We start from the raw sequence: 461,373 nt of genomic DNA on the forward strand, positions 1-461,373 counted from the left end.
AACTGCTGGAGCTGGCTCCTGGCGTGACGGTGGATGAAATCCAGAGCAAGACCCAGGCCAAACTGGACGTCTCCGGCGTGTAAACCTAGTTATTGGTGACGGCAAAAAACCCTGCCTCGGCGGGGTTTTTTATTTCACCATGACTCCAGCTCATCATATGCCGGTGCTTTCTGAAACCTGACCCGGCATCCGCTGCTGGCCTATAAACGTATTCCTCTGGACCAACTGCTGCGGTTCCGCTGATGCCTTGCGACCCTCAGCTGTGCGAAGGCCACGCCCGTAGCGCAGTCGCAGGTAGAGATGCTGCGTGCACGTAGTGAACCCCCTACATCGTCTTGGCTGCAGATGCTATGGCTGATTCAGCCTCGGCACGAGCCTGTCGAATACTGCGTGCGGGCGGTTGGCCGAACAGACGGGCGTACTCGCGTGTAAATTGCGGAACGCTTTCATAGCCGACCGCATCTGAGGCATGTGTTATCGATACGCCTTCGTGCAGCATTCGGCGACGGGCTTCAATCAGGCGCAGTTGCTTTTGGAACTGCAAAGGGGTGAGCGAGGTGATGCTACGAAAGTGAGTGTGAAATGCCGATATGCTCATACTTGCCGCATGGGCTAACGTTTCGATCCGTATCGGCTGGGCATACTTTTCGCGCAGGATCGCCACGGCACGTGCAATTCGTTGGGCGTGACTGTCAGCGACGCCCAGCGCACGCATGGCGCCGCCATGGCGTCCTGAGAGTAGCCAAAAATGCAGCTCACGTACCAAGGAACGTTCCAGCACAGCCAAATGGTGCGGTTGGTCTAGCAGTCGCAGTAGTCGCAAGACTGTGTCGGCGAATTCGACCTCGGTCGGTGCCACCCGCAGTGGTTCTTGTACCGCTAATGGCATGGCACCAATCTCGCTGATCAGATCAGCAATCACTGTGGTATCCAACTCCATCACCAGCGAGTAATACGGCACTGCTTGACTGGCCTGAATAATCTGGCTGACGGTGGGCACATGGTTGCTGATGAGCAATGATTCCCCCGCCCCGAAATCCAGGCTGTGCTCGCCCATGCTGACCCGTTTGCTCCCTTGGAGCACCATTGCCACCAGCGGCTTTGAAATAGCGTATTGCAGTGGGCCCGGCGCTGTTTCGCGCAAAATCACGATGCCGGACACGGGCGTGGCCGCGACGCCATAGGCATTATCAACGTGCAGATCCGCATATCGTCGAACATGCTCAAGCAGGGTTTTAGGAGGCGTCATGTTCAATTGGAAAAGCAGGGGGCTATCACCTACGCGACAAAAATAATCAGGCAATTCTATGTTGATGTATTTCACTATACATCTCTGCGCTAATTCAATACTTCGTGATGAGTATTAAATTTTTAGGCAAAAATTTCACAGGATTGCGCAACCCATAGGGATACTGCCAACCTACCATGACGACTCCTTCAATCTATGCGGAGTTCCTTCGTCATGAGCACTATTTCTCTTGTCACTGGCGCCAGCCGTGGCCTTGGCCGTAATACGGCCCTCAGCATCGCCCGTCACGGCGGCGACGTGATCGTCACCTACCGTAGTGGCAAGGATGCTGCCGAGGCGGTCGTCGCGGAAATCCAGGCGTTGGGTCGCAAGGCCGTGGCCCTGCAACTGGATGCTGCCGAGATTGCCAGTTTCTCTACTTTCGTGAACGCAGTGCGCACCACACTACGCCAGAACTGGCAGCGCGACACGCTTGACCATCTGATCAACAACGCTGGTCACGGCGAAATGGCAGACTTTGCCGCTACCACTGAAGCGCAGTTCGACGCACTATTCAACGTGCACGTTAAAGGCGTTTTCTTTCTGACCCAGGCGCTGTTGCCGGTACTGGCAGATGGTGGGCGCATCGTCAATTTTTCCTCGGGCCTGACCCGTGCGTCCTTTCCTGGCTTCTCGGCCTACTCAGCCGCCAAGGGCGCCGTCGAAACATTGACCATCTACATGGCCAAAGAGCTAGGCAGCCGTGGCATCACCGTGAATGCGGTAGCCCCCGGTGCGATCGAAACTGACTTTCTTGGTGGCGCGGTGCGTGACATTCCCGATTACAACAAGGCGTTTGCCGACATGACTGCTCTTGGGCGAGTAGGTGTACCCGACGACATCGGTCCGATGATCGCCAGCCTGTTGGGCCCAGACAACCGCTGGATCAATGGTCAGCGCATCGAAGTTTCCGGTGGTCAGTCACTTTGAGTCAGATTGTGGGATTGTTTTGACCGTGCGGGCGGTGCAGGCAGCGGTCGGTCCGACAAGGTAGCTCACAGCAGCATTGGCGTGTTCGGGTTTGAGGGCCGCAGTACGTGCCTGAGCTGGTGCAATGGCCGCAGTGTTTCGCTACTATTTCTCAAGGTCTGTTGGCGTTTGATTGTTTGTCCCAGTATGTTCGATTGGGCAGTTTTTCTGGATAATCCATCCAGCTGCGACGGATTTATCGACGTTGCCTTCGTGTATATGCTGAAACTCCTTTCCATCCGATCAGGAGTTTTTCCATGGCAGACCATTCCATCAAAGGTAAAGTCGCGTTGATCGCGGGCGGCGCAAAGAACCTGGGCGGCTTGATCGCGCGTGATCTGGCTGAACAGGGCGCCAAGGCCGTGGCCATTCACTACAACAGCGCAGCGAGCAAAGCCGATGCCGACGCCACGGTGGCCGCAATTCAGGCCGCGGGGGCCAAGGCGGTCGCGATCCAGGCAGATTTGACAACGGCCGGTGCTGTCGAAAAGCTCTTTGCCGATGCGATCGCTGCGGTGGGCAAGCCCGATATCGCGATCAATACGGTGGGCAAGGTTCTGAAAAAGCCATTCACCGAGATCACTGAGGCCGAATACGACGACATGACGGCGGTGAATGCCAAGTCCGCCTTCTTCTTTTTGAAAGAAGCGGGAAAACACGTCAACGACAATGGCAAGGTCGTGACGCTGGTGACGTCGCTCTTGGGTGCGTTCACGCCGTTCTATGCTGCGTATGCCGGTACCAAGGCGCCGGTTGAACACTTTACGCGAGCCGCGGCAAAGGAATTCGGTGCCCGAGGCATCTCTGTCACGGCCGTCGGGCCGGGCCCGATGGACACGCCATTCTTTTATCCTGCCGAAGGCGCTGATGCCGTGGCTTACCACAAGACAGCCGCCGCGCTGTCGCCGTTGTCGAAAACGGGCTTGACGGATATCGAGGATGTCGTACCCTTTATCCGTCATTTGGTCAGTGACGGCTGGTGGATCACAGGGCAGACGATCTTGATCAACGGTGGCTATACCACCAAGTGAGGACACTATGCGTACGGTGATTTTTATCGTGGTGGGGCTGGTCGTGGCGGCAGCGCTGCTGCGTTGGGTCCCCGTACCATATCGGACCTGGGCTGCGGGCGTGTTTACCGCGGGCTGGTTTGGTGTGTCGGCCTGGAATTTGCGCACAGGCTTGTCACACGGATACACCTTGGCCGAAGAATTGCCCATTCACGTGGCGCTCTTTGGTATTCCTGTTGCAATGGCCTGGGGGGTATGGTGGTGGTTACGACGTTAAATACAGGACGGGCCGATGCGCACGATCTGCCTGACGAGGCGGTGGCGGTAGTGCGATTTTGGCGCGACGCCGGTGCTGATCGCTGGTTCAACAAATCAGCGGCGTTTGACGATGAGTTCCGCGGGCGCTTTCTGTCTCTGCATGAGGCGGCCGCACGTGGCGAGCTTGATGGCTGGGCACAGACGGCCGAGGGGGCATTGGCGCTGCTGATATTGCTGGATCAGTTCCCGCGCAATGCCTTCAGGGGGACGGCTCGCATGTACGAGACCGACGCGCGAGCCAGAATGATCGCGCACCAGGCCGTCGACAATGGTCTGGATGACCAGGTAGAAAAGGCGCTACGCGTTTTCTTTTATCTGCCATTTTCCCATTCCGAAAATATCCAGGATCAACGTCGCGGGGTCGAGCGGAATCAGCGCTTGGGACAGCCGTGGTTAACACATGCGTTGGGACATGCCGACATCATTGAACGCTTTGGCCGTTTTCCTCATCGCAATCCTCTGCTGGGGCGCAGTACGACAGCGCAGGAACAGGCTTTTCTCGATGCGGGCGGCTTCACTGGCTGACCTCCTTGATTTTTTACCGCTGGGTCGTACCAAGGTAAAAAGCCCCCTCGGGGGGCAGCAAGCCGAAGGCGCGGCGTGGGGGGATTTTCTAACGCCCATAGGCGAGCTACGTGGATAAATTCGATCAATATCGTGTGTTTGTCCAGGTCGCGGAAATGGGCAGCTTTATCAAGGCGGCCCACGCGCTTGATTTACCGAGAGCCTCCGTCTCTGCGGCCGTTCAACAGCTGGAGACGCGAATGGGGGCCCGCCTGCTGCACCGGACGACGCGGCATGTGCGGTTGACGGCCGACGGCGAGCAGTTGCTCGAACGCGTGCGGCCCTTGCTGAGTGAAATCGAAAGCATCGATCAGTTGTTCGAGCTCAGCGAACGTCAGGTGTCGGGCCGCCTGAATATCGACGTGCCGAGCCGCATCGCCAGGCGGTTGATAGCCCCGGCGCTACCCACCTTGTTGCGCCGCCACCCTCGCTTGCAATTGGCGCTGGGGTCTTCGGACCGTGTAATTGACTTGATTCAGGAAGGGGTCGATTGTGCCGTACGTATCGGCACGCTGCACGATAGCAGCCTCGTGGTGCGGCCTTTGGGGCGCATCGCATTGATTAATTGCGCCAGCCCCGCGTATCTGCGAGAGCAGGGTGAGCCTGCCCATCCGGATGATCTGGCTGCTGGCCATTGGGCGGTAGGCTATGCGTCCGCGACCACGGGGCGCGAAATGCCATGGGAGTATGTCGGCCCGGACGGGGAGGAGCATGCGCTGGTATTGCCCAGCCGGGTGATCGTAAACAATGCCGAGAGCTACATCGCCTGCTGCCTGGCAGGGATGGGATTGATACAAATTCCCCGTTTCGACGTGCAGCACTTGCTGGACACGGGCGCGTTGTGCGAGGTTCTGCCCGGCTATCGCGCCGCAGCCATGCCCGTGGCCTTGCTTTATCCCCATCGCCGCCAGCGCTCCCGGCGGCTGGCTGTGTTTCTGGAGTGGTTCGAGCACCTGATGCGGCCGTATTTGGGGTAATCCCTCGGTATGAAAATTAATTTTCTTGAATACAATTACAATGTAAATTAATTTACACACGCCGGCTCGTCGCCGTATTCCCTACGTAGCACCTCCCGATTCATGACTCAGGCGCCTTTGTCTGTTGCCGCGCGGATAGCCCGTGCGCAGCCCTCGTTCAGCCGCATCCAGCATCAGATGGCGGAATACGTGCTCGCGCATCAGTTTCGTGTGGCGACCATGACGATCGACGAGTTTGCGGCAGCGGCCGGGGTGTCGGTGGCTTCGGCCAACCGTTTCGCCCGCGCTCTGGATTTACCGGGCTATCCGCAATTCCGCGCTGAGTTGGCGCGCGGGTTCGAGTCCGCTCTCGAGCCGGTAGAGAAAATGCGCGTTGAGCTGGCTCATTCCGCCACGGCGGCGCAAGTCATGGCCTCCGCGCTGGAAGAAGACATTCGCAATGCGCAGCGCACCCTGCAGGAATTGGATCCGCAGGCCTGTGAGCGCGCGGTGGATATGGTGTTGGCTGCCGAGCGCGTGTTCATTATTGGTTTTGGGTCCAGCGGCTTTTTGGCGGGGCTTCTGCAACGCGGCCTGTATATGCATTTGCATGCCTGTGAGTCGCTGGCCGGTCCTGGCGGCGTGTCGCATGCCGCCCGCCAGATGGTTCGTATGACATCGCGTGACCTGGTCATCGCGATTGGCTTTCCGCGTTATCTGGCCGATACCGTGACCCTGAGCCAGGCGGCGCAGCAGGCCGGTGTGCCGGTGCTGGTGTTGACGGACAAGGCAACCTCGCCGTTGGCGCCGTTGGCAACCGTGGCGTTATACGCCCATACCGCGCGCCAGTTGTCGTCCAATTCGGAGACGGCTGCATTGGGGCTGATAGAGGGTCTGTCCGCCGCGGTAGCCCATCGTTCCAAGAATTCAATTCAGGCCGCTGCAGGCGTGACGCAGTCCGTCATGCCGTGGCTATTTCATGGTGCAGGAGCAGGAAAAAGATGATTCAGCCGGTGATCGCCATTCACGGCGGGGCAGGGGCCATGTCGCGGGCCGCTATGTCGCCCGAGAAAGAGCAAGAGTATCTGCAGGCGTTGCGCAGCATCGTTCAGGCTGGCCAGGCTGTGTTGGCACAGGGCGGCAGCGCGTTGGATGCCGTGACTGAGGCAGTGCGTTTGCTCGAGGACTGTCCCTTGTTCAATGCGGGCCACGGCGCGGTGTTCACCAGTACCGGTACGCACGAGCTGGACGCCTCGATCATGGATGGCGCGACGTTGCGCTCCGGCGCGATCGCCAATGTCAATTGTGTGCGCAACCCTGTGTTGGCCGCACGCAAGGTCATGGAAAACAGCAAGCACGTATTTTTTGTCGGTGACGGCGCCGTCGATTTCGCTCGCAGCGAAGGCCTGGAAATCGTCGATCCGTCGTATTTCTCGACCGAAGCGCGTCGCGAACAATTGTTGCGCGTGCAGCGCGAGAACCCCGAGGCTGCCGTGTTGGATCACGATGGTCAGGCGCTGGTGGCGCGTGGCCAGCCGGCCCCGGCAGACCCGCTGGATGCCGACAAGAAATTCGGTACGGTGGGCGCCGTCGCCGTCGATGCGCAGGGCAATGTCGCTGCCGCAACGTCGACCGGCGGTATCACCAACAAGCAGGTTGGCCGCGTAGGCGATGCACCGATGATTGGAGCAGGCTGCTACGCGAATAACCGCACCTGCGCAGTGTCCACGACCGGCACGGGCGAGATGTTCATCCGCATGGTCGCGGCCTATGACGTGTCGGCGTTGATGGAATATCAGGGCGCTTCGCTCGAGGCAGCGGCCAGTCGCGTGGTGCATGAAAAATTGCCCACCATCGAGGGCAAGGGCGGTTTGATTGCCGTGGACGGGCAGGGCAATGTGACCCTGCCGTTCAATACCGAAGGTATGTATCGAGGCTACGGCCGAGTGGGCGAAGACGCTGTCGTCGCCATTTATCGATGACACTGGCGTCATCAAGCATTTAGTTAGGAACGGAATTCAATATGGTTGATCGCGCTCAGACGCTGGCGATGCCGGAAAACCGCGTGGTCCAGGTCGATGACCTGACGGTGCGTTTTGTGACCTCTGAACGAACGGTGGAGGCGGTGCGCAATCTGTCGTTCCATGTCGATCGTGGCGAGACCTTGGCTATCGTCGGCGAGTCGGGCTCGGGTAAATCCGTGACGTCGCTGTCGTTGATGCGCCTGGTCGAGCATGGCGGTGGGCGCATCGCTCAGGGCCGCATGGCGCTGCGCCGTCGCAATAACGAGATCGTGAATCTGGCCGGCGCCTCGCAGCGCATGATGCGCAGTGTGCGCGGCGCCGACATGGCGATGATTTTCCAAGAGCCGATGACGTCGTTGAATCCGGTGTTCACGGCGGGCGATCAGATCGCGGAAACGATCCGTCTGCACCAGGGCATGGACGCTGCTGCGGCTCGTGCCGAAGCCTTGCGCATGCTGGAACAGGTCCGTATCCCCGAAGCCAAATCGGTACTCGACCGTCACCCGCATCAACTGTCCGGCGGCATGCGTCAGCGCGTGATGATCGCGATGGCGTTGGCCTGCAAGCCTGCATTGTTGATTGCGGACGAGCCGACCACGGCGCTGGACGTGACCATCCAGGCCCAGATCCTGCAACTCATCCGTCAGTTGCAAGACGAGATGCAGATGGGCGTGGTCTTCATCACACACGACATGGGTGTCGTGGCCGAGGTAGCCGATCGCGTGTTGGTCATGTTCCGCGGCGACAAAGTCGAAGAAGGTTCGGCCGATCAGGTGTTTGCGGCGCCTCAGCACCAATACACCAAGGCCTTGCTCTCTGCGGTACCGCGATTGGGTGCGATGCAAGGCACGGATCTGCCGGCGCGTTTTCCGCTGTTGCAAGTCGATGGCCAGGCAAAACCTGTGGCAAAGGACGGCGACGCCAGCACGCAGGAAGTGCCGCGCGCAAAGCAAGACCCCGTCCTCAGCGTGCGCGATCTCGTGACGCGTTTCGATCTGCGCGGTGGCATATTCAGCCGCGTGCAACGTCGTGTACATGCCGTTGAGAAAGTGAGTTTTGATCTGTACCCCGGCGAGACGCTGTCGCTGGTGGGCGAGTCCGGTTGCGGGAAATCTACGACGGGCCGTTCGCTGTTGCGCCTGGTCCAGAGCCAGAGTGGCGAGATTCTGTTTGGTGGCCGCGATATCGTCAAACTGAAAAATACCGAACTGCAGGCATTGCGCCGCGATATTCAGTTCGTATTCCAGGATCCGTTCGCCTCGCTGGACCCGCGTGTGACGGTCGGCTTTTCCATCATGGAGCCGCTGTTGGTGCACGGCGTGGCCTCGGGCCGCGAGGCCGAAGCGCGTGTGGCCGAGTTGCTTGAGCGTGTCGGTTTGCCCGCCGAGGTGGCTCAACGCTATCCGCATGAATTCTCCGGCGGCCAACGTCAACGCGTGTGTATCGCACGGGCGCTGGCATTGAACCCCAAGGTCGTGATCGCCGACGAATCCGTGTCGGCCTTGGACGTGTCCATCCAGGCGCAAATCGTCAACCTGCTGATCGATTTGCAGCGCGACCTGGGCGTGTCGTTCCTGTTTATTTCGCACGATATGGCCGTGGTCGAACGCATCAGCCATCGTGTCGCGGTGATGTACCTGGGACAGATCGTCGAGATCGGTCCGCGCCGCGCCATTTTCGAGAACCCCCAACATCCCTACACCAAGAAGCTGATGTCGGCCGTGCCGATCGCCGATCCGGCGCGCCGCCATCTCAAACGCACCTTGTTGTCCGATGAAATCCCGAGCCCGATCCGCAAGGTCGGCGACGAGCCCGTCGTCGAGTCGCTGGTGCAGGTCGGCCCGGGGCATTTTGTTGCGCGTCATGCAGTGGGTGGCGCGTATTGATGTTGCCGGCGGCGGCATGCCGCCGGTCTGTTTTGTTCACTAAACCGTCTCTCCTTTTTGATTTCAGGAGCTGCAATGATGAAAGTACTGCGCCCCACTAAGCTGATGGCCGCCGCCGCGCTGGCCTTTGGCGTGCTCGCTTCGCCGCTGGCTCATGCCAGCAAGGACGTTACCTTCGCGGTATCGATCGCGCTGGAAACGCTCGATCCGTACAACACGAACAGCACCCTGAACCAGGCTGTCGGCAAGGCCTATTACGAGGGTCTGTTTGAGTTCGACAAAGACCTGAAGATCCAGAAAGTCCTGGCCACTGACTACACTGTCAGCGAAGACGGCCTGGTCTATACGTTCAAGCTGCGTCCCGGTGTGAAATTCCAGGACGGTACCGATTTCAACGCCGAGGCCGTCAAGATCAACTTTGACCGTCCTGCCAATCCGGACAACCGCCTGTCGCGCTACATCCAGTTCAGCGTGATCGATCACATCGATGTGGTGGATCCTTTGACGGTCAAGATCACGTTGAAGAAGCCGTTCTCGGCTTTCTTGAACGCATTGGCTCACCCGGCTGCCATGATGATTTCGCCTGCCGCGTTGAAAAAATACGGCAAGGAAATCGGCTTTCATCCCGTGGGCACCGGCCCGTTCGAATTCGTCGAGTGGAAACCCGCCGAATACCTGAAGGTCAAGAAATTCGACGGCTATTGGAACCAGGGCAAGCCGAAAGTTGATTCGATCACTTTCCGCACCGTGACCGACAACAACACGCGTGCTGCCGTGGTGCAGACGGGCGAAGCCCACTTCGCGTTCCCCGTGCCGTTCGAGCAAGCCGCCATCCTGGCCAAGAACGAAAAGCTGGACGTGGTCGATCACCAGAACTCGATCATGGCGCGCTACCTGTCGATGAACACGCAGGTCAAGCCGTTCAATGATCCCAAGGTTCGCCAAGCCATCAACTACGCCATCAACAAACAAGCGTTGGCAAAAGTGGCGTTCAATGGTTATGCCACCATCGTCGATGGCGTTGTGCCCACAGGTGTGGACTACGCCCACAAGACCGGTCCGTGGCCCTACGATCCCGCCAAGGCACGTCAACTGCTGAAGGAAGCAGGCTACGAAAAGGGCTTCGAGACGCAGTTGTGGTCGGCGTATAACGACGGCACGTCGGTCAAGGTGGTCCAGTTCCTGCAGCAACAGCTTGCTCAGGTCGGCATCAAGACTTCGGTAGAGGTATTGGAGTCGGGCCAACGCGTGCAACGCGTACAGCAAGTGCAAAAACCCGAAGACGCCAAGGTTCGCCTCTACTACGCGGGCTGGTCGTCCTCGACCGGCGAAGCCGACTGGGGCCTGCGTCCCTTGCTGAGCACCGGTGCGTTCCCGCCCGTGCTGAACAACGTGTCGTACTACTCCAACAAGTCTGTGGACGATGGCATTCAAGAAGCCCTCGCCACGACGGATCGTGCGAAAAAGACCGAGATCTACAACAAAGTTCAGGAAACCATCTGGAATGACGCCCCCTGGGCCTTCCTGGTGACCCAGAACAATGTGTACGTGAAATCGAAGAACCTGAGCGGTGTGTATGTCGAACCCGACACCTCGTTCTGGTTCGGTGACATCGATCTCAAGCAGTAATCGCAAGCAAGGCTCGGCGGATGCATGGGGCATCCGCCGACGTCTCAGGAATTTCAATGCTGACCTATATCGTCAAACGTTTATTGGGCATGATCCCGACCCTGTTGTTGGTCTCGGTGGTCGTGTTCTTGTTTGTGCACATGCTCCCGGGCGATCCGGCGCGCTTGGCCGCGGGCCAGGATGCCGACCAGGCCACGGTCGAGCTCGTGCGCCAGGAGCTCGGCCTGGATCTGCCCTTGCCGCAGCAATTCGTGCGCTACTTCAGCCATATGCTGCAAGGTGATCTGGGGAACTCGCTGCGTACCAAGCGGCCGGTGTCCACTGAAATCGCCGAGCGCTTTATGCCCACAATGTGGTTGACGATCGCCAGTATGATCTGGTCAGTCGGGTTCGGGATGGTCTTCGGGATTGTCTCTGCCGTCTGGCGCAATCGCTGGCCTGACCGTGTCCTCATGACGCTGGCCGTGTCGGGGATTTCGTTCCCGGCCTTTGCGTTGGGCATGATGCTGATGCAAGTCTTCTCGGTGAATCTGGGATGGCTGCCTACCGTGGGCGCCTCGAGCTGGAAACACTATATTCTGCCGTCCATCACGCTGGGCGCCGCCGTGGCGGCAGTGATGGCGCGATTCACGCGGGCATCGTTCGTTGAGGTCATTCAAGAGGACTTCGTGCGTACGGCGCGGGCCAAGGGCCTGGCGGAAACCCGCGTGGTCATCAAGCACACGCTGCGTAACGCGCTGATTCCCGTGGTCACCATGATGGGCCTGCAGTTCGGCTTTCTGCTGGGCGGCTCGATCGTGGTCGAGACGGTGTTCAACTGGCCGGGCCTGGGCCGGCTGCTGGTTGACGCAGTGACGCAGCGCGACTATCCCGTGATTCAGGGCCTGGTGTTGCTGTTCTCGCTGGAATTCATTTTGATCAACTTGATTGTCGACGTGCTGTATGGCGTCATCAATCCCAGTATCCGTTATAAGTGAGGCGGGCATGAGCAATACGACTACCGCCACTACCGTGCAGGCTGCCAAACAGAACGCGGTGCGCACGCCGCTGACCGAGTTCTGGCGCAAATTCAAAAAGCAGAAACTCGCCGTAGGCGCAGGGATTTTCGTCCTGCTGCTGGTCCTGGTGGCGATTTTTGCGCGCTGGATTGTTCCTTTCGATCCGGAAAATTTCTTTGACTATGACGCGCTGAATGCGGGGCCCTCTGCGACCCATTGGCTAGGCGTGGACTCACTGGGCCGGGATATTTTCAGCCGCATCATTGCGGGTGCGCAGATCTCGTTGGCCGCAGGCTTCCTGTCGGTCGCCATGGGTGCCGTGGTTGGCACCTTGATGGGCCTGATGGCAGGGTACTACGAGGGCTGGTGGGAACGCATCACCATGCGTATTTCCGACGTGCTGTTGGCATTTCCCGGCATGCTGCTGGCGATTGGCGTGGTAGCCATTCTGGGCTCGAGCATGGTCAACGTGATTGTCGCCGTGGCCGTGTTCAGCGTGCCGGCATTTGCGCGACTGGTGCGCGGCAATACGCTCGCCATCAAACAGATGACGTACGTCGAGGCCGTGCGCAGTATCGGTGCATCGGACTGGACCATCATCATGCGCCATATCTTGCCTGGCACGATCTCTCCGATCGTGGTCTATGGCACGATGCGTATCGGCACGTCGATCATCACGGCCGCCAGCCTGTCGTTCCTGGGCATGGGGGCGCAACCGCCCACGCCGGAATGGGGCGCCATGCTGAACGAGGCCCGTGCCGATATGGTGCTGGCCCCGCACGTGGCGATTTTCCCGGCGCTGGCGATTTTCCTGACCGTGTTGGCGTTCAACCTGTTGGGTGATGGCTTGCGCGATGCGTTGGACCCCAAGATCGATCGCCGTTGAACCGCGCGTGTGATCGGCAGTGAATCGAAAAAAAGGGTGCGGCGCAGGCTGCGCCCTTTTTTCCTGGGGTTGACGCTCCGTTCGGGCTGCTGTGTTTTTTTACGTTGCCCAAGCAACACCAGGCATGAATAAGGAGGCCGCCCCTGAGCGGTGATGCCATGACAACAATTGATCCTGCTTTCCCCATGCCGCGCGTCGGCCGATTGCCTAGCGGCGCGCGTGACGCGATCAGCGATGTCGCCGGGGTGACCGTGGGCCATGTGACATTGGCCGATGGCGATTGCCAGACCGGCGTGACGGTGGTGCGCCCGCATGCGGGTAACGTCTATACCGACAAAGTACCGGCAGCCGCCAGCGTCATCAATGGCTTTGGCAAAAGCATAGGCCTGGTGCAAGTCAGCGAATTGGGTGTGTTGGAAACGCCGATCGCGTTGACCAATACGTTTGGCGTGGGTACCGTGGCCAATGCGCAGATACACCAGGCGATTGCGGCCAATCCTCAGATCGGCCGCGACTGGGCAACGGTGAACTCGTTGGTATTCGAGTGCAATGACGGCTATTTGAACGACATCCAGACACTGGCGGTGTCAGAGGCCGACTACCTGGCGGCGTATGAGGCAGCGGATGTCGAGTTCGCGCAAGGGGCGGTCGGCGCCGGGCGCGGCATGTCCAGTTTTTCTTTCAAAGGCGGCATCGGTTCTGCATCGCGCATCGCCGAGATTCAGCCCGGCCAGCGTTATACCGTCGGCGCGCTGGTGCTGTCGAACTTCGGTCGTCTGCCACTGCTGACGATTGCAGGGCGGCCCTTTGGCAAGCGTTTTGCCGAACAACAGGCGGGTGAAACGGGGCCTGAAAAGGGTTCGATCATTTTATTGCTGGCCACGGATGCACCATTGGATGCGCGCCAACTCGGCCGGCTGTCATTGCGTGCCGCGGCAGGATTGGCGCGCACCGGCTCGGTATACGGTCACGGCAGCGGGGATATCTCGATGGCGTTTTCCACGGCCTATACCGTGCCGCATCAAGCCGAGCGCGCGATGCCGGCGCAAGCCGTGCTGCATGAGGCCCGCATCGACAAGCTGTTTGAGGCTGCCGCCGAAGCCTGCGAGCAAGCCATTGTGGCCGCGCTGTGGCGCGCCGAAACCGTGCAGGGCCGAGATGGCCATGTGCGCCAGGCGATTACCGAAGCTATTCCCGATTGGCGGCAATGGCTGACAGACGCTGATCATTGAGCGTATTGCGTGAGGCAGTGTTTGACCGCTGCGGTGAGCCGTAATGCGTGACTGGCGATTGGTTGTGCTTGATGTGCTGTGCCGTGTGATTCGATACGTCGTTAGAGACCGGCAGGCGAGTTTCCAGCTAAATGTTTTTGTTTGAGCATTCTATGAAGATCTTGATTTCCACCGACATTGAAGGCATTGCCGGCGTCTTTCATCCTGAACAGGTTCGTGCCGGCAATGGCGAGTACGAGCGGGCGCGTGCCTGGATGACCAAAGAAGCCAACGCCGCGGTGATAGGCGCGTTTGCGGGTGGTGCGACGGAAGTGCTGGTCAATGATTCGCACGGCGGTTTTCGTAATCTGCTGCCCGATCTGCTGGACCCGCGTGCGCGTCTGGTGTTGGGCAAACCCCGCTATCTGGGCATGATGGGTGGTCTCGAGGAACCCTGCGATGCCGTGATCATGATCGGCTATCACTCGCGTGCACAGGGGCGTGGGATCCTCGCACACACGATCAACAGTTTCGCGTTTGCCCGCGTGCTGATCAACGGATTGGAGCTGGGCGAGGCCGGTTTGTACGGCGCGCTCGCGGGCGAGCTGGGCGTGCCGGTCATCATGGCCAGCGGCGATGATGTTTTCATCGAAGAAACGCGGCCGCTGTATCCGAATGCCCAATGGGTGCAAACCAAAGTCGCGCACGGGCAGGGCAGTGGAGTGACCTTGTCGCCCGAGGCCGCCCGCCAGGCAATTGCGGCCGCGGCGGAAACGGCAGTGCGCGCCGTCGTGGACCACACGGGCGGTACCGCTCCCCTGCAGATCGCGGCGCCTATAGAATGCCGGTTGCAGACCCAGACTACGGCGTTGGCCGATCTGTTCTGCATGTGGCCCACGCTCGAGCGCGTGGACGGTGTGACGGTGCGGTTTACGGCCGATAGCATGCAAGCAGCGGTACGCACGCTCAATAGCTTGTCGGCCATGTCGTCCATGCTCCGTTAAGGGGCCTTGGCCGTCCAGGCTGACTGCAGATCGTTCGTCCCCACGAAGTACTTTCGAGATTGAATCGCCTATGTATTCCGTCAATAAACGATGGCTTCAACCCCTTTGGTGTGCATGCCTGGCCGCAATCATGAGTCCCGCGGCGGCTGGCGCAGCGGTGCCCGAATCTCCTGTCAATATCAGTCAGGCGGCCGAGCAAGTCATGCGAGAGTACAACGTGCCGGGCATGGCGATTTCCGTGACCGACCATGGGAAGCAAACGTTTTATAACTTCGGGGTCGCGTCAAAGACGACGCGCCAGCCAGTCACCAGCGATACGCTGTTCGAGATCGGTTCTGTCAGCAAGACGTTCACTGCGACACTGGCAACCTACGCTCAGACGCTCGGACGCCTTTCTTTAGATGATAGTCCTGCCCGGCATCTGCCTTATCTGCGCGGCAGCAGTCTGGACAACGTCAGCCTCGCTCATCTCGGCACTCACACTGCCGGAGGCTTTCCGCTACAGGTGCCGGACGCCATTACCAACGAAAAACAGTTGATGCGTTATTTCGTAGCGTGGACGCCGCAGTACGCGGCAGGCACCGCGCGGACCTATGCCAATCCAAGTATCGGTTTGCTGGGCGTCGTTGCCGCCAAGGCGTCAGGTCTGCCGTTCAAGACGGCTATGGAACGACAGCTCTTTCCGCTGTTGGGGCTGCATGACACCTATATCGACGTGCCACCGGCAAAACTGGAAAACTATGCCCAGGGTTACAACAAAGCCGACGCGCCAGTGCGCGTGAACCCGGGCATCCTCGCGGACGAGGCTTACGGCGTCAAAACCACCGCCAGAGATCTGATCCGCTTCGTGCAGTTGAATATCGATTCGTCCCGAGGCGGGAGCGATCTCGACAAGGCGCTGCGCAACACCCGTGTCGGGTATTTCACGCTTGGCGCCATGACACAGGACCTCGTCTGGGAGCAGTACGAGGAATCCGTCGAGCTCAAGGACTTGCTCGACGGAAACTCCGCCAGGATTGCGTATGAAACCCATCCCGTCCAGGCCATCGCGCCGCCTCGTCCGCCCCTGCAAGCGGCTTGGGTCAACAAGACCGGATCGACCAACGGGTTTGGGGCTTATGTCGCGTTTTTGCCTGCTCAGCGCAAGGGTATCGTCATCCTGGCAAACAAGAATTTTCCGATTGAGGCCCGTGTCCGGCTCGCCTATCTCATCTTGATGCGTTGACGCATATTGAAACAAGCGTAGTATCGGTTGCCTTTGATGACTCCGGCGATACGGTCGCCGTCGCATCACCGGCTCGATAAAATGCCGGCAGACAAACATTCACGTTGCGTTAAGGAATTTCATGTCTTTCACTGATACCCGCATTGCCCAGTTGCGGCAGGCCATGCGCCGCCTAGGTCTGGATGCTTGCATCGTACCGTCTGCCGATCCCCATCTGTCGGAATACCTGCCTGCGCGTTGGCAAGGCCGTCAATGGCTCAGTGGTTTTACGGGCTCGGTGGCGACGCTCGTGGTGACCGCAGATTTCGCAGGGCTGTGGGTCGATAGCCGCTATTGGGTGCAGGCAGAAGCCCAATTGGCTGGTACGTGTGTACAGCTGATGAAAATTGCGACGGCATCGACGCCGAGTCATATCGACTGGTTGGCCAGCAATCTGACGGCGGGGCAATGCGTCGGTGTAGATGGCCACGTACTAGGCCTGGCGTCGTTCCGGGCCTTGTCCGCCGCCTTGTCGCCGGTGGGCGTGCATCTGGACATCCAGGCCGACCCGCTTGCCGAGATCTGGCAGGATCGTCCCGGCTTGCCGGATGCGCCGGTCTATGAACACACGGCGCCGCAGGCATGTGTCACGCGCGCCGACAAACTGGCCCAGGTCCGCAGCGTCATGCAAGCCAAAGGGGCCGACGTGCATCTGTTATGTACGCTGGACGATATCGCCTGGCTGTTTAATCTGCGTGGCGCGGATGTATCGTATAACCCCGTGTTCCTGGCGCACGCATTGATCGGGGCAGACTATGCCACGCTGTTCGTGGCCGATGGCAAAATCGACGAGTCCCTGCGCGCCGTATTGGCCGCCGACGGCGTGGACGTTGCGCCCTACGACCAAGCGGCAGAGGCATTGGGATCCATCGCGCTCGATCAAACCCTGCTGATCGATCCTGCACGCGTGACCTGCGGCGTGTTTCATGCCATGGACCCTGCGGTGCCACGCGTCGAGGCGATCAATCCGTCGACTTTGTTCAAGTCGCGCAAGACCGAGGCCGAGCTCGCCCAGGTCCGTCAGGCCATGGAGCAGGACGGCGCGGCGCTGTGCGAGTTTTTTGCGTGGTTCGAGCAGACGGTCAACGGCAGTCGTGATGCTGTGCGCACAGACGACAATGCAGATCGCGCGGATGACGCCAGCCAGTCTGCCGCCACGACGCGTGGTGGGACAGCGCTCGCACCGGTCACCGAGTTGACCATCGATGAACAAATCACCGCGGCCCGCGCTCGCCGGCCGGGATACGTCTGCCCCAGTTTTGGCACGATTGCGGGCTTCAACGCCAACGGCGCCATGCCGCACTACCGCGCCACGCCCGAGTCACACGCCGTCATCGAAGGCGACGGCCTGTTGTTGATCGATTCGGGCGGCCAGTACCTCGGCGGCACCACCGATATCACCCGCGTGGTGGCGGTGGGCACGCCGAGCGCCGACCAGAAAGTCGATTTCACGCTGGTACTCAAGGGCATGATCGCGCTCTCTCGCGCGGCATTCCCGCGCGGCACGCCGTCGCCGATGCTGGATGCCATTGCCCGCGCACCCATCTGGCAAGGCGGTGTGGAATATGGCCACGGCACCGGCCACGGTGTGGGATATTTCCTGAACGTGCACGAGGGGCCGCAGGTCATTTCCTATCGGGCTGCTCCGGGGCCGCATACGGCCATGGAGCCTGGGATGATTACCTCCAATGAGCCCGGACTTTACCGAGCAGGCCGTTGGGGCGTACGCATCGAAAACCTGGTCGCCAACCGCAGTTGGCTGGAGGGCGAGTTCGGCGAGTTCTTGTGCTTCGAGACCTTGACGCTGTGTCCCATCGATACCCGTTGCATCGAGGTCTCGCTGCTGCGCGACGACGAAATCGCCTGGCTGGACGATTATCATCGCACCGTCCGTGAACGCCTGGCTCCGCTAGTCGAGGGCGCCGCCCTGGACTGGTTGCAGTCCAGCACGCAGCCGCTGTCAGCTGCGTGAGCGAAACCCCTGCTGGCCGAAGCGTCCTTGCTGCCCCATGCGGCGGGCCGCTTCGATCAGCGCCGTGCTGTCGGGAGTGCTTTCGCCGGCAAAGGCATAGAATCGCGCCTCAGGCAGTTCCGGCAGCCCGTCTTCGACGCCCAGCACGCGCAAGCTTGCGCTGCGCTGGCTATCGGCGACCACGGTCACGGCAAAGCCCGAGCGCGCCGCTGACAAGCACCCAGCCATACTGCTGCTTTCAAAAACGATACGCCACGTGCGATCCGTGCTGCCCAACGCGGTGACGGCTGCCTCTCGATAGACGCATGGTTCCGGAAAGACGGCCAGCGGCAGCGGGCCGGCCGTCGACAAGGGCTGATCCGTCGCAAAAACCCAGACTAGCGGCTCTTCCCATAACAAGGTGCCGTGGTCCTCGACACGGCTGCACTGCTTGCCAAAGACGAGGTCCAGGCGGCCGCGCTCCTGCTGGCGCAACAGATCAGCGGTGATGCCGACTTTCAGTTCGATCGTTGCGTCGGGGTGCCATTGGCGAAAACGCTGCAGTACGTGGGGCAACCAGGCTCCGGCGAAGTCCTCGGAGGCGCCGACACGCAGCCGTCCACGCAGCGGTACGCCTCGCAGTTTGGCGCGCGCCTCGCGTTCCAGATCGAGAATATTGCGGCCGTAGGCATACAAGGTGTTGCCCGCCTGGGTCAGTTCCATGCGGCGCGTCGTGCGGGCCAGGAGGCTCGCGCCCGCGATCTGTTCCAGTCGGCGCATATGTCCGCTGACGGCCGACGGTGTCAACGCCAGACGTTCGGCTGCCGCGGCGAAGCTGCCGCTGTCCACTACTTCCAGAAACGTGCGCAGTAACACTGTGTCCAGCGGCGGTCCGTCGGCCAGGAGAGGATAGTTCATTCTGATTAAGCGCAAAAAATCATTAATTAATGGCGATTATTTGTTAATCGAGTTGAATAGTCCAGCTACGCTGATTCCTCTTCCCTGATGCGAGACCATTCCATGAGTTCATATCTGTACGCCTCCACCGAACGACTCGACATTGCCTATCTCGAGTGGAACCCGTCAGGCAGTCCAACGGCCATCCTGCTGCATGGATGGCCGGACAGCCCCGAGTGCTGGAAGGACGTTGCCCCCGTCCTGGCCAATGCCGGCTACCGTGTACTGGCGCCGGCGTTACGTGGTTTTGCGCCTACGCGATTCCGTGATGCATCCACGCCGCGCAGCGGCCAGTTGTCGGCGCTGGGCCGTGATCTGCTGGACTTTATCCAGATCCTTGGGCTGGCGCGTCCGGTACTGATCGGTCATGATTGGGGCGCCCGTGCCGCGGCCAACGCGTGCGGCCTGCACGATGACGTGGCCTCACACCTGGTCCTGCTATCGGTCGGCTACGGCACCAATGACCCGAACCAGTCATTGGCACTGCCGCAGGCGCGCAACTACTGGTATCACTGGTATATGGCGACTCCGCGCGGCGCCCATGTGGTCCGAGAGGAACGTGAGGCGTTCGCCCGCATGATGTGGGACACCTGGGCACCGCCTGGCTGGTACGAGCCCGCGGATTTCAGCGAGGCAGCGCGCGCGTTCCAGGGGGACGATTGGCCCGAGGTCGTGCTGCACTCGTATCGTCACCGCTGGGGCTTCGCCGACGGTGATCCGGCCTACGCGCAAGACGAGGCGCGCCTGCACCCGGCCCCTGTGCTATCAGTGCCTACCCTGGTCCTGCACGGAGGGGCTGATACGTGCAACCATCCCGACAGCTCGAAGGGGCGGGAGGCATTCTTCCGCGGAGCTTACGAACGGCAGGTACTGGATGGTGTGGGGCATTTCCCGCAAAGGGAGGCGGCGCAGGAGGTTGCCCAGCGCATCTTGCGGTTTTGTCGGCCGGCGTAGGGCTGCTCTTCGAGCGCAGATCGCAATGCCATGCGGTGACGGCAGTGCCGGGCAAGGTGTTTTTTCGAGTTGTTACGTGACAACGGTCAGGGAAAACCCCTGATCTGGTCCGCGCCCGGCTATAATCCAAATTTCCCGCATGCGCCCCTTCGCCCGGGCGCCTATTACGATGACCAAATACGTATTTGTCACCGGCGGTGTGGTGTCATCCCTGGGCAAAGGGATCGCCGCCGCGTCCCTCGCCGCGATCCTGGAATCGCGCGGCCTGCAAGTCACTCTGCTCAAGCTTGACCCCTACATCAACGTCGACCCCGGCACGATGAGCCCGTTCCAGCACGGCGAGGTGTTCGTCACGGAAGACGGTGCCGAAACCGACCTGGATCTGGGCCACTACGAGCGCTTCATCTCGGCCAAGATGCACAAGGTGAACAACTTCACCACCGGCCAGATTTACGAATCCGTGCTGCGCAAAGAGCGCCGCGGAGACTATCTGGGCAAGACCGTGCAGGTGATCCCGCACATCACCAACGAGATCCAGGACTTCGTCGCCCGTGGCGCCGATGCCGCCTGGAAAGGCGCCACCGATGTGGCGATCGTCGAGATCGGCGGTACGGTCGGTGATATCGAATCGCTGCCGTTTCTCGAGGCCGCCCGCCAGATGAGCCTGCGCCTGGGCCGCAATAACGCCGCCTTTGTGCACCTGACGCTGGTGCCGTTCATCGCCTCGGCCGGCGAACTCAAGACCAAGCCCACCCAGCACTCGGTGCAGAAACTGCGCGAGATCGGGATTTATCCCAACGTGCTGCTGTGCCGCGCCGATCGCCGCATTCCCGACGACGAGCGCGCCAAGATCTCCATGTTCTCGAATGTGCCGCTGGACGCGGTCATTTCGGTGTGGGATGCCGACTCGATTTACAAAATCCCTGCCATGCTGCACGCGCAGGGCGTGGATAACATCGTGTGCGAGGCCCTGGGGCTGACCCCGCCGCCCGCCGACCTGTCCATGTGGGACAACCTGGTCGACGCGCTGGAACACCCGCAGCACGAAATCACTGTCGGCATGGTCGGCAAATATGTCGATCTGACCGAGTCGTACAAGTCGCTGTCCGAGGCGCTGGTCCACGCCGGCATTCACACGCGTTCGAAGATCAAAATCGAATACATCGATTCCGAGGATCTGGAAACGCGCGGCACCGATCAGCTAAAACATCTGGACGCCATTCTGGTGCCGGGCGGTTTTGGCAAGCGCGGCACCGAAGGCAAGATCGCCGCGATCCGCTACGCTCGCGAGAACGGCGTTCCGTACCTGGGGATCTGTCTCGGCATGCAATTGGCCGTCATTGAGTTCGCGCGCCATGTCGCGGGCCTGGGCGGCGCCAACAGCACCGAATTCGATCCCTCGGCGCCGCATCCCGTCGTGGCGCTGATCACCGAGTGGATGGACCGCGAAGGCAAGGTCGAAAAACGCGACAACAGTTCTGATCTGGGCGGCACCATGCGCAAGGGCGCGCAGCGTTGCCCCATCAAGCCGGGCACGCGTGCCCAGGCCATCTACGGCGACGACGTCAACGAACGCCACCGTCACCGTTACGAGGTCAACAACGTCTACGTGCCTCGCCTCGAAGAAGCCGGTATGGTGATCAGTGCGCGTACGCCCACCGAAAATCTGCCGGAAATCATGGAGTTGCCGAATCATCCGTGGTTCGTCGGCGTACAGTTCCACCCGGAGTTCACCTCCACGCCGCGTGATGGCCATCCGCTGTTCTCGAGCTTCATCGAGGCAGCCATCGCTCACCACGGCGCACGCAAGGAAGTCTGATGAAAGCCTGCGGTTTCGATATTGGTCTGGATCACCCGTTTTTTCTCATTGCGGGCCCGTGCGTCATCGAGTCGCGCGAACTGGCCTTCGACACCGCGGGGCGATTGAAAGAAATCACCTCGGCGCTGGGTATCCCGTTCATTTATAAAAGCTCGTTCGACAAGGCCAATCGCAGTTCCGGCAAGTCGTTTCGTGGCCTGGGGATGGACGAGGGGCTCAAGATCCTGGCGGATGTGCGGGATCAGGTGGGCGTGCCCATCCTGACTGACGTCCACGAGACCGAGCAGGTCGAGCCAGTGGCCGCGGTGGTCGATATGTTGCAAACGCCGGCCTTTCTGTGCCGGCAAACGGATTTCATCCGCGCTTGCGCGGCCTCGCTCAAGCCTGTCAATATCAAAAAGGGCCAGTTCCTGGCGCCACACGATATGGTGCAGGTGGCACAAAAGGCGCGCGACGCCGCCATCGAGGCCGGTGGCGACGGCAGCAACATCCTGGTCTGTGAACGCGGTGCTTCTTTCGGATACAACAACTTAGTGTCCGACATGCGTTCGCTGGCTATCATGCGAGAAACCGGTTGTCCCGTCGTTTTCGATGCCACCCATTCGGTACAGTTGCCGGGCGGGCAGGGCACGTCTTCGGGCGGGCAACGCGAGTTCGTGCCTGTGCTGGCGCGTGCAGCAGTATCTGTCGGGATATCGGGCCTCTTTATGGAGACCCACCCCAACCCGGCTTGCGCATTGTCCGATGGCCCGAATGCGGTGCCGCTGGATTTGATGTCTGCGCTGCTCACGTCGCTGGTCGAGCTCGATCGCGTGACCAAACGCAACGGCTTCATCGAAAATCAGTTCGTATGAACTGGGCCGATGCAGCCGGCATGAATTTGTTTATCGTTCAGGGAATCAAAAAATCATGAGTGCAATCGTCGATATCATCGGTCGCGAAATTCTCGATTCGCGTGGTAACCCCACTGTCGAATGCGACGTGTTACTGGAATCCGGCGCCATGGGCCGCGCTGCCGTTCCGTCGGGCGCGTCCACCGGCCAACGCGAAGCCATCGAGCTGCGCGACGGTGACAAGTCCCGCTATCTGGGCAAAGGCGTGCTGCGCGCCGTGGAAAACCTCAATACCGAGATTTCCGAGGCCCTGATGGGCTTGGACGCCCAAGAGCAGACCTTTGTCGATCGCACTCTGATCGAGCTGGACGGCACCGACAGCAAAGAGCGCCTGGGCGCCAATGCCTTGTTGGCGGCCAGTATGGCAGTGGCTCGTGCCGCAGCCGACGAGTCCGGCCTGTCGCTGTATCGTTATTTCGGTGGCAGCGGTCCGATGAGCATGCCCGTGCCGATGATGAACGTCATCAACGGCGGCGCGCACGCCAACAACACGCTCGATCTGCAAGAGCTGATGATCCTGCCGGTGGGCGCGACGAGTTTCCGCGAGGCCCTGCGCTGGGGCGCCGAGGTGTTCCACAGCCTGAAGAAAATCATTCACGGCCAAGGCATGTCCACCGCCGTGGGCGATGAGGGCGGTTTTGCCCCCAACGTGCCTAATCACGAGGCTGCCATTCAGTTGATCCTCAAGGCCATCACCGAAGCCGGCTACGAGCCGGGCTCGCAGATCGCGCTGGGCCTGGATTGCGCCAGCTCGGAATTCTTCCGTGACGGCAAGTACACCTTGCAAGGCGAAGGCGGCCTGTCGCTGTCCTCGCAAGAGTTTGCCAACCTGCTGGCCACTTGGTGCGACAAGTACCCGATCATCAGCATCGAGGACGGCATGGCCGAAAACGACTGGGACGGCTGGAAGCTGCTGACCGAGCAATTGGGCAAGAAAGTGCAATTGGTGGGCGATGACCTGTTCGTCACCAACACCCGCATCCTGCGCGAAGGCATCCAGAAGGGCATCGCCAACTCGATCCTGATCAAGATCAACCAGATCGGTACGTTGACCGAGACCTTTGCCGCCATCGAGATGGCCAAGCGCGCCGGCTACACCGCCGTCGTGTCGCACCGCTCGGGCGAAACCGAAGACTCCACCATCGCCGACATCGCGGTGGCTACCAACGCCATGCAAATCAAGACCGGCTCGCTGTCGCGCTCGGATCGCATGGCCAAGTACAACCAGTTGCTGCGTATCGAAGAAGAACTCGCCGAGGTCGCTTCGTATCCTGGCCTGGATGCGTTCTACAACCTGCGTTGATTGATGTAGGCCGGACATCGCTAGTTGGGGTGTCTGGCCCTTTTGTTGAGTTGACCTTCGTCACGGTATTCCCATAAGGGTTTTTGCATATGCGCCTGTTGTTCCTGGTGCTGCTGGTTCTACTGGCCTTGATCCAGTATCCGCTCTGGCTGGGCAAGGGCGGCTGGTTCACTGTCTGGGACTCGCAGAAACAGATCGCCGCGCAACACGAAACCAATGAGGGCCTGCGCGCGCGCAATGCGGCGTTGGAAGCCGAGGTGCGTGACCTGGAAACAGGCTCGGGCGCGATCGAAGAGCGCGCCCGCAACGAACTGGGCATGATGCGTGAGGGCGAGGTCTTTGTGCAGATCGTGCCGCCGGGTAGCCCGGCCGTCAATAATCCTCCGCCAAGCGGTACCACCGCGACTACGCCTGCTGGCGCCACGGCAAATCGTCCTGCGTCGAATCCTGCGCGAGCCAATACTCCGCGTCAATGATCGGCTTGCGGTGGCTTTTCACGCATCGTCTCGATGTAATCGCTGACGAGGATATTCCGAGCGTTGTGCCGATAGATCGCTAACCACCGCAATTCCATGCGCCGTAGACGACTCTGTCGTGGCGCGCGGGCGGTGTGGTTCCCCATTGCATCGGATGCGAGTGCATTTCAATGTGCAGATCCAATCGGATTGCCAGGAATCCATAGGCTAAAGCGGCGCGGGCAGCACAATCGCCTGCGACAGGCGCGACGCGGCGCAATAGCGGCCGTATCAACGGCGTCAACGGCTCGTGCAGATAGGTCAGCCGCGCATGCAGCGTAGGCGTAGGACCGGGCGGCAATATTTCGATCCGCCACGCCGGCAGACCGGTCATTTGCTGTACGCGATGCCAGGTGCGCTGCTGCGCTGTGCGTGCATTGCTGCCGGCATAAACGAACCGCGGCAAAAATGATTGCGTAAACGCCTGCTCAATCACGTCCCGGCGGCCATGCTGAGTCGCGCCTGCCCGGGCGCTATCCAGCAACGCTACATACGCCAGTTGCCGCGTGATTTGCCAATGGGCCGCTTCGATAGTCAGCAGGCTCAATGACAGTAACGAGATGGCAACAAGGCCGAATTCAACCATTGCCGCCCCGCGTTGGCGCCACGGTGAGGCTCGGCGTGCTGCATACCTGCCTGATGTCGAGCAGGTGTTGGCAGGCGGCTCGGTGTGCGGGGAAAAATAAGAACAGTGGGGCATGGCCAGGCAGTGTGCCTGGCTCATGCTGCAACGTCGATTGTGGGAACTACGACTGCGGCAACTACGACGATCCACGCGAGGCGAGGAGGGCAGGCCCTATTCAACCAGTCATTGGCTGATGCCGGGTTCCGATCAATGCACCGTAGGCGGATCCTGCTCTGGCATTGGTTTGGCCGCGGCAAATAGCCCCGAGCAATCCACAGCATCGAACGTATAAGGTTTGCCGCAGAAATCACAAGTGACTTCGACTTGGCCACGTTCTGCCAGAACGTCGTTTAGCTCGGTTTCACCGAGCGACCGCAGCATATTTGCCACGCGTTCGCGCGTGCAGGGGCAATGCCAGCGTACCGTCGACGGGTCGAACGCAATCAGCGTTTCTTCCCAATACAGGCGATGAATCACGGTATCGATCTCTGCGGCCAGCAGCTCGCCGGGCTCCAGCGTTTCGGCCAGCACAACTGCGCGCGCCAGGGAATCTGAAGTATCGGATTCATGCGTCTTGCCGCCCTCGCCAGGCAGGCTCTGCACCAGCAATCCGGCAGCATATTGCCCATCGGCCTGCAGCCACAATCGGGTATCCAGTTGCTCCGAGGCTTTCATATAGTGCTGCAAAGCCTCGGCCACTGTGTCGCCTTCCAGCGGCACAATGCCTTGATACGTCTGCTGGCCCGGCACCTTGCGCCGCGGATCCAGCACCACGATGAATCGCCCCTCGTCATTCGTATTGAGCAGGCTTTGCATGGTGCCGTCCTCTGGAACCTCGTGGCCGTCGCGAATCTTGACCGTGGCGCGCAGGCTCAAGTCCGACTGACATTCCACCACCAGCAGCGCAATGGGCCCGGCTCCCTGGATCTGCAGCACCAGCGATCCTTCGAACTTGATATTCGCCGCTAGCAATGCCGCGGCCGCCATCAATTCTCCCAGCAGCCGTTGTACGGCGGGGGGGTACTGATGGTGTTCCTGGGCATGCAGCCACGTATCGTGTAACCGCACGGCCTGGATGCGCACCGAGCGGTCTTCGAAGAGGTATTTCTTGAGTTGATCAGTCATGCATGAATGTTAGCCGATCAACCCGATTCAGAGCTATTTCCCCGGCCGTGTGCCGGGGTAAAACCGGTCAGCCGATCCGCTTGAGCGCCTGCTTGTAATGCTGGGCTCGAGTCTGATAGTGGACGTTGTTCTTGTGCATGGTGGCAATTTCTTCCTCGGACAGCTCTCGCACGACCTTGCCCACGCCGATCACGAGGGAGTTGTCGGGAATGATTTTGCCCTCGGGGATGATCGCGCCCGCGCCGATCAGGCAATTGCGTCCTACCACGGCGTTATTCAGCACAATGGCCTGCATGCCGATCAGGGCGCCCTCGCGGATCGTACAGCCGTGCAGCATGGCCTGGTGGCCTACCGTCACGCCAGGGCCTATGGTCATCGGGCAGCCCTCGTCGACATGCAGGACGGAGGATTCCTGGATATTGCTGCCGGTCTCGATCACGATGGGGGCGTTGTCGCCGCGGATCGAGACGTGCGACCAGATACTGACACCGGCTTGCAGCGTGACGTTGCCGATGATATCGGCGCTATCAGCCACATAAACACTAGGATCAATGGTCGGGGTCAGGTCATCGAGTTGGTAAATAGGCATACAGCAGTTGTCTCTGGCAGTGTCAGGCAGGATTTGCGGCGCGGGTTTCCTCGCGCAGGCGCAGCACGCGGCGTTGAATCTTGCCTGTTGTCGTCATAGGGAGTTCATCAATGAACTCGATTTCTTTCGGGTATTCGTAGGGCGCCAAACGGTCCCGTACATGTTCTTGCAGCGCCTGAATCAGCTCGGCGGGATCGCGCTCGGCATATTCTGGCGTCAGGACCACATAGGCTTTCACCAGCGCCCCTCGCTCGGCATCGGGCTTGGGAACGACGGCGGCGTTAGCCACGGCATCGTGACCCAGCAGGCAGTTTTCGATTTCGCCCGGACCGATACGGTAACCGGCGGACTTGAACACATCGTCGGCCCGGCCGGCATACCAGAGGTAGCCGTCCTCATCGATGCGCGCCAGATCCCCGGTGCGGCACCAGTCGCCGGTGAATTTTGCCTGGGTGGCCGCCTCGTTGCGCCAGTAGCCCAAAAACAGAATAGGGTCGGGAAAACCGCTGATATCGTAACGATTCAACGCGATCTCGCCGGTTTCGCCAGCGGCCACGGGTTGACCATCATCATCGATCACCGCGACTTGGTGGCCCGGGTAGGGGCGTCCCATGCTGCCGGGCTTCGCGGGCCAGCGCAGATGGCTATTGCCCACCACGTAATTCAGTTCAGTCTGACCGAACATTTCATTGGGCGTAATTCCCAATGCGGTCTGGCACCACTCGAATACCGTTTCGCCCACGCTTTCCCCGGCGCTCATGATGGCGCGCAACGCCAGCCGGTATTGGCTGGCTGGCTCGGGCACCGTCTTCATCATCATTTTGAGCGCGGTGGGGAACAGGAAGGTATTCGTGACCTGATAGCGCTCCATCAGCTCAAAGGCCCGTTCGGGCGAGAAACGTCCGCGCGTGCCGACGATAGGGTGGCCGAAATACAGCGTGGGCAACAGGGCGTCCATCATGCCGCCCGTCCAGGCCCAGTCCGCAGGCGACCAGAACACGTCATTTGCTTTGGGGAACCAGTTTTGCGAGGCGACAAAACCGGGCAGATTGCCGATCAGGACGCTATGCGGCAGCAAGGCGCCCTTTGGGGCACCGGTGGTCCCCGAGGTGTACAGCAAAATGGCGGGGTCCGCGGCGCGCGTCATCACCTGCTTGAATTCACCGGGCTGACGTGCCAGCAGGCTGCGCCAAGGCAGCACGCGCTCATCGACAAAACCGATCCCGATGATTTGATTCAGATTCGGGCAGTTGTCGCTAATAGCCAGCAAGTTAGCGCTGGAAGCGTAGTCGACCACAGCGACCCGGGCATCGGAGTCGCGCAGCCGGGTTTCCAGCGCCTCCGGACCAAACAGTGGCGACAGCGGTACGACGATCGCGCCGACACTGTAGATGGCCATATGGGCCACCACCGTTTCCGGCCGTTGTCCTAAAACCACACCGACCCGGTCGCCGCGCTCGACGCCCATCTTGATCAGGCCATTTGCCAATTGATTGGCGGCCTCGCCCAGTCGTGCGTACGTCCAGACTTCGCGATTGCCCGCCTCGTCTTCGTAGTAAATGGCAATACGCCGGGCGTCCGACGAACTTGCCGCCCAGCGGTGGCAGCAGGCTTCCGCAATATTGAATTGGGTCGGAACCAGCCAGCGGAATGATTGGTAGAGCGACTGATATTGGTCGTTCATGGCCCTATTTTGTAAGCGCGCTGGCGATCACCCCGCAGGGTGCCGCCCGGGGGCCGGAATGCCCCCAACAGGTGCAAGCATGACCTAGAGGGCCGCGAACTGCAATATCCCTGTGCCGGTAAAGGGGACGTATACGGGTTATTACGGATGCTTACTTTGCCGGCGCAGGGCCGAGGGCAGGGCGGGCAAAGACAGGGGGCGACGGGGGCGCGTCGAGGGAGATCCCGCCTCACGCTGCGCGTATTGTTCTGCCCAGTTCAACAGGACCAGTTTTCCATCGTGGTTTTCTGCCAACGCCGAGAGACTCTCTACCCAGTCGCCGTCATTGCAGTACAAGATGCCGCCGACCTCGCGCATTTCCGGTTTATGGATGTGGCCGCACACCACGCCGTCCAGGCCCCGGCGCCGGGCTTCACCTGCCAGGGTTTCCTCGAAATCGGTAATGAACGACACCGCGTTCTTCACCTTGTGCTTCAGGTATTGCGACAGGGACCAGTAATGCAGGCCCAGGCGATGGCGCAGGCGGTTGAAATGGTGATTCAGCCAGAGGGCGCTCTGGTACAGCGTATCGCCCAGGCGAGCCAGCCATTTGCTGTGTTGAATGACGCCGTCGAATCGGTCGCCATGCAGCACCAGCAGCCGCTGTCCGGTGGCCGTGACGTGGACGTCTTCGTCCAGGACTTCGATATCCCCAAAGGCATAGCCCACGAATTCCCGCGCAAATTCGTCATGATTGCCGGGAACAAACACCACCCGCGTGCCGTTGCGGGCCTTGCGCAGGATGCGTTGAATCACATCATTGTGAGCGCGAGGCCAATGCCAATGTTTGCGCAATTGCCAGCCGTCAACAATGTCACCCACCAAATACAGCGTATCGGATTCGTTTTGATCGAGGAAATCCAATAGGAAATCCGCCTTGCACCCGGCCGTACCTAGGTGAAGATCGGAAATCCAAAGCGTGCGCCAATGCGTCGGTCGGGTCTCGTTCACGGGAGCATCCCTCTGGCTGTGAAGATGCCCAGAATGTAACCATGACCCCGTGACGCCTACGTGACCAAAACATGACGCAGTTGTGACGGTGAGGGCAGCAAGCCGGAGGCACAGCGTGAGGCCCTTTCCCCTCTATCGCCGCTTGTTGCGCGGCGGCGCGTTGCGTAAACGTGTCCCCAGCAGCCGGTCGTGCAGGAACTGCCCATCCGGATCGAACCACGACCAGATGAAAATCGCGAATGGTGCTACGACGATGAACATATCCACGGATTTCCAACCCGTGGCTGACGACGCAGCAGCGACCAGGCCCGCAGCGGCCAATACGAGCGGCCAGACAAGGATATAGCGCAAGACCAGCCTCGGGACCGAGGGCGGCAGACCATCGCGATCCACCAGCCGGATATTCCAGGTCTTCATGGGCAGCGTCTGCCCATTGCGGCGCCAGCACAACACAAAATAAATGCCGATGACGACAAATAGCCACGCCTGACGCGCATGCCTGAGCATCAACGCATGTTTACTCTGCGTCAGTGTGTCAAACAAATAGCCCGCCAGAAATACGACGCCGAACAATAGAACGGCTTCGTACATCATGCAGGCAAACCGGCGTAGCCGGCTGGGCGTCAGCGAGAGCGCATCGGTCATCAGAGCTCCGGGAAACCTACGGGTACGCAACGCCATAGGCTGCACAAAGAGGGAAGCCACATACATCTGGAATGTGGCATGGCCAAGGGGCGCTATTATCCCGGGCATCCTGGTCCTTGGCTATAGCAATGTCCCCAATTCGGATTCAAGCCGAACCGCCAACATGGTGTCCTGGATGCCGATGACGGGCTGCCCGGCCAGGAAGGTAAATTCCCCCGCTGCATTGATGGCAGTACCGGCAGGCCCGGCGACCAGGCAAAAAAAACCCACCGGGTTAACGGTGGGTCTTAAAAGGGGCTGTAGCAGCCCCCAAGGGGAAAATCGTTACTTTGCCTGTCGTTTACTTCAGGCGGCCGAGTGAGCGGTTTTTGTCTCAGCTTGGCGGGTAATCAGTGTCTTGATGCCTTTGCCCAGTTTGCCCAGGCTACGAGCCAGAGCACGAAATGGACGGGGGCGGAACTGCTCTTCAATCGCTTGCAACATCAGCTGGCGTTCGAGTTCGTCGGTCAGCCGGGTATACGGGTTAATGTGGGGCACGATAAATCCAGAACTTGCGTGTATTCGTATGCAGTCATTGCATCCCGGCTACCTGGTGTCATCATCACGGTGAGGTGAGTGTCTACCTAGCAACCTGGGGATAACCCGTATTTTAGGGTTAACCCTGAATTTACGCAAGCGTCTAGTGCATCATGCGTGCTCCTGGTGCTGATAATGCGCCAGTTTTGAGCCTTGTGATCCTATTGCCACAATAATGGCGCATTGTTGCGGTGTTTTTACAACAACTATTACTTGGGATTCCGATACCCGGCTGCCACCAGTTCAAACCCGAACAGGCGGCAATCCAGCGAGCCATTGTGTAAGGGAATCCGGCGCAGAGGTTTGAGCCGCAGACGTTGAGGCAGATCCAGGTCGCTGGAGATCACATGCAGTTGCCAGCCCGAATAGGCACGCTTCAGGTTGGCCGACCAGGCTCGCCAGAGCTCGATGTCGTCCGTGGGCAGGCGTTCGCCGTAGGGAGGGTTCGTGACAATCCAGCCCTGTTCGGCGGGAGGAGGCACCTCGCGGGCATCACCCACCTCGAATCGAATTGTGTCGGCCGTCAGCCAGGCGCGTTCTGCGTTATTGCGGGCATATTCCACGACCTGGGGATCCAGGTCGTAGCCGACCAGCGGCGCGTCCAGCTTGGGCAAGATACGAGCGCGCGCGTCTTCTTTCAGATCGCGCCAGCGTCGCGGATCGTGACCGCGCAGCCGCTCAAATCCCAGAGGCCGCGAAATCCCCGCCGGCACGCCCAACGCAATCCAGGCTGCTTCGATCAAAATCGTGCCGCTCCCGCAGAACGGATCCAGCAGTGGTGCGGCAGGGTCCCAGCCAGCCAGGGCCAACATCCCGGCAGCGAGGTTCTCGCGCAGCGGCGCATCTCCTTTGTCCAGGCGCCAACCGCGCTTGAACAGCGATTCGCCCGAAGTGTCCAGATACAGCGTCGCGGTATGTCCCGTCAGGAACAGATGCACGCGGGCGTCCGGTCGCACCGTGTCGATGCTGGGACGCGCGCCCTCGCGATCGCGCAGGCGGTCACAGATCCCGTCTTTCGCTCGCAGGTTGCAGTATTGCAGGCTTTGCACCGGGCTTTTGATCGCCGAGGTGTCCACGCGCAACGTGTGTTCTGCACCAAACCAGCGTTCCCAGGGCACGCTGTAGGCCAGATCGAGGATATCGTCCTCGTGCGAGATTTCCTCGTGCGCGACCTGCACCAGAATGCGCGTGGCCAGACGGGAATACAAGTTGGCGCGCTGTATGCCCGGCCAATCGGCGCTGAAATGGCAGCCTGCACGTCCCACCTGAGCATCCTCGAACCCCAGCGCCTGCATTTCTGCGGTCAGGGCTTCTTCCAATCCTTGGGGGCAGGGCGCAAAGATCTCGAACGTCTCTGCGTCGCGCAGTGCACGCGGTGCGTAGTGGCGAACTTCGGGTTCTGCCGCCCATTCGATATCTGAGGGGAAGGCATCATGATCGTCAGCAGCGGCCGGCGTTGAATCGGCCCAAGTATCCTCATCGCGCGCGGAATTGGCCGAGGCTGAATCAGACCATCTGTCCTCATCACGAGCGCGCGGTGTACGCGGCCGCCGTGGAGCATCAAACGTGTCCGATTCACTCGCACCACGGCGAGCATACGCAGGCGCACGCGAGGTACCAGGCGAACGGCGCGGGGACTCCCCACGGTCGCCCGTTGCCGATCCGCGTCGCGGGCCAGAGTTTGTCCGCGACGATTCAGGTCTGGGGGCGTCGAATCCGCCGGATGCACGTGAACGCGACGCGGGTTTGCCGCGCTCGGTCGATGCGTCGCCGCGTGGCGCGGCGGGCGTGTCTTCGGTGTCTCGCCGTAGACGTTGTGCTTGATCTTTCGATCGTTCAATCAGGGCAGCCGTGCGTGCACGCGCGCCGCTGCGCTTGCGTTTGGTATCGCCAGCGGCGGCATGGGCGTCACGCGCCGTTTTTTTGACCGTCAGTGTTTTACGGCGGTCTTGATCATCAGAGGACATTCGAATCCTGGCCTAAGGCCGGGCAGTGTGGTCAGAAGGGTTTGAGCACCACCAGCAGTACCACCGCCACGAGCAGTAAGACGGGAACTTCGTTGAACCAGCGGTAGAACTTGTGCGAGCGGGTGTTGCGGCCTTGTTCGAACTTGCGCAACATGACGCTACAGGCGTGATGGTAGCCGATGATGAGCAGGACAAAGAACAATTTGGCGTGCATCCAGCCGTTGCCGGGGCCCATGCCGATACCGAAGCCGATGTAGAGCCATAGGCCGAGTGCGATGGCGATGATGGCCAGGATGGTGGTGAATCTGAATAGCCGGCGCGCCATGCCGATCAGACAGGCTTGTACCGAGGGGTCGGAGGTCTGGGCCAGGTTCACGTAGATCCTGGGCAGGTAAAAGAGACCTGCGAACCAGGAGGCGATGAATACGATGTGGAAGGCTTTGACCCAGAGGTACAGCATGGCGGGGGCTTTGGGGAAATGTAGGGGGATGAGGGGATTGTAGTCGTCCTGCTGTTTGAACGGGGAGGGCGTTTATTGGCGGCTATCGTTTCGGTCGTCTCTGGTGAGGCGTCCCGGGCGGGCGCCGCGTAGTACCGCGCCGGCCCTATCGGTTGGTCTGGACGCGTGCGCGTCCAGACTGCCCTTCGCCTGTCTTGTCAGGCGGGGCGGCTGGGCAAACTCGCTCCGCTGCGCTCCACTCAGACATGCCCAGCCGACGTCCCCCCGCCTGACAAGACAGACTCGGCAACCTCAACGGGCCGGCGCGGTACTACGCGGCGCCCGCCCGGGACTCACAGTGATGGCATGCAGAGGATGCTGATTCATTGCGATTTCCATGCCTTAAGATCGATCATCATCAGCAATATTTCGTTCGTTCAGAGGTTGGTGACTCCAGAGTTCTTAAACAGCAGACATTGCGAGCCGGAGTCGGCCGTGTCACGGGGCCAGCCCGTTGAGACCGCCGAGCCTAGTGCATCAGGCGGGGGGTAGTCGGCTGGGCATGTCTGAGCGAAGCGAGTTTGCCCAGCCGCCCCGCCTGATGCACTAGGCGAAGGGCAGTCTGGACGCGAAGGCGGCCAGACCGGTCGATAGGGCTGGCCCCGTGACACGGCCGACTCCGGCGCCTAAAGAGCGCAGTTCGACGCTTATCGATCAAAACTAGATGACATACAAATCCACATACTCATGCACCGGCATATTCTCCAGCGCCTTTTGATCTAACGAGACCTCCAGAATCCGCGCCTGCTGTTTGGCAGGAAACACGCGCGCCAAGTTCGTCCTGAACTTCGCCTCAAGGAGCGGAATCCCATCACTGCGCCGCCGTTTGTGCCCGATCGGGTATTCGCAGACAACCTCATCCAATGTCGTTCCGTCGTTAAACATCACCGTCAGTGCATTGGCGATCGATCGCTTGTCGGGGTCGTGATAGTCGCGGGTATAGCCGGGATCCTCTACGCAGATGATCTTGTCGCGCAGGAGGTCAATACGCGGATCGTGCGCGATGTCATCCTCATAGTCCGCCGCGGTGAGGCGGCCGAACAGGATGGGGACTGCCACCATGTATTGGATGCAGTGATCGCGGTCGGCCGGGTTATTCAGCGGGCCTTTCTTGTCGATGATGCGGATGCACGCCTCGTGGGTACGGATGATGATCTGCTTGATGTCGCCCACTGATCTGCCAGCAGCGCCGAGCTGATCATGAATCGTCATGGCGCATTCCACGGCGGTTTGCGCGTGAAACTCGGCTGGAAAGGAAATTTTGAACAGCACGTTTTCCATGACGTAGCTGCCATACGGACGTTGAAACTTGAAGGGCTGTCCTTTGAAGAGGACGTCGTAGAACCCCCAAGTTTTCGCGCTGAGTACCGAGGGGTAGCCCATTTCGCCCGTTTTTGCGATCAGCGCCAGGCGCACTGCGCGGCTGGTGGCGTCGCCCGCTGCCCAGCTCTTGCGGCTGCCCGTATTCGGCGCATGACGATAGGTGCGCAGGCTCTGGCCGTCGACCCAGGCCAGCGAAACCGCGTTGACGGTTTCCTCGCGGCTCAGGCCCAGCATTTGCGCGACGACGGCCGTGGAGGCGACTTTGACGAGGACGACATGATCGAGGCCGACTTTGTTGAACGAGTTCTCCAGGGCGATGCACCCCTGGATTTCATGCGCCTTGATCATGGCTGTCAGCACATCGCGCATGGTGAGAGGGGCTTTGCCCACGGCGACGGCATTGCGCGACAGCCAGTCTGCGGTGGCCAGGATGCCGCCCAGATTGTCCGAAGGGTGTCCCCATTCGGCCGCGAGCCAGGTGTCGTTGAAGTCCAGCCAGCGGATCATGGCGCCGATGTTGAAGGCGGCCTGGACAGGGTCGAGCTGGAATTGGGTCCCTGGGACCTTGGCTCCGTGCGGGACGACCGTGCCCGGTACGATCGGGCCGAGCAGTTTGCGGCACGCCGGGTATTCCAGGGCCTCCAGGCCGCAGCCCAGTGTATCGATCAGGCAATTGCGGGCCGTTTCATAAGCCAGGCTGCTTTGGATTTGATAGTCGAGAACGTAGTCGACTATGTCGGTCAGCACCTGGTCTGGCTCGGGACGGACATTGGAGACATGAGCGGACATGCGGGGCTCCTTCTGTGCAATCCGCGCCTGGGGCGCGGGTGGGGCGAGGGCGCATGCCGAAGCCCCGTTATCGGGGACAGGAGACGATGCGGCGAATCAAGGGCATGGCAATCCACATGAAATCACGACGACAGGGCGGTGTGTCAACACGCCGGAGGCAATATGGGCGAGTCCGATATGGCGGATAGGAGATTCTTGCTCCGACTTTCAATGATTGTTGACAATCTAGCCAATAAATCCCCTCATGGCTATAATTTAATCCGAAATAATCTATAGATTGTCGACATGGTGGAAAAAGTCCTCACGCTGCCCATACCTGCCGCGAGCGAGTCGGAAACGCTCTCCGAGCATGTGTTCCGCAAGATTCAGTCCGCCATCGTCAAAGGCGACATCTCTCCCGGCAGCAAGATTTCCGAGCCGGAATTGGCGCGCACCTACGGTATCAGCCGCGGGCCGCTGCGCGAGGCCATACACCGTCTGGAGGGGCAGCGCCTGCTGGTGCGCGTGCCACACGTGGGAGCTCGCGTCGTGTCGCTGAGCCAACAAGAGCTCTGCGAGCTCTATCAGATCCGCGAGTCGCTCGAGGGCATGGCCTGTCGCCTGGCAGCCGAACGGATGACGCCGGCGGCCGCGGATGAACTGCGTCGTGTGCTCGAGGCACACGAGCGCGATGAGGCATTCCAGGCGGGGCGTGGTTACTATCAACAGGAGGGCGATTACGATTTTCACTACCGTATCGTCCAGGCCAGCGGCAACCAGATGCTGATTCGCATGTTGTGCGACGAACTCTATCAACTGGCCCGCATGTATCGCATCCAATATTCGACGACGCCCAATCGGCCTCGTCAGGCATTTACCGAGCATCATCGCATTCTCGACGCCATCGCCGACGGTGATGGCGAGTTGGCTGAATTGCTGATGCGCAGACACATACGCGCATCCCGTCTCAATATCGAACATCAGATCGCGCAGAGCAACCTGCCGCAAACGGAGGCATCTTGAACACTCAATTCCGCAAGCCCTTGCCGGGCACCAATCTCGACTATTTCGACGTGCGCGCTGCAGTCGAAGCGATCGCGCCGGGCGCCTATGATCAACTGCCGTACACCTCTCGTGTGCTGGGAGAGAATTTGGTGCGGCGTTGTGATCCTGCTTTGTTGAACGATGCGCTGCGTCAATTGATCGAGCGCCGCCGGGATCTGGATTTTCCGTGGTTTCCGGCTCGTGTGGTCTGCCATGACATTCTCGGGCAGACCGCACTGGTCGATCTGGCGGGGCTGCGTGATGCGATCGCCGATATGGGCGGCGACCCTGCCAAGGTCAATCCCGTGGTGCCGGTGCAGTTGATCGTGGATCACTCGTTGGCAGTCGAGCACGGTGGTTTCGAACCCGATGCGTTTGCAAAGAATCGCGCCGTCGAAGACCGCCGCAACGAAGACCGTTTCCATTTCATCGACTGGACGCGCGAGGCCTTTCACAACGTAGACGTGGTGCCGCCGGGCAATGGGATCATGCACCAGATCAACCTGGAGCGCATGTCGCCGGTGATCCATGCTCAGGATGGCGTTGCGTATCCGGATACCCTCGTTGGCACGGACAGCCACACGCCGCATGTGGATGCCTTGGGCGTGATCGCGGTCGGCGTCGGCGGCCTGGAGGCCGAGAACGTCATGTTGGGCCGCGCGTCCTGGATGCGTCTGCCCGACATCGTGGGGGTAGAGTTGACGGGACGCCGTCAGCCCGGCATTACGGCTACCGACATCGTGCTGACCTTGACCGAATTCCTGCGCAAGGAAAAAGTCGTAGGCGCGTATCTGGAGTTCTATGGCGAGGGCGCGGCGAGCCTGACCTTGGGCGATCGCGCGACGATTTCCAACATGGCGCCCGAATACGGCGCGACGGCGGCGATGTTCTCCATTGATCAGCAGACGATCGACTATCTGAAGCTCACGGGCCGAGAAGACGCGCAGGTGCGTTTGGTCGAAACGTACGCCAAGGTGGCAGGACTGTGGTCAGACAGCTTGAAACAGGTTCAATACGAGCGTGTGCTGAGCTTCGATCTGTCCAGCGTGGTGCGCACGCTGGCTGGGCCGTCGAATCCGCATCGCCGCCTGCCCGTATCCGATCTGGCCGAACGCGGTATTGCCGGTGTCGTGGAGAACGAACCCGGCCTGATGCCGGATGGTGCAGTCATCATTGCAGCGATCACCAGCTGTACCAATACCAGTAATCCGCGCAACGTCATTGCAGCGGGTTTGCTGGCGCGCAATGCCAACCGTGCCGGTCTGACGCGCAAGCCCTGGGTCAAAACCTCGCTTGCTCCTGGATCGAAGGCTGTCGAGTTGTATTTGGACGAAGCCGGTTTGACGTCTGAATTGGAAAAACTGGGTTTTGGCGTTGTCGCTTTTGCCTGTACGACGTGCAATGGCATGTCGGGTGCATTGGACCCCAAGATCCAGCAAGAGATCATCGACCGCGATCTCTATTCCACCGCCGTGTTGTCGGGCAATCGTAATTTCGACGGCCGCATCCATCCCTATGCCAAGCAGGCGTTTCTGGCCTCGCCACCGTTGGTCGTCGCGTATGCCATCGCGGGGACCATCCGTTTTGATATCGAACAAGACGTGTTGGGTCAGGATGCCAATGGAAAAGACATTCGCTTGAAGGACATCTGGCCTACCGACGAGGAAATCGACGCCGTGGTCCAGGTGGCAGTCAAACCCGAGCAGTTCCGCAAGGTCTATGCGCCGATGTTCGGCATTCGCGATCAGCGCCGGGAAGCCGTGAGCCCGCTGTACGCATGGCGTCCGCAGAGCACGTACATCCGCCGTCCGCCGTACTGGGAGGGAGCATTGGCGGGCGAGCGTACCTTGCGCGGGATGCGTCCGTTGGCCGTGCTGGGCGACAACATCACGACGGATCACCTGTCGCCTTCGAACGCGATTTTGCTCGATAGCGCGGCGGGCGAATACCTGGAAAAAATGGGATTGCCCGAGGAGGATTTCAATTCCTATGCGACTCACCGCGGCGACCACTTGACGGCACAACGCGCGACGTTTGCCAATCCCAAGTTGTTCAACGAGATGGTGCGCAACGAGGATGGCAGCGTAAAGCAAGGCTCGCTGGCCCGTGTAGAGCCCGAAGGCCAGACGATGCGCATGTGGGAGGCCATCGAAACCTATATGCAGCGCAAGCAGCCGCTCATCATTGTTGCGGGTGCTGACTATGGCCAAGGCTCATCGCGCGATTGGGCCGCCAAAGGCGTGCGTCTGGCGGGCGTCGAGGCTATCGTGGCCGAGGGCTTCGAGCGTATCCACCGTACGAACTTGATCGGCATGGGCGTGCTGCCGCTGGAGTTCAAGCCGGGCACAGATCGCAAGACACTTGCCTTGGACGGCACTGAGACCTATGACGTCGTGGGCGAACGCAAGCCGCGCGCTGATTTGACCTTGGTCGTGCATCGTCGCGATGGCGAGACTATCGAGGTTCCTGTGACGTGCCGGCTCGATACGGCAGAGGAGGTCTCGATTTACGAGGCGGGGGGCGTGCTGCAACGCTTTGCACAAGATTTTCTTGAGGCATCGTCTGCGGACGCTGCCAGCAAGGCGGGTTGAAGCAGCCTGCTGCATGTATCGAGCAGAGCATTCGAGAAACAACACCGGCTTGGTCTGCCCATTGGCGTGGCGGCCGAGCCTGAATCCTATTGCGCAGATGGCGCTATCTATTTTCAGGACTGGTCGATGACTCACGCACCACAAATCAAGATACCCGCGACATACATGCGCGGCGGCACCAGCAAAGGCGTGTTTTTCAAACTGACGGATTTGCCCGAGGCGGCTCAGGTGCCGGGGCCTGATCGCGATGCACTGTTGCTGCGCGTGATAGGCAGTCCCGATCCGTATGGCAAGCAGATCGACGGCATGGGGGGCGCGACCTCCAGCACGAGCAAAGCCGTCATCTTGTCCAAGAGCAGCAGACCGGATCACGATGTGGATTACCTGTTCGGCCAGGTTTCCATTGACCAGCCTTTCGTGGATTGGAGCGGCAATTGCGGCAATCTTTCTGCCGCGGTCGGTCCCTTCGCCATTGCCAACGGTTTGGTGGACGCGCAGCGCGTGCCCGAGAACGGCGTGGTAGTGGTGCGGATCTGGCAAGCCAATATCGGAAAGACCATCGTCGCCCATGTGCCGATCGCAGACGGCCAGGTGCAGGAAGTTGGCGACTTTGAACTGGATGGAGTTACGTTCCCCGCAGCCGAAGTCCGGATCGAGTTCCTGGATCCTGCCGACGAAGGCGAGGGTGATGGCGGCTCGATGTTTCCGACGGGTAACGTGGTCGACGAGCTTGATGTGCCGGGCGTAGGAACGTTTCAGGCGACGTTCATAAATTCCGGTATTCCCACAATCTTTCTGAATGCGGATGCCTTGGGTTATACCGGTACCGAATTACAAGACGACATCAATAGCGACCCTGCGGCCTTGGCGCGTTTTGAAGCAATCCGCGCGCATGGCGCAGTACGCATGGGCTTGATCGATTCGCCAGATCAGGCAGCAGGCCGCCAGCACACGCCTAAAGTCGCATTCGTGGCACCGCCCCAGGCCTATACCGCATCGAGCGGTAAATCCATTGCCGCGGAGGATATCGATGTACTGGTGCGCGCTTTGTCGATGGGGAAATTGCACCATGCCATGATGGGAACGGCATCCGTAGCTATTGCAACGGCGGCAGCCGTGCCTGGCACGTTGGTCAACTTGGCGGCAGGAGGCGGCGAGCGCGATGGCGTGCGTTTTGGGCATCCTTCCGGCACGTTGCGCGTGGGGGCCGAGGCTCGCTTGGTCAATGGTGAATGGACGGTCACCAAAGCCATCATGTCGCGTAGCGCACGCGTGTTGATGGAAGGATGGGTGCGGGTGCCTTGGGCGGCTCGCTGATGATCCGTGATGTGATGTAGGGCCGTAGGGACGGCCGTTTGTCGCATGGCAACGGACATCTCCAGGGATGGATAACGACGAGGCTTCACCTCGGCATAGATATCAGTCCTCATTGTCAGCGCTTTAACCCAAGGGAATAATCAGGTCACTGTTTTCTAAGGCCTCGTATGATTCCCTTCAAAGGCAAGTTGCGGGTACGGCATCTGGAAATTGTGTTGATAGTCGCCGAGCTGGGCAATCTGTCCAAAGCGGCCGCGCAACTCAACACGACTCAATCGGGCCTGTCCCGGGCAATCGCCGAGATCGAAGAGCTCGTCGGCGCCAGGCTGTTTGAGCGGACCTCGAAAGGAACGACGTGTACGCCCTTGGGCATGGCGATGTGCCGTCATGCTCGGCAGCTACTCGTGGATTTTCGGCGCGCAGAGATCGAGTTGGCCGCGGTATCCCGGGGCGATGAGGGCAGCTTGACCGTGGGGTGTTTCTCGATGTTTGCTGGTTGGCCCATTGCGCCTGCAGCTCGCCGTTTTCAAGCAAAATATCCGCGTGTCATGCTGACGATTGAAGTCGGCTCGCATGAGCAGCTCATAGAACAGTTGGATGCCGGTGCCATTGATGTACTGATCAGCCGATATAGCGCCGCCGTGAATCCTCAAATCTACCGTTCGATAGCGCTCGTGCATGATGCCGTGATATTGGCTTGTTCGAATCGGCACCCTCTGGTCGATCAACCACAAAGTACGCTTGAGGACTATGTCCGCTATCCATGGATTACGGCACTGCCCGGCAGTCGCATTCGGGGCGAGCTTGAGCGCAGTTTGATCCATGACGGATTTTCGGTGCCGGACATGGTGGGCGCGCTGTCACCAGAGTTCAGTATGGAAATGCTGCAAGGTGGTCATTATTTGTGGCTCATGCCTGGCAGCGTGGCAGCGATCAGGCAGGCGCGGGGTGAGCTCACCATGTTGCCGGTGCTGCCTCCCGTGCAGCGTTCGCCGCTATCGGCCATCTGGCGGCGGGATCGCCCCAGCACCCGGCCTGTGCGCGCGTTTTCTTCTGTGCTGGCACAGGCCATCCGCGCAGACAGGGATATTCTGCAGCGTCAGCAATACGAGGTGTTCTAGGGCATGCGCAACGCGCATGACATTTGTCGAAAGTTGCATGCCTTAGTCAGATGAATCGCCCCTACCATAGTCATCATCACTGATGAAGAGAGCGGGCGATGAGTGAAACAGTCGAAGTTGGTTTACCTCAAGGCATGTTGCGCGGCTTGCGCGTAGCGGGTATCAGCCGCTTTGACGGAATCCCTTATGGCCAGGCGCCTGTTGGCCCATTGCGCTTTGCCGCGCCTGAGCCCGCGCGTTGGAGCGGAGCGCTGGATGTGACAGGCCCCGCGCCGATTGCCCCGCAGTTGCCATCTCGATTGCGCGATGCGATGGGCGACTTCATCGCCACGCAAGACGAAGACTGCCTGCGCTTGACGATATGGACGCCCGGTACTGATGCCGCGCGCCGTCCGGTCGTGATTTGGCTGCATGGCGGTGCATGGCAAAGCGGAGGCATCCTGCCTTGGTATGACGGAGCGCGATTGGCGGCGCAAGGGGGTGTGGTGGTAGTGGCTGTCAGCTATCGTCTCGCTGCGCTGGGATGGCTGACGTTGCCCGGAGGGATACCCAACGCGGGCTTGCTTGACCAAGAGTTGGCCGTGGATTGGGTCATTGAACACATCGAGGCATTTGGTGGAGATCCTGCGGCATTGACATTGATGGGGCAGTCGGCAGGGGCTTCGTCTATTTGTGCGATGCTTGCCCGGCAACCGCGGTTTTCCCGGGCAATACTGCAAAGCGCGGCATTGGGCCGCGGTTGGCGTAGTGCCGCTCAAGGCGAGAGACTGGCGCAAGCCTACATGAATGCTTGTGGCGTGCGTTCGCTGGACGAGGCCCGGGAATTACCGGTCAGCACATTGTTGGCGGCGCAGCAGCATCCTGTTGTGTTGCAGGCATTGCAAGACGAGGGCAGTGGCCGCTCTCTGTTTGCTCCGGTGCGCGACGGGGCCATTTTGCCCGAGGATATGGATGCCGCGTTGGCGCGTGCAGTCGCGCGCGCTGATGTGCTGGTCTCTTATACCCGGGACGAAATGGCGGCGTTTCCGGGGCAGGGTGTCAATGCAGCGAGTGCTGCGCTTGGTGACGAATTTTTTGATCAGCCCGCTCGAGTCTGGGCTGCCAATGCGGCCAGGCATGGCCGACAGTCCTGGTTGGCTCGCTTTGATGTCGCACCGACGGCCCGTTTCGGCGCGTGCCATTGTATCGAGTTGCCGTTCGTCTTCGGCAATCTGGATGCGTTCGCCCATGCACCTATGCTGCAGGGACTCAGTACCAGTGCAGCCGCATCACTCTCGCAACAAACGCAGCGCGCATGGATTGCTTTTATCCGAGGCCAGTCGCCCGGCTGGTCGCCAGCGCCGCACCAACACGTGTTGACGGCGCACTAAAACGATGACGAAAACTTCAAAGGGGAACTCATGTTGCGACGTATCTTAGTCATGTTGGCTGCCGTGCTGTTCGCGAACGCAGCCCATGCGGAATATCCTGATCGTCCTGTACGTATCATCGTGTCCAACCCGGCGGGCGGCCCAGTAGACGTCATGCTGCGGGTGTTGGCGACCAGGTTGTCTGAGACATGGAAGCAACCCGTCATTGTTGAAAATCGTCCGGGGGCATCGGGCATCATCAGCACAGGTGCGCTACTAAAGGCGCCGCCCGACGGTTATACCCTGGGCATGGTGGTGGCATCGGCCATCACTATCGTTCCCTTTGCGGTTGACGATTTCGATCCCATCAACGACCTGCAGCCTATCTCGTTGGTAGCGCGCACGCCTTTTCTTTTTGTCGTCGCTGCCGACAGTCCATTAAAAACGTGGGACGATTTCGTCCGTGAGAGCAAAAAACGCGAACTCAATGTGGGCTCGTTTTCTATCGGCACTGCCTTTCATTTGGTATGGGAGCAAACTGCGCGCAAAGCCGGTATCAAAGCACTTTATGCGCCATCCTCCTCATCCAGTACCACACTCAATGACTTGATCGGCGGGCAGCTGGATGTGGCGTTGGATGCCCCTTCGAGCGCCAAAGGTTTAGTGGACAGTGGGAGATTGCGTGGTTTGGCCATCACTAGTCCGCAGCGTTTTGCCGGTATGCCTGATACGCCGACGTTGCAAGAATCCGGCATGAGCGGCTATGCGCCGCAACCCTGGATCGGGCTGATGGCGCCAGCGGGTATTCCTGCTGAACGCGTTACCGTAATTCAACACGCGGTCGCGACAATCCTGCAAGAGCCCGCGATGAAAGCGCAAATGCAAACACTCGGCATGATCCCTATCGGCAGCACGCCAGAAGTACTCGCGTCAACGATCAAAACGGATCGTGCCGAGATGGCGCCTCTCATTAAAGAGTTGGGAATACGCTTGAAATAAGCTCGCGACCGCTTAGCCTCGCGCGGCGGCTCTGAATGCTGCGGATAGCGCAATCAGCGTATCGGTCGCGCGCTGCGATTTGACTCGGGTATGCAACAAGATCGGCAGGCGGGGCAGTGCGGGCAGGCCCAGCTTGGCGCCTATATCGACGGCGCCGAAAGGCAACATCCGGGGGGCCAATGCCGCGATGCCCAATCCCGCCATGACCGCGGCGGCGACGGCTGCTACGCCACCGCCAACAAACACTTCGGTCCAGGGCACAGCGGCTTCATCCAGCAGCTTGCCGGCTAGCGCTCTTACGCCGCACGGCTCGGCCAGGGTGGCCAGCGGCAACGGCTCATTTGCTCGCGGCTGCCAGCCCGGCGCTGCAAACCAACCTAGTGTTTCTTCTGCGAGCATCTGCCCGTCGGCGCGTCCCAGATGCTGCCGGACGATCACGGTATCGAACTCTCGCCGTTCGTACCGCTGAATCAAATCACCGGATGAGCCGATGCGAATTTCGATCACCAGGTCGGGGTCTTGCGCGTTCATGCGCGAGATCAAGGTAGGCAGCTCCGGCCCGGCAACATGGTCGCTGATTCCGATAGTCAGACGTTGCCGGGTTCCGGAAAAAACCGATAGCGCGCGATCGTGCGTGTCCAGCAATGCGCGTGCATGCTCCAAGAACGCATTGCCTTGTGCAGACAGCTCTACATACCGGGGCGTGCGCTCCACCAGCCGGAATCCCACTCTGTCCTCCAGCCGCTTGAGTTTCAGGCTGACTGCGGCCTGCGTTATCTGCAGTGCTTCAGCGGCACGCGTGAAGCTGCCCAGCTCGACGATTTGCACGAATGCTCGTACGGCATCCAGGTCCAAGGAGGTAGCTATCATTTCAAATATTTATTAATGAAATAAGTATAAATAGCTTATCAGAATAGATAAGATGAGTGCGTCCATTACCAGGAGCACTGCTATGCCATTCGTTCATGTTTCATTGCGCGCGGGAAAGCCAGAAGCTTATCGGCAGGCGATTTTCGACAATGTGTATCGCGCATTGCGAGAGACGTTCAACGTCCCTGAAGACGATCAGTTCATGATCCTGACCGAGCACGAGGCGGCGAATTTTCGCTACAGCCCCTCGTACATGAATATCGCCCGTAGCGACGACCTGGTCTACATCCAGATGACGGCCAACAATACGCGAGACCTGGACCAGAAAAAAGCGTTATTCCAACGGCTCGTGCAATTACTCGGCGAGGATCCAGGCATCCGTCCCGAGGACGTATTCATCAACCTGGTCGAAGTCGTCAAAGAAAACTGGTCCTTCGGCCACGGCCAAGCCCAGTACGCCTGAGCTCATTCAAACCCAAATTAAGGCACATCGCCCTCGTCAATAAGAGACACTGCAAGCCGGAGGGCGTCGCGCAATAGCCCCACCGGGCCGTAGAGCACGGGGCAGTCCCCGTAGGGGACTTCGGCCCCTGCTAATGGGCCGAACCCGTGCGATAGGCCCGGTGGGGCTATTGCGCGACGCCCTCCGGCGTCTAAAGAACTCATTGATCCGCGAGCAATACCTCGTCTAAAAAACTCGCGGTATCAAACTAAAAGGCTTACTTCCGCTTTTCCAACGGCACATACTTCAGATCATCCGGCCCGACATAGTTAGCCGTAGGACGAATGATCTTGTTATCGACCCGCTGTTCAATGATGTGAGCCGACCATCCCGCCGTACGCGCAATCACGAACAGCGGCGTAAACATCGCCGTAGGCACGCCCATCATGTGATAGCTGACGGCCGAGAACCAGTCCAGGTTCGGGAACATCTTTTTGACTTCCCACATCACCGTTTCCAGACGCTCGGCGATGTCGAACATCTTGGTGCTGCCGGCTTTCTTGGAAAGCTTGTGCGCGACTTCTTTGATGACCTTGTTGCGTGGATCCGAAACCGTATAGACAGGGTGGCCAAAACCGATGACGACTTCCTTGGCTTCGACGCGGCGGCGGATGTCGGCCTCTGCTTCGTCCGGGGTGTCATAGCGTTTCTGGATTTCGAAAGCCACCTCATTGGCGCCGCCGTGTTTCGGGCCACGCAGCGCGCCGATCCCGCCGGTGATCGCCGAATAGATGTCCGATCCGGTGCCCGCAATGACGCGGCTGGTGAACGTCGAGGCATTGAACTCATGCTCGGCGTACAGGATCAGCGACGTATGCATGGCACGGACCCATTCGTCGGACGGCTTCTTGCCATGCAGCAGATGCAGGAAATGACCGCCGATGCTGTCATCATCCGTTTGCACATCGATGACGCGGCCGTTGTGGCTGTAGTGATACCAGTACAGCAACGAGGACCCCAGGTTAGCCATCAAGCGATCGGCAATATCGCGTGCATCGGGGATATTGTGATCGTCCTTTTCAGGCAATACGCAGCCCAGCACCGATACGGCGGTACGCATCACATCCATCGGATGGCTGGCGGCGGGCAGGCTTTCCAGCACGTTTTGCAGTTGCACTGGCAGGCCACGCAGCGCACGCAGTTTTTCCTTATAGGCTTTCAGCTCAGCCTTGTTCGGCAGCTTGCCATGCACCAGCAAATGCGCGATTTCTTCGAACTCGGCCTCGCCGGCAAAATCCAGGATGTCGTAGCCGCGATAGTGCAAATCGTTGCCCGTGCGGCCGACGGTACACAGCGCCGTGTTACCGGCCACGACTCCCGACAGCGCCACGGATTTTTTAGGCTTGAAGCCCGCTTTTTCTTCTGTCGGGGCCCCCGTTTTGGTGGCCTCGGCCGCAGCGGCTTGTTTCTTCGATGTGCTCATGTCTCTGACTCCTTCCTTTGTTGGCGTCAAATGGGGCGAAAGTAGAACTTGCAGTACTGGCCGGTGGGAAATCCGGGCCGGCCAGCACGGGAATTACTTGTTCTTGCCTTGCTGGAACAATGCGTCCAATTGCGATTCGAATGCGTGGTAACCGATGCGATCGTACAGCTCGTCGCGCGTCTGCATCGTATCCAGCACGTTCTTTTGGTGGCCGTCACGGCGGATCGCCTGGTACACGTTTTCAGCAGCCTTGTTCATGGCGCGGAAGGCGGACAAGGGATACAGCACCATGGCCACATTGACACTGGCGAGTTCTTCGACAGTGAACAACGGCGTCTTGCCGAACTCGGTGATGTTGGCCAACACCGGTACGTTGACGGCTTTGACGAATCGGTCATAGGTCGGCAGATCGTAGGCGGCTTCGGCAAAGATGGCGTCAGCGCCTGCTTCGACACATGCCAATGCGCGTTCGATCGCTGCGTCTACGCCGTGCGAGGCGATCGCATCGGTGCGGGCGATCAGATAAAAATCCGAATCCGTGCGAGCGTCGGCAGCGGCCTTGACGCGATCAGCCATTTCTTCGGTACTGACGATTTCCTTGCCGGGACGATGGCCGCAGCGTTTGGCGCCGACCTGGTCTTCGATGTGGCAGGCCGCGGCGCCGAATTTGATCAGGCTCTTGACGGTGCGGGCAATGTTGAATGCGGACGGACCGAAGCCCGTGTCGATGTCGACCAGCAATGGCACGTCACACACATCGGTGATGCGTCGTACATCTGTCAGCACGTCGTCCAGCGTGTTGATGCCCAGATCGGGTAGGCCGAGCGACCCTGCAGCAACGCCGCCGCCGGACAGATAAATGGCGCGGTATCCGGCACGTTTGGCCAGTAATGCGTGATTGGCGTTGATGGCGCCGATGATTTGCAGCGGGCTTTCTTCTGCCAGCGCCTGGCGAAAGAGGGCGCCAGGAGAGGTGGGACGGGTCATGAGCGAGTCTCCGTGAATGGCTGGGCGCTCAGTCTGGCGCCAGGGCCTGATTGATGGTGCAGAAACGCCGTCCGTGGTCCGATGCCAATGAAAGGCCGGCGGCGCATACCGCATACGGATCAAATGAGCAGCAATGGGCTGCGCAATAAATCTGTTTCCTCGTGCCAGGCTGCATCGCGGCCTGAGCGGGCGTTTCGGCGGGTCTTTTTGTACGACCGTTGCAGATGGCTTCTGGTGAGAGAAGTCACTTTTCGGACGAATGACCACTGCGTGGACGGAGAAGCAACAGATTTATTGCGGCGCGGCAGTGTCGCCGCGCCGCCCGCCAGGCCTGCGGCCTGGCAGCTTGCGAATTACTTCAGCAAGTCTTTCACGCCGTCGCGCTCTTCGAGCAGCTCTTTCAGCGTGAAGTCCATACGTTCGCGCGAGAAGGCGTCGATTTCCAGGCCTTCGACACGCTTGTATTCGCCGTTTTCGGTCGTGACCGGCACACCGTAGATGATGCCTTCGGGGATGCCATAGGAACCGTCGGACGGAACGCCCATGGTGACCCATTTGCCGTTGCTGCCCAGCACCCAGTCACGCACGTGATCGATGGCGGCGTTGGCAGCCGATGCTGCCGACGACAGGCCGCGCGCATCGATGATGGCAGCGCCGCGCTTGCCCACGGTGGGGATGAAGGTGTCACGGTTCCAAGCGTCGTCATTGATCAGCTTGGCCAGGCTTTCGCCGCCAACGGTGGCAAAGCGGAAGTCCGGGTACATGGTGGGCGAATGGTTGCCCCACACGACCAGTTTTTCGATGTCGGCGACGGCCTTGCCCGACTTGGCGGCCAGTTGCGACAGGGCGCGATTGTGGTCCAGGCGCAGCATGGCGGTGAAGTTCTTTGCGGGCAGGTCCGGCGCGGACTTCATGGCGATGTAGGCGTTGGTGTTGGCCGGGTTGCCCACGACCAGGACCTTGACGTTGCGGCTGGCGACGTCGTTCAGGGCCTTGCCCTGTGCCGTGAAGATCTGCGCGTTGACGCTCAGCAGGTCTTTGCGCTCCATGCCGGGGCCGCGCGGGCGGGCGCCGACCAGCAGGGCCACATCAGCGTCTTTGAATGCGGTGCGGGGATCGCTGTGAGCGGTGATTTCCTGCAGCAACGGGAAGGCGCAGTCATCCAGTTCCATGATGACGCCCTTCAGGGCCTTTTGCGCTTTTTCGTCAGGGATTTCCAGCAGTTGCAGAATGACCGGTTGGTCTTTTCCCAGCATTTCGCCCGAGGCGATGCGAAATAGCAGGGCGTAGCCGATTTGGCCGGCGGCGCCGGTAACGGCGACACGCAAGGCGGGCTTGGACATGAACGTTCTCCGTGATGAGTTCGACGAGAAAAAATCTCGCAATCAGTGTAATCGCTGGGCGCCGCTGCGTGCGTCGCCATCTATGTCTCGGGTAACTGCAAATCCTAGATCGAATTTACGTTTGCGTCAATTGCTCTTATATCTTATATAAGACATAAGACGTTGGACAGTGCTGCGCCTGTTATGCCACAATACTGCGTTTGCCCGGCACGTTGATTCTGCCTTTACAGAGCTCAGCAGACCGCCAAACAAAGCTGATAACACCACTATGGCAGACCCTAGGCCCGAACCTCCGCTACGACATCGCACCGCTCGTCCGGCGAGTGAGGGGGCCGCTTTCAGTCCGCTATACCGTCAGATCAAAGAACTACTGGTTCAGAGCCTCGAGCGCGGCGAATGGAAGCCCGGCGAGTTGATCCCCAGTGAAATCGATCTGGCTTCGCGCTTTCAGGTCAGTCAGGGCACGGTACGCAAGGCCGTTGACGAACTGGCTGCCGAACATCTCCTATTACGTCGCCAAGGCAAAGGCACCTTTGTCGCGACCCATCACGAGGCGCGCGTGCGCTATCGCTTTTTGCGGCTCGCTGCCGACGAGGAAGGCGAGGGCGGCCGGGCCGAGAGCTCCATTCTCGAATGCCGCCGCCTGCGTGCGCCCGCCGAGGTTGCCCGCGCGCTCGAGTTACGCGCCGGCGAGACCGTCGTGATGATTCGCCGTCAATTGTCCATGAACCACCGTCCCACCGTCATCGACGACATCTGGTTGCCAGGCTCGGTATTCCGCGGCCTGACCCTGGAGCTGCTGACAGCAAACAAGGCCCCGCTCTACGGTCTGTTTGAAACCGAGTTCGGGGTCAGCATGGTGCGTGCCGATGAAAAATTACGCGCCGTCGCGGCGCCGGCTGAAATTGCGGGCTTGCTGGGCGTCGAGTCCGGCACGCCGTTGTTACAAGTCGACCGCCTGTCATATACCTACGGAGACCGGCCGGTGGAAATCCGCCGCGGTCTGTACCTGACTGATCACTACCATTACCGCAATAGTTTGAATTGATGAGCTTTTTTCCCACCATTTGATACCAACCGTTCTCTAGGCGAAAATAGCGTGTTTGCCCGCAAGGGCAACTCCAAATTTCGTTGTCACGAATCCCTAGCACCGTAACACCGAGGCCGTCATGTCCGACACCGCTGCCAAGCCACGTCCGCAGTTTCGCAATATTGGCATTGCACAAATCGCCAAATACCGCCTGCCCCTGGCAGGAAAACTGTCCATCTTGCACCGCGTCAGCGGCGCGCTGCTGTTTGTCTGTCTTCCCTTGGTCATTCTGCCGCTCTTCGCGGCCAGCGTGGCCTCGCCTGAAAGCTACGCCCAGATCGCAGAATACGCCGGCAAACCTTTGGTGAAGCTGGTGTTCCTGGTGCTGGTGTGGGGCTATCTGCACCATTTCTGTGCCGGTATCCGCTACTTGGTCCTGGACCTGCACATCGGTCTGGATAAAGTGTCGGCACAGAAAAGCGCTGGTGTGGCTTTCGGTGTCAGCCTGGCGCTGACGCTGGTCTTCGCTCTCAAATTGTTCGGAGTTCTGTAATGGCTGATACCAAAAACTACGGCCCCAAACGCCTGGTTGTGGGAGCCCACTACGGCGTCATCGATTTCATCGCACAACGCATCACGGCCGTCATCATGGCCGTGTACACCCTGGTATTGATCGTCGGTTTCCTGGTGATGCCGTCGTTCTCCTACGAAAACTGGAAGGCCCTGTTCACCTTTCACGCAGGCCCGATTCCGGCTGGTCAGATGCTGGCCAGCCTGTTCTTCTTTGCGTTGGCCTGGCACGCCTGGATCGGTGTGCGCGACATCTGGATGGACTACGTCAAGCCCACGGGCGTGCGCCTGCTGCTGCAAGTGCTGACGATCCTCTGGCTGGTTGCCTCGGTCGTCTATTTCGCGAAAATCCTCTGGAGTATCTAAGCCGTGGTCTCTGTCATGAATTCCCTGCCACGCCGCCAATTTGATGTGGTGGTCGTCGGCGCCGGCGGAGCCGGCATGCGTTGTTCGCTGCAACTGGCCCAGGCTGGTCTATCCGTAGCCGTTCTGTCCAAAGTATTCCCGACCCGTTCGCACACCGTGGCGGCCCAAGGCGGCGTGAGCGCCTCACTGGGCAACATGAGCGAAGACAACTGGTACTGGCACATGTACGACACCGTCAAGGGTTCGGACTGGCTGGGTGACCAGGATGCCATCGAATTCATGTGCCGCGAAGCCCCCAACGCGGTCTACGAACTCGAGCATTTCGGCATGCCGTTTGACCGTAATGCCGACGGTACGATCTACCAACGTCCATTCGGTGGACACACTGCGAATTTTGGTGAAAAACCTGTGCAGCGCGCCTGTGCTGCTGCCGACCGTACCGGCCATGCCCTGTTGCACACGCTGTATCAGCGCAACGTCGCGGCTCGTACGCAGTTCTTCGTCGAATGGATGGCGCTGGACCTGCTGCGTAACGAGGCTGGCGACGTGGTCGGCGTGACCGCGCTCGAGATGGAAACGGGCGAGGTCTACATTCTCGAAGCCAAGACCACGGTGTTGGCCACCGGCGGCGCCGGCCGTATCTGGGCGGCTTCCACCAATGCCTTCATCAACACCGGCGACGGCCTGGGCATGGCGGCTCGTGCCGGCATCCCGCTGCAAGACATGGAATTCTGGCAATTCCACCCGACCGGCGTGGCTGGCGCGGGCGTGCTGATTACCGAAGGTGTACGCGGCGAGGGCGGCATCCTCTTGAACAAGGATGGCGAGCGCTTCATGGAGCGCTACGCGCCCACGCTGAAAGACTTGGCCCCGCGTGACTTCGTGTCGCGTTCGATGGACCAGGAAATCAAAGAAGGCCGTGGTTGCGGTCCCGATGGCAGCTATGTGGTGCTCAAGCTCGATCACCTCGGCGCCGACGTCATCAACAAGCGTCTGCCCTCGATTCGCGAAATCGCGATCAAGTTCGGCAACGTCGATCCGATCAAAGAACCGATCCCCGTCGTGCCGACCATCCACTATCAGATGGGCGGTATTCCGGCCAACTACCATGGCCAGGTGCTGAGCCGCGTCAATGGCGAAAACAAGGTCATCAACGGCCTGTACGCCATCGGTGAATGCGCTGCCGTGTCGGTGCACGGCGCCAACCGCCTGGGTACGAACTCGCTGCTCGACCTGATCGTGTTCGGCCGCGCCACGGGCAATCACATTGTGAATTCGCACCCCGAGCGTCAGCATGCGCACCAGCCGGTGCCGAAAGAAGCCGTCGATTTCTCGATGGATCGCCTGGCCAAGCTCGAGTCGCGTACCTCCGGCGAAAAAACGCAAGACGTCGCCAACGCCATCCGCATGTCGATGCAGCGTCACTGCGGCGTGTTCCGCACGCTGGAATTGCTCAACGAAGGCGTGGGTCAAATCGAAGACCTGGCCAAGCAAGCCGAGCACATCTACTTCAAGGACAAGTCCAAGGTCTTCAACATGGCTCGCGTCGAGGCACTCGAGCTCGCCAACATGACCGAAGTAGCACGTGCGACCATCAAATCGGCTGCCAATCGCACCGAAAGCCGTGGCGCGCATGCGTTGGACGACCATCCCACTCGCGATGACGAAAACTGGCTCAAGCACACCCTCTGGTATTCCGAGGGTAGCCGTCTGGACTACAAACCGGTCCAGATGAAGCCCATGACCGTCGAGTCCTTCCCGCCCAAAGCGCGTACTTTCTAAGCAGGATGCTGTGATGAGCACCAAAAGAATCGTGAAATTCGAGATCTACCGCTACGATCCGGACAAGGACGAGCGCCCGTACATGCAAAAGCTGGACGTCGAACTCCAGCCCACTGACAAGATGCTGCTCGACGCGCTCGTGCGCATCAAGAACGACGTAGATGACAGCTTGTCGCTGCGCCGCTCGTGCCGCGAAGGCGTGTGCGGTTCCGACGCCATGAACATCAATGGCAAGAACGGCTTGGCTTGCACGACCAACCTGCGCGAGCTCAAAGAGCCCATCGTTCTGAAGCCGCTGCCAGGTCTGCCCGTGATCCGCGATCTGATTGTGGACATGACGCACTTTTTCAATCAGTACCACTCGGTGCGCCCGTATCTGATCAACGATACGCCGCCGCCCGAGCGCGAGCGCCTGCAGTCGCCCGAGGCGCGCGAAGAGCTCGACGGCCTGTACGAGTGCATTCTGTGTGCTTGCTGCTCGACGTCCTGCCCGTCGTTCTGGTGGAACCCCGACAAGTTCGTCGGCCCGGCCGGCCTGTTGCAAGCCTACCGCTTCATTGCGGACAGCCGCGACGAAGCCACGGGCGCTCGTCTGGACAACCTCGAGGATCCGTACCGCCTGTTCCGTTGCCACACCATCATGAACTGTGTCGATGTCTGTCCCAAGGGTCTGAACCCGACCAAGGCGATCGGCAAGATCAAGGAACTGATGGTTCGCCGCACGGTCTAGTTAACACGGTATAGAGATCGATATGAGCATCCTGACTGAACTTGAACGGGCACGCCTGCGGTGGCGGGCACGCCGTGGGCTGCTCGAAAATGACTTGATCATTACCCGTTATCTGGATGCGTACGAAACGCAGCTCACGGACGAGGATGTCGGTGCATTGACGCAGCTGTTCGAGATGGGAGACAACGACCTGCTCGATCTGCTGCTGGCGCGCAAAGAGCTCGAAGGAGCCCTGGACACACCGAGATTACGCACCATCGTCGCAAAGATGCGTGAGCTTTGATTAATTGTGAGGAAATTAGCGATGAATCTGTCTGACAAAAAAGCCACTCTATCGTTCTCGGACGGCGCCGCGCCGATCGAGTTCCCTGTCTACAAGGGCACGGTTGGCCCGGACGTCATCGACATCCGCAAGCTGTACGGCCAAACGGGCATGTTCACGTTCGACCCCGGCTTTATGTCGACGGCGGCGTGCGAGTCCGGTATCACCTATATCGACGGTGACAAGGGCGAATTGCTGTATCGCGGGTATCCCATCGAACAGTTGGCGGTGAATTGCGATTTCCTCGACATTTGCTATCTGATCCTGAACGGCGAGCTGCCCAACCAAGATCAAAAAACCGACTTTGATTCGCAGGTCACGAACCACACCCTGGTGAATGAACAGCTGCATTTCTTCCTGCGCGGCTTCCGTCGCGACGCTCACCCGATGGCTGTGTTGACCGGCCTGGTGGGCGCGCTGTCGGCGTTCTACCATGACTCGACCGACATCACGAATCCCCAGCACCGTCACATTTCGGCCATCCGTTTGATCGCCAAAATGCCGACGCTGGTCGCGATGGCGTACAAATACTCGGTCGGCCAACCGTTCATCTACCCGCAGAACGATCTGTCGTACACCGGCAATTTCCTGCGCATGATGTTCGCTACGCCGTGCGAAGAGTACAAGGTCAACGAAGTCGTCGAGCGCGCGCTGGATCGTATCTTCATCCTGCACGCTGACCACGAGCAAAACGCGTCGACCTCGACCGTGCGTCTGTGCGGCTCGTCGGGCACCAACCCGTTCGCTGCGATCTCCGCTGGCGTGGCTTGCTTGTGGGGCCCGGCTCACGGCGGCGCCAACGAAGCTTGCCTGCAAATGCTAGAGGAATTGCAAGCCAACGGCGGCGTGGCCAAGGTCGGCGAGTTCATGGAAAAGGTCAAGGACAAGAACTCGGGCGTGCGCCTGATGGGCTTTGGCCACCGCGTCTACAAGAACTACGATCCGCGCGCCAAGCTGATGCAAGAAACTTGCAAAGAGGTGCTGCAGTCGTTGGGTCTGGAAAACGATCCGCTGTTCAAGCTGGCCATGGAACTCGAGCGTATCGCTCTGGAAGACGACTACTTCGTGCAGCGCAAACTCTACCCGAACGTGGACTTCTACTCGGGTATCGTGCAACGCGCCATCGGCATTCCGACCTCGCTGTTCACGGCCATCTTTGCGTTGGCTCGTACGGTGGGCTGGATCGCTCAGTGGAACGAAATGTTGTCGGATCCCGATTACAAGATCGGCCGTCCGCGTCAGCTGTTCACCGGTTCGGTCACGCGCGACGTGCCGTCGATGGACAAGCGTTAATTCGTCATGCGGCGCCGCCTCTTTGCGGGGCGGTGCTGGTGATGAGGAAAAGCCACGTGTCTTTGGATGCGTGGCTTTTTTGTTATTGGCCTTGCGGCCGATATGCCGTTATGTCTTTTGCTGATCGATGAATCTCAGGCCCACGCCCGGCTCGGTGACGATGTAGCGGGGGGCCAGTGCGTTGTCGCCGAGCTTGTGCCGGAGTTTGCCGACGAGGATGCGCAGGTAATGGGTGTCTTCGGTGTGCGTCGGGCCCCATATTTCTCGCAGGATCTGGGGCTGGGTAATCAGTCGCCCTGGTTGTTGGGCGAGCAGCGACAGGAGTGAAAATTCCTTGCGTGTGAGGGTGATGCTCTGCCCGTCGAGAAGGACTTCCCGTCGGGCCCAGTCGATGTGCAGATGGTCATCGTCGTAGATCGTGCTGTCATCGGTGTTTGCTCCCGCCATGCGCAGAAATGCGCGAATGCGAGCCATCAGTTCTTCGACGCCAAAGGGCTTGGTGACGTAGTCGTTGGCGCCCGCATCCAGCAGGGAGACTTTCTGGTCTTCGCTGGATCGTACTGTCAGCACGATGACGGGGACTTTGGACCATTGGCGCAGGTCTCTGAGTACCTCGCTGCCATCCATATCGGGCAGGCCCAGGTCTAGAACAACGAGGTCTGCGCCTTTGCTGGCCAGCAAGGTCAATCCCTCATGGCCAGTGCCTGCCAATAATGTCTGGTAGCCCTGGGCCCGCAGACTGATATCGACAAACTTGCGAATTTGCGGCTCATCGTCGATGACGAGAATGCGGGCGGGAGATGCACCTGTGTTCCCTTCATGAGGTTGTTGCATTTTCTTTGGCTTCCTGGCCAGGGGGCTCGCCCCAAGGCAAGATCAATCGGATCGTTGTGCCGCGATGTTGCGGACCCGGCAGGGCCTGAACGCTGCCCATGTGTGCGCCTACGATACCCTGAACGATCGTCAACCCCAAGCCCGTTCCCTGTTTGCCTCGATCACCGCGCTCGACGCTATAAAACATGTCGAAAATGGATTTTCGCTCTGCTTCCGGAATGCCTGGACCCCGATCAGAGATGTCGATCTGCACATGATCAGAATCCAGGCGTTGGGCGTGAACCCGTATAGGTTCTCCGGGAGGAGAAAATTTGGCCGCATTCTCCATGACATTAAATAAGGCTTGTTCAACAAGTGCCGGGTGGACGTGGATAGGCGGTAAATCGGACGGGATGTCGTGGTCGATGCGTACTGCCGGGCTATATCGTTGTAAACGCTGACAGGCTGAACCCACCAGTTCGTCAATGCCGATCCAGTCTCGTTTCAGGCTCAGGCCCTGGTGTCCCAATCGGGTCATGTCGAGCAGGTTCTGGATATAACGATCCAGGCGTTCGCCTTCCATCTGTATGGTTTCGAGCAAGGCCTTTTGATCGTTCTGATCCATATTGCTGCCATAGCGCATCAGGCTGTCTGCGGCGCCTATCATGGACGACAGGGGGGATCTCAGATCGTGTGACACCGACGATAACAGGGCCGATCGCAACCGCTCGGTTTCTCCGGTAACGCGCGCCGACTCCAGCGCGGATACCAGATTGGTACGTAGCGCTGCCTGGCCGATGTCTTCCACCATGCTTTCGGCGAGTCTGCGTTGTTCGAAAGAAAGGCGCTTCTCATCCGAGGGAAATTTCAGGCCCACAACGCCGAACGTTCCCTGGTCGGAGCGTATCGGCAGAAACCACCATGGGCAGTGGCTCAGCGTATCGGTATAGCGGCCGCTAGGCTGCCCATGTTGCCGCGTCCAATCGGCGGCGATCATGTCCTTTTCCGTTAGTTGACCGGCGGGGGAGGCCGGGCCTGTCTCGCCGTTGATGTGCATCCATGTCTCGGCTCGTAATGTTGATTGCAGCGCCGTCGTGCCTGCGGTGATTACTTCTCCGAGATCGGCTGCTTTGGTGAGCCGGCGCCCCAGCATTTGCATGGCCGTGGCGTGGATGTTGGCGGCGCGCAGTGCGATAACCTGAGCCCTCAGTCGGGATGCCAGACGGCCCGCAATGAGCGCGGCGGCGAGGAACAGCATGACGGTCGCCACACCGCGATGCGCGCCGATCAACAGCGTGAATCGAGGTTCGATAAAGAAAAAATCGTAAGCCAGAAAGCAGAGCAGCGCAGTGATGACCGCAGGCACCATGCGCGTGCGTGATGCGACCCAGATCACGGCAACGAGAAACACCAAAGACAAATCCTGCAAACCCAGGAAACGCTCTGCCAGTGTCGCGACGCCTATGGCTCCTATACTGGTCAGTACAGCAAGGAGCGACTCTCGCCACAACAGGCCTTTACTGTTGATGCGGGACCTCCCGAACGACTTTTGTTTTGCGTGTGGCGTACTGATGATGGTCAGTTCGTAACGGACGCCCCGTTGCAGGAGCTGTTGCGTCAGTGTTCGATTGAAAATCCGTGCCATAGGACGTTCGCGGGTACGCCCGATCACGATCGATCTGGCTCCACGTGCGGCAGCTGCGTCCAGCAAGGCCTGGATGATGTCGCTGTTGTGAAGGATCTCGGCTTCTCCTCCCAGCGTACGTGCCAGCGCAAAGGCTTTGTCGATTTCCAGCAGACGTTGTTGTTCTGAACGGGCGGCCGTTCTCGATGTCGTTTCCAGCGATTCGTCGCGGCGTTTGGCGGGCAATGTCGCATCGGCTGCCGTGCCGGTCTCTACCGTGACGACCGACCATGGCGCGCCGCGGCGTTCGGCAATGCGGGCGCCAGCTCGCACCAGATATTCCGATTGCCCTTTGCCATCGATGGCTATCAGCACATGATGCTGGATGGCCAGTGTCCCCAGGCCGCGGGCCGCACGCGTTTCACGCAGATCGGTATCAACGTGCGCAGCCACGGTCTGCATCGCCAGCTCGCGCAGCGCGGTGAGGTTGGACGGGGAAAAGAAGGCTTGCAAGGCGCGGGCGGCTTGCTCGGGTAAATACACCTTGCCTTGATTCAGCCGTTCGATCAGTTCGCGCGCCGGCAGGTCGACGAGACGAATGTCGCGCAGATGCTCGAAAACCGCATCGGGAACGGTCTCGCTGACGCGAATGCCGGTGATCTGGTGCACCACATCGTTCAAGCTTTCCAGGTGCTGGATGTTGACGGTGGTGTACACGTCGATGCCAGCGTCGAGCAGCTCCACGACGTCTTGCCAGCGCCTTTCGTGACGGCTGCCGGGGACATTGCGATGGGCCAGTTCATCCACGAGGGTAATGGCGGGCTTGCGGGCCAGGAGCCCGTCCAGATCCATTTCCTCCAGTTGCCGGCCTTGGTAGTCCAGCAGTTTTCGCGGCTGTATCGGCAGTCCTGCGACGAGCGCCTGGGTTTCGCTGCGGCCATGCGTTTCGACAATCCCGATGACGATGTCCGCGCCCTGGCGATGCAGTTCGTGTGCGCGCGTCAGCATGGCGTAGGTTTTACCGACACCTGGCGCTGCGCCCAAAAACACGGTTAACCGGCCAGCCGCCTGGCGGTTGAGTTCGCCCAGCAGGGCGTTGGCTTGTTCAGTCTGTTTGGCGCTCATGGATCACGGGGCACTCACAGTCTCGTCGTGGGCCTATTCTCGCACTTAGTGGGTGGTTATGGCAGCAGCGCATTGCCGACGCGGAATTGGCCCCACGCTGGGCACGGATGCGTTCGCGTCGTACCGTCTCGCTAACGCAATGGGTGCGTCTATAACCCATCCAATGCCAGATTCAATTGCAGGACATTGACCCGCGCCTGCCCGAACACGCCCCATTGCTTTGGCTCGGTGTACCGCGCCAGCAGATTGGCGACCACGTCGCGCGGCATCCCACGGGCGCGGGCGATGCGATCCACCTGAATAGCGGCGCTCGCGGCAGTGATATGCGGATCGATGCCTGCGCCGGATTGCGTGAACAGATCGCCCGGCACCGCGAGCGGGGCTACGCCTTCGCGTTGTGCGATAGCGGCGCGACTGTCTTCCAGGCGTTTACGCAGGTCTGGGTTGGTGCGCGCCTGATTGCTGCCCGCCAGCGCTGTGGGGTCGTAATTGCTGGCCGACGGGCGAGGGTGGAAATACTTGTCGCTGACAAACGGTTGTGCCACCAGTGCCGATCCAATCACTTTGCCGTCACGCTCGATCAGACTGCCGTTGGCAGTGTGCGGGAACAGGGCTTGACCGATGCCGACGCCCGCCAGCGAGTAGAAAAATCCGAATCCCACCAGAATGATGAGCGTCAGGCCAATGGCGCCGCGCACAATACTTGTACGGGACGGGGCGGTGAATGCGCCGTGCGCAGTAGCGGTTGTCATAGCTGTCATGGCTGTTTTCTCAGATGCTGAATAGCGTTGATAACATCAAGTCGATGATTTTTATCCCGACGAACGGGAGCAACACGCCACCCACGCCGTATACCAGCATGTTGTTGCGCAAGAGTGCCGTTGCACTGGCGGGCTTGAAACGCACGCCACGCAAGGCCAGCGGGATCAGCAGCGGGATAATGATGGCGTTGAAAATCAACGCCGACAGCACCGCACTCGTCGGACTCGACAGTTGCATGATGTTCAGTGCCGCCATTTGCGGGATGGACGCTGCGAATAGCGCAGGCAGGATGGCAAAGTATTTGGAGACGTCATTCGCCAAGGAAAACGTCGTCAATGCGCCGCGCGTAATGAGTTGCTGTTTGCCGATTTCGACCACGGCAAGCAGCTTGGCTGGATCGGAATCCAGATCCACCATGTTGCCTGCCTCTTTGGCTGCTTGCGTTCCGGAATTCATCGCCAGGCCGACGTCGGCCTGGGCCAGCGCAGGAGCATCGTTGGTGCCGTCACCCACCATCGCCACGAGTCGGCCGTCCATTTGTTCAGCGCGAATGCGGGCCAGTTTGTCCTCGGGTTTGGCCTGGGCGATGTAGTCATCGACCCCGGCTTCGGCTGCAATGCTCGCCGCAGTCAGCGGGTTGTCTCCCGTGATCATGACGGTCTTGATACCCATCGCCCGCAGGCGGGCAAAGCGTTCCTTGATACCGTGCTTGATGACATCGGATAACTCGATGACACCCAGTATGGTGTTGTCGTCGCATACCACCAGCGGTGTTGCGCCTTTGCGCGCGACATCGGCCACGCGCGTCTGCAAGGCTGCCGGGACGTTGCCTCCATGCGTTTGCACGTACTCGGCAATGGCATCAATAGCGCCTTTGCGGATAATGCGCCCATTTGGCAGATCGACACCCGACATTCTGGTTTGGGCGGAAAAAGGCACGAACTGCGCGTCTTTGGGGGCATCGCCTAGGCCACTTTTACTGAGGGCGAGTTTGACGATGGATTTGCCTTCTGGCGTAGGATCGGCGAGCGAGGCCAACCACGCTGCCTGGCGCAGTTGCGGCTCGTCAATGCCCTCCAGCGCATGAAAGGCGGTCGCCTGCCGGTCGCCGAGTGTGATGGTGCCGGTCTTGTCCAGGAGCAGGACATCGACGTCTCCTGCGATTTCCACGGCCTTGCCGGATTTGGCCAGCACATTGGCTTTGAGTGCGCGATTCATGCCTGCGATGCCAATGGCGGGGAGCAGGCCGCCGATCGTGGTGGGGATCAGGCACACCAGCAATGCGACCAACAGGACGACGTCCGTTTTGATGCCTACGAAGCTGCCAATAAAGGGCAGCGTGATGACCACGATCAGGAACGTCAGGGTCATGACCGCCAGCAGCAGGCCCAACGCGATCTCGTTAGGCGTTTTCTGCCGGCTGGAGCCTTCGACCAGGGCGATCATGCGATCCAGAAAACTATTGCCTGGCTCGGCGGTAATGCGCACGATGATGCGGTCCGATAGCACCTTGGTGCCGCCGATCACGCCTGAACGGTCCGTTCCGGCTTCGCGCAGGACCGGTGCGGATTCACCCGTGATGGCGGATTCATTGATGGATGCCAGCCCTTCGATGATCTCGCCATCGGCGGGGATCAGTTGACCTTCTTGCACGACGACACGGTCATCAGGGCGTAAATCTGCCGCCGGAACGATGCTGGTGTTGCCCGAGTGGTCCAGGCGATGCGCGACCAGATCTTTGCGGGCGCGACGCAATGCAGCGGCTTGCCCACGGCCACGTGCTTCGGCTACCGCTTCGGCGAAGTTCGCGAATAGCACGGTGATGAATAGCACCGCCGTGACGGCCCATCCAAATCCGGCGTGCGTCCAGCCTGATAGCGCCGCTATCGCTGTCAGCAGGGTTCCTGCCCAGACAACCGCCATGACGGGATTTTTCAAGACATGATGCGGCGCCAGTTTGATAAACGAATCGATCAGCGCTGCCTTCAACGGATGTTCTAGGTTGGCGCCCTCAGTGTGGTGCTCTATTTGCGCAGTATGCATGGTGTTCATTGTGGTTTCCTTCAGCGGGCGAGCAGCGACGTCAACGACAAGTGATCCGCAACAGGCCCCAGCACCAGCACGGGCATGAACTGCAGCAGTGTGAGAATGATGACAATGCCAATCAAAGTGAGCGCGAAGGTCGGCGTTTCTATTTGCAGGGTGCCGGGGCCTTCGGCGGCCCGCCGCTTGCGGGCAAGCATGGCGGCAATGGCAAGGGGAATAATCAGGGCAGGGTATCGTCCAGCGGCCAGCACGACGGCGCAGGTGACATTCCACCAGGGCGTGGCATCGCCGAGCCCTTCGAATCCGGAGCCATTGTTGGCGAAAGCGGATACGTATTCATAGAACACCTGGCTGATGCCATGGAACCCCGGATTGGAATTGCCCGTCAGCGCAGGTATTGATAGTGTCACTGCGGTAAAGGCCAGGATGACTAACGGCTGCCATAGCACCAGGACGCCCAGAAGCTTGACTTCGGCGCCTTCGATCTTGCGCCCGAACAGCTCTGGCGTGCGGCCCGTCATGAGGCCTGCAAGAAAGACGCTCAGCAGCAGATAGACGATGAATTGCTGCAGGCCGCAGCCTATACCGCCCCAGATAGCATTGATCAGCATGTTCACCATGGCGACCATGCCTGTCAGCGGCGCGGCAGAGTCCAGCATCATATTGACAGACCCGTTGTTGACCTGTGTCGTTGCAGCGGCCCATAGCGCCGAGGCATCGGCGCCCAAGCGGACTTCTTTGCCCTCCATCAACGCGATATCGGCCGTGGTGTCGGAACTGCTCTCGGACCATAACGCCAGACCGCTGGAGAGCACGGACAATGTCAGCATCGTGCCAAAAACCATTGCGCCAAATTTGCGGCGGCCGGTAAAAGGCGAAATCATGAAAATGACGGCAACCGGAATCAAGGTGATGCCCAGCATTTCCAGGAAATTCGACAACGGCGTGGGGTTTTCCAGCGGCGTTGCGCTGTTGGGGCCGTACCAGCCTCCGCCGTTGCTGCCCAACTGTTTGATCGCGACCATGGGGGCGACGGGTCCGACTGGGATTTTTTGTTCTGTCATGGCTGCGGGCGTGTCTATCGGAGCGGCAATGACTGCACCGTTCAGTGTTGCAGGTACTCCTTGCCAGCTCAGCAGTGCCGACCAGACCAGGCATAGCGGCAGCACGAATCGCAGGGCGGCGCGAATCACGTCAGCCCAATAGTTGCCGACATCTATCGTGGTCGCCGCCGTGCCTGTCGCATCGTCAGACGTAGCGTTTGCCTGGCGGCCGCCGAACAACCCTCGCAGTGTGGCGGCGGCCAATGCCAAACCCATGATGGGCGTGGCCACTTGCAGGCCGACAATGCCCGTCATCTGCGAGAAATAGGATAGTTGCGCCTGGCCGGAATAATGCTGCTGGTTCGTATTGGTGAGAAACGACACCATCGTGTGCAGCGCCAGATCCCAGCTCATGTTGGGGACATGATCAGGGTTGAGAGGCAGCCACGCCTGAGTCATGAAAATGACCCATACGGTCAAGCCCAGGAATAGGTTGCTCGCCAGAAAGGCGCCGGCATAGGCGCGCCAGTTCATGCCTGCGTCGGCACGCGTGCCGATCAATGCATAGAGCGGTCGTTCAATCCAGTTGAACAGAATGTCACTGCGCATGGGCGCGCCACGCATGACGGCAGCGAGATAGCGGCCCAAAGGCCAGCCAAGCGCGATAAGCAGCGCCAGGGATAAGAGATACTCAGACATGTTTTGATTTCGCAAATAAATGGCGAAACAGCCATGCCTAAGTATTCAGCGCAGGCGCGTAAACTCTCTATTACGGAAACGCGCAGGCGTATAAATTTTGCGTAAATTTTTACTCGCATGCATGCCGCATGCGTGTACGTGCCCGGCTATTACATGCCGATGCCACGCGCCATCAACACGGCAAATAGCGGCAGCAGCACCAGCAGATGGGCCTCTAGCATCACCCAGCGCCGCGCGCGTTTGACCTGCTGGGCATCAGGGGTATAGCCAGGTTCAGTGCGTGCTTGTTTGTTCCACCGCAGAAAAGCCAGAGTCGGTGGTATGGAGCACAGGCCGATCAGGACAAACAAGCCGATCTTGGCATGAAACCACGGGTTGGGCATATAAAAGGCCGCCCCTTTGGCGCCCAGGCTCAAACGCAATAGTCCGGTAATCAATACGGCGACCGCACAGGCCAGGTACAGGCGGTCATACAAGGCCAATCGGCGTACAACGGAGGGAGTGATGTCGGGCCGCAGCAGTACTGTTTGTGCGGTCATGGCGACGATCAAGAGAAAGATCGCGAGGTAGTGGATCCAGGCGAGCAGGGCGTCTTGCAACATGAATGAGCTCCGGTAATCGATGCGCGTCGTGTTGGCAGAGCCTGCTAGCCAACTGGCGGATCAGTGTATCTGATCCGCCAGTACTCATACAGAGCACGCGCGAGGCGTGCTTGCGACAAGCAATCAGGCCGAGCGCTTTTCAGCGGCCTCTTGCTGCGCATCGACGACTGCCAGCGCGGTCATGTTGACGATACGGCGCACGGTGGCGCTGGTCGTCAGGATATGCACGGGACGCGCCGCACCCAGCAGGATGGGGCCCATGGCGATACCGTTGCTGCCGGTCATCTTCAGCATGTTGTAGGTGATGTTGCCCGTATCCAGATTGGGCATCACCAACAGATTGGCCGGGCCCTTGAGCTTGCTGTCGGGGTAGGCCTTTTGACGGATTTTTTCCGACAGGGCCGAGTCGGCATGCATTTCGCCTTCGACTTCCAGTTCGGGCGCGCGTTCTTCAACCAGGCGGCGCGCATCGGACATCTTGCGCGACGATTCGGTGACGCGGCTGCCGAAGTTCGAGTGCGACAACAGCGCGATCTTGGGCATGACGCCAAAGCGGCGCATCTCGTCGGCAGCCTGGATCGTGATGCTGGCGACTTCTTCGGCGCTCGGGTTCTCGTTGACGTGTGTGTCGGTGACAAACAGCGTTTGATCCGGCAGCATCAATACGTTGAGCGCAGCAAAGGTCTGGCCCGGTTTGCGGCCGATGATTTCCTCGACGTATTTCAACTGGTTGTCGTATTTGCTGGCCACGCCGCACAGCAAGGCATCCGCATCACCGCGACGCAGCAGCATGGCGCCGATCAACGTGTTGTGTTTGCGGATCATGGCCTTGGCGATGTCGGGCGTGACGCCTTCACGGCCCTTGAGCTGGTAATAAGCGTTCCAGGTTTCATTGAAACGGCTGTCGTCTTCGGGATCCACGATCTCGATGTTCTGGCCGTTCACCAGACGCAGTCCTGCCTTTTTGACGCGCATTTCGATGACGGACGGACGGCCCACCAGAATCGGTTGCGCCAGCTTTTCGTCTACGACGGTCTGCACCGCACGCAGCACGCGTTCGTCTTCGCCGTCGGCATAGATTACGCGCTTGGGTGCTTTCTTGGCTTGGGCAAACAACGGGCGCATCAATTGGCCCGAGTGGTAGACAAAACCCATCAGCTTTTGGCGATAGGCTTCGATGTCTTCGACGGGACGTGCGGCCACACCGGAATCGGCAGCAGCCTGCGCCACGGCAGGTGCGATCTGTACGATCAGACGCGGATCGAAGGGCTTCGGAATAATGTAATCCGGACCGAACGAGAGCTCCTGGCCAGCATAGGCCAGCGCGACCTCGTCGTTTTGTTCGGCTTCGGCCAGCTCGGCAATGGCTTTGACGCAAGCCAGTTTCATTTCCTCGGTAATGCGCGATGCGCCGGCGTCCATGGCGCCACGGAAAATGAAGGGGAAGCACAGGACGTTGTTGACCTGGTTCGGGTAGTCCGAGCGGCCGGTCGCAATGATGCAGTCCGGGCGTGCGGCACGGGCGACTTCGGGGCGGATCTCGGGCTCGGGGTTGGCCAGGGCCAGGATCAGCGGTTTGTCGGCCATGGTCTTGACCATGTCGCCCGTCAGCACGCCAGCGGTCGAGCAGCCGAGGAACACGTCTGCGTCGCGCACCACGTCGGCCAAGGTACGCGCGTCGGTATTCTGCGCGTAACGCTTTTTGTTGGGCTCCATGTTTTCATCACGGCCTTCCCAGATCACGCCACGTGAATCGACGACGTAGATGTTTTCGCGTTTGATGCCCAGGTTCACCAGCAAATCCAGGCAGGCAATGGCAGCAGCGCCGGCACCGGACACAGCCAGTTTGACTTGGCCGATGTCTTTGCCCACCACTTTCAGACCATTCAGGATGGCAGCCGACGAGATGATGGCCGTGCCATGCTGATCGTCGTGAAAGACGGGGATCTTCATGCGCTCGCGCAGCTTCTTCTCGATATAGAAGCACTCGGGCGCTTTGATGTCTTCGAGGTTGACGCCACCCAGGGTCGGTTCGAGGGCTGCGATGATGTCGACCAGTTTGTCCGGATCGGTTTCGGCGAGCTCGATGTCGAACACGTCGATGCCGGCGAATTTCTTGAACAGGCAGCCTTTGCCTTCCATCACGGGCTTGGCCGCCAGCGGGCCGATGTTACCCAGACCGAGGACGGCGGTGCCGTTGGTGATCACACCAACCAGATTGGCGCGCGAGGTGTACATGGAGGCGGCATCGTCGCCTTGGTCGAAAATCGCCATGCACGCTGCGGCAACGCCGGGCGAATAGGCCAAGGACAAATCGTCCTGGTTGGCCAGGGTCTTGGTCGGCGTGACCGAGATTTTGCCGGGGGTGGGATAGGCGTGATAATCAAGCGCCAGTTTGGTTAGGGTTTCGTCCATGGTGAGGAAGACCTATGCTGCACTGCTGACAAAGTAGAAAACGGGCCCGCAAGGGGCCCGTCTGGGGATCGCGAAAGCGTATATTTCAACAGAAACCGCGCATCAATGTTTGCTGCAGTGCAGCGTATTGCTTGATGACGGCTCGATCCTCGGGTTGCGATCCCCGGTAAATACCGCGGTGAGATGCGAGGTCAATGTCAACGCAGGCACATTGCCGCGTCGTCAGCTCAACCATGGCGTGGCGGTGCGTTGCCCGGCATGTAATTCCTTTCGCAATTGCTGCCGGGCGGCATCATGGCGCGAGTCTTGTTCGGCCAGCAAATCGAGCGCATGCAGCGCGATCCAGTCCGCACTGACCTCAAAGAAATCCCGCAGCCGGGCCCGGGTATCGCTGCGGCCAAAGCCGTCGGTGCCCAACGTACGATACGGGGCCTTGATCCACGCACGGATCTGGTCCGGCACTGCGCGCACGTAGTCGCTGGCAGCGACTACGGGAACCGTGCCGGGCAGACATTGTTCCAACCAGCTTTGCGCAGCCGGGCGGCTCAGGCCGAGTACGCGATCCCGCTCGCAGGCCCGGCCGTCGCGGGCCAATTCGGAAAAGCTGGTCACGCTCCACACTTCGGCGGCGATGCCAAAGTCCTGTTGCAGCCGTTCGGCGGCGCGCAGAGCTTCGTTGAGCATCGGTCCGGCGGCGAGGAGCCGCACTTGGGGCGAGGCTTCGAGGTTCGCTGGGCCAGCATCTGCGAGGGCAGGGCTCGCGGGCGAAGGGTGAGGCGGCTCAGCGCCTGCCAGTTGCTCGCCCGGCGGCGTTGCGGCCCGAACACGATGCATCCCGCGCAGGATGCCTTCGCGGGCGCTCTCGTCGGGCAGGGTAGGCTGAGCGAGGTTCTCGTTGGTGACCGTGATGTAGTAGAACTCGTCGCACTGCTGATCGAGCATGCGCTGCATGCCGTGTTCCAGAATGACGGCGACCTCATAGGCATTAGCCGGGTCATAGGCGCGGCAATTCGGAACGGTGGCGGCAATCAGGTGGCTGGAGCCATCCTGGTGCTGCAGGCCCTCGCCGCCGAGTGTCGTGCGGCCCGACGTGGCGCCGATCAGGAAGCCGCGCGCGCGCTGATCGGCCGCGGCCCAGATCAGGTCGCCGATGCGTTGGAAGCCGAACATCGAGTAGTAAATGTAGAAAGGCAGCATCGGCAGGCCATTGACCGAATAGCTGGTGCCGGCCGCCGTCCACGAGGAGATCGCGCCGGCTTCGGTAATGCCTTCTTCGAGAATCTGCCCGTCCAACGCCTCGCGGTAGTACAGCACCGAGCCGATGTCTTCGGGTTCGTACAACTGGCCCTGTGCGGAATAAATGCCGATTTGCCGGAACAGATTGGCCATGCCAAAGGTGCGCGCCTCATCGGCCACGATGGGCACAATGCGCGAACCCAATTGTTCGTCTTTCAACAATCCGCCCAGCATGCGCACGATGGCCATTGTGGACGACATTTCCTTGCCATCAGCCTGCAGCGCGAAACGCGCCCATTGCTCGGTGGAGGGCACCGGCAGACGAGGTGATTCGGTGCGCCGGCGCGGCATGTGACCGCCCAGGACAGCGCGGCGCGATTGTAAATAGCGCAGCTCGGCGCTGTCTTGAGCGGGTTTATAGAACTTCAACGCCAGGCAATCGGCATCCGAGATCGGCAGGGCAAACCGGTCGCGAAACGCCAGCAGCGCCTCGTCATCCAGTTTTTTCTGCTGGTGAGTGGTCATTTTGCCTTGGCCTGCCGTGCCCATGCCAAAGCCTTTTTTGGTCTGGGCCAGGATGACCGTGGGTTGGCCACGATGACGTACGGCGCGATGATAGGCAGCATGGATTTTGACGATATCGTGACCGCCGCGGCGCAGCCGGTCAATGGCCTCGTCTGACCAGTCTGCGACCAGTGCCGCCAACTCGGGGTTCTGATTGAAAAAGTGCGCGCGGTTGTAGGCGCCGTCGTTAGCGGCAAAAGTCTGAAACTGCCCGTCCACGGTGTGTGCAAAGGCACGCGCCAGCGCACCATCTGTGTCGCGTGCCAGGAGCGTATCCCAGTCGCCGCCCCATACCAGTTTGATGACGTTCCAGCCGGCGCCGGCGTAGAGCGTTTCGAGTTCATCGATGATGCGGCCGTTGCCGCGCACCGGGCCGTCCAGGCGTTGCAGATTGCAGTTCACGACGAACACGAGGTTGTCGAGTTTTTCACGGGCGGCCAATGTCAATGCGGCGATCGATTCGGGCTCGTCCATTTCGCCGTCGCCGAACAGTCCCCAGACCTTGCGGCCCGAGGGCTGCGTGAGTGACCGGTGTTCCAGGTAGCGCATGAAACGGGCTTGGTAGATCGCATTGATCGGCCCGATCCCCATCGATCCGGTGGGAAACTGCCAGAAATCGGGCATGAGCCACGGATGGGGATACGACGACAGCCCTCGCAGGCCGCGTTCGCGGGCGGTGATCTCCTGGCGGAAATGGGCCAGATCGTCTTCGCTGAGAAAGCCTTCCAGAAACGCCCGGGCATAGACGCCGGGCGCCGAATGCGGTTGCAGGTAGACGAGGTCCCCGGCAAATCCCTCGCAGGGCGCGCGAAAGAAATGGTTGAATCCCACCTCGAACAGATCCGCTGCCGACGCATAGCTGGCAATGTGTCCGCCGAGCTCGCCGTGCGCCTGGTTGGCGCGCACCACCATGGCCAGGGCGTTCCAGCGATTGATCGAGGCAATACGTTCCTCGACCGCCAGATCGCCGGGGAACGGCGGTTCATTGCGCAACGCGATCGTATTCAAATAAGCGCTGCGCGTCTGGCCGCCTGCGCGCACGCCCAGCGCGGTCGCTTGAGCGAGCAGGGCTTCCAGGACATAGGCCGCTCGCTCGATGCCGGCGGTCTGCACCAGCGATAGCAGCGCGTCGCGCCATTCACTGGTTTCAATGGGGTCGATGTCGCTGGTCGAGGGCGTGGCCACTATGTCGAGCATGATGATGAGGTCTCCGTATAGGCGCTCATCCTAGCGCTTTCATCGTGGCATAAGTAATCGAATATGCGTCCCCAAACCCAAATTGGCAGCATAATAATCCGCAATTGTTTATTTTTCAGGATAAGTATGCCGAACGCATCGCTCGATAGTATCGATCGCCGCATTCTGGGGATCTTGCAGACGGATTCCAGCCTGACCAATGTCGAGCTGGCACGCCGTGTACACCTGTCGCCATCGCCCTGCCTGGCACGGGTCAAGGCCCTCGAGGCGGCGGGCGTGATCCGCGGGTATGTGGCGCTGGCCGACCCGCTGCAATTGGGCTTGAGCCTGAATGTGTTCATCCAGGTGAGCCTGGAAAAACAGATCGAGACCGAACTGGATCGTTTTCAGAACGCCATGGCCGAATGTCCCGAAGTCATGGAATGCTATCTGATGAGTGGCGATGCGGACTATCTATTGCGTGTGGTCGTGCCCGATATTCAGGGGCTGGAACGCTTTGTGGTGAGCCGATTGTCGAGGATTCCCGGCGTTCGCAATATCCGATCGGGATTCGCTTTGAAGCAGGTTAAGTATCAGACCGCGTTACCCTTGGAATAGGTTTGTTTTCCAAGCAGGGCGGTAGAATCCGCCACACTCTAAAAATCATCACCTTTTTGGCAAGGACATGTTGACTCATGGCAGAACCTGCGCGCGTTCCTGATTCGATCACGCTGCCCGAACTCACCGTCCGCGGCATCATCATCGGCGCATTGATTACCGTGGTGTTCACCGCGTCGAACGTGTTTTTGGGCCTGAAGGTCGGATTGACGTTTTCGTCGGCGATTCCGGCGGCTGTCATTTCCATGTCGGTGCTCAGGCTGTTTCGCACTTCGAATATTCTCGAGAACAACATGGTGCAGACGCAGGCATCGGCCGCGGGCACCTTGTCATCCATTATTTTCATTTTGCCCGCGTTGGTCATGATGGGGCATTGGCAGGGTTTTCCGTTCTGGGAAACCCTGGGTATCTGCGCCGCGGGCGGCATGCTGGGGGTGATGTTCACCATCCCGCTGCGGCACATCATGGTGGTGCAGAGCGATCTGCCGTATCCCGAGGGCGTTGCGGCGGCAGAGATCCTGCGCGTGGGCAGTGGGACGGCCGAGGGAGATGCCCAGGGAGACGGCCCCGGTCAGGCGTCGCGCGCTTCTGCGCCGTCAGGACGTGTCCCGGACGCTCAATCGGCCTCGACGCACGCCGCTGCGGCGGCAGCGAAGCGAGCGAAACCGGCGGCCACGGGCATGGCCGATATTCTCAGTGGTGCCGGCATCGCCGCCGTGGTGAGCTTTGCTTCCAGCGGCCTGCGGGTCTTGGGCGATGCCGTCAGCGTGTGGCCGACGATCGGCGCTGCGGTGTTTCGCCTGCCGATGGGGTTCTCCATGGCCTTGTTAGGAGCAGGGTATCTGATCGGTATCGTGGCAGGTCTGGCCATGCTGACGGGCCTGGTGATCGCCTGGGGAATTTCCGTTCCCGTGCTGACAGCCTTGGGAGACCGGCCGGCAGACTTGTCTGTGATCGACTATGCCACCGGGTTGTGGAGCTCGCAGGTCCGCTTTATCGGGGCAGGGGTGATCGGTGTGGGCGCGATCTGGACGCTGGCCACACTGTTTGTCCCCATGATGCGTGGTATCAAAACCTCGTTCTCCGCATTCAGCTCGACGCGCAAATCCGGTCAGGCAGGGGCGTTGCGTACTGAACAAGATCTGTCCGGGCGTTGGATTGCTGTCGTCACCTTGGTGCTGGTGGTGATTCTGGTGGTGACATTCGCGTCGTTTTTACGGGCCGAGCCCGTGACAGCCGGCAGCGTAGGGATGCTGGTAACGTACGCCGTCGCATTTGCCTTTATTTTCGGTTTCCTGGTGGCGGCCGCCTGCGGTTATATGGCCGGTCTGGTGGGGTCCTCGACCAGCCCGATTTCCGGGGTGGGTATTGTGGCCATCGTGTTGGTGTCCTTGTTGATGCTGGGGCTGGAACGCTCGACTGGTCTGCTCGGCAGCCAGGAGGGGGTGCAGATGGCCATCGCTTTGGCTATCTTCACGACCTCGGCCGTCGTCGCCGTGGCGTCGATTGCGAACGACAACCTGCAGGACCTGAAAACCGGCTGGCTGGTCGGGGCAACCCCCTGGCGCCAGCAGGTGGCGTTGTTGATCGGCTGCGTGGTGGGGGCAGCAGTGATTTCCCCGATCCTCGAGTTGCTCTATAACGCCTACGGTTTTTCCGATGCCTTGCCGCATGACGGCATGGACCCCAGCCAGGCATTGTCGGCGCCTCAGGCGACCTTGATGCTGGCTATTGCCCGTGGCATTTTTACCCATCAGTTGAACTGGGCCATGATCCTGATCGGTATGGCGGTGGGCGTAGGGCTGATCGTGGTGGACGGCATTCTGAAGCGCACCTGCCGGGTTGCCCGGATGCCGGTGTTGGCCGTAGGGATCGGGATTTACTTGCCTCCGACGGTCAGTGCGCCGTTGGTCGTGGGCGCGTTGCTGGCCTGGCTGATCGAACGGGCGCTGCGCCGCCGTGCAGAGCAGGCGGGGCAGCCCTATGACAGGTATGCAGAGCTGCCGAATCGACGCGGTACCTTGCTGGCGTCGGGGTTGATCGTAGGCGAAAGCCTCGTCGGGGTGCTGATGGCAGCCATCATCGGGGCATCGGGCAGCGAGGCGCCTCTGGCTCTGGCAGGGGCGGGCTTCGCGCCGATCGCAAACTGGCTGGGGCTGGCGGTGTTCGCCAGTGTGGCGGTACTGTTCTACAGACGTATCGTGTCAGCAGGACGAATGTCATAAAAGCGCGGAAAAATAGCGCAACAGCACGCCGTCAGTGCGGCCCGACCGTGCAAACCGGGTTTCCCGCGATGGCTTCGTGGTTTTCGCGTCACAGCCCGATCAGGGCTCTTGCCAATACTGGATGAAGGAGACTTCGAGCGCATAGCCGGCATCATGACGGACGTTGGTGGGGACTTCTCAACTATCTTGGTCTGTGGCCCCGCCCGGACGCAGATGGGTCGTGCCGCGATGCGGCAAGACAGGTGCAATCCCGGGGAGTATACTTTTGCGCCATAGGCTTTCAGGGCTTGTACGTGCCTTCTGCCCCTGCTATCCGCCAACGGGAAGCCCGTGCCGCGGAAGGTTTTCCTGCATCGTATCGAGTGAAGCACTCGCAAGGTGAAGCAATATATGTCTTCCGAATCAGAATCTCTGTCCACCTCATATCTATTTGGTGGCAATGCCCCCTACGTCGAAGAGCTGTACGAGGCGTATCTGGACAACCCTGGCTCTGTGCCCGATAACTGGCGCGAGTATTTCGATCAGTTGCAGCATGCTCCTGCGACCGACGGCCAGGAAACGACGCGCGACCGCGCTCATGCCCCTATCGTCGAGTCTTTTGCTCAGCGCGCCCGCAGCAATGGGTTCGTGCAGCAAATCTCCGCTCAGCCCGATCTGTCGATCGCCAGCAAACAGGTTTCGGTACAGTCGCTGATCGGCGCTTATCGTTCTCTGGGCTCGCGCTGGGCCGACCTGGATCCGCTCAAGCGTCAGGAACGTCCCCCGATCCCCGAACTGGATCCCTCGTTCTACGGCCTGACCGAAGCCGATCTGGACCAGACTTATTCGGCCACCAACACCTACTTCACGACCGCCAGCACCATGACGCTGCGCGACATCCTGAAGGCTCTGCGTGACACCTACTGCCGCAGCATCGGTGCCGAATACACCCATATTTCCGATCCCGCCGCCAAGCGCTGGATCCAGGAACGCCTGGAAAAGACCTTCGGCGCCGCGTCGTATAGCAACGAAGAAAAGCGTCACATCCTGCAGCAACTGACCGAATCCGAAGGTCTCGAGCGTTTCCTGCACACCAAGTACGTGGGCCAGAAGCGCTTCTCCCTCGAAGGCGGCGAAAGCTTCATCGCCTCGATGGACGAGGTGGTCAACCACGCTGGCGAATCCGGTGTCCAGGAAGTCGTGGTCGGCATGGCTCACCGCGGCCGCCTGAACCTGCTGGTCAACATCATGGGCAAAATGCCCGGTGACCTGTTTGCCGAATTCGAAGGCAAGCACGCCGAGGGCCTGACCGATGGCGACGTGAAATACCACAACGGTTTCTCCAGCGATCTGTCCACGCGTGGCGGTCCTGTGCACCTGTCGCTCGCGTTCAACCCGTCTCACCTGGAAATCGTCAATCCCGTGGTCGAGGGTAGCGCCCGTGCTCGCCAAGAGCGCCGCGGCGACCCCGAAGGCAAGCAGGTCTTGCCAGTGCTGGTGCACGGCGACGCGGCCTTTGCCGGCCAGGGCGTTGTGATGGAAACGCTGAACCTGGCGCAAACGCGCGGCTACGGCACGGGCGGCACGCTGCACATCGTCATCAACAACCAGATCGGTTTCACCACGTCCGACCCCCGCGATACGCGTTCGACGCTGTATTGCACCGACGTGGTCAAAATGATCGAAGCCCCGGTGTTCCACGTCAACGGCGATGATCCTGAGGCAGTCGTGTTCGCGACCAAGCTGGCGCTGGACTACCGTATGCAGTTCCACCACGATGTGGTGCTGGATATCGTTTGCTTCCGTAAACTCGGCCACAACGAGCAGGACACGCCGTCGTTGACCCAGCCCTTGATGTACAAGCGCATCGGTCATCACCCCGGCACTCGCAAACTGTACGCCGACAAGCTCACCTCGCAAGGCGTGCTGGCCGAGGGCGAAGCCGACCAGTTGGTCAAGGATTACCGTCAGCTCATGGAAGACGGCCAGCGCACGATCGAACCTGTGTTGACCGACTACAAGAGCAAGTACGCGATCGATTGGTCCTCGTTCCTGGGCGCCAAATGGACGGATCAGGCCGATACGGCCGTGCCGTTGGCTGAGTTGAAGCGTATCGGTGAGCGCATCACCACGGTTCCTGACAGCTTTACGCCGCACCCGTTGGTCAAGAAACTCTTGACCGAGCGTCGCAAGATGGCCGAGGGCGAGCAAAACCTCGACTGGGGAATGGGCGAGCATCTGGCGTTCGCTACGCTGGTGGCCTCGGGTTACGCCATCCGGATTACCGGCCAGGATTCGGGCCGCGGTACGTTCACGCACCGTCATGCCGTGTTGCACGATCAAAATCGCGAGCGCTGGGATGACGGCACCTATGTGCCGCTGCAAAACGTCTCCGATGGCCAGGCGCCGTTCACGGTGATCGACTCGGTGCTGTCCGAAGAAGCCGTGCTCGGTTTCGAATACGGTTATTCCTGCGCAGAACCCAACACGCTGACCATCTGGGAAGCTCAATTCGGTGACTTCGTCAACGGCGCTCAGGTCGTGATCGACCAGTTCATCAGCTCGGGCGAAGCCAAATGGGGCCGCCAATCGGGTCTGACGTTGATGTTGCCGCACGGCTACGAGGGCCAGGGCCCCGAGCACTCGTCGGGCCGCATCGAGCGTTTCCTGCAATTGTGTGCGGACAACAACATCCAGGTGGTTCAGCCCACGACTGCTTCGCAGATTTTCCATCTGCTGCGTCGTCAAATGATCCGTCCGTTCCGTAAGCCTCTCGTGATCTTCACGCCGAAGTCGCTGCTGCGCAACAAGGATGCAGGCTCGCCTCTGACCGAGTTGGCGGGCGGCAGCTTCCGTCCTGTGATCGGCGAGCTGGACGATACGATCGACGCGAGCAAGGTCAAGCGCGTGCTGGTGTGCTCGGGCAAGGTCTATTACGACTTGGTCAACGCTCGCACCGAGCGCGAAGCCAAGCATGTGGCAATTCTCCGCGTCGAGCAGTTGTACCCGTTTGCCCACAAGGCCTTCGAAACCGAACTGCGCAAGTACGCTAACGCAACTGAAGTGGTCTGGGTGCAAGACGAGCCTCAGAACCAAGGTCCGTGGTTCTATGTTCAGCATCACCTCTACGAGAATATGGCCGATGGTCAGAAACTCGGCTATGCCGGTCGCCCGGCTTCGGCGTCGCCTGCGGTAGGCTACCTGGCCAAGCACCAGGAACAGCAGAAAGCACTGATCGAACAGGCTTTTGCCGCGAAATACAAAGGCTTCATGCTGACTAAATAAGCTCAGCCGCCGATATCGAATCTCTCTATATTTAGGAACCTATTACCATGGCTATTACTGACGTTGTTGTCCCCCAGTTGTCCGAATCCGTGTCGGAAGCAACGCTGCTTACCTGGAAGAAACAGGCTGGCGCTGCTGTCGAGGCAGACGAAATCCTGATCGAGATCGAAACCGACAAGGTGGTGCTGGAAGTGCCGGCTCCGGCATCGGGCGTGCTGGCTGAAATCGTGGAAGCCGATGGCGCCACGGTAGCGTCGGGCCAACTCATCGCCAAGATCGATACGGCTGCTCAGGCTGCCGCTGCCCCGGCTGCTGCCCCCAAGGCCGAAGCCGCTGCGCCCGCCGCCGCTCCGGCAGCTGCCGCTGCTGCCGCGCCGGCTTCGTCGGGTTCGGCAGGCATTGCTTCGCCGGCCGCTTCCAAGATTCTGGCCGAAAAAGGCGTGGACGCTGCCAGTGTGGCTGGTACGGGCCGTGACGGTCGTGTGACCAAGGCTGATGCTCAAGGCGCCAGCGCTGCGCCGGCCAAGGCCGCTGCCGCCGCACCGGCACCGACGACGTTGTCGCTGGATGGCCGTCCGGAACAGCGCGTTCCGATGAGCCGCCTGCGTGCCCGTATCGCTGAGCGTCTGCTGCAATCGCAACAAGAAAACGCCATTTTGACCACGTTCAACGAGGTCAACATGCAGGCTGTGATCGATCTGCGCAACAAGTACAAGGAAAAGTTCGAGAAAGAGCACGGCGTCAAGCTGGGTTTCATGTCGTTCTTCGTCAAGGCTGCTGTTGCCGCCCTGAAAAAGTACCCGCTGATCAACGCATCGATCGACGGCAAGGACATCATCTATCACGGCTATTTTGATATCGGTATCGCGGTGGGCAGCCCCCGTGGTCTGGTGGTGCCGATTCTGCGCAACGCGGATCAGCTCTCGCTGGCCGAGATCGAAAAGACGATCGCCGATTTCGGTAAGCGCGCTGCCGAAGGTAAGTTGGGCATCGAAGAAATGACCGGTGGTACGTTCTCGATTTCGAACGGTGGTGTGTTTGGTTCGATGTTGTCGACGCCGATCATCAACCCGCCGCAATCGGCCATTCTGGGCGTGCACGCTACCAAGGAGCGTCCGGTCGTTGAAAAGGGCCAGATCGTGATTCGTCCGATCAACTACCTGGCGCTGTCCTATGACCATCGGATCATCGATGGCCGCGAAGCGGTGTTGGGCCTGGTTGCGATGAAGGACGCGTTGGAAGATCCGCAGCGCTTGTTGCTGGATTTGTAATTTAATCGCTGACGAAGGCGATAGGGTGTTAATGGTTGATGCGGCGGAAAGGGGGGCGTTGCTTTTTGCGGCAGCGCGGCTTTCTTCTGTCGCAGTGGGCAGGGGCTTGCCTAGCGGTAAGCCGCGGGCCCCTTCGGCCGGTCTGGCCGCCTGCGCGGCCAGACTCCCCTTCGCCTACCTCGTCAGGCGGGGCGGCTGGGCAAACTCGCTCCGCTTCGCTGCGCTCAAACATGCCCAGCCGAAATCCCCCCGCCTTCCTTCGGTAGCGCTCGGCGGCCTCAACGGGGCCCGCAGCTTACCGCTAGGCAAGCCCCTCCCCACTGCTGGCGACATCTTCAATTCTGAGGGTGATTCGAGTGATGCTGGGGTTGGGGTCCGTGCTAGCCTTTATGCGGGTGATGCGGTGTTGTCATCGATGCAGGTTTATGCTGCGGGTGAGGCTTGTTCGGCTGGCGCTTCTTTAATTCCCAAATTTCGAGATCATTATGTCCAAACAATTTGACGTCGTTGTCATCGGTGCTGGCCCTGGCGGTTATATCGCCGCGATTCGTGCTGCGCAGTTGGGTATGTCGGTAGCGTGCATCGACGCATGGCAAAATGGCCAAGGCGGCCCGGCACCCGGCGGTACCTGCACGAACGTGGGCTGCATTCCGTCGAAGGCACTGCTGCAGTCATCGGAACATTTCGAGCAAGCCAACCATCACTTTGCCGAACATGGCATCGAAGTCAAGGGCGTGAGCCTGAAGCTCGATACGCTGGTTGGCCGCAAGAACACGGTGGTCAAGCAGAACAACGACGGCATCCTGTATCTGTTCAAGAAGAACAAGGTCACGTTCTTCCATGGCACGGGCGCGTTTGCTGGTCAGGTTGACGGCGGTTATGCGATCAAGGTGACGGGCACTGCCGAAGAGGATATCGTTGCCAAGCACGTGGTCGTGGCAACGGGCTCGTCGGCGCGCGAACTGCCGGGTCTGCCGTTTGATGAAAAAGTGGTGTTGTCCAACGATGGCGCGCTGAATATTGACGCTGTGCCGAAGAAACTCGGTGTGATCGGGGCTGGCGTGATCGGCCTGGAGCTGGGCAGCGTGTGGCGCCGTCTGGGCGCTGAGGTCACCATCCTGGAAGCCATGCCCGATTTCCTGGCGGTTGCTGATCAGCAAGTCGCCAAGGAAGCCCTGAAGGTACTGACCAAGCAAGGCCTGAACATTCAGACCGGCGTGAAGATCGGCGAGGTCAAGGCGACGGCAAAGTCGGTCAACGTGTCGTATGTGGATGCCAAGGGCGCCGAGCAAAAGCTGGCGGTGGACAAGCTGATCGTGTCGATCGGCCGTGTACCGTACACCGGTGGCTTGAACGCCGAGTCGGTGGGCCTGAAGCTGGACGAGCGTGGCTTCATCGCTGTCGATGATGACTGCAAGACCAACTTGCCCAACGTATGGGCAGTGGGCGATGTGGTGCGTGGGCCGATGTTGGCGCACAAGGCCGAAGAAGAAGGCGTGGCGGTGGCCGAGCGTATCGCCGGTCAGCATGGGCATGTGAATTTCGCGACCGTGCCTTCGGTGATCTACACCTCGCCGGAAATCGCCTGGGTGGGCAAGAACGAACAGCAGCTCAAGGCCGAAGGCCGCGAGTACAAGGCGGGCAGCTTCCCCTTTATGGCGAACGGCCGTGCGCGCGCGTTGGGTGATACGACGGGTTTTGCCAAAGTGATTGCGGATGCCAAGACCGATGAGGTGTTGGGTGTGCATATCATTGGCCCGATGGCATCGGAACTGATTTCCGAAGCCGTGACCATCATGGAATTCCGTGGTGCGGCCGAGGACATCGCTCGTATTTGCCACGCTCACCCGACTCTGTCGGAAGCCGTGAAAGAGGCCGCGCTGGCGGTGGACAAGCGCACGCTGAATTTCTGATTCTGAGCGATGCATCGACGAGCGCCGGGCTATGACGGCTCGGCGCTCTCGTCTGTAGTGATGGTTCGTTCAGGCCTGTGCGCGTTGGCCGATACGATGGCAAATGTTTGTCAGCCTATTGCGCAATGGTGCCCCGTTACCGGTGGCGCATACAGATTGCCAGATGAACGGTACGAGGCGGTTGAACCGCCTTTTTTCTTTTAGGTTTGCAGCTGCGATATGAACGTCCGCGAATACTATGAACAATCCCTGGCGGAGCGGGGGTATCAACCTGATGTGGCGCAGAAGCAAGCCATTGACCGATTGCAGGCGTATTACGACGACTGGGTACGTTTCAAGGCCCTGCGCTCGAATGCGTTAAAGAAGTTATTGAACCGGCCCGATGTCCCGCGCGGCGTGTATCTGTGGGGCGGAGTGGGGCGCGGCAAAAGCTTTTTGATGGACGCGTTTTATGCCACGGTACCGGTGGTGCGTAAAACACGGCTGCATTTTCATGAGTTTATCCGTGGCGTGCATCGCGAACTGGAAAACGTCAAAGGGATGCAAGATCCCCTGGACGAGGTGGCGCGGCGTGTGGCCAAGCGTTATCGCTTGATTTGTTTTGATGAGTTTCATGTGTCGGATGTGGCCGATGCCATGATTCTCTACCGCCTGTTGCTCAAGCTATTCGAATACGGCACATCGTTTGTGATGACATCCAACTATGAGCCGTCGACCCTGTATCCGGATGGGCTGCATCGAGATCGGATTTTGCCGGCGATCGAGCTGATTCAGAAACGCATGGATGTCTTGAATGTGGATGCCGGGATTGATTATCGGCGCCGTTCGCTGGAGCAGGTGCAGTGCTATCACTCGCCGCTGAACGAGCAGTCCAAGGCCGCCTTGCAGGATGCTTTTGATCGATTGGCCGACACGCCGCCGCAAGAGCCTGTGTTGCACATCGAGCATCGCGAGCTGCGTGCACAGGCGTTGGCCGGGTCTGTGGTGTGGTTCGATTTTGCGACGCTATGCGGCGGCCCGCGCTCGCAGAACGATTACCTGGAATTGGCCAGCCGTTTTCATGCGGTCATTTTGTCGGATGTGCCTCGCATGGGGCCACGCCAGGCGTCCGAGGCTCGCCGGTTTACCTGGTTGATCGACGTGTTTTATGACCACAAGATCAAACTGATCATGTCGGCGGAATGCGAGCCCGAAGAGCTCTACACCGAAGGCGCCTTAGCCAACGAGTTTCACCGCACCGTGTCGCGCATCCTGGAAATGCAGTCGCGCGAATACCTGGAATCCGAGCGCCGTTTGACGGTCGGGCTGTAAAAACCGCAAACGGTCGCTTCAGGAAGAAGGGTAGGGTGACGTGTTGTTGTGTTAACACGTCATGGCCTGGGTGAGGCGGCATGTTTACGTAATCTGATTGATAATAATAGTGGTTATCAATTACCATCGCGGTTTGCGCTTTTTCTCTGCCCGCCGTGAAAACCTCCATACCGAGCGTGGCCGTCGCGCCCGCGGCGGCGCCCATTGACGAGCTGTACCGTGATCATCAGCCGTGGCTGTTCCGATGGCTGCGGGGCGAGCTGGGCAATCCTTTCCGGGCAGAGGACCTGACTCAGGACGTGTTTGTGCGGGTCATTGCCGGCCGCAAGCAAGTCCGGGCCGAGCAGGCTCGTCCATTTTTACGCACGATTGCGCAGGGCCTGTTGATCGATCATTACCGTCGCGCCGGCCTGGAGCAGGCGTATCTCGATTATCTGGCCACCTTGCCGGAACCTCACCAACCCTCCGCAGAAACGCGCGCGGCAGTTTTGCAGCAGATCGCCATGCTGGATCGGATGCTGGCGGACCTGCCTGACAATGTGCGGCGGGCATTTGTGATGGCCCAGATTGACGGCTTGAGCTATACCGAGATTGCCGAGCGGCTCGGCGTGTCATTGAGTTCGGTACAGCAATATATGGCCCGTGCGTTGATGGCTTGCTATGTCTGCATCCAGGATTGACACGATGGGTGATCCCATTGCCCAGGCCGCTATAGCGTGGTGGGTCAAGCTGCAGTCGGGCGAGGGCGGGGCGGCCGCGTTGGATGCCTGTCGGCAATGGCGCGCAGCAGATCCGCGTCACGAGCATGCCTGGGCACGCCTGGAGCGCTTCGCGCATGCCGTACGGGATATCCCATCGGACTTTGCGCATACGCATTTGGTCGACGCTGCGACGGCGCGACAACACAGTCGTTCGCATGGACGGCAGCGACGCGCCTTGCTCAAGGGGATGGCTGCTGTGGCAGTACTAGGCGGTACTGGCGCCGCCGCGTACGAATGGACCCCTTGGCAGCGCTTGGTCGCTGATTACAGTACACGCGTCGGCGAACGCCGCCGTGTCCTGTTGCCGGACGATATTCGGATGGATTTGGCCAGCGATACGGCGGTGTCATCCGTCTTTCACGACGGGCAGCGTGAGCTGACGTTGTGGCGAGGTGAAATGGGCATCGCCGTCCGTCGCGATCTGGGCGTCTCTCCTTTGTTGGTCAACATCGACGGTAGTCGAGTGGAAGTGAACCACGCTCATTTTTCGTTGTGGCGGCAGGCGTCGGGGATGCGCGTCGATGTTTACGAGGGTTCGCTGCGTGTCAGCGCGCAGGATAGCGAGCCTCGAGTGCTGAGTGCGGGTGCAGCCTTGTATCGCAAGGCCGGTTCGTGGCATGAGGCAGCGGCGCAGAACAGCCGAGCTGCCTGGATGGATGGATTACTCGTCGCTAATGACGATCGATTGGCCGAGGTCATTGCCCAGTTGGCGCGCTATCGCCGCGGGATGCTCTCGGTTAGTCCGGAGGTGGCCGATTTATCAGTATCCGGCGTATTTCCGCTGGATGACACCGATGGCGCCTTGGACATGTTGCAGCACGTCCTGCCGATCACGATCAAGCGCTGGGGGGCGTGGTGGGTGCGGGTCGATAGCGCTGAAAAACCCGCTCAGCAACGCAGCGCGTAGATCGCCGCTCGCACCTCCGGATTTACTTTTGGTTTCTATTCAGTCGTCTTATCGCCTGCAGGTTTCTCGTGCTCGTGCGGAATGGCTTTTGTAAACCATTCATTTCCGCAGGAGTCTTGTCTTGTCTTTTCTTGCTTCCTTGTTCTCATCCCGGGCGGTCCGTCGCATGAGCGCTGGCCATGGCACACGAGGCGGCCGGCAGCCGGGCGCGTTGCCCGCGCTGGTGTTAGCGTTGGCGGGTGCCGGGTTGGTGTCGGTGCATCCGGCCGTATTGGCACAGGCGGCCGCGCAACCGGGCCAATCGGCGCCTGGCGCACGCAGCGTCTCCGTACCTGCGGGTCCGCTGGGCCAGGTGTTGACCGCCTTTGCGCGGCAGGCTGGCGTGTTGATTTCATTCGATACCGGCCTGGTATCGGGATTGAGTGCATCGGGGTTGCAGGGCAGCTATTCCGCCGGCGACGGCTTTCGCGCCATCTTGCAGGGAACGGGCCTGGAGGCCTATCCCGGAACGGGCGGCTGGCATTTGCGGCGTGCACTATCGACGGCAGGCGATACCGTGAGCCTGGCCCCCGTGGTGGTGCAGGGGCAGGGTGAGACCGGCACGGGTCAGACGTATGGTGTGGTTTCCACCGTCGCGTCCACTGGCACCAAGACGGACACGCCGTTGTTGGAAACGCCGCAATCCATTTCGGTGATCACGCAGACCCAAATCGCTCAACAAGGCGCAAACACGTTGAACCAGGTGCTTCGTTATACGCCTGGCGTAGCGGTCGAGACGCGGGGAGCCACTGCGACTCGATTGGATCAGTTCACGATCCGGGGGTTTTCTGCGACGAGCTACCTGGATGGTCTGCGCGTGTTCGGCGGCCGGGACGCCTTGCCGCAGGTGGACGCCTATCGCCTGGAACGCGTCGATGTCCTGAAAGGTCCTTCGTCCGTTATGTACGGCCAAGGCGGCCCTGGGGGCGTAGTGAACCAGGTCAGCAAGCGGCCGGTGGCCGGGCAAGTCAATGAGGTTGGTGTCGAGTTTGGCACCAACTCGCTATTGCGCGGAATGGCTGATGTGGGCGGCAGCCTGAACGACGACGGCACCTTGCTATATCGCGTGGTAGGGGCAGGCTATAAGGCCAATGGGCAATTGCACGATACCAAAGAGCGCCGCTATTACGTGTCGCCTTCGTTCCTGTGGCAGCCCACTGCGGACACCCGCTTGACTGTGTTGACGCACTTCCAGCGAGATCCCGATATGGGGGCCTACGGGGCGTTGCCTGCGATGGGGACGGTGCATGCATTACCGGATGGCAGCCGTTTCTCACGCAGTTTTTACGATGGGGACAAAGGTTTCGAGCGAAGCGACCGCAAGCACTATTCCTTGGGCTACGAGTTTGAGCATCGCTTTAACGACACCTTTAAAGCGACCCAGAAATTACGCTATGTGCACGCGGATGCCGAATATCGCAGCATCTACAACAGCGGCTGGGCAGATCCGGGCACCTATCGCTACCTGAAGCGCGGTTTGACCGGTACCGACGTCAAGTTCGATGCCCTGACGCTGGACAACAATCTGCTGGCCAATTTCTCCACCGGGCCTTTCGATCACACGGCCTTGTTGGGTTTTGATTATCAGCGCGTCAAAACAGATACCTTGTCGGCCTCGCAGACCGGCGATTTTCTGAACCTGGACACCTGGAATCCGAACTACGACATGGGCTTTACCATGCCGGCCTTCACCAGCGACCAGACCCAGACGCAATATCAAGCCGGCCTGTATTTCCAGGACCAAATCAAGCTCGGCCGTCTGTCGGTGCTGCTGGGCGGGCGTTATGACTGGGCGCGTACCAACACCAACGCGACCAATCTGAACACTGGGGTGCGCACGCATACGCCTCAGCGCGCACAGGCCTTTACCGGCCGTGCGGGGTTGCTCTATCTGTTCGACAACGGCGTGGCGCCGTACTTCAGCTATTCGCAGTCGTTCGAGCCGCAAAATGGCACGGGCTGGGATGGGGCTCCGTTTGATCCGGTCGAGGGCGAGCAATACGAGTTGGGCGTGAAATACGAACCCGCCGGCTCGCGTACCTTGTTGACGGCTGCTCTCTACGATATCCGCCGCAAAAATCTGACCACGACGGACCCGGATCCGACTCATATCTGCAGCGGCGGACGTTGCAGTATTCAAGCAGGCGAGGTACGCACCCGCGGTCTGGAGCTCGAGGCCAAAACCGAGCCGGTCGAGGGACTGAGCGTGATTGCTTCGTACAGCTGGATGCAGAACGCCTATACCAAAGACAACCCCAATGCCGCAGGTGTCAGCCTGAAGGGCACGCAACCGGCCGGCGTACCCAAGCATCAAGCTTCGGCATGGGTGCACTATGAAATGCAAAGCGGGCCGCTGGCCGGTCTGGGGATGGGAGCCGGTGTACGTTATCTGGGCGAAACCTGGGGCGATGCCAACAACACGTTCAAGGTATCCAGCGCCACGCTGTTTGATTTGGGACTGGACTACGACCTCGGCCGCTATCAGCCGGCGCTGAAGGGCTGGCAGGTCAGCCTGAATGTCGCCAACGTCTTTGACAAGCGTTATGTGGCCTCGTGCTTGAGCGAGGCTTGGTGCTGGTACGGCTATGACCGCACCGTCAAGGCAGCGGTGCGCTATCGCTGGTAATACCGAGGCGGGCGCCTGCGGGATGGTTTTCATCCTGCCCCGAAGGCACCCGCTTTTTTCTCGTAATGATTATAATTCTCAAATTATCGAGTTCGCAGGATTCGCAGTGAAACCTATTCCCGGCGCCGGGCTGGCGCGTTATCGATGGGCGGTCGCCTCACGCATCACCGCCGCCGTGTTTGGCGGGTATGCGTTGGCATCGGCAACGGCCGCCAGTCTGGCTGTGTGGTTGCCCATGGCGCGCATCGATGCCGTCGTGACGGCGAGCATACTCGCCTTTGTCGCCTATACGATTGCCGTCATGTGGGTGTTTGCTGCTCGTAATACGTGGCGCGCATGGATCGGGATTATCGTACCGACTGTATTGCTGGCAGGGCTGTTCTGGCTCAACCGCTTGGCGGGGGCCGCATGACAAGCGCCTCAAAATCCAGCGTTTCTCAGGCCGCGGCCCCGGTGGCCCCAGACAGCTCGTTGCCGTCCAAGGCTTTGGCGAAGTCGAAATCAATGCGTTCTCCTTCAGAACAGGGCGAGGGTTTTCGGCAAGCGATGGCGTGGCTGCACACGTGGGCCGGCTTGGTGTTCGGGTGGATCTTGTTTGCGATGTTCCTGACTGGGACGTTGGCATTTTTCCGGCCCGAAATCACCACGTGGATGCAGCCCGAGGTGCCAGCACAGCATCAGGTGTTGCCCGCAGACCAGGCCGCCGATATGGCGCAGCGCTATCTGACCGAACATGCGCCGGACGCCTCGCGCTGGTTCATCGATTTGCCCTCGGCACGTGAGCCTAATCTGAGTTTGTTGTACCAAATCCCCAAGCCCGCGCCGGGCGAGCGGGGGATCAAACGCGTGACACTCGATCCCGCTACGGGTCAGGAAATCAAAGCCCGTGAAACGCGCGGCGGCGATTTTTTATATCGCTTTCATTTCGAATTGGAAATGGCCCGTCCGTGGGGGCGTTGGCTGGCCAGCATAGCGGGGATGTTCATGCTGGTGGCCATCATCAGCGGCATCGTCACGCACAAGAAAATCTTCAAAGACTTCTTTACGTTCCGGCCTGGCAAGGGCGGGCAGCGTGCGTGGATGGACGGGCACAACGCCTTGTCGGTGTTGGGGCTACCATTTCATCTGATGATTACGTTCAGCGGGCTGCTGCTCTTTGTGGTCATGCTGTTGCCTGCGGGGATTTCGGCTGCCTATGACACGCCCCGTGCATATTTTGACGAGCGGTTCCCGGGCTCGCCTCAGCAGCGTCCGACCGACGGCCAGGCTGAGCTGTTGCCGCTGGGTCCGCTGGTGGCACAGGCAACCTCACTGTGGCAGGGCGGTAGTGCGGGACGCCTGGTGGTGACGAATCCCGGCAAACAGAACGCGATGGTGTCGGTGTCTCGAGACTCGGGCGAACGCGTATCGTATGGCCGCAATGCGCCCAGCATGCAATTCAATGGGGTCGATGGTGCGTTGTTATCGCGGCACGATAACAACAGTGCTGCGATGACGACTGCCGATACGATCATCGGTCTGCATCTGGGATTCTTTGCCGAACCGTTTTTGCGGTGGCTGTATTTCCTGGTCAGCCTGGCTGGGACAGCGATGGTCGGCACCGGTTTGGTGTTATGGGTGGCCAAGCGTCGTCAAAAAGCCGGCGCGGCGGCTCAGCAGAAGTTTTCGCTGCGTTTGGTCGATGCCCTGAACGCCGCCAGCATCGCCGGTTTTTGTCTGGCGGTGGTGGTGTACTTCTGGGCGAACCGATTGGTGCCGGCCGATGTGGCGGGACGTGGCATCTGGGAAACACGCGCGTTTTTCATCGCCTGGGGGTTGAGCTTTATCTACGCCTTTGCATTCCGTGCACGCAAGTGGATGGATCTGTTGTCCTTGACGGCGGTGTTGGCGCTGACACTGCCTGTGTTGAATGCTTTGACGACGGACCGGCATTTGGGGGTGTCCTTGCCTGCAGGCGATTGGGTCATGGCTGGCTTTGACCTGACCTCTCTGGCAGCGGCCACGCTGCTTGGTTGGATGGCTTACAAGGCGCGCAAGGCGTATCAGAAAAACAAAACATCATCAGCTCGCCCCGTTCCGGCAACTCGCAAGAGCGTTCGCCCTGAGGCAGTCGGTGCTGCGCGTGCTGCTGTATCTTCACAAGCGGCCGGTGTAGCGCATGCCATTGCTCCTACGCAACATGCCGGCGCAATACATACAGCCGCCCCGTCTCCAAATGTCGGCATCGCGCAAATCGCTGCTGCCGCCTCCGTCACCGCCAGCTGTACTGTTAATGAGGTGACGTCATGATGATGAGCATTGCCGCTTTTTGCTTGGCCTATGCCGGGTTTTCCGCGTTGTGCCTGGCTATGGACCGCCACTACGAGGATGTATTCGACCGCGAATTGCCGCGTCGTCATCGAGCTTCCCTGCGCATTGTCGGGTGGATTGCGTTGGCGCTGTCGCTATGGGCGTCGGCTGCGGTATGGGGATGGTCATACGGCACTGTAGAGTGGATAGGCATCTTGAGTTTTGCGGGCCTGCTTCTGATCTGGTTTGTCAGTTATCGGCCGGTTGCTGCGATTTCGGCTGGGGGGCTGTGCGCGGTGGCGGCACCCGTGTTGGCTTGGGTGTGAATAAAAACGCCCGGCATATGAAGACGTCTGCGCATTGGATATAGATCCACTCTGTGCAATGCACTTCAAATGCTGGGCTTGCCTACCCTAAATCGTGCTCGATTTCCGTTTCCAGAGTTTCGATATCAGCGGCATGAGCACCACCGAAGCCGCCAGCAGAAAGAACGCCAGCGAAATCGGCCGCTCGAAGAACACACCCAATCCACCTTCGGACAGGATCAATGTTCTCCGGACGTTGTTTTCCAGCATGGGGCCTAGCACCACGCCCAATACCAGGGGAACCGCTGAATACTCCAGCTTTAGCATCAGATAGCCCAGCACGCCTGCCCCCAACGCCAGCAGGACATCGGACATCGAGTAGTTGATCGAAAATACGCCGAACAGAATCATGCCGATCACAACCGGGTAGAGCAGGGCCGTCGACACGAATACCACGCTGGCCAGTAAAGGAATCATCAGCAACGTCAGAAACAACAGCATCACGTTGCCTATCCAGAAACTGCCGAACACCGTCCACACGAAATCCGGATTGTTCGTAAACAGCAACGGCCCCGGTTGCAGACCCAGCATCAACAGACCTCCCAGCATGATGGCGGTAGTTGCCGAGCCGGGGATGCCCAGTGTGAACATGGGTACCATGGACACATATGCCGCGCTGTTGTTTGCTGCCTCAGGGGCCGCGACGCCCTGCATGGCACCTTTGCCAAATTCTTCGGGTGTGCGCGATATCTTTTTGGCCGCCGCATAGGCCAACATCGTGGCAGCAGTCGCGCCCACGCCAGGCAGCACGCCCACGAGAAAACCCATGATGGATCCCAGCACCACCGCGCCTTTGCAGCGGATCATGTGGCTCACGCGGGGCAGTAACGAACGCAATGAGTAACTGGCTGCAGCCCGGGTGCCCTCAGTCTTTTCCGATAGATTGAAAAATATCTCGGCGAGTCCGAATATGCCAACCGCAATGATGGTGAAGTCGACGCCATCGAGCAAGTCCATCGACCCCAGGGTATAACGTGGCGGTCCCGAAATAGGATCCATGCCTATCATGCCGATCCAGATACCCAGAAACAGCGCGGTAAATCCCTTGATGATGTTGCGTCCGCCCAGCACGCTCACCAGAGAAAAGGCCAACACCATGACGGCCGTCATTTCAGTCGGTCCAAACTCAATGGCCACGCGTGCGATCGCCAGTGCCAGCAGCGCCATGACCAGCAAACCGAACACGCCGCCGATGAACGAGGAGAACACGCTGATGCCCAACGCCTCGCCCGCCTTGCCTTGTTTGGCCATTGCATGGCCATCCAGTACGGTCATGACCGATGCGGATTCGCCAGGGATCCCGAGCAGAATGGAGGTAACAGCGCCGCCGAACATGGCGCCATAATAAATCCCGCCCAGACCGGCGATGGCTTCGACACCGCCAAAGCCCACTGCCACCGGCAGCATGATCGCCACACCCGCAGCGGGACCCAGTCCCGGTAATACACCGACGAGCAATCCGATCAAGACACCGATCAATGTGGCAGCCAGCACCGACCAGGACAGCGCGTTGACTGTACCTTCGAGTAGCAGGACGATAGAGTCCATGTTGTTCCCTCATTTAATGTGTGTGCAGTCAGATTCCCAGCAATCCTTTGGGTAGCGGCACGCCCAGATACACACCGAAGGCCAGTTCTCCGGCGATCGGAAACAGCACCGCCGTCGCGATGATCTTGGCGGTAAAGACCCGGTCCCAGCGCGGCCGGATAATCCAGCCTATCGCGAACACCAGCGCTGCACACGCCAGCATCATGCCCAACGGCTCGGCCAGAAACACAAAGGCCACCAGAGCGCCGATGAGGGCCACCGGCTTGATCAGGCTGGGCAACGCGATTTCTTGAGCCAGTTTTTCCTTGCCTGCAACGCTGCGAACAAAATTCACTATGCTCAATCCTGCGATGGCCAATCCCACCCATAGCGGAAAAAAGCCGGCGCCAGGATTGCCGTCGATCATGTAGCCGTACGAGGGCGCAAAGTAAGCGATACTCAAACCCAACATAAACAAGAACATCGCAAAAACACGATCCAGTGTCTCGATTTTCATGATTGGCGTTCCGGTAGTTATTTGATGATGTCCAGTTCTTTCATGATGGCGACATAGCGCTCATTGGTCCGCTGGATCAGCGCCGCAGTCTGTTTAGCGTCTTCGTAGCGGGGCTCGTCTTTGTAGCGATCCAGATACCGCTCTTTCCACTCTTTGCTCTCGGCGACTTTACGCAGCACGTTTTCCCAGTACGCGACCACCTCCGGTTCGACGCCTTTGGGCATCACGACACTGCGCAGCATGGTGTGTTCGATGTCGTAGCCTTGTTCCTTGAACGTCGGGACATCAGGCATCGAGGACAGCCGTTCACCCGCACTCACGGCCAGGGCGCGCATGGTGCCGGCCTCGATCTGAGGCATGATTTCGCTGGGGTTGCCGAACATAAAATCAATGTGCTTGCCTAACACTCCCGTAGTGATTTCCCCTTCGCCATCGAAGGGCACTACGTCCACTTTGACTTTCATCTGCTTGCTCACCATGTCCGCCAACAGCCGAGCGTCCGAGACCACGCCGACCGTGCCCGTGGTCAGCCGTTTGGATTGAGCCATGTCTTTCAGCGATTGATAAGGCGAGTCGTTCTTTACCGCCAACACATAAGGCGACATCGAAATAGCAGCGATAGGTGTGAAATCTTCCTGTTTGAACGGTGCCCGACCGAGGAGCGGCGTCGTGAAAAAACTCACGCTGACTGTTGCCATGGTGTATGGATCGCCCTTGCGGCGTGACGCTTCCTTGTATCCGCGCGCACCACTGCTGCCGGGCAGGTTCTCGTACATGAAATCCACGGGTACGAGTTTGAGGTCTTTGATGACAGAGCCGATCGTGCGTGCCAGCACATCGCTGCCCCCGCCCGCACCAAACGGAATGATCATGCGTATATTCTTGTCTGGATACTCGGCGTTAGACGAGACAGGCATAGAGAATAGTGCGAGCACAGCGCAGGCCGACGCCAGACGAGCGGCGATAGAGATACTCATTTGTCTTCCTCCAGGAATGTATCCGGTGCCATGGCCCGGATCTTGTGTTGCTGCCGAGCCGCCTTGCGGTGAACGTGCCCATACGTGAACAGTCAGTCGCAGACGTGAAATGAGGCTTCTTGTGGAACTGCAAAACTGCGCTGCTACGTCGCGGCAACGGCCTCGCGCAGCAAGTATCCGTGGCTGTCGCGCCCCTCGAATCGGCTTTGCGCTGGGTCCGTGATGCGGGCGGCTTCCAGGGCATCGTAATTGGGGGTGAATCCCAATCCGGGCTTGCCGGATAAAGTCATGCGTCCGTCCACAGGATCTGGCGTGTCATAAAAGAAATGTTTGCCTGTTTGCCACATCCCATAGTGGAATTCGACAGGCCCGCCATTCATCAGGCCGCATAACAGATGCATATTGAAAATCGGCCAACCACCGCCGTTTGCCATGGGCAGGTTGTAGGCCTGGGCCAGATGCGCCACCTTCAGCGATTCGGTATAGCCGCCGTTGTAGAGCACATTGGGTTGCAATACATCCACCGCATGATGCGAGACCAGTTCGCGATAACGCCAACGGTGGCCTTCCATCTGTCCGGCGGCAATCGGCACCGACGTGTTGGCGCGCAGGTCCGCCAGCGCGCGCGCATCATTCTGCTGAATGGGCTCCTCGAACCACATCAGTTCGCAATCCTCGATCGCGCGGCACAGCAAGCGCGCCTCATAGGGGTTGAACCAGCAATTGGCGTCTATCATCAGCGCAGCGTCCGAGCCTATGGCCTCACGTGCGGCATGCACGCGCCGAACGTCGTCGCGCCACGTGCGCGAGGGCTCGCCTCCCACCACCATCTTCAGCATCGTGTGCCCATCGTCGATGAACTTGCGCGCGTAGTCGGCGAGTTGCCGTTCATCGAAAAACGGATAGCCAAAGGTCGCATACGTCGGCGCCCAGCTACGAAAACCACCCAGCAGCTCGTGCACAGAGCGCGACTCTCGCTTGCCCCGCAGATCCCATAGCGCGATATCGATGGCCGACAGCGCATTAGAGATCACACCGGTATAGGCGCGGCTGTTGAGCTGTTTCCACACGTGCGCGTGAATCGCTTCGGTGTGCAGTACGTCACGCCCCTTCAGTGCCGGCGCCAGATGATTTTCTATGCAGGCGATGACAGCCCAAGGCAGGATTGAGCCTGTGATGCCAAAGCCGCTTTGACCTTCGTCGGTCGTGACTTCGACAAAGACGAACATGCGGCTCTCGATCGATTTGCCGATACCGGGCAGGTCGATCTCATGCCGATGCAGCGTAGCGGTGATTTTTTCTATCTTCACTTTCTGTCTCCTCTTTTCTGTCGCTGGGCGGCCGTCGCGGGCTGAGTGACGATCAGCGGCCGGTGAATGCCGGTGGCCGTTTGTCCCGAAATGCCGCTTGGCCTTCCTTGTAGTCCTGGCTGGCAAAGCACGCGCGCAAGGCCTGTTGGCAGGCATCGTCGCCATACCTTCCCGGTTCGACGGCGTCGTCGATGGCCATCTTGCTGGCGCGCAAACTCAGCGGCGCCAGGGCCGCCATCCGCGCGGCGAGCTCCAGGGTCTCGGCCTCGTCGCGAACATCATTGATCAGGCCCACCCTCAACGCTTGAGCCGCATCGTATCGGCGTGCGGTAAACATGATTTCCTTCGCAACGGCAGGTCCCACGAGTGAAGACAACCGTTTCAACCAAGCTGGGTAGTAGCCCACTCCCAGCTTTGCTGCGGGGATACTGAAGCTCGCATCGGACGTCGCAAATCGCAGATCGCAATGCAGCGACAGCCCGACGCCTCCGCCAAAACATAATCCGCGTATCAACGCCACGGAGGGCTTGCCGAGGCGAACGAGACGCTCTGCGGCGGCCACCACCGTGTCGTTCCACAGCTTCACGCCGGCCTCGGTGCTGCGGCGCTCGCCAAATTGCGAGATATCCGATCCGGAAGAAAAAGCTTTTTCGCCCGCGCCGCGCAATACCAGGACGCGTACATCGGGATCGGCATCCGCCTGTTCCATCAACCCTGGCAAGGCAGCCCACATGTCGAAAGTCATCGCGTTATGTCGCGTAGGATGATCAATGGACAATGTAGCCACGCCGCCATCCTTTTGATAGCGCAGCGTTGGCGTGTGCTCAGATGACATGCTGATTCCTTAGTGTCTGGAGTTCGGACTGTGCTATGCCCAGTCCTTGCAGAATCTCGGTATTGTGTTCACCCGGCATCGGCGCTACCGTGCGCAACGTCGGGTGATAGCGGCTGCTCTTGATGGGCTGGCCGACCAATTGGATATCGCCCAGCTCGGGATGCCGTACCGGCCATGCGATACCCAGATGCTGTACCTGCGGGTCGGCAAAGGCCTGATCCACCGTGTTGACGGCACCGCAGGCCAGGCCGGCAGCATTGAGTTTTTCGATCCAGTATTCACGAGGCTGCTGCACGAATATCGCGTTGATTTCCTGATTGAGTGTTTCGCGGTTGATGGATCGATCCCGGTTGGTGCGGTATAGCGGATTGTCCAGCCACTGCGGCTTGTCCAGCGCCTTGCACAGGCGTTCCCACATCAGTTGACCCGGCACCTGCAACGTCATCGGTCCATTCTGAGCCGTGAACAAGCCAGTCGGGATGATGGTGGGATGATTGTTGCCGGCCTGCGCGGGGACTTCCCCTGCGACGAGCCAGCGGGCAGCTTGCAGGTCCAGGATCGCCAACTGCGCTTCCAGCAGCGAGGTCTGCACCCACTGACCGACACCCGTGCGCTCACGATCGAGCAGGGCGATCAAAATGCCGATCGAGCAATACAGGCCGGCCGTAGTGTCGGCAATGGCAATACCTGCACGCACGGGCCCGGATTCAGGCAGGCCAGTCACCGACATCAATCCGCCCATGCCTTGCACGATCTGGTCATAGCCGGGGCGCTTGGCATAGGGGCCATCTTGGCCAAAGCCCGAGATGCTCGCATAGACCAGGCGTGGATTGATCTGCCGAAGTGTCTCGTAATCAATCCCCAGGCGATGTTTGACGTCAGGCCGGTAGTTCTCGACGATCACGTCGGCGTTTTGCACCAGCTTTTCCAGCACGGCCCGCCCCTCGGCGCTCTTTAGATTGAGCGTGAGGCTTTTCTTATTGCGCTGCAGATTCTGGTAATCGGGGCCCAGTCTCATGCCTCCCATCTCAGTCTCGGTGGCAGGGTTGACGGGCTCTTCGATCTTGATGACCTCAGCCCCCCAATCCGCCAATTGGCGTACGGCCGTCGGGCCGGCGCGTACCCGGGTCAGATCAATGACCCGGTAGGGCGACAAGGGCAGCGAGTGTTGCGTGTCAGACATGGGCGAGTGCTCCTCTCATGACGTGTCAGGCCCATCCTTACCGCGAGGCGATGGGCCAGGCGAAAGCCGAACCTCAGGGGTACGGCCGGTTTTTGCTTTTGCTTTGTGGGATTCATGGTAAGAAGTCACTCAAAAAGTGTCAACACTTTTATTTAAATCGAATACGATTATTTAGAATTCGTCTTCGATATGAATCAATCTGACGGTAGCGCAGGTACAATTTGCCGTCATAATCGCCTTGTCGCAGCGACACATTTCTGCATACTTTCCGTGCCTATGACCCAACCATCCGAACAAAAGCTACCGTTGCTCGCCGCAACCGCGGCCGACGAAATCAAGCGTCTGATCTACTCGGGCGACATCGCGCCAGGTTCACGGCTGAACGAGGCTGCGCTGGCGCAGCAGATGGGGGTCAGCAGGGGGCCCATTCGTGAAGCCATACGCATCCTGGCCGGCAGCGGCCTGGTCACTGCTGTGCCGCACCGGGGCATGTTCGTACGCCAGATGTCGATGCGGGACATGCTCGAGAGCTATGATCTGCGTGCATTGATCTTTGGTTATGCGGCGCGGCGCACGACAGAATATCTATCGCCCGAGCGCACCGCTGCACTGGAAGATCTAATGACCCAGATGGAGGCCGCCGCTGAAATCTCCGACGGTGGCAGCTATTACGAGTTGAATCTGAAATTCCACGACTTGATCCTGGAATACAGCAATAACCGCCATGCTGCGCGTGCATACACCGAGTACGTCAACGAGCTGCATCTGTTTCGTCGTAAATTTTTCAATTACGCCGCCAAAATGAACCGTTCCAATGCAGAGCACCGCGGCATTGTCGACGCCATCAAGGCAGGTGACGTGGTTCGTGCCGGCGAGCTGGCCGAACAACACGTACTGGCAGGCAAGCAACGCCTGCTCGCCGATCTGGCCGATTGATTTTCCGTTTGTTCTCTTATTCGTTTCAGGAGCCTTCTATGTCTGTCGATGCCTTGCCTATTGAACCGAAGATCAAACAAGCCCTCGAAGGCGTCACGACGGCGACGCTGACCACGGTTCTGCTCAAAAAGGGCCTGCGCAATGTCTGGCTGCGCGGTGCGTTTCCGCTGGCTCCTTTTGACAAACGTATCGTCGGCCGTGCTTTTACGTTGCGCTTTGTGCCGGCCCGCGAGGACCTGGCGACGCCTGCGTCCTGGTCATCTCCTATCTCCACACGCGCCGCAATCGAAGCCATGCCAGAGGGCGCTATCGCGGTCGTGGACGCGATGGGCGTCAACGACGCGGGAATCTTTGGCGACATCCTCTGCGCGCGTATGAAAAAGCGTGGCGTGAGCGCGCTGGTGTCGGACGGCGTCGTGCGCGACCTTGAGGGCGTGTTGGGGACCGGGCTGCCCGTGTGGGCGAGCGGCGGCGCTGCGCCTCCATCTGTGGCTGGCTTGACGTTTGTAGGATGGCAAGAGCCCGTGGGCTGCGGCGGTGTTGCAGTTTTTCCGAATGACTACATCGTGCTCGACCGGGACGGTGCAGTACTGATCCCTGCAGACATCATCAACGACGTGGTGGAGGCATCTGTCGAGCAGGAGCGCATGGAAGGCTGGATCATGTCCGAGGTCGAGGCCGGCACCCCATTGCCGGGCTTGTATCCACCTAATGAGCAGAATCTGGCGCGTTATAAGGCTTGGCGGGCGAAGCAAGGCTGATCTATCGCCGTATTCCATTTTCACCCCTGCGGAGTCTTGCTCAGGGAAGTATCAATACGGGGGACGACTCGAACTTAAGCCAATAAGAACGCATCAGAAGTGCTGGATGGAACGCATCTGGCGGGCTGTCGTTCCTGATTGAAAGAGAATGGTCCTTTTTCGCCCAATTCCTGGGATCGCCGCGTGATCAAAAAATTTTTGGGAACAGATTGAGCGGTCATGGTACTCATGAATTTTCTGATAAGGGCATACCTATGTGGAAGGTTCAGCATTTTCCAGATTCATACGTCAGACGACCGGACGCGATATTGCTGTCAAGGCGGGAGGCGGCATTCAACGAAGTCTTTAACGCCGTCCAGGCGCATGATCCTCAAGCCCTTGCCGAGGCACTTGACGACAGCTCGTTCGATCTGGCGTCCTTCGAGCAAGAGAAGGGACACACGATCCTTCATTTGGCCATTTCGCTCGGTTATGACGATATTGCAATGATGGTTCTGCAACGTGCAGGCAACAATGCAAAAGTCATCAATGCAAAGGATAGGCAGGGATATACCCCCTTGATGGCTGCAGCGGCTATGCGCAACGTGGGTCTGATGAAAACGTTGGTTGATTCGGGGGCACTTGTCAATGACGGTATTACGCGCTCACAGGATGGCGGGCATATTCAAGCCGAAAGTGCTGCTGCTACTGCACAGTTGTTGATTGATGTCGATGGCAATATTCCCGACGCCTTTGGACGCGCCGTATTTCACCAGAATAGAGCCGCGGCAAAGTTGTATTTCGATGCGGACGCATTGTCTATTGTGCAAAGCAATGCTGATCACCTAGGCCAATTGATCCACCACGGGTATATCCAGACGGACGACGTGCACACATGTCTGGATCGCGCAATGCAATGTGGAAACCAAGCCGCTTGTAACGCCTTGACCAGGCCGGATGTCGTGCTATCGGTTTTGGTTGCCATGTCGAATTGTCCTGAGACAGAAAAAATAGCTACGCTCACGAATTTCATGAGCGCAGGTGCGGACACGACGAGTTGGGTCGGAAACGCGGTAACCAGGTGCGTGTTGAATGCGGACAAGTCTCGCGATCCAGAGGAAAGGGTGTGGGTTGATGCAGCAATGAACTGGCGTGACTTGGAGATCTTGAGGCTTGTGATTGCCGTCGGGGCTCCTACGATTCCCGAATTGGTCCGGCTGGGTGAACATGGCGACTTAGTGATGGCCCAAAGACTGATCAGTTTCGGGGCCGATGCCATTGGCGCTATGGAAACGCTGCGTGCGACAAACGAGCAGGCTGCAAACGTAGTCGCCTACGCTGCACTCAAGGGTGTACTGGACAAAGCAGATTTACCCGAAGAAGAAAAGCTGCGGAGGCTGATGGCTTTGATGCTCGAAGCAGACCGCGCCGTTGTCGGCCTGCTGATCGCGGACGAGTTGAACGCCGGAGCGCACGCTGCAGTCACGCTGTTGGGAATGGCTGAGGCGATGCTCTGGGAGGACTAACAGAAGTGCTGCCGCCAACGGCCGAAGGAGGCCGTTGGCGATTTCGCGATTCGGGCCGTGGGATCAAAGGACTCGAATAAGCCTAAGCAAAACAATATTGACGCCCTTTCTCATAGGCTGGATGAGTATCAGTTCGACTTGACTGCCATCGATGAAGTCGATGGGCAAACAGTACTTCATAAGGCCATTGCGCACGGCCATGATCAAATGGTAAGGATGCTGTTGGGCAGAGCGGGCAATGACCCGCTGATTCTTGATGCCAAGAATCGGTGCGATCGGGCAACGTGCTATCGGCACGATAGCTGTGCCGTCAAGCGAAAACGGAAGTACGTATTAGAAATCATCAAACGGGATGTCTCCGCCCATGAGCAGCGTCATCATATCGGCGAAGTTACCCAATACTTCCAGGATCTCGGTCCAATCGAGGCTAGAGATGGTGTCCCAGCCGGTTTCGGCATGCGCGGGGGCAACGCCAACGGCGATGGCCAGGGCAGAGGCGAGGAAGGCGCTGCGGAAAAACTTGGTGTTAAGAATCGACTTGAGCATGATTGTCCTTGAATCGAAGAGGATTTTTCGTGTTTTCTCGTGAAACGCTGCGGCTCGTTCACCCACTGCATAAGTGATCTATCGTCCGGATTCGTTCCGCGTAACGCGCTTCGCCGCACTCTGACCGATTAGCTGCTCGCGTTTGCAGGTAATAGCTCTCTGACTGTCTCCATCTGCTGGGGATTCACATGCGTCAACGCGACGTTAAGGTCAGCGCCCAGAACGAGCAACGTCTCTGCTACGAGAGGCTCCCCATCAGAAAGTGCAGCTGCCAGCGCCACGGATCTATCGGCTCCCACATCCATCAATGCGATGGCTGCGTCAATGAGTTCGGAACTGATCGCGATGTATAGGGCTTTGCCTGCGTCCGCGCCTGCCGCAACCAATGCTCTTGCCAAGCCCATTTCGCCCTGCGCGCACGCGTCGATCAGTTCGAAAGATCCATTTGTGGAACTGAGCGGAACAAGTTTCTTCAGTAGCGGCTCATCGCCGTTGTTGGCCAGAAACTTGAGCGTATTAAAGAAGTTGAGTTCAAACCCCGAGGACTCCCCACCTTCCTGAATCACCTCTTTTGCGAATGTCGGGTTTCCCGAATCAACAATATAAGAAAGTACGCTGTGAATGCTGGCACCGGCGTTGATCAGATCCAGGACAAGAGATGTGTTTTGATCGGCTATTGCAACGTCAATGGCAGGAGATATGTCCGTTCCCGCTTGTATCAATAAGCGTGATGACGGCACGTCCAATCCCTCTACGGTATACAGCAGTAGATCGGCAGCCACTTTTTGATTGGCGGGAACTAGCGTCTTCAGCGCGTTCCAATCAAGCTTTACGAAGGCATCCAGCAGAGCTGAGCCGGCAGGCCGGTCTTTATCCTCTAGTCCGTCCGTGATTTGTTGTTTTACTGATTCGTATAACTCTCGGTTGTCGGCCTGCGTTCGAAGCTCCCGAGCTGCTAGAATATTCTCTACGAACGTGATATCGGCCAATCCGCTATCGTGCATCATCGTGTTGGCATCGGCGACGTCTTGCGCCGCCGAATCCAATATCTCTCTGACATGAGAACGCTCGTCCTCCCGTACAAGCGTCAGCGCATCGTCTATCCGTGCACCGGCAGCAATAAGTAGTTTCGCGACAGGCAGCGCACTCGGATCTTTAGTGGAGTCCAACAACATCTTGGATACGTTTCCGCCAGCCTGAATCAATACTTGGAGTTTTGTGATCCACGGTGTCAGGCTTTCCGGCTGATGGCTGGCCATCTTTGTCAATACTTTTGACACGTCTGCACCGGCGGCAATCAACGATCTGACGGCGTCCGTATTGCCGTCATCCAGCAGTCGCAGCAGGCTTGTATGAGCGTCCATTCCGGCACGGATTAATATACCCAAGACGTGAGTATGCCGGCCTTTTGCCAGTGGCATTAATACATGATCTTGTTTGGTCGTGGTCTCCATGCGCATGGCCTCCATGCCGGCCCACATGTACGCGATGTCTGGATTGCTGTTGATGGCTTCGCTTACCAAGCTATCCGACCAGTCTTTCTTGGACATGAGCAGATTGACTATGCCGCCTACATGTGTACTGCCCCATCGGAGAAGATCGCCCAAGACTTCGTTGCCCGCTGCGCGCAACAGCAACAGCGTTTGCTTAGTCAGTTTCGTCGTGTTCGTGGCAATCGCATGCTCGAGCGCGGTGGTTGCATCGGCGCCTGCAAGAGTCAGGTTTCTTGCGAGCGCGGCTCGATTCGGCGACACCGCGTTATCGCGTCTGTCCAAAGTGCGCATGAGAACGAGTGACGGCTCTGCGCCGCTCTTGATGATTGCTTTTGCTTCCTCGATATGGCCCGTCTCACAAGCGCGCGCCAGGGCGGCATGCCGATCGGAGAAAAGCCTTTCAAAGCTATCAACGCGTTGCCGCAGAGCGTACTTATGTGACGCAGCCAGATTCCCGAAACCCTCCAACAATATTTCGGTATGGGCAATGGTTTGTCTTTTCAAGGCCAATCTGGCCTCGGAGCAATTCGCATCATTGCCGACGCGGACGGCCGCGCGGTCGTTTGCTATCAAAGATAGTGCCAGTCTGATATTCCCGTGCTCTACAGCAAGCATTAACGGGGTGTACCCATGGCGATCCACCTGATGAATCGCATTGCTGCTACCGCGAGATCGCTCTATCAATAATTCAACGATGTGGTCATCCCGGTCGTGCTCGATAGCGGAATGAATAGGATTCTGCCCGTTGCTATCAAGAGCGGCAAGATCAACCCTGAGATTGTCGAGCACATAAGAAACACCACGAAAGTCATTTTGCGCAATGGCCGCGCGCAGAGACTCGTCCGGACTCAGGTTCGCCAGGTAATCAAAGGGGCAATTAACGGGGTTGATCAGATGTGTTGTCGGCTGCGAGTTCGAAAGAGGATTCATTGATTAGCATCGTTAATATGAATAGATTGGGGACAGTTGACGCGCGAGCGTTCGCTGTTTCCGGGATCATTATCTGTGCGGCTGCCGCGTTGCCCCGTTCGCCGGCGGAAAAGAGGACCAACTCGCGTGGAAATCGCATTCCGTCCTTGGTGCGTCAGCGTTGACGGTGATCTATCGATCGCCAAAAGAAAACGGCCGCTATGCGGCCGTGTCAACGTGCCCGGGTATTCCGTTTCGTGCCCGGGGACTTGCGCGGTGCTCGTCGCAAGTCTTAATCGCTGCTTAGTGTTGCTTCAGCTCGCGATCGCAATCTGGGTTCCACATGTGTCAACGCAGCGTCAGGATCGGCGCCCAGAACAAGCGCCAGTTCTGCCAATTTGCCGCAATTGAACGGCTGCCAGAGGTGAGGGCCACATGAAGGCAGTTTTGGCCGTTGGGATACTGCTCTGCTTTGATGTCTATTTCAGCGTTCTCGCCAAACGCTCCGTTCCATACGGAGCAGTGCCGCGGTGTCGCAATCAAGCCGTCCCTAGGTCTTGTCAGGCCGGGTGGCGCTTAGCTGCCCGCGTCGGCTGGCAATAGGGTCTCGACCAGCGCCATCTTTTCGGGATCTACCTCTCTCAACGCAACATTTAGATCGGCGCCTAGAACAAGCAACGTTTCTGCTACTGAAGCTTGCGCGTCGGAAAGCGCTCTCGCAAGCGCAACGGAGTTATCTTTTATCAGCGCACCCAGAACTCCGGCCGTGCCAGGATCGCCAGCGTCAAGTGCCTCGAAAAAAGTGTGAGCGTTGTTAAAGCCTGCAGAAATCAAACTGAATGCCAAGCTCTCGGAGCTTGTCGTACTGGTCTGGGCCGGTTCGATAGTGTGCAACGGATTCAGTTTCACTATTGCGGCCATGTTACCGGCTTTCGTCAGATGGCCAAACATGTCCACTATGTTGAACTTGCTTAACTTGATCAATTCTTTTGCGAAAGGCGTTCCTTTTGAGTCAATTGCGTGCCCCAGTACACGATGTGCGAGATCGTCGGCGGCGAGAAGCAGCCTCGCGATGAGCACAATGGCCTTATTGTTGTCTTGGATCTTGCTTATTGTCCAGTCAATGGCAGCGGATATATTCGTTCCTGCTCTTACTAACAATCGTGATGACGGCACATCATGGTGCTGCAACATCATCAGCAGCACCATGACAGCCGCCCGTGAATTTCCGGCTACTCGCGACTTAATTTCGTTCCAATCGGTACTCAACACGGCACGCAGCAGGTCTGCTTCAGCCTGATGTCCCTCAGTCTGTAGCCTATCAGCCGTTTTTGTTAGTCCTTCGTTAATCGGACGGCGGGTAGGTTGATCAATGAACCCCTTTGCCACCAAAATACTCTCCACCAAAGTGATATCGGAAGATCCAGCATCGCGCATCATCCTGTCGACGGCAGCGGCGTCCTGCGCTGCCAATGCTAGCGTTTTCTTTACCTCGGCACGCGTATTTTCCGGACAAAGGGCGACCGCAGCTTCAGCGTTCGCACCGGCAGCCAGAAGTATTTTGGCCACATGCAGTCTGTCCTTCCCATTAGTCGAGGCTAGCAGGAGCTGTGACATGTCCGCTCCGGCCCTGATCAATGTCTGTAGTTTATCGATCCCTATTCTCAGCCCTCGCTGATGATTGCCCATCATTTCTTGCAGCAGCTTTGATACGTTGGCGCCGGCGGAGATTAAAGATCTAACGGCTTCTATCTTTCCCTCATCAACCAGCCGCAGCAGTGTTGAATGACCGTCCACCCCTGAATCAAGCAATAGCTTTATGGCGTCGACACGGCGGTTTTTGGCCAACGAAATTAATGTCGGATCTGGTTTGACTGCTCCGGATCGGACCCAGAACTGCACTGCGGCCTTATCGCCCTGGAGGGCGGCATTTTTTAGGGCGTTCGACCAGTCTTTCTTATTAATGCTATGGAGGAAGATTTTGTCGAACGCAGTCGCCCGCTCCAGGATGAAATCCTTCAGAACGTTGCTGGATGCACCGAGCATCAACAGTGTTCGCACAGGGTGGTAATCAATCTTCGTGGAAAGCGCGTGCTTGAGTGTAGCGGTAGGGTGTGCGCCCGCCGCAAGCAGGTTTCTCGTGATAGTCGCTCTTTCCGGCGACACTGATAAGCCGCTGCCATTCAGCGTACGCATCAGAACAAATGACGGGTCTGCGCCAGCAGCGACTATTACTCTGGCTGCCTCGATATCGCCAGCCCGGCAAGCATTTTTGAGGCTATTATGCTGAACCATAAATGACTGTTCAAAGCTGTCAATGCCTCGGCCAAGGGCGAGTCTATGTGCCTCAGCGATATCGCCGCCGCTCTCTACCAGGAGTCGGGTATGGCCCAGGGTTTGCTGTTTGCGGGATAATCTGTCTGGATGACACGTAGCGTCATTGCCGTCGCTATAGGTCGCCTGCCTGTCCTTTATCATGAACGTTGCCAGACTGATCTTTCCCTGTTCGACGGCCAGCATCAGCGGCGTATATCCATTGCGATCCAGTTCATGGATTGCATTACTACCCTCGGATCGTTCGATCAACAGATAGACGATGTTGTCATCGCGGCCGAGATCGATAGCCGAATGGATAGGATTTTGCCCACAGTAATCAAGGGCGGAGAAATCGACCTCGGAATGATCAAGGACGTAAGAAACACCATCAAAATCATTCTTTGCAACGGCCAGGCGCAGGGATGCGTCGGGACTCAGGTTCCTCATGTAGTCAAAGGGGCAACTAACCGGGGTCGCCTGATGTGTTGTCGGCTGGTGGCTCGAAATGGGATTCATTGGCTAATATCAGTAGATTGAGTATTTGCGCTAGCTCGGCAGGGCGTAGGGAGTTGAACGCTCACATTTGCTCATTTGCTTCTCTGGAAGCCTCTATTCACGTTAGGGGTGCCTGGCGATGGCATCAACAGATCTCTAGCGCCCGTCAGGGCCAAAACCAACGTGCCGGCGGCGTCGTGCTCGTTGTCCGTTCGCAGCTTCCTGATTGACGCGTCAAAGTCCGCCCCCGCGAGAAAGAGTTTGCGCGCGTCTATTCGATTGTTTTTCCTGCCTAGATCTACTAATAAATCCTGCGTGGGCGCTCCAAGTGCAACAAGCCACCTCAGGTCGGCAGTCCTGCCGTCGTCAATGAGTTTTTCGAGCAGGGTGTCTGCATTGGCTCCCAGCTGAAACAGCTGAGTCAGCCTGGCGGCTTTTACTCCAGGGGTCAGTGCTTCGGTATGGAACACGGTTGACGTTGCTTCTTGCCCTACAGACTTGTGCTGTCCCTCGAGTAACTTCTGCGCGGTTTTGATGTCGCCAAGCTCAATGGCTTGCAGCAACGCAACGGATAACTTAGCGCCTAGCGTCAAGAGATCTCTTTTCGCTCGGAACTTATCGTCGATAAATGCGTGCCTCAAGGTCGTATGAATATCTACCCCTGAAGCAACCAAGCGTACTGCCGACTCCTGATGCCCACTCTCCAATAATGAAATCAAGGCGCCATGCCCGTCTGCGCCAAACGCAACGAGCGCATTCGCAATCTCGGTATGCCCGTTTCGGGCAGCCTGCACCAATGTCTCTTGGCCGTTGTCGTTCATGATGGAAAGGAGTGCGCGTGCGGACTCTAGCTCGCCGTTTGCGACGAGTTTACTGAGCGCCTCGCTCGATACGTCCTTTGCTTGGATAAGCATTCGTGCGACATTCATGTCGCCAGCCCTCAAGCGGTCAGTTAACGTTTCGAGTGCGTCCATACCAGCATTGAGCAATGTGCGAATTGCATCCAACTCCCCGGCTTGACTCAGCGTTTTCAGTGCGCCAACGGTGTCGACCGGTGTGTCCAACAAACTCGCCACATCGACAGCGTTTTCGTCCCTCGCAGCAGACAGAAGCGCGGCATTTCTCTGGGTCGATGAGAGCCGTGAAACGTCCATTTTTATCTCGTGGATATATTGCATTACGTCGGCCGGCAGATAGTGAGTGTCCACGCCCGCGACAATTAATAGCCGTATCGCTTCAAGGCCAGCCGGGTTGTCCTGTCGGTATAGGCTGAGAAGGCTGTGCAGCACATTTTCTGGTAACACGCCGGCAGCCAGTAATTTTTTTGTCGCCACCAGATTTCCCGTAGTAGCAGCTGTCATCACAAGTCTGACGGGATAGTCATTGTCATAGGGGTAGCCGTTCACCCTAGAGTCGACGAGTTTTTTTATTGCACGGGCGTTACCGCTCGCCGTCATGCCGTCTGGGCCTAGATCATCAATGCAATTGCTAAGGCCAACTAATTTGACCATGGCGTCAAAATTTCCGTTGTTGGCCAGCCTCAATATAGCGATCATGTCGCTATGCGGAGAAGCGTCGATGCTGTGCCTGTTCTTATTATTGACTGCGGTCATCAAAAATGAAGCAGCCCTTTTACTCGTCGCATCGCCAGAATTTTCTACGATCGTTATCAGCGCCTTGGGGACATCTGCCCCGCCGTCAAGTAGATTGCTCAATGGTATGGGGGCGCTTGTATTTAGGAGTTGCGCTTCGAGAGGGAGATTCCCGGCTAGGATACTAAAGTGTGTAGCCGCGGAGACTAATGCTTCCGATCCCTTGGCTCCCAGCAAAACCAGTGTGCGCGCCTCATCCGACCGGCCTATTTGCGTTAAGTGGTTCAATGCCTTGGTCGCATCCACCCCTAGCCGGACCAGCAACTTTGCGCCATTCAACCCGTCTTCACCGTTCATGGGGCGAACGAGGTCGGACAACACCTTTGGGGCATCAACGTTGCTAGCGATCAAGCGTTCGGCTATTAGCGCATGGCCTCGTTCCGCGGCAGATTCCAGGGCTCGGGATAGACCGACACTAGCGCCGGCGTTGAGTAACGCGCCAACCACATGAGCGTCGTCGGATGCGGATTTGGCTGCATGCATGATAGGGGTGTACCCCGTATCATCCTGGCTGTCGACGAGACCGAGATTTCGCTCATAAGACAGTCGTGCGAGATTCACCGCGATTGAATGGCTGCCAGACGTGACGGCCATATGAAGGCAATTTTGACCGTTGAGGTACCGCTCTGCTTTGACGTCTATTTCAGTATTCTCGCCAAATGCCAGCGCTTCGAACGTTTTCCAATCGTCTTTCTGTAAAGCCCGTAGTAGTTGATTTTTGGCCTTTTTGACACTAGCGCTTTCTGACCAATAATCGTCTCCGATAGAGCTGGGCAGATTCCGAAAAAGGTTGATTTCTGTAGGCATAGAACGGTTCTCTATAGGAAAACGCCACACAGCGTTGACTTGGAAGCCGCCCGACTGCCATTCGGCTCATGATCGCCGTTTGCGTAATGAGCGGCTAGGTCACGTAAGTAACGAAGCCGCTCGTTGCGTTCCATACAGGTAGCGTCCCGTTACCATATGGGACGCTACGATAGGAATACCTAGCTGCCCGCGCCGGCGGGTAACAGCGTCTTGACCAGCGGCATCTTTTCCGGGTCTACCTCTCTCAACGCGAGATTCAGATCGGCGCCTAGAACAAGCAACGTCTCTGCGATTGAGGTTTGCGCGTCGGAAAGAGCTCTCGCAAGCGCGACGGATTTGTCGTCTAATGCTGCCCCCAGAATTCCGGCCGTGCCAGGATCGCTAGCGTCAAGCGCCTCGAAAAAGGTTTGAGATTTCGTAAAGCCCGCAGATCTCAATTCCGATGCCAAGTCCTCAGATCTTTTTGTGCTGGTATAGGCCGCTTCGATGGTGTACAACGGATTAAGTTTAGCGATTGCGGCCAGTTTTCTGGTTTTCCACAGATGGCTAAACATGTCCGCCATGTTGATCCTGCTTAACTTGATCGCTTCTTTGGCGAAAGGTGCCCTGTTGGAGTCAAGAAGATACTCAAGTACGAGATGAGCTTGACGGTCGGCAGCGTGAAGCAGCTTAGCGATGTGCAAATTGAACTTATGGTCGTCGTCCATGCCTGTATTTGCCACTTCAACGGCCCGAGTCATATTCGCTCCCGCTTGCAATAATAAGCGTGATGACGGAATGTCGCCGATCTGCAGCATAAGGTTAAGCACCACGCGCCCCGCGAGCTGATTTCCGGCTACTCCCGCCTTAATTTCGATCCAATCAACACGCATCACGGCACGCAGCAGGTCTGCGTCGGCTTGACGTCCGTCAGCCTGTAGCACGTCTACCATTTTCGTTAGTATTTCGCGATGTTCGCTCCGGTCGCCTCGAGCAATAAACTCCTTCGCTAAAAAGATATTCTCTGCCAAAGTGATATCGGAAAATCCGGTATCGCGCATCATCTTGGAGACAGCAGCGACGTCTTGCGCTGCCAATGCTAACGTTTTCGTTACCTCAGCACGCTTGTTCTCCGAGCAGAGAGCTACTGCAGCGTCAGCGTTCGCACCAGCGGCCAGAAGTACTTTTGCTACATGCAGTCTGTCCTTCCCATGAGTCGCGGCAAGCAACAGTGGTGACAGGTCCGCTCCGGCCTTGATCAATGTCTGGAGTTTCTCGATCCCTATCCTCAGCCCTGGTCGCTGATGGGCGATCATCTCGCGCAACAGCTTCGGTACGTTTGCGCCGGCGGAGATTAAAGATCTAACGGCTTCTGTATCGCCGTTACTAAGCAACTCCAGCAGTTTCGAATGCGCATCCACTCCTTCATCAAGCAATAGCTTTATGGCGTCGGTGCGGCGGTCTTTGGCCAAGGAAATTAATGTCTGATCTGGTTTGACGACTCCCGATTGGAGCCAGAACTGCACTGCGGCCTTATCGCCCTGGAGGGCGGCATTTTTTAGGGAGTTCGACCAGTCTTTCTTATTAATGTTATGGAGGAAGATTTTGTCGAACGCAGTCGCCCGCTCCAGGATGAAATCCTTCAGAACGTTGCTGGATGCACCGAGCATCAACAGTGTTCGCACAGTGAGGTAATCAATCTTCGTGGAAAGCGCCTGCTTGAGTGCGACGGTAGGGTTTGCGCCTGCGGCAAGCAGGTTTCTCGTGATAGTCGCTCTTTCCGGCGACACTGATAAACCGCTGCCGCTCAGCGTACGCATCAGAGCAAATGACGGGTCTGCGCCGGCAGCGACTATTGCCTTTGCTGCCTCGATATCGCCAGTCCGGCAAGCATTTTTCAGGTGATTATGCTGAACGATAAATGACTTTTCAAAACTGTCGATGTTTCGAAGGAGGGCGAGTCTATGTGCCTCAGCGATATCCCCGCCGCTCTCTACCAAGAGTCGGGTATGGCCCAGGGTTTGCTGTTTGCGGGACAATCTGTCTGGATGACACGTAGCATCATTGCCTTCGCTATAGGTCGCCTGCCTGTCCTTTATCATGAACGTTGCCAGACTGATCTTTCCCTGTTCGACGGCCAGCATCAGCGGCGTATATCCATTGCGATCCAGTTCATGAATTGCATTACTACCCTCGGATCGTTCGATCAACAGATAGACGATGTTGTCATCGCGGCCGAGATCGATGGCCGAATGGATAGGATTTTGCCCATAGTAATCAAGGGCGGAGAAATCGACCTCGGAATGATCAAGGACGTAAGAAACACCATCAAAATCATTCTGTGCAACGGCTAGGCGCAGGGATGCGTCGGGATTCAGGTTCCTCATGTAGTCAAAGAGGCAGCTAACCGGGGTTGCCTGACGTGTTGTCGGCTGGTGGCTCGAAATGGGATTCATTGGTGAATATTCGTGGATTAAATGGATCGATGGATATCTGACGTAACCGCGTTCTTAGTGGTGTGGAGGGGCAGTCAGTTAAGATAAATTGCATGAACTGAGTGGCAGTGTTGCAGTTTGGGTTCCACGGTGCGTATCAATATGCTTGGAGGCAGCCTGTGGGCGCGTTCGGTAATGTGCTGTAGCGTTCGCTACGCTGTCCACGCTGTTTCTAGGCGACTGTCTGTACGGCCGTATGTCGGCGAGTTCGACGGCAAAAAAAAGCCAAATCGCGCCGGATGCAGTTGCGTCCGATTTGATTTGGCTAATGTGTTCGGCTGAACGGGATGTCCCGTTCGATAAAACGTGTTGCGTGTATAGCAGCTACACGCGGCTATTCAGGTCGAAAGGAAATTAACTGCTCGTGCCGGCGGGCAATAGGCGCCTGGCTTTCTCAATATTCTTGGGATCCACCTTTGTCAACGCGACCCTCAGGTCTGTCCCAAGAGCAAGCATCATCTCAGCTATCAATGGGTGTTCGTCGGAAAGGGCTGCCGCAAGCGCCACGGATTTATCGGCACCTAAACTCATCAGTGTTTTGGCTGCGTCGGGGGCGTCAGAAATGATCGCTCGGTATAGAGCGCGATCTGCGTTTACTCCTGCGGAGATCAACGCGCGTGCCAAGCCCGCATTGCCCTGGTTGCATGCATTGATCAGTTCGCCGAGTCCATCGGTGATGCTTAGCGGAAGAAGTTTCTTTAGTAGCGGCTCGTTGCCGCTTTCCGCTAGAAACTTGAACATATCAAAAATGTCGATCCGGGCCGTCTCAATCACTTTTTTTGCGAATGTTTGCTCTTTTGAATCAATCAGAGAATTAAGTACGCTATGCGCGCTCTGGCCGGCCATGATCAATCTCGCGGCGAGAACAGGGCCGGTAGCGCCGTAATCGCTCATGGCTGCCTTAATGGTCGCGGATATATCCGCTCCTGCTTGTATCAACAGGCGTGATGACGGCGCATCCGCTGCTGACAGCAGATCGTGCAGAACGTTGGAAGCCGCTTCTGGATGGGTGATTGTTAGTGTCTTAATTGCGTTCCAATCAACTATTTCGACGGCACGGATCAGGTCTGCTTCTGCCTGCTTTCCTTCTGCCTCCCGATAGGCTGCATGTTTATGTAGTATCTCTTTATAAGGTCCCATATTGGGTCGGTTTCTCATCCCCTGAACTAGCAGGATGTCCTCCAACAGCGAGTTATCAGCCATTCCGGCATCGAGCATCAATTTGCTGGCGTTGGCAGCGTCTTGCGCCGCCAATTCCAGTGTTTTCCGGACATCGGAACGTTGATTCTCTGGTGCAAGTTCTACCGCGCCCTCAGCCTTCGCACCGGCAGCGATAAGCACTTTTGCCACCGATAGACTCGCCTCGGTTTTCGTCGAGTCAAGCAACATCCGTGATAGATCCGCGCCGGCCTTGATCAAGGTTTCCAGTTTCTTGATCCCCAGTGTCAAACCGTCCTTTTGATTCTTATCCATCTCCGACAATACCGTTGACACCTCTGCGCCGGCGGAAATCAAGTGTTTGACACCCTCTGTGTTGCCCTCCTCAAGCAAGCGCATCAGTGTCGAATGGGGGTTAACGCCTTCAGCCAGCAATAATTTTATGGCGGCATTGTGGCGACCATTTACCAAAGGCATTAATACTTGATCGGGTTTCAGGCCGCCCAACCTGTCGATCCAGAATTTCACAGCGCTCGCATTGCCTTTGATAGCTTCGCTAATCAGTGCCTTTTCCCAGTTGGTCCGCGACTTGAGCAAATACCACATGTTGGTGGTCAGTCCTGTACCCCGGAGATCCTCCATGGCTTTGCGCCCTGACGCGCCTAACACCAACAGTGTCTGCACAGTCGATCGGGACACCGAAGTGGAAAGCGCTTGCTTGAGCGCGACAGTCGGGTCGGCGCCTGCCGCGATTAGGTTTCTGATGATGGTGGCTCGATTCGGCGAAACCTCGCCACCGCGTCCGGTCAGCGTGCGCATCAAGACAAATGATGGATCCACGCCGGCCTTGATGATGGCTCTAGCCGCGTCGAGGTTGCCATCCTCGCAGGCGTTTCGTAGATGGACATGCTGCAGGGAGAATAACTTTTCAAAGCTCTCAATGTCTCGCCGAAGGGCGAGCTTATGCGCCGCGGCGATATCACCACCAGTTTCCAGTAATAGTCGCGTATGGGTAATGGTGCTTTGCTTTCGCGCCAATCCAGCCGGTGAGCAATTTGCATCATTGCCTGCGCTGACGGTCGCCTGCCTGTCCTTTATCAAGGACGTTGCCAACCTGATATTTCCGTGTTCGACGGCGAGCATCAGCGGCGTGTATCCATTGCGATCCATCTCATGAATCGCGTTACTGCCGAGAGATCGCTCTATCAACAGATTAGCGATGTTGTCGTGGCGACCGAGGGCAATAGCCATATGGATGGGATTCTGTCCACTGAAATTCAGAGCCGAGAAATCCACCGTGAAATTAGCAAGGACGTAAGAGACGCCACGAAGATCATGTTTCGTAATGGCCGCGCGCAGAGAATCATCCGGACTCATGTTGTCCATGTAGTCGAAAGGGCAATTAACGGTGTTTGCCTGATGTGTTTTCGGTTCGTAGTTCGAAACGGGATTCATTGCTCAGTATCCGTAATGGAGATAGATCGATGGGTAGCGCCATACTGAACAAATCTGTGGCCTGCGTCACTCGGACCGGTCTGGTTCTGGTTCGGCAGTTCCTTCAGGGACTAGTGAGAAAGATTCCGATATCGCACCGGACCGTAGCGAATGATCGATGCGCCGCTGTGTGGTTGTTCAACGGGTCAAAGAATTAGTCACTGCTTCCGGTTGTGCGCGCTATCCGGGGTTCGTTAGATTTGGGCCTGGCCGGCTCGAACGTTGCTGCGACGGCGGCCACCATCCACAGGTTCGCGACATCTCGCTCGCGTCCTGCTGCGTCGTGCTCGCCGTTGGCGGTGTACTCTCTGGCGTTCTTTAACAGCTCCTCTCTCAGGAATAAAAAGTCTGTCCCTAAACTAATTAGTTTCCGCGCCGTCTCTACACCCACTCCGCTGCCTAGCTTTATAAGTGCTTTGGTAGTCGGCCCATTGGCGGCAATCATGAGCTTCACCGTCGCGAAGTGCCCCGCGTTCACTGCTTCAATAACCAGTTCAGTCGCCGCTTCCTCGCCGTTCTTGTTTATCAGTCCTTGCAGCTGCGCGATTTTTTCTAAATTGGATAAATCTCTTTTCTGCAGCACATTTTTTAGCGCGGCATATGAAATGATGTTCAGGGCATCCTGTGTGCGTCTTGCCAAGGCTTGCTTGCTTATTGCCAAGGTCTGATTGCCGCTTGCCGAGGCCTGTTTGCCGCCTTCAGTCGCACTGTCGATGACTCTAAGCAGCCAATCTATTGGTGGGGAAAAATCCGCCCCCATATGTATCAGTTGATACGCGCGCCGTTGTGCAGCCCTTTTATTGTCTGTGCTTCTGCTGAGATCCAGCAGTGCAGCGGTGGCAGATGCTCCAGCCCGAATGAGAAGTCGCACGGTATCTAGCGATTCACCTGCGCTCACCATTTTGCGAATCAAATCACTGGTGGCCTTGTATGCTCCCGCAGCGATCAAGGTTCTAAGTGCCGATACCTTTTCTGTGTCGGCCACGTCGCTCGTCTCGAGTAGATTGTTTAGCGCAGCCGCGGCAATGACGTGCGCCGCAGGGTGCGTCGCCGCACGCAGCAGCCGCATCGCGCCGATCGCATCGGCGCCCAGCGCAATCAGCTGCTGCGCCATCATTCCGTTGTTACTCTTACCTAGGCGCGTCAAAGCGGCAATGGTGGGCGCTCCGACAGCAATCATGAGCCTGATATCATCCAGGTTGTCGCGCACTGTGGACGCGTTTTTCTGTCTCTCTTCGGCTGGGATGCACGATACATCTGTGTTTAGCAGAAACTCATTTACAACGCCAGAAATCCAATGTTTGGTGTCAGACCCGGCGTTTATGAAAGTTTTTAGCGCGGCAATTTTTTCTGTGTCGGGTCGATTTCTCATCGCGGCTAACGTCAACCGCACGACGCCTGGTTTCGTTAAACCGGCTATGGCCGCCTTGTCACCCGTTTTCAAAGCGTTCTTTAGAGGATCTAGAACATCATCTGCCCGGATGCACTCGTGCTCAATCATCGTCCGCATTGCGGTGATGCCATTTTCCATGGTGGGTGGGGTATCTTCTCCAGCCTCAAAGCGTAGTTTGAGGCCGTTGTTTTCCCAATTCTGAGCGGCAAATTCGAATGCGGTACATAGATCGCGATAAGCTTCAATCAGCGTCCGTGCCTTGGCTCGCTCGAAATCAGCCTGATCCAAATTTGGGGCAAGCCTACCCGTGTCAGCATGTGCTTTGGCTAGTACGTGCATCAACACGATGTTCTGCGTTGCGATCGCGTGCATCAATGGCGTGTATCCATGCCAATCTTTAGCCTCAAGTAGACCCAGAGCGTTTTCCGCTCGTTCCAGCAACATCGACGTGATCTCCTCATGACCCAGCGAAACTGCTAGATGGAGTATCGTTTTTCCAGTGGCATTGTCGACGGTTTGCAGATCAAACTGACTCTCGTCTAGCGCATTAGACAAAACTTCAACATCGCCGCTCGCCACGACACTAAAGATATCTTGGTCAGAGAGTGTTGGCTCGGCAAAATCTCCGATCGACTGCATCGCGAATAATGCCTGGGAGGCCAGACGCTGAATTGATTCCATGGGGTCGATACCTAAAAGCAATCTAAGTAACGGCCGCACGAGGTGTGTTCCATCTATGGGGCGCCTGCATCGGCGCTCTACAGAGCCAACGCGGGGTTTATTACCAGCGGACTTCCAACGTATGCGCGTGTGCGTTGTCCCACCCCTCGGCGAATCCATATAGCCCCGCCAAGGCGAGGACCGTGGCTTGGCGAACCCCTGCACTCACCACCGCCGGGTCCATGCCACGCAAGACGGAGTCGCCGACGAAAGGTACGATCAAACCGTCTTTCGTGGATTTCGCTGCGTCTCCAAAACCAAGCTCGCCGCCTAGCGTTTGGCCGATGGCGTAGCCTGCAGCGTGAGCCGCCATGCTCATAAATAGGGTTCTCTGCAGTTCCATGTTGGCAGAGTCCGGTTTGATGCCGCCGCACACGTTCGTCAAGTCATATAAAGAAAGTTGGCGCATGATTGCCTCCAATTTTCACAAAACAAGGAAAGGGAAATTTCAGTATCCGATGGGTACTGAGAGGTAACACCTTTTATCTGAAAGATGGTCCGAAAGGTGATTCCTTAGCATAGCCTTAACAGCCGAGAGTGGCAGGGCGGGCGTCCACAGTGCCGTCAAAAATAAGACCTGGCATCATGCCTTTATTTGACCATCTATTTTTTGTATGCAAAAATATATTTAAGAATATATAGGGACACTCATGCCTATCCCGCAAGCCAGTTCGCAGGCGTTCGCCGCCTATAACGAGATCAAGCAGCGCATTTTCATGGGCGAATTTACGCCGGGAATGCGGCTGCGCGAGATCGAGGTTGCCGCGCTGCTGGAGATGGGGCGTACGCCTGTGCGCGAGGCGCTCAAACGCGTTCAGGACGAAGGGCTGTTGCGGCATGAGCCCGGACGAGGCATGGTTGTCGCCACGATGGATCAGCAAGAGGTGGGCGAGCTCTATGCCATGCGCAAAGTGCTGGAGTCGGCCGCTGCCGCCATGGCGGCTCAGCATGCGACGGACGCCGAGATCGCCAACATGCAGGCGATTTTGGACGAGGGCGATGTGGATCCGGTGGCATTGAATCTGCGTTTTCACGACGCTATCTATAGCGCCGCGCATAACCGGCATTTGATCAGGTCGTTGCGCTCGTTGACCGATACCACCTATCTGTTGGGACGCAGCACATTGAGTTCCAAGGCGCGAGCGAAGGTCGCGATGAAAGAACACAACGATATTGTGGAAGCCATCCGCAGCCGTGACCCTGAGCGTGCCGCAGCCGCCGCACGGCATCACATTCACCAGGCATTGCTGGAGCGCCTCAAGCTGCTGCGACAGCGCGGTTGACCTATTCGCCTATCGAATGGTTTCGTCGCGGCCGGAATAAAAGAATCTGTTTCACCTCACCAAAATAAGTTGGCCTATTCAGGCAATCAGGAGACATCGCCTTATGCGTTACTTGAAGCACTTCCGCCGATATGCAGCTTTAACCGTCGCATGCGTCATGCCTGTCTTGGCCTGCGCCCAGGGTTTTCCCACTAAGCCCATCAAGCTGGTAGTGCCGTTTGCGGCGGGTGGCGGCACGGATAGTATTGCGCGCGATATGGCCCGCACCTTGAGCGAGCGTCTGGGGCAGCCTGTCGTGGTGGAGAACCATGGCGGCGGCGGGGGCTCTATTGGGGCCAATAACGTCGCACATGCCAACCCCGATGGATACACCTTGTTGTTCGCGACGTCGACGTTCGTCACCAACGCTGCCGCAGAGGTCTCCAGCTCCTACGACGTGGAGAAGTCTTTCGCGCCGGTGGCGCTGATCGGGCGTGGTCCCTTGCTGGTGGTGGCTAACAAGGACCTGGGCGTAAAGTCGATTGCGGATTTGCGCAAGCTGGCCACTGAGCGTCCCGGCGAGATCAATTTCTGCTCGGCTGGTGCGGGCAGTATCAATCATCTGTCCGGCGAATTGTTCAAGCAAAAGGCCAATGTGCAGATGATGCATGTGCCATACAAGGGCAGCGGCCCCGCCACGGTGGATCTGCTGGCGGGCCGAGTGCAGGTGTTCTTTGCGACGGTACCGACTATTTTGGGACAGGTGAAGGAAGGGCGAGTGCAGCTGTTGGCCGTGACGCGGGAGCAGCGTTCCCCCTTGTTCCCCGATGCACCGACCATGGCGGAAGCGGGTGTATCGGACTTCAACATTTCGACGTGGTGGGGCATCTTGGCGCCTGCTGGCACTCCGGCAGTGATCGTTCAGCAGTTGAATGCGGCGGTAAACGAGGCGGCAGCAGCAGACCTGGTACGTCAACGATTGACGAACGAAGGTGCAGACTTGTTCGCAGGTACACCAGATGATTTCGGCAAGGCACTGTCGGCAGAGCTGGCGTTGTGGCGTGGTGTGGTAAAGCAATCCGGCATGCACCTGGATTGATATATCGGTGCGGGAGACCTCTTATGTCTAATTATTCTTTGCCGCAGCAGCCGGCGCGCCGCCGTCTGTTAGCCAGTGCTGGCGCTGTTGCCGGCTGGATGGCGCTCGGCGGACGCGCTGCATTTGCCCAAAGCGATTACCCCTCGCAGCCTGTGACGGTAATTGTGCCCTATGCGCCGGGAGGCCAAGGCGATGTGTTTGCGCGTCTGATCGGCGAAAAACTCGGCAAGTCATTGAAGCAGACCGTTGTGGTGGAAAACCGGCCCGGTGCATCAGGCGCGATTGGAGCGCGCATGGTTGCGCGCGATGATCCCGATGGATATCGCTTGCTGTTGGGACAGACCGGTGAAATGGCGGTGAACCCGTTCGCCATGCGAAACCTCGGTTATGACCCACAAAAGGATTTTGTGCCTATCGCGCTGGTCGGCGATTCGCCCTTGGTGCTCGTTGTGCCGGCGGAATCGCCGTACAAGACGCTGTCGGCGCTGATTGAGGCTGCATTGGCGAAACCGGACAGCGTGACGTATGCCTCCTCCGGTACGGCGACGCCAGGTCATTTGGCAGCGGCCGCATTGGCGTTGGGCACCAAGAGTACGATGGTGCATGTGCCCTATAAGGGGGCAGGCCAGGCGATGACGGATTTGCTGGGGCAGCACGTCGATTTCTTCTTTTCCAGCGCGGCAGCGGCAATGGCGCATATTTCTGCTGGCAAGCTGAAGGCTCTGGCGGTGTCCACTCCCAAGCGTATCGCCGCGTTGCCGGATGTCCCCGCGGTGGCTGAAAAGACAGTGCCAGGATTCGAGTTCAGCTTATGGGGCGGGTATTTTGCGCCTGCAGCGACGCCGTCTCCCGTTGTGCAGCGATTGAATCAAGAGATTAATGCTGCGCTGTCCGATGCGTCCATACGTGAACGTTTCGAGGTAGATGGCGTCGTCATTCGGCCCAATACGGCAGAGGAGTTCGCGGCGTTCGTTCGTCGCGAAATGGAAAAGTATCAACGCCTGGTCGCACAGACCGGCGTGTCTATCGAACCTTAACGTCATTTATTTTCGAGGTGTTCTCATGAAGATCGTTGTATTGCCGGGTGACGGCATCGGGCCTGAAACGATGGCGGTGGCGGTGGATGCGCTGCAGGCTGTGTCACAACGTTTCGATCTGGGCTTGCAGCTGGATCACGACATCGCGGGGCATGACAGTCTCAAGCGTCATGGCGCTACGGTGACACCGGCATTGCTGGAAAAGGTCTTGGCCGCTGACGGTCTGATGCTGGGCCCCATGGCGACCTATGACTTCAAGGACGAGTCCAAAGGCGAAATCAATCCTTCGAAGTTCTTTCGCAAGAATCTGGATCTGTACGCCAATATTCGTCCGGCCCGCACTTATGCAGGTACGCGAGCGCGGTTGGGCGAATTCGATCTGGTGGTTGTGCGCGAAAATACTGAAGGTTTTTACGCGGATCGTAATATCGAGTCGGGCGGCAGCGAGATGCTGATCACGCCTGACGTCGTCGTGTCCTTGCGCCGTATCACGCGTCAATGTTGCGAACGTATTGCACGCTCTGCTTTTGAGCTGGCGATGACGCGCAAAAAACACGTGACGATCGTACACAAGGCGAATGTGCTGAAAATCGGTGATGGTATGTTCATCGATATGTGCCACGAAGTCGGAAAGGAGTTTCCCGAGGTACGCGTGGATGACGTCATTGTCGATGCAATGATGGCGCATGTGGTTCGCGCACCGGATCGCTATGACGTGATCGTCACGACCAATATGTTCGGCGATATTCTGTCGGACCTGACGGCGGAGCTCTCTGGCAGTCTGGGGTTGGGGGGCTCGCTGAATGCCGGACGTGATCATGCCATGGGACAAGCCGCGCATGGTTCGGCTCCTGATATTGCGGGCAAAGATCTGGCTAATCCCGCATCGCAGTTGTTGTCGGCCGCCATGTTGTTGACCTGGTATGGCCAGCGCAAGGGCGGACAAAAATTCCTCGACGCTGGCAAGGCGATTGAAGCTGCACTCGCCGCCAGCATTGCGTCGGGCCAGTGCACGGCCGACGTGGGCGGCAAGTTGGGTACGCGTGCTGCCGGCAAGGCTGTGGTCGATCAGTTGCGGGCAGCATGATCATGGCCACGCCAGCGCTGCCCCCAGCAGCTTGTGATTGCCACGTTCACGTCGTAGGTGATCCTGTCCGTTATCCCATGGTCGCGGATCGCCACTACACGCCAGGGCCTGCTTCGATGCCGGACCTGAAGCGACACATGAGCTCATTGGGTATCACCCATGCAGTGATCGTGCAGCCTAGCGTGTATGGCACGGACAATACTTGCATGTTGGATGGTTTGCGCGATCTGGATGGGGCAGGGCGTGGTGTGGCGGTATTGGATGACAGTGCTTCCGACGCGTTGCTTCGTGATTTTCATTCATCGGGCGTGCGTGGATTACGCCTGAACCTGGAAAGTACAGGCAGCCGCGATACACGGCGCATGCGTGATGATCTGCAAGCGTGGGCGCAACGGTTGGCGCCTCTGGGTTGGCACGTGCAGGTGTATGCCTCGTTGGATGTTATTGCAGAAGTTGTTCCCATTCTGCAAGCGTTACCGGTGCCTGTTGTGTTGGATCACTTTGCCGGCGTGCCGGCAGGCACGGCGTTGACTGATTCGCGGGTGCAGGCCATATTGGGGTTGGTCGCGTCAGACGCGGCCTATGTCAAGCTGTCTGCGCCCTATCGCATCGATGCCTCGGGTACTGCTGTTGAGGCTGTGGCGGGATTGGCGGCGGCGTTTATCCAGGCCAATCCTGATCGCATGCTTTGGGCCAGCGATTGGCCGCATACCAACCGTGAACCCGGGAAGTCTCCGCTGGAGATCAGCGCCTATCGGCAGATAGGCCCCCGCCGATTGGCGCAGGACATCCACACCTGGCTGTCCGATGAGGCGCTGCGCACGCGCGTGCTGGTAGAGAATCCGGCGCGCCTGTACGGCTTTTAAGCCGTCTTTGTGCCGGATGAGGCGACTTGAATCCCGTGCAGATGCGTGGGACTCGAGGCCGCCTTTGCGCTGGGACAGGCGTTGCTTGTGCCCCGTCAGCCTTGTGCGGCCAAGGCTTGGCGCACCTGCTCCAACAATGCATCGCGCTGCGCTTCGTCGTCGGCGGCAGGCCCTTGAGCGATGGCCGCGCCATCCAGCACCGCCGTGTAGCTGAGTCCATCGACCCGCAGAACATCCTGGTCGCTGCCAGCCTGCAGGCGTTGTACCAGTGCGCCCGCCTCTTTGGGATTATCAAAGCTGCGCGATAGCAAGAGCTCTTGGCCGTCTGCGCCCAGCAACCGGAAACGGAACGTGCCGTCGTCATCGCGAAAGCTGACAAAGCGCGCTGCTTTGTTGGATTTCTTGGTGGTGGTTTTGTCTGCTGCCGGGATGGCGGTATGGCGGCGCAGACCGACGGCCTCGCGCAATTGCGCCATGAACGGCGTCGCCAGTTTGCGGGCCTTTTGGCCGCCGGCTTGCAGGATGTCTTCGATACGCTCGGGATGCGCCATCAGAGCCTGATAGCGTTCGCGCATGGGAGCAATATCGCGCTCCAGGCGCTCGTAGAGAGCCTGTTTGGCGTCGCCCCAGCCCATGCCGGCCTCGAGCTCTGCGCGGAAGGCCGCGGACTCATCCTCGGTCGCAAAGGCGCGGTACAGCGTATACAGATGCGAGCCCTCGGCATCCTTGGGTTCGCCCGGTTGGCGCGAGTCCGTCACGATGCGCATGACCGCAGCGCGCAGCGCAGCCGGATCACCTTCGAACAGCGGGATGGTGTTGTTGTAGCTCTTGGACATCTTGCGCCCGTCCAGACCCGGCAGGGTGGCGACGGATTCTTCGATGACGACTTCCGGCAGGACAAAATATTCGCCGTTGTAGAGGTGGTTAAAGCGTTGAGCAATATCGCGCGCCATTTCCAAGTGCTGGATTTGGTCGCGCCCCACAGGGACCTTGTTCGCGTTGAACATCAGGATGTCCGCCGCCATCAGCACAGGGTAGGAAAACAGGCCCATGGTGATGCCGTCGTCCGGGTCGACGCCCTTGGCGGTATTTTGATCCACTGAGGCTTTATAGGCATGGGCGCGATTCATCAGGCCCTTAGCCGTGACGCACGTCAATATCCAGCACAACTCGGGAATCTCGGGGATATCCGATTGGCGATAAAACGTCACGCGTTCGGGATCCAGGCCGCCAGCAAGCCACGTGGCCGCGATTTCCAGGCGGGACCGCGCCACGCGGGCAGGATCATCGCACTTGATCAGCGCGTGGTAGTCCGCCATGAAGTAGAACGCATCGGTACCCGGCTGGGTGCTGGCGTTGATGGCTGGGCGGATGGCGCCAGCCCAGTTGCCGAGGTGAGGGGTGCCAGAGGTGGTGATGCCGGTTAGAACGCGGGTACTCATGAGCAGGGCGGACAAAGCGTTATTGGACAGTCGCCCAGTGTAACGCGTCGGCGTGACAATTCGGCCGGGCAGCAGCCGGACGGACTGGATGGCGGTACTTTGGAGCGCGGGGGCCGTGAATCTCGATTGATTCATGGAGGCGCGCTCTGATCGATGTACTTCGTCAGGGAAAAGAGCCCCCAAAAGATGAACGGAATTTCAGCTTTTTGGGGGCGCTCGTGGGGCTATCCCGCCCCTGTGTTTTGTCGAGACGGCGGACAGTCTGACGGATCAGCGTTTGAGCTTGGCGAAGGCGTCGGCCATGGCGCTGTTACGCGGCTCGTTGCGGCCAGCATCGGCCTGAGGGCGACGGCCACCGCCGCCGGCTCCGCCGTTGCGTGCCGCGCCGTTGCCGCGTGGCGCGTCATTGCCGCCACGGCGCGCAGGCTGGGCCGTGTCGTTCAAACGCATGGTCAACGCGACGCGCTTGCGGGCGGCATCGACTTCCAGCACTTTGACGCTGACGGTTTGCCCCACGCGCACGACATCGCGCGGATCCTTGACGAATTTCTCCGCCAAGGCCGAGATATGCACCAGACCGTCTTGATGCACGCCGATGTCCACGAACGCGCCAAAGTTGGCCACGTTGGTGACGACGCCTTCGAGCACCATGCCGGGGTACAGGTCGTTCAGTGTTTCCACGCCTTCTTTGAACTGGGCAGTCTTGAACTCGGGACGCGGGTCGCGGCCGGGTTTTTCCAACTCGGCGAAAATATCGCGCACGGTAGGCAGACCAAAACGATCGTCCGTAAAGTCGGACGGCGATACGCCCTTGAGCGCCTCGCGTTGGCCGATGATCTGCTGGACGTCGGTCTTGATTTTGGCGACGATGCGTTCGACCACGGGGTAGGCCTCCGGGTGCACCGCCGAGGCGTCCAAGGGGTTGGCGCCATTCGGGATACGCAGGAAGCCGGCAGCCTGTTCAAAGGCCTTTTCACCGAAGCGAGGAACCTTGCGCAGTTGATCCCGCGTGGGGAATGCGCCATTTTCGTCGCGCCAGGTGACGATGTTTTTGGCCAGCAGGGAATTCAGCCCCGACACACGCGCCAACAGGGCGGCCGAAGCGGTGTTCACATCGACGCCGACGGCGTTCACGCAGTCCTCGACCACGGCGTCCAGCGAGCGGGCCAGCTCGCGTTGATTGACGTCGTGCTGATACTGACCGACGCCGATGGCTTTGGGATCAATCTTGACCAATTCGGCCAACGGGTCTTGCAGGCGGCGGGCAATAGACACGGCGCCGCGCAGCGTGACGTCCAGATCGGGGAATTCCTGCGCGGCAGTTTCCGAGGCGGAATACACCGATGCGCCGGCTTCGGAGACGACGACACGAGTCAGTTTCAGATCGGGGAACTGGCTCATCATGTCGCCCACCAGTTTTTCGCTTTCGCGCGAGGCTGTGCCGTTGCCGATGGCGATCAGCTCGACCTGATGGCGGGCTGCCAGGGCGGCCAGCGTGGCGATCGTGCCTTCGCGGTCACGGCGCGGCTCGAACGGATACACGGTGGCGGTATCGACGACCTTGCCGGTGCGGTCGATGACGGCGACTTTGCAGCCGGTGCGGATGCCGGGGTCCAGGCCCAGCACAGCCTTGGGGCCGGCCGGTGCGGCCAACAGCAGATCTTTCAGATTGGCGGCGAATACGCGGATCGCCTCGGCTTCGCCTTCTTCGCGCAGGCGGCCAAACAGCTCGCTCTCGAACGCGGTCAAGAGCTTGACGCGCCAGGTCCAGCGGCAGACTTCGCCCAGCCAACGCGAGCGCGGCGAGGCATCCAGGGCGAACAGGCCATTGCCGAGTTTCAGGAAACTGGCCACGCGTGCTACGCAGGGGTGCGGCGTCTGAGCCTCTAATTCCGCCTCCAGTCCCAGGCGCAGTTCGAGTACGCCTTGTTGGCGGCCGCGCATGAGCGCCAGGATACGGTGCGAGGGCAGGGTGCGCACCGGTTCGTTGAAGTCGAACCAGTCACGGAAATTCGCGCCTTCGGCTTCTTTGCCTTCGGCGACCTTGGCATACAACAGTCCGGTGGACCACAAGTGGTCGCGCATGTCGGCCAGCAGATCGGCGTTTTCGGCGTAGCGCTCGGCCAGGATGTCGCGCGCACCGTCCAGGGCAGCCTTGGCGTCGTTGATCGAAGCCTCGGGATTCAGGTATTGCGCCGCCAACTCGGCAGGGTCGCAAGCCGGATCGGCCAGAATGGCATCGGCCAAAGGCTCCAGGCCGGCTTCGCGAGCGATCTGGGCACGGGTGCGGCGCTTGGGTTTGTACGGAGCGTACAAGTCTTCCAGGCGTTGCTTGGTATCTGCGGTAGCAATTTCCTGTTGCAATTCGGGCGTAAGTTTGCCCTGTTGCGTGATGGATTCCAGGATGGCGCCGCGCCGCTCTTCGAGCTCGCGCAGGTAGCCCAATCGGACTTCTAAGTTGCGTAGCACCGTGTCGTCCAGGCCGCCGGTCGCTTCTTTGCGGTAGCGTGCGATGAAGGGCACGGTGGCGCCGTCGTCCAGCAACTCGACGGCAGCGGCGATTTGGGAGGGGCGGCTGCCCAGCTCGGTGGCAAGCTGGGCAAGAATACGGGCTTGGTCGACGCTGGGCGCAGTGCTCGTGGTGGCGGAAGTGTCAGGCATCTCGATACGGCTGCAAAGGGAAATCAAGGGCCGGATTTTGCCACAAGGCGGCGACAGGGCGCATGTCGAGGGCTATTTTGAGCACGTTGCCCTGGGGGCTCGGGGTATCATTGAGCGCCCCTAATCGTTGATGTGATTGATGCTAGATCTGGATATTTCCGAGTTTTTTGCCGTTGACGGTCCGTTGAGCAAGGCCTTGCCTGGCTATAGCCCCCGTCCGGCCCAGGTCGAACTGGCACAGGCGATCGGCCAGGCCATCACCGATCGCGCGACCCTGGTGGCCGAGGCCGGGACCGGTATTGGCAAGACCTGGGCCTATCTTGTGCCCGCCATGGTGGCTGGGGGGAAAGTCGTCATTTCGACAGGAACCCGCACGCTGCAGGACCAGTTGTTTTCCCGAGATTTGCCGCGTGTGCGCGCTGCCTTGGCCGCGCCCGTGACAGCGGCGCTGCTCAAGGGGCGGGGTAATTATGTCTGTCACTATCACCTGGATCGCCTGCAAGGCGACGAGCGCGCGCTGAAATCCCGTACCGAGATTTCGCAACTGCGCCAGATCCAGGTCTTTGCTGGCATCTCCAAAACCGGCGATCGCGCCGATCTGGGAAAAATCCCCGAAGACGCCGATATCTGGAATCGAGTGACGTCTACGCGCGAAAACTGTCTTGGCCAGGAATGTCCGCGCATCCGGGATTGTTTTGTGGTGAAGGCCCGGCGCCAGGCCCAAGACGCCGACATCGTGGTCGTCAATCACGCTTTGTTCATGGCCGATCTGGTATTGCGCGAAGAAGGCGTGACCGATTTGCTGCCCGAAGCGGACACGGTGATCTTTGACGAGGCGCATCAGTTGCCGGATACCGCAACGCGATTTTTGGGCAGTAGTGTCTCGACCCATCAATTGCTGGATTTCGGCCGCGCTCTGGAGGTCGCAGGGCTGGCATACGCGCGCGAAGCCGCAAAATGGGCCGATGTCAGCCGCCATGTGGAAACCACCGCCCGTGAGTTGCGCCTGGTCTGTGCGCCCTTGGATCAACTGCCGGGGCGCAAGGCGACCTTTGAGGCCATGCCGGACGCAGAGCAATTCGATGCCGCGCTGGCCGCGCTGCGCCAAGCAGTCGAGGCCGCCACGCGGGCATTGGCGGGCGTCGCGGAAAAGCATCCCGATCTGGCTGCCGCTGCCCGCAGTGGCGCAGACATTGCATTGCGCCTGGCAAAGTGGTCGACACCCGCCAGGGACGGCGCCGACGGGCGGCTCGGCGTTCAGGATGACGATGCTGCGGCCGGCCATGGATCCAGTGTCACGCGTGACTCAACACTGGCCGACGAGGGGTGGGGACTGGACCTGCAAGCCCTCGCGTCGGCTCAGCCGCAGACTGGCGAAGAACTGATTCATGCCGCTGAAAATTCGTCGGCTCCATCTGCGGATGACGGTATGTCCACCGCTCGCGCTTTACTGCAAGGTGCTGCGGCTGCACGGTTGTTTAGCGGTCCGGCGGTGCGCTGGGTGGAGCACGGGCAGCATCATGTCCGGCTGCATTCCGCCCCCTTGTCGGTGGCTCAGGCGTTCTCCAAGTTTCGCAAACCCGGTCAGGCCTGGATCCTGACTTCGGCGACGTTGTCGGTGCAGGCGGACTTTGGCCACTACACTCGTCAATTAGGACTAAATGACGCCCGGACAGGGCGCTGGGAGTCCCCTTTCGACTATACCAACCAAGGGTTGTTGTTTGTGCCGCGCGATATGCCCGAACCGCAATCGCCGCGTTTTGCCGAGCGTTTTGTACAGACGCTGATACCGCTGCTCGAGGCCAGCCCGGGCGGCACCCTGGTGCTGTGCACGACCTTGCGCGCGGTGGATCGTGTGGCCGCGTTGTTGGCCGAGACGTTCGAGGATCAGGGATACGATTGGCCCTTGCTGAAGCAGGGCGATGCGACGCGCCGCGATCTGTTGGAGCGCTTTTGCAAGCTCGAGCATCCGGTGCTGGTCGGCAGCGCGACATTCTGGGAAGGTATCGACTTGCCTGGCGATGTGCTAACCCTGGTCGCCATCGACAAGCTCCCCTTTGCACCGCCGGATGATCCGGTGATCGAGGCCCGGCTGCGCGCCTGTCGAGAGCGCGGCGGCAATCCCTTTGCGGAATATCAATTGCCCGAGGCGGCAATTTCGCTGAAACAAGGCGCCGGCCGCCTGATTCGGACTGAAAGCGACTGGGGGGTACTCATGGTCGGGGATGCCCGTCTCGTCGAAAAACCCTATGGCAAGCGTTTGTGGCGTGGCTTGCCGCCATTTTCCCGGACGCGGGATATGAACGAGGTTCTGGCGTTTTACGCCCGCCGCGAGCAGGGCGATTACTGAGCGTTTCCCGGGCAGCCACGTGGCAGGGGTCAGACCGCGAGTGCCGATATCGGCTCGGTTCCGGATAAATGCAATGTGCCGCCCATTGGGCGGCACATTGTCATATCGACTGGGCGGAGATCATTTCCACGAGAACGGGTTCCACCAGCTCTTGTCGGTCAGCAGCGTTTGTTCGTTCATGGTGCTGTCCGGATAGTTGGTCTTGAGCACGCGCTGGGCGTCGTTCTGGAGGTCAGTCATTCCCAGCTTGCCATACGAGGCCGACATGATGACCAGGGCTTCTTCGGAGGCGGGAGCGCCCTCGAAATCGGTGATCACGGTCTGGGCACGGTTGGCCGCTGCGATGTAGGCGCCGCGCTCGTAGTAGTAGCGCGCGACATAGACCTCGTTCATGGCAATGGCGTTGACCAGCCATGTCAGGCGCTGTTGGGCATCGGGCGTGTACTTGCTCTGGGGAAAGCGCTTGATCAATTCGTTGAAAGCGTCGTAAGAGGCCCGCAACCCTTTTGGATCGCGCTCTGCAGGGTCCTGGCCCGTCAGGTTGCTCATGAATGCACTGGCAGGGGTGAAGTTGATCAGCCCTTTCAGGTAGAGCATGTAATCGGTGCCAGGATGATTGGGGTACATCTGCTGGAACCGGTCGATGGCGGCAAGCGCCTGTTCGTTTTCGCCGTCTTTCCAGTTGACGTAGGCCAGGTCGATCAGGGCTTGCTGAGCATAGACCCCGAACGGATATCGGCTTTCAATGGCGGTGAGCCGGTCGCGCGCATCGTTCCAGCCGCCGGCGTCCATTTCGGCTTTGGCGTCGGTGTACAACTGTTCCGCGCTCCAGCCGGCGGTCTTGTCGTACTTGGTGTCGGTGCCGCTGCAGCCTGCGACAGTCAGAGCGACGGACAGCGCGATGGCCGCGCGCAGGAGCGAGCCGCGTAGAGCAGGGCGGTTCGAGAGGGCAGCAGTGCGGAAAATCACGAGATACGTTTCCTTGGTGTTAGGATGGCACGGCTGAATTATATGATCTTGCTTCATGTCCCATACAGACGCCCTTGCCGTTGACAGTGCCAGCTTCGCGGCAGATGACGAACCTCAGTGTATTACTGTGCCGCCCGGCACGCGAGCGGACCGCCTGGACAAGGTCCTGGCCGCCCTGCTGGACGGGCATTCGCGCAGCCGTCTGCAGGGATGGATCGAGGCCGGCTGGGTCCAGGTCAATGGCGCGGCCGCCAAGGTGCGCCAGGTGGTGGGGCCCGGCGACGTCATCGCCGTCTGGGAACAGCCCGCCCCGGAAAGCCTGGCGTTTACGCCCGAGCCGGTCGAATTCGGGGTCGTGGACGAAAGCCCCGACTGGATCGTCGTGAACAAGCCCGCGGGGCTGGTGACGCACCCAGGCGCCGGCAACTGGCACGGCACGCTGCTCAACGGCCTGCTACACAGATATCCCGAGCTGGCCCGGGTGGCGCGCGCCGGGATCGTGCATCGCCTGGATAAGGATACCTCCGGTTTGATGGTGGTCGCGCGTAACGACTTGGCACAAACTCATCTGGTTCGACAACTTCAGGCGCGCAGCATGGGCCGGGAATATATCGCCCTGGCTCACGGCTGGCTGAAGACGGCTGGTGTGGTGGATCGTGCGATCGGCCGTGATGCGCGCGTGCCCATCCGCATGAGTGTCGAGCGCCCGATCGCTCCGAAACCGGCTGTTACCCACTATTCCCCTTTGAGACAAGGCCGCGCGCCTGCGGGAGAGCCGGTGACTGAGGTGGTTTGCCGCCTGGAAACGGGGCGTACGCACCAGATCCGCGTGCACTTGGCCAGCCTGGGACATCCGTTGTTGGCCGATACGATTTATGGTGGACGCGAGGCCGCCGGTGCGACACGGCAGATGTTACACGCCCGCGCCTTGCATTTTGATGATCCCAGCGGCCGAGGCGATGCCGTTTTTCGTGCCGACCCGCCTGACGACATGAGACAAGCCCAGGAAGCCACACAATGGAACGCGTGATTCACGGATTGCCCGTTGTTACCGGCCCGCAATGGCCAGGCGTGCACTATTTCTGTACCACGCGAGCCGGCGGCGTAGGCGTATCGCCGCACGACACTCTGAATCTGGGGCTGCGCGCCAACGATTTGCCGGAGACCGTACAGGAGAATCGCCGCCGTGTGCGCGCAGCCGTTCCTGCCGATCCCTTGTGGCTGCGCCAAATCCATGGCACTGAGGTGGTCGATGCCGACAATCCTCCTTCGGCAACGGATGCGGGGGCGACGGAGTTTGCTGCGGACGCCAGCGTGACCTCAGCCCCCGGGCGGGTATTGGCCGTCATGGTGGCGGACTGCCTGCCCGTGTTCATGACGGATCTGGATGGCACAGTTGTCGGAGCTGCTCATGCCGGTTGGCGTGGGCTGGCTGGCGGGGTCCTGGAAAACACCTTGCGGCAACTCCGCGCCAAAGCGCCGGCCGCACGTGGCTGGCGTGCCTGGGTCGGGCCCGGTATCGGCCCCGACCATTTCGAGGTCGGAGAGGATGTACGCGAGGCCTTTGCCTCTGGTGGTCCGCAGGCCTTGGCCTGCTTCACGCCTCGTGCCGGGCATCCTGGAAAATGGTTGGCAGACCTTCCTGCGCTCGCGCTATTGCGGCTGCGGCGGGCAGGGGTTGAGGACGTGCATGCTTCTGGACTGTGTACGGTGTCGGATCCCGCGCGCTTTTTCTCATACCGGCGCGACGGCACGACAGGCCGCATGGCGCTGCTCGCGTGGCGCGACAGTTCGTTTTCGGTATAAACCCGAGTTCTTGTATACCCGCATTGACAGCCTCAGGGGCGCCATGCACCATCGGGCTGTCACGCAGGTGATTTAATCTCGCGGGGAGGCAGGTCGCTGCTGCATTCCTGCTCCAGACCATAACAAGGTGTCGAAGTGAACGCCCCTATTTCCGCTGCTTGGCCCGTCCCGGTTAGCGTGGCGCCGGACGCGCTGGCAGATATCCAAGCCGACTTTTCGCGAGAGTGGCTGCGTATTTGCGACGAGGCGCAGCGTGGCGTCCTGGCGCCGCCTGCCGATCGGCGTTTTCGTGGCGCGGCGTGGGCTGCCAGCCGCCAGCATCTGCTGATGGCGCACGCGTATTTGTTATCGGCGCGGGTGCTCTCGCGTATGGTCGACGCGGCGCAAGTGGGTGAGCCGCTGCGCAACCGGCTGCGCTTTTCCATCATGCAATGGGTGGACGCGTTGTCGCCGTCGAATTTCCTGGCTTTCAACCCTGACGCACAACAGTCGATCATTGACACGGCGGGGCGGGCGTTGAGTGACGGCCTGGCCAATCTGGCCAATGATTTGCGCAAAGGCCGCATCAGCCAGACTGACGACAGCCAATTCGAGATCGGCCGCAATGTGGCCACGACGCCGGGTCAGGTCGTATTCCAGAATCCGCTGTTCCAGTTGATTCAATACACACCGCAGACGGATACGGTCTACGCGCGTCCGTTGGTGATCGTGCCACCCAATATCAACAAGTTCTATATCCTGGACTTGCAGCCGGCCAACTCGTTCGTGCGCTATGCGGTTGCGCAGGGGCACACGGTTTTCATGGTGTCGTGGCGTAATCCGCTGTCGAGCGATCGGGACGGCGTCGATCAGGCCACGTGGTCCGAGTATCTGGATAATGCGGTGCTCAAAGCCCTGCAGGTGGCCAGCGACATTTCTGGACAGGATCAAGTCAATGCATTGGGGTTTTGCGTGGGGGGCACGATGCTGGCATCGGCGTTGGCCCTGGCCCAGGCACGCGGTGAGCATCCTGCCGCGTCCTTGACGCTATTGACCACGATGCTCGACTTTCATGACACCGGCGTACTGCAAGTTTTCGTCGACGAAGCCCATGCCATGCTGCGCGATCAGCAGATCGGCCAAGGCGGCTTGATGGCAGGCCGCGATCTGGCGACGACATTCTCGTTTCTGCGGCCGAATGAGCTCGTGTGGAACTATGTTGTGGGCAATTACCTGAAAGGGCAGACGCCGCCTGCATTCGATTTGTTGTTCTGGAACGGCGACAGCACCAACCTGCCGGGGCCCTTTTTCACGTGGTATTTCCGTAATACCTACCTGGAAAACAATCTCAAGGTGCCTGGGCGCGCCCGTGCCGGCGAGGTCGCATTGGACCTGACCCGCCTGAAAATGCCGGCCTATTTGTACGGTTCGCGCGAGGATCACATCGTGCCTTGGACCTCTGCCTATGCGTCAACGCAGTTGCTGCGTGGGCCGCTGCGTTTTGTGCTGGGCGCGTCCGGCCATATCGCCGGCGTCATCAATCCGCCCGAGACCGGCAAGCGCAATTACTGGGTCAGTGAGGATGCGGCCTTGCCAGGCGACCCCGGCGTATGGTTTTCGCAAGCGACCGAGCATGCTGGCAGCTGGTGGCCCGATTGGTCGCAGTGGTTGGCAGAGCATTCCGGCGCCAAGCGCCGCGCGCCCGTCAAAGCCGGGAATACCCGCTATGTGCCGATCGAGCCGGCGCCAGGCAGCTACGTTAAAGTTCGAGCCGCCTGAGGCCGCTCGACAGGTTCTTTTTGATGGATGGGAGTCTTTTAGATCAACAGTGAGTATGCGCAGCAAGCAGTCTTTATCGAATAAGCAATCCGGCAGTATCAGTAGCAGGTAGTACGTTATTGAGGCGCTCAGTGCGCAGGAGGAAGGATATGAGCGGGAAACTGGCATACGTTACGGGTGGTATGGGCGGCATAGGCACGGCGATCTGCCGCCGATTGGCCAAAGACGGGTTTCGCGTAGTGGCCGGCTGCGGCCCGAGCCGCAACTATCAACAGTGGCTCGATGAGCAGGCTGCCCAGGGATTTACCTTCCATGCATCGGTCGGCAATGTATCCGACTGGGACTCCACCGTGGCCGCGTTCGAGCGCGTGTCCAATGAATTGGGCCCTGTTGATGTGTTGGTCAACAACGCGGGGATTACCCGCGATGGCTTGTTTCGCAAAATGTCCGCCGATGATTGGCGTGCGGTGATCGACACCAATCTGAACAGCTTGTTCAATGTGACCAAGCAGGTCATCGAAGGCATGGTCGAGCGTCAGTGGGGCCGTATCATCAACATCAGTTCGGTCAATGGGCAGAAAGGGCAGTTCGGACAAACCAATTACTCTACGGCCAAAGCCGGTATTCACGGCTTTACGATGGCTCTGGCCCAAGAGGTCGCCAGCAAAGGCGTGACGGTCAATACGATCTCGCCAGGATATATCGGTACGGATATGGTGCGCGCCATCCGCCCGGATATGTTGGAGAAGATCGTCGCGACGATCCCGGTGCGCCGTCTCGGAACCCCCGAAGAAATCGCTTCGATGACGTCATGGCTGGCTTCAGATGAATCTGGTTTTTCGACGGGCGCCGATTTTTCGCTCAATGGCGGCCTGCACATGGGCTGATGAGAGACGAGCCGGAAAGCATGTGCAGGCGTTCCGGCTTACACTAGGAATACTTCAAAGCTAAAGAGATCGCCCGATCTCGGGGACAACCATGACGCAAGCTCAAACTGGCGCCGGTCAGCGCCTGATTAAAAAGTACCCCAATCGTCGTTTGTACGATACCCAGACGAGCACCTATATTACGCTGGCGGACGTCAAACAACTGGTGTTGGCGAACGAGGAATTTCAGGTGGTCGACGCCAAGAGCGGCGACGACTTGACGCGTAGTATCCTGCTGCAGATCATCCTCGAAGAAGAAAGCGGTGGCATGCCGATGTTTTCCTCGAACATGCTGTCGCAGATCATTCGTTTCTACGGCCACGCCATGCAAGGCATCATGGGCTCATACCTGGAAAAGAATATCCAGGCGTTCATGGAAATTCAGCAACGCATGGCAGAACAGTCCAAAGGCTTGTACGGCAGCCAATTTGGTCCCGAGGCCTGGGCGCAATTCATGAACGTGCAGACGCCGATGCTGCAGAACATGATGAACAACTACATTGATCAAAGCAAAAATCTGTTCGTGCAGATGCAGGATCAAATGCAAGACCAGACGCGTGCCATGTTCTCTTCGTTTCCGTTTACGCCGGGCAGCGGCCAAGGCGGCGGCCGGAAGTAGGGAAAATGGCGTCAGACCCGATGCGCGGAGTCATCTTCGTAGTCTGACGCCTTTATCTGCTATTTCTTTTCAGCTTTGCTTGGGTCGACCTTGATGCCGTTCTGCACTTGCTTGACGCCTTCGACATCACGCGCCACCCGGGCAGCCTGTTCGACCTCGGCCTCGGTGCCTACGGTACCGCTGAGCACGACCGTGCCATCAGTGGTCTCGACGGCGATGTCCAGCGCGCTCAGCGTCGAGTCGGCGACAAGCGCGCCTTTGACTTTGGTCGTGATGACCGTATCCGATGCGTATTCACTAACAGACTGTTTGTTTGTATCGCCCTCGGCAGCATGAACGGCTGTGCCCACGGCGCCGAACATGGCACCGGCGCCGATGGCCGTGGCAATGATCAGTTTACGCATGTTCATAGAAATGCTCCTTCTACATAGCGATGACGTGGCATCGGGGGAGGGCGCGGCCGACTATGGCCGCGCATGGTCTACTTCTTTCTAAGCACACCGCTCAATATGGACAGCACCGCCAGGATCAAAAACACGAAGAACAGGATCTTGGCAATGCCAGCAGCACCGGCGGCAATACCGCCAAAGCCCAAGACGGCGGCGATGATAGCAATCACGAAGAATACGGCAGCGTAATACAGCATTTTGGATTCTCCTCGAAGTTGCAATTAGCCCATTAGCGGTTGGCGTCGAAAAAAGTGCGGACTTCCTTTTCGGCTTCTTCCTTGGTCTTGCCGTAACGTTCCTGGATCAAACCGCTCAGCCGTTCAGCATTGCCTTCAACGCGAGTCAATTCGTCGTCGGTCAGTTCGCCCCAGGCCGCCTTGGCTTTACCGGTCAATTGTTTCCACTTTCCTGCAACGATATCGTTGTTCATAGTGATCCTCCGGGTTGATGAGCGTATTACCACCCTACGAGCGACCCGGGCGGGCTGTCAAACGATGCTGTTGGTAAATGTAAATAGGGCCGCAGCGATTCCCGTGGTGAAACACGGGAGCGCTGCGGCCTCGGGCGCAGTTACTGATTAGTAATGTTTTATGCTGTTTTGATGGACGAGTGTAACGATATTCTGCGCTGGAGATGCGCCAGCGCTTCATCCACCTGATCTACCAGCACCAGGCACAAATCGCCCTCTGACAGGGAATCCAGCGCAGTATCGATCGCCAGAAATTCACCATGGATTTCCTGCACATGGCGGGTGCGGCGTGCGGCGCTCAAACCCTCGCGCAATAATGCCAGGACTTCCCCGTCGGCCCGGCCACGCTGACATTGATCCTCGTACAGCACGACTTCGTCAAAGGCATCGCCCAGGATTGCGGTCTGCAGTCGCAGATCCTCGTCTCGCCGGTCTCCGGCGCCGCTGATCACTACGCTACGCCGTCGAGCCGGCATGGCCTCGATCGCTCGCACCAGCGCCTGGATCGCATCGGGATTATGGCCATAGTCGGCGATGACAGTTGCCCCCTTGTAGTCGAACACATTGAAGCGGCCGGGCACGGTCATCGCATCACTGACAAATGTCGCGAGTCCCGAGCGTATAACGGCCCAATCGATGCCGAGAGACCACGCAGCCGCCATCGCAGCCATGGCGTTATCCACCTGAAATCCGATGCTGCCGTTACGCGTCAGAGGTATATCTCTGAGCGAAATCGTGATTTCGCTATCGTGCTGCGCAGCGATGATGGCGGGACCGTCACGGTACACCACACGGTGTCCTTGGGCGCGATGCGTGCCGATCAAGGGATGCGTCGGATCATCGGAAAAATACACTACCGTCCCGGGACACGCGACCGCCATCTTGGCGACGGCAGGGTCGGTCGCATTCAGTACCGCAGCGCCGCCCGCATGCACGTGCTGCACAATCACGCGTTTGACGACCGCCAGATCTTCCACAGTACTGATATAGCCCAGCCCCAAATGGTCGCCCATGCCCAGATTGGTCACGATGGCGACATCACAGCGGTCGAAAGCCAGGCCCTCGCGCAAAATGCCGCCACGCGCAGTTTCGAATACGGCCGCATCGACATCGGGATGAGCCAGGATACGGCGCGCGCTGCGAGGGCCGCTGCAGTCGCCAGTATCGATGCAGCGCGAGCCGACATAGACCCCATCGGAATTGGTCATGCCAACGCGATGGCCCGCACTGGCAAGCAGGTGCGCCGTCAATCGCACCGTCGTCGTTTTGCCGTTGGTGCCAGCCACTGCCACGACAGGGATACGGCCGTTATCGCCATCGGCAAACATGCTGGAAATAATCGCCTCACCGACTGTGCGGCCTTTGCCGAACGAGGGATTCAAGTGCATGCGCAGACCCGGCGCCGCATTGACCTCGACGACACCCCCATGTTGTTCCTCAAGGGGCAGTTGCACGGTCTCGGCAACCACGTCTACGCCGCAAATATCCAGCCCTATCATGCGCGCAGCCGTCACGGCGCGGGCCGCCAGTTCCGGATGGACTTCGTCGGTCACATCCGTTGCCGATCCGCCGGTGCTGAGATTGGCGTTATGGCGCAAGGTGATCAAAGTGCCGGCGGGAGGAATCGAATCGGCGTCATAACCCTGATTTTGCAGCGTGGCCAACGCGATGTCGTCAAAACGGATTTTCGTCAATGACGTGGCATGGCCATCGCCGCGCAACGGATCGGCGTTCACTTGCTCGACCAGTTGGCGGATGGTGTGGCGTCCGTCGCCTGTCACGCGAGGTGGATCTCGGCGTGCGGCCGCAACCAGGCTGTCTCCCACCACCAGTAATCGAAAGTCGTGGCCAGGAATGTAGCGTTCAACAATGATTTCGTCGCTGATCTCGGCGGCGACTTCGTATGCGGCAATGACCTGCGCGCGGCTCTCGATATTGACCGCGACGCCGCGCCCCTGGCTGCCGTCCCGAGGCTTGACGACGACAGGACCGCCCAACTCCTGTGCCGCTTGCCACGCAGATTCGGCGTCTGATACAGAACGCCCTCTGGGCACGGGGACGCCCGCCGCATGCAATAGCATTTTGGTCAGGTCTTTATCTTGCGCGATGGATTCTGCGATGGCGCTTGTCGCATCCGTTTCTGCGGCTTGAATACGGCGTTGACGGCTGCCCCAGCCGAATTGCACCATGCTGCCCTGCGTCAAGCGGCGAAAGGGAATATTGCGCGCCAGCGCCGCATTGACGATAGATCCTGTACTGGGTCCCAGTCGCACGTCTTCGTCCAGCTCGTGAAGTTCGGCCAGCACGGCCGGCACGTCAAACGGCGAGCCCGACAACACGGCCAACAGCAATTGCGTGGCTGCCTCCATGGCGCGCCGCCCCACGTCTTCTTCGCTGTACTCGACGACGACCTGGAACACGCCGGGTTCTACCGTGGCGGCTGTACGCCCGAATGTCACCGGGCAACCTGCGTGGGCTTGCAGCGCCAGCGCAGTGTCCTGCAAAACGTGAGCGATAGAGAGGGCGCCATGATGACCGTCGGGACGCAGCCGGCCGATCTGAGGAAATCGAGCACGTAGCTCGGCTTCGAAATGAGGCAGATATTCGTCGATGGCGCACTCGGCATCGTCACAGGTGACAATGGCTTCGATAGCGGTATTGCGGCTCCACAAATTGGGGCCGCGCAGGGCGCGAATACGGGAAACTTCCATGGCCTAGAGTCCTGTGCGAGGCGTTGTTATTTATTGTTGAATCCAGTGACGCACGCGGTCGATGGTGGGACCGGAGTAGCTCTCGTCAGATTGCAGCAGAACAAAGTCGCCGGGTTGAATGGCATTCAGTACCTGATCAATGGCACGCGCGTGATCCGGTTCGTCTTCGATTCTGATGGTTTTAGAGAGCTCCAGCGCCGCTCGCGCGAGCCCCTGGCGCAAGCGCGCACGCGCTTCACCGGCGGGCCGGCGGCTATTCACGGTGGCATCGTCATACAGCACTACGTGATCAAAGGCCTGGGCGAGCAGGTGTCCCTGTTCGATGAGGTCGGCATCGCGCCGGTCGGCGCCTGCGGCATATACGGCACAGCGCCGTTCAGCAGGGAAGTTCGCTGCCGCATCAACCAATGCTTGCAGTCCGGCGGCGTTGTGCACATCATCGACGACGACCGTGGCGCCCGCGCGTTTGAATAGTGTGAACTGCCACGGCGCATCAGCCTGGTCTACGTCAAAAGCTTCGATACCTGCGCGGATGATGGACTCTGGAATGTCCAACGCCCAGGCCGTTCCCACCGCAGCCAGTACGTTTTCGATCTGAAAACCAACACGGCCGCCATGCGTGAGTGGGATGTCTGCCACACGGGTCAACAAGGTTTCGTCCTGCCCCCTGGCGAGGACAATATTGCTGTCCCGTATGAAAACCGCGCGATGGCCCAGGGCGAGATGCGCACGCAGCACGGCCAGATCGGCGTCCACGCTGAAAAACAGAACCTCGCCGTCGCACAGCGGGGCCATTTCCGCGACCAGCGGATCTCGCGCATTCAGGACGGCAACGCCCGTGGGAAGCACCACGTCGACCTGTGTGCGAAACACATTGGCCAGACGCTCAGTGTCCTGAATGTCGAAATCGCCCAAATGATCGCCCTGGGCGATGTTGGTCACGACGCCCACCTGGCAGCGGTCATAAGCAAGCCCCTGCCCAAGTATCACCGCGCTGTCGTTCTCTATCACCGCGGCTTCGGTGCTGCGGCTCATCAGCAGCCGCCGGGCGCTTTCCCAATTTGCACAGTCACCAGTCTGCACGTGCTGACTGCCGATATAAAGCCCCTCGCTGCACGCCAAACCTGTTTGCCGGCCGGATAGGGACAGCAGACGGGCCGCCAATCGCGCCACCACGGTTTTGCCGTTGGTGCCCGTGATGCCGACCACAGGGATACGACCGTCGTCGTCCTCCGGGAACAGGTGATCGACAATGGCTCGGCCGACAGGACGCGGTGTTCCGTCGGCAGGCCTCAGGTGCATGAGCAAGCCGGGGCCGGCGTTGACCTCGACGATGGCGCCACGCTGTTCGTTCAAGGGTTTTGATATGTCTTCGGCGACCAGATCCACGCCCGCAATATCGAGCCCGACGATTTTGCTGGCCAGCACCACGGTGTGCGCCGTATCGGGATGCACACGGTCAGTGACATCAAAGGCCACATTGCCGCTGCGCTGGATCAGGACGCGCCTGCCACGTTCGGCAATACTGTCGGCCGACAGCGATTGCCGCGTCAGTTCCAGGCGGGCAGCAGAGTCCAGGCGTACCTTGTTCAGCGGGTGGTTTTCGGTGCGGCCTCGCCGAGGGTCGGTATTGAGCTGCAGCTCAATCAGTTCGGCGATGGTGTGTTGTCCGTCGCCGGTAACCCAGGCCGGTTCTCCCGCTGCGGCAGCAACCAGGCGATCTCCCACGACCAGCAGGCGGTGCTCATTGCCCAGCACAAAACGTTCGACGATGACGCCGCTGCCTTCGTCTACGGCGACTGAGTAGGCGGACAAGACCTCGGCTTCGGTGGTCAAGTTGGTGAATACCCCGCGGCCATGGTTGCCGTCGCAGGGTTTGACCACCACGGGCAGGCCGATGTCCTGGGCGGCTTCCCAGGCGGCTTCGGGCGTGTCGACTTCACGGCCTTCGGGTACGGGCACACCGCATTCGGACAGCAGGGATTTGGTCAGGTTCTTGTCCCGCGAGATGCCTTCGGCGATCGCGCTGGTGCGGTCCGTCTCGGCTGTCCAGATGCGCCGCTGTCGGTTGCCATAGCCGAATTGGACCAGGTTGCCTTCGAATAACCTGATGCAGGGAATGTCGCGATCGTCGGCGGCGTCCACGATACAGGCGGTGCTGGGGCCCAGGCAGTGCGTGTCGACCAGGTCATGCAACCTCGCTACCGCGCGGTCAACGTCGAAATCATGGTCTTTGATGGCAGCCAATACCAGGACTCGCGCCTCGTCCAGGGCCGCCCGCGTGACCTGTTCTTGCCAGGCTCGCACCACGACTTTGTAGACGCCGCGCCGCGAGGTCTCCCGCGCTTTGCCGAAGCCGCCCGGCAGACCAGCCAGCGTTTGCAGCTCCAGCGTCACGTGTTCCAGGATATGGCCGGTCCAGGTGCCTTCGCGCAGACGTTGCAAAAAGCCGCCCCGTACGCCAGGGCTGCAGCGATGCTCGATCAAACCCGGCAGCCAGGCAGAGAGCCGCTCGTAAAACCCGGGAATCAGGTTCGACGGGTAGTCCTCCAGGGCGCCAATATCCACCCAGGCTTCAAGAACCGGGCGGTAAGTCCAAATGTTCGGGCCGCGCAAAGCCACGACATCGAGAAATTCAATGTCTTTATCGTTCATGGTCGAGGAGGGGGGAGGAGCGTCGGCGGACAGGGTGCCCCACGATGTGGCGGGGATGTCGTGCAGAATGCGAAGCCGAAGCCTGGGCTGGGATGATTCCTAGTAGTGGAAATTGATAAATCCGGCTGCTACTATACGCCGCCTTTTTACGCCGATAAACTCGTGCTGTTGTAAGGAAGGGACAGGCCGCCTTCCCGGCCTCGCCGGACCGCCATACATGAAAAACAAGCCGCCCTTTTTGGGCATTTCCGGGCAGCCTCACGCGGCCCTGTACGACGCAATGCAGTCCCGCCTTGCGCCCGGCGAAGCCATTCTGGCCTGCTTGGAAACCGATCTGGATACCCGGCTGCGTTTCCGCCCCGGCCTGGTTGTATTGACCAATCAACGATTGCTGGCAAAGTCCCCCGACCACGAGCAGTGGCGCGAATGGGGACTGACTTCGACGTTGCGGTTGAACTTGCATGATCATGCGGGCGCAGCGGTCTTGTCGCTGAACGAGGGCGATGTGGGGCTAGCGGTTTGGTGCTTTACCCTGGCAAATAATTCCGCAGCGTTGCGTTTACTTGCAAAGTTCGAGGCACGGCAGCACAGCGCTGCGCTTGACGACAAGCCGCGTTGTTCAGGCTGTGGTCAGCCGTTGCCGGCAGAGCATGCCGAGTGCCAGACATGCGTGCCGGCTACCGAGCCGCCTACATCGACCTGGGCGTTACTGCGTCTATGGCGTTTTGCAAAACCCTATCGTGCAGCCTTGATTGCTGGATTCATATTGACGCTGCTGGCAACGGCAGCCACGCTGGTGCCGCCTTATTTGACGATGCCCTTGATGGATGACGTGCTCATCCCATTCCAGAACGGCACGCCGATCGATCACGGTCTGGTGCGCTGGTATCTGGGCGGCTTGTTGCTGTCGGCAGTATTGGCATGGGGCTTGGGCTGGGCGCGCACGTATATTCTGGCGTGGGTGAGCGAGCGTATCGGCGCCGACCTACGCACCACGACATACGAGCATTTGCAGCAACTCTCGTTGCAGTATTTCGGCGGAAAACGTACCGGCGATCTGATGTCCCGCATTGGCAGCGAGACCGATCGCATCTGTGTTTTCCTGTCTTTGCATCTGCTGGACTTTGCGACCGATGTGCTGATGATCGCCATGACGGCGGCCATCCTGGTGTCGATCAATCCCTGGCTGGCGCTCGTCACGCTCGCGCCATTACCGTTTATCGTGTGGATGATTCATGCGGTGCGTGACCGGTTGCGCCATGGTTTCGAGAAAGTCGACCGCATCTGGGCGGAGATCACCAACGTCCTGGCCGATACGATTCCCGGTATACGCGTGGTCAAGGCCTTTGCCCAGGAAAAGCGCGAGGTACAGCGTTTCCGGCAGGCGAATAATCGCAACCTCGAGGTCAATGATCGCGTCAATAGTTTGTGGTCGTTGTTCTCGCCTACCGTTACGTTGTTGACGGAAATCGGCTTGCTCATCGTATGGGTTTTCGGTATTTGGCAAGTCGCCAACAAACAGATCACGGTGGGGGTGCTGGCGGCATTCCTGGCCTATATCGGCCGTTTCTATACGCGGCTCGATTCGATGAGCCGCATCGTGTCCGTCACACAGAAAGCAGCCGCGGGCGCCAAACGGATTTTCGATATTCTCGACCACGTGTCCAGCGTTCCCGAACCTGCGGTTCCTGCACGGCTGGAACGAGTGGATGGCCGTATCGAACTGCGCAACGTGGCGTTCCGCTATGGCAATCGCTCGGTGATTCGAGGCCTGAATCTCAGTATCGAGCCTGGAGAAATGATCGGGCTGGTAGGCCACAGCGGGTCGGGAAAAAGCACTTTGATCAATCTGATCTGCCGCTTTTACGATGTGTCCGAGGGCGCCATTCTGGTGGGCGATACCGACATTCGTTTACTGCGCATTGCGGATTATCGGCGCAACATCGGTCTCGTATTGCAAGAGCCGTTTTTGTTCTTTGGCTCCATCGCCGAGAACATTGCCTACGGTAAACCGGAGGCGACACGAGACGAGATTATCGCCGCGGCACGCGCCGCCCATGCCCATGACTTCATCTTGCGATTGCCGCATGGTTATGACTCTCTGGTGGGCGAACGAGGCCAAGCGCTTTCGGGTGGCGAGCGTCAACGTATTTCCATCGCACGGGCACTGTTGATTGATCCTCGCGTATTGATCCTGGACGAGGCCACTTCATCGGTCGATACGACGACAGAAAAAGAAATCCAGAAGGCTCTGGATAATCTGGTTCGTGGGCGGACGACGATCGCGATCGCACACCGTCTCAGCACCTTGCGTCGTGCGGATCGTCTGGTGGTGCTCGATCATGGCAGCGTCGTCGAGCAAGGCCGGCACGAAGAGCTCATGGCTCGCCAGGGAGCCTACTATCGCCTGTATCAGGCCCAGGCGCGAACCAACGAAAACGATCTGCCCTCAGGGGACGATGATGAACAATACTAAGCCGGCGTTTTCCTTGCGTCTCAATGTCTCAGGCCGTTGGGTATACGTATCGTCGGAGGGACAGGCGCACGAAGACGTTCAGGTCGTACGGGCGTTTCCGATCAGCGATCCGCTGCACGGCATCTCTATTGTGAGTGCGGACGGATATGAGCTGCTGTGGCTGGACACGTTGGACGACTTGCCTCGCGAGACGCAGCAGCAGGTAAATGATGCCTTGGCCAGCCGCGAATTCATGCCGGAAATTCTGCGCATTAATGCGGTGTCCACCTACGCCACGCCTTCCGTCTGGGACGTTCAGACAGATCGGGGCGATACGTCGTTCACGCTAAAAGGCGAGGAAGACATCCGTCGCCTGGTCGGACAGACCTTGTTGATCGACGATAGCCATGGCATTCATTATCTGATCCGCGATGTTGCTGCGCTGGACAAACACAGCCGGCGTTTGCTGGATCACTTTCTGTAGTCAGGGCACGCGCCGAAATGGTGTGTGGGCTTCCAGTTCGCCCAGATAGCCGTCTACAGCCTGTGTCTCGCGCTCAAGAAAATCCTCGATTGCTGCGGCGAATCGGGGATCAGCAATCCAATGCGCCGACCATGTAGGCGTGGGGAGCAGGCCTCGCGCCATCTTGTGTTCGCCTTGTGCGCCACCCTCGAAACTGGCCAGCCCATGTTGAATACAGTAGTCGATGGACTGTAAATAGCAGGTCTCGAAATGCAGGCCCGAGACAAACTCCAGCGATCCCCAATAACGCCCATACAGCGTGTCGCCGCCGCGCATATTCAAGGCTGCGGCGATGGGGTGTCCATCTCGCAGCGCCACGATCAACACCATGGTGCCGGGGATCTCGCGATGCAGGCGTTCGAAAAAATCTGCGCTCAGGTAGGGGGCATTGCCGTGCGCAAAATAGGTCTGCTCATAGCAACGGTAGAAAAAGGCCAAGGACTGCGCATCGATTTGCGTGCCATGCAGCCAGCGATATTCGATGCCTGCTTCAAGGACCTTTTTGCGATCCTGGCGGATTTTTTTTCGTTTGTCGTGATTCAACGCAGACAGAAAATCATCGAGATGCGCATATCCCGCATTGCGCCAATGAAATTGCACGCCTTCGCGCACCATATAGCCGGCCTCACGCAGCGCGAGTAAATCGTCTTCCTCGGGGAACAGCATGTGCAGCGAAGACACTTTCAATCCCTGCGCCAATTCGATCAAACCCTGCGCCAAGGCCAGACGGTCTGCTGGGTTGCCGGCCAACAGCCTCGGTCCACTGACCGGTGTAAACGGGATCGAACTCAAGAGCTTCGGGTAATAGCGCAAACCATGCCGCTCAAAGGCGTCGGCCCAGGCGTAGTCAAAAACGTATTCGCCTCGTGAATGGGATTTCAAATAGAGCGGTACGCCACCGATCAGACGCTCTTCGTTGCGCAGCACCAGGTAGTATGGCGTCCAGCCCGTTTCAGGCGAGGCACACCCCGTCTCGTGTAATGCGGACAAGAACTCGTGGCGAACAAAAGGCTGGTCGCCCGCCAACGCGTTCCATTCGGACGGGTCTATTTGGGATAACGAGGTGGCGATGCCGAGGCGAGCGGGAGAGGTCATGGCGTAATGATAAAGTCTGGCCGACGAGTTGCCGCAATCCGTGATACCGGCATTGTGGTTACTATGGAGCACACCCATCGCAAGGTGATGATTTTCTCGCTTTTGTATGACCGATACTGTGATTTCTGCCCTGATTGGCCTCGATCTGCGTAGCCAGGCCCTGTCAGCCTTGGCCGCGAGATCCTGGCCGGACAAATTGGCCGCCGTCCGAGCTATTTGCGACAATGCTGAGCTGCGTACCGACGGGGTGTTGGATGAGCCTGTCAATTTACCCGGACGCCCCGACGCGCCCGAACTCGTACCGCCTCAACAGGTCAAACAGCGCTCTGTGCAATCGCCAGAGGGGCGCGCCGTGTTGTTGCATGCGCTCGCGCATATTGAGTTCAATGCGGTGAACCTGGCGCTGGATGCCGTGTGGCGGTACCCGGGCATGCCCGAAGATTTCTACCGCGACTGGCTGCGAGTCGCGCGTGAAGAGGCCTATCATTTCGACCTGCTCAATACGCATCTGGGCACATTGGGTCATGTTTACGGCGACTTTCCCGCGCACAACGGCTTATGGGAAATGGCGGAAAAAACCCGTGACGATCTGCTGGCCCGTCTGGCGCTCGTGCCGCGCACCCTCGAGGCCCGCGGCCTGGATGCGTCGCCGCTGATTCGTGACAAGCTGATCAGCGCCGGGGACAAGGACGGCGGCGCTATCCTGGACATCATCCTGCGTGACGAGATCGGGCACGTGGCGATCGGGAATCAATGGTTTCGTTATCTTTGCGATCAGCAAGGGCTGGATCCTGTGGCTTGCTACGCTGAGTTGGCGCAACGTTATAGCGCCCCAAAGCTGCGTGGGCCGTTCAATCTCGAGGCGCGCCGGTTGGCGGGGTTTGATGAAGCCGAGTTGGCGGCGTTGCAGGGGACTGTCCGTTAACGCAGCGGAATGGTTGGGGGCAGCGAGCGTGTCAGGCCGGTTACAGCGCGATACTATGGCGTAACCTCGCCAGTCGGCTATTTTTCGCGCCAGCTTATAAAATCCTGCCCATGACACTACGATACTCCTTGCCCCTTATCACTCTCGCGCTGTGGGCGGGCGCTGCACCGCTGGCGTCAGCCGCTACATCCGGTAATGCCGCTGCCGAGGTTGCCTCGGCAACCGCGTACAGTTCCGCCGATTTCGCTCAGTGCCTGTCGCAATTGCGTGGCCAGGCGATCAAGCAAGGCGTATCGGCCAGCACCTACGATACCTACACCAAAGACCTGGAGCCCGACCTGAGCGTCCTGCCCCTGCTGGATGCGCAACCCGAGTTCAAGACGCCGATCTGGGACTACATGGCTTCGCTGGTTGACGACGAGCGCGTTGCCGATGGCAAGCTCGCTTTGCAGCAGTGGCAGGCCGAGTTGGCTCGTGCGCAGTCTCAGTTCGGCATAGATCCTGCGACCGTGGTCGCCGTGTGGGGTGTGGAAAGCAATTTCGGCAAAATCCTGGGCGGACGTCCGTTGCTGACCTCGTTATCGACGTTGTCATGTGTCGGCCGCCGGCAAAGCTATTTCCGTGGCGAGTTCTTTGCTACGCTGAAGATCATTCAGCAGGAACACCTGGGCGTCGAGCGTCTGAATGGTTCGTGGGCGGGCGCATTTGGTCAGACGCAGTTCATGCCCTCGACGTATCTGCGATTGGCCGTAGACTTTGATGGCGACGGCCGACGCGATCTGGTCGATAGCGTACCCGATGCGCTGGGCTCGACCGCCAATTTCCTCAAACGCGCTGGATGGGAGCCCGGTATGCCTTGGGGCTTTGAGGTGAGCCTGCCCGATGGCATGGATACCTCCGGCGCCGGACGCCGCAACAAACAACCCATATCCACCTGGGCGGCAAAGGGCGTCAAAAAGGCCGATGGCAGCGCATTGCCCGCTGGCGATATGCAAGTCGCGTTGTTATTGCCAGCAGGCCCGTCGGGTCCGGCGTTTTTAGTGACACGGAATTTTGACGCGATATATTCGTATAACGCGGCAGAAAGCTATGCACTGGCCATCTCCCATCTCTCGGATCGTTTGCGCGGTGGTGGACCGTTTGTACGTGCGTGGCCGACCGACGATCCCGGCCTCTCTCGCGCCCAACGGCGCGAGTTGCAGTCCTTGCTGATTGCGCGCGGTTTCGATATCGGCCAGCCCGACGGCTTGATAGGCGCGCGTACCCGCGAGGCCCTGAAATCCATCCAGCGCGACGCAGGCCTGGCACCCGACGGCCGCGCGGGGATGAAGTCATTGCAATGGCTGCAGCAGAATGCGCCCGCGGGGCAGCCTACGACGAGCGGCGCTGCATCGCAGTAGTCTGCCCTTTGTCATGGGCCTTGTGTTCGTGTTCAGTGCGCAGCGGGCGCATTGAACACATAGCTGTCCATGGACAACACGCCATGGGTGATGCCCCCATCCAGTACATCGACCTGGGCACCGGGGGCAGCCGCGCCTGCGGCAATCAACAGCGGTAGATAGTGTTCGGCGGTAGGATGTGCTCGCCGTGCTTGCGGTGCGTGTTCCAAATAGCCCACCAGCGCCTCCTGATCATGCGTTTGCACGGCTTGGCGAGCCCAGTTCGCGAACGCTTTCACATATGGCTCATCCGCACCATGCTGGCGGAACTCGTACAAGTTGTGCGTCAAACTGCCCGAGCCGACAATCAACACGCCTTGTTGCGATAGCGGCGCCAAAGCCTGTCCCAACGCCCAGGTCTGTTCAGGGCTGATATGCATCGGCAATGAAAGCTGCAGCACGGGAACTTGATGTTCGGGGAACATGTGCATCATCGGCACCCAGGCGCCATGATCAAGGCCACGTTCGGTATCCAGGTCTGCGTGATATCCCGCATTTCTCAGCAACGCGGCAATGCGTTCGGCCAGCGCAGGGTCGCCTGCGACGGGGTATTGCAACGCATACAGTTCAGCGGGAAAGCCGCCAAAATCATGAATGGTTTGAGGGCGTGCCGACGCGGTAATGCTCAGGCCTGGCGTCATCCAGTGAGGCGAGACGATCAGCACGGCGCGCGGCGCGGGTAGGCGCTCGCCCAACGCTTTGAGTTGTGGGCCGGCCAAGCCTGGCTCGACCGCAAAGGTCGGAGCCCCATGAGAGACGAAAAGCGTAGGTTGGGCTTGCATAGCAGATATCTCCAATAAAACAGGGGGCGCCTCAAATTCATTGAGGACGCCGTTTTCACTACTGTAATTCCGTTGTTATTTGAGATAAATCTGCGTTTCGTGGACAGATTGTTTCGAATTTCGGGTTAATCAGTGTCTTTAACTCGTCGCCGACCAATTGATCGACAACGACACGCTTTCGGTCGCTCCCGGGGCTACTGTCATTGCGTCGTCTAGCACCCGGGCAGTTTCGATGCATGCCATGTGCGACCACGAGTCGTCCGCCATATCTGCTAATCGCGCGGCCTTGGCAGCACCGGGGTTCCACACCACGGCGGATCGTGAGCCGTTCGCCTGCAGGCGGATATCGCGTTTCCAGCCTGGATCATGCAGAGTGATGGGCGTCGTCGTGTCCAGGTATATCCGGTCGGTTTCGCCATTGAATCTGACGGCCCCTTGCTGTTGGCGAGGTTCCCAATTTTCCAACGTGTCCAAATAGCGATGGCCCTCGAGTCCCTGGATGTTGACATGTTGGCTGTCCGAGACCGCCAGGTAAGTATGCAGCGCCAGCGTTGTGGTCAGGTCCTGCACCCCCTGATTGCGCACGGACAGCGTGATTTCGATGTTCTTGCCGAATCGCATCCGTAGCGTGAGCTGGGCATGATGTATCCATCCCGGCGCATGGTTCCGCGGCGCCTCGAAGGTGAATTCCAGGCTCGCCGTGTCGGCCTCGATGTATTGCTCCGCCAACTGCCAGTCGACCTGCCGTACCCAGCCGTGCGATGCGGCACCCGGCGTGGCAGCGACGCTGTCGCGTACCGATTGCGGGTTGCGATCGTAAACCCCAAACCAGGGCCAGCAAACTGGTATGCCTCCGCGCACCGGTACGCCAGGTTTGAAGACGGCCTGTTCGGACAGCCAGATTAACGGCCGGCCTCCCGCCGGGGTATAGCTCAACAACTGTGCGCCTTGCTGAGACACCAGCGCGCTTCCATACGGGGTGTTGATGCGCCAACCTGCTAAAGCGCCGATCGATGTCGGCTCGATACGTGAATGTGAGGTCATAGGGCGTGGCCAGGGGGAAAATGGAAATGGTACTCGGGATAGGCAGTATTGCATGTGTTGCCTCATGATGGACATCCATGCCCTGGCACGTCACTTGCTGGGCAATGGGTTTCCTCCTGTATCGATCAAGGAATATCATGCCTACACATTCCCTGCCCGAGGTTTCCATTTCCGCTCGAGATGCCGGCTCGATGGTGAGACAGTTGAAATCCTTTGATGACCAGAGGCCCGGCTTTCCCGGCGAGCATCTGATCGTGCTCAGTCTGGGCGCCTTGCTGATGGTCGCGGGTATGCGTAGTCGTACTGTGCTGCGGCGCGGTATTCTGACCGCGGTCGGTACCGCGTTAATCGGACGTGCCGCCAGCGGTAAAGATGGCATCGCGCGCGTGGCGAGAGTGGTGAAGCGGTTGAGCTGATGAGCAGTACCGGCCGATGCGGAGCGCCGAATGCATATCAAACGTTTCTACGGTTTGGCTAAACAGGCCGTTAATAGCTGGCTGGATGATTACGCGCCGAGTATGGGTGCGGCTATTGCGTTCTATACCGTGTTTTCCTTGGCGCCTTTGGTCATCATTGTCATCGCGATCGCCGGTTTTTTCTGGGGCGAGGAAGCCGTGCGCGGCCAACTGTTTCAGCAGGTCCACGCCATGATCGGCGCAGAAGGCGCCAAGACGATTGAAGGCGTCGTCCGAGGTGCGCAAGAACCATCACAAGGCGCCGTGGCCACCGTCATCAGTGTTGCGGTATTAGTGGTTGGCGCGACGACCGTATTCTCGGAGCTGCAAAGCGCGCTGGATCGCATCTGGAAAGTCGGTGCAAAGAAACAGTCCGGAATATGGAGCATGATCCGCGCCCGTTTGCTGTCTTTTGGGCTGGTGCTGACACTGGCCTTTTTGCTGATGGTGTCACTAATCATCAGCTCGGTGCTCGCGGCATTGGGCAGTTGGGCGGGCGGCATGATGCCCGGCTGGGAAATCTTGCTGCAGGGGCTGAACATCGCCGTCACATTGGGTACATCGACGCTGTTGTTTGCGTTGATCTATCGATTCATGCCGCAGGCGCCTGTCGCGTGGCGGGACGTCTGGACAGGGGCTTTGGTGACGGCGGTGCTATTTGAGATCGGCAAATTCTTGATCGGACTGTACTTGGGTACGGCGTCGGTCGCATCGTCCTATGCGGCGGCAGGCTCGCTCGTGATCGTACTGATCTGGGTATATTACGCCGCCCAGGTATTCTTGCTCGGGGCGGAGTTCACTAGGATATACGCCGAGGCGCATGGTTCGCGCCGGGAAAGTGTGCGCGAACCATCGCTCGAAACGGGATCAGCGCGGAAATCCTGACACCGTCAAATACGCCGCCAGTCGTGCAAAGCTGACATGCGCGTCGTGAACGCGTGCTTCGCGCATCAGAAAATTGACTGTCCCCAGGCACACATCGCCCACGACCACCGGCACATTGATCACCGACTGCAGACCCAGTCCCAGGATCGCCGAATGATCGTCAAACGAGGCACGGATCGCGTCCGGGCCTTCGCCGACATAGATACGCCGCTGCAATAGCACGTGCTCCCCCCAGGGCATCCCGCGTTTCTGCTTCGATCCGCCCGGAGGATAGGATACGGGATCCGAACTGTACAGCCGCACCACAGCCATATTGACCGAGTCGAAACGATTCACAGTGCATAGCGCCTGCTGCAACACGGGTTGCGACCATTTATCCATGGCGGCAAATACCGTCGCAGGATCGGCGCTGGCCAGCGCGTCAGTCATGGCGGCACTGTCGCGTACTGCCTGGGCGATTCGAACGTCCAATTCCGTCATTGCGCCTTGATCCCCAATTCGCGCACGATGGCGGAGTATTTCTGCGCATCGGCCGCCACTGTCTTGGCAAAGCCTTCCGGTGTCGATTGCATGACCAGTACTCCCATATCGCCCATTTTCTTTTTCACTTCCGGCAGGGTCAGGATGCGGTTGATTTCCGTGTTCAGCTTGGCCACCAACTCGGGATCCATTCCGGCTGGTCCAAAGGCGCCATACCAAACCGCCATCGAATAACCCGGTACGGTTTCCGCAACGGTAGGGATATCGGACAGCAGCGGTGAGCGCGATTCTTCGGTCACTGCCAATAGCTTCAGTTTCTTTGCTTGCACGTGCGGCAAAGTCTGCGTGCCCGCACTGAACAGCACCTGCGTACGATCCGCGACTGTGTCCAACACCGCCGGTGCGCCGCCGCGATAGGGGATGTGCACCATCTTGACGCCGGTCGCTTTTTCAAACATCGCCGCACTCAAATGATTGGTCGAACCAGGGCCTGCCGAGGCATACGCGATCTTTTCGGGGTTGGCCTTGGCATAGTCGATGAACTCTTTGACGTTATTGACCGGCAGCGAAGGGTTCACCACCATCGTGTTTGTCACCAGCGCGAGCTCTGCGATCGGCGTAAAGCTTTTCACGCCATCAAATGGCATGTTGTCGTAGAGCGCCTCGTTCATCGTATGAGTGCTCATCGATCCGATCAGCAAGGTGTAGCCGTCCGGTTCCGAGCGCGCCACAAAAGCCGATCCGATATTGCCGGAGGCTCCCGAGCGGTTTTCCACGATCACCGGCTGGCCATACGTCTTGGTCATCTGTTCGGACAGCATGCGCGCCAGAATATCTGTCGAGCCGCCTGCCGCCCACGGCACGATCAGCGTAATCGGTTTCTCCGGCCATGCCGCCATTGCTGCGGCGGGCACGATGCCCGCCACTAAAACGAATGCGCGTAAAGCGCTGCGAAATGAAAAAGCCATGGATCAATCCCCTTGTTATGTGCGGCCTGCGCCGCGATAAAAATGCGAGTCCCGAGCGCGGGCCCGCTTGTTAAATAGCTATCAACGTCCGGCGGCATAGCTCTGCATGCCGCGCGGATTCGCGCCTGCGCGCAGCAGTCTCGCGCCATTGCCAGCCGGTTCCCGTGTACAAACGCTGATGCGGCCCTCGGACCAGGGCGCTCCGACCTTGACCTCGTGACCGGCCGCGCGCAGCGCGTCCAACGTGCGCTCGGGCATGCGCGATTCCACCGTGATGCGGTTGAGCGTTGTCGTGCGCGGCCAGAATGAGCCCGGGAAGTGATCGATATGCCAGGCCGGTGCGTCGATGGCCTCTTGCAGATTCATTCCACACAATGCATGGCGCAAGAAAAATGCCACGGTCCATTGATCCTGTTGATCTCCGCCGGGCGTACCGAACGCCATATAAGGCTGGCCATCACGCAACGCCATGCCGGGCGATAGCGTGGTGCAAGGCCGTGCACCTGCTTGCAGCTGTCCTGGCAGACCTTCGTCGAGCCAGGTCATTTGCAATCGCGTCGTGATAGAGAATCCCAAACCGCGTACGACCGGACTGGACGACAACCATCCACCGGATGGCGTCGCGGCGACCATGTTGCCGTCCTTGTCGATGACATCGATGTGGCAGGTGTCTCCCACGAACAGCTCGCGCTCCAGCCACTGGTCCACGGGCGGTAATTGGGCAAAGGTCGGTTCTCCTACACCAAAACGCGTATCGGCCTGTGCCAGTGCACGGCGTGCGGCGTCCAGGTCGGGCAACCGTGGCGTACGCCCACCGGGCGATCCAGGGATGAGTTCGCGTGATGCCTGGTCACGGATCAATGCTGCGCGTGCACGCGCATAATCATCCGACAGCAAATCGGCCAACGGCACATCATTGCAACGTGGGTCGCCGTACCAAGCCAGCCGATCCGCAAACGCCAGTTTTGCGACTTCTGCAATAGCATGCACGAACGCGGGCGAGTCGGCCGCGAGTCCCTCTAGCGGCAGATGCCGCGCCATCGCCAACTGCTGTAAAAACACCGGCCCTTGCGACCACACGCCGCACTTCGCGACGGTATAGCGGCCAAAATCCACCATGGCAGGTTCTTCGTAGGTCGCCTGCCAATCCGCCATATCCTCGCGGCGCAGCAGGCCCGCATTCCGTTCACCGGTGCAGTCGCGCATCGGGGTACGGTATGCAGCGTCGATCGCCTCGGCGACAAAACCGCGATACCAGATCTCCAGCGCGGCATCGATACGGGCACGCCGATCGCTGCCTTTGTTATTGGCCTCGCTAACGATCCGTGTATAGGTATCGGCGATGGCGGGCGTACGCATCAGACGTTCGGGGTGCGGCACCTTGCCGTCGGGCAGCCAGACGTCGGCAGAGCTGTGCCATTCCTGGCGAAACAGATCCTGTACCGAATAAATGGCCTGCACAATGCGCGGCACCAGCGGAAAGCCATTGCGTGCGTAATCAATCGCCGGACGCAGCACGTCTGCCAGTTCCCAGGTACCGTGATCGCGCAGCATCGTCAGCCACGCGCCAAACGCGCCGGGCACGGTGGCAGGCAACAGCCCCACGCCGGGGACCAGATCTACGCCCATATTCCGGAAATAGGCGGGCGTTGCCAATTGAGGCGCCGTCCCCTGGCCGCATATTGATTGGATGCGCGGATCGTTTTCGTTCCAGAACAGGATCGGCACCTCGCCGCCCGGGCCATTCAAATGCGGTTCGACAATCTGTAGCGTAAAGCCGCCCGCGACTGCAGCGTCGAACGCGTTGCCGCCACGCTCCAGCACGCTCATGGCGACCTGCGTGGCCAGCCAATGCGTAGACGATGCCACGCCAAACGTGCCGCGGATTTCCGGGCGGGTCGTGAAACTGGGGGAAGACATAGGCGGATATCGGAGGAAAGCGCGGGAAAGAGGAGGTCAGTATAAAGAGTACGAATAACGGTAATATGCGTATTTCCAATTGATGCATAACTGTTTGGTTATGCTTTTATGCCATGACAGCTGTGCGCTCATCCCATTCCGATACCACTGGCCGTCGGCCCGGTGCACGATTGTTTTCACGGCTGAAATTGCGCCACCTGACGTTGCTGACGCGATTAGGGCGTCTGCGTTCATTGACGCGTGCAGCCGACGCGATGGGCATCAGCCAGCCCGCTGCGACCAAGGCGCTGGCCGAAATTGAAGACATCTTCGAGGCGCCCTTATTCGTGCGTTCTCGTCAGGGACTGGAGCCCACGCCGCTGGGCAAACTGGCTCTCGTGCGAGCGGAACGGATGATGCTGGACCTGGACCATTGGGGCCAGGAAATGGAGGCCGTACGATCCGGCAGGGCCGCTCAATTGCGGGTCGGGGCGATTCCCTTTGTCTCCGGCCGCGTTTTGACGCCAACGCTGGAGCGCCTGTGCGCAGAGGGCATCAACGTCGTGCTGCATCGAGCGACCACCGACCAGCTCTTAAAGGAGTTACGCGCGCACGAAATCGACTGCGTCATCGGCCGCGCCGCAGCGGCCGTGGGCATGAACGACATGTGGCACCAGGTGCTGTACACGCAGCGGCCTGCGTTGATCGCCCATCCCGCGCTCGCCCGGCGCATTGCCCGTACCAAGCCCGACTGGCGCATGTTGGCCGACGTAGACTGGATCTTGCCGTCGTCGGCGACGCCCATCGGCAACATGGTGACCGAACTCTTCACCCGCGAACAAGTCCGCCCGCCTGTCGCGCGAGTGGAGACCTATTCCATCGATGTGATCTCGGGGATGTTGCGCAGCAATCAAAATCTGCTTTCCATTGTTCCAGAGGATATTGCGCTTGACATGGAGCAGGGCGGCGGCGTGGCGCGTGTGGCCTGGGAATGGAACTGGGAATTGCCGCCAGTCAGTTTGATACGCCAGGTGCGCGACTTGCCGTTGGATGCGGAGGAACGGTTTGCCCAGATTGTGCGAGAGGTGTGCGCGACCATGCCCATTTAAAAGCCGCAGGGATTTGCGCGGGTAACGTGCCGACAATGCACGGGCCAGCGCCTCGTTGGGCGTGCTGGTGAGAAGCGAGCGGGGGAGTGGCTCTGCCTGTCCCGCAGGAGGGGAGCGTGGGTGCTTTATCTGGCCCAATTGGAGTACAATAGAGAATCTTGGGGCCGATCCGGATTCGACGTGGGTCGCGAAACAACTCAGGGCATGCCGAGCACCAGTAAGCTCGTAAAACCACTGGAACACTTTAAACGCAAACGAAGAGCGTTTCGCTCTCGCCGCTTAAGCGGTGAGCCGCTGCACTGATCTGTCCTTGGGTCAGGCGAGGGAAGGCAACTTCCTAGGGGGCAACCCCGAATCGCAGCAGCGTCCTTTACAAGGAATCGGTCTGCACTGGGGTCACACGGTTCAGGCTTAAATTACGTGAATCGCCTTGGTCCGGCCTGTCGATCGGCTAAGTCCATGGTTAAAACTAAATAGGTCGACTACGCATGTAGAACTGGTTGCGGAGGGCTTGCGGACGGGGGTTCAATTCCCCCCGGCTCCACCAAATTAGCAAGCATTAGGTAGTGACAGACAGGGACGGACGGGTTAACCGATCCGTCCTTTTTTGTTTGGAACATGCTTGCCGGCAGCCGGCCAAAAGAAAACCGCCCGTAGGCGGCCGATCGAGAGCAAGCGCGGAGCGCCGCGCTTTCAAATTTTCCCTGGGACTCTGCTCGTGAGCCGCAATTCCAATTCCTGCATGTATTCCCGTAGTTCGTGTTCGGCGGATGTCGCCTGACTCGGAGCGGGGGCGGGATTGATCAGCTGCCGTCCGGCAGCGACAGCGCGTCGAGCGCGTAATTCGGATTCTGATAAAGGTTTAACTGTTTGATGGTAGAAAGACTCCATCGCCATCTCCTGATGTGTGCAGCATGAGCGTGAACTGATAGCTCAGGGCTCAACCTTACATGCGGCTCAGGAATGCGACCAACTCAAGAATTGCAAAGTGTGCAGTCATACACGACGTAAAGACCGCCCCTTGTGCTTATCCGTTGGCAACAGCGATAGGAGCTTCGACACTCGGCAGGCTCATCGCACGAGCGGCATATTTTTCGCGCAGAGCTGCTTCCGCAACGGGGTCGCGCAACACCGCAAAACCGGGACGATCAGCACGACGACGTTTGCGATCTTGCGGCCGTAGTTCGGAAACAGCCACGTTCTGGAAAAAATCACGGTTCCCGCCATCAGCCCACGATTCAGAATACACGCCATGTGCGATCACTACGTCGAACTGATCCAATTCCACGTGGTAATACTCCACCCATTCCGTGCGTGGCTCTTGCACGATGGTGCGGCCATTGATGAGACACCTGGCGCGTACCAGCACGCCGTCTAGCCATAAATGGTGCCAAGGTGACACCAGCAGATCGGCATCCGGCATACTCGCGGCGAAGGCGTGCTGGCGAATGCGGATGGGCAATGTTGCTGCGCGCTCATCGTCGGTGCGCAGCAGCGCGACACGGTACTTGCGCCAGCCGATCCATTTCACGGTGCGCCATCCGGATTGGCCCCAGACTTGATCGCCGGCCTGCAATGCTTCGATAGCGACGTCTCCGCGTGGCGTACGTAAACGCGTGCCTTTTAGAAAGCAGACCGGCATCACAAAATCGCCGTTGGTGAAGTAGCTTTGCGGATCGGCGGCAATGACGTTTCCTACGCTCGCCGGCATGCCCTGGATCGACATCGTTACCGGCAAGGCGCCGCTTACGAAATGGACTGTACCCGTCTCGGATGTAGGATCGTAGTTGAACTGCATAAAGGTGGCGTTGGGCACATGAATAGAATCGCCCGCGCTCATGCCATTTATCATGATAGGGCTTGTGATGCCGGAACTCACATAAGTGAAACTGCCATCTCCATCGCCACCGAACTCCACGTTCAGCTTTACGGTACCGCCATTAGGTACAGGACCCGTAAACTGATTCACCGTAGCCGAGGAGGTCCCATCGATCAGCAGCTTGCCCGGTATCTGATCAGCACCGGTGGTAGCGAACAACAAGTCTGGCGTGTCCAGGGTTGCGCCGTTGGTCACGATCACTGTCGCGCCCGTCGTCGGAAACATAAACAGCGGGACCGACACTGTCAGGTCCACGCCGTCGACGCTCAGTGTCTGCGACCCGGGGAGCACGGCGGCACTGTTGGTACCCGGGTCTGCATTGGTCTGATCGACCGTCGCGTCGGAAACCTTCAGATCGAAGAAAAAATTCGCCATTATTTGATTGCGCCTTTATTAGCGGCAGTGATGTGGCGTCAGCGTCCACGTCGCCGGGGTTATTACACGAGTTTTGGCGTGGGGCTTGCCTAGGATAGGGTATAACCAATTGAAACAATCATTAGGCGCTGATTACAACAGATACTTGTGCAAGCGCTATATTTTATTTTTTGACAAATTTATTCTATATGTGACGTTTGACGCCGCTTAACGGATCTTGAGAACGAGACTCTGCGCCTGCGCCGCAAACGAAACACCGCACCGAACCTGGGATTACCACTGTCGTGGTAGACGGAGTCGATCCCAGCGCCTCACGCTGGATATGGCTTCGTTACCGCTCGGCGCTCACCACGAGCCAGCGCCCGTACATCGATTGCGGGCTGCCTGCCTGTTCCCAATAGCGGGCTTCGTCGGCATCTGCTGCGTGAGCGGCCTTGCGGCGGCAGTAGGTTTCCCCCGGCCATCCCAATAGGCGTTCGACGTGCCGCTTTGGCTTCGGCTCGTCGACCTCGTGCAGTTCAATTTGCCGAAATCCTGAAGTGGTGAGCACGAGGTGCAGTTGAGGAAATGAAAATGGAAAATGCGTGATGTAGTCGCCCCGCTTTTTGCCATACATCGGGCTGAACCCTGAGTGAAATCCTCGCAAGAAGAACTGGCCTCGCGATCTGACATGCCATGTGTTCGGCGTGGTGACAATCAATTTGCCGCCGGGCCGCAGCACATCGCGAAAGCCTTTCAGGGCGGATCCTGGGTTGGTGAGCAAATGAATGGCTTCGCAGCAAACTACCGCATCGTATTCGCGGGGCAGCTTGGGCAAGGGCTCGTCCAGATCCTGCTCGCGGACCATCCCATAGACAGGTACCTCCACGGGATATTCCCATAACCCCAAACCGTCGATCTGCAAATCCGGCTGACGCCGGGCGAATTCGTGCCCCAGCCAACCATGGCCGCATGGCGCATCCAGGACCGCACGGGCCCGATGCCTTTGCAATATATCGAGGACCACAGGGTGGTAGGGTTTTTTGATCAGGTGTGGTTGCACTGTGGTTTCCGTCCGTACTGCGTGTCGGTACTAGCGTAAGCCAAGAATGCCCGAAACTTTCGCGCATAGATGGACTTGTCTCGGCCAAAAATGAGCGAATAGGACAGGGGGGAGAGCGCCACCGTTCGTGATCGACGGCGGTTATTACGAGGGGAATTGATGACGTGGATCGGTATTGATATTTCGCAATAATCGCGTGCGAAGCTGAGGGATTGTTTCTTATTCCGTCGTTACATTGTTATAGAATATTCCTGCGTTGCCTGCGACCTATTGTTATTCGCGGCGCTGCCCGCGAACGGCTCCGGTTGCATTCGATGCCCCATTTTGGTTACCGGAGAAAGGCATGTCTGAGCCTGTCGCTGTTCCCGTTAAACCCGCCTCACCTGCGGCCCCACCCGCCAGTCCCCCCAGCAAAGCAAAAATCCCCATTGGCTTGATCGCCGGTGTCATTGCCATGCTCGTCGTCCTGTTTATGCCGATGCCTGACGCGCTGCCCGTTGCGGGGCATCGCATGTTGGCCATCCTGGTATTCGCCGTGGTGGTATGGATCACCGAAGCCGTGTCGTACGAAGCCAGCGCCATCATGATTACCACCTTGATGGCGTTTTTGTTGGGTACCGCTCCGACAGTGCAGGACCCCAGCGTCGTATACGGTACGTCCCGGGCCATCACGATGGCGTTGACCGGGTTTTCAAATTCTGCGCTCGCCCTGGTGGCTGGCGCGTTGTTCATCGCTGCCGCCATGACGTTCACGGGCCTGGATAAGCGGATCGCACTGGTCACCTTGTCCAAGGTCGGCACCAGCACGCGCCGCATCATGATGGGCGCGATTGCGGTCACGATTGTGCTCAGCCTGGTGGTGCCGTCCGCGACGGCGCGCAGTGCTTGCGTGGTGCCGATCATGATGGGTGTCATCGCTGCGTTCGGCGTGGAAAAACGCTCGCATATCGCCGCCGGCATCATGATCATCGTGGCGCAGGCGACCAGTATCTGGAACGTTGGTATTCAAACTGCTGCTGCGCAGAACCTGCTGACGGTGGGCTTCATGGACAAGATGCTGGGCCAGCGTGTGGCCTGGTCTGATTGGCTGGTGGCCGGTGCGCCGTGGGCCATCATCATGTCGGCGTTCCTCGTGGTCCTCGTGTTGAAGCTGTTGCCGCCCGAGACCGATGCGGTCCAAGGCGGCAAGGAAGCCGTCGAGCAATCGCTGCGTGACCTCGGCCCGATGACGGGCCCGCAAAAACGGCTGATGATCGTATCGGTCCTGCTGCTGCTTTCCTGGTCAACAGAAGGGAAACTGCATCATTTCGATACGACGTCGACGACGTATTTTGGGTTGGTGTTGTTGATGCTGCCGCGCATCGGCGTTATGACATGGAAAGACGTACAGTCGCGTATTCCATGGGGTACGGTGATCGTGTTCGGGGTCGGCATCAGCCTAGGTACTGCACTCTTGACGACGCAGGCTGGCCAATGGCTGGGGTCTCAGGTGGTGACTAATACTGGTCTGGATAAAGTCGGGCCGGTGGGTATCTTTGCCATTCTGGGCGCTTTCCTGATTCTGATTCACTTGGGTTTCGCCAGTGCGACGGCGTTGACGTCCGCCATGCTGCCGATTTTGATCTCGGTGCTGCAAACCTTGCCAGGCGATTTCAATCGCCTGGGCATGACGATGTTGCTGGGCTTCGTGGTGAGCTACGGTTTCATGCTGCCCATCAACGCACCGCAGAATATGGTCTGCATGGGCACGGAAACCTTTACCGCCAAGCAATTTGCCAAGGTGGGTATTGGCATCACGATTGTGGGTTTCGGGCTGATGTTGGTGATGGCTGCAACGTACTGGCGCTGGCTGGGCTGGATGTAAGGGTGCTGCGATGAAGATACATATCGAAGACGCCATCGTTTATGGCACCGCGCTGTTGGTGGCGCAAGGCATTCCGGATGACATTGCCGCCAATGTGGCCGAGCATCTGGTGGAGTCAGACCGTGTTGGCTATACCAGCCATGGCCTGTCGATTCTGCCGAATTACCGCAAGGTATTGGAAAAGGGCCTGGCCAATGGCTCGGCGCGTCCCACGGTGATGTACGACCATGGGCCCATGCTGGCGTTCGAAGGCAATCAAGGCCTGGGACAGCATGTGGGCAAGGTGATCATGCAGCAGGCCTTACAACGCACACGCGAACATGGTCAATGCATTGTGACGCTGCGCAATAGCCATCATCTGGGCCGCATGGGTTTCTACGGTGAAATGGCGGCGCATGACGGCTTTATCCTGCTGGCGTTTACCAACGTGATCAACCGCGCGCCTACGGTTGCGCCATTCGGCGGAGCGCAGGCTTGCATGACGACGAATCCTTTGTGCTTTGCCGGCCCGCTGCCAGATGGCCGGCCGCCTTTTCTGGTGGATATGGCGACGAGTTCGATTGCCGTGAACAAGGCGCGCGTTTTGGCGGCAAATGGCCAGCAGGCACCGGAGGGATCGCTAATCGATGCGCAGGGGAATCCGACTACGGATCCTAATGCGTTGTTTACCGATCCTCCCGGGGCGTTGTTGCCCTTTGGCGGGCACAAAGGCTATGCGATGGGTCTGGTGGCTGAGCTGTTGGCAGGCGTACTGTCGGGTGGCGGCACCATACAACCGGCCCGTCCGCGCGAAGGCGCAGCGATGAACAATATGTTCGCGCTGCTGCTCGATGCTCGCGTGGGTTTTCAGACGGATTGGCGCATTCAAGAGGTCAGCGCCTTTATCGACTATCTGCACGCGTGCAAGCCGCAACCGGGCGTGGACGCGGTACAGTATCCGGGTGAATACGAGGCCACGAATCGCGCGCGGAATAAGCACCAGATCGAGTTTGCCCCTGCGATTTGGGATAGCCTGGCAAAGTTGGGGGGAGAGCTCAATGTGCCGCTGCCGAGGCCGTTGGACTGAGCTTTATTTGTGCTGATTGGGGCAATTGCGCCGCGGCCGTTCCGTGTTCGAGACCTGTTATCGATTACGCAAGGATCGTGGCTGCCGCCGCTGGCTCAGTTTGTAGCGAGGACGACGATCTGCGGATTTCCATAGGAACGCACAATGCCCATTGTTCTAGCCTTCATCGTGCTCGCAGCCCTTATCTATGGCGCTGTTGCGCTGTACATGGTCACTGCTGCGAGGTTCGGCTGGCTGGCGGGTGTCGGCGCCGATTTATTGGCGGTGGTCGTAATCGTCGCAGTGATCGCTGCTTTCGTTCATCGATATCGCACGATTCACGGTAAAACCGTCGATGGCAAACGTATCGTGTCGCTCAAGGAATCCTGGGGCGAGATTCACCTCGACGCCAAGGCCAAGCGAGGCTCATTGACGGTCGAGGGAAGCAGGGCGCAATTTATTTTCACCGACATTGCAAGCGCACACGCATTGAAGCGCGCGGGGAGTTGGATGCTGGCCTTGCATCTGGACCACAACGCTCAAGGCGACTGGGAAATCCCCATGCATGATCACAAGCAAGCGCACCGCTGGGCCAAGATATTTACCTTGGCAGCCGAACAAAATCTGTGACTATTTCTGAGCCACTGTCAACAGCAGTCTGTTCGACTGCATGGCTGGCTCCTTGGTGTCAGAGCCTGTAGTGTGCCGCGCGGATACGACATTGTTGTCGACTGACTATCGTCAGTAACTCGCTGCTAGACCTGTCGACATAAAAAGCGGCACCCGCAGGGTGCCGCTGATCTGCAAGCAAACTTATCTGTTGCCGCACATGTCAGAGGTCCTCACTTCGTTGATGGCGGTCTCTTGGCGATTGGGGACATAGTTATGGTCTAGCTGCAGGCCGGTTTGGCTGCCCGGGACGCACGAGTCGCCACCTGCGCCGGAGGGCATTGCATAGCGGTCACCGGCATATCCCTGGCCACCTTGCGCCGGATTGGTTTGGCCCGCCGGCGGGATCTGGCCGGGAGGCACGGGTGCGTTGGGCGGCACTGCCGTTCCATCATTCGGCGTTGTGGACGGCGAACTGCTAGACGGCACACCCGTATTGGGCATGCTTTGGGCATATGCGCCGCCAGCCATGGCGCCTATGACGGTTATCGCTGCAACCCGGGCAAGTAATTCACGCTTCATGTGAGTTCTCCAAACGGTGTGTGGGCTCGGTGCACCGCAACTATCGTGCCCGCGGTGGCTACCGTGATTTGAATTTTGACTCCGTCTGGGTGCACGTCGAGTCTCGAACGGCAACGAACCGTCGGTAAATCTTTCTGTGCAGATACGTAATAAAAGCTTCCCAAGAGCGCTGATAGACCTCGATGTCCTCGTCCATAGGTCCGCTTTTTATGCAGCATTGTTACGTTGATTGAAAAAATTCACGAAATACAACAATATTTCTCTGCCATCTGTTTACATTATTGGCAATGCGCCGGGACAGGTGCGACGGCGCCAGCAGGTCAACAGGGAGGAGGAGAGATATGCGTACGTTCAATCGCAAGATCGCCGCATGGCTGGCATGTGGCGCCGTGGCATTGCTGGCAGGCTGCGCGGGGCCGGGTGGGGACAAACATGCCACCATCGATATGCCGGGATTGACGCAGCCGGTAGAAATCCTGCGCGACCAGCACGGCGTGTCGCACATTTACGCCCAGAATCAACACGATCTGTTCTTTGCCCAGGGGTTCAACGCGGCGCGAGACCGTTTGTGGCAACTGGATCTGTGGCGCCGGCAGGGCGAAGGCAAAATGGCCGAGCAGTTTGGCCCGCGTTTCGTCGAGCAAGACCGGGCAGCTCGCCTGTTTTTGTACCGCGGCAATCTGCAGGCGGAGTTCGCCAGCTATCACCCCGAAGGACAGGCGATCCTGACGGCCTTTGCCGATGGTATCAACGCCTACGTCGACTGGGTGAAAGCCAACCCGGAACAACTGCCGCCCGAATTCAAACTGACGGGTACCCTGCCTGGCTACTGGAGCCCGCAGACCTCTCTGATCCGCATTTATGGACTGACTCGTAATGTCACTAGCGAGGTCAAGCTGGCGCAGCAGGTCGCGGCAATGGGGGTGAATACTGTGCAAGACCTGGGCGTCTATGAGCCGCCTATTGCTTTGCAAGTGCCGGCTGGATTGAACGTAAATCAGATCAATGAAAACATTCTGGCCGACTACAACCTGGCTCGAAAGGGTCAGAAATTCGAGGCGGGCGATTTCCCTCGCAGCCCCTTGGCTGCGGCCGAGCGCGAGGAGCTTGCGCGCAGCCTGTCGGCCAATATGCTGGCCTCGCTGGACCCGGCCTTTGATCCGATGGCTCCACGTTACGAGAGCAACAACTGGACCATCTCTGGTCAGCGCACCGCCACAGGCCGACCGATCTTGGCGGGCGATCCGCATCGTGCGATCGCGATGCCATCGCTGCGCTACATGGTGCATCTGAATGCGCCAGGCTGGAATGTCATTGGTGCAGGTGAGCCTGCCTTGCCGGGTGTATCGATGGGGCATAACGACCGTATCGCATTCGGCCTGACCATCTTCGCCTTTGCCGACGAAGAGGACCTCTACGTGTATGACACGAATCCCGCGAATCCCGATCAGTACCGTTATCGCGGCGGCTGGGAAACCATGCGGTCGCTGGACGAATCGATTCCGGTACGAGGCCAGGCGGCCGCGACACGGCAGTTGAAGTTCACACGGCATGGGCCCATCATTCACGAAGATCGGGTGGCTCATAAAGCTTACGCGCTGCGCGCGGCCTATCTGGAGTTTCCGGGCACCGCGGCATATCTCGCCAGTCTGCGCCTGAATCAAGCCCAAAACTGGCAGGAATTCGTCGCCGGTATGGAGCGGCACTACACGCCCAGCGAAAACATGGTGTATGCCGACGTGGACGGCAACATCGGCTGGTTTGGCGGCAGCATCGCGCCGATCCGCCCACGCAAGGACTGGTCCGGCATGCTGCCGGTGCCGGGCAATGGCGATTACGAGTGGAACGGTTTCCTGCCGACGCGTTCGCTGCCTAAAGCGTTCAACCCGCCCGAGGGCTACATCGCTACGGCCAACGAATACAACCTGCCTTATGACTATCCGTACAAGGACATGTCCGGGCGCGCCTGGGCGGAGCCGTTCCGGGTCAAGCGGATCCGAGAGGTTCTGGCCGACGCAAAGGGACTGAGTCTGGAGACTTCGCAACATTTGCAGTTCGACAATCTGTCGCTGCCGGCACGCACATTGACGGGCTATGCAAAAGCATTGAACTCTACCGATCCTGTGGTTGGCGAGGCGCTGCGTTTGTTGAAGGACTGGGACTACCGTACCGAAGTCGATTCCGAAGCCGCCACCGTGTATGAGTTCTGGCTGCCAGAGGTGGTCAAGCGGGTCTCCGAGTTGTACGTGCCGCCGCAGGGCAGCAAGGTGTTCGGTCAGTTGGCGACGATCAAGGTGCTGGAAAAACTGGCGACGCCCGATGCGGCCTTCGGTCCGCGGCCCGAGCAAGGCCGGGCAGCGTTGCTGCTGGCCGCGCTGGGCGATGGCATGCGCAAGCTGACTGCAGCGCTGGGTACCGATTCCAGGCAATGGGAATGGGGCCGCCTGCACCATATCCAGTTCGAGCACAGCCTCGCCGGCCTGCTGCCGCCCGACACTGCCAAAGCCTATGGCACGCCTCGGTATCCGGTCAGCGGGGACAACGATACGGTGCATCGCGCGACATTCCGCAAGTCGGATTTCCGGCAGATCAGCGGCGCGTCGTACCGGCAGGTGATCGACGTAGGCAACTGGGATAACTCGCGCATCCAGAATATGCCGGGACAGTCTGCTGATCCGCGCAGTCCGTATTACCGGAATCTGCTGGAGGGCTGGGCGACAGGGAAATATATTCCCATGGCGTTCAGCCGTCAGAAGGTTGAGAGTGAACTAGGTGACACGCTGGTATTGCGGCCTCGATAGCGTGCAGCAACAAGGCAGGCGGCATGCCTGCCTGATCGAGGTGTGGTATTGCCGACGGCGCAGCTTGACCGAGCTGCGCCGTCTTATTTTCTGCTCTCGCCGTGCCGACTCTACGAATGAGTCGTCAATAGAATCTGTAAGCAGGCGTGCCTGGCGATCAGCCAGCCTGATAAACCAGAATGGCCGAAGCCAGATCTTCAGACGCCGTTCCGACGGCTTTGTACACCGTAATTTCGTCCGCAGACCTACGTCCCTGATGAACGCCATTGCACAAGTCTTCGAGCGTGGCTTGCACGTCGGCGGCGTAGAACCGGCCGTTCTGAATAGGGGAAAGCAAGTCTCCCGATTTTTCCAGCGCCTCGGTGGTGTCGATGAACACGGATGTGTCGGCGAACGTCTCGTCGTCTGTTTCACGCATGGCGGGTTGAAAACTGCCAATGAGATCCAGGTGTGTTCCGGGTTGTAGCCAGGCTCGCTGAATCAGCGGCGCACGCGATAGCGTCGCGCAGGAAACAATATCGGCCTGTTCGACTGCGTGGCGCAGATCGGTGACGCTACGCGCGTCAAAACCTGCGGCGCAAAGCTGCTGTGCGAGGCTATCAGCTTTTTCGGCATTGATATTCCACACCGAGACTTTCCTGATGGGGCGTATCGCCGCATAGGCCGGTGCAAGTGCCCGGGCAACGTTGCCGGCGCCCACGATGAGCATGTCGGTGGCGTCCTCGCGTGCGAGATAGGATGCCGCTAATGCCGAGGCCGCCGCAGTGCGCCGTACGGTGATCTGATCGCCATCGATGATGGCCAGGGGCTGGCCGTTAGTGGCGTCAAACAGGGTATAGGTGGAAAACAAACCAGGTTTGCCTTGTTTGGCGTTTTCCGGAAAGATCGTCACATGTTTGATGCCGAGATATTTGCCGTCTTGCCATGCAGGCATGATCAATAGCGTATCGGTGGTGCGCTCGCGTTCATTAATGGTATGGATATGCCGGCGCGGGACTACGCAGGTCTCGATGAACATCTGCCGAATGGCTGGGATCAGTGCATCGAATGAAAGGCGTTCTGCAGTGGTGTTGCTGTCGAAAATTTTCATGGATGGGATCTCAATCTATCGAGTTTCCAGGCACAAGACGCGCATGCACACCGTCGGCCGCGACTGCACCGCTGGCCATGCTTGCCGTCAACAGATAACCGCCCGTCGGGGCTTCCCAGTCGAGCATTTCTCCGGCGCAAAAGATGCCAGGCGCGTGTCTGAGCATCAGTGTGTCGTCGGTAGCCTCCAGCCGCACACCACCTGCGCTGCTAATGGCTTCATCGATCGGCCGCGTGCGCAATAGTCGCAGAGGTAGTGCCTTGATACGGCGTGCCAGCAATGCCATATCGTGCCAATCTTGTGCCGCTGTGCATTCGCGCAGCAGTGCTGTCTTGACGCCTTTCAGTCCAAGCCGGCTTTGCAAATGACTGGCCATGGAGCGCGCGCCACGAGAATGTGAAACTTGCGCGACGACTTTGTCGGCAGAGAGGTCGGGCAGTAAATCGACCCAGGCGAATGTTGAGCCCTGTGCATCAATCGCGTCTCGCAATCCAGCTGACAGGGCATAGACCAGGCTGCCTTCGATGCCCGATTCGGTCAGCATGAATTCGCCACGTCGCCATGTGCCGGGCTCTCCATCGCGATCGAGCGCCATGGCGATGGATTTGAGGGGCATTCCTGCATAGCGTTCGCGCAGGTGTGCGCTCCAATCCGCCTCAAAACCGCAATTGGCCGGGCGCAGCGGGGCGACGTCTATGTGGTGTTCCTGCAGGCCTGCAACCCAACTGCCGTCCGAGCCCAGGCGAGCCCAGCTGGCGCCACCAAGTGCCAGGATTGCAGCGTCGGCATGCACCGTCAATGAGCCATGCGGGGTTGTAAAGTGCAGCCTCTGAGGGGCAGGTGTCTCGCCCTCTGTCCAGCCGTTCCAATGGTGCCGCATGTGAAAACGCACCCCTGCGGCGCGCAGTCGTGACAGCCAGGCCCGCAACAGCGGAGCGGCCTTCATTTCGAGCGGAAACACGCGGCCAGATGTGCCGACAAATGTCTCGACTCCCAACCCGTGCGCCCATTCACGTAACGCCTGTGCGTCCAGGCGATGCAGCCAGGTGGCCACGGCCGAACTGCGGCTGCCAAAACGCTGATTGAAGCGTTCCGATGGCTCGCTATGCGTCAGATTCAATCCGCCACGGCCAGCCAGCAGGAATTTCCGTCCGACAGACGGCATGCTGTCGTAAACGTCGGCCAATATGCCGTGGCGCGCGAGCGTCTCAGCCGCCATCAAACCGGCGGGACCACCGCCGATGATGGCGACGCGGACGGCGGTGGAGGAGGCGGGTGAAGTCGAATCGGGCATGAGCAAGGAGCAGGAGGCGGTGACGAGATTGTCGCATGCCCCGCGTTGGGTATCCGGCGCCCCTTGTCCCTCGCCGAGATAGGCAGCTCAGTCCGCCTGCACGTAACCCGTAACCCGGATCATCTCTTTGTACTTCTTGATCTCATCGGTATATGCCGCCTGGGCCTGCTCCAATGTCATCGATTTGGATACGTTGCGGCCGTCGGCCTCCAGCTTGGCGATGACGGCCGGATCCTGTAATGCCTGGCCTATGGCGCGATTCAGCGTTTCCTTGATCGCTGCGGGCGTACCTTTCTTGACGAAATAGCCTGCATAACTGGCATATTCAAACTGAGCGAGCTTGGGGATCTCGGTGATACTGGGCACCTTTGCCAATACCGCAGGTTTGTCTTTGGACAACACTGCCAGCGCCTTGAAACGGCCAGTGTTCACCATTTCCAGCATGGAGGCCTGAAACGGCATGATGGTGAAGTCGATCTGTTTACCCACGAGATCCTGCACGACCGGCGCAGTGCCTTTGTACGGAATGTGCGTAAATGGCACATTGGTGAGTTTGCCCAGATACTCGGTGACCAAATGATAGAGCGAGCCTACGCCGACCGTTCCATAGGTCAGCGAATTTGCCGCGTCGCGGGACCCGGCTAGTTTCAGAAACTCTTCTGTCGTGTTGACAGGCAGATCGGCACGCACCAGCAGCACCAGGTGAGTGATGGTGATCGGCTGCAGGTTTTCGAACGCATCGGGCTGGTATCGCACCAGACGGTTGGTCAGCGGGGGAATGATCAGTTCGTTCTGCGTACCCTGGAAAAAATAGTTGCCGTCGGCGTTGGCATTCAACACTTTCGAGGCGGCGATGGTACCGGTGGCGCCGCCCAGATTCTCGACCACAACCGGAGTCTTTAGCGCCTCGCCAATAGGGCCTGACAAGATACGGGCGCTGACGTCGCTAGGGCCGCCAGCAGGATACGGAACCATCATCGTGACCGGGCCCGCAGGATAGGCGGCCGCCCGGGCGGATTGCATGGCTGGCACAGTCATTGCCGGCGCCAAAGCCAGTGCCAGGCCGGTTTTGAGAAAGGACCGCCGTGCGTCTGCTGCGTGTGCGTTCATGGGGTGTACTTTGCTGTCAGAAAGGGAAGGACAAAAAGCGATTGATGCGGACCGGCAACGTTGCTCGTTACCATTGCTGCTCAGAAAGCCTGGTCAGCGTATTCAGCACAGCGAGTCCACGAGGAACGATCGTGTCGATCTCGCAATACTCGTCGAGCGTGTGGAACTTTCCGCCCACGGGGCCGGTGCCGCATAAGGTGATGACCCCCAGGCTGGAGGTCACGCCAGAGTCGGCACAGCCGCCGCTGAACTCCCCTTCGGCCTGGTGCCCGATGGCGTTCAATTCTGATTGGTACAACTCGAATAATTGCTTGGATTGCGCAGTCGGTACGAACGGGCGGAATTCGCCTTTGATATCCAGCTTGGATAAGGTGCCGGTGATAAAGGATTTGTTGCAGATGCAGCGTATGCTGCCGACGAGCGATTCGCGCTGTTCCAGATTGAAAATGCGCAGATCAATGGAGGCCTTGGCTGATGGCGCCGAGGTATTGACCGAGAGCCCGCCGGACACGAGACCCACATTGACGGTGACGCCCTGATCGATGTCGGTGAGTTCGTCCAGCGCCACAATCTTGTGGGCGAGCTCAGAGATGGCACTGATGCCCTCGGAAAAATTGGCACCTGAATGCGCAGCGCGGCCCTCGATATCCATTTCGAAAAACACACCACCTTTGCGGCCGGTGACAACGTTGCCCGAAGGACGGCCAGGCTCGGCATTGAATGCAAAACGGGCTTTCTGGGCAAAGGGCACGATGATGTCTTTACTCAGCGGAGAGCCGATTTCTTCGTCGCACGTGAATAGGGCGGTGATCTCGGGCAGCACCTCCGGGCTTTGCGCCGCAGCGGCCAGGATGAAAGCGTTCATCACGACACCAGGTTTCATGTCGGCGACACCGGGGCCGTAGGCGCGGCCATCCTGGATACGAAACGGCCGTCGAGCGGCTTCGCCGGCGGGGAATACGGTATCGCAATGCCCCATCAGTAAAACGGGTTGTCCCACTGTGCTGCCTGCGTTCACCGTGACAGAAATCGCGGCCTCTACGTCACCGACAAAATGCGAGGTTATGGATAAATCATGCTCGGAGAAGAATGATTCCAAGCGGCGGAATACACGTGCCACGCCGGCCTTGTCGTAGCTGTTGGAGTCGATATTGACCAAGTCTGCGAGCAAGGCCAGCATGTTGTCATGCTGGCCAGCCAGCCATTGTGCTGCGGGAATCCCGGCGCTTTTGTTCATTTTTCCAGTCCGTTGGGAAGGGGGCAGGCAACCTGTCTGCCCCGGAGCGTTGCGTTGAGTGTGGTATTGCTATGTAATACTTGATATTATTATGCGCTACTCAGCGATACCGGTCTATTCTGGAAAACGATGACAAGCAATCCTTTATACGTAGGCTCTGTCGGCAAGGCATTTTCCGTGCTGAACTGTTTCAAGAGCGCCAGCGGCGACCTGAGTTTGACGGAAATCATGGAGCGAACCGGGCTGGACAAGAGCGCGGCGCAGCGCTACGCCTATACGCTGAATGCCGAAGGTTATCTGGAGCAGAATCCGCAGACGCGCCGGTATCGGCTAGGAAAGCGCGTGCTCGATTTGAGCTTTCATTTTCTGCGCACACATGAGCTGGTAGAGGCGTGGAATCCCATCATGTTGAGCCTATCGCAGGCCACGGGTGAAAAGATCAGTCTGTCTTTGTATGACGGCCGCGAATTGGTGCACGTGATGCGCCACCAGACCAAGACCGAGCATTACCACGCATCGTTGATCGGCCGTCGCGTGCCTTTATTCTGCACGGCCGGTGGGCGTGCGGTGCTGTCGCGGCTGGACGATGCGCAACTCACGTCGATGCTGACCGATGTCGCGTTGACGGCTTATACCCAGCATACTTTGACAGCGCCGAAGGCCATCAAAGCTGCATTAAAGCCCGTACGAGAGAAAGGCTACGCCATGGTCGTCGATGAGTTCGTCATCGGCGAGATCGCGCTGGCTGCTGCGGTGATCGACGCGAACGGTGCACCGATTGGCGCATTGCATCTGGCCGGGGAGTCGCGCGAATGGACCGCAACGGACTACGAGGCAAAGTTCGCACCGCACCTGCTGAATGCGATTGCACAGTTCCAACGGCGCAATCAGTTCGGGTGAGAGGCGAGCGGATGGCTTGCGATGTGGCGCCGGCCGCTAATTTGACGGCTTTGCCGTCAACCGCGCATGACGCGCCAACAGCGTGTCCAACTGATTCGCAAAGGATTTGCGATCAGCCTGGCTGAACGACGCCGGGCCACCCGTCTCGATGCCGCTGGCCCGCAATTCCTCCATCATGTCACGCACGGCCAGACGCTCTCGAATCGTCTCGGGCGAATAGCGTTCGCCGCGCGGATTCAGCGCCATGGCGCCTTTTTCGAGCACCTCGGCGGCCAGAGGGATGTCTCCGGTGATAACCAGGTCGCCAGCGTTGGCATGCATGACGATATGCGCATCTGCCACGTCAAATCCGCGCGGCACTTGCACCGCGCGTATCAGGGGCGACGGCGGTGTGCGCAACATCTGGTTTGCCACTAGCGTGAGAGGGATTTGCCAGCGCTGAGCGGCGCGGAACAGGATGTCCTTGATGACGGCAGGGCAGGCGTCGGCGTCGACCCAGATATGCATAGACAATTCAGGCGTCGAGCGCTCTTTGCAGGAGTTCGGCCACGATGTCGTTCGTGGATACGCCTCGTTCCTGGGCCAGTGTGCGCAGGCGATCGGCTTGCGCTTGGGTGAGTTTCAGCGGAAAAGGCACCAAACCTGCTGCCTGGTCCAGTTTGCGTTGTTCGCGCCGATCGATCATTTGATCGGAGCCGTAACGGCCGGGCGTGCCCGACTGTTTCAACTGGCCGGCAAGTTTCAGGGCTTTGTTCTTTTCGAGATCGAATTTGTTCATGTTTTGTCGTGGTGAGGCAGGCTTTTAAGAACGGCTCGAAAAAAGGATTTTTTTGAGTTAGTCAGATCGCGGCAAGATCGAGGGCCTCGGCGACGTGCCGTTCAGCTACGGACTATAGCCGATTGGCATCGAGCGAAACGACACTCAATATCGCCAGCTCGCTTTCAGCGTTCCACCATGGCTGTGAACCTGGCCGGAGAACAAGCCGTCATACTGCAGCCGGACGTCGAGTTTGTCACCGCCGAACAGTTGCACGCCCGCGGTCAGCCGCCCGAACGTGCTGCCGGTATCAAGGGTGGCGGTGGCGAGCCGGCTGCCGGACGGGGCTGCCGCTAGCTTGGCGTGACTATTCCAGTGATCCGTGCTGCTCAGACTCAACCCCATGCCGAGATACGGCCGGGCGACATAGCCGTCGCCCAAGGCGACGCGGCCGCCCACTTCAATGCCGGGTGTCAGCACGACTGCCCAGTCATCGCTGTGTTTGTAATCCAGATTCAGGGCCCCCGCTCCATTTTCTGAATATGACGGCATGCTGGTATAAATCACATCCAGATCCACCATGGGCCTGATGTAGGCGTTATCCAGTTTGTGGGTATATGCCACACGCAGGCGTTGTCCGAGCGCAAATACCTCGGGCGAACTCTTGGCCGTGGTATTCGTGCCGGGCAGCTGAATACGCCGCGAGCTGTCATAACTGCCGTAGCTGCCGCTCAATGTGCCTGCCACTGTCCATGGGCCGGACTCATACTTTAACGAGGCACCCAGAAAGCCCGTATCGCCACTCATGCGTTGGCGGTGGTCATCAGCGGTGATGTGGCCATTTTCATAGGCAGCCGACAGGCCGGCATACCACTGCGGCGCGATCTGATGCTGCATGCCAACCTGATACGTGACGCCGCTCGCGTCAAACGACGAGGTGCCATGACTACCGTCGACGCTTGTCTTGCGGGCAGCGATTTGTCCCCAGACGCATGAGGATTCACTGAGTTGCCGATCGGCGTTTTGGTAGTGTGGGCAACTGAGCAGGGAGCTTGCGAACCGCGCCATGTCCGCTTGTTTCAACGCAGCAGGCGCAGCGGCAATGCCAGGCGACAGGCTGGATAGCGCGTTGTTAAAGCTCGCGGGTCCTTGCGCGGCGGTTTGATCGAGCTTTGCATAGAGACTGGCGAGATCTTCGGTGCCGCCGCGTTCCCAGATGTCCTGCAGGTGAGAGCCGATTTCGCGTAAATTGCGTCCGGCACCGTAGGTCTGTGACAAGGTGTCGAAATGAGCCTCGCCCGCTGTCACCGTGCCGTGCCCGCCTGCGTACTGCGTATCAAAATCGAACAGCGGCGAGGTTCCCTGCAGCGTCGTGTTGGTAGGAATGTCGTTTGCTTTCAGGAACACGACCGGTCGGCCCGGCATCAGGCGGCTGCTGTTGACGTTGATCATGCCGTCGAGCTGTGCCGTGCCATCGACCTGCAAAAGATCTGCCTTCTGAGAGACAAAATCTGCCCCGATATGCAGCACGCCGCCAGAGTCCTGTGTGAAATCGCCGCTGATATGCGATGCCGCTGTGCCTTGCTTCAGACCCACCAGGTAGTCACCGTGGTTGATCACATGCCCGTTGATGTTGGCGGCCTTCAGTACCGTGCCGAAGTTTTCTATCGTCCCGAGCGCAACGCCTTGGTCGCTCAGACTCATCGAGCCGGCAACGTTCCCGTAGTTGGTGACAATCGTTGAGCCCGTTCCGGTTTGTTTGATGGTGGTGCCGGTCGACGACAGGCTGCCGCCGGAGTTGATGGTGACTTTGTTTGTCTGGGCAGTACCGTCAATCCAGACACCGCCGCCAGAGCCTGCGTTCACCGTGCCGTAGATCTCTACATCGACGGTCTTGCCATTGTCTACGGCACCATCGCTTTGCGCAAAAATGGCGTAGGCGTTGCTGCCCGTCGCAGTCAGGGAGCCTGATTGCAGGATCGTGACGTTGCCTGCGTAGCTGCCCGTGTATCCAGAGCTGGTGTGGTCATAGGCCGAACCCGCATAGCTGCCGCGGCTGTCGCCTGCCAAGCCGCCGCCATCCGCGATGGACTGCGCGATGATGCCGTAGGCACCGTCTCCAGTCGTTTGCAAAATGCCCGTATATTCGAGAATGATGTCGCCTGCCGAGGCGTTCGCGACAGGCGCCGATACGCGCGAAATGCCGTTCCATCCTGGGGAGATCGCGCCGTTTGCGGTGTAGCCGGCAATGCCGCCGCCACCGCCGATCGCTTGCAGCACAATGCCGTGAGAGCCTGTCCCGGTCGTCAGAATTTGACTTTGCCCGCCGGGCGTCACGTTGCCGACGTTTCCGCCTATCGTAATGTTGATGTCACCGCTGATGGCCGTCTGAAAATACGATGACGGTTGCTGGGCGAGGATGATTGCTTCGACATTGTCGGCACTGCCTGATGCGACGATGCCGCCGCCGCCGCCAATGGTCTGCGCGACCAGTCCAAAGGCGTGCTCACCGGTAGTTTGCACGTTCAGCCAGGAATAGATGCCGATGTTGCCGCCGTTTGTGGGCGCTGCAGAATTCTCCTCGTGTATGCCTCCGCCCCCTAGCAGGATGTCTAACCCGGTGTAGTTGCCATTCGCGCTGATGTCGCCAGAGGCGACACTCGCTGTACCGCCTCCGCCGCCGATGGACTGCAGCACGATGCCATGGGAATTGAATCCCCCTGTAGCGACCGAGAGCGCACTGAGTATCTCGCCATTCGACGTGATGTCGCCACCTGTGCCGCTGTTACCTGTGTCGCCCGTGATACCCAGCGCTACGCTCGGTATCTCACTATTCGAGTGCGTGGTGTGGGCCGACCCGTCCGTGCCTTGTCCTCCGCCACCGCCGATGGTTTGCGCCAACAGGCCGAAAGCGACATCGCCCTTGGTGACAATAGCGCCTTTGGACCAGGTGCCGTCGCCTTGGGTGTTGATGTTGATCGCGCCACCGTTGCCCGCGCTGCCTCCGGACCCGCCGACTCCCATGGTGACCTGTGCAGCGCCGCTGACACCCGACGCGGTGGAGGTGCCTCCGACACCACCGCCGCCGCCGATGGATTGCAGGACGAGGCCGTCTGCGTGGTCGCCCGTGGTGGCGGTGGTGCCTGCATAGTTGACGTTAACCGTGCCGCCGTCACCGCCGCCGCCGCCTTGGCCACCGACGGCCAGCGACATGGCATAGCTGCCGGTGCTGTCGTCGTCTTGCAGATCGGCGTTGTCCGGATCCGAACTGTAGCTAGTGGGTCCGCCCGAGGCATCGGCACCCGCCGATCCGCCCAGGCCGCCGCCACCGCCGATAGATTGCACCAGGATGCCGTCGGCGTCGCCGCCCGCGGTCGTGATCGTTCCGTCCGCGCTCAGCGTCATGGTGCCGCCAGTGCCCGCCGCCGCACCCGTTCCTCCGACGCCTACAGACACTGCGGCCTGAAAGCTGTCATCGGCGTCGTCATCGCCGCCACCGCTGATGTTGGCAGACAGGCTGACCGTGCCGCCCTGCGATGCTCCGCCGCCGCCTCCGATAGTTTGCAGCAGCAGGCCGCGCGAACCCGAGCCTTGTGTCTGTAATACCGCCCCTTGATTGAGCTGAGCGTTGACCGTGCCGCCATTTCCGCCGCTTCCGCCGGTGCCGCCGACGCCGATGGTCGCGGTGATGGTCTGGCCTGCGGCTTTACCACCGCTGTTGCTGCTTCCTATCCCCGCATTGCCCCCGCCCCCGCCAATGGATTGACCCATCATGGCGTTGGAGAAGTCATTGAATGTGTGAACGGATGAGCCCGCGTCTTGAGTGATGTTGATGCCGCCACCGCTACCGCCTTCTCCGCCGGCGCCGCCCAAGGCGACATCGACGTTGACGGCGAGGCTGGCAGCCGTCGTGGAAACGGTGGTGCTCATCGCGTGCGATGCGCCGCCCGTGCCACCGCCACCTCCAATGGATTGGGCCAATACGCCATGAGAGCCGATGCCGCCCGTGGTCAGATTGGCGCCATCGCCGAGCCCTATAGTGACCGACTCCCCGGAGCCTCCGGCACCACCTTGGCCGCCTATCGAGAGGCTGGTTGAAATGGCAAAAGGCGTCTCGGGGTCAGGCACAGCGAAAGTCAGGCTGTTGGCTTGCGCGCTGCCGCCGCTGCCACCGCCGCCACCGATAGACTGTGCCAGGATGCCGAATGAATCCGCGAGCGCCGTATTGGATGTACTTGATGCCGTGCTGACGGTCGTATCGGTGAGCGAAACTGCTACCGTGCCGCCGTCGCCGGCTTTGCCGCTATTGCCGCCCAGCGCCATGGCCGAGGTGAAACCGACGCCGGCCACGGCGTCATGCGCAGCACCGCCGTTGCCTCCACCGCCACCAATGGATTGCGCGGTGATGGCGGCTGCGGCTTGGCCTTGTGTGGCCACAGCGGCATTCGATGACGTCAAGCTTATCGCGCCACCGTTGCCCGCACTGCCGCCTGCACCACCGACTGCCAAGCTGCTTTCGGAAAGCACGGCTGTCTGTGAGGATGAACCGCCTGTGCCGCCGCCGCCGCCGATGGATTGCAGCAATATGCCCATGGCGCCGTCACCGGTGGTGGTGGCCGTGAAGTTATCGCCCGTGAACGTAACGGAGTCACCGTTACCGCCGCCGCTGCCACTGCCGCCCAGGGCAGGGACCGAAGTGCCGGCCGTCAGGCTGAATACGCTGCCCCCATTGCCGCCGCCGCCGCCGATAGATTGGGCGACAGCGCCATGAGCATAAAGGCCGGAAGTGATTATCGTGGCTCCATCGCTCAAACCTACTGTCACTTGACCGCCGTTGCCTCCCGCGCCGCCAGAACCGCCGATTGCGGACACGCCTTCGGCAGACCCGCCGTTGCCGCCACCGCCTCCGACGGATTGTGCCAATAAGCCGATCGCGGCCTCGCCAGCGGTCGTGATGGTACCGGAGAGTGAGGCATCGACGCTTCCAGCCGACGTGTCGCTAGCGCCGGCGGCGGTGCCGCCCACCGAGATCACACCAGAGGCTCCGCCGGCCGTACCGCCGCCACCGCCGATGGACTGCACCAAGGCGCCAATGGCGCCGTATCCTTGGGTGGCGACGGTGCCGCCGATTGTGGTATCAGCCGTTCCCCCCGCGCCGCCTGCGCCGCCATTACCCCCCAGCGCGATGACGCCCGTGCCGGTCGCCCCTGCGCCGCCGCTGCCGCCTATGGACTGTACCAATACACCATAGGCATATTGTCCTGAGGTCTGGAGTTTGCCGTTCGTCGTCACGCTGGAGGTCCCGGCCGTCCCGCCGGTGCCACCATTGCCCGAGCTGTCGCTGATCCATTGGCTCCAATAACCACCGGCTCCGCCACCACCCGCGATGGACTGTGTAACGATCGCGGCAGCGTAGTCTCCTGAGGTAGAGACAGACGAGGTCGCATCGATCGTGGCGACGGCTTCACCGCCATTGGCGCCGGCCCCGCCGGATTTGCTGCCGATGCCGCCCAGCCCGCCCATGCTTTGAGACAAGATGCCGTAGGCGTATGTGCCAGAGGTGGTAATCACGGAGTTGTTTGTCAATGCCGCGCTAGCCTGGCCGGCTTGGCCGCCATCGCCGCCGATGGTGTCCGATGGGGGTTCTTCCCCCGATTCTCCAAAGCCACCGCCGTCACCGCTGCGCGATCGCACCAGGACCCCTAAAACACTGTCCCCGCCAGTGGTTACGGCGGTGTTGGAGAGCGTAGCGGAAGCGCCTGCGGATGATCCTCCGTTGCCAGCGGTCGCGTCATCTGTTCCGTAGTCGCCGCCGTCGCCGCCTTCGGAAATCACCAGCACACCGGCACTGTCTTTGGTCGGCGCTTGATTTGCGACGACGGTGATTCGGGTGGTCGAGGCGCTCTGTCCTACGATTGCCTGGGCAACGTCTGCGATGCCGCCGTTGCCGCCATGGTCGTCGGTCCAGATGACTGTGCCGCCCGCGCCGCCCAGACTGGTCGCTACTACCCCAGCCACGCTCTGCGTTTGTTGGCCGGGGGCGGTGTTCCAATACACCGCCACATTGCCGGTCACCGTTGCGGATGCGGCATAGGAACCTGACGTGTTCGTGCCTGTACTGCCGCCATTACCGGTCGGATCGTTGTCAGAGTTGGGGCCTTTGGCGAAGCCCCCGCCTGCGCCGCCGATACTGGCAGCGGCGACTCCCCATGCGTTTCCTGCACCGTTCAGTGCAGCGCCGCTCGATCCTAATGTCACATTTCCGTTGCTGACGACGGTCGCGGCATTGGCGACACCGCCGTCGCCGCCGTAGTTGTCTAGTATTCCCGAATTCGCATCCGCGCCCGCTCCACCTTGAGCGCTGGCGTACATCCCGATGACGCCACCATTGAGCGTGTCTGACGATGACGCGGAAATCGTGATGTCCGCGCTACTGTTACCGGTCAGACTGGCAGAGGCGGCAGAGCCTCCGTTGCCTCCGTTGTCATTGTCACTTGGCGTGCTTCCGTCCCCGCCGATACTACTGGCCTGTGCACCGATGATCCTGGTAGTGGTTGAGGTCGGCGTCAACGAAATCGCACCGTTGTTCACAACGGTGACAACCAGCCCGGCGCCGCCATTGAGATCCGAGTCGTTGCCCGCCGTTCCCTGGCTGATCATTTTTATCCCGCTGACAGCCTCAGTGCCTTCGACGGAAATCGTGGCGGAACTGGTCAAATCAATACCGTCAGTCGTGGTCAGCGTGACAGGCGTCGAAACCGTGCCTTGGGCCGTACACTGAGAAATGCTATTGGCGACCGTGCAGTTTTGCGCAAATGCGTCCGATGGCGTGCAGGCCACCGTTGCGCATGATGCGAGCAACAGGGCACTACCGTGCCAACCCAACGCGCGATTGAGTCGCAGAGGAGAGAACAGGGCAGGGAGGCGTCCAGACGAAGATGCTGATGCGGGAGAAAGGCAATCAAGAGTGACTGTGATCGATACTGCAGACTTCGTCGTTTTTTTCATCAGAGTAGCCGTGTGTGACCGAGTAGCAATGCAGAGGAGCCTGGGCCGCGGCTACGCCAAATGAGGATTTCCCAATAGGGCGCCTCGGGCGGCGATAAGTCACCCGACTGCCAGAGAGGGTAGGAGGCGTTGATGCAGCGACGTCAGCAATCCTGTTCCCGTGCCACACCAATGACGACGATGGTCGAATCTGCAGGGGAAAAGGGGCCAGTTTTTGATCAGGCCGTGAGTTTAATTGTTATTTTTGAGGATAAAAAGAAGTAATTTAAAATAACAAGAGATGATGTCCGGCGCTCTCCGGACGATGATGCTGACATGCCCGACAGGATTACATGGCGACGAGGTCGCCACGAACACCACGCTGGCATATTTCGGCGTTGCGCTGAATGCAGCCGAAATAAATACCAAGCATCATAAAAAAAGGCGTGCAGCACTGGCTGGGGCCGGGTGACGGATGCCCGGACGCCCACTTGATCGCTGCGTCTAGTGCACGGGCAGTCTATTGCGCCAAGTCATATTGCCATTGCATCGGTTCATCATCCTCATACCAATCTCCTTTGCTCCAATACAGCTTGCTGCCCGTCGGCGAGAGGCCCATCACACCCAGATAGCCCGGAATCGCCAACTGATGCCAGGTTCGGCCGCCATCCCGAGTGTAGAAATGCGCATCTGTGTCGATCTCTGCGCGGTCTCTCGAGAACGGGATGAGTAACCGGGGCACGACTGTGTCACCCCATTCGCTCACCACCTGATAGTCCCCGTTATTCCAGAAATAGCGCGCCGACGTGCGATTTTCAGCCATCCAATCCGGCAGTACCGACGGCGTTTTCTGACGTTCGATCCATTCGCCGGTTTGGGTATCGAGCTTGGCCAGCCATTCTCCGTCTTTGTCGTGCAGGACGGCATAGGTGCGGCCATCGCGCGAAGTCGACAGATGGTCTACGCGCAAGTGCGGGTGGCGCGTGACATTGGTGATCTGCCATTCGCCTGAGGGATCGGGGCGCGAAAGCGTCGCCCGCGTCATCAGCATGGTTCGATGCTGGGTTTCGCCGACGGAATACCACATGAACTCTGACGCCCATGCATAAGCCTGGGTGTCGCTGACCTGAACGACAAAACGCTCTTGATCCATGTCCCGCCGCATCGAAAAATCGGCAGTGGGTTGCCCGGTCATTTCCTGCAGATAGGAGACCGGCGCAATCAAGGGCTCGGGGCTGTAGATGACGGTCGAGGTTTGCCCTTGATCCGATGAGTAGAACAAGGCCGTTGGCCTGGTTTCCTTGCCGTTGGCGTCGCGACGGGTAGGCGCAGGCTCTGGGCGGCCCCAGATCCCGGCGGGCTCGTCTTCGCTCGGCGGTTCTTTGCCCCAGGCCCAGACGTCCTGATCCGAGGAAAAGGTAGGCTTGATATTCCAGGCCAGCCCATCGACCTCGGTCATGAAGCCCGATTCCAGCCAGGTCCAGGTGGCGCCATGGTCTGTAGAGCGGAAGATGGCGGTTTGTTCTTTTTCGGGCAACGCAGGAGACGACGACCCGGGCCGGTCCATACCGGTGAACAGGAACAGGGTCTCGGACTTCGGTGATACCACCAGGCAAGTGACGTCAGGGACGGTGGCGACCATTTTGAATGTGCCGTCATCCTGCAGTAACGACAGGGTGGTCAACACGGCGCGAGAATCAAACAGGCTGAAAGGACGTTGAGAGGCTGCTTTGTCTTCACCCAGGATGAGTGCGCTCAGATCCGGGATACCCTTGGGGATGTAAGACGGGGAGCCCGTGGACGCTTCGTTTCGTCCAACCAGCCACGTCCCGTGCCGGGTTTCGACAACGCCTGTGCACCATTGCTCCATGGAGCGCCACCGCGCGTCGCCGAGTTTGCCGGTTACGGCCATGCCTGGCCTGCCTCCTGCAGTGCCCATGTTGGTACTTGCCAGGGTCCAGCCTATGTACAGTGGAATGCAGGCGCAAAGCATCAGGACGGCCAACACGCCTGTCCAGCGCCGTGGCGATTGACGAAATCTGCCGCTGGCCAGGCACAGCAATACCATCGCCGCCAGGTTGAGGACGATGGCGAGCGCCAGGCCGTTCTCGGGATTGCGGGTGAGCTCGCGCGGCAATGACTCGATGAATCCCGGGTTGAGCCACATCCAGCCCCATACCAGCGCCAATATCAGGAAACTGGTCAACAGATACGCGGCAACACCGGACAGCAGCGGCTTGATGACGAGTCCGAAAGTGCTCGGCCGGGCGATTGTCAGGCGGCGTACATAAATCGTCGCTGCCAACAGGCATATCAGGCTGGCAAATACGATCTGGCTCAGCGATAGCGGCAGGCTCAGTCCATTGAGCACATCCAGCGGCAACTGTATGTCCGACAGTTGAGCGGCCCATGGCCAGAGTCCGATGTAGGTGAGCAAAGCCAGCACAACATGCAGCCCCAGACATCCCAATAAAAAGGACACAAAGGCGATGCTTCTTTGCAGTGGTGCCGCCCGGTCGGCGAGATGATTGTCCTCTGCGAGAGTGGTGTGTGTTGTGTCGACGGGCTTTTTCGCGAACAGGAAATGCAGCCAGACGGGCACCCAGGCCCATAGGGGCATGGTGGCGTAGATGAGGGTGGTGATAGACCTGTTCGCCTGCAACAGGAGGGGAGGCATCAGCTCGAACCAGTCGCCTCCCTTGGCCTGCAGGGTTTGCAGTTCGTCGACCCAAAGGTGTTGGAAGTGTCCGAGTATTTGCAACCGGACAACATAGGACCATATCAGCGTGGCCAGGACCAAAACGATCCACCGAACATCGTTGCCTTGGCGCTGTGTTGTCCACGGACGCCGGTGGATGAGCCAGGCGCTGAACAGAAACACCAGCAGGCATTCGATCATCAAGACCGGCACTAACGTGAGGGCATACTGAAACCCGAGCGGAAGGTTCAGTATCTGCAGCGGCACGACCGGATAGAGGTGGCGCAGCCAGACGCTATGCGTTTGCACCAGCGACTGCACGGTCGCCTCGGGCAGCAGGTAAAAGACAAAGAACAGCAGCTCCGGCAGACCGCGTATCAGCAGATAAATCAGTGTGATTGTCAGCGCGTAGCGTTTGAACCGGGGGGAGTTGTCTCCAGACATATTCGGCTTGTTAGGTGTTGTCGACGACGCATTATTACCTACAAGCGCTTGGCGAATCGGGTGGGCTGTTCTTTGATCGAACGGCCGAACGAATCCTGCCGGAGCTTGCCCTTGTGATGGCGGCTCATGAGAGAGCCGCTATCACAAGGCGTCTGTGCTCACGCGTTCGCACAGGAGGGCGGAATTGCCCTTCGTGCGCGTTGCTTGCTCGAGATGGCCAGGGCTGCTCCTAATCCCATGGCGGCCAGCACAATCGCTGCGGCCGTTGCACCCAGCCAAACTAATCCATAGTGGTCGATGACGTAACCGCCCACGATCGCGCCAATGCCGATGCCGGTATTGGCTCCGGAAATGTTCAAGGAAGCGGCAAATGCCGGCGCATTGGGTGCGGACTTCATGACGCGCACATGGCATACCGTAAAGAGCGCTGCCTGGGCGACGCCCCAAAGGCCTAACGCGAGTGCGAGCAATCCGGGCGAACGCATCACGGGACCCAGCACGATCAGGCCAACGGTCATCAAGCCAGCAAACAGCAGCGTGGCACCGAGGGCGCTGCGGTCGGCCAATCTGCCGCCGACCAGATTGCCGATGAGCCCGATGCCGCCAAATGCCATCATGGTCCAGCCTACCCATTGACCGTTGAAGCCGGCCAGACGCTCCAGCATGTCGGCCAGATAGGTGTAGGCCGTAAACATGCCGGTGAAGATCATCAGTGACAGCAGGACGTGCCCGATGACGTGCGGATCGCGCAGAATGCTTAATTGCGTGCGCAGTTTGACTTGCTGCGTCTGCTGCGGCGGGCGAGGAAAGAAAGCCCACAACATCAATGCCTTGGCGAACGCTACGACGGCTAGCACGCCAAAAGCGGTGCGCCAGCCAAAGCCGTCGGAAATCAGTACGCCAATGGGAATGCCAAACACGGTGGCAGCGACGATGCCGAATCCCACCATGGAAATGGCTCGGCCCGCACGAGCGGGGCCGGCCAATTCGATAGCTGTCGCGCTGGCCAGCGACCAGAACACCGGCAAAGCCAGGGCCGGCACGAAACGCGCCAAAGCCATGATGCCGATGTTGGGGGCCACCGCGGCGACCGTATTGGATAGGCCAAACAGCACCAATGTCCCGATAAAAAGCCGCTTGCGATTCATGTTGCTCAACAGCGCGGTCAGAAACGGACCGGCGGCGGCAATCGTAAAGGCGAACAGCGTGACGAGCAGCCCGGCCAGGGACACCGTGACATTCAGATCGCGCGCGAGTGGAGGGAGCAATCCGACGATCAGAAACTCTGTCGTCAGAATGGTGAACCCCGCAGTGGAAAGCAACAAAATAGGTAGCAGCATGATTTGATATGTCGCGTTGGTGAGACGCGGCAGAAAAGGTGTCGGCAGGCTTGGGGACCGTGATCGCGTTTCCCTCCATTCAGGCATTACGTCGCACGCTGTTTGCCCGCCGGGAAAAAGCCAGCGGGGCGCAGCCGGATGCCTGTCTGAGAGCGTTCAGGGAATAGACCTACCGCCGCCTACGGTAAACATAGGCGACGGAGTCATCGCTAATGCAGGGATAACCCGTACTTTAATAGGACTTAATGAAGGGATAAAGACGAAAGGCTTGGCATGACTGTTTGTTTGGGACGAACAATCATGCAGACATCGACGTTGCCGCTACGGTGACTATGTCAGGGTAGCGGCTGATGTCAGCGCGCGTCGCGGGGCAGCAGGGGCTCAATGGCTTCCCAGAGATCGGCAGGGGTGTTGGCGGTGGCCTCGGCCGACCAACTGATGACGTTTTCGTCCTGCCCCAGGTAGCCGTAGGCTGCGGCGATGGCGGGCATGCCCGCCGCATGGGCCGCCTGGACGTCACGTAAATCATCACCCACATACACGCAGCGGTCAACCGCGTACCCGGCCTCCCGCGCGGCGTGCTGCAGCGGCAAGGGGTGAGGCTTGGAATGCGCCGTGGTGTCGCCGCATACCAGGACAGCGCTGTCCCGGGTCAGACCGAGAAACTCTACGATGGGCAGCGTCAGGTGGGTGACTTTGTTGGTGACAATGCCCCAGGCGTGCCCGCGTTCACGAATGCCATGGAGCAATTCGGCGATGCCTGGGAACAGCCGGCTGTGTACCGTAGAGTTGGATGCGTAATCTTCCAGAAACTGCAGCCGCGTGGATTCGTATTCAGGATGGTCGGGCAGCATGCTCAACGCGACACGCAACAATCCGCGAGCGCCTTGCGAGGCGACGGGACGCAGGGTTTCGTAGGGCAGGGCGTCCAGGCCGCGGCGAGTGCGTTGACGATTGGCGGCAGCGGCCAGATCGGGGGCCGTATCGGCCAGCGTGCCATCGAAATCAAACAGAATCAGTGCGCTCATTTGCGGGTGGCCATCAGATAATTCACAGAGGTGTCGCCCGACAGGCGGTATACCTTGGTAATGGGGTTGTATTCCATGCCGCGCATGCTGGTCGGCTCCAGGCCGGCTTGGCGGGCCGATGCCGCCAGTTCGCTGGGTTTGATGAACTGGTCGTGGCTATGGGTGCCGCGCGGCAGCAGGTTCAGGACGTATTCCGCCCCGAGGATGGCAAACAGGAAGGATTTCGCGTTGCGGTTCAGCGTCGAAAAAAACACCCAGCCGCCGGGTTTGACCAGGGCGGCGCAGGCGCGAACAACGGAGCCGGGGTCGGGCACGTGTTCCAGCATTTCCATGCACGTGACTACATCGTAGTGACCAGCTTGTTCGGCAGCCAGATCCTCGACTGGGACGGCGCGATAGTCGACTTTGATGCCGGATTCCAGGCCATGCAGGCGCGCGATCTTGAGCGAGCGTTCGGCGAGATCGATGCCGGTGACGGTGGCGCCTGTGGCGGCCATGCTCTCGGACAGAATGCCGCCGCCACATCCCACGTCCAATACTGTTTTTCCGGCCAGGCTGCCTGCGCATTCCTGGATCCAATCCAATCGCAGCGGATTGATGGCATGCAGGGGCTTGAACTCGCTTTCCGGATCCCACCAGCGCGCGGCCAAGGCGGCGAATTTGTCTAATTCGGTTTGGTCAGCGTTGACGCCGGGACGAGTCGAGGAGGCGGATTCAGTCATGAGCAGCAGGCAGTGCGGCGTGCCGTGACACGCCGGAATGAAAAAAGGGCCTCGCAAGCGAGGCCCCTCATTGTAACGGCTAGCGCATCAATTACTGATTGCGGCTGCCGACAATTTCAACTTCTACGCGACGGTTCTGGGCACGGCCTTCACGCGTCTTGTTCGAAGCGACGGGCTGCAGTTCGCCCTTGCCTTCGGTGTAGATGCGGTTCGGGTCGATGCCACGGCTAACCAAGTAAGCCTTGACCGAAGCAGCACGGCGCTCGGACAGACCTTGGTTGTACTTCTCGGTACCGATCGAGTCGGTGTGGCCGACAGCGATGATGGTCTCGAGATTGATGCCTTGTGCTTGCTGGGCAACTTGATCCAGCAACTGACGGCCTTCCGGCTTCAGGGTGGACTTGTCGAAGTCGAAGAACGTGTCAGCGTTGAACACGACCTTGGTGGCCGCAGGCACGGGCTTAGCGGGCGCTTGAGCGACCGGTACACCATCGCAGCCCGGGATGCCGGTGGCCGGCGTCCAGAATGCATCGCGCCAGCACAGTTCATTCGTGCCGTTCATCCACACGTCGCCGAACGGATTGCGCCAGTTGTCCACGGTTTGCGCGGAAGCAGCACCGGCAGCCGTAACGGCGGCGAAGGCGAGCGCCAGAGCGAATTTGGAGGGTTTGTTCATGTTTCTCCTCGTTGAGCTTGAAGCTGGATAAGTGACTCGCAGCGAATCCCCGCCGCATATCAGGAAACGGGGTCAGTATAGCAATGCTCGGAAAAGGTTCAAAGAATCGCTACTGAGTCTCCTGCGTGCTGGAAACAATCTTAAGGCATTTGATGATCTTTGGCTCCCCTGGAAGACGGCATTGGCACTCGATATGAGCTTTTATTTCTTATGGGGAGGTAGGGATGTTGGTTTTTGGCAACAAGGTGGCCCGTAAGGCCGTCGATGGGCGTGTGTCGGAGGCTCCGAATTAGGCTCAAGGGAGCTCGAGGGAATCGGATGATAGAATTTCCTGTTTACCCAGCCCGGGTTTCTCTTACTCGATTCAGTCGCTATATATATGGATTCCTTCGCCAAGGAGACGCTTCCGGTTTCGCTGGAAGAAGAGATGCGCCGCAGTTACCTTGATTACGCCATGAGCGTGATCGTGGGACGTGCGCTCCCAGATGTGCGCGACGGCCTCAAGCCCGTGCACCGACGCGTGCTCTACGCGATGCATGAACTCAACAACGATTGGAACCGCGCCTACAAAAAGTCCGCGCGTATCGTTGGTGACGTTATTGGTAAATATCACCCGCACGGTGACCAGTCGGTGTACGACACCATCGTGCGTATGGCGCAGGATTTTTCCATGCGCTATATGTTGGTCGACGGACAAGGTAACTTCGGCTCGATCGACGGCGACAGTGCCGCGGCCATGCGTTACACCGAAGTCCGTCTGGCCAAGATCGCCCACGAGTTGCTGGCCGACATCGACCAGGAAACGGTGGATTTCGGCCCCAACTACGACGGCAGCGAACAAGAACCGCTGTTGTTGCCTTCGCGCCTGCCCAACCTGCTGGTCAACGGCAGCTCGGGGATCGCGGTGGGGATGGCCACCAATATTCCGCCGCACAACCTGCAAGAGGTGGTCGACGGCTGCTTGTATTGCCTGCGCAATCCAGGATGCTCGATCGACGAGTTGATCGAAATCATTCCCGCGCCCGACTTCCCGACCGGCGGCATCATCTACGGCATGGCAGGGGTCCGCGAGGGCTATCGCACGGGCCGTGGCCGCGTGGTCATGCGCGCGAAGACGCACTTCGAGGACATGGAAAAGGGCAATCGCCAGGCCATTGTGGTCGACGCCATTCCCTACCAGGTCAACAAAAAGACGTTGCAAGAGCGTATCGCCGAGCTCGTCAACGAGAAAAAGATCGAGGGTATTTCCGATATCCGTGATGAGTCTGACAAAGACGGTATGCGTCTGGTCATCGAGCTCAAGCGCGGCGAGGTGCCCGAGGTCATTCTCAACAATCTGTACAAGAACACGCAGTTGCAGGACACCTTCGGGATGAACCTGGTGGCGCTGGTCGATGGCCAGCCCCGACTGCTCAATCTGAAACAGTTGATCAGCTATTTCCTGCAGCATCGTCGCGAAGTGGTGACACGCCGTACCGTGTTCCAACTGCGCAAGGCCCGCGAACGCGGCCACGTGCTCGAGGGTCTGGCGGTCGCGCTGGCCAATATCGATGACTTCATTGCCATCATCAAGGCCGCCCCGACCCCGCCGGTCGCGCGTCAGGAACTGATGTCGCGTTCGTGGGATTCGTCTCTGGTGCGCGAGATGCTGTCGCGCGCGGATCTCGATGCGGCGGGTGGCCGGGCGGCATTCCGTCCCGATGATTTGCACGAAAGCTTCGGTTTGCAAGGCGATGGTCTGTATCGCTTGAGCGACACGCAGGCTCAGGAAATCCTGAACATGCGTCTGCAACGCTTGACCGGCCTGGAGCAGGACAAGATCGTCGGCGAATACAAGGACGTCATGGCGACGATCGCCGATTTGTTGGATATCCTGGCCAAGCCCGAGCGTATTACCACCATCATCAGTGAGGAACTCCAAGCCATCAAGGCCGAGTTCTCGACCGGCGCCAAGGACACGCGCCGCTCGGATATCGAAATGAATGCGACCGAGCTCGATACCGAGGACCTGATTACGCCCACTGACATGGTGGTGACGTTGTCGCATGCCGGCTATATCAAGAGCCAGCCTCTGTCCGAGTACCGTTCGCAAAAACGCGGCGGGCGCGGCAAGCAGGCGACGGCGATGAAGGAGAATGACTGGATCGACCAGCTCTTCATTGCCAATACGCACGATTATCTGTTGTGCTTCTCTGATCGCGGCCGGGTGTACTGGCTCAAGGTCTGGGAGGTCCCGCAAGGCACGCGCAACTCGCGCGGCAAGCCTATCGTCAATATGTTCCCCTTGGTCGACGGCGAAAAGATCACCGTTGTACTGCCCGTGAAGGAATTCAGCGAAGACCGGTTCGTCTTCATGGCCACCTCGCGCGGTACGGTCAAGAAAACGCCATTGTCGGATTTCTCCAATCCGCGCAAGGCGGGCATCATTGCCGTGGGCCTGGACGAAGGCGATTACCTGATCGGCGCTGATCTGACGGACGGCAAGCATGATGTCATGTTGTTCTCGGATGCCGGCAAGGCTGTGCGTTTCGACGAAAACGATGTGCGACCGATGGGCCGTAATGCACGTGGTGTGCGAGGCATGACGCTCGAAGACAGCCAGACGGTGATTGCGCTGCTGGTCGCCGGTGACGAGTCGCAAAGCGTGCTGACCGCCACCGAAAATGGCTACGGCAAACGCACCTCGATTACCGAGTACACCCGCCATGGCCGCGGCACCAAGGGCATGATCGCCATCCAGACCTCGTCGCGTAATGGCAAGGTCGTCGGTGCCGTGCTGGTCATGCCGTCTGACGAAATCATGTTGATTACGACGGGCGGAGTGCTGGTGCGTACTCGCGTCGGCGAGATCCGCGAGATGGGCCGTGCGACGCAGGGCGTCACGTTGATCAGTGTCGATGACGGCAGCAGCCTGTCGGGCGTGCGTCGCGTGGTCGAAAGCGATGCGGACGACGTCGATGGCGAAGACTCCGAGGCGCCGGACGCTGATGGCGACAACGATGTTTCGTCCGAACCGACTGAACCTACGGAGCAATGATGGCTCGTCCCTGGAACTTTTCGGCGGGCCCGTCGGCTCTGCCTGAAGTGGTATTGCAGCAGGTCGCTGCCGAAATGCTGGATTGGAACGGCAGCGGCATGTCCGTGATGGAAATGAGCCACCGCGGCAAGCATTTCGTGCAGATCTGCGACACCGCGGAATCCGATTTGCGCGAACTGCTGGGCGTGCCGGCGGACTACGCCGTGATGTTCATGCAGGGCGGCGGTCTGGGCGAGAACGCGATCGTACCCATGAACTTGATCGGCCGCCGTGGCTATGCTGCCGCGGACTTTGTGCTGACCGGCCATTGGTCTACCCGTTCCCATAAAGAGGCCGGGCGTTACGGCGATGTGCAGATTGCTGCGACCAGCGGCGTCGCGACGCAGATCGACGGACGCGAGCAGGCGTCCTGGACCTGGGTGCCTCCTGTGCAAACATGGAACGTTCGCCCTGAGGCTGCTTATCTGCATCTGTGCAGCAACGAAACCATTCATGGCGTTGAGTTCCTGGATTGGCCGGACATGGCTGCGCTGGGGGCGCCGGACGTGCCCTTGGTCGTTGATGCCTCGTCGCACTTTCTGTCGCGTCCGCTGGACGTGACGCGTACCGGCCTGATGTTTGCCGGCGCACAGAAAAACGCCGGCCCCGCCGGTGTCACCATGGTGTTGGCGCGCCGCGACTTGATTGGCAAGTCCCTGCCGATTTGTCCGTCGGCGTTTGATTACGCCAATGTGGCGGCAGAGCATTCCCGTTACAACACACCGCCTGCTTTTGCGATTTATGTCGCTGGCCTCGTATTCAAGTGGATCAAGGCCCAGGGCGGCGTAGCCGCCATCGAGGCGGCCAACCGCGCCAAGGCAGAACTGCTGTATGGCTATCTGGACGGCACGTCGTTTTACCGCAACCCGGTTCATACGCCGGTGCGTTCGCGCATGAATGTGCCGTTCGTGTTGCGTGACGAATCGTTGAATGATGCCTTCTTGCAAGGTGCGGACGCCGCCGGGCTGATGCAACTCAAGGGTCACAAGAGCGTGGGCGGCATGCGCGCCTCTATTTACAACGCGATGCCGCTTGAGGGCGTACAAGCGTTGGTGGATTACTTGAAAGAGTTCGAGCGCCGTTATGGATGATTCACTGCAGGCCCAGCTCAAGCCATTGCGCGAGCGTATTGATTCGATCGATGCCCAGATCCTCGAACTGCTGTCGCAGCGCGCTCGTGCGGCGCTGGACGTAGGCGAGGTCAAGCATGCGGCGTCGGCTGACGGCCCCGTGCTGCGCCCGGAGCGCGAGGCCGAGGTCATTCGCCGTTTGCAGCAGCTCAACCGCGGCCCCTTTCCCCGTGATGCCGTGGCATCGGTGTGGACGGAAATCATTTCGGCCTGCCGTGGTCTGGAACGCGGCATGACGGTGGCTTATCTGGGGCCGCGTGGCTCGTTTTCCGAGCAGGCTGCGTTCGAGCATTTTGGCCGTTCGGTGCAGCCCCTGCCGTGTCCGTCTTTCGACGAAGTCTTCCGTGTGGTCGAGGCGGGCCAGGCGGATGTGGGCATGGTGCCAGTGGAAAACTCCACAGAAGGCGCGGTCAATCGCAGCCTGGATTTGCTGCTGAGCACCTCGCTGAAGATCCTGGGCGAGCGTTCCCTGGATATCCGTCATTGCTTGATGACGCAGTCGGGCACCATGGAAGGCATCACCGCCGTCGCCGCGCATCCACAAGCCCTGGCCCAGTGCCAGGGATGGCTGAGCCGCAATTATCCGGGCCTGGAGCGTGTCGCCGAGTCGAGTAATTCCGAGGCGGCGCGTGTGGCCGGCAGCAATCCCGCGATTGCGGCGATTGCCGGCGAAACGGCAGCCCCTGCGTGGAATCTGCAAATCGTGGAGGCCGGTATTCAGGATGATCCGAATAACCGTACTCGCTTTCTGGCCGTGGGTGATATGCAGCCGCTGCCCAGTGGAAAGGATAAAACCAGCCTGATTCTGGCTGTGCCAAATCGCGCCGGGGCGGTCTATGACATGCTGGCGCCGATGGCGGCCAATGGCGTGTCGATGACGCGTTTCGAATCGCGTCCCGCCCGCACGGGCCAGTGGGAATATTATTTTTACGTTGATGTGCTGGGCCATCGTGATGATCCGCAAGTGGCGCGCGCATTGGCAGATTTGCAGTCGCAGGTGGCGTTCCTCAAAGTCTTGGGGTCGTATCCGGCGCAGTGATTGACAGGGCTGGGTGTGTTCGCCCGGCCTGTGGCGATTTTCCTGTCATTACCCATCATTGATTTTGCCGCAGTGCCGTTGCGGCTCCGCAGTCACTTTCTTAGCTCTCGCGCATACTCATGACTACCGCAAACAAGTCGTTGACCGCTCCTGCTCACGTCAGCGCTATCGCACCCTACCAGGCGGGCAAACCCATCGAAGAACTCGCCCGCGAGTTCGGTCTGGATCCGGCGACCATCATCAAGTTGGCGTCGAATGAAAACCCGCTGGGTATGCCGGCATCGGCACGTGAGGCACTGGTTGCCGCGGCCAACTCCCTGGCACGCTATCCGGATCCCAATGGCTTTGACCTGAAGGCGGCGTTGGCCAAGCGCTATGGCGTTCCCGCGAGCTGGATCACGCTTGGCAACGGCTCGAACGACATTCTGGAGATTGCCGCGTTGGCACTGCTGGAATCCGGGACGTCGTCGGTCTACGCTCAGCATGCCTTTACGGTGTACCGCTTGGCCACGCAGGCCCGTGGCGCGCGGCATATTCAGGTCCCGGCGCGTGATTACGGTCATGATCTGGGCGCCATGTTTGCAGCGATCGAGGATGACACTCGTCTGGTGTTCATCGCCAACCCCAACAATCCCACGGGGACCTTTGTGCCCGGCGCGGAGATTGCGGCCTTCCTGGAGCGCGTGCATGCGGCTCATGGCGATCGTGTGACAGTGGTGCTGGACGAGGCTTACAACGAATACCTGGATCCCGAACTCCGTTTCGACAGCGTGGCGTTAGTTCGCCAATATCCCAATTTGATTGTGTCCCGCACGTTCTCCAAAGCCTACGGTTTGGCGGGCTTGCGCGTGGGCTTTGCCGTTGCACAACCGGTCTTGACCGATTTGCTGAACCGCGTCCGTCAGCCGTTTAACGTCAATACGCTGGCCCAGGCGGCTGCGATTGCAGCGCTGGCCGACAAAGACTATCTAGAGCGTTCTTATGCCTTGAACAAGGCAGGCAAGCAGCAGTTGAGTGAGGCCTTTGATGGTCTGTCGCTGCGTTATGTGCCCAGCTATGGCAATTTTGTGTTGGTCCACGTGGGCGATGCCGCGCGTGTCAATCTCGAGTTGCTCAAGCGCGGTGTGATTGTGCGCCCGGTCGCGGGCGACGGTTTGCCCGAATGGCTACGCGTTACGGTCGGCCTGCCTGAGGAAAACCAGCGTTTCATCACTGCATTGACGGAAATTTTGGCGGCATGACACGCGAAACTTCTGCGTCCGTTGCACAGGGGGCCGATGGCCCCCTGATTCCTGTGCTGGCCGTCGTCGGTGTCGGGTTGATCGGTGGTTCGACCGCGCTCGCACTGCGCCGTGCCGGACGGGTGGGCCAGGTGCTGGGGGTAGGGCGCAATGCGCAATCGCTGGCGCAGGCGCAGGCGTTGGGACTGATTGATGCGGTGGCGACACCGGAACAGGCGGCAGCGCAGGCCGATGTCATTTTGTTGTCGACGCCGGTAGGCGGCCTGGCCAAGATGCTGGCGCAGTTGCGTCTGCATTTGCGCTCGGATACCGTGTTGACAGATGCCGGCAGCACCAAAGTCGAAGTCGTGCAGGCAGCGCGCGCGGCGTTGGGCGATCGTATCGGTCAGTTTGTTCCTGGCCATCCGATTGCCGGCGCAGAGCGCAGCGGCCCCTCGGCAGCGGATGCGGGGTTATACCGGGATCGCACCGTGATTTTGACGCCCGTGCCAGAAAATGCGCCGGCGGCGGTCGCACACGTGCGTGACTTGTGGCGCGCGTGCGGCGCACGCGTGATCGAGATGGACGCCGAATCGCATGATCGGGTGCTGGGGTCGGTCAGCCATATGCCGCATTTGTTGGCGGCTGCATATATGGCGCAGGTTGCCAACGCTGATGACGCCGCGCTGCGGTTGTCCCTGGCAGGGTCGGGTTTTCGTGATTTCACGCGTATTGCCGCGGGTTCGCCTGAGATGTGGCGCGACATTTTTCTCTCTAATCGTGACGCGTTGCATACCGAGTTGAAGGCCGTCCGCGAGGTGTTGGATCAGATGGAGCGCGCCATGGCAGACGGCGACGGTGCGGCTCTCGAGGAAATGCTGTTGCAGGCCGCTCAGGCGCGCCGCAATTGGCGCAAGGAGTAGTTCATGGCCGGACCGTCATTTCTTGATTTGCCCCGCGCGCGGCAGGCGCGCGGCCAACTGGCCTTGCCAGGCTCTAAAAGTATTTCCAATCGTGTGCTGCTGCTGGCGGCATTGGCCGCCGGGCGCACGGATATCTCGGGTTTGCTGGACTCGGACGATACGCGCGTGATGTTGAATGCATTGCGACAGCTGGGGGTTGAGGTCACGGATACCGGGTCGGGCAGCGTGACCGTTGCCGGCGCGGGCCGTTTTCCGGTGAAGCAGGCGGATTTGTTCCTGGGCAATGCGGGCACTGCGTTTCGCCCGCTGACCGCGGCGTTGGCCTTGATGGGCGGGCAGTATCGCTTGTCGGGAGTGCCGCGTATGCACGAGCGGCCCATTGGTGATCTGGTCGATGCGTTGCGGCAATGGGGAGCCGAGATCAATTATGCAGGCCAGGAGGGATATCCCCCCTTGGAAATCGGCGCTGGCGCGATCCGTGCCGGGGCCCCTGCCAGCGTACAGGGCGCTGTGTCCAGCCAGTTTCTGACGGCGTTGCTCCTGGCCGCGCCGGTGCTGGCTCAGGAGAGTGATCAACCGGTGGTCATCGAGGTGATCGGCGAGCTGATTTCCAAGCCTTATATTGAAATCACGTTGAACCTGATGGCGCGTTATGGCGTGCAGGTGCGTCGCGACGGCTGGCAACAATTCGCGATCGACGCCGGTGCGGCCTATCGCAGCCCGGGGGCGATTGCCGTTGAGGGCGATGCCTCGTCTGCATCGTATTTCCTGGCCCTGGGAGCGATCGGCGGCGGCCCGCTGCGGGTGACAGGGGTGGGCGCCAACAGCATCCAGGGGGATGTCGCCTTTGCGCAGACTCTGGCAGAAATGGGCGCGCACATTGAGTATGGGCCCGATTGGATCGAGTCGCGTGGCATTCGTGTGGATCGAGGCGAGCGGCTGAAAGCCTTTGATACCGATTTCAATTTGATCCCGGATGCCGCCATGACGGCGGCCGCCCTGGCATTGTTTGCCGATGGGCCGTGCCGGCTGCGTAATATTGGCAGTTGGCGGGTCAAGGAAACCGACCGTATTCATGCCATGCATACGGAATTGACCAAGTTGGGCGCTGTGGTCAGCTCGGGGCCGGACTGGCTCCAGGTAACGCCTCCCACCGAGAATGGATGGCGGGATGCGCATATCGGCACCTGGGACGATCACCGTATGGCGATGTGTTTTTCGTTGGCCGCTTTTGGGCCGGCCGCGGTGCGCATTCTGGATCCTGGCTGCGTGAGCAAGACCTTCCCCGATTATTTTGATGTGTATGCCGGGCTGGTGTCCGGTGACGGTGCGAATTGACATGACGACAGACTCTGGCATGCCTGCCACGGAATTCACCGCGCGGGCCCCCGTGATTGCCATTGACGGGCCCACCGCCTCAGGCAAGGGAACTATCGCGCATCGCGTGGCGAGCGCGCTGGGGTGGGCGATATTGGATAGTGGGGCGTTGTATCGCCTGACGGCGTTGGCGGCCTTGAATCGCGGTCTGCTTGCCGAGGACGAAGCGAGCGTGGCGGAGGTAGCGCGGGGGCTGGACGTCTGCTTTGAGGGCGACCGGATCCTGCTCGAGGGTACTGATGCGAGCGAGGCCATCCGCCAGGAGCAGGTCGGCAATTTCGCCTCGCGTGTCGCGGCCTATCCTGCTGTGCGGCAGGCTTTGCTCGAGCGCCAGCGCGCGTTTCGCGTGGCCCCCGGCCTGGTGGCCGATGGCCGGGATATGGGCACCGTGGTGTTTCCGGATGCAGCCCTGAAGGTATTTCTGGTGGCCGACGTCGAGGCTCGTGCGCAAAGGCGTTGTAAGCAGTTGATCGAAAAGGGAATTTCTGCTAATCTTGACGACCTTCTGCGCGATATGCGCGAACGCGATGCGCGAGACATGCAGCGCAGCGTAGCGCCTCTCGTACCGGCCGCTGATGCACATGTGCTGGATTCGTCAGCGTTGACGATCGAGCAGACTGTGCAGGCAGTGCTCGGTTTTTGGCAGCAGGTTTAACCGTTTTTCGTTTTCCGTCCCTGGTGGCGGCTCGTAGCTGACAGGCATTTGCCTGGGGCATATGGGCTCTGCCGGGTTCATTCACTCCACTGTTGCGGGCAATCCGCTTCGGTGTGTTTTTAATGGCCATTTTGGCCCAATGGATTTCAACTCAATGTCTTCCGTTTCCACTCCCGCCACCGGCAGCGAAAGCTTTGCCGACCTCTTCGCAGAAAGCCTCAAAAGCCAGGACATGAAGTCCGGCGAAGTCATCAGCGCTGAAGTCGTGCGCGTTGATCACAACTTCGTCGTCGTCAATGCCGGCCTGAAGTCCGAAGCGCTGATCCCCCTGGAAGAGTTCCTGAACGACCAGGGCGAGCTCGAAGTGCAACCTGGCGATTTCGTCTCGGTGGCTATCGATTCCCTGGAAAACGGCTACGGCGACACCATTCTGTCGCGTGACCGCGCCAAGCGCCTGTCGGCCTGGCTGCAATTGGAACAAGCCCTCGAAAACGGCGAATTGGTCACCGGCACCATCACCGGCAAGGTCAAGGGCGGCCTGACCGTCATGACCAACGGCATCCGTGCATTCTTGCCCGGCTCGCTGGTTGATCTGCGTCCCGTCAAGGACACCACCCCGTACGAAGGCAAGACCCTCGAATTCAAAGTCATCAAGCTCGATCGCAAGCGTAACAACGTCGTGTTGTCGCGCCGCCAAGTGCTGGAAGCCAGCATGGGCGAAGAGCGCCAGAAACTGCTCGAAACCCTGCACGAAGGCGCAGTGGTCAAGGGCGTGGTCAAGAACATCACCGACTACGGTGCGTTCGTTGACCTGGGCGGCATCGACGGCCTGTTGCACATCACCGACATGGCATGGCGCCGCGTGCGTCACCCCTCCGAGGTCCTGCAAGTGGGCCAGGAAGTCGAAGCCAAGGTCCTCAAGTTCGACCAGGAAAAGAGCCGCGTCTCGCTGGGCGTCAAGCAACTGGGCGAAGACCCGTGGGTGGGCCTGGCCCGTCGTTACCCGCAGGGCACCCGTCTGTTCGGCAAGGTGACCAACCTGACCGACTACGGTGCGTTCGTCGAAGTCGAAGCCGGCATCGAAGGTCTGGTGCACGTCTCCGAAATGGACTGGACCAACAAGAACGTCGATCCGCGCAAGGTCGTGACCCTGGGCGAAGAAGTCGAAGTCATGGTCCTGGAAATCGACGAAGACCGTCGTCGTATCTCCCTGGGCATGAAGCAATGCCGTCAAAACCCGTGGGAAGAGTTCGCCACCAACTTCAAGCGTGGTGACAAGGTCCGCGGCGCCATCAAGTCGATCACCGACTTCGGCGTGTTCGTGGGTCTGCCCGGCGGTATCGATGGCCTGGTTCACCTGTCCGACCTGTCGTGGGCCGAGACCGGCGAAGAAGCCGTTCGCAACTTCAAGAAGGGCGACGAACTCGAAGCCGTCGTTCTGGGTATCGACACCGACAAGGAACGCATCTCGCTGGGTATCAAGCAGTTGGAAGGCGACCCCTTCAACAACTTCGTTGCTACCTACGACAAGGGCGCTGTGGTGCCTGGCGTGGTCAAGTCGGTCGAGCCCAAGGGTGCTGTCGTGACCCTGTCGGTCGACGTCGAAGGCTACCTGCGTGCTTCCGAAATCTCGGTTGGCCGTGTCGAAGACGCGACCACCGTGCTCAAGGAAGGCCAGAACGTCGAAGCCATGATCGTCAACGTCGATCGCAAGACGCGTTCGATCCAATTGTCGATCAAGGCTCGCGACAACGCCGAGACGGCCGATACCCTGCATCGTATGTCCGAAGCCAGCGCTTCCTCGGGTACGACCAACCTGGGCGCGTTGCTCAAGGCCAAGCTGGATCAACAGCGTAACGACGGCTAATAGTGACCAAGTCGGAGCTGATCGCCGCATTGGCGGCCCGCTATCCCCAGCTGGCCGCCCGCGACACCGATTACGCGGTCAAGACCATGCTCGACGCAATGGCTCAGGCGCTCGCCTCGGGCCAACGTATCGAGATCCGTGGATTTGGCAGCTTTTCGTTGTCGCAGCGCTCACCCCGCATCGGACGCAATCCCAAGTCCGGCGAGCAGGTGCTGGTGCCTGGTAAACAGGTACCGCACTTCAAAGCCGGCAAGGAATTGCGCGAGCGGGTTGATCAAGTGACTGACAATGCAGACGCATCATCGTCCGAGGGTATTTCGGACGATCCTATGCCTACATTGCTTGGCATGCACGTCATGTAGTGTGGTCAGGTGCGCAGCCATGTCATGTGCCAGGCTGTCCCGATAGATATACCGAGCCCCTTGAATGTCTTGCGGCATTCAAGGGGCTTTGGCATTCTAGGAGGGCTTACTGAGCGTTTCAGGATTGGGCCGTGCCCTGCCTGCCGTCGCGGAGCGAGGAAATTTGCGCTGGCCCGGTGTTTCCTCGGGATTGCACGGAATGAGCCCGCTTCCGCTTACAATTGAAGTCTTGAATTTTCTGGAGCATGCGCCATGCGTTACCTTATCTGGGCACTGCGATTGCTCGTCTTTATTGCGGTGCTGATGTTCGCGCTGAAGAACACCGGGCCGGTTGCGGTAAATTTCTATGCCGACTATGTGGTGCAGGATGTGCCGCTTATCGTCGTGATGCTGGTGACCTTTGTCGTGGGCACCGTGTTTGGCCTGTTGCTGACCGTGCCGGCGGCGATGCGTCGTCGCCGTGAGGCATTGCGCTTGCGTCGCGAGCTCGAACGTCTGCAGGCCGCGGCCAATGGGACGACGCCCGAAATCGCACCCGAGGCGATTGCCCCGATGTCGCCGCTGTAAGCAGCGTCCTTTTCTCTATCCTGCTACAGAGCTCGCCGCGTGGACTTCGAACCTTGGTGGTTAATTTTTGTGCCAGTGCTGTTTGCGCTGGGGTGGTTGGCAGCGCGTTTCGATTTTCGGCAGATGCTGCGCGAAACGCGAACCCTGCCGGATTCCTATTTCAAGGGCCTGAATTTCCTGCTCAACGAGCAGCCTGATCGCGCCATTGACGCCTTTGTCGAGGTGGCCAAGCTCGATCCCGAAACGACCGAGTTGCACTTTGCCCTGGGCAGCCTGTTTCGTCGCCGAGGCGAGATGGAGCGTGCCATTCGTGTGCACCAGAGCCTGCTGAGCCGTTCCGATTTGCCCGAGGCCGAGCGCGAGCACGCTCAGCACGAGTTGGCTCATGATTTTCTCAAGGCCGGCATGCTGGACCGTGCGGAAAGCGCCTTCGAACAACTGAAAGACACGCGTTATGCATTGCCTGCACTGCGGTCGCTGATTCGCATCTACGAGTCCGAGCACGATTGGCCGAGGGCGATCGAGGCGGTCAAGACGTTGCAGGGCCTGGTCGACGAGCCCGTCCCGCAGATCGTGCATTATTACTGCGAGCAGGCCCAAATGGCATTGGCGGCCAAGCCCTTTGACGCCGACGCGGCGCACACCGCCCTGGACGCGGCGGATCACGCTGCCAAGCAAGCCGGGCAGGGCGAATCCGCCAGCAAGGCAGCCAAGGTCCGCACCGCCATGTTGCGTGCCCGGCTGGCCCAGCTCGAGGGCGACCTCAAGCGCGAGCGCATGTATCTGGAATCCATTCTGGCCGACGCGCCCGAGTTTGCCGGTCAAGTCGCCGAGCAACTGCTGGCCAATTACCGCAATGCCGGGCAGGTGGCCGAGGGGCTGGACGTACTGCAAAAACAGTATGCGCGTTATGCCTCGCTGGATCTGTTCAACGTGGTCTTTCGCGAGTTGCGTGTCCAGCAGGGGGCTGCGCCTGCCTGGGCCTTTGCCCGGGGCGCGCTGCGGCACCATCCTTCGCTATTGGGGCTGGATCGCTTGCTGGAGGCGGAGCTCAGCAGCACCGACGGCAGCCAGCAGGACCAGGAACAAGGGCCTGTGCGCGGCGCGGATCTGAGTCTGTTGCGCAGCCTGATCCACAAACATACCCAGCGGCTGGATCGCTACGCCTGCCGCACTTGCGGCTTTCAGGCGCGGCGCTATTATTGGCAGTGTCCGGGGTGCAATGGGTGGGAGACCTATGCACCACGGCGTTTGGAAGAACTTGAATGAACGCATTTCCCACCGAAGCGATGACGCGCAGCCGTGTGCTGGTCGTGGGCGACGTCATGCTGGACCGATACTGGTTTGGCGAAGTCGATCGCATTTCTCCTGAGGCTCCGGTTCCTGTGGTGCGGGTTGCTCGGCGCGAAGACCGTCTAGGCGGCGCCGCTAACGTGGCGCGCAACGTGGTCGCGCTGGGCGGGCAGGCAACCTTGGTGGGCATCGTTGGAAAAGACGAGGCCGGCGACAGCATTACCAACCTGTCGACACAGGCGGGCATCAATGCCGATCTGGCGGCCGACGCGGAAAATCCGACGACGCTCAAGATGCGGGTCCTGGGACGCCAGCAGCAATTGCTGCGCGTTGACTTCGAGCAGCATCCTGCGCATGCGACGCTGGATGACTTGGACGCGCGTGTGGCGCGTCATCTCGCGCAACATGATGTGCTGGTCTTGTCGGACTACGCCAAAGGCGCACTCGATCGGGTCGAGGCGCTGATTGCATTGGCGCGTGGGGCTGGTGTTCCCGTGTTGGTTGATCCCAAGGGGGACGATTACACGCGTTATCGTGGTGCGACGCTGGTCACGCCCAACCGGGCCGAAATGCAGCAGGCGGTAGGTCGCTGGACCACCGAGTCGCAACTGACCGAACGCGCGCAGCGATTGCGCGAAGATCTTGATCTGGAAGCCTTGCTGGTGACGCGTTCCGAGCAGGGCATGACACTTTTTACCGCGGCAGGCCGCGAGCATGTCGACGCCCAGGCACACGAGGTGTTCGACGTGTCTGGCGCAGGCGATACCGTGCTGGCGACCTTGGCGGCGATGCGCGCGATTGGCCAGCCCTGGGAACAAGCCATGGCGTGGGCCAACCGTGCCGGCGGCATTGTCGTCGGCAAATTGGGTACGTCCGTCGTCACCGCCGCAGAACTCGCAGGAGCATCCTCATGATCGTCGTTACAGGCGCCGCCGGTTTCATCGGCAACAATCTCGTACGTGGCCTGAATCGGCGCGGTATTACGGACATTATCGCGGTCGATGATCTGACCGAAGGCGACAAATTTCTGAATCTGGTGGACCTGCAGATTGCAGACTATCTGGATAAAGACGAGTTTCGCCGTCGCGTACTCGCAGGCTCATTGCCGCCCTTGCAGGCCGTCTTGCACCAAGGGGCGTGCTCGGATACTACCGAGCGCAACGGGCGGTACATGATGGATAACAACTACCGGGTGACGCTGGAGCTCTTTGAGTATTGTCAGGCTCAACGCGTGCCGTTCCTGTATGCGTCCTCCGCGGCGGTTTATGGCGGTTCATCGGTATACGTCGAGGATCCCGCCAACGAACGGCCGTTGAACGTTTACGGTTATTCAAAGCTGTTGTTCGACCAAGTGCTGCGCACGCGCATGCATTCGTTGACTGCGCAGGTCGTGGGCCTGCGTTATTTCAACGTCTACGGTCCGCATGAACAGCACAAAGGCCGTATGGCGTCGGTGGCTTTTCACAACATGAATCAATTCCTGGCCGAGGGGCACGTCCGTTTGTTCGCGGGCTGGGATGGTTACGAAGACGGTGGCCAGAGCCGTGATTTCATCTCGGTGGACGATGTCGTCGCGGTCAATCTGCATTTTCTGGATCATCCGGAAACGTCGGGGATCTTTAACTGCGGAACAGGGCGCGCACAGCCGTTCAATGACGTGGCGGCTTCGGTCGTCAATGCCCTGCGCGCCGAGCGCGGAGAGGCACCTTTGCCACTGGAAAAACTGGTCGAACAGGGGCTGCTGCGCTATATCCCGTTCCCCGACGATCTCAAAGGCCGTTATCAAAGCTATACGCGCGCGGATGCGACGCAACTGCGCGCCGCCGGCTTTACGGCACCGATGCGGGATGTGCAAACGGGTGTGGCCGAATACGTGAAGTATTGGCGCGCGCGTCAGGCGTAGCCACTGCTCGTACGTAGTTTCCGAGGGTGATTTTTTCATTCACTCTCCGATTCGGCGGGGCGTGCAATGGGCATCATGAGTGGGCTGGCGGACGGTTCGTCCTGCCGTTTGATACGGAGCCTGATCTTGAATCCCTTTTTGCCTGTCCCCGTTGCTGCGCCCACGGAACCCCTGCCTTATTCTGTTCTGCGTCGTCCCGTGCGACGGCTATGGTCGGAGCGCTCTCGCTCCGCTGCCGACAGTCTGCCGATCGTGCGGCGGCGTTGGGTGCGTGTGCTCGGCCGTGTTGCAGTCGCGAGCGGGTTGGCGCTGATTGCGATGCCTGCCCACGCTCTGGACGCGAACGTGGCCACTATCGAGCAACTCGAGGCGATCAACGGCGTGGGCCCGCGTACTGCCAAAATCATCGTACAAGAGCGCGAGCGCGCCGGCCTGTTCGAGTCGCTAGAGGACCTGTCTGATCGCGTACGCGGTATCGGGCGCAAACGCCTGGGGCGCTTGCGCGCCGCTGGGTTGACCGTGGGCGCAGGTGTGACTGTGCTCAGCCCCAACTCGATTGCGATGCCTCAGTTTGCGCCCTCGCTGCCCCAGGCGACGCCTATCGCGCCATAGGGTGTCCCTGGCGCCGTCTCGGCTTTATCCCCGCAGTCAGGGATCCGGCGGTATGATCGATTGCATGGCTACTTTCTCATATCCCACAATCGCACAAACCGTCGGCAATACGCCGCTGGTCTGTTTGCAGCGTATCCCCAGCGCGGCGGCTCAGTCACGGGGCAACGTCGTCCTGGCCAAACTGGAAGGCAATAATCCCGCGGGCTCGGTCAAAGACCGCCCGGCGCTTTCCATGATTTTGCGCGCCGAAGAGCGCGGTGAAATCAAGCCGGGCGATACGCTGATCGAGGCCACCAGCGGCAATACGGGCATCGCGTTGGCAATGACAGCGGCCATGCGCGGCTATCGCATGGTATTGATCATGCCGGACAATCTATCGGTGGAGCGTCGAGCGGCCATGGCCGCCTACGGTGCCGAGCTGATTTTGACCCCTGCGAGCAAGGGTGGCATGGAGTATGCCCGCGACCTGGCCATGTCCATGCAAGACGAGGGCAAAGGCAAGGTCCTGGACCAGTTCGCCAATCCTGATAACCCGCGTGCTCACATCGAAGGCACAGGCCCTGAAATCTGGACCCAGACCGAAGGGCGCGTGACGCATTTCGTCAGCGCAATGGGTACCACTGGCACCATCATGGGTGTCTCGACCTACCTGAAGTCCCAGAATCCCAATGTGCAAGTCGTAGGCGCACAGCCTGCAGAGGGTTCGCAAATCCCGGGTATCCGTAAATGGCCCGAGGCCTACATGCCCGCGATTTTCGATCGCAGTCTGGTCGATGCCTACGAGTCCATCGAGCAGTCCGAGGCCGAAATCATGGCGCGCCGGTTGGCCGCCGAAGAAGGCATTTTCGGTGGTATTTCGTCGGCAGGCGCTTTGGTGGCGGCGTTACGCGTGTCCGAGCGCGTCGAGAATGCCACCATTGTGTTCATCGTCTGTGACCGCGGCGACCGGTATCTGTCTACTGGCGTATTTAACGAAAAATCCGCCTGAGTGCGCCTTTCCCGGCGGCCGTCCCAAGGTGAGAATCTGGGCGCAAGGAGCCACAAGCGCGGTATAGGAGGGCTTCTTATCGCCCTCCTGTTTTCTTCCGGCTATCGAGGCGGGCACGCGTGTGCCGTCGCCGTGTCTCAGCGCCCCATGCGCGTTTCCAGCTCAGCCGCGAGGTCGGCAACGGCCGTGGCATAGAAATAGCTGCGGTTGTACTGGGTCAGGGCAAAAAAGTTGGGCGTTGCTGTCCGGTACTGCACCGTGCCGCGGGCCTCTTCGACCAGGTCTACGACGCCGAGGGGGCGATCCTGCCAGCTTTCCGTACTGGCGCCTGCCGTCACACGGGCGCCGGCGGCTTGCAAGCTGCGCCAGGTTTGCGTAGGTGTGAGCCCGCCTGTGGCCAGGGCGGACGGGTCCGCCGGTAACAACACGGGGGCAAAAACCGGCAGTCCGCGCAACCATCCGTGCTCGACCAGGAAGTTGCCGACAGACATGACCGCGTCGTTCACGCTGCTGTTCAGCCTGATATGGCCATCGCCATCGCCATCGACGGCGTAACGCATGATGCTGCCAGGCATGAATTGCGGCATACCTATCGCCCCGGCGTACGAGCCTTTGGCATTCATATCGAGCTTGTCCTGCAGCGACAAGGTAATGAAATCAGCCAGCTGCCCACGGAACATCTCGGCCCGTTCGGGCTTGTTCGGATCTGGGTAATCAAAGGCCAGTGTGGTGAGCGCATCCAGGACACTGAAGCTGCCCATGTTGCGGCTGTACAGCGTTTCCACGCCGATGATGGATACGATGATCGAGGCGGGTACGCCATAGCGCTGCGCCGCCTGATTCAGCAGTGCCTGGTTTTCCTGCCAGAACTCCACGCCCCACTTGATACGTTTGGGCTCGACAAAACGGGCGCGATAGGTATTCCAGCTGCGCCATATTTTTCGTCCAGGCGGAGAGGGGGCGATCAAGCGTGCCACCGTCGCGTTGTAGCGAGCTTCGGTCAAGGCCTGCTCGATAGGTTCCAGGGGTAAATTACGTTCGGCTGCCAAGCGTTCTGCAAAGGCTTTGACTTCGGGCCGCAGCGTTCCTTTGGCGGTGAGCGCCGCAGGGGGCTCGCCCGTCGGCTGGGCGGGGCCTATGCGGATAGGCGTGACGCCAGCTGGTGCCTTAGGGGGAGTTTGGGCCTGGGATGAGCCCGAAGGCGCGGTGTTTGCACAACCCGCCAATACCAGGAATACCGTGCCGATTTGCACGAACCGCCGACAGATGAACATAATCTTCCTTATGGAGACCATGTATCTTACCCATCCGCTGTGCAAACTGCATGAAATGGGCAGTTGGCACCCCGAAAGTCCAGAGAGGCTGGATGCTATTGCCGACCAGTTATTGGTCAGCGGATTGGCACCATTTCTGCTGGAGCAGCAAGCCCCTGCGGCGACGCGCGAGGCGATTCTGCGCGTGCATTCCAAGGCGCATCTCGAAGGCTTGCAGGCACGCTCACCCACCGAGGGTTACAGCGCTATCGATCCCGACACCTTGATGAACCCGTATACCTACGAAGCAGCATTGCATGCCGCGGGGGCAGGGGTTGCGGCGGTGGATGCGGTGATGCAAGGCCAGGCGGTCAATGCTTTTTGTTCGGTGCGTCCACCGGGTCATCATGCCCGTCCAGATGTGGCTATGGGTTTTTGTTTTTTGAACAATATCGCGATTGCTGCGCAGCACGCCATTCACGCGTACGGAGTACAGCGCCTGGCGATTATCGATTTCGACGTCCATCACGGTAACGGCACTGAAGAGATGTTTGCGGGTGATGAACGGGTGTTGATGTGCAGTTTTTTCCAGCACCCGTTTTTCCCTCACAGCGGCGCCGAGAGCACCGCCGCCAATATGGTCAATGTTCCGGTTCCTGCCTATACTGGGGGCGCGGCCATACGTGAGTTGGTGCAGGACATTTGGTTGCCTCGCCTGGAGGCACATGCGCCAGAGTTGATTTTGGTCTCCGCGGGGTTTGATGCCCACCGCGAGGACGATATGGGCCAGATGGCGCTGGTCGAGGCCGATTACAGTTGGATGACCGAGCAGATCATGCAAATGGCCGATCGTCACGCGCAAGGCCGCATCGTCAGCATGCTGGAGGGCGGTTACAACTTGTCCGCTTTGGCGCGCAGCGTGGTCGCCCATCTGCGGGCTCTCACAAAGTTGTAGAATCAATGAATTGTGCAATGCGGGACCGGCGAGAGCCGGTCTATTATTCTTAAGCTTAGGAGGCTGCTGGATGAAGGTGCTGGTACCTGTAAAGCGCGTTGTTGACTATAACGTCAAGGTGCGCGTGAAATCGGATCAAACGGGCGTGGATATCGCGAACGTGAAGATGTCCATGAACCCCTTTGACGAAATCGCCGTCGAAGAAGCCACGCGCCTGAAGGAAAAAGGCGGCGCCACCGAGGTGATCGCCGTTTCTTGCGGCGTTGCGCAATGCCAGGAAACCCTGCGCACGGCCATGGCCATCGGCGCCGACCGCGGCATCCTGGTGCAGACCGACGCTGAACTCCAGCCGCTGGCCGTGGCCAAGCTGCTCAAGGGTCTGGTCGAAAAAGAGCAACCGCAACTGGTCATCCTGGGCAAGCAAGCCATTGACGACGATGCCAACCAGACTGGCCAGATGCTGGCTGCTCTGCTGGACTGGCCGCAAGCCACCTTCGCCAGCAAGGTCGAAGTCGCAGGCGACAGCGTCACGGTGACCCGCGAAGTCGACGGCGGCCTGGAAACGGTCAAGCTCTCGCTGCCGGCCATCATCACGACCGATCTGCGCCTGAACGAGCCGCGTTACGTCACGCTGCCCAACATCATGAAGGCCAAGAAGAAACAGCTGGACACCGTCACCCCCGAGGATCTGGGTGTAGATGCGGCGCCTCGCCTGAAGACCTTGAAAGTCACCGAGCCGCCCGCCCGCAAGGCCGGCATCAAGGTGGCCGACGTGGCTGCATTGGTCGACAAACTCAAGAACGAAGCGAAGGTGCTCTAAGATGACGACGCTGGTTATTGCCGAACACGACAACGCCCAACTGAAGGGCGCTACCTTGAATACCATTGCTGCCGCCGCCAAGGTGGGTGGTGATGTGCACGTGCTGGTCGCTGGCAGCAATGCGAAAGCCGTTGCTGATCAAGCTGCACAGGCCGCTGGCGTGGCTAAAGTCCTGCTGGCTGATGCTCCGCAACTGGCCGACGGCCTGGCGGAAAACCTGGCTGCCCAAGTCCTGGCCGTGGCTTCGAACTACAGCCACATCTTGTTCCCGGCCACCGCCTCGGGCAAGAACGTTGCCCCGCGCGTAGCTGCAAAGCTCGACGTGGCACAGGTCTCCGACATTATCGGTGTCGAGTCTGCCGATACCTTCCAACGCCCGATCTACGCCGGTAACGCCATCGCCACCGTGCAATCGAGCGACGCCGTGAAGGTCATCACCGTCCGTACGACCGGTTTCGACGCGGTCGCCGCCACCGGTGGTTCGGCCGCCGTGGAAACGATCGAAGCCGTTGCCGATTCGGGCAAGTCCTCGTTCGTGGGCCGCGAAGTCGCCAAGAGCGACCGTCCTGAGCTGGCCGGCGCACGCGTGGTCGTCTCCGGTGGCCGCGGTCTGGGCAGCGCTGAAAACTTCAAGATCCTCGATCCGCTCGCCGACAAGCTCGGCGCCGCGCTGGGCGCCTCGCGTGCCGCCGTTGATGCCGGCTACGCGCCCAACGACTGGCAGGTCGGCCAGACCGGCAAGATCGTGGCGCCGCAGTTGTACGTGGCCGTCGGTATCTCGGGCGCCATCCAGCATTTGGCTGGCATGAAGGACTCCAAGGTCATCGTGGCCATCAACAAAGACCCCGAAGCGCCGATTTTCGGCGTGGCCGATTACGGCCTGGTCGGTGACTTGTTCACGGTTGTCCCCGAGTTGGCTAATGCGCTGTAAATAGCATCGCCACAGTGCGCCGAACGGGCGTGCAGGGCTGGGTTTCCAGTTTCTGCACGCCCGTTTGTTTTTTTATCGCCGGGCCGCCCCAAGATAAAAAAGCCCCCTTTGGGGGCAGCAAGCCGAAGGCGCAGCGTGGGGGCTTCTTCTTCGCCGGGCCGCCCCAAGATAAAAAAGCCCCGTCAATACAAGGCCTCGCAGCCGCGCCATACCCGAGCGGAAATCAATCGCTTGATTTCGTCTTTGCATAGCTCAATGACGCGCTCTACGGCCGGCGTGGGGGGCATGCTGTCACTTGCGCACAGCACGAGTTCTCTAGGTTGTCCCATATCCAGAGCATGTGCGCTGATGATGCCGAGCGCAATATCGGAGTGCGCGGCAGAGTAGGGCAGGATGGTGGCTGCGATGCCCTCGCGAACTGCCGGGATAAGGATGGCAGAGGTACTGGCTTCTGCAAACAGATTGCAGGTGAGCCGCGCCGTCAGAAAGGCATGATCGACGCGCGCCCTGAGCGTATTCGGCAGGCTCGGCAGGATCAAAGGCATGTGATGGAAGTCGGCAATGGCCAGCCGGCGCGGCGGCAATTCCTGTGCGGCATGGGTGAGCAGGAACAAGTCTTCCAATAACAACGGCGTGTGCTGCAAGCCCTGCATAGGCTGTTGATCCGGCGATAGTGAAAAATCGACACGGCCTTGCAGTACGAGTTTGGTCAGGTCCGCACTCGGGAGGTCCACGATCTCTAGTACCACCGACGGCAATTCGGCTTTGACCCTCTGCATCAGGGGCAGCGATAACATCCGTGCCGTGCTGGAGGCCAGGCCAATCGAGACCGTTCCCGTAATCTGATCGGCAGCGCGAGCCAGCAGGCTGCGCGTGGCGTCGACCTGCCGCAATATGGTCTGTGCGTGCCGATATAGCAGCAGGCCTTCTGCCGTAGGCTGTACGCCGCGTACTCCTCTGGTCAGCAGGGACACGCCAACCGCCTCCTCCAGCAGGGCCATCTGCTGGCTTAGTGCAGGCTGCGCGACGTGCAGGCTTTCAGCCGCACGAGTCATGTTGCGCATCTCGACTACCCGCACGAAATACTTCAGTTGCCGCAGATTCATTGAAATAAGTTTATCTTATGGATTGATCGTTAAATCGTATTTTTTCACCTGACTGCTCCTGCCTAGAATGAGCTCCATACAACAAGGAGACATGTCATGAGCCTGCCGTTGGCTGGAGTGAAAGTGCTGGATTTGACGCGAGCCCTGTCGGGGCCCTTCAGCACGATGATACTCGGGGACTTGGGTGCCGAGGTCATCAAGGTTGAGCCAGCGCCCGATGGGGATATGGTACGGCAATGGGGGCCATTTGACGGCGATATAAGCGTTTATTATCTCAGTGCCAACCGCAGTAAAAAAGGGATAGGAATCGATTTCCGGCATCCTGAAGGTCTGGCGCTGGTACGCAAGCTGGCTCTGCAGTGCGACATCGTGGTCGAGAATTTCAAAGTCGGAACGATGCAGCGCATGGGGCTGGGCTATGACGAGTTGGCGGCAGAAAATCCCGCGTTGATCATGGCGTCGATTTCCGGGTTCGGCAGTCGCGGCCCAGCCAAAGATTGGGCAGGATTCGATCAGATTGCTCAGGGCTATTCGGGCTTCATGAGCTTGACCGGCACCGCGGAATCGGGCCCCACGCGGGTGGGGACTGCCATTGGGGATTTGACCGCTGGCCTATGGCTGGTAATCGGCATTCTGTCCGCAGTCGTGCAGCGCAGCCGCACCGGCCGCGGTCAACATGTGGAAACCTCGCTGCTGGCCGGGCTGATGGCGCTGCTGAGTGTGCAAGGTCAACGTTATCTGAGCGTGGGGGAGGTGCCGCAGCCTTGCGGGAACGTTCATCCCGTCATTGCTCCCTATGGCACCTTTGAAACGGCAGACGGGCCGCTCAATTTAGCCCCGGCAACGCAAGCGATGTGGGTCAAGCTGTGCAACATTCTGGAGATGGAGCACCTGGTCTCTGATCCTCGTTTTCTTTCCAACGCGGATCGCATGCAGCACAGGCATGAATTAAAGCAGGAACTGGAAACCGCCTTGACGCGTAGGACCCGCATGGAGTGGACACCGCTCATGATCGAAAACGGTATTCCGGCGGGTCCGATCAATACGTTGGAAGATGTCTTTGCCGATCCTCAGGTGCAGGCGTGTGGCCTGGTCAAGGCTTTGCAGCATCCATTGTTGGGTGAATTGCGGCAGGTAGGTTTGCCATTGGATCTCAGCGCTGGGTCTTCTGACGAGGCTGCCTTGCAAGCTCCGCCAGTGTTTGGCCAGCACACGCGTGATGTTTTCGAGGCGTTCGGTTTGGCGGCCGAAGAGATCGACCGCTTGCTCGAGCAAAAAGTGGCGTACCAGGCAAACCCGATGATGGTGAGTGTATGAGCACGCCCATCGATGCGCCTCAATTGACGGTGCAGGGAGCCGTGGCGACGATACGGTTTTCCAAACCTGCGTTTGCCAACCGGCTGAGTCCGCAAGATCTGGCTGTGTTGCGTCAGCACCTCGATACCGTGAACAGCGATGAGCATGTCCTGGTGCTGCGTTTTGTGGCCGAGGGCAAGTATTTCTGCAGCGGCTACGACATTTCCTCGCTGGGTGCTGACAGCGCGCCCAGCTCCCTGTATTTCGGGGAAACGATTGATCTGATCGAAGCCGCGCGACCGGTAACGATTGCGGTTGTACAGGGCGGTGTCTATGGCGGGGGGACCGATCTTTGCCTCGCCTGCGATTTCCGGCTGGGTACGCGCGAGGCCAATATGTTCATGCCTGCGGCAAAGCTGGGGCTGCATTTTTATGCGGGAGGCATGGTGCGTTACGTCACCCGCCTCGGGCTGAATCATGCCAAGCGCTTGTTTCTGACGGCCGAGAAAATTACGGCCGAAGAAATGCTGCACATGGGCATGCTGACAGAGATGGTGCCTGCCGATCAGTTGGACAGTCGGCTGCAAGCACTGACAGAGCAACTGACCGGGATGGCGCCGTTGGCGCTGTTGGGAATAAAGCGGCATTTGAACCTGATTGCGCGCGGAAATGTGGCGGTGTCCGAAATTGAAGCTGCCGTGTTGCGCTCAGAGCGGTCTCGTGACATCGCCGAAGGCGCCCTGGCCTGGAAAGAAAAACGCAAGGCTCGATTTACCGGCCAATGAGGCCGGTCAAGACCAAAGCAGCCCTTTTAGACAGGCTGAAATAAAAAGGAGACAACGACATGAACATGCATCGTATTTTGCGTGCAGCAGGGTGTGCGCTGGCGTTAATGAGCGGATCGCTGGCGACGGTGGCCCTGGCTGCCTCGAACTATCCCACGAAGCCGATTACGCTCGTCATCGGCTTTCCTCCAGGAGGGGGCGCCGATCACGTGGGGCGGGTCTATGCCAATAATCTGGCCAAGGTGTTGGGGCAACCTGTGGTCGTAGAAAACCGGCCTGGCGCGGGCTCGACGATCGGAGCGAGCTTCGTGGCACGCGCCGCGGCAGACGGCTATACCCTGTATCTGGGTAACGCCAGCGTCATGGGCAGCGACAGCGCGCTATACAAGGTGGATTACACCGCCGACAATTTCGTTCCCGTTGCGCAGCTCACGACCGGCCCCATGGTATTGATTGTGAATGCGGCGCTGGGCATCAATAGCGTGAAAGATCTGCTGGATCGTGCGCGTGAGCAACCCGGCAAGCTGAACGTGGCCTCATCGGGCAACGGCGTCATCACCCATTTGGCCGCCGTGGAGTTCATGGGGTTGACTGGGGCAAAATTCATGCACATCCCGTTCAAAGGCGGCGCAGCAGCTACGCAATCGGTGGCGGCAGGGGATACGGACCTTTCTTTTGCTACGGCCCCGTCCGCCAAAGCCGCGATTGAAACAGGTAAGGCTCGGGCGCTGGCAGTCACCTCGGCACAACCCTCCAAGCTGCTGCCTTATCCGACGATTGCGCAGACGGTGCCCGGTTATGACGTCTCCAATTGGTGGGGCATTTTTGCCCCGCGGGGCACGCCGCCAGCCGTCGTGCAGACATTGTTTGAGGCCACGAACAAGGTTCTGGAGCAGCCGGAGGTGCGCCAGACGATGGAGGCAGGTTACGAAGAGGCGACTCCTTCCGAGTCTGCCCCCGCTTTTGCCGCCTTCGCTCACAAGGAGGGTGCGAAAGGTTTAAGATTAGCCAAGGAGAGCACCACCACCGCCAATTGATTCTGGAGACACAATGCCTTACGTCACTCCACTGCGGGATTTCCGCTTCGCGCTCAAGGACCTGGCTGGTCTGGACGAGATTCTGCGGTTGCCGGGTTTTGAGGAGGTCACACCGGATCTGGTGGACGCGATCCTGGACGAAAACGCCCGTTTTGCCGAGCAGGCTATTGCGCCATTGAACGTCGCGGGCGACACGCAGGCGCCGCAGTGGAACGACGGGCAGGTGACGACGACGCCGGGGTTCAAGCAGGGATTCGCCGATTATGCAGCCAGCGGCTGGCAGGGCCTGCAGCATCCCGCGCAGTGGGGCGGCCAGGGGCTGCCTAAATTGGTGGCGGCGGCGCCTTGCGAGAATTTGCAGGCAGCCAACTTGGCGTTTTCATTGTGTCCCATGTTGACGGATGGCGTGATCGAGGCCTTGTTGACAGTGGGGTCCGAAGCGCAACGCCAGGCCTACGTGCCGAATTTGATCGCGGGCAAATGGACAGGCACGATGAACCTGACGGAGCCGCAGGCTGGGTCAGACCTGGCCCAGGTGGCCACCCGTGCGGTGCCTCAGACTGACGGCAGCTACCGCCTGACGGGTCAGAAAATTTTCATTACCTATGGCGATCACGATCTGGCAGAGAACATCATTCACTTGGTGCTGGCTCGCATGCCGGACGCTCCTGCCGGGGTCAAGGGCATTTCGCTGTTTATCGTGCCGAAGTTTCTGGTCAACCAGGACGGCAGTCTGGGGCCTCGCAATGATGTATGGTGCGCCTCGCTGGAACACAAGCTAGGCATCCATGGCAGTCCCACGGCCGTCCTGCTGTACGGGTCGGGCAAGGGTGAGGCGGGCGAAGGGGCGGTGGGCTACTTGGTGGGCGAACCCAACCGCGGCCTCGAATACATGTTCATCATGATGAACGCTGCGCGTTTCGGCGTGGGTCAGCAGGGCATCGGCGTGTCCGAACGAGCCTATCAGCATGCGCTGGCCTATGCGCGTGAGCGGGTGCAAGGGCGGGCGATCGAAGGCTCTGCGGGGCCGGTGGCCATCGTCCATCACCCGGACGTGCAACGCATGCTGCTGACCATGCGTGGCCTGACAGAGGCGGCCAGAGCCGTGTCCTTTGTGGCAGCCGCTGCACATGACAAGGGGATGCATCATCCCGACGCTGGCGTGCGCGCCCGCAACCGCGCTTTTTACGAGTACCTGGTCCCGATTGTGAAGGGATTCTCAACCGAGTCCGCCGTCGAGGTGGCGTCGCTGGGGGTCCAGGTGCATGGGGGGATGGGTTTCATCGAGGAAACCGGCGCAGCCCAGTATTATCGCGACGCCCGTATTCTGCCGATCTACGAGGGCACCACGGCGATTCAGGCCAACGACCTGGTCAGCCGCAAGACCCTGCGCGACGGCGGCGCGACGGCCTATGCGTGCATCGCCGCGATGAAAGACACCTTGCAGACCCTGCACACTGCCGCCGCGCGTGCCGAGCCCGACGATAGGGCCGGGCTGAATTTGCTGCGCGACAATCTGGATCTGGCGATCCAGGGATATGACGCTGCAGTCACTTTCATCCTGGAGCAGGCACAATCCAATGTGCGGGCGATCTACGCGGCGAGCGTGCCCTATTTGATGCTGGCCGGTATTGTGCATGGCGGTTGGCAGATGGCGCGTGCGGCGCTGGTGTGTCAGCGGCAACTGGCCGAGGGGACGACGGATCCGTTTTATCGCAGCAAGCTTTCTACCGCGCTGTTCTACGGCGCGCAGATCTTGCCGCGTGCGTTGGCGCTGTCGGCGTCGGTCCGTGCGGGAGTCGTGGCCAATCGCTGCGGTGCACAGTCCGATATTGCATAAAGTTATTAAACATATGCAACAAACGTATTTCCAGTGATACGTGTTTGATGTAAGAATCTTCGGGTATGACTCTCGCAGTCGCTGATCATACTGGTCAGCGACGCTAACTGCCACGGAGACCTTCCATGACCCAACTTCGTCTGGGCGACACCGCCCCGGATTTCGAGCAAAACACGTCCACCGGCCCGATCCGTTTTCATGAGTATTTGGGGGATAGCTGGGGCGTACTGTTTTCGCACCCGGCTGATTTCACGCCGGTCTGCACGACCGAACTCGGTTACACGGCCAAGCTGGCCGATGAGTTCGCCAAGCGCAACGTGAAGGTGCTGGCCTTGTCCGTTGACGGCGTGGACTCGCACAATGAGTGGATCAACGATATCAACGAGACGCAATCCACGACGGTGAATTTCCCCATCATCGCGGACGACGATCGCAAAGTCGCCGAGCTGTATGACATGATTCACCCCAATGCCAGCGCCACGGCAACCGTGCGTTCGGTGTTCATCATTGATCCGGCCAAGAAGATCCGTTTGACCATTACCTATCCGGCCAGCACCGGACGTAATTTCAACGAAATTCTGCGCGTGATCGATTCGCTGCAGTTGACCGATAGCCATAGCGTGGCGACGCCAGTCAATTGGCAAGACGGCGATGACGTCATCATCGTGCCTTCCCTGAAGGACGAGGCCGTGATCAAAGAGAAATTCCCGAAAGGCTACAAAGCGGTGCGCCCGTACCTGCGTATTACGCCTCAACCGAATAAGTAAATAACCGGGATGCAGATCGGCGCGAGGTGCGCCGGTCTGCATCAGGTGCCGCTTGCGCGCGCTCGCCGTCAGGCAGCGCGCGCTTTTTTTGTTGTCGTCGTCAGGGAAGCACAATCTTTATTTCGAATAGCGATGAGCAACCAAAAAATGATTCTTTCCGTTTAGTTCGGCGACGCTGCACACTTGCATCCACTGTCTACGGATTCGGGTGCAAACATGCTGTACAAGAAAAAATTCTGGGCTGCATTGGCGGCGGTGGCTGCGGCCTTCGTCGTGGGGTTGCCGGTCCATGCGCAAGAGAAGCAAACCTTATTGAACGTGTCCTACGATCCCACGCGTGAGCTGTACCGTGCCGTGGACGAAGCATTCGCCAAGCAATATCAAGAAAAAGCCGGTGTGGCCCTGACCATTCGCCAATCGCACGGCGGCTCGGGCAAACAAGCGCGCTCGGTCATCGACGGTCTGGACGCTGATGTGGTGACATTGGCGCTGGCGTACGACATTGACGCCATTGCCGACAAGGGCCTGTTGCCCAAAGACTGGCAAACCCGCTTGCCTTTGAACAGCTCGCCTTATACCTCGACTATCGTTTTCCTGGTCCGCAAGGGCAACCCGAAGCAAATCCATGATTGGAATGATCTGGTCAAGGACGGCATTGAAGTCATCACACCGAATCCGAAGACCTCGGGTGGCGCACGCTGGAACTACCTCGCGGCCTGGGCCTATGCACTGGAGAAAAACGGTGGCGACGAAAGCAAGGCCAAGGCTTTCATTAGCGACTTGTTCAAGCATGTGCCGGTGCTGGATACCGGTGCCCGCGGAGCGACGACGACCTTTGTCGAACGCGGTGTCGGCGACGTGTTGCTGGCCTGGGAAAATGAAGCGTTCCTGGCGCAAGAGGAATTGGGCCCGGACAAGTTCGATATCGTCGTGCCTTCGTTGTCCATTCTGGCTGAACCCCCCGTCGCCATCGTGGACAAGAACGTCGATCGCAAGGGCACGCGTGCCGCTGCTCAGGCCTATCTGGAGTTCCTGTACACACCAGAGGCGCAGGAAATCATTGCTCGTAATTTCTATCGTCCGACCGACAAGAGCGTGGCCGAGAAGTACGGCAAGCAGTTCCCCAAAGTGAAGCTGGTGACAATTGACGATGCCATCTTCGGCGGTTGGAAAAAGGCGCAGGCCACGCATTTCAGCGATGGTGGGGTCTTTGACCAGATTTATCTGCCTAACGGCAAATAGGCCAGAGGGCGGGATGCAATCATGACTTCAGCCATGACCACGGCTGCGGGGGCGAAAGCCCCCGTTGGCCGGCAACGGAAACGACCCGGCGTCTTGCCGGGTTTTGGGCTTTCCATGGGTTTTACGGTGGTGTACCTGAGCTTGTTGGTACTGCTGCCTCTGGTGGTCTTGCCGCTCAAGAGCGCAAGCCTGGGATGGGAGGGTTTTTGGCGCGTGGTCACTACGCCGCAGGCGTTGTATTCGTATCAACTGACATTCGGTGCTGCGCTCATCGCAGCGTTGGTGAATCTGGTGTTCGGTATGGTGGTGGCGTGGGTCTTGGTGCGCTATCAGTTTCCCGGCAAAAAAATCTTGGACGCAATGGTGGATCTGCCGTTTGCGTTGCCCACGGCTGTAGCGGGGATTGCGCTGACGGCGCTCTATACCAAAACAGGTTGGCTGGGCGCACCGCTGGACAACTGGTTCGGCCTGAAAGTGGCGTTCTCTCCGATCGGCATTGTGGTGGCACTGGTGTTCATCGGCATTCCTTTTGTCGTGCGCACCGTGCAGCCTGTCCTGGAGGATATTGAACGCGAGATCGAAGAAGCAGCCGCCAGCCTGGGCGCCAATCGATGGGAAACGGTGCGGCGTGTGTTGCTGCCGACCATTGTGCCGGCGCTGCTGACCGGTTTTGCCTTGGCATTCGCGCGGGCAGTCGGCGAATACGGTTCCGTCGTGTTCATTGCGGGTAATCGGCCGATGGTGACCGAGATCACTCCCTTGCTGATCATGTCGAAGCTCGAACAATTCGACTATGTAGGCGCCGCTGCGATTGCCACGGTGATGCTCGCTATCTCATTTGTGTTGCTGCTCTTTATTAATTTGCTGCAAGGTTGGCAAGCCCGTCGTGGCAGGAGGTTTGCATGAGTTCTGCCGTGACGGATCGTCCCAATCATCTGACCGAACCGCGTTGGGTGCGCGGCCTGCTGCTCGGCGTCGCGCTGGCATTTTTGACGCTGTTCCTGCTGTTGCCCCTGATCACCGTGTTCGTCGAAGCCTTCAAGAAAGGCTGGGCGCTTTATCTCGCGGCGATCACCGAGCCCGATGCCTGGAGCGCAATCCAGTTGACGCTGTGGGTGGCGGCCATATCGCTGGTGGTGAATCTGGTCTTTGGTGTGGCTGCGGCCTGGGCGATCGCCAAGTTCGAGTTCCGCGGCAAACAATTGCTGATCACCTTGATCGACCTGCCGTTCTCCGTGTCGCCGGTCGTGGCAGGGCTGGTGTTCGTCGTGTTGTTTGGTTCGCAAAGCTGGATATGGCCCTTTCTGGAAGATCACAACTTGAAGATCGTCTACGCCGTGCCTGGCGTGGTGTTGGCGACCTTGTTTGTGACCTTTCCTTTTATTGCTCGCGAGCTGATTCCGCTGATGCAGGCGCAGGGCAGCGAAGAGGAACAGGCTGCATTGACGCTGGGCGCCAGCGGCTGGCAGATATTCTGGCGTGTGACGTTGCCCAATATCAAATGGGGCTTGCTCTACGGTGCGATCCTGTGTAACGCCCGTGCGATGGGAGAGTTCGGAGCGGTGTCCGTGGTGTCGGGCCATATACGCGGGCTGACCAATACGCTGACGCTGCATGTCGAGATTCTGTACGGTGAATATCAGTTTGCGGCCTCGTTTGCCGTGGCGTCGCTATTGGCTTTGTTGGCCCTGGTGACGCTGGTGATCAAAAACGTGGTCGAGTGGCGCAGCGCACGGCCCGATACCGTCGATCAACCGATGGAGGCCCGCGTGGCCGCACCGGTTGCGACGCCTCAGCCGACAACGGCATGATGGAGTTCCTGGCATGAGTATTGAAGTCAAAAATCTTTCGCGTCGCTTTGGTGATTTCCGTGCCCTGGACGATGTGTCTCTGCATATCGAAACCGGTGAGTTGGTTGCGTTGCTCGGTCCGTCCGGTTGCGGGAAAACGACCCTGCTGCGCATTATCGCGGGCTTGGAAACCGCCGATACAGGCAGCGTCCTGTTTGCTGGCGAGGACGCCACGGATGTGGACGTGCGCCACCGTCAGGTCGGTTTTGTGTTCCAGCATTACGCGCTCTTCAAACACATGACCGTGTTTGAGAACGTGGCTTTCGGTCTGCGGGTCAAGCGTCGCGCGCAGCGTCCCAATGAAACGCAGATCCGTCAGAAGGTGCACGAGTTGTTGAACCTCGTGCAGTTGGATTGGCTGGCCGATCGTTATCCGGCGCAGCTATCTGGCGGCCAGCGCCAGCGTATTGCGCTGGCTCGCGCTTTGGCGGTGGAGCCGCGGGTGCTGTTGCTGGACGAGCCGTTCGGCGCCTTGGATGCCAAGGTGCGCAAGGAGCTGCGCCGCTGGTTGCGCCGGCTGCACGACGAACTGCATGTGGCAAGCGTGTTCGTCACGCACGACCAGGAAGAGGCCCTGGAAGTCGCCGACCGCGTGGTCTTGATGAATGCCGGCCGTATCGAGCAGGTGGGTACACCGCGCGAGGTCTGGGAGCACCCGGCGACGCCGTTCGTCTACGGGTTCTTGGGCGACGTCAACCAGTTGGCCGGTCATGCGACCAATGGCGTCTGGCATGCGCATGGCGTCGAGCTGCCTGCGCCCGATCTGGCCAAGGCCCATCAGCAGCAGGCAATTGCCTATGTGCGTCCACACGAGATCGATCTGGCGCGTGACAACGGTTTGGGGCAGGGGATTCCCGTGCGCCTGAACCACGTGTATTTAGCCGGGCCGAGCGCCTATCTGGAACTGGAACGTCAGGACATCCAGGCCACGATCGAAGCGCAGGTGCCGGAGCAACTCTATCGTGAACTTGAACTGAAGGAAGGCGAAAGCTTGCTGGCGCGACCGCGCCGTGCTCGGGTTTTTGCCGCGGCATAACTATGACAGTCATTGATTCCGCATTAGATCCGGCCGTGGCAGTGCGTTGGCACACACTGCAAGAGCGTCTGGCCGAAATCGCCCAGCAGTATCCTGACGCCGCGCTGGCATCGTCGCTCGCTGCCGAGGACATGTTGTTGACACACGCTATCTACGACGGCGGCTTTCCGTTAGAGGTTTTTACCTTGGACACTGGCCGTCTGCATGCTGAAACGCTAGGCATGATCGACGCCGTGCGCGAGCGTTACGGCCGTGAGTTGACGATCTATCGCCCCGATACTGAGGCAGTGGATCAGTATGTGAAAACGCATGGGACCTACGCTTTCTATGAAAGCGTGGACTTGCGCAAGTCCTGTTGCCAGATCCGCAAAGTCGAGCCGTTAAAGCGCGCGCTGGCGGGCCGTGGCGCCTGGATCACAGGGCAACGCCGTGCCCAGGCCGCCACGCGCGGCGAGCTGCCGGAGGCCGAGCACGACCCTGTGTTCGGTCTCTACAAATACAACCCCCTGGCCGCCTGGAGCGAAGAAGACGTGTGGCATGTCATTCGCGCTCTGGACATTCCCTACAACCCATTGCATGACCAAGGCTATCCCTCGATCGGCTGTGAACCTTGCACGCGCGCCATCCGTCCGGGCGAGGATGTGCGGGCGGGACGGTGGTGGTGGGAATCCTCCGACTCCAAAGAGTGCGGCCTTCATGCGGGCAACCGGGTGATCTCGGTCGTCGCGGCACCAGAAAAACCGACTTCTGTATAAAAGGAAAATCATGTCTGTCGTTCTCAATCGCAGTCATCTCGATTGGCTGGAATCCGAAGCGATTTACATCCTGCGCGAAGTGGCGGCCGAATGCGCCAAACCCGTGTTGCTGTTCTCCGGGGGCAAGGATTCAGTCGTGCTGTTGCGACTCGCGGAAAAAGCCTTCCGTCCGGGCCGTTTCCCGTTTCCGCTGATGCATATCGACACGGGGCATAATTTTGATGAAGTGATTGCATTTCGCGATCAACGCGCCGCCGAGTTGGGCGAGACCCTGATTGTGCGCAGCGTCGAGGATTCCATCCGTCGCGGCAGTGTGGTGCTGCGGCGCGAGACTGATTCACGCAACGCGGCGCAGGCGGTGACGCTGCTGGAGTCGATCGAAGAATTCGGGTTTGATGCGTGCATTGGCGGCGCACGTCGTGACGAAGAAAAAGCGCGCGCGAAAGAGCGCATTTTTTCGTTCCGCGACGAGTTCGGTCAGTGGGATCCGAAAGCCCAGCGTCCCGAGTTGTGGAATCTATTTAACACCCGCGTGCACAAGGGCGAAAACATGCGGGTGTTTCCGATTTCCAATTGGACCGAATTGGATGTGTGGCAGTACATCCAGCGCGAGCAGTTGGCGTTGCCGTCGATCTACTACAGCCATCAACGCGACGTTGTGCGCCGCAAGGGGCTGCTCGTACCGGTAACACCGTTGACGCCGCCGCAAGACGGCGAGCGGGTGGAAAACCTGGCTGTGCGATTCCGCACGGTCGGCGACATCTCTTGCACGTGCCCCGTGGCATCGGATGCGACGGATCCGCTGGCCATCATCGCCGAGACTGCCGTGACCGATATTACCGAGCGCGGCGCGACGCGCATGGATGACCAGACTTCCGAGGCCTCGATGGAGCGCCGCAAGAAAGAAGGCTATTTCTGAACTGATTACCGGACTTCGACATGAATGCTGTGAATGACTCTTTTCTGCCGGATACCGACAATGGTGTTCTGCGTCTGATTACGGCCGGCTCGGTTGATGACGGTAAATCGACCTTGATCGGGCGTTTGCTGTATGACAGCAAGGGCGTGTTTGCCGATCAACTGGATGCGATCTCCCGCGCCAAATACAAACGCGTGGTGGGTGACGGGATTGATTTCTCATTGCTGACCGATGGCCTGGAGGCCGAGCGTGAGCAGGGGATTACCATCGATGTCGCCTACCGCTATTTCTCGACCCCGCTACGCAAGTTCATCGTGGCCGATGCGCCGGGGCACGAGCAGTACACGCGTAATATGGTGACTGGCGCCTCGACCGCCGATGCCGCGATTATCCTGATCGATGCGACGCGGGCTGCCGATGGCCAACTGCTGACGCAAACCAAACGCCATAGCACCATCGCTCACTTGCTCGGCATTCGCCATATCGTGGTGGCGGTCAACAAGATGGATCTGGTTGACTGGGATCAAGCCGTATTCGAACGCATCCGTGATGCGTATGCAGAGCTCGCGCGCCGTTTGAATATCGCGCACCATCACGTGCTGCCGTTGTCGGCGCTCGAAGGCGACAACGTTGTCAACCGTTCGGACAAAACGCCGTGGTATGACGGCCCACCGCTGCTGAGCCTGCTGGAACAATTAGGCGGCACCGATAGCGAAGCCGCCGTACGCCCGCTGCGATTCCCCGTGCAATGGGTGTCGCGTCACGGAGGTGACAGCGCGGAGGATTTCCGTGGTTATGCGGGCCGGATTGCGAGCGGCGAATTACGTCCCGGTGATGACGTCGTGATTCAGCCCTCCGGTGTTGCCGCACGCGTGAAAGAGGTTCTGGCATTCGATCGCGCTGTAGACCTCGCGGTTGCTGGTGATTCCATCACTATCGTGTTGGACCGCGATGTGGATGTGTCGCGTGGCGATGTGTTGTCGCATGCTGCCGCTCCCGCGCGCGTGGGACGTGAGTTCGAGGCAGAGCTGTGCTGGTTGGATACGCAAGCCTTGAATCCGGCTCGCAAGTACTTGCTCAAGCATGGCACGCGTCTGACGTCGGCGAAGATCCGCAGCGTGTTGACGCATCGTGATATTCACGAGTTGCAGGAGGTCGAAAACCACAGCGGCACCTTGAATATGAATGAGATTGGCCGCGTATCGTTCGCGACACGTGAAGCCTTGGCGGTTGACAGTTATATCGATGCGCCGGCAACGGGAGCGTTCATTTTGATCGACGAGGCCACGCATCAAACCGCGGCTGCAGGCATGCTGCGTTAGGCGCTCGCGCGTGTCCGAGTGCGTCAGAATTCAGCACGTACTGCTCATCAGTTTGCTCCGAACTTGCTGTGCTGTCTGAATTCCCAGGCGGTGATTCATGTCGAGACCAAAACGGGCCTCATTGGCCGCCGTCCGTAGGGGCGGCGGCCTGTTGTTTTTAGGCTAAATCCAATATCCATGCGGGTTTCCAGCCGATTTCCAAAGTGTGAAATCGATTGTTCAGACGGCGAGCGCGTCTTGGGGTAAAGTGAGATTTCGCCCGATTAGGGCATTTGGGGCTTGCTGAAAGTACTGGTTTTTTGTACAGTACTTTCATGGAACGCACCAAGCACGCTTTTTCCGCCGGTTCTGGGTCCCCGGCTACCGCCCCCGCCGCCTTGCGCGGCCGGGGAGCGGTTACTAATGTTCGGCATCGATTCGAACAGACCGAGCGTGAGCCTGCCGACGACGGTTGGTCCAGCGGGCAGGTGGCGGCTTCCCAGGACGATGTTTCCGACGCCGACATTGCCGGCGGTTACATTCCCATCGTTCCCGAATCGACCCTGAAGACCACTGTAACGTCCGAGCAGGCGCGCAAGCTCCTCTCACGTAACGATTCTCCCGATATTCCCTTTGACGTCGCCGTGAACCCCTATCGTGGGTGCGAGCATGGCTGCGTCTATTGTTACGCCCGGCCGACTCACGCCTACCTGGGGTATTCCCCCGGGCTGGATTTCGAGACTCGCCTGATCGCCAAGGCCAATGCCGTCGATGTGTTGCGAGCCGAGCTGGCGCGTCCGGGGTATCGCGTTTCGCCGATCAATATTGGCTCGGCGACGGATGTGTATCAGCCCATCGAGCGCGAATGGCAGCTGACCCGCGGCGTGCTTGAGCTCTTGCTGCAAACACGGCATCCCGCCACGATCGTCACCAAAAACGCGCTGATCGAGCGCGATCTCGACCTGTTGCAGCCTCTGGCAGAGCAGCGCTTGATCACGGTGTACATCAGCGTGACGACACTGGATACCGAGATGGCGCGCACGCTCGAGCCGCGCGCATCTGCCCCCTGGCGGCGCATTCAGGCCATTCGCACGCTGACGAATGCCGGAGTGCCCGTGGGCGTGCTGGTGGCACCCATCATTCCATTCATTAACGACGAATCTCTCGAACGCATCCTGCAGGACGCACGCCAGGCAGGTGCCTGCTACGCCAGCTATACCGTGCTGCGCCTGCCCTGGGAGGTCAAAGCTGTTTTCCAGGAATGGCTGGAGGCCCATTTCCCCGATCGCGCGCAGCGCGTGCTGCACCGTATCGAGGATATGCGCAATGGCCGGCGCAACGACCCTCAATTTGGCACGCGGATGCGGGGCACGGGCCTGTGGGCCAATTTGCTGCGTCAGCGTTTCAACCTGGCCGTACGCAAACTGGGCCTGAATACCACTCGCTCCCAGTTGGTCACGCATTTGTTCCAAGCGCCCAGGGCAGCGAGCCCGGCGTCCTCTGTCTCGGCTGCCTCGGCGGCAGGGCAGAGCTCATCCCGGCAATCGAAATCCTCGTCGCCGCTTTCGTCTTCACCGCAGTTAGCGCTGTTCTAACCGGAGCCTTTCATGTCCACTGCCACGCTTGCTTCCGATACCGTTGTTTCCTTGCCTTCCCGGCTGCCGACCTGGGTACCACGCATGCTGGCGCGAGCCGCAGTCGGTGTGTTGCGTCAGCCTGCCAAATGGCCTTTTTCTTCTGGCTTGTCCCAGGGGCGTCATCGCGCCTTGGCGCCGGCTGCGCAGTCGGATGTCATCGGCACTGCCACCGTTGTCCAGCCAGTAGAGGCGCCGGCCATTGAGGTTCAGCCGGTTGTTCAACCGACGCCCGCGGCCCGGATTTCCCAGCCGATCGTCGGTGCTGCTCAGACGCATGTGTCTGCCGCCGCACTGTCAATGGATACGATGGCCGCGCACAGCCAGTCCATGGGGACGGCCAGCCGAGCACTGAGCCAGGGCGTGACCGTGCGCCAAATGGTGGGTGATGTCTTGCTGGTCGCGATGTGGGGGGCGTTGATTCCCGGGTTGATGTGGCTCGGGGCGGCAGCGGGGTTTTAAGCCTGCTTTTCCGTGGTTAGAGGCCTCGTTGCACAGTAGCAGTGTTCGCCTGCATACGGCCAAATCACGCTGTGCCGTAGCGACCGTCCGAGAGCCCGTTTAGCTGGACCCGAGCAGGATCACCCCGGCCAGAATGGCCAGGCATCCCAGTAGCCGTCCGACGCCGACCTTTTCTCGCAGGAGAAACATGCCGGCGAGGGTGCCCAGCATCATCGACATTTCGCGGGCGGGGGCGACCAGGCTCAACGGTGCGCCGTTGCGCAGCGCATAGAGCACCAGGATATAGCCCAGCGGCGACAACAGGCCGACGGCCCAGGCGAGGCGCCAGTATTCCCGCATGGCTTGCCAATTTTCCGCGCGGCGCTTCATGACGTGCGGCGCCATCATGACGGTACGTGTAGCACAGGTGAACCAGTCAAAGAGCACCGGCATGATCAGCAGCACCTTGACGCCGTAGGCGTCTACCACGGTGTATGTCGCGATGAACAGGCCAATCACAATGCCCCAGCGCACGCCGAGCCATGCCTGGGGCTGGCGGAATAACGACAGCCTGCCCTGTGTGGCAATCAGCAGCACGCCGCCGACGACGCACAGCATGCCGATGATCCCGGTGGTCGTTGCGGGCTCGCCCAATAGTAAAAATGCGCCTGCGGTAGACAGCAGGGGGCCAGTACCGCGGGCGATGGGATACACCACCGACAGATCCGCGACCTGATAACCGCGTTGCAGACACAGGCTATAACCCAGGTGCAGGGCGCTGGATGCCAGGATGCACACAATGACGGGCCAGCTCCAGACCATCCCTTCGTGCAGCAGGATCCATATCACCCAGGGCGCATATAACAGCGTAGCGCACAGCCCATAGGCAAAGACAAAGACCGGACCCACCATGGCGGCTCGTTTGGCCAACAAATTCCACGAGGCGTGGGCCATGGCCGCCAAGACAACCAATATCAGGGACGAGTAAGACATGGGTGCTGCAGTTGCGGTATATGACAGAAATATGACATTTCGATCTGCAAGGGTACTGCTAAAACCGCCCAAAAAGGGGACGGTGTTGCACAAGGCCTGGGATTTCTGCGCGCGTGCAGGTGGTATGTACGTAAAGTCTTGATTTGATGTAGAATGCTCGGTTTACCACAAACCTCATCCTCTGCTTGCGTACAGCAAAGGTCCCGGCCCTGGCCGGCGCCCCACGCAAAAACAGCGCAAGGCACGATGATCTCGGAGTTCTCATGAACCTCATCGCTATCCTGGAACAGGAAGAAATCAAGCGCCTGACCGGCGACAAGACCATGCCCGAATTCGCCCCTGGCGATACCGTAGTGGTCAGCGTCAACGTCGTTGAAGGCACCCGCAAGCGTGTGCAGGCCTACGAAGGCGTCGTGATTGCCAAGCGCAACCGCGGCCTGAATTCGTCCTTCATCGTGCGCAAGATCTCGTCGGGCGAAGCCGTCGAGCGTACGTTCCAACTGTATTCCCCGCAAATCGCCGGCATCGAAGTCAAGCGCCGTGGTGATGTGCGTCGTGCCAAGCTGTACTACCTGCGCAGCCGCTCGGGCAAGTCGGCTCGTATCAAAGAAAAGCTGGTCATCAAGCAAGCCAAATCGGCTTGATTGGTCTCGGTGTGATGCCCGCTCAGGCAGGATCACACCGCGCTTCCCGGCGATCCGGGTTAAAAAGGCACCTATCAAGGTGCCTTTTTTAACGTTTGCTGCAGGTATGCCCGACCCTTCGTCCCGTCCTCGCCGGCCTCCCGCCGCCGTGCAATTCGATCCCGCCGCTCAACCTTGGCAGCCCGCTGATGCGGGGCTGACGGCGATCGCGCCAGATTTGCTGGTTCCCCAGCGACTGCGTGGAGTGCTGAGCCACGCAGGACCGTGGCCCCAGGACCCGCTAGGTTCGACCGAATACCGCCATCCCGGACGCGAGGGCGCTCCTGTACTGGCAGCAGTCTTGATCCCCATGGTCGTTCATCCCGAGGGGGTGAGCATCATGCTGACGCAGCGCACGGCACACCTGTACGATCACGCCGGCCAGATCAGTTTTCCGGGAGGGCGCGTGGAAACCTCGGATGCCTCGCCCATTGCAACGGCACTACGCGAGGCCGAAGAAGAAACCGGTCTGTCTGCCGAGTATGTCGACGTGCTGGGTTCGATGCCCGCTTATTTGACGTCGACGGGGTTTTCCATCACGCCGGTGTTGTCGCTGGTGCGCCCGGGTTTTACGCTGAAGCCCGATGTCTTCGAAGTCGCCGAGATATTCGAGGTGCCTCTGACTTTTTTGACGGATCCTGCGAATCACCGACTCTACCGCGGGCCATTGCCCGACGGGCGTGAAAGGCTGTATTACGCCATGCCTTGGCATCAATACTTTATTTGGGGGGCCACCGCGGGCATGTTGCGCAACCTGTATCACATGCTGCGTCATGGTTTGACGGCTGACATAGGTGGCGCTTCGTTCGGGCGGTGACTGTACCAGCTGCCTTTCCAACCAGGTCAGTAGCGTTGCTGCGCGGCCTCGCTTTCTTCGAGAATGCGCCGATACAGCGCGTAACGCCCCGCATCGATCTCCCCGGCCTGTAGCGCTGCCACGACGCCGCAACCCGGCTCGTGCCGGTGCGTGCAGTTATAAAAACGGCAGCGTTCAATATGCGCGGTGAATTCCGGGAAGCCTCGCAGGATATCGTCGCCCGACAGATGTTGTAGGCCGAACGCTTGAAATCCCGGGGAATCAATCAGATCGCCGCCCGGCGCAGGCAAGTGATACAAGCGCGTACTGGTGGTTGTATGCCGGCCCATGTCCAACGCCGACGAATGTTCTCGCGTCGCCGCGTCGGCATCGGGCACCAGTGCATTGAGCAGCGTCGATTTGCCCATGCCGCTTTGGCCCAGCAGCAGCGTGGTTTTGCCGGCCAGCTTATCCGCCAGCGCGGCATGTACTGAGGGCCGATCGTGAGCACTGAGTTCGATGATGGGAACCCCTAAGGCACGCACGGATGCCAGCCGTGCGCGGGCCGCGGCGACACCGGTTTCCAGATCGACTTTGTTCAGAATGATCAGCGGCTCGATCCCGGCGCTCCAGGCGCCTGCCAAGGCGCGTCCCGCCAGATCGTCCGAAAAGGTCGGTTCGACTGCGACCACGATCAGCAATTGGTCGACATTTGCCGCAAACTGCTTGGAACGCATTTCGTCCGAGCGGAATAGCAGATTGCTGCGCGGCAAAACCGCATCGATGGCACCTTCGTCACGCCCTTGAGGGGCGACGCGTACCCGATCGCCCACGGCAGCGCCCGCTTTTTTCCCGCGAGGGAAGCAATGACGTTGAGATCCGTCGGGGAATTCCACCACATAGTGGCGGCCGTGTGCCGCAATAATACGGCCCTCTAATGGCTGGCTGCTGGCGCTCATGCGTGCTGCGTCAGGTGGCGGATACGCACGGCGGCGGGAGGATGACCATCGTAAAAGGCTGAGTGCACGGGGTCGGGGGTCAGAGTGGCGGCGTTGTCATCGTACAGTTTGACGAGCGCCGAGACGAGCTGTTCGGGCGAGCTTTGGCTGGCCGCATAACGGTCGGCCTCGAACTCGTCACGGCGAGAGTACCAGCTGGCGATCGGGGTCAACATAAAGGTAAACACGGGTATCACCAGGAAAAACAGCAGTAGCGCCATCGCATCATTGCGGCCATTCAGGCGTGGCAATACGCCCAGGCCTTCGTAGAACCAGGGTTGTTGCGCCAACCAGCCCAGCACCGCAAAAAACAGCAGGGCAGCGGCCAGGCTCAGCACGATACGTTTGACGATGTGGCGTTTGGCAAAATGTCCCAGTTCATGCGCCAGCACAGCTTCGATCTCGTCCGCATTCAGGCGCGCCAGCAGCGTGTCGAAAAATACAATGCGGCGCGATTTGCCAAAGCCGGTGAAATACGCGTTGCCATGCGCCGAGCGGCGCGAGCCGTCCATGACGAACAGGCCATTGAGCGCAAAACCGCAGCGCTGTGCGAGCTGTTTGATCCGGCTCGCCAGATCGGGATCGGATAGCGGCGTGAATTTGTTGAACAGCGGCGCGATGAAGGTCGGAAAAATGAACAGCAACAACAGGTTGAACGCCGTCCATAGGCCCCAGGCCCATAGCCACCATAAGCTGCCGGCACTCGCCATCAACCAGAAAATGGCGGCTGCCAAGGGAGCGCCCAGAATCAGCGACAGCAGTATCCCTTTGACCAAGTCAGAGGCAAACAGCCCTGGAGTCATGCGGTTAAAGCCAAAACGGGCCTCGAGTTTGAATTGGCGCCACAAGGTAAAAGGCAGACCCAGCACCCCCAGCAGCAGCGCGATGCTGCCTACCAACAGCAGCTGACGCAGCAGGTCATTCGAGGTGAGCTGTGCCACTGCCAGATCGATGGCCTGCAGGCCGCCCAGCAAGGTCAGGGCTACCAGAATGCCCGCGTCGTACACTCGTTCCAGCATCCCCAGCCGCACGCGCGCCGCCGTGTAGTCCGCGGCACGCTGGTGGCTAGCCAGGCCGATACGCGGTGAAAACTCAGGTGGAACCTGGTCTCGGTGGCTGGCGACATGGCGGATCTGGCGCATGGCCAGCCATTGGCGCACACAGAGATCGGCAACCAGAAAGGCGACAAACAGCAGGGTTAAAGTGGTCAGTGGCACGGAGTTGGCGTTGCGTATGAGAAAATGTGGTGTTTTATAGGCAAATTATATGGCTGCGAACGAAAATCGCCTGGTCTGGCTCGATATGGAGATGACCGGGCTCGACCCTAGCAAAGAGCGCATCATCGAAGTGGCCGTGGTGGTCACCGAACCGGACCTGACCATTGTGGCCGAAGGCCCCGTGCTGGTCGTGCATCAGCCCGACAGCCTGCTGGATGCCATGGACAACTGGAACAAGTCCACGCACGGCAAAAGCGGTCTGATCGACAAGGTCAAGGCGTCCACCCTGAGCGAGGTCCAAGCCGAGCAAACGCTGCTGGATTTCCTGTCTCAGCATGTGCCTGCCGGCAAATCACCGCTGTGCGGCAACACCATCAGCCAGGATCGCCGCTTCATGTACGCCTACATGCCCAACCTGGAGCGTTTTTTCCACTACCGCAATCTGGATGTCAGCACCTTGAAAGAGCTGGCTCGCCGGTGGGTGCCTGCGGTGTACAAGGGCTTTGAAAAGAAAAGCAAGCACGAGGCGCTGGCGGACATTTACGAGTCCATCGACGAGCTGAAGTATTACCGCGAGCATTTCCTGAAAGTATAAGAGGGCGATGATGTTGGCCGCCGCTATGGTTTTTTAGGCGCCGGCGTTCGCCGTGTAAAAGGGGCGCCGGCCCTATCGCACGGACTCGCCCCATGAGCAGGGGGCTCGGTCCGCTGCGCGGACTGAATCCGCGCTCTACGGGCCGGCGCCCCTTTTACACGGCGAACGCCGGCTCGCGCTGTCTTCACATGACGGATGATTCCATCGCTCGCCTAGACCGGCCGTCCCCCAAACCTCGCATATACCTCATCCGACAACGGCGTATACCGCTCGTTATCCTTGCCCGCGACAGCATCGAGATACTGCTCCGAAGCATCGAACAATTTCCAGTAGATCCTGCCGCATAGTTCCCGTGCGGCGTGACCAGGCCATTGCTCGGGCAACATGGGCACCGGCAGTTGCGGGTCGTGCAGGACAATGCGCCGCCACGTATGCAGCAGCAGCATCCGCGCGGCAAAGGCGTCGACGGGCTCGGCGGGCGCGTCCAACAGTTTGTCCAGCGGCCCCAACTGACTGGAAAAATGACGGTATTGGTCGGCCAGTGCGTCCAGATTCCAGCATTGCGGGGCCAGACTGGCGATGGGCAGTCCGCCCGCGCCGGCGAGATCGCGCCCGGCCAGAACGAGCGCCTTGTCGGGAATGCCGAGTTTTTCCAGGATTTCATGCGCCGTATTCGCGTCCGCCTGCGGGTGGGCGAACAGCCCTGGCGCAATCAAGGCAAAGCCCTCCCACGTTAATTCACGACGCAGTTCCACGCGCTCGGACAGCGCGTTGTTGCCCAGGCGGGGCAGGGCGACAAGGGTCCAGTCGCCATTCCATTGGGCGGACGGGCCGTCGTAGATGCGTTGCGAGGCGTGTGCGGTACGGCGGCGGCCGAGTTCGGATAGCTGATACAGGCTGCGCCGTCCATGGCGCTCGGCCTGCAGCCAGCCTTGGGCAACCAAGCGGAATACGCTGGTGCGCAGCAAACGCTCGTTGATGCCCAAGGGTTCGAGCAGCTCGATGATGCCCCCCAGCCAGATGGCGCCGCCGTGGCATGCCAACGCATCGCCCAGCAAGCTCACGCATAGCGATTTCGCGCGCGGCGGGTCGTCTTTGAGCAACCGGGCCACGTAGCTGCCTAGGGAAGAAGGGGTGTTTGCCATCGAAATCCAGGCCGGATATCAGAATGCTGAACATGATACACATTTTTAATGTGATACAAGAATTTCTTTGACAATTGATTTTGTGTATTAAATAATCGTCCTTAAGCTGAGTCAGATAAACGATCGGTGTGGGCGCCTGCAGGCGCATGCGGCCGTACAGGAGACGAACATGTATGCACAGCTAGTCGAAACCGGCGTCAAGCAGGTCCGCAATGTGGATGAACTTTCCGGTCCCGAGCAGGCCTTTCAACGCCGCGTCGATGAGGGCGTGCGCATCGAGCCCCAGGACTGGATGCCCGAGGCCTATCGCAAAACGCTGATTCGGCAGATTTCACAGCACGCGCATTCCGAAATCGTCGGCATGTTGCCCGAGGGCAACTGGATCACGCGTGCGCCGTCGCTCAAACGCAAGGCCATTTTGTTGGCCAAGGTGCAGGACGAGGCGGGGCATGGCTTGTATCTGTATAGCGCTGCCGAGACGCTGGGTGTGTCGCGCGATGAGCTGGTCGACGATCTGCTGACGGGGCGCGCCAAGTACTCCAGCATTTTCAATTACCCCACCTTGTCCTGGGCCGACATCGGCATGATCGGCTGGTTGGTGGATGGTTCGGCCATCATCAATCAGATTCCGTTGTGCCGGTGTTCGTATGGCCCTTACGCGCGTGCCATGGTGCGCGTCTGTAAAGAGGAGTCGTTTCATCAACGGCAGGGCTATGACCTGCTGATTCAAATGTGCCTGCACGGTACGCCCGAACAAAAGGCCATGTGCCAGGACGCGTTGAATCGCTGGTGGTGGCCGGCGTTGATGATGTTTGGTCCGTCCGATGCGGATTCGCCGAACAGCGCGCAATCGATGGCCTGGAAGATCAAGCTGTTTTCCAACGACGAGCTGCGTCAGAAAATGGTCGATCAGACTGTACCCCAGGCCGAGTATCTGGGCCTGACGGTGCCCGATCCCGATCTGAAATGGAACGCCGAACGCGGTCACTACGATTTTGGCGAAATTGATTGGACCGAGTTTTACGCGGTCATCAAGGGCCATGGCCCTTGCAACCGCGAACGCCTGGCGGCTCGCAAAAAGGCCCACGAAGCGGGCGCCTGGGTGCGCGATGGCTTGGTGGCCTATGCCGAAAAGCAGGCGCAACGCAAGGCGGCGTGATCGCAGCGACAGACAGGCCGCCCGAATACCTTGGTCGCCGATGCGCACGAGGCGGCGCATATGAGTGTTCGACGCGGTACGTGGCGGGCAGTGAGCCCGCAACGCGATGCAGGATGAACGGGGATTCCCCTCACGAACATCAAGCCGGTTGTCGGCAACCGAATGATTTCAGGGCGGATAAGGTGCCGCCCAACACTAAAGGATAGGCATCATGAGCAAGGAATGGCCGCTGTGGGAGGTCTTTATCCGCAGCCAGCATGGTCTGGCGCACAAGCATGTGGGCAGTTTGCACGCCTCCGATGCGGAGATGGCCATCAATCATGCACGCGACGTCTACACTCGTCGTAACGAAGGTCTCAGCATCTGGGTCGTACGTGCGGCCGATATCGTGGCGAGCAGTCCGGCGGACAAAGAGCCGTTGTTCGATCCGGCCAGCAACAAGGTCTATCGGCATCCCACGTTTTTCCCGATGCCCGACGAAATCAAGCACATGTAAAGGAGGGCGCGAGCATGGACAAGCCCTTTTTCGAGTATCTGTTGCGTTTGGGCGATACCACGCTGATCCTGTCGCAGCGCCTGTCCGAATGGTGTGGGCACGGGCCTGCGCTGGAGGAAGACCTGGCGCTGACCAACACAGCACTGGATCTGCTGGGACAGGCACGCATGTGGTTGACGCTGGCCGGCGAGGTGGAAGGCGCGGGGCGTGACGAGGATGCATTGGCGTATTTGCGTCATGCACATGAGTTTCGCAATCTGATCCTGGTCGAGCGGCCCAACGGGCATTATGGCGATACGCTGGCGCGGCAGTTTTTCTTTGACGTATGGCATTACTTTCTGCTGCAGCGCCTGACGCAATCCACCGACGAGCGTGTAGCCGCCATTGCGGAAAAATCGCTGAAAGAAGTCACCTATCATGTACGCCGCTCGTCGGATCTGGTGGTGCGTTTAGGGGATGGTTCTGAGACCAGTCACGCCAAGATGCAAGACGCCGTCGACGACGCATGGCGGTATACGGGTGAGCTGTTCGTTGACGATGACGTCGATCACGAGATGGTTGAGCGCGGTATTTCCTGTGAATTGGGCTCCCTGCGCGGATCCTGGCTGGCGCATGTGCGCGAGGTGTTGGCCGAGGCGACATTGACGATGCCCGCCGAGGATGACGCGGGCCACCTGGCCTACCAGGGTGGGCGTCAAGGCCGCCACACCGAGGCACTGAGCTATGTGCTGGCGGAAATGCAGTCGCTGCCACGTGCTCATCCGGGAGCCGTCTGGTGAACGGCGTTGCGATCGTGCCGCCGAGCCAGGTCATGGCCTGGCTCGAAGGCGTGCCCGACCCGGAGATCCCCGTGTTATCGGTGGTGGATCTGGGCGTGATACGCGAGGTGGCATGGGAAGACGGCACGTGCGTGGTCACCATTACACCCACGTATTCCGGTTGCCCTGCGATGCGCGAAATCTCGGAGGATATCCAACGGACATTGGCGGATCATGGTGTCGCCGCGGTCCGTATACAGACGAGATTGTCCCCGGCCTGGACGACCGATTGGATGAGCGAACGTGGCCGAGCGGCGCTCAAAGGTTATGGCATCGCGGCCCCGGTGGAGCGAGCCGTTGATGTATCCGGCATCAGCCGGCGTGCCGCCGGGCGGTTGGTCGTGTGCCCGCACTGCGGCTCGTCGCAAACGCGCTTGATCAGTCATTTCGGCTCGACCTCGTGCAAGGCGCTTTATCGCTGCAATGCTTGCCGCGAGCCGTTCGATTATTTCAAAACACACTGAGCAGGGCCGGATCACGCCATGAGTCAGAATTCTTTTCATTCTCTGCGAGTCGCCTCCGTGGCGCGCAATACGCGCGATGCCGTGGTGGTGACGTTCGATTTGCCCGAGGCACTGCAATCGCAGTTTGAATTTCGTCCGGGCCAGTATCTGACGCTGCGCACTCAGCTCGAGGGCGAAGAGCTGCGCCGTTCTTATTCGATTTGTTCTGCCCCTGGCGACGGCGTATTGCGCGTCGCGATTAAAAAAGTCGATGACGGCGCATTCTCCAGCTGGGCCAATCACGCGTTGCAGGCCGGTCAGATGCTCGAGGTCATGCCGCCCGCCGGCAATTTCACGGTGGATTTTTCGCCGGAGCATCAGCGACACTATGTCGCGTTCGCCGTGGGCAGCGGCATCACGCCGGTATTTTCCTTGGTGAAGACCGCGCTGTCGACCGAGCCGCACAGCCGATTTACCCTGTTCTTTGGCAATCGCGCCTCGTCGTCGGTGTTGTTCCGCGAGGAAATCGAGGACCTGAAAAACCTGTACATGGACAGGTTTTCCCTGGTCTACATCATGAGCCGCGAGAGCCAGGACATCGAGCTATTCAATGGCCGGCTCGATGGCGACAAAGTCGATCAGCTCTTGTCCGCATGGATGCCTGCCGCCGATATTGATTATGCTTTTGTCTGTGGTCCGCAGACCATGATCGAGAGTGTGGTGCAGCATCTGCAGGATCGCGGCGTGCCGAAATCGCAGATCAAGTTCGAGTTGTTCGGCGCGCCCCGCGGACCACGAGCCTTGCGTACGGGCCGTGATACGCCCGCCGCCCCTGGAAAAGGGCAGTGCGAGGTGACGGTCGTGCAAGACGGCCACAGCCGCAGTTTTGTCATCCAGAAAAATAAAGACAGCGTCCTGGACTCGGCGCTGGAGCAAGGCATCGAATTGCCGTACTCCTGCAAAGGCGGAGTATGTTCGACGTGCCGCTGCAAGGTCATCGAAGGCGAGGTCGATATGGACGCGAATTTCGCGCTAGAGGACTATGAGGTCGCGCGCGGCTTTGTGCTGAGCTGCCAGAGCTTTCCTGTCAGCGATCGCCTCGTGTTGGATTTTGATCAAGAAACCTGAACAAACTATTTATCCGGAGACTGCACGTGTCATCAGAATTTTTCGAACGCCATCAGCCTGTGCTAGAGCGTGCCTTGGCCGCCGCCGCCGATCGTGGTTATTGGAGTCCATTCGCCGAGTCACCCAGCCCACGCAACTATGGCGAGACTGCCAATGAGGACGGACGCGCCGCTTTCGAAGCTTTGCGCGGCAAGCCTTTTCCGTTGGAACTCAGCGGTGCCGACGGTACGGTGGGTGCCGAGCAATCGCCTTATGGTTTCGCCCTGGATATTACGTATCCGCGTGTGCCGCCGGCCGTGCTGGTACAGTCCGCCGCTCAAGCGTTCGAATCCTGGCGCCGTGCCGGACCGCGCACCTGGGTTGGGGTATCGCTGGAAATCCTGGCACGCGTGAATCGGCGCAGTTTCGAGATCGCGCACGCGGTTCAGCACACCACAGGCCAGGGTTTTATGATGGCTTTTCAGGCAGGCGGCCCGCATGCGCAGGACCGTGGCCTCGAGGCAGTGACCTATGCCTGGCAGGAAATGGCGCGTATTCCCGATGTGGCGTTGTGGGAAAAACCGCAGGGCAAGAATGATCCCATCAAGATGGAAAAGCGTTTCACGGTAGTGCCTCGTGGTACGGCGCTGGTGATTGGCTGCTCGACCTTTCCGACCTGGAACGGCTATCCGGGCTTGTTTGCCAGTTTGGCAACAGGCAACGTCGTGATCGTCAAACCGCATCCCAGCGCCATTCTGCCGCTGGCGATCACGGTGCAGGTGGCGCGCGAAGTCCTGGCCGAAGCGGGCTTTGATCCCAACGTTGTGCAGTTGGCCGCGCATGCTGCGGGCGACGATACCGCACAGCAGTTGGCTCAGGATCCCTCCGTCAAGATCATCGACTTTACCGGCAGCAGCGCCAACGGCAATTGGCTGGAGCAAAACGCCCGCCAGGCCCAGGTGTACACCGAGAAAGCAGGTGTCAACCAGATCATCATCGACTCGGCCGAGGACCTGAAAGGCGTGGTGCGCAACCTGGCCTTTTCGCTGGCCTTGTATTCCGGGCAGATGTGCACGGCGCCGCAAAATATCTACGTGCCTCGCGATGGTATTAAAACGGCAGAGGGGCACGTCAGTTTCGACGACGTCGCCGCGGCATTGGGAACGGCCGTGGGCAAACTTTGCGCCGATCCCGCCAAGGCAGTGGAACTGACGGGGGCGATTCAAAACGAAGGCATCGTCCAACGCATCGAACAGGCTCGCGCATTGGGCCTGCCAGTCGTGGTGGACAGCCAGTCGCTGGCGCATCCTCAATTTGAAAACGCGAGGGTGCATACGCCGCTGGTGCTGCGTACCGACGCCAGCAATCCCGACATCAGCAAAGAATGGTTCGGGCCGATTGCTTTCGTCGTAGCGACGGACTCGACGGCGCACAGTATTGAACTGGCGCGCAATAGTGTGATCCAGCACGGCGCGCTGTCCTTTGGCGCCTACACGACGGATGACGATGTCGCGGCCCGGATCCAGGATGCGGCAGAGGTGTCGGGCGTGGCGCTGTCGTTGAATCTGACGGGCGGCGTGTTCGTGAACCAGACTGCCGCGTTCAGCGATTTTCATGGCACGGGCGCCAACCCGGCGGCCAATGCCGCGTTGTCGGATTCGGCCTTTGTGTCCAACCGCTTTCGCGTCGTGCAGACGCGCCGTCACGTCTGACAGGAGCGAATTCCATGACTTATCAAAGCATCCTGTTCGATCTGTCTGGCGGCATCGCACGTCTGACGCTGAATCGTCCCGAAAAGCTCAATAGCTTTACCGCCACCATGCATGGCGAGGTGGCCGATGCATTGACCCGAGTCGAGAACGAGGGGGCACGTGTGCTGGTCCTGACGGGCGCCGGGCGCGGGTTTTGCGCAGGTCAGGACCTGAGCGAGCGTCAGATGGCCGCAGACGGCATACCTCCCGATCTGGGCGAGACGGTAGAGAAGTTCTATGCACCGTTGGTGCGTCGCCTGAACGCGCTGCCTATGCCTGTGGTGGTCGGTGTGAATGGGGTCGCAGCAGGAGCAGGGGCCAATCTGGCCTTTGCAGGCGACATCGTGATCGCCAAGGAATCCGCCAGTTTCATCCAGTCGTTCTGCCGTCTCGGCTTGATCCCGGATACCGGTGGCACATATGTGCTGCCTCGTCTGGTGGGACGTGCGCGCGCGATGGGATTGGCGATGTTGGGCGACAAGCTCACCGCTCGCCAGGCCCAGGACTGGGGCCTGATCTGGCAATGCGTGCCCGATACGGAATTCGAGGTGACACTGGACAAGCTGGCCACGCATTTTGCGTCAGCGCCGACACGCGGATTGGCCAGCACGAAACAAGCCTTGCAGGTGAGCTTGCAAAATGACCTCTCGACGCAGTTGAACCTGGAGCGCGACCTGATGCGTGAATTGGGACGCAGCGCCGACTATGCCGAAGGCGTAGCGGCATTCATGGCCAAGCGCGAGCCGCAATTCAAAGGGCAGTGATCGCCGCAAGCCCCGTGAGACCGGGGCCCTGTTTCACAGCAACCTAGAGATACGCCTACCGACATGCACACTGGACTGACAACCCCCTCGGCACCGAAGCAGGATCTTGATGTCCCTACCGATCCCCAGGCTCTCGCGCAGGCCGTTGGAGACACGATGTACGCGGCCGACGCAGCGACCCAGGGCCTGGGCATGCAGGTCGTCGAGATTGCGCCCGGCTACGCGCGCCTGACGATGCCCGTACGCCCAGACATGCTCAATGGCTATCAGACGTGCCATGGGGGCTTTTTGTTTTCCTTGGCGGATAGCGCCTTTGCTTTTTCGTGCAATTCGCGCAATGTCAGTACGGTGGCCTCGGGGTGCACGATTGATTTTCTGGCGCCTGGATTTGCCGGAGACGTGTTGACGGCCGTGGCGCAAGAGCGTTCGCTGGCGGGGCGCACCGGCGTTTATGACGTCACCATCACCAATCAGGATGGCAAGCAGTTGGCGTTGTTTCGCGGGCGTTCCTATCGCATCAAAGGCCAGATCGTGGGTGCACCGCCAGAGCGTTGATGGCCATTCATACCCGGGTATTGCGGCCTCGCCATACTTGTTGATTACGTTGATAAAGCGGCGAGAAGCCGTACAGTATTTCAGGAGACAGCACCATGTCCAACACCGTGAGCAAGCCGGGACTGGATCTCATCGAACATGCGAGCCGCGACGAAATCGAGGCTTTACAGCTGCAGCGCCTGCAGTGGACGGTGACCCATGCTTATCAGAACGTGCCGCACTATAAACAGGCGTTCGATGCGGCAGGTGTGCACCCAGATGATATGAAGCATCTGTCGGATATCGCCAAGTTTCCTTTTACGACCAAGAAAGATCTGCGCGACAACTATCCTTTTGGCATGTTCGCCGTGCCGCGTGAAAGGGTGTCGCGCGTGCACGCGTCCAGCGGCACGACGGGCAAGCCCACAGTGGTGGGTTATACCGCGCAAGACCTGGATAACTGGGCGAATCTGGTGGCGCGTTCGATTCGTGCGGCCGGTGGCAAGGCGGGCGATATTGTGCATGTGGCCTATGGCTATGGGCTGTTCACTGGCGGGCTGGGCGCGCATTACGGGGCCGAGCGATTGGGTTGCACGGTGATCCCCATGTCGGGCGGCCAGACTGAAAAGCAAGTGCAGCTGATCAATGATTTCCGACCGGACATCATCATGGTCACCCCTTCGTATTTCTGCAATATCCTCGAAGAACAACGCCGTCAGGGGATTGACCCGCGTCAGAGCTCGCTGCGTATCGGCATCTTTGGCGCCGAGCCCTGGACGGGGCAGATGCGCCAGGATATCGAAACCGAGGCGGCGATCGATGCGGTCGATATCTATGGATTGTCCGAAGTAATGGGGCCGGGCGTGGCCAGCGAATGTGTGGAAACCAAGGACGGCCCGGTAGTATGGGAGGATCACTTCTACGCCGAGATCATCAATCCGGAAACCGGCGCGCCCGTGGCTGACGGCGAGTCGGGCGAGCTGGTATTCACCTCGTTGACGAAAGAGGCGATGCCCATCATTCGCTACCGAACTCGCGATTTGACGCGTCTGCTGCCGCCCACGTCGCGCAGTATGCGCCGTATCGGCAAGATCACGGGTCGTAGCGACGATATGTTGATTGTGCGCGGGGTGAACCTGTTCCCCACTCAGGTTGAAGAACAGGTCCTGAAAATCGCACAGCTCGCGCCGCATTATCAACTGGTGTTGACGCGCAACGGACATCTGGACGAGTTGGAAATCCTGACCGAGGTGCGCGACGAGTTTGCGAATTTGCCAGAGGCAGAGCGCGAGGCGCTAGGCAAACAATTGCAGCATGCCGTCAAGTCGTATATCGGTGTGACTGCCAGAGTCCGTGTTGCGGAGTGCGGCTTTGTCGAGCGTACGTTGACGGGTAAGGCGCGGCGGGTGATTGACAAGCGTCCGCGGTGATTCCGTCAGAGCGAGATGTTGGCCTTTTGGGCGACATCTCGCCAACGTTTCAGATCCGCCTGCAATTCGTTCGCGAATTGATCTGGTGAATCCAGTACCGGCTGTACGCCACGCGTGATCATGCGGTCTTTGGCAGCCTTGCTTCCCATGCTGTCGCGAGTGGCGGCGTACAGAGCCTCCGTGATTTTCGGGCTGAGTTTTGCCGGACCAAACACGCCGAACCAGGTTGTGGTGTGGAATCCGGGCACGCCTGCTTCTTGCACCGTAGGAATGTCCGGCGCATTGCTCGCCCGTTCGCTGCTGGTGACTGCCAGGGCGCGCACTTGTCCGCTTTGGATATAGGGCAATGACGATGGGAGGGTATCGAAATAAGCATCCACTCTGCCGCCTATCAGGTCGGTGATGACCTGGGCGCTGCCCTTGTAGGGAACGTGTTGAAAGTTTTTCGCCCCTGCTGATTGCAGGAACATTTCTGCTGCCAGGTGGGTAATATTGCCGATACCTGCCGAGCCGTAGACGACGGGCTTTTTGCTGTCCTTGGCATATTGCAGGAAATCCGCAAGGGATTTGACCGGTAATTTCGGATTCACGATGAGCACCAGCGGGGTATAGCCGATCTGCGTGATGGGCGTGAAATCCTTGACCGCGTCATAGGGCAGCGACGGCGTCAATGCCGGGCTGATGGCCTGCGACGCGGTTACGCCGAGCAGCAGGGTGTATCCGTCGGCGGCGCTGCGCGCGACTTCGGATGCGGCGATGGTGCCGTTTGCGCCGGGCTTGTTGTCGACGACCACACTGGTGCGCAGGGTTTCCCCGAGCTGTTGTGCGACTTGCCTGGCGACAAAATCCGCGCCTCCTCCTGGCGGGAATCCCACGACCAATCGAATGGGTTTGTCGGGAAAGTCAGCAGCGTGTGTTGTTGATGGAGCGGCTGTAGCCAATAGGGACACCGATGCCGCGCAGGCGGCGATGCGGCTCAGGATAGGTGAAACGACTTGGGTTGCCAGGGGCCGTTTTGCCCCTCTTACAAAGGTGAGTCTACGCATTGTTGTCTCCGTTGTCGTCAGAACGGCGTGACCTGCCCGTTCAAGCGTCTTTACGTACTGGCGCCCATGCAAAGTCGCCAGCGTGAACTGCGGCAATGGCGCCGCTGGCCAGTAGCGCTTCGCATTGCTCGGGCGATAACCCGGCCTTGCGCAGCACTTCCAGGGTGTGCTCGCCCAGCTCAGCGGGCGGCAATGGGGAGGCGTCTGCTCCAGCAACCTGCAGACGCGGAAATTCCGGAACGTCGAACGCCAGCCCGCGATACTGGACGTGCCGCAGTTTGCCCGGTTGATGCGCCTGAGGGGCTTCTAAAACGCGCTCCAGCGGCAATACTTCGGTGCAGCCGACGCCGTTGGCTTTTAACCGGGCAACGACCTCGTCGAAGGGGCAAGCCGCGATGGCATCTCTAACGATTCTCTCGACCTGTTCGCGCGCTTTTTTCCTGTCGCGTAGGTGGTAAAGGCTGGCGTCGTCCGCCTGCGGCAGTTCCATCGCCTGGCAGAATTTCAGCCAATGTCCATCGGTGAGCATCAGCAAGTACAGCCAGCGCTCATCTGCAGTCAGATAGGCGCCATAGCCTGGCATGCTGAACTCGCCGTGCGGCTCGCGCTCTGGCCGCCCGAGTAATTGCGTCTTGAGTTGTACGCCCACCAGATCGCGCGAGGCCACGTGCAGGCCGGTTTCGTACAGGCCGACTTCGACGTGATCGCCTTGGTCTTGCTGCTGTTGTTGAATCAATGACGACAAAATGCCGATGACCGCATAGGCGCCGGCAAACTGATCGTGGTACGACGGCCCGAGCCGGCTAGGACGGCCGTTGATCCGGTTGCCCTCCATGACGCCAGTGGAGGCTTCGGCGACCGGGTTCGATGCTAGGTCGTTTTCCTGCGGGCCCGCAGCATAGCCACGAATATGGCAATAGATCAGTTTGGGATTGATCGCGGCGCAATCGTCGCGTGAGAGCCGCAGCTTGCGCGCGGCGTTCGGCGCCAGGTTATGCACCAGCACATCGGCGGTCTGCAGCAGTTTGCAAAACGCGTCGTAGCCTGCAGGACTGGCAAGATCGATGCATACGCTTTTTTTGCCATGGCTATAAGCGATGAAGGTGCCGCTGGGACCACCGCGCACCAGACTGCGAGTGGGGTCCCCTCTAGGCGGTTCGACCTTGATGACGTCCGCACCCAGTTGCGAAAGGATGTGCGCGGCAAATGGCGCCGCCAGCATGGTGCCTAATTCAATGATGCGGTAACCGGTAAGGGTAGGGGTAGTCATCGAGTGTCTCCTGCATGTTTTGATAAAGAATGCATTCTATATTTTTAAAAAGCCTGAGTTTTATCTAAATTCACTAGGGAAAGTACGTATTCTTCGGCTCAAATTAAAATATAGAATGCATTCTAAGTCGTGCGACAGATCACGATCGATGCAAAAAACGGAGACGAGACATGCGCAGAAGGACTTTTCTTTCTGGTTGTGCGGCAGCGGCTACCATCGCTTTGCCGGGCTGGGCGCGAGCACAACAGGGCGCGGTTGGTATCGATGCCGCATCCAAGACGGTGACGGTGGGCGCGTTCACGCCGGTGACTGGGCCGGTGCCGTTCTATGCGATCCTGACGCGAGCGGCCGACGCTTGCTTTAAGCATGTCAACGATACGAATGCCTTGGACGGCTGGAAGATCAAGTTCGTCACGTATGACGATGGCTATGAACCCGCACGCAGCGTCGCAGTAACGCGGCGCCTGGTAGAGGAGGACAAGATCTTTGCATTGGCGGCGCCGGTGGGCACGGCGCAATCGGTCGCAGTGATTCCGTATGCCAAAGAGGTCGGCTTGCCGATGATCGGGCCGATCGGCGGGGCGACGGCCTTGTTTTCCGAACGCCTGGTCTTCCCCTTGTTGCCGGATTACGGATGGTCTGCGGCATCCAATCTGGACTATGCCATCAATGGACTCAACGCCAGCCGTGTAGCACTGCTATGGGAAAACGACGAGCTCGGACGATCCGCAAAACGGGGTTTTGATCTCTTGATGCAGGCTCGGCAACTGCAATCCGCGGAGTCGATTCCATTTGAGGTTCGCAGTACAGATTTCACGCCGCATGTCCGCCGTATCGCGAATGCCAAGGCGGAAGTCGTGATTTTGTTCGGATCGAATGCGAATTTAGCCGCAGCGTTAAAGACAGCAGACCGTCTGGGACTGAAAGCCAAATGGATGGCGCCATTTTTTACGGCGGATCCGACCACGTACAAATTGGCCGGCAAGCTACTGGACGGAACGTATTTTTCGTCATGGTTGATGCCGGTCGACGCGGATGATGCAGCCATCAAAGCCTATCGCGACACAGTCGCCAAGCGCTATCCCAACGATCCCATTGGCGTGTTTGGCCTGAATGGCTGGAGTAACGCCTCGCTGTTTGTCGAAGGGTTCCGCATGCTGTTGGCCAGCGGCAAACCGTTGACGCGCGCGAGCCTGGTCGACGTGATGGAAACGATGACGAACCGCGCCGTGGGCGGCGCGCGTGAAGTGACCTTCAAGGCAGGAGACCACCGGGGCGCGCGGCAAGAAGGCATCATCCAGGCGCAAAGCGGTGGCGGGTTCAAGCTGGTGCGTGGATTCGAGCCCTATCCTGCAGCCGTTTTTGACGCAAAACTATCGTAGGGGAATGAGTGTGAGCGAGCTGTATGCAGCATGGGTGGGCCGCGAAGAGTCGCGTACAGAGTATGTGAATGTGAATACGGTAGCGGCAATGGCCGCGACCTTGGATTGGGAAAAGACGCCTGCCCAGGGGGAGGCTTTGCCGCCTGGCTGGCAGTGGCTGTTTTTCAATGGGGCAGCCCGGCGCAGCGGATTGGGAACGGATGGCCACCCGCAGCGGGGCGGTTTTTTACCGCCCATTGAATTGCCGCGCCGTATGTGGGCTGGCAGCCGTATTCGGTATCTGAATGACTTGCCTATCGGCGAGCAGGCGACCCGGCAGAGCCGTATTCTGAAGGTCGAGAACAAAGTCGGCAAACGCGGATCGCTTTGGTTCGTGACGGTGCAGCATACGACTACGTGCCAACAGCGGGATTGCATCGTGGAGGAACAGGACATCGTGTATCGCGAGGCGACGCCTGTGACGACGGCAACGAGCGCATCAGCGACGCCGGTCAAGCCTGCCCGTCACGAGGAAATCGCGCAATGGGGGCGTGAGGTGTGGCCCGACACCACATTGCTGTTTCGCTATTCGGCATTGACTTTCAATGGTCATCGTATTCATTACGATCAGGCCTATGCGCGCCAGGAAGAGGGTTATCCGGACCTCGTCGTGCATGGGCCGCTGACAGCGACGTTATTGCAGCAATTCGCCCTGGAATACGGCGACGGACGCCAATTGTCGAGCTTTGATTTTCGCGGTGTGAGTCCGTTGTTTGTCGCCCATCCATTTCAATTGGAGGGCCGCGAGGCGGATGACGGCAGTGTCGACGTATGGGCCCGCGGTCCAGACGGCGAGTTGGCCATGTCTGCCAAGGCCACTTATCGCTGATTGGGCCAGTCGTGTGCACGGGCACAGCGCATTCGCCCGGCGCTACATCTGGATCGGTGTTGAACAATACATTCAGGAGACAAAAGACAATGGCACAACATTTAAGCGGTCCTGCAGACCTGCAAGGACAAGTCGCTTTCATCACCGGCGGTGCAGGTTCAATGGGGCGCGCCATTGCGAATGCGTTCAAGCAGGCGGGGGCAAGGGTGATCGCCACGGACCGGGCAGAGCGCGCAGATATCGGCCCCGAGATTGACTATCGCCAATACGATGTGACCTCGCGGGCGCAAACGGACAGCGTGATCGATGGCGTGCTCAAGGACTACGGCAAGATCGATATTCTCGTGCTGTGCGCAGGCATTATTGCCCGGACTACATTGGCCGACAGTACGGATGATGAGTGGGACGCATTGATGTCGGTCAATGTTCGCGGGGTAGTGAATCCCGCGCGCAAGCTGTTTCCGTTGATGTGCGACCAGGGGTTTGGAAAAATTTTGGCGGCGGGCTCCATTGCCGCAAAGAATGGCGGCGTGGCCTCCGGTCCGGCCTATGTCGCCTCGAAGTCGGCGGTGCACGGCATGATGCGATGGATCGCCAAAGCCGGCGCACCCCACGGCGTGTACGCCAATACCTTGGCGCCGGGACCCGTCGAGACGGCGATGTGGGCGAGCATCACCAAAGAAGGCGCTCCGGCGGCGAATGCGACGGTGCCGTTGGGCCGTTATGGCAATCCGGACGATATTGCCCAGGCCGCGCTGTTCCTGTGTTCACCGGCTTCGAACTGGATCACTGGTACGTCGCTGGATATCAGCGGCGGTATGTGGATGGCCTGAACGCCGGAGACGCATCATGGCAAACGCGCAAGCAACCTTGGGATTTATCGGGCTAGGCGTGATGGGCGGCCCGATGTGTAGAAACGTCGCGAGCAAACACGCCGGCGAGGTGATTGCTTTCGATATGAATGCAGAGGCATTTGCGGCGTTGGAGGGAACCCGCGCGCGCCGCGCAGCGAGTGTGTCCGAGGTCGCGGCGCGGGCTGATGTGGTGTTCTTGTCTTTGCCGGGCGGACCGCAGGTGGAGCGCGTGTGCCTCGGAGAGCAGGGGTTGGTGCGAGGCCCGCGTCAGCCTGACGCGATAGTCGATCTCAGTACGACAACGGTCGCCTCGGCCCGTGCCGTGGCCGCGCGGTTAAAGGAGCTGGGTGTGGCTTTTGCCGATGCGCCTGTCGCACGTACCCGCGAGGCTGCCCAGCGCGGCGAACTCAGCATCATGGTAGGCGCCCACGCAGATCTGTATGCGCGCATCGAACCGTGGCTGCATTACATGGGATCGGATGTCACACGCTGCGGCGATGTGGGATGCGGCCAGGTCGTGAAGCTGATTAACAACGCGTTGGTGTTCGAGAACACGATGGCGTTAGCGGAAATGATGGTGCTGGGCGAGCGTGCGGGCGTACAGCCGGAGGTGCTGCTGGATGCGGTATCCAAGGGGTCCGGCGACAGTTTTGTGTTGCGTAATCATGGACGCCGCGCCATGCTGCCACGACATTTTCCCGAAAAATCCTTTCCCCCCGAGTATGTCTTGAAGGATCTGTCGTATGTGGCGGAACTGGCAGGGCAAATGGCAGTGACAGCCCGGGTGGTGGAATTGGCTCAGCGCTATTACGCTGCGACGGCGAGCGCAGGCTACAGCGGGAGATACTTTCCTGCCGTTATTGAAATCATCGATCAAGGCGTCGATATCGATGGCAGTGCTGTGCGAACGGGCATGGCGCGAGACAAGGCGCAAACTCATCGCCAGGATAAGGACGCAGTGCCGTCTGCATCGGGGAGCGGCCGTCATGGATGACGTCATCGGCCTGGTCTGGGCGGGAATGATCAGCGGATGTCTGTATGCGATGGGCGCGATAGGCATCGTGCTGATCTATAAAAGCTCGAATGTCGTGAATTTTGCGCACGGCAATCTGGCCGGTCTGGCGGCATTCCTGGTGTTCGGCTTCACCGCTGGGATTTTTTCCAATATGGCATGGGGAGCCGCCGTAGTGCTGACGTTCGTCATCATGATTGCGGTCATGGCGATCAGTTATTTTTTGATTGCGCCTTTGGTGTTCAAATCGGATTTGACCAGCACGATCGCGACGCTCGGCGTTGGATTGATCGCTCAAGGGGCGACACAATTACTGTTTGGTTCTAACGTCGTCTCGCTGGATCTGCCTTTGCCCGATTGGCGGGCAGAACTTGGGCCCATCCTGGTGACCTCCTACGACATGGCCGTGCTGGCGACGACTGCGTTGGCGATTGGGCTGCTATACGTACTGATCGAACGCACGCGTATCGGCATTGCTTTTCGTGCGGTATCGGCCAACCCATTCGCCAGCCGCGTGTGCGGATTGAGTCTGCGGCGCGTACATCTGTTTTCCTGGATTGTGGCGGGGCTATTGGGGCTGGTGGCGTCGCTGCTGATCGTGCCTACGACGTTTTTGTCATCGACCAGCGTGGCCTCGTTCATGTTGCAGGCCTTTGCGGCGGCGGTGGTTGGCGGGTTCAACAGTTTGCCGGGCGCCGTGCTGGGTGGCATCTTTATCGGTGTGATCATGAATCTGCTGTCGTTCTATGTGGCGGCCGAGTTCACCAATACGTATTTGTTGCTGACGATTCTGATTGTGCTGAACATATTCCCCAAGGGCATTCTTGCTGTGCGTGGAGGTGTTCGTGTCTAGTGTGATGATGTCGGTGAACGACTCGGCCAGCAAGCCCGGCCCTCAAACGCATGTCACGGTATTTCAGCGGTGGAGCACGAGTGCGGGCATTGCCGGGGCAGTTGTGTTGCTGCTGCTGCCTATCGTGGTGGGCGGATATTGGACCTATACCGTGGGATTGTGCTTCGCAAATGCCATTGCAGTTATTTCGGTAGGGTTTCTGGTGCGCTACGGTGGCGAGGTCTCGATCGGCCATGGCGTGTTTGTGGCGGCTGGAGCCTACGCCGTTGCGTTGATGGAGAAGTACGCCGGCGTATCGCTGTTGATGAGCTTGCCGGTGGCGGCGTTGGCAGGGGCGGTACTGGGTATGATCTTTGCCTTTCCATCGCGTCACTTGTCGGGAATTTATTTGGCTGTGGCCACAATGGCGCTAGCGCTGGCCTTGCCTGAAGTCCTGTTGCATTTTTCGTCGGTGACGGGCGGCTACGAAGGCCTGTACGTCAAGCTCGATGCATTACCCGGCATGTCCAAGGAAATGCAGCGGTATTACTTGCCGTTGGCGGGGTTGGTGGCGGTTGTCATGTTGCTGCGTCAGTTTCGGCGCTCGCGCCAGGCCAAGGCATTGTTGCTGATTCGTACTTCGGCTCATGCCGCCGAGTCGTTCGGCGTGCGCCGAAGCTGGGCGCGCCTGAGCTGCATGGCGCTCAGTGGCGGTATCGCCGCGATCGGCGGGGCGATGCTGTCGTTCAGCTCGTCCACGGTATCGCCGAACAGCTTTACGTTGTGGACCTCGATTTTTCTGCTGGTGGGATCGGTAGTGAGTCTGTATTCGCTGTCCATCGCAGGCGGTGTGATAGGCGGCGCGTTTTTGACCTTGATGCCCTTGCTGTTGGCCGGCGCCGGTGACTGGGTGCCTATTCTGTACGGGGCGGCATTATTGACTGTCGTGCTGGGATTCAACGCGTTGCCGGCATCGGTGCGGGCGAGGCTCCAAGGGGGGCAGGCATGACGGCCGATGTATTGGAGCAGGCACCGTTGGTGGTCGAGGACTTGTCGTTGTCGTTCGGCGGCATACAGGTTCTGCAGCATGTCGGTATGCGATTGTTGCCGGGGGAAATCACCGGCCTAATCGGGCCGAACGGTGCCGGCAAGACGAGTTTTTTTAATTGCCTGACGGGCTTGTATTGCCCGCAGCAAGGCAGCATTCTGCTGGGCGAGGAACACCTCGAGAAAATGGGGCCCACTGAACGTGCGGCGTTGGGATTCTCGCGCAGTTTTCAGCACGTTGCCTTGTGCCCGGAGTTGAGTGTGGTCGAGAACGTGATGATCGGCCTGGACCGTGAGGCGAGCGCGGGGTGGCTGGACGCGTTTCTGCCGCTGCCCAAAGGGAAAAAGGAAAATGCCCTGCATCGCGAGCGCGCCTTGGCGGCACTGGATCGCCTGGGGGTAGCGCATGTGGCTGACGTGATGCCTGCCGAACTGCCGCCGGGCGTGCTGCGGCTGGCCGAAATTGCACGTGCTATTGCCGCTCATCCCCGTGTGTTGTTACTGGACGAGCCCGCTGCGGGATTGAACTCCGTGGAAACGGCGGACTTGGCGTCTGCCTTGAAAAAGCTGCGGGCTCCAGGTCTGGTGCTGGTGGTGGTCGAGCACGATATGGATTTGATCATGGAAGTATGCGACACCATCCATGTGCTGAACGTGGGGCGCGTGCTGGCATCGGGCAGTCCAGAGCAGATCCGTGGTAACCGCGACGTGGTGCGGGTATACCTGGGAGACGAGGATGATTGACGTCACGGCGGATTTGCTGCGGGTCGAGGGATTGACGGTGCGTTATGGCGCGGGGCCCGTATTGCACGGGATCGGTTTTGCGATGACGGACTCGAAGGTTGCCGCCTTGTTGGGTGCAAACGGGGCAGGGAAGTCCAGCACGCTGCGGGCGATCGCCGGTCTGGAGCCGGCCCAGGGCACGATCCTGTTCCGGGGGCGGGATATTACGCGCCTGGGCGCCGCACAGCGATTTCGTCTGGGCATTGTGTATGTGCCGGAGGGCCGCGCCATCGTGTCCGACCTGACCGTTCAGGAGAACCTGAGGCTGGGGTCATATTTCGTCGACGCGCGCACGCGTGCACAACGCGAACAGATGGTCATGGATTTCTTTCCCGAGATCGCCAATCGGCGACGGGCGGCGGCAGGATTGTTGAGCGGCGGTGAACAGCAGATGTTGGCCATCGGGCGGGGCTTGATGTCAGGACCGCAGTTGTTGTTGCTGGACGAGCCGTCGTTGGGTTTGGCGCCGTTGCTGGTGGCACGCGTGTATGAGCGCCTGGCGAGGATTCAACAGGAACAGCGCCTTTGTGCGTTGTTGGTCGAGCAGAGTTTTCATGCGGCTGCCAAGCTGGCCTCTCATGCCTGGGTGCTGCGTCATGGCCATATTGTGGGTGAGCTGGACGAGGCCGAGATGCGCAGCCGCGAGGGACGGCAACGCGCGATTGATGCTTATCTCGGTTCTCGCAATCAGTCGTCGTCTGCATCAGCCGGATCGTCTTCCGGGAGCGCCAAGGCCGCGTGAGTCATCGAGCGGTTACGTTCCACCCAATGCGCCATCATGATCATGAACAAGGACACGGTATGCAGTCTCTAAAACTCCAAGGCGAGGTCATCGCATCTGGATTGCAGTTTCCCGAGGGGCCGGTGGCGTTGCCGGATGGAAGCGTGTTGGTCGTGGAGATCGCCGGGGGACGCCTGCTGCGTGTGTCGCCCGATAGACGGGTGAGTGTCGTGGCCACGTTGGGTGGTGGCCCCAATGGCGCGGCGTTGGGGCCTGATGGGCAGTGCTATGTCTGCAACAACGGCGGCTTCAGCTGGCGTACGGAGGATGGATTTACGCGGCCGATCGGCCCTGCGACGGACTACGCCGGCGGCAGTATTCAACGTGTCGATGTTGAGACAGGGGCAGTGACGACGTTGTATACGCATTGTGATGGGGTGTCCCTGCATGGGCCGAACGATATCGTGTTCGATGCACACGGCGGATTCTGGTTCACCGACTTCGGCAAGACGTTTGAAGACCGTATCCTGCGTGGCGCAGTGTATTACGCGCGCGCTGATGGCAGCGCTATTCGCCGGGCGGCGCATCCGGTATTGACGCCAAATGGTATTGGCTTGTCGCCCGATGGTCATACGCTATATGTCTCGGAGACGGAGACCAGCCGCTTATGGTCCTACGCGATCGAAGCGCCCGGCGTATTGACCCAGGAGCCCTGGCCGTCACCGTGCGGGGGGCGTTTGGTGCACGGCCTGCCGGGATATCAGCGGTTTGATTCGTTGGCGGTGGAGCAGGGCGGCAATATTTGCGTAGCCACCTTGGTACGCGGCGGCATCAGTGTCTTCAGCCCTTCTGGCCAGTGGCTTGAATTTCACGAGGCGCCCGAGGGGTATTGCACCAACATCTGCTTTGGCGGCGCCGATCTGCGCACGGCCTATATCACGCTGTCGGGCTATGGACAGCTATTGGCGGTGCCATGGCCACGTGCGGGCTTGGTTTTGTAGATGCGGGTGGCATAAATATAAATCGTGTGTATAGGGCATGGAGACAGCATGAAGACAACAGGTGAATTGCGCTCGAGCAGACGGAGATTTTTGCGTACGGGCGCGGCATGGGGAATGTCGGCAGGCTTGGCGGGGCTGGGACTGCCTGCACGCGCATTGCCGGTGTCCGCAGCATCGTGGCCGGATAAGCCGATACGCATCGTGGTCCCCTATGCCGCGGGCCAAGGCGCTGACCTGTTGGCACGGCTGATCGCGCAAGAGCTGGGCAAGACACTGACGCAACCCATCATCATCGAGAATCGTGCTGGCGCGGGCGGAAATATAGGCACGGCCAACGCAGCGCGATCGAATGCGGATGGCTACACGTTCCTGTTGGGAACGAACGCCACCAATGCGGCCAATGAGTTTCTCTATAGCAACCTGGGCTTTGATCCTGCCGCGGATTTTATGGGCGTGGCAATGATCGGCCTGCTGCCTATGGTGTTGTGCACGTCCGCGGCAGACTTGCCTGCTAATGGTATCGCTACGCTCATTGAGCGTGCCCGTGCCAAGCCCCGCACGCTCAATGTGGGATTGCCCAGCACGACCGCACAGGTCGTGTTCGCCGAGTTTGAAAAATCAGCGCAGGCACCGTTGTTTGCCGTGAAATACAAGGCTTCCGGTCAGGCGTTGGCTGACACGATGGGCGGCCAGATTCCTCTGGTGATCGATACGGTGACGGCGGCACGGCCCCATGTGTTGAGCGGAAAGCTGCGCGCGTTGGGGATTTCATCGTTGCACGCCAGCGACATGTTGCCAGGCGTGAAATCCATAGCAGAGCAGGGCGTGACGGGTTTCGACGTGGTGGCATGGGACGCTCTGTTTGCACCGCGCGGAACGCCTGCGGCCATTGTTGCACGCGTGGGCGAGCTGATACAGCGCGTGCAACAACAACCTGCGACGCGCAGCCGCATGATGGACATAGGGGTAGAGCCGCTGGTGATGGGGCCTGCTCAACTGGATTCGTTCGTGCAGGATGAACGTACCAAGTGGGGCGGGATCATCAACGCCGCGGGTATCCGCATCGAATAGTTTCCCAAATCAGGAGTGACTTTGCCGTTGAGGCGGAGTTGTGATCATTCAAAGAATGCATTCTGCATTTTATTGATTTAGCCAAGGAGCTGACCTATGAGTACCGTTTTGAATATTGCCCAGTCCGATGTAGGCAACGCGCCGGCCGAAGGGCGCATCACAGACGAAGCCATTGCCGCGGCACGCGCCATGATCGGCCTGCATTTGCGGCCCGAAGGCCCGTATCTGCAGGACGCGACGCCCGATACATTGCGCAATTGGTGCAATGGCATAGGCGATTTGAACCCCTTGTATCGCGATGTGGGCTATGCCAGCGGCACGCGCTACGGTTCGCTGCTCGGTCACCCCATGTTTCCCATGGCGTTTGGTTGGCTGGGCCGCACTCGATGGGGATTGCCGGGTGTTCATGGTTTTTATGCCGGCAACGATTGGGAGCTATTCCGGCACGTGCGTCCGAATGACCGCATCACCGCCATTGAGCGCGTGGTGGGCGTGGAAGAAAAAGAAAGCAAATTCTCGGGCCGGCTGGTGCTGCAGTATGTCGAGGCCAGCTATTACAACCAGCGTGGCGAGTTGATCGCGCGGGCGTTGGGGACTTGCACGCGCCACGAACGCAAAGCGGCGCGTGATACGGGCAAGTACAAAGAAATCGTCCAGCATGAGTACACCGACGAAGAGCGCGATCGCATCGACGAAATGGTGCTGAACGAGCCCAAGCAGATCCGTGGCGCTAACGTGCGCTATTGGGAGGACGTCGAGGTCGGCGAAGAATTGCCGACGATTGCGCGTGGTCCCTTGTCGCTGATGGACACGATGGGCTTCCTGGTGGGATGCGGCCGCGGCCATACGCATGGCGTGGTGTTGCAGGCGGCGGTGAAGCATCCGGGGCATTTCTTCCGCAATCCGGAGGCGGGCGGCGGCGTCGAATACACCGGTATTGGCCACCATCGCGAGTCGGTGGCCAAAGAAGTCGGGGTGCCTGGCACCTATGACTATGGCCCGCAGCGTTCATCATGGATGTGCTCGCTCGTGACGAACTGGATGGGCGACGCTGGGGTGTTAAAGCGCGTCCGTACGGAAATGCGCCGGTTCAACATCATGGGTGACACCACCTTCTGCAAAGGCAAGGTGATACGCAAATATGTGAAGGATCAGGTTGGCCTGGTGGATATCGAGTTGGCTGCGGAGAATCAACGCGGTGAGTTGACGACGCCGGGATTGGCCACGGTCGCATTGCCCTCGCGCGACGTGCGATTGCCGGCCTTTATCGATGGCTCTGGCGTCGATCTGGAGCTGCCAGTCACTCGTTGATGCACGTGCGTTCCTACCTCTGTGAGACAGTATCTATGCAGCCATATTCTTCACCTCGATCTGACACGCTGCCATTGACCGGTTGCCGTGTCGTGGAGTGTTCATCTTCTGTAGCCACCGCCTACGCCGCCAGGTTGTTGGCGGCCATGGGCGCGCACGTTGTGATGTTGGAGCCGCCAGCAGGGTCGCCGCTACGTCAGGCTGAGCCGCGATTGGAGGGAACGGAAGAGAGTGCGTTGTTTGCCTACCTGGCAGTGGGCAAGCACAGTCTGGTCTGCGATCTGTCCACAGAGGAGGGGCAAGCGCTATTGTCGCGAGAGTTGGGCCAAGCCGATATTCTCATTGAAGATATCCCAGTACGCGGTCGCACTCGTCATGGCCTGGAGCCGCAATCGCTCAGTGAGCGATTTCCGTCGCTGGTGCATGTCAGTGTCCTGCCCTTTGGCGCAACAGGGCCCAAGGCGGATTGGGACGGCGTGGAGTTGAACTTGATCCACGCTGGCGGCGAGGGCTATTTGCTGCCCAATGGCTTGTCGCAAGAGCTGTTTCCCGATAGGCCGCCGTTAAAAATCTATGGGCATTTCGGTGCTTATCAGGGAGGCGCGATGGCGGCATTCTGCGCGTTATCGGCATGGTGGGCGGTGCCGCAGCGGGGAGGGCAATATGTCGATGTGTCGGTGCAGGACGCTGTGCTGGCCGTCGGTGCGTTTGCCTTGCAGCGATTGGGAGATGGTTCGCTGGAGCACCGCACCACGCGCAGTTTTCGGTATGGCGGCGTGTTTGAGACACTGGATGGTTATGTCGAACTGCTGACATTGGAAGACAGGCAATGGCTGTCGCTGGTGCAGTTGTTGGGCAATCCAGAGTGGGCCGCTGATGAGGCGCTGCGCGATCCATTGGAGCGCAGCCGGCGCGGCGGCGACATCAATGCGCATATACGTGCCTGGATGTCCATGCATCATGCCGACGACATCGTCATGCGGGCTCAGGAATTGGGGGTGCCTATTGCCAAATATCGAACGCCCAATGAAGTGATGACGGGAGAACACGAGCGGTCCCGCGGACTGTTTGCGCCTGCCGTGCTGGAAAGCGGCAGACAAGCCGATATCCTGGTGGCGCCCTTTCAGTTCAGGCGCTCGCCGTTGCCGGGCGGTGGCAGCGTGCCGGCGTTGAATGAAATGGCTCGGGAGGAGATGGTATGAGTCTCGCCAATGCTCCACTGGCAGGCGTGCGTATTGCTGACTTCACCATTCATGCTGCAGGCCCGTTCTGTACGCATCTGTTGTCTCAGTTGGGCGCTGAGTGCATCAAAGTAGAAAGCCGTACGCGCCCAGATGCCTTTCGCAAGCCGCACGCTGTTTATGGACGCATGTCGGCGGCGACGTTCGATCAGGTGTCGGCGAACAAGCTGTCAGTGCGGCTGAATCTGAAACAACCCGAAGCTGTTGCCCTGGCCAAGCGGTTGGTGGCGGCATCGGATATTGCCGCGGAGAGCTTTCGTCCGGGCGTGATGGCGCGTTTGGGATTGGGGTTTGACGATTTATTGACGGTCAAATCTGATCTGATTCTGCTGTCGTTGTCGTCCTGCGGTCAGAGCGGCCCCGACTCGCATTTCGCGGGATATGCGCCACTGTTTGGCGCCTGGGGCGGCCTGGGTTGGATGAGTGGCTATAGCGATGGTCCGCCTATGGAAATGCGCCATGTGATGGATCACTCCGCGGGTGTACACGCGGCGCTGGCGGTCGTCGCCGCCTTGAATCAACGGCGCCGCACCGGCCAAGCCCAACATGTCGATCTGGCGGCGCGAGAGGTGGCCTCGGCCATGATAGGCGACGCGCTGGTAATGGCGTCTCAGGGGCAGGCCCCAGCACGACCGGGTAATAGCGATGACGGCATGGCGCCGCATGGGGTCTACGCGACGGCAGACACTGATCGCTGGTTGACCGTGGCAGTGCGCACCGATGCGCAGTGGCACGCGCTGGCGGCGCAGTTGGGATCAGAGGCTGACGATCCTCGCTATGCCACAAGGGCTTTACGGGTGCGCCACCGCGATGAACTGGATGGATTGCTGTCACGATGGCTGTCATCGCGCGATGCGGAGCAGACCGCCAGGCAATTGCAAGATTGTGGCGTATGTGCGCATGTATCCTGGAATATGCAGGACATTGCTGCGGATCCTCATTTGCGTGCCCGTGGCGTGGTGACCGAGGTGAGCGCGCCGGATATCCCCGCGCGCCTGGCGGTGGGCGCGCCGGCGCGATTCAGTCGCACGGATGAGGTGGGTATACGACGGCTGACGCCGGCATTGGGACAGGACGAGGACTATGTGTTCGGCGAGCTGTTGGGATTGAGCCGGGCGCAGCGCGCGGATCTGGAGTCCCGCGAGATCATTTTGTGATATCGCGCGTGGATAGATCATTAACCGAATCAAGGAGGTGTAGATGAAAGAGGCTATTTACCTGGTGCTGGATATGGAAAACGATCTGGTACACGCCGATGGGCCAAACGGCAAGGCGGCCTATGGAGAGCAGGTGCGCGGCCGCCGCATCCTGGAAAACACGCGCCGCGCTTTGGACAAGGCGCGCGCTGCCGGGGTGGATATCGGCTTTGTCCGTGTGGGATTTTCTCCGGACTACCGCGAATGCCCGCCAAATTCCCCGATATTCTCGGGGGCGCGCAAGGCGGGGATCTTCAAGCTGGGGCAGTGGGGAACCGAGGTTCATCCCGATCTAGGCAAGCAGGACGGCGACTTCGATATCGTCAAGCATCGCGTCAGTCCGTTCTATGCGACGAATCTGGAAGCCATTCTGCGGGCGCGCGGGATCAAACGGATCTATTGCTCGGGGATTTCGACCAATGCCGTGGTGCAGGCCACTGTGCGGGAAGGGCATGATCGCGATTACGAGATCGTGGTGCTGGAAGACTGCTGCTGCGGGACGTCGGCAGAGGAGCATGAAAATGCAATAAAAGGCCTGCAACGGTTTTGCCGGATCACGACCTCCGAAGAGGTGGTGTTCGAGTGAGTTTTCCCCCGGTGCCGTGTGAGTCTGGGCTAAACGTATAAAATGCATTAAATACGGGGTGTCAAAACTCGAGACAGATTTTCCGGCCACGCACGGCCGCTTCGGGCTACTAGATGGAATATCGAACAAAAGAAGAACAGGTCGCAGACTATCTGCGCGAGCGCATTATTTCCGGCGTCTATCCGCGCGGCTCGCGCCTGAAACAGGCTGAGATTGCCGAGCAACTGAAGTTGAGCATCACGCCCGTGCGCGAGGCGCTGAAACTGCTGGTGGCCGAGGGCTATATCAGTGGCGATTCCTATCGTGGCGCTCGTGTCGTGCCGTTCGATGCGGCTGCGTCGGCGGAAATCCTGCAGTTACGCTTGGTGCTCGAGTCGCAATTGGTTCGAGGCGCCATTGAAAGAATCACCACCGACGATATCGCTGAGCTGCGAGCCTTGGCCGCACAGTTTGCAGAAACGTTCGAGGCCGGCGACCGGGCCACGGCGCGCGGCGTGAATTACCGTTTTCACCGCCGTCTGTATGACATTGCACAGATGCCGCAGACGCTGCATTTTGTGCAGATTTTGTGGGCCCGCTATCCCTTTGACCTGATCAATTCGGTGTCCGGTCGTGGCAAGGAGGCTGTGCACGAACATGATGAGATCCTGCAGGCCTTTGCCGCCGGCGACGCATCTGCCGCCATGCTGGCCATGCGTAAGCACATCGAATCCGGCTGGACGGTGTTGAAGGCGATCAGCGAAGAGCAAGCGCGGAAGTAGCAAGGCATATGTTACATAAGCTGACTGACTCAACCTAACCCCAACATATCCGCCAGACTTAATTCCGTCTGGTCCTCGTCCAGGTGGATATGGGATTCCAAGTCCCGCAGATGATGATCCATCTCTGCGATCGCCTGGGCGATTTTGCCCTGTTCCAGATATTCCACCACGCGCGCGTGTTCGTCATGCTCGCAGGTCGCATTACCAGGCGGTTGAAAGATCGCGACGACGAGGGCGCAGCGTGAGATGACCTCCATCAAATAGCGCGCCAAGAGCGGATTACGCGACAGCTCGCCGAGTTTCAGATGAAACGCGCTGGCCAGGCGCGCCCATTCGGTCTGCGGTGCGTGATGCATGGCGCGGTGTTCGTCGCGCAGTTGGCGGCGCAGCGCAGCGTAATCGGCTCGGGTGGCGGATTGGGCGACCAAAGGCAGGATGGCGGCCTCGAGCGCGCGGCGCGCCTCGAAGAGCTTGCCGATTTCTTCGCGCGTGGGCATCGCGACGATGGCGCCGCGATTGGGGCGCAATTCGACGACGTGGTCGTGAGCCAGGCGTTGCAACGCCTTTTGTACGATGCTGCGGCCTACGCCGAATAATTCACATAGGGCGGCCTCGGGGAGCTTGGTGCCCGGGCGCAGGCGCTGGCTCATGACGCCACTGACCACGGATTGATAGATGCGTGTTTCGGTATCGTCGAGAGCGTCCGTGTTCGGCGCAGGCAGCGCCGTCGGCCGTATTCTGGGACGGCCTCGGGTGGATGGACTGCGGTCTTCAGGCATCGCGTGTACCCAATGCGGAGAGTTGTTGTCCCACGGAGATGGCCAGGCGGATCAACGCCAGATCGCTGCCTGCGGGCCCCAGCAGCGAGACCCCGGCGGGCAGGCCGTCCTCGCCGATAAAGGGGATGTTGACTTGGGGCAATCCGGCCAGGCCGGCAATCGACGTGATGCGAAAGGTGTTGGCGCGGATGGCGTCCACGGTCGCCGGATCGGCGGTGAGCGAAATCGCGGCGCTGGAGGCCGAAGGCAGAATGGCAATGCGATCCGTGCCCAGCAAGGTGCGAATCTGTTCGCGCAGGCCGGCTTGCCGCGATTGTGCAGTAGCTGCAGCCTCTGCGCTGATGTTTGCAGCTGCCTGCCAGCGCCCCTCGATGGCGGCGCCGAAGGTGGGGCGGGCGGTCGTTATCCAATCCCTGTGGGTTTGCCAGGCATCGTAGGCCGACACGGTGACATAGGTCTGCCGCCAGATTTCCAATTCGGTGTCCGAGGAGGGGGCGTGACTGATGGGCAGGGCAAAGTGGCCGTGCAGTGTATCGGTGACTTTGTCGATCAAGGGGGCAAAGGCGGCGTTGGCCTGTGCGCAGGCGTCGGTGAGTACGACGGCGCCACGCCAGGCGATATCGCCTGAGTCAGGCATCAGGACCTCGCCAACGTGTTGGAAAACATCGGCACGGCTGGCGAGCCACGTCATCGTGTCAAACAATGGCGATAGCGGGACGACGCCCTCCGCGCTCAGCAAGCCATGCGTCGTACGCAGCCCCCAGAGGCCGCAATAGCTGCTTGGCACCCGAGTAGAGCCGCCTGTATCGGTACCCAATGCAAAATCCACTAATCCCGCAGCGACAGCGGAGGCTGAGCCACTGGACGATCCGCCGGGAACGCGGTCGGGGGCGCGCGTATTGAGCGGCGTGCCATAGTGCACGTTTTCACCTTGAATGCTGTAGGCCAGTTCGTCGGTCAGCGTTTTACCGTGCAAGGTTGCGCCTGTGCTCAGCAACTGTGCGACCAGCGGACTATGCGCACTGGCGGGCTCATGAGTTTCCAACCATGAGGGATTGCCCGCGCCCGTACGGTGACCTGCCACGTCGAACAGGTCTTTGGCAGCGAAACTCAAGCTATTCAAGAGGCCGCTGCCGGAGGGAGCAACGCTGAATCGGCCATGCGGTACCCACGCCCCTACGGTGTCGTCGAAAGGTAGCGTGGTAGCGGCAGATAATGAGTTCATGTTGCGGATTCCTGAGTAAGTGTATCGACGTGGGCGCAGATAGCACCGGGTGTGGTGAACCACACCTCGCCGCGATCGCGATGATGGGCAATGTGTGCCAGCGCACGGCGCAGGTGCCGCAAGCGGTACGGTTGCCCGACGAGATAAGGATGCAAGGCTATGCCCATTACCAAGGGCTGCCGTTGCGATTGTTCGAGCATTTCATCGAAGTTGTCGATGATCAGTTGCGCGAAGTCTTTGCCATCCATGTGGCGCGCGACGATCATGGGAATGTCGTTGACTTCCTGGGGATAGGGCACAGACCACAGCGATGATCCGCCGCGCGTGCGTAGCTGGGTCGGTTGATCATCGTGGCACCAGTTCAGCGTATAGCGATAGCCGGTCTCGGCCAGCAGGTCCGGCGTCAGATGGGACTCGGCGATCCATGGCGATAGCCAACCGCTGGGACGTACACCCGCAACGCGTTCAAAACGTTCAGCACAGTGACTCAGCAGCGCACGCTCGGCAGTCTCTGTGTAGGTGCCCTGTTGTTCGGCATTGGTGTGTCCATGCGCGATCAACTCGTCGCCGCGAGCAAGGCAGGCGTGGATAAGCTCGGGGCAATGGTCGAGGATCGCGGTATTGGCGACGATGCCTGCAGGCAAATCAAGGCTGTCGAATAATTCCAGGCAGCGCCAGGCGCCAACGCGATTACCGTATTCGCGCCAGGTGTAGTTCAGGATATCGGGCTCGCTGAAACTGGCGCCCAGCTTTGCGCCCATGCCGCCGCCAAAGGCAAAGTGTTCCAGGTTGAACCCCAGATAGACGGCGAGCCTCGCACCGCGTGGCCAGGAATAATCCTGGCGGCGGTGAATCGGCGAATAATCGAACCGATGGTGGCTGGGCAACAAGCCGAATGTGCTGTCTGTATGCGATGTGTGGTCGGGAGGAGCGAAATCAATGGCCGGCATGGTTGAGTATCCTGCGATTCAAAGTGTGGCCAATCCCGCCCGGACCAGCATCCATTCCGCACTGTCGTTCCAGACGTCCATCTCCGTGATCAGGCCGTTGCGTACGACGTAGCGGTCGACATAGCGGTTGCCTTCGAATGGCGTGCCGTCCAGCCATTCTCCATATAGCGTGCCACGGTTGTAGACCACGGCGTATTCATCCGTGGCGCCAGCCACCACGTCGGTGGATTCAAAACGTTTTTTCACCCAGGCATAGCGTGCCTTGTTAAAGGCGGTGCATTCCGATGGGTCGCGCATCTCGCGGCCGCCTGTGAAGCGAATACGCAGGTCGCCGCTGACGTATCGGCGCGCGCCCTCGGGGTCGGGTTTCATCAGTGTGATCAGGTAGGTGTCGACCAAGGCGCCGGGATCATTCGCGTTGTGAGTGTTGTGCTGTTGTGGTGCGTCGTGCATCGTTTTCTCCCATTTGATGCGCCAATTCGGTGCATAAGAACTGCAATCGTGATGGGCTCGAACAGGCCGTGGCACAGGGCTTCAACCTATTCTGACCGCATGATTTCCATGGATTGTCGGCAATAAATCCATATGGATTGCCGACAAAAACTCATACGGAAATAAGCAAACAGCGTGCCAGGATGGCGGCAGGAAAAAGGTATTGGCATGGCTTTTGCTTGAGTGCAGGTCAGGGCTACTTCAGCGCCTTTGACTACGACCACTTTCGGGAGCACTCCATGTCTCGCTTTTCTCGCCGCACATTTGTCTGCACGACTATCGCCCTGTTTTGTGCGGGGCTGGGGGCCGGTGCGCAGGCTGCCGAGCCGATCAAGATCGGTTTGATTACTGCGTTGTCCGGGCAATCAGCGTTGGCGGGCGAAGCCATTACCCGTGGGATGCAAGTCGCCATCGACGAGATCAATGCCAAAGGCGGTTTGTTGGACGGCCGCAAGCTGGAGCTGGTGCGTCGTGATGATGAAGCCAATCCTGCAAAGGGCGTGGTCGCGGCGCGCGAGTTGATCTACAAGGAAAAAGTCGCTGCGATTTTTGGCGGTCTGGATACGCCGGTATCCATGGCGATCGTGCCGTTGGTCAATCAAGCCAAGATGCCGTTTATCGGCCCGTGGGCCGCAGGCACGCCAATCACGAAGAACGGCGCGAATCCCAACTACGTATTCCGTGTCTCTGCGGTCGATGAGGTGGTCGATGTCGCAATGGTGGACTATGCGCAAAAGACCTTCAATGCCTCGAAGTTCGGCTTGATCATGGTGAACAACCCGTGGGGCGAATCGAATGAAAGAGGGCTGGTCGCGGCCTTGGCGGCCAAAGGCATCAAGCCTGTGGGTAGCGAAAAATTCGAAGGCAACGACGTCGATGTTGTGCCGCAATTGACGCGGTTGAAAGCCGCGGGCGCCGATGCGTTGTTCCTGGTGGGCAACGTCGGACCCTCCGCACAGGTCGTGAAGTCATTGGATCGCATGGGTTGGAAAGTGCCCGTGGTATCGCATTGGGGACCTGCCGGCGGCCGGTTTACCGAACTCGCTGGCCCCAATGCCAAGGAAGTGCATTTCGTGCAGACGTATAGCTTCTTTGGCAAGCAATCGCCGGTTGGCGAAAAGGTCATCACGGCGCTGAAAGCCAAGTACTCCAATATCAAGGGGCCTGAAGACATCACCCCGGCTGTGGGCGTCGCGAATGCCTATGACGCGATGCAGTTGACGGCATTGGCGATTCAAAAGGCGGGCTCCACCGACGGCGATGCGATCCGCGAAGGCTTCTACAAGATCGACAGTTACGACGGCTTGATCAAGCAGTACAAGCAGCCGTTCTCACCCGAGGTGCATGACGCGTTGAGCGCACAGGATTACGTTTGGGCGCAGTTCATTGACAACCGCATCTTGCCCGTCGGGCTGGCGAAATAAGGCAATCAGTCGGGGTCTGTAATGCAGTTACTAGCGGCGCTAATCAGTGGCCTGGGCCTGGGCAGCATGTATGGCCTGATGGCACTGGGCTTTCATGTGACCCATTCTGTTTCGGGCACGGTCAATTTCGCGCAGGGCAGCTCGATGATGTTGGGCGCTGTGCTGTGCTTTACCTTTGCCCAGACGCTGGGATGGGGGATGGGGCCTGCCATTGTGTTGGCGTTGCTGTGCTGCGCGTTGTATGGCTTATTGGTGGAGTTCCTGGCAGTGAGGCCCTTTGCCTCGCGCGGGTCCAATGCCTGGCTGATGTCTACGGTGGCATTGGGTATCGTGCTGGACAACGTGGTGATGCATACCTTTGGCAAGGAACCTCGCAGTTTGCCTTCGCCCTTGGCGGTGTCGCCGATCGAGGTGTCGGGGCTGGGTTTGGGCGTCTATCCGCTGCAGTTGTTGATTCCGCTGATGGGCTTTGCGCTGGCTGCCGCGCTGCATGTGGTGGCGCGGCGTACCCGCTGGGGCACGGCGCTGCTGGCCGTGGTGCAGAACCGTGATGCGGCGCGTTTGATGGGCATTCCCATCAAGCGCGCGGTGGCCGCAGCCTTTGCAGTATCTACCTTGTTCGCCGGTATCGCGGGCATCTTGATCGCGCCTTTGTTCAACGTGAATGCCGACATGGGTACGCTGTTCGGCCTGAAGGCATTTGCCGTGGCGATTCTAGGAGGCATCTCCAGCGCGTGGGGCGTGATGTTTGCCGGGTTGATCTTTGGTATTGCCGAAGCCATGGTCACGGTCACGCTCGGGTCGGGCTACACGCAGATTATTACGTTTGCATTGGTGATCGTGGTGTTGGCCGTCAGGCCCAATGGTTTGTTTGGTCGGGCCGAGGTCAAGAAAGTATGAAGCTCAAATCTCTTGCAGCAGGGGCGGCGCTGGTCGTCGTGGCACTGGCGCTCGCATTCACGCTCAATAGCTATTACGTGTTTGTGCTGGCCAATATCGCATTGATTGCGATTGTTGGAATCGGTCTGAATGTGTTGTTGGGACTGACGGGGCAAGTGTCGTTTGGACATGTGGGGTTCTATGCCATAGGCGCCTACACCGTAGCGATCTTGACGACCAAGGCGGGTTGGAGTTTCTGGCCTGCGTGGGGCGCGGGTACCTTGATCGCTGCGGCGCTCGGGGCAGTGTTGGCATTGCCTGCGTTGCGTGTCAAGGGTCCGTATCTGGCGATGATCACAATCGCGTTCAGCTTCATCGTGCAGCATGCGATTGTGGAGATGCCCGACCTGACCGGTGGACAGAACGGCATCATGGGCATCATGCCGCCGCAGTTGGTCGCGAGTTGGGGACCGGAGCAGACCGTGACGGTGCTGGCGGTGTTGGCTGCCGCGGTGCTGATGATAGGTTATGCGCTGCTGTCGCGCGGGACGTGGGGCGCAGCGATGCGCGCCGTGAACGATAGCGAGACCGCCGCGCAATCCATTGGCTTGAATCCCTTGGTGGTCAAAACGGCGGCGTTCACCTTGTCGGCGGCCACGGCGGGATTGGCAGGTGGGTTGTTTGCTCCCTTGTCCAGCTTTGTGACGGCGGAAACGTTCAGCTTCATGCAGTCGATTCTGTTCGTGCTGGTGGTGATCGTGGGCGGCGCGGGAACGATTGTCGGTCCTATAGTGGGGGCCTTGATTGTCGGGATGCTGCCTGAACTGCTCGCGTCGTTGGAGAGCTATCGGTTGCTGTTCTTTGGTGCGCTGTTGTTGTTGGTGCTGTGGGTCGCGCCCGAGGGGCTGGTGGGGTTGTGGCGTCAGGTGATGGCTAAACTTCAGAATGTGGCGCGTGCGGGTGGTGTCAACGAGTCGGCTGAAGGCCAGCCTGCTGCTGCTGCTGCTGCTGCTGCTGCTGGCGCGTTGGCACTGCCACAACGCAAACGCGCGTCTTTGGCCGCGGACGGACTCGGTATCACCTTTGGCGGTGTGCGCGCCGTCAGCGAGTTGTCGATGCGTGTCCCTGTTGGCGCCGTGACGAGCCTGATCGGTCCTAACGGTGCCGGTAAAACCACCGCATTGAACATGCTCAGCGGGTTCTATCGACCCTCGACCGGCAAAGTGGCGTTGGGAAGCAAATCGTTGACGGGCTTATCCGCATTCCGTATCGCTCGTGCCGGTGTGGCGCGTACGTATCAAACATCGCAATTGTTTGGCACGCTCAGCGTCGAGGATAACGTCGCCTTGGCGATGAGCCGCGGCCGTCTGGGTGGCCTGCTTGCATCGGGGCGGTATCGCAGCGAGACGGTGCGCCAGCAGGCGAGGGCATTGTTGGCATTTTGCGGCTATGAAGGATCGCCTGCGATCAATGCGGCCGGCTTGGCGCACGTGGATCGCCGTTTGGTGGAAATCGCCCGTGCATTGGCCACGGATCCCGATGCGCTGTTGTTGGACGAGCCTGCGGCAGGCCTGTCGCGCGAGGACAAAGACCGTCTCGCAACGCTGTTGCGCCGTATCGCGGACGCGGGCATAGGCGTCGCCCTGGTCGAGCATGATATGACGTTGGTGATGTCGATCTCGGATCAGTTGGTGGTGCTGGATGCTGGGCGGCGCTTGGCGGTGGGTACGCCATCCGAGGTGCAGAATGATCCGGCGGTCAAGCAAGCCTATCTGGGTGAGTCGCTGGAGGTGGCGTCCAAGGAATCAAGCACGACACGCACACCAGGCGCGGAACTGCTGGGCGTCGATGCGCTGGTGGCGGGCTATGGCGCCGAGCCGGTATTGCATGGCATCAGCTTGCAAGTACGCGCAGGAGAAATGGTCGCGCTGTTGGGCGCGAACGGCGCAGGTAAATCGACGTTGATGCGTACGCTGGCTGGCCTGCATGGCAGCCAGTCGGGGGCGATGCATATCGATGGCCATCAACTAGAGGGCCGTGCTGCAGAAGATATCGTGGGCCTGGGCTTGGTGCTCGTGCCCGAAGGCCGTCAGGTTTTCCCCGAGCTGTCCGTGCTGGACAACATCAGACTAGGCGCGTTCCTGGATCAGACGGATCGCGAGGCACGCGTGGAAAGCATGTTGCAGCGGTTCCCGCGATTGCGCGAGCGCTTGCATCAGCGCGCGGGCCTCTTGTCTGGTGGGGAACAGCAGATGCTGGCAGTCGCGCGCGGCTTGATGAGCCGACCGCGCGTGCTGTTGCTGGACGAGCCTTCGCTGGGATTGGCGCCTAAAGTCATTGCCGAGCTGTTCGCGGCGCTGGATCGTTTGCGCGAGGAAAACATGACGATTTTGCTCGTGGATCAGATGGCAGGCCTGGCACTCGCGCTCGCCGATCGGGCCTATGTGATGGAAGGCGGGCACGTCGTGGCGCAGGGCACGGCAGCGGAAATCGCAGCCAATGACGAATTGGCAGATGCTTATCTCGGCGGGCATGGATAGCCCGCACGTGCTGTGATTGATCCGCGCGGTGAGTGCTCGATATTGGGCATCGGTCGCTCACAGGCGGATCGGCGTACATCGCAAAGCCGACGAGTGTGAAAGGGCGGCGCCGCGCTCGCGTCAGCGGCGCGGCGTGACCTCGTCCTGAACCGCAGGCAAGCCTGAACCGGGCAGGGTTTTCCATGATGTAAATCGCCCAACAAGGTAAGTAGGATGTCCAACATCCTACAAATATACCGAGACAAACCGATGATTTTTGCTCCCCTTGATCGCTTCACCGTGCTGGATCTGTCGCGCGTCCGGTCCGGGCCTACCGCCGTCCGGCAGTTTGCGGATTGGGGGGCGAATGTCATCAAGATCGAGGAGCCCAGCGAGGTCAAGGACGACAAGCCGGGCGGCGCCGCCAAGTTCAGCGATTATCAGAACACGCACCGCAACAAACGCAGTTTGACCTTGAACCTGAAGCATCCGGAGGGCAAGGCCATTTTCATGGACCTGGTCAAGCGCGCCGATGTGCTGGTGGAAAACTACCGTCCCTCGGTCAAGCACAAGCTGGGCATCGACTATGCGTCGTTGCGCGAGATCAATCCGGGGCTGGTCTATGCCAGCATTTCGGGCTTTGGCCAGAATGGTCCCTATGCGGACCGTCCCGGGTTGGATCAGATTGCCCAGGGGCTCAGCGGTCTGATGTCGGTGACAGGCGAGGCGGGTCGCGGCCCGATGCGGGCCGGGATCCCCGTGGCGGACCTGAGCGCGGGCCTGTTTGCGGCGATAGGCATTCTGATGGCCTTGGTGGATCGAGAACGGTCGGGGCAGGGACGATGGGTGCAAACCTCGCTATTGCAGGCTCAGGTCTGGATGATGGATTTTCAGGCGACGCGTTGGCTGATCGATGGCGAGGTGCCCGGCCAATCGGGCAATGATCATCCCACCAGCGCGCCTACCGGGGTGTATCCCACTGCTGATGGCTATATCAATATCGCGGCTATGGGGTCCAGCATGTTCGCGCGCCTGTGCGATGTGCTGGGCGTGCCGGAAATGAATGCGGATCCGCGTTTTGCCTCGGCAGGTTTGCGGGTGGAAAACCGTGCGGACCTCAATCGCGAGATCATCGCGCGCACCTTGACTGCCAGCAGTGCGCAATGGATCGAGCGCTTGAACGCGGCGGGCGTGCCGTGCGGACCGATCCTGTCGATGGATACGGCATTCGATAATGAACAGGTGCGGCATCTGGCGATGACGCGACGCGTGCGTCATCCGCAACGTGGAGAGATCGACATCATGGCACCGCCGGTCGTATTCGGTGATGCGGAGATGCCGCCGGTGCATGCTGCGCCGGAAACGGGGGCCCATTCGGACGAGATTCTGCGCGGGCTGGGTCTGGACGCGGTGGCCTGCGAGCGTTTGCGTGCGGCAGGCGTCGTGTGACAACATCCGGTTCTCACACGCTTCTTTGCCGGGACTTTCATGGCCAATCCGAAACCGACGACCGGGTCAATGTTCGACAATTTGAACCGGCCTGACAACCTGCCTGACGAGATCGCGCAGCAGATCCGTCAAAAAATCATCAGCCAGGCTTTCGAGCCAGGTCAGCGGTTGCCTACCGAGTTCGAGTTGTCGCAGTTGTTCGGCGTGAGCCGCAACGTGGTGCGAGAGGCGATCGCTCGGTTGAAACTATCGGGTTATATCGAGACGAAGCGTGGCGTGGGCAGTTTCGTGGCGGCTGAGCCTGGGCCGCACAATTTCGAAATTCTGCCGGCCGATCTATTGCAGGCAGACGCCCTGGAGCATGTGTACCAATTGCGTGTGGAAATCGAGGCGGGCGCGGCGGCATTGGCAGCGCAGCAGCGCACAGAGGTTCAGTTGGAGGCATTGCGTCAGGCGCTGTTGCGCGTGGACGCGGCAGGCGAAGACTGGCGTCATGGTGCGGACCGTGCGCTGGATTTTCATATGGCGGTTTGCCAGGCCACCAATAATCCGTATTTCGTCCGCCTGTTGTCGTTGTTTGGCCGCGCGATCGGCGATGCCGTTCGCACGTTGCGCTACAGCAGTGCCGGCACGGACCGCGTGGCCCAGATCGAGGCCGAGCATCATAGCATTTTTGACGCTATCGCCGCGCGCGATAGCGACGCTGCACGCGCCGCGATGCGCGAGCATCTGACTAATGGCATGCAACGCCGGCATGCCTTGTTGCGAGGCAACGCCTGTGCGGTGGAGCCAGAGACAGCGGGACGAGGATAGTCTTTTATCGATGTGCCACGGCACACGGATTTCGCCCGATCAGGATACAAGCATCATGAGCGCTGAACGCATTCTGCAAGACCGCATCACTGACAATCTCATTGTTGAAAAACGTGGCGCTGCCGGATGGATTACGTTTAATGATCCAGGACGTCACAATGCGGTCTCGTTTGCCATGTGGGATGCCATTCCGCAGGCATTGCAGGCATTCGCACAGGATCCGGCCATACGCGTCGTCGTGTTGACCGGGGCCGGTGAACGGGCCTTTGTCAGCGGCGCCAATATTTCGCAGTTCGATACCTTGCGCTCGGGCGAGGACGCGGTGCTGGCGTATGAAAAAGTTGCAGAGACGGCGCAACTGGCGCTGTACGACTACGACAAACCGACCATTGCGCGGATCAAGGGGTACTGCATCGGCGGCGGGCTGAACATCGCGCTGTGTTGTGATCTGCGCATCGCCTCGGATGACAGTTCGTTTGCGATCCCGGCGGGCAAGCTGGGGTTGGGCTATCGGATGACGGCAATACGCAATCTCGTGACTGCGGTGGGGCCGGCACGTGCGTTGGAGATCTTTCTGACCGCCGCCCGCTATACGTCTGACGAGGCCCATGCCCGGGGACTGTTGCACCAGGTCGCGCCAGTCGCCGAGCTGGATCAGGTCGTGCAGGACTACGTGTCGCAGATCTCTGCCAATGCGCCACTCACCTTGTTCGCCGGCAAGAAAATGATTCGCCAGATGCAGCAGCTGGGGCCTGAGGTCGATACGCAGGCGATGCGTGAGCTGGTCATGGCCTGCTTTGAGAGCAACGATTATCGCGAAGGGCGCAAGGCATTTGCCGAGAAACGGCCGCCGGTATTTACCGGGACCTGATCACGGCCGCTGAATCAGCGGCATCAACGTTTGAGCTGAAGTAGAGATTCATGCCGGGCATCTGCCTGGCAGGGACGCGTGCGCTCGCCACGCGCAGATCCCCCTGTGGGGGCATGGAGTGCGAGCGAGTCTGGCATAGAGAAGAACCGGTGAACGGTCACATGCCAGAGGGATTCAATACCAATAATTCGGAGACACGCATGACACGTAATTTCTTTAGAGGGTGTGCAGCGATGGCGTTGACGTTGACGGCTGTCGCGAGCAATGCGCCTGCAGCCGCGGCAGCCTATCCCCAGCAGCCCATACGCATTGTGGTCGGTTATGCCGCAGGCGGCACGACTGACATTCTGGCTCGCGTGCTGGGCGAGCAATTGGGTAAAGAGCTCAAGCAATCGATCATTATCGAGAACAAGCCCGGTGCGGCGGGAAACATCGCGGCATCGTATGTGCAGGACTCCAAACCCGATGGCTATACCTTGTTCATGGCTACGGTATCCAGTCACGGAATCAACCCGGCTTTATACAAGCGGACCTTGGGTTATGACCCTGTCAAAGGCTTTGAGCCGATCGGCATGGTGGCATCGATCCCGCTGCTCTTGATTGCAAACCCGAAGCTGCCGATCAAGAGTGTGGACGAGTTGGTGGCGCTGGCGAAATCCAAGCCTGGTCAACTGAACTATTCGTCCAGCGGCAATGGGTCGCCGGTGCACTTGGCGGGCGCGATGTTTGCGCAACAGGCACACCTGGATCTGGTGCATGTGCCGTATCGCGGCGGCGCGCTGGCGAATACGGCTGTGATGACGGGCGAGGCGCAGTTCAGTTTCGCGACTTTGCCTGGTGCGATATCGCAGGTTCGTGCGAATAATCTCGTCGCGCTTGCGGTCACGACGCAGGAGCGTTCCCCACAACTGCCTGACGTGCCGGCCTTGGGAGAGCTGGCGGGGTTCAAGGGCTATGACATCAATACCTGGAATGCGTTGCTGGCCCCAAAAGGAACGCCACAGGCTGTGATCGATACGTTGAACGCTGCCGTCAATCGGGCGATGTCCTCTCCGTCACTGCGTCAGCACTTTGAAAAAGAAGGGGCCGTGCCGACCCAGAGCACACCGCAGGAACTGGGCGCGTTCATTCGCAGCGAGCTGGATAAATGGGCCGGCGTAGTGCAATCGGTAAATATCCGCGTGGATTGAGCTGGATAAGCGGCAGTGGCGTTTATTCCGGTGCGGATGCGGTTGCTTGCGTGCGCAGGACGGGCGCTTGTTGAGAGGACGATTTCGTTGCAACCGCCTCGGCTTCGGGGGGCGCAGCTGCGCGCTCGCGCGCCAGACTGCGCCGATACGCGCCACAGCCCACGCCCAGCAATACGATGCAGGCCAGCGTCGCGACACTGATCAACACCGCCATCGAGTCGCCTACGGCTTTGGGCGTGCCAAAGACGCGATCGGTGAGCAGCGCCACCAGGGTGGTGCCCAGTCCCAGGCCGATCAGGTTCGATACCAGCAGAAATAGCGCCGATATCTGGGCGCGGAACTGATTCGGAGGCAAGACTTGCATCGCGGCAGTGGAGGTCGGCATGGGAAACGACGCAAAGAACATCGCCGGGATCAGCAAGGCCACCGAGACATACACATTGTCGACCTGGGTAAACGCGATGGCTGGCAAGGCCATTGCGCAGGCTCCGATGACGCCAGCGCGCATCGGTGCATCCTCCCGGCCGCGTCGCGCCAGCCGGTCCATCAGCCAGCCGCCGCAAAATACCCCCGCCGTATTGGTGACGAGGACGACAACACCCAGCATATAGCCGACCTGAGTCGGCGTCATGCCGTACGTGCGCATGTAATACGCCGGTGCCCAGCCCAAGAGGCAGAACAGGATCATCGCGTAGAAAGAGAAGCCGAGATAATGGCAGGCAAAGGTGGCCCGGTGCCGGCCTAGAAATCGCATCGTCACCGTGATGCCCGGCCGCTGCGCTTGACCGTCAGCGTTGCGCGTCAGCCCCTTGCGCTGCGGATCCCGCACAGTCAGCAGGATCAGCAAAGCCACCAGCAAGCCAGGCAAGCCGACCACGAAGAACGTCAATTGCCAGGGCTTCATGGTGCCCCACGGCACGGCTACGCTATCGACCGTTTTTAGCAAGTCGATCACATAACCGCCGATCAAGAAAGCCATCCCGCCGCCGACGAAGGCGCCGATCGAGTAGACACCGACCGCACGGCCGAGTTTTTCGCGCGGAAACATATCACTCATCATCGAGTACGCCGCAGGAGATAACGCGGCTTCACCGATGCCTACGCCAATGCGGCATAGGAACATGTGCAAGAAATTCCGGGACAGGCCGCAGGCCGCGGTCGCCAGGCTCCAAAAGGCCACGCCGACAGCGATGATGCGTGGCCGGGAATAGCGGTCGGCCAGCACGGCGATGGGTATTCCCATCACCGCATAGAACAAGGAAAACGCCAGTCCGTGCAGCAGGCTGAATTGCGTGTCGGAGAGTTGCAGATCGTGTTTGATCGGCTCGATCATCAAGGCCAGAATCTGTCTGTCGACGAACGAGAATATGTACGCTAGCATGCAGATGCACACGACGTACCATTCGTAGGTCTGCCTACTCGGCGATACCGTCCCGCGGGCTTCAGCAATCATGGTTTCCCCTTATACGAAGCCGGCATGGTTGTATCGTTGGCCAGGCATTCTGTTCAGTCCTAACGTTTTACGGCCCTTGCGGAGGTAGCAGCTATACCGCGCACGCAATGACTGTTCCTCTGGCGCAGAAAGCATGTTCGACGAAAGCTATCCGCTGCAGCACTACTGTTTACTCCAGTCGGCCAATGCGGCCGAAGTAAAGGACCAGGTCAGCCATCATTTGTGGTCGCATCGCATGCGAGTGGGACCAGGCGAGGATCTGTCTTCGCGGCTGTATGGCGTGCAGTTCGGCAACGCTGCGCTCTACGATCTGCATTACGGCGCCGCGGTTGAAATAGACGCGGGTGATATCGCCAGTTGTTATCTGGTGCGGGCGACCTTGCGCGGGTGTGGCGAGGTCCGTCTGGGCGGGCAGCGCGCCTGGCTGAAGGCGGGGAGTCTGACTGTGTCTTCGCCGTCGGAACGCAGTACGATCAGCATTGACAAGGACTGTCGCAGCCTGATTTTGCGTGTTGACCGGCTTGCGCTGGAACGTCATCTGCAGAGTTTGCTGCAACGTCCGCTGCGCCAGCCTTTGGTATTCGAGGTGGATGTGCCATCGCAGCATCCCGGTGTTGCGGCCGTGCGGGCGACGTTTGACTATCTTTGCAGGCTTTACGCCCATCCTGCCCTCGATGGGGTGTCGCAGACACTGTCCGGCAGTTTTACCGATTACCTCGCGGCGCTGTTGCTGACGCAATTGCCGCACAACTATAGCGAGGCGCTGACACGGGATCCGCGTCAGCCGTTACCCGCCCATGTGCGAAAGGCGCGTGACTATATCGAGCAACATGCCGATGAGGTGATTCCCTTGAGTGCGCTGGCGTCGCATTGTGGCGTGTCGGTGCGGACCTTGCAGAATGGCTTTATGCGTTTTCTCGGTCAGAATCCGAGTGACTACATGCGCAATCAGCGCCTGGCAAGGGTACATGCCGCATTGCAAGCGGCGGGCGAAGGCACCAGTGTGACCGATATTCTCGTGAGTCACGGGGTGATGAGCTTCGGCCATTTTGCCAACCACTATCGAAAAAGATACGGCTGCCTGCCATCTGAGACACTACGCACTGCGAGTAATTAACGCACATGCCGATGCTGCAGAATCGGAACATGGCCTGCGCTTTTCGGGCAGAGTATCTCATGTGTGCGCGCATAGCATGATTGCTATTCCAACTCTTGGTAGGTTTGCATCATGCGTATCGCAGTCATTGGAGGGGGGCACGGCTGTTACGCCGCCGCGGCGGAAATGGCGGGCAACGGGCACGAATTGACGTGGTGGCGCCGTGATGGCGCCGCGTTTGACGCGTTGCGTCAGATTGGTGCGCTGACGGTGACCGATTATCGGGGAACGCGCGACCTGCCTTTGGGCTCCGATGCTGGACAGATTCAGTTGTGTGACACATTGGCCGACGCGGTGCACGAGGCCCAGCTGCTGGTGATTCCCTTGCCTGCCACCACACACGAGCCGCTCGCTGCGGGACTGGCGCCGCTGTTGCGTGATGGCCAAGTCGTGTTCCTGCCGCCCGGGACGTTCGGCAGCTATCTGTTCGCCCGCGCGATGCGCGAGTGCGGCAATCACGCCGAGGTGGTCTTTGCGGAAACGGGCACATTGCCTTATCTGGCGCGCAAGCACGGCCAGCGCGTAGTCGTGAGTGCGTATGCCACACGGCTGCCTACAGGCGTGTTTCCTGCGCGTTTGGCCGACAAGGCATTGGCACTATTGCAGCAGGCTTATCCCAGCATTGAGCCCATCCAGGATGCACTGGATGGTGCACTGATGAACGCCGGGCCGGTGATCCATCCGCCATTGATCCTGATGAATGCCGGGCCGTTGCAGCATTTTGAGTCGTGGGACATACATAACGAGGGCACGCAACCTGCGATTCGCAGTGTGACCAACGCACTCGATGCAGAACGCGTCGCGGTGCGCGAGGCGCTCGGTTATGGAGCACCGCATTTTCCTCTGGCCGATCACTATGCCACGACGGGGGATGAATGGATGTATGGGCGCGGGGCACATGGCAAGCTGACCGACAGCGGAGACTGGCGCGAGCATATCGATCTGCACACGCATCGCTACATGCTGGAGGACACGCGGCTCGGTCTATCGTTTCTGGTGTCACTGGGGCGGTGGGCAGATGTGGCGACTCCCGTCGCGCAAGGGCTGTTGAGTCTGGCGTCAGCCGTCATCGGGCGGGACCTGTATGCAGAGGGGCGGACACTGGCGTCCTTGGGGTTGACGGGATTGACGCCCGCTCAAATGCGTGAGTTGCTGCGTGAAGGAGTGGCCGCATGAGCGCGTGCATCGGGATAGTGGGGGTGGGCCGCATGGGCACCGGCATCGCCGTTTCGTACGCATTTGCCGGCGTGCCGGTGGCGCTGATCGATGCCAAGCTGCGCAACGCAGAGGAACAACATGTCTGTTTCGAGCGTGTCCGCAGTGCGTTGCGCGCGGAATTCGAAATGTTGGTGCGGCTGGGATTGCTCGCCGCCGAGCGCATGGACGAGATGCTCGGGCGCGTCGTTTTGTACGCTCGTGATGAGGCAGGGCCCGCGCTCGGGGCAGCAACGGCCGTTTTCGAGGCCGTGCCGGAACGTTTAGATGCCAAGCACGATGTGTTTTCCTGGCTGGGTGAACGAATGGCTGCCGACGCCTTGCTGGCCTCGACCACGTCGACGTTCTTGGTGACTGAGTTGGCCGAGCATGCTCCTGTCCCTGAGCGTTTTCTCAACGCCCACTGGCTGAATCCGGCCCATCTTATCCCCCTGGTCGAAGTGAGTCCGGGACCTGCCACACACGCGTCGGCCCTGGCCGCGCTGGAGGACTTGTTGCGTCTGGCGCATAAAGTGCCAGTACGCTGTGCACCCTCGGCCGGTTATATCGTGCCGCGTATCCAGGCATTGGCGATGAATGAGGCAGCCCGCATGGTTGAGGAGGGTGTGGCGAGCGCCGAGGATATCGACACTGCCGTGCGTCTGGGATTCGGCCTGAGGTTTTCCGTGTTGGGACTGCTGGAGTTCATCGATTGGGGCGGTAACGATATTCTTTACTATGCATCGCGTTATCTGGATCGCGAGCTGGGGCCGCGTTTTCAGGCGCCGCCCATCATCGAACGAAACATGAACGGGCAACGCAATGGGCTGCGCGATGGCCAAGGTTTCTATGACTACGGCGGGCAGGACATCGACGCTTATCGAATGAAACGATTGGGCGAACTGGTGCAACGGCTCGAGGTCATGAATCTGCTGCCGCATGCCGATAGCGCTGCCGTGGCGAAAACGCCATAGACTGCGATCTATATGGCGCGACGACGGCGAATCGACTGTTGTGCCAGCATTCCGAGCAGGGCACACAACGCAGAGACCACGATGGATCCCGCCATGTCCATCGGCCAATGCAGGCCTGTGTAGATGCGTGCCCAGGCGACAATCGCCCCGCAAGCGGCCAGCACACCGGCAGTTTTCCAGCGGCGGTATAGCGCCATCGATACTGCAATGGTCCAGATGAATGTGGCGTGCGAGCTCGGCATGGAGTTGTTGGCAGCGTGCTCGACCAGTGCCGGCCCGAATCCCGCCGCAAAAGGACGAGGGTGATAGGCATACAGCTTGACGATGGATTCGATCAGGCGGGTACAGGTCAGGGCGATGGCGATCGCGATGGCAGGCTGCCAGTCACGCTTGCGCACGATCACCACCATCAGCAAGGCAATGGCGAGATAGATGGGTAACTCTGTCATGAGTTTGCCCAGATAGACGCAAAGGTGAGAGGCATCGGGCGCGGCGCGCAGGGACTCGAAGAGCCTGATATTCCAGTTTTCGAGCGCAGGGAGCGGATATAGGCCGGTCGTGGTCAAGTTCAATGTTCGGCGAAAATGTCAGGGCGCCGCCAGTATGCGTGGCCGAGCGTCGAATTTTCGTTGAAGCGGTCTGGACGTTGACCGCCGGCGCGGCTATGGTCAGGCGCCGCCCAGCAAATCGTAAGCGTTCAGCAACTCATACACGATGGCGGGATTTCGATCCAGCCCACGGCGTATGGCGGCCGGCAGCGTCTGCCGGGTCTTGTTGCACAGTCCCGGTTGATCCGCGATGTCGATTTGCAGACCTCGTACGGTGCGGACCTCGTTCGGGCCTGGGGTCACTGTCAGAGAGAGGCCCAGCAGCGCATGCATGCGTTGCTGCATGTGCCGCAGGTCTTCCAGGCTGCTCAGGTTTTCCAGGCGAGCGACCAGTTTTTTTTCTTCTTCGCGGGTGAGCCGCAGAATGCGGATGTCCCCATCCGGCGTGGCGAGTAATCGGTCGCGATCGCAGATACAGGCCCCGGGCGGGCATTCCTGGCGGATGGGGAAAGGGACGTTCATAGAGCCTGAAACGGTACTACATTTACTTGGTGTAGACCAAATCACGCAACCCCAACGACAAACCTGGCCAATACGTAATCACCATCAAGCACGCGATCACGACCAGTACGAACGGGATCAGGGGTTTGACGATGCGTTCGAGCGGCAGCTTGGCCACTGCGCAGGCAGCAAACAGATTCACGCCGAAGGGCGGGGTAATCATGCCGAGCGCCAGGTTGACCACCATGATGACGCCGAAATGCACGGGTTCGATGCCGAACTGCATGGCCACAGGCAACAGCAACGGGGCCAGTACGACGACCGAGGCCGATGTTTCGATGAACATCCCGATCATGAACAGGGCGGCATTCACGCCGATCAGGAAAGCCGTCTTGTCATGAAACAGCTGCGCCAGCCAGGCGCCCAACGCATCGGGTACGCCGGCACGGTTGAGCAGGAAACTGAAGACGCCCGCGTTCGCGATGATGAACATGATCACCGAGGTCGAGACGACTGAGCGGTGCAGGGTCTCGGACAGCGTGCGAAAGCTGAGCTTGCCGTAGACGAATTTGCCGACAATGACGGCGTACATCACCGCGACCACGGAGGCCTCGGTGGGGGTAAAGATACCGCCGTAGATGCCGCCCAGGATAATGACGGGCATCAACAGAGCCAGCCAGGCGCGTTTGAATGCTGGCCACAGGGGCAGCCGGCCCTCGCCATCGCGTTTGCCCAGGTTGTTGCGTTTAGCGTAGAGCCAGACGTACAGCATCAGGGCGCCGCCGATCAGGATGCCGGGCACGACGCCCGCGATGAATAACTCGCCGGTCGAGGTATCGGTGGATACCGCGAACAGAATCATCGGGATCGACGGCGGAATGACGACGCCGAGTTCGGCGGCGCTGGCCTGCAGCGACGCGGCAAAGGGCGCGGGATAGCCGTGGCGTATCATGGCCGGGATCAGGATGGCGCCCACGGCAAAGGTCGTCGCGACACTGGAGCCTGCCACGGCGGCAAAGATCATGCAGGTCAGAACGCACGTGCAGGCCAGGCCGCCCTGGACGCCGCCTACCACGCTTTTGGCGAACTCGACCATGCGTTCCGAGATGCCGCCGGCTTCCATCAGGTTGCCGGCCAGGATAAAGAAAGGAACCGCGACGAGGGGATATTTGTCCAGTGCCGCATAGAGTTGTTGCGCGATCACGAGCCACGGCAGCCCGGCGATCGATACGCCAGTGATGCTGGCCAGTCCGATGGCGACTGCTACGGGCACCGAGAGCCCGAAGAAGATCAGCATCGTGAGAATCATTAGTTGGGACATGACAGAAAGCCTGGATGCGATGCGTCTAAAGGAATGAGGAAAAATCAGCCTTGGGCGTCGTTACGTACCGGGGCGGGCTCATCGGCGCCGAGTATCCATCGCGCCACTACCGCAATCGCGGCGAGCGAGGCGCCGACGGGGATCGCCAGGTAAATCCAGGAAATCGGGATGTTCAGACTGGGAACATTTTGAAAACGCACGCGATACGTCATCTGGCCACCGATCCAGGCGATGAACACCAGGAACGCGACGCAGATGATCGCGATGAGGTGTTCCAGCATGCGCTGCTTGCGGCCTTTGAGCAGATTGTGCAGCAGTTCGACGCTGATCATCGCGCCTTGACGAAAGGCCAGGGCGATGCCCAGCAGCACGGTCCAGATCAGCAAGGCGCGGGTCAGCACCTCGCTCCAGTCCGCCGGTGATTGCAGGATGAAGCGTGCAATGACTTGATAAAACGCGGCCGCTGCCGAGGCGACCAGCAAAATTTGCGCGATGACCGATACGGCCTTGAACAAGCCGCGTTCGGCGAGGCGGAGCATACGCATGGTGAATTCCAGATGCGGACGTGAGAGGAAAAACGAAAAACGAAAAGCAAGCCGGCCGTGCAGCCGCCAGGGCGGCCCGGCCGGGCCGAGACTATCGGCTTACTTCGTGTCGCGGATCGCGTCGATCAGCTTTTTGTCGAACTTTTTGTAGTACTCGGGATAGGCGGGCTCTACCGCGGCGGCGAACGCAGTGCGATCGACGTCAGTCGTGACTTGCATGCCTTCCTTGCGCAGTTGTTCGACGCCGGTTTTCTCGATGTTGTCGACGAAGTCGCGCATGGCCTGGGCGGAAAGCTTGCCTGCCTCTTTGAATTTGGCTTTGTCCTCGTCCGACAGGCTGTCATAGACGTTGGGCGACATCAGCACCAGGGCGGGGCCGTAGACGTGGCCGGTCAGCGACAGGTATTTCTGGACTTGCGAGAGCTTGGCCGAGGTGATTACCGACAGCGGATTTTCCTGTCCGTCGATGGTGCCTTGTTGCAAGGCCGTGGCAACCTCGGGCCACGCCATCGGCGTGGGCAGAATGCCAATCGCGCGGAAAGCCGCGATGTGAATGGGGTTTTCCGTGGTGCGGATTTTCAGGCCTTTGGCGTCTGCCGGCGTTTTTACCGGACGGACGTTGTTGGTCAGATGGCGGAAGCCCTGCTCACCCCATGCCAGTGCAATGATGCCGCGGTCGGGGAATTTGGCCAACATGTCCTGACCGATCTGGCTGTCCAGGACTTTGCGGGCGTGTTGCAGGTCACGCAACAGGAACGGAATGTCGAACACCCCGGTTTCCGGCACAAAGTTCAAGGTCGCACCCGTCGAGACAATGGCCAGATCGATGGTGCCGATCTGCAGGCCCTCGATGACTTCGCGTTCGCCGCCCAAGGCGCTATTGGCGAATTGCTGGACCTTGTATTTGCCGCCGGTCGAGGCCTCGATAGACTTGGCAAAGGCGTCGGCGCCCGCCCCGTAGTGGGACGAGGTCGATAGGGCATAGGCCATTTTCAGCGTATTCTGAGCGGCGGCGGGTAGTGCGGCGGTTACCGCGCAGGCGGCAAAAATCGTGGCGGCAAGCCAAGTCTTGCGCATAGTGTCTTCTCCTAGTTGGGAACGAATTCTAGTGTTTTCGGTCGCATGTTACGCCCAGCGGGCATGATAGCGGCATTCACCTGACAATCGGCCATTGAAACGGCGATTGGTTACCATTGCGGAATGATGGATTTCCCTGATTCTCCTACTTCTGCGCAGCCGCCGGGCTCTGCGCGTGATACGCAACCGTCTTCGGCGTCGCCGTCGGATCGTTGCCAGGCAAACCCGGCGCCGGGCAAGATTACGCCGCCGCCTGGCGGGCCGCGCAGAGGCCGTTTCCTGGCCACGCTGGCGCAAGGGGCTCGCATGATGATGCGCGATGCCCGCGCGGGCGAATTGCGCCTGTTGGTGCTGGCCTTGGTCGTGGCCGTGGCTGCGGTGACCAGTGTGGGGTTCCTGGCCGACCGGGTCGGCCGGGCGTTGGAGCGCGACGCCAGCCAGATGCTGGGAGCAGATCTGCTGCTCGATGCAGACGAGCCCATTTCGGCCGATTTCATCGTGGCCGCGCGCGACCGCGGGCTGGAGGTATCCCGCACGCTGCAGTTTCCGTCGATGGCCAGCGCAGGCGACGGGGCGCAACTGGTATCGCTCAAGGCGGTCGAGCCGGGTTACCCCCTGCGCGGCAGTTTGCGGGTCGCTGATGATCCGTACACTGAGGGAACGGCGACGCGTGATATTCCCGCGCCAGGCACGGTATGGGCCGATGCGCAGTTGTTGGCGCTGCTGGGCCTCAATGTCGGGGATACGATCGGACTGGGCGACAGCCGGTTTCGCGTGGCGCGCGTCATCACTTATGAACCGGATCGGGGAATGCAGTTTGTGAACGTGGCGCCGCGCGTGATGATGCGGTCCGACGATTTGGCTGCGACTGGGCTGGTGACGTTGGGCAGCCGGATTGATTATGCCTTGCTGGCGGCCGGTGAGCCTGACGCTGTGGCGGCGTACTCCACGTGGCTGGGCGAGCATTTGCAGCGAGGGCAGAAGCTCGCCACGTTGGAATCGGGTCGTCCCGAGGTGCAGCGCACCTTGGATCGCGCGCAGCGCTTTTTGTCGCTGGTGGCGCTGCTGGCCGTCTTGATTTCTGCAGTGGCGGTCGCTCTGGCTGCCGGACGATTCATGATGCGGCATCGTGACGGCATTGCGGTGATGCGCTGCCTGGGGGCGGTGCAACGGCAAGTCAGCCAGATGCTGGTGCTGGAGTTCACATTGGTCGGGTTGGCCGCCTCGGCGGTAGGGTGCCTGATTGGGTTCGCGGTGCACCAAGGGCTGGTGTTGGCCCTGGGCAGTCTCATTGACACCCAATTGCCTGCGCCTTCGGGCGTGCCTGCTTTGCAGGGGCTGGTGACTGGCGTCTTGCTATTGCTGGGATTCGCTTTGCCATCGCTGGCACAGTTGCGTCATGTGCCGCCTGCTCGGGTATTGCGCCGCGATGCCGATACGTTGCGGGCTCGCAGTGTTATTGGGTATGTCTTTGGCGCAGTGGGCTTTGCCCTGTTGATCTGGTGGTTTGCTGGCAATGCGCGCTTGGGCGGGGTGGTCGCAGGCGGCTTTCTGGGGGCGTTCGGCGCGTTTGCGTTGGTCGCTTGGTTGTGTGTGCTGGGGCTGGCGCGGTTACGCGGTCTGGCTGCAGGGATGCCGGCACTGCGTTTTGCGTTGGCAGGCGTGGTACGCCGCCGTGCCGCGACGATCACCCAGGTCTGCGCCTTGGCCATCGGACTGATGGCGCTTTTATTGCTGGCCATGACGCGCACGGACCTGGTTGCGGGGTGGCAGCGCACGTTGCCGCCCGACGCGCCTAACCGCTTTCTGATCAATATCCAGCCTGATCAACGCCAGCCGGTGCAGGATTTCCTGACCGCGCATGGCATACAGAAGGCCACGCTGTGGCCGATGATCCGCGGCCGTCTGGTCGCCGTCGATGGCCGCCCGGTGGGTCCGGCCGATTACGAAGAACCGCGGGCCAAACGGCTTGTAGATCGCGAATTCAATCTGTCATATGGCGATCAGCTGCCCGCCGCGAATCGCATTGAACAGGGCCGCTGGCTCGATCCTGCGGCGCGCGAGGTATCGTTGGAGTCGGGGTTGGCGCAGACGCTGGGCTTGTCTGTGGGCGATGTCCTGACTTTTGATATCGCCGGCCAGCAGGTCGACGTCACTGTATCGGGGACGCGCACGGTCGATTGGGATTCTATGCAGGTAAACTTTTTTGCGGTGCTGTCCCCCGCCGCGTTGGAAGGTTTGCCGCAGAGTTGGATTACGTCGTTTCATCTGCCGGCCGACCAAGCCGCGTTGCCGCGTGAGCTGCTCCGGCAGTTTCCCAATTTGACGGTTTTCGATGTGGGCTCGATTCTGAATCAGCTGCAGTCGGTGCTGGATCAGGTCATCACTGCTGTGCAATTGTTGTTCATCTTCACGCTGATTGCGGGCGTGTTGGTCCTGGCTGCGGCGTTGACCGCGACGCGGGACGAACGTATCCGTGAGGCTGCCGTGTTACGCGCTCTGGGGGCGACGCGGAACCAGTTGGCCCGGGCTCAGCGATTGGAGGTGTTGGCGGTCGGCGGACTGGCGGGATTGTTGGCCGCTGCAGGCGCCAGCACGATTGCCTGGGCGTTATCGACCTATGTTTTCGATTTTCGGATTACGCTGAGCGCCTGGCCGTGGCTGGCCGGTGTGGGCGTCGGTATGCTGGCCGCTTGGGGCGGTGCTGCGCTGGCGCTGCGCGGGGTGTTGCGCACGCCGCCGTTGCTGACGCTGCGAGAGGCGTGATGCGCTGGGTGGCGATGTAGCCGCTTGGAGAAGTGCGAGGATTACGTTCCTGATCTGATTTGCCGCCGGTGCGATACGCTGTCGCGCCGGTTTTACGAGAAATACAATGACTGTTACCCGTGTGCAACCCAAGAACGAGTCGCTGGAGACCTCGGTCACCTTGTTCGAGACTCTGGGTGGCGAGCCTGCCATCCGTTCGCTGGTCGATCGTTTTTACGATTTGATGGAGATGGAAGCTGATTTCGCGGTATTGCGGGGCGTGCACGGCCCCAGTCTGGACTCTGCCCGCGACAAGCTCTTTTTGTTCCTCTGTGGTTATTTTGGCGGTCCTAACTATTACATAGAGCGCTACGGGCATCCGCGTTTGCGAGCCCGTCACTTGCCGTTTTCTATCGGCCGTGTTGAGCGTGACCAGTGGCTGGCCTGCATGGGGCGGGCGATGCAGGACGAGGGGATGTCTCCTGAGTTGGTCGACCGTTTGTTGGAGGCTTTTTACGGCGTTGCCGATTGGATGCGTAACCGTGACGGCTGAGCTTGTTCAGGACGCATCGGGGATTCAGAGACTGGCCTGGCAGGATCCGCCTGCGGGCGCCATGCTGTGTGATGTTCGTTTAGGCGCGCCCGATCCACGGCTGCTTGATCCTGCGTTTTATGGTGATTGTGTCCGTCCCGTCGATGCCGGCGGGCGTCAGGCGGCCTGGTTTGTCGAGGGCGAAGGCTGGCAAGGGGTCCTGCGTGGGTACCGCCGGGGCGGACTGGTTGCCAAGTTGAGCCGGGATGCGTATTTCTGGCAGGGCGAGTCTCGTACACGCAGCTTTCGGGAGTATCGGTTGCTGGCCATGATGCGCGAGCGGGGACTCAGTGTGCCGGCACCGCTAGCTGCGGCCTATTGGCGCGATGGGCTGACGTATCGGGCCGCAATCATCGTCGAACGGATTCCGGATGTTCGTCCTCTGGCGCATTTGCTGGACGAGCCGGTTTGGGACGCTGCGGCTACGGCTATCGCTGCTATGCACCGGTTGGGGGTGTGGCATGCGGATCTGAACGCTTTCAATATTCTGCTGGATGGTCGGGGGCAGGCCTGGTTGATCGATTTCGATCGAGGGACGGAGGGCGGGGTGTCTGCGCAGCGGCGGCGGGGTAATCTGCTGCGGTTGCGTCGGTCGCTCGAAAAGGTGGGCGGTGAGCGTGGGGTTGCTTTGTGGGAGCGGGTGGATCGGGCTTATCGTGGGTGCATGGGGGATGGTGCTGGTTAGTTTTGGGGTATTGGTGTTCTAAAACCGCCGGGGTCTGCCGTGTAAAGGGCATGCCGACCCATTCGGCCGGTCTGGACGCCTGCGCGTCCAGACTACCCTTCGCCTGGTATGTCAGGCGGGGCGGCTGGGCAAACTCGCTGCGCTGCGCTCCGCTCAGACATGCCCAGCCGACTACCCCCCGCCTGACATACCAGGCTCGGCGGCCTCAACGGGTCGGCATGCCCTTTACACGGCAGACCCCGGCTCGCGGTGTTGAGAATTCCACAATGCTCCTGCGGGGGGGGGGCGCCTGTCGGGAACGGTCTCACCTTGCCTGAATAGCGATATCCCATGTCCCCCAGAACGATCTTCCACCGAATCCGCTGACAATCCCCTTCATCTCATAGCCAAACACCTGTAAAAAGGCTTTATCATTTTGCCCTTTAGCAATTTAGCATTCACAGAATGCAGCAAAAGGGGCTCGCGATGAAGATAAAGGCGGGAATACAGTGGACGCTAGGGGTAGCGTTGGCTGCGGCTGCTGCGTCCGGTGCATGGGCGCAGGACAAGGTCGTCAACGTATACAACTGGGCGGAATACACCGCCCCGGACACGATTCCGGGTTTCGAGCGCGAGACGGGTATCAAGGTCCGTTACGACGTTTACGACAACAACGACACCCTGCAGGCCAAGCTGCTGACCGGGAAGTCGGGCTACGACGTGGTGGTGCCCTCGACGCATTACGCCTCACGTCAGATCCAGGGCGGCTTGTATCAAAAGCTGGACAAGTCCAAGATCCCCAATTGGTCGAATCTGGATCCCGACATCATGGCGCTGGTCGCCACGATCGATCCGGGTAATGAGCATGTGATTCCCTGGGGATACGGCACCAACGGCCTCGGCTACAACGTCACCAAGGTCAAGCAGATCATGGGCGAGAACGCCGATCTGGCGAGCTGGGACATGTTGTTCAAGCCCGAAAACGCCGCCAAGCTGAAAGAATGCGGTATTTCCATGCTGGATGAGGCGGCGCAGGTGTTTCCCGCCGTGCTCAAATATTTGGGCAAGGATCCCAACAGCGACAACGCGGACGATTACAAGGCTGCGCTGGATCTGTTGAAACAAATCCGCCCCTATATTCGCCAATTCAGTTCCTCGGGCTATATTGACGAGCTCGCGGTGGGCGATCTATGCATGGTGTACGGCTTTTCGGGAGACGTGATGATCTCTCGCAAGCGTGCGCAAGACGCCAAGAAATCTTACGAAGTCAACTATTTCATCCCCAAGGGCGGTGCGCCTGCGTGGTTTGATGTGATGGCGATTCCGAAAGACGCTCCGCACGTGGATGAGGCTCATGCCTTCATCAACTATATCGAGACGCCCAAGGTGCATGCAGCCATCACCAATACCATGTTCTATCCCAACGCCAACAAGGCCGCGCGGGAGTTCGTGGTCAAGGATGTGGCCGAAAATCCCATGATTTATCCGCCGCCGGACGTCGCCAAGACACTGTATGTGATCAAGGCCCAACCCATGAATATCCAGCGCCTGCAGACTCGCATGTGGGCGGAACTCAAGTCCGGACGATAGCGATCATGAGTGAAAGCCGTTACACGGCACAGCATTCGGCAGACCCTGACGAGTTCGTCAAGGTCTCCGAATTGGTCAAGATTTTTGGCGACGTTGTCGCCGTGCGTTCGGTCAATCTGGCGGTCAAGCGCAATGAGATTTTTGCCTTGCTGGGCAGCTCCGGCTGCGGCAAGTCGACCTTGTTGCGCATGTTGGCGGGCTTTGAGGAGGCGACCTCCGGCCAGATCATGCTGGATGGCGAGGACATCACCAGTGTGCCGCCGTATCGGCGGCCGGTGAACATGATGTTCCAGTCGTATGCGCTGTTTCCTCATATGACGGTCGAGGCCAATGTGGCTTTTGGCCTGAAACAAGAGGGAGTGGACCGCGCGGAAATTCATGATCGCGTGTTCGAGGCGCTGAATCTGGTGCAGATGGCGGGCTATTCGCGCCGCAAGCCGCATCAGTTGTCAGGCGGGCAACAGCAACGTGTGGCGCTGGCGCGCAGCCTGGTCAAACGGCCGAAACTGTTGCTGCTGGACGAGCCCATGTCCGCGCTGGATAAGCAGATCCGCCAAAAGACGCAGATCGAGCTGGTCAAGATTCTGGAGCAGGTCGGCGTGACCTGCATCATGGTGACGCACGACCAGGAAGAAGCCATGACCATGGCGCATCGCCTGGCGGTCATGACCGAGGGCCAGATCGTGCAATGCGGCACGCCGCAGGATGTTTACGCGTTTCCGAATTCGCGCTTTGTGGCGGGCTTTATCGGCTCGACCAACTTGTTGACCGGCACGATTGTGGTGGATGAGCCCGATCACGTGGCGATTGAATGCGCGGAGCTGACGCGTCCGCTTTATGTCAGCCATGGGGTGAGCGAACCGCTGGGCATGGAGGTTCACGTGTCGATCCGGCCGGAGCGGCTGGTGGTCTCGCGGACTCAACCCGAGGGTGACTATAACTGGGCGCATGGCATGGTCAGCCATATGGCCTGGATGGGCAGCTATGCGCTGTACCAGATACGCTTGGACTCGGGCAAGGTTGTCGAGGCGAGCGTGCCCAGTCTGCAATTGGCCCAGATCGACGCGCCGGGCATTGACGAGGAAATCTACGTCAGTTGGAGCGCTGACAGCGCGACGGTGCTCGCGTCATGAAGCTGCCCGCACTACGCGACTTGATTCCGTCGGGACGCACGCTGGCGATCGTGCCGCCGTATCTTTGGCTGGCGCTGTTTCTGCTGGTGCCGTTTTTTCTGGTGCTCAAGATCAGTTTTGCCGAGCTGCAGTTTGGCATCCCCCCGTATACGGCACTGACTGAGTTTAAAGACGAGGCGGTGCAGTTCAGTCTGCACCTGGCGGGCTATATCCGACTGTTCACCGACAGCCTGTATCTGGATACGTATCTGAGTTCGCTGAAGATGGCGGCGATCACGACCGTGTGCTGTGTGCTGATCGGCTATCCGATGGCGTATTACATTGCGCGCTCGTCACCGTCGATACGCAATCTTTTGCTGTTGGGCGTGATTCTGCCGTTCTGGACCTCGCTGTTGTTGCGGGTCTATGCCTGGGTCGGCATTCTGCGTAATGATGGCTTGCTGAATAAATTCTTGATGAGCATCGGTCTGATTTCCAGCCCGCTGGAAATTTATCGCACGGATCTGGCGGTGTATATCGGCTTGGTCTATGCGTATTTGCCGTTCTTTATCTTGCCCTTGTATGCCAATCTGGTGAAGATGGATTTGCGCTTGCTGGAGGCCGCCTATGATCTGGGCGCTCGCCCGTGGCAGGCCTTCTGGCGTATCACCGTGCCGCTGTCGCGTCCGGGCGTGATCGCCGGCGCCATGTTGGTGTTCATTCCGTCGGTGGGGGAATACGTCATTCCAGAAATGCTGGGCGGCGCCGATACCCTGATGATGGGGCGCGTGATGTGGAACGAGTTCTTCAATAATGCAGACTGGCCGATGGCATCGGCGGTGACTTGCGTCATGGTGCTGCTGTTGCTTGTGCCGCTGGCCTTGTTCCAGTACAGCCAGGTGCGTCAACAAGACATGGCAACGCGGGGGCAGGCATGAAGGGGCCCAATAAAACCGCGCGCGGCTTGGCCTTGGGGCTGGGTTACTTCTTTTTGTATGTGCCCATACTCAGCTTGATGGTGTTTTCGTTCAACGATTCGCCATTGGTCACGTCATGGAGCGGCTTTTCGTTCCGCTGGTATCACGCGTTGTTCAACGATAGTGCGTTGTTGAGCGCGGCGTGGCTGTCGTTCAAGATCGCGGCATTGACGGCGACGGCGGCGGTCATCATCGGCACGTGGGCGGGCTATGTGTTGGGGCGCATGGGGCGGTTTCGCGGCTTTACCCTGTATTTAGGGATGCTCAGCGCACCGCTGGTGATTCCCGAGGTGGTGCTGGGTATTTCTCTGCTATTGATGTTTGTGGAAATGCGGGGGCTGCTGGGCTGGCCGGCGGAAAACGGCACCTTTACCATCTGGGTAGGCCATGTCACGCTATGCGTGGCATATGTGGCGGTGGTGATTCAGGCGCGGATCCGCGACCTGGACCGCTCGCTCGAAGAGGCTGCGCTGGATCTCGGGGCGACGCCGTTGACGGTGTTTTTCCGGATTACGCTGCCTTTGATTGCGCCGGCCCTGATAGCGGCCTGGTTGCTGTCGTTTACCCTCTCGTTGGATGATGTCGTGCTGGCGTCGTTTCTGTCGGGGCCGGGTTCGACAACTCTGCCTATGGAAGTGTTTTCGCGCGTGCGGTTGGGGCTCAAGCCCGAAGTGAACGCGTTGGCCACTCTGTTTATCCTGGCGGTGGGCATTTGCGTGATCGTGCTCAATCGTCTGCAACAGCGTAAGGAATCCGATTCAAAATGAAGCATCAGACAACGCTATACGGCCTGAACAAATGCAGCACTTGCGTCAAGGCACGCGATTGGTTGTCGGCGCACGGCGTGGCGCACGAGTTCATTGATTACCGCGATCATCCCGTGCCGGCCGCCACATTGAAGGCCTGGGCCGGCAAGGTCGGCGGTTGGGAAAAACTGGTCAACCGTACTTCCATGACCTGGCGCGCGTTGTCTGATGAACGCAAGGCCGCGCAGACCGATGCCGAGTGGACGAAACTGATTGCCGAGTATCCGGCCCTGGTGCGCCGTCCTGTGACGGTGACTGCCGATGGCGAAGTCTCGGTCGGGTTCTCGGAAAAGCGCTACGGCGAGCGCTTTGCCTGAAGATGGCGAAAGGCCCCGGGCCAGCACTGCCCGACCATTTTTTTGATCGCGACGCCAGCCAGCTGGCGCGCGAGCTGCTGGGCAAGGTCATCAGGCGCCGCCTGGATGGTTTGTGGCTGTCGGCACGCATCATCGAGACCGAGGCGTACTACCTGACGGAAAAGGGCAGCCATGCCTCGCTGGGCTATACGCATAAGCGCCGCGCTTTGTTCATGGATGGCGGCACGGTGTACATGTATTACGCACGTGGCGGCGACTCGCTGAATTTCAGCGCGGGCGGGCCAGGCAATGCGGTGCTGATCAAGTCTGCGTATCCGTGGTCCGATGTCGTGTCCGGACCTGAGTCGCTGGCGCGCATGCAGGCGCTGAATCCGGATGCCAAAGGACAGCCTCGGCCGCCAGGACGTCTGTGCGCGGGGCAAACGTTGCTATGCCGCGCGCTGGGCCTGAAAGTCCCCGAGTGGGATGCACAGCGTTTTGATCCCAAGACCTTTTTCGTGGAAGACATAGGGCAATCGCCCGATCGTTTGATCAGCACGACTCGTCTGGGTATCCCCGCAGGGCGGGACGAGCATTTGCGTTATCGCTATGTCGATCCGGTCTATGCGGCGTTTTGCACTCGCAATCCATTACGCCGTGGGCAGGAGCCGCACCGCGACTATGACTGGATGGATCGCTACGGCGTGATCGTGCCCTGAGCAGAGGCTTGGGTTTCGTCGTACTGGCGTTCAATGCGAGCCCGCCACTCGGTGTATTTGCGGCGCATGCGCATCTTGTTCAACCGCTTGCTCCAGGCATACAGCGGGATCAACGGCAATACGCCGAATCCATCAATCAGATACATCCCCTTTTTGCCGTCGGCATTGTTGCCCAGCGCAATGTTTTTGGCAGAGAGGTCACTGATGACGATATGCGCATCAATCAGGTCATCAAAAAACGCGTCCAATTGATCGCTCAAGGCAGAAGAAATCCCCTCGCGGGCAATGATGTTGGCCAGCGTGGGTGCCAGATGGCCATTGTCGTCGGTGATTTTTTCTACTAGTTGACCGAGCCCGAGTGTGGTTTGAGCCAGACCGACCACGCGTGACATGGGGACGTTCCACACGCCGGACGGGACAGTCGTCGTGGTGACATATTCCGACAGTTCGTCCAGGTAGACCCGATAGGCGCTTTCGCGTTGGAACTGCTTGTAAAAACGCTTGAACGGCTTGCGTTCCAGGTAGGCCGCGTAAGCGTCCATGTTGATGACTTTGATCAGCAACGAGGGCTCATGCGGATGCTGAAAAACGTAGCGGTCTGCGCCTCTGGCGAGTACCTGCGCGTGGGTCAGATCCAGGGGGCCGAACACCGCAGTAAAGCTGCTCGAGCGTATACCGAAGGTGTCTGCAGCGACGGGGGCGGGCAGGAGGTCGGGCTGTCTGGCGCCGTTCAGGACATCCAGCGTAGAAAAGTCTTGTTGCACAACGATGTTGGCGAATGTTCTTTATGTTTCGGGATTGTCGAAGTTAAGCGAAATTTGCGCAACCTGGGGTTGCGCTGGTGCCGACGGCCTGTTTCGGCCAAGAGCAAGGCGCCGCAGAGGAGGATGCTCGGCACAGAGCAGGCATCCGCCCTGGATTTGCCGTCTGAGATAGTGTTGTTCCCAGCCTACAATAGCGCTTTCGGGAGATTGCCCTTGATCGATGCTTTTCCGTGGGCGCAAGCCTTGCCTTGGATGACCGTGGTGGCCACTGTGGCCGCCTTAGTGAGTCTTTTGATTCTAGTGCGCCTCTGGTTACGGTCACCTGAAGACTCGCACATCGAAACACTGATGGATGGACTGGATCGTCTGGAGCGTGCGTTGCGCGCGGATCTGGACGAGAGCCAGCGAGGGCTGCGTACGGAGTTTGCCGAATCAACCCGTGGTTTGCGTACGGAGCTGGCACAAGGTCAGGAATCACTGCGCACCGCGTTGTCGCGCGATGCGCAGGCTGCGCGTGCAGAATATGCGGATTCCCTGGCGCGATTTTCGGCTCAATTCAGCGAAAGGCTGGAGGGTTTGGTGGCCCTGAATGACCGCCGCATGCAGGATGTGCGTCAGACGGTGGACCAACGCTTGCAAGCCTTGCAGGCAGACAATGGCGCGCGGCTCGACGAGATGCGCCGGACCGTCGACGAAAAACTGCATGCCACGCTGGAACAGCGGCTCGGCGAGTCGTTCAAGCTCGTGTCGGATCGGCTGGATGCGGTGCACAAGGGCCTGGGAGAAATGCAATCGTTGGCCGCCGGCGTCGGCGATCTGAAGCGCGTGTTGACCAACGTGAAATCGCGCGGCACGTGGGGCGAGGTGCAACTGGCCCGTTTGATTCAGGATGTCATGACACCCGATCAATACGCCAGCAACGTCAAAACGGTGCCGGGCAGTGATGCCGTAGTGGAGTTCGCCATTCGGTTACCGGGGCGGGCCGCGGGGGATGAGCCTGTATGGCTGCCGATCGATGCCAAATTCCCCAAGGAAGAATACGAGCGCCTGATGGATGCCTATGACGCCGTGGACCCGGAAGGCGAACGTGCGGCAGGAATGGCATTGGCGCGAGCCGTGGAATTGCAGGCGCGGCAGATTGCGGCGAAATATGTGGCGCCGCCGCATACGACCGATTTCGCGATCATGTTTTTACCGACAGAGGGCTTGTATGCCGAGGTGCTGCGCCGTCCTGGTTTGCTGGATAAGTTGCAGAGCTTGCGCGTGAACGTGGCGGGCCCGAGCAATTTGGCTGCGATGCTCAATAGCCTGCAAATGGGATTCCGCACGCTGGCGATCGAACAACGCTCGTCCGAGGTCTGGCAAGTATTGCGTGCGGTAAAAACCGAGTTCGCGAAGTTCGGCGAGTCCTTGGCTAGTGTGAAAAAAACCTTGGATACCGCCAGCAGCAAGCTGGGCCAGACGGAAGTGCGTACCCGGGCGATGCTGCGCAATCTGAAGACCGTCGAGGCTTTGCCGGAGGAGGATGCGCAGCGGGTGCTAGGCGACGAGGTGTAAGGCGTTAATCGTCGTTGATGACGAACTGTACCTTTCCTGCCTGGCCCGATGTCGCTATGTCAAAGGCGGCTTCGTATTCGTGCAACGGAAACTCGTGCGTGACGATGCGATCGAGCGCGGGAATCAGCGCAGGCAGCAGGTCAATGGTGTCTTGCCACGTAGTGCGCAGGTGTCGTCCGTAGATGCCTCGCACGGCGATTTCCCGCAAGATGACATGGCGCGAAAGATCCAGACCGATGTCGCCGTTCGGCAGGCCGGCCAGTAGCAGAGTGCCTCCGGGCCGGACAGCCGACAACGCAGATGCTATCCCTGCCTGGTTTCCGCTGGTATCGATGGCAGCATCGACTCCACCAGCATTGGGGCGCAGGCTCATCAGCTGTTCATTGGCGTCGTCTTCGCTGGGATCGATGAGCGTGTCTGCGCCAATGGACTGCGCGAGCCGTAAACGGTCATGAGAGAGATCGGTCGCGATGATGCGTGTCGTACCGGTGGCTTTGGCGGCGGCGATGGCCAGCAGGCCGATAGGCCCGCAGCCGACAACGAGCAACTGTCCTGATCGGGCCTGTGATTCTCGAACGGCTCGCACACCGATACCCAGAGGCTCCATGAGACAGGCATATTTATGGTGAAGATCGGCTGGCAGCACACGCAGTAATTCCGACGGAACGATCGCATATTCGGCAAATGCACCGCAATCGAGGCGGCTGAATACCCGTAGATTCAGGCAGGTGTGGCCGCGGTCCGCGGCACATTGACTGCAGTGGCCGCAGGGCAGATGCGTCTCGGCGGCGACTTTGTCCCCCGGTTTTATGTCGTGTACCTCATTGCCCCGATCGATGACAATGCCGCTGAATTCATGCCCGAGCGCGAACGGAGGTTTGTAGCTTTTCGCGGCCCAGGCATTCCATCCGATGATGTGCAAATCCGTGCCGCAGATGGCCGCGCGGCTGATGCGCACCAGAACTTCGTTCGCCGCTAGAGAACGCAGCTGCCGGCGCGCCAGAGCGACGCCTCCGGGCATGGGTCGCTCTTTCATCAGGATCGGGTAACCCATGGGGAGGCTGAGCATGATGTCATTGCTCCTTGATGTTGGCGAACTCGGCGACGCGTTCCCAGACCTTGGCATCGTTGCGAATTTGCGTGGCCATGTCTTCGGATGTGCCTGTCGATACGGTGGCGCCCAGATCCTCTAGCCGGCTTTTGGTCTCGGGCCGCTTGAGTGTGCGCTGCATGGCGTCATAGAGCGTGGCCTGGATGTCTTTAGGCAGGCCCGCAGGCGCCATGATGCCGTTCCAGAAGTCAGGCGCGTAGTCTTTGACGCCCAGTTCGTTGAAGGTGGGCAAGTCGGGCAATTGAGGACTGCGCGTTGCTGCCGCCAGACCGATAGGCGTGAGCTGCTTGGATTTGATGAAGGACATGGCCGAGGGCAGGGCGTCGAGCAAAATCGGCACCTGCCCGGCAACCACATCGCTCAGTGCGGGGCCTGAACCCCGGTATGGAATGTGTGTGATGTTCAGGCCCGTCATCATTTTGAACTGCTCCATGGCCAGGTTCGTTGCGCCGCCTGCTCCGGAACTGCCATAACTGTAGCGCCCGGGATTAGCCTGCAGGATCTGCATGAACTTCGGGTACGTGTTGCCCTCGAATTTGGGGTTGACCACAATCACGCCGGGAAAGCTCGAGAGCTTTGCAATCGGTGTGAAATCCTTGGTGATGTCATAGTCCAGTTTTTTCACTGCGCCATTCGTGCCGTGCGTACTGACGTTCATCAGGCCAATGGTGTAGCCATCGGGCGTGGCGCGCGCCAGTTCCAGCGCGCCGATCGAGCCGCCGGCGCCGCCACGATTGACCACGACGATAGGCTGTTTCAGCTCTTTGGATAGGCCTTCGGCAAAGATTCGTCCGACCACGTCTGTGGTGCCGCCGGGGGCGAACGGGATCACCAGTCGTATCGGGCCTGTCGGGTAGGCGGCTTGTGCCAGCGCGCTGCCGGCCAGCGTTGACAACGTCATCGCCAGTCCCGTTTTCAGCACCTTTCTGCGGGTGGGTTGCAACAGTTTCATTATGTCTCCTCCTGTGAAGCCTGTGTGATTGATTACACGGGGCGGTCGCCTTTTTGGACTTTTAGTGTGCGGTTATCGACTGCGGGCAGCATGCGGGCGGGATCGCGTGTCACGACGATGTCGATGACGGTGGGGCTCTCGCGATTCGCGAACCCTCGTTCGAATGCGCTGACCAGTTGCTCGGGGTCTTCGACGCGGATACCCAGGCATCCCATGTGATTGGCAATATCCGCGTAATTCATTTCATGCAGGTCTGACGACTGGTAGTTGCCCGCGCCGTAGACCGAGTGCTGCAGCGCCTTGACGTAGCCCGAGGCGGCGTTGTTAAAGACACATAAAACAAAATTGGCGCCCAGGCGTTTGGCGGTTTCCATTTCGCCCATGGTCATGTTGAATCCACCATCGCCGGTCAGTGCGACGACGACGCGTTCTGCGCCGACCCCGATCTTGGCGCCCATGCCGCCAGGTACGCCGTAGCCGATGGAGGCGAAGCCCCGGTCGGCGACAAAGTGCCGGCCAGCTTGTTTGGTGTCGAACAGCAGTGCTCCCCAATGCGCGGCAAAGCCTCCATCGGCGACCAGGACAGCGTCTTTGGGCAGGATTCGGTTGAGCTCGCCCAGGATGCGGCCGATGTTGACAGGGGTCTCTTTGGAGGTGGTGCGATCCTTGGCTGTCTCGTTCCATTGGGCCAGTTTTACCGGGACCTCAGCCAGGTACTCGGCGCGTTGTGCCCGGCGTGAATCCCCATTGCCGAGTGCGCTGGCAATGTCTTCGAGAGCGAGGCGTGCATCGCCTGCCAAAGCGACATCGGCCTTGGTGGTGCGGCCGATTTCCTCTGCAACGACATCGATATGGATGAGCGGCGTGGCAGGGGGAATGATGGTGAATCGCTTGGTCGCCACCTCGCCTAATTTGCAGCCCACGACGATGAGGCAGTCGGACGAGGCGATCAGCGCATTGGCGATGCGGTCGTATCGTCCAAACACGCCTGCCGACAGGGGGTCTGTGCAGGCAATGGCGCCTTTGCCGCTCATCGTGTGCGCGACGGGAATGCCTTCGCTGCGAGCCAGCGCGAGCAGGGCTTCGTGTGCTTGAGAGATATGGATGCCGCCGCCCGCCAGAATAAGCGGGCGTCTGGCATTGGCGATCAGCGCAGCGGCCTGCGCGACATCGTTGCCGGACGGACGGGTGCGGCGTGACTGAAAGGTCGCGGTCGCGGGATCGGTGAACAGATCCGCTTCGTCGAACGTATGTTCCCCATGCGAGATGTCTTCGGGAATGGCGATGACGACCGGACCGGGACGGCCCGAGGTCGCTACCGCAAAGGCGCGCCGTACGTGCTCGGGGATGCGTTGAATGGCTTCGACTCGGATGACTTCTTTGCACACGGGGCGCAGGACTTCCAGTTGCCGGGCCTCCTGAGTCATGTTTTTCCAGGCATGATCGCGATGCGCATCGGCGACGATCGCGACGATGGGGATGCCGGCATTGAGCGACTCGGCCAGGCCTGTGACGAGATTGGTCGCCCCTGGCCCTAGCGTTGCGTCCACGATGCCGACGCGATTCGTGACGCGAGCGTAGGCGTCTGCGGCAAATACGCCGCAGCGTTCATCGTTGATCAAGGTGTGCCGCAGCCCGAGCGCCCGGCAGGCTTCGTAAAAGGGCAGCAATTGAAATCCACCCATTCCGAATAAAGGGCCGACTTCGTATCGTTTCAGCATCTCTGCTACCGCTGCGCCACCACTCAAGTGGTGTTTTTGTGTCGTCATCTGTGTCTCCGTTGTTAGGTTTAATGGTGAGCTAGCTGTAGTGCGAATGCCTGAGCGGTCATGCCTAACGAGGCGCCTGCCTCAATGGCAGTGCGATTCAGTGCCGATATCACGCCCGTGCGATAACTGGACTGCGCGTCGCCAATACGGGCGGTCCAGGCGCTGACGCAGGCTGCTGCAATGCCTCGTTCATCCAAGGCAGGCAGCCTCGACGTACCAGCCTGATCTATCCCGACGGCAGCATCGTTGAACACGATGCCGCGGACATCAACGCGCACGGCAGAGCCTGGGTCATCGCCAAGCAAGCCTCCGTGCGATCCGCAGATGACGATCTTTCCTGTATCTGTTGCGGTGATGAGCGAGTTGGAGTCGACCAGCGTGACCTCGCCGCCGTTGGATAAGCGCACGACACTGCGGTGTTCGGCGTCAGCGTGGGCGATGTTCGTCTCGAGCGGCCCCGGGGAAGCCCGGCAAGCCAGGGTTTCCAGCGCGTGATGGCATGTGTCTCCTATCGCGACGCCCAAGCGTGCCGCGATGGCGTTGGCGTGGGAAATCCGTCCGCGCTGATGACCGTCTTGGCCATTTCCGATACGGGCCGACAGATGGCCGATCGTGGCTGCAGGGATCCCGGCCGCCTCGAGAATGGGCAAGGCTGCTATGCCGGCCTGTTCCAAGCCCACCCCCGCGTCACATAGGATGACGCCCCGCAATCCCGTTGACAAGGCGAGCGAGCCGCAATAGCTGCCCCCGTGTGAGGCGCAGTACGCCACGGTGTCGTGAGTGCGCGGAGGGACTTGCGTGATGCTGTCGAGAACCAGTATATTCATTGATGTTCCGTTTAACGGAATAAATGATCTGTTAAATGAAAGTATAGAGAGGCTGATGGATAATTTCAATATGGAACACACAACAGGCAAGCCAACAGGAACACGTCACAGATGAAGGAATCAGCCACACAAGCGGAACTCGGGGGCGCGGAGCGCGGGGGAGAACATCAGAATTTGCGCCGCATGAGCCTGGCGCTCGATGCGCTTGCGCGCGCTCCGCAGGGATTGCGATTGGCAGAGATCGTCAGCTTGACCAAGCTGGGCAAAACGACTGCTCATCGTCTGATGACCGGGCTGCAAGAGTTCGGGTGGGTGGATTATGTGGAAGAGGACGGCAGCTATCAGTTGGGCTTTCGGCCATTGACACTGGCGTTGGCGGCCGCCGATCGGTATGGCCTGGGCCGGCTGGCCGCAGCACGCTTGCAGCGGATTGCCGATGAGACCGAAGACACGGTGTATCTGAGTTTGCGCTCAGGGTTGGAGTCGATTTGCGTTGCGCGCTACGAAGGCGATTTTCCGGTGAAGACCCTGACTCTCTCTGTGGGGGCGCGCCGGCCATTAGGTGTTGGAGCAGGCAGTCTGGCGCTGCTGGCGTTTCAAGATGAACAGACCATGCTGAACATTATCGACCGGACATCTGAGGCGCGCGCGCGGTATCACTTCAGTGACGCGACGCTGCGGAAATTGGTAGCCGATGCGCAAGCGCGCGGTTATGCATTGAACGACGGCATGCTCGTGAGCGGGATGAGTGCAGTCGGCGTTCCTATTCGTTCGTCGGCAGGGATTCCCGTGGCGGCGATCAGTGTGGCCGCGATTTCGTCTCGTCTATCGGGTGACCGGCAGCATGAGGTTGCGCGTCGCTTGCAAGACGCTGTGACAGAGATTGAGTCTTCGTGGCAAAGCGCATTGGATCTGACGACATTGGGAGTATAAAAAGGGAAGTGATCGCCACGATCGCGCTACATCGAATCGGAGGCCGGTATGTCGACGTTTCAGACGCATGTTGTCCGCAATCAAGTCGCGCCGTTGCAGGATTATTCCTTGTACGACACGGATATCGCATTAAGGCAGGCGGTGCAGCGTGAAGGGGCTGCTGATTGGGACGCTACGTTGCGCGAGCACGGTGCGTGGCTGGGGCGTGCCCACACATTAGCGGCGGGAGAGCTGGCGAATCGCTACTCGCCGCGTTGGGTGGGATACGACCGCAATGGCTATCGCGTGGATCAGGTGGAATTCAATGTGGCCTGGCACGAGTTGATGTCGGGCATCGTGGCGCGAGGCTTGCATAGCCAGGCATGGTTGGCGTCAGCTACGCAGCCAGCGCATGCACAAGCCTCGACACGGTCCGGCCATCAAGTCGCGCGCGCCGCGGCCTACTTGATGCAAGGGCAGGTCGAAGCAGGAACGCTGTGTCCTACGACGATGACATTTGCGGCGGTGCCTTTGCTGCAGAGCGAGCCTGCCGGAGCGATCGATTTTGCCCAACAATGGCTGCCCGCATTGTTCTCCCATGAGTATGACCCGGCCGACGCGTCTATCTCGGCCAAGCGTGGCGCCTTGATCGGCATGGGATTGACGGAAAAACAAGGGGGATCCGATCTGCGCGCCATAACGACTCAAGCCGTGGCGCAGGGCCCGGAAGGGCGCGGCCAGGTATATCGATTGACGGGGCATAAATGGTTTCTTTCCGTGCCGCATGCGGATGCGCATCTGGTGTTGGCAAATACGGAGGCGGGGCCAGGGTGTTTTTTTGTTCCGCGCTGGATTCCCGATGGGCCGCGCAATGAAGTGCGTATCCGCCGTTTGAAAGACAAGCTGGGCAATCGCAGCAATGCGAGTGGCGAGGTGGAGTTCGAACAGGCGTGGGGCATGCTGATGGGCGAGCCCGGGCGCGGGCTGCCGTTGTTATTGCAGATGGCTGCGACCACCCGCCTGGACTGCGTACTGGGCAGCGCGGCGCTGCTGCGCCAGGCGGTGGTGCAGGCGGCGCATCATGCGCAATACCGGCAGGTGTTTGGCCAGGCGCTGGCGGCGCAGCCCTTGATGCGTCAGGTGTTGGCGGACCTCGCCCTCGAAAGCGAGGCGGCAACGGCCTGGGCGATGCGTTTGGCGCGCGCGGTCGATCAGCGTGGCGACGAGAAGGTAGGGACCAGCGCGCGGGCCTTGGTGCGCGTGGGAACCCCCGCCGCCAAACTCTGGGTGTGCAAGCGTGCAATCAATGCGATCGCGGAATGCATGGAGATCTGGGGCGGCAATGGCTATATCGAGGATGGCCCCTTGGCACGCCTATATCGCGAATCGCCGGTGAATTCGATCTGGGAAGGGTCGGGGAACATCATGGCGTTGGACGTGTTACGCGCGTTGCAGCGCGATGTCGAAGGACTGGCGATGCTGCGGGCGGAGCTGGATCTCGCGCGCGGTGCGTGGCCGGCTTATGATCGTGCTTTGGATGTGTGGCTGATGCAGGTATCGGACCAACTGCCCCAGGCCGCCACGGGGGTGGCAAAGGCGGCGGCGGATGCCGTACAGGCGATCGATCCCGCTCAGGCGCGGCATGTGGCAGCGGGGCTGGCGCGATTGTGGCAAGCAGCGTTGTTGATCCAGACGGCGCCGGCGCCCGTGGCGGATGCGTTTGTGGCCAGCCGGCTCGTGCAGCCGGGTGGAATCGTCGGAGAATTGCCGCCGGGACTGGATGTAGACGCGATTTTGGCGCGGGCGTGGCCGGGTATCTGCTAAATTGCTGCGCTGGCATCCCAAATCCGATATCGCGATCAGATATGGGATATCGGTTTTTTTACTGACTTTTCGCGTGCTCGGGCACGCTAGCGCACCATGCTTACTCAGCAAGAACTCAAGCAACAGGCCGCCGACGCGGCGCTGGCTCTGATCGAACCTCTGGTCGGCCCCGACGTCATCATCGGCGTCGGTACCGGCTCGACCGCCGATCTTTTCATCGATGGCCTGGCCAGGTTTCAGGGCCGGTTGGGCGGTACCGTGGCCAGCTCCGAGCGCAGTGCTGCTCGTCTCGCGGGCCATGGGCTCAAGGTTCTGGAGCTGAACGACGTGACGACCATGCCGGTCTATGTGGATGGGGCAGATGAGATCGACGGCCGCCTGCACATGATCAAAGGCGGCGGTGCGGCCCACACGCGCGAGAAAATCGTGGCGTCGGTGGCCGAGCAGTTTGTCTGTATCGCAGACGAGTCCAAGCTGGTCGAGCGCCTGGGGCGCTTTCCCTTGCCGGTCGAGGTCATTCCGATGGCGCGCGAATCGGTGGCGCGTTCGCTGGTTGCCCTGGGTGGCCAACCCAAGCTGCGCGAAGGCGTGACGACGGACAACGGCAACATCATTCTGGATGTGTCGGGTTTGCAGATTGACGATGCGCCGAATCTGGAGCTCATCGTGAACAATCTGGCGGGGGTAGTGACCTGCGGCCTGTTCGCACGTGTGGGGGCGCATATTGCGTTATTAGCTACGCAAAACGGCACTCGGCGGCTTGAGCGATCCTGACGTTTCGCCGCTTGCGGGGCGGCGCGGCACGATTAATAATCTTGTCATAATTAAGTCATAACCTTGCGGGTCGGCAGGCCCATCACGCATTGCGCATTAAAGGGTAACGCCATGAACAAACCTACGCAGGGAGTCCGGATGACGGAGCACACTAACAAGCAATTCGACGCCGATCTGGAAAGCGTCCGTTCGCAGTTTTTGCAGATGGGCGGCGTCGTCGAGGCCATGATTCAGGAATCGGTCGACGCAATCCCTACGGGCGACATGGAGTTGGTCGAAAAGGTGCGCGAGCGCGAAAAACAGGTCAATCGCTTCGAGGTCGAGATCGACGAGCGTATTGGCCTGATTCTGGCGCGTCATCAGCCGACGGCGATTGATTTGCGCACGTTGCTGGCGGTGTCCAAGATGCTGACAGACATGGAGCGTTGCGGCGACGAAGCCGAAAAAATCGCCAATACCGTGCGCCGCATGTACGAGGCCGATCAACGTTTTATGCCGGTCATCGAGATACGCCATATGGCCGCCAGCGTGGGCCGTATGCTGCACGATGTGCTGGACGCGTTTGCTCGTCTGGATCCGGTGCTGGCTGCCCAGGTCGTTCGCAATGACAAAGAAGTCGATCGCGAATGGAAGGGCGCGCTGCGCAATCTGATCACCTATATGATGGAAGATCCGCGCACGATTTCGCGCGCCATCGATATGGTGTTCATCGCGCGGGCGCTGGAGCGCATTGGTGATCACGCCAAAAACATGGCCGAACGCGTGATTTATCTGGTCAGGGGGGCGGACGTCCGCCATACCGGCGCCAAAAATGCCGAACGCCAGGCTCGTGGCGAGGTAGAGGCCGAGACCGCGGAATCGAACGGCGAGGCGTGAGCCGCGCTGCCTGGGCCCGTCAGGGCCCGGGCATGATGATCATTGGGTCGTGATCATTCCGAAGGCGGTACGAAACCCTGGGCTTCGACGTTGCCGTCTTCGAACAAAAAGCGTTCCATTTGTTGTTGCAGGTATTTGCGGGCGCGGGCGTCAGCCAGGTTCAAGCGGTTTTCATTGACCAGACGCGTCTGGACCTGTTTCCACTCTTCCCAGGCCTCTTTGGAAATGCTTTGCCAGATGCGCGTGCCCATTTCACCGGGGTACGGCGGAAAATCGAGCCCTTCGGCTTCGCGTTTCAGTTTTACACAGTTGATGATACGGGACATGGTTTGCTGCCGGTTTGAATGAGATCTGTCATTTTAGCGGGCTTGGCATGGGTGTGGGAGCCAGGAGCAGACGGACAACGCCAGCAGGCCCGCTGTCCAGGCCTGCTCAATACGAGCCGCCCGTTCAGCAGACCTGGTTCAGGCCCACACCGTCGCTCAGACGATCACAATTTCTTGATGAAAATCAGGCTGTTACGCGAGCGGTTGTAATTGTTCTGCTTGCCACGGGGCAAATCTGCGATACCGCCCTGCACAAAGCCCCGCTTGATAAACCAGTGGGAAGTGCGGGTGGTGAGCACGAACAGGCGCCGCGCGCCCATGGCCCGGGCACGCGACTCCATGTGGCGCAGCAGGATCTCGCCTTCGCCGGTGCCTTGCCATTCCGGATGCACGATCAGGCAGGCCATTTCGGCCATGTGCTCCTCTGCATAGGGGTGCAGCGCGGCGCAGCCATAGATGACGCCGTCGTGCTCCAGTACAGTGAAGTGTTCCACCTCGCGCTCGATGACGCTGCGCGGGCGCGGCACCAGCGTGCCGTCGGCCTCCAGCGGCTCGATCAGGCTCAGAATCGCGCCTACGTCGTCCAGCGTGGCGGGACGCAGATCATCCAGTGTGTCCTCGACCACCATGGTGCCGACACCATCGTGGGTAAAGATTTCCAGGAGGACGCTGCCGTCCAAGGCGTAGGGCACCAGGTGAGCGCGCGCCACGCCGCGTTTGACCGACAGCGAGGCGTGCCGCAGATAAAACGCGGTGTCTTCGTCCAGATCTCCTTGCTGCAACAAGGCGTCGGCGTCTACGCGCGCGAGTTCGGTGTCCACCGATCCATCAGGGGACAGCACGCCTGGAGAGCTAGACAGGAAAATCAATTTTTCGGCACGCAGGGCAACCGCGACGCTGGTGGCGAGGTCCTCCATGGCCAGATTGAAGGCATCGCCAGTGGGTGAAAATCCCAAGGGCGACAGCAGAACAATCGAGCCCCGCTCAATGGCGAATTTCAGTGCATCGACATCGATTTTGCGGACTTGTCCGGTGTGCTGGTAGTCCACGCCGTCAACCACGCCCGTGGGGCGGGCCGTGACGAAATTGCCCGAAATCACCCGGATATGCGAATGCGACATGGGCGTGTTGGGCAAGCCCTGACTGAACGCGGCTTCGATATCCAGGCGGATCTCGCCCGCGGCTTCTTTGGCGCATTCCAGCGCAGCAGGGTCGGTGGGCGCCATGCCACGATCGAACTGCTGGGTGAATCCCTTCAGGCGCAGTTGCTCGTTCACCTGGGGGCGCGATCCGTGCACCAGGATCATACGGACTCCCAGCGCCGACAACAGCGACAAGTCTTGTATCAGCGCATTGAGCGCTCCCGCCTGGACCAGTTCGCCGCCAAAGGCGATCACAAAGGTCTTACCTCGGAATGCATGCACATACGGCGCCACGTCTCGGAACCATCGGACAAACTGGGCAGCGGCGAATTCGGGGGCTTCTTGGGCAGAGACGGTGTCGGGTTCCTGATCGGACATGATGGGCGGATGAGCTTCCTGAGGACGTAGGCACGCTCGAGGGCGTGGCCGGTGCCGCGTAGGGCGGCGCTGCACGAAATTATATGACCGTGACAGGGACGGGCCCTAAATCAATCGAATCAAAAAGGGTATCTATGCAACAGTTTCGCACCAGAGGGTGCCTGATGGGCCGTCACTGAGTCCGGCTTCGCTCCATGACGCGGCGGGACAACGGGCGCTCTCAGCGCGAGCATGACAAGTTTTTATAATGGCGGCTTAAAGGATAAATCGCACATGTCAGAAGTTTCCCCTCCGCCCGCGCGCGGCAAGACGCCAGGCAAGCGTGAGCAAGGTCCACGCGAAGTGCCTGCGCCAGGCAAGCGCGAGCAAGGCCAGCGACGCGATGCACCCTCGCCAGGCAAGCCTGAGCAGGTCCCGCCACGCGATGCGTCCCCGTCGGGCAAGCGTCAGCAAGGCCGGCGCGATGCACCACGTTCGTCTGCGGCGGACAAGGCGCCGCCGCCCGAGCGGCCTATTCCCGTCATCACCTATCCTGAGGACTTGCCGGTCAGCGCGCGGCGAGAGGAGATCGCGCGTGCCATCGCCAGCCATCAGGTGGTGATCGTCAGCGGCGAGACGGGTTCAGGCAAGACGACGCAATTACCCAAGATCTGCCTGGAATTGGGCCGTGGCCGCCAGCGCATGATCGGCCATACTCAGCCGCGCCGGCTGGCCGCCACGTCGGTCGCCAAACGCATCGCCGAGGAATTGAACACGCCTCTCGGTGAAATCGTCGGTTACCAGGTGCGCTTTAATGATCGTACCGGCCCGAATGCCTCGGTGAAGCTGATGACGGACGGCATCTTGCTGGCCGAGTCGCAGCGTGATCCATTGCTGCGCCGTTATGACACGCTGATCATCGATGAGGCGCACGAACGCAGCCTGAATATCGATTTTCTGCTGGGCTATCTGAAACAGCTGCTGCCGCGGCGCCCTGACCTGAAGGTCATCATTACGTCGGCGACCATTGATGCCGAGCGGTTTGCGCGCCATTTCGCGGCATCTGAAGGCCAGGTCGGCTCGCCCGAGGCTGCATCGGCAGATTCGGCAGACGAGAGAAAGGGCGGCGAAGATCTCGGCCAGGATCGCACCGGATTACGTCTGGCGCCTGTTATCGAGGTGTCTGGACGTCTGTATCCCGTCGAGGTGCGTTATCGTCCGGTGCGTGACGAGGCGGACGAGGACGAAGTCTCCAGCAGCAACAAGTCGAATCGCGAGCGCCTGGCGGGTGACGAGGAACGCGATCTGATCGATGCCATCGTGGATGCGGTCGACGAGTGTGCACGTCATGGCCCGGGCGATGTCCTGGTGTTTTTGCCCGGTGAGCGCGAGATCCGCGAATCGGCCGAGGCCTTGCGCAAACACCACCCGGCGGGCACCGAGGTACTGCCCCTATACGCGCGGCTGTCGCAGGCCGAGCAAGAGCAGATTTTCCATCCGCGTACCAATGCGCGCCGCATTGTGCTGGCGACCAACGTGGCGGAGACCTCGTTGACCGTGCCAGGCATTCGCTTTGTGATCGATAGCGGGCTGGCGCGTATCAAGCGTTATTCGTGGCGCAACAAGGTCGAGCAACTGCGTATCGAGCCGATCAGCCGCGCCTCGGCCAATCAACGTGCCGGGCGTTGCGGGCGTATCGGGCCTGGCGTGTGTATTCGTCTCTATGACGAGCTGGATTTCAACGGCCGCGCTGCTTTCACTGATCCCGAGGTGTTGCGTTCCTCGTTGGCCTCGGTGATTCTGCGGATGAAGTCGCTCAAGCTCGATGACATCGAACAGTTTCCTTTTGTCGAGGCGCCACCGGGGCGTGCCATCGCCGATGGCTACCATCTGCTGCAGGAGCTGGGCGCGATCGAATTGGCATCGGCCTCGGATGATGACGAGACGAACGAAGCCGCGCGCACGGGCTCGTCATATGTGTTGACCCGCACGGGTCACGAGTTGGCAAAGCTGCCTGTCGACCCTCGCATTGGCCGTATGATTCTGGCTGCACGCGAGCAACAGTGCCTGGCGGAAATGCTCATCATCGCCTCGGCGCTGTCTGTGCAGGATCCGCGTGATCGTCCCATGGCCGAACGCGAGGCCGCCGAGGCTGCGCATGCCAAGTTCGCCGACGACAAATCCGAGTTCATGTCGTTTTTGAAGCTCTGGCGTTGGTATGGCGAGCAAGTGCAGCACAAGGCATCGCAACGCAAACTCGTGGCTTTGTTGCGCCAGAATTTTCTGTCGCCTATCCGATTGCGTGAATGGCACGATGTGCATACGCAGTTGTCGGCGCTGGTGGGCGAGCAGGGGTGGCGGGTCAATCAGACCGAGGCGACGTATGAGCAACTGCACCTCGCGCTGTTGTCGGGGTTGCTGGGCAATATCGGTTTCAAGAGCGACGAGGGCGGCTATTACCGCGGTGCGCGCGATATTCGCTTTCATATACACCCGGGCTCGCGTCAGGCGAAAAAAGGCGGCCGTTGGATCGTGGCCGCCGAGCTGGTCGAGACCACGCGGTTATATGCCCGTTGCGTGGCGCGTATTGAACCGGTGTGGCTCGAGCGCGTGGCGTCGCATCTGCTGCGTCGCAATTGGTCCGATCCGCGCTGGGAAAAGAAAGCCGGGCAGGTGGTCGCCAATGAGCGTGCGACGTTGTATGGCCTGATCGTTTACGCAGGCCGGCGTATTCAGTATGGCCGTGTCAATCCGCAGCATGCGCGTGAATTATTTATCCGTCAGGCCTTGGTGCCGGGCGAGATCGATACGCGCCTGCCATTCGTTGCGCACAATCGCAAACTCATTGCCGGCATTGAAAAACTCGAACATCAGGCGCGTCGTCCCGATATTCTGGTCGATGATGAGTTGATCTACGCGTTCTACGATCGCCAATTGCCCGAGGGGATTTCGCAGACGGCGAGCCTGGAAAAATGGGTGCACGGCCTGGATAAAGCGGCCGCTGCCGCGCTGATGCTCACGCGTGACGAGCTCATGCGGCATGAGGCTGCGGGCGTGACCACGGACGTGTTTCCGAAACAGGTGGAGTGGCAGGGCGTAGTCATGCCGCTGGACTACCATTTCGAGCCCGGGTCGCCGCGCGATGGCGTGACTTTGTCTGTGCCATTGTTCGCGCTGAATCAGATCGACCCTGCTCGTTGCGAATGGCTGGTGCCGGGCATGCTGAAAGAAAAAGCGCATCTGTTGCTGAAGTCGCTGCCGCAAAAACTGCGGCGTCATTGTGTGCCCCTGCCTGATTACGCGGCCGGTTTCTATGATCGCTGGTACGACCGTATGGCGGATCCGCAACGGGGTCTGGTGGATGCCTTGATCGCCGACATGTGGGATCAGGTCCAGGTTCGTCCAGCTACGGGTGATTTCAAGCTGGAAACGTTGCCTGCCCACTTGTTCATGAATTTCAAAGTGGTCGACGAGCACGGGCGCATGCTCGCGGCGGGCCGCAATCTGGCGCAGTTAAAGGCCGAGTTCGGCAAGCAGGCGCAAGCGACGTTCCAGCAGTTGGCGGTGCGCGATGCGGGGGTTGCTCAGGCACTGGCGCATGAAAACCTGACGTCGTGGTCTTTTGGCGCGCTGCCGGAGATCATGGAGATCAAGCGCAAGGGGCAATCGGTCATCGGCTATCCGGCGCTGGTGGACCGTGGCACGCACTGCGATCTGGATGTGTTTGACGATCCGGACGAGGCGAAGCGTCATCATCGTGCGGGGTTGTTGCGGCTGTTCCGTATCGGCTTGCGGGATCAGGTGAAGTTCTTGGAAAAGAATTTGCCGGACCTGACGAAGATGAGCATGCTGTATATGAACCTGGGTACGCAGGAGGATCTGCGTGATCAGATCATTGATTGTGCGTTGGCTCAGGCTTGCTTGACGGATCCATGGCCCGCCGATGAGCAGGCGTTTGAAGCGCGGCGGCAGGATGGTAAAGGGCGGTTGGGTTTGTTGGCCCAAGAGGTCGCGCGTTTGTCGCATGCGATTCTCATTGAGTATGCCGCGCTACAGCGCAAACTGCCTCAGGCTAAACCTCATACGGCTGCCTATGCGGATCTGCAGCAGCAAATCGGGGCGCTGGTGCCTAAGTGGTTCATCCGCGATACGCCGTATGCGCATCTCACGCATTTCGCGCGCTATTTGAAGGCCGCGGTGGCTCGTATTGACAAGCTGCGTGCTGATCCTGCCAGGGATGCGCGATTGATGTCGGATATGGCGCTTTTGCTGACTCAATATCAACGTGCGAGGGCTGCGTTGAAGGGGGCTTCGGATCCGGGGTTGGATGAGTTCCGGTGGTTGCTGGAGGAGTTGCGGGTGGCGTTGTTTGCGCAGGAGTTGAGGACGCCTATGCCTGTGTCGGTGAAGAGGTTGATGAAGGCTTGGGAGTCGTTGCGGCGGTAGGTTTGGGTTCTAAAACCGCCGGGGTCTGCCGTGTAAAGGGCATGCCGACCCATTCGGCCGGTCTGGACGCCTGCGCGTCCAGACTTCCCTTCGCCTGGAGTGTCAGGCGGGGCGGCTGGGCAAACTCGCTGCGCTGCGCTCCGCTCAGACATGCCCAGCCGACTACCCCCCGCCTGACATACCAGGCTCGGCGGCCTCAACGGGTCGGCATGCCCTTTACACGGCAGACCCCGGCTCGCGGTGTTGAGAATTCCACAATGCTCCTGCGGGGGCAGGCGTCGCATGTTAGTGACATTTGAGTGGTGATCGGCGATGGTCATCAGCTAGCAGCCGAGGTCAGCTGCTGTTGTGAGTTCCTGTCGGGGGGCAGAAAGCCGCACCGGGCCGTAGAGCGCGGATTTAGTCCGCGCAGCGGACCGAGCCCCCTGGTCATGGGGCGAGTCCGTGCGATAGGCCCGGTGCGGCTTTCTGCCCCCCGACAGGAACGTCTAAATAGAGACTCTGTATGCCAGCAAATAATGACTACGCAATCAATCTTTCAACGTAGTCAGATCGACAATCTCTTCTTTGCCGTAAAACTTTACGCCGATATGAATCCGGTCCCGCCCCTGAGAGCGCCGATGCCGGTTCGTGTCGCGCAGTGAATACACGCATCCGCAGTATTCCTGCTGATAGAAGTTTTCCCGCTTGGAAATCTCGATCATGCGCTGAGATCCGCCGCCCTTGCGCCAGTTGTATGTCCAGTAGACCAGATCGTCATAACGGCCCGCTGCACGCTCGCCGCAGCCGTTGATCTGGTTCATGTCTTTCCAGCGCGAAATCCCCAGTGAGCTGGTGATCGTATCGAAGCCGTGTTCGTGTGCATACAACGCCGTGCGCTCGAACCGCATGTCGAAACAGACGGTGCAGCGTTCACCGCGTTCGGGCGAGTTTTCCAGGCCTTTGACTCGGTCGAACCAGTTATCCATGTCGTAATCGGCATCGATGAATTCGATGCCGTGTTGCTCGGCAAAGCGGATGTTTTCCTGCTTGCGGATCTCGTATTCTTTGACGGGATGGATATTGGGGTTGTAGAAGAAAATCGAATAATCGATGCCCGATGCCTGCATGGCTTCCATGACTTCGCCGGAACAGGGCGCGCAGCACGAGTGCATCAGCACCTTGCGGCGGCCGGTGGGCAGTTCGAGTTTGGGACGCACGAATTCAGACATGGCAGGCAGGGGTATGGCGGTAAAAACCCTTATTTTACGATGATTTGCGAGTGCCCCATAGGGCTCTGGCGTGGCGTGTCTGTCTCCAAGGCATGCCGCGTGGCCAGCGCGAGGTCGGCTCCAAGACGGAACAGGGCCGTTTCTTCCAGGAGCGCCTCGAAACTCGACGCTGTCCGGCGGTTCCCGGCCAGCGTTGCCGCCGTTATCCCAGTACCGTGTTCCACAGCGCCGTGACGGCCGCGCGCTCGTCGATCAATCGATCCTGGGGCACGCGGGCTTTTTCGACGCCTTGCAGACGTAGTTGGTGTTGTGTGCGTCGCAAGGTGCGATACGCGTCGCCTGCGAGTTGGGCGAGGTCGGCGGGGATCAGGCCTGCCTCGCTGGCCAGGCGCAACAGCGCGATGTTGCCCAGGTTGTTGACCAGCACCCGATGGGTGGCTGCGTGGCAGAGCACCAGATACTGGGTGACGAATTCCACGTCGACCATGCCCCCGCGATCGTGTTTCAAATCGAAATCGCCGCTCTGGTTGGGATGCCCGGCGCTGATTTTGTCGCGCATGGCGAGGACTTCGTCGCGTAGGGCGGTGGTGTCGCGGGGTTGGACGAGGACGTCGGCGCGAATGCGCTCGAAGTGGGCGCCGATGCTGGTGTCGCCGGCGGCATAGCGGGCGCGGGTCAATGCCTGATGTTCCCAGGCCCAGGCGTGTTTCAACTGGTATTGTTCAAAGGCTTCGACGGACACGGCCAAGAGCCCGGCATCGCCATCGGGCCGCAAGCGCAGGTCGGTTTCGTACAGACGGCCCGACGACGTCATGGTGGAGAGCCATGACGTCATGCGGCGGCCCAGTTTGGCGTAGACCTCGGCGGCGTCGTCACGCGGGTCGTCAAAGAGGAACACCAAATCCAGGTCGGAGGCGTAGCCCAGTTCTTTGCCGCCGAGTTTGCCGTAGGCAATGATGGCGAACTGCGGCGCGGCGCCGGGTTTTTTGTTCACCAGCGGCCAGACGCGGTGAATGGTTTCGGCCAGCAGCATGTCGGCCAGGGCGGATAGCTGGTCGCCGAGCGCTTCGACAGTGAGTTCGCCTTCGAGGTCCTGGGCCAGTAATTGGAAGCTGGCCTGGCGTTGGACGTCGCGCATCAGGTTCATCTGCCGCTCGATATCCGGCTCTCCGTCGGGCAGCTTGCAGGCGTCGAGGTCGGCAGAGAGTTGACGCGCGATCTGCGCAAAATCCAGCGGCTGGAATAGGGTGCGCCAATCGATCAGGCTGTCCAGCAGCAACGGATGCTGCGTCAGGTATTGAGCCGCCCATGGGCTGGCAGCCACCATGCGGGCCACCCGAGCCAGTGTGTCCGGGAATTCGGCCAGCAAAGCCAGATAGGCACTGCGCTGTGCGATGGTTTCGATCAGGTCGAGTAAGCGCACGGCAGCCTGTTGCGGCGCTGACGTCTGCTGGGCGGCCTCGATGGCGGCAGGCAGCAGCGTTTCGAGGCGGCGCCGGCTGCTCTCCGGCAGGGTGCGTACGCGCGGGCCGTTCAACAGGGATTCGGCACGGCGCAGCAGGTCGTCGGCATCCTCGCCGAAGGCCTGCTTGATTTGTTCTGCCAGGCGGCTTTCCGCATCGTGTTCGTCGTCATGGGATGATGACTTGGCATCCTGGGCGTGGTCGAGCCTGGAGGCGGTTGCGGGCTGATCGTCGGTGTCGCCCATGCCGGCCAGACGGAAAGCGTTGCGAAATGTCTGTTCTACAAAGGTCCTGTGTTCCGTCAACGTGCGTTCGAATTCCTCGCTGCCCAGGCCGAGGGCGTTGGCCAGACGAGCGCGTTGTTCGGTATCGCCCGGCAATAGGTGGGTTTGCTCGTCTTCGCGATACTGCAGGGTGTGCTCGACGCGGCGCAGAAAGCGGTAGGCGTTTTCCAGTCGTTGTGCGTCGTCGGTGCTGATCAGGCCGGCATCGCGTTCGGCGTGCAGGGCCTGCAACAGGCCGCGCCGCTGCAGGGCAGGCATGCGGCCGCCGCGGATGAGCTGGAATAATTGCACGACGAATTCGATTTCGCGAATGCCGCCGTCACCGAGTTTGATGTTGTTGGCGCTGTCGACGCCGTTGCGCGCCAAGGCGCGGCGCTGCCAGTCCTGGCGGATGCGTTCGCGCAGGGCGCGTAATGATGCCAGGGCATCGAAGTCGAAATATTTCCGATAGACAAAGGGTACACGCAGGCTTTCGAGCTGGCGGGCTTGTGCGGTGGAGTCGCTATCGGGAAAGGCCTGCGCCGGAATCAAGCGCGCCTTGAGCCAGGCATAGCGCTCCCACTCGCGGCCTTGGGCGACGAGATAGTGTTCGAGCGCATCCAGGCTCCACGCGGGTGGGCCGGAGTCGCCGTCGGGGCGCAGGCGCAGGTCGGTGCGAAACACCTGGCCGTGGGCGTCGGCCTCTGACAGCACAGGCATCATGCGGCGCGTGAGACGCCCATAGAACTCGTGATGGCTGATGCGGCGGGGGCCATCGGTTTCCCCTTCTTCGCCATACAGCATGATCAGATCGATATCTGATGAGACGTTCAACTCGCCGCCGCCGAGCTTGCCCATGCCGAGGATCAGCATCTCCTGAGGAGCCCCGGTGGCGGGATCGCGCGGGATGCCGTGGGTCTCAGCCAGTTCTGCTGCGACGCTGCGATACGTGATGGCCACCGCCAGATCTGCGAGGGCCGTCATGGCGCCTACGACTTCTTCCAATGTGGCCTGGCCCGCCAGGTCGCGCACCATCAACGTCGTGAACACGCGTTCGCGCAGTTTGCGCAGGACCTCCCGGCATTGCGGGACCGGCAGGACGGCCGAGGCCTCGGCGCCTGCCAGTTCTGCTTGCCAGGCGGCCAGCACATTCGGCGTGACGGGGTGATGGCTGGCGACTTCCAGCCAGGCAGCCAGATCGGGATGGGTATCGACACGGCGGCGCAGATAACCGGACCAGGCCAGGGCGGGGGCGAGCAGAGAGGCAGACATGGGAGGGGAGTGCAGACGGAAAGACGCGTTTCAGGTATAAGGGGACGATACCCCAAGAAGTTCTTTCTGCCCACTGCTCTGTGTCGTTAATCGCCAAAGTCTTCCGTTGTCTATTCTGGACCGGTTTCGCCATATATATTGCCGCGGCCGCTGCGCTGCTCGGCTTGCGATATTGGATCCTGCCCAATATCGATCAGTGGCGTCCCCGCATTGAGGCCTATGCCAGCGATGCCCTGGGCGCGCGCGTGCAGATTGGCGAGCTGAGAGCGGATTGGCGCGGCCTGAATCCGAGTCTGCGCTTAACGTCGTTGGTGGTGTACGGCTCGGACAACGAGCCGGTGTTGACCTTGCCGACGGTCTCGGCCGTGTTGGGCTGGCGCAGCGTACTGGTGTTGTCGCCGCGTTTGCTCAGCCTGCGGGTGGATGGGCCGGAATTATGGGTTCGTCGCGACGCGACAGATCATTTGTGGATCGCAGGCCAATCGATCGATCTCAATACCGATACGGACAGTGAGCATGACCGCTCCCCGTTGGTGCGCTGGTTGGCGAATCAACGTGATCTGGCGTTGGTTGGCGCGACAGTGCACTGGCAGGATGAACTGCGGCAGGCTCCCGATGTGGCGTTGCGCAACGTCAGTCTGCGGCTTTACAACGGATTGCTGTCTCACCGCTTTGCTTTATCGGCAGAGCCGCCTGCCACCCTGGCAGGTGAGGTGATGGTGCGTGGCAACGTTCATCGCAATCCTCTGCAGGTGGGGGCGCCCCGTTGGACGGGAGAGCTCTATGCGGAAATCAAGGATGCTGAACCCGAGGCCTGGACACCCTGGCTTTCCGTGCCGGCCGTGTCGGGTCGAGGGGCAGCGCGTGCCTGGTTGACCCTGGATGAGGGAAAGATCACCGATCTCACGGCCGATGCGGCATTGCGCGAGGTGCGATGGCACGCGACCGATGATGCGAGTGCAACGCTCTCGCCATCGCAATCCGGCGGCGAGGCGTCGGCGACGTCTTCCACCTCTGCATCCGGGGCCATCGAGCGTTCCACGGCGACGTCGGCCTCCGGCACGAAAACCCAGACGGCACAGGTAGCTGATGGACATGCTTTTCCATCCGGACCGACGCGGGCGTTGCGCCTGGAGTCTGGCACTTTCCATCTGCAAGGGCCTCCAGGCAGCGTCGTGCAGTGGGACGGCGTGCCGCTGGCTTCCGCGGCAGAGGAGGCGGGGATGACCGTCCGGGCTGAGTTGACCGGCCTGCAGGCCAATCTGCCCGAGACATTCGATCCCGCCTTGCTACAGGCCGATACGGTGCGTCTGGATGCGACTGTGCGTCATCCCTCGCAGCAGCCATTGGTGGTCGACGTCAGGCAGTTTGACCTCGCCAATGAGGATCTGGATGCCCGTCTGAATGGGCGCTGGATCGGGCAGGGCAAGACCATCGCGGGCACCGCGGATTTCCAGGGAAACCTGGCTCGCGGCAGTATGTCGGCGATTCACAAATACCTGCCTTTGACCGTGAACGCCGATGCGCGTGAATGGCTGGCGCGTGGCCTGCCTGCGGGACACATCCGCGATGCTTCAGTGACGGTGAAAGGCGACCTGGACGAATTTCCCTTTGAGGACAAAGAGGATCATGGCCAGTTTCGTATTGCGGGCGCCTACAGCGGGGCGATCGTCGACTATGCGCCGCCGCACGGTCGGAACAAGGGCTGGCCGCGGCTGGAAAATGTCTCGGGTAACTTTGCCGTGGATAAAGTCAGCCTGTCGCTGGATACGCCGGGCGGAGCGATCGCGCATATCGGTGATGACCATACGCTGACGATCGGGGCGGTGAGGGCCACGATTCCCGACATGGAGCACGCGTCGACGCTGCATCTCGATGGTGAGATCTCCGGGGCCGTGCCCGCCTATATGGCGCTGGCAAACCATTATCAATTGGGACAGTTGTTGGACGGCATTCTTGATACCGCCGAAGGCACCGGCAATTGGCGGGTGCCGCTGAAGCTCGAGGTGCCGCTGTTGAACGCGGAAGACACCAAGGTGGATGGACGGATCGTGTTCGCGGACAATGATTTCCGTTTTGTGCCGCAAATGCCGATGTTGCGGGAATTGCAGGGCGAACTGATGTTCTCCGAGCGTGGATTGCGGGTCGATACGCTGCGCACGCAGTTTCTGGGCGGCCAGGCACGTATCAGCGGCAAACTGGAGCAGCGCCAGGACGCGTTGCTTGTCGAAGGAACGCTACCGGCCTCGGGACTGGCGCAATGGATACGCAACCCTCTCATGGAACGCCTTGCGGGCCAGACGTCGTATCGCGGGCATGTCGGCTATGGGCCGGGCGGGATACTGGATCTGGATATTGATTCGGACCTGGCTGGGATGGCGATCGACCTGCCCGCACCGCTTGGCAAGACGAAAACGGCTGCGTTGCCGCTGAAAGCGAGTTGGGGTGCGTCGAGTGCAGCCGATAGCGGCAAGCGCGATCAATTGTCGGTGAAGGTCGGATCGGATATCGCTTTGTTGCTGGAGCATGACCGCGCCTCTCGCGGCAGTTACTTCGCACGCGGCGCGCTGGGTGTCAGCCGGCCCGCTGTCCTGCCTGCGGTCCCGGGGATGCTGGTCGATATCCAAATGCCGGAATTGGATCTGGATGCCTGGCAGCAGGTGACCGATGAGGCCGGGGTCGGCAAGAAGGCCGATAGGGATAAAGACGCGGCGGCGCGTTCGGATGCGCTGCCGATACTGAACCAGATCAATGTGAATACGCAGCGTCTGCAGGTGGCGGGCTGGTCGCTGGACAGTTTGACGCTGGCCGCCACGCGCCCGCAGCCCACGCAGTGGCAGGTGTCGCTGAATTCCAAGCAGGCGGCCGGTTCGCTATCCTGGCAGGAGGCTTCAGGCGCGATTGCCGGGCGCGTGATTGCGCGGCTCAAGCATCTGGCCTTGGGAGGGGATTCGGACGTGGCCACCAGCATGCCCGTCAAGGACAGGCCGACCCCCGACGATGACCTGTCCGATATCCCGGCAATCGATCTGCAGGCCGACCAATTTTCCTTGTATGGCCGCGATGTCGGCAAGCTCGAGGTCTTGGGAACCAATCTGGAAAGAGGGCAGTTGTGGCGGTTGGACAAACTGCACATCGGCAATGAGTCGGCGACCCTGGATGCGACGGGCAGTTGGCGGCTTACCGGCGCGCAGCGAGGCCTGACTGTCGATGCCAAGGCCCAATTCAAGGATCTGGGCGCATTTGTGGACCGCATTGGCTACAAAGACTACGTGGGCGGCGGCAGTGGTTCGATCGTGGGCAAGTTGACGTGGCGCGATCTGCCCTGGACGCATGATCTGGCCAATCTCGATGGCAAGATGCAGATCAGCCTGGACAAAGGGCGGTTCTTGAATGTGAATTCCCGCAGCGCCCGTTTGCTGGAATTGCTGTCCTTGCAATCATTGCAGCGCTTGGCCAAGCTGGAGGCGAATCCAGCCGATGCCTGGCGCGACGGTTTCCCGTTCGACACGATCCGGGGGGATATGGCCTTGAGCCGCGGTATCGCGCACACCGAGGGTTATAAGCTCAACGGCCCGGTGGCGACGATTGTATTGGCCGGCGATACCGACATCATCGCCGAGCAGTGGAACATGAAAGCGGTCGTGATTCCCAATCTGGATGCCAGCGGGGCGGCCGTCGTGACGGCATTGGCGGTGAATCCCTTGATCGGGCTCGGCGCGTTTGTGACGCAGTGGTTATTGAAACAGCCGCTGGCTCGCGCGATGACAATGGAATACGCCGTGACGGGATCGTGGGATGATCCCAAGGTTGCTCCGATAGAGACGAAGCATGTGCCAAATCATTCGCCGAATAATGACTATGTCGAGCATTAAAAACGGGCGCTGCAAGAGCGCCCGATACAGACCTGAGGCGGGCCGCGTATCCACGTACGGACCCTGATGCCTAGGATTTATTTCTTCATCATGTCGAAGAACTCGGCGTTGGTCTTGGTGGCGCGCATCTTGTCCAGGATGAATTCCATCGATTGGATTTCGTCCATGTCGTGGATGAACTTGCGCAACACCCAGACCTTTTGCAGCAGGTCGGGTTTGATCAGCAGTTCTTCGCGGCGGGTGCCGGATTTGTTCAGGTTGATGGCCGGATAGACGCGTTTTTCGGCCAGACGGCGCTCGAGGTGGACTTCGGAGTTACCCGTGCCCTTGAATTCCTCGTAGATGACTTCGTCCATACGGCTGCCGGTTTCGATCAGTGCCGTACCCAGGATGGTCAGCGAGCCGCCTTCTTCGAGGTTGCGCGCAGCGCCGAAGAAACGCTTGGGGCGTTGCAGCGCGTTGGCGTCGACACCACCGGTCAGGACCTTGCCCGAAGCGGGCACCACGGTGTTGTAGGCGCGCGCCAGACGGGTGATGGAGTCCAGCAGGATCACCACGTCTTTTTTCATTTCGACCAGACGCTTGGCCTTTTCGATGACCATTTCCGCGACTTGTACGTGGCGGGTGGCGGGCTCGTCAAAGGTCGATGCGACGACTTCGCCGCGCACCGTGCGCTGCATCTCGGTGACTTCCTCGGGCCGTTCGTCGACCAGCAGGACGATCATGACGGCTTCGGGGTAATTGGTCGTGATGGCGTGCGCGATGTGCTGCATCATCACGGTCTTGCCCGATTTGGGGCTGGCGACGATCAGACCGCGCTGGCCTTTGCCGATGGGGGCAAAGATGTCCATGATCCGGCCGGTCAGGTTTTCTTCGCTCTTGATGTCGCGTTCCAGACGCATCGGCTGATTCGGGTGCAGCGGCGTCAGGTTCTCGAACATGATGCGATGCTTGATCGCTTCGGGGGCCGAGCCGTTGACCTTGTCGACTTTGACCAGGGCAAAGTAACGCTCGCCGTCTTTCGGCGTGCGGACCTCGCCCTCGATGGAGTCGCCGGTGTGCAGGTTGAAACGGCGGATCTGTGACGGCGAAATATAGATGTCGTCGGTGCTGGCCAGGTACGAGGTCTCGGGAGAACGCAGAAAGCCAAAGCCGTCGGGCAGGACTTCCAGTACGCCGTCGCCGAAGATCTGCTCGCCTTGTTTGGCCCGGCGCTTCATGATGGCGAACATCAGCTCTTGCTTGCGCAAGCGGTTGGCGTTTTCGATTTCCAGGCCGGCGGCCATTTCCAGCAACTGCGAAACGTGCAGCGCCTTCAGTTCATTGAGGTGCATCGCGGTGAAAGGGGGATAGTAGAGAAGGGTCTTGGCGGCAGGCCACGGACGGGCCCGCGCGGTAATCTCAGACGGAGCGCCGACCAGGTCGGCGATGTGTTTACAACACGTAGTGTATTACAACGCGCCGTCGAGGAAAGCAGTTAATTGCGATTTTGACAGGGCGCCGACTTTCGTGGCGGCGGCTTGGCCATCCTTGAACAGCATCAGCGTGGGGATGCCACGGATGCCATATTTGGCGGCGGTGTCCTGGTTTTCGTCGACGTTCAGCTTGGCGACCGTCAGGCGGCCGGCGTACTCGGAGGCGACTTCCTCCAGGAGGGGGGCGATCATCTTGCAGGGGCCACACCAGGCCGCCCAGTAATCGACCAGCACCGGCTGACCGGATTTGATCACATCGGTATCGAAGCTTGCATCGCTGACGTTCTTGATTTGCTCGCTCATGGTGATTCTCGGTTCCGCGGCATGATGGGCGTCAGACGCCCCTGCCATTTTTGTTCTACTAAAAGGTAGGTGAGGCATTAAGCATACCACTGTTGAAAACAACAGGGTTTGCCAGTTTTGTGTAGCATGTTGCGTCGTGGTCGACGGAATCCAGAAACTGGCACAACGCCATTCTGTCATTCTTTGACCTGCAAACTACTTATCCTACCGAATTCGGACTGGTCAGGACGTGCGCATCCTACCTAAGGCCGCGCAAAATCTAGACTTATCCGTAAAATGTCGGTTTTTTTCCACAGATCTTGGGGATAACTTGGCTACACCACGTTACACCGAAGCCTCCATCCGAGTCCTGAAGGGGCTGGAGCCGGTGCGTCAGCGTCCGGGCATGTACACCCGCACCGAAAATCCCCTGCACGTCGTGCAGGAGGTCATCGACAATGCCGCTGATGAGGCGCTCGCCGGCTACGGCAAGCAGATCCAGGTCACCCTGCATACCGACGGCAGTGTGTCGGTCGAGGACGATGGCCGCGGGATTCCCGTCGGCCTGCACCCCGAAGAAAACGCGCCGGTGGTCGAACTGGTCTTTACGCGGCTGCACGCCGGGGGCAAATTCGACAAGCAAGGCGGCGGGGCTTATGCCTTTTCCGGTGGCCTGCACGGCGTCGGGGTATCCGTCACCAACGCACTGGCGACGCGGCTCGAAGTCGTCGTCTGGCGCGATGGCGCGACCAACCGTCTGGTTTTCCAGGGCGGCGATGTGACCGAGCCCTTGGCGCCGTATCCGGAAGCAGGACGCAAAAAGTCCGGCACCCGCGTGCGTGTCTGGCCCGACGGCAAATATTTCGACAGCCCCCAGATCCCACTGGGCGAGCTGAATCACCTGCTGCGCAGCAAGGCTGTACTGCTGCCCGGCGTGAAAGTCACGCTGATCAACGAAAAAACCGGCGACACCAAGGTCTGGCAATACACCGATGGTCTGCGCGGCTACTTGGCCGAGGCGCTGTCAGGCTCGGAACTGATGGTGCCGTTTTTCGAGGGCCAGCAGTATGCCGGCGCCGATCACGAGAGCTTTGCCGACGGTGAGGGCGCGCAATGGGTCGTCGCCTGGACCGAGGACGGCAATGCGGTGCGTGAGTCCTACGTCAATCTGATTCCCACGCCGGCAGGCGGCACGCACGAGTCGGGGTTGCGCGAGGGCCTGTTCTCGGCGGTCAAGGGGTTTGCAGAACTGCACAGCTTGCTGCCCAAGGGCGTCAAGCTGTTGCCCGAGGACGTTTTCTCGCGCGCCAGTTTCGTGCTGTCGGCCAAGGTCCTCGACCCGCAATTCCAGGGGCAGATCAAAGAACGTCTGAACAGCCGCGACGCAGTGCGTCTGGTCGGAGGCTTCGCGAAAAGCGCGCTCGATCTCTGGCTGCACAGCAACGTCGAATACGGCAAGAAATTGGCTGAGCTGGCGATCCGCCAGGCCCAGGCGCGTGCGCGTTCGGCGCAGAAAGTCGAAAAGCGCAAGAGCTCGGGCGTGGCGGTGTTGCCGGGCAAGCTGACCGATTGCGAGTCCTCCGACGCTACCCGTACCGAGGTGTTCCTGGTCGAGGGCGACTCGGCTGGCGGCTCGGCCAAAATGGGCCGCGACAAGGAATTCCAGGCGATCTTGCCGCTGCGTGGCAAGGTCCTCAACTCCTGGGAGGTGGACCGCGATCGTCTGTTCGCCAATAACGAAATCCACGATATTTCCGTGGCGATCGGGGTGGATCCGCATGGCCCGAAAGATTCGCCGGATTTGTCGGGGTTGCGTTATGGCCGCATCTGCATCCTGTCGGACGCTGACGTGGACGGCTCGCACATCCAGGTGCTGCTGTTGACGCTGTTCTATCGTCATTTCCCCAAGCTGGTCGAGGCGGGGCACGTATACGTAGCCAAGCCCCCCTTGTTCCGTCTGGACGTGCCCGCGCAAGGCAAGCGCCCCGCGCGCAAGATCTATTGCCTGGATCAGGGCGAGCTCGAGGCGGCACAAGACAAGCTGCTCAAGGAAGGCGTGCGCGAGGGCGCATGGAGCATCAGCCGATTCAAAGGGCTGGGTGAAATGAATCCAGAGCAGTTGTGGGAAACCACGATGAATCCCGATACGCGACGGTTGCTGCCCGTAGGCTATGGTGCACTGACCCCCGAGGACACCACCAGCATGTTCGACATGCTGATGGGTAAAGGCGAGTCATCGCAGCGCCGTGCCTGGATCGAGGAAAAGGGTAATCTCGCTGAGCTCGATATTTGATTCCGGCCTAATCAGGCAGCTAGACCTGCATGGATCAACACTGCCTTGGCCGACCCGGTAAGAATGCCTCCTGGACTGTGTTCTGCACAATCCGCCCTGAAAAGGGCAGCCAGTGCGTAAGCGCAGCGGAGGCTTTTCCTCAAAGCAATTTCGACGACACATGACTGACAGCAATCAACCTGGCTTGTTTGACGAAGCCGCCGGCGGGGCCGAAGAGGCCATCACGCTGGGCCGCTATGCCGAGCAGGCCTATCTGGACTACGCCGTATCCGTGGTGCGCGGCCGCGCCTTGCCCGATGTGGGCGATGGGCAAAAGCCGGTACAGCGCCGTATTCTTTTCGCCATGCAGGACATGGGCCTGGGCCCCGGCGCCAAACCGGTCAAATCCGCGCGCGTGGTGGGCGATGTGCTGGGTAAATATCACCCGCACGGCGACCAGGCGGCGTATGACGCCATGGTGCGCATGGCGCAGGATTTCTCGCTGCGCTATCCGCTGATCGATGGCCATGGCAACTTCGGTTCGCGCGACGGCGACAATGCCGCCGCGATGCGTTATACCGAAGCGCGTTTGACGCCGTTTTCGCGTCTGCTGCTCGACGAGCTTGACGAGGGCACCGTCGATTTCGCGCCGAACTATGACGGCAGCCAACAAGAGCCGCAAATGTTGCCGGCACGTTTGCCGGTGATGCTGCTCAACGGCGCCTCGGGCATCGCCGTGGGGATGGCGACGGAGATCCCGGCGCACAACCTGCGCGAGGTGGCGCAGGCGTGCGTGGCGTTGATCAAGCAGCCGAGCCTGCCCGATACCGAGTTGTACGCGATGGTGCCGGGCCCCGATTTCGCCGGCGGCGGCCAAATCATCACGCCGGCGGCCGACATCGCGCAGATCTACCAGGGCGGCCGCGGCTCGCTCAAGGCGCGTGCACGCTGGCAGTTCGAGGAAATGGCGCGCGGCCAGTGGCAACTGGTCGTGCACGAACTGCCTCCCGGCACGTCCTGCCAGAAGGTCCTCGAGGAAATCGAAGAGCTCACCAACCCGAAGGTCAAGTCCGGTAAAAAGAGCCTGACGGCCGACCAGCAGCAGTCCAAGGCCGTCATGCTGAACTTGCTGGACGCCGTGCGCGACGAGTCTGGCAAGGACGCCGCCGTACGTCTGGTGTTCGAGCCCAAGACCTCGCGCGTGGATCGCGATGAGTTCGTCAATACGCTGCTCGCGCAGACCAGTATGGAAAGCAGTGTGCCGATCAACCTGGTGTGCATCGGCACCGACGGCCGTCCGCGTCAAAAGGGACTGCGCGACATTTTGACCGAGTGGGTGGCGTTCCGCACCGATACGGTCGTGCGTCGTACCCGCCATCGCTTGGACAAGGTCACGGATCGCATCCATGTGCTCGAAGGGCGCATGGTCGTGTACCTGAATGTCGATGAGGTCATTCAGACGATCCGCGAATCCGACGAGCCCAAGGCGGCGCTGATGCAGCGTTTCTCGTTGTCCGAACGCCAGGCCGAAGACATCCTCGAAATGCGCTTGCGGCAATTGGCGCGTCTGGAAGGCTTCAAGATCGAGCAGGAGCTGACTGACAAACGTGCCGAACAGGCAAAGCTGCAAGAATTGCTGGATAACCCGTCCTCGCTCAAGCGCCTGCTGATCAAGGAAATCGAGGCCGACGCGAAGCAATATGGCGACGATCGCCGTACCTTGATCGAAACCGCCGAGCGCGCCGTGCTGGAAACCAAGGTGCTGGACGAGCCCGTCACGGTCGTTGTGTCGCAAAAAGGCTGGTTGCGCGCGCGTCAGGGGCATGGCCATGATGCCTCGCAGTTTGGTTTCAAACAAGGCGATGATTTGTATGGCGCCTTTGAGTGCCGCACCACGGATATGCTGATCGCGGTGGGCGACAATGGCCGGGTATATACCGTCGCAGTTTCAGGTTTGCCCTCGGCGAGAGGCGACGGGCAGCCCGTCACCACGATGATCGATCTGTCGCCAGGTACGCGCATCGTCCATAGCATCGCGGCGGCTCCGGATAGCCGCTGGCTGCTGGCCACGCAACGTGGTTTTGGTTTCGCAGCCAAGCTCAGCGATATGACCTCGCGTCAGCGTGCGGGTAAGCAATTCATCACGCTCGAAGACGGCGATGCGTTGTTGCGGCCAGTCCCGTTGTTTGCCGGGGCCCAGCAATTGGCGTTGTTGTCGGCCAAGGGCAAGTGCCTGGTGTTTGGGTTGGACGAGGTCAAGTCCCTGTCGGGCGGTGGCCGCGGCACCATCTTGATGGGCCTGGACGCAGCAGACAAACTCGAACAAGCCGTACCTGTCGGGGCAGGCGGGTTGCGCGCAACAGGCGTGTATCGCAACAAGCAAACCGAAGACATCCTGGTTGGCCCGACCCTGGCGCCGTACATCGGCAAGCGGGCTCGCAAAGGCCGCACGCTGGACGTGCGGCCCAAGCTGCCGGTGCTGCTGTCGCCGGTGCTCTAGTCGACGTCACGCATTAAGGGGGCATGTATCCCGATCATTGGGCTGCTATCTGTTTCGGATAGCGGCCCAATTTGTTGACGCCGCCAAAGCACTTCCGTGGCGGACGATGCTGGACCAGCTACGTTTTTGTGTGCGCTGCATCGGCAGATACCTGAATGTTTTCAGGTTTTCATTCCTCGTCATCATGCGTCACAATAATCAAAAATTCAATTTATCTAGTCGAGGATGACCGAATGAAACTGACCGCCGATGCCCGCGGGGTATTCCCCATCGCTCCCACGCCCTTTTTTGACGATGGCGCCGTGGATCATGCCTCCATCGATCGGATGATGGATTTCTATCATGGCTGCGGATCCACCGGGCTGACCGTGTTGGGCCAATTGGGCGAAGCCCCCAAACTGGATTTCAACGAGTCTCTGGAAATCGCCTCTCAGGTCATCGGTAAATCCGCTGGCATCCCCATCGTCGTCGGCGTGTCCGCGCCGGGCTTCGCCTCGATGCGTTCTCTGACGCGAGCCGTCATGGATCGCGGCGCTGCAGGCGTCATGATCGCGCCGCCCAACACCTTGCGTACCGACGACCAGATCGTAAATTACTACCATCAAGCCGTCGAGGCCATCGGTGACGACGTGCCCTTTGTGCTGCAAGACTATCCGCTGACCTTTTCCGTACAAATGGCGCCTGGAGTCATCAAGCGCATCGTGGATGATCTGGCCTCATGCGTGATGCTGAAACACGAGGACTGGCCAGGCCTCGAAAAGATCTCGACGTTGCGCCGCTACGAGGCCGAGGGTGCCATGCGTCACATCTCGATCCTGTGCGGCAATAACGGCCTGTTCCTGGACTACGAAATGAATCGCGGCGCGGACGGCGCCAACACGGGATATTGTTTTCCCGACATGCTGTGCGATTTCGTCCGCATGATCGGCGAGGGCCAAAAAGAAGAGGCGCACGATCTCTTTGACGCCCACCTGCCTCTGCTGCGTTACGAGCAACAGCCCGGCGTTGGTCTGGCGGTACGCAAATACGTGATGATGCGGCGAGGCATCCTGTCCAGCGCCGCGCAACGCCGTCCCGGTGGCGCGCTGACGCCCGCCGCGCGCAGCGAGGTCGATCATCTGCTGACGCGCCTGGCACGTCACGATCCCCGCGCAGGAAAGCTCGTCGCTTAGCTGGAGAGCTTCAACCCGATCAAGCCGGCCGCGATCAATAGCACGCTGATCACTCGCATGGGGCTCAACGCCTCGTGAAACAGCACCAGGCCGGCGACGAATGCGCCGATCGCGCCTATGCCGACCCAAATGGCATAGGCGGTGCCCAGTGGTAGCGTTTTCATGGCGAGCGAGAGCAGCCAGAAGCTGATCAACATGCCGACCAGGGTGACGGCAGAGGGAACGAGACGGGTAAAACCCTCGGTGTATTTCAGGCCGACGGCCCAGACGACCTCAAAAAGTCCCGCGAGTACAAGAATGATCCAGGCCATGATGTGCAGCCCCTTTTCAATAGCCAGCGAGATGCTGGCACTGGGGCCGTCCCCGGATAGGAAAGCGACCGGCAGGTCGCCGGCGGCTGCGTCGGGCCGTCCCGACGCAGCAAAGATTATAGAATAGCAAATTGACCGCCGTGTGGCAGGGGCCCTCTATCCCAGTCACGGTGTCGGCGCCACGCATTTTCCTAAAGATTCGTACACATGAGTTTCCAGGTCACTGTTCAACCCAGCCAGCATCAATTTTCCGTCGAGGCCGGCCAGACCGTGCTGGACGCCGCCTTGGCCGCCGGTATCGTGCTGCCCTACAGCTGCCGCAATGGCGCGTGCTCTACCTGTAAAGGCAAAGTCGTCTCCGGCCAAGTCGATGCAGGGGAGTATCCCGCCCAGATCTTGTCGCCCGAGGAGCTCTCCCAGGGTTACACGCTGTTTTGCCAGGCTCACCCACAATCTGATCTGGTGGTTGAGTCTACCGAGGTCAGGCTGGCCAGCGACATCCAGATTCGCAAACTGCCCGCACGCGTACAAGAAATGGCCCTGGCCGCACCGGATGTGACAGTGCTGCGTCTGCAACTGCCTGCAGCCGATCCTTTCCGCTATTACGCAGGACAATACGTCGAAATCATCCTGAAAGACGGCAAGCGGCGCAGTTACTCCATGGCGAGCGCGCCGCATACCGGCAGTCCGCTGGAGCTGCATATCCGGCATATGCCGGGTGGCGTGTTTACGGATCACGTTTTCGGTGCGGGCGATACGCAAATGAAAGTCCGTGAAATTCTTCGCCTGGAGGGGCCGTTCGGCTCATTCTTCCTGCGTGAAGACTCTGACAAGCCGATCGTGCTGTTGGCCAGCGGCACGGGCTTTGCACCGGTCAAGGCGATTGTCGAGCACATGGCACATCACAATATTCAACGTCCTGTATCACTGTACTGGGGCGGCCGCCGTCCGCGGGACCTGTACATGAACGAATTGGCGCAGTCCTGGGCCGATACCTTGCCGGATTTTCGTTACATTCCCGTTGTGTCTGATGGTTTACCCGAGGATGCCTGGGCGGGTCGCACGGGCTTTGTCCATGAGGCGGTCATGCAGGACCTGCCGGATCTGTCCGGCTACCAGGTTTATGCCTGCGGTGCGCCACCCATGGTGGATGCAGCACGGCGGCAATTCACGGCCCAGTGCGGCTTGCCGGCCGAGGAGTTCTACGCCGACGCCTTCACCTCGCAGGCAGATCTGGCCGTCGCCGGGGGCTGAGACAGAAATGCCGCTCGCGCCAGCAACGACCGTCGCTAAAAAGCCGCACCGAAACCTTTGGGTGTAAATAGATACCGACCCTGCTTTTATGTCATAGGCGAGGGTCCGCTGGCGCTGTACACTGCGGCACGAAACTTTGATCGGATTCAAGCTGCGACAGCAGGGGCATGACCCTGCGGCCAGCGGCGCAAGGAGCAAGTCGCGCATGAGAGTTGTGGTGTTGGGTAGCGGCATTATTGGCATTTCCAGCGCCTGGTGGTTGAGCCAGGCCGGCCATGACGTCGTGGTGATTGATCGTCGCCCCGGCGCAGCGCAGGAAACCAGCCTGGCCAATGGCGGACAGATCTCGGTGTCGTACGCCGAGCCCTGGGCCAACCCCCAAGCCCCCCTGAAACTGCTGAAATGGATGTTTCAGGACGATGCGCCGCTGTTGTTCCGTCCCCAACTCGATTGGCGGCAGTGGGCGTGGGTCTTGGCGTTTCTGCGCGAATGTCTGCCGGGGCGCTTGGCCCCCAATATCCGCGCCATGGTGCGCTTGGCCGAATATAGCCGCAGCACTTTGCAGGGCATGCGTGCTGAGCTGGGGATCACCTACGACCACCTGGAACGCGGCATCCTCAATTTCTATCGTGATCAACGCGAGTTCGAAACATCACAAAGGGCTGCAGGATTGATGCGCGATTTCGGCGTCGAGCGCCGTGTCGTCACCGCTGATGAGGTGATTGCCATCGAGCCCGCGCTGGCATCCTGCCGGGCTACCATCGTCGGCGGCGACTACACGCCGGAAGACGAAAGCGGAGATGTGCATTTATTCGCCACGAGCCTGGCTCGCCGGTGCGAAGCCGCAGGCGTCGAATTCCGTTTCGAAACCAGCGCGACCCGCCTGATCACCGAAGGCGGTCAGGTACAGAGTCTGGAAGTCATCCAGCCCGATGGCCGCTATGCCCGCGTGGCGGCCGATGCCTACGTCGTGGCGATGGGCAGCTTCAGCCCGCGCCTGCTGCGACCGTTGGGTGTGCCGTGCAACGTGTATCCGGCCAAAGGCTATTCCGCGACGTTCGATATCGTCGATCCGGCCCGCGCGCCGTCTGTCAGCCTGACCGACAGCAGCCACAAAGTCGTCGTATCGCGCTTGGGCAATCGCCTGCGCATGGCGGGAACAGCCGAGTTGTCCGGCTATTCCCGATCGCTGAATATGGGCCGTTGCGAGGCCTTGACGCGCCTGGCGCGTGAATTGTTTCCCGGCGCCCTCGATGTTGAGGGCGTCAGCTATTGGTCGGGTTTGCGCCCGGCCACCCCTTCGAACGTGCCGCTCATCGGCCGGACCCGCATCCCCAACCTGTATCTGAATACAGGCCATGGCACGCTGGGTTGGACCATGGGTGTCGGTTCGGGTCGGGCTTTGGCCGATCTGCTCAGCGGACGTAAACCAGAGCCTGAATTTCCTTTTCTTGGTCTACAAAACCTATGAAGACATTGCAATTGGCGGGCTTGACCCGTGGATTGGGCGCCAACCGGCGCACCTGGGTATTCGGCGTAGCTATGGCGGTCGCAGGAGCCGCGCACGGTGCTGGCGTCGAGATTCAGGTGTGGCATACCCTGAGCGGCCCCAACAAAGCCGAATTTGAAAAGCTCACGAAGAAGTACAACAAAGAGCAGGACGAGGTCGTCGTTGAATTACGCGACTTCTCGGATACCAAAGCCCTGCAAGCTGCCGCTACCGAGGCTATCAAGAAAAAATCCGGTCCCAACCTCGTGCAATTGGCGGACAACCGCTCGCCCGAGATGGTCTCCGAGCACAAGGCGATTCTGCCTTTGCATCAGTTGCTGGCCAAGTATCCGATCAAGGACTTGAACTGGTTCCTGCCGTCCACCTCAAGCTTTGTCCGCGACAGCAAAGGGCGCTTGTTGGCCTTTCCGTGGATGGCCGAAGTGCCGGTCATGTTCTACAACCTGAGCTACTACAAAAAGGCCGGGCTGGATCAGAACAACCCATCACGTACCTGGGCTGACTTGCAAGGCGACCTGCTCAAGCTGCGTGACGTGGCCAACCTGGATTGTCCTTATGCGTCCAGCAACCAGGTGCAGGTCCATCTGGAAAACCTGGCGCCCATCAACAAGCAGTTGTACACCTCGAACGACAACGGTCTGGCTGCCAGCAAAGCTGCGCCCGTGCTGAAGTTCGATACCTTGTACATGCGTCATATCTCGTTGATGGTCAGCTGGAAGCGTTCGTTCCTGCTCACCGAACACTCCGAAGGCACGCAAAGCGATGCGTTGTTCGCCAACGGAAAATGCGGCGTGCTGATGTCGGGGTCCGGCTCCGCCGGTACGTTCATGCATACGCGCAATCTCTCGTTTGGGGTTGCTCCGCTGCCGTACTATCCGCAAGCGACTCCCAGCGCAGGACGTCCCTTTGTCAGCGGCTCCGCGTTGTGGGCGATCGATGGCCGTCCGCAAAACCAGGAAAAAGCGACAGCGCAGTTCCTGGCCTGGTTGTCCAAGCCGGTCAATGCGGCCGAGTGGCATCAGCAAACCGGTTATCTGCCTTTGACCGATGCGGCATTGCGTGCGGCCGACGTGTCGTTCTACGACAAAGTCCCCGGCGCCAAGGCTCTGGTTGATTCGATGAAAGGTGATGCAGGCGCGACCAGCCGAGGCTTTCGCATGGCCAACTATGACCGTGTCGAGCCTGTCTTGAGCAACGAGTTGAGCCAGGCACTGGAAGGCAAAACGCCTCCCATGGCCGCGCTGAACAGCGCCTCGGATCAAGCACGCAAAATCGTGCAGCAACGCTAATCGTCATCGCGACGTTTGCGCGTCACATCCGGGCCGTGGCGGTTAATACCGCCACGGTTTTTTTTTTGTGACCACCGGCCCAGCGTCCGTGTGTCGACTGCGATAGCGAGCGCTTTGCTGGGCGGTGAGACGATCACCGTTGCACGCGTTGTTGCCACCACGCCTTGCCCTGCATCCAGCGCTTGCGCAGTCCTCGCGCGGCAATGGGGTCTAGAAAACCATCAGCGCTTTCCGGATCCAGAATCTCGTTGTCGGCAATAAAGGTGTCCAGTGCACTGGGCTTGATGAGATCCAGCAATTCCAGTGTTTTGCCGGTGCTCCGGCAGGCTTCAATGGCATCAACCAATGATCCACAGCGCTCGAAATGGCCCCGGCGATTTTGGCGGACGTGAAGTATTGATTTTCGAAATAGATGAAATCCTTAGCCGCAGCGATCATGTCCAGGTAGAGGGCTTCGATTTCCCGGATCTCGGATAGCTCTTGATAACAGGCACGGGTGCGAGCAATCGCAATCTCGACGTTCTCAAACTGCACAGCGAGATCAGCGGGCCATAGGTCGCTATCGCTCGCCGGGATTGGCTTCAGATGCGCGGTGGTCGCCGAGTGCCAGCGGTCTCGTGACAGCTCCGCCAGCGCCTGCGCGGCGGCGCCGGTGAGCATCATGGTCGTATCGTGCCACGGCGGATAAGCCTTTCCGTTAGGCAAGCGCCGCTTGGGGTCGTTGTCGACGTGTTCCGAGGTATCCCAGCGTGCTGTCGCGATATCAATGCCTCCGCATACCGCCAGTTGGCCTTTAGTTTAGGACCATGGTGCAATGGCTCCGGCAGGCCCCGCGTAGTGGTCCGCGCAGCGAGCGGACCACACGCATGACACTCCTATCAAGTCACCGGGCCCGGATTGAACAGCACCAGAGCGTTGTGCAGTTTCCAGCGTTCCGCCCAGGTTTGCTTGCGGCCGCTGGCGACATCCAACAGCAGGTGGAACATCTCCCAGCCGAGTTCCTCGATGCTCAGCTCGCCATCGGCGATACGTCCGGCATTTACATCCATCAGATCGTGCCAACGGCGCGCCAGATCGCTGCGAGTCGCGACTTTGACGACGGGTACCTCTGCCAGGCCATAAGGCGTGCCGCGGCCCGTCGTGAAGATATGCAGGTTCATGCCTGCAGCCAACTGCAGTGCGCCGCAAATAAAATCGCTCGCCGGCGTGGCAGCATAAACTAGGCCCTTTTCGATGCCGCGATCACGCAGGCTTTCGCCAGGGCTCAAGACCCCATTGATGGCGGCGGTCCCGGATTTGATCACCGAGCCCATCGCTTTTTCGACGATGTTTGAAAGCCCGCCCTTTTTGTTGCCGGGCGACGTGTTGGCACTGCGGTCTGCCTGTCCGCGTTGCAGATACGCGTCATACCAGGCCATTTCATGCACGATGGCTTCGGCGACCTCGACCGATTCTGCACGTTTAGTCAATTGCTCGACGCTGTCACGCACCTCTGTGGTCTCAGAGAACATGATGGTCGCGCCCGCCCGCACCAGCAGGTCTGCGCAGAACCCTACCGCGGGATTTGCCGTTACGCCGGAAAACGCATCGCTGCCCCCGCACTGCACACCTACGACCAGATCCGATGCCGGGCATGTCTCGCGACGGCGGCGGTTCAGCCGTTCCAGATGCGGCACAGCTTGAGCCAGAATGGCGTCGATCATCGCTTGAAAACCAACGTGTTCGTCGTCTTGCAGCCGCATGACGTCCAGCCCCTGGCTCATCGAGCCATCGGCCTGAATCGGGATACTGTTGGCGGGCATCAAACGCTCGGGCTGCAGCTTTTCGCAGCCCAGGCTCACGATCATGACCTCGCCGCCGAAATTCGGATTGCGGCTGATGTTGCGCAGCGTGCGTATGGGAACTATCGCGTCAGGTGCGTCGATGGCGACACCGCAGCCATAGCCGTGTTCCAGTACGACCACGCCGTCCACATTCGGATAGCGCGGCAGCAGTTCAGCGCGAATGCGCTGCAGTGCATGTTCCACTACGCCCGCCACACATTGCACCGTGGTGCTGATCGCCAGCAGATTGCGCGTGCCTACCGTGCCATCGGCATTGCGATACCCTTCAAACGTATAACCCTCCAGCGGGGGCAGGGCGGCCGGTGTGTGGGTAGCCATCGGCAGATCATCCAGACCGCGCGCCGCTGGCATCGTCAATACGTTTTCATTGACCCAACTGCCCGCGGGCAAATCACGATTCGCGTAGCCGATGGTGACGTTGTAGCGCCGGACCTCCGCGCCTTCGGCGATGTCGGTCAGCGCCACTTTGTGGCCTTGCGGGACGCGCTCGCGTAGCTGCGGACCATTCGGCAATTGAGCCCCGGCGCCGAGACCGCCCAGGTTGGCCACAATGGCGACGTTGTCGTTCGGATGCATGCTGATCGCACGCGGAGTGTCGGTGGCGGGCGAGGCCACCGCCGTAGCGGATGAAGTACAGGTCGACATACCTAAGGGCTGAGAAGAAGAGTAAAGGGATGATCGTTGAGGTTATGAATGTTAACGTTAACTATTTTTGGCGTCAACGTGCATGCTTGGGGCTGGGGAAATGCGCACAGAGGCCTCTGTGCTGTAGGCCGTCCTGTCGCGCATCTCGGAGCAGGGAGATTTTGCCGCAACGGATTTGAGGGAGGGGGCTGGCAGGATATTCCATTGCGTGGAATTCATGGGATCCCAAATTCGGTTTCGGGAACTACAGTTTGCTTTCAGGCTGCCGCACAGCAGGGCGCTGCGGTGATCGCCACAGAGAAACCGAAAACAAGGAGACGTCAGAATGAAGTCATTTTTACAGCGCGTGCTGATGCGTGCGTGTGTCGCTGTCGTTGGCAGCGCTTGCATCTCGACGGCGCTGGCCGCATATCCCGACAAACCCATCCGCCTCGTTGTGCCATTTTCACCGGGGGGCGGCACCGATTTGATTGCGCGTACTCTTGCGGCCGGCATGGCCAAAGACCTCGGTCAACCTGTCGTCGTAGAGAACAAACCTGGTGCCGGCACGATGATAGGCACGGACAATGTGGCCCGCAGCGCTCCTGATGGATATAGCGTCGTGGTCGCGTCTTTTGCGCACGCAGTCAATCCCTCTTTGCAGCCGAAACTCCTTTACGGCAGCAACAAAGCCTTTGCGCCCGTGATGCTCATCGGTCGGGGTCCGAACGTCCTGGTGGTACGTCCAGACGGTCCCTACCATTCTGTCAGCGATATTCTGCAGGCGGCAAAGGCGAATCCAGGAAGACTGACATACGCCTCGCAAGGTATCGGCACCTCTGCGCACCTGGCGGGCGAGATGTTTGCCAATTTGGGGAAAGTCTCGCTCACGCACGTTCCGTATCGTGGCGCGGGGCCTGCGCTGACTGATTTATTGGGTGGTCAGGTCGATATGATGTTTGCCACCGCCGCAGCCGTTTCTGCCTTTATCGACAATGGCAAACTGCGAGCCATCGGGGTGACGACGGCCGAGCCATCTGCAGCCTTCAAGGGCGTACCGACGATCGCGTCCACTGTGCCGGGTTACCAGGTCGAAAGCTGGTACGGCTTGTATGTCCCCGCAGGGACACCGGGTCCCGTCATCGATCGATTGAATGCATCGGCCCGTAAAGCCGCCGCATCGCCGGAGTTTGCCAGCAAGATTGAAGAGGAAGGCCTGAAGGTCACTGCCGGTGCGCCTGCAGAACTGGAGACCTATGTCCAGGGGGAAGAGGCTCGATGGGCGCGTGTCGTCAAGGAAAACAACCTCAAACCTGAATAGGGATTGCCGTTAGCCGCTTTCGCGTTGGACGAGCTTGAAACCGACATCCTGAATGGGGTTGTCCGGCGCAATGCCTTCGATACGATTGATCAGCATGCTGGCCGTACGGCGTCCGATATCCTCGTGATCCACCCGCACGGTGGTCAGGGCAGGGGTGACGTTGCAGGCAAAATCGAAATCGCCAAAACCCACGACGGCGAGGTCCTCTGGAACGCGCAGTCCGCGCATTTGCGCTTCCATCAAGGTGCCGAGTGCCACCATGTCAGTGGCCGAAAAAATGGCATCGACATCGGGATCGCCCTCCAGCGCGCAAACCAGGCCGCTGCGTCCGTGGCCGAGTTGGCTGGGCGGTTCGATCACAAACGACGAACCTTCCTGCAGATGGCGGCCCGCGATACCCAGGCGCAGGGCCTCATCGGCAAAACCGTGGAACCGTGCTGCCGTACGCGCCTCTGTTGCGGCGATCGAGGCGACACGGCGCCTGCCTTGCTCATGGAAATAGCGCGCAATGGCCACGCCCACATCATAGTGAGAAAAGCCCACCAGCATATCGATGGGCGTATCGGTCATTTCCCAGGTCTCTACGACCGGGATGCCCGATGCAGTGAGGCGTTGCCGTGCACGGGGCGACTCCATCAGCCCTGTCAGCACAATCCCGTCAGGCCGACGGGCAATCACCGAGTCCAGCACCATGTCGTCGCGTGAGCGGTCATAGCCGCGTTCGCTCAACATCACCTGATAACCGGCCTCGACCAGAATTTCTGTCATCGCGTGCACGGCCAGCAGGAATGCCGAGCCTGAAGCAATGGAGGGCACCATCAGCGCAATCATCCGCGTGCGTTTTGAACGCAGTCCGGCCGCATGCAGATTCGGCACGTAGCCGCTGTTGGCAACGGCCTCCAGCACTTGTTGCCGTGTGTCGTCGGATACCAGATGAGGTTGATTCAAGGCGCGCGACGCCGTCATGACGGAGACTCCCGCCTGGCGTGCGACGTCGGTCAGCGTGACGCCGCCACCGCTGCGTCTGCCGACGCGCGTCGTGGTCTTGCTCACCTTAGAATCCTTGCGAATACTTGTCACGTAAAAACTCCACCAGGCATTTCACCGATTGCGGTACATGCGCGGACCAAGGGCGCAAGGCATAGAGTTTGCCACCAAAAAAGCCATGTACCCGCCAGTTGGGCAAGACCTCGACGAGCCCATTGGGCGGCGTCGTCACAGCGCTGAAGTCTGGCAGCATACCGATTCCCACACCTTCGAGTACGGCTTGACGCAGCACCTCGCTGTTATTTGCCCGAAAATTGGTTCGTATCGGTATCACGATGGGCTGCGCCGATTGGCGCCGGCCTTCGCGTACAAACGACCATGTTTCATAGGTGCGATTGCCGAGATAGGTGGCACACGCATGATCGCTCAGGTCGCGCGGATGCTGCGGCTCGCCATGGGTTTGCAGGTACTGCGGGCTGGCGACCAGCATCGAGCGCGACGAGCAGAGTTCCCAGGCGATGTACGATTCCGGCGGATGGTCGGTATGGCGGATCGCCAGATCAAAGCCCTCGTGCGCCAGGTTCACCAGACGGTCGACCAGCTCCAGGTCGATGCGCACTTCGGGATATTGCCGTAAAAAGGCCGGCAGGACTGGCGCCAGATGTTGCCGGCCAAATGCGACAGGCGCGGTCACGCGCACCGTGCCGCGCGGCACATCCGACAAATCCTTCACTGCCAAAAACCCTGCGCTGATGCGATCAAACGCCGGCGCTGCATTTTCGACCAGATTGTGTCCCGCCTCGGTCAACATGACATGCCGGGTCGTGCGGCGCACGAGCGGCAGACCGACGGCCTTTTCCAACGCATTGATGCGCGTACTGACCGAGGCCTTTGATACGCCCAGGCGCTTGGCCGTCTGGGTAAAGCTGCGGGTTTCCGCCAGCGCGGTCAATAAATAAATATCCGCCACGAGCGGCGCAATCTGATCGGTGGCCATCGTGATGCTCCCGGGCTGACGATTGTTCATTTTATCAAACACTGATGTCGCAAAACCGGTCTTCTCGTCAGGAGGCCGCAGCCGTAGACTGAGCCTGTTTTCCGATCAACTCCATCTGGATACCGCCCGTGACTACCGCACCCTCCAACGCCTCCACGCCCCTGATTGGTCACTGGATCGACGGCCATCGTGTCGATCCGCAATCTCCTAAAACCCGCGACGTTTTCAACCCCGCGTTGGGACAGGTGTCGGCGCGTGTCGCATTGGCCGAGCTGACAGATGTCCAGGCTGCCGTGGCCTCGGCCCGCAAGGCTTTTCCCGCTTGGGCCGCCACGCCGCCGTTGCGCCGTGCACGGGTGTTGTTCCGTTTTCTTGAGCTGCTGCATCGCCACCAAGACGATCTGGCCCGCCTCATCACCTCCGAGCACGGCAAAGTGTTCAGCGACGCCCAGGGCGAGGTCGCGCGCGGCATCGACATTGTCGAATTCGCCTGCGGTGCGCCGCAGTTGCTGAAAACCGACTTCACCGAACAGGTGTCGGCCGGCATGGATAACTGGACCTTGCGCCAGCCGCTGGGTGTAGTGGCTGGCATCACGCCGTTCAATTTCCCGGTGATGGTGCCTATGTGGATGTTCCCCATGGCTTTGGCCACCGGCAATACTTTCATCCTGAAGCCCAGTCCAATTGATCCCAGCGCATCGTTGTTCATCGCCGATCTGCTCAAGCAGGCCGGCTTGCCGGATGGCGTTTTCAACGTGGTGCAGGGCGATCATCATGCCGTGCAGGCATTGATCGAAGACCCCGATGTCAAGGCGATCTCGTTTGTGGGCTCGACGCCTGTCGCGCAACAGATCTACGAGGGCGGCGCACGCAACGGCAAGCGCGTACAAGCCTTGGGCGGCGCAAAGAATCACATGGTGATCATGCCTGATGCCGATCTGGATCAAGCCGTTGATGCTTTGATGGGCGCTGCCTACGGCTCGGCTGGCGAACGCTGCATGGCGATCTCGGTAGCTGTCTTGGTCGGCTCCGCCGCCGATCAGGTCGTGCCGCGCGTAGCCGAGCGCTTGAAGCAACTGAAAGTACTGAACGGTACGAACGCCCAGGCTGAAATGGGCCCTATCGTGACAGCGGAAGCGCGTCAACGCATTGCCGGCTATATCGATATTGGCATCAACGAAGGCGCGACGCTGTTGGCCGATGGCCGGGAGTTCAAGGGCGCACAAGCAGGCGAGGGCTGCGACGATGGCTTCTGGCTGGGCGGTACGCTGTTCGACAACGTCACCCCGGATATGCGTATCTACAAAGAAGAAATCTTCGGCCCCGTGCTGTCATGTGTGCGTGTGCCCGATTTCGCCTCGGCGGTGCAATTGATCAACAACCACGAGTTCGCCAATGGCGTCAGCTGCTTTACACGTGATGGCAACGTGGCGCGTGAATTCGGCCGCCAGATCGAGGTCGGCATGGTAGGCGTGAATGTGCCGATTCCGGTGCCGGCGGCATGGCATGGTTTTGGCGGTTGGAAACGTTCCCTGTTTGGCGACATGCATGCGTATGGTGAAGAGGGCGTGCGCTTTTACACCCGTCAAAAGAGCATCATGCAGCGTTGGCCTGAGAGCATCGGCAAAGGCGCGGAATTCGCCATGCCGACGATACGCTAGACGTCATCAGCGGCCGCATCAGTCTGTGGTGCAGCCGTTCAGATCGACATGCGCGGCTTTTCTGCCGCGCAGTTTTTAAGCCCCGGCGGAATGATTTCCGCCGGGGTTTCGCACATTATCAATACCGAATAATCGCGTCATTCCGCCGCGCAAATGATCGACCATCGCCGTACGCGCCGCCTCTGCATTGCCTGCTTTGATTGCCTCGCCAATGGCGCGGTGTTCATTGCGCACATCCACAGCGCGTCTGACCATCGGCAGCGGTGACAGCTCGCGGATCAGCTTGATGGAAACCCGTGTCTGTTCAGCGAGTGCGGCCATCGTCATGCTGAAAAACCGATTGCCGCTGGCCGCGGCGATAGCACCATGAAAGGCGATGTCTTCTTCGATGCCGAGTTCACCGCGCGACCAGGCAGATTCCAAGAGGCGTTGGCGCCGTTCGATTTCCGCGAGCATTTGCGTATCGGTGCACCGAGCCGCCTCGGCAGCGCTTTCGCCCTCGATCAGACAGCGAAACTCCAAAAAGCTGCGCACATCCGGAATGCTGTGCAGCGGGCCGAACGTCGCGCTTTGCAGGGCAGGCGGCTTCCCCACAAAATTTCCCGAGCCGCGCCGGGCATAGACCCAGCCCTCTGAGCGTAATCGGGCCAGGGCCTGGCGCAGGACCGGACGCGATACGCCCAGTTTGCGCGCCAATTCGTCTTCGCTGGGGAGCCTATCGTCCGGCTCCTGTTTTTCGATGATTTCCAGCACCTGCTTGTAGGCGAAATCGCTCAGCGGGGAAATTGCCATTGGCGTCGTCCATGATCTGTAAATCGATATTGCCAAAGCAGTAATACTACTTTGTCATTTTGTTGACAAGATAATTGCTCGCCACGAGCATGACAACTCGCGCGCAGATCGATGTGATTCGGACCGATTCAGGTAACACCCGATTCGCCTTTCCTTTCTACAGACAAGAGCAGATTCACGGCATGGCTACCATTACGGCATTACGCAGTATTCGCATCAACGAACGTCCCAATCTGATTTGGGTGGAAATCGAAACCGACGAGGGTCTGATTGGCCTGGGCGAGTCATTCCGCGGTGCACAGGCCGTCGAGGCCGTCCTGCACGAGACCGTTGCACCCTGGCTGTTGGGCCGCGACGCACGGCATATCGAAGCCGTCTCGCAACAACTCATGAATCCCTACCTGGGATTTCACAGCGCCAGCGCCGAGATTCGTGCAGCGAGCGCCGTAGACATCGCCTTGTGGGACCTGGCCGGTCAACGCCAAGGCGTGCCGACCTATATCGCGATGGGCGGGGGCGTGCGTGATCGCATTCGTGCCTACAACACCTGCGCTGGCTATGCCTACAACACAGGCGGCGTAGTACGCCGCAGTACTGATGGCTCCGAGCTGTCGGCAGGCCCCTATGACGATCAGATCGCATTCATGCGTGATGCCGGGACACTGGCACAAAGCTTGTTGGACGAGGGCTACTCGGCCATGAAAATCTGGCCGTTCGATGCCTATGCCGCTGCTACGGGTGGGCACTTGATCAGTGCACAGGATTTAAAACATGGCCTGGAGCCCTTTAAAAAAGTGCGCGAAGCCGTGGGCGACCGCATTGAAATCATGTGCGAACTGCACAGCCTTTGGGGCGCCAATGCCGCATTGCGTATCTGCCGCGGGCTAGAGGACTACGGTGTCTTTTGGGCCGAGGATCCCATCAGCAAAATGGATGATGCCCAGGCGCTAGCCGACCTGCGCCGCCAGACCAGTGTGCCCATTTGCGGCAGCGAGACCCTGGCCGGTACCGTGCCATTTCGCGATCTGTTGGCCAAAGACGCCCTGGATATCGTGATGCTCGACTTAGCGTGGTGCGGCGGCCTGACCGAGGGACGCAAGATCGCAGCGTTGGCGCAATCCTACGCTCGACCACTGGCCCCCCATGATTGCACGGGGCCCGTCACGCTGATCGCCGGCTTGCACTTGGCCATGCATGCACCTACCGCAATTTTTCAGGAAGTCGTGCGCGCCACGCTGAGCACATGGTATCGCGATCTGGTCACGCATCTGCCCATCGTCGACCACGGCATGGTGCTGGCGCCGACCGCGCCGGGGTTGGGGACCAGTTTGAATCCTGCGATCCAAACCAGGCAAGACGCCATTGTGCGCGAGAGCGTTGCAAAGCAGTGAAGTAAACCGGCGCGCCGCGCAACCTCATCACCAGGCCCCAACACATATTGGCAAACAAGCGATGCCGTCATCCTGGGCGGCCGCTCTAATGCGTACATCAAGGAGACATAACAATGCAAAAATTATTGGCCGCCATGATGCTGTCATGCGCCGCATTCGCTGCAGCGGCTCAAACGCCATGGCCCAAAGAAAAGCCTGTGCAAGTCGTCGTGCCATTTCCCGCAGGCGGCGCTACCGATACGCTGGGCCGGATGATGGCCGAGCAACTGCAACGCCGCCTGGACCAATCGTTCGTGGTGTACAACCGACCCGGTGCCACAGGCACTATCGGTGGGGGCCAGGTGGCGCGTGAAAAACCCGATGGCTATACGCTGATGTTTTCCTCGCTGGGCACCTACGTCATTGCGCCGCACCTGATCAAATCCACGCCCTACGACGCCCTCAAGGATTTCGATTACATCACCGTTGCAGTACAAACGCCCAACGTCCTGGTCACGCCGCCCAGCAAATCGGCACGTACAGTACAAGACGTCATCGCCGAATTGAAAGCCAAACCCGGACAAGTCAGTTTCGCCAATTCGGGGTATGGCGCTTCGGATCATTTATCTGCCGAAGTCTTTCTACAGCAGACGCATACCGAAGGCATGCACGTGGCCTACAAAGGCGGCGCTCCCGCCATCAATGATTTGATGGGCGCCCAAGTCGATTACTCATTTCAGAACGTGAACTCCGTATTGCCGTACATCCGCGCCGGCAAACTGCGCGCCATCGCTGTGACCGGCGAAAAGCGTGCCGCCGTGTTGCCCGATGTGCCTACGCTGACAGAAGCCGGCGTACCGAATGTCGTGATCTATTCCTGGCAAGGATTATCGGCCCCCAAAGGCTTGCCCGCCGATGTCAAAGCCAAACTCGCCGAGACCGCGATCGCCAGTTTCAAAGACCCTGAAGTCGCCCGCAAACTCGAAGAGCAGGGCCTGGAAATCGTCGCCAATACCCCCGCGGAGTTCACTGCTTTCCAGGCTCAGGAATTCAAGCGCTGGAAAGATCTGATCGAGGAACGCGGGATCACGATCGAATAGGCTGGCGTGCGCCGGGCGTGGGCCAAGGGTAGAACCTGGCGTCGCGCAAGCGCCTTATCGCCAAAGTGAACGGAAAAGTCCGTTCGTATAAGTCAGTCTAGTCACCATCGCGGCAACTCGTCACCATGTTGGGGATGCGCTCCTTTCCGAGCGCTCCTTGATTTCAGGAAAAGCATGGTTCGAGGTTTATGTGCAGTCGTGCTGTCACTGTGTCTGGCAGGGTGCATGACATGGCCAAATAGCGCACCCGGCTGGCCACGCGATGGTGCGCCCGTGGCTGACTACGATTTCAACTGGCAGCTGTCCGGCGATCCCATGGTCGCACCGTTGCAGGTGTTCAGCGGAGCCGGACGTATCTGGCTGCAGTTCGCGCCGGGGCGTACGCCTCCGGCGCTATTCGCCCAAACGCCCAGCGGACTGCAACCGCTGCCGTATCAACGACAGGATCCCTATGTCATCGTGGACGGAATGTGGCCCGTATTGATCGTGCGCGGCGGACATCAGGTGGCGCGAGTAGAAAAGCATATGCCGCACGTCTCTGATGTTGACGACTCCGGTCGTGACATGGGATCGGGAAGCGAGCCGTGAGAGGAAATAGGAGCATGCCCCAGCTCACATTGTTGGTATCTTATATGATACTATGTTGATAACGCTAAGGATTTATCAGACCGAGGAGGGCAACGTTCCCTTCGACGAGTGGTTGGCCGATTTGAGAGATGTGCAAGCTCGTGCCCGAATCCGAGCACGGCTGGCGCGTGTACAAGCGGGAAATTTGGGCGACTGCAAGTCCGTGGGCGATGGAGTGCAAGAGCTACGCATCGATCATGGTCCTGGCTATCGCGTCTATCTGAGTCGGCAGGGATCAGTTGTCGTGTTGTTGCTTTGTGGCAGTGACAAATCGAGGCAGCGTGGCGGGATCAAGCTTGCCTTGAGATACCTGAATGATTGGCGTGAGCGAGGCGAACTATGAATGCACGTGACACAAGCTACGACGCATCGACCATTGCGGCAATGCGTGATCCTGTCGAAGCTGCGGCCTATCTGGCGGCAGTAATCGAGTTGGACGATCCGGCTGCCTTGCTTGTGGCATTACGCCAGGTGGCCAAGGCGCACGGAATGGCGGAGGTGGCACGTCGGGCGGATGTGGGTGAAAAAACCTTATTTCGTGCGCTGTCCGACAAGGGGAATCCGACACTCACCACGGTACACAAGGTGCTCCATGCGATGGGGTTGCGCCTCAGCGTTACAGCGATTTGAGCTGCAGGCAAACAGACCACAGCGCTTAGAAATCGGTCTGCCGTCCCGGATGCGCAGCCCTGCGCGGCATACCGCTCGACGCATGGCGCACCGCTTCCAGAAAGCGTCGATGAGATTCGCTATTGCCTACATCATTACGAACAATCGCCGCCACCGGCGGCAGGTTCCACTCGATGGTGTACGGGACAATTGCCACGCCTGCGATATGCACGAGCTCGGTGGCAATATCCGCCGGCAATAGCGACACTGCACGTTCGGACGAGGCGATGATTTCGCCGATCAGCTTTGCCGAATAGCCCTCAGTGATCGGCACGGGGGGCGCAATGCCGGCCTGGATGAACAGGCTGGCGACTTGCTCGCGCAGCGCGGTATTCGGCTCTCCCAGTACCCAATCCAGTTCAGCCAGTTGCGCCCAGGACAACGGCACCCGCCCCAACTGCGCCGCCAGTTGTCTGCTGCTGATGAGTCTGGCCTGTTGATGATAGAGCGGTTCGAACACCAGTCCTTGCAGGTCCAATTGGGGGCTTGCCCGCGCAATGACCACATCTAATTCGTGATCGCGCAGCGCGCGCAGCAGGCTCTCGCTGGTGCCGTCGTGAATGCGCACAGCCAACCGTTGAGTGCCGGTCTGCGCCGCACAGACGGCATCGGCGATCAAGCGCCCCGAAACATACGGCGTTACGCCCACGTGCAGGCGTGCAGCCAGGCCGACGCTGGATGCCTCCATATCCCGCACCAGATGCCCCAGGTCCTGCAAGATCGCTTGCGCCCGGGCGGCCACGACGCGCCCCATGTCCGTCGGAGCCATCCCGCGCGCTGTTCGCACAAACAGCGGGGCGCCAAACATGGACTCCAATTCCGACAATGTATTGGTCACCGCGGGCTGGCTGGTCGCCATTTGCTCGGCGACCCGGGTCAGCGAGCCGAGCCGATGAACCTGCACGATCAACTGCAGGTGGCGCATCTTGAGCCGCGAGATCAGGCGGCGGACGACATCATCGGAGGGAAAAACGGATTCGGGCATGCCGGAATGGGGAAAGATATTAGGTAAATGATATGAATATATCTTTAATCAGAATATTTCAATGATAACTCACCGCCTAGAATGGCCGTTCTTTCGCACTATTCGCCGTCATCAGGAAAATCACCATGAGCGATCGCCAAGCCGCCCTCGACTATCACGAGTTTCCCGTTCCGGGAAAAATCTCCATCGCTGCGACCAAGCCCCTGGTCACACAGGGTGATCTCGCGCTGGCCTACACCCCCGGCGTCGCCGCCGCCTGCGAGGAAATCGCCGCGGACCCGGTCAATGCCTTTCGGTTTACGGCCCGTGGCAATCTGGTTGGCGTGATCACCAACGGCACCGCCGTACTGGGGCTGGGCAATATCGGCCCGTTGGCCTCCAAGCCCGTCATGGAAGGCAAGGCCGTATTGTTCAAGAAATTCGCTGGCATTGACGTGTTTGATATTGAGATCGACGAGACCGATCCCGACAAACTGGTCGATATCATCGCCTCGCTAGGCCCCACTTTTGGCGGCATCAACCTCGAGGACATCAAGGCGCCCGAGTGTTTCACCGTCGAACGCCGGTTGCGCGAACGCATGAGCATCCCCGTGTTTCACGACGATCAGCACGGAACCGCGATCACCGTGAGCGCCGCATTCATTAACGGGTTGAAAGTCGTCGGCAAGGACATCACACAGGTCAAGGTCGTCGCATCCGGTGCTGGTGCCGCGGCGCTGGCCTGTCTGGATCTGATGGTGGATCTGGGCTTGCCGCGAGAAAACATCTGGGTCACCGATATTGAAGGCGTGGTGTACGAAGGACGTACTGTGCTCATGGACGAGCAGAAAGCTATTTTCGCGCAGAAGACCGATGCGCGTAATTTGGCCGACGTCATCGCCGGTGCTGACGTGTTCCTGGGCCTGTCCGCCGGTGGCGTGCTCAAGCCCGAAATGGTCGCGGCCATGGCCGCTCGGCCATTGATCCTGGCGCTGGCCAACCCTACGCCAGAGATCCTGCCCGAAGTGGCTCATGCGGTCCGCGACGACGTAGTCATGGCTACCGGACGTTCGGATTACCCGAATCAGGTCAACAACGTACTGTGCTTCCCGTACATCTTCCGTGGCGCGCTGGACGTAGGCGCCAGCACGATCACGCGCGAAATGGAGATGGCCGCGGTCCGTGCGATTGCAGCCCTCGCTGAAGAAGAACAAAACGAGGTCGTGGCGGCCGCCTACGGGACCTACGATTTGCGATTCGGTCCCAACTACTTGATCCCCAAGCCTTTTGATCCGCGTTTGATCGTGCGCATCGCACCCGCCGTGGCTGCAGCAGCGATGGAAAGCGGCGTGGCGACACGGCCCTTGGCGGATCTGGAGGCGTACGCCGAACAACTGCAGCAGTTCGTCTACCGTTCCGGCGCTTTCATGAAACCGCTGTTTGCCAGCACCAAGCGTCTGGTGCGTACAGGAGGCAAGGCCCGCATCGTCTTTACCGAAGGCGAGGACGAACGCGTTCTGCGGGCGGTGCAGGTGGTGGTCGATGAAGGCTTGGCCAAACCTATACTGGTCGGCCGTCCGGCCGTGTTGATGGCGCGTATCGAGAAATTCGGATTGCGCCTGCGCCTGGGGCAGGACGTCGAAGTGACCAATCCCGAGTTCGACGAGCGTTTTCACCAGTACTGGACGACCTACTGGGACAAGATGTGCCGCCGTGGCATCACCAAGGAAATGGCCCGTGTGGAAATGCGCCGCCGCATGACCTTGATCGGCGCGATGATGGTGCACCTGGGGGATGCGGACGGCATGATCTGCGGTACGGTGGGGGCGTATCACGACCACCTGCGGTTTATCGACGAGGTCATCGGCCTGCAACCGGGGCACAACGTCTACGCCGCGATGAATATCCTGTTGCTGAACGAACAGACCATCGCGCTGGTCGACACGCACGTCAATGATGACCCCAGCGCCGAGCAGATTGCCGAATACACGGCGATGGCCGCACAAACTATGCGGCGCCTGGACGTGATGCCCAAGGTCGCCCTGTTGTCGCGCTCGAACTTCGGCTCGGGCAGCTCTGCATCCGGCGCCAAAATGCGCCGAGCGCTGGAGTTGATACATGAACAGGCGCCGGACCTCGAGGTGGACGGCGAAATGCACGGCGATTGCGCGCTGGACGAGGCGCTGCGCCAGCGCCTGTTGCCCGAATCTCCCTTGAAAGGCGCGGCCAACCTGTTGGTCTGCCCGAATGTGGACGCGGGCAATATCGCCTATAACCTGCTCAAGACCGTCGCGGGAGGCAACGTCGCCGTGGGGCCATTCCTGTTGGGCGTCAACGCACCCGTGCATATCCTGACCTCGAGCGCCAGTGTTCGCCGGATTGTCAATATGGCGGCGCTGGCGGTGCTGGAGGCTAACGGCGGATTGGGCTAGGCCGCGCATGTCTCGCGCGGTGTAGTCGAGGGTTCCTTTGGAACTGGGACTGCATTCAGCGTGCAGTCCCGGCCCTTGGCCCTCGCACGCGCGCTAAAACAACGCTTGACTTAAAGTTAACTTTAATTTCTAGACTTCAGCCATCCCCGAGTCCGGATGCATCCTGGCAGCTACCCGCTGCAGGGGGACACTGTTCAGATATCCAGAGCAGGCGTCGCGCACCGGCTCATCAACCTGTGATTGGCTGACATGACACCACCACCCCGCACCGCTTGGCGCAACATCGCACTGGCGATTCTTGCCGCGCTCATCGCCTCATTCCAGATTGGCAAGGCCATCATCGCTGCGCCCTTGCTGCAAGGCGATCCACTGCACTTGAGCCTGGGGCAAACGGGGCTGGTGATATCGGCCTTGGCGATTGTCGGCGCCCTATTGGCGATGCCGCTCGGCGTGCTTATTGCGCGCTTTGATGCGCGTAAGATCCTCGTGGGCGGATTAGTCATCATCGCTCTGACCAGCTTGTTGGGTGGTGGCGCGCCGAGTGTCGCAGTCTTGCTGATATCGCGCGTTCTCGAGGGCATAGCTGTTGTCATGCTATTGATCTGTGCGTCGAGTGTCGTTGGGCGTCAGGCAGCCCTCGAGGACCGCGATTTGGCGATGGCCTTGTCGAGTACTGCCGTTCCCAGTGGGATTGCGTTGGTGATCTTTGCGACGACGCTGTTCTCATCGTTGGGTCAGCCGCTGTCGTGGCCTGCGATTTGGCAAATCAACGCTGGCTTGGCCATCGTATGTGCGATCGTGATGCTGTTCGGATTGCCGTCGATGCCTGCCATAGCAACTCCGCCTCTCGATGCAACACCTCCCGGAAACCCGCACGAGAGGAGCGCGTGGAATGCCATACGCAAGGTGGGCATAGCACGTGGCCCGCAGTTCATTGCGATCTGTTTTGCCCTGTACGCGATTGTCTACTTTGCATTCTCCGGATTTCTGCCCTTGTTGCTGCGTGATCTTCTGGACTTGACGCCCATACAGGCAGGTTTTGCGAGTGCGGCAATTGTCGCCTCCAATGTGCTGGGGAACATTGGCGCAGGCATGTTGATGCGACGCGGCATTGCCTCGCGGCGGATTGTGTCGACGAACTTCATTATTGCGGCCCTCTGCATACCGGCGTTGTTCTGGCTGCATCTGCCGCCCATCGTTGCCGTGTCTGTTGCCGCGGCAATGATCGGCTGCATGGGCGGCATCCCTGGGGCGTTGACTGCCATTGCCCCCAGAGTTGCTCCCAGTCCAGCGCTGGTCGCACCGACGATCGGCTTGATGTTGCAAGGCAGCTATGCGGGGCAATTGATAGGGCCGATGTCAGCGGGCGCGCTGGCGCAAGCCGGCGGCTGGACATTAGTGGCACTGATGCTGTTACCGCTGGCCGTAGGCGGTGCGATGTTGGCACGTAAGCTCTAAACTGCATCTGGTTCAAGACGGGGGGACACCCGCATGCGATTCAGCTTGCGTCAGATGGAAGTATTCCGAGCGGTCATGTTGACCGGCTCGATCAAAGGAGCATCTCGCTTACTTTTTACCTCGCAGCCTGCGCTGAGCCGCATCGTCGCGCATACGGAATTGACGCTGGGACTGACGCTATTTAACCGGGTCAAAGGCAAACTGGTTCCTACCTCAGAGGCCGAGGCCCTGTTTCGCGAGGTGGATCAGTGTTACCAGCAAGTGCTGCGCGTGGACGATTTCGCGCGTGGGCTGGTCAGCGGTCCGTCAGGCGTGCTGAATCTGGCATGCAGCCCTGCGCTCAGCCGTGGCATTGTGGCCAGGACGATCACACGGTTCGTTCAGCAGTATCCCAATATTCAGGTGAACTACTGCCTGACGCTCTTGAACAGCATGGCGCAAGACGTGCTGAGCAACAAGGTCGACCTGGCGATCTCCGTGCTGCCCATCGAGCATCCCAACCTGCATGTAACGCCATTCCTGTCTGGCCGCATGGTGTGCGTCGTGCCTCGCGGGCATGTGCTGGCGGAGCTGAAATGCGTGAGCATCGCAGATCTGGCGAGATATCCTCTGATCGCCCATCATCCCAGCATCCCTTTCGGCCAGCTGGTGTCTGCGGCATTCAACAAGGCCAATATCAGTCTGCAGGCCTCTATCTATATTCATCACACCGACATGGCCTGCAGCCTGGTGCGAGCCGGCGCCGGCGTTGCGATGGTGGATCAGTTCACCGCCGAGAGCATGGACTGGCCCGATATTCAGGTATTGCCGCTGGCAGAGGACATCCCGCTGAATCCCAGTATCGTGCGATCGGCTTTTGATACAGGAAAGACTCATGCCACGAAGTTTATCGAGCTATTGCTGAAGCACGATTAACCTGAAGCTATACCCCATCGAGGAATCAGCACTCGCCCAGTTCTCTCCTGATCCCTAGGATTCCATTGATGACGCCAGGCCATTGGCTGACGCGAATCGTGAAACCTGTGGAGACAGCAATAATGAAGTTGGGACTGATAGGTCTGGGTAACATCGGCCAGCATTTTGCAAATCGTCTGTTGGCCGCCGGCCATGAGCTGATTGTGCATGATCGCTCATCGGCGGCGCAGGAACGCATCGTGGCGCGTGGCGCAAAAGGGGCGGGCAGCGTCGAGGAACTGGCAGAGCAGACGCCCATCGTGCTGTTGTGTTTGCCGATGCCGGCTGTTGTCGCCGAGGTCGGCGCCCAAGTCGCCCAGGTAAAGAACGTACGTATCCTGGTCGACTTGTCCACGACAGGCCCTTCTGTCACCAAGACCGTCGAAGCGTTGTTGAGCCAACAGGGCATCGCCATGATCGGTTCACCCGTCAGCGGCGGCACGGTGGCCGCTGAAAAGGGCACGTTGGCTGTGATGGCGGCCGGCCCTAAAGAGGCATTTGACGAAATCGAGCCAGTGCTGCGCGTCATCGGCAAAAACGTGTTCTATCTCGGAGCCGATCCCAGTCTGGGCCAGACCACGAAGATCATCAACAACACGCTTTATGCCACCAGCATGGTGGCCAGCTGCGAAGCCCTGGTCTACGGCGTGAAGGCCGGGTTGGATCCTCAAACGCTGCTGGACGTGATCAATGTCTCCAGCGGACGTTCGTTCGCGACGTTGGAGCGTATTCCCCAATGCGTCCTGGACCGCAGCTTTCCCGTGCGTTTTACGACGGAGTTGCTGCACAAAGACGTCAAGATGTGCATCGACGAGGCCGAGAAACTCGGTGTTCCCATGTTGGTGAATCCGGCTGCGCGGCAATTTCTGGCATTCGCGATCACGCAGGGCGATGGACAGCGCGACAACGTCTATCCCATTCGGCATATCGAACAATGGGCGGGCGTGGAGTTTGGCGCCAAGCCGCAGTGACGGCGTTGCACTGAAAAAGATGAGGAGACAGTTAATGAAGCGACGTCTGTTCGCGGCGTTGATGTGCGCCTTGCCCGTGCTAGCGTGGGCGGCCTATCCAGAAAAGCCTGTTCGTTTGATCGTGCCCTTTACACCAGGCAGCATTACGGATGTGGTGGCGCGTGCGCTGGCCCAGGGCCTGGATAGCGAATTGGGGCAATCTGTCGTAGTCGAAAATCGCGCCGGCGCCAACGGCACAGTGGGCACGGCTTCCGCGATACGCTCTGAGCCGGATGGGTATACCTTGTTCATGGTGGGCGTCAGTACCGGGGCCAGCAACGTCAGTGCATTCAAGTCCTTGCCCTATGATCCTCGCAAGGATTTCGCACCCATCGGCCTCGTTGCCGAAGCGCCTTTCATGTTGGTCTCGCGCGGTGATTTGCCTGTAGATAGCGTCAAGGACCTGATTGACTACGCCAAGGCGAATCCCGGCAAGCTGTCCTATGGCTATGGATCGGGCAGTGCGCAGCTATGCGGGGCGCAGGTCGTATCCATGGGCGGGTTTACTGCTACGGCCGTGGCCTACCGTGGCGTGCCTCAGGCCATGACGGACCTGATGGGTGGGGTACTTGATTTTACGATTGCCGATATGGTCAACGGTCTGCAGCAGGCGCAGGCCGGCCGGGTAAAAGCCCTGGGGGTAACCAGCAAAACGCGTTCTCCGTTAGCCCCGGAGCTGCCGACCTTGGCGGAAGCGGGGCTGCCCGATTACGACCTGAATGTCTGGTTTGGGGTGGCGGCTCCTGCCGGTACGCCATCTGACGTGATAGCGCGCGTCAACCAAGCATTGGGGAATGTTCTGCAGTCATCATCGCTGCAACAGCAGTTCGCGACAAATGGGCTGACTGTGCGTACCTCTACGCCCGAAGGATTCCGGCAACTGATTGCATCCGATATTGATAAATGGGGCAAGGTTTTCGTCGATGCGGGCTTAACCCCTCAGTAGTGATCATCCATACGGCGTGGTGACCGCGCCGGCGTAATTTTCATTCAGGAAACAAAGGAGTACACCAGTATGGCAATTCAGATCCGCAAAAAGCTGTTGAACGTCGAATCCATCTATCACGAAGGCGGCCCCGTTCGTGACAAACCCATCAAGATGGCGTCGATCGCGGTGGTGATCAAGAACCCCTATGCGGGCCGCTATGTCGAGGACCTCTCCCAACTGGTCGAGGATTCCAAGGTGTTGGCCAAGGACATCGTGCCCGAGCTCATGGAAGCCGTGGGCGGCCCTCAGAATGTCGAGGCCTATGGAAAAGGGGCCATCGTGGGGTTGAATGGCGAACTGGAACACGGGGCCATCTGGCACGAGGCCGGCGGTTGGACGATGCGTGCGGTGTTGCCCAAAGCAAAATCCATTGTGCCGGCAGCCAAGGTCGTTGCTTCGGCAGGTACTCGACTGCAGATTCCGTTGCATCATATCGAAGCCTGCTATGTGCGCAGCCACTTCAGCACCATGGACGTAGGCGCTATTGACAGTCCGCGTCCCGATGAGCTGCTGTACGCATTGGTGGTTTCCACCGGTACACGTGTACATGAGCGCCTGGGCGGCTTGCGTGCGGATAATTTGACGGTCGGTGACGGCCAACGCTGAGTGTTTTTGCCCTCGCCAGAGCACAGGACTGAGGGCGTGCGATATGGCGCATTCCACTTTGGGACGGCGCCATATTTCTATAAATCGATAGGTGTTGCGCGTATCCCGATGCGGGGGCGACGCACGCCAGCAAGGAGACAAGCATGATCAAGACAATTACCGCCATCATGGCAGGCGTGATGTGCCTCGCCGCTACCCCTTTGGTTCACGCTGAAAATTGGCCTACGCGTCCGATTACGCTGGTGGTGCCGCTGGCGCCCGGTGGCAGCACCGACGCAACCGCTCGCCTGATCGCCCAGAAGCTGCCGAACGAACTAGGGCAGCCCGTGGTAGTCGAGAACCGTGCAGGTGCAGGGGGCAATATCGGCGCGGATTATGTGGCCAAGGCGACACCGGATGGGTACACGTTTCTGATGCATACCAGTACGCTGATGACTAACGTGACGCTCTACAAGAAAATGCCGCTCGATGTGCAAAAAGACCTGGCCCCGGTGTCTCGCGTTTCGCTCATCCCGAACGTTCTGATGGTCAACACGAGTTTTCCGGCAAAGACGCTGGCTGATTTCATTACCTATGTAAAGGAGCACAAGGGCGCCGTCAATTACGGCTCGGCGGGCAATGGCACGTCGCAACAGCTATCGGGGGCGTTATTCGGCCAGATGGTGGGCGCGGAGATGACGCATGTGCCCTATAAAGGGGGCGCACCTGCGAATACCGACCTGCTGGCAGGGCAGATACAAGCCGTTTTCTCACCTATGGTCGAGATACTGCCGTTCATTGATAGCGGCAAACTGCGTCCATTGGCCGTCACTACGGCAGAGCGGTCGCCGCGGTTACCTGATGTGCCGGCAGTGGCCGAAGCCTTACCCAGATATGAAATCGTATTATGGAACGGCGTATGGGCGCCTGCAGGCACACCCAAGCCTATCATTCAGCGTATGAATGTGGCCATCAATGCTGTGCTGAACGATCCCGATGTGAAGAAAATCCTGCGTGAGCAGGGTTCGACTCCTGCGGGTGATACCCCGGAAGCTTTCCAACAATTGGTGGGTACCGAAATCAAGAAATGGGGCGAGCTGGTAAAACTGTCGGGCGCGAGTATTCAATAATCAAATCCCGTTGACGGAGACACGTCGCATGAAACCTGTATTGCTGGTGCTGGTATTTTTGTCGGAAGAACACCGTGCTTTGGTGAGCGAGCGATTCGATATGATCTACGCGCCGAATGCCCACTTGGGCAAGGACCGGTCAAACGGTGAGGCACAGATCGCGGCTCGTGGACATGAAATCAAAGTGGTGTTGACGAATGGCACCAATGGCTTATTGGCCAGCGAGATCGACCGCCTGCCCGCGCTGGAGCTGATCTGTACGGTGGGCGTCGGTTATGAAAACGTGGCCGTTGAGCATGCCAAAGCGCGCGGAATCCCTGTTGCCAATGCGGCGGGCACCAACGACGACTGTGTCGCCGATCATGCGATGATGCTGTTGTTGGCGGCTATTCGACGCTTACCCTTTCTCAACAATGGCGTACGGCATGGCTTGTGGCGCGACGATATTCCGCGTCCGCCGCATGTGTCATATCGCCGGCTGGGCATTCTGGGCATGGGGGCGATCGGGAAAAAGGTAGCCCGCCGGGCCTTGGGTTTCGATATGGAAATCGGCTACCACAATCGCCGGCCACGCGAGGACGTGGATTTTCAATACTTCGGGGACGTGAAAAGCCTGGCTGAGTGGTGCGATTTTCTGGTGGTGGCCGCGCCCGGGGGCAAGGAAACGTATCACATCATCGATGAGACTATCGTCAATGCGATCGGCCCGCAGGGCGTGCTGGTGAACATTGCTCGTGGCACATTGGTCGATACGGACGCGGTCGCACAGGCATTACGCGATGGCAGATTGATGGCGGCGGCTCTGGATGTCTACGAGAACGAGCCCACACCGCCGCAGCCGTTGCTGGATCTGGATAATGCTGTGTTGACCCCGCATATCGCTGGGATTTCGCCGCAGGCGATCGATATGTCGGTGCGTAAGTTTCTGGAGAACGCCGAATGCTTCTACGCGGGTAAGCCGTTGGTTACGCCGGTTGTGTGAAGGGTATATCTGGTCGGGTTTGAACAGCCTTGCTGTTCTTATGCTATGCGGTAGTTTTTGATGGAGATTGATTTGCTTATTGGACGTCGAGCCGAGGCAATCGGGCCGTGAGGGCTTCACAAAGCCGGTCCGGCGCGCGGGCGCCGGACACCGTGTTCGCTCGTCTCGTCCGGCCCGTTCGGGCCTACCTACGACGTCCGCTCCACTCGGCTTTGAGGCGCCCTCACGGCCCGATTGCCTCGGCTCGACTCGCAGTCACTCAAGCTCATCACATCGCTGGCACCAGCCTCTTGCTTGGCGTTTTTTTGTAGCACTGTTGGCAAAGAGGAAGATCTTGCAGGGCTGCCATTTTCGGGTGCCCTGCACCCCCGAAAATGGCGATCGGTCCGGGCATGCGGCGGGGTGGCGTGGTGCCAGGTTGGAAGATCTGCTTGGTTAGAGTCGATGCATGCGACGATGATGCATGGAACGTATGATGAGATGTAGAGCGTCATGACGCATAGAACGATGGTACGTAGAACGTCACTATGCGTAGGACATCGGGATACGCAGAGCGTGCGAAGAGGCGTCTCCCATCGTTGGATATCGCGAAATCGTCATTCGAAAGATCCCTTGCTTGTCCACTAGAACTCATCACCTCACCGGCCAGGGACAACAATCAGAACGGTTCTAATCCTAGTGCACCACGAAACCGGTTCTTGATAAATGGCCCATCTCTGGGCGGCAGCATACGCGGAGGCTCATTCGCCTCGATAAACACCTGCGCGAACGTGACCTCGTCGCGGGCTTGAACGCGGCGGATGACCTCATCGCAGCCCTCCAGACTGTCGGTAGAGAACGCGCCTCGGATACCAAAACCCTTGGCGACTGCGACCAGATCCGTACCCAGGCTGGAATGACTGCGCTGCATGCCGGTTTCACCGAAATGGCCGTTGTCCAGTACCACGATGGTGAGATTGCGCGCTTGCTTTGCTGCGATCGTGGCCAGGCTGCCTATGCCCATGAGCTGCTCGCCATCGCCCGTGATGACGACGACTGATTTGTCAGGTTGTGCCAGCGCCAGGCCTAATCCCAAAGGCGCTGCGCCACCCATGGCGCCCCACAGATAATAGTTGCTGTCGCGATCGCCAGCAGCATAGACGTCGTATGAGGCCGAACCCAGGCCCGTTACAACCAATGCATCGGGAACGCCCGCCAGCAGTCGCGCTACGAACTCCCGGCGTTGGACACCGGGTTTTTGTTGAGTCTGATTCATCAGTTGCGCTCCCATTTTTTTCGTCCGATCAGGTTCTGTCCCAATAGCACAGCGACTTTATCGCCTGCGCCAAAGGCGGCGTCGAATCCGGCACTGACAATCTCCTCTGCCTCTTCGGGACGGGAGACGCGCAGTACGTGTATGCCCATCAATTCCAGCGCGGCCTGTGTGGCTCTGCCCATCGGGCCTTGCCAGGGATTGAACTCCGCATATTCGCCACGCATGGTGACCAACGTGAAAAACGGAAAATCGGCCGCCTGCAGCAAGGAAAACATATTGACGCAGTTACCCACGCCGCTGCTTTGCATCAGCAACACCGCGCGCTGGCCGCCCAGCCAGGCGCCGCTGGCCAGCGCAACTCCTTCTTCTTCGGTCGTCAGCACGATGTCCTGGATATCCGGGTCGGCGATGGCGCTGCGTATGACGTGTGAATGGCCGGCATCTGGCACGTAGGCGATCTGCCGTACGCCGCCGTTCTTTAATACATTGAAAACGGCTTCCTGCCAGGAAGGCGTCGTAGTGGATGGTTGGTTCATTGGGGGAGATCCCTAGAGTTGAACGACGTAGAAATCATAAAATGTGATGGATGTGTAAATAAAATAGAAATTTGGCATGATCCAATCAAGATTCCTGATCGAGGCATAGCAAGATGGATTTGAAACAACTGCGCGCTTTCCTGACGGTTGTCGAAACCGGCAACGTGACGCGGGCGGCCGACGTGCTCAATCTGGTGCAGCCCGCCGTTTCGCGTCAGATCCGTTTGCTGGAGGAGGACATCGGCACGCCCTTGTTCGAGCGCGAGCGCCGCGGTATGGTCCTGACCGAGGCAGGCGAGGTACTGGTGGGCTATGCGCGCCGGGCATTGCTGGAGCTGGACCGGGCAAGGGTGGAAATCAACGGCGTGGGGCAGGGCATCAGTGGCCTGGTGACGCTGGGGCTGCTGCCCAGCAGCATCGACATGCTGTCCAGCCCATTGGCATCGGCAGTGGCGGCCGCTTATCCAGGCATACGCGTACGGATCGCCATGGGATACGCGGGGACGCTCCAGCGCTGGCTGGCATCGGGCGAGGTGGATGCTGCCTTGTTATATGGAGTGGAACGGTCGCCCGATATCGAGTCCACGCCACTGATCGAGGAGCCGCTCTGGGTCATCGGGCCGAAGCACAGTGCACTGCGTCCAGACCGTCCAGTTGCGCTGGCGGATCTGGTTGGCCAGAGACTGGTGCTGCCCAGTGCGCCGCATGGCATCCGCACGCTGATGGAGCATGCATGTGCTGTTGCGCACGTTACGCTCGATGTGTCGGTGGAAACCAACGCCTTGAGCGTCCAACGCAGCCTGGTATTGGGCGGGCATGGCTGGACGATTCTGCCGCCTATTGCCGTCGCAGACGACTTGCGCAGAAATCAATTGAGAGGTGCACCCTTGGCCGAGCCGGACATCACGCGCACGATCGTGCTGGGATTGCCGACCAATCGGCCCATTTCCCGCGCTGTTCAATGCACGGTGGACATATTGACCGACGAAGCGCGCAACGCAGTCGTTTCCGGAGCGTGGATAGAGGGGCGGTGGTTAGGGTGACAGGACACCGCCATATTCTTCAGGCCAGGACGCATGTAAACTAATTCCAGGTAACGACGGATGATGTCGTGGCTGCCGGGATGGGTTGGTGTACGGCAGCAGATTGGAACGGCCGACGGCAAGCTTGCATCGTGCCCGTGTCAATGCATAGCGCCTGGAGTGAACCTTGACTAATCCCTACGAAGTTCTCGGAGTAGCATCGACGGCATCACTCTCCGAGATCAAACATGCGTATCGCAGGCTGGCAAAGAAATACCATCCTGACCTGAACCCCGGCGATAAAGCCGCCGAGGAAAAGTTCAAGGCGATTGCGAGCGCCTATGCCTTGCTGGGCGACGATGACAAGCGCAAGCGTTATGACGCCGGCGAAATCGACGAGACGGGACAGGAACGTCCGCAGCATCACTACTACCGCGATTTTGCTTCGTCGGATCAAGCCCATCCCTACGCAGATGCGTCAGGCTTTGCAGACTTTATGCACGATGACGCCTTTGCGGAGATTCTCAGGCGTAGCCAAGAGGCGCAGCGCAATCGCCGTGGACGGGACATGCACTATCGTTTGGAGATTCATTTCGCCGAATCGATTACTGGGGCGAGCAAGCGATTGACCTTGCCTGGCGGCGACGTGCTGGACGTGACGATTCCGCCGGGGCTGCTGAGTGGGCAAGTGCTTCGGTTAAAGGGCAAGGGCGAGCCGGGTGCGGGCAGTGGTGGTCCGGGAGACGCGCTCATCGAGGTCGAGGTGCTGCCTGATGTGCGCTTTACGCGCAAGGGCGATGATATTTCGCTGGAGCTGCCCGTCTCCCTGTCCGAAGCCGTGCTAGGCGGCAGCGTGACGGTGCCTACTGCGACGGGCGATGTCGTGATGACCGTGCCCAAAGGCTCAAATACCGGAACCACGCTGCGCCTGAAGGGCAAGGGCGCTCCCCGTCGTGGTGGTGGATTCGGCGATCAGTTAGTCAAACTGAAAATTGTGCTGCCGAAATCGCCGGATCCGGATCTCGAGAGTTTCGTGTCGAATTGGACTCGGGGCAAGGACTTCAACCCCCGGGAGGAAGGGAAGTCATGAAGATGACCAAACAGGAGTTCCTGGTTTCTTGCGATCTGCCTGCGCCAACGTTGGAGCTGTATATAGAGCAACAATGGATCATCCCAGAGCAGTCCGCCGCAGGCATTACATTTTGCGAAATGGACATCGCACGCGCACATCTGATTCAGGATCTGAGAGTCAATATCGGCGCCAACGATGAGGGCATCGACATCATTCTGCATCTCATCGATCAGGTGCACGGGCTGCGTTATGCGCTGGCACAGGTTCAGAAGAAACCTTAATGCCACAACGGCCGATCAATCTGTACGCCATTCTGGCGCATCCATTGGCCCAGTTCAGGCCGGGCCAGTACGTTGAATTCCGCGGCGCGCTGGCTGCCTAGTTTATCCCCTGCGCCGGCAATCGCGGGATGGCACATCAAGAGATCGCCATCTCGGGCATTGCTTAGCCATTGGTGGAGCAATCCGGCGTAGTGACGCGGGCCGCCGTTCAGGCCGTACACTCCCAGCAAACGGCGGTTGGTACGCCAGCCCTCACGTTGTGCAGCGCGCGCAACGGCGCTGGCGCCCAGGGCTCCGATGACATGGGCTTTAGCGGATTCCTGGATGGGAATGCCTGCTTGCATACCGGGGGCGGTATATCGTAGCCATGGCCGATAACTGCCATACCGGTTTCGCAACAAGTGCAGCAAACGCGGCAGCACATGAGGCAACTGATGTACATGCTGATGCCCATCAACATAAGCGGGGGCGCGTCCCAATACCCGTTCGAAAGCGTCAAACTGGCGAGTCAGCTGTGCGTCTATCAGCTCATCACTCAAATAGCCCGCATAGGCACGGGTAACGAGCGCAGGCAACGGCAGGACTGCCAATTGGTCTCGATGACCAAATGACTCCGTCAGGTTCAGATGCAGGCCAACGTCGACATTCACGTCGCGCAATAGTGGTGCATTGGCAGAAAAGGTGGGCGCCTGTGTGAGGCAGCTGATGGCGCTGAGCCGCCCCAACTGCGCGAGTTGAAACATCCCCGCATCCACGCTCGAATTCATGCCAAAATCATCGCCACAAACGACGACGTGTTTCCAGCATCGCCCGTCATCCGTTCGACCATTCTCATTCAAGCCTTCATGCGAGCTTTGATTAAACAGATTGCCTGGTTTGTCGTCGTGGGCTGTGCCGCCGCCGCTACGCATTGGGCGGTCGCGGTGGCCTGCGTCGAAGGCTTGCATATGTCGCCACTCGCCGCCAATGCGGTGGGCTGGCTGATAGCGTTCGTTGTATCGTTCTCGGGTCATTATCGACTTACCTTTCGCCACGGGTCCTCACACTGGATGACGGCCGCGCGGCGCTTTTTTCTCATTTCTGCTTGCGGATTTCTGCTGAACGAGGCCTCGTATGCCTGGCTGCTGCATGCCACGTCATTGCGTTATGACGTATTACTTGCGTTGATCTTGATCGGGTTGGCCGTGCTTACTTTCCTGGCGAGCCGGCTGTGGGCGTTTCGCCGCAAAGCCGAGCTTTGAAATCTTGATCGATGTCGATTCGCCATACTGCGTAATGGCGGTCGGAAAACTTCGGTGTCAACCCTCGCAAAGCGGGATAATGCTGTGCGTCTTCGGGCTCGCCCCATATCCAGAACCGATTGCCTGGCGTCGCAGTACACAGACGCGACAGAAATGTCTCAGGCGATATCAGCAGACGTGCGGCCGCCTGCGGTGCAAATAGCCCAGCGTCATACAGCTCTTTGCGCCAGTTATCCCGCTGGGAGATCTTCGGGTTGCTCCAGTCGTCGACTACCCAGGCCGGTTGTGTCGCGCCTGTATAGATGCCCAGATCGAATGGATAGGAGTGCAGCGTCACCAAGGTATCGCTCGTCTGCATGTCCGCGGCGATCTGACGGCCTAGCGGTTCTGCGCTACGGCGCGGGTTGGCTACGAACACGCCCACCAGCACGACACATAATAAGAACGAGCCCGCCGCGCACCGGTAGAGCCACAGACGGGCTTGTCCGGTCGTGCTTTGGCTGATCGCGCGTTGTATCACTTCAGCCAGGATGACAGCCAGCGGGGGCAGTGCAGGCACGACGTAGCCAATGAGCTTTGAGCTGGGAATCGAGAAAAAGCCGAGTATCACGACAGTCCAGATCGCCATCAAACTGCGCAGTCCGGCGGGGTCCGGCATCTGCCAAAAATCTTTGCGCAGCATACCGCCACCCCATAGTGACCAAGGCAATATGAGGCCGACAGTGACAGGCAGGTAAAACCAGAACGGTTGCGCGTTATTGAATCCCGATTGCGCAAATCGTTCGAAATGCTGGTACACAAAGAAATAGTGAAAAAAGCCCGGAAATCGCGCCTGCATCATCCAAAACCAGGGGACGGCGACGAGTGCAAACATCAGCAGCGCGGGCGGCCAGAGCAGCACCCGAAAGCCGTGCCACCGCCGGCTCAGGATCAGCCAAAAGAAAATCGTGGCTCCGGGCAGGACCAGGCCGATCAATCCTTTAGCCAGTACAGCCAAACCAGCAAGCGCCGCGGCTGCCAATGACATCAGTCTGTAGGGACGCTGGGCTTGTGCGCGCAGCACACTGTCTGCCGCCGCCAGAACGGCCAACGTAATCAATCCGGCAACCAGCATGTCCGTGTTGGCAAACTGCGCACCACCATAAAAAAATGGGGTGGTGGCCAGGATTACGACAGCAATCGTCGCCGTCGCAGCATCCCGGTAACGCCGCACGAACGCATAAAGGCCCGACAACGCTGCCCAGGCGGCCAACCACGACGGCATGCGTGCTGCCCATTCGTTCAAGCCGAATAGCTTGAAGCCGACTTCCGTCAGCCAGTAGTACAGCGGAGGTTTATGGAAATACGGCATGCCATCCAACAGCGGCACGGCATGTGAGCCGCTGCGCAGCATTTCCCAGGCCACACCCGCGTAGCGGCCTTCATCCGGCAGGGTGAGTACGCGAGCCCATGACAGACCGGCCAGCCAGATCCCCAGGCCCAGGAGCAGCCACGCAGCGGGCGGCACCCAGGGATGGGTGCCAGTATTGTTGCGGGTCCTCATGGTTGCACCCGGGCGGAATTGGCATGGCGGGCGCGCCCACGGCGCTGACGTACGACAAAGAGCGGGCGGCCTTTCACTTCGTCAAAGATGCGAGCCACATACTCCCCGACGACACCCAGGGAAATCAGATTCACGCCGGCGAAGAACAACAGCGCAGTGACGATGGTCGTCCAGCCGGAGATATGGTTGCCGTTGACCAGATAGTCCAGGACCAGGTAACCGCCATAGGCAAACGACAACAGCGCAAAAACGCATCCCAGCAAGCTGACCATGCGCAATGGCCAGGTTGTAAACGCAGTCAGTCCGGTCAAGGCGAGACGGACCAAGCGCCAAGTGTTGTAGCGGCTCGCGCCATTGGCGCGTACGTCGGGCGTATAGGGCAGGGGTTCGCTACGGAATCCGACCCAGGCATACAACCCCTTCATAAAGCGGGTGCGTTCCGGCAAGGCCATCAGCGCCTCGATGACGCGCCGGTCCATCAACCGAAAATCGCCGGCGTGGGCGGGCACTTGTACGCCATGGGTGCCGCTGAGCAGGCGATAAAACCATTGGCTGCCTGTACGTTTGACCCACGATTCGTCGTCGCGATGTTCACGTACGGCATAGACCATGTCTGCGCCCGAGCGCCAGCGTTCGAGCATGGGACCGATCAGCGCAGTGGGGTGCTGTAGATCCGCATCCAGGCAAATGACGACGTCGCCGTCGGCCGCCTCGAATCCCGCAGACAAGGCCGCCTCTTTGCCGAAATTGCGCGACAGCTGCAGGTATCGCATACCGTCATGCGCCGTCCATTCGGTCATCAGGTCCTCGGTGCCGTCGGTGCTGCCATCGTCTATGACAATGATTTCCCACTGCGTCGACAGCGACTTCAGCTCCTGGCGCAATGCCGGCAGCAACAGGTGCAGGTTGTCGCACTCATTCAGGCAGGGGACGACGCAGCTGATGCGTGCGTCGTCAAATTTGTCGGCTCTGGACGAGGTGGTGATCAAGGGCGTCGCGATGGACGGCGTGGGCAAGACATGGGCTTGCGCGTTTAAACGAAATTCGAGGGCCATACAGGGGTACCCTGGCAGTGCAAGAGCGCCCAGTATGCGTGGCAGCTCGTCGAATTTTCGTTAAATGGGGTATGGAAAAACGTAAATGGGACAGTGGGATAGCGATGTTCAGTCAAATCTCAGCGTGAAACAGGTGCCCGACTGCGGGCCGCCGCGCTGCGATCTGACATCCAGTTCCCAGCCCTGCATGTCACACACTCGTTTAGCAATAGCCAGTCCCAATCCATGCCGCAGGCCACCATGATCCGCAGCCGGTGCAGACGCGTCCGCCAGCCGCCCGCTGTAATAGCGTTCGAATAAGAAAGGCAGCTCCGAGGTCTCGATTCCCCTTCCTGTGTCGCGCAACTCGATAGCACCATCGACCGTCAGCAACGCCGTCAGTGTGGCCGGCGCCGCGTGGTCTATGGCGTTGCGGACCAGATTGCGCAACACGGTCAGCAGGGCGTACCTATCGAGCATGCGCACCGTTTCGGGTGGGATGTGATTGCGAAACACGAGATCGCAAGCCTCTGCGATCGCTTCGAGTCCACGCCATGCGTCGTCCATGCAGCCATTCAGATCCACGGGTTCGGCTGGGCGAGGCTGGTCGCGGGCCATGGAATGTGCGCTCTCCAATGACGCGGCAATATGATCCACGTTGGCCACAATGCGCGTCAGGCGCTCCTTTGGGTCGGAGGACAGCGCCGTGTTGAGCAGCATGATTTCGCTATCGGAGCGAATCGCGGCCAGCGGCGTGCGGACTTCGTGGCTGAGGTTGGCCGCAAACTCGCGTTCGCGCGCGATCGAATGATCGACCTGGTTCTGAACACGATTGAACGCTTCAATAAGGCGGCCTGCTTCGTCATCGCGAGTGATGGCGATGTCTGGCGATCCGGGCGCCCAGTCTGATAAACGCGTCGTCAAGTCCAGCAGCGGGCCCACGGCCACGCCGGCAATCCGACGCGACAGCGCATAGGCGGCAATGATGCACAGCACGCCTACGCCCAGCACGATCAAGCCGAACTCACGCACGCGGGCTTCGTGCGCGGTAGCGTCATACAGCACATACAGCCGTCCGCGCGCGGTGTCTTCAACCATGACGTGCCAGGTTTCACCGTCGGGCTCCAACTCATGTAAGCCGGGGAGCAGGTCGCGCAGTGGTGCCGGCATGCCCTGGGGAATGTCATTATGGATCAGCCAAGCGCGAATCGAGCCTGTGAGTTCAGACGACTCTTGCGGCACCGCATAATTCGCATCGGATTCCAGGTGCTGGACGATGCGGTTGCCCTCAGAGGTCAGGATCTGTTCGACCAACCCGTCTTCCATCTGATCGAAGGCCAGGTAGGCCAGCAGTGCCAGGACGGCGACAAAAATAGAAACCACGCCCGTCAGCGCCCAGATGACACGCTGGGTGAGGGTGCCGCTTTTCATGCGCCTGCTCCGGGCTCGACCATCCGCCATCCCACGCCATGTATCGTTTCGATGCCATCAAAACCAGCGTCGGAAAGCGCTCGTCTGAGCAAATGCACCTGGCTGCGCAAGGCGTCGCTTGAGGGCGGGACATCGTTCCAGAGAATCGCCTCGAGTTCCTCTCTCGACACCACCTGGCCAGGGGTGCGTATCAGGGTTTCGACAATGAGGACTGATTTCGGTGTGAGGTGCAAGGCTTGGCCGGAAACCGATACCTCTCTGGTGCGTCCATCGAATTGCAGCGGACCGCACGTTTGTACGGCGTCGACGACTTTTCCCTTGGCACGGTGTATCAGCGCCAGCAGCCGAGCCTTGACTTCGGCCAATGCAAAAGGTTTGGTCAGGTAATCATCCGCGCCATGGCCAAAACCGGTCAGCTTGTCCTCCAGCGTATCGCGAGCCGTCAGCATCAACACGGGAATCGCCTTGCGCCATTCGCTGCGCAGCGTGTGCAGAACCTGGTAGCCGTCCTTGCCGGGCAGGCCGATATCGAGCACGACGGCGTCAAAATGCTGGCTCTGGAGCATACGCAATGCGGTCGTGCCATCATAGGCGACGTCCGGGGTAAAGCCGCTGAGCTCGAGGAATTGATACAGGTTTCCCGCGATGGTCAGATCGTCTTCGACGATCAGTACTTGGTAGTGCACATTGGCCGAAACGGTTTTCATGTGAGCTGATGCTGGCAGTGACGTGCGCGGTTAAAGGCAGGCGCTCCATGCGCCAAGGGCGTTGGTGACGGTTTGAGGATTATTGAGCATGAAGGGCCCGCCGTCGAATTTTCGTTGAATTTACCGAGGGAAGATCTCGCCGACATAGGGGGCCTGGGCACCGGCGGCGTGTCGGGACCCGCCGGTGCGTCTTGCGGCAGTCCGGGGGCCTCGGTGGCGTTGGGCAGACTAGCCTCTATAATTAAAGATTCGCCTTATTTCCGGTTCGTGCACGCATGAAATCCTCAGAGATTCGCCAGAAGTTCCTGCAATTTTTCCAGTCCAAGGGGCACACGATCGTGCCTTCGGCGTCGCTCGTGCCGGGCAATGACCCCACGCTGCTCTTTACCAATTCCGGGATGGTGCAGTTCAAGGACGTCTTTACCGGCAAGGAAAACCGTTCCTATTCGCGCGCGACCTCCTCGCAGCGCAGCGTGCGTGCCGGCGGCAAGCACAACGACCTGGAAAACGTCGGCTACACCGCCCGGCACCATACGTTCTTTGAAATGCTGGGCAATTTCAGCTTTGGCGACTATTTCAAGCGCGATGCCATCCAGTACGCCTGGGAATTGCTGACCACGGTATACAAGCTGCCGGCCGAAAAGCTCTGGGTCACCGTCTACCAAGAGGACGACGAGGCCTACGACATCTGGGCCAAAGAAATCGGCGTGCCGACCGAGCGCATTATCCGCATTGGTGACAACAAGGGTGCCCGCTACGCGTCGGACAACTTCTGGCAAATGGCCGATACCGGTCCGTGTGGACCGTGTTCCGAGATTTTCTACGACCACGGCCCCGAGATCTGGGGCGGCCCCCCGGGCTCGCCCGAAGAAGACGGTGACCGTTACATCGAGATCTGGAATCTCGTGTTCATGCAGTTCGAGCGCGACGTGGCCGGCAACATGAATCCGCTGCCCAAGCCGTGTGTCGATACGGGGATGGGCCTGGAGCGCATCGCCGCGGTGTTGCAGCATGTCCATTCCAACTACGAAATCGATTTATTCCGCCATCTGATCCAGGCGGCGGCGCGTGAGACCGGGGTGAGCGATCTCGCAGAGAACTCGCTCAAGGTGATCGCCGATCACATCCGTGCATGTGCTTTCTTGATCGTCGATGGCGTCATTCCCAGCAACGAGGGCCGTGGCTATGTGCTGCGCCGTATCGTGCGCCGCGCCTTGCGTCACGGTTACAAATTGGGTCAGACCAAGCCGTTCTTCTACAAATTGGTGCCGGATCTGGTTGCCGAGATGGGCGAAGCCTATCCCGAACTGGCTCAGGCCGCCGACCGCGTGGCACAGGTGCTCAAACAAGAAGAAGAGCGCTTTGGCGAAACTCTCGAACACGGCATGAAGATCCTGGACGGCGCCTTGGCGGGCGTGCCCGCTGGCGGGCAACTGGACGGCATGACGCTGTTCACGTTGTACGACACGTATGGCTTCCCGGTGGATTTGACGGCCGACATTTGCCGCGAACGCAATGTCGATGTCGATATGGCCGGTTTCGAGGCGGCGATGACGCGTCAGCGCGACCAGGCTCGCGCCGCCGGCAAGTTCAAAATGGCCGAGGGTCTGAGCTACGAGGGTGCAGAGACGCGCTTCGAGGGCTACGAAAAGCTTGAGCTGGATGACGTGAAGGTCACGGCGCTCTATGTGGACGGTACTCAGGTCGATCGCGTCCAGGCCGGCCAAAAGGCCGTCGTGGTGCTGGACGCCACGCCGTTTTACGCCGAGTCGGGCGGCCAGGTCGGTGATACCGGTCTGCTCGAAGGCGGTGGCGCCCGTTTTGCCGTGGCGGATACGCTCAAGATCCAGGCCGGTGTCTTTGGGCATCATGGCGAACTGGAGTCCGGCGCTTTGGCCGTTGGCGATACGCTCCTGGCTCGTGTGGATGCCGTGCGCCGCGCCCGTACCGTGCGCAACCACTCGGCGACGCACTTGATGCACAAGGCGCTGCGCCAGGTGCTCGGCGGGCATGTGCAACAGCGCGGCTCGCTGGTCGACCCGGACAAAACCCGTTTTGACTTTGCGCATGACGCGCCGATGTCCACCGAGCAAATTGCTCAGGTCGAGGCCATCGTCAACGCTGAGGTATTGGCCAACCAGCCGACGCAGGCTCAGGTGATGGCCTATGACGATGCCGTCAAGGGGGGCGCCATGGCGCTTTTCGGCGAAAAATATGGCGATACGGTACGCGTGCTGGATATAGGTTTTTCGCGCGAATTGTGTGGCGGTACGCACGTGAGCCGCACGGGCGATATCGGTTTGTTCAAGATCGTCGCCGAGGGCGGCGTCGCGGCTGGTGTGCGCCGGGTCGAGGCAATTACTGGCGACAACGCGTTGGTGTGGGTGCAGAACCAGCAGGCCCTGCTGCTGCGTGCGGCGGGCGTGTTGCGCAGCACGCCGGCTGATCTCCCCGAGCGTATCGCTCAGGTGCAGGATCAGGTCCGCGCGCTGGAAAAGGACCTCGAGCAGGCGCGCGGCAAACTGGCCGCCAGCGCGGGCAACGATCTGGCTGCCAAGGCCGTCGACATCAAGGGGGCCAAAGTGTTGGCCGCTAATGTCGGTGATGTGGACCCGAAAGCCTTGCGCGGGATGGTCGACAACCTCAAGGATCGTCTGAAATCTGCCATTGTGTTGCTGGCCAGCGCTGGCGCCGATGGGAAAATCAGTGTGGTGGGCGGTGTGACCGCGGATTTGACGGGCCGCGTCAAGGCCGGCGAACTGGTGGGCTTTGTGGCCAGCCAGGTTGGCGGCAAGGGCGGTGGCCGTCCTGATATGGCGATGGGTGGCGGGACCGATGCTCAGGCATTGCCGGCCGCGATCGCCAGTGTGGCAGGGTGGATCGATGAGCGCCTCTGAATTGCCGAATGCCGCTGGAGCGGCGGGGGCTCCCGCATCGCCGGAGAACCTGCCTGAGTTCCAGAGCGAGGTCGATGCCAGCGGGCTGACATGCCCGCTGCCCATCCTGCGCGCCAAGAAGGCCCTGGCGCAAATGGAGAGCGGGCAGGTGCTGCGCGTCACCACCACTGATCCAAAGGCCGTGCGCGATTTTCAGGCGTTTGCCAAACAAAGCGGCAATGGCTTGGTGGCTCAGCACGAGGCTCAGGGCTCGGTGTTGCATTTTTTACGACGCCGTTAGGCTGTCGCAGTGTCGGCTCGTGGATGGGTCATGAGCCGGATTTATACTGATTTCGCTGTCTGGCAGTAAAACGGTGATGACAGGTTTGTTTGTCTTTGACGAGCGGCTTTTCACACTATCGTTGCTGTGGCCAAGGTAAGGCTTGCTATGGCTTTCGAATTAATGCTAGAATCTTCCGTTTTTCACAACTAATTCAAGGGATTACCTATGGTGGTGATTCGCATGGCCCGCGGCGGCTCCAAGAAGCGTCCGTTCTACAACCTGGTAGCTACCGATTCGCGCAATCGTCGCGATGGCCGTTTCATTGAGCGCGTGGGTTTCTACAACCCCGTCGCCAGCGAAGGCTCGGAGCAACTGCGCATTGCGCTGGATCGCGTCCAATACTGGACCAACAGCGGTGCACAACTGTCGCCCGCCGTTGAGCGTCTGGTCAAAGACTACTCGGCCAAGGTTTCCGCTGCCGCCTAAGGGCTGGCAGGAAACCCTGTGCGTCGTTTTCGGCTGTAGTCCTGATGCCGTCTGATGCCATTACCCGCAACGTAGCGCCCGACGACTTAGTCGAGTTGGGCCGCATTACCGGGGCGTATGGTGTCAAGGGTTGGGTCAAGGTACAGCCGCATTCCGCACAGGCTGATGGTTTACGCCGGGCAAAGACCTGGTGGCTGACTCGCCTCGCCCCTGAAACGGCGCGAGGCGTTGTCACGTCTGTACCGGCCGCCCATCGAGTGCTGCAGGCCAGGCCCCAGGGCACGGCCGTGGTAGCGCAGCTCGATGGTGTTGCTGATCGTGATCAGGCCGAGGCCATGCGTGGCTACACCGTGCAGGTGCCGCGCAGTGAGTTTCCGGCGACTGCCGACGACGAGTATTACTGGGTCGATTTGATCGGTTGCGCATTCTATTCGGATGCGGAGGGCGAGCCTGCTCGCGTCGGTATCGTCGAGGATGTCATGGATAACGGCGCCCACGCGATCTTGCGTGTGGTGTTGCAACGTGCGCCCGCGCCTGGCGCAGAGCCTGAGCCCAGGCTCGATCCCAAGGGACGCCCGATGGAAATGCTGGTGCCTTTTGTCGCTGCGCATATCCTGGCGGTGGATCTTTCCGCGCGTCGTATCGACAGCAACTGGCCCACGGAAATCTGATGCGCTTTGACGTCGTCACGCTATTTCCGGATATGTTCGGAACCGTGCGCGACTTGGGCGTTACCGGCAGAGCACACGCGCAGGGGCTTTGGTCGCTGCGTGCCTGGAATCCTCGCGACTATACCCACGATGTGCATCGCACGGTCGATGATCGCCCTTATGGGGGTGGTCCGGGCATGGTGATGATGGCGGCCCCATTAGAGGCCGCTGTTGCTGCTGCGCAGTCGGATCGTGCAGCGCAGGGTTTTGGCGTCGCGCCGGTGGTGCTGTTGTCGCCGACGGGCCGTCGCTATGATCAGCAGGGCGCTCAGTCGCTCGCGGGCGGCGAGGGCGTTATTCTGATTTGCGGCCGGTACGAGGGTATTGATCAGCGGTTTATTGATCGCTGTGTGACGGATGAAATCTCGCTTGGCGATTTTGTATTGTCGGGCGGGGAAATTGCCGCGCTCGCGGTGATTGACGCTGCCGTGCGACTGGTGCCGGGCGTGCTGAATGATGGTGATTCCGCGCTTCAAGACTCTTTCAATGACACGTTGTCAGGGTTGCTTGATAGTCCGCATTACACGCGACCAGAGGTGTATGACGGCGAGAGCGTGCCGCCTGAATTATTGAGCGGCCATCATGCCAATATCGCGCGTTGGCGGCGGGAGCAATCCCTGAGCTTGACTGCACAGCGTCGCCCTGATTTGCTTGAACGGGCACGGGCTAATGGGTGGTTGACTCGCGCCGATGAAAAGTTTCTTGCGGCGTTGGCGGCTGCGGGGTAGGGGTCTCTGCTGCAAAGCACTAAAGCCTTGCCTTTCACGCCTACTCCCTTAATGCCTGAACGATCTGATCCGCACATGCTTGGGCTGCCGGACTGAGTCTCTTGCCGTTCACGGTGACAATGCAGATCTGCCGCGTGAGGATGCCTGGACGTATAGGCAAGACCTGGTAATCAACGTTCTCTTCCTTGGGTACGCATATCGTGGGCAAGATCGCGGCGCCGAGCCCCGCCTCTACCATGCTGATGACAGTTTGGTGATGGGTGAGTTCGATCTTGGGTCGATACCGCAGGCCCGCATTTCTAAAGACAAGTTCTACAGTGGCCCGCACCGCGGTGTCATGGGATAGCGCGAGCTGATCGATCTGGTTCAACGCCTTCAGCGTGATGTATTTCCGGTTGGTAGCCATGGTACGAGGCAGGATGGCGACGAATGGGTCATTGACGATGGCCTTGTGATCCAGATCGTATGAGTCCTCGTGCTGGGGGGCAACGGCGAAATCGGTGACACGCTCGCTCAGGTCCCTGTGAATCTGATTGATTGGACCTTCGTGCAGTTCCAGGGTGATATTCGGATATTTGTTTTTGAATTCACCTAGCACCGCAGGCAATTTCAAGCTGGAAATCGACGGGACTGTGCCAATCGATACGTGGCCACCACGCAGTTCCGATCTGTCTCCGAGTTCTCGTGAGACTTCCATCAACTCGCGAACCACCGTCTGACAGCGCGTATAAAACAGCTGCCCCTCGGTCGTCATGGAGACCTGGCGCGTCGTGCGATCAAAAAGCGGCACTCCCAGCTCGGTTTCGAGCTGCTGTATATGGGTGCTGATAGCGGCAGGCGAGCGATGCAGTTTGGTGCCCGCAGCGCTAAAGCTGCGCAGCTCCGCCACCGCAATAAAGCTCTCGATACGACGCAGATTCATAATTTTTAGAAAATCTGAATAATCTTTCTAATATTACCGATTATCAAAATCATCGGCGAGTGATTCAATGGCCCGCAAAAGGAGACAAAACATGGCCATTGAATGTAGACCCCTGTCATTCGCCTTGGGCGCCGAAATCCTGGGGCTGGATTTACATTTTCCGATTTCGGATAGCGATTGGGAAAGCGTGCATCAGGCTTTTCTGCAATATGGTGTGCTCTTGATTCGAGGTCAGTCTATTTCTCGCGAGCAGCACATCGCGTTCAGCCGCAGGTTCGGAGACCTGGATGAACACAAGTCCTTGCCTATGGACCGAAATGCCACGTTTCCAGAGCTGCTGATGGTGACAAACGACCAAAAGCCGGATGGCAGCCCCTCGAACTCCAGATACACAGGGCAGATGTGGCATTCCGACATGTCGTTCACTTTGGCCCCGGCGCTAGGGTCGCTTTTGCGTGCAGTCGAGGTTCCACCTGTCGGAGGGGATACGCTGTTTGCGAACATGTATGTCGCTTATGACGCACTATCAGAGCGGATGAAGCAGATGATCGAAGGGCTGAACGGCATTCATCATTCCGAGCGGAAAAATTCGGGGCTATCGACCTCTTGGGAAAAGGAAAATCAGCGTTTAAACCCGCCGGTCGCGCAGCCCGTCGTGCGCGTGCATCCCGAAACGGGCCGCAAGGCGTTGTACATTGGCGAAAAGGTCAAGTGCTTCGAGGGCATGACGCCAGAAGAAAGCAAACCATTGATCGACTTCTTGGTGGGCCACGCTACGCGACCGCATTTTGTGTACCGCCATAGCTGGCAGCCAAAGGACCTGTTGATCTGGGACAACCGTTGCACAGCACATCTGGCATTGGGCGACTATGACCCCCGATACCGGCGGCACTTGGAGCGAACCACTGTGCTGGGTACGCCTTCCGGCCATATTGCGGAAATCGGGGCGGCAGCATGAGATCCCCCTCCTGTACTCGACGAGCCCTGCTGCGTGCGTTAATTGCCGCCGGCATGATGGGGCAATCTATCGCATTGGCTTCCGGGCAAGGCAGCTTTCCGAACAAGCCTGTTCGCTTGATTGTGCCATTTGCGCCGGGAGGCTCCACGGACGTTTTGACGCGATTGATCGGTGCGCAGATGTCGACGCGATTAAAGGAACCCGTCACGGTGGAAAACCGGACGGGGGCGAGCGGCAATATTGCCGCCGACTATGTAGCGAAAGCGCCTCCCGACGGCTATACCTTGGTGATGGGCTCCATTGGTACGCATGCGACCAACTCGCTCATCTACCGCAACATGCCATACGACCCGGTAAATGATTTTGCTCCCATCGCGTTGGCGGGCGAAGTCACGCTCGTGCTGGTGGTCCATCCCGACCTGCAGGTGCAAAGCGTCAGCGAGTTGGTGCAATTACTGAAAAATCGTCCGGGCTCTATCAGCTATGCATCCGGAGGCGTAGGCGCCTCTCAGCATCTTGCCGCCGAGTTGTTCAAATATTCGACGCATACATCGATGCTGCACGTGCCTTATAAAGGCAGCGCGGGTGCGCTGGTGGACTTGGTCAGCGGGAGAGTGCCTGTGATGTTCGCGGACTTGCCGCTGGTATTGCCGCACATAGAAAACGGTGCCTTGCGCGCGCTGGCCGTTTGCGATCCCGTTCGCAATGCTGTGATTCCTCGGGTGCAAACCATGCAGGAAGCCGGTGTTGCTGATTACGTAGCGACGGCATGGTATGCGTTGTTCGCTCCAGCCCAAACACCGGCAGATCACCTGCAAATATTGCAGCGCAATGTGGCTGATATCTTGCAGGCCCCTGAAGTGATCAAGGCCATCCAGGATATTGGCGCCAAGCCTGGAGATGCTGTGGGCGAAAAGCTGCGCGCGTTTCAGTTAAAAGAGATTGCGCGTTGGAAAACGGTAGTCAAGGTCGCAGGGATCAGTATGGACAACTGATTCGCCTCACAGGTAATGGCCGCAAACAGGCGAGTGCCCGCACGGACCGCATGGTGCCGTCGAGTGGTAACCCTGCACTACACGCCGCGCGCTCGACGAAGCGGAGCTCAGGGCAGCCGCATGTCAAAACCAGCTTTAGCCAGTTCGAATTGGCATTGCTCAAACCCTGTGCTGGGTACCAGTTCGCCCGTGCGATCACGGATTTGGTCCATCTGGGCATGGATCAAGCCCGCCGCATCGTCGGCCGCATCGGTGAATATGCCCTGCGTCATCGTGATATTCGCGCTTTCGACGGCGCCGCCACCGGCTAACAGGATGCAGCGGGTGGGGGCATCGTCTCTCACCAATGCGGTCAGGGCGGGACTTACGGCCTCAGGGGCGAGGCGCGATAACGACTCGGGGGTCAGGATGCCCGCGGTCATGGCTGTGGCCGCGGTGGGGGCCAGGCAATTTACGCGTATGTCGTGCTTGGCGCCTTCGAGTGCCAGTGTCTGCATCAAGCCCACGAGCGCCATTTTTGCGGCACTGTAGTTGGCCTGGCCGAAATTGCCATAGAGGCCCGATGATGACGTAGTCATCACGATGCGTCCGTAGCGCTGCTCGCGCATGGTGTCCCACACCGCTTTGATGCAATGCACGCTGCCCATCAGATGCACATCTAGCACCAGACGGAAATCGTCGATCGACATCTTGGAAAAGCTCTTGTCTCGCAGAATGCCGGCGTTGTTGACCAGGATGTCGATGCGTTGCCATTGATCCACCACGCGGGCTGCCATGTCCTGCATGGCGGAAAAATCGGTCACGTCGCCGGCGATAGCGATGGCGGTTCCGCCTTCACTGACGATTTCGTCGACGACTAAACTGGCAGGCGATCCGGGGTGCGATCCGGCCACATCGTTGACGACGACGCGTGCGCCCTGGCGGGCGAGTTCCAATGCATGTGCCCGGCCCAGGCCACTGCCGGCTCCGGTGACGATGGCTACACGATCCAGCAGGTACTTTTTCATCATTTAACTCGAGAGACCTCGGCATTTACGCTGAGGGATAAAGGTGGGCAGCAAGGCTGCAGCATGGGTTGGTGTACAGAGTCCGGACAGGAATCAAAAAGCGACGGCGTCCCGGCCTTTCAGTCCCAGCATGGTGCGCGCCTCGTCCGGTGTGGCGACGTCGAGCGAAAGCTCATTGAGAATACGCCTGATTTTGCGCACTTGTTCGGCACATGAGGTGGCGAGCTGGCCTTTAGCCACGTAGAGGCTGTCTTCCAATCCCACGCGCACGTTGCCGCCCAGGATCGCGCCCATTGTGACCAGAGGCATTTGGTGTCGGCCTGCGCCTAGCACCGAGAAACGATAACCGTCGCGGCCAAACAGGCGGTCTGCGGTGGTTCTCAGGGTGACCAGGTTTTCCGGGTCAGGCCCCATGCCGCCCAGGATGCCGAATACGCCTTGGATGAATAAGGGTCCTTGTATCAAGCCTTCATCGACGAAATGCGCGAGGTTGTACAGATGACCCAAGTCATAACACTCGAACTCGAAGCGCGTGCCACACTCATCGCCCAACACTTTGAGGATGTGCCGGATATCGCGAAAGGTATTTCGAAAGATCAGGTCTTCCATGCCTTCGACATAAGGCTTTTCCCAGTCGTATTGCCATTGCGTAATACGCCGTGCAGCAGGATGGATCGAGAAATTCATGGAGCCCATATTCAGCGAGCACATCTCCGGCTTGGCGCGCAGCGGGTACGCCAGCCGTTCTTCCAGTGTCATGCGAGTGCTGCCGCCGGTGGTGATGTTGATCACGGCGTCGGTAGCGTCGCGTATGTGCGGAACAAACGCGTCGAATATGGCGGGGTCCGCCGTGGGACGGCCATCGACGGGATCGCGTGCATGCAGATGCAGGATGGCCGCACCCGCAGCCGCGGCCTCGATGGCCTGTTCGGCAATTTGCTCAGGCGTCAGTGGCAAGTGCGCCGACATGGTCGGCGTGTGGACCGATCCCGTGACTGCGCATGAAATGATGACTTTGTTCTGGCTGTTTTTCATTTTTTGCTCCGAAGTCAGACGGCCAGCCATTGCGACAGCAGCTCGTCGTTGGCGCTCAGTTCCTGCGGGCCGCCTTCGAATACGATGCGGCCGTGGCCCATGACGCAGACACGTGTAGAGACCTTTAGCGCGATAGTGAGCTTTTGTTCGACCAGCAGCACCGATACGCCTTTGCGATGCATGTCCTGTATGCATTCGCCGACCTGGGCGACGATTCGGGGTGCTAGCCCCTCGGTGGGCTCGTCGATCAATATGACGAGCGGGTTGCCCAGCAGCGACCGGCAAATGGTCAGCATTTGTTGTTCACCGCCGGACAGGCTGCCTGCCTTGGTGTTGCGCCGCTCCTTCAGGCGCGGGAAATAGTCGAACATTTGCTCCACCGTCCAGCGATGCGCGCCCGGCACCGCGGGTTGTTCGCCCATGCGCAAGTTTTCGTCCACGGTGAGATTCGCAAACACCTCACGCTCCTCTGGCACGTAGGCAATACCCGCGCGGCACATGGTGTAGGGGCGCGCACCTGTCAGGTCGCGGCCCTGCAGGCATATACGGCCAGAGGTTGGCGCCACCAGACCCATGATGGTCTTCATCGTGGTCGAGCGTCCAGCCCCATTGCGACCGACCAGACTGACGACCTCGTTCTGTCCAACCTGCAGATCCACGCCATGCAGCACGTGGCTCTTGCCGTAGTGGGCGTGCAGATTCTCTACATTGAGCAGTGTGGTAGCGGCGGTATTCATGAGCTTGCCTCGTCGCCCAGGTAGGCCTCGCGCACGCCTGCGTGGTTGCGGATTTCTTCGGGTGATCCGGTCGCGATGATCTGGCCATACACCACGACGCTGATGCGATCGCTTAACGAAAAAACGACGTCCATGTCGTGTTCGACGATCATGAGCGTGCGGCCAGCAGATATTTCGCGAATCAACTGCGAGGTGTATTGCGTCTCGTCGTGCGACATACCCGCCATGGGCTCGTCCAACAATATCAAGCGCGGATCGGACGCGAGCGTCATCGCGATCTCTAGTGAGCGCTGTTCTGAATAGGCCATTTCACCGGCGATCGCATCTGCCTTGGCACTCAGCCGTACCAGGCCTAATAGCCGTTCTGTTTCAGCGCGTATGCCGCGATCCCGATCGATGAAACGCCAGAACGCATACTGTGAACGGTGTGCACGCATGACTGCGAGACGCACGTTTTCGTAGGTGCTGAGTCGTGGAAAGATGTTGGTGATCTGGAACGAGCGCGCTAATCCGCGTCGATTGATGGCTTGCGGAGATTGACCAGCTATCTCGCGGCCCTCGAATTGAATCGCGCCAGCGCTCGGCGCCAATTGACCGGAGATCAAGTGAAACAGCGTGGATTTGCCCGCGCCGTTGGGGCCAATGATGGAATGCCGCTCGCCAGGGCGCACGCTCAGGTCGATGCCTCGAATGATGTCGGTGGAACCGAACGATTTGCGCAGACCATGCAGGGCCAGGATAGGTTCGCTCATGCTGCATCCTTGCTGGGGTGTATAGCGGCCGGTGAGGTTATGGCAGACTGGCTGTCGTCGATCGATAGCATTTGCAGTTGATGACGGCAGCGCCGGTAACACCAAAGGGCTGCTCCGAATAACAGTGCAGGAACGCACCAGGTCAACGGCGATCCAGGTCGCCACGGTTGATCTAGGAGCATGACTGCAGGCCATGCTGCGTCGGGATGGGCTTGCAATAGCGATCGGTATTCCTGCGAGAACAAGCGTTGCAGGAGTTCGATCGTGAATGTAACGCCCGCGGTAGCCAGCATGACGCAAACGATGCCTGTGAGAAAGAGCGGTAACACTCGGCCTAAACCGTGGCGCTCGCACAGACGTGCGGCAACGGAGATCAGGCCGCTCAACCCCGTCGGCATGAACATCATGACCAGTACAAACAGGATGCCCTGATAGAGCAACCAGGATCGGGTCAAATCCGAGATGGCATAGCCAAAGAACGTCATCAACGCCGCGCCAAAGGCAGGCCCCAGGAATACCTGCACGCCGCCTATGTAAGTGTTAAGCACCGCAGCGGCCGAGAGCGACGGATCGAACACCACATAGTTGGCCGATTCATTTGAGAGCACTTGCAGGCTGCCGGCAATGCCGGAAAACATGGCAGAAATTGCGAACACGAGGGTGCTCAGGCCGTGCACGTTGTAGCCCAGGAATTGCAACCGATGCCGGTTCTCGCGCAGTCCCAGTGTCAACCTGCCCAGTGGCGTGCGGGTGTACAAATAAAGCAAGGCCATGGCCAGCAGCACCCAGGCCAGGGTCAGGTAATACACCTGGGTGGTGGAGCCAAAATCCAACCCCATAGCGGGCATACGCATGGTCGAGATGCCTGCCTCGCCGCCGAATATCGTTTTCAGATGAGGCGCGAGCGAATGGACAAGTTCGGCGATGGCTAAGGTAATCATCGCGAAGTAGGTGCCACTGCGCTGTGTGGCAAACCAGCCCGCGATACCTCCGAAAATCAATCCGCCTCCCGCGCCGGCCAGAGGCATCAATGGTGTGGGCAACAGTCCCGCGCCGCCTATTGCGTTCATGGCGTGCACGGTAGCAAACGCACCCACGCCAAAATAGGCGGCATGTCCGAAAGACAGCATGCCCGCTTGCCCGCACAGCAGGTTATAGGCGCTGGCAAAAAGGGCGGCGATCAGCATCTGGATGGCGGCATTCAGCAGGCCCTGCGACAGCAGCATGGGCAATGCCACCAGCAGTAGAACGCCGGTCACGCAGCAGTAGAAAGTTTTTTTCATGACGTCAGCCCTTTTCACCCATGAGCCCACCGGGACGCACCAGCAGGATCAACAGCATGAGCGCGAACGGCAGCGTCGCAGCCAAACTGGACAGATTCAACGTCATCAGGCCTCCGACATTACGTGCCCATTCGCCAGCGCCAAACAGCGCAAACAGATCGGCCAGACTGCTGTCGATCGTCACTGCCAATGAGGTCATGATGCCTATCAGTAACGAGGCCAGCATGGCACCGACCAGTGATCCGAGGCCACCGACCACGACGACGACGAACACCATAACTCCCAGCTCCAGTGCCATGTTCGGATTGGTGGTGTAGAAGGCTCCCGCTACTGCGCCTGCCAGCCCGGCCAACGCTGCGCCGGCACCGAACACGCCCATGAATACCAGCGGTACGTTGTGCCCGAGCGCCTCGGCCATGCTGGGCCTGTGAATCGCCGAGCGCACCACGATGCCGACGCGTGTGCGTGTGAGCAACAGATAAATCACGATGAACATCGCGATGGCGATGCCGCCCATCAACAGACGATAGGCGGGATACTGCGTGCTGCCCACGCTAAAGGCGGCAAAGTCCAGCGACGGCGGCATGCGGTAATCCACCGGATAATTGCCATAAAACAGCTTGATCGATTCCGCGATGATGAATGACAGTCCGAACGTCAACAACAATTCGTGCGCATGTCCGTGACGATGCACTCGGCGCAGAAAGTAGCGTTCCACGATCACCCCGATCAGACCGACCAGCAGCGGTGACACGATCACGGCCAGCCAGAATCCCAGCATGCCTTGCAGCGTATAGGCAAAGTACGCGCCCAGCATATAGAACGACGCATGGGCAAAATTCAGCACACCCATCATGCCGAAAATCAGCGTCAATCCGGCGGACACCATGAACAGCAGTAATCCATAGACGACGCCGTTCATCAGCGAGAAAAGAATCTGTTCCATGGTCTGGCGCTCAACCGGGGCGCTTCATTTTGCAGCTGGGCTGCACCGGAGTAGAGGCTTGCTCGGCGTCGAGCAGCAGTACGGGTTTGAAACCCATGTCCGTGCCGTCGACCTTGTGTCTGGCGTCACGAGAAACGGTGGACACAACCATGGGCAATTGCGCCTGGTGATCCGATGCCCTCATGCTCATCTCGCCCATGGGTGTCGAAATGCGGGTCGTTTCCATCACCTTGGCCAATTCGTTCACATTCAGCGCGCCGTCTTTCGGCTGCGTGTGTTTGAGCGCCTCGGCGACCATCTTCATGCCAAAGACGGTTTGTGGTTCGACAAACACCGGTATATGACCGGTCTTGGCGCGATAGTCTTGCAGAAATTTCTCTGCGTCCTCGTTGCCCGCCTCGGCGTTGAAGGTGTGCGCGACAAAGCTGCCTTCGGCCAACTCGCCGGCATTGGCGAGATTGCCCGGCTGATCGAGATACACGGTACCGTAACGCGCCTTCAGTCCACCGGATTTCGATGCCTTCATGAGCAGCAGCAGATCATTGGACCAATTGCCGGTCATGACCGTGTCGGCGCCGGATGCGGCGATTTTTGCAACGTAGGGCGAAAAGTCCTGGATCTTGTTCACGTCATGCAACGTCTTGTCCACCACCGTGTATCCGCCGAGCTTCTGGTTGTCCAGGATCGCTTGCTGCATATCCTGGCCCCAGGAGTAGTTCTGGTTGATAGCATAGACCTTGGTCCCTAACGCATTCGCCTTCTTCATCCCCTCGACCAGCGATTTGGTGCGCACCTGTGCATTGCCGGCAAAACGGAAATGGTAGAAATTGCATTTCTCGCCGGTCAGTTCCAGTGCTTCGGCGCCCATGTTGATGTAGACCATCTCTTTGCCGGGATTGCGCAAGTTGTGCTTGCGTATGTCTTCGGTGATCTGGCCGCCGATTGCCGATGAGGCACCCTGCACCACGATCTGCACACCGTCTGCAGCGGCCGCTTTTAGCTTGTCCGCCGCGCCAGAAGGGCCTCCTTGATTGTCATACTCCAGCAACTGGACGGGCTCGCCGTTCCAGCCTCCTGCGGCGTTGATCTCGTCTATCACGTATCGTACGGCCGCTCGATACGACTGTCCCGATGACGCCTGCGGGCCGGACAGCGTTTCCACCAAGCCTATTTTGACCGGAGCCGCTGATGCGGTCGCGCCGCCGGCCGCGAGTGCGCAGGTCATGGCGATGCCGGGAAGGCTGAATTTGTTCATTTGTCTGTCTCCTTTTTTTAATGCTTCAGGACGAGCCGACTGTGTCGGCCTGGTGTGCTTATAGGTATTCCACGTTTCCATCCACGCTGATTGCTTGGCCAGTGATATTGCGCGCCGCAGGCGAGCACAGGAATAATGCCGTGGCCGCAATGTCGTCCGCAGTGACCATGCGGCGCAACGAGATCTTGTTCAAGTACTCGGCACGCATGGCGTCGACCGACACACCGGCGGCTGCAGCGCGCGCGCCGATCACACCGTCCATACGCTCGCCCTCGACGGTGCCGGGCAAAATGGCATTGACGCGCACGCCATGGGGGCCCAGTTCGATCGCCAGCGATTTTGTCAGCCCCACGATGGCCCACTTGGTCGACGCGTAGGGCGTGCGCAGGGCGTATCCCAATCGACCTGCCACAGAACTCATGGCAATCAGGCAGGGATTGCGCGTCGATTCCTTCAGTAGCGGCACCGCCTGGCTGGCGAAGTAGAAATGACTGTTCAGATTCACATCCACCGTGCGTTCCCAGTCACCGCGTTGCAGTTCTTCTACGGGGCCGGTGGGTCCGGCTATGCCGACGTTATTCACCAGTACGTCTAAGCCGCCCAGCGTATTTCGGACGTCGGCAAACACGGTTTCCACGTCCTTGGCGACCGAAGCGTCTGCCACGCTTGTCGTGATTTTTGGTGTTTCCGCGGTCAGCCTGTCCAGCGCCGCACGGTCGATATCGCAGACGTGCACATGACTTCCTATTTCACGGAATGCGTGGGCCACTGCGGCGCCGATGCCGGACGCCCCGGCTGTGACCAGCACGCGCAGGCCGGGCGTCGGTCGTAAAGTGTCGATTAGGCTTGTATGCACCGCTTGGCATCCTGTGATTGGCATATCGACAGTGTCACGGAGTCAGGCCATTATGGATATGTGTGATACCAATATAGAATCAGGGTTGTTGATGTGATATTCACACTGTGCTCGGCTGGAGCCGCGAGCATTATTGTCTTGAATAGGTCTGAACGCTATGCCCCAGTCCCCGGTTTCACGCAGGAAACGCGATGACGCGGGCGCGAACGCAGCGCAAGTCCCGGGCACAGAGACCGTGGCCGCCGATCTGGTCGGCCTGTTGCATGGCAACGCTCCGATCGAAGACTTCGCCTCGCATCTCGCCTCGCTGGAGGCGTTGCCCGATGGGCTGGTGCAAAAGAACAGATTGATCGAGCTGGCTCGCATGGCCATGGGTCTGCGCAGCCGGCTGGAGCAGCATGAACAGCGCGAGCGCGGCATGCTCGCCGTGATCGAGTCCGCGCAAGACATGGCCGCCCGGCTCGATTTGTCCGAGCTGCTCAAAGCCATCGTCACCCGTGCGCGCGACCTGCTGCGCGCGCATGTCTGCTGGCTGACGATCTACGACGCGCCGAGCGGTGAATTCCGGGTCGTGGTTTCCGAAGGCGCCATCATTGGGCGTACGGCAAAGATGACCGTGCAACGCAAGCTCGGCGTCGCCGGGGTGGTGATGTCCACGCGGCTGCCGTTTTCTACGCCGGACTATCTGCACGACAATCGATTCGCTCATGATCCTGAACTGGACGATATTTTTCGCGACGAGGGTGTGGCGGCGTTGGTGGGCGTCCCTCTGATCTGGGACGACAGTGTGATCGGTTTGTTGTTCGTGGCCGATCGCTACCATCGCACACACACGGCGTTGAATATTTCCGTCTTGTGCACGCTGGCCACGCATGCAGCCGTGGCCATCAACAACGCTCAGGCTTTTGCAGATGCCCAGTCGGCGCTGGAAAAGGCCGACATGGCCCGCGCTGAATTAGAGCGGCATGCGAGCGATGTCCAAAGCGCCGTTGAAGCGCATGAGCGCCTGACCTTGTTGCTGGCGCGAGGTGCGTCAATGGGCGAGCTGTGCCAAGCCATCGCACAGTTGCTCCAGGGCAGCATCCTGGTGTTGGACGAGATGCACCACGTCGTCGGGCGAGCGACAGCATCGGGCGATGTCAGCGCTGCGGCTGACGCCTACGAGCCGCACGGGCCGCACAGCGCTGCGCTGGCGCAGGCATTGCGAGACAGCCGGCGGGCGGGCCGTTCAACAATCGCTTACGAAAGCGGCGGCGAGTTGTGCCGGGTGACGGCGGTGATCGGTGGTGGAGGCACGCTCGGTTCAGTGTTGTTGTTCCGGCGCGAAGACATGCGCGATATTTCCATCCGGACCTTTGAGCGCAGTTCGAGTGTGATCGGTATCGTGCTGCTCTCGCAAGAGCGCATGGAGGCCAATCAGAGCCGCGATATTTCCGAGTTCATGCAGTCTTTGATTTCGCCCAGGCAGGGTGAGCCCGTGTTGGCGCGCGCCCGTGCCGAGCGTTTCGGCTTGAATATCTCGCAGCCTATGTCCTTGATGCTGGTCGAGTTGGACAAGCCCGTGTCAGGGCTGTTGGCGCGGCGCCTGCGTGCCCATTACGCTTGGCCGGAACTGGTGTTGGACGACATCGATGGCGTACTGGCCTTCGTGTGTGGCACGACGCGAGCTCAACAATTGCTGGACGCTTTTAGCGATTTCGCCCGCCGCGAACTCGGTGGCGCTTACCGGGGAGTCCTGTCGCGTCCGGCACACAGTGCGGCGGAAATGCCAGCCTTGTATGCCGCGTTGCGGCGCGCCCTGTCTGTCGTGGGCCGGCTGGGTATGGGTGGACGCATCGTCGGTCAAAACGAAATCGCGTTGTATTCCGTCCTGTTCGAGACGCAGGACAGCGCCAGTTTGAACAGGTTTCTCGATTCGGTGATAGGCCCAGTCATTGCCCATGATCGCAAACGCGGCTCGGAACTCGCCGCCACGCTGTTGAGTTACTTCGACAACAATCAGAATGCTACCGTGACCGCCGCGCGCCTTGGCATTCACGTCAACACCATGCGGCAACGGCTGGCCAGCGCCGAAGATCTTATTGGCTTTTTGGGTGACGCCAGCCGCGCGCTGGAAATCCATGTTGCCTTAAGGCTCTGGATTATCGGCGTGGCCGGTTCGAATTCGAGCCCGCCGGGCGCGCCAGATAGTGGACACGACCCGGCAAGCCCGGCAGAACTGCAGGGTTGACGCCTTAGTTCAGCTTTGCCCGCTGCTCGCGGACTTTATTCAACGTTTCGTTGAACTGCGCCAAGCGCGCCTTTTCCTGTTCAACGACTGCCGCCGGTGCGCGTTCGACAAAGCTGGCATTGCCCAGCTTGCCATTGGCTTTGGCGACTTCGCCTTCAAGACGGGCGACTTCCTTATCCAGGCGCGCACGTTCCGCCACCACGTCGATTTCAACGTGCAGCATCAGGCGGGCCGTGCCCACCACCTGCACCGGGGCGCCGGCATCAGGCAGCGTATCGACCACATCGACCTGGCTCAGCTTGGCCAGCGCGGCCAGGTAGGGGCCGTTGCGCTTGAGTGTAGCGGCGTCGCCCTGAGCCACCAGCGGAACGCGCTGCGCGGGTGATAGATTCATTTCGCCACGCAGTGCGCGCACCGCTTCGACCTGAGCCTTCAACTCGGCCACATCGGCCTCGGCTGCCGCATCGATGGCCTCTGCATTGCTGCGCGGGTAGGGCTGAACACTGACGCTGTCGTCGGTGCCTTCTGCGCGCTTGCCTGCCACCACCGAGACCTTTTGCCACAGCGCTTCGGTAATGAACGGAATGATCGGGTGGGCCAGACGCAGCACTGCCTCGAGCACTCGGATCAGCGTACGGCGCGTCCCCAGTTGTTGCGCGGGCGTGCCGTTCTGGATCTGCACCTTGGCCAGTTCCACGTACCAATCGCAGTATTCATCCCAGACATAGCGATAGAGCGCGTTGGCGACGTTGTCGAAACGGTAGTCGGCAAAACCGCGTTCGACTTCTGCTTCGAGAGCCTGCAACTGGCTGACAATCCAGCGATCGGCAAACGACAGCTCGGCAGGTTGATCGCCGGTCAGGTCGTGGCCCTCGGTGTTCATCAACACATAGCGGGTCGCATTCCACAGCTTGTTGCAGAAATTGCGATAGCCTTCGCAGCGCTTGAGGTCGAAATTGATGTTGCGGCCGAGCGTGGCGTACGCTGCCATGGTGAATCGCAGGGCATCGGTGCCGAACGACGGAATGCCATCGGGATACTGACGGCGCGTGGCCTTTTCGATCGAGCTGGCTTGCTTTGGATTCATCAATCCATAGGTGCGCTTGGCCACCAGGCCATCCAGGTCGATGCCGTCGATCAGGTCCACCGGATCGAGCGTGTTGCCCTTGGACTTGCTCATCTTCTGGCCGTCGGCATCACGGATCAGGCCGTGCACGTAGACGTGCTTGAACGGGATCTGACCCGTCATGTGCGTGGTCAACATGACCATGCGCGCGACCCAGAAGAAAATAATGTCAAAGCCCGTGACCAGCACACTGGAGGGCAGATAGCGTTGCAGGTCGGGGGTGTTTTCGGGCCAGCCCAGGGTGGTGAAGGGCACCAGGCCCGACGAGAACCACGTATCCAGTACGTCTGGGTCGCGGGTCAACGGACCCGTCACGCCAGCGGCGCGAGCTTGTTCCTGTGCATCAGCTTCCGAATGCGCGACGAAGACCTGGCCATCCTCGGCATACCAGGCCGGGATCTGGTGGCCCCACCAGAGCTGGCGCGAAATACACCAGTCCTGGATGTTGTTCAGCCACTGGTTGTAGATGGTGGTCCAGTTCTCCGGATAGAACTTGATCTGCCCATTGGCCACGACATCCAGGGCGACTTCGGTGATGCTCTTGCCGGGGTTCAGCGTGCCTTCGGGTGCGGGCTTGCTCATTGCCACGAACCACTGGTCGGTCAGCATGGGCTCGAGCACGACACCGGTACGGTCGCCCTTGGGCTGCATCATTTTGTGCGGTTCGACCTTGACCAGGTATTGCTCGGCTTCCAGTTGGGCCACGACCGCCTTGCGGGCCTCGTAGCGTTCCATGCCCTGGAACTGTGCCGGGCCGTTTTCGTTGATATGCGCGTCCAGCGTGAAAATCACAATCAACGGCAGATTGTGACGTTGCGCGCAGGCGTAGTCGTTGAAATCGTGTGCGCCGGTGATCTTGACGCAACCGGTGCCGAATGCCGGATCGACGAAATCGTCGGCGATGATCGGGATGTTGCGGTCGCACAGTGGCAGTTCGACCATCTTGCCCACCAGGTGCTGGTAGCGGGGATCGTCCGGGTGTACGCACAAGGCGCCGTCGGCCAGCATGGTCTCCGGACGCGTGGTGGCAATCGTCATGCCGCGCAGCGTGACCGTCTGGCCGTCCTTGTCCACAATGGTTTGCGGCCCGTCGACGAACGGGTACAGAATGTGCCACATGTGGCCGTCGACTTCCTCGGACTGGACCTCGAGGTCGGACACTGCGGTCAGCAGTTTCGGATCCCAGTTGACCAGGCGTTTGCCGCGATAGATCAGGCCCTGTTGGTACAGGCGGACAAAAGTCTCCACCACGCCGCGCGACATCCGGTCGTCCATGGTGAAGTATTCACGGGGCCAGTCAGCGGAGGCGCCCAGGCGGCGGACCTGGCCGGTGATGGTGTTGCCGGACTGCTCTTTCCATTCCCAGACTTTTTCGACGAATTTTTCGCGGCCCAGGTCGTGGCGCGAGACTTTTTCGGCGTCCAGGCGGCGTTCGACCACGATCTGGGTGGCAATACCGGCGTGGTCGGTACCGGGGATAAACACGGTGTCGTCGCCGCGCATGCGGTGATAGCGCACCAGCCCGTCCATGATGGTCTGGTTGAACGCGTGCCCCATGTGCAGCGTGCCTGTTACATTGGGTGGAGGAAACTGGATGACGTAGGGCTGGGCGTCTGTCCCCGTTTTAACGTGTTGGCCTGCCGCGAAATAGCCGCGGCGCTCCCATTCGGTGTACCACTGGGCCTCGAGCGCTGCGGGCTCAAAGCTCTTGGGCAGGTCGGCGGTATCGGTGTCAGACGGGATCGGGGCAGCGGCTTCGGTCATTACTGGGTTCCGGCAAAAGGCGAGGGCCTGGCCGATTGTTGGCCAAGCAAACCGTTCATTTTAAGATGTATTGCGGTCATGACGGCGTGTTAGAATGCCGGGTTACTGTAAACCCTACAGAAGTCCCTGTTTTTATTAGGAATTTGGAGTCTCCATGTCCGTCCAACGTACTCTCTCGATCATCAAGCCCGACGCCGTGGCCAAGAATGTCATCGGTCAGATCGTCGCCCGCTTCGAAAGCGCTGGCCTGAAAGTCATCGCCGCACGCCTGCAACAACTGTCGCGTGCCGACGCCGAGCGCTTCTACGCCGTGCACAAAGAACGCCCCTTCTTCAAGGACCTGGTTGACTTCATGGTCTCGGGCCCCGTGTTTGTGCAGGTCCTGGAAGGCGAAGACGCCATCCAGAAAAACCGCGACCTGATGGGCGCGACCGACCCCAAGAAAGCCGAGGCCGGCACCATCCGCGCCGATTTCGCTGACAGCATCGATGCCAACGCCGTGCACGGTTCCGACGCTCCCGAAACCGCCGCCGTCGAAGTCGCTTTCTTCTTCCCCGAAATCAACATCCACAGCCGTTGATCTGGGTTAGCATTACCTGAGTACGTCATGGAAACCGCCGAACGCGTCAATCTCCTGGGCCTCGATGCCGCCAAACTGTCCGATCTGGTCGGGCAGTGGGGGGGCAAGCCCTTTCGCGCCCGCCAATTGCAGCGTTGGGTGCATCAGCGTGGGGCTGACTCGTTCGACGCCATGACCGATCTGGCTCGCGAATTTCGCGGGCAGTTGGCAGAGCACTGCCTGATCCAGGCGCCGCCGGTCAATACCGAGCAGCGCTCCTCGGATGGCACACGCAAGTGGCTGTTCGACGTGGGGCAGGGCAACGCCATTGAGACCGTCTTCATCCCCGAAGACGACCGCGGCACGCTATGCGTGTCCAGCCAGGCAGGCTGTGCGGTCAATTGCCGTTTCTGTTCTACCGGTCACCAGGGGTTCAACCGCAACTTGCAGGCCAGCGAAATCATCGGCCAGTTGTGGTGGGCCAAGCGCATCCTCGAGGCCGATGCCGGTACGGCGCGCCTGGGCGGGGCGCGTGGTGATGACACGCGTGTGATCAGCAACGTCGTCATGATGGGCATGGGCGAGCCCCTGCTCAACTACGATCAGCTGTTGCCTGCGCTGCGCTTGATGCTGGATGACAATGCGTACGGCCTGTCGCGTCGTCGCGTGACCGTGTCCACGTCGGGCGTCGTTCCCATGATGGACCGGTTGGCAAAAGATTGTCCGGTGGCTTTGGCCGTATCGTTGCATGCCCCTACGGATGCCTTGCGCGATGAACTGGTGCCGCTGAATAAAAAATATCCGTTGGCCGAATTGCTGGCTGCGTGCGAACGCTATCTCGCCAGTGCGCCGCGTGATTTCATTACGTTCGAATACTGCATGCTGGATGGTGTGAATGACACCGACCAACATGCCAAGGCGCTCATTCAGGTGGCGCGGCAGGTCCGCTGCAAACTCAACCTGATTCCTTTTAATCCGTTTCCGGCCTCTGGTCTCAAGCGTTCGCCCTCGGCGCGGGTCAAGGTCTTTGCCCAGCGTCTGATGGATGCTGGTATTGTGACGACGGTACGCAAGACGCGTGGCGATGATATCGATGCGGCCTGCGGACAATTGGCTGGAGAGGTTCGCGATCGTACACGTGTCGCCCAGCGTAATGCTGGGCGGACCATACCCATTGCACAGGTGCAGGCATGACGCAGGAGCTCAACGCGGCGGCGCTTCCCAAGGAATCGGCAACTCCGGCCCAGCCAGCGAACGCAGGCGCGACGGCTACCGTTGGCCAGGCTCTGAAGGACTTGCGCGTCGCAAAGGGCTGGTCTCTAGAGGACGTGTCGAGCCGCATCAAGTTCGCCCCGCGCCAGATCCAGGCTCTGGAAGGCGAGCAATGGGACAAGTTGCCCAAGGGCGTTTCGCTGCGCGGGCTGGTCCGCAGCTATGCGCGCCTGCTCGATACCGACCCGGCGGCGATTGTGTCGTCAGTGGAAAGCCAAGTCGGTGTGCTGAGCTCGCCGGGTTCCGTTCACCGGGTATCGCGCACGATTCCTGTGGCCGTCAGCGGACACAGTGATAGCCGCAGTTCCGTGCCGTGGGGATGGATGCTGGTGATTGTCGTACTGTTGGCAGTGTTGGGCGGTTATGCTTTCTGGCAAGACTGGCTCCCTGCCGATTGGCTGCCATCCTGGCTGTCCGGCTCAAAACCGTAACTCAAGATACGCATGCAAGAGTTGTCTTTGCCCTGCCAAGATGCCCCGCCTCCCGAAGTCGGCGCAGCCTCACGCCGTCCGACTCGCTCGGTTGCCGTGAAATGGGGCGAGCGCGTTGTCCATATCGGGGGCCAGGCCCCGGTCGTGGTCCAGTCCATGACCAATACGGATACCGCGGATCCCATTGCAACGGCCATTCAGGTAAAAGAACTGGCGCTCGCCGGGTCCGAAATGGTGCGTATTACGGTCAACACGCCCGAGGCGGCCCGCGAGGTCATCGCTATCCGCGAGCAACTGGATCGCATGGGCGTATCGGTGCCGCTGGTGGGAGACTTCCACTACAACGGCCACAAGCTGTTGACCCAGTTTCCTGATTGCGCGCAAGCCCTGTCAAAGTACCGGATCAACCCCGGCAACATGGGCGGCGGCAAGCGTCGCGACGACAACTTTGCGCAAATGATCGAAGTCGCCTGCCGCTACGACAAGCCCGTGCGCATCGGGGTCAATTGGGGCAGCCTGGATCACGAGCTGATGGCGCGCAAAATGGACGAAAACAGCCGCCGCGCGCAGCCCTGGGAGGCCCAGGCCGTGATGCGCGATGCGCTCGTCGTGTCCGCAATCAGCAATGCCCAGCGCGCTGAGGAACTCGGCCTGCGTGGCGATGCCATCATCCTGTCGTGCAAAGTCAGCCACGTACAGGATTTGATCGCCGTTTATCGCGATTTGTCGGCGCGGTGCGACTACCCGTTGCACTTGGGCCTGACCGAAGCCGGCATGGGCAGCAAGGGCATTGTGGCTTCGACGGCTGCGTTAGGTGTCTTGCTGCAACAAGGCATCGGCGACACCATCCGTATTTCGCTCACCCCCGAGCCCGGCGGCGATCGTACGCGCGAGGTCGTGGTCGCGCAGGAAATTCTGCAAACCATGAATCTGCGTGCATTCACGCCGATGGTGGTGGCGTGCCCTGGGTGCGGCCGCACCAGCAGCACGTTTTTCCAAGAACTGGCCGACAGCATTCAGTCTTATTTGCGTCGCCAAATGCCGGTGTGGCGCGCCCGTTATCCCGGTGTCGAAAGTATGAACGTCGCGGTGATGGGCTGTGTGGTCAATGGCCCTGGTGAAAGCCGCCATGCGGATATCGGGATCAGTCTGCCGGGTACGGGCGAGGTGCCTGCCGCCCCGGTGTTCATCGACGGCGAACGGACCGTCACCCTCAAGGGTGATCGCATCGCCGAAGAATTCCAGACCATTGTCGAAGACTACGTCGCGCGCCGTTATGGCGCGCAGGCCACTCATTAAAAGAAAGGGCTGAGCCGTCAGGCGGATCGCATAGTGCGATTCGCTGCGGCATGATGAAGATGACGCAAGCGTTTCAGAAAGTCGCCGCTATCCGCGGCATGAATGACGTCCTGCCGGCCGATGGCGCCCGGTGGGAGCAATTCGAAGACATCGTGCGTGGCTGGTTGCGCAGCTACGGCTATCGCAATGTGCGCACGCCTGTGCTCGAGCATACGCGCCTGTTTACGCGCGGCATCGGCGAGGTCACTGACATCGTCGAAAAAGAGATGTACACCTTTACCGATGCGCTGAACGGCGAGTCGCTCACCATGCGTCCCGAGATGACCGCGGGCGTAGTGCGCGCCACGATCGAGCACAACCTGCTCTATGACCGGCCGCAGCGGGTGTACAGCATCGGCCCGGTGTTTCGGCATGAGCGTCCGCAACGCGGCCGTTATCGCCAGTTTCATCAAATCGACGTTGAAGCACTAGGTTTTGCCGGCCCGGATGTCGATGCCGAACTCATCATCATGTTGGCGCGTCTATGGAAACAGCTGGGGCTGACAGATGTGCGCCTGGAGCTCAATTCTCTGGGACAGCCCGCCGAGCGTGCCGCCCATCGTGCCGCATTGATCGCGCACTTGGAACAACATCGCGACGTGCTTGACGAGGATGGCCAGCGCCGCATGTATAGCAATCCGCTGCGCGTCCTGGACACGAAAAATCCGGCCATGCAGGCGATGGCTGACAGCGCGCCGCGATTGTTTGATTTTCTGGGCGACGAGTCGCGCGCCCATTTTGATGGCTTGTGCCAATTATTGGCGGATGCCGGCATTGAGTACCGTCTCAATCCTCGCTTGGTGCGCGGCCTCGACTACTACAACTCGACCGTTTTCGAATGGGTTACCGACCGCCTGGGCTCGCAGGGAACGGTTTGCGGCGGTGGCCGCTATGACGGTCTGATCGAGCTGCTGGGCGGCAAGCCCGCACCGGCCGTCGGCTTTGCGATTGGCATGGAGCGTCTGCTGGACCTCTGGGAACAAACCGCGCCCGCGGCTGCCACAACAGAATGTGACGTTTATGTCGTTCACCAGGGCGAGCAGGCCCAACGCCTGGCGGCGCGCGTGGGCGAGCAATTGCGCGATGCCGGCTTTTCCGTCATCGTGCATGCCGGATCGGCCAGTTTCAAGTCGCAATTCAAACGGGCCGATGCCAGTGGTGCCCGAGTTGCGGTTATTCTTGGCACCGACGAAGTCGCCTCGCAGACGGCCAGCGTCAAGTTCCTGCGTGCCGATGCCGCCAACGAGGCAGCTCAGCAGCAGGTCCAGCTGGACCGCTTGGCGGATGTTTTGAAATCCTAGGGTAAGCATGGCATACGATCTCGAAGAACAGGAACAACTCGACGCGCTCAAGGCGTGGTGGGCGCGCTATGGCACGTTGATCATGGCATTGGTGACCATCGCCGTGCTCGCATGGGGCGGCTGGTGGGGCTGGAAGGCCTATCAAAGCCATCGCGCAAATCAGGCGATGGGCTACTTCGAAGCCCTCGAAGACGCCGCCCGTCTGGGCAGTACCGATTCCGCGGTGCGCATCAAGGCCGCTATCTCGACCTTGCGCGACGATTACGCGGCCACGGGGTATGCCGCACGCGGCGCGCTGGTTGCTGCTCAGGCGCTCGCCCAACAAAAGGACCTGGATGGCGCGCGCCAGCAACTCGAATGGCTGGCCTCGCAGTCCAAGCATCCGGCTCTGCAGCCTGTGGCGCGTGAGCGTCTGGCAGGACTGCTGCTGGATCAGAAACAGTACGATGCCGCCTTGGCTCAATTGGACAATCCGCCGGCGGCATTTGCGACGCTTTATGCGGACCGCCGCGGCGATATCCTGGCCGCTCAAGGCAAGCCCGAGGAGGCTCGCAAGGCCTGGCAAACCGCTCTGGATGGACTGAGTGCTGCCGACCCTCTGCGTCAGGCCGTGCAACTGAAACTGGACGCTCTCAGCGGAGCATGAACGTATGACTATTTTCCGTTTTCACCGAGCTGTGCGTAGCGCCGCGCTTGCCGCGGGCTTGTTGGTTCTGGCCGGTTGCGCCAGTGATGACGCTCGTTACGAGCCCGCGCCATTGACTGAGTATTCAGCGGGGATGTCCGTTCGCTCGGTGTGGTCGACGTCTATCGGTAGCGGTTCGGGGCTGGGTTTCGTGCCCGCCGTAGTGGGTAATTCGGTCTATGCCGCAACGCCCGACGGTTCCGTTGCCAAGGTAGAGCTGTCGAGCGGAAAAATCCTCTGGAAAGCCGACGCCGACACCAAGCTCTCTGCAGGTCCGGGCAGTGATGGATCGACCACGGTCGTGGCGTCGCCGCTGGGCCAGATCATTGCGTTTGACGATACGGGCAAGGTCAAATGGAAGGCACAGGCCAGCAGTGACGTCGATATCGCGCCGGTGGTGGGATATGGCGCTGTGGTGGTTCGCAGCGGCGACTACCGGATTCAAGCCTACAACATCGAGACTGGCGAGCGCCTCTGGAGCCTGCAACGTCCTGGTCCCGCCTTGGCGCTGCGCAGCACTGCGCAGATGGTCATGGCCGAAGGCCTGGTCATTACTGGCTTGCCTGGCGGCAAGTTGCTGGCCATCAACGTGGGTAGCGGCAACGTTCAATGGGAAGGCACTGTAGCTACGCCGCGCGGATCGAGCGATCTCGAACGTTTGACCGACGTCGTCGGGGCGCCGCGTTTGGCCGGTCCTTTGCTCTGCGCAGTCGCATACCAAGGCCGTATCGTGTGCTTTAACGTCAGCCAGGGCGGCCGCCCCATGTGGGCTAAAGACTTCTCCAGCGCCAGTGGCATGACCTTGGATAGCCAGTTTGCTTATGCGCCGGACCAAAACAGTGTCATGAACGCCTTTGCGCTCGAGAACGGCAACAATGTCTGGAAACAGGCTGCGCTGAAAAACCGTAAGCTGACCGCGCCTGCCGCGTTGGGCGGGGCGGTTGCGGTGGGCGATCTGGACGGTTACGTGCATTTCCTGTCCAGCAGTGATGGCAGCTTGCTGGCGCGGCTATCGGTCGGGGGCGGCGCCATCCTCTCGCCTGTGCAGTCCACGTCTGCTGGCGTGCTGGTTCAAACCGGCAATGGCAATCTTGTGCTGCTTGGCACCAACTAATTTTCATCTTTTGGCTCAATCGTGTCCTTCAAGCCCGTCGTCGCTCTGGTCGGTCGCCCCAATGTGGGCAAGTCGACCCTCTTTAACCGCCTGACGCGTTCTCGCGCGGCGCTGGTTGCCGATTATTCCGGCTTGACGCGCGATCGCCATTACGGTGAGGGCAGGGTCGGGGACATCCCCTTCATCGTCATTGACACCGGTGGTTTCGAGCCGGTCGCGAAAACCGGCATTCTGCGTGAAATGGCGCGTCAGACGAGCCAGGCCATTGCCGAAGCCGATGTAGTGGTGTTCCTCGTCGATGCTCGCGCTGGCGTCAACGCGCACGATCACGAGATTGCCCAACTGTTGCGTAAATCCGGGCAACAACGCGTGGTGCTCGCGGTCAACAAGGCCGAAGGCATGGGCGTTGGCAACGCCACCAGCGAGTTTCACGAGCTGGGGCTGGGCACACCACATCCCATCTCGGCGGCTCATGGTGACGGGATCGTTGATCTGATCGAATTGGCATTGCAGGATCTGGTCGAGCCTGAGCCCGAAGCCGACCCGGCCGATGGGGAATTGCCCCCCGATCATCGCATCAAGCTCGCCATTGTCGGCCGGCCCAACGTGGGCAAGTCCACCTTGATCAATACTTTGATGGGCGAAGACCGCGTCATCGCGTTCGACATGCCGGGTACGACACGCGATGCGATCGAAATCGACTTCGAGCGTGACGGTCGTAAATACACCTTGATCGATACCGCTGGTCTGCGCCGCCGTGGCAAGGTCTTCGAAGCCGTAGAAAAATTTTCAGTCATCAAGACGCTGCAGGCCATCGAGGCCAGCAATGTGGTGCTCTTGGTGTTGGACGCTCAAACAGAGGTTTCGGAGCAAGACGCGCACATTGCCGGGTTTGTGCTGGAAACGGGCCGTGCGGTCGTTGTGGCGATCAACAAGTGGGATGGCCTGGATATCGATCAGCGCGAGCGTATTGAGCGTGAATACAACCGCAAGCTGCGATTCTTGTCCTTTGCGCCGACACACACCATTTCCGCCCTGAAAGGCCAGGGCATCAAGCCCTTGCTCAAATCCGTGGTGGGCGCGCACGCCGCAGCGTTTGCAAAATTATCGACGCCCAAGCTCACGCGTGAGTTGCAGGCCGCTGTGGAGCAGCAGCAGCCTCCACGCAAAGGGATTTTCCGGCCCAAGATGCGCTACGCCCACCAGGGCGGACAAAATCCCCCGCTGGTGGTGATCCACGGCAACGCGCTCGATGCCATTCCGGATTCCTATCGCCGCTATCTGGAAACCCGCTTTCGCGAGGCGTTCAAGCTCGCAGGCACGCCGCTGCGCATCGAATTCAAATCCTCGCATAATCCTTACACGCAGGAAAATTGAGCATGAGTCGCTTTTGGAGTTCCGTCGTCGGCGAACTCAGCCCGTACGTGCCGGGCGAGCAGCCCAAGTTACAGGATCTGGTCAAGCTCAATACGAATGAACATCCGCTAGGGCCTTCGCCCAAGGCGCTGCAGGCCATGCAGGCCGCCTGCAACGACAGCCTGAAACTCTACCCAGACCCAGGTTCGGAACGGCTGCGCCGCGCCGTTGCGGCCCATCATCAGGTGCAGCCCGATCAGGTCTTCGTAGGCAACGGGTCAGATGAAATTCTGGCGCATACCTTTCAGGCCCTGCTCAAGCATGACGGCCCGCTGCTGTTTCCAGATATCACGTACAGTTTTTATCCCGTGTATTGCGGGTTGTACCAGATCGCCTATCAGGCCGTACCGTTAAAAGAAGATTTCAGCATCGATGTGCAGGACTACTTGCCATCGGCAGGGCGGCAGGCGGGCGGGATCATTTTCCCGAATCCGAATGCCCCGACGGGCCGGGCGCTGCCGCTGTCGGATATCGAGCGTATCGTTGCGGCCAACCCCGATATCGTCGTCGTCATCGACGAGGCTTATGTCGATTTTGGGGCGGAATCTGCTGCAAGCCTTATTTCCCGTTATGAGAACCTGCTGGTTATCCAGACCTTGTCCAAATCCCGTTCGTTGGCGGGGTTGCGGGTCGGGTACGCAGTCGGTAGCCGGGTATTGATTGACGCGCTCGAGCGCGTCAAAAACAGCTTCAATTCCTATCCGATCGATCGTGTCGCCGAGGCGGGCGCCGTGGCCTCTATCGAAGACACGGACTATTTCGAACAGGCGTGCCAATTCGTGATTGCCACGCGCACGGCCCTGGTCAGTCAGTTACAGGCCCTCGGGTTCGAGGTCCTGCCGTCGGCGGCCAATTTCGTGTTTGCCCGGCATCCCGGGCATGATGGCGGCGCCTTGGCGGCCGCATTGCGCGAGCGCAGTATTATTGTGCGTCACTTCAAACAGGCCCGCATCGATCAGTTTTTACGTATTACCGTTGGAACTGAGTCGCAATGCGCGCGTCTGATAGAAACCCTCAAGACTATTTTGGTATGAGGGCGGGGCGAGGCGACTTGCCCCATTGTTAATAAATCAGACACCTTATGAAAGAATTTGCTCCGCAAGGCAAGTGGCACGGCCTCGGAAAACCTTGTAGAGTACACATTTCGGCGTCTGCCACCACTCAAAACAAACAAATGGAGCCTGGCCAATGAGCAATAAAGGGCAAACTCTGCAAGATCCGTTTTTAAACACGCTGCGTAAAGAACACGTACCTGTGTCGATCTATCTCGTAAACGGTATCAAACTTCAAGGGCAAATCGAGTCGTTCGACCAATATGTCGTCTTGCTGCGCAATACCGTGACGCAAATGGTGTACAAGCACGCCATTTCCACCGTCGTTCCCGCTCGCGCTGTCAACTTTCAGGTGGATGTTCCCGCTGAATAATCGTCAAGCTCCAGCTGTACCTTTTTTTGCCCGCCGCACGGATCGTGTCGGCGGGCATTTTCGCTGTGGTGGGGAACGTTTTCTTATCGCCCGGCATGCGTCCTCGGGGTATTCCAGCCGCAGGCGCAGCGTGCACGCCAGTGTGTCACTCGGTACTATCATTAAAAATGCGCCTATTTGGTGCATCGAACTGCAAGCGCAGCGTAGGGGGTAATGTATGCGTGCGCTAATCATCAGCGTTGACTTGGGCAATCCCGATTTCGTCGCGCATGCCGAAGAGTTCGCCATGCTCGCGCGTGGTGCGGGCGCCGAGATCGTCGGCACGGTCACATCGCGGCGCGATCGGCCCGACGCCAAATTTTTTATCGGATCAGGCAAGGTCCAAGAGGCCGTTGCCACCGCGGGCGCCTTGTTGGCGGACATTGTGCTGTTCGATCAGCCGTTATCGCCGGCACAACAACGTAACCTCGAGCGTGAATTCAATTTGCGAGTCGTCGACCGAGTCGCGCTTATTCTGGATATTTTTGCGCTGCGCGCCAAAAGCCACGAAGGCAAGCTGCAGGTCGAGTTGGCGCAGTTACAGCATCTGGTCACGCGCTTGACGCGAATGTGGACTCACTTGGAACGTCAGCGCGGCGGTATCGGTATGCGCGGGCCGGGCGAATCACAACTCGAAATGGACCGTCGCATGATCGGCGCCAAAGTCAAAATGCTGCGAGAGCGGCTCGATCGTGTCGAGCGTCAGCGTGTGACGCAGCGCCGCGCCCGGGCGCGAGGCGGAGCGCTTTCCGTCTCGTTGGTGGGCTATACCAACGCCGGCAAGTCCACGCTCTTCAATGCCCTGACGCGGGCAGGGGCCTACGCCGCTGACCAGTTGTTCGCTACGCTTGACACCACCACCCGCCGCATCTGGATCGAGGGTACCGGATCGGTAGTGTTGTCCGATACCGTCGGGTTCATTCGCGATTTGCCGCCGAATTTGATTGCCGCCTTCCGGGCAACGCTGGAGGAAACCATCCACGCCGACGTATTGCTGCACGTCGTCGATGCGGCCAGTCCGCAGCGTGATGAGCAGATAGCCGAGGTCAATAAAGTCCTGACCGAAATCGGCGCGGGATCCATTCCGACCATCATGGTGCACAACAAGATTGACCGGGCCGGTCTTGAGCCGCGGATTGAGCGCGACGCCCGTGGTACGATTGCGCGAGTGTTCGTAAGCGCTACCGAGCGCGCCGGTCTGGAAGCGTTGCGCGGGGCAATTGCGGAGATCGGTCAGATCGTGGGAAACAATGCCTCGAATTACCAAACTATTCAATCTGAATGACCCAGGCTGGGGTCGTGGCAACAACAATGGCTCCGAGCCGCCCAAAAAGCCAAAGGGCAACGGAGACAGTCCGCCAGACCTCGACGAGGTCTGGCGCGACTTCAACAACCGGGTCGGGTCCTTGTTCGGCCGCAAGGGCGGCGGTGGCAATCGCCCCGGCGGCGGCCGTGGCGGCATCACGCCGCCTTCTCCACGTGGAGCCAAAGTCGGTTTGGGCATCGTCGCGGGGGTCGCGGTGCTGCTATGGTTGGCCAGCGGCTTCTATATTGTCCAAGAAGGCCAGGTCGCCGTTGTAACCCAGTTTGGCAAGTACAAGAGCACGGCCCCGGCGGGGTTCCAGTGGCGCTTGCCGTATCCCATCCAGAGCGCCGAGACGGTCAATATTTCCCAGCTCCGTACGTTTGAGGTGGGATTCCGCGGCGGTTCGCGCAACAAAGTGTTGCCCGAGGCCCTGATGTTGACCACCGACGAAAACATCGTCGACATGCAATTCGTGGTGCAGTATCGCCTGCGGGCCGATGGCGCACCCGACTATCTGTTCAAAATGCGTGACCCGGACGAGTCGGTGCGTCAGGCCTCCGAGACCGCGATGCGCGAGATCGTGGGCAAGAAGCCCATGGATTTCGTCCTGTACGAGGGCCGTACCGAAGTGGCTGTCGAGGTCCAGAATCTGATGCAGCAGATTCTCGATCGTTACCAGTCCGGTATCCAGATCAGTACCGTGGCCATCCAGAACGTACAGCCGCCCGAGCAGGTTCAGGCGGCATTTGACGATGCCGTCAAGGCCGGTCAGGACCGCGAGCGCCAAATCAACGAAGGTCAGGCCTATGCCAACCAGGTGATCCCGCTGGCGGGTGGTCAGGCTTCGCGTATGCTCGAGCAGGCCGAAGGTTATCGTGCCAAGGTCATCGGCGATGCGCGAGGTGATGCCGCGCGCTTTACCAGCATTTTGACCGAGTACCAAAAGGCGCCCAAGATCATGCGTGAACGCATGTATCTGGAAACCATGCAGCAGATCTTCTCGCGCGCCAGCAAGGTCATGGTCGACACCAAGAACGGCAACAACATGCTGTACTTGCCCATCGACAAGATCATCCAGCAAACAGCTCGCGATGCGTCCGGCCAACAGCAGCCGACCGCGTTGCCTGGCGCCAGCCAGCCCAGCGTTCCTCAGCCGCCGACGCGCAGTACCGGCTCGGCAAGTTCGTCCGGCAATCCGGGTAGCAACACTGGCAGCGGTAACAACACGCTGTCTCGCGATCGTCTGACGCGTTAATCCGGAGGAGCCCAAGATCATGCAACGTTTAATGCCTATCCTGGTCGGCCTCGTGCTGGTGCTGGCCGCCTTGTCCTCTTGCGTGTTTGTCGTGCGCGAGCGCGATTACGCTTTGGTGTTCTCGCTCGGTGAAGTACGTACCGTCATCAGCGAGCCGGGCCTTTATTTCAAGGCGCCTCCGCCATTCCAGAACGTCGTGACGCTGGACAAGCGTATCTTGACGATCGAGTCCGACGATGCCGAGCGTATCCAGACCTCTGAAAAGAAAAACCTGCTCATCGACTCGTACGTGAAATGGCGCATCGCCGATCCGCGTCTTTACTACGTGACGTTCGGCGGCAACGAGCGTGCCGCGCAGGAACGCCTGCAGGCTCAGATTCGCGATGCACTGAACGCCTCGGTCAACGTCCGTACCGTCAAAGAAGTCGTGTCGGCCGAGCGTGACAAAATCATGAGCGAGATCCTCACGACGGTGGCTAAGCGCGCCGAGCCACTGGGTGTGCAAGTCGTCGATGTGCGGCTGCGCCGTATCGAGTTCGCGCCGGAAATCTCCGAGTCCGTCTATCGCCGGATGGAGGCGGAACGGACCCGCGTCGCCAACGAGTTGCGTTCCATCGGTGCTGCCGAGAGCGAAAAAATCCGCGCCGAAGCCGATCGTCAGCGCGAAGTCATCCTGGCTGAGGCCTATGCCAAATCCCAGACGGTCATGGGTGAGGGCGATGCCGAGGCCAGCGGCCTGTACGCTGCCGCTTTTGGCAAAGACCCCGACTTCTATACTTTCTACAAGAGCCTGGAAGCCTATCGTCAGTCGTTCTCGAAATCGAGCGACGTGCTGGTGGTGGATCCCAGTTCGGAATACTTCCAGTTCATGAAGAGCTCCACGGGCCAGGCCGCACCGGCCAACTGACCCGGCTGCTTTTCCGAAAACACGCGGTAACCGTAACAGGCCAAAAGGGAAACGCGCAGGCTGCCATCAGGCGCCTGCACAAACCCTCAAACCATGTACAATACCGCGTAAGGTGCGACACGAATCGCTCGTGTCCCAGGTTGATGCCCTGGTAAATCAGCATCGCCCATGGAGGTCGTCGGGCCTCTTTAAACAAATCGGCGCCTTTTGCAGCCCTTGTGGCTGCCCTAGAGAGACGCAGCGCAAGCTGCTGAGTAGTAAAGAAACAGGGCTCGGCTCCAAAGCAGTATCGGCCTTGGGTGAAAGGCACACGGAAACCTCGGTTTCCCATGCTTTTTCACTATGGAGTTTTCTCTTCATAACGAGCGAAATGCTCTCGATTGCCTTGTCACACACACTCACGTGGTGTTGCTGTGACCCGTCATACGACTGACGGTAGCCTACAGTGGCGGGCAGGATCGGTAACGACCCTGTCCGAAGCCCACTTGACAATGTACTCCTGTGTATTCCAACAGTATCCACTGCCGTGAGGCTTGGGATGGATTCTGCCAGCAGCCAGGGCGGATGAGAGGCTAGGCTAGTCCCGCATGGGCAACGTAATGTGAACCATCGTCTGAACCCCCGTGATTATTGAACGGCCAAAGCTGCTTTTGGGCCGTAGCCAAAAGGCATCGTAGCTGGTTGGCCGCGTCTTACGTGCGGTCACGTCGTCATCCAAAGCTACCGGGGGAGAGATGGGTCCTAAACGGGCAGGCGCAACGCTGGTATTGGGTTGCGCCGGTAATCGAGGGAACGTGGTAAACCCCACTCGCCGCCCCAATCGCTCAGGCGACGAAGGCAGGAAAGCCGCAAGGCAATCTGTTGGCGAAGGGGGTAGAGGATCGTGGAGAAAGCGAAGGCCCGCCTGTAATGGGCGGGATAGGGGTTCGAACTTTGCCCCGGCCGAAAGGCAGCAGACTTCCACGTGGTGCAACCGTCGCTGACGGACTGTATCAGTCCAGGTAGCGAGCCATGGTTTTTTTTTTCATGTCTCGTGTTTTTCTACAGGCCCGAAGGGACTCACCATCCCTTCGGGGAGCCGTGCGTCCTCTTAGGGTCTTACTACCCCGAGGTTCAGCATGGAAGAAACTGTTAATCCCAGTTCTGCGTCCTCGCGCGTCCCGGATAGCTGGCCGACCATAGACTGGCGGCGAGTCGTGCGGAATGTGAGGGCTATGCAGATACGTATAGCGAAGGCTACGCAGGCGGGCGATTGGCGTAGGGTGAAAGCCCTGCAAAGATCGCTGGTCCGCTCGTTTTCCGCCAAAGCATCGGCGGTCAGGCGAGTGACAGAGAACCAAGGCAAACGGACGGCAGGTGTCGACCGTGTGCTGTGGGACTCGCCCGAGAGCAAGTGGGAGGCAATCGGAAGGTTGCGGCAACCGGGATATCGGCCTCTGCCTTTACGGAGGGTCTATATCCCCAAATCCAATAGCAAGGAGCGCCCTCTGGGCATTCCTACCATGCGGGACCGCGCCATGCAGGCTTTGCATCTGCTGGCACTGGAACCGGTATCGGAATCGACGAGCGATCCGAACTCGTATGGGTTCAGAAAAGGGCGTTCGACGGCCGATGCGATGGCTCAGATATTCGTCACACTGTCAGGAAGGGCTTCGGCCCAATGGATACTGGAAGCGGATATCAAAGGTTGTTTCGACTGGATCAACCATGAGTGGCTGCTCGCCAACGTCCCTATGGACCGGCGAGTGTTGCGCAAGTGGTTGAAGGCCGGCGTGATTCACAAAGGCCAGTTGCAGCCTACTACTGCTGGTACGCCACAGGGAGGGATTATTTCCCCTACCTTGGCGAATGTGACGCTCAATAAGCTGGAAGCGGACTTGGCAGAGTACCTGGGTACGAAGCTGGGTTGGACTAAGGCCAAACGGTTGAAAGTCCATGTGGTCCGATATGCGGATGACTTCATCGTTACCGGTGCGTCGAAAGACGTGCTGGGTACTGAAGTCAGGCCTTGGATAGAACGCTTTCTTGCGGTTCGAGGATTGCAACTGTCCACGGAGAAAACGCGCATCATCCACATCGATGAAGGCTTTGATTTTCTTGGGTGGAATTTCAGGAAGTACTCTGGAAAGCTGCTCATCAAGCCGAGCCAGAAGAACGTCAAGGCGTTCTATGGCAAGGTCAGGGAAATCATCGGAGAAAACCTGTCGGCTAGGCAGGTCGATCTGATCGCGTTGCTTAATCCAGTATTGCGGGGTTGGTCGCAGTATCACAGCCCCGTTGTGTCGAAGGCGACGTTCAACAAACTAGATGCGCTGATTCGTTGGCGGCTAGTGCGTTGGGCAAAGCGGCGGCATCCCAAGAAGACCATTTCCTGGTCGCTCAAGCAGTATTGGCGAACAGTAGGAGATCGGAGGGGGATGTTCGCAGCACCCGCAGTAGGCAAGGATGGTCAAAGGCAGATGCGCATGCTGTATCGGCTGGTTGATACGGCAATCGTGCGGCATAAGAAAATCAAAGGGGCGTACAACCCTTTTGATCCGAGTTGGGAAGCCTATGGCGAGGCCCTGCAATCGGAACGCCTGTTGCAAAACATGGCGTACCGCAAGCAGTGGGCGACGCTTTGGGTGGATCAGCAAGGACGCTGCGCTTTGTGCGGATGCCCGATGGATATGGAAACAGGGTGGCACGACCATCACCTGGTGTACAAGGTGCATGGCGGGTCGGATGCTCTGTCCAACCGTGTTCTGTTACATCCCGTATGCCACACCCGAGTTCACACGCTTGGGCTATCTGTGGTGAAGCCGGTCCGGAAACGGGCCTAGATGATCCAAATGAGCAAACAGGGTATACTTACCTGTAAGCTACAGGGTCGCGCGTTGCGCTTGAGCCGTGTGCTGGGAAACTAGCACGCACGGTTCTTAGGGGGGGATGGGCCAGCAATGGCCTGTTCCTACCCGACCTAGAAACAATCCTCAGGCGGCTGAGTGGGCTTACGCCCTCTCAGCCGCTTTTGTTTTGCGCGTCGTTCACGCATTTCTTCAAGAGTCTTCAGGTAAATACTCATGGGTAACTGGTTGCTGCCCGAAAGCCTTGCCGACGTACTTCCGGCCGAGGCTCGGCGCATCGAGGAACTACGCCGCGAACTGCTCGATCTTTACCGTAGCTACGGTTTCGAGTTGGTTGCGCCGCCCCTGGTCGAATACATCGATTCATTGCTCTCCGGTACCGGCAGCGATCTGGATCTGCGCACCTGCAAACTGGTCGATCAGCTGTCTGGCCGCACCCTGGGGGTGCGAGCCGACATGACGCCTCAAGTCACCCGCATCGACGCGCATTTGCTGAATCGCGCGGCGGTGACTCGGCTCTGTTATTGCGGTAGTGTCCTGCATGCCCGGGCGGCGGACTTGCTGTCCAGCCGCGAGCTGCTGCAGATTGGCGCCGAAATTTACGGTCATGCCGGTTTTGAGGCCGATCTCGAAATCATTTCGCTCGTCCTGGATACCGTCGCGACGGCAGGTGTTCGTCAGCCGCGTCTGGACCTTTGCCATCCCGGCGTAGTCCGAGCTTTGCTGGAGGCCGATCCGGCAGCCGCAGAGCGCGCTCAGGACATCATCTTGCTGCTGCGCGAAAAAGACATCCCCGGTCTGGCGGATCTGGCTCAGCAGGAGAGCGGCATTCGGGCCGACACCGTCGTTGCCCTGCAGCGGCTGGCGGGTTTGTACGGCGGTCCAGAGATTATCGAACAGGCTCGGCGCGATCTGCCTCTGTTGCCTGGCGTGGCGACGGCTCTCGATGCCTTGCAAAACATTATTGATGCCATCCCTGATGTGGCTTTAGGGGTGGATTTGGCTGATATTGGCGGCTACGGCTATCACTCAGGGGTCACCTTTGCCTTGTACGCAGAGGGGTGGCACGATGCGCTGGTGAGTGGTGGGCGTTACGACGATGTGAGCCGTGCCTTTGGCCGGGCGCGCCCGGCGACAGGCTTTAGCCTGGACTTGCGCAAACTGGCGCGTGGCTTGCCCCCCGCCGATCGTGCGCGTGCTGTGCTCGCGCCTTGGGGGCAGGATTCCGCGCTGGTGGCTGCAGTGCGACAACTACGCCGGTCCGGCGAGATTGTCGTGCAAGTATTACCCGGCCATGAGCAAAGCCAGGACGAATTCATCTGTGACCGTGAGCTGACGTTGCAAGACGGCGCTTGGGTGGTTCGAACGCTGTAAAACTGACTCCCTCTTGTCTGCAAGAGGGCCGCAGGGGGATTTCCGGATTTCCCGAGAAACTCGATATCGATTCGTACAATGAGCAAGAACGTAGTGGTTATTGGCACCCAATGGGGTGACGAAGGCAAAGGCAAAATCGTCGATTGGCTGGCGGAATCCGTCGCAGGCGTGGTGCGCTTCCAAGGCGGTCACAACGCCGGCCATACGCTGTGGATCAATGGCAAGAAAACCATTTTGCGCCTGATCCCTTCGGGCATCATGCATCCTGGTGTGACCTGCTTCATCGGCAACGGTGTCGTGCTGTCGCCCGAGGCGCTGCTGAAGGAAATCGAAGAGCTCGAAGCTGCCGGTCTGGATGTGCGTTCGCGCTTGCAGATCTCCGAAATCTGCCCGCTGATCCTGCCGTACCACATCGCTGTGGACCAGGCGCGCGAAGCCCGCAAAGGCGAGGGCAAGATCGGCACCACTGGCCGTGGTATCGGCCCGGCATACGAGGACAAAATCGCCCGCCGCGCGCTGCGTGTGCAGGATCTCTTCAATCCCTCGTTGTTCGACGAAAAACTCGCCGAACTGCTGGATTACCACAACTTCGTGTTGACCAAATACCTCGGTGCCGAGGCCGTGTCGGCCGAGCAGGTGCGTGATCAAGCCATGGCTTTGGCGCCGGCTATCGCGCCCATGGTGAAAGACGTTTCCAGCAATCTGTACGCCTTGCAGCAAGCCGGCGAGCGTCTGTTGTTCGAGGGCGCACAAGGCGCGCTTCTCGATGTGGATCACGGCACCTATCCGTTCGTCACCAGCAGCAACTGCCTGGCAGGTGCGGCTTCGGCCGGCGCCGGCGTAGGCCCGCAGTCGCTCGACTACGTGCTGGGGATCACCAAGGCCTATACCACCCGCGTGGGTTCTGGCCCGTTCCCGACCGAGCTGGTCGACGAAGTCGGCACGCGTCTGGCCACCATCGGCAAGGAATTCGGTTCGGTGACTGGCCGTCCCCGCCGTTGCGGCTGGTTTGACGGTGCGGCGCTCAAGCGCTCGGTGCGTTTGAATGGCATCAGCGGCCTGTGCATCACCAAGCTCGACGTGCTCGATGGTCTGGAAAAAATCCAATTGGGCGTCGGCTATCGCGTCAACGGCGAATTCCGCGACGTGCTGCCCTATGGCGCCCATGCCGTGGCCCAGGCCGAAGCCGTCCTCGAGGAGTTGCCCGGCTGGACCGAGTCCACCGTCGGCATCACCGAATTCGACAAGCTGCCGGCTGCCGCGCGCCGCTATCTGGAACGCGTCTCCGAAGTCTGCGGTGTGCCGATCGACCTCGTATCTACCGGTCCGGACCGTAACGAAACCATCGTGCTGCGTCACCCGCTCAAGGGCTGAGACGTACGCAATGAGGCACGGCACGCCATTGAGGCATGCCGTGCGAATCCGATTTCAGGTCAAGCGCCAGTCGGGTTATGATTCCAAGCCGCCGTCGGCTATCGTCGATCGCGGCTTTTTTGCATTTCTAGGAGACCTTTTCCATGAGCACACCTGTCGACGATGATAGCCACGTGTGGGTGACTTGGGAGAAATACAACCGCCTGATCGAACGCCTGACGCTGCAGGTGTATCAGTCAGGGTGGGAGTTCGACCTGATTCTATGCCTGGCGCGCGGCGGCGTGAGGGTGGGCGACGTGATGTCGCGTATTTTCGATGTACCGCTGGGCATCCTGGCAACCAGCAGCTACCGCGAGGCTGCCGGCACCAAGCAAGGCGAGTTGGATATCGCCAAGTTCATCACCATCACGCGTGGCGCTCCCGCGGGGCGGGTGTTGCTGGTGGACGATATGGTGGATACGGGTCTGACGTTCAACCGGGTGCGCGAGCATTTGCAGGAGCAATTCCCGGCGATCACCGAATTGCGCAGCGCGGTGTTATGGTGGAAGGGGCATTCCAAGGCGATTCCCGACTATTACGTGGACAAGCTGCCCACCAACCCCTGGATACACCAGCCCTTCGAGGACTATGACAGTCTGCGTCCGCATCAGCTCGAAGCCTGGATTCGCAAGGGATCGACATCCACTTGAGGCTGGCGGGCAGGGCGGTTTTCCCGAGGGATCGCCCCGTCGCTATGGATGAGTGTTGTATTGGTCCGGTGCGAGTAGTATCAAAATACTCAAACCGTGTTAGAATCTCGGGTTATCGCTAAACCCCATAGGGGGGTGCCAGGGTGCACGGGCGTGGTTTATTGCAGTTTTTTGCTTGGCGGCTCGCTGTTATCGGGGCCCCGGGCTCAAAAAACGAGCCTGAATAGGGCAGAAACCTATCAACAAACCATGCCAGGCTTGCAGTCAGCGCGCCCTGTGTTTTCAACTTTTTTGTTACCCCAAGCAGGCCTACTACTTTTATGCCTATTGTCCGACTGAAGGAAAACGAACCGTTCGAAGCCGCCCTGCGCCGCTTCAAGCGCACCATCGAAAAGACCGGTTTGCTCACCGAGCTGCGTTCGCGCGAGTTCTACGAGAAGCCCACGGCTGAGCGCAAGCGCAAGCATGCCGCCGCGGTCAAGCGCCACTACAAGCGGATTCGTAGCCAGCAACTGCCCCCCCGCATGTATTGATTTTTGATTCCCGAATTTATTGATTCCAGAATCATTTATTCAAGACTTACTCGCCCGGGTCGATGTCGCAGACGTCGTCGGGCGATATGTGCAGTTGCGAAAGGGTGGGGCCAATTTACTTGGCCTGTGTCCTTTTCATAACGAGAAAAGCCCGTCGTTTACCGTCAGCCCGACCAAACAGTTCTACCATTGTTTCGGTTGCGGCGCGCACGGTACTGCCATCACCTTCCTGATGGAACACACGGGCGCGAGTTTCCCCGAGGCCGTGCGCACGCTCGCCGGCTCGGTGGGAATGACAGTCCCCGAAGAAGACCGCAGTCCTCGCCAGCAGGCTGAATCGGCGCGCCGCAAGGCCGAAACCTCACGTCATACCAAGGTCCTTGATGCTGCCCAGGCGCATTATCTGCAGCAGTTGCGCGCGTCGCCTGCCGCCATCCAGTACCTGAAACAACGCGGTTTGACCGGCGAGATCGCAGCGCATTTCGGGCTGGGCTGGTCGGGTACCGACCGCCACGGTTTGTCCAAGGTCTTCGAGCATTACGATGATCCGACGCTGGTCGAAGCCGGGCTTGTCATCGAGTCCGAGGATGGCCGTCGCTACGATCGCTTTCGCGAACGGGTGATGTTCCCGATTCGTAACGCACGCGGCAGTCTGATCGGCTTTGGCGGGCGCATCATCGGCAAGGGCGAGCCCAAATACCTGAATTCGCCCGAAACCCCGCTGTTTTCCAAGGGCCAGGAGCTCTATGGGCTCTGGGAGGCGCGCCAGGCCATCCGCAAAGAAGGGCAGGTAATCGTCGTCGAAGGCTACATGGACGTGGTGGGGCTGGCCCAGCAGGGTATCGCCCACGCTGTCGCCACACTCGGTACGGCGACCACGCCAGATCATGTCAAGAAGCTCCTGCGGGCCAGCGACAAGGTCGTCTTCAGCTTCGACGGCGATGGCGCCGGTCGACGGGCTGCCTGGCGAGCTTTGCAGGCGTGTCTGCCTGTCTTGCGGGACGACATATCGATTCGTTTTCTGTTCCTGCCCGCCGAGCACGATCCGGATTCCTACGTTCGCGAGCTGGGGGCGGAGGCGTTCCGGGCATGCCTGGGCGAGGCGACGGCGTTGTCGCGCTTTTTGCTCGAGGAACTCGCCTCTCGGCACAACCTGAACGAAGCAGAAGGCCGCGCCAGCTGCCTGCACGAGGCCAAACCCCTGTTGGCGGCCATTCCGGAATGTGCTCTGCGCCTGCAAATCGAGCGTGAGATGGCGCGCCAGGTGCAATTGACGCCAGAAGAAATGGCCCAAATCCTCGCCCAGGCGCCCGCACGTCCGTTTGCGCCGCCAGGCGCAGGCAAGCCTGCTGCAAACAAGCCGGCCGGATCGGCCTCTGCCGCGTCGCCGCCCGCAGCGGGTGCTTCAACTACCCCATCCTCGTCCGCCGGAGCCGAGGGTTACGACCCGTTTGATGTGCCCCCGCCGGATTTCGACTACGAGCCAGTCGGCTTTGGTTACGATGATCTGCCGCCGCCCGACATGGCCTTTGATGCGCCAGCCCCAGATACGGGCTGGCGGGACCAGGGCAGCTCAAAGGGAAACTGGCAGGGCAAGAAAGGTAACTGGCAAGGCGGCAAAAAAGGCGACTGGAAAGGCAAGCGCGACAATGACATTGGCGGGTACGAGGGGCGGCGTACCATGCCGTCCATGGCCAAACGGCTGCTGGCGCTGTTGCTGGCTCACCCGGAATTAGTCGATACCATGGGAGACCAGCAGCTTGAAGTCCTGGACAAGGGACCCCATCTAGGATTGGTCAGAGACTTGATCATGCTGGCCCAAAGAAGCGGTGCGCGCCACGTGGGCGCGTTGCTGCAGGCTGCCGATCCGGATTCCGACCTGGCCACGGTGTTGAAAAGCATGCGTGCGGATCTGCTTGCCCAGGAAGACCTGCCCGAGCCTCAAACCGAATGGGATGACGCGCTACGGCGTATCGAATTCGACGCGGCGCGTGCAGAAATGGCCAAATTGGCCGAGACGGGTTTGAGCAGCGCAGACGCCCTGCAGCGTTACCAGGAACTGTCCGCGCGGATAGTGGTCTTAAAACATAGTGGTATCCGTTAATTACGGTACAATTAAAGGTTTTCCAGCGGTATATCGTGATCAACTGCGACGCTCTATAGGGCGGGCGTGTCGGTTACGTTTATTTTGCCGCCGGAGTTGTTACAATTAAAGGTGGCGAGTACGCAAGTCCGGCCAGGGTTTGGCCAGCGGTGTTGAACAGATGGGGCTGTGTCTATTGCAGCAGCGCGGGGTGAGAGATCCCCTCAGACTGCCAGCCTGTCGCAGGCAAGACAGCCCATCACAATGCCCGGAAACCCCAGCCGGAACGAGTTTGCGATACGAGGTGCTCCTGGGCTGAGGCCAGAGGGGGGCATCTGTGGGGTCCGATGAGCGGCCCGCGTTACAGACAATGTAGCGCACGCGATTTCAGCGCGCTTGCCTGTTTTACCCGCATCGACCGGATCGCGGCGCTTTGGCGCGCGCGGCCGGCCCTTGTGGTGCAATAGCCCCAATCACGGGTTGCGACGACCACGGAAGCGACTATGACCAGAACATCAGGCAAAACCTCCCCTGCAAATGATGCGACCGACACGCCGGTCAAAACGGCCAAGCGTGCCGTCAGCATGGCAGCGGAAAAAGCGCCTGCCAAAGCGGCAGTGAAGGTCTCTAAAACAGCAACGAAAACCGCTGCCAAGAAGGCAGCAAAACCCGCAACCGGAGAGAAAGCGGTCAAGGCAACGCGCACGAAAAAAGCCGAAGACAAGCTGGCTGATCTGATGGGCGGCGGTGCCCGGCCATCGAGCGGCCGTCGTCCTGGGCGTCCCGCGAAAAACGCGAACAACGACAACGACAGCTTCGACGATCCGATGGACGGCGAAGGCGAGGTCCTGCCTGATCTCAAGCCGCCCAAGCGCGGCGGCAAGCGTGGCAAGGCCGATCCCAAGGATCTGATCGCCCGCGGTCCCGTTTCGCCCGAGGAATACGAAGCCCGCCGCAATCGCCTCAAACAGCTGATCAAGCTGGGCAAGGATCGCGGCTATCTGACCTATGGCGAAATCAACGATCATCTGCCCGATGACCTGGTTGACGCCGAAGCCATCGACGGCATCATCAGCACGTTCAGCGACATGGGGATCGCGGTCTACGACCAGGCCCCCGACGCCGAAACGCTGCTCATGAGCGAAAACGCCCCGGTTGCGTCCAACGACGACGACGTCGAAGACGAAGCCGAAGCCGCGTTGACCACGGTGGACTCCGACTTTGGCCGTACGACGGATCCTGTGCGTATGTACATGCGCGAAATGGGTTCGGTCGAGCTGTTGACGCGCGAAGGCGAAATCGAAATCGCCAAGCGTATCGAAGACGGTCTGAAGCACATGGTGATGGCGATCTCGGCCTGCCCGACCACCATCAACGAAATCCTCAACCACGTCGCGCGTGTGCGTGACGGGCAAGCCCAGATCGACGAAGTCGTCGACGGCCTGGTCGACCCGGAAGACGGCGAAGAATACGCCGGCGCAGGTGTGACGGCTGAGGAAGACGAGAGCGATGACGGTCCCGCCGGCGGTATGTCGAGCAAGCAGCTCGAAGACCTGCGCGTCAAGGCCTTGGCCAAGTTCGACGAGATCGCCAAGCAGTTCGCCACGATGCGTCAGTCGTACGAACAGGACGGCTACAAGTCCGACGTGTACGTCAACTCCCAAGAAGCCATCCTGAACGAGATGATGGGCATCCGCTTTACCGCCAAAATGGTGGAAAAGCTGGCCGACACGCTGCGTGCGCAAGTCGAGGAGGTTCGCCAACTCGAACGCGCCGTGCTGCACACCTGCGTGGATCGCGCAGGCATGCCGCGCAGCCATTTCATCAAAGTATTCCCGGGTCAAGAAACCAACCTGGAATGGGTGTTGGCCGAGGTCGCCGCGGGCCATCCGTATTCCGAGACGCTCGAGCGCCAGGTCCCCGCGGTCCAGGAACTGCAGCAAAAGCTGATCGACCTGCAAACGCGCGTCGTGCTGCCGCTCAAGGACCTCAAGGACGTCAACAAGCGCATGGCCACCGGCGAAGCCAAGGCTCGCAAGGCCAAGCGCGAAATGACCGAGGCCAACTTGCGTCTGGTGATCTCGATCGCCAAGAAATACACCAACCGTGGCTTGCAGTTCCTGGATCTGATCCAGGAGGGCAACATCGGTTTGATGAAGGCCGTGGACAAGTTCGAATACCGTCGTGGCTACAAGTTCTCCACGTACGCAACGTGGTGGATCCGTCAGGCCATTACGCGTTCGATCGCCGACCAGGCACGTACCATCCGTATTCCGGTTCACATGATCGAAACGATCAACAAGATGAACCGTATCAGCCGTCAGATCCTGCAGGAAACGGGTGGCGAGCCCGATCCCGCGACGCTGGCGCAAAAGATGGACATGCCTGAGGACAAGATCCGCAAGATCCTCAAGATCGCCAAAGAACCGATCTCCATGGAAACGCCGATCGGTGACGATGATGATTCGCACCTGGGTGATTTCATCGAAGACACGGCTACGTTGGCGCCGTCCGATGCGGCATTGCATGGTTCGATGCGCGATGTCGTCAAAGAAGTGTTAGACTCTCTGACCCCGCGTGAAGCCAAAGTTTTGCGTATGCGTTTCGGTATCGAAATGAGCACCGACCAGACTTTGGAAGAAGTGGGCAAGCAATTCGATGTTACGCGTGAGCGCATTAGACAAATAGAGGCTAAAGCGCTGCGCAAGCTGCGCCACCCCAGTCGGGCCGACAAGCTCAAGAGCTTCCTCGAAGGGCAATAAGCAGTCAGTTTTAAGGGCCCTCTAGCTCATGCTTGGTTAGAGCAGCGGACTCATAATCCGTTGGTGCTCGGTTCGACTCCGAGGGGGGCTACCAAGTAAATATGCGGGTTTCCGGCTGGTTCGGAAACCCGCATTTTTTATGATTAGCTGGTACGGCTAGGTGCCAGCTATCTAACTATTACCTCCCCGGATCGCATCCTTGATCTCTGCCAGCGCATTCCGGATCTTCATCGAATTCCTGGCGCAATCACGCGCTGATTTCCTGCGCGCCAACTGAGCTCAGACGACCAAATATCCCCCATCAACCGGCATCACCACACCCGTCATAAATGACGCCGCGGGCGAGCACAAGAACGCCACGCCATGGGCCACATCCTGCGGCGTGCCCCAACGACCCAGCGGCGTACGAGACAGAATGGGCTGCGCACGCTGAGGGTCATCCTGTAGCGCCTGCGTCAGCGCCGTGGCAATCCATCCGGGTGCAATCGCGTTGACACGAATTCCATCCTTGGCATAGGCAATAGCCAAGGATTTCGTCAGCTGCGCCACGCCACCTTTGCTCGCTGCATAGCCGGGCACCAGACCGCCGCCAAAAAAACTCAGCATTGACGCTGTATTGACGATGCAGCCGTTGCTGGCTTTGAGCAACTCGCGCGCGCCGGCGCACATGCGCATGGTTCCGCTTAGATTGACGGCTACGACTTGATCAAACACATCGGGATCGAGTTCCTCGCCGCGTTTGATGATCCCTGCACAGTTCACGAGCATATCCAATGCATCGATCTGCGCGAATACGGCATTGACTTGATCCGGCTTGGTCACGTCGGCTTCGATGACCCGTACATTGTCATCCAGAGATCCGTCACCCCGGCCCAAGCCAACCGCAAACACCTTTGCGCCGAGCCGTGCCAGCACATTGGCCACGCCCGCGCCGATACCTTGCGTGGCGCCGGTCACCAACGCCGTTTTCCCTGCATACAAATCCTTGGCGAATGTCATATCGCACTCCTTTCTTTTGCTTTGTTGTAGAGCCGGTGGGTCGTCAAAATCCTGTTTCCTGACGCGCTCGTGCACGCGACGAACCACGCGTCATGGGATCACAGCGATCAATACGTGGCTCGGCCTCCAGACAGATCGAACACTGCACCGGTGCTGAACGTGCAGGACGGTGAGCACAGCCAGGACACCAGTTCAGCCGCTTCCTGGGCTTCGCCTAATCGTGCCATCGGGCTCTTGTTGATCATGTTTTGCACATGCTCGGGTGTCATCTGCTCCAATAGGGCAGTACGGATGGCGGCCGGGGCAATCGCATTGACCAGCACACCGGTCTGGGCGAGCTCTTTGCCCAGTGACTTGGTCAAGGCCAGTACACCGGCTTTGGACGCGCTGTAGGCTGATGCGTTCGGGGTGCCTTCCTTACCTGCCAGCGACGCGATATTGACGATGCGGCCATAGCCGCTCGTACGCATGGCAGCCGCGACGGATTGGCATACGTGAAACACGCCCACCAGATTCACATCGACGATGCGTTGCCACACAGTTGGGTCATAATCGATGAGCGGTACGGTGGGGCCCGAAAAACCGGCGCTGTTGACCAGGATGTCTACACGGCCAAACTGCGTTTGAACCTTTGTCAATGCCGCTGCAATGGTATCCGGCCGCGTTACGTCGACTTCGCAAAAGCGCGCGGCGGCATCTGTGCCAGGTTTCAGATCCCAGTTCACCACAGTGGCGCCAGCACGCTGCAATTGCGTGGCAATCTCGGCGCCAATCCCGTTGCTGGCACCGGTAACGATGGCGATCTGGCCGGTGAAGTCGTACTGCGCCCTGGATCGGTCGTGATCAGCGGATGAACTGCTTGACATAGTCCGCCCCTAATCCCACGGCCTCGAAATGTCGTTTACACATGTCGATCTTGGTGAAGACGTCTTCGTAGCCGTTGCCTTTGCCCCAGGGGTCGGTGTAGTACATCACGCCATTGACCTGGAAATAGGTAATCATTTCTTCGCAGTCTTCGGGCACATAGAGGGTGTGGGTTTCGCCTGGCGGCTCGAACACATACGAGCCTTCTTGGGCCCACCAGTCGTGCTCCAGATATTTCCATTTGCCTTTGAGTACGAAGCCATGTACGGCCTGCGGGTGGCGGTGCCGGCTCAACACGCCGGACTTGCGAACCTTCAGCAGATTCATCCAGTAGCCCTGGCTGGCGTTCAGACAGAGCGGACGGAACCAGACGTTCTCCGCCTGCGGAACCCATAGCCGCTCGTCTTTGGGGATGGCGCTCTCCACCACAATCTCGGGTAATGCCTCTACCGGGTTAGGGTATTGATAAGGCATCATCGGGTTGGCATCTTTGTTATCAACGGGCATCACACCGCTCCTTTGTCCATAATATAGACTATATGATTATAATATGGACATTATAAAGCGGCCGTTCTCAACCTGAAAGTGTCCTTTGTAGGTGTAAACCCTTTATTTTGAAGGGGAGTGAGCCGATCAGGCAGGCTGTACTAGCGCGACGCGCTTTCTGAGCCACAACGTCAACCCCAGGTTCAAGATGGCTAGCGCAGTCAATACAAACAGCGTACCCGTCGCGCCTATATGGGTGATCAGCGCGCCGCATACCAGCGGAGTGAACGCCTGGCACAGGAGCGAGGACCGGGCGAGTTTGCCCATCACGGAGGCAAGCATGGTTGGCGCAAGCAAGGCCAGCGGCAAGGTGCCGCGCACCAGTGCGCGCAGGCCGTTTCCTATGCCGTAGCACACCATGCCGAGTGCAGCCACTTGGGGGCTGATCAGAATCAATAGCAATCCCGCTGCGACAAAGCCCGCAGAGAGCAATCCCATCCAGATCGGATGCAGGCTTTTGATGCTGAATGTGATCACGCGCATGGCCACCATGCTCGGGCCGATCAGTGCACTGAGTGCGATGGCCGAGGCCAGGCTATGCCCGGCGCCTTGCAAGAGCGCAATGATCTGTACGGATACTGCCGTCATCAATATGGCGGCAATGGAAAACACGCTTGAGAGCAGCCAATAAGTACCGCGTGAGACGCTGCCCGATGGGACCGCAGCTTGAATGTTTTTCTTGTGAACGGGCGAGGCCGCATCAGTCGCTGTGTCCCGCGGGAGAGCTTTCAAGTAGAGCGGAGCCATCGTGACCGCCAGCACGCCCGCGTAAACCCAGCAGGTCATGCGCCACCCGAGCGGTTCGACCATCCAGGCCAGCACCGGCCAGACGACGGTCGTCGCAAAACCTGCGATGAGTGTGATCGCGTTAATGACGGCTCGAGCTCGTTGTCCATACATGATCCCCAGCGTTGTGAACAATGGGTCATATAAACCACCCGCCATGCCCACTCCGATGAGCGCCCAACCGATTACGAATACGGCAATATTGGGAGCGAGCCCGATCACACATAGCCCGGCCGCAACGATCCAACTCGATCCGATGAGCACCTTGCGGCCTTGCCGACGCGCAATATAGACATTGGCTCGCGGTGATAGCAGCGCCGATACCAGTACACCGATCGTCAGCGAACCATAGATCCAGGTCATGGACCATCCGGTATCGCGATGAATGGGCTCAGCCAGAACGGCCAGCAAAAAGAAAGAGCCGCCCCAAATCAATATCTGGGCGATACCAAGCAACATGCTGTCAAAGAACGGTAACGCTGCTTGTTGCGGCTTATTCGGGCGCACGCGCCGCTCCAGGGGGCTTCGGGATGAAGTATGGTATCAGGCATGTACGTAACAATTGATTACCCTAAGCCATGATTGCCCTGATTACGAATTGCCTTGTTGCGATTGGCAGGGATGTCTTGCAGGCTCACGCAAATTGGCTGGCAACAGGCGAGTAGAGTGAAAGGCTCATCAATAACAACTGGAGCGTCTCATGCTTAATACATTCCCGACGATGCGTCGCGCTGCGATGGCGGCGATGACGGTTGCAGTGGCTGGGCTCGTATTTTCCGGCTGCACCACGACCCCGGACAAAGCTTCGGCCAGTGCCGCTGAGCAGAGGCAGGAAATCAACAGCGGAACGGACGCTACGCTGACCAAGTTGTACGAGGCGTCGCCGCAGTCCAAGGCCCTGGTCGAGCGTGCCAAGGGTGTGCTGGTGTTTCCGTCTGTGTTGAGTGCCAGCTTTATCGTAGGCGCGCAGCATGGTAAGGGCGTACTGCGGGTGGGCGGCGTGGACTCCGGGTACTACAGCACCACAGCGGGCTCGATAGGGTTCCAGGCGGGTGCGCAGTCTAAGGCAGTCATTTTGCTGTTCATGACGGACGAGGCCTTGCAAAAATTCCGCAATAGTGATGGATGGACAGTAGGCGCGGATGCGACGGTGGCTGTTGCTCATGTGGGGGCGAACGGCAGCATTGATACCAATACCGCTCAGCAACCCATTGTTGGTTTTGTTCTCAACAATGGTGGGCTGATGGCAGGTGTTTCGCTGGAAGGCGCGAAAATTGCCAAATTAGACCTCTGATAGGGGGCGCCCCGGTGGGGCGCCCGTCTTCCCGTTTTGCAGATCGTTTTTTGTAGGAAATGGCCGCCAGCCTTGCCAGACTGGCGGCCATTTTTTGCGTTTAATGGGTGGTATTAACCAGTGATATTTAGACTTCTCCCGTGATAGTATTGTCCGAATACATCAAGGTGTGAGATTTTCTGGGCTGTCACGAAATCGTTCACTTTGGCTCGTGTATCGGCGCAGCCCCGGGGACAGGGCTGTAGACAAAGCAAGCTCACTTTGATGGTCGGTATCCGTGTTTCTGGTCTACGTTCTCTACGTCGCTGCGATTGGCATCAGTGTCATCTCTTTGCTGAGCGTGATCCTGCGTTTGATTTCGCTGCGGGAATACCGTCCGACCGGCTGCGTGCCAGTGTCAGTCATTCTGCCGCTGACGGGCGAGGCCCGATCGTTCGGAACGTTACTCGAGGCCCTCAATAAGCAGACGCTGCGTCCCGCCTGTTTGCTCGTCACCGTCGAGTCCGAGCAGGATCCCGCTTACGCCAGGGTTCAGGCCGAAGCTCACAACGCAAATTTTCCGATCAAGCTGGTCGTTGCGGGCCCAGCCACCCATCAGGCACAGAAATGCCGCAACCAACAAGCCGCACTGGATCAGCTGGACCCGGAGATCAAAGTCCTCGTCTTGATGGATGGCGATATCGTGCCCGACTCGGAGTGGTTGGGTGGCCTGGTCTGGCCGATCATTTCGGGGCAATACGACATCATTAGCGGCCACCGCTGGCAGCAAGTCGCCGAACACCGCCTCGGCGCGCATTTTGTCACGGCCGCTGACCGTGCGATCACCTTGTTACCGCGCATAGAGTTGGACTGCGCTTGCGTGACGTGGGGCGGCAGCATCGCCATGACGACGCAGATCGCGCAGCGACTGGATTTGCGGTCATTATTTGATCGTGTGCTTTCCGATGATTTGGCCCTGGCTCGCCGTGCTGCTGAACTGGAACTGCGCGTGGGTACGCATAAATCCTTGCTGGTGCCGTCGCCGAACCGGCAATCTTTTGTATCCGCGTGGCATTTCGCGCGCCGGCAGTATCAGATGTGCCGCATCTATCGGCCGGCATTGTGGCGGCTGGGGTTGTGTGTGGTCGGCCTGCGCTTGTCCGGGTGGGGGACGGCGATGTGGTTTACCGTGATGGAAGATACTGCCATGTGGGTGCTGGCATCGCTGGTGACCCTTGGCGGCCTCAAGCAATACGGGATCAGCGAAGTGTCCCGTCAGGTGGATATGCCCGACCCTTGGTCTGTGCGGCTGGTTCAAATCGTATTGGGCTGTCTGCAGCCGATTGTGGATGTCTTTCACCTGAGCGTGATTGCCGCGGCGCATTGGGCGGGCCGCGTGCGATGGGGGCATGTGACGTATCGCGTATTAGGCCCGGACAACATTCAGGTCGAGGCGCGAGAGCCGTTTGGGGGCAGGCGTCCGCTTGAGCGGGATTACGCGCCGAATCTCGGTGATTGGGAGTTGGCTGAGATTGCCGCCCAGGGCACAGAAAATCCGCCCGTAGGCGGAGCCTCTTGATGCTTGCTTGCAAGACGCAATCAGGGTGATTGCGCTACGTCGCTTTGTTTACGAGCCCGATTTTTGTTCTGACGGTGCGGGCACCGGTAACGCTTCGCACGTGAAGTCAATGGTCGCTTCTTTGGGCATCAATCCCGTAGCGTGATTGGATGTCACCTTGGGCTGCGTCATGCGCCGGTTCATCGACGCACAATGGGCCTCGGCCTGTTCACGGGCAATATGTTTGACTTCGACCCACGTCTGCCATTTTGCGCCTGCGTTATACGTCACCTGGTACGTATCGGGTCCGGTGGGCGTGGTTTTGCTCATGCTGGTGCAGGCAGCGAGCAGCGAAAACGTCAAAATATAAGTGAGCGGGCGAAGCAGCATGGGGATTCCACGAATAAGATCAGTGCTATTACAAAGCACAGAGATGCTCTGTGCAAGTGCGATAGCTATCATTGGCGGGCATGCTAGCATGCCCGCCAAGCGTCATTCTTCACGAGGTTTTCATGGATATTCAAGAACAAATCGCGGTTATCGTGCACACGATTTCGCATCAGGGCGGGCGCATCGATGCGTTGAACTCGGTCCTCTCATCGATGCTGCATCTGGCCAAATCGTCGCCCGGTCTGCGCGAGGCGATCGAGGCGCAGTTGGAACAGAACTATTCCAGCTTGTTGGCGCGTTCTGAAAATCCGCAATACGTGGCGGGTTTTGAAAGCGTGCGTGACAGCGTGCTGGCCGCCGTCAAGTAACCAGCTCCGACGGACATCGCTCGACTTACCCACAGCTTCTGTGGACAACCCTTGGGATAGCTTGGGCAAAGAAAGAAAATGTCCTTGTAGAGCAAGGGTTTACCCCTGGCGGTTAAAACCTGACATCAATGAGCAAGAATCGGGCCAGTGTCAGGTCTGACGGTCGAGGCTAGCCCGCCTCGGCCACGATATCGCCGAGCGTGCGCATGGCCTGGGCCATCTGCGGCGTATAAGGCGAGCCGCAGCTCAACCGCAGGAAATGGCTGTAGCGGTCAGAATTGGAAAACATGGTGCCAGGGGCGATGCGTATTCCATGCGCCAGGGCGCGTTCAAAGACCTTGGTGCTGGATCGTTGGCCAGGCATTTCCACCCATAGCAACATGCTGCCTTCGGGCATGCTCAGGCGAGTACCAGGCGGAAAATATCGGGCCACATCTTCGGCAATGTGCTCGCGTTGGCTCTTCAACTGGCGGCGTAGACGGATCAGATGGCGATCATAGGCTTTGGACGCCATGTATTCGGCTACGGCCACCTGGGCCAGGGGCTCATTTGATCGGCTTTGCGCAAACTTCAGCATGGCGACTCGGGCAGCCCAGCGGCCGCCCGTCATCCATCCCAAGCGCATGCCAGGCGCCAGGGTCTTGTGCATTGAGGCGCAATAAATCACATTGCCGGTGTGATCCCAGGATTTGATGGCTGGCCGCAATTGATTGTCATCGCAGAGCAAGCCATAGGTGTCGTCTTCGATGAGGGCAATCTGATGGCGTTCGCACAGCCTCACCAACCGAGCTTTTTCGGTATCCGGCATGACGCAACCCAGTGGATTTTGAAAATTGGGCACGACAACGACGGCGCGCAGGTGAGGGTGTGTTTGCAGCGCCAATTCCAGCGCATCTACCGACAGGCCGTGTTGCGGGCTGGTTGGAATCTCAAGCGCGCGCATGCCCAGGCTTTCCAGAATCTGTAGCAGGCCGAAGTACACCGGGGATTCGACGGCAACGGTATCCCCCGGACGGGCAACCGCCCGCAGCGCCAGGTTGACAGCCTCGATGCAGCCGTGGGTGACCACGATATCGTCCGGCCCCAGGTTCATGCCCAATTCCAGGGCGCGCCGCGCCAGGACGGTACGCAGTTCCGGATGGCCATGGGGCGGTACATGATCGACCAGCATGGAAGGGTGTTGGCGCACTGCGCGGATCATGGCCTGCTTGAGCGCTTCGGCCGGATACTGTTCGGGCGCGGCTGCGGCAAGGGCCAGATTGATGCTGGTCGTGTGCCGTTCGCACTGAGCGATAAATTCCGAGACACGATCATGGATCCCCACATAATTGGCGGGGCCGGGCAACACTCCGAGATCAGGTTCGGACGCTGGCAGCATGACTGTGCGATGCTTGGCGCGCACAAAATACCCCGAGCGCGGGCGGGCTTCGATCAGGCCATCGTCTTCGAGTTGCCGGCAGGCCTGCAGCGCCGTTGACAGGCTGACGCGATGCGTACGGACCAGGTTGCGCACCGATGGCATACGCTCGGCGGGCGCCAATACACCGTTATCAATAGCCCGGCGATAGTGATCGGCCAGCCGTTGGTATAGGGGCTGCTCGTGGGTAGGCTGAACTTGAGGGGAGGTCATAGGCACATCCATCTCAGCATCATGAGCCCGATCGGGCCAAACCGTAATACACAGTTTGCGGGAAAGACGACCATAACAGATCCCCAAAACGCTGTCTGTTACGGCACAGAAAACGAGCCTGTGTGTCTGTTGCGATGAAAGGGGCGCGCGTAATCTGACTGAACGGTTCAGGGCGGTTTTTCAGGGCGGTTTTTGCCGCCGGGCCGTCCCAAGGCAAAAACGCCCCCCTCGGGGGGCAGCAAGCCGAAGGCGCGGCGTGGGGGCTTTTTTTCCGCCGGGCCGCCCCAAGGCAAAAACGCCCCCTCGGGGGGCAGCAAACCCAGCCTGAGCTATTCCCACAGGAGCGCCATCATGACCAGCAGCAGCGACCCCGACACCAGTACATCTGGCTTGACGAAAGAAATCATCTTGCCCCCCGGCGCGACACAGATGGTGCACGGCATTCGTGGCACGGTGCTGATCTGCGTGACGGGCAGTGTCATCCAGCGCCAATCCATCCCTCGTGACGGCGACGCCATGCCGTACATCGCCCAGTCGCCGTTGCGGCAGGGGGAGTCTTACGTGTTCGAAGACACTCACGCGATCCTGCTCAGGTCGGAGGGGCTGACACATCTGTTATGTATCCGGCCACGCTCGGCTTGGCGTGTATGGGCCAGACAATTGATGCAGCGCATCGAATATTATGCTATGATTACAAACATCAGACGCGGGGTGGAGCAGTCTGGCAGCTCGTCGGGCTCATAACCCGAAGGTCGTAGGTTCAAATCCTGCCCCCGCAACCAAATTTAAAGCGCTCCCGTGCGAATTTCGCCGGGAGCGTTTTGTTTTTTCGACTCCGGACACGGTTCTTCCTTAGTCCAGGTCACGTCGATTTCAGCGTTGGCCTGCCACGCTCGTGGTGCACCGCTGCGAACACCATGGCGCGCGGCTATAGTACGACCTGAAAATCAGCGCATAGGGCGTGCAGGAGGAATCATGTTCCATCGTACCGTCGTAAGCTTGTGCATCGCGACATTGGTGCCGATGAGTGTTTGGGCGTCAGATAATAATGGCTCGATACGCGAAATCAGACTCTCGTCGGGCGGCCTGGCTGAGATTGTCAGGGCGGCGCCGGTGGGCCAGGATGGCACCATTCGTTTGGAGGTGCCGCTCGATCAGGTCGACGATATTTTGAAAAGCCTGGTGCTGAATAGCTCGACGGCTTCGGTATCGGGATTTTCGTTGACCGGGCCCAGGCCGCTCGAGGAAAGTTTCAAGGGCCTGCCGTTTCCGCCTCAGGCGCTGGCTTCGGTACCGTCGCTATTGACCGCATTACAGGGCGCAGCCGTTACGGTGACGAGTAATGGCAAGACAGTGCAGGGCAAGGCGTTGGGAGTCGAGCCGCGCAAAGGCGCCGATGGCGCTCAGTTCTTTCTCTTGTCTGCGCTGACGTCCGCGGGCACGGTCGCGACGCTGGCGTTGTCGCAAGACGCCTCTGTCAGTGTGGATGACGCTGCGCTGAGGGACAAGCTGGTCGAAGCCGCCGACGCGATTGCACGTGCCAAGAACGATCGATCGCGCGTGATCAATATCCATGTAGCCGGCACGTCGAATAACAATGTCGACGTCTCGTATGTGATTGCCTCTCCCATTTGGAAGACGGCATATAAGGTGGTGGCGCAGGATGATGGCAACGCCCGGTTGCAGGCCTGGACAGTATTGGAAAATGCCAGTGGCGAAGACTGGAAGCACGTCAAAATCGTGTTGAGCTCTGCCGATCCCGTGACGCTCAGGCAGCGCCTGCACCAGTTGTATTGGAAAAAACGCTACGATCTGCCAATCAGTACAGCCGCGACCAATGTGCCCAGAGCGGATACGGGAAATTTGGCGAATCGTGAGCAAGCAGCGCGTGCTGCCGAGCCGGCAGCGTCGGCCCGGATGAGAGCGATTCGCCCCGCGCCTGCCGCACCGATGCTGGAGGCAGCTGCCCCGGCACCCATTGCAATGGCGGATCAATACGGCGGAGCCGTGGCGTCCACGCAGGACAGCACCGCGGCGAGTGAAAGCGATATTTCCGCCACGTTCGCGTTGCCGGGCACGTACGATCTGGCTAATGGCGACACGTTGTCCGCGCCTATCGTTGATGCTGAGGTGCCGGCCACGATGGTGTCTGTGTATCAGGCGGGCGCGTCGTCACCCCATCCCGTGGCTGCGTTGATGCTCAAGAACACGACGGGTGTCAGCCTGCCTGGCGGCATCCTCACGATTTATGACGCGCAGTCCGGGTATGTCGGCGATGCGCAACTGGCAGGGTTACCCAACGAGGATACGCGTCTGGCCAGCTTTGCTACCGATCGGAAGGTGAGCATTACCGAGGATCAAAAGCCGGCCGATGAAGTCGTTGAGATCAAGATGGTGGACGGGTTACTGCGCTTGACGCAAAAGTCGCGGATCGTGACGCGGTACACCGTTTCTGGCGCGCTGGACGGCGAGCGTGTTGTCGTCATCGAGCATCCCATTCGGCCGGGGTGGACGTTTTCATCGCCTGCAAGCGACGGCAAAACCGCTACCCACCATCGGTTAAAGACCACTGTCGCGGCTGGCAAGGAACAGACATTGGAAGCCGTGGACGAACAGTTGCAGCGCAATGCTTATGCGGTGGTTGATACTGCACCCGACATGTTATTGGCGTGGTCGGCCTCCAGTCCCGACAAGGCCTTGGCGGCGAAGCTGGTCCAGCTGGCCGAGGCGCGCAGAAAGCAGATCGATGCACAGGCCGCTCTGCAAGCGTTGGACGACGCACGGGAGCGCTTGGTGAATGAGCAAGAGCGCATTCGGCAGAATCTCGGCGCGGTGCCGGGAAGCAGCGATTTGAGTACGCGCTATCTGAAGCAGCTGGAGAACAGCGAAAACGAAATCCGCGGATTGAATGACAAGCGGGCCGCACTAGAGGACGACGTTCACAGTCTCGAAGGCAAAGTGCTCCAGATTCTCAGAACGTTCTGAGGCTGAAGCCATGTTTGTCTTGGGGTAAATCCCACTGTAGCAGCCGCGCCGGGCATGGGATACCATGCCCAGGCGGATCATCAGCTTTCTCTTCTCAGGAGACGTGTCACATGGGTACAGCCAAGTATGATCATCCAGGCTATATCGCGGATATAGGCGCACAGGGACAGTACTATGTGGGCGTATGGTGCCCACATGGTTATCCAGCGCATGTGCATATAGGTGACGCTGCCTCGGCCGCGGATTCGGTGGATGCCAGCTTGCGGCTGCGTATTCCCGATGGGGCATTCCAGTCGCTATCTGACGATTTTGAAACGCTATGCCGGCGTGCTATCGGCCAGGCGCTGAATACGGGTCTGCTAAAGACCGGGTTAGGGGGCTTTCAAGAGACACGCCTGGCGCTGGAAACGGAACCGTGGTCTGGGCCGATGCAGGCCGCGGCCAAACAATAGGCACTCGATGATGGGCAGGGCTCGCCGCATGTGGGCAGCCCTGTTGCCTTATTGAATCAGTGCGCGGCGCCTGCCGCAGCAGTGACTAACTATTGGGCCTGTTTACCCGGCTGGCCCAGCATGGCCACCAAAGCCTGTTTCAGATGCGGCGAAAAGATCGGCACTGTGTGCGATACGCCATCCCGGTCGGTGCCTTCTTTCAAGGTGACCGATTGCCCTTCGAAAATTTCCGGCGCTTTGCGCATCTCGACGTAGCGGGCGAGCAGGGCATCGACCTGGTCCTGTGCGACGCTCAAAGGGGACGCGCCGGCCAGCCGCCGGGCGGTATGGGCCTGCAATACACGATGCAGATCATCGATGAATAATGCCAACGCAGCTGAGCCCTGGGCGGGCTGTTGCCAACCCCAGCCTTGGTCCGAATTGCCGGGCGTAGAAGAAGAATGTCGCATACCGTCATCCTACCTTATGAAAGCTTTGGCGTGTATGACACAGTGTGCGCCGTTGGCGCGCTGATTTGTTTGGCGATTTGTTAAAAAAACGTGCATGATTACCGGGCCGGGGATCTGAAGTCCGGCGCCAGGGTCAGTGGGTCTGGCCTCGATGATAAGTCGTCATAGGAGAACTCATGAAGAATCGCATTTTGCTCGTCGTCTTGCTTGCTGTGTCAGCCATCTCGGCGGGGTGCAATACGGTTGCAGGAGCAGGCAAGGACATCGAGAAGGGTGGTGAAAGCATTCAACGCGCCGCTGATTGAGGTGGGCCGCCGCCGCTCACATGTTTCGTGGGCGGCACGCCGCGTGACGTGCGGCCAGTGTGATGCATAATGCCACCATTAGTACTATCTAGTGGGAATGACTATGCGCACTTTGGGTCTGGCAGGGTTGACCATGGCCGTTGTCTTGAGCGGCTGCGCCAGTAAAGGTTTATTGTCCGGCGATCCTCCGGGAGCGACAGAAACTTTTTCGGTACAGGCAGATGTCCAGGCGGCGCATCGACGCGCGGGCGAGTATGTACGTGTGTGCCATGAAGAGCGCGCCCATCCTTATGGCGTTGTGTACCAATCGCATCAGAGCCTGGGGGAAAAGGGCGCCCCCAACGAGATTCAGATTTTCAAGCAAACCGAGCCTGCCAAAATCCTGGAAATCATTCGAGCCCAATCCCAATCAGACAGCCCGAATGCGTCGAACGTCACTGTCATGGTCCTGGGAGAGGGGCAGTGGGATCAAGCCGAGATCCAGGCAGCCAGGGCTTCGATCCAGAGCGCAACCCCGGTATGCCGGCCGTTGGACAACAAATAACGCTCCTCGAAGCACGCTAGAAAATCGCTTGCGACGTACGAAATCCTGGGTTTAATATACGCATTGCGTACATTAGCAACCCAGGGGCCGCCATGTCCATTTCCCAGCAAGCCTTTCTACGCGACGCGATGCGTCGCCTCAATCTGACTCGTGATGTTTTCGCCACCCGTATCGGTGTGAAAAGGCGTGCGCTCGACACGTGGCTCCTGCCAGAAGGATCGCAAGAGTTTCGTGCGATGCCCGAGGTGGTCGAGCGTTTTGTCAGCGAAATCGTGCAAAACAGTGCCTTGCTCGAGAAATATACGCAGAGCGCACAGGTGGGCCCGCTGCGCGAGCGGATCTCCGTGAACGGCAAACACCAATTACTGTCGGTAGATCAATTTACGCGCGAATCGGTCGAGGACCTGTTTCGCGTGGCGGATTTGATGCAGCCTGTTGCTCGCCGGCAAAAAGTATCTCGAGTTCTGGAAGGGGCGGTGCTGGGTAATCTGTTTTTCGAGGCCAGTACGCGTACGCGCGTGAGTTTCGGTTCCGCATTCTGCCGCCTGGGCGGTTCGGTGTGCGATACCACCGGGTTTACTTTTTCCTCGATGGCCAAGGGCGAGTCGATTTACGACACTAGCCGCGTCATGAGCGGCTACGTCGACGCCATGGTGATTCGTCATCCCGATAAAGGCTCTGTCGCCGAATTTGCGCAGGCTACGAATATCCCCGTCGTCAATGGGGGCGACGGTCCCGGTGAGCATCCCAGCCAGGCGCTGTTGGACCTGTATACGATTCTCACCGAGTTTTCGCGTCTGGGTAAGCTGCTCGATGGCGCTCATATTGCCATGGTCGGCGATTTGAAATACGGGCGCACGGTGCATTCGTTGATCAAGCTATTGGCCTTGTACAAGGGCATCAAGTTCACCTTGATTTCTCCTCCTGGCCTGGAAATGCCGGACTACATCATCGAACAGGCCAGCCGCAACGACAATGTGATCGAGCAGAAAAGCAGCCTGGCAGAGGGCTTGACGGGCGCGGATGTAATTTATGCGACGCGCGTGCAGAAGGAGCGTTTCGCCCACGAGGAAAGCGAAGGCTACACGCCAGAGTTTCAGATCAGCCGCGCGACGATCGACGCGCATTGCGGACCCGACACGATTGTCATGCACCCGCTGCCGCGCGACAGCCGGCCAGGCGCTAACGATCTGAGCACGGATCTGAATGACGATCCGCGTCTGGCGATTTTCCGTCAAACGGATAACGGCATTCCGATCCGGATGGCGATTTTCGCAGTGCTGCTGGGGGTGGAAGGTCTGGTGCAGCATTCGATGCGCGACGTGACGTGGAAACATCCGTCGCATATCGGCCCGGACGATTCGATTTTTCACGGGCTGGATTGATTGTCCTTGCAGGCGGCCCGGCGGTAAAAGCAATGCAATGCCCCAAAGGGCTGGGTTCAACCCCCAGCCTTTGGGGCGTTTTTTAGATACGCTTTTCGCCGCCGAGGGCCTCGGTCAGGTCGGCCAGCAATTTGGCCAGTTCGCCCGTCATCAATGCCATGTCGGAATCGAATTTTTCATCGTCATTTTGCATGACGGTGTCGTTGCCTTCCTTGAGGACGTCCAATGGCGCAATACGCTTTACGTCGAGGGCTTCGGTCAGCACAAAGGACACGCGATCGGCCCAGGTCAACGCCAAGCGGGTGCATTGTTTGCCTGACTGAATGTGGCGGCGCACGTCGTCGACGTCGATGGAATGTTTGACATAGCGAATGGCGGCACGGCTTTCGCCCGAGGCGCGCAATTCGGTGTCCTGATCGATGCTGAAATTGCTAGGGGCCTCGTCAGCGGCCAGCCAGCCGGTCATGGCGGCGGCGGGCGATTGGGCGACGTACAGATTTTCCAGCGGCAGCGGGTCGATGGTCTTGACCAGCAGGCCGATGACTTCATCGGCCTTGGCCGAGGCGGCGGCATCGATTACCAGCCAGTGGTTGACCGGGTCGATCCAGACACGCGTGTCGCGATAGACGCTGAAGGCCTTGGGCAAGAGCTCGTCGGTGACGCGCTCTTTGATTTCCTTCATTTGCTTGCGGCCGGGCTTGTAGCCTTGTTGCTCTTCGATTTCCTGAGCGCGGGCGCGAGCGACCTGGTTGACGACCGTGGTTGGCAGCAATTTTTTCTCGGCACGCAGGCTGAGCAAAATCTGCTGATTGACGGTGTGTGACAGCGCAGCATTTTCGCGGGGCGAAATCCAGCCCACGCTTTGCATTTCGAGATTGTTGCCGGATTGATAAGCATGCCGCGCCAAGCTTTCTTCAAGCTGTTCGCCGGTCAGCGTCCACGGTGCGGATAGTCGGTAGATCTTGAGATTCTTGAACCACATGGCGTCGGGCAAAAGGGTTGATTCTATACGACCCTTGCCCGACTCGCCGGCAGGTCTGTGCTTTTCTTGTGTATCTCAAGGCGACATCGGGCCGGCTCTCGATGCTGGGTTCCTGCAGGCGCTGGCCGTGTAACGCCCGGCCAGTGGGGCTGCGTTTATGGTTAGAGATCGACTTTGACTTTGCCGGATTTCACGAGGGCTGCGACCTCGCGAATTTCGGACAACAAGGCCGTTTGCAACATCTCGGGTGTACCCCCTGTCGGGGTGAATCCTTGTTCGCCCAGCTTGCGCCGGACGTCCTCCGTTTGCAGTGCGCGGTTTACGCCCTGATTCAGCGCGGCGACGATTTCCGTGGGCGTCCCCGCGGCACAATAGGTGCCGAACTGGATTTGTGCGGAAAATCCCTGGTAGCCGCTTTCCGCAACAGTGGGGATGTCCGGATATTTGGCTAAGCGTTCTGAGTTGGTGACGGCCAGGACGCGTAGCCGGCCGCTTTTCAAGTAGGGCTCGACGGCAGCGACGGTGGCCACGACCACTTGGATTTGACCGCCCAGCAAGTCCGTCATCATGGGGCCAGTGCCTCGGTAGGGCACGTGCAGCATGTCGATGCCGCAGGCGGCCTGCATGAGTTCGGTGGCGATATGTTGGGGCGTGGCGTTGCCAGGCGTGCCAAAGGTCAGATCCTGAGGGCGAGCCTTGGCTTGTTCGACCAGTTCTTTCAAGGTCTTGGCCGGCACGTCGGCGCTCACTGCGACCATGTACGGCGAGCGCGCGATCGGACATACCGGCGCCAATTGTTGGAGCACCTCTTCAGGCGGTCTGGCGTAGTAGCGTACCGAGGGGACCAGGCCTGCAAATAGCAAGATACTGCCGTCTTTGGCGCCGTTGGCAGTGTAATCGGCGCCTAGCATGCCGCTGGCTCCTGGCTTGTTTTCGACGATGACGGGGCGGTTCATCGCAGGCTCTAGCGAGGCGGCAATTACGCGCCCCAGTACGTCGGTGCCGCCGCCTGGCGGAAAGGGCACGACGACGCGCAACGGTGCCTCACGCGTCCACGCTGGTTGAACGAGTCCTGCAGCCCCTAGGGCGGCGGCATATTTGAGTAGGGTTCTGCGATTCATGGTTTGTCTCCTCCCTTGGGCGGGAATCGTGCTTTATGCAGAGGCTGGCGAGAAAAAGCCGCACAACGCTTGAGCCACGGTGCCGGGGGCTTCCACGGGCAACATATGGCGCTGTCCTGCCACGATCTGCAATTGCGATTGCGGCAAATCGGCTGCCAGGGCTGCGCTCATGCGCGGCGTGGAGCCCACGTCATCGCTGCCTGTCATGACCAGTACCGGGCAACGGATCGCGTGTGTATCGATCAGACGATCACCTGTGGCGAACATCCGATACGCATGCAGAAAGCTTGTGCGATCGTTGGAGAGCAGGCGCCGTCCGATTTCCTGGACGCGAGCTTCGTGGCTCTGCCGGTAGGCAGGGGTGAACCAGCGCGCCAGAGAGACTTCTGTCGAGGCCTCAGCGTCCTGCGTCGCCGACGCATCGAGCCGTGCGCGCACGGCGGTGGCTTCGGCCTCGGTGCGTTGATAGACGGTGCTCAGCAGTGCGAGCCGCTTGACGCGTGCCGGCCTGGTCGCGGCGTAATGGCCTGCGATCAGGCCTCCCATGGAATAGCCCAACAAATGAACCTCATTCCAGCCGACGTGGTCCAGTACCTGGTCCAGTTGTATGGCGAAATCCTCTGGTGCGACGGCAGCTCGTAGTGGAGCGGCCTGTCCGTGACCGAGGAGGTCGTAACGCAAGACCTCAAAATCCGGTTCCAGGCACGGGGCGAGATCATTCCACAAGTGATGATCGAGGCCCACGCCATGCAATAGAACTAAGGGCTCGCCCTCGCCTGATCGACGCTGCGCAGCGTTCATTCTGCTTGCGCCTCTTGTTCCAGTTCTTTCAAATCGGAATAGCGATTGCCGATGCGGTGATGCGGACGGCCGGCGGTGGCCGCGCCCAAGGCGATCACGATTTCATCGGGGGCCGGCGCGTCATAGATGCAGGTCTGTACGGTCAGATAGTGAGAACGTAAGCCTTCGTCTTGCTTATGCATCATCGGGATCGAAATGACGCAACCCGGACCGCCTCGCGTGTTGGTGAAACTCAGGTAGCTGGAGCCTTCTACCGCGTTGCGATAGGCGTTGCCAAAGCGCAAGGTATGAATCAAGGCGGACGCATGTTCGACTTCGCCCGAAGTGCCGACGACGGCTGCTTTACCGTAGGCCTCGATCGCATCGGCCGACCCTGCGTGACGCAGGATCTCGCCGACCAGTAACTCGCCCAGTGGCGGTGCGGCGGCGAGGATTTCCGGACGCAGATTTTCCTGGAACGGCTTGTCGGCCCACGGGTTACGGATCACGGCGGCGGCCACGATCATCACCAGCGGCTTTTCGGCGGCTTTGCCCCCTTCGATCAGGGTCTTTTCTACGTAGCTAACGACTTTGCGAACTTGCACGGACATGCTGGCTCCCGGTTGAACGATGCGTGCATTGTTGGCGCTGCAGTCCAGTTTTAGCAATCTAAAATAATTCATGTTAATTTCGGAAAATCCGAAATTAGACAGATGGCACATCATGTCTGCTCCATTAAAAATTCAACATTTGCGTCAGTTCGTACTGGCGGCCGATCTCGGTAGTTTCCGGGATGCGGCCCAGGGCACTTTTCGTTCACAAGCGGCGGTTTCGGCAGCGATGCAGGACCTGGAACAACAGATTGGCGCGCCGCTGTTCGAGCCTGGCAAACGTGCGCGCTTGACGCCGTTGGGGCAGACGTTGCTGCCGTCATTTCGAGAGTTGCTGGCTACGCATGACCGTGTGCAGGACGGGGCGCGGCTCTATGCGATGGGGTACCAGGGGCCGGTGTCATTGGCGGTGATGCCTTCATTGGCAGATGAGTGGCTGCCGCGATTGGTAGCGCGTTATGCGCAGCGTCATCCCGACGTGCGAATCCGTGCGGTGGATGAGTCGTCTCCCAATGTGCATCGTCTGGTGCAGTCGGGGGATGTCCAAGTGGGTGTGGCAGGCCAATTGCCGCGTACGGATGAGTTGGCGTTCACCCCCGTCGCGCGCGATAGTTTTGGCCTGGTTTGCCGCAAGACGCATCCCTTGGCGCGGCGCCGCAGTATTCCGTGGTCTGCGTTGGCTGGCGAGCGATTGATTGCGAATGCGACGTTTGCCACGCTAAAGGGCCGCAAACTCGGCGCCGGGGTGGATGATCCGGCGATGGATATTTCGAATCGAGCTTCTTTGTTGGCCAGTGTGGCGGGAGGGCTCGGGGTGACCGCATTGCCCGTACTGGCTCGACCGCCAGCGAGTACGGGCTTGGCGTTTGTGCCTTTGGTTGAGCCGGTTGTCGAGCGTATAGTCGGCGTGTTGACGCGTCAGGACGAGACGCTCTTGCCTTCGGTAGCAGCGATGCATGCGCTGGCGTTGCGTTCGTTAGCCCAGTTTACGCGGCGCAAAGGGGCTACTTTGTATTAGCGGGCGGACGCTGCGTCGCACAATGGATCGGCAGCGTTTTCACGGGCAGCGTAGTGCGACGCGTTCTGTCACTGACAGAAGCCGGACCTTCTGGTATCGTCCGCCGCATCGTCATTGATGAATAAAGGATGATAACGATGAAACTGGCGACGCTTGTGGGTGCGGTGCTGATCGCAGTGGGTGCGGCGGCATTGGTGTACAAGGGTTTCGACTACACCAGCGAAGAAACCGTGTTGCAAATCGGTTCGGTCAAGGCGACGGCGGAAACGGAAAAATCGGTATCGATTCCGACCTGGGCTGGTATTGCTGCGATTGTGGCGGGTGTGCTGGTGATCGGCTTCGGCCGCCGCCGTTGATGTCTTGGGGCGGCCCGCCCCAAGACAAAAAAAAGGCCCGGCTTAAAAAAGCCGGGCCTGGCAGGGTCACACAATGCTACGCCGTTAAAGGCTCGCGGGGGGCGTAGCATCGGTGTCAGAGAACTGGCCCTGCAATTGCCAGACTGGGGATCAAACGTCCAGCAATGTAGGGCAAGGCCGTGTTCTGAGGTTCCAGTCTAATCTCGGCGGTCTGACATCGTCCTGAATCTCCGCTAGATAAAAAAACCGCGGCTGCTGCTGCGGCTTGCCGTCTCCGACTGCAGCGCTTTGAGCCATTGGAGCTGATCAAAAAAAAAGCTCCCGAAGGAGCTTGGAAGAGCCAGACAGGCGCAGCAGTCCTGCCTGGCGGGGGAAAGCGGTGTCAGTCGTTGATGTCCACGTCTTTGGTTTCGCGGACAAACAAGGTGCCGATGACCAGCGTCATGACGGCGATGATGATCGGATACCACAAGCCGTCGTAGATGTTGCCCGTCGCAGCCACGATCGCAAAAGCGACCGGGGGCAAGAAGCCGCCGAACCAGCCGTTACCGATGTGATACGGCAAGCTCATCGAGGTGTAGCGGATGCGGGTGGGGAACATTTCGACCAGCATGGCGGCGATCGGGCCGTATACCATGGTCACGAAGATCACCAGAATGGTCAGCAGGACCACCACCATGACCTTGTTCATTTGTGCCGGATCCGCCTTGGCCGGGTAGCCGTGGCTGCGGATCGCGTTGGTCAGGGCGGTTTTCAGCTCGGCAGACTTGGCCTTGAACTCATCCGCAGACATGTCCTTGCCTTCGAAGGAAGGAAACTCGTCATTGCCGATTTTGACCTTGGCCACGGTACCGGCAGGGGCTGCCTGGTTGGCGTAGTTCACTGAGTTGCCCGCCAGGAATGACTTGACCACATCGCATGAGCTCGTGAATGACGAGGTGCCCACCGGATTGAACTGGAACGAGCACGTGGCCGGGTCCGCAATCACAGTGACCGGTGCCGATGCCTGGGCTTTTTCGAGCGCGGGGTTGGCGAAGTGGGTCAGCCCCTGAAAGATCGGGAAATAGGCCACCGCGGCGATCAAGCAGCCCGCCATGATGATCGGTTTGCGGCCGATGCGATCAGACAGCGAGCCAAAGATCAGGAAGAACGGCGTGCCGATCAACAGGGCCAGGGCGATCAGGATGTTGGCCGTGTTGGCGTCGACTTGCAGCGTCTTGGTCAAGAAGAACAAGGCGTAGAACTGGCCGGTGTACCACACCACGGCTTGGCCGGCGGTCAGGCCCAGCAGCGCGATGATCACGACTTTCAGGTTTTTCCATTGGCCGAAAGACTCGGTCAGGGGAGCTTTGGAGCCGCGGCCTTCTTCTTTCATGCGTTTGAAGGTCGGCGATTCATTGAGCTGCATCCGGATCCACACCGAGATGCCCAGCAGCACTACCGAGATCAGGAACGGAATGCGCCAGCCCCAGGCTTTGAAGGATTCTTCGTCCATCAGGCCGCGTACGCCCATGATGACCAGCAGGGACAGGAACAAGCCCAGCGTGGCCGTGGTCTGGATCCAGGCGGTGTAGGCGCCGCGACGGCCTTGAGGGGCGTGTTCGGCCACGTAGGTGGCTGCGCCGCCATATTCGCCGCCCAACGCCAAGCCTTGCAGCAGCCGCAGCACGATCAGAATCGCGGGGGCGGTGATGCCGATGCTGGCATAGCTGGGGAGCACGCCCACGAGGAACGTGGACAGGCCCATGATGACAATGGTGACCAGAAAGGTGTATTTACGGCCGACCAGGTCGCCCAGGCGGCCAAAGACCAGGGCGCCAAAGGGGCGTACCGCAAAGCCTGCCGCGAAAGCCAACAGCGCGAAAATGAACGCGGCCGTGGGATTTACACCAGAGAAGAAGTGCCCCGCAATGATGGCCGCAAGCGAGCCATAGAGATAAAAGTCATACCACTCGAATACCGTGCCTAGCGACGACGCGAAGATCACGCGCCGTTCGTCTTTGGTCATCGGGCGCGGGCCCGCGGATGGGCCTGGGCTGGCCATCGATGCTGTGCTCATGATGTCTCCTCGTTTTGGACCGGTGGTGATCCACCGTGCCGGCTCGTTTCCGGTATGTTCCGGCATTAGGGCTAGTAGAAAGGTAGAAAACGAGACTGACGGGGTTCTGACGGGATGCTTACTTGAATCTTAATTTTGAAACCAAATGTATTTTTTTGGCGTTTTTCCCGGGATTTTGACCGGGTTCGGAGCGATCCGTCAGGGATATCCCTAGCTAGGGAATTGAATATTTTCGGGCCGCCCGTGTAAGGGAAACAACACACGGATGCATGCGCCGGGCAGGTCCGAGTGTGCGGTGCCTTCGAGGATTTCCACTTGCGCATGATGTTTCTGAGATATTTCGCGCACGATGGCCAATCCCAGGCCGCTGCCCTCGGCCCGGGTCCCCAGTACACGATAAAACCGGTCGAAGACGCGTTCGCGTTCTTCGAGAGGGATGCCGGGGCCGGAGTCTTCGACTTCCAGGATGGCATGAGAGGCAGAGTTGCGGACACGTACGGTGATATGTCCCCCCGATGGGGTATAGCGCAGCGCGTTGTCCACCAGATTGTTGAGCAGCTCGGCCAGCAGGATATCGTTGCCCGCAATCATGAGCGGCATGTCCGTGCCTTCAAATCCTAGATCGGTGTTCAGGGAGAGCGCTTGATGCACCCACTGCAACGTCTGCTCATGTGCAATGGCGTTCAGGTCGGTAGGCGCCAACTCGACCGAATGCGGATTCTCGGCACGCGCCAGCAATAACAGCTGATTCACGAGACGCGTGGCGCGTTCCGAGCCCATAATCAGTTGGCGCAGACTCGCTTGCATTTCGTCGGGACTGGCGTCTCGCAGCGCCAATTCGGCCTGCGTGCGCAACCCCGCCAAGGGCGTTTTCAATTGATGCGCGGCATCTGCGACAAAGCGTCGTTGCGCCTGCACGTTGGAGGACAAGCGATCCAGCAATTCATTCATGGCGCTAACCAGCGGCGCAATTTCCGACGGGGCGGCGCCTTCGTCGATGGGCGATAGATCGTCCGGACGGCGGGCGCGCAGGCGTTGTTGCAGGGCGTTCAGGGGGGCGACACCCCGTGACAGTCCGAACCACACCAGCAGCACCGCGATGGGCAGCACGATGAATTGCGGAATGATGACGCCTTTGATGATGTCATTGGTCAGTTCGGTCCGCTTTTCCATGGTTTCGGCAACCACGAGCAGCACGGGCTGAGTTTGCGGGATGTGTAAATCGACCCAGGTATAGGCCAGTCGTACGCCGAACCCGCGCAACGTGTCCTCTGCATACAGCACGATACCGGGTTGCGGTGGGCCGAGATCGGGAGGCAAGGGCAGGCCTTTGTCTCCGCCCAGTACCTCGCCGTGACTGCCTTGGGCCAGCCAGAACACGCTGTCGGTTTCGCCGGGATGCAGCACGTCGCGGACGGAGTCGTTGATGTCCAGGACAGCGCGTCCGCCTTGCGCATGCACATGGCGTGACAGAATGTGCAGGTTTTGCGCCAGCACCCGATCGTAAGGGACGTTGGCGATATTCTGCGCCACCACGTAGGTGATGGCCACGCTCATTGGCCACAGCAGGAACAACGGCGCCAGCATCCAGTCGAGGATTTCTCCCAGCAACGATCGCTGAGGGGGCGCGAAGCTGGGGCCTTTCGCCCCGCCACGCATGGCGTCCAGGGCTTCTTGGTTCAGCGACTCGCGCGCGGCCGGCTCAGTGGGTGAGGTGGCTGGCGGCACCTTGGTCCCGTTCAAGGCAATAACCCAGGCCGCGTACCGTGATGATCTTGACTCCGCTAGGCTCGAGCTTTTTACGCAATCGATGCACATAGACCTCGATGGCGTTGGTGCTGACCTCTTCGCCCCATTCGCACAGGTGGTCGACGAGCTGGGTCTTGCTGACCATGCGGCCACTGCGAGTCAGCAGGATTTCCAGCAGGCTGACCTCGCGGGCGGACAAATCCAGGGTCTGGTCATCGACCAGCGCGACACGTCCGGTCTGGTCAAACACCAGGCGGCCATGGCGCAACAAGGTGGCTCCGCCGCCCGCGCCGCGCCGTGTCAGGGCACGCACGCGGGCTTCCAGCTCGGATAGAGCAAAGGGTTTAGCCATGTAATCGTCGGCACCCAGATCCAGGCCTTTGACGCGTTGCTCGACGCTGTCTGCCGCCGTCAGGATCAGAACCGGCATCGCAGAGTTGCGCGCACGCAACCTGCGCAGGACTTCCAGCCCGGTGAGCTGGGGGAGTCCCAGGTCTAAAATGAGCAGGTCAAACGGCTGGGCGGCGAGGGCGGAATCGGCGGCGGCGCCGTCGCTGACGGCGTCAACGGCGTAACCATTGTGGCGCAATGAGCGGGACAGGCCATCGGCCAGGATGCTGTCGTCTTCGGCGATAAGGATGCGCATGCAGTGAAAGCGGGGCAAGAGCCGTTAAGGGCGCACGACATCAGGACGATATCGCGTGCAGGCATTCTGGCACAGCCTCAGCTAATTTGCCCATCCAGGGAATCCCTGGAAAAATTTGGCACACTGGATTTATATACAGTACAATCGAATGCAATAATCGCCGCTTCGACGTGCAGCGCTTTGCCGCGCGTTAAACCTCACAGCGTCAACATCATTTATCCACGGGAAACCACATGGACGACAAAACCAGCAAAGCAGCCGCCTCGGAAAAGGCCAAGGCGCTGGCAGCCGCGCTTTCGCAAATCGAAAAGCAGTTTGGCAAAGGCTCGATCATGCGTTACGGCGATAACGAAGTCGAACACGACATCCAGGTCGTGTCGACGGGCTCGCTGGGGCTTGATATCGCATTGGGCGTGGGTGGCTTGCCGCGTGGGCGTGTGATCGAGATCTACGGCCCTGAATCGTCGGGCAAGACCACGCTCACGCTGCAGGTCATCGCAGAAATGCAAAAAATCGGCGGCACCTGCGCGTTCATCGACGCGGAACACGCGCTCGACGTGCAGTACGCCTCCAAGCTGGGCGTCAATCTCACCGATCTGCTGATTTCGCAGCCCGATACCGGCGAGCAGGCCCTGGAAATCACCGACGCCCTGGTGCGCTCGGGTTCGGTGGATCTGATCGTGATCGACTCGGTCGCCGCGTTGGTGCCCAAGGCCGAAATCGAAGGCGAAATGGGCGATTCGCTGCCCGGTCTGCAGGCTCGCCTGATGAGCCAGGCGCTGCGCAAACTGACGGCTACCATCAAGCGCACCAATTGCATGGTCATCTTCATCAACCAGATCCGGATGAAGATCGGCGTCATGTTCGGCAACCCGGAAACGACTACCGGTGGTAATGCCCTCAAGTTCTATTCCTCTGTGCGTCTGGACATCCGCCGCATCGGCTCCATCAAAAAGGCCGAAGAAGTCGTCGGTAACGAAACGCGCGTCAAGGTCGTCAAAAACAAGGTGTCGCCTCCGTTCAAGCAGGCCGAGTTCGACATCATGTATGGCGCCGGCATCTCACGCGAGGGTGAAATCATCGATCTGGGCGTGCAAGCAGGCGTGGTCGACAAATCGGGCGCATGGTACAGCTACAACGGCACCCGCATCGGTCAGGGCAAGGACAATGTCCGTGAATACCTGAAAGAGCATCCCGAGCTCGCCATCGAGATCGAAAACAAGGTGCGTGAAAACCAAGGCATCGTCAGCCGTGCAGCGACGTTCCCGGCTAGCGAGGCCGAGACTACCGACGCAGAATGATTCGTCAGCGGGGAGCTTCGTGGCCACGTCGCGGCTCGTCTTCACGCGAACCTGACGACGGGGGATTCGAGACGATGAAGACCTCTGGTACAGGGAGGGATGGCGAAAATCGCCGGACACTGTCTGCACCAGAAGACGAGTTCGAAACCCGAGGCAGACGCACGGCTCGGGACGATGATTTCGAGACGCGAGGCAAACACGAGCCCCGGGATGATGATTTCGAGACCTTGGGCAAACCTAAACCGCGTGGGCCTAGCCTGAAGGCTCGCGCGGTGGGTTATCTGTCGCGCCGCGAATACGCGCGCAATGAATTGGCGCGCAAGCTCCAGCCTTATGCAGAGGATGCTTCCGACATTGAGCCAGTGCTCGATGCGCTGGAAAAGGAAGGCTGGCTATCTACCGAGCGATTTGCGCATAGCCTGGTGCATCGTCGTGCCGGTCGGCAGGGTACTGCACGCATTGTGCAAGAACTGCGTCAGCACGGCGTTGCCGAGGATCAAGTCGCACAGTTGCGCGACGATCTGCGCGCAACCGAGTATCAGCGTGCGCTTGAGGTGTGGCGCAAGCGTTTTTCCACAAAGCCCAGCGATCGTAACGAGTATGCCAAACAGGCCCGCTTCCTCGCGGGCCGAGGCTTTGCTCATGATGTGATCCGTCGCCTGTTGGGTGACGAGCGGGACGATGATTAATCAAAAGCGGTTCAATTTTTCGCTGACCGTATACCGTCCAGGGTTTTAAAGCACGTCTCTCGTGCAATAGCCAGGAAATCATTAATGTAAGGCGCATCGATATCCTCGGTTCGCACGGCGGCGTACAACGTACGCCACACACCCTGCGGTCCCAGGTGGCACAGCCGCAGCCAGCCTTGATGCAAATATTCTGTCAGCGCCCAATTGGGCAGTGCAGTCACGCCGCGATTGCTGGCGACGAGTTGCACAATGATGGGTGTCAGCTCTGCCTTGCGTACCGCGGCCGGCTCTACGTCTGCGGGATCCAGAAAGGTCGTAAAGACGTCCAGCCGCTGTCTGTCCACGGGATAGGTGATCAGGATCTGATCCGCCAGTTGCTCGGGCACGATGTGTTTGCTGGCTGCCAAAGGATGCGATTCGGAGACAGCCAGTACCAACTCGTATTTGAATAAGGGCAGGTATTCCACCGCGTCGAGTTGCTGCGGATCCGATGTAATCACCAGATCCAGATCGCCCCGTACCAGTGCGGGCAATGGGGCAAACGAAAACGCGGCCGACAGGTCCAACGCGACATCCGGCCACTGGCCGCGAAAAGCGTCCATGCTCGGCATAAGCCATTGAAAACATGAGTGGCAATCGATCGCCAGATGCAGCCGTCCGGTGCGGCCCGCCGCCAGCCGTTGTAGCTCCCGCTCGGTGGCCCGGATCTGCGGCAAGACGTCATCGGCCAGCGCCAGCACCCGCAGTCCGGCCGTAGTGAGGCGGGCAGGGCGGGTACGGCGATTGAGCAGCGGGGTGCCCAGGCGGGTTTCGAGGTCGCGCAATTGATGAGATAGCGCCGACTGCGTCAGGTGCAGACGATCAGCTGCCTCTTGCAGGCTACCTCCGTCGCGGATTGCCGAGAGGGTTTCTAGATGACGGATTTCGAGCATGGATCAGTCGTATACAGAGCGGGTAAATAACAAATATGAGCGACATGAAACCTGTGTAGGCCATGCATGAATCACACTCATTTTATTAGTATGAGAAATTTTCAATAAATGTATGTTGAGATTGATTTTGACGCAAATTAAGTTGGAGGCAGAATAGCATGCGAGTTGAATAAAATTTGTTGAATCGGATATCTATATGACTATAGTTCATAATTTGGGCTTTCCCCGTATTGGCGCCCAGCGCGAACTCAAGCGCGCGGTCGAGGCCTATTGGGCTGGCAAGCAAAGCGCAGCGGATCTGGAGCAAACTGGTCGCGAACTGCGTGCCGCGCATTGGCAGCGTCAGGCGTCCACGGGCGTTCAATTCGTACCGGTAGGCGATTTCGCCTGGTATGACCATGTCCTGGAATGGACCACGTTGCTGGGGGCAGTGCCGGCGCGTTTTGGCCAAGCCGATGGTCAGCCTGTCACGGTGGATACACTGTTTCGCATGGGACGCGGGCGTGCGCCGTCGGGCACGCCGACTGCTGCCTGCGAAATGACCAAGTGGTTCGATACCAACTATCACTACATCGTGCCGGAACTGGTGCCGGGCCAGACGTTCCGCATCGCGCGCGAATACCTTTTTGAGCAGGTCAAAGAAGCGCAAGCCTTGGGCTATCAGGTCAAGCCTGTCATTCCGGGCCCGTTGACCTGGCTGTGGCTGGGCAAGGGCGATGCGTTTGCCGATGGGGCGGGGGACACCGCCAAGCTGCAATTGCTGGATGCACTGTTGCCGGTCTATGCCGAGGTATTGGCGCGCTTGGCTCAGCAGGGCGTGCAATGGGTACAAATCGACGAGCCGATTCTGGTGCTGGATCTGCCGCAAGCCTGGCGTGATGCGTACCTCAAGGCGTACGAGCGCCTGGCGCAGGCGCCGGTCAAGCTCTTGCTGGCCACCTATTTTGGCGGCCTCCAGGACAACCAGGAAACCGCTTTGGCCTTGCCGGTAGCCGGCTTGCACATCGATCTCGTGCGCGCGCCTGACCAGTTGCCGCGCATCGCCGCTGCCTTGCGTCCGGACCAGGTGCTGTCTGCCGGCGTGATCGATGGCCGCAATATTTGGCGCACGGATCTGGATGCTGCGCTGAGCGCTTTGACACCCGTTCGCGAACAATTGGCCGACCGCCTGTGGCTGGCCCCGTCGTGCTCTTTGCTGCACGTGCCGGTGGACTTGGCGAGTGAAACGGATCTGGATGCCGAACTGAAGAGCTGGCTGTCCTTTGCTGCGCAAAAACTCGATGAGCTGAGCGTGCTCGGCCGGGCGCTGGATAACGCCCAGGCGTCCGATGTCAGTGCGGCTTTGGCAACTCAGCGTGCCGCGCTCAAGGCACGCAGCGAATCGCCCCGCATTCACAACCCCGCTGTGATTCGCCGCATGGCAGACGCTGCCAAGGTCACGCGTGACCGCGCTCCGTTTGCAGATCGTATTGCACAGCAACAGCAATTGCTGAAACTGCCGTCGTTCCCGACGACCACCATCGGTTCGTTCCCGCAGACCGCCGAGATTCGCGCGCTGCGTCGCGACTGGAAATCCGGCGCGCTGAGCGATGCCGCCTACGAGGCCGCGATCCGCAAGGAAATCGAGGCGGTCATCCGATTCCAGGAAAAAATCGGCCTGGACGTGCTGGTGCATGGCGAGCCTGAGCGCAACGACATGGTCGAGTACTTTGGCGAACTGCTGGCCGGTTTTGCCTTTACGCGTAACGGCTGGGTGCAGAGCTATGGTTCGCGCTGCGTCAAACCGCCGATCATTTTCGGCGACGTCGCTCGCCCCGCCCCGATGACTGTCGGTTGGTCCTCGTACGCGCAATCGCTGACCGATAAGCCCGTCAAAGGCATGTTGACTGGGCCAGTGACGATTCTGCAATGGTCATTCGTGCGCGATGACCAACCGCGTGAGCAGACCTGCCGCCAATTGGCATTGGCGCTGCGCGACGAGGTCGTCGATCTCGAGATGGCTGGCGTGCGAGTCATCCAGATTGACGAGCCGGCCATTCGCGAGGGGCTGCCCCTGCGTCGCGGCGATTGGCAGGCCTATCTGGATTGGGCGGTGGATTGCTTCCGGTTGTCGACCGCCGGCGTGGCAGCGGATACGCAGATTCATACTCACATGTGCTATGCCGAGTTCAATGACATCATCGAATCCATCGCCGCGATGGACGCGGACGTCATCACCATTGAAACCTCGCGCTCGAACATGGAGCTGCTGAAAGCCTTTGAGGATTTCCGTTATCCCAACGATATCGGCCCGGGTGTGTACGATATTCACTCGCCCAACGTGCCGGACGTGGATTGGATGGTCGGCCTGATGCGCAAGGCGGCGGCTCGCTTGCCGAGCGAGCGCCTTTGGGTCAACCCCGACTGCGGTCTGAAGACCCGTGCATGGCCTGAGACCGAGGCCGCGCTGGTAGGGATGGTTGACGCAGCCCGCGCGCTGCGCGCAGCCTGATCCGTCCCGTTTTAAACCCCAGGAGGCCAGTCGCCCGGCCTTCCCTGGGAGAGTAGTGGGCAGGGGCAGGGGGAAGCGGCGTTTCCTCGAGCCCTGCGTTATACTTCCCTGGATTTGCTGCTTTGCGTCAAAGACTTTGAAGTGCAGGCCCCTTAATGCCCTTGCCACCGTCGACAGTTTCTCGCCATCCTTTGCACACGCGTTCCATACGCGTGCAGTCCTACGGGCGCGACGATGGTTTGTGGGACATCGAAGCTGAGCTTATTGACTTCAAGTCCTACGATTTCCCCAAGCACAACGGGGAAGTCTTCGAAGCAGGCCGCCATATTCACCACATGCATCTGCGCATCACCATCGATGAGGCTTTTACCATTGTGGCAGCTCAGGCGGCTTACGACGCGGCACCCTACGAACGGCAGTGCATGAACATCGACACCGCCTATGCGGGTTTGGTGGGCATGAACCTGCTCAAAGGGTTTCGGCGCCAGGTCAAGGAACGCTTCGGTCGTACGGCAGGCTGTACGCACATGACCGAGCTTTCGCAGGTGCTGCCCACCGCGGCAGTCCAATCCATGGCCAACCGGCGGCGCCAGAACAGCAATCCGGACATACGCCCATTTCAGCTGGATGGCTGTCATGCCTTGCGCACTGACGGCCCGGTGGTGCTTGAGCATTATCCCAAGTGGTACACCGGGGATAGCGCTGAGGCGTCGGCGGGCGCAGATTCCGATTCCCCCTCTTTTTCTCATTCGTCCTGACAGGTAACACATGAAAATCCACGAGTATCAAGGCAAGGAACTGCTAAAGCAATTTGGCGTGCCTGTGCCGCGCGGGATCCCCGCATTTTCCGTCGACGAGGCTGTGGCTGCCGCTGAAAAGCTGGGCGGACCGGTATGGGTCGTCAAGGCACAGATCCATGCTGGCGGCCGTGGCAAGGGCGGTGGCGTGAAGCTCGCCCGTTCGATCGACGACGTGCGCAAGCTGGCTGGCGAGATCCTGGGCATGCAACTGGTCACGCACCAGACCGGCCCGGAAGGCCAAAAGGTCAATCGACTGTACATTGAAGACGGCGCCGACATTCAAAAGGAATACTACGTGTCGCTGGTCACTGACCGTGCCACGCAGAAAGTCGCCATCATCGCTTCCAGCGAAGGCGGCATGGACATCGAGGAAGTCGCTCACTCGACGCCCGAAAAAATCATCACCGAATACATCGATCCGCAAACCGGCCTGTTGGCTGACCAAGCCAAGAGCGTCGCCGAATCCATCGGCCTGACCGGCGGTTCGGCTGACCAAGCTGCCGACGTGTTCCAAAAGCTCTACAAGTGCTACATGGACACCGACGCCTCCTTGGTCGAGATCAACCCTCTGAACTGCGACAGCAAGGGCAACATCATCGCCCTGGACGCCAAGTTCAACTTCGACCCGAACGCCTTGTTCCGTCACCCGGAAATCGTCGCCTACCGCGACCTGGACGAAGAAGACCCCGCCGAAGTCGAAGCCAGCAAGTTCGACCTGGCCTACATCCAACTCGGCGGCAACATCGGCTGCCTGGTCAATGGCGCTGGTCTGGCCATGGCGACCATGGACACCATCAAGCTGTTCGGCGGCGAGCCGGCCAACTTCCTGGACGTCGGCGGCGGCGCGACCGCTGAAAAGGTCACCGAAGCCTTCAAAATCATGCTCAAGAACAAGGGCGTGCAGGCCATTCTGGTCAACATCTTCGGCGGTATCATGCGCTGCGACGTCATCGCCGAAGGCGTGATCGCTGCTTGCAAGGCCGTCAACCTCAACGTACCGCTGGTCGTCCGCATGAAGGGCACCAACGAAGAACTGGGCAAGAAAATGCTGGCCGACTCGGGGCTGCCCATCATCAGCGCCGACACCATGGCCGAAGCGGCCACCCGCGTCGTAGCCGCCGTCAAATAAATTGCCAAGGATTCACAAATGTCGATTCTGATCAACAAGGACACCAAAGTCATCACCCAGGGCATCACGGGCAAGACGGGCCAGTTCCACACCCGTATGTGCCGTGAATACGCCAATGGCAAAGCCGCCTTCGTGGCCGGCGTCAACCCCAAGCGTGCCGGCGAGGACTTCGAAGGCGTGCCCATTTTCGGTAGCGTGAAAGACGCCAAGAGCGAAACCGGCGCCACCGTTTCGGTCATCTACGTGCCGCCCGCCGGCGCCGCCGCCGCCATCTGGGAAGCCGTCGAGGCGGAGCTGGATCTGGTCATCTGCATCACCGAAGGCATCCCGGTCCGTGACATGCTGGAAGTCAAAAACCGCATGAAGGCCATGAACAGCAAGACCCTGCTGTTGGGCCCGAACTGCCCCGGCCTGATCACCCCCGATGAAATCAAGATCGGCATCATGCCCGGTCACATTCACCGCAAGGGCCGCATCGGTATCGTCAGCCGCTCCGGCACGCTGACGTACGAAGCCGTCGGTCAAGTCACCGAATTGGGCCTGGGCCAATCCAGCGCTGTCGGTATCGGTGGTGACCCCATCAACGGTCTGAAGCACGTCGATGTGCTCAAGCTGTTCAACGACGATCCCGATACCGACGCCGTCATCATGATCGGTGAAATCGGTGGTCCGGACGAAGTCAACGCCGCACAATGGGCGAAAGACAACATGAAGAAACCCGTGGTCGGCTTCATCGCCGGCGTCACGGCGCCTCCGGGAAAACGCATGGGCCACGCCGGTGCGTTGATCTCGGGCGGTGCCGACACGGCAGATGCCAAACTCGAAGTCATGGAAGCATGCGGTATCCGTACCACGCGCAACCCGTCCGAGATGGGCAAACTGCTGAAGTCCGTGCTGTAACAGCCTGAGGCTTCCAGCATGTAAAAAGCCCGCCTCGATTGGCGGGCTTTTTACCGTTCGGGCGTCGATTGTGTTGTCTCGCCCTTTTTGCAAAATATAATAACGAGCCGGTATTACGCGTACACTCCCATAAAAATCGTCAGGCGCCAAGAGCGTCCGGCATCCGGCAACGGCCACTCATCAGCTCGCAACTACCAAGATGGCCGCCACCCGTACGCAACCAAGAAAAGCATCAACTCACACCTAGGGGATCGCTAGGAAAGAGAGGAATGGAACTTACATCAGCAGCATTTTGGATTGCCCTATTACAGATTATCTGGGTCAATATCCTGTTATCCGGCGACAACGCCGTGGTGATTGCGCTCGCCGCGCGCTCGCTGCCCGCAGAGCAGCAGAAAAAGGCGATCACGATTGGCTCAGCGGCCGCGATCATCATGCGTATCGTGTTGACGCTGGTTGCCGCCAAGCTCCTGTTGCTGCCGTGGCTCAAGCTCATTGGCGCACTGCTGTTGGTCTATATCGGCGTGACACTCCTGTTGCCCGAGGGCGACGAGGATGGTGATGGCAAGCAGCATGGCACCTTGCTCTCTGCGATCCGCACCATCATGATCGCGGACTTGGTGATGAGCCTGGACAACGTCGTTGCGGTGGCCGCCGCCGCGATGGGTGATACCACCCTGCTGGTAGTCGGGTTGGCAATCAGTATCCCGCTGGTCATTTTTGGTAGCACCTTGTTGTTGAAGGTGATCGAGCGTTTCCCTCTGATCGTGTGGGTCGGTGCGGCATTGCTGGGTTTTATCGCGGGCGAACTGCTGGTAGGCGATCCCGCCTTGCATGATTCGGTCATCAGCATTGACAACGCCTTGGGCGTGACAGAGCATCAATTGGCGTTGATAACCGGTGCGATCGGCGCTATTGTGGTTTTGGCCATTGGAAAAATTTTACTTTCCCGACGTCAGGCGCTGACACAAAGCTGAACTACAATACCGGCTTTGGCACAAAAACTGCCGCGTTTTGACGCGGCAGTTTTTTGCCGCCGACCGCCTTAAGGCAAAAAAACGCTCCTCTGGGGGGAGTAAGCCAAAAACGCGGTGTGGGGGCTTTTTTTCCGCCAAACCGTCATAGGCAAAAGCTCCCTGCTGAGTAGCAGGCGAGAGATGCGGCGGGAAAGGTGCCGACGTGGGGACGGTGTTGACCTGATCGCGGTCAGTTCGCTCCGTCCAAATTGTCATTCCGAGGGGGATAGCAAGTGTTAGAGTTTCTACAAACAATAAGCTGGGCTGCAGTATTCCAAATCATTCTTATCGACATTCTGTTGGGTGGCGATAATGCCGTCGTGATTGCGCTGGCTTGCCGCAATCTGGCGCCCAAGCAACGCATGCAGGGCATTTTGTGGGGTACGGCCGGTGCAATCATCCTGCGCGTCGTACTCATCGCATTCGCCCTGACGCTGCTCGCTATCCCCTTCCTCAAGGTCGTGGGCGGTCTGCTGCTGGTGTGGATCGGCGTCAAACTCCTCATCCCCGAGGACGACGGACACGACAACATTACAGGCAGCACCTCTATTGCCGCTGCCGTCAAAACCATCATCGTGGCCGACTTTGTCATGAGCCTCGATAACGTCATCGCCATCGCCGGCGCGGCGCAAAACGCCCACGAAGGCCACCAGATCGGTCTGGTCGTGTTCGGCCTGATCGTCAGCGTACCCATCATCATCTGGGGCAGCACCCTGGTGCTCAAGCTGATCGATCGCTATCCGCTGGTCGTGACGCTCGGCGCAGCACTGCTGGGCTGGATTGCCGGCGGCATGGTGATTACCGACGTTGTTGTCGAAAATCAATTCGGCCCTCAGCCTACTGCGGTTAAAATCGCTGCAGAAGTCATCGGCGCATTGATTGTTGTAGTCTTGGGGCGGTGGCTTGCTAGTCGTAAAACTGCCTCCAAGGAATCTACTCATGAGTCTGCGTAAAAGCGACAACCCCGAATCCGGCCTGAGCCTGCTGCAAGGCCTGGCAATATTGGCCATCATCGGGGTGATCGCCACGGTGATCTTTTCCAGCCTGGGCAATTAAGTCTGCCCGTGTCTGCACCGCAACGCCTCGTTATCGCGACCCGCGCCAGCCGGCTTGCCCTGTGGCAAGCCGAGCATGTGCGCGATCGGTTGCGTACTCTCTATCCCGACTGTTCCGTCGAACTGCTCACGTTGACCACGCGGGGCGACCAGATACTGGATCGCACTCTGTCCAAGGTCGGCGGCAAAGGGCTCTTTGTCAAAGAACTCGAAACGGCTTTGCTAGATGGGCGGGCCGATTTGGCGGCTCATTCACTCAAGGACGTCCCGGTTGACTTGCAGGCGCCATTCGAACTGTGCGCTGTGCTCGAACGAGCCGACCCTCGGGACGCTTTCGTTTCCAATGACTATGCGACCTTGGCCGATCTGCCGGCCGGGGCCGTCGTTGGCACCTCCAGCCTGCGGCGGGAGTCGCAGATCCGGCGGCGCTATCCTCATCTGCAGGTCAAACCGCTGCGCGGCAATCTGGATACCCGCCTGGGCAAACTCGATCAGGGCGATTACGCCGCGATCGTGCTGGCCGCGGCGGGTTTGCAACGCCTGGATCTAGGTCACCGCATTCGCAGCCTGCTGGATCCGGCCGATAGCCTGCCTGCAGCCGGGCAGGGCGCGCTAGGCATTGAAATCCGTGACGATCGTGATGATCTGCGCGCCTGGCTGGCGCCGCTCGTCTGTGACCAGACCACAGCTTGCGTGTTGGCCGAGCGTGCCGTGTCCCGGACTCTGGGCGGCTCGTGCCAAGTCCCGCTGGCGGCATATGCCGTGCTCGATGGCGACAACGTCGTGCTTCGGGCATTGGTGGCCTCTCCTGATGGCAAACAATTGATTCAGTCCCAACATACCGGGCCAGTGGCGCAGGCCGAGCAGATCGGCGAAGCCGCGGCGCAAGCCTTGCTCTCCAAGGGCGCGGCCGCCATCCTGGCTGCCTTGCAAGACACGTCTGCCGACTGAGGCTGGCTCATGCCAGTATGTTGTGAGGTACGTCCGGATTCACGGCTGAGCTTGGCAGTCAGGTATGGCGAGTGGAGGCGGCCTTTTCCGGGATACATACAGGAGGGGTGTCTATGTCGCATATCGCCATTCTGACTCGCCCTGCCGGCCGTAACGACGCGTTGGCGCAGGCGCTCGGCGCAGCCGGTTGGCAGACGCTGGATCTGCCTGCGCTGGAACTGCGCCCCTTAGCGGTTGCCTCAGCAGATCTGCCTTTGCCGCAAGACTTTGATTTAGTCATCTTTGTCAGCGGTCATGCGGCGCGGACGTATTTGAACCAACTGCGGGATCTGGCGGGGCAGACCGACTGGCCCGCTGCCGTCTCTGCCGCGACGGTGGGACCGGCGAGCGCGCGTGCCTTGCGCGAAACACCAGGTTTTTGCGCCAATACAACAGTATTCTGTCCGCCGCCCGCAGCATCTACCCATGATTCTGAAGCCCTATGGCAGGTATTGCGCGCGCAAGACAGCCTGCCCAACAGGGTGCTATTGGTACGCGGCACTCAGGGACGGGATTGGCTGGCCGACCAACTAGAGGCCGCGGGGGCGCAGGTACGGCGGCATGCTGCCTATGAACGCCAGCCGGCTCAGTGGCTGCCATCCGCCGTCGAGCAACTGCGAAAATGGGCGCAAATGAGGGAAAAAACGACCTGGCTGCTGACGAGTGGCGAAGGACTCACCGCCGTAGAGGCCCATATCCATGAGGCCGGTCTCGCCGATTGGTGGCAAGCCTCCGACTTTATCGTGACCCATCCCACACTGGCGCGGCGGCTGCAGCAAGGCCTCGCTGGCAAGGTCACGGACGCAATGGTAAAAATCTGCTTGCCGGCCGATGATGCGATCCTCGCGGCCTTTGTTGCGGCTTGAATCGAAGTTTTGGCATTTCACCGAATACAATCGCGTCATGACAGACCAGACTCCTGACACTGCACCTGCCGTCAATTCGGCAGCTCCGGGCGCAGCTTCGCCCGCCAAACCGGCATCCGCCCCGGTTAAAAAGTCGTCCCGTGGGGCAGGCTTATTGGGCGTGGCGTTGATCATCGTGCTCCTGGTGGCCGTTGGCCTCGGGTGGGCGCTATGGCTGCAGCGCAAGCAAGCCGACGCGGCCGGCCGTGAAATAGCGACTCGCCTGGCCACGCTGGAAGACGCAGTCGCGCAAAGCCGCAAAGACGCGCGCGAGGCCTTGACCCTCATTCAAGGGCAAAGCGGCCAGGTACGCAGCCTGGAAGCACAAGCCCAAGAGGCCAAGACCCGCTACAACGATCTGCAACAAGCTTGGGAAACCTTCAGCGGCGGGGCGACAGACGAGATTCTCGCCAACGACGTCGAGCGCCTCCTGGTACTGGCGAATCAGCAGTTGCGCCTGGCAGGCAACGTCAACAACGCCATCGTTGCGCTCGAAACTGCTCAGACGCGCCTGGCGCAGGCGGCGCGTCCGCTTTTCGCAGGTCTTCAACAGAGCATCAATGGCGATATCGATCGCCTCAGAGCTGTTGCGACCGTCGATATTCCAGCACAAACTGCGCGTATCGATCGTCTGGCAGGTCTGATTTCCAAGGCTCCTTTGCTGGTCCCGGACGCTTCGGCTCCTGGCGCCTCGAGCGACACGCAACCCAAACCGGCGACGGCGCCAATCCAATCTCCGGCTGATGATCCTCGCCATCAATTGCCCGCGGATGCCGCGTGGTGGCAGCGTTGGCGTGCCGAGATCGCGTCCTGGCCCGGCCGGGCTGGCAGCACGCTGACGCATGAGCTTGGTGACTTGATCAGCGTGCAACGCGTCGATCAACCGGCTGCCTTGTTGTTGTCCCCCGAGCAGGCCGAACAGGTGCGTGGCGCCTTGCGTCAACGTCTGATGACGGCGCAATTGGCCATGCTGATGCGTCAACCCGAGGTCTGGAAGAACGAGCTCGCCAATGTCGAGAACGTGCTTAGCATTTACTACGATGGCCGCGCCGTGGATACCCAGTCGGCATTGCGCTTGACGCATGAGCTGCAGAATATCGATATCGCAGTGCGCTTGCCGGATGTCGGTGATAGTCTGGCCAGCGTAGCCGCCTTGCGCGCTGCTGGGTTTGATTCGCCAGCCAAACAGGACTAACGCATGCGTACTTGGTTCTGGACTCTGCTGCTTCTTATCGTCGCCGTCGCTTTGGCGGTGGTGCTGCGCTCTCATACCGGCAATGTCATTTTCCTGGTGTCGCCGTGGCGCATTGAACTGTCGTTGACGCTGTTCGTGCTGCTGGTGGTGGGCATATTCATCGCGCTGTACGTGGGCTTGCGCCTGCTGGCCTGGTTGTTGGCCATTCCGGATCGTATGCGTGTCTGGCGCGGCCAACGTGCCCAGGCGCGTGATCACGTACTGCTCGAACGTGGCTGGACAGAGCTCCTGGAGGGGCGCTTTTCTCATGCCGAGAAAAATCTGACCAAGCTGTTGGGGCAGACGCGTGTCGAGAGCCGGCGCGTGTTGGCGGCGCTGTCGGCGGCGCGGGCGGCACACGGGCTGGGCGAATTCGCTCGCCGGGATCAGTTGCTGGAATCCGCACGTGAGCACGCCTCGGGCAATACCGGTTTGCAAGAAGCCATCGCCACGGTTGCGGCTGATCAACTGCTGGATCAAGGCCGGGCGCAAGACGCTTTGGCGGTGTTGACGCCATTGCAGGACGGCGGAGCCCGTCACTTGCACACGATGCGCCTGTTGTTGCGTGCCGAGGCGGCGCTGAATCATCATGACCGTGTCTTTACCCTGGCACGTGGGTTGGTGCGTCGCAATGCATTGTCCAAGACCGAGGCCGAGGGCCTGATCGATCGATCGGGTGCAGCGCGTTTGCGCGTCGCTGCGGCCTCCGGTACGGAAGCCTGGCGCAGCGTCTGGAAAGACCTCAAAAACGAAGAGCGCGTCTTGCCGGAAATTGCCCTGGCAGGCGCCACGGCATTCGAGGCTGCGGGCGAACCCGCCGAGGCTGCTCGCATTCTGGAGGCGGCCGTCCCGGTCCACTTCACCTCGTCCTTGGTGGATGCCTATGCGCGTTGCGAGCCCGACCAGGTACCTCGCCGTCTTGCCAAAGCCGAAGCTTGGCTGCAAAAGCGTCCCACCAATGCGGATCTGTTGACCGCATTGGGCATGCTGTGCCTGAATGGCCAGTTATGGGGGCAGGCAGAGCGCTATTTGCAGCGCAGCCTGGCGCTGCGCAACGATGCGCGTACGCATGCTTTGCTCGGCAGCCTGTACGACCGTTTGGATCGTCCTGCGGACGCCGTGAGCCATTGGCGCTTGGCCACGGTCGCGACCATGGCGTTGCCGGTATTGGCCGGCGATCCGGCGTTGCCTGCAGCAGATACGGATGCCGATCCCCTGCATCTGGATGCCGAGGGTGAATATTCCGCCTATCCGCCGGAGGCTACGATCGCTGCAGCGCCCGCCGTGTCCCAGCTCGAAGACGCGCCCCTGTCGGTCCCTGCCGACTATGTGCTGGATCCTGATGCTCGCGTTCTGGAACGCGAGGCGTCAAACGCGTTGGAGCCGGATCCTCCGGCCGTCGCGCCTGCCCGGTCCAACATCGATATCGAAGACTACTTCGATAGCGCACCCATACCCGTGCCTGAATACGATGTATCGGAGCCCACATACGTCACCCCGCCGTCCACGTCGCCTGACCAAGGCAAATCAGACAAGCGGGATGATGGAAAATCTCTTCCACTTTCAGATAAACAAGGTTGAACCATGAGTCTCGATCGCGTCTCTCCCGGCAAGAATCTGCCGGAAGACTTTAACGTCATCATCGAAATCCCCATGAATGCCGACCCGGTCAAATACGAGGTCGACAAAGACAGCGGCGCCGTATTCGTGGATCGCTTCATGCTGACGGCCATGCACTATCCGTGCAACTACGGCTATATCCCTCAGACCCTGTCCGAGGATGGCGACCCAGCCGATGTGCTGGTGTTGACCCCGTTCCCGATTCAAGTCGGCGCCGTCGTGCGTTGCCGCGCGTTGGGCGTGCTGGAGATGGACGACGAGAGCGGCGGCGATGCCAAACTGCTGGCCGTGCCGGTCGACAAGCTCTATCCTCCCTATCGCAACATCAAGTCGTACGAAGACCTGCCGGCCGAGGACATCAGCCGTATCCAGCACTTCTTCGAGCATTACAAAGACCTGGAAAAAGGCAAGTGGGTCAAGGTCAAGGGCTGGAAGGGCGTAGACGCCGCTCGCGAAGAAATCGTGCGCAGCGCCGAGCGCTACAACAAGGGCTGATTTTTCCCTGAACTGAAGCCCCGTCGGGCCGCGATGCAGACCATGCATCGCGGCCCGATGTCTTTTGCCGCCCGGCCGTCTCAAGAAAAAATGGCCCCTGGGGGCCGCAAGCACAAGGCGCCGCACGGGCCACCCAGTCAGTCGGCTAGCTGCATATTCCTGCAAACAGCCAGGATAGTGTCGCGCAGCCAGCGATGGGCGAGGTCCGCGTGAAAGCGTGGATGCCAAATAGCAGATACCTTGATTCCCGGCGTGCGCACCGGTAGTTCGAAATGCTGAAGGCCTGCACTCCTGGCGTTATCGCCCGTTGCCCCATTGACGAGGCACGAGCGCGGGACAAGCCCGATGAAATCTGAATAGCGGGCGATCCGCATTGCGTTGGCGTAGCTGGGCACGACCATGGCAACCGTTCTTCGCAAACCCAACTGGCCCAAGGCATCGTCCACTGGGCCAGAAAATTGGCCCTTACGTGATACAACCACATGCGGGTAGCCAATATAGCGGTTGGCGGTCACGTCCGACGGCGCTAAGAGCGGATGGCCGGTTCGACAAATACCGACGAATCGGTCTTGAAAAAGCAGTCGAGTTTTCAATTCCGGCGCCTTGGTTCCGATCACCCCAACCTCCAGGTCGATCATTCCTTCCCGTAGGGGCTGTGCATCCTTATCAGGCTTCTGGACAAAGCGGATACGAACACGGGAAGCGGAGTGAGCGATGGCGGTCATCAGGGACGGGCCGACCAGATCGACAAATCCGTCGTTTGCCCGAATCGTGAACGTCCGCTCCAAGGTGGCAATGTCCAAGGCTTGATTAACCGGCTGCAGTACGGCTCGCGCGTTGCGTGCAAGTTCATGTACACGCCCGGTGATTTGCTCGGCGTAGGGGGTTGGAACCAGTGTCCTGCCAGCTTGTACGAGTAGCTGATCCCCTGTGGCCGCCCGCAGCCTGGAGAGCGTTCGGCTCATGGCTGACGGGCTGAGGCCGAGCCGGTGTGCCGCTCTTGTCACGTTGCGCTCAGTGAGCAGCATGTCCAACGAGCTAAGGAGGTTCAAGTCCACGTTCTGCGTCATAGCCAGCTCCTGAATTCATCTGTGCATCAGATGCAATCAATTATTGCATTTGATGCGTCTGGTGCAGAGCACCAATTCCCCCCAAAATCAATGCATATTCAATTGTTTGAAAAAGGGCACAGCGATGACACACTCAATTAGCGATGAATCTCAACCCAGCGTTTTGCTCGTCGGCGCTTCGCGCGGCCTCGGGGCTGCCATGTCCGCGGAATTTCTGAAAAGAGGATGGAATGTCGTCGGCACCGTTCGGGGGAACGGCAGAACCGCGCTGCACGATTTGGCCGATGCTTACGAAGGCCGGGTCGAGATCGAGCAGCTCGATATCATCGAACAGCACCAGGTCGCCGCGCTGCACGATCGCCTTTCGGGCCGCAGCTTCGACATCCTGTTAGTGAATGCCGGAACCGCGAACGCCAACCAGGACGAAACCATTGCCGAGGTTTCTACGGACGAGTTTGTGCGAGTGATGGTCACAAACGCACTCGCGCCCATGCGAGTTGTAGAAGCCTTGCAGGATCTGGTTCCCGCTCATGGCCTGATCGGTGTCATGTCCTCCGGACAAGGCAGCATCGCCAGCAATGAGAAAGGCGGGCATGAAGTCTATCGCGGCAGCAAGTCGGCCCTGAACCAATACATGCGCAGCTACGCCGCTCGTCATGCAGGGGAGTCGCGTGCATTGTTGTTGCTGGCTCCGGGCTGGATCCGTACCGCGTTAGGCGGGCCGGATGCGCCGGCCAGTCTTGAAGAAGCTATCCCCGAGATCGTGAACGTGCTGCTCTCAAAACAAGGAAAGCCCGGTTTGGAGTACTTGGATCGCATGGGGCGAACCGTCCCGTGGTGAAGCGCTGGTTGTCGCGCAATCGCCGGGCAATGTGATCCGGGTTTTCACCGGGGGGCCGAAAAAGGTGTCAGCGGCCATACAGCAAAAAGGGATAAACTCGTGCATTCGTTTTTTCTTACCGCCGGGCCTGCCTGAGGTAACAAGCATCTTTCGGGTGCGAGGGCAACAAACCGATGGCGTGGCGCGGGGGTGTTTCTTTGCTGGCAGTGCCGGCACGCATTCAAGAAGGTCAAGAGAACATGGACTACGTATTCCCTCCGTCGCCGCCCGTTGCCGTGCCTGTTGCCGGCAGCGGTGCGTTGGTTCCGGTGCGCCGCATCTATTGTGTGGGCCGTAACTACGCCGAGCACGCCAAGGAAATGGGCTTCACTGGTCGCGAAGACCCGTTCTTTTTCAGCAAGCCCAACGACGCCATCCTGTCGATCGCCGACGGCGAAACTGGCGCCACGCCTTACCCGCCCAAGACCAGCAACCTGCATTATGAAATGGAGCTGGTCGTCGTGCTGGGCAAGGGCGGCAAGGATATCCCTGTTGACCAAGCTGGCGAGTGCGTGTGGGGCTACGCGTTGGGTCTGGACATGACCCGCCGCGACCTGCAAGGCGAGGCCAAGAAACAAGGCCGCCCCTGGGAGGTCGGCAAAGCCTACGACCTGTCCGCGCCTATCGGTCCCGTTCATCCGCGCAGTGTCGTCGGTACTCTCGAAAAGGGCGCTATCTGGCTCGACGTCAATGGCGAGCGCAAGCAGTCCAGCGACATCTCGCAGATGATCTGGAACATTCCCGAGAGCATTGCTTATCTGTCGAGCCTGTTCGAGTTGAAAGCCGGCGACTTGATCTTCACCGGTACTCCTGAAGGTGTGGGTGCTGTGGTTCAGGGTGATGAGCTCGTGGGTGGTGTCGAGGGTCTGGGCGAATTGCGCGTGCGCATCGCCTGATTGTCAGGTTTTTCACGGCCAGGTGCCGAGAGCTGGGTCTCTCCATGCGGGGGTACTCAGCGCTAACTCGTATGCCTCGTGTACTTTAAATCCGGAGTTTCATCATGCGCGGACGAGTCATGCTGACGGCGCTGATCGTATTTGGCGTCGTACTGCAAGGCTGCAACACCATGGCAGGCATGGGCAAGGATATGTCCGCTGCCGGCCAAGCCATCAGCACGGCTGCAGAAAAATAAAGCTTCACGCTTGTTGCGACAACGGCCCCTTCGGGGGCCGTTGTCGTTGCTGCAAACGAAAACAAGCAGCTCGTTTTGTAGCGCATGCCAGGCGGTGTGAGCATTTTGCCCACCTCGGCATCTACGAATAGCCGGGATCTCTGCGAGGTTTCACACTACGGCCTCTGTTGATTGAAGAGGGGTCCGGCATGATCCAGTGTATTTCCCGCCAGCGTGGCCAGGGGATGACCGAGTACATCATCGTAGTGGCGTTGGTCGCGGTGGCAGCCATTGCGGTCTATCAGTTATTTGGCCAGGTAGTGCGCGCACAGACCGCAGCGATGGTACGTGAAATCGCGGGCGAAGACGGCACTGCCGAGTCGCGCACCGCTCAGTCGGCTGCGGACAAGTCCACGACACAGACCAAGACGCGTACGCTGAAGTCGTTCACGGGGCATGGCAAATGACGGACGCGATCGCGCTGAAGCACTGCATCGTGATGCGTGGGCAGGCGTTGCCGCTGGTACTGGGGTTGATCTCCGTAGGCAGTATTGCCTGGATTGCTCTGTATAACGTCGGCCAGATGGCGAGTGCCCGCATACGCCTGACACATGTCGCAGATGCCGTGGCATATAGCGGCGCCGTGGCGCAGGCGCGCAGCCTGAATATGCTGGCCTACATCAATCGCGCTCACGTGGCGCATCAGGTTGCGATGGCGCATCTGGTGACCTTGTCGTCTTGGGCCCAGTATGGGCAGACACAATCGCAACAGCGAGCCACGCGAAACCCGCCGTCCACGTTGATCGCGGGGCTCTTTGGGGCCTCGGTAGGGAAAGCGTATGCGCAGGCCCGTCCGACCGAGGATATCGGGTCTGCATTAGCGCATGCATTTCAGCAGCACGATGATGTGGTGCACCAGATATTGCAGCAGGCCTCCGCCTCGGTCGTGGACAGTTTGAAGGACTCTCGCCAGCAAATGATGTCGCTGGCTCTGCGCGCAAATTATCCGGAGTATGGCAGTGAGGTCGGCAGGCCGGAGGACGGGCCATTGCAGATCGCCTTGTTGTCGGATGGCCTGCCCGGATATATCCGGTCTTATCCAGGGCACCAAGCGGGCAGGCTGCGCCATATGGTCGAGCATGCGGCACAACGGTACGACTTTCTACAGCGCCGCAATCAGACTCGCCGTCACAACTCGATCGTGAACGATCACTGCCCGACCAAGCGTCATGAGCTGCGCCGTCGAGGGAATACTCGGTTAGAGACAGACGGGCGTTGGTCTGCACGGGACACGCTGTCGTTTCACGCATTGCGTTCCAATCGTTGGATTGGTTGTTACTACCGCGAATATGCAATGGGGTGGGGCGACAATAGCCCTCAATCGAAAAAGAATCCTCACGCCAGTGATCAGCCGCCGCACGGGTTTGCGCAGCAGGATTTCTGGCGCTGGGTGCACGAGCATACAACATGGGACTTGTCCTCAGGCCGCAGCAATCCCATGGCAAAGGCTTACGCCGCGTTCAGCGCAATGCATTGGGCGAGTCGGGGGCTCCCCAACTATTACGAACTGAACGACGATATGGCGTATCGTCCGCTGCGTTTTGCCATTCAGTTGCGTCACTCGGCCGGGCGGCCGGTTATGCAGGGGGCCGAGAATGCGCGAGTGACTCCGATAGGACGATATGCCTACCACGGCCTGGCCGCAGACGAATTCGTGACGGTCAACAGCGCCGCGCAGGCCTATTTTGCACCGCCCTCACAGAACGATGGCAACAACGAACTCGCGAGCTTGTTTCGTCCCTATTGGCAAGCTCGACTGAGCCCGATCCTGCCTGGCGATGTGACGAGGGCTCAGCCATGAAAGCCCGGCCGCGTCGTTCCATTTATCGAGGGCAGGCCGCAGTTGAGGCGATGCTTGCCCTGGTGTTGCTAGGTGGACTCATGCACGCCGTAGTCGCTATTGGGACCGTATCGCTGCGTGGACAGCAGACCGCGCAGTTGAGCCGTCTTGCCGCGTTCATCCATACCGATAAACATACCTTCGTTCCGAGCAACGGCGATATCGGAAATGCGCAAGTCGAGACCCTGGCGCGCGATTGGCTTCATGTCGATTCCCGGTTGCGCCGCGCACAAGCGACTGATCATTCCGTGACGCTGCTGCCATTCACTGCGGCTGAGGGAATCGCGATACCGGCTATACATCGGCAGATGGTTATCGCGGCGGACACAGGACATGGTGTAGACGATGCGGCCGTGTCTGAACGTATTCGACATTCGGCAATAGGATGGTCAGAGGCAGCACGGGGTTCGGCCAGTATTGCCGACGCGTTACGGCGCCGTATGCAGCATGTGGACGCGCCGTGGGGGCGGGAAGCATGGTCGATGGACTGGCTGACTGCGTGGATCGACCTGGCGCCGGTGCAAGCAGGCGCCGTCAGGCGCGACGATTTGACGGAGCATTGACACCATGTACCGATTGAAAGCCTATGGGAAAGCGCGCTGCATTCTGCGCCAACGGTCAGCCGCGCTTGTCGTGACGATGATCATGGTGGCGGTTGCACACGCTGGTGAGACACCTGCACTCGGCGAATTGTCGCTGCCCTCGGGCAGCACACAAACCTCGCTAGGTGGGCGGATGCGCTTGTTTGACACGCCAATCGATATTCGTGTTTTTGGCATCCCTCTGCCGATTGCTCAAACTGCGCGGGCGTTGGGCGAGCGTTATCCCTCGCTGTCGGACATGGGACTCTATCCCCAGCGTGTGGTGCTGTCGGGACACGTTGCTAATCAATTCTGGGTGGTGAACCTCGAATCTGACGGTCCGCGTCGCACGCGCGGCAGTCTCTCAATACTGACGGAAACGGAATTCTCCAGCGAATCGGTGGTGCAAAAGAGCACCGCGTCCCCCCGGGGAGTGATGAGCTCGTTCTCATGGTGGCCGGCTGAAGCGAGGCTGCGATTGCAGCTCGAACAAGAAGAGGGAGGGGGCCGTAATAGCACTCAAGTATGGACGTCCACCTCGTCTGTGGAATCAGTCCGGTCGGCCATTCGTCAAGGCCTGCAACAAGGACGCTGGCAAGCAGAGACCGACACACCGAATACCAGTCTATGGCGGCGAAAGCACAGTCTGCTTCAGATCTCAATAACCGCCATTGATGGTGGTACGGGAATTCTCCTGCTGCATCACGATGGAGCGAAATCTTGAGTCTCACATTAGCGGCATTTCGATTGCGCACCATAGGAGTCTGCGGTTCTGCATTGGCTGCCGGGCTGTTTGCTGCCTGGGCTGTGCACGAACACATTCAAACCCGTGAGCGTGAAATGGAGCGCCAAGCAGCAGTGGAGGTACGTACGCGCGTGGTCGCTGCGACCGATCTCGCCGCAGGTACGCGACTGCAGATGGACCATTTAGCGGTGCGAGACATTCCGTTGCCCTGGGTGCCGAGCCATTCGTTTGACGCGGAGGCTGTGGATCAGGTGCTTGGAGGCGTGCTCACCGTCCATCTGAAGCAAGGCGACATCTTGCTCGGGGCGCACGTCATTGCAGAGATCGAGTCGCCTCTCTCCGACTTGGTATTACAAGGACGACGTGCCGTGACGTTGCCCGCGGCGGAGATCAACGCAGTATCGGGGCTTTTGCAGCCCGATGATCTGATAGACCTTTACGTGTCATTCATGCACCAGGGCCAGCATCTGACTGCACCACTGCTACAGAGCGTACGCGTATTGGCAGTCGGCGGCCGTAGCGAATCGCCCGTGTCTATCACGTTCGATACCGCTGAGCGAGACGCTATTAAATTGGTGGCGGCTCGTCATACGGGATCGCTGACGGCCATGTTGCGTCATCGCAGCGATGCGAGCGTTTCCGAGTCCGCAGCCCCCGGCGATTTGGCGGCTTTGATGGGACTGACAGGTCCGTCTATCGCGGATCGTGCGCCGATTCCGATTCTATACGGTGATCGTGTTGATACAGAACCGTTGTCGTCAGATACAAACCCGCCAGAACAGGCGTTTCCCGATTTGCCGGATCGAGATGTGCCACCGCCCAAATCGCTTGCCATATACTCGGAGGGGCGATGAAAAGCATTTTGCTTTCCTTGTCGATCATGTCGGCAGTGCCCGGGGGGACAGTATGGCCGGCGATGGCGACCGATCCCGCGACATTTGTGCTCGAGGTCGGTCAGACCAAAGTCGTTCATCATCAATCTGTGACACGTGTCGCAGTGGGAAATGGGCAGGTCGTCAGCGCAGTCTCTGTTGAGGGCAAGGACGTCGTCCTCTTTGCTCGACAGGAGGGGACTTCGTCTGTGCACGTCTGGACGCCGCTCGGTGTGGGCGCGGCATACGAGATTCAGGTCCGCCCGGCGGGATGGACGCAGATGCAACAAGAAGTCCAGCAGTTGCTCCAGCACATCCCCAGCGTACGCAGCTCGCTGGTGGGCGACAACATCGTCATTGAGGGCGAGGATCTCACCGACGATGATCGCGAGCGTGTATCGGCTTTGGTGCGACGCTATCCTCGCATTCTGGATTTCACTGGGCAAATCGGCTGGGACAGGATGGTCTTGCTGGACGTTCAGGTTGTCGAACTACCCAGTGCGCATTTGCGCGAGTTCGGGGTGCAGTGGGATGCCGTATCAAAAGGGGGAATACAGACAGGTGTCGTCTGGCAACCTGCTTCGAGTACACGGCTAGGCGACCAGATCGACATACCGCCGCTATCGATGACGGGTGGCGGGGCGGGCGGTTACTTCGGGTTGAATGCGCTGCTTTCGTCGCGCATCGCAGCACTCGCTCAGCGTGGCGAGGCCGTGATGCTCGCTCAACCTCAACTCCTGGCACGCAGCGGCGCGACGGCATCGTTCCTGGCCGGCGGTGAGGTGCCCTATACCACGGTTGATGCGCGTGGCAACACCAATACCGCGTTCAAGCCCTATGGTGTGTCGCTGAACATCACGCCGCGCATCGACCGTACGGGAGCCATCAGGTCGCGTATCGAAGTTGAGGCCAGTTCGGTCGATACCTCTATCAGCGTGTCCGGCGGTCCCGCGCTGCGTACCCGTCGTGCGGCCACTGAATTCAACGTGAGATCGGGACAAACTCTGGTGTTGGGCGGATTCCTGTCGCGCGAACGCACGAGTGAGCGTAGCGGTCTTCCTGTTCTGCAAGATATTCCCGTGCTGGGCTCGCTGTTTTCATCACACCGCCTACAGCACAAAGAAACCGAGTTGGCGATATTCGTGACGCCGAGAATTGTGTCGCAGGATCATCCTGAGCTGACCGATCGTGTGAGACGTGGCCGGCAGGTGCTTGCCGAGGCATTCCCCGATTCCCCAACATTGGGCATGGGGACGCCAGCGGCAGACGGTTCTGACTGGAGCGCTTATCGCGGAGCGGGCTCTCAGTGGCAGCCGGCGTCGCCTGCGGCCAACCCGGCGAATTCCGATTCAATGCGGAGATAGACATGGTCGAGGTTGTCATGACATTCGAAGACGGTGAACAACGCATCATGCGAGTCGAAACACCCTTGACGATAGGCCGATCGGCGCAATGCGGATTACGTATCTCGCACTGGCGTGTGGCCAAACACCACGCCAGCCTGCGCGGATCGCCGCCGTTCCTGTCGCTGGAGGACATGGGGTCGCTTATAGGGACATTGGTCAACGGCCGTCGCATCACGGTGCACCATCCCGTACTTCCCGAAGACGACATCGTGATCGGGCCGTGTCGTCTACGCATGCGGTCCGTGCACGAAGCAACAGAAGGCAAAGCTGATTCGAGCGTATCGCCGCATTCCGCGAACCCGATCCCCAAAACAGTATCGACGACCTCGTGCCAGGTGTCGAACCAGTCCGCCTCCCATGCGATGGTTCCAGCCGTTGACGCTGAAAACGCCAGACAGGGACTCGCAGAGCTCTTGCCTCATCGACGACGACTGCATGCCGGACTACTACACGCGTTGAACTTGCGGCGTCGGGATGTGGCAGGTATGAGCGATGCGTTATTACGCCAAGAGGCGCAACCCCTGCTAGAACAGCTGGCCGCTGACGACAAGGACATTCCTGACCATATTGACCGTATGGCATTGTGTCGTGATGTGCTGGACGAGGCCGTCGGCCTGGGGCCTTTGGAACCATTGCTTGCAGACCCTGAGATAAGCGAAATTATGGTCAACCGCTACGACGAGATCTACGTCGAACGCCGGGGGCGTTTGTATCCCCATCGGGCAACATTCAACAGCGAACAGTCGGTCCGATGGGTTATTGAGCGGATAGTGACGCCAATCGGCCGCCGGATCGACGAAAGCGCCCCTATGGTGGACGCGCGCTTGTCCGACGGATCGCGTGTTAACGCGGTGATACCGCCGATTGCCCTGAAAGGGGCCAGTCTGACAATACGAAAGTTTCCCATTCGCCGGCCGCAGATCGCGGATCTGGTACAGAGCGGCGCCATGGATCCGGTCGTCGCACAGTTTCTGATGCTATGTGTAAGGACTCGCAAGAACATCGTTGTATCGGGAGGTACGGGCTCGGGCAAGACAACACTCTTGAATATCCTGTCCAACGGTATCCCCGAGGGCGAGCGGATAGTCACCATTGAGGATGCCGCAGAATTGCGGCTGAACCATGATCACCTGGTCTCTCTGGAGGCGCGTCCGCCCAATCAGGAACAACGTGGCCGCGTCGATATCCGCGATCTGGTGCGTAACGCCTTGCGTATGCGGCCTGATCGCATCGTGGTGGGCGAGTGCCGCGGTGCTGAGGCGCTCGACATGCTGACAGCGATGAATACAGGCCATGAGGGTTCGCTGACAACCTTGCATGCCAACTCGCCACGCGATGCCCTGAGCCGATTGGAAACCATGGTCCTGATGGCCGGGATGGATCTACCTTTGAGTGTTGTACGCGAACACATCGGTGCCAGTGTCGACATTATCGTGCAACAAACACGTTTATCAGACGGACGCCGCGTTGCCACGTCGGTGGTCGAGATTGCAGGTATGGAGAGCGGACGGATTCAACTGCAAGAATTGTTTTGCTATCAGTCAGAACACGGCTTTCAGGCATGTGGGCTGTTGCCGAGCTTCATCAGTGAGTGGCAGGCAGCGGGCATCGATTTTGATATCGCATTGTTTTCTGCGGCAGGCCTTAAAGAACGAACGACGACGTCGAGCAGGCTTGGTCAAGGCCGTTGTCAATAACGTTCGCGCGGTTCTTCACCGACTCGAATGCAATGTATTCCTGGAGCCCTTTATGGTTTGGATCGCATTAGCGATGTCTACAGCCTGTGTTGTGCTGCTGGCCTGGCAGATGCAGACATGGTTTGGTCCCGCAGTGATTCGTTATCACACGCTCTACACCCACGATACGCGCATCAAACTGGGCGAGCTATTTTTGTTCATTACTCCAACTCAGTTGCGCGTATGGACGATGACGTTGGCTATCCTGATCGGAGGGGTGGCGTTCATATTGACTGGTGCGCCGATCGTGGCTGGTATCGCGACGGTGATAGCCACCAGGCTGCCGCAACCTCTGGCGAGTCGTTTGCGTGGCCGGCGATTGGCGCGATTCGAGGGGCAACTGCCTTCGGCCCTGCTGGCTCTGGCCTCTGCACTACGAGCAGGAGTAAGCGTCCCGGCTGCGTTACGCCATATTGCCGATCATAGCGAAGCACCACTGGCCCAGGAACTCGGTTTGTTACTACGGGAACAGCGGCTGGGCGTAGCGTTCGAGACGGCGCTGAGCAACCTGCACGCCCGCGTGCCATCGGAGGCCAGTGCCTTATTTGTCGCCTCATTGAATGTCGCGTCTCAGACAGGAGGCAACCTCGCCGAGATTCTGGAAGGAATTGCCGCCACGTTGCGTGAACGCTTGAAATGGCAGGAAAAGGTACGCACGCTGACCTCTCAGGGAAAGCTGCAGGCCTGGATCGTAGGCGCCTTGCCGTTGCTGCTGCTTTGTGTTTTGAGTTATTTGGATCCCGGCGCCATGGCGATGCTGTGGGAAACCTCGACAGGCTGGGCTGTGCTTGCCCTGCTGTGCGCGCTGGAGACCGGTGGCATGCTGCTGATCCGGCGCATCGTCAACATTGATATGTGATAGACCGCTATGTTCATGGTACTTGCTTTGTTGTTTTCTGGCCTGGGCGGAATGCTTTTCGCGTGGATAGCAGTGCGGCCTGCGTTGCGGTTCTCCACTTTGTCCGTGGCTCAGCGTGCGCACGGGCTACGGCGATCGGGCTGGCCTTTGCTATCGGCGATATCCGGCATATGCGAGGGACTGCTGTCTCGGCGTCAACGCGATTGTCTGGTCCGTTTGTCACGGCAGACGGGTTTACCCTCCGCAGCGGTCCCTACCCACTTGATTGCTTGGATAGTGATTGCTGCGATATCGGGAGCGGTGGCAGGGGCGGCCGTGGCAATGGTAATCGGCACGGGTGGTGCGCAGATATGGGGCGTACTCACAGGAGCGCTCATCGCGGTCTCGTGTTCTATCGCCAGATTGCATGCACGTATGCGCCAACGGTGCAAAAGCATCGAGCAGGATTTGCCTTTTTTCCTGGACATGATGACCTTATGCATGGAATCAGGATTGGGCTTGTACAGCGCATTGCAGCAGGCAGAGCGCCATGGCCCTCGGGGATACTTGCGCGAGGAGCTTGCCCACGCGCTGGCGGATATGCGGGCGGGTGCGCCTCGAGCGGCCGCGCTGAGGGCACTGGCTGACCGATGCAATTGCTCCAGTGTCCATCGTTGGATTGCCGCATTGATACAGGCAGACGGGCTGGGGATGAGCATAGGGCCGCTGTTGCGCGAGCATGCCTCGCAATGTCGAGCAGATCGTTTTCAGCGCGCGGAGAAATTAGCGATGCAGGCACCCGTGAAAATGCTTTTGCCGTTGATTGCTTGTATTTTTCCCTGCACCTTTATCGTGCTGGCATTTCCGGTCGCGATGCAGATGTGGCAGGTCGCACAATGACGGCCCGTTGTCAGACGAATCGTCGTATCCGATTGGTGCGGGCGCGCAGCATGTGGGCCCGGTTGCGAGGACTGTTAGGTCGAGCGCGACCCCCAGGAAGGCACACCGGGCTATGGCTTTCGCCCTGTTGGGCCGTTCACACCTTTGGTATGCATTATCCCCTCGATGTGGCATTCATTGGTCGCGATGGCAGCGTACAGCGTCTCGTCCGCAATCTTGGTCCCGGACGCATCGTTTTTTTTTGGGGTGCGGCATCCGTCATCGAGCTTAGAGCCAATTTCTCGGATTCTACGTTGCGCTATCGGCGGCGCTTGCAGATTGCCATACGGAAGGCCCGAGATCGTCGTATGCCGTTGAAATACCCAAAGCCTCGTCAGGCCGGTTAGCAGATAGATCGGGCACTTCAAGCCTCACGGTGTGATTCCAGACGCGCGTGTGATCGTGTCGGGATACTTCCGTGCGCGCACACTTTCTGTGCTCGTGGAACATTCCTCCGACATTCGTTACATAGCTTCATCAAAGCAAGAATTGTAGAAATAGATACATATGGTTCATCGTTGCTTGACGTGGATGCGTCAGCTGAAATTTCGTTGCTTGTTGCTGGCCGTGAACACGGCTGGCGTGATGGCTGGCACGCTCGCCCCGGCGTGGGCAACGACTGTCGACGCTGTCGCTCAAACCGATGAAATCCAGCGCCGCCAAGCCCACGAACTCGACCAGCAACGTGCCCGTGCCGAACAGCGTCCGGACGTGTTGCCCGAGACCAGGTCTACGACAGATGATGTGGATGCATGGGCTTTGCCTCATGAGACGCCTTGTTTTTCGCTGTCCGCAATCCTATGGCAGGGCGACGCCCCTCCAAAAGAAATCCAGGCCATGGCTCAATCCTTCATTGGGAAATGCGTGGGTTTGCATGGGTTGAACATCTTGCAAGCGCAGCTGACCACGCGTTTGGTCGAGTCGGGACTGATCACGGCATGGGTGCGGATGCCTGAACAGTCATTAGCCGAAGGCACGCTCACGCTGCGTTACGGGGCGGGCCGTATCTCCGAGGTGCACAGCGAGGGCGCGCCGGGTTGGTGGCGTACCGTACTGCCGAGCGGCCCGGGCGATGAGCTGAATCAACGCGACTTGGACCAGGCACTGGAAAATATCCAACGTCTCGAAGGTCAATCTGACGCACGTATCGACATAGCGCCAGGAACGGAACTGGGCGCTTCCGACATTCTTCTGCAGCCCGGATCGGGCAAGCGTTGGCATGCCTATTTGGGTGGCGACAACGCAGGGCTGAAGGCGACGGGACGCAAAAGGCTCAATGCAGGATTGACGCTGGATTCCCCCTTGTTTCTATATGATCAGCTTTCCGTGTCATGGAACAGCAACGCAGGCCTGCGCAACCACGACAACAACACGCGTGCGGCGTCGATCCATTACAGCATTCCATTCGGATACTGGGCGATGTTCGCGGGCGCAGGCCGTTCGAGCTATCGGCAGACTGTTTCTGGGTTCAGTGAGCCCATCGCCTACGGCGGCACGACTCAGCAGGTCGATATTGGGATGTCGGTGGTGCCGTATCGCGGCACGCACAGTAAGGGCACCGTCATGGCAAAGGTGCTCCGCAAGCGTGTAGGCGGTACGCTCAACGGCATTGATATCGAGGTGCAACGTCGCGACATCATGGGCTATGAGCTGGGTTATCAGCATCGCCACTATGTGGGCCGCGCGGTGGTGGACGTAGGAACAGGCGTGCGAGGCACCGTGCAGCGGTATTCCAAACACCCGGGATATGTCTATGGCGACGCCGGCTGGAATGGGCGTACGACGATTCTGGCCGCTAACGCGGGTACTTATCTGCCCTTTACGCTTGCTCAGCAGCAGATGGCATATCAATTCAATTGGCAACTTCAACATGCCAAGACACCCCTCGTGCCCGCGGATTATTTCACGATAGGCGATCGTTACACGGTGCGTGGGTTTGACGGACAAATGGCCTTGGCTGCCGAAGACGGATGGGGCTTGCGCAATGATCTGTCCTGGAATCTAAGCACATTCGGCCAACAACTTTATGCGGGAGTCGACGCGGGTCGTGTCAGTGGACCATCCGCACAGTATTTGTCAGGCCGCACGCTGGTCGGCGCCGTCGCGGGCTTACGCGGCCGTGTCTCCGTGCCCTATATCGACACCAGTTACGACGTGTCGCTGGGCTGGCCATTGAAGAAACCCGAGACATTTCCCACATCAAACGTCGTATTCGCGGCGGCGCTGATGTTCGAGTTCTAGAGAATACACGTCATGTTGAAAAAAAAGACTAGCCGGATACTTTTCGGGTTATTGGCCGCATCGGGCTGGACCCCGGTCCTGGCGCAGACTTTGCCCATTACCGCAGACAAAAGTGCCGGCGGCGCTCAGCCCGTTGTGGGCGTCAGCCATGGAGTGCCCGTTATTCAAATCGTGCCACCCTCAGCGGCGGGCGTGTCGCATAATCGATTTACACACTTCAATGTCGGCCCCTCCGGCGCCGTGCTGAACAACAGCGGCGGTACCAGCCAGACGCAGGTTGCCGGCCAGATCGCTGGCAACCCCATGCTGGGAAATCAGCGCGCGACCACGATCTTGAACCAGGTGACCGCACCCAATCCATCCCGATTGCACGGAATGCTCGAGGTGGCTGGCCATCGCGCCAATGTGATCGTCGCGAACCCGGCAGGGATTACCTGTAGTGGTTGTGGTTTTCTGAATGCCACCCGTGCGACGCTGACCACGGGCCGCCCGGAGGTCGGTCCCAAAGGCCAGATTTCGCTCGAGGTGGCATCGGGAAAAATTTCAGTCGAAGGCCAAGGGTTGAACGGCACGCACGTTCCCAAGGTCGACTTGTTGGCTCGTGCCTTGGCGATCAATGCGGGGGTGTGGGCAGATCAGTTGACTGTGGCTGCGGGCTCGGCGCGCGTCGACGCCGATAGCGGTGAAACCAGTGCGCTCGCAGGCCGGGGGCCCACGCCCCAGTTCGCACTGGACACGGCCGCCTTGGGGGGCATGTACGCAAACAGCATACGGCTCATCGGTACCGAGGCGGGCGTGGGCGTGAACGTAGGGGGAAACCTGGTGGCGCTCACCGGCGATTTGAGCCTGGACGCCGCGGGCGACGTCCGTATCGTGCCAAACGCGACCTTGTCTGCAAAGAAAACCCTGGCGCTGAACGTATCGGGGCAGCTCGACACGCGCAAGGCGGTATTACACGGCGCCAATGTGACGATATCCGCCCAGGCATTGAACAATCAAGACGGCAGGATCACCGCCACAGGGCCGATGACACTGCAGGTACCAGGCGATCTGCTCAACGCGGGCGGATTGATCGCCACTGCAGGCGGTCACCGGCTCGAAGCCAAGCAGTTGAACAACCATGGCGGTACCTTGGCTGGCGGCAATCTCACTGTCGCGGTTAAAGAAGGGATCGATAACCGTAAAGGATTGATGCTGGCCGATAACACGCTTCGTTTGTCGGCAGCCAGCTTGGGCAATGATGACACGCTGGACGTGAATCAGACGGCTGCGTTGACGCAGGCTTCGACCGCATCCGTCGGCGCGGCCGCGTCTGCTGAGACTGCCGCCACATCCTCCGGTATTGCTCGATCCGCCCCCTTGGCTACAGGCGTGACGGCTAAAACCGTCGATATTCGCGTGGCCCAAGTCAACAACGCCAAGGGCGAGATTCATGCTGACGGCGATCTGGTTCTCGTTTCTGAAAATCTGAAAAACCCCTCTGGCCGGATTGCAGCGCAGCGCAACACGCGCATTGACACACAGAGCTTGAGAAACAAGCAGGGATCGATCGCCGCCGATCAGCAACTCACCGTGTTTGCTCAAGGATTGGACGGTCTCGGTTGGTTGCGAGCGGGAACCGACTTGGCTTTTACCTACAGCGGCTCGCTGACGCCACAAGGCAATTTCACTAGCGGGCGGGACTTGAACCTGGATTTGGGCGGAGCACTGGTCAACAAGGCTCGTCTGAGTGCAGGCCGCGATCTGCGCATCAAGTCGGGCTCGCTGAGCAACACGGCGACTGGCGAACTGTTGGCAGGGCGCCACAACACGATAGACGTCACCCAGAACATCACTAACACGGGCCTGATTGACGCGCATGTGACACGTATCAACGCCGGACAACTGCATAACCGCGGCCGAATCTACGGCGACGGGGTGTCGATCAGCGCCCGCGAGTTGGTCAATGATGCGGGTCCGAAGGGTTCAGCCGTCATTGCCTCGCGTGGCAGCCTCAACCTGGGCGTGGGTTCCTTGATCAATCGCCATCATTCCGTTCTCTATGCCAAGGATCATCTGCGTGTCGGCGGATCAATCGATACCGCCAAGCGGGTCACCGGGCAGGCAGACCAGCTGCAAAACATCTCGGCCACGATAGAGGCCGGCGGGGTCATCGCGATTGCGGCGAATCAGATTCACAATCAGAACGCAAACTTCGTCTCGGAAACCGTGCAGGTGTCATCAAAGCCCAAGGTGTACTTCACGCCCGAAGGCAGTACGGACATGCACGACGCTGCCAGCCATTGGCTATGCGATACGGTGACGCGCGGTTGCAGCCGACGCCCGGAGTGGCTCAACGATGATCCGGAGCGCAGACTGCTTTTACCGTCTGCCAAATATCCCGCGACGCGCTATGGGCCTCCTTTTGACTATGCTCCTAATGAGCGGGGTAGAGCAGGGGTATCCAGTCCCATTGCATTGACTCATACCCCTGCGGGCCGTCAGTGCATAGGCCGCAACTGCCGTCCGACACCCGAACGGTTTCGTTATCCGCGTGACGCAAAGATTTGGTCAGTATTCGGCGTCCAACCGCCAGCTGGCGAGTTGCCGGACTGGAAACCCGCCCCACAATCCAGTTCGCGTAAGTCTCAGTCGTTGGAGCAGCAACGGAAAGCCTACGAGGCCTCCCCGGCATACAAAGATTACAAGGCACGCCATCTGGCACTGGACGCGCGTATCAAAGCATTCAACCGGGACTTTCTCAATCGACTGGTCAAGCACTTCACGTTCTACGAAGTCAATGAGATCGTCACGCAGACACGTACGGTTCGCAGCGATCCGGGGCGCATTTTTGCGGCTGGCGCGCTTAACCTCAAAGGGATAGTTACCAACGATAAAAGCCAGATCGCCGCCGGCGGCAAACTGACCGTGGACGGGCCCGCCATCCACAACATCGGAGCCACGGGGTGGCGCACCGTTATCCGCGAGGGGCAGGCCACCTTTACGCAGGCACGCAGCAGCGATCGCAAGGCACACCGTGCGCCTTATAAGGTCACCGTGGCAAGCGAACCGTTCGACCTGCCGGTAGGCGCGGTGCGTACGGTCTTGGCGCCCAAAGTGCCGTTGCCGGCGCGGGCAGATGCGACTCAGGCGTACGGCACATTGATGGCTGGGCGCAACACCCATCTGATGGCGCAGGGCGATCTCGTCAATAGCGGCACTATCGGCGCGCGTGATGCGACGGTGGTCAATGCGTTGAACATCATCAACCACTCTGGCGGCCAGATACAGGCGCGGCGCATCGATCTGGCCGCACGCGAAAATCTGAGCAATCTCGCTGCCCGGATTCAGGGCGAAACGGTTGCGCTGCGCGCGGGACAGAATATCAATTTGATCTCAGGCGACACGTCGGACGATTTCGGCGCTACGCGGGGTACGCATCTATCGGGTGTTTCCAGCGTGAGCGCGAACGATCTGTTGATGCAGGCGGGCAACGATATCAATATGTTGGCCGCGCAAGTGTCTGTCGAGCACAATGCGCGTCTGCAAGCCGGCCGCGACATCCGGCTGGACGAACTTGTCGCTCAGCACCGTGAAACCATCTCGAGCGGCCCACACCAGCGTCACGAGTTGAGCACGAACAAGGTGATCGGATCGGGTGCGAGCGCCAAAGGCGATCTGGCGATGGCGGCGGGGCAGGATGTCAACGCGCGCGCAGCTGAGATCCACGCCCGGCGACAGCTCACCGTCAATGCTGGACGCGACGTCAAGCTGCAGGCAGGTACAGACAGTGGTTTGGCAAAGGACCAATACCGCGAACAGAAAAAAGGCTTGTTGTCGTCCAAGACAGAAGACACGAAGGTCTCGGTGCAGTGGGAACAGCCCCATGCCTCGACCCTGACAGGAAAGAACGTCGAGATCGCCGCTGGCCGCGATGTGATCGTGCAAGGCTCGAACGTGGGTGCGCAGCAGCATCTGGATATCGCTGTGGTACGCAACGTCAATATCGATCCCGGACATAGGCAATCCGATACCAGTCGTGTTGAGAAGGTCAAGAAATCAGGTGTCGGCGCGACAGGCGGTATGAGTGTCGGCAAGAGCAAACAGACGCACTCGGTACAGGAGTCAGCGCAAGGCAATACACCCAGTACCCTGGGCAGTCTCAAGGGAAATACCACGATACGCACGGGCCAGGCAGTCAATGTGACGGCCAGCACCATCACTGCTCCGGAGGGAAACATCACCTTGGCAGGCCAGCACGTGACTATCGGTGCAGCGCAGGATACTCATCACAAGCGGGAGTCCTTTGAAATCAAGCAGACCGGGGTAAGCGTGACCGTGAGCAATCCGTTGGTAAACGGGATGCAGGCGGTTGGGCGTGTGGCCGATACCGCAGCTCAAACAGACAATCCCCTGATAGAAGGCCTGGCAGCGGCGGCCACCGCACTGGAAGCCATCAGCGCTTTGGATTCCGTGCAAAAGCTAGGAGCCGTTGACGGCGCGAAAGACCTGGACAAATTGGGCGGCATTCAAGTCGGAATTCACGTAGGAAAAACCAAGCAGTCCAGCAAGACTGAGCGTTCTGTTTCGACGGCAGTGGGTTCGACAATCGCTGCGGGCAAGGACCTCACCATCCTGGCGACGGGTGCAGGAACTGCCTCAGACATCAATGTGAAGGGTTCAAGGTTATCTGGGGGAGGCAACACACAACTCAACGCCGAAGGAAATATAAATCTGCAGGCGGCCGAGAACACTTTAGATACCCAACACACGAGCAGCGGGTCGAGTACATCGGTTGGCGTGGCGGTGTCCATGGGATCGACTGGCGCCAACATTGGCGTGGCAGCGAGCGCCACCAACTCGAAAGGCAAAGCAAATGGCCGAGACAAGACCATGATGAATACCAAGGTTGCGGCAGGTCAGAAACTGACACTGCAATCAGGCGCAGATACTCACCTGCAAGGGGCCATCGTCAGCGGCAAAAAGGTGTCAGCTGATGTCGGCGGCAATCTGAACATCGAAAGCCTGCAGGACACCAGCACCTTCGAAAGCAAACATCGAAACATCGGCGGCAGTGTCATTGCAGGAGCAGGCGTGGCAGGCAGCGCCAGCTATGCTCAAAACAAGGTCAAAGGCGACTTTGCCAGCGTGCGTGAGCAAAGCGGCATCCAGGCGGGCGACGCGGGCTTTGACGTTCAGGTCAAAGGCAACACGAATTTAAAAGGCGCGGCGATTGCCAGCACCGCAGAAGCAGTGCATGCAGGGGCAAATCGCATCGTCACCGGTACGCTGACCGTGAGCGACATCGAGAATCACAGTAATTACAAGGCCAGTGGCGTTGCCGTCGCAGGCGGATTCAGTATCAGCGGTCGCGATAAAAAATCGAGTGACAAGAGCGCTGGGCGAGCTGACGACAAGACAGACGGAGCCACTGATGCAAATGCTATCGGGGCTGACAATAGCGCGGGCGGAATCAAAGCTACATCCGGTGGCGCAAAGGCGACGACGGTCAGCGGTGCCGACTACACATGGGCAGCCCAAAACATGGGCCGTGACACCACAGCGGTGGCCCCAGGGTTCAGTAAAGCCAGTGGCAGCGAGCGCAGCACTACAAAGAGCGGAATCAGCGGCGCCACGGTCATTATTACGGACCATGAGAAGCAGCGCGCTCTAACTGGAAAGACCGCCGAACAACTCTTGGCCAGCCTGAACCAAGAGACCCAAACGGGAGACGATGCCGCGGGCCTAAGCAAAACCTGGGACCCCGAAAAACTACGAGCCAAAGTCTCCGCCGAAGCCGAAATCATCGCCGCCTTCACCCAACAAGCCAGCCAGACCATCCGATCCTACACCGATGAAAAACGCGCAGCGCTGCGTAAGCAGATCAGTGAGAAGACTGATGAGCAGGAAAAACACGCATTACAACAACAGATCAGCGAGCTGAACACCCAGGAGCGCATCTTGAACGTCATCGTTGGTGCATTGACCGGTTCCGTAGATGTCGCGGCACTTCAGGCTGGATTATCAGAGGCCGCAGATCGAATGCGGGAGTACACCATCACTGATTCGAAGAAGTTTGCGGGGGTTACTGACGGCGTAACGACTCTAGATAACAGAAGTGGGAGGAGCTCCGGTATTCGAGGGGATGGTTTCAAGACAGCAGGGACGAGGGTTGTGCTTGCCGTTATCTGCGGCACGATGAATGAGTGGTGCAAGGTGCAGAAGGACTCAACTGGAAAGGTCGTGCTGGATGAGAACGGGGTGCCCAAATTGGAATTACAGAAACAGACCGGAATGGTGCAGTTTGACTCTGACAAGGCCCAAATGTCATTGGCCGACTTCCTTCGAACTGAGCAAGGCAAGGATATGGCAGGACTCACAGGGGGAATCCAAGGCGGGTATGGCACGTTGGCAGGCATGCATTATGACCCCGGCTCTATCTTAGACGTTTTCCATGAGGCCTACGGCGGCACTCATGATTTCCTTGGAGGAAGCATTAGCGGTTTTTATGGTGAGGATGGGAATGCTCGGGGCGGATTGAGCATGCTGGAAAACCGTTTATATGGGGTATGGAGCGGACTAGCCTTGGTTCCTTCGACACCATTTGCATTGTCTGAGGCACTGCCGCCAGAAGCGTGGAATACCTTGGATATTTTGTTGAGGGCGATAAAGTGAAATTATTGAGCCAATTTATGAGTATGTGTGTATTAGCGTTCCTGCTCACAGGGTGTTATGTCACGCGTAAGGGCGAAATCTGCAGTATCACCATGCCTCAGATTTTTTGCGATAAGGAGGTTTATGAAAGAGCGACGAAGCCTGGAAGAATGGTAGACCGATGGGACCTGAGCGGTCGAACGGTACACGCTCGCCTGCAGGATTGGATGATGTGCGGCGGCGATTCGTTGGGAGATTATTGGCTCGCTCCATTACCCAATGGAGAGGAGAGGACGCTCGATCAGGAACGTGCGGCTTCGAGGGCGAAGGTGCACAGCATTCAGCGTTGCATGATGAAAAAGCACTACGTTTACACCGGTCAGTGCACGTCGTCTGTAGCGCGAGAGTCTCCGCCATGCCGCGCTCGAGTGGGCGAGCCGTGGCAATAATACATAGAGCTAGAATGTGGCCGGCACTAGGGGGCGATTGTGATATTGGGCACCTCGATGCTCAACGTGAAAACGTCGTGCACAATCGACGATAGCAGCCCCAGCCGTCTTAGGTTGGCGAGACCTCAAGCCAACTCTTCAGTAAAAAACCTCTCCCGCAACTCTGGCAACCCAATGCGATCCAAAATCTCATGCAGTCTCTCCGCAGGCTTGCGCCGCGGCAGGTTCTTATATTGCGCGATGATCAGCTCATTCTTCATCGAGTGTTCCCACCCAACGAGCTCGGTCACGCTCACTTGATATCCGTGAGCTTCCAGTTGCAAACAACGCAGCACATTAGTCACTTGGCTGCCAAACTCCCGGGTATGCAGCGGATGGCGCCAGATCTCAGCTAGCGGATCTGCCAATGCACGAGCCTTGTTCTTGCGTAGGGCAGCGGCGACTTCGGCTTGGCAGCAGGGGACGACTACGATGTATTTGGCGTGTTTGGCCAAGGCAAAATGAATAGCGTCATCGGTCGCGGTATTACAAGCGTGCAGCGCTGTGACGATATCTATTTTCTCGGGCAACTGGTCCGAGGTGATGGACTCTGCCACGGACAGATTCAGGAATGACATTCCGCCAAACCCCAATCGCTGGGCCAGCGCCTTGGACGACTCGACTAGCTCTGCACGTGTCTCGATGCCATAGACGTGCGATTGATCCCGCAGCGCCTTGAAAAATAGGTCGTACAGGATAAAGCCGAGATAGGACTTGCCCGCGCCATGATCGACGAGGGTCACTGCATCGCGTTCTTTTTTTACGTCCTGCAGCAGAGGCTCGATAAACTGAAACAGATGATAGACCTGTTTGAGCTTGCGGCGGCTATCCTGGTTCATCTTGCCGTCGCGCGTCAGGATATGTAGTTCCTTGAGTAGTTCGACGGATTGACCGGGGCGGATTTCGGGAGCAGGAGACATCGGAAAAGGAGGGCGGGCAGGGCAGAGGAATACGTCAGTTTACTGAAAATCAGTCACGGCCCGCAGCAGAGCATAGGCGCGGCGCAGTAATAGCGGCTCCCGTATCAAATTGGCGATGGCCTATGCGGTGACAAAATCTTCAAAATCTTCGGCTACTTCGGATCCCTCCCCAGCCGGACCGGCATGCGCAGGATTGCCTAATGCTGACTGCAAAAATGAAAATGCGGCACACCAGGAGGTGCCGCATTCCTCATTCATCGTACGAAAGCCTGTCTCACTGCGCCGGGAACACCGGTTCGCCCAGATTCAACATCAACCGATTCGCCCAAGCAAAAATCGCGTCCGAATGCAGCAAATCCAGCACGTCTGCATCGTTCAACCCTGCGTCTTTCAGCGCCTTGATATCGGCTGCAGAGATATCTGCGGGCCGCTCGGTAAGGTCGATCGAGAACTTCGTAATGGCCTGCTCGCGCGGCGTGGTGCCGGCGGTATGCGGATTTTCGAAAACTTGCTCGATGACGGCGTCTTGTTTGGCCAACTGCGTGTAGCGCTGGGCGTGCACCGATGCGCAATATACGCAGCCATTGATGCGCGAGACTACGGTGGCACCCAGCTCGCGTTCCGCGCGCGGCATACCGCCGGGCGCGTACATGATGGCGTTGAACGCCGCAGAGCGTTGGCGCAGGATTTCGGGTTGATGGATCAGGAATAGGTAGTAGTCCGAGACCTTGGCCTGGGGATGGCTTTCCTCGAGGACGGCGATTTGTTCGGGGGTCGCGGTCTCGACGTTGACGACGTCCAGCCACGCATCCCAGCCCAGGGTCTCGTTGGTGAAACCGTGCGATTTGATGATGCGGCTCATGCGGATTCCTCCAGGGCTTTCATGGCTTTCAGACCGGCGACCAGGCGCACTTGGTATGACAGAAAGGCGATCAACTGCGACAGCGTGACGACTTCGGGCGTTGACAGGCCGGCTTGCGGCAGCGTCAGCAGAGCCTCGCGGTCACCCTCGACGGGCTTTTCGATTAGCTTGCGGGTAAAGGTCAATATGGCAGCCAGGCGCGGCGTGGGCGCTTTGCCAGGCTCGCCTTGTTCGGCCAGGTCGATCAGCGAGCTCTCGGCGCCTGCTGCCCGCAGCTGTGCACGGTAATGTGCAGCGAGCTCGGCCGAGGGCGTCAGACGGCTGGCATAGAGTGCGACCAAGAGGCGCTCGACGAGCGACAGGCCCGGTAATTCAGGGGCGAACAAGATGTCGTAACTACCCTGAGTTGCGGCGGCGACCTTGGCCCGTTGATGGCGGGTTTCGTAGGTTTTGCTGCCCGGGGTCAGGCCAGCCAGGCGATCCACCAGATCATTGGCGGGATCGTAGGTTTTAGATGCTTGTGTTTCCATGTGTCGACCTCCTGGAATTACTTTTTCGCCGCAAGGGCAGCGTCGATGGCGGCGGCGACTGCGCCAGCGTCCTTGATCGCTGGTGCGGCTTTGGCGCTAGTCTTACTGGCGTTACCGCTGGCGCGAGCTGCGACCGCGTCGCGCAGGAACGCCAGCACGCCGGGCCATGATTCGGCGTCGGCGCGCGCGTTCGGGCCAGGGCTGCCGCCACTGGTGCTGATGCGGCCCGAGACGGGGTGCGCATAAATCAGCTGCGTCGTGGGGACATACGGGAACAGGATTGTGTGACCGCCGCCCTCGTAGTCCAGCCACTGCACGGGATAAGGATGATTGGCCTCGCGTAGCGAATCGCGCACCATGCGGGAGTAAAGCGTCGATGGCCAAGAGCCATCTTCTGTACCCGACAGCAGCATGACAGGGCCTTGGATGCGCTCGACCGGAATGCGTGCGCGTGCCACGGCCTCCGGGTCTTGCAAGGCGGTCAGTATGGCCTTTTCATGACGATGAGGGGCGGGGCCTTCGTCAAAGGGCGCCCAGGTCGCGGTGCGATTGCCTTCCCAGACATGGGGCACGGGCTTGCCGCCCAGCAGCCAGGTCGGGCCTTCGCGGCCGATTTTCGGGTCGCAGGCATTCTGGCCACTGTGTACGACAGCGCCCGGCACATAGGCCACGACCGCCGAGACGGCCTCGGGGAACGCGGCGCCCAGTAGCAGTACGAGTTCGCCGCCACGCGACTGGCCGCTGATGGCGACAAAATCATGGGCAGGTTTGAGCTCGCGGCGGATCCAGTCCAGGCCGGCCTGGAAATATTCGAGCGGCGTGTTCGAAATATAGTCCGACAGGCCAGGCGCTTTGAAATACGCCAACGACAGCGCTGCATAGCCACGTGACGCATACAGCGCTGCCCGCGGCTCATTGAAGCCGCCGCCCGAGCCATTCAGAATCATGACGGCGGGGTGAGGTCCGGGACCAGGTGGCAAATACAGCACGCCGACCAGCCCGTCCTCGCGCACCTCACGGCGAGTCACGCCATCGGCGGCCGGGCGTTGCTCCAGTTCCCCATCGAGACTGACGTCTGTTCCGCGCACGCTGACCCGCGTCACCAAAGGCTCGATCACTGGCGTATTGAACACATTACGGCTCGCGCTCTCTGGAACTTGAGACCAGATCAATCCCATCGGGCTGACCTCGTCATAGCCGGCCGAGCCTGCCACCGGCGCGTCACGCGTCAGATCGACGATGCCGCTTTCGTCAGCGCGAAATTGCGCCTGGCTGGTCCAGACCACAGCGTCCCGAACGGTACGCGTCGATATTTCGATCACCTGTCCCGGCGTCAGATGTTCTACACGAATCTGACGCGGCACATCGATCAGGTCATCGACAGGAGAGATGCTAAGCGTCGCTCGGCTCATTTCGCATCGACCTTGGTGACCATCTGCGCAGCGGTGCGATCGCTGGTCATCGGCGTGACCTTCAGGCCTTTACGCGTGGCCCAGATGTTCTTGTAGTGGTACAGCGGAATGATGCCCACGTCTTCGGACACAATCTTGACCGAGTCGCGCAGGATGGCTTCGCGTTTGGCGACATCAAATTCCGAAGTGGCCTTGACCAGTTCCGCGTCGACCTTGGGATTGCTGTAGTAACCCCAGTTCGAGGCCCCCAGGCCTTTCTCGGGCGACACGGTAGCCAGGATGTTGACCAGGGCGTAGCTGGCTTCGCCGGTACCGTTGCCCCAGGCCAGCATGGTCATGGCGTATTCGTTCTTGCGAGCGCGGCTCGAATAGACGGCCCAAGGCATGACTTCGACCTTGGTCTTGACGCCGATGCGGGTCCAGAATTGAGCCACCGCCTGGGCCGTTTCCGGTCCTTGCGGATAGCGGTCGTTCGGCACGTGCATCGTCAGGTTGAAACCGTCCGGATAACCCGCCTCGGCCAGCAGTTCCTTGGCTTTCTTCGCGTCGTACGGAATGTCTTTGACGTCGGGGTTATAGCCAAAGGTGTCCTTCGGCATCCATTGGTTGGCTTCGGTTGCCGCATCCTGCAAGATGCGATCGACGATGGCCTTGCGATTGATCGCCAGATTCAGCGCCTCGCGGACTTTGACGTCCAGCAGCGGGTTTTTCGGCAGAGGCTTACCGGCGTTGTCGGTAATGTACGGG

At 59.6% G+C, this 461,373-nt stretch carries 390 protein-coding genes, 2 tRNA genes, 1 other RNA gene and 3 pseudogenes (2 of these 396 only partly in view); 255 read left to right on the forward strand and 141 right to left on the reverse strand.

What is annotated here, in order from left to right:
* Both ACYVIT_RS06205 and ACYVIT_RS06210 read left to right on the forward strand, forming a co-directional pair.
* A protein-coding gene (locus tag ACYVIT_RS06205) for a CoA transferase subunit B (protein ID WP_094837561.1) crosses the window boundary here: on the forward strand, positions 1 to 83 show its end. Its footprint begins 568 nt before the window's first position; the window shows 83 of its 651 coding nt (coding positions 569-651); its start codon lies off the left edge, out of view; it ends in the stop codon at positions 81 to 83.
* A gap of 100 nt (positions 84 to 183) precedes the next feature.
* Positions 184 to 281: pseudogene (locus ACYVIT_RS06210) on the forward strand (LysR family transcriptional regulator); the annotation flags it as partial.
* A 44-nt stretch (positions 282 to 325) separates the two neighbouring features.
* Here the strand turns inward: ACYVIT_RS06210 and ACYVIT_RS06215 are convergent.
* Positions 326 to 1,324 carry an AraC family transcriptional regulator gene (locus ACYVIT_RS06215; protein ID WP_415808583.1) on the reverse strand — a complete coding sequence of 333 codons (999 nt, stop codon included), beginning with the start codon at positions 1,322 to 1,324 and terminating at the stop codon, positions 326 to 328.
* Between the two features lie 138 nt (positions 1,325 to 1,462).
* On the opposite strand from ACYVIT_RS06215, the gene ACYVIT_RS06220 reads away from it, so the two are divergent.
* From ACYVIT_RS06220 to ACYVIT_RS06290, 15 genes are all read left to right on the forward strand, one after another.
* Positions 1,463 to 2,218 (forward strand): SDR family NAD(P)-dependent oxidoreductase, encoded by a 756-nt coding sequence (locus ACYVIT_RS06220; RefSeq protein ID WP_415808582.1) that lies wholly within the window; start codon positions 1,463 to 1,465, stop codon positions 2,216 to 2,218.
* Between the two features lie 296 nt (positions 2,219 to 2,514).
* Positions 2,515 to 3,288: an SDR family oxidoreductase gene (locus ACYVIT_RS06225; protein ID WP_415808581.1), complete on the forward strand. Its 774-nt coding sequence runs from the start codon at positions 2,515 to 2,517 to the stop codon at positions 3,286 to 3,288.
* Between the two features lie 7 nt (positions 3,289 to 3,295).
* Positions 3,296 to 3,544, forward strand: a complete 249-nt coding sequence (locus tag ACYVIT_RS06230) for a hypothetical protein (protein ID WP_415808580.1) — start codon at positions 3,296 to 3,298, stop codon at positions 3,542 to 3,544.
* Positions 3,523 to 4,110, forward strand: coding sequence for a DUF924 family protein (locus ACYVIT_RS06235; RefSeq protein WP_415808579.1), 588 nt, complete (start codon positions 3,523 to 3,525; stop codon positions 4,108 to 4,110). Before ACYVIT_RS06230 ends, ACYVIT_RS06235 begins: the two co-directional genes overlap by 22 nt.
* 110 nt (positions 4,111 to 4,220) lie before the next feature.
* Positions 4,221 to 5,126, forward strand: coding sequence for a LysR family transcriptional regulator (locus ACYVIT_RS06240; protein ID WP_415808578.1), 906 nt, complete (start codon positions 4,221 to 4,223; stop codon positions 5,124 to 5,126).
* Positions 5,127 to 5,228: 102 nt separating this feature from the next.
* The gene (locus ACYVIT_RS06245) at positions 5,229 to 6,110 is read left to right on the forward strand and encodes a MurR/RpiR family transcriptional regulator (protein ID WP_415808577.1); all 882 of its coding nucleotides are present in this window, start codon (positions 5,229 to 5,231) and stop codon (positions 6,108 to 6,110) included.
* Positions 6,107 to 7,087 carry an isoaspartyl peptidase/L-asparaginase family protein gene (locus ACYVIT_RS06250; RefSeq protein ID WP_415808576.1) on the forward strand — a complete coding sequence of 327 codons (981 nt, stop codon included), beginning with the start codon at positions 6,107 to 6,109 and terminating at the stop codon, positions 7,085 to 7,087. Before ACYVIT_RS06245 ends, ACYVIT_RS06250 begins: the two co-directional genes overlap by 4 nt.
* Before the next feature lie 41 nt (positions 7,088 to 7,128).
* A complete protein-coding gene (locus ACYVIT_RS06255) occupies positions 7,129 to 9,015 on the forward strand; it encodes a dipeptide ABC transporter ATP-binding protein (RefSeq protein ID WP_415808574.1) in 1,887 nt (628 codons plus the stop codon).
* 75 nt (positions 9,016 to 9,090) lie between these two features.
* A complete protein-coding gene (gsiB, locus tag ACYVIT_RS06260; RefSeq protein ID WP_415808572.1) occupies positions 9,091 to 10,644 on the forward strand; it encodes a glutathione ABC transporter substrate-binding protein GsiB in 1,554 nt (517 codons plus the stop codon).
* 56 nt (positions 10,645 to 10,700) lie between these two features.
* Positions 10,701 to 11,621, forward strand: a complete 921-nt coding sequence (gene gsiC / locus ACYVIT_RS06265) for a glutathione ABC transporter permease GsiC (RefSeq protein ID WP_415808597.1) — start codon at positions 10,701 to 10,703, stop codon at positions 11,619 to 11,621.
* 7 nt (positions 11,622 to 11,628) lie between these two features.
* Entirely contained in the window at positions 11,629 to 12,528 is a 900-nt protein-coding gene (gene gsiD, locus ACYVIT_RS06270; RefSeq protein WP_415808571.1) for a glutathione ABC transporter permease GsiD, read from the forward strand.
* 158 nt (positions 12,529 to 12,686) lie between these two features.
* Positions 12,687 to 13,760, forward strand: a complete 1,074-nt coding sequence (locus tag ACYVIT_RS06275; RefSeq protein ID WP_415808570.1) for a DmpA family aminopeptidase — start codon at positions 12,687 to 12,689, stop codon at positions 13,758 to 13,760.
* A gap of 152 nt (positions 13,761 to 13,912) precedes the next feature.
* Positions 13,913 to 14,743, forward strand: a complete 831-nt coding sequence (locus ACYVIT_RS06280; RefSeq protein ID WP_415808569.1) for a M55 family metallopeptidase — start codon at positions 13,913 to 13,915, stop codon at positions 14,741 to 14,743.
* Between the two features lie 70 nt (positions 14,744 to 14,813).
* Positions 14,814 to 15,968: a class C beta-lactamase gene (gene ampC, locus ACYVIT_RS06285; RefSeq protein ID WP_415808568.1), complete on the forward strand. Its 1,155-nt coding sequence runs from the start codon at positions 14,814 to 14,816 to the stop codon at positions 15,966 to 15,968.
* Between the two features lie 121 nt (positions 15,969 to 16,089).
* Complete coding sequence (locus ACYVIT_RS06290; protein ID WP_415808567.1) at positions 16,090 to 17,979, forward strand: aminopeptidase P family protein; 1,890 nt, start codon at positions 16,090 to 16,092, stop codon at positions 17,977 to 17,979.
* Here the strand turns inward: ACYVIT_RS06290 and ACYVIT_RS06295 are convergent.
* On the reverse strand, positions 17,968 to 18,876 hold the full coding sequence (locus ACYVIT_RS06295; protein ID WP_415808566.1) for a LysR substrate-binding domain-containing protein: 909 nt from the start codon (positions 18,874 to 18,876) through the stop codon (positions 17,968 to 17,970). The genes ACYVIT_RS06290 and ACYVIT_RS06295 overlap by 12 nt on opposite strands.
* 102 nt (positions 18,877 to 18,978) lie before the next feature.
* On the opposite strand from ACYVIT_RS06295, the gene ACYVIT_RS06300 reads away from it, so the two are divergent.
* The 5 genes from ACYVIT_RS06300 (at position 18,979) to ftsB (ending at position 24,360) form a co-directional block, all read left to right on the forward strand.
* Positions 18,979 to 19,869, forward strand: coding sequence for an alpha/beta fold hydrolase (locus ACYVIT_RS06300; protein WP_415808565.1), 891 nt, complete (start codon positions 18,979 to 18,981; stop codon positions 19,867 to 19,869).
* A gap of 169 nt (positions 19,870 to 20,038) precedes the next feature.
* The gene (locus ACYVIT_RS06305) at positions 20,039 to 21,688 is read left to right on the forward strand and encodes a CTP synthase (protein ID WP_415808564.1); all 1,650 of its coding nucleotides are present in this window, start codon (positions 20,039 to 20,041) and stop codon (positions 21,686 to 21,688) included.
* Positions 21,685 to 22,542 (forward strand): 3-deoxy-8-phosphooctulonate synthase, encoded by an 858-nt coding sequence (kdsA, locus tag ACYVIT_RS06310; RefSeq protein WP_094820283.1) that lies wholly within the window; start codon positions 21,685 to 21,687, stop codon positions 22,540 to 22,542. Before ACYVIT_RS06305 ends, kdsA begins: the two co-directional genes overlap by 4 nt.
* Positions 22,543 to 22,597: 55 nt before the next feature.
* Positions 22,598 to 23,884, forward strand: a complete 1,287-nt coding sequence (eno, locus tag ACYVIT_RS06315; protein WP_094820284.1) for a phosphopyruvate hydratase — start codon at positions 22,598 to 22,600, stop codon at positions 23,882 to 23,884.
* 89 nt (positions 23,885 to 23,973) lie between these two features.
* A complete protein-coding gene (gene ftsB, locus ACYVIT_RS06320; protein ID WP_415808563.1) occupies positions 23,974 to 24,360 on the forward strand; it encodes a cell division protein FtsB in 387 nt (128 codons plus the stop codon).
* Positions 24,361 to 24,439: 79 nt separating this feature from the next.
* Here ftsB and ACYVIT_RS06325 read toward each other — a convergent pair whose 3' ends face one another.
* From ACYVIT_RS06325 to ACYVIT_RS06370, 10 genes are all read right to left on the reverse strand, one after another.
* Positions 24,440 to 24,985, reverse strand: coding sequence for a pilus assembly protein (locus ACYVIT_RS06325; protein WP_415808562.1), 546 nt, complete (start codon positions 24,983 to 24,985; stop codon positions 24,440 to 24,442).
* 246 nt (positions 24,986 to 25,231) lie between these two features.
* Complete coding sequence (hslO, locus tag ACYVIT_RS06330; protein WP_415808561.1) at positions 25,232 to 26,149, reverse strand: Hsp33 family molecular chaperone HslO; 918 nt, start codon at positions 26,147 to 26,149, stop codon at positions 25,232 to 25,234.
* Positions 26,150 to 26,216: 67 nt separating this feature from the next.
* Positions 26,217 to 26,738 carry a gamma carbonic anhydrase family protein gene (locus ACYVIT_RS06335; RefSeq protein WP_415808560.1) on the reverse strand — a complete coding sequence of 174 codons (522 nt, stop codon included), beginning with the start codon at positions 26,736 to 26,738 and terminating at the stop codon, positions 26,217 to 26,219.
* A 22-nt stretch (positions 26,739 to 26,760) separates the two neighbouring features.
* Positions 26,761 to 28,422: an acyl-CoA synthetase gene (locus tag ACYVIT_RS06340; protein ID WP_415808559.1), complete on the reverse strand. Its 1,662-nt coding sequence runs from the start codon at positions 28,420 to 28,422 to the stop codon at positions 26,761 to 26,763.
* 141 nt (positions 28,423 to 28,563) lie between these two features.
* The gene (locus ACYVIT_RS06345) at positions 28,564 to 29,412 is read right to left on the reverse strand and encodes a UDP-2,3-diacylglucosamine diphosphatase (RefSeq protein ID WP_415808557.1); all 849 of its coding nucleotides are present in this window, start codon (positions 29,410 to 29,412) and stop codon (positions 28,564 to 28,566) included.
* A gap of 132 nt (positions 29,413 to 29,544) precedes the next feature.
* Complete coding sequence (locus ACYVIT_RS06350) at positions 29,545 to 30,057, reverse strand: RDD family protein (RefSeq protein ID WP_415808556.1); 513 nt, start codon at positions 30,055 to 30,057, stop codon at positions 29,545 to 29,547.
* A gap of 345 nt (positions 30,058 to 30,402) precedes the next feature.
* The gene (locus tag ACYVIT_RS06355; RefSeq protein WP_415808598.1) at positions 30,403 to 30,594 is read right to left on the reverse strand and encodes a hypothetical protein; all 192 of its coding nucleotides are present in this window, start codon (positions 30,592 to 30,594) and stop codon (positions 30,403 to 30,405) included.
* A gap of 248 nt (positions 30,595 to 30,842) precedes the next feature.
* Positions 30,843 to 32,600: a THUMP domain-containing protein gene (locus ACYVIT_RS06360; protein ID WP_415808555.1), complete on the reverse strand. Its 1,758-nt coding sequence runs from the start codon at positions 32,598 to 32,600 to the stop codon at positions 30,843 to 30,845.
* 31 nt (positions 32,601 to 32,631) lie between these two features.
* Positions 32,632 to 33,060 (reverse strand): CopD family protein, encoded by a 429-nt coding sequence (locus ACYVIT_RS06365; protein ID WP_415808596.1) that lies wholly within the window; start codon positions 33,058 to 33,060, stop codon positions 32,632 to 32,634.
* Between the two features lie 699 nt (positions 33,061 to 33,759).
* Positions 33,760 to 35,211, reverse strand: a complete 1,452-nt coding sequence (locus tag ACYVIT_RS06370; RefSeq protein WP_415806271.1) for a bifunctional 2-methylcitrate dehydratase/aconitate hydratase — start codon at positions 35,209 to 35,211, stop codon at positions 33,760 to 33,762.
* A 285-nt stretch (positions 35,212 to 35,496) separates the two neighbouring features.
* Here ACYVIT_RS06370 and ACYVIT_RS06375 point away from each other — a divergent pair, with 285 nt between their 5' ends.
* The 6 genes from ACYVIT_RS06375 to ACYVIT_RS06400 all read left to right on the forward strand — a co-directional run bounded on the left by ACYVIT_RS06375 (position 35,497) and on the right by ACYVIT_RS06400 (position 43,611).
* On the forward strand, positions 35,497 to 36,213 hold the full coding sequence (locus ACYVIT_RS06375) for a GntR family transcriptional regulator (RefSeq protein WP_460478169.1): 717 nt from the start codon (positions 35,497 to 35,499) through the stop codon (positions 36,211 to 36,213).
* Positions 36,210 to 38,825, forward strand: a complete 2,616-nt coding sequence (acnD, locus tag ACYVIT_RS06380; protein ID WP_415806272.1) for a Fe/S-dependent 2-methylisocitrate dehydratase AcnD — start codon at positions 36,210 to 36,212, stop codon at positions 38,823 to 38,825. Before ACYVIT_RS06375 ends, acnD begins: the two co-directional genes overlap by 4 nt.
* 126 nt (positions 38,826 to 38,951) lie before the next feature.
* Complete coding sequence (gene prpF / locus ACYVIT_RS06385) at positions 38,952 to 40,142, forward strand: 2-methylaconitate cis-trans isomerase PrpF (RefSeq protein WP_415806273.1); 1,191 nt, start codon at positions 38,952 to 38,954, stop codon at positions 40,140 to 40,142.
* A gap of 167 nt (positions 40,143 to 40,309) precedes the next feature.
* Positions 40,310 to 41,263, forward strand: coding sequence for a LysR family transcriptional regulator (locus tag ACYVIT_RS06390; RefSeq protein ID WP_415806274.1), 954 nt, complete (start codon positions 40,310 to 40,312; stop codon positions 41,261 to 41,263).
* Between the two features lie 98 nt (positions 41,264 to 41,361).
* Complete coding sequence (locus ACYVIT_RS06395) at positions 41,362 to 42,633, forward strand: carboxylesterase family protein (protein WP_415806275.1); 1,272 nt, start codon at positions 41,362 to 41,364, stop codon at positions 42,631 to 42,633.
* A gap of 30 nt (positions 42,634 to 42,663) precedes the next feature.
* Entirely contained in the window at positions 42,664 to 43,611 is a 948-nt protein-coding gene (locus tag ACYVIT_RS06400) for a Bug family tripartite tricarboxylate transporter substrate binding protein (protein ID WP_415806276.1), read from the forward strand.
* 12 nt (positions 43,612 to 43,623) lie between these two features.
* Here ACYVIT_RS06400 and ACYVIT_RS06405 read toward each other — a convergent pair whose 3' ends face one another.
* On the reverse strand, positions 43,624 to 44,481 hold the full coding sequence (locus ACYVIT_RS06405; RefSeq protein WP_415806277.1) for a LysR family transcriptional regulator: 858 nt from the start codon (positions 44,479 to 44,481) through the stop codon (positions 43,624 to 43,626).
* Positions 44,482 to 44,563: 82 nt separating this feature from the next.
* On the opposite strand from ACYVIT_RS06405, the gene ACYVIT_RS06410 reads away from it, so the two are divergent.
* Positions 44,564 to 44,944 carry a tautomerase family protein gene (locus tag ACYVIT_RS06410; RefSeq protein ID WP_415806278.1) on the forward strand — a complete coding sequence of 127 codons (381 nt, stop codon included), beginning with the start codon at positions 44,564 to 44,566 and terminating at the stop codon, positions 44,942 to 44,944.
* Between the two features lie 256 nt (positions 44,945 to 45,200).
* Here ACYVIT_RS06410 and prpC read toward each other — a convergent pair whose 3' ends face one another.
* From prpC to ACYVIT_RS06425, 3 genes are all read right to left on the reverse strand, one after another.
* Positions 45,201 to 46,406: a bifunctional 2-methylcitrate synthase/citrate synthase gene (gene prpC / locus ACYVIT_RS06415; RefSeq protein WP_415806279.1), complete on the reverse strand. Its 1,206-nt coding sequence runs from the start codon at positions 46,404 to 46,406 to the stop codon at positions 45,201 to 45,203.
* Positions 46,407 to 46,499: 93 nt separating this feature from the next.
* Positions 46,500 to 47,393: a methylisocitrate lyase gene (gene prpB / locus ACYVIT_RS06420; RefSeq protein WP_415806280.1), complete on the reverse strand. Its 894-nt coding sequence runs from the start codon at positions 47,391 to 47,393 to the stop codon at positions 46,500 to 46,502.
* A 353-nt stretch (positions 47,394 to 47,746) separates the two neighbouring features.
* Positions 47,747 to 48,736, reverse strand: a complete 990-nt coding sequence (locus tag ACYVIT_RS06425; protein WP_415806281.1) for a malate dehydrogenase — start codon at positions 48,734 to 48,736, stop codon at positions 47,747 to 47,749.
* A gap of 268 nt (positions 48,737 to 49,004) precedes the next feature.
* Between ACYVIT_RS06425 and ACYVIT_RS06430 the strand changes: the two genes are divergently transcribed.
* The 7 genes from ACYVIT_RS06430 to ACYVIT_RS06460 all read left to right on the forward strand — a co-directional run bounded on the left by ACYVIT_RS06430 (position 49,005) and on the right by ACYVIT_RS06460 (position 54,829).
* Positions 49,005 to 49,784, forward strand: coding sequence for a GntR family transcriptional regulator (locus tag ACYVIT_RS06430; RefSeq protein WP_415806282.1), 780 nt, complete (start codon positions 49,005 to 49,007; stop codon positions 49,782 to 49,784).
* Positions 49,785 to 49,905: 121 nt separating this feature from the next.
* Positions 49,906 to 50,319 (forward strand): succinate dehydrogenase, cytochrome b556 subunit, encoded by a 414-nt coding sequence (gene sdhC, locus ACYVIT_RS06435; protein ID WP_415806283.1) that lies wholly within the window; start codon positions 49,906 to 49,908, stop codon positions 50,317 to 50,319.
* Entirely contained in the window at positions 50,319 to 50,702 is a 384-nt protein-coding gene (gene sdhD, locus ACYVIT_RS06440) for a succinate dehydrogenase, hydrophobic membrane anchor protein (RefSeq protein WP_094820306.1), read from the forward strand. The genes sdhC and sdhD overlap by 1 nt, the downstream gene beginning before the upstream one ends.
* A gap of 3 nt (positions 50,703 to 50,705) precedes the next feature.
* Positions 50,706 to 52,484, forward strand: coding sequence for a succinate dehydrogenase flavoprotein subunit (sdhA, locus tag ACYVIT_RS06445; protein ID WP_415806284.1), 1,779 nt, complete (start codon positions 50,706 to 50,708; stop codon positions 52,482 to 52,484).
* A 13-nt stretch (positions 52,485 to 52,497) separates the two neighbouring features.
* Positions 52,498 to 53,214, forward strand: coding sequence for a succinate dehydrogenase iron-sulfur subunit (locus ACYVIT_RS06450; RefSeq protein WP_415806285.1), 717 nt, complete (start codon positions 52,498 to 52,500; stop codon positions 53,212 to 53,214).
* A gap of 22 nt (positions 53,215 to 53,236) precedes the next feature.
* Positions 53,237 to 53,497, forward strand: coding sequence for a succinate dehydrogenase assembly factor 2 (locus ACYVIT_RS06455; protein WP_415806286.1), 261 nt, complete (start codon positions 53,237 to 53,239; stop codon positions 53,495 to 53,497).
* A 21-nt stretch (positions 53,498 to 53,518) separates the two neighbouring features.
* Positions 53,519 to 54,829 carry a citrate synthase gene (locus tag ACYVIT_RS06460; RefSeq protein WP_415806287.1) on the forward strand — a complete coding sequence of 437 codons (1,311 nt, stop codon included), beginning with the start codon at positions 53,519 to 53,521 and terminating at the stop codon, positions 54,827 to 54,829.
* A 108-nt stretch (positions 54,830 to 54,937) separates the two neighbouring features.
* Here ACYVIT_RS06460 and ACYVIT_RS06465 read toward each other — a convergent pair whose 3' ends face one another.
* From ACYVIT_RS06465 to mdeB, 8 genes are all read right to left on the reverse strand, one after another.
* Entirely contained in the window at positions 54,938 to 55,663 is a 726-nt protein-coding gene (locus ACYVIT_RS06465; protein ID WP_415806288.1) for a response regulator, read from the reverse strand.
* Positions 55,647 to 58,391: an ATP-binding protein gene (locus ACYVIT_RS06470; protein WP_415806289.1), complete on the reverse strand. Its 2,745-nt coding sequence runs from the start codon at positions 58,389 to 58,391 to the stop codon at positions 55,647 to 55,649. The genes ACYVIT_RS06465 and ACYVIT_RS06470 overlap by 17 nt, the downstream gene beginning before the upstream one ends.
* A gap of 149 nt (positions 58,392 to 58,540) precedes the next feature.
* Positions 58,541 to 59,152, reverse strand: a complete 612-nt coding sequence (gene kdpC / locus ACYVIT_RS06475) for a potassium-transporting ATPase subunit KdpC (RefSeq protein WP_415806290.1) — start codon at positions 59,150 to 59,152, stop codon at positions 58,541 to 58,543.
* A gap of 10 nt (positions 59,153 to 59,162) precedes the next feature.
* Positions 59,163 to 61,196 (reverse strand): potassium-transporting ATPase subunit KdpB, encoded by a 2,034-nt coding sequence (gene kdpB / locus ACYVIT_RS06480; RefSeq protein WP_460478181.1) that lies wholly within the window; start codon positions 61,194 to 61,196, stop codon positions 59,163 to 59,165.
* A gap of 20 nt (positions 61,197 to 61,216) precedes the next feature.
* Complete coding sequence (gene kdpA, locus ACYVIT_RS06485) at positions 61,217 to 62,941, reverse strand: potassium-transporting ATPase subunit KdpA (RefSeq protein ID WP_415806291.1); 1,725 nt, start codon at positions 62,939 to 62,941, stop codon at positions 61,217 to 61,219.
* Between the two features lie 149 nt (positions 62,942 to 63,090).
* Entirely contained in the window at positions 63,091 to 63,543 is a 453-nt protein-coding gene (locus tag ACYVIT_RS06490; protein ID WP_415806292.1) for a DUF2214 family protein, read from the reverse strand.
* A gap of 123 nt (positions 63,544 to 63,666) precedes the next feature.
* Complete coding sequence (locus ACYVIT_RS06495) at positions 63,667 to 65,958, reverse strand: NADP-dependent malic enzyme (protein ID WP_415806293.1); 2,292 nt, start codon at positions 65,956 to 65,958, stop codon at positions 63,667 to 63,669.
* Between the two features lie 222 nt (positions 65,959 to 66,180).
* Positions 66,181 to 68,955 (reverse strand): alpha-ketoglutarate dehydrogenase, encoded by a 2,775-nt coding sequence (gene mdeB / locus ACYVIT_RS06500; protein WP_415806294.1) that lies wholly within the window; start codon positions 68,953 to 68,955, stop codon positions 66,181 to 66,183.
* Positions 68,956 to 69,081: 126 nt separating this feature from the next.
* On the opposite strand from mdeB, the gene ACYVIT_RS06505 reads away from it, so the two are divergent.
* The 12 genes from ACYVIT_RS06505 (at position 69,082) to ACYVIT_RS06560 (ending at position 86,484) form a co-directional block, all read left to right on the forward strand.
* Complete coding sequence (locus ACYVIT_RS06505) at positions 69,082 to 69,552, forward strand: Lrp/AsnC family transcriptional regulator (RefSeq protein ID WP_094820319.1); 471 nt, start codon at positions 69,082 to 69,084, stop codon at positions 69,550 to 69,552.
* 77 nt (positions 69,553 to 69,629) lie between these two features.
* Entirely contained in the window at positions 69,630 to 71,777 is a 2,148-nt protein-coding gene (locus ACYVIT_RS06510; protein ID WP_415806295.1) for an OPT family oligopeptide transporter, read from the forward strand.
* Between the two features lie 390 nt (positions 71,778 to 72,167).
* Complete coding sequence (locus ACYVIT_RS06515; protein WP_415806296.1) at positions 72,168 to 75,041, forward strand: 2-oxoglutarate dehydrogenase E1 component; 2,874 nt, start codon at positions 72,168 to 72,170, stop codon at positions 75,039 to 75,041.
* Between the two features lie 47 nt (positions 75,042 to 75,088).
* Positions 75,089 to 76,312 carry a 2-oxoglutarate dehydrogenase complex dihydrolipoyllysine-residue succinyltransferase gene (gene odhB, locus ACYVIT_RS06520; protein WP_415806297.1) on the forward strand — a complete coding sequence of 408 codons (1,224 nt, stop codon included), beginning with the start codon at positions 75,089 to 75,091 and terminating at the stop codon, positions 76,310 to 76,312.
* Positions 76,313 to 76,797: 485 nt separating this feature from the next.
* Positions 76,798 to 78,225, forward strand: coding sequence for a dihydrolipoyl dehydrogenase (gene lpdA, locus ACYVIT_RS06525; RefSeq protein ID WP_415806299.1), 1,428 nt, complete (start codon positions 76,798 to 76,800; stop codon positions 78,223 to 78,225).
* A 219-nt stretch (positions 78,226 to 78,444) separates the two neighbouring features.
* Positions 78,445 to 79,536 carry a cell division protein ZapE gene (zapE, locus tag ACYVIT_RS06530; RefSeq protein ID WP_415806300.1) on the forward strand — a complete coding sequence of 364 codons (1,092 nt, stop codon included), beginning with the start codon at positions 78,445 to 78,447 and terminating at the stop codon, positions 79,534 to 79,536.
* 146 nt (positions 79,537 to 79,682) lie between these two features.
* Positions 79,683 to 80,216: a sigma-70 family RNA polymerase sigma factor gene (locus tag ACYVIT_RS06535; RefSeq protein WP_415806452.1), complete on the forward strand. Its 534-nt coding sequence runs from the start codon at positions 79,683 to 79,685 to the stop codon at positions 80,214 to 80,216.
* A 4-nt stretch (positions 80,217 to 80,220) separates the two neighbouring features.
* On the forward strand, positions 80,221 to 81,204 hold the full coding sequence (locus tag ACYVIT_RS06540; RefSeq protein WP_415806301.1) for a FecR family protein: 984 nt from the start codon (positions 80,221 to 80,223) through the stop codon (positions 81,202 to 81,204).
* A 166-nt stretch (positions 81,205 to 81,370) separates the two neighbouring features.
* Positions 81,371 to 83,869, forward strand: a complete 2,499-nt coding sequence (locus ACYVIT_RS06545; RefSeq protein ID WP_415806453.1) for a TonB-dependent siderophore receptor — start codon at positions 81,371 to 81,373, stop codon at positions 83,867 to 83,869.
* Positions 83,870 to 83,975: 106 nt separating this feature from the next.
* A complete protein-coding gene (locus ACYVIT_RS06550; protein WP_415806302.1) occupies positions 83,976 to 84,281 on the forward strand; it encodes a DUF3649 domain-containing protein in 306 nt (101 codons plus the stop codon).
* Positions 84,282 to 84,373: 92 nt separating this feature from the next.
* Positions 84,374 to 86,158, forward strand: a complete 1,785-nt coding sequence (locus ACYVIT_RS06555) for a PepSY-associated TM helix domain-containing protein (RefSeq protein ID WP_415806303.1) — start codon at positions 84,374 to 84,376, stop codon at positions 86,156 to 86,158.
* Positions 86,158 to 86,484 carry a DUF3325 domain-containing protein gene (locus ACYVIT_RS06560; protein ID WP_415806454.1) on the forward strand — a complete coding sequence of 109 codons (327 nt, stop codon included), beginning with the start codon at positions 86,158 to 86,160 and terminating at the stop codon, positions 86,482 to 86,484. The genes ACYVIT_RS06555 and ACYVIT_RS06560 overlap by 1 nt, the downstream gene beginning before the upstream one ends.
* An 87-nt stretch (positions 86,485 to 86,571) precedes the next feature.
* Here the strand turns inward: ACYVIT_RS06560 and ACYVIT_RS06565 are convergent, their stop codons facing one another.
* From ACYVIT_RS06565 to ACYVIT_RS06590, 6 genes are all read right to left on the reverse strand, one after another.
* Entirely contained in the window at positions 86,572 to 88,071 is a 1,500-nt protein-coding gene (locus ACYVIT_RS06565) for a tripartite tricarboxylate transporter permease (RefSeq protein ID WP_415806304.1), read from the reverse strand.
* Between the two features lie 28 nt (positions 88,072 to 88,099).
* Positions 88,100 to 88,567 (reverse strand): tripartite tricarboxylate transporter TctB family protein, encoded by a 468-nt coding sequence (locus ACYVIT_RS06570; RefSeq protein WP_415806305.1) that lies wholly within the window; start codon positions 88,565 to 88,567, stop codon positions 88,100 to 88,102.
* A gap of 17 nt (positions 88,568 to 88,584) precedes the next feature.
* The gene (locus tag ACYVIT_RS06575; RefSeq protein WP_415806306.1) at positions 88,585 to 89,544 is read right to left on the reverse strand and encodes a tripartite tricarboxylate transporter substrate binding protein; all 960 of its coding nucleotides are present in this window, start codon (positions 89,542 to 89,544) and stop codon (positions 88,585 to 88,587) included.
* Positions 89,545 to 89,687: 143 nt separating this feature from the next.
* Positions 89,688 to 90,854, reverse strand: a complete 1,167-nt coding sequence (locus ACYVIT_RS06580; RefSeq protein WP_415806307.1) for a mandelate racemase/muconate lactonizing enzyme family protein — start codon at positions 90,852 to 90,854, stop codon at positions 89,688 to 89,690.
* Between the two features lie 52 nt (positions 90,855 to 90,906).
* On the reverse strand, positions 90,907 to 91,689 hold the full coding sequence (locus ACYVIT_RS06585; RefSeq protein WP_415806308.1) for an enoyl-CoA hydratase: 783 nt from the start codon (positions 91,687 to 91,689) through the stop codon (positions 90,907 to 90,909).
* Positions 91,679 to 92,872 (reverse strand): CaiB/BaiF CoA transferase family protein, encoded by a 1,194-nt coding sequence (locus ACYVIT_RS06590; RefSeq protein ID WP_415806309.1) that lies wholly within the window; start codon positions 92,870 to 92,872, stop codon positions 91,679 to 91,681. The genes ACYVIT_RS06585 and ACYVIT_RS06590 overlap by 11 nt, the downstream gene beginning before the upstream one ends.
* A 276-nt stretch (positions 92,873 to 93,148) precedes the next feature.
* Here ACYVIT_RS06590 and ACYVIT_RS06595 point away from each other — a divergent pair, with 276 nt between their 5' ends.
* The 4 genes and pseudogenes from ACYVIT_RS06595 to ACYVIT_RS06610 all read left to right on the forward strand — a co-directional run.
* A complete protein-coding gene (locus ACYVIT_RS06595) occupies positions 93,149 to 93,808 on the forward strand; it encodes a GntR family transcriptional regulator (RefSeq protein WP_415806310.1) in 660 nt (219 codons plus the stop codon).
* A gap of 38 nt (positions 93,809 to 93,846) precedes the next feature.
* On the forward strand, positions 93,847 to 94,569 hold the full coding sequence (locus tag ACYVIT_RS06600; RefSeq protein WP_415806311.1) for a ribonuclease activity regulator RraA: 723 nt from the start codon (positions 93,847 to 93,849) through the stop codon (positions 94,567 to 94,569).
* Positions 94,570 to 94,823: 254 nt separating this feature from the next.
* Complete coding sequence (locus tag ACYVIT_RS06605) at positions 94,824 to 96,074, forward strand: ankyrin repeat domain-containing protein (RefSeq protein ID WP_415806312.1); 1,251 nt, start codon at positions 94,824 to 94,826, stop codon at positions 96,072 to 96,074.
* A gap of 57 nt (positions 96,075 to 96,131) precedes the next feature.
* Positions 96,132 to 96,320, forward strand: a pseudogene (locus tag ACYVIT_RS06610) (ankyrin repeat domain-containing protein); the annotation flags it as partial.
* 87 nt (positions 96,321 to 96,407) lie between these two features.
* On the opposite strand, the gene ACYVIT_RS06615 reads toward ACYVIT_RS06610, so the two are convergent.
* From ACYVIT_RS06615 to ACYVIT_RS06650, 8 genes are all read right to left on the reverse strand, one after another.
* Positions 96,408 to 96,620, reverse strand: coding sequence for a hypothetical protein (locus tag ACYVIT_RS06615; protein ID WP_415806461.1), 213 nt, complete (start codon positions 96,618 to 96,620; stop codon positions 96,408 to 96,410).
* Positions 96,621 to 96,748: 128 nt separating this feature from the next.
* A complete protein-coding gene (locus ACYVIT_RS06620) occupies positions 96,749 to 99,043 on the reverse strand; it encodes an ankyrin repeat domain-containing protein (protein ID WP_415806313.1) in 2,295 nt (764 codons plus the stop codon).
* 555 nt (positions 99,044 to 99,598) lie between these two features.
* Positions 99,599 to 101,854 carry an ankyrin repeat domain-containing protein gene (locus tag ACYVIT_RS06625; protein WP_415806314.1) on the reverse strand — a complete coding sequence of 752 codons (2,256 nt, stop codon included), beginning with the start codon at positions 101,852 to 101,854 and terminating at the stop codon, positions 99,599 to 99,601.
* Positions 101,855 to 101,925: 71 nt separating this feature from the next.
* On the reverse strand, positions 101,926 to 104,292 hold the full coding sequence (locus tag ACYVIT_RS06630) for a hypothetical protein (RefSeq protein WP_415806315.1): 2,367 nt from the start codon (positions 104,290 to 104,292) through the stop codon (positions 101,926 to 101,928).
* Between the two features lie 179 nt (positions 104,293 to 104,471).
* The gene (locus ACYVIT_RS06635; RefSeq protein WP_415806316.1) at positions 104,472 to 106,727 is read right to left on the reverse strand and encodes an ankyrin repeat domain-containing protein; all 2,256 of its coding nucleotides are present in this window, start codon (positions 106,725 to 106,727) and stop codon (positions 104,472 to 104,474) included.
* Positions 106,728 to 107,120: 393 nt separating this feature from the next.
* Positions 107,121 to 109,379 (reverse strand): ankyrin repeat domain-containing protein, encoded by a 2,259-nt coding sequence (locus ACYVIT_RS06640; RefSeq protein WP_415806317.1) that lies wholly within the window; start codon positions 109,377 to 109,379, stop codon positions 107,121 to 107,123.
* Between the two features lie 193 nt (positions 109,380 to 109,572).
* The gene (locus ACYVIT_RS06645; RefSeq protein ID WP_415806318.1) at positions 109,573 to 111,492 is read right to left on the reverse strand and encodes an ankyrin repeat domain-containing protein; all 1,920 of its coding nucleotides are present in this window, start codon (positions 111,490 to 111,492) and stop codon (positions 109,573 to 109,575) included.
* A 100-nt stretch (positions 111,493 to 111,592) separates the two neighbouring features.
* Positions 111,593 to 111,940, reverse strand: a complete 348-nt coding sequence (locus tag ACYVIT_RS06650) for a hypothetical protein (protein ID WP_415806319.1) — start codon at positions 111,938 to 111,940, stop codon at positions 111,593 to 111,595.
* 241 nt (positions 111,941 to 112,181) lie between these two features.
* Here ACYVIT_RS06650 and ACYVIT_RS06655 point away from each other — a divergent pair, with 241 nt between their 5' ends.
* The 5 genes from ACYVIT_RS06655 to ACYVIT_RS06675 all read left to right on the forward strand — a co-directional run bounded on the left by ACYVIT_RS06655 (position 112,182) and on the right by ACYVIT_RS06675 (position 116,882).
* On the forward strand, positions 112,182 to 112,814 hold the full coding sequence (locus ACYVIT_RS06655; protein WP_415806320.1) for a GntR family transcriptional regulator: 633 nt from the start codon (positions 112,182 to 112,184) through the stop codon (positions 112,812 to 112,814).
* Positions 112,815 to 112,917: 103 nt separating this feature from the next.
* A complete protein-coding gene (locus ACYVIT_RS06660) occupies positions 112,918 to 113,892 on the forward strand; it encodes a tripartite tricarboxylate transporter substrate binding protein (protein ID WP_415806321.1) in 975 nt (324 codons plus the stop codon).
* A 23-nt stretch (positions 113,893 to 113,915) separates the two neighbouring features.
* Positions 113,916 to 114,929, forward strand: coding sequence for a Bug family tripartite tricarboxylate transporter substrate binding protein (locus ACYVIT_RS06665; protein ID WP_415806322.1), 1,014 nt, complete (start codon positions 113,916 to 113,918; stop codon positions 114,927 to 114,929).
* Between the two features lie 25 nt (positions 114,930 to 114,954).
* Positions 114,955 to 116,016 carry an isocitrate/isopropylmalate dehydrogenase family protein gene (locus ACYVIT_RS06670; protein ID WP_415806323.1) on the forward strand — a complete coding sequence of 354 codons (1,062 nt, stop codon included), beginning with the start codon at positions 114,955 to 114,957 and terminating at the stop codon, positions 116,014 to 116,016.
* A 2-nt stretch (positions 116,017 to 116,018) separates the two neighbouring features.
* A complete protein-coding gene (locus ACYVIT_RS06675) occupies positions 116,019 to 116,882 on the forward strand; it encodes an amidohydrolase family protein (protein ID WP_415806324.1) in 864 nt (287 codons plus the stop codon).
* A gap of 95 nt (positions 116,883 to 116,977) precedes the next feature.
* Here the strand turns inward: ACYVIT_RS06675 and ACYVIT_RS06680 are convergent, their stop codons facing one another.
* Positions 116,978 to 118,324 (reverse strand): tryptophan--tRNA ligase, encoded by a 1,347-nt coding sequence (locus tag ACYVIT_RS06680; RefSeq protein WP_415806455.1) that lies wholly within the window; start codon positions 118,322 to 118,324, stop codon positions 116,978 to 116,980.
* Positions 118,325 to 118,594: 270 nt separating this feature from the next.
* The gene (tex, locus tag ACYVIT_RS06685; RefSeq protein WP_415806325.1) at positions 118,595 to 120,985 is read right to left on the reverse strand and encodes an RNA-binding transcriptional accessory protein Tex; all 2,391 of its coding nucleotides are present in this window, start codon (positions 120,983 to 120,985) and stop codon (positions 118,595 to 118,597) included.
* A gap of 139 nt (positions 120,986 to 121,124) precedes the next feature.
* Between tex and ACYVIT_RS06690 the strand changes: the two genes are divergently transcribed.
* Positions 121,125 to 123,335, forward strand: a complete 2,211-nt coding sequence (locus ACYVIT_RS06690; protein ID WP_415806326.1) for an ATP-dependent DNA helicase — start codon at positions 121,125 to 121,127, stop codon at positions 123,333 to 123,335.
* Between the two features lie 120 nt (positions 123,336 to 123,455).
* Here the strand turns inward: ACYVIT_RS06690 and ACYVIT_RS06695 are convergent, their stop codons facing one another.
* The gene (locus ACYVIT_RS06695; protein WP_415806456.1) at positions 123,456 to 124,250 is read right to left on the reverse strand and encodes an outer membrane protein assembly factor BamD; all 795 of its coding nucleotides are present in this window, start codon (positions 124,248 to 124,250) and stop codon (positions 123,456 to 123,458) included.
* Between the two features lie 109 nt (positions 124,251 to 124,359).
* Between ACYVIT_RS06695 and ACYVIT_RS06700 the strand changes: the two genes are divergently transcribed.
* The 5 genes from ACYVIT_RS06700 (at position 124,360) to phaR (ending at position 129,413) form a co-directional block, all read left to right on the forward strand.
* Entirely contained in the window at positions 124,360 to 125,334 is a 975-nt protein-coding gene (locus ACYVIT_RS06700) for an RluA family pseudouridine synthase (RefSeq protein WP_415806327.1), read from the forward strand.
* Positions 125,322 to 126,110 (forward strand): peptidoglycan editing factor PgeF, encoded by a 789-nt coding sequence (pgeF, locus tag ACYVIT_RS06705; protein WP_415806328.1) that lies wholly within the window; start codon positions 125,322 to 125,324, stop codon positions 126,108 to 126,110. Before ACYVIT_RS06700 ends, pgeF begins: the two co-directional genes overlap by 13 nt.
* Positions 126,111 to 126,245: 135 nt before the next feature.
* Positions 126,246 to 127,868, forward strand: coding sequence for a PHA/PHB synthase family protein (locus ACYVIT_RS06710; RefSeq protein WP_415806329.1), 1,623 nt, complete (start codon positions 126,246 to 126,248; stop codon positions 127,866 to 127,868).
* Positions 127,869 to 128,017: 149 nt separating this feature from the next.
* Complete coding sequence (gene phbB / locus ACYVIT_RS06715; protein WP_415806330.1) at positions 128,018 to 128,755, forward strand: acetoacetyl-CoA reductase; 738 nt, start codon at positions 128,018 to 128,020, stop codon at positions 128,753 to 128,755.
* 91 nt (positions 128,756 to 128,846) lie between these two features.
* The gene (gene phaR, locus ACYVIT_RS06720) at positions 128,847 to 129,413 is read left to right on the forward strand and encodes a polyhydroxyalkanoate synthesis repressor PhaR (RefSeq protein ID WP_415806331.1); all 567 of its coding nucleotides are present in this window, start codon (positions 128,847 to 128,849) and stop codon (positions 129,411 to 129,413) included.
* Positions 129,414 to 129,472: 59 nt separating this feature from the next.
* On the opposite strand, the gene ACYVIT_RS06725 is transcribed toward phaR, so the two are convergent.
* The 5 genes from ACYVIT_RS06725 to cphA (ACYVIT_RS06745) all read right to left on the reverse strand — a co-directional run bounded on the left by ACYVIT_RS06725 (position 129,473) and on the right by cphA (ACYVIT_RS06745) (position 135,697).
* A complete protein-coding gene (locus tag ACYVIT_RS06725) occupies positions 129,473 to 129,823 on the reverse strand; it encodes a BON domain-containing protein (RefSeq protein ID WP_415806332.1) in 351 nt (116 codons plus the stop codon).
* A 71-nt stretch (positions 129,824 to 129,894) separates the two neighbouring features.
* The gene (locus tag ACYVIT_RS06730) at positions 129,895 to 130,059 is read right to left on the reverse strand and encodes a DUF1328 domain-containing protein (protein ID WP_094820350.1); all 165 of its coding nucleotides are present in this window, start codon (positions 130,057 to 130,059) and stop codon (positions 129,895 to 129,897) included.
* Between the two features lie 32 nt (positions 130,060 to 130,091).
* Positions 130,092 to 130,292, reverse strand: coding sequence for a CsbD family protein (locus tag ACYVIT_RS06735; RefSeq protein WP_094820351.1), 201 nt, complete (start codon positions 130,290 to 130,292; stop codon positions 130,092 to 130,094).
* A 158-nt stretch (positions 130,293 to 130,450) separates the two neighbouring features.
* The gene (cphA, locus tag ACYVIT_RS06740; protein WP_415806333.1) at positions 130,451 to 133,042 is read right to left on the reverse strand and encodes a cyanophycin synthetase; all 2,592 of its coding nucleotides are present in this window, start codon (positions 133,040 to 133,042) and stop codon (positions 130,451 to 130,453) included.
* A 30-nt stretch (positions 133,043 to 133,072) separates the two neighbouring features.
* Positions 133,073 to 135,697, reverse strand: coding sequence for a cyanophycin synthetase (gene cphA / locus ACYVIT_RS06745; protein WP_415806334.1), 2,625 nt, complete (start codon positions 135,695 to 135,697; stop codon positions 133,073 to 133,075).
* Positions 135,698 to 135,914: 217 nt separating this feature from the next.
* Here cphA (ACYVIT_RS06745) and ACYVIT_RS06750 point away from each other — a divergent pair, with 217 nt between their 5' ends.
* Positions 135,915 to 138,173, forward strand: a complete 2,259-nt coding sequence (locus tag ACYVIT_RS06750) for a cyanophycin metabolism-associated ABC transporter (RefSeq protein WP_415806335.1) — start codon at positions 135,915 to 135,917, stop codon at positions 138,171 to 138,173.
* Complete coding sequence (locus tag ACYVIT_RS06755) at positions 138,160 to 138,636, forward strand: cyanophycin metabolism-associated DUF1854 family protein (RefSeq protein ID WP_415806336.1); 477 nt, start codon at positions 138,160 to 138,162, stop codon at positions 138,634 to 138,636. Before ACYVIT_RS06750 ends, ACYVIT_RS06755 begins: the two co-directional genes overlap by 14 nt.
* On the opposite strand, the gene ACYVIT_RS06760 is transcribed toward ACYVIT_RS06755, so the two are convergent.
* Positions 138,637 to 139,770: a GNAT family N-acetyltransferase gene (locus ACYVIT_RS06760; protein WP_415806337.1), complete on the reverse strand. Its 1,134-nt coding sequence runs from the start codon at positions 139,768 to 139,770 to the stop codon at positions 138,637 to 138,639.
* A 106-nt stretch (positions 139,771 to 139,876) separates the two neighbouring features.
* Here ACYVIT_RS06760 and ACYVIT_RS06765 point away from each other — a divergent pair, with 106 nt between their 5' ends.
* Both ACYVIT_RS06765 and ACYVIT_RS06770 read left to right on the forward strand, forming a co-directional pair.
* Positions 139,877 to 140,695, forward strand: coding sequence for a ferritin-like domain-containing protein (locus ACYVIT_RS06765; RefSeq protein WP_415806338.1), 819 nt, complete (start codon positions 139,877 to 139,879; stop codon positions 140,693 to 140,695).
* Between the two features lie 110 nt (positions 140,696 to 140,805).
* Positions 140,806 to 142,095: a lytic murein transglycosylase gene (locus ACYVIT_RS06770; protein WP_415806339.1), complete on the forward strand. Its 1,290-nt coding sequence runs from the start codon at positions 140,806 to 140,808 to the stop codon at positions 142,093 to 142,095.
* 32 nt (positions 142,096 to 142,127) lie between these two features.
* Here ACYVIT_RS06770 and ACYVIT_RS06775 read toward each other — a convergent pair whose 3' ends face one another.
* Together ACYVIT_RS06775 and ACYVIT_RS06780 are read right to left on the reverse strand one after the other, a co-directional pair.
* Entirely contained in the window at positions 142,128 to 142,916 is a 789-nt protein-coding gene (locus ACYVIT_RS06775) for a dioxygenase family protein (protein WP_415806341.1), read from the reverse strand.
* A 138-nt stretch (positions 142,917 to 143,054) separates the two neighbouring features.
* Positions 143,055 to 143,960, reverse strand: coding sequence for a D-hexose-6-phosphate mutarotase (locus tag ACYVIT_RS06780; RefSeq protein ID WP_415806342.1), 906 nt, complete (start codon positions 143,958 to 143,960; stop codon positions 143,055 to 143,057).
* A 137-nt stretch (positions 143,961 to 144,097) separates the two neighbouring features.
* Between ACYVIT_RS06780 and ACYVIT_RS06785 the strand changes: the two genes are divergently transcribed.
* Both ACYVIT_RS06785 and ACYVIT_RS06790 read left to right on the forward strand, forming a co-directional pair.
* A complete protein-coding gene (locus ACYVIT_RS06785) occupies positions 144,098 to 144,376 on the forward strand; it encodes an adenine nucleotide alpha hydrolase family protein (RefSeq protein WP_415806343.1) in 279 nt (92 codons plus the stop codon).
* Between the two features lie 30 nt (positions 144,377 to 144,406).
* On the forward strand, positions 144,407 to 145,300 hold the full coding sequence (locus ACYVIT_RS06790) for a YihY/virulence factor BrkB family protein (RefSeq protein ID WP_415806344.1): 894 nt from the start codon (positions 144,407 to 144,409) through the stop codon (positions 145,298 to 145,300).
* Here ACYVIT_RS06790 and ACYVIT_RS06795 read toward each other — a convergent pair.
* From ACYVIT_RS06795 to ACYVIT_RS06805, 3 genes are all read right to left on the reverse strand, one after another.
* On the reverse strand, positions 145,283 to 145,780 hold the full coding sequence (locus ACYVIT_RS06795; RefSeq protein ID WP_415806345.1) for a GAF domain-containing protein: 498 nt from the start codon (positions 145,778 to 145,780) through the stop codon (positions 145,283 to 145,285). The genes ACYVIT_RS06790 and ACYVIT_RS06795 overlap by 18 nt on opposite strands.
* Complete coding sequence (locus ACYVIT_RS06800; protein WP_415806346.1) at positions 145,777 to 146,748, reverse strand: Bug family tripartite tricarboxylate transporter substrate binding protein; 972 nt, start codon at positions 146,746 to 146,748, stop codon at positions 145,777 to 145,779. Before ACYVIT_RS06800 ends, ACYVIT_RS06795 begins: the two co-directional genes overlap by 4 nt.
* Positions 146,749 to 146,829: 81 nt before the next feature.
* Entirely contained in the window at positions 146,830 to 148,668 is a 1,839-nt protein-coding gene (locus ACYVIT_RS06805; protein WP_415806347.1) for a gamma-glutamyltransferase family protein, read from the reverse strand.
* Between the two features lie 113 nt (positions 148,669 to 148,781).
* On the opposite strand from ACYVIT_RS06805, the gene ACYVIT_RS06810 reads away from it, so the two are divergent.
* Both ACYVIT_RS06810 and ssrA read left to right on the forward strand, forming a co-directional pair.
* Entirely contained in the window at positions 148,782 to 149,756 is a 975-nt protein-coding gene (locus ACYVIT_RS06810) for a LysR substrate-binding domain-containing protein (RefSeq protein ID WP_415806348.1), read from the forward strand.
* A 160-nt stretch (positions 149,757 to 149,916) separates the two neighbouring features.
* Positions 149,917 to 150,303: a transfer-messenger RNA gene (gene ssrA, locus ACYVIT_RS06815) on the forward strand.
* Positions 150,304 to 150,783: 480 nt separating this feature from the next.
* Here ssrA and ACYVIT_RS06820 read toward each other — a convergent pair.
* Entirely contained in the window at positions 150,784 to 152,010 is a 1,227-nt protein-coding gene (locus tag ACYVIT_RS06820) for a Hint domain-containing protein (protein ID WP_415806349.1), read from the reverse strand.
* Positions 152,011 to 152,341: 331 nt separating this feature from the next.
* Entirely contained in the window at positions 152,342 to 153,052 is a 711-nt protein-coding gene (locus tag ACYVIT_RS06825; protein WP_415806350.1) for a class I SAM-dependent methyltransferase, read from the reverse strand.
* 343 nt (positions 153,053 to 153,395) lie between these two features.
* Between ACYVIT_RS06825 and ACYVIT_RS06830 the strand changes: the two genes are divergently transcribed.
* The 3 genes from ACYVIT_RS06830 to ACYVIT_RS06840 all read left to right on the forward strand — a co-directional run bounded on the left by ACYVIT_RS06830 (position 153,396) and on the right by ACYVIT_RS06840 (position 156,591).
* Complete coding sequence (locus ACYVIT_RS06830; RefSeq protein WP_415806351.1) at positions 153,396 to 154,916, forward strand: DASS family sodium-coupled anion symporter; 1,521 nt, start codon at positions 153,396 to 153,398, stop codon at positions 154,914 to 154,916.
* A gap of 10 nt (positions 154,917 to 154,926) precedes the next feature.
* Positions 154,927 to 155,982 (forward strand): Ldh family oxidoreductase, encoded by a 1,056-nt coding sequence (locus tag ACYVIT_RS06835; protein WP_415806352.1) that lies wholly within the window; start codon positions 154,927 to 154,929, stop codon positions 155,980 to 155,982.
* Between the two features lie 144 nt (positions 155,983 to 156,126).
* Positions 156,127 to 156,591, forward strand: coding sequence for a hypothetical protein (locus tag ACYVIT_RS06840; protein ID WP_415806353.1), 465 nt, complete (start codon positions 156,127 to 156,129; stop codon positions 156,589 to 156,591).
* Between the two features lie 183 nt (positions 156,592 to 156,774).
* Here the strand turns inward: ACYVIT_RS06840 and ACYVIT_RS06845 are convergent, their stop codons facing one another.
* The gene (locus ACYVIT_RS06845; RefSeq protein ID WP_415806354.1) at positions 156,775 to 157,152 is read right to left on the reverse strand and encodes a hypothetical protein; all 378 of its coding nucleotides are present in this window, start codon (positions 157,150 to 157,152) and stop codon (positions 156,775 to 156,777) included.
* A 341-nt stretch (positions 157,153 to 157,493) separates the two neighbouring features.
* Here ACYVIT_RS06845 and ACYVIT_RS06850 point away from each other — a divergent pair, with 341 nt between their 5' ends.
* On the forward strand, positions 157,494 to 159,953 hold the full coding sequence (locus ACYVIT_RS06850; RefSeq protein WP_415806355.1) for a penicillin acylase family protein: 2,460 nt from the start codon (positions 157,494 to 157,496) through the stop codon (positions 159,951 to 159,953).
* Positions 159,954 to 160,110: 157 nt separating this feature from the next.
* Here ACYVIT_RS06850 and lhpI read toward each other — a convergent pair whose 3' ends face one another.
* The 4 genes from lhpI to ACYVIT_RS06870 form a co-directional block, all read right to left on the reverse strand.
* On the reverse strand, positions 160,111 to 161,043 hold the full coding sequence (gene lhpI / locus ACYVIT_RS06855) for a bifunctional Delta(1)-pyrroline-2-carboxylate/Delta(1)-piperideine-2-carboxylate reductase (protein ID WP_415806356.1): 933 nt from the start codon (positions 161,041 to 161,043) through the stop codon (positions 160,111 to 160,113).
* 10 nt (positions 161,044 to 161,053) lie between these two features.
* Complete coding sequence (locus ACYVIT_RS06860) at positions 161,054 to 162,337, reverse strand: TIGR03862 family flavoprotein (RefSeq protein ID WP_415806357.1); 1,284 nt, start codon at positions 162,335 to 162,337, stop codon at positions 161,054 to 161,056.
* An 87-nt stretch (positions 162,338 to 162,424) separates the two neighbouring features.
* Complete coding sequence (locus ACYVIT_RS06865) at positions 162,425 to 163,447, reverse strand: Bug family tripartite tricarboxylate transporter substrate binding protein (RefSeq protein ID WP_415806358.1); 1,023 nt, start codon at positions 163,445 to 163,447, stop codon at positions 162,425 to 162,427.
* A gap of 67 nt (positions 163,448 to 163,514) precedes the next feature.
* A complete protein-coding gene (locus ACYVIT_RS06870) occupies positions 163,515 to 164,684 on the reverse strand; it encodes a M20 family metallopeptidase (protein WP_415806359.1) in 1,170 nt (389 codons plus the stop codon).
* Between the two features lie 129 nt (positions 164,685 to 164,813).
* On the opposite strand from ACYVIT_RS06870, the gene ACYVIT_RS06875 reads away from it, so the two are divergent.
* Complete coding sequence (locus ACYVIT_RS06875) at positions 164,814 to 165,584, forward strand: IclR family transcriptional regulator (RefSeq protein ID WP_415806360.1); 771 nt, start codon at positions 164,814 to 164,816, stop codon at positions 165,582 to 165,584.
* A gap of 36 nt (positions 165,585 to 165,620) precedes the next feature.
* Here the strand turns inward: ACYVIT_RS06875 and ACYVIT_RS06880 are convergent, their stop codons facing one another.
* The 3 genes from ACYVIT_RS06880 to ACYVIT_RS06890 form a co-directional block, all read right to left on the reverse strand.
* The gene (locus tag ACYVIT_RS06880; protein ID WP_415806361.1) at positions 165,621 to 166,091 is read right to left on the reverse strand and encodes a YaiI/YqxD family protein; all 471 of its coding nucleotides are present in this window, start codon (positions 166,089 to 166,091) and stop codon (positions 165,621 to 165,623) included.
* A gap of 7 nt (positions 166,092 to 166,098) precedes the next feature.
* Positions 166,099 to 166,362 (reverse strand): hypothetical protein, encoded by a 264-nt coding sequence (locus ACYVIT_RS06885; RefSeq protein WP_415806362.1) that lies wholly within the window; start codon positions 166,360 to 166,362, stop codon positions 166,099 to 166,101.
* Positions 166,363 to 166,506: 144 nt separating this feature from the next.
* Complete coding sequence (locus ACYVIT_RS06890; RefSeq protein WP_415806363.1) at positions 166,507 to 173,202, reverse strand: hypothetical protein; 6,696 nt, start codon at positions 173,200 to 173,202, stop codon at positions 166,507 to 166,509.
* A 279-nt stretch (positions 173,203 to 173,481) separates the two neighbouring features.
* Between ACYVIT_RS06890 and ACYVIT_RS06895 the strand changes: the two genes are divergently transcribed.
* Entirely contained in the window at positions 173,482 to 173,613 is a 132-nt protein-coding gene (locus ACYVIT_RS06895; protein WP_415806364.1) for a hypothetical protein, read from the forward strand.
* Between the two features lie 235 nt (positions 173,614 to 173,848).
* Here ACYVIT_RS06895 and ACYVIT_RS06900 read toward each other — a convergent pair whose 3' ends face one another.
* The 5 genes from ACYVIT_RS06900 to ompA all read right to left on the reverse strand — a co-directional run bounded on the left by ACYVIT_RS06900 (position 173,849) and on the right by ompA (position 180,236).
* Complete coding sequence (locus tag ACYVIT_RS06900) at positions 173,849 to 176,470, reverse strand: hypothetical protein (RefSeq protein ID WP_415806365.1); 2,622 nt, start codon at positions 176,468 to 176,470, stop codon at positions 173,849 to 173,851.
* 158 nt (positions 176,471 to 176,628) lie between these two features.
* Entirely contained in the window at positions 176,629 to 177,810 is a 1,182-nt protein-coding gene (locus ACYVIT_RS06905) for an MFS transporter (RefSeq protein WP_415806366.1), read from the reverse strand.
* Positions 177,811 to 178,163: 353 nt separating this feature from the next.
* The gene (locus ACYVIT_RS06910; RefSeq protein WP_415806367.1) at positions 178,164 to 178,838 is read right to left on the reverse strand and encodes an HAD-IA family hydrolase; all 675 of its coding nucleotides are present in this window, start codon (positions 178,836 to 178,838) and stop codon (positions 178,164 to 178,166) included.
* Positions 178,835 to 179,560, reverse strand: coding sequence for a bifunctional 2-polyprenyl-6-hydroxyphenol methylase/3-demethylubiquinol 3-O-methyltransferase UbiG (gene ubiG / locus ACYVIT_RS06915; RefSeq protein ID WP_415806368.1), 726 nt, complete (start codon positions 179,558 to 179,560; stop codon positions 178,835 to 178,837). The genes ACYVIT_RS06910 and ubiG overlap by 4 nt, the downstream gene beginning before the upstream one ends.
* A 91-nt stretch (positions 179,561 to 179,651) precedes the next feature.
* A complete protein-coding gene (ompA, locus tag ACYVIT_RS06920; protein ID WP_094820395.1) occupies positions 179,652 to 180,236 on the reverse strand; it encodes an outer membrane protein OmpA in 585 nt (194 codons plus the stop codon).
* A gap of 379 nt (positions 180,237 to 180,615) precedes the next feature.
* Here ompA and gyrA point away from each other — a divergent pair, with 379 nt between their 5' ends.
* The 15 genes from gyrA (at position 180,616) to cysM (ending at position 197,248) form a co-directional block, all read left to right on the forward strand.
* A complete protein-coding gene (gyrA, locus tag ACYVIT_RS06925) occupies positions 180,616 to 183,273 on the forward strand; it encodes a DNA gyrase subunit A (protein ID WP_415806369.1) in 2,658 nt (885 codons plus the stop codon).
* Positions 183,270 to 184,403 (forward strand): 3-phosphoserine/phosphohydroxythreonine transaminase, encoded by a 1,134-nt coding sequence (gene serC, locus ACYVIT_RS06930; protein ID WP_415806370.1) that lies wholly within the window; start codon positions 183,270 to 183,272, stop codon positions 184,401 to 184,403. The genes gyrA and serC overlap by 4 nt, the downstream gene beginning before the upstream one ends.
* Entirely contained in the window at positions 184,396 to 185,481 is a 1,086-nt protein-coding gene (pheA, locus tag ACYVIT_RS06935; protein ID WP_415806371.1) for a prephenate dehydratase, read from the forward strand. The genes serC and pheA overlap by 8 nt, the downstream gene beginning before the upstream one ends.
* A 119-nt stretch (positions 185,482 to 185,600) precedes the next feature.
* The gene (hisC, locus tag ACYVIT_RS06940; RefSeq protein ID WP_415806372.1) at positions 185,601 to 186,722 is read left to right on the forward strand and encodes a histidinol-phosphate transaminase; all 1,122 of its coding nucleotides are present in this window, start codon (positions 185,601 to 185,603) and stop codon (positions 186,720 to 186,722) included.
* The gene (locus tag ACYVIT_RS06945) at positions 186,719 to 187,624 is read left to right on the forward strand and encodes a prephenate dehydrogenase (protein WP_415806373.1); all 906 of its coding nucleotides are present in this window, start codon (positions 186,719 to 186,721) and stop codon (positions 187,622 to 187,624) included. Before hisC (ACYVIT_RS06940) ends, ACYVIT_RS06945 begins: the two co-directional genes overlap by 4 nt.
* Positions 187,625 to 187,627: 3 nt before the next feature.
* Positions 187,628 to 188,962, forward strand: a complete 1,335-nt coding sequence (gene aroA, locus ACYVIT_RS06950) for a 3-phosphoshikimate 1-carboxyvinyltransferase (protein ID WP_415806374.1) — start codon at positions 187,628 to 187,630, stop codon at positions 188,960 to 188,962.
* Position 188,963: 1 nt separating this feature from the next.
* Positions 188,964 to 189,656 (forward strand): (d)CMP kinase, encoded by a 693-nt coding sequence (cmk, locus tag ACYVIT_RS06955; RefSeq protein WP_415806375.1) that lies wholly within the window; start codon positions 188,964 to 188,966, stop codon positions 189,654 to 189,656.
* Positions 189,657 to 189,810: 154 nt separating this feature from the next.
* Positions 189,811 to 191,523, forward strand: a complete 1,713-nt coding sequence (rpsA, locus tag ACYVIT_RS06960) for a 30S ribosomal protein S1 (protein WP_415806376.1) — start codon at positions 189,811 to 189,813, stop codon at positions 191,521 to 191,523.
* A gap of 2 nt (positions 191,524 to 191,525) precedes the next feature.
* Entirely contained in the window at positions 191,526 to 191,885 is a 360-nt protein-coding gene (locus ACYVIT_RS06965) for an integration host factor subunit beta (RefSeq protein ID WP_094820404.1), read from the forward strand.
* 252 nt (positions 191,886 to 192,137) lie between these two features.
* A complete protein-coding gene (locus ACYVIT_RS06970; RefSeq protein WP_094820405.1) occupies positions 192,138 to 192,452 on the forward strand; it encodes a LapA family protein in 315 nt (104 codons plus the stop codon).
* Between the two features lie 39 nt (positions 192,453 to 192,491).
* Positions 192,492 to 193,721 carry a lipopolysaccharide assembly protein LapB gene (gene lapB / locus ACYVIT_RS06975; protein ID WP_415806377.1) on the forward strand — a complete coding sequence of 410 codons (1,230 nt, stop codon included), beginning with the start codon at positions 192,492 to 192,494 and terminating at the stop codon, positions 193,719 to 193,721.
* Complete coding sequence (gene rfaE1, locus ACYVIT_RS06980) at positions 193,718 to 194,659, forward strand: D-glycero-beta-D-manno-heptose-7-phosphate kinase (RefSeq protein ID WP_415806378.1); 942 nt, start codon at positions 193,718 to 193,720, stop codon at positions 194,657 to 194,659. The genes lapB and rfaE1 overlap by 4 nt, the downstream gene beginning before the upstream one ends.
* Positions 194,656 to 195,648, forward strand: a complete 993-nt coding sequence (rfaD, locus tag ACYVIT_RS06985; RefSeq protein ID WP_415806379.1) for an ADP-glyceromanno-heptose 6-epimerase — start codon at positions 194,656 to 194,658, stop codon at positions 195,646 to 195,648. The genes rfaE1 and rfaD overlap by 4 nt, the downstream gene beginning before the upstream one ends.
* A gap of 126 nt (positions 195,649 to 195,774) precedes the next feature.
* A complete protein-coding gene (locus tag ACYVIT_RS06990) occupies positions 195,775 to 196,260 on the forward strand; it encodes a ComEA family DNA-binding protein (RefSeq protein WP_415806380.1) in 486 nt (161 codons plus the stop codon).
* 64 nt (positions 196,261 to 196,324) lie between these two features.
* On the forward strand, positions 196,325 to 197,248 hold the full coding sequence (gene cysM / locus ACYVIT_RS06995) for a cysteine synthase CysM (RefSeq protein ID WP_415806381.1): 924 nt from the start codon (positions 196,325 to 196,327) through the stop codon (positions 197,246 to 197,248).
* 137 nt (positions 197,249 to 197,385) lie between these two features.
* On the opposite strand, the gene mltB is transcribed toward cysM, so the two are convergent.
* Positions 197,386 to 198,522, reverse strand: a complete 1,137-nt coding sequence (mltB, locus tag ACYVIT_RS07000) for a lytic murein transglycosylase B (protein ID WP_415806382.1) — start codon at positions 198,520 to 198,522, stop codon at positions 197,386 to 197,388.
* A 10-nt stretch (positions 198,523 to 198,532) separates the two neighbouring features.
* On the opposite strand from mltB, the gene ACYVIT_RS07005 reads away from it, so the two are divergent.
* The 3 genes from ACYVIT_RS07005 (at position 198,533) to ACYVIT_RS07015 (ending at position 201,207) form a co-directional block, all read left to right on the forward strand.
* Complete coding sequence (locus tag ACYVIT_RS07005) at positions 198,533 to 199,456, forward strand: histone deacetylase family protein (RefSeq protein ID WP_415806457.1); 924 nt, start codon at positions 198,533 to 198,535, stop codon at positions 199,454 to 199,456.
* Positions 199,457 to 199,526: 70 nt separating this feature from the next.
* Positions 199,527 to 200,276: an electron transfer flavoprotein subunit beta/FixA family protein gene (locus tag ACYVIT_RS07010; protein ID WP_415806383.1), complete on the forward strand. Its 750-nt coding sequence runs from the start codon at positions 199,527 to 199,529 to the stop codon at positions 200,274 to 200,276.
* 1 nt (position 200,277) lies between these two features.
* On the forward strand, positions 200,278 to 201,207 hold the full coding sequence (locus ACYVIT_RS07015; protein ID WP_415806384.1) for an electron transfer flavoprotein subunit alpha/FixB family protein: 930 nt from the start codon (positions 200,278 to 200,280) through the stop codon (positions 201,205 to 201,207).
* Positions 201,208 to 201,389: 182 nt separating this feature from the next.
* Here the strand turns inward: ACYVIT_RS07015 and ACYVIT_RS07020 are convergent, their stop codons facing one another.
* Entirely contained in the window at positions 201,390 to 202,313 is a 924-nt protein-coding gene (locus tag ACYVIT_RS07020; RefSeq protein WP_415806385.1) for a LysR substrate-binding domain-containing protein, read from the reverse strand.
* Between the two features lie 96 nt (positions 202,314 to 202,409).
* Between ACYVIT_RS07020 and ACYVIT_RS07025 the strand changes: the two genes are divergently transcribed.
* The 14 genes from ACYVIT_RS07025 to ACYVIT_RS07090 all read left to right on the forward strand — a co-directional run bounded on the left by ACYVIT_RS07025 (position 202,410) and on the right by ACYVIT_RS07090 (position 217,237).
* A complete protein-coding gene (locus ACYVIT_RS07025; protein WP_415806386.1) occupies positions 202,410 to 203,630 on the forward strand; it encodes a CaiB/BaiF CoA transferase family protein in 1,221 nt (406 codons plus the stop codon).
* Positions 203,627 to 204,394, forward strand: a complete 768-nt coding sequence (locus tag ACYVIT_RS07030; protein WP_415806387.1) for an enoyl-CoA hydratase/isomerase family protein — start codon at positions 203,627 to 203,629, stop codon at positions 204,392 to 204,394. Before ACYVIT_RS07025 ends, ACYVIT_RS07030 begins: the two co-directional genes overlap by 4 nt.
* A 59-nt stretch (positions 204,395 to 204,453) precedes the next feature.
* A complete protein-coding gene (locus tag ACYVIT_RS07035) occupies positions 204,454 to 205,431 on the forward strand; it encodes a Bug family tripartite tricarboxylate transporter substrate binding protein (protein ID WP_415806388.1) in 978 nt (325 codons plus the stop codon).
* Positions 205,432 to 205,444: 13 nt separating this feature from the next.
* Positions 205,445 to 207,271: an acyl-CoA dehydrogenase gene (locus tag ACYVIT_RS07040; protein WP_415806389.1), complete on the forward strand. Its 1,827-nt coding sequence runs from the start codon at positions 205,445 to 205,447 to the stop codon at positions 207,269 to 207,271.
* A 125-nt stretch (positions 207,272 to 207,396) separates the two neighbouring features.
* Entirely contained in the window at positions 207,397 to 208,038 is a 642-nt protein-coding gene (locus ACYVIT_RS07045) for a peroxiredoxin (protein ID WP_415806390.1), read from the forward strand.
* Between the two features lie 216 nt (positions 208,039 to 208,254).
* On the forward strand, positions 208,255 to 209,280 hold the full coding sequence (locus tag ACYVIT_RS07050) for a sulfate ABC transporter substrate-binding protein (RefSeq protein WP_415806391.1): 1,026 nt from the start codon (positions 208,255 to 208,257) through the stop codon (positions 209,278 to 209,280).
* Between the two features lie 21 nt (positions 209,281 to 209,301).
* Positions 209,302 to 210,186 (forward strand): sulfate ABC transporter permease subunit CysT, encoded by an 885-nt coding sequence (cysT, locus tag ACYVIT_RS07055; RefSeq protein ID WP_415806392.1) that lies wholly within the window; start codon positions 209,302 to 209,304, stop codon positions 210,184 to 210,186.
* On the forward strand, positions 210,183 to 211,091 hold the full coding sequence (gene cysW, locus ACYVIT_RS07060; RefSeq protein ID WP_415806393.1) for a sulfate ABC transporter permease subunit CysW: 909 nt from the start codon (positions 210,183 to 210,185) through the stop codon (positions 211,089 to 211,091). The genes cysT and cysW overlap by 4 nt, the downstream gene beginning before the upstream one ends.
* 13 nt (positions 211,092 to 211,104) lie before the next feature.
* Positions 211,105 to 212,166 carry a sulfate/molybdate ABC transporter ATP-binding protein gene (locus tag ACYVIT_RS07065; RefSeq protein ID WP_415806394.1) on the forward strand — a complete coding sequence of 354 codons (1,062 nt, stop codon included), beginning with the start codon at positions 211,105 to 211,107 and terminating at the stop codon, positions 212,164 to 212,166.
* Between the two features lie 2 nt (positions 212,167 to 212,168).
* Positions 212,169 to 212,921 (forward strand): phosphoadenylyl-sulfate reductase, encoded by a 753-nt coding sequence (locus ACYVIT_RS07070; protein ID WP_415806395.1) that lies wholly within the window; start codon positions 212,169 to 212,171, stop codon positions 212,919 to 212,921.
* A 10-nt stretch (positions 212,922 to 212,931) separates the two neighbouring features.
* The gene (gene cysD / locus ACYVIT_RS07075; protein ID WP_415806396.1) at positions 212,932 to 213,840 is read left to right on the forward strand and encodes a sulfate adenylyltransferase subunit CysD; all 909 of its coding nucleotides are present in this window, start codon (positions 212,932 to 212,934) and stop codon (positions 213,838 to 213,840) included.
* A gap of 20 nt (positions 213,841 to 213,860) precedes the next feature.
* Positions 213,861 to 215,162 carry a sulfate adenylyltransferase subunit 1 gene (locus ACYVIT_RS07080; protein WP_415806397.1) on the forward strand — a complete coding sequence of 434 codons (1,302 nt, stop codon included), beginning with the start codon at positions 213,861 to 213,863 and terminating at the stop codon, positions 215,160 to 215,162.
* A 314-nt stretch (positions 215,163 to 215,476) separates the two neighbouring features.
* Positions 215,477 to 216,736, forward strand: coding sequence for a PA0069 family radical SAM protein (locus ACYVIT_RS07085; protein WP_415806398.1), 1,260 nt, complete (start codon positions 215,477 to 215,479; stop codon positions 216,734 to 216,736).
* Positions 216,737 to 216,748: 12 nt separating this feature from the next.
* Positions 216,749 to 217,237 carry a hypothetical protein gene (locus tag ACYVIT_RS07090; protein ID WP_415806399.1) on the forward strand — a complete coding sequence of 163 codons (489 nt, stop codon included), beginning with the start codon at positions 216,749 to 216,751 and terminating at the stop codon, positions 217,235 to 217,237.
* Positions 217,238 to 217,336: 99 nt separating this feature from the next.
* On the opposite strand, the gene ACYVIT_RS07095 is transcribed toward ACYVIT_RS07090, so the two are convergent.
* Positions 217,337 to 218,209: an EamA family transporter gene (locus ACYVIT_RS07095; RefSeq protein ID WP_415806400.1), complete on the reverse strand. Its 873-nt coding sequence runs from the start codon at positions 218,207 to 218,209 to the stop codon at positions 217,337 to 217,339.
* 263 nt (positions 218,210 to 218,472) lie between these two features.
* On the opposite strand from ACYVIT_RS07095, the gene rplS reads away from it, so the two are divergent.
* Together rplS and ACYVIT_RS07105 are read left to right on the forward strand one after the other, a co-directional pair.
* The gene (gene rplS, locus ACYVIT_RS07100) at positions 218,473 to 218,853 is read left to right on the forward strand and encodes a 50S ribosomal protein L19 (protein WP_415806401.1); all 381 of its coding nucleotides are present in this window, start codon (positions 218,473 to 218,475) and stop codon (positions 218,851 to 218,853) included.
* Positions 218,854 to 218,959: 106 nt separating this feature from the next.
* Positions 218,960 to 219,709: a CoA pyrophosphatase gene (locus tag ACYVIT_RS07105; protein ID WP_415806402.1), complete on the forward strand. Its 750-nt coding sequence runs from the start codon at positions 218,960 to 218,962 to the stop codon at positions 219,707 to 219,709.
* Between the two features lie 26 nt (positions 219,710 to 219,735).
* Here the strand turns inward: ACYVIT_RS07105 and rsgA are convergent, their stop codons facing one another.
* Positions 219,736 to 220,647, reverse strand: coding sequence for a ribosome small subunit-dependent GTPase A (gene rsgA, locus ACYVIT_RS07110; protein WP_415806403.1), 912 nt, complete (start codon positions 220,645 to 220,647; stop codon positions 219,736 to 219,738).
* A complete protein-coding gene (locus tag ACYVIT_RS07115; protein WP_415806404.1) occupies positions 220,644 to 221,903 on the reverse strand; it encodes a M48 family metallopeptidase in 1,260 nt (419 codons plus the stop codon). The genes rsgA and ACYVIT_RS07115 overlap by 4 nt, the downstream gene beginning before the upstream one ends.
* A 49-nt stretch (positions 221,904 to 221,952) precedes the next feature.
* Here ACYVIT_RS07115 and orn point away from each other — a divergent pair, with 49 nt between their 5' ends.
* A complete protein-coding gene (orn, locus tag ACYVIT_RS07120) occupies positions 221,953 to 222,498 on the forward strand; it encodes an oligoribonuclease (protein WP_415806405.1) in 546 nt (181 codons plus the stop codon).
* A gap of 212 nt (positions 222,499 to 222,710) precedes the next feature.
* Here the strand turns inward: orn and paaX are convergent, their stop codons facing one another.
* Complete coding sequence (gene paaX / locus ACYVIT_RS07125) at positions 222,711 to 223,643, reverse strand: phenylacetic acid degradation operon negative regulatory protein PaaX (RefSeq protein WP_415806406.1); 933 nt, start codon at positions 223,641 to 223,643, stop codon at positions 222,711 to 222,713.
* Between the two features lie 169 nt (positions 223,644 to 223,812).
* Between paaX and paaA the strand changes: the two genes are divergently transcribed.
* From paaA to paaK, 9 genes are all read left to right on the forward strand, one after another.
* On the forward strand, positions 223,813 to 224,802 hold the full coding sequence (gene paaA, locus ACYVIT_RS07130) for a 1,2-phenylacetyl-CoA epoxidase subunit PaaA (protein WP_415806407.1): 990 nt from the start codon (positions 223,813 to 223,815) through the stop codon (positions 224,800 to 224,802).
* Positions 224,803 to 225,013: 211 nt separating this feature from the next.
* Positions 225,014 to 225,298 carry a 1,2-phenylacetyl-CoA epoxidase subunit PaaB gene (gene paaB, locus ACYVIT_RS07135; RefSeq protein ID WP_094820434.1) on the forward strand — a complete coding sequence of 95 codons (285 nt, stop codon included), beginning with the start codon at positions 225,014 to 225,016 and terminating at the stop codon, positions 225,296 to 225,298.
* 14 nt (positions 225,299 to 225,312) lie between these two features.
* Complete coding sequence (gene paaC / locus ACYVIT_RS07140) at positions 225,313 to 226,077, forward strand: 1,2-phenylacetyl-CoA epoxidase subunit PaaC (RefSeq protein ID WP_415806408.1); 765 nt, start codon at positions 225,313 to 225,315, stop codon at positions 226,075 to 226,077.
* Positions 226,078 to 226,109: 32 nt separating this feature from the next.
* A complete protein-coding gene (gene paaD, locus ACYVIT_RS07145) occupies positions 226,110 to 226,580 on the forward strand; it encodes a 1,2-phenylacetyl-CoA epoxidase subunit PaaD (RefSeq protein ID WP_415806458.1) in 471 nt (156 codons plus the stop codon).
* Between the two features lie 18 nt (positions 226,581 to 226,598).
* Positions 226,599 to 227,687, forward strand: a complete 1,089-nt coding sequence (gene paaE / locus ACYVIT_RS07150; protein ID WP_415806409.1) for a 1,2-phenylacetyl-CoA epoxidase subunit PaaE — start codon at positions 226,599 to 226,601, stop codon at positions 227,685 to 227,687.
* 26 nt (positions 227,688 to 227,713) lie between these two features.
* On the forward strand, positions 227,714 to 229,378 hold the full coding sequence (paaN, locus tag ACYVIT_RS07155; protein WP_415806410.1) for a phenylacetic acid degradation protein PaaN: 1,665 nt from the start codon (positions 227,714 to 227,716) through the stop codon (positions 229,376 to 229,378).
* A 14-nt stretch (positions 229,379 to 229,392) separates the two neighbouring features.
* Positions 229,393 to 230,181 (forward strand): 2-(1,2-epoxy-1,2-dihydrophenyl)acetyl-CoA isomerase PaaG, encoded by a 789-nt coding sequence (gene paaG / locus ACYVIT_RS07160; protein WP_415806411.1) that lies wholly within the window; start codon positions 229,393 to 229,395, stop codon positions 230,179 to 230,181.
* A 63-nt stretch (positions 230,182 to 230,244) separates the two neighbouring features.
* A complete protein-coding gene (gene paaI / locus ACYVIT_RS07165; protein ID WP_415806412.1) occupies positions 230,245 to 230,736 on the forward strand; it encodes a hydroxyphenylacetyl-CoA thioesterase PaaI in 492 nt (163 codons plus the stop codon).
* 95 nt (positions 230,737 to 230,831) lie between these two features.
* The gene (gene paaK / locus ACYVIT_RS07170; RefSeq protein WP_415806413.1) at positions 230,832 to 232,145 is read left to right on the forward strand and encodes a phenylacetate--CoA ligase PaaK; all 1,314 of its coding nucleotides are present in this window, start codon (positions 230,832 to 230,834) and stop codon (positions 232,143 to 232,145) included.
* A gap of 5 nt (positions 232,146 to 232,150) precedes the next feature.
* Here paaK and ACYVIT_RS07175 read toward each other — a convergent pair whose 3' ends face one another.
* Together ACYVIT_RS07175 and ACYVIT_RS07180 are read right to left on the reverse strand one after the other, a co-directional pair.
* The gene (locus ACYVIT_RS07175) at positions 232,151 to 233,191 is read right to left on the reverse strand and encodes a Bug family tripartite tricarboxylate transporter substrate binding protein (RefSeq protein WP_415806414.1); all 1,041 of its coding nucleotides are present in this window, start codon (positions 233,189 to 233,191) and stop codon (positions 232,151 to 232,153) included.
* Positions 233,192 to 233,231: 40 nt separating this feature from the next.
* Positions 233,232 to 234,461 (reverse strand): CaiB/BaiF CoA transferase family protein, encoded by a 1,230-nt coding sequence (locus ACYVIT_RS07180; protein ID WP_415806415.1) that lies wholly within the window; start codon positions 234,459 to 234,461, stop codon positions 233,232 to 233,234.
* A 170-nt stretch (positions 234,462 to 234,631) separates the two neighbouring features.
* On the opposite strand from ACYVIT_RS07180, the gene ACYVIT_RS07185 reads away from it, so the two are divergent.
* From ACYVIT_RS07185 to ACYVIT_RS07255, 15 genes are all read left to right on the forward strand, one after another.
* Entirely contained in the window at positions 234,632 to 235,843 is a 1,212-nt protein-coding gene (locus tag ACYVIT_RS07185) for an ABC transporter substrate-binding protein (RefSeq protein WP_415806416.1), read from the forward strand.
* Positions 235,844 to 235,853: 10 nt separating this feature from the next.
* Complete coding sequence (locus ACYVIT_RS07190) at positions 235,854 to 236,711, forward strand: HTD2 family dehydratase (RefSeq protein WP_415806417.1); 858 nt, start codon at positions 235,854 to 235,856, stop codon at positions 236,709 to 236,711.
* 89 nt (positions 236,712 to 236,800) lie between these two features.
* The gene (locus ACYVIT_RS07195) at positions 236,801 to 237,544 is read left to right on the forward strand and encodes an SDR family NAD(P)-dependent oxidoreductase (RefSeq protein WP_415806418.1); all 744 of its coding nucleotides are present in this window, start codon (positions 236,801 to 236,803) and stop codon (positions 237,542 to 237,544) included.
* A 16-nt stretch (positions 237,545 to 237,560) separates the two neighbouring features.
* Positions 237,561 to 238,559 (forward strand): NAD(P)-dependent oxidoreductase, encoded by a 999-nt coding sequence (locus ACYVIT_RS07200; protein ID WP_415806419.1) that lies wholly within the window; start codon positions 237,561 to 237,563, stop codon positions 238,557 to 238,559.
* Entirely contained in the window at positions 238,552 to 239,430 is an 879-nt protein-coding gene (locus ACYVIT_RS07205) for a branched-chain amino acid ABC transporter permease (protein ID WP_415806420.1), read from the forward strand. The genes ACYVIT_RS07200 and ACYVIT_RS07205 overlap by 8 nt, the downstream gene beginning before the upstream one ends.
* Positions 239,423 to 240,418 (forward strand): branched-chain amino acid ABC transporter permease, encoded by a 996-nt coding sequence (locus tag ACYVIT_RS07210; RefSeq protein ID WP_415806421.1) that lies wholly within the window; start codon positions 239,423 to 239,425, stop codon positions 240,416 to 240,418. Before ACYVIT_RS07205 ends, ACYVIT_RS07210 begins: the two co-directional genes overlap by 8 nt.
* Complete coding sequence (locus ACYVIT_RS07215) at positions 240,415 to 241,200, forward strand: ABC transporter ATP-binding protein (RefSeq protein WP_415806422.1); 786 nt, start codon at positions 240,415 to 240,417, stop codon at positions 241,198 to 241,200. The genes ACYVIT_RS07210 and ACYVIT_RS07215 overlap by 4 nt, the downstream gene beginning before the upstream one ends.
* Positions 241,193 to 241,981, forward strand: coding sequence for an ABC transporter ATP-binding protein (locus ACYVIT_RS07220; RefSeq protein WP_415806423.1), 789 nt, complete (start codon positions 241,193 to 241,195; stop codon positions 241,979 to 241,981). The genes ACYVIT_RS07215 and ACYVIT_RS07220 overlap by 8 nt, the downstream gene beginning before the upstream one ends.
* A 59-nt stretch (positions 241,982 to 242,040) precedes the next feature.
* Positions 242,041 to 242,961, forward strand: coding sequence for an SMP-30/gluconolactonase/LRE family protein (locus tag ACYVIT_RS07225; protein WP_415806424.1), 921 nt, complete (start codon positions 242,041 to 242,043; stop codon positions 242,959 to 242,961).
* Positions 242,962 to 243,009: 48 nt separating this feature from the next.
* Positions 243,010 to 244,032, forward strand: a complete 1,023-nt coding sequence (locus ACYVIT_RS07230; RefSeq protein ID WP_415806425.1) for a Bug family tripartite tricarboxylate transporter substrate binding protein — start codon at positions 243,010 to 243,012, stop codon at positions 244,030 to 244,032.
* A 96-nt stretch (positions 244,033 to 244,128) separates the two neighbouring features.
* A complete protein-coding gene (locus tag ACYVIT_RS07235; RefSeq protein ID WP_415806426.1) occupies positions 244,129 to 245,343 on the forward strand; it encodes an FAS1-like dehydratase domain-containing protein in 1,215 nt (404 codons plus the stop codon).
* 35 nt (positions 245,344 to 245,378) lie between these two features.
* The gene (locus ACYVIT_RS07240; protein ID WP_415806427.1) at positions 245,379 to 246,545 is read left to right on the forward strand and encodes a CoA transferase; all 1,167 of its coding nucleotides are present in this window, start codon (positions 245,379 to 245,381) and stop codon (positions 246,543 to 246,545) included.
* Positions 246,542 to 247,741: a CaiB/BaiF CoA transferase family protein gene (locus ACYVIT_RS07245; protein ID WP_415806428.1), complete on the forward strand. Its 1,200-nt coding sequence runs from the start codon at positions 246,542 to 246,544 to the stop codon at positions 247,739 to 247,741. The genes ACYVIT_RS07240 and ACYVIT_RS07245 overlap by 4 nt, the downstream gene beginning before the upstream one ends.
* Positions 247,742 to 247,784: 43 nt before the next feature.
* Positions 247,785 to 248,366: a cysteine hydrolase family protein gene (locus ACYVIT_RS07250; RefSeq protein WP_415806429.1), complete on the forward strand. Its 582-nt coding sequence runs from the start codon at positions 247,785 to 247,787 to the stop codon at positions 248,364 to 248,366.
* A 113-nt stretch (positions 248,367 to 248,479) separates the two neighbouring features.
* Positions 248,480 to 249,127 (forward strand): GntR family transcriptional regulator, encoded by a 648-nt coding sequence (locus tag ACYVIT_RS07255; RefSeq protein ID WP_415806430.1) that lies wholly within the window; start codon positions 248,480 to 248,482, stop codon positions 249,125 to 249,127.
* Between the two features lie 29 nt (positions 249,128 to 249,156).
* On the opposite strand, the gene ACYVIT_RS07260 is transcribed toward ACYVIT_RS07255, so the two are convergent.
* From ACYVIT_RS07260 to ACYVIT_RS07275, 4 genes are read right to left on the reverse strand one after another with little or no spacing between them, the layout of a single operon-like run.
* Positions 249,157 to 249,906 carry a GntR family transcriptional regulator gene (locus ACYVIT_RS07260; RefSeq protein ID WP_415806431.1) on the reverse strand — a complete coding sequence of 250 codons (750 nt, stop codon included), beginning with the start codon at positions 249,904 to 249,906 and terminating at the stop codon, positions 249,157 to 249,159.
* Positions 249,899 to 251,131: an amidase gene (locus tag ACYVIT_RS07265; RefSeq protein ID WP_415806432.1), complete on the reverse strand. Its 1,233-nt coding sequence runs from the start codon at positions 251,129 to 251,131 to the stop codon at positions 249,899 to 249,901. Before ACYVIT_RS07265 ends, ACYVIT_RS07260 begins: the two co-directional genes overlap by 8 nt.
* The gene (locus ACYVIT_RS07270; RefSeq protein WP_415806433.1) at positions 251,128 to 252,081 is read right to left on the reverse strand and encodes a polysaccharide deacetylase family protein; all 954 of its coding nucleotides are present in this window, start codon (positions 252,079 to 252,081) and stop codon (positions 251,128 to 251,130) included. Before ACYVIT_RS07270 ends, ACYVIT_RS07265 begins: the two co-directional genes overlap by 4 nt.
* Positions 252,082 to 252,099: 18 nt before the next feature.
* Positions 252,100 to 252,534: a nuclear transport factor 2-like protein gene (locus ACYVIT_RS07275; protein ID WP_415806434.1), complete on the reverse strand. Its 435-nt coding sequence runs from the start codon at positions 252,532 to 252,534 to the stop codon at positions 252,100 to 252,102.
* Positions 252,535 to 252,812: 278 nt separating this feature from the next.
* On the opposite strand from ACYVIT_RS07275, the gene ACYVIT_RS07280 reads away from it, so the two are divergent.
* The 7 genes from ACYVIT_RS07280 to ACYVIT_RS07310 all read left to right on the forward strand — a co-directional run bounded on the left by ACYVIT_RS07280 (position 252,813) and on the right by ACYVIT_RS07310 (position 261,718).
* Positions 252,813 to 253,997 carry an ABC transporter substrate-binding protein gene (locus tag ACYVIT_RS07280; protein ID WP_415806435.1) on the forward strand — a complete coding sequence of 395 codons (1,185 nt, stop codon included), beginning with the start codon at positions 252,813 to 252,815 and terminating at the stop codon, positions 253,995 to 253,997.
* 21 nt (positions 253,998 to 254,018) lie between these two features.
* Entirely contained in the window at positions 254,019 to 254,897 is an 879-nt protein-coding gene (locus ACYVIT_RS07285; protein WP_094820445.1) for a branched-chain amino acid ABC transporter permease, read from the forward strand.
* Positions 254,894 to 257,416: a branched-chain amino acid ABC transporter ATP-binding protein/permease gene (locus ACYVIT_RS07290; RefSeq protein ID WP_460478173.1), complete on the forward strand. Its 2,523-nt coding sequence runs from the start codon at positions 254,894 to 254,896 to the stop codon at positions 257,414 to 257,416. Before ACYVIT_RS07285 ends, ACYVIT_RS07290 begins: the two co-directional genes overlap by 4 nt.
* A 249-nt stretch (positions 257,417 to 257,665) precedes the next feature.
* Positions 257,666 to 258,844 carry a CaiB/BaiF CoA transferase family protein gene (locus ACYVIT_RS07295; RefSeq protein WP_415806437.1) on the forward strand — a complete coding sequence of 393 codons (1,179 nt, stop codon included), beginning with the start codon at positions 257,666 to 257,668 and terminating at the stop codon, positions 258,842 to 258,844.
* A 69-nt stretch (positions 258,845 to 258,913) separates the two neighbouring features.
* Entirely contained in the window at positions 258,914 to 259,657 is a 744-nt protein-coding gene (locus ACYVIT_RS07300; RefSeq protein WP_415806438.1) for a FadR/GntR family transcriptional regulator, read from the forward strand.
* Between the two features lie 55 nt (positions 259,658 to 259,712).
* Positions 259,713 to 260,528, forward strand: coding sequence for an enoyl-CoA hydratase (locus ACYVIT_RS07305; protein WP_415806439.1), 816 nt, complete (start codon positions 259,713 to 259,715; stop codon positions 260,526 to 260,528).
* Positions 260,529 to 260,728: 200 nt separating this feature from the next.
* Positions 260,729 to 261,718: a Bug family tripartite tricarboxylate transporter substrate binding protein gene (locus ACYVIT_RS07310; protein ID WP_415806440.1), complete on the forward strand. Its 990-nt coding sequence runs from the start codon at positions 260,729 to 260,731 to the stop codon at positions 261,716 to 261,718.
* 22 nt (positions 261,719 to 261,740) lie between these two features.
* On the opposite strand, the gene ACYVIT_RS07315 is transcribed toward ACYVIT_RS07310, so the two are convergent.
* Entirely contained in the window at positions 261,741 to 263,171 is a 1,431-nt protein-coding gene (locus ACYVIT_RS07315; RefSeq protein WP_415806441.1) for a spinster family MFS transporter, read from the reverse strand.
* A 133-nt stretch (positions 263,172 to 263,304) separates the two neighbouring features.
* Between ACYVIT_RS07315 and ACYVIT_RS07320 the strand changes: the two genes are divergently transcribed.
* The 3 genes from ACYVIT_RS07320 (at position 263,305) to ACYVIT_RS07330 (ending at position 266,495) form a co-directional block, all read left to right on the forward strand.
* Complete coding sequence (locus ACYVIT_RS07320) at positions 263,305 to 264,288, forward strand: AraC-like ligand-binding domain-containing protein (protein WP_415806442.1); 984 nt, start codon at positions 263,305 to 263,307, stop codon at positions 264,286 to 264,288.
* 111 nt (positions 264,289 to 264,399) lie between these two features.
* Entirely contained in the window at positions 264,400 to 265,503 is a 1,104-nt protein-coding gene (locus ACYVIT_RS07325) for an NAD/NADP octopine/nopaline dehydrogenase family protein (RefSeq protein ID WP_415806443.1), read from the forward strand.
* Complete coding sequence (locus ACYVIT_RS07330) at positions 265,500 to 266,495, forward strand: 3-hydroxybutyryl-CoA dehydrogenase (RefSeq protein ID WP_415806444.1); 996 nt, start codon at positions 265,500 to 265,502, stop codon at positions 266,493 to 266,495. The genes ACYVIT_RS07325 and ACYVIT_RS07330 overlap by 4 nt, the downstream gene beginning before the upstream one ends.
* 8 nt (positions 266,496 to 266,503) lie before the next feature.
* Here the strand turns inward: ACYVIT_RS07330 and ACYVIT_RS07335 are convergent, their stop codons facing one another.
* The 5 genes from ACYVIT_RS07335 to ACYVIT_RS07355 form a co-directional block, all read right to left on the reverse strand.
* Complete coding sequence (locus ACYVIT_RS07335; RefSeq protein ID WP_415806445.1) at positions 266,504 to 267,061, reverse strand: phosphatase PAP2 family protein; 558 nt, start codon at positions 267,059 to 267,061, stop codon at positions 266,504 to 266,506.
* Between the two features lie 102 nt (positions 267,062 to 267,163).
* Complete coding sequence (locus ACYVIT_RS07340) at positions 267,164 to 267,565, reverse strand: hypothetical protein (RefSeq protein ID WP_415806446.1); 402 nt, start codon at positions 267,563 to 267,565, stop codon at positions 267,164 to 267,166.
* A gap of 22 nt (positions 267,566 to 267,587) precedes the next feature.
* On the reverse strand, positions 267,588 to 268,865 hold the full coding sequence (locus ACYVIT_RS07345) for a TRAP transporter large permease (protein WP_415806447.1): 1,278 nt from the start codon (positions 268,863 to 268,865) through the stop codon (positions 267,588 to 267,590).
* Positions 268,866 to 268,909: 44 nt separating this feature from the next.
* Entirely contained in the window at positions 268,910 to 269,410 is a 501-nt protein-coding gene (locus ACYVIT_RS07350; protein ID WP_415806448.1) for a TRAP transporter small permease, read from the reverse strand.
* 99 nt (positions 269,411 to 269,509) lie between these two features.
* Positions 269,510 to 270,487 carry a TRAP transporter substrate-binding protein gene (locus ACYVIT_RS07355; protein ID WP_415806449.1) on the reverse strand — a complete coding sequence of 326 codons (978 nt, stop codon included), beginning with the start codon at positions 270,485 to 270,487 and terminating at the stop codon, positions 269,510 to 269,512.
* Between the two features lie 306 nt (positions 270,488 to 270,793).
* On the opposite strand from ACYVIT_RS07355, the gene ACYVIT_RS07360 reads away from it, so the two are divergent.
* The 9 genes from ACYVIT_RS07360 (at position 270,794) to ACYVIT_RS07400 (ending at position 279,988) form a co-directional block, all read left to right on the forward strand.
* Complete coding sequence (locus tag ACYVIT_RS07360) at positions 270,794 to 273,253, forward strand: ABC transporter permease (protein WP_415806459.1); 2,460 nt, start codon at positions 270,794 to 270,796, stop codon at positions 273,251 to 273,253.
* A gap of 106 nt (positions 273,254 to 273,359) precedes the next feature.
* A complete protein-coding gene (locus ACYVIT_RS07365; protein ID WP_415806450.1) occupies positions 273,360 to 273,785 on the forward strand; it encodes a group II truncated hemoglobin in 426 nt (141 codons plus the stop codon).
* Positions 273,786 to 273,846: 61 nt separating this feature from the next.
* The gene (locus tag ACYVIT_RS07370) at positions 273,847 to 274,509 is read left to right on the forward strand and encodes a 3-deoxy-D-manno-octulosonic acid kinase (protein WP_415806460.1); all 663 of its coding nucleotides are present in this window, start codon (positions 273,847 to 273,849) and stop codon (positions 274,507 to 274,509) included.
* A 465-nt stretch (positions 274,510 to 274,974) separates the two neighbouring features.
* Positions 274,975 to 276,078: a polyamine ABC transporter substrate-binding protein gene (locus ACYVIT_RS07375; protein ID WP_415808923.1), complete on the forward strand. Its 1,104-nt coding sequence runs from the start codon at positions 274,975 to 274,977 to the stop codon at positions 276,076 to 276,078.
* A 5-nt stretch (positions 276,079 to 276,083) separates the two neighbouring features.
* Entirely contained in the window at positions 276,084 to 277,211 is a 1,128-nt protein-coding gene (locus ACYVIT_RS07380) for an ABC transporter ATP-binding protein (protein WP_094820461.1), read from the forward strand.
* Positions 277,208 to 278,128 (forward strand): ABC transporter permease subunit, encoded by a 921-nt coding sequence (locus ACYVIT_RS07385; RefSeq protein WP_415808922.1) that lies wholly within the window; start codon positions 277,208 to 277,210, stop codon positions 278,126 to 278,128. Before ACYVIT_RS07380 ends, ACYVIT_RS07385 begins: the two co-directional genes overlap by 4 nt.
* Entirely contained in the window at positions 278,125 to 278,934 is an 810-nt protein-coding gene (locus ACYVIT_RS07390; protein WP_415808921.1) for an ABC transporter permease subunit, read from the forward strand. The genes ACYVIT_RS07385 and ACYVIT_RS07390 overlap by 4 nt, the downstream gene beginning before the upstream one ends.
* Positions 278,931 to 279,290, forward strand: coding sequence for an arsenate reductase (locus ACYVIT_RS07395; RefSeq protein ID WP_415808920.1), 360 nt, complete (start codon positions 278,931 to 278,933; stop codon positions 279,288 to 279,290). Before ACYVIT_RS07390 ends, ACYVIT_RS07395 begins: the two co-directional genes overlap by 4 nt.
* 2 nt (positions 279,291 to 279,292) lie before the next feature.
* The gene (locus ACYVIT_RS07400) at positions 279,293 to 279,988 is read left to right on the forward strand and encodes a DNA-3-methyladenine glycosylase (RefSeq protein WP_415808919.1); all 696 of its coding nucleotides are present in this window, start codon (positions 279,293 to 279,295) and stop codon (positions 279,986 to 279,988) included.
* Here the strand turns inward: ACYVIT_RS07400 and ACYVIT_RS07405 are convergent.
* On the reverse strand, positions 279,967 to 280,662 hold the full coding sequence (locus ACYVIT_RS07405) for a YrbL family protein (RefSeq protein WP_415808926.1): 696 nt from the start codon (positions 280,660 to 280,662) through the stop codon (positions 279,967 to 279,969). The two genes, ACYVIT_RS07400 and ACYVIT_RS07405, sit on opposite strands and share 22 nt — an antisense overlap.
* Positions 280,663 to 281,004: 342 nt before the next feature.
* On the opposite strand from ACYVIT_RS07405, the gene ACYVIT_RS07410 reads away from it, so the two are divergent.
* Positions 281,005 to 282,309, forward strand: a complete 1,305-nt coding sequence (locus ACYVIT_RS07410; RefSeq protein WP_415808925.1) for a DNA recombination protein RmuC — start codon at positions 281,005 to 281,007, stop codon at positions 282,307 to 282,309.
* Positions 282,310 to 282,313: 4 nt separating this feature from the next.
* Here the strand turns inward: ACYVIT_RS07410 and ACYVIT_RS07415 are convergent, their stop codons facing one another.
* Genes ACYVIT_RS07415 through ACYVIT_RS07430 form a run of 4 tightly spaced genes read right to left on the reverse strand, consistent with a single transcriptional unit; the run spans position 282,314 to position 286,968 of the window.
* On the reverse strand, positions 282,314 to 283,378 hold the full coding sequence (locus ACYVIT_RS07415; protein ID WP_415808918.1) for a zinc-binding dehydrogenase: 1,065 nt from the start codon (positions 283,376 to 283,378) through the stop codon (positions 282,314 to 282,316).
* 4 nt (positions 283,379 to 283,382) lie between these two features.
* The gene (locus ACYVIT_RS07420; protein WP_415808917.1) at positions 283,383 to 284,372 is read right to left on the reverse strand and encodes a Bug family tripartite tricarboxylate transporter substrate binding protein; all 990 of its coding nucleotides are present in this window, start codon (positions 284,370 to 284,372) and stop codon (positions 283,383 to 283,385) included.
* A 32-nt stretch (positions 284,373 to 284,404) separates the two neighbouring features.
* On the reverse strand, positions 284,405 to 286,141 hold the full coding sequence (locus tag ACYVIT_RS07425; RefSeq protein WP_415808916.1) for a thiamine pyrophosphate-binding protein: 1,737 nt from the start codon (positions 286,139 to 286,141) through the stop codon (positions 284,405 to 284,407).
* Between the two features lie 20 nt (positions 286,142 to 286,161).
* Positions 286,162 to 286,968 carry a hypothetical protein gene (locus ACYVIT_RS07430; protein WP_415808915.1) on the reverse strand — a complete coding sequence of 269 codons (807 nt, stop codon included), beginning with the start codon at positions 286,966 to 286,968 and terminating at the stop codon, positions 286,162 to 286,164.
* A gap of 111 nt (positions 286,969 to 287,079) precedes the next feature.
* Here ACYVIT_RS07430 and ACYVIT_RS07435 point away from each other — a divergent pair, with 111 nt between their 5' ends.
* The 4 genes from ACYVIT_RS07435 (at position 287,080) to phoU (ending at position 291,354) form a co-directional block, all read left to right on the forward strand.
* Entirely contained in the window at positions 287,080 to 287,901 is an 822-nt protein-coding gene (locus ACYVIT_RS07435) for an IclR family transcriptional regulator (protein WP_415808914.1), read from the forward strand.
* A gap of 48 nt (positions 287,902 to 287,949) precedes the next feature.
* On the forward strand, positions 287,950 to 289,704 hold the full coding sequence (locus tag ACYVIT_RS07440) for an acyl-CoA dehydrogenase family protein (RefSeq protein ID WP_415808913.1): 1,755 nt from the start codon (positions 287,950 to 287,952) through the stop codon (positions 289,702 to 289,704).
* 96 nt (positions 289,705 to 289,800) lie between these two features.
* Entirely contained in the window at positions 289,801 to 290,478 is a 678-nt protein-coding gene (gene rpiA, locus ACYVIT_RS07445; RefSeq protein ID WP_415808912.1) for a ribose-5-phosphate isomerase RpiA, read from the forward strand.
* A 138-nt stretch (positions 290,479 to 290,616) separates the two neighbouring features.
* Positions 290,617 to 291,354, forward strand: coding sequence for a phosphate signaling complex protein PhoU (gene phoU, locus ACYVIT_RS07450; protein WP_415808924.1), 738 nt, complete (start codon positions 290,617 to 290,619; stop codon positions 291,352 to 291,354).
* A 53-nt stretch (positions 291,355 to 291,407) separates the two neighbouring features.
* On the opposite strand, the gene ACYVIT_RS07455 is transcribed toward phoU, so the two are convergent.
* Together ACYVIT_RS07455 and argA are read right to left on the reverse strand one after the other, a co-directional pair.
* A complete protein-coding gene (locus tag ACYVIT_RS07455; RefSeq protein ID WP_415808911.1) occupies positions 291,408 to 291,680 on the reverse strand; it encodes an oxidative damage protection protein in 273 nt (90 codons plus the stop codon).
* 164 nt (positions 291,681 to 291,844) lie between these two features.
* Positions 291,845 to 293,200, reverse strand: coding sequence for an amino-acid N-acetyltransferase (gene argA / locus ACYVIT_RS07460; protein ID WP_415808910.1), 1,356 nt, complete (start codon positions 293,198 to 293,200; stop codon positions 291,845 to 291,847).
* Between the two features lie 273 nt (positions 293,201 to 293,473).
* On the opposite strand from argA, the gene hrpA reads away from it, so the two are divergent.
* Positions 293,474 to 297,625 carry an ATP-dependent RNA helicase HrpA gene (gene hrpA, locus ACYVIT_RS07465; protein ID WP_415808909.1) on the forward strand — a complete coding sequence of 1,384 codons (4,152 nt, stop codon included), beginning with the start codon at positions 293,474 to 293,476 and terminating at the stop codon, positions 297,623 to 297,625.
* Positions 297,626 to 298,155: 530 nt separating this feature from the next.
* Here hrpA and ACYVIT_RS07470 read toward each other — a convergent pair.
* Both ACYVIT_RS07470 and glnE read right to left on the reverse strand, forming a co-directional pair.
* Positions 298,156 to 298,836 (reverse strand): epoxyqueuosine reductase QueH, encoded by a 681-nt coding sequence (locus ACYVIT_RS07470; RefSeq protein ID WP_415808786.1) that lies wholly within the window; start codon positions 298,834 to 298,836, stop codon positions 298,156 to 298,158.
* Positions 298,837 to 299,038: 202 nt separating this feature from the next.
* On the reverse strand, positions 299,039 to 301,834 hold the full coding sequence (gene glnE / locus ACYVIT_RS07475) for a bifunctional [glutamate--ammonia ligase]-adenylyl-L-tyrosine phosphorylase/[glutamate--ammonia-ligase] adenylyltransferase (RefSeq protein ID WP_415808785.1): 2,796 nt from the start codon (positions 301,832 to 301,834) through the stop codon (positions 299,039 to 299,041).
* 80 nt (positions 301,835 to 301,914) lie between these two features.
* Between glnE and ACYVIT_RS07480 the strand changes: the two genes are divergently transcribed.
* Positions 301,915 to 305,709 (forward strand): YhdP family protein, encoded by a 3,795-nt coding sequence (locus ACYVIT_RS07480; RefSeq protein ID WP_415808784.1) that lies wholly within the window; start codon positions 301,915 to 301,917, stop codon positions 305,707 to 305,709.
* Positions 305,710 to 305,786: 77 nt separating this feature from the next.
* Here the strand turns inward: ACYVIT_RS07480 and rho are convergent, their stop codons facing one another.
* Together rho and trxA are read right to left on the reverse strand one after the other, a co-directional pair.
* A complete protein-coding gene (gene rho / locus ACYVIT_RS07485) occupies positions 305,787 to 307,043 on the reverse strand; it encodes a transcription termination factor Rho (RefSeq protein WP_415808783.1) in 1,257 nt (418 codons plus the stop codon).
* A 117-nt stretch (positions 307,044 to 307,160) separates the two neighbouring features.
* Entirely contained in the window at positions 307,161 to 307,487 is a 327-nt protein-coding gene (trxA, locus tag ACYVIT_RS07490; protein WP_415808782.1) for a thioredoxin TrxA, read from the reverse strand.
* Positions 307,488 to 307,797: 310 nt separating this feature from the next.
* On the opposite strand from trxA, the gene ACYVIT_RS07495 reads away from it, so the two are divergent.
* The 3 genes from ACYVIT_RS07495 (at position 307,798) to ACYVIT_RS07505 (ending at position 313,410) form a co-directional block, all read left to right on the forward strand.
* Positions 307,798 to 309,759 carry a DNA topoisomerase IV subunit B gene (locus tag ACYVIT_RS07495; protein WP_415808781.1) on the forward strand — a complete coding sequence of 654 codons (1,962 nt, stop codon included), beginning with the start codon at positions 307,798 to 307,800 and terminating at the stop codon, positions 309,757 to 309,759.
* Between the two features lie 160 nt (positions 309,760 to 309,919).
* Positions 309,920 to 312,238, forward strand: a complete 2,319-nt coding sequence (gene parC, locus ACYVIT_RS07500; protein WP_415808780.1) for a DNA topoisomerase IV subunit A — start codon at positions 309,920 to 309,922, stop codon at positions 312,236 to 312,238.
* Positions 312,239 to 312,471: 233 nt separating this feature from the next.
* Complete coding sequence (locus ACYVIT_RS07505) at positions 312,472 to 313,410, forward strand: dihydrodipicolinate synthase family protein (RefSeq protein ID WP_415808779.1); 939 nt, start codon at positions 312,472 to 312,474, stop codon at positions 313,408 to 313,410.
* Here ACYVIT_RS07505 and sugE read toward each other — a convergent pair.
* A complete protein-coding gene (gene sugE, locus ACYVIT_RS07510) occupies positions 313,407 to 313,721 on the reverse strand; it encodes a quaternary ammonium compound efflux SMR transporter SugE (protein WP_415808778.1) in 315 nt (104 codons plus the stop codon). The two genes, ACYVIT_RS07505 and sugE, sit on opposite strands and share 4 nt — an antisense overlap.
* A gap of 207 nt (positions 313,722 to 313,928) precedes the next feature.
* Between sugE and ACYVIT_RS07515 the strand changes: the two genes are divergently transcribed.
* The 3 genes from ACYVIT_RS07515 (at position 313,929) to ACYVIT_RS07525 (ending at position 317,774) form a co-directional block, all read left to right on the forward strand.
* Positions 313,929 to 314,975 (forward strand): CDP-6-deoxy-delta-3,4-glucoseen reductase, encoded by a 1,047-nt coding sequence (locus ACYVIT_RS07515; RefSeq protein WP_415808777.1) that lies wholly within the window; start codon positions 313,929 to 313,931, stop codon positions 314,973 to 314,975.
* A 205-nt stretch (positions 314,976 to 315,180) separates the two neighbouring features.
* On the forward strand, positions 315,181 to 316,446 hold the full coding sequence (locus ACYVIT_RS07520) for a D-amino acid dehydrogenase (RefSeq protein ID WP_415808776.1): 1,266 nt from the start codon (positions 315,181 to 315,183) through the stop codon (positions 316,444 to 316,446).
* Positions 316,443 to 317,774, forward strand: a complete 1,332-nt coding sequence (locus ACYVIT_RS07525; RefSeq protein ID WP_415808775.1) for an extracellular solute-binding protein — start codon at positions 316,443 to 316,445, stop codon at positions 317,772 to 317,774. Before ACYVIT_RS07520 ends, ACYVIT_RS07525 begins: the two co-directional genes overlap by 4 nt.
* A 210-nt stretch (positions 317,775 to 317,984) precedes the next feature.
* Here ACYVIT_RS07525 and ACYVIT_RS07530 read toward each other — a convergent pair whose 3' ends face one another.
* Together ACYVIT_RS07530 and garD are read right to left on the reverse strand one after the other, a co-directional pair.
* Positions 317,985 to 318,437 (reverse strand): hypothetical protein, encoded by a 453-nt coding sequence (locus ACYVIT_RS07530; protein WP_460478174.1) that lies wholly within the window; start codon positions 318,435 to 318,437, stop codon positions 317,985 to 317,987.
* 215 nt (positions 318,438 to 318,652) lie between these two features.
* Positions 318,653 to 320,263: a galactarate dehydratase gene (gene garD / locus ACYVIT_RS07535; protein WP_415808773.1), complete on the reverse strand. Its 1,611-nt coding sequence runs from the start codon at positions 320,261 to 320,263 to the stop codon at positions 318,653 to 318,655.
* Positions 320,264 to 320,588: 325 nt separating this feature from the next.
* Here garD and ACYVIT_RS07540 point away from each other — a divergent pair, with 325 nt between their 5' ends.
* The gene (locus ACYVIT_RS07540; RefSeq protein ID WP_415808772.1) at positions 320,589 to 321,563 is read left to right on the forward strand and encodes a tripartite tricarboxylate transporter substrate binding protein; all 975 of its coding nucleotides are present in this window, start codon (positions 320,589 to 320,591) and stop codon (positions 321,561 to 321,563) included.
* A 9-nt stretch (positions 321,564 to 321,572) separates the two neighbouring features.
* Here the strand turns inward: ACYVIT_RS07540 and ACYVIT_RS07545 are convergent, their stop codons facing one another.
* Both ACYVIT_RS07545 and ACYVIT_RS07550 read right to left on the reverse strand, forming a co-directional pair.
* Positions 321,573 to 322,616 (reverse strand): LacI family DNA-binding transcriptional regulator, encoded by a 1,044-nt coding sequence (locus ACYVIT_RS07545; protein WP_415808770.1) that lies wholly within the window; start codon positions 322,614 to 322,616, stop codon positions 321,573 to 321,575.
* Position 322,617: 1 nt separating this feature from the next.
* Complete coding sequence (locus ACYVIT_RS07550) at positions 322,618 to 323,547, reverse strand: LysR family transcriptional regulator (RefSeq protein WP_415808769.1); 930 nt, start codon at positions 323,545 to 323,547, stop codon at positions 322,618 to 322,620.
* Between the two features lie 161 nt (positions 323,548 to 323,708).
* Here ACYVIT_RS07550 and ACYVIT_RS07555 point away from each other — a divergent pair, with 161 nt between their 5' ends.
* Positions 323,709 to 325,208 (forward strand): CoA-acylating methylmalonate-semialdehyde dehydrogenase, encoded by a 1,500-nt coding sequence (locus ACYVIT_RS07555; RefSeq protein ID WP_415808787.1) that lies wholly within the window; start codon positions 323,709 to 323,711, stop codon positions 325,206 to 325,208.
* Between the two features lie 75 nt (positions 325,209 to 325,283).
* Here ACYVIT_RS07555 and ACYVIT_RS07560 read toward each other — a convergent pair whose 3' ends face one another.
* Positions 325,284 to 326,000 carry a FadR/GntR family transcriptional regulator gene (locus ACYVIT_RS07560; protein WP_415808768.1) on the reverse strand — a complete coding sequence of 239 codons (717 nt, stop codon included), beginning with the start codon at positions 325,998 to 326,000 and terminating at the stop codon, positions 325,284 to 325,286.
* Positions 326,001 to 326,182: 182 nt separating this feature from the next.
* Between ACYVIT_RS07560 and ACYVIT_RS07565 the strand changes: the two genes are divergently transcribed.
* The 5 genes from ACYVIT_RS07565 to ACYVIT_RS07585 all read left to right on the forward strand — a co-directional run bounded on the left by ACYVIT_RS07565 (position 326,183) and on the right by ACYVIT_RS07585 (position 329,727).
* The gene (locus ACYVIT_RS07565; protein ID WP_415808767.1) at positions 326,183 to 327,391 is read left to right on the forward strand and encodes a mandelate racemase/muconate lactonizing enzyme family protein; all 1,209 of its coding nucleotides are present in this window, start codon (positions 326,183 to 326,185) and stop codon (positions 327,389 to 327,391) included.
* A 113-nt stretch (positions 327,392 to 327,504) separates the two neighbouring features.
* Positions 327,505 to 328,470, forward strand: a complete 966-nt coding sequence (locus tag ACYVIT_RS07570; protein ID WP_415808766.1) for a Bug family tripartite tricarboxylate transporter substrate binding protein — start codon at positions 327,505 to 327,507, stop codon at positions 328,468 to 328,470.
* A gap of 225 nt (positions 328,471 to 328,695) precedes the next feature.
* On the forward strand, positions 328,696 to 329,058 hold the full coding sequence (locus ACYVIT_RS07575; RefSeq protein ID WP_415808765.1) for a TrbG/VirB9 family P-type conjugative transfer protein: 363 nt from the start codon (positions 328,696 to 328,698) through the stop codon (positions 329,056 to 329,058).
* 52 nt (positions 329,059 to 329,110) lie between these two features.
* A complete protein-coding gene (locus ACYVIT_RS07580; RefSeq protein WP_415808764.1) occupies positions 329,111 to 329,440 on the forward strand; it encodes a type II toxin-antitoxin system RelE/ParE family toxin in 330 nt (109 codons plus the stop codon).
* Positions 329,437 to 329,727 (forward strand): addiction module antidote protein, encoded by a 291-nt coding sequence (locus tag ACYVIT_RS07585; RefSeq protein WP_415808763.1) that lies wholly within the window; start codon positions 329,437 to 329,439, stop codon positions 329,725 to 329,727. Before ACYVIT_RS07580 ends, ACYVIT_RS07585 begins: the two co-directional genes overlap by 4 nt.
* A 25-nt stretch (positions 329,728 to 329,752) precedes the next feature.
* On the opposite strand, the gene ACYVIT_RS07590 is transcribed toward ACYVIT_RS07585, so the two are convergent.
* Entirely contained in the window at positions 329,753 to 330,751 is a 999-nt protein-coding gene (locus ACYVIT_RS07590; protein ID WP_415808762.1) for a LysR substrate-binding domain-containing protein, read from the reverse strand.
* A 125-nt stretch (positions 330,752 to 330,876) separates the two neighbouring features.
* Between ACYVIT_RS07590 and ACYVIT_RS07595 the strand changes: the two genes are divergently transcribed.
* The 8 genes from ACYVIT_RS07595 (at position 330,877) to ACYVIT_RS07630 (ending at position 340,269) form a co-directional block, all read left to right on the forward strand.
* Positions 330,877 to 333,162, forward strand: coding sequence for an NADP-dependent malic enzyme (locus ACYVIT_RS07595; RefSeq protein WP_415808761.1), 2,286 nt, complete (start codon positions 330,877 to 330,879; stop codon positions 333,160 to 333,162).
* Between the two features lie 249 nt (positions 333,163 to 333,411).
* On the forward strand, positions 333,412 to 334,620 hold the full coding sequence (locus ACYVIT_RS07600) for an MFS transporter (protein ID WP_415808760.1): 1,209 nt from the start codon (positions 333,412 to 333,414) through the stop codon (positions 334,618 to 334,620).
* A 33-nt stretch (positions 334,621 to 334,653) separates the two neighbouring features.
* Positions 334,654 to 335,535 (forward strand): LysR family transcriptional regulator, encoded by an 882-nt coding sequence (locus ACYVIT_RS07605; RefSeq protein WP_415808759.1) that lies wholly within the window; start codon positions 334,654 to 334,656, stop codon positions 335,533 to 335,535.
* 68 nt (positions 335,536 to 335,603) lie between these two features.
* Positions 335,604 to 336,545: an NAD(P)-dependent oxidoreductase gene (locus tag ACYVIT_RS07610; protein ID WP_415808758.1), complete on the forward strand. Its 942-nt coding sequence runs from the start codon at positions 335,604 to 335,606 to the stop codon at positions 336,543 to 336,545.
* Between the two features lie 34 nt (positions 336,546 to 336,579).
* Entirely contained in the window at positions 336,580 to 337,530 is a 951-nt protein-coding gene (locus ACYVIT_RS07615) for a Bug family tripartite tricarboxylate transporter substrate binding protein (protein ID WP_415808757.1), read from the forward strand.
* Between the two features lie 69 nt (positions 337,531 to 337,599).
* Positions 337,600 to 338,178, forward strand: a complete 579-nt coding sequence (locus tag ACYVIT_RS07620) for an amino acid synthesis family protein (RefSeq protein WP_415808756.1) — start codon at positions 337,600 to 337,602, stop codon at positions 338,176 to 338,178.
* Between the two features lie 143 nt (positions 338,179 to 338,321).
* Positions 338,322 to 339,287, forward strand: a complete 966-nt coding sequence (locus tag ACYVIT_RS07625; protein ID WP_415808755.1) for a tripartite tricarboxylate transporter substrate binding protein — start codon at positions 338,322 to 338,324, stop codon at positions 339,285 to 339,287.
* Positions 339,288 to 339,315: 28 nt separating this feature from the next.
* A complete protein-coding gene (locus ACYVIT_RS07630; RefSeq protein WP_415808754.1) occupies positions 339,316 to 340,269 on the forward strand; it encodes a 2-hydroxyacid dehydrogenase in 954 nt (317 codons plus the stop codon).
* Between the two features lie 658 nt (positions 340,270 to 340,927).
* Here the strand turns inward: ACYVIT_RS07630 and ACYVIT_RS07635 are convergent.
* On the reverse strand, positions 340,928 to 341,524 hold the full coding sequence (locus ACYVIT_RS07635; RefSeq protein WP_415806463.1) for a thiamine pyrophosphate-dependent enzyme: 597 nt from the start codon (positions 341,522 to 341,524) through the stop codon (positions 340,928 to 340,930).
* The gene (locus ACYVIT_RS07640; protein ID WP_415806464.1) at positions 341,524 to 342,060 is read right to left on the reverse strand and encodes a phosphonopyruvate decarboxylase; all 537 of its coding nucleotides are present in this window, start codon (positions 342,058 to 342,060) and stop codon (positions 341,524 to 341,526) included. Before ACYVIT_RS07640 ends, ACYVIT_RS07635 begins: the two co-directional genes overlap by 1 nt.
* A 113-nt stretch (positions 342,061 to 342,173) precedes the next feature.
* Here ACYVIT_RS07640 and ACYVIT_RS07645 point away from each other — a divergent pair, with 113 nt between their 5' ends.
* The 3 genes from ACYVIT_RS07645 (at position 342,174) to ACYVIT_RS07655 (ending at position 344,435) form a co-directional block, all read left to right on the forward strand.
* A complete protein-coding gene (locus ACYVIT_RS07645; RefSeq protein ID WP_415806465.1) occupies positions 342,174 to 343,103 on the forward strand; it encodes a LysR family transcriptional regulator in 930 nt (309 codons plus the stop codon).
* 166 nt (positions 343,104 to 343,269) lie between these two features.
* Complete coding sequence (locus ACYVIT_RS07650) at positions 343,270 to 344,172, forward strand: DnaJ C-terminal domain-containing protein (protein WP_415806466.1); 903 nt, start codon at positions 343,270 to 343,272, stop codon at positions 344,170 to 344,172.
* The gene (locus ACYVIT_RS07655; RefSeq protein WP_415806467.1) at positions 344,169 to 344,435 is read left to right on the forward strand and encodes a chaperone modulator CbpM; all 267 of its coding nucleotides are present in this window, start codon (positions 344,169 to 344,171) and stop codon (positions 344,433 to 344,435) included. The genes ACYVIT_RS07650 and ACYVIT_RS07655 overlap by 4 nt, the downstream gene beginning before the upstream one ends.
* Here the strand turns inward: ACYVIT_RS07655 and ACYVIT_RS07660 are convergent.
* Positions 344,432 to 345,202 carry a ChbG/HpnK family deacetylase gene (locus ACYVIT_RS07660; RefSeq protein WP_415806468.1) on the reverse strand — a complete coding sequence of 257 codons (771 nt, stop codon included), beginning with the start codon at positions 345,200 to 345,202 and terminating at the stop codon, positions 344,432 to 344,434. The genes ACYVIT_RS07655 and ACYVIT_RS07660 overlap by 4 nt on opposite strands.
* Before the next feature lie 78 nt (positions 345,203 to 345,280).
* Between ACYVIT_RS07660 and ACYVIT_RS07665 the strand changes: the two genes are divergently transcribed.
* The gene (locus ACYVIT_RS07665) at positions 345,281 to 345,676 is read left to right on the forward strand and encodes a GtrA family protein (protein WP_415806469.1); all 396 of its coding nucleotides are present in this window, start codon (positions 345,281 to 345,283) and stop codon (positions 345,674 to 345,676) included.
* Here the strand turns inward: ACYVIT_RS07665 and ACYVIT_RS07670 are convergent.
* From ACYVIT_RS07670 to ACYVIT_RS07685, 4 genes are all read right to left on the reverse strand, one after another.
* The gene (locus ACYVIT_RS07670; RefSeq protein ID WP_415806470.1) at positions 345,624 to 347,219 is read right to left on the reverse strand and encodes an ArnT family glycosyltransferase; all 1,596 of its coding nucleotides are present in this window, start codon (positions 347,217 to 347,219) and stop codon (positions 345,624 to 345,626) included. The genes ACYVIT_RS07665 and ACYVIT_RS07670 overlap by 53 nt on opposite strands.
* On the reverse strand, positions 347,216 to 348,274 hold the full coding sequence (locus ACYVIT_RS07675; RefSeq protein ID WP_415806471.1) for a glycosyltransferase family 2 protein: 1,059 nt from the start codon (positions 348,272 to 348,274) through the stop codon (positions 347,216 to 347,218). Before ACYVIT_RS07675 ends, ACYVIT_RS07670 begins: the two co-directional genes overlap by 4 nt.
* A 108-nt stretch (positions 348,275 to 348,382) precedes the next feature.
* Entirely contained in the window at positions 348,383 to 349,684 is a 1,302-nt protein-coding gene (locus tag ACYVIT_RS07680) for a sensor histidine kinase (RefSeq protein ID WP_415806472.1), read from the reverse strand.
* Positions 349,681 to 350,391, reverse strand: coding sequence for a response regulator transcription factor (locus ACYVIT_RS07685; protein ID WP_415806473.1), 711 nt, complete (start codon positions 350,389 to 350,391; stop codon positions 349,681 to 349,683). The genes ACYVIT_RS07680 and ACYVIT_RS07685 overlap by 4 nt, the downstream gene beginning before the upstream one ends.
* A 275-nt stretch (positions 350,392 to 350,666) precedes the next feature.
* Here ACYVIT_RS07685 and alaS point away from each other — a divergent pair, with 275 nt between their 5' ends.
* The 5 genes from alaS (at position 350,667) to trmD (ending at position 355,474) form a co-directional block, all read left to right on the forward strand.
* The gene (alaS, locus tag ACYVIT_RS07690) at positions 350,667 to 353,288 is read left to right on the forward strand and encodes an alanine--tRNA ligase (protein ID WP_415806474.1); all 2,622 of its coding nucleotides are present in this window, start codon (positions 350,667 to 350,669) and stop codon (positions 353,286 to 353,288) included.
* Positions 353,275 to 353,568 (forward strand): sulfurtransferase TusA family protein, encoded by a 294-nt coding sequence (locus ACYVIT_RS07695; protein WP_415806475.1) that lies wholly within the window; start codon positions 353,275 to 353,277, stop codon positions 353,566 to 353,568. Before alaS ends, ACYVIT_RS07695 begins: the two co-directional genes overlap by 14 nt.
* A gap of 207 nt (positions 353,569 to 353,775) precedes the next feature.
* The gene (gene rpsP, locus ACYVIT_RS07700) at positions 353,776 to 354,036 is read left to right on the forward strand and encodes a 30S ribosomal protein S16 (RefSeq protein ID WP_094820518.1); all 261 of its coding nucleotides are present in this window, start codon (positions 353,776 to 353,778) and stop codon (positions 354,034 to 354,036) included.
* Between the two features lie 44 nt (positions 354,037 to 354,080).
* Entirely contained in the window at positions 354,081 to 354,707 is a 627-nt protein-coding gene (rimM, locus tag ACYVIT_RS07705; protein WP_415806476.1) for a ribosome maturation factor RimM, read from the forward strand.
* Positions 354,707 to 355,474: a tRNA (guanosine(37)-N1)-methyltransferase TrmD gene (trmD, locus tag ACYVIT_RS07710; protein WP_415806477.1), complete on the forward strand. Its 768-nt coding sequence runs from the start codon at positions 354,707 to 354,709 to the stop codon at positions 355,472 to 355,474. Before rimM ends, trmD begins: the two co-directional genes overlap by 1 nt.
* Positions 355,475 to 355,514: 40 nt before the next feature.
* Here trmD and ACYVIT_RS07715 read toward each other — a convergent pair whose 3' ends face one another.
* Positions 355,515 to 356,396, reverse strand: coding sequence for a LysR family transcriptional regulator (locus ACYVIT_RS07715; RefSeq protein ID WP_415806478.1), 882 nt, complete (start codon positions 356,394 to 356,396; stop codon positions 355,515 to 355,517).
* A 91-nt stretch (positions 356,397 to 356,487) separates the two neighbouring features.
* Between ACYVIT_RS07715 and ACYVIT_RS07720 the strand changes: the two genes are divergently transcribed.
* Complete coding sequence (locus ACYVIT_RS07720; RefSeq protein ID WP_415806479.1) at positions 356,488 to 357,354, forward strand: TauD/TfdA dioxygenase family protein; 867 nt, start codon at positions 356,488 to 356,490, stop codon at positions 357,352 to 357,354.
* Positions 357,351 to 358,349, forward strand: a complete 999-nt coding sequence (locus tag ACYVIT_RS07725; RefSeq protein WP_415806480.1) for a Bug family tripartite tricarboxylate transporter substrate binding protein — start codon at positions 357,351 to 357,353, stop codon at positions 358,347 to 358,349. The genes ACYVIT_RS07720 and ACYVIT_RS07725 overlap by 4 nt, the downstream gene beginning before the upstream one ends.
* A gap of 107 nt (positions 358,350 to 358,456) precedes the next feature.
* On the opposite strand, the gene ACYVIT_RS07730 is transcribed toward ACYVIT_RS07725, so the two are convergent.
* The 8 genes from ACYVIT_RS07730 to ACYVIT_RS07765 form a co-directional block, all read right to left on the reverse strand.
* Positions 358,457 to 359,356: an SDR family NAD(P)-dependent oxidoreductase gene (locus ACYVIT_RS07730; RefSeq protein WP_415806669.1), complete on the reverse strand. Its 900-nt coding sequence runs from the start codon at positions 359,354 to 359,356 to the stop codon at positions 358,457 to 358,459.
* Between the two features lie 93 nt (positions 359,357 to 359,449).
* Entirely contained in the window at positions 359,450 to 360,391 is a 942-nt protein-coding gene (locus tag ACYVIT_RS07735) for a beta-keto acid cleavage family enzyme (protein ID WP_415806481.1), read from the reverse strand.
* Between the two features lie 14 nt (positions 360,392 to 360,405).
* Positions 360,406 to 361,128: an ABC transporter ATP-binding protein gene (locus tag ACYVIT_RS07740; protein WP_415806482.1), complete on the reverse strand. Its 723-nt coding sequence runs from the start codon at positions 361,126 to 361,128 to the stop codon at positions 360,406 to 360,408.
* On the reverse strand, positions 361,125 to 361,880 hold the full coding sequence (locus ACYVIT_RS07745; RefSeq protein WP_415806483.1) for an ABC transporter ATP-binding protein: 756 nt from the start codon (positions 361,878 to 361,880) through the stop codon (positions 361,125 to 361,127). The genes ACYVIT_RS07740 and ACYVIT_RS07745 overlap by 4 nt, the downstream gene beginning before the upstream one ends.
* Positions 361,877 to 363,163, reverse strand: a complete 1,287-nt coding sequence (locus ACYVIT_RS07750) for a branched-chain amino acid ABC transporter permease (RefSeq protein ID WP_415806484.1) — start codon at positions 363,161 to 363,163, stop codon at positions 361,877 to 361,879. Before ACYVIT_RS07750 ends, ACYVIT_RS07745 begins: the two co-directional genes overlap by 4 nt.
* 4 nt (positions 363,164 to 363,167) lie before the next feature.
* On the reverse strand, positions 363,168 to 364,109 hold the full coding sequence (locus ACYVIT_RS07755) for a branched-chain amino acid ABC transporter permease (protein ID WP_415806485.1): 942 nt from the start codon (positions 364,107 to 364,109) through the stop codon (positions 363,168 to 363,170).
* 10 nt (positions 364,110 to 364,119) lie between these two features.
* Positions 364,120 to 365,364: a branched-chain amino acid ABC transporter substrate-binding protein gene (locus ACYVIT_RS07760; RefSeq protein ID WP_415806486.1), complete on the reverse strand. Its 1,245-nt coding sequence runs from the start codon at positions 365,362 to 365,364 to the stop codon at positions 364,120 to 364,122.
* Positions 365,365 to 365,422: 58 nt separating this feature from the next.
* The gene (locus ACYVIT_RS07765) at positions 365,423 to 366,244 is read right to left on the reverse strand and encodes an SDR family oxidoreductase (RefSeq protein WP_415806487.1); all 822 of its coding nucleotides are present in this window, start codon (positions 366,242 to 366,244) and stop codon (positions 365,423 to 365,425) included.
* Positions 366,245 to 366,377: 133 nt separating this feature from the next.
* Here ACYVIT_RS07765 and ACYVIT_RS07770 point away from each other — a divergent pair, with 133 nt between their 5' ends.
* Complete coding sequence (locus ACYVIT_RS07770; RefSeq protein WP_415806488.1) at positions 366,378 to 368,450, forward strand: helix-turn-helix domain-containing protein; 2,073 nt, start codon at positions 366,378 to 366,380, stop codon at positions 368,448 to 368,450.
* Between the two features lie 4 nt (positions 368,451 to 368,454).
* On the opposite strand, the gene ACYVIT_RS07775 is transcribed toward ACYVIT_RS07770, so the two are convergent.
* Complete coding sequence (locus ACYVIT_RS07775; protein ID WP_415806490.1) at positions 368,455 to 371,340, reverse strand: valine--tRNA ligase; 2,886 nt, start codon at positions 371,338 to 371,340, stop codon at positions 368,455 to 368,457.
* A gap of 154 nt (positions 371,341 to 371,494) precedes the next feature.
* On the opposite strand from ACYVIT_RS07775, the gene ndk reads away from it, so the two are divergent.
* From ndk to ACYVIT_RS07880, 21 genes are all read left to right on the forward strand, one after another.
* On the forward strand, positions 371,495 to 371,920 hold the full coding sequence (gene ndk, locus ACYVIT_RS07780) for a nucleoside-diphosphate kinase (RefSeq protein WP_415806491.1): 426 nt from the start codon (positions 371,495 to 371,497) through the stop codon (positions 371,918 to 371,920).
* 27 nt (positions 371,921 to 371,947) lie between these two features.
* Positions 371,948 to 373,093: a dual-specificity RNA methyltransferase RlmN gene (gene rlmN, locus ACYVIT_RS07785; protein WP_415806492.1), complete on the forward strand. Its 1,146-nt coding sequence runs from the start codon at positions 371,948 to 371,950 to the stop codon at positions 373,091 to 373,093.
* The gene (locus ACYVIT_RS07790; RefSeq protein ID WP_415806493.1) at positions 373,090 to 373,602 is read left to right on the forward strand and encodes a helix-turn-helix domain-containing protein; all 513 of its coding nucleotides are present in this window, start codon (positions 373,090 to 373,092) and stop codon (positions 373,600 to 373,602) included. The genes rlmN and ACYVIT_RS07790 overlap by 4 nt, the downstream gene beginning before the upstream one ends.
* A 12-nt stretch (positions 373,603 to 373,614) precedes the next feature.
* The gene (gene ispG, locus ACYVIT_RS07795; RefSeq protein WP_415806494.1) at positions 373,615 to 374,901 is read left to right on the forward strand and encodes a flavodoxin-dependent (E)-4-hydroxy-3-methylbut-2-enyl-diphosphate synthase; all 1,287 of its coding nucleotides are present in this window, start codon (positions 373,615 to 373,617) and stop codon (positions 374,899 to 374,901) included.
* A 59-nt stretch (positions 374,902 to 374,960) separates the two neighbouring features.
* A complete protein-coding gene (gene hisS, locus ACYVIT_RS07800; protein WP_415806495.1) occupies positions 374,961 to 376,241 on the forward strand; it encodes a histidine--tRNA ligase in 1,281 nt (426 codons plus the stop codon).
* 7 nt (positions 376,242 to 376,248) lie between these two features.
* Positions 376,249 to 376,887, forward strand: coding sequence for a YfgM family protein (locus ACYVIT_RS07805; protein WP_415806496.1), 639 nt, complete (start codon positions 376,249 to 376,251; stop codon positions 376,885 to 376,887).
* A 4-nt stretch (positions 376,888 to 376,891) separates the two neighbouring features.
* Positions 376,892 to 378,040 (forward strand): outer membrane protein assembly factor BamB, encoded by a 1,149-nt coding sequence (gene bamB / locus ACYVIT_RS07810; RefSeq protein ID WP_415806497.1) that lies wholly within the window; start codon positions 376,892 to 376,894, stop codon positions 378,038 to 378,040.
* Positions 378,041 to 378,061: 21 nt separating this feature from the next.
* Positions 378,062 to 379,417, forward strand: a complete 1,356-nt coding sequence (gene der, locus ACYVIT_RS07815) for a ribosome biogenesis GTPase Der (RefSeq protein WP_415806498.1) — start codon at positions 378,062 to 378,064, stop codon at positions 379,415 to 379,417.
* Positions 379,418 to 379,419: 2 nt separating this feature from the next.
* Entirely contained in the window at positions 379,420 to 380,490 is a 1,071-nt protein-coding gene (hisC, locus tag ACYVIT_RS07820) for a histidinol-phosphate transaminase (RefSeq protein ID WP_415806499.1), read from the forward strand.
* Positions 380,491 to 380,644: 154 nt separating this feature from the next.
* On the forward strand, positions 380,645 to 380,881 hold the full coding sequence (gene hfq / locus ACYVIT_RS07825; RefSeq protein WP_012248943.1) for an RNA chaperone Hfq: 237 nt from the start codon (positions 380,645 to 380,647) through the stop codon (positions 380,879 to 380,881).
* 217 nt (positions 380,882 to 381,098) lie between these two features.
* Entirely contained in the window at positions 381,099 to 382,205 is a 1,107-nt protein-coding gene (hflX, locus tag ACYVIT_RS07830) for a GTPase HflX (protein WP_415806501.1), read from the forward strand.
* Complete coding sequence (gene hflK, locus ACYVIT_RS07835; RefSeq protein WP_460478175.1) at positions 382,171 to 383,481, forward strand: protease modulator HflK; 1,311 nt, start codon at positions 382,171 to 382,173, stop codon at positions 383,479 to 383,481. Before hflX ends, hflK begins: the two co-directional genes overlap by 35 nt.
* 19 nt (positions 383,482 to 383,500) lie before the next feature.
* Entirely contained in the window at positions 383,501 to 384,388 is an 888-nt protein-coding gene (hflC, locus tag ACYVIT_RS07840; protein WP_415806502.1) for a protease modulator HflC, read from the forward strand.
* Between the two features lie 1,118 nt (positions 384,389 to 385,506).
* Complete coding sequence (gene ltrA / locus ACYVIT_RS07845) at positions 385,507 to 387,210, forward strand: group II intron reverse transcriptase/maturase (RefSeq protein ID WP_415806503.1); 1,704 nt, start codon at positions 385,507 to 385,509, stop codon at positions 387,208 to 387,210.
* Between the two features lie 240 nt (positions 387,211 to 387,450).
* The gene (locus tag ACYVIT_RS07850) at positions 387,451 to 388,608 is read left to right on the forward strand and encodes an ATP phosphoribosyltransferase regulatory subunit (protein WP_415806504.1); all 1,158 of its coding nucleotides are present in this window, start codon (positions 387,451 to 387,453) and stop codon (positions 388,606 to 388,608) included.
* Positions 388,609 to 388,686: 78 nt separating this feature from the next.
* Positions 388,687 to 389,982, forward strand: a complete 1,296-nt coding sequence (locus ACYVIT_RS07855; protein ID WP_415806505.1) for an adenylosuccinate synthase — start codon at positions 388,687 to 388,689, stop codon at positions 389,980 to 389,982.
* A 143-nt stretch (positions 389,983 to 390,125) separates the two neighbouring features.
* Entirely contained in the window at positions 390,126 to 390,671 is a 546-nt protein-coding gene (locus tag ACYVIT_RS07860) for a phosphoribosyltransferase (RefSeq protein WP_415806506.1), read from the forward strand.
* Between the two features lie 320 nt (positions 390,672 to 390,991).
* Positions 390,992 to 391,204 carry a 30S ribosomal protein S21 gene (gene rpsU, locus ACYVIT_RS07865; protein WP_012417992.1) on the forward strand — a complete coding sequence of 71 codons (213 nt, stop codon included), beginning with the start codon at positions 390,992 to 390,994 and terminating at the stop codon, positions 391,202 to 391,204.
* Between the two features lie 19 nt (positions 391,205 to 391,223).
* Positions 391,224 to 393,308 carry a DNA primase gene (gene dnaG / locus ACYVIT_RS07870; protein ID WP_415806507.1) on the forward strand — a complete coding sequence of 695 codons (2,085 nt, stop codon included), beginning with the start codon at positions 391,224 to 391,226 and terminating at the stop codon, positions 393,306 to 393,308.
* 482 nt (positions 393,309 to 393,790) lie between these two features.
* Positions 393,791 to 396,049, forward strand: a complete 2,259-nt coding sequence (rpoD, locus tag ACYVIT_RS07875) for an RNA polymerase sigma factor RpoD (protein WP_415806508.1) — start codon at positions 393,791 to 393,793, stop codon at positions 396,047 to 396,049.
* A gap of 15 nt (positions 396,050 to 396,064) precedes the next feature.
* Positions 396,065 to 396,143 (forward strand) — tRNA-Ile (locus tag ACYVIT_RS07880).
* A gap of 185 nt (positions 396,144 to 396,328) precedes the next feature.
* Here the strand turns inward: ACYVIT_RS07880 and ACYVIT_RS07885 are convergent.
* The 4 genes from ACYVIT_RS07885 to ACYVIT_RS07900 all read right to left on the reverse strand — a co-directional run bounded on the left by ACYVIT_RS07885 (position 396,329) and on the right by ACYVIT_RS07900 (position 399,751).
* Complete coding sequence (locus ACYVIT_RS07885) at positions 396,329 to 397,048, reverse strand: SDR family NAD(P)-dependent oxidoreductase (RefSeq protein ID WP_415806509.1); 720 nt, start codon at positions 397,046 to 397,048, stop codon at positions 396,329 to 396,331.
* A 107-nt stretch (positions 397,049 to 397,155) separates the two neighbouring features.
* The gene (locus tag ACYVIT_RS07890) at positions 397,156 to 397,914 is read right to left on the reverse strand and encodes an SDR family NAD(P)-dependent oxidoreductase (protein WP_415806510.1); all 759 of its coding nucleotides are present in this window, start codon (positions 397,912 to 397,914) and stop codon (positions 397,156 to 397,158) included.
* Positions 397,892 to 398,419 (reverse strand): 2,4'-dihydroxyacetophenone dioxygenase family protein, encoded by a 528-nt coding sequence (locus ACYVIT_RS07895; protein WP_094820548.1) that lies wholly within the window; start codon positions 398,417 to 398,419, stop codon positions 397,892 to 397,894. The genes ACYVIT_RS07890 and ACYVIT_RS07895 overlap by 23 nt, the downstream gene beginning before the upstream one ends.
* 126 nt (positions 398,420 to 398,545) lie before the next feature.
* A complete protein-coding gene (locus ACYVIT_RS07900) occupies positions 398,546 to 399,751 on the reverse strand; it encodes an MFS transporter (RefSeq protein WP_415806511.1) in 1,206 nt (401 codons plus the stop codon).
* Between the two features lie 193 nt (positions 399,752 to 399,944).
* Between ACYVIT_RS07900 and ACYVIT_RS07905 the strand changes: the two genes are divergently transcribed.
* Positions 399,945 to 400,538: a BPSL1445 family SYLF domain-containing lipoprotein gene (locus tag ACYVIT_RS07905; RefSeq protein WP_415806512.1), complete on the forward strand. Its 594-nt coding sequence runs from the start codon at positions 399,945 to 399,947 to the stop codon at positions 400,536 to 400,538.
* A gap of 277 nt (positions 400,539 to 400,815) precedes the next feature.
* Positions 400,816 to 402,096, forward strand: coding sequence for a glycosyltransferase family 2 protein (locus tag ACYVIT_RS07910; RefSeq protein WP_415806513.1), 1,281 nt, complete (start codon positions 400,816 to 400,818; stop codon positions 402,094 to 402,096).
* Between the two features lie 48 nt (positions 402,097 to 402,144).
* Here ACYVIT_RS07910 and ACYVIT_RS07915 read toward each other — a convergent pair whose 3' ends face one another.
* Positions 402,145 to 402,465 (reverse strand): hypothetical protein, encoded by a 321-nt coding sequence (locus tag ACYVIT_RS07915; protein WP_415806514.1) that lies wholly within the window; start codon positions 402,463 to 402,465, stop codon positions 402,145 to 402,147.
* Between the two features lie 122 nt (positions 402,466 to 402,587).
* On the opposite strand from ACYVIT_RS07915, the gene ACYVIT_RS07920 reads away from it, so the two are divergent.
* Positions 402,588 to 402,833 carry a hypothetical protein gene (locus ACYVIT_RS07920; protein ID WP_094837680.1) on the forward strand — a complete coding sequence of 82 codons (246 nt, stop codon included), beginning with the start codon at positions 402,588 to 402,590 and terminating at the stop codon, positions 402,831 to 402,833.
* Between the two features lie 169 nt (positions 402,834 to 403,002).
* On the opposite strand, the gene ACYVIT_RS07925 is transcribed toward ACYVIT_RS07920, so the two are convergent.
* Positions 403,003 to 404,463, reverse strand: coding sequence for an aminotransferase-like domain-containing protein (locus ACYVIT_RS07925; protein WP_415806516.1), 1,461 nt, complete (start codon positions 404,461 to 404,463; stop codon positions 403,003 to 403,005).
* 329 nt (positions 404,464 to 404,792) lie between these two features.
* Entirely contained in the window at positions 404,793 to 404,981 is a 189-nt protein-coding gene (locus ACYVIT_RS07930) for a hypothetical protein (RefSeq protein ID WP_460478176.1), read from the reverse strand.
* 187 nt (positions 404,982 to 405,168) lie between these two features.
* On the opposite strand from ACYVIT_RS07930, the gene ACYVIT_RS07935 reads away from it, so the two are divergent.
* The 3 genes from ACYVIT_RS07935 to ACYVIT_RS07945 all read left to right on the forward strand — a co-directional run bounded on the left by ACYVIT_RS07935 (position 405,169) and on the right by ACYVIT_RS07945 (position 407,900).
* Positions 405,169 to 405,245: transfer RNA gene (locus ACYVIT_RS07935), tRNA-Met, on the forward strand.
* A gap of 193 nt (positions 405,246 to 405,438) precedes the next feature.
* Positions 405,439 to 407,448 (forward strand): DUF4139 domain-containing protein, encoded by a 2,010-nt coding sequence (locus ACYVIT_RS07940; protein ID WP_415806518.1) that lies wholly within the window; start codon positions 405,439 to 405,441, stop codon positions 407,446 to 407,448.
* Positions 407,449 to 407,558: 110 nt separating this feature from the next.
* The gene (locus tag ACYVIT_RS07945) at positions 407,559 to 407,900 is read left to right on the forward strand and encodes a hypothetical protein (protein ID WP_415806519.1); all 342 of its coding nucleotides are present in this window, start codon (positions 407,559 to 407,561) and stop codon (positions 407,898 to 407,900) included.
* Between the two features lie 89 nt (positions 407,901 to 407,989).
* Here ACYVIT_RS07945 and ACYVIT_RS07950 read toward each other — a convergent pair whose 3' ends face one another.
* Positions 407,990 to 408,349, reverse strand: coding sequence for a hypothetical protein (locus tag ACYVIT_RS07950; protein WP_415806520.1), 360 nt, complete (start codon positions 408,347 to 408,349; stop codon positions 407,990 to 407,992).
* Between the two features lie 176 nt (positions 408,350 to 408,525).
* Here ACYVIT_RS07950 and ACYVIT_RS07955 point away from each other — a divergent pair, with 176 nt between their 5' ends.
* The 3 genes from ACYVIT_RS07955 (at position 408,526) to ACYVIT_RS07965 (ending at position 410,583) form a co-directional block, all read left to right on the forward strand.
* The gene (locus tag ACYVIT_RS07955) at positions 408,526 to 408,654 is read left to right on the forward strand and encodes an entericidin A/B family lipoprotein (RefSeq protein WP_415806521.1); all 129 of its coding nucleotides are present in this window, start codon (positions 408,526 to 408,528) and stop codon (positions 408,652 to 408,654) included.
* 103 nt (positions 408,655 to 408,757) lie between these two features.
* The gene (locus tag ACYVIT_RS07960) at positions 408,758 to 409,198 is read left to right on the forward strand and encodes a BPTD_2524 family lipoprotein (RefSeq protein ID WP_415806522.1); all 441 of its coding nucleotides are present in this window, start codon (positions 408,758 to 408,760) and stop codon (positions 409,196 to 409,198) included.
* A gap of 92 nt (positions 409,199 to 409,290) precedes the next feature.
* Positions 409,291 to 410,583, forward strand: a complete 1,293-nt coding sequence (locus tag ACYVIT_RS07965; RefSeq protein WP_415806523.1) for an aspartate carbamoyltransferase — start codon at positions 409,291 to 409,293, stop codon at positions 410,581 to 410,583.
* Between the two features lie 82 nt (positions 410,584 to 410,665).
* Here the strand turns inward: ACYVIT_RS07965 and ACYVIT_RS07970 are convergent, their stop codons facing one another.
* From ACYVIT_RS07970 to ACYVIT_RS07985, 4 genes are all read right to left on the reverse strand, one after another.
* Complete coding sequence (locus tag ACYVIT_RS07970; protein ID WP_415806524.1) at positions 410,666 to 411,565, reverse strand: recombination-associated protein RdgC; 900 nt, start codon at positions 411,563 to 411,565, stop codon at positions 410,666 to 410,668.
* Between the two features lie 161 nt (positions 411,566 to 411,726).
* Positions 411,727 to 412,686, reverse strand: coding sequence for a Bug family tripartite tricarboxylate transporter substrate binding protein (locus tag ACYVIT_RS07975; RefSeq protein ID WP_415806525.1), 960 nt, complete (start codon positions 412,684 to 412,686; stop codon positions 411,727 to 411,729).
* Between the two features lie 33 nt (positions 412,687 to 412,719).
* Complete coding sequence (locus ACYVIT_RS07980; protein ID WP_460478177.1) at positions 412,720 to 413,487, reverse strand: alpha/beta fold hydrolase; 768 nt, start codon at positions 413,485 to 413,487, stop codon at positions 412,720 to 412,722.
* Complete coding sequence (locus tag ACYVIT_RS07985; protein WP_415806670.1) at positions 413,484 to 414,077, reverse strand: amino acid synthesis family protein; 594 nt, start codon at positions 414,075 to 414,077, stop codon at positions 413,484 to 413,486. Before ACYVIT_RS07985 ends, ACYVIT_RS07980 begins: the two co-directional genes overlap by 4 nt.
* 112 nt (positions 414,078 to 414,189) lie before the next feature.
* Here ACYVIT_RS07985 and ACYVIT_RS07990 point away from each other — a divergent pair, with 112 nt between their 5' ends.
* A complete protein-coding gene (locus ACYVIT_RS07990; protein WP_415806526.1) occupies positions 414,190 to 415,095 on the forward strand; it encodes a LysR family transcriptional regulator in 906 nt (301 codons plus the stop codon).
* A gap of 137 nt (positions 415,096 to 415,232) precedes the next feature.
* Positions 415,233 to 415,451, forward strand: a complete 219-nt coding sequence (locus ACYVIT_RS07995) for a hypothetical protein (protein ID WP_415806527.1) — start codon at positions 415,233 to 415,235, stop codon at positions 415,449 to 415,451.
* 382 nt (positions 415,452 to 415,833) lie between these two features.
* Here ACYVIT_RS07995 and ACYVIT_RS08000 read toward each other — a convergent pair whose 3' ends face one another.
* The 3 genes from ACYVIT_RS08000 to ACYVIT_RS08010 all read right to left on the reverse strand — a co-directional run bounded on the left by ACYVIT_RS08000 (position 415,834) and on the right by ACYVIT_RS08010 (position 419,905).
* Positions 415,834 to 417,510 (reverse strand): MFS transporter, encoded by a 1,677-nt coding sequence (locus tag ACYVIT_RS08000; RefSeq protein WP_460478178.1) that lies wholly within the window; start codon positions 417,508 to 417,510, stop codon positions 415,834 to 415,836.
* A gap of 210 nt (positions 417,511 to 417,720) precedes the next feature.
* The gene (locus ACYVIT_RS08005) at positions 417,721 to 419,097 is read right to left on the reverse strand and encodes a sensor histidine kinase (protein ID WP_415806671.1); all 1,377 of its coding nucleotides are present in this window, start codon (positions 419,095 to 419,097) and stop codon (positions 417,721 to 417,723) included.
* Between the two features lie 115 nt (positions 419,098 to 419,212).
* Positions 419,213 to 419,905 carry a response regulator transcription factor gene (locus ACYVIT_RS08010; protein WP_094820762.1) on the reverse strand — a complete coding sequence of 231 codons (693 nt, stop codon included), beginning with the start codon at positions 419,903 to 419,905 and terminating at the stop codon, positions 419,213 to 419,215.
* A 233-nt stretch (positions 419,906 to 420,138) separates the two neighbouring features.
* Between ACYVIT_RS08010 and recA the strand changes: the two genes are divergently transcribed.
* Together recA and recX are read left to right on the forward strand one after the other, a co-directional pair.
* Positions 420,139 to 421,206, forward strand: a complete 1,068-nt coding sequence (recA, locus tag ACYVIT_RS08015; protein ID WP_415806529.1) for a recombinase RecA — start codon at positions 420,139 to 420,141, stop codon at positions 421,204 to 421,206.
* Positions 421,207 to 421,280: 74 nt separating this feature from the next.
* Complete coding sequence (gene recX / locus ACYVIT_RS08020; RefSeq protein ID WP_415806530.1) at positions 421,281 to 421,895, forward strand: recombination regulator RecX; 615 nt, start codon at positions 421,281 to 421,283, stop codon at positions 421,893 to 421,895.
* Between the two features lie 11 nt (positions 421,896 to 421,906).
* Here recX and ACYVIT_RS08025 read toward each other — a convergent pair whose 3' ends face one another.
* On the reverse strand, positions 421,907 to 422,827 hold the full coding sequence (locus tag ACYVIT_RS08025; protein WP_415806531.1) for a LysR family transcriptional regulator: 921 nt from the start codon (positions 422,825 to 422,827) through the stop codon (positions 421,907 to 421,909).
* Positions 422,828 to 423,023: 196 nt separating this feature from the next.
* On the opposite strand from ACYVIT_RS08025, the gene metE reads away from it, so the two are divergent.
* The 11 genes from metE (at position 423,024) to ppa (ending at position 435,462) form a co-directional block, all read left to right on the forward strand.
* The gene (gene metE, locus ACYVIT_RS08030) at positions 423,024 to 425,318 is read left to right on the forward strand and encodes a 5-methyltetrahydropteroyltriglutamate--homocysteine S-methyltransferase (protein ID WP_415806532.1); all 2,295 of its coding nucleotides are present in this window, start codon (positions 423,024 to 423,026) and stop codon (positions 425,316 to 425,318) included.
* Between the two features lie 155 nt (positions 425,319 to 425,473).
* Positions 425,474 to 426,076, forward strand: a complete 603-nt coding sequence (locus tag ACYVIT_RS08035; RefSeq protein WP_415806533.1) for a DUF2889 domain-containing protein — start codon at positions 425,474 to 425,476, stop codon at positions 426,074 to 426,076.
* 10 nt (positions 426,077 to 426,086) lie between these two features.
* Positions 426,087 to 427,247 (forward strand): ADP-forming succinate--CoA ligase subunit beta, encoded by a 1,161-nt coding sequence (gene sucC / locus ACYVIT_RS08040; RefSeq protein WP_415806534.1) that lies wholly within the window; start codon positions 426,087 to 426,089, stop codon positions 427,245 to 427,247.
* 18 nt (positions 427,248 to 427,265) lie between these two features.
* On the forward strand, positions 427,266 to 428,147 hold the full coding sequence (gene sucD / locus ACYVIT_RS08045; RefSeq protein WP_415806536.1) for a succinate--CoA ligase subunit alpha: 882 nt from the start codon (positions 427,266 to 427,268) through the stop codon (positions 428,145 to 428,147).
* 269 nt (positions 428,148 to 428,416) lie between these two features.
* On the forward strand, positions 428,417 to 429,124 hold the full coding sequence (locus ACYVIT_RS08050; RefSeq protein ID WP_415806537.1) for a TerC family protein: 708 nt from the start codon (positions 428,417 to 428,419) through the stop codon (positions 429,122 to 429,124).
* Between the two features lie 272 nt (positions 429,125 to 429,396).
* Positions 429,397 to 430,116: a TerC family protein gene (locus tag ACYVIT_RS08055; RefSeq protein WP_415806538.1), complete on the forward strand. Its 720-nt coding sequence runs from the start codon at positions 429,397 to 429,399 to the stop codon at positions 430,114 to 430,116.
* Between the two features lie 111 nt (positions 430,117 to 430,227).
* Positions 430,228 to 431,169: a hydroxymethylbilane synthase gene (gene hemC / locus ACYVIT_RS08060; RefSeq protein WP_415806539.1), complete on the forward strand. Its 942-nt coding sequence runs from the start codon at positions 430,228 to 430,230 to the stop codon at positions 431,167 to 431,169.
* 113 nt (positions 431,170 to 431,282) lie between these two features.
* A complete protein-coding gene (locus ACYVIT_RS08065; protein WP_415806540.1) occupies positions 431,283 to 432,074 on the forward strand; it encodes a uroporphyrinogen-III synthase in 792 nt (263 codons plus the stop codon).
* Positions 432,075 to 432,111: 37 nt separating this feature from the next.
* The gene (locus tag ACYVIT_RS08070; protein WP_415806541.1) at positions 432,112 to 433,308 is read left to right on the forward strand and encodes a uroporphyrinogen-III C-methyltransferase; all 1,197 of its coding nucleotides are present in this window, start codon (positions 432,112 to 432,114) and stop codon (positions 433,306 to 433,308) included.
* Positions 433,309 to 433,311: 3 nt separating this feature from the next.
* On the forward strand, positions 433,312 to 434,928 hold the full coding sequence (locus ACYVIT_RS08075; protein WP_415806542.1) for a heme biosynthesis HemY N-terminal domain-containing protein: 1,617 nt from the start codon (positions 433,312 to 433,314) through the stop codon (positions 434,926 to 434,928).
* A 3-nt stretch (positions 434,929 to 434,931) separates the two neighbouring features.
* Complete coding sequence (ppa, locus tag ACYVIT_RS08080) at positions 434,932 to 435,462, forward strand: inorganic diphosphatase (RefSeq protein ID WP_415806543.1); 531 nt, start codon at positions 434,932 to 434,934, stop codon at positions 435,460 to 435,462.
* Positions 435,463 to 435,599: 137 nt separating this feature from the next.
* Here the strand turns inward: ppa and ACYVIT_RS08085 are convergent, their stop codons facing one another.
* Positions 435,600 to 436,532: a LysR family transcriptional regulator gene (locus ACYVIT_RS08085; RefSeq protein WP_415806544.1), complete on the reverse strand. Its 933-nt coding sequence runs from the start codon at positions 436,530 to 436,532 to the stop codon at positions 435,600 to 435,602.
* Positions 436,533 to 436,656: 124 nt separating this feature from the next.
* Here ACYVIT_RS08085 and ACYVIT_RS08090 point away from each other — a divergent pair, with 124 nt between their 5' ends.
* The 15 genes from ACYVIT_RS08090 to ACYVIT_RS08160 all read left to right on the forward strand — a co-directional run bounded on the left by ACYVIT_RS08090 (position 436,657) and on the right by ACYVIT_RS08160 (position 456,435).
* A complete protein-coding gene (locus ACYVIT_RS08090; protein ID WP_415806672.1) occupies positions 436,657 to 437,373 on the forward strand; it encodes an SDR family oxidoreductase in 717 nt (238 codons plus the stop codon).
* A gap of 239 nt (positions 437,374 to 437,612) precedes the next feature.
* Positions 437,613 to 438,308, forward strand: coding sequence for a fumarylacetoacetate hydrolase family protein (locus ACYVIT_RS08095; RefSeq protein ID WP_415806545.1), 696 nt, complete (start codon positions 437,613 to 437,615; stop codon positions 438,306 to 438,308).
* Between the two features lie 104 nt (positions 438,309 to 438,412).
* Complete coding sequence (locus ACYVIT_RS08100) at positions 438,413 to 438,544, forward strand: entericidin A/B family lipoprotein (protein WP_094820576.1); 132 nt, start codon at positions 438,413 to 438,415, stop codon at positions 438,542 to 438,544.
* Between the two features lie 188 nt (positions 438,545 to 438,732).
* Positions 438,733 to 438,990: a hypothetical protein gene (locus tag ACYVIT_RS08105; protein WP_415806546.1), complete on the forward strand. Its 258-nt coding sequence runs from the start codon at positions 438,733 to 438,735 to the stop codon at positions 438,988 to 438,990.
* Complete coding sequence (locus tag ACYVIT_RS08110) at positions 438,987 to 440,384, forward strand: hypothetical protein (RefSeq protein ID WP_415806547.1); 1,398 nt, start codon at positions 438,987 to 438,989, stop codon at positions 440,382 to 440,384. The genes ACYVIT_RS08105 and ACYVIT_RS08110 overlap by 4 nt, the downstream gene beginning before the upstream one ends.
* A complete protein-coding gene (locus ACYVIT_RS08115; protein ID WP_415806548.1) occupies positions 440,381 to 440,986 on the forward strand; it encodes a hypothetical protein in 606 nt (201 codons plus the stop codon). Before ACYVIT_RS08110 ends, ACYVIT_RS08115 begins: the two co-directional genes overlap by 4 nt.
* Positions 440,987 to 440,990: 4 nt before the next feature.
* Positions 440,991 to 441,728, forward strand: a complete 738-nt coding sequence (locus ACYVIT_RS08120) for a hypothetical protein (RefSeq protein ID WP_415806549.1) — start codon at positions 440,991 to 440,993, stop codon at positions 441,726 to 441,728.
* Positions 441,725 to 442,603: a Flp pilus assembly protein CpaB gene (gene cpaB / locus ACYVIT_RS08125; RefSeq protein ID WP_415806550.1), complete on the forward strand. Its 879-nt coding sequence runs from the start codon at positions 441,725 to 441,727 to the stop codon at positions 442,601 to 442,603. The genes ACYVIT_RS08120 and cpaB overlap by 4 nt, the downstream gene beginning before the upstream one ends.
* Entirely contained in the window at positions 442,600 to 443,985 is a 1,386-nt protein-coding gene (locus ACYVIT_RS08130) for a type II and III secretion system protein family protein (RefSeq protein WP_415806551.1), read from the forward strand. Before cpaB ends, ACYVIT_RS08130 begins: the two co-directional genes overlap by 4 nt.
* Before the next feature lie 2 nt (positions 443,986 to 443,987).
* Positions 443,988 to 445,724, forward strand: a complete 1,737-nt coding sequence (locus ACYVIT_RS08135; protein WP_415806552.1) for an ATPase, T2SS/T4P/T4SS family — start codon at positions 443,988 to 443,990, stop codon at positions 445,722 to 445,724.
* Positions 445,725 to 445,776: 52 nt separating this feature from the next.
* Positions 445,777 to 446,622 (forward strand): type II secretion system F family protein, encoded by an 846-nt coding sequence (locus ACYVIT_RS08140; protein ID WP_415806553.1) that lies wholly within the window; start codon positions 445,777 to 445,779, stop codon positions 446,620 to 446,622.
* A 321-nt stretch (positions 446,623 to 446,943) separates the two neighbouring features.
* Complete coding sequence (locus tag ACYVIT_RS08145; protein ID WP_415806673.1) at positions 446,944 to 447,501, forward strand: type II secretion system F family protein; 558 nt, start codon at positions 446,944 to 446,946, stop codon at positions 447,499 to 447,501.
* 50 nt (positions 447,502 to 447,551) lie between these two features.
* Complete coding sequence (locus tag ACYVIT_RS08150; RefSeq protein WP_415806554.1) at positions 447,552 to 447,887, forward strand: DUF192 domain-containing protein; 336 nt, start codon at positions 447,552 to 447,554, stop codon at positions 447,885 to 447,887.
* A 160-nt stretch (positions 447,888 to 448,047) separates the two neighbouring features.
* Positions 448,048 to 449,781: a ShlB/FhaC/HecB family hemolysin secretion/activation protein gene (locus ACYVIT_RS08155; protein ID WP_415806555.1), complete on the forward strand. Its 1,734-nt coding sequence runs from the start codon at positions 448,048 to 448,050 to the stop codon at positions 449,779 to 449,781.
* 12 nt (positions 449,782 to 449,793) lie between these two features.
* On the forward strand, positions 449,794 to 456,435 hold the full coding sequence (locus ACYVIT_RS08160) for a two-partner secretion domain-containing protein (RefSeq protein ID WP_415806556.1): 6,642 nt from the start codon (positions 449,794 to 449,796) through the stop codon (positions 456,433 to 456,435).
* A 553-nt stretch (positions 456,436 to 456,988) separates the two neighbouring features.
* Here ACYVIT_RS08160 and ACYVIT_RS08165 read toward each other — a convergent pair.
* From ACYVIT_RS08165 to ACYVIT_RS08180, 4 genes and pseudogenes are all read right to left on the reverse strand, one after another.
* Positions 456,989 to 457,822 (reverse strand): class I SAM-dependent methyltransferase, encoded by an 834-nt coding sequence (locus ACYVIT_RS08165; RefSeq protein WP_415806557.1) that lies wholly within the window; start codon positions 457,820 to 457,822, stop codon positions 456,989 to 456,991.
* 274 nt (positions 457,823 to 458,096) lie between these two features.
* Positions 458,097 to 459,214, reverse strand: a pseudogene (locus tag ACYVIT_RS08170) (CMD domain protein).
* A gap of 17 nt (positions 459,215 to 459,231) precedes the next feature.
* Positions 459,232 to 460,626 carry an acyl-CoA thioesterase/bile acid-CoA:amino acid N-acyltransferase family protein gene (locus ACYVIT_RS08175; protein ID WP_415806558.1) on the reverse strand — a complete coding sequence of 465 codons (1,395 nt, stop codon included), beginning with the start codon at positions 460,624 to 460,626 and terminating at the stop codon, positions 459,232 to 459,234.
* A protein-coding gene (locus tag ACYVIT_RS08180) for an ABC transporter substrate-binding protein (RefSeq protein WP_415806559.1) crosses the window boundary here: on the reverse strand, positions 460,623 to 461,373 show its final stretch. It continues 821 nt past the right edge of the window; only the last 751 of its 1,572 coding nucleotides appear in the window; the start codon falls outside the window, past its right edge; the stop codon is at positions 460,623 to 460,625. Before ACYVIT_RS08180 ends, ACYVIT_RS08175 begins: the two co-directional genes overlap by 4 nt.

Source organism: Bordetella muralis (genome assembly GCF_054781015.1).

Excerpts from the sequence above, each read along its gene's own strand:
- ACYVIT_RS06220 (WP_415808582.1), top strand. The coding sequence starts at position 1,463 with ATGAGCACTATTTCTCTTGTCACTGGCGCCAGCCGTGGCCTTGGCCGT.
- ACYVIT_RS06225 (WP_415808581.1), top strand. The coding sequence starts at position 2,515 with ATGGCAGACCATTCCATCAAAGGTAAAGTCGCGTTGATCGCGGGCGGC.
- ACYVIT_RS06230 (WP_415808580.1), top strand. The coding sequence starts at position 3,296 with ATGCGTACGGTGATTTTTATCGTGGTGGGGCTGGTCGTGGCGGCAGCG.
- ACYVIT_RS06235 (WP_415808579.1), top strand. The coding sequence starts at position 3,523 with ATGGTGGTGGTTACGACGTTAAATACAGGACGGGCCGATGCGCACGAT.
- ACYVIT_RS06245 (WP_415808577.1), top strand. The coding sequence starts at position 5,229 with ATGACTCAGGCGCCTTTGTCTGTTGCCGCGCGGATAGCCCGTGCGCAG.
- ACYVIT_RS06250 (WP_415808576.1), top strand. The coding sequence starts at position 6,107 with ATGATTCAGCCGGTGATCGCCATTCACGGCGGGGCAGGGGCCATGTCG.
- ACYVIT_RS06255 (WP_415808574.1), top strand. The coding sequence starts at position 7,129 with ATGGTTGATCGCGCTCAGACGCTGGCGATGCCGGAAAACCGCGTGGTC.
- gsiB (WP_415808572.1), top strand. The coding sequence starts at position 9,091 with ATGATGAAAGTACTGCGCCCCACTAAGCTGATGGCCGCCGCCGCGCTG.
- gsiC (WP_415808597.1), top strand. The coding sequence starts at position 10,701 with ATGCTGACCTATATCGTCAAACGTTTATTGGGCATGATCCCGACCCTG.
- gsiD (WP_415808571.1), top strand. The coding sequence starts at position 11,629 with ATGAGCAATACGACTACCGCCACTACCGTGCAGGCTGCCAAACAGAAC.
- ACYVIT_RS06275 (WP_415808570.1), top strand. The coding sequence starts at position 12,687 with ATGACAACAATTGATCCTGCTTTCCCCATGCCGCGCGTCGGCCGATTG.
- ACYVIT_RS06280 (WP_415808569.1), top strand. The coding sequence starts at position 13,913 with ATGAAGATCTTGATTTCCACCGACATTGAAGGCATTGCCGGCGTCTTT.
- ampC (WP_415808568.1), top strand. The coding sequence starts at position 14,814 with ATGTATTCCGTCAATAAACGATGGCTTCAACCCCTTTGGTGTGCATGC.
- ACYVIT_RS06290 (WP_415808567.1), top strand. The coding sequence starts at position 16,090 with ATGTCTTTCACTGATACCCGCATTGCCCAGTTGCGGCAGGCCATGCGC.
- ACYVIT_RS06295 (WP_415808566.1), bottom strand. The coding sequence starts at position 18,876 with ATGAACTATCCTCTCCTGGCCGACGGACCGCCGCTGGACACAGTGTTA.
- ACYVIT_RS06300 (WP_415808565.1), top strand. The coding sequence starts at position 18,979 with ATGAGTTCATATCTGTACGCCTCCACCGAACGACTCGACATTGCCTAT.
- ACYVIT_RS06305 (WP_415808564.1), top strand. The coding sequence starts at position 20,039 with ATGACCAAATACGTATTTGTCACCGGCGGTGTGGTGTCATCCCTGGGC.
- eno (WP_094820284.1), top strand. The coding sequence starts at position 22,598 with ATGAGTGCAATCGTCGATATCATCGGTCGCGAAATTCTCGATTCGCGT.
- ftsB (WP_415808563.1), top strand. The coding sequence starts at position 23,974 with ATGCGCCTGTTGTTCCTGGTGCTGCTGGTTCTACTGGCCTTGATCCAG.
- ACYVIT_RS06325 (WP_415808562.1), bottom strand. The coding sequence starts at position 24,985 with ATGGTTGAATTCGGCCTTGTTGCCATCTCGTTACTGTCATTGAGCCTG.
- hslO (WP_415808561.1), bottom strand. The coding sequence starts at position 26,149 with ATGACTGATCAACTCAAGAAATACCTCTTCGAAGACCGCTCGGTGCGC.
- ACYVIT_RS06335 (WP_415808560.1), bottom strand. The coding sequence starts at position 26,738 with ATGCCTATTTACCAACTCGATGACCTGACCCCGACCATTGATCCTAGT.
- ACYVIT_RS06340 (WP_415808559.1), bottom strand. The coding sequence starts at position 28,422 with ATGAACGACCAATATCAGTCGCTCTACCAATCATTCCGCTGGCTGGTT.
- ACYVIT_RS06350 (WP_415808556.1), bottom strand. The coding sequence starts at position 30,057 with ATGACCGATGCGCTCTCGCTGACGCCCAGCCGGCTACGCCGGTTTGCC.
- ACYVIT_RS06360 (WP_415808555.1), bottom strand. The coding sequence starts at position 32,600 with ATGTCCTCTGATGATCAAGACCGCCGTAAAACACTGACGGTCAAAAAA.
- ACYVIT_RS06365 (WP_415808596.1), bottom strand. The coding sequence starts at position 33,060 with ATGCTGTACCTCTGGGTCAAAGCCTTCCACATCGTATTCATCGCCTCC.
- ACYVIT_RS06370 (WP_415806271.1), bottom strand. The coding sequence starts at position 35,211 with ATGTCCGCTCATGTCTCCAATGTCCGTCCCGAGCCAGACCAGGTGCTG.
- ACYVIT_RS06375 (WP_460478169.1), top strand. The coding sequence starts at position 35,497 with ATGGTGGAAAAAGTCCTCACGCTGCCCATACCTGCCGCGAGCGAGTCG.
- prpF (WP_415806273.1), top strand. The coding sequence starts at position 38,952 with ATGACTCACGCACCACAAATCAAGATACCCGCGACATACATGCGCGGC.
- ACYVIT_RS06390 (WP_415806274.1), top strand. The coding sequence starts at position 40,310 with ATGATTCCCTTCAAAGGCAAGTTGCGGGTACGGCATCTGGAAATTGTG.
- ACYVIT_RS06395 (WP_415806275.1), top strand. The coding sequence starts at position 41,362 with ATGAGTGAAACAGTCGAAGTTGGTTTACCTCAAGGCATGTTGCGCGGC.
- ACYVIT_RS06400 (WP_415806276.1), top strand. The coding sequence starts at position 42,664 with ATGTTGCGACGTATCTTAGTCATGTTGGCTGCCGTGCTGTTCGCGAAC.
- ACYVIT_RS06405 (WP_415806277.1), bottom strand. The coding sequence starts at position 44,481 with ATGATAGCTACCTCCTTGGACCTGGATGCCGTACGAGCATTCGTGCAA.
- ACYVIT_RS06410 (WP_415806278.1), top strand. The coding sequence starts at position 44,564 with ATGCCATTCGTTCATGTTTCATTGCGCGCGGGAAAGCCAGAAGCTTAT.
- prpC (WP_415806279.1), bottom strand. The coding sequence starts at position 46,406 with ATGAGCACATCGAAGAAACAAGCCGCTGCGGCCGAGGCCACCAAAACG.
- prpB (WP_415806280.1), bottom strand. The coding sequence starts at position 47,393 with ATGACCCGTCCCACCTCTCCTGGCGCCCTCTTTCGCCAGGCGCTGGCA.
- ACYVIT_RS06425 (WP_415806281.1), bottom strand. The coding sequence starts at position 48,736 with ATGTCCAAGCCCGCCTTGCGTGTCGCCGTTACCGGCGCCGCCGGCCAA.
- ACYVIT_RS06430 (WP_415806282.1), top strand. The coding sequence starts at position 49,005 with ATGGCAGACCCTAGGCCCGAACCTCCGCTACGACATCGCACCGCTCGT.
- sdhC (WP_415806283.1), top strand. The coding sequence starts at position 49,906 with ATGTCCGACACCGCTGCCAAGCCACGTCCGCAGTTTCGCAATATTGGC.
- sdhD (WP_094820306.1), top strand. The coding sequence starts at position 50,319 with ATGGCTGATACCAAAAACTACGGCCCCAAACGCCTGGTTGTGGGAGCC.
- ACYVIT_RS06450 (WP_415806285.1), top strand. The coding sequence starts at position 52,498 with ATGAGCACCAAAAGAATCGTGAAATTCGAGATCTACCGCTACGATCCG.
- ACYVIT_RS06455 (WP_415806286.1), top strand. The coding sequence starts at position 53,237 with ATGAGCATCCTGACTGAACTTGAACGGGCACGCCTGCGGTGGCGGGCA.
- ACYVIT_RS06460 (WP_415806287.1), top strand. The coding sequence starts at position 53,519 with ATGAATCTGTCTGACAAAAAAGCCACTCTATCGTTCTCGGACGGCGCC.
- ACYVIT_RS06465 (WP_415806288.1), bottom strand. The coding sequence starts at position 55,663 with ATGCAACAACCTCATGAAGGGAACACAGGTGCATCTCCCGCCCGCATT.
- ACYVIT_RS06470 (WP_415806289.1), bottom strand. The coding sequence starts at position 58,391 with ATGAGCGCCAAACAGACTGAACAAGCCAACGCCCTGCTGGGCGAACTC.
- kdpC (WP_415806290.1), bottom strand. The coding sequence starts at position 59,152 with ATGACAGCTATGACAACCGCTACTGCGCACGGCGCATTCACCGCCCCG.
- kdpB (WP_460478181.1), bottom strand. The coding sequence starts at position 61,196 with ATGCATACTGCGCAAATAGAGCACCACACTGAGGGCGCCAACCTAGAA.
- kdpA (WP_415806291.1), bottom strand. The coding sequence starts at position 62,941 with ATGTCTGAGTATCTCTTATCCCTGGCGCTGCTTATCGCGCTTGGCTGG.
- ACYVIT_RS06490 (WP_415806292.1), bottom strand. The coding sequence starts at position 63,543 with ATGTTGCAAGACGCCCTGCTCGCCTGGATCCACTACCTCGCGATCTTT.
- ACYVIT_RS06495 (WP_415806293.1), bottom strand. The coding sequence starts at position 65,958 with ATGGACGAAACCCTAACCAAACTGGCGCTTGATTATCACGCCTATCCC.
- mdeB (WP_415806294.1), bottom strand. The coding sequence starts at position 68,955 with ATGCTCGACATAGTGGCCACGCCCTCGACCAGCGACATCGACCCCATT.
- ACYVIT_RS06505 (WP_094820319.1), top strand. The coding sequence starts at position 69,082 with ATGCCGAACGCATCGCTCGATAGTATCGATCGCCGCATTCTGGGGATC.
- ACYVIT_RS06510 (WP_415806295.1), top strand. The coding sequence starts at position 69,630 with ATGGCAGAACCTGCGCGCGTTCCTGATTCGATCACGCTGCCCGAACTC.
- ACYVIT_RS06515 (WP_415806296.1), top strand. The coding sequence starts at position 72,168 with ATGTCTTCCGAATCAGAATCTCTGTCCACCTCATATCTATTTGGTGGC.
- odhB (WP_415806297.1), top strand. The coding sequence starts at position 75,089 with ATGGCTATTACTGACGTTGTTGTCCCCCAGTTGTCCGAATCCGTGTCG.
- lpdA (WP_415806299.1), top strand. The coding sequence starts at position 76,798 with ATGTCCAAACAATTTGACGTCGTTGTCATCGGTGCTGGCCCTGGCGGT.
- zapE (WP_415806300.1), top strand. The coding sequence starts at position 78,445 with ATGAACGTCCGCGAATACTATGAACAATCCCTGGCGGAGCGGGGGTAT.
- ACYVIT_RS06540 (WP_415806301.1), top strand. The coding sequence starts at position 80,221 with ATGGGTGATCCCATTGCCCAGGCCGCTATAGCGTGGTGGGTCAAGCTG.
- ACYVIT_RS06545 (WP_415806453.1), top strand. The coding sequence starts at position 81,371 with ATGAGCGCTGGCCATGGCACACGAGGCGGCCGGCAGCCGGGCGCGTTG.
- ACYVIT_RS06555 (WP_415806303.1), top strand. The coding sequence starts at position 84,374 with ATGCGTTCTCCTTCAGAACAGGGCGAGGGTTTTCGGCAAGCGATGGCG.
- ACYVIT_RS06560 (WP_415806454.1), top strand. The coding sequence starts at position 86,158 with ATGATGAGCATTGCCGCTTTTTGCTTGGCCTATGCCGGGTTTTCCGCG.
- ACYVIT_RS06565 (WP_415806304.1), bottom strand. The coding sequence starts at position 88,071 with ATGGACTCTATCGTCCTGCTACTCGAAGGTACAGTCAACGCGCTGTCC.
- ACYVIT_RS06570 (WP_415806305.1), bottom strand. The coding sequence starts at position 88,567 with ATGAAAATCGAGACACTGGATCGTGTTTTTGCGATGTTCTTGTTTATG.
- ACYVIT_RS06575 (WP_415806306.1), bottom strand. The coding sequence starts at position 89,544 with ATGAGTATCTCTATCGCCGCTCGTCTGGCGTCGGCCTGCGCTGTGCTC.
- ACYVIT_RS06585 (WP_415806308.1), bottom strand. The coding sequence starts at position 91,689 with ATGTCATCTGAGCACACGCCAACGCTGCGCTATCAAAAGGATGGCGGC.
- ACYVIT_RS06590 (WP_415806309.1), bottom strand. The coding sequence starts at position 92,872 with ATGTCTGACACGCAACACTCGCTGCCCTTGTCGCCCTACCGGGTCATT.
- ACYVIT_RS06595 (WP_415806310.1), top strand. The coding sequence starts at position 93,149 with ATGACCCAACCATCCGAACAAAAGCTACCGTTGCTCGCCGCAACCGCG.
- ACYVIT_RS06600 (WP_415806311.1), top strand. The coding sequence starts at position 93,847 with ATGTCTGTCGATGCCTTGCCTATTGAACCGAAGATCAAACAAGCCCTC.
- ACYVIT_RS06605 (WP_415806312.1), top strand. The coding sequence starts at position 94,824 with ATGTGGAAGGTTCAGCATTTTCCAGATTCATACGTCAGACGACCGGAC.
- ACYVIT_RS06615 (WP_415806461.1), bottom strand. The coding sequence starts at position 96,620 with ATGCTCAAGTCGATTCTTAACACCAAGTTTTTCCGCAGCGCCTTCCTC.
- ACYVIT_RS06620 (WP_415806313.1), bottom strand. The coding sequence starts at position 99,043 with ATGAATCCTCTTTCGAACTCGCAGCCGACAACACATCTGATCAACCCC.
- ACYVIT_RS06625 (WP_415806314.1), bottom strand. The coding sequence starts at position 101,854 with ATGAATCCCATTTCGAGCCACCAGCCGACAACACATCAGGCGACCCCG.
- ACYVIT_RS06630 (WP_415806315.1), bottom strand. The coding sequence starts at position 104,292 with ATGCCTACAGAAATCAACCTTTTTCGGAATCTGCCCAGCTCTATCGGA.
- ACYVIT_RS06635 (WP_415806316.1), bottom strand. The coding sequence starts at position 106,727 with ATGAATCCCATTTCGAGCCACCAGCCGACAACACGTCAGGCAACCCCG.
- ACYVIT_RS06640 (WP_415806317.1), bottom strand. The coding sequence starts at position 109,379 with ATGAATCCCGTTTCGAACTACGAACCGAAAACACATCAGGCAAACACC.
- ACYVIT_RS06645 (WP_415806318.1), bottom strand. The coding sequence starts at position 111,492 with ATGGAATCAATTCAGCGTCTGGCCTCCCAGGCATTATTCGCGATGCAG.
- ACYVIT_RS06650 (WP_415806319.1), bottom strand. The coding sequence starts at position 111,940 with ATGCGCCAACTTTCTTTATATGACTTGACGAACGTGTGCGGCGGCATC.
- ACYVIT_RS06655 (WP_415806320.1), top strand. The coding sequence starts at position 112,182 with ATGCCTATCCCGCAAGCCAGTTCGCAGGCGTTCGCCGCCTATAACGAG.
- ACYVIT_RS06660 (WP_415806321.1), top strand. The coding sequence starts at position 112,918 with ATGCGTTACTTGAAGCACTTCCGCCGATATGCAGCTTTAACCGTCGCA.
- ACYVIT_RS06665 (WP_415806322.1), top strand. The coding sequence starts at position 113,916 with ATGTCTAATTATTCTTTGCCGCAGCAGCCGGCGCGCCGCCGTCTGTTA.
- ACYVIT_RS06670 (WP_415806323.1), top strand. The coding sequence starts at position 114,955 with ATGAAGATCGTTGTATTGCCGGGTGACGGCATCGGGCCTGAAACGATG.
- ACYVIT_RS06675 (WP_415806324.1), top strand. The coding sequence starts at position 116,019 with ATGGCCACGCCAGCGCTGCCCCCAGCAGCTTGTGATTGCCACGTTCAC.
- ACYVIT_RS06680 (WP_415806455.1), bottom strand. The coding sequence starts at position 118,324 with ATGAGTACCCGCGTTCTAACCGGCATCACCACCTCTGGCACCCCTCAC.
- tex (WP_415806325.1), bottom strand. The coding sequence starts at position 120,985 with ATGCCTGACACTTCCGCCACCACGAGCACTGCGCCCAGCGTCGACCAA.
- ACYVIT_RS06690 (WP_415806326.1), top strand. The coding sequence starts at position 121,125 with ATGCTAGATCTGGATATTTCCGAGTTTTTTGCCGTTGACGGTCCGTTG.
- ACYVIT_RS06700 (WP_415806327.1), top strand. The coding sequence starts at position 124,360 with ATGTCCCATACAGACGCCCTTGCCGTTGACAGTGCCAGCTTCGCGGCA.
- pgeF (WP_415806328.1), top strand. The coding sequence starts at position 125,322 with ATGGAACGCGTGATTCACGGATTGCCCGTTGTTACCGGCCCGCAATGG.
- phbB (WP_415806330.1), top strand. The coding sequence starts at position 128,018 with ATGAGCGGGAAACTGGCATACGTTACGGGTGGTATGGGCGGCATAGGC.
- phaR (WP_415806331.1), top strand. The coding sequence starts at position 128,847 with ATGACGCAAGCTCAAACTGGCGCCGGTCAGCGCCTGATTAAAAAGTAC.
- ACYVIT_RS06725 (WP_415806332.1), bottom strand. The coding sequence starts at position 129,823 with ATGAACATGCGTAAACTGATCATTGCCACGGCCATCGGCGCCGGTGCC.
- ACYVIT_RS06730 (WP_094820350.1), bottom strand. The coding sequence starts at position 130,059 with ATGCTGTATTACGCTGCCGTATTCTTCGTGATTGCTATCATCGCCGCC.
- ACYVIT_RS06735 (WP_094820351.1), bottom strand. The coding sequence starts at position 130,292 with ATGAACAACGATATCGTTGCAGGAAAGTGGAAACAATTGACCGGTAAA.
- cphA (WP_415806333.1), bottom strand. The coding sequence starts at position 133,042 with ATGGAAGTTTCCCGTATTCGCGCCCTGCGCGGCCCCAATTTGTGGAGC.
- cphA (WP_415806334.1), bottom strand. The coding sequence starts at position 135,697 with ATGAACGATAAAGACATTGAATTTCTCGATGTCGTGGCTTTGCGCGGC.
- ACYVIT_RS06750 (WP_415806335.1), top strand. The coding sequence starts at position 135,915 with ATGAAAAACAAGCCGCCCTTTTTGGGCATTTCCGGGCAGCCTCACGCG.
- ACYVIT_RS06755 (WP_415806336.1), top strand. The coding sequence starts at position 138,160 with ATGAACAATACTAAGCCGGCGTTTTCCTTGCGTCTCAATGTCTCAGGC.
- ACYVIT_RS06760 (WP_415806337.1), bottom strand. The coding sequence starts at position 139,770 with ATGACCTCTCCCGCTCGCCTCGGCATCGCCACCTCGTTATCCCAAATA.
- ACYVIT_RS06765 (WP_415806338.1), top strand. The coding sequence starts at position 139,877 with ATGACCGATACTGTGATTTCTGCCCTGATTGGCCTCGATCTGCGTAGC.
- ACYVIT_RS06770 (WP_415806339.1), top strand. The coding sequence starts at position 140,806 with ATGACACTACGATACTCCTTGCCCCTTATCACTCTCGCGCTGTGGGCG.
- ACYVIT_RS06775 (WP_415806341.1), bottom strand. The coding sequence starts at position 142,916 with ATGCAAGCCCAACCTACGCTTTTCGTCTCTCATGGGGCTCCGACCTTT.
- ACYVIT_RS06780 (WP_415806342.1), bottom strand. The coding sequence starts at position 143,960 with ATGACCTCACATTCACGTATCGAGCCGACATCGATCGGCGCTTTAGCA.
- ACYVIT_RS06785 (WP_415806343.1), top strand. The coding sequence starts at position 144,098 with ATGCCTACACATTCCCTGCCCGAGGTTTCCATTTCCGCTCGAGATGCC.
- ACYVIT_RS06790 (WP_415806344.1), top strand. The coding sequence starts at position 144,407 with ATGCATATCAAACGTTTCTACGGTTTGGCTAAACAGGCCGTTAATAGC.
- ACYVIT_RS06795 (WP_415806345.1), bottom strand. The coding sequence starts at position 145,780 with ATGACGGAATTGGACGTTCGAATCGCCCAGGCAGTACGCGACAGTGCC.
- ACYVIT_RS06800 (WP_415806346.1), bottom strand. The coding sequence starts at position 146,748 with ATGGCTTTTTCATTTCGCAGCGCTTTACGCGCATTCGTTTTAGTGGCG.
- ACYVIT_RS06805 (WP_415806347.1), bottom strand. The coding sequence starts at position 148,668 with ATGTCTTCCCCCAGTTTCACGACCCGCCCGGAAATCCGCGGCACGTTT.
- ACYVIT_RS06810 (WP_415806348.1), top strand. The coding sequence starts at position 148,782 with ATGACAGCTGTGCGCTCATCCCATTCCGATACCACTGGCCGTCGGCCC.
- ACYVIT_RS06820 (WP_415806349.1), bottom strand. The coding sequence starts at position 152,010 with ATGGCGAATTTTTTCTTCGATCTGAAGGTTTCCGACGCGACGGTCGAT.
- ACYVIT_RS06830 (WP_415806351.1), top strand. The coding sequence starts at position 153,396 with ATGTCTGAGCCTGTCGCTGTTCCCGTTAAACCCGCCTCACCTGCGGCC.
- ACYVIT_RS06835 (WP_415806352.1), top strand. The coding sequence starts at position 154,927 with ATGAAGATACATATCGAAGACGCCATCGTTTATGGCACCGCGCTGTTG.
- ACYVIT_RS06840 (WP_415806353.1), top strand. The coding sequence starts at position 156,127 with ATGCCCATTGTTCTAGCCTTCATCGTGCTCGCAGCCCTTATCTATGGC.
- ACYVIT_RS06845 (WP_415806354.1), bottom strand. The coding sequence starts at position 157,152 with ATGAAGCGTGAATTACTTGCCCGGGTTGCAGCGATAACCGTCATAGGC.
- ACYVIT_RS06850 (WP_415806355.1), top strand. The coding sequence starts at position 157,494 with ATGCGTACGTTCAATCGCAAGATCGCCGCATGGCTGGCATGTGGCGCC.
- lhpI (WP_415806356.1), bottom strand. The coding sequence starts at position 161,043 with ATGAAAATTTTCGACAGCAACACCACTGCAGAACGCCTTTCATTCGAT.
- ACYVIT_RS06860 (WP_415806357.1), bottom strand. The coding sequence starts at position 162,337 with ATGCCCGATTCGACTTCACCCGCCTCCTCCACCGCCGTCCGCGTCGCC.
- ACYVIT_RS06865 (WP_415806358.1), bottom strand. The coding sequence starts at position 163,447 with ATGAACGCACACGCAGCAGACGCACGGCGGTCCTTTCTCAAAACCGGC.
- ACYVIT_RS06870 (WP_415806359.1), bottom strand. The coding sequence starts at position 164,684 with ATGAACAAAAGCGCCGGGATTCCCGCAGCACAATGGCTGGCTGGCCAG.
- ACYVIT_RS06875 (WP_415806360.1), top strand. The coding sequence starts at position 164,814 with ATGACAAGCAATCCTTTATACGTAGGCTCTGTCGGCAAGGCATTTTCC.
- ACYVIT_RS06880 (WP_415806361.1), bottom strand. The coding sequence starts at position 166,091 with ATGCATATCTGGGTCGACGCCGACGCCTGCCCTGCCGTCATCAAGGAC.
- ACYVIT_RS06885 (WP_415806362.1), bottom strand. The coding sequence starts at position 166,362 with ATGAACAAATTCGATCTCGAAAAGAACAAAGCCCTGAAACTTGCCGGC.
- ACYVIT_RS06895 (WP_415806364.1), top strand. The coding sequence starts at position 173,482 with ATGCAGCGACGTCAGCAATCCTGTTCCCGTGCCACACCAATGACGACG.
- ACYVIT_RS06900 (WP_415806365.1), bottom strand. The coding sequence starts at position 176,470 with ATGTCTGGAGACAACTCCCCCCGGTTCAAACGCTACGCGCTGACAATC.
- ACYVIT_RS06905 (WP_415806366.1), bottom strand. The coding sequence starts at position 177,810 with ATGCTGCTACCTATTTTGTTGCTTTCCACTGCGGGGTTCACCATTCTG.
- ACYVIT_RS06910 (WP_415806367.1), bottom strand. The coding sequence starts at position 178,838 with ATGAGCGCACTGATTCTGTTTGATTTCGATGGCACGCTGGCCGATACG.
- ubiG (WP_415806368.1), bottom strand. The coding sequence starts at position 179,560 with ATGACTGAATCCGCCTCCTCGACTCGTCCCGGCGTCAACGCTGACCAA.
- ompA (WP_094820395.1), bottom strand. The coding sequence starts at position 180,236 with ATGAACAAACCCTCCAAATTCGCTCTGGCGCTCGCCTTCGCCGCCGTT.
- gyrA (WP_415806369.1), top strand. The coding sequence starts at position 180,616 with ATGGATTCCTTCGCCAAGGAGACGCTTCCGGTTTCGCTGGAAGAAGAG.
- serC (WP_415806370.1), top strand. The coding sequence starts at position 183,270 with ATGATGGCTCGTCCCTGGAACTTTTCGGCGGGCCCGTCGGCTCTGCCT.
- pheA (WP_415806371.1), top strand. The coding sequence starts at position 184,396 with ATGGATGATTCACTGCAGGCCCAGCTCAAGCCATTGCGCGAGCGTATT.
- hisC (WP_415806372.1), top strand. The coding sequence starts at position 185,601 with ATGACTACCGCAAACAAGTCGTTGACCGCTCCTGCTCACGTCAGCGCT.
- ACYVIT_RS06945 (WP_415806373.1), top strand. The coding sequence starts at position 186,719 with ATGACACGCGAAACTTCTGCGTCCGTTGCACAGGGGGCCGATGGCCCC.
- aroA (WP_415806374.1), top strand. The coding sequence starts at position 187,628 with ATGGCCGGACCGTCATTTCTTGATTTGCCCCGCGCGCGGCAGGCGCGC.
- cmk (WP_415806375.1), top strand. The coding sequence starts at position 188,964 with ATGACGACAGACTCTGGCATGCCTGCCACGGAATTCACCGCGCGGGCC.
- rpsA (WP_415806376.1), top strand. The coding sequence starts at position 189,811 with ATGTCTTCCGTTTCCACTCCCGCCACCGGCAGCGAAAGCTTTGCCGAC.
- ACYVIT_RS06970 (WP_094820405.1), top strand. The coding sequence starts at position 192,138 with ATGCGTTACCTTATCTGGGCACTGCGATTGCTCGTCTTTATTGCGGTG.
- rfaE1 (WP_415806378.1), top strand. The coding sequence starts at position 193,718 with ATGAACGCATTTCCCACCGAAGCGATGACGCGCAGCCGTGTGCTGGTC.
- rfaD (WP_415806379.1), top strand. The coding sequence starts at position 194,656 with ATGATCGTCGTTACAGGCGCCGCCGGTTTCATCGGCAACAATCTCGTA.
- cysM (WP_415806381.1), top strand. The coding sequence starts at position 196,325 with ATGGCTACTTTCTCATATCCCACAATCGCACAAACCGTCGGCAATACG.
- mltB (WP_415806382.1), bottom strand. The coding sequence starts at position 198,522 with ATGTTCATCTGTCGGCGGTTCGTGCAAATCGGCACGGTATTCCTGGTA.
- ACYVIT_RS07005 (WP_415806457.1), top strand. The coding sequence starts at position 198,533 with ATGGAGACCATGTATCTTACCCATCCGCTGTGCAAACTGCATGAAATG.
- ACYVIT_RS07010 (WP_415806383.1), top strand. The coding sequence starts at position 199,527 with ATGAAGGTGCTGGTACCTGTAAAGCGCGTTGTTGACTATAACGTCAAG.
- ACYVIT_RS07015 (WP_415806384.1), top strand. The coding sequence starts at position 200,278 with ATGACGACGCTGGTTATTGCCGAACACGACAACGCCCAACTGAAGGGC.
- ACYVIT_RS07020 (WP_415806385.1), bottom strand. The coding sequence starts at position 202,313 with ATGAATCTGCGGCAACTGAAGTATTTCGTGCGGGTAGTCGAGATGCGC.
- ACYVIT_RS07025 (WP_415806386.1), top strand. The coding sequence starts at position 202,410 with ATGAGCCTGCCGTTGGCTGGAGTGAAAGTGCTGGATTTGACGCGAGCC.
- ACYVIT_RS07030 (WP_415806387.1), top strand. The coding sequence starts at position 203,627 with ATGAGCACGCCCATCGATGCGCCTCAATTGACGGTGCAGGGAGCCGTG.
- ACYVIT_RS07035 (WP_415806388.1), top strand. The coding sequence starts at position 204,454 with ATGAACATGCATCGTATTTTGCGTGCAGCAGGGTGTGCGCTGGCGTTA.
- ACYVIT_RS07040 (WP_415806389.1), top strand. The coding sequence starts at position 205,445 with ATGCCTTACGTCACTCCACTGCGGGATTTCCGCTTCGCGCTCAAGGAC.
- ACYVIT_RS07045 (WP_415806390.1), top strand. The coding sequence starts at position 207,397 with ATGACCCAACTTCGTCTGGGCGACACCGCCCCGGATTTCGAGCAAAAC.
- ACYVIT_RS07050 (WP_415806391.1), top strand. The coding sequence starts at position 208,255 with ATGCTGTACAAGAAAAAATTCTGGGCTGCATTGGCGGCGGTGGCTGCG.
- cysT (WP_415806392.1), top strand. The coding sequence starts at position 209,302 with ATGACTTCAGCCATGACCACGGCTGCGGGGGCGAAAGCCCCCGTTGGC.
- cysW (WP_415806393.1), top strand. The coding sequence starts at position 210,183 with ATGAGTTCTGCCGTGACGGATCGTCCCAATCATCTGACCGAACCGCGT.
- ACYVIT_RS07065 (WP_415806394.1), top strand. The coding sequence starts at position 211,105 with ATGAGTATTGAAGTCAAAAATCTTTCGCGTCGCTTTGGTGATTTCCGT.
- ACYVIT_RS07070 (WP_415806395.1), top strand. The coding sequence starts at position 212,169 with ATGACAGTCATTGATTCCGCATTAGATCCGGCCGTGGCAGTGCGTTGG.
- cysD (WP_415806396.1), top strand. The coding sequence starts at position 212,932 with ATGTCTGTCGTTCTCAATCGCAGTCATCTCGATTGGCTGGAATCCGAA.
- ACYVIT_RS07080 (WP_415806397.1), top strand. The coding sequence starts at position 213,861 with ATGAATGCTGTGAATGACTCTTTTCTGCCGGATACCGACAATGGTGTT.
- ACYVIT_RS07085 (WP_415806398.1), top strand. The coding sequence starts at position 215,477 with ATGGAACGCACCAAGCACGCTTTTTCCGCCGGTTCTGGGTCCCCGGCT.
- ACYVIT_RS07090 (WP_415806399.1), top strand. The coding sequence starts at position 216,749 with ATGTCCACTGCCACGCTTGCTTCCGATACCGTTGTTTCCTTGCCTTCC.
- ACYVIT_RS07095 (WP_415806400.1), bottom strand. The coding sequence starts at position 218,209 with ATGTCTTACTCGTCCCTGATATTGGTTGTCTTGGCGGCCATGGCCCAC.
- rplS (WP_415806401.1), top strand. The coding sequence starts at position 218,473 with ATGAACCTCATCGCTATCCTGGAACAGGAAGAAATCAAGCGCCTGACC.
- ACYVIT_RS07105 (WP_415806402.1), top strand. The coding sequence starts at position 218,960 with ATGCCCGACCCTTCGTCCCGTCCTCGCCGGCCTCCCGCCGCCGTGCAA.
- rsgA (WP_415806403.1), bottom strand. The coding sequence starts at position 220,647 with ATGAGCGCCAGCAGCCAGCCATTAGAGGGCCGTATTATTGCGGCACAC.
- orn (WP_415806405.1), top strand. The coding sequence starts at position 221,953 with ATGGCTGCGAACGAAAATCGCCTGGTCTGGCTCGATATGGAGATGACC.
- paaX (WP_415806406.1), bottom strand. The coding sequence starts at position 223,643 with ATGGCAAACACCCCTTCTTCCCTAGGCAGCTACGTGGCCCGGTTGCTC.
- paaA (WP_415806407.1), top strand. The coding sequence starts at position 223,813 with ATGTATGCACAGCTAGTCGAAACCGGCGTCAAGCAGGTCCGCAATGTG.
- paaB (WP_094820434.1), top strand. The coding sequence starts at position 225,014 with ATGAGCAAGGAATGGCCGCTGTGGGAGGTCTTTATCCGCAGCCAGCAT.
- paaC (WP_415806408.1), top strand. The coding sequence starts at position 225,313 with ATGGACAAGCCCTTTTTCGAGTATCTGTTGCGTTTGGGCGATACCACG.
- paaD (WP_415806458.1), top strand. The coding sequence starts at position 226,110 with ATGGCCTGGCTCGAAGGCGTGCCCGACCCGGAGATCCCCGTGTTATCG.
- paaE (WP_415806409.1), top strand. The coding sequence starts at position 226,599 with ATGAGTCAGAATTCTTTTCATTCTCTGCGAGTCGCCTCCGTGGCGCGC.
- paaG (WP_415806411.1), top strand. The coding sequence starts at position 229,393 with ATGACTTATCAAAGCATCCTGTTCGATCTGTCTGGCGGCATCGCACGT.
- paaI (WP_415806412.1), top strand. The coding sequence starts at position 230,245 with ATGCACACTGGACTGACAACCCCCTCGGCACCGAAGCAGGATCTTGAT.
- paaK (WP_415806413.1), top strand. The coding sequence starts at position 230,832 with ATGTCCAACACCGTGAGCAAGCCGGGACTGGATCTCATCGAACATGCG.
- ACYVIT_RS07175 (WP_415806414.1), bottom strand. The coding sequence starts at position 233,191 with ATGCGTAGACTCACCTTTGTAAGAGGGGCAAAACGGCCCCTGGCAACC.
- ACYVIT_RS07180 (WP_415806415.1), bottom strand. The coding sequence starts at position 234,461 with ATGACTACCCCTACCCTTACCGGTTACCGCATCATTGAATTAGGCACC.
- ACYVIT_RS07185 (WP_415806416.1), top strand. The coding sequence starts at position 234,632 with ATGCGCAGAAGGACTTTTCTTTCTGGTTGTGCGGCAGCGGCTACCATC.
- ACYVIT_RS07195 (WP_415806418.1), top strand. The coding sequence starts at position 236,801 with ATGGCACAACATTTAAGCGGTCCTGCAGACCTGCAAGGACAAGTCGCT.
- ACYVIT_RS07200 (WP_415806419.1), top strand. The coding sequence starts at position 237,561 with ATGGCAAACGCGCAAGCAACCTTGGGATTTATCGGGCTAGGCGTGATG.
- ACYVIT_RS07205 (WP_415806420.1), top strand. The coding sequence starts at position 238,552 with ATGGATGACGTCATCGGCCTGGTCTGGGCGGGAATGATCAGCGGATGT.
- ACYVIT_RS07215 (WP_415806422.1), top strand. The coding sequence starts at position 240,415 with ATGACGGCCGATGTATTGGAGCAGGCACCGTTGGTGGTCGAGGACTTG.
- ACYVIT_RS07220 (WP_415806423.1), top strand. The coding sequence starts at position 241,193 with ATGATTGACGTCACGGCGGATTTGCTGCGGGTCGAGGGATTGACGGTG.
- ACYVIT_RS07225 (WP_415806424.1), top strand. The coding sequence starts at position 242,041 with ATGCAGTCTCTAAAACTCCAAGGCGAGGTCATCGCATCTGGATTGCAG.
- ACYVIT_RS07230 (WP_415806425.1), top strand. The coding sequence starts at position 243,010 with ATGAAGACAACAGGTGAATTGCGCTCGAGCAGACGGAGATTTTTGCGT.
- ACYVIT_RS07235 (WP_415806426.1), top strand. The coding sequence starts at position 244,129 with ATGAGTACCGTTTTGAATATTGCCCAGTCCGATGTAGGCAACGCGCCG.
- ACYVIT_RS07240 (WP_415806427.1), top strand. The coding sequence starts at position 245,379 with ATGCAGCCATATTCTTCACCTCGATCTGACACGCTGCCATTGACCGGT.
- ACYVIT_RS07245 (WP_415806428.1), top strand. The coding sequence starts at position 246,542 with ATGAGTCTCGCCAATGCTCCACTGGCAGGCGTGCGTATTGCTGACTTC.
- ACYVIT_RS07250 (WP_415806429.1), top strand. The coding sequence starts at position 247,785 with ATGAAAGAGGCTATTTACCTGGTGCTGGATATGGAAAACGATCTGGTA.
- ACYVIT_RS07255 (WP_415806430.1), top strand. The coding sequence starts at position 248,480 with ATGGAATATCGAACAAAAGAAGAACAGGTCGCAGACTATCTGCGCGAG.
- ACYVIT_RS07260 (WP_415806431.1), bottom strand. The coding sequence starts at position 249,906 with ATGCCTGAAGACCGCAGTCCATCCACCCGAGGCCGTCCCAGAATACGG.
- ACYVIT_RS07265 (WP_415806432.1), bottom strand. The coding sequence starts at position 251,131 with ATGAACTCATTATCTGCCGCTACCACGCTACCTTTCGACGACACCGTA.
- ACYVIT_RS07270 (WP_415806433.1), bottom strand. The coding sequence starts at position 252,081 with ATGCCGGCCATTGATTTCGCTCCTCCCGACCACACATCGCATACAGAC.
- ACYVIT_RS07275 (WP_415806434.1), bottom strand. The coding sequence starts at position 252,534 with ATGCACGACGCACCACAACAGCACAACACTCACAACGCGAATGATCCC.
- ACYVIT_RS07280 (WP_415806435.1), top strand. The coding sequence starts at position 252,813 with ATGTCTCGCTTTTCTCGCCGCACATTTGTCTGCACGACTATCGCCCTG.
- ACYVIT_RS07285 (WP_094820445.1), top strand. The coding sequence starts at position 254,019 with ATGCAGTTACTAGCGGCGCTAATCAGTGGCCTGGGCCTGGGCAGCATG.
- ACYVIT_RS07290 (WP_460478173.1), top strand. The coding sequence starts at position 254,894 with ATGAAGCTCAAATCTCTTGCAGCAGGGGCGGCGCTGGTCGTCGTGGCA.
- ACYVIT_RS07295 (WP_415806437.1), top strand. The coding sequence starts at position 257,666 with ATGATTTTTGCTCCCCTTGATCGCTTCACCGTGCTGGATCTGTCGCGC.
- ACYVIT_RS07300 (WP_415806438.1), top strand. The coding sequence starts at position 258,914 with ATGTTCGACAATTTGAACCGGCCTGACAACCTGCCTGACGAGATCGCG.
- ACYVIT_RS07305 (WP_415806439.1), top strand. The coding sequence starts at position 259,713 with ATGAGCGCTGAACGCATTCTGCAAGACCGCATCACTGACAATCTCATT.
- ACYVIT_RS07310 (WP_415806440.1), top strand. The coding sequence starts at position 260,729 with ATGACACGTAATTTCTTTAGAGGGTGTGCAGCGATGGCGTTGACGTTG.
- ACYVIT_RS07315 (WP_415806441.1), bottom strand. The coding sequence starts at position 263,171 with ATGATTGCTGAAGCCCGCGGGACGGTATCGCCGAGTAGGCAGACCTAC.
- ACYVIT_RS07320 (WP_415806442.1), top strand. The coding sequence starts at position 263,305 with ATGTTCGACGAAAGCTATCCGCTGCAGCACTACTGTTTACTCCAGTCG.
- ACYVIT_RS07325 (WP_415806443.1), top strand. The coding sequence starts at position 264,400 with ATGCGTATCGCAGTCATTGGAGGGGGGCACGGCTGTTACGCCGCCGCG.
- ACYVIT_RS07330 (WP_415806444.1), top strand. The coding sequence starts at position 265,500 with ATGAGCGCGTGCATCGGGATAGTGGGGGTGGGCCGCATGGGCACCGGC.
- ACYVIT_RS07340 (WP_415806446.1), bottom strand. The coding sequence starts at position 267,565 with ATGAACGTCCCTTTCCCCATCCGCCAGGAATGCCCGCCCGGGGCCTGT.
- ACYVIT_RS07345 (WP_415806447.1), bottom strand. The coding sequence starts at position 268,865 with ATGTCCCAACTAATGATTCTCACGATGCTGATCTTCTTCGGGCTCTCG.
- ACYVIT_RS07350 (WP_415806448.1), bottom strand. The coding sequence starts at position 269,410 with ATGCGTATGCTCCGCCTCGCCGAACGCGGCTTGTTCAAGGCCGTATCG.
- ACYVIT_RS07355 (WP_415806449.1), bottom strand. The coding sequence starts at position 270,487 with ATGCGCAAGACTTGGCTTGCCGCCACGATTTTTGCCGCCTGCGCGGTA.
- ACYVIT_RS07360 (WP_415806459.1), top strand. The coding sequence starts at position 270,794 with ATGATGATGCGCGATGCCCGCGCGGGCGAATTGCGCCTGTTGGTGCTG.
- ACYVIT_RS07365 (WP_415806450.1), top strand. The coding sequence starts at position 273,360 with ATGACTGTTACCCGTGTGCAACCCAAGAACGAGTCGCTGGAGACCTCG.
- ACYVIT_RS07370 (WP_415806460.1), top strand. The coding sequence starts at position 273,847 with ATGCTGTGTGATGTTCGTTTAGGCGCGCCCGATCCACGGCTGCTTGAT.
- ACYVIT_RS07375 (WP_415808923.1), top strand. The coding sequence starts at position 274,975 with ATGAAGATAAAGGCGGGAATACAGTGGACGCTAGGGGTAGCGTTGGCT.
- ACYVIT_RS07380 (WP_094820461.1), top strand. The coding sequence starts at position 276,084 with ATGAGTGAAAGCCGTTACACGGCACAGCATTCGGCAGACCCTGACGAG.
- ACYVIT_RS07385 (WP_415808922.1), top strand. The coding sequence starts at position 277,208 with ATGAAGCTGCCCGCACTACGCGACTTGATTCCGTCGGGACGCACGCTG.
- ACYVIT_RS07390 (WP_415808921.1), top strand. The coding sequence starts at position 278,125 with ATGAAGGGGCCCAATAAAACCGCGCGCGGCTTGGCCTTGGGGCTGGGT.
- ACYVIT_RS07395 (WP_415808920.1), top strand. The coding sequence starts at position 278,931 with ATGAAGCATCAGACAACGCTATACGGCCTGAACAAATGCAGCACTTGC.
- ACYVIT_RS07400 (WP_415808919.1), top strand. The coding sequence starts at position 279,293 with ATGGCGAAAGGCCCCGGGCCAGCACTGCCCGACCATTTTTTTGATCGC.
- ACYVIT_RS07410 (WP_415808925.1), top strand. The coding sequence starts at position 281,005 with ATGACCGTGGTGGCCACTGTGGCCGCCTTAGTGAGTCTTTTGATTCTA.
- ACYVIT_RS07415 (WP_415808918.1), bottom strand. The coding sequence starts at position 283,378 with ATGCTCAGCCTCCCCATGGGTTACCCGATCCTGATGAAAGAGCGACCC.
- ACYVIT_RS07420 (WP_415808917.1), bottom strand. The coding sequence starts at position 284,372 with ATGAAACTGTTGCAACCCACCCGCAGAAAGGTGCTGAAAACGGGACTG.
- ACYVIT_RS07425 (WP_415808916.1), bottom strand. The coding sequence starts at position 286,141 with ATGACGACACAAAAACACCACTTGAGTGGTGGCGCAGCGGTAGCAGAG.
- ACYVIT_RS07430 (WP_415808915.1), bottom strand. The coding sequence starts at position 286,968 with ATGAATATACTGGTTCTCGACAGCATCACGCAAGTCCCTCCGCGCACT.
- ACYVIT_RS07435 (WP_415808914.1), top strand. The coding sequence starts at position 287,080 with ATGAAGGAATCAGCCACACAAGCGGAACTCGGGGGCGCGGAGCGCGGG.
- ACYVIT_RS07440 (WP_415808913.1), top strand. The coding sequence starts at position 287,950 with ATGTCGACGTTTCAGACGCATGTTGTCCGCAATCAAGTCGCGCCGTTG.
- rpiA (WP_415808912.1), top strand. The coding sequence starts at position 289,801 with ATGCTTACTCAGCAAGAACTCAAGCAACAGGCCGCCGACGCGGCGCTG.
- phoU (WP_415808924.1), top strand. The coding sequence starts at position 290,617 with ATGACGGAGCACACTAACAAGCAATTCGACGCCGATCTGGAAAGCGTC.
- ACYVIT_RS07455 (WP_415808911.1), bottom strand. The coding sequence starts at position 291,680 with ATGTCCCGTATCATCAACTGTGTAAAACTGAAACGCGAAGCCGAAGGG.
- argA (WP_415808910.1), bottom strand. The coding sequence starts at position 293,200 with ATGTCCGATCAGGAACCCGACACCGTCTCTGCCCAAGAAGCCCCCGAA.
- hrpA (WP_415808909.1), top strand. The coding sequence starts at position 293,474 with ATGTCAGAAGTTTCCCCTCCGCCCGCGCGCGGCAAGACGCCAGGCAAG.
- ACYVIT_RS07470 (WP_415808786.1), bottom strand. The coding sequence starts at position 298,836 with ATGTCTGAATTCGTGCGTCCCAAACTCGAACTGCCCACCGGCCGCCGC.
- glnE (WP_415808785.1), bottom strand. The coding sequence starts at position 301,834 with ATGTCTGCCTCTCTGCTCGCCCCCGCCCTGGCCTGGTCCGGTTATCTG.
- rho (WP_415808783.1), bottom strand. The coding sequence starts at position 307,043 with ATGCACCTCAATGAACTGAAGGCGCTGCACGTTTCGCAGTTGCTGGAA.
- trxA (WP_415808782.1), bottom strand. The coding sequence starts at position 307,487 with ATGAGCGAGCAAATCAAGAACGTCAGCGATGCAAGCTTCGATACCGAT.
- parC (WP_415808780.1), top strand. The coding sequence starts at position 309,920 with ATGACTGACAGCAATCAACCTGGCTTGTTTGACGAAGCCGCCGGCGGG.
- ACYVIT_RS07505 (WP_415808779.1), top strand. The coding sequence starts at position 312,472 with ATGAAACTGACCGCCGATGCCCGCGGGGTATTCCCCATCGCTCCCACG.
- sugE (WP_415808778.1), bottom strand. The coding sequence starts at position 313,721 with ATGGCCTGGATCATTCTTGTACTCGCGGGACTTTTTGAGGTCGTCTGG.
- ACYVIT_RS07515 (WP_415808777.1), top strand. The coding sequence starts at position 313,929 with ATGAGTTTCCAGGTCACTGTTCAACCCAGCCAGCATCAATTTTCCGTC.
- ACYVIT_RS07520 (WP_415808776.1), top strand. The coding sequence starts at position 315,181 with ATGAGAGTTGTGGTGTTGGGTAGCGGCATTATTGGCATTTCCAGCGCC.
- ACYVIT_RS07525 (WP_415808775.1), top strand. The coding sequence starts at position 316,443 with ATGAAGACATTGCAATTGGCGGGCTTGACCCGTGGATTGGGCGCCAAC.
- ACYVIT_RS07530 (WP_460478174.1), bottom strand. The coding sequence starts at position 318,437 with ATGATGCTCACCGGCGCCGCCGCGCAGGCGCTGGCGGAGCTGTCACGA.
- garD (WP_415808773.1), bottom strand. The coding sequence starts at position 320,263 with ATGTCGACCTGTACTTCATCCGCTACGGCGGTGGCCTCGCCCGCCACC.
- ACYVIT_RS07540 (WP_415808772.1), top strand. The coding sequence starts at position 320,589 with ATGAAGTCATTTTTACAGCGCGTGCTGATGCGTGCGTGTGTCGCTGTC.
- ACYVIT_RS07550 (WP_415808769.1), bottom strand. The coding sequence starts at position 323,547 with ATGGCCACCGATCAGATTGCGCCGCTCGTGGCGGATATTTATTTATTG.
- ACYVIT_RS07560 (WP_415808768.1), bottom strand. The coding sequence starts at position 326,000 with ATGGCAATTTCCCCGCTGAGCGATTTCGCCTACAAGCAGGTGCTGGAA.
- ACYVIT_RS07565 (WP_415808767.1), top strand. The coding sequence starts at position 326,183 with ATGGCTACCATTACGGCATTACGCAGTATTCGCATCAACGAACGTCCC.
- ACYVIT_RS07570 (WP_415808766.1), top strand. The coding sequence starts at position 327,505 with ATGCAAAAATTATTGGCCGCCATGATGCTGTCATGCGCCGCATTCGCT.
- ACYVIT_RS07575 (WP_415808765.1), top strand. The coding sequence starts at position 328,696 with ATGACATGGCCAAATAGCGCACCCGGCTGGCCACGCGATGGTGCGCCC.
- ACYVIT_RS07580 (WP_415808764.1), top strand. The coding sequence starts at position 329,111 with ATGTTGATAACGCTAAGGATTTATCAGACCGAGGAGGGCAACGTTCCC.
- ACYVIT_RS07585 (WP_415808763.1), top strand. The coding sequence starts at position 329,437 with ATGAATGCACGTGACACAAGCTACGACGCATCGACCATTGCGGCAATG.
- ACYVIT_RS07590 (WP_415808762.1), bottom strand. The coding sequence starts at position 330,751 with ATGCCCGAATCCGTTTTTCCCTCCGATGATGTCGTCCGCCGCCTGATC.
- ACYVIT_RS07595 (WP_415808761.1), top strand. The coding sequence starts at position 330,877 with ATGAGCGATCGCCAAGCCGCCCTCGACTATCACGAGTTTCCCGTTCCG.
- ACYVIT_RS07600 (WP_415808760.1), top strand. The coding sequence starts at position 333,412 with ATGACACCACCACCCCGCACCGCTTGGCGCAACATCGCACTGGCGATT.
- ACYVIT_RS07605 (WP_415808759.1), top strand. The coding sequence starts at position 334,654 with ATGCGATTCAGCTTGCGTCAGATGGAAGTATTCCGAGCGGTCATGTTG.
- ACYVIT_RS07610 (WP_415808758.1), top strand. The coding sequence starts at position 335,604 with ATGACGCCAGGCCATTGGCTGACGCGAATCGTGAAACCTGTGGAGACA.
- ACYVIT_RS07615 (WP_415808757.1), top strand. The coding sequence starts at position 336,580 with ATGAAGCGACGTCTGTTCGCGGCGTTGATGTGCGCCTTGCCCGTGCTA.
- ACYVIT_RS07620 (WP_415808756.1), top strand. The coding sequence starts at position 337,600 with ATGGCAATTCAGATCCGCAAAAAGCTGTTGAACGTCGAATCCATCTAT.
- ACYVIT_RS07625 (WP_415808755.1), top strand. The coding sequence starts at position 338,322 with ATGATCAAGACAATTACCGCCATCATGGCAGGCGTGATGTGCCTCGCC.
- ACYVIT_RS07630 (WP_415808754.1), top strand. The coding sequence starts at position 339,316 with ATGAAACCTGTATTGCTGGTGCTGGTATTTTTGTCGGAAGAACACCGT.
- ACYVIT_RS07635 (WP_415806463.1), bottom strand. The coding sequence starts at position 341,524 with ATGAATCAGACTCAACAAAAACCCGGTGTCCAACGCCGGGAGTTCGTA.
- ACYVIT_RS07640 (WP_415806464.1), bottom strand. The coding sequence starts at position 342,060 with ATGAACCAACCATCCACTACGACGCCTTCCTGGCAGGAAGCCGTTTTC.
- ACYVIT_RS07645 (WP_415806465.1), top strand. The coding sequence starts at position 342,174 with ATGGATTTGAAACAACTGCGCGCTTTCCTGACGGTTGTCGAAACCGGC.
- ACYVIT_RS07655 (WP_415806467.1), top strand. The coding sequence starts at position 344,169 with ATGAAGATGACCAAACAGGAGTTCCTGGTTTCTTGCGATCTGCCTGCG.
- ACYVIT_RS07660 (WP_415806468.1), bottom strand. The coding sequence starts at position 345,202 with ATGAATTCGAGCGTGGATGCGGGGATGTTTCAACTCGCGCAGTTGGGG.
- ACYVIT_RS07665 (WP_415806469.1), top strand. The coding sequence starts at position 345,281 with ATGCGAGCTTTGATTAAACAGATTGCCTGGTTTGTCGTCGTGGGCTGT.
- ACYVIT_RS07670 (WP_415806470.1), bottom strand. The coding sequence starts at position 347,219 with ATGAGGACCCGCAACAATACTGGCACCCATCCCTGGGTGCCGCCCGCT.
- ACYVIT_RS07675 (WP_415806471.1), bottom strand. The coding sequence starts at position 348,274 with ATGGCCCTCGAATTTCGTTTAAACGCGCAAGCCCATGTCTTGCCCACG.
- ACYVIT_RS07680 (WP_415806472.1), bottom strand. The coding sequence starts at position 349,684 with ATGAAAAGCGGCACCCTCACCCAGCGTGTCATCTGGGCGCTGACGGGC.
- ACYVIT_RS07685 (WP_415806473.1), bottom strand. The coding sequence starts at position 350,391 with ATGAAAACCGTTTCGGCCAATGTGCACTACCAAGTACTGATCGTCGAA.
- alaS (WP_415806474.1), top strand. The coding sequence starts at position 350,667 with ATGAAATCCTCAGAGATTCGCCAGAAGTTCCTGCAATTTTTCCAGTCC.
- ACYVIT_RS07695 (WP_415806475.1), top strand. The coding sequence starts at position 353,275 with ATGAGCGCCTCTGAATTGCCGAATGCCGCTGGAGCGGCGGGGGCTCCC.
- rpsP (WP_094820518.1), top strand. The coding sequence starts at position 353,776 with ATGGTGGTGATTCGCATGGCCCGCGGCGGCTCCAAGAAGCGTCCGTTC.
- rimM (WP_415806476.1), top strand. The coding sequence starts at position 354,081 with ATGCCGTCTGATGCCATTACCCGCAACGTAGCGCCCGACGACTTAGTC.
- trmD (WP_415806477.1), top strand. The coding sequence starts at position 354,707 with ATGCGCTTTGACGTCGTCACGCTATTTCCGGATATGTTCGGAACCGTG.
- ACYVIT_RS07715 (WP_415806478.1), bottom strand. The coding sequence starts at position 356,396 with ATGAATCTGCGTCGTATCGAGAGCTTTATTGCGGTGGCGGAGCTGCGC.
- ACYVIT_RS07720 (WP_415806479.1), top strand. The coding sequence starts at position 356,488 with ATGGCCATTGAATGTAGACCCCTGTCATTCGCCTTGGGCGCCGAAATC.
- ACYVIT_RS07725 (WP_415806480.1), top strand. The coding sequence starts at position 357,351 with ATGAGATCCCCCTCCTGTACTCGACGAGCCCTGCTGCGTGCGTTAATT.
- ACYVIT_RS07730 (WP_415806669.1), bottom strand. The coding sequence starts at position 359,356 with ATGAAAAAGTACCTGCTGGATCGTGTAGCCATCGTCACCGGAGCCGGC.
- ACYVIT_RS07735 (WP_415806481.1), bottom strand. The coding sequence starts at position 360,391 with ATGAAAAACAGCCAGAACAAAGTCATCATTTCATGCGCAGTCACGGGA.
- ACYVIT_RS07740 (WP_415806482.1), bottom strand. The coding sequence starts at position 361,128 with ATGAATACCGCCGCTACCACACTGCTCAATGTAGAGAATCTGCACGCC.
- ACYVIT_RS07745 (WP_415806483.1), bottom strand. The coding sequence starts at position 361,880 with ATGAGCGAACCTATCCTGGCCCTGCATGGTCTGCGCAAATCGTTCGGT.
- ACYVIT_RS07750 (WP_415806484.1), bottom strand. The coding sequence starts at position 363,163 with ATGAAAAAAACTTTCTACTGCTGCGTGACCGGCGTTCTACTGCTGGTG.
- ACYVIT_RS07755 (WP_415806485.1), bottom strand. The coding sequence starts at position 364,109 with ATGGAACAGATTCTTTTCTCGCTGATGAACGGCGTCGTCTATGGATTA.
- ACYVIT_RS07760 (WP_415806486.1), bottom strand. The coding sequence starts at position 365,364 with ATGAACAAATTCAGCCTTCCCGGCATCGCCATGACCTGCGCACTCGCG.
- ACYVIT_RS07765 (WP_415806487.1), bottom strand. The coding sequence starts at position 366,244 with ATGCCAATCACAGGATGCCAAGCGGTGCATACAAGCCTAATCGACACT.
- ACYVIT_RS07770 (WP_415806488.1), top strand. The coding sequence starts at position 366,378 with ATGCCCCAGTCCCCGGTTTCACGCAGGAAACGCGATGACGCGGGCGCG.
- ACYVIT_RS07775 (WP_415806490.1), bottom strand. The coding sequence starts at position 371,340 with ATGACCGAAGCCGCTGCCCCGATCCCGTCTGACACCGATACCGCCGAC.
- ndk (WP_415806491.1), top strand. The coding sequence starts at position 371,495 with ATGTCCGTCCAACGTACTCTCTCGATCATCAAGCCCGACGCCGTGGCC.
- rlmN (WP_415806492.1), top strand. The coding sequence starts at position 371,948 with ATGGAAACCGCCGAACGCGTCAATCTCCTGGGCCTCGATGCCGCCAAA.
- ACYVIT_RS07790 (WP_415806493.1), top strand. The coding sequence starts at position 373,090 with ATGACGCAGGAGCTCAACGCGGCGGCGCTTCCCAAGGAATCGGCAACT.
- ispG (WP_415806494.1), top strand. The coding sequence starts at position 373,615 with ATGCAAGAGTTGTCTTTGCCCTGCCAAGATGCCCCGCCTCCCGAAGTC.
- hisS (WP_415806495.1), top strand. The coding sequence starts at position 374,961 with ATGACGCAAGCGTTTCAGAAAGTCGCCGCTATCCGCGGCATGAATGAC.
- ACYVIT_RS07805 (WP_415806496.1), top strand. The coding sequence starts at position 376,249 with ATGGCATACGATCTCGAAGAACAGGAACAACTCGACGCGCTCAAGGCG.
- bamB (WP_415806497.1), top strand. The coding sequence starts at position 376,892 with ATGACTATTTTCCGTTTTCACCGAGCTGTGCGTAGCGCCGCGCTTGCC.
- hisC (WP_415806499.1), top strand. The coding sequence starts at position 379,420 with ATGAGTCGCTTTTGGAGTTCCGTCGTCGGCGAACTCAGCCCGTACGTG.
- hfq (WP_012248943.1), top strand. The coding sequence starts at position 380,645 with ATGAGCAATAAAGGGCAAACTCTGCAAGATCCGTTTTTAAACACGCTG.
- hflX (WP_415806501.1), top strand. The coding sequence starts at position 381,099 with ATGCGTGCGCTAATCATCAGCGTTGACTTGGGCAATCCCGATTTCGTC.
- hflK (WP_460478175.1), top strand. The coding sequence starts at position 382,171 with ATGCCTCGAATTACCAAACTATTCAATCTGAATGACCCAGGCTGGGGT.
- hflC (WP_415806502.1), top strand. The coding sequence starts at position 383,501 with ATGCAACGTTTAATGCCTATCCTGGTCGGCCTCGTGCTGGTGCTGGCC.
- ltrA (WP_415806503.1), top strand. The coding sequence starts at position 385,507 with ATGGAAGAAACTGTTAATCCCAGTTCTGCGTCCTCGCGCGTCCCGGAT.
- ACYVIT_RS07850 (WP_415806504.1), top strand. The coding sequence starts at position 387,451 with ATGGGTAACTGGTTGCTGCCCGAAAGCCTTGCCGACGTACTTCCGGCC.
- ACYVIT_RS07855 (WP_415806505.1), top strand. The coding sequence starts at position 388,687 with ATGAGCAAGAACGTAGTGGTTATTGGCACCCAATGGGGTGACGAAGGC.
- ACYVIT_RS07860 (WP_415806506.1), top strand. The coding sequence starts at position 390,126 with ATGAGCACACCTGTCGACGATGATAGCCACGTGTGGGTGACTTGGGAG.
- rpsU (WP_012417992.1), top strand. The coding sequence starts at position 390,992 with ATGCCTATTGTCCGACTGAAGGAAAACGAACCGTTCGAAGCCGCCCTG.
- rpoD (WP_415806508.1), top strand. The coding sequence starts at position 393,791 with ATGACCAGAACATCAGGCAAAACCTCCCCTGCAAATGATGCGACCGAC.
- ACYVIT_RS07885 (WP_415806509.1), bottom strand. The coding sequence starts at position 397,048 with ATGACATTCGCCAAGGATTTGTATGCAGGGAAAACGGCGTTGGTGACC.
- ACYVIT_RS07890 (WP_415806510.1), bottom strand. The coding sequence starts at position 397,914 with ATGTCAAGCAGTTCATCCGCTGATCACGACCGATCCAGGGCGCAGTAC.
- ACYVIT_RS07895 (WP_094820548.1), bottom strand. The coding sequence starts at position 398,419 with ATGCCCGTTGATAACAAAGATGCCAACCCGATGATGCCTTATCAATAC.
- ACYVIT_RS07905 (WP_415806512.1), top strand. The coding sequence starts at position 399,945 with ATGCTTAATACATTCCCGACGATGCGTCGCGCTGCGATGGCGGCGATG.
- ACYVIT_RS07915 (WP_415806514.1), bottom strand. The coding sequence starts at position 402,465 with ATGCTGCTTCGCCCGCTCACTTATATTTTGACGTTTTCGCTGCTCGCT.
- ACYVIT_RS07920 (WP_094837680.1), top strand. The coding sequence starts at position 402,588 with ATGGATATTCAAGAACAAATCGCGGTTATCGTGCACACGATTTCGCAT.
- ACYVIT_RS07925 (WP_415806516.1), bottom strand. The coding sequence starts at position 404,463 with ATGACCTCCCCTCAAGTTCAGCCTACCCACGAGCAGCCCCTATACCAA.
- ACYVIT_RS07930 (WP_460478176.1), bottom strand. The coding sequence starts at position 404,981 with ATGGCGTCGCCGTCACGAGGGATGGATTGGCGCTGGATGACACTGCCC.
- ACYVIT_RS07940 (WP_415806518.1), top strand. The coding sequence starts at position 405,439 with ATGTTCCATCGTACCGTCGTAAGCTTGTGCATCGCGACATTGGTGCCG.
- ACYVIT_RS07945 (WP_415806519.1), top strand. The coding sequence starts at position 407,559 with ATGGGTACAGCCAAGTATGATCATCCAGGCTATATCGCGGATATAGGC.
- ACYVIT_RS07950 (WP_415806520.1), bottom strand. The coding sequence starts at position 408,349 with ATGCGACATTCTTCTTCTACGCCCGGCAATTCGGACCAAGGCTGGGGT.
- ACYVIT_RS07955 (WP_415806521.1), top strand. The coding sequence starts at position 408,526 with ATGAAGAATCGCATTTTGCTCGTCGTCTTGCTTGCTGTGTCAGCCATC.
- ACYVIT_RS07960 (WP_415806522.1), top strand. The coding sequence starts at position 408,758 with ATGCGCACTTTGGGTCTGGCAGGGTTGACCATGGCCGTTGTCTTGAGC.
- ACYVIT_RS07965 (WP_415806523.1), top strand. The coding sequence starts at position 409,291 with ATGTCCATTTCCCAGCAAGCCTTTCTACGCGACGCGATGCGTCGCCTC.
- ACYVIT_RS07970 (WP_415806524.1), bottom strand. The coding sequence starts at position 411,565 with ATGTGGTTCAAGAATCTCAAGATCTACCGACTATCCGCACCGTGGACG.
- ACYVIT_RS07975 (WP_415806525.1), bottom strand. The coding sequence starts at position 412,686 with ATGAATCGCAGAACCCTACTCAAATATGCCGCCGCCCTAGGGGCTGCA.
- ACYVIT_RS07980 (WP_460478177.1), bottom strand. The coding sequence starts at position 413,487 with ATGAACGCTGCGCAGCGTCGATCAGGCGAGGGCGAGCCCTTAGTTCTA.
- ACYVIT_RS07985 (WP_415806670.1), bottom strand. The coding sequence starts at position 414,077 with ATGTCCGTGCAAGTTCGCAAAGTCGTTAGCTACGTAGAAAAGACCCTG.
- ACYVIT_RS07990 (WP_415806526.1), top strand. The coding sequence starts at position 414,190 with ATGTCTGCTCCATTAAAAATTCAACATTTGCGTCAGTTCGTACTGGCG.
- ACYVIT_RS07995 (WP_415806527.1), top strand. The coding sequence starts at position 415,233 with ATGAAACTGGCGACGCTTGTGGGTGCGGTGCTGATCGCAGTGGGTGCG.
- ACYVIT_RS08000 (WP_460478178.1), bottom strand. The coding sequence starts at position 417,510 with ATGAGCACAGCATCGATGGCCAGCCCAGGCCCATCCGCGGGCCCGCGC.
- ACYVIT_RS08005 (WP_415806671.1), bottom strand. The coding sequence starts at position 419,097 with ATGCTGGCGCCGTTGTTCCTGCTGTGGCCAATGAGCGTGGCCATCACC.
- ACYVIT_RS08010 (WP_094820762.1), bottom strand. The coding sequence starts at position 419,905 with ATGCGCATCCTTATCGCCGAAGACGACAGCATCCTGGCCGATGGCCTG.
- recA (WP_415806529.1), top strand. The coding sequence starts at position 420,139 with ATGGACGACAAAACCAGCAAAGCAGCCGCCTCGGAAAAGGCCAAGGCG.
- recX (WP_415806530.1), top strand. The coding sequence starts at position 421,281 with ATGAAGACCTCTGGTACAGGGAGGGATGGCGAAAATCGCCGGACACTG.
- ACYVIT_RS08025 (WP_415806531.1), bottom strand. The coding sequence starts at position 422,827 with ATGCTCGAAATCCGTCATCTAGAAACCCTCTCGGCAATCCGCGACGGA.
- metE (WP_415806532.1), top strand. The coding sequence starts at position 423,024 with ATGACTATAGTTCATAATTTGGGCTTTCCCCGTATTGGCGCCCAGCGC.
- ACYVIT_RS08035 (WP_415806533.1), top strand. The coding sequence starts at position 425,474 with ATGCCCTTGCCACCGTCGACAGTTTCTCGCCATCCTTTGCACACGCGT.
- sucC (WP_415806534.1), top strand. The coding sequence starts at position 426,087 with ATGAAAATCCACGAGTATCAAGGCAAGGAACTGCTAAAGCAATTTGGC.
- sucD (WP_415806536.1), top strand. The coding sequence starts at position 427,266 with ATGTCGATTCTGATCAACAAGGACACCAAAGTCATCACCCAGGGCATC.
- ACYVIT_RS08050 (WP_415806537.1), top strand. The coding sequence starts at position 428,417 with ATGGAACTTACATCAGCAGCATTTTGGATTGCCCTATTACAGATTATC.
- ACYVIT_RS08065 (WP_415806540.1), top strand. The coding sequence starts at position 431,283 with ATGTCGCATATCGCCATTCTGACTCGCCCTGCCGGCCGTAACGACGCG.
- ACYVIT_RS08070 (WP_415806541.1), top strand. The coding sequence starts at position 432,112 with ATGACAGACCAGACTCCTGACACTGCACCTGCCGTCAATTCGGCAGCT.
- ACYVIT_RS08075 (WP_415806542.1), top strand. The coding sequence starts at position 433,312 with ATGCGTACTTGGTTCTGGACTCTGCTGCTTCTTATCGTCGCCGTCGCT.
- ppa (WP_415806543.1), top strand. The coding sequence starts at position 434,932 with ATGAGTCTCGATCGCGTCTCTCCCGGCAAGAATCTGCCGGAAGACTTT.
- ACYVIT_RS08085 (WP_415806544.1), bottom strand. The coding sequence starts at position 436,532 with ATGACGCAGAACGTGGACTTGAACCTCCTTAGCTCGTTGGACATGCTG.
- ACYVIT_RS08090 (WP_415806672.1), top strand. The coding sequence starts at position 436,657 with ATGACACACTCAATTAGCGATGAATCTCAACCCAGCGTTTTGCTCGTC.
- ACYVIT_RS08095 (WP_415806545.1), top strand. The coding sequence starts at position 437,613 with ATGGACTACGTATTCCCTCCGTCGCCGCCCGTTGCCGTGCCTGTTGCC.
- ACYVIT_RS08100 (WP_094820576.1), top strand. The coding sequence starts at position 438,413 with ATGCGCGGACGAGTCATGCTGACGGCGCTGATCGTATTTGGCGTCGTA.
- ACYVIT_RS08105 (WP_415806546.1), top strand. The coding sequence starts at position 438,733 with ATGATCCAGTGTATTTCCCGCCAGCGTGGCCAGGGGATGACCGAGTAC.
- ACYVIT_RS08110 (WP_415806547.1), top strand. The coding sequence starts at position 438,987 with ATGACGGACGCGATCGCGCTGAAGCACTGCATCGTGATGCGTGGGCAG.
- ACYVIT_RS08115 (WP_415806548.1), top strand. The coding sequence starts at position 440,381 with ATGAAAGCCCGGCCGCGTCGTTCCATTTATCGAGGGCAGGCCGCAGTT.
- ACYVIT_RS08120 (WP_415806549.1), top strand. The coding sequence starts at position 440,991 with ATGTACCGATTGAAAGCCTATGGGAAAGCGCGCTGCATTCTGCGCCAA.
- ACYVIT_RS08130 (WP_415806551.1), top strand. The coding sequence starts at position 442,600 with ATGAAAAGCATTTTGCTTTCCTTGTCGATCATGTCGGCAGTGCCCGGG.
- ACYVIT_RS08135 (WP_415806552.1), top strand. The coding sequence starts at position 443,988 with ATGGTCGAGGTTGTCATGACATTCGAAGACGGTGAACAACGCATCATG.
- ACYVIT_RS08140 (WP_415806553.1), top strand. The coding sequence starts at position 445,777 with ATGGTTTGGATCGCATTAGCGATGTCTACAGCCTGTGTTGTGCTGCTG.
- ACYVIT_RS08145 (WP_415806673.1), top strand. The coding sequence starts at position 446,944 with ATGGTAATCGGCACGGGTGGTGCGCAGATATGGGGCGTACTCACAGGA.
- ACYVIT_RS08150 (WP_415806554.1), top strand. The coding sequence starts at position 447,552 with ATGTGGGCCCGGTTGCGAGGACTGTTAGGTCGAGCGCGACCCCCAGGA.
- ACYVIT_RS08155 (WP_415806555.1), top strand. The coding sequence starts at position 448,048 with ATGGTTCATCGTTGCTTGACGTGGATGCGTCAGCTGAAATTTCGTTGC.
- ACYVIT_RS08160 (WP_415806556.1), top strand. The coding sequence starts at position 449,794 with ATGTTGAAAAAAAAGACTAGCCGGATACTTTTCGGGTTATTGGCCGCA.
- ACYVIT_RS08165 (WP_415806557.1), bottom strand. The coding sequence starts at position 457,822 with ATGTCTCCTGCTCCCGAAATCCGCCCCGGTCAATCCGTCGAACTACTC.
- ACYVIT_RS08175 (WP_415806558.1), bottom strand. The coding sequence starts at position 460,626 with ATGAGCCGAGCGACGCTTAGCATCTCTCCTGTCGATGACCTGATCGAT.